Source organism: Microbacterium sp. 05T445 (assembly GCF_056395865.1).
Genome location: NZ_JBFTKJ010000001.1, coordinates 55,736 through 511,966, shown reverse-complemented (window position 1 = coordinate 511,966; position 456,231 = coordinate 55,736). Strand labels below are relative to the sequence as shown.

The 456,231-nt window shown below is 70.6% G+C and carries 417 protein-coding genes, 9 tRNA genes, 1 other RNA gene and 2 pseudogenes (2 of these 429 only partly in view); 247 read left to right on the top strand and 182 right to left on the bottom strand.

Annotation, left to right across the window (positions count from 1 at the left end):
* The 5 genes from AC1DDU_RS02420 to AC1DDU_RS02400 form a co-directional block, all read left to right on the top strand.
* Positions 1-775, top strand: the 3' portion of a protein-coding gene (locus tag AC1DDU_RS02420) for a carbohydrate ABC transporter permease (RefSeq protein ID WP_477431029.1). The gene continues 182 nt to the left of window position 1, outside the view; 775 of the gene's 957 nt are visible here — the last part of the coding sequence; its start codon lies off the left edge, out of view; its stop codon occupies positions 773-775.
* On the top strand, positions 768-1,583 hold the full coding sequence (locus tag AC1DDU_RS02415) for a carbohydrate ABC transporter permease (protein ID WP_477431028.1): 816 nt from the start codon (positions 768-770) through the stop codon (positions 1,581-1,583). Before AC1DDU_RS02420 ends, AC1DDU_RS02415 begins: the two co-directional genes overlap by 8 nt.
* Before the next feature lie 53 nt (positions 1,584-1,636).
* Positions 1,637-2,887, top strand: a complete 1,251-nt coding sequence (locus tag AC1DDU_RS02410; protein ID WP_477431027.1) for an ABC transporter substrate-binding protein — start codon at positions 1,637-1,639, stop codon at positions 2,885-2,887.
* Positions 2,888-2,971: 84 nt separating this feature from the next.
* Complete coding sequence (locus AC1DDU_RS02405; protein ID WP_477431026.1) at positions 2,972-4,183, top strand: glycoside hydrolase family 15 protein; 1,212 nt, start codon at positions 2,972-2,974, stop codon at positions 4,181-4,183.
* The gene (locus AC1DDU_RS02400) at positions 4,180-6,423 is read left to right on the top strand and encodes a glycoside hydrolase family 31 protein (RefSeq protein WP_477431025.1); all 2,244 of its coding nucleotides are present in this window, start codon (positions 4,180-4,182) and stop codon (positions 6,421-6,423) included. The genes AC1DDU_RS02405 and AC1DDU_RS02400 overlap by 4 nt, the downstream gene beginning before the upstream one ends.
* A gap of 13 nt (positions 6,424-6,436) precedes the next feature.
* Here AC1DDU_RS02400 and AC1DDU_RS02395 read toward each other — a convergent pair whose 3' ends face one another.
* The gene (locus AC1DDU_RS02395) at positions 6,437-6,772 is read right to left on the bottom strand and encodes a cupin domain-containing protein (protein ID WP_477431024.1); all 336 of its coding nucleotides are present in this window, start codon (positions 6,770-6,772) and stop codon (positions 6,437-6,439) included.
* A gap of 121 nt (positions 6,773-6,893) precedes the next feature.
* On the opposite strand from AC1DDU_RS02395, the gene AC1DDU_RS02390 reads away from it, so the two are divergent.
* Positions 6,894-8,591 (top strand): Na+/H+ antiporter, encoded by a 1,698-nt coding sequence (locus AC1DDU_RS02390; RefSeq protein ID WP_477431023.1) that lies wholly within the window; start codon positions 6,894-6,896, stop codon positions 8,589-8,591.
* Between the two features lie 37 nt (positions 8,592-8,628).
* On the opposite strand, the gene AC1DDU_RS02385 is transcribed toward AC1DDU_RS02390, so the two are convergent.
* The 4 genes from AC1DDU_RS02385 to AC1DDU_RS02370 all read right to left on the bottom strand — a co-directional run bounded on the left by AC1DDU_RS02385 (position 8,629) and on the right by AC1DDU_RS02370 (position 11,314).
* A complete protein-coding gene (locus AC1DDU_RS02385; protein WP_477431022.1) occupies positions 8,629-9,240 on the bottom strand; it encodes a TetR/AcrR family transcriptional regulator in 612 nt (203 codons plus the stop codon).
* Between the two features lie 69 nt (positions 9,241-9,309).
* Positions 9,310-9,666: an SPW repeat domain-containing protein gene (locus tag AC1DDU_RS02380; RefSeq protein WP_477431021.1), complete on the bottom strand. Its 357-nt coding sequence runs from the start codon at positions 9,664-9,666 to the stop codon at positions 9,310-9,312.
* A gap of 105 nt (positions 9,667-9,771) precedes the next feature.
* Positions 9,772-10,803 carry an LLM class flavin-dependent oxidoreductase gene (locus tag AC1DDU_RS02375; RefSeq protein ID WP_477431020.1) on the bottom strand — a complete coding sequence of 344 codons (1,032 nt, stop codon included), beginning with the start codon at positions 10,801-10,803 and terminating at the stop codon, positions 9,772-9,774.
* A 58-nt stretch (positions 10,804-10,861) separates the two neighbouring features.
* Positions 10,862-11,314: a MarR family winged helix-turn-helix transcriptional regulator gene (locus tag AC1DDU_RS02370; protein WP_477431019.1), complete on the bottom strand. Its 453-nt coding sequence runs from the start codon at positions 11,312-11,314 to the stop codon at positions 10,862-10,864.
* 133 nt (positions 11,315-11,447) lie between these two features.
* Between AC1DDU_RS02370 and AC1DDU_RS02365 the strand changes: the two genes are divergently transcribed.
* The 3 genes from AC1DDU_RS02365 to AC1DDU_RS02355 all read left to right on the top strand — a co-directional run bounded on the left by AC1DDU_RS02365 (position 11,448) and on the right by AC1DDU_RS02355 (position 14,773).
* Positions 11,448-12,659 (top strand): MFS transporter, encoded by a 1,212-nt coding sequence (locus AC1DDU_RS02365; RefSeq protein ID WP_477431018.1) that lies wholly within the window; start codon positions 11,448-11,450, stop codon positions 12,657-12,659.
* 88 nt (positions 12,660-12,747) lie between these two features.
* On the top strand, positions 12,748-13,239 hold the full coding sequence (locus tag AC1DDU_RS02360) for a bifunctional nuclease family protein (protein WP_477431017.1): 492 nt from the start codon (positions 12,748-12,750) through the stop codon (positions 13,237-13,239).
* A 139-nt stretch (positions 13,240-13,378) separates the two neighbouring features.
* Entirely contained in the window at positions 13,379-14,773 is a 1,395-nt protein-coding gene (locus AC1DDU_RS02355; protein WP_477431016.1) for an FAD-binding oxidoreductase, read from the top strand.
* A gap of 21 nt (positions 14,774-14,794) precedes the next feature.
* Here AC1DDU_RS02355 and AC1DDU_RS02350 read toward each other — a convergent pair whose 3' ends face one another.
* Positions 14,795-15,508 (bottom strand): MBL fold metallo-hydrolase, encoded by a 714-nt coding sequence (locus AC1DDU_RS02350; RefSeq protein ID WP_477431015.1) that lies wholly within the window; start codon positions 15,506-15,508, stop codon positions 14,795-14,797.
* 92 nt (positions 15,509-15,600) lie between these two features.
* Here AC1DDU_RS02350 and AC1DDU_RS02345 point away from each other — a divergent pair, with 92 nt between their 5' ends.
* Positions 15,601-16,146 carry a TetR/AcrR family transcriptional regulator gene (locus tag AC1DDU_RS02345; RefSeq protein ID WP_477431014.1) on the top strand — a complete coding sequence of 182 codons (546 nt, stop codon included), beginning with the start codon at positions 15,601-15,603 and terminating at the stop codon, positions 16,144-16,146.
* Here the strand turns inward: AC1DDU_RS02345 and AC1DDU_RS02340 are convergent, their stop codons facing one another.
* Positions 16,147-16,710 (bottom strand): dihydrofolate reductase family protein, encoded by a 564-nt coding sequence (locus AC1DDU_RS02340; RefSeq protein WP_477431013.1) that lies wholly within the window; start codon positions 16,708-16,710, stop codon positions 16,147-16,149.
* 67 nt (positions 16,711-16,777) lie between these two features.
* A complete protein-coding gene (locus AC1DDU_RS02335) occupies positions 16,778-17,716 on the bottom strand; it encodes an RNA polymerase subunit sigma-70 (protein ID WP_477431012.1) in 939 nt (312 codons plus the stop codon).
* A gap of 54 nt (positions 17,717-17,770) precedes the next feature.
* On the opposite strand from AC1DDU_RS02335, the gene AC1DDU_RS02330 reads away from it, so the two are divergent.
* A complete protein-coding gene (locus AC1DDU_RS02330) occupies positions 17,771-18,109 on the top strand; it encodes an ArsR/SmtB family transcription factor (protein WP_477431011.1) in 339 nt (112 codons plus the stop codon).
* On the top strand, positions 18,106-18,777 hold the full coding sequence (locus tag AC1DDU_RS02325; protein ID WP_477431010.1) for a cation efflux transmembrane domain-containing protein: 672 nt from the start codon (positions 18,106-18,108) through the stop codon (positions 18,775-18,777). The genes AC1DDU_RS02330 and AC1DDU_RS02325 overlap by 4 nt, the downstream gene beginning before the upstream one ends.
* Before the next feature lie 6 nt (positions 18,778-18,783).
* Here the strand turns inward: AC1DDU_RS02325 and AC1DDU_RS02320 are convergent, their stop codons facing one another.
* From AC1DDU_RS02320 to AC1DDU_RS02310, 3 genes are all read right to left on the bottom strand, one after another.
* Positions 18,784-19,119, bottom strand: a complete 336-nt coding sequence (locus AC1DDU_RS02320) for a DUF6804 family protein (RefSeq protein ID WP_477431009.1) — start codon at positions 19,117-19,119, stop codon at positions 18,784-18,786.
* A 98-nt stretch (positions 19,120-19,217) separates the two neighbouring features.
* Complete coding sequence (locus AC1DDU_RS02315; RefSeq protein WP_477431008.1) at positions 19,218-19,901, bottom strand: response regulator transcription factor; 684 nt, start codon at positions 19,899-19,901, stop codon at positions 19,218-19,220.
* 4 nt (positions 19,902-19,905) lie between these two features.
* Positions 19,906-21,210, bottom strand: coding sequence for a sensor histidine kinase (locus AC1DDU_RS02310; RefSeq protein WP_477431007.1), 1,305 nt, complete (start codon positions 21,208-21,210; stop codon positions 19,906-19,908).
* 650 nt (positions 21,211-21,860) lie between these two features.
* Here AC1DDU_RS02310 and AC1DDU_RS02305 point away from each other — a divergent pair.
* Entirely contained in the window at positions 21,861-22,283 is a 423-nt protein-coding gene (locus AC1DDU_RS02305; RefSeq protein WP_477431006.1) for a hypothetical protein, read from the top strand.
* Between the two features lie 36 nt (positions 22,284-22,319).
* The gene (locus AC1DDU_RS02300) at positions 22,320-22,913 is read left to right on the top strand and encodes a hypothetical protein (protein ID WP_477431005.1); all 594 of its coding nucleotides are present in this window, start codon (positions 22,320-22,322) and stop codon (positions 22,911-22,913) included.
* Positions 22,914-23,000: 87 nt separating this feature from the next.
* Here AC1DDU_RS02300 and AC1DDU_RS02295 read toward each other — a convergent pair whose 3' ends face one another.
* Complete coding sequence (locus AC1DDU_RS02295) at positions 23,001-23,351, bottom strand: metalloregulator ArsR/SmtB family transcription factor (RefSeq protein ID WP_477431004.1); 351 nt, start codon at positions 23,349-23,351, stop codon at positions 23,001-23,003.
* An 87-nt stretch (positions 23,352-23,438) separates the two neighbouring features.
* Here AC1DDU_RS02295 and AC1DDU_RS02290 point away from each other — a divergent pair, with 87 nt between their 5' ends.
* The 6 genes from AC1DDU_RS02290 (at position 23,439) to AC1DDU_RS02265 (ending at position 27,240) form a co-directional block, all read left to right on the top strand.
* Positions 23,439-24,755 carry an FAD-dependent oxidoreductase gene (locus tag AC1DDU_RS02290; protein WP_477431003.1) on the top strand — a complete coding sequence of 439 codons (1,317 nt, stop codon included), beginning with the start codon at positions 23,439-23,441 and terminating at the stop codon, positions 24,753-24,755.
* 14 nt (positions 24,756-24,769) lie between these two features.
* Entirely contained in the window at positions 24,770-25,264 is a 495-nt protein-coding gene (locus tag AC1DDU_RS02285) for an N-acetyltransferase family protein (RefSeq protein WP_477433402.1), read from the top strand.
* A 2-nt stretch (positions 25,265-25,266) separates the two neighbouring features.
* Entirely contained in the window at positions 25,267-25,557 is a 291-nt protein-coding gene (locus AC1DDU_RS02280) for a hypothetical protein (protein WP_477431002.1), read from the top strand.
* A gap of 10 nt (positions 25,558-25,567) precedes the next feature.
* Positions 25,568-26,467, top strand: a complete 900-nt coding sequence (locus AC1DDU_RS02275) for a metalloregulator ArsR/SmtB family transcription factor (protein ID WP_477431001.1) — start codon at positions 25,568-25,570, stop codon at positions 26,465-26,467.
* A gap of 45 nt (positions 26,468-26,512) precedes the next feature.
* On the top strand, positions 26,513-26,917 hold the full coding sequence (locus AC1DDU_RS02270) for an arsenate reductase ArsC (protein WP_477431000.1): 405 nt from the start codon (positions 26,513-26,515) through the stop codon (positions 26,915-26,917).
* A gap of 92 nt (positions 26,918-27,009) precedes the next feature.
* On the top strand, positions 27,010-27,240 hold the full coding sequence (locus AC1DDU_RS02265; protein WP_477430999.1) for a hypothetical protein: 231 nt from the start codon (positions 27,010-27,012) through the stop codon (positions 27,238-27,240).
* 97 nt (positions 27,241-27,337) lie between these two features.
* On the opposite strand, the gene AC1DDU_RS02260 is transcribed toward AC1DDU_RS02265, so the two are convergent.
* From AC1DDU_RS02260 to AC1DDU_RS02250, 3 genes are all read right to left on the bottom strand, one after another.
* On the bottom strand, positions 27,338-27,817 hold the full coding sequence (locus AC1DDU_RS02260) for a DUF6611 family protein (protein ID WP_477430998.1): 480 nt from the start codon (positions 27,815-27,817) through the stop codon (positions 27,338-27,340).
* Positions 27,818-28,088: 271 nt separating this feature from the next.
* Complete coding sequence (locus tag AC1DDU_RS02255) at positions 28,089-28,874, bottom strand: alpha/beta fold hydrolase (RefSeq protein ID WP_477430997.1); 786 nt, start codon at positions 28,872-28,874, stop codon at positions 28,089-28,091.
* A 336-nt stretch (positions 28,875-29,210) separates the two neighbouring features.
* The gene (locus AC1DDU_RS02250) at positions 29,211-29,891 is read right to left on the bottom strand and encodes a phosphatase PAP2 family protein (protein WP_477430996.1); all 681 of its coding nucleotides are present in this window, start codon (positions 29,889-29,891) and stop codon (positions 29,211-29,213) included.
* Positions 29,892-29,909: 18 nt separating this feature from the next.
* Between AC1DDU_RS02250 and AC1DDU_RS02245 the strand changes: the two genes are divergently transcribed.
* Genes AC1DDU_RS02245 through AC1DDU_RS02235 form a run of 3 tightly spaced genes read left to right on the top strand, consistent with a single transcriptional unit; the run spans position 29,910 to position 32,634 of the window.
* A complete protein-coding gene (locus AC1DDU_RS02245; RefSeq protein WP_477430995.1) occupies positions 29,910-30,806 on the top strand; it encodes a DUF1206 domain-containing protein in 897 nt (298 codons plus the stop codon).
* 27 nt (positions 30,807-30,833) lie between these two features.
* Positions 30,834-31,679 (top strand): polyphosphate kinase 2, encoded by an 846-nt coding sequence (gene ppk2 / locus AC1DDU_RS02240; RefSeq protein WP_477430994.1) that lies wholly within the window; start codon positions 30,834-30,836, stop codon positions 31,677-31,679.
* A 1-nt stretch (position 31,680) separates the two neighbouring features.
* Positions 31,681-32,634, top strand: a complete 954-nt coding sequence (locus AC1DDU_RS02235; protein ID WP_477430993.1) for a diacylglycerol/lipid kinase family protein — start codon at positions 31,681-31,683, stop codon at positions 32,632-32,634.
* Between the two features lie 117 nt (positions 32,635-32,751).
* Here the strand turns inward: AC1DDU_RS02235 and AC1DDU_RS02230 are convergent.
* The 4 genes from AC1DDU_RS02230 to AC1DDU_RS02215 all read right to left on the bottom strand — a co-directional run bounded on the left by AC1DDU_RS02230 (position 32,752) and on the right by AC1DDU_RS02215 (position 37,427).
* A tRNA-Ser gene (locus AC1DDU_RS02230) sits at positions 32,752-32,839 on the bottom strand.
* Between the two features lie 41 nt (positions 32,840-32,880).
* Positions 32,881-35,151: a transglutaminase TgpA family protein gene (locus AC1DDU_RS02225; protein ID WP_477430992.1), complete on the bottom strand. Its 2,271-nt coding sequence runs from the start codon at positions 35,149-35,151 to the stop codon at positions 32,881-32,883.
* Positions 35,138-36,385 carry a DUF58 domain-containing protein gene (locus AC1DDU_RS02220; RefSeq protein ID WP_477430991.1) on the bottom strand — a complete coding sequence of 416 codons (1,248 nt, stop codon included), beginning with the start codon at positions 36,383-36,385 and terminating at the stop codon, positions 35,138-35,140. Before AC1DDU_RS02220 ends, AC1DDU_RS02225 begins: the two co-directional genes overlap by 14 nt.
* Positions 36,386-36,392: 7 nt before the next feature.
* Positions 36,393-37,427: an AAA family ATPase gene (locus AC1DDU_RS02215; RefSeq protein ID WP_477430990.1), complete on the bottom strand. Its 1,035-nt coding sequence runs from the start codon at positions 37,425-37,427 to the stop codon at positions 36,393-36,395.
* 165 nt (positions 37,428-37,592) lie between these two features.
* Between AC1DDU_RS02215 and ffs the strand changes: the two genes are divergently transcribed.
* An RNA gene (gene ffs, locus AC1DDU_RS02210) (signal recognition particle sRNA small type) lies at positions 37,593-37,689 on the top strand.
* On the opposite strand, the gene AC1DDU_RS02205 is transcribed toward ffs, so the two are convergent.
* The gene (locus AC1DDU_RS02205) at positions 37,684-38,364 is read right to left on the bottom strand and encodes an NUDIX domain-containing protein (RefSeq protein ID WP_477430989.1); all 681 of its coding nucleotides are present in this window, start codon (positions 38,362-38,364) and stop codon (positions 37,684-37,686) included. The two genes, ffs and AC1DDU_RS02205, sit on opposite strands and share 6 nt — an antisense overlap.
* Positions 38,365-38,465: 101 nt before the next feature.
* Here AC1DDU_RS02205 and pta point away from each other — a divergent pair, with 101 nt between their 5' ends.
* The 7 genes from pta to AC1DDU_RS02170 all read left to right on the top strand — a co-directional run bounded on the left by pta (position 38,466) and on the right by AC1DDU_RS02170 (position 49,172).
* Positions 38,466-40,604, top strand: a complete 2,139-nt coding sequence (gene pta / locus AC1DDU_RS02200; protein ID WP_477430988.1) for a phosphate acetyltransferase — start codon at positions 38,466-38,468, stop codon at positions 40,602-40,604.
* Complete coding sequence (locus AC1DDU_RS02195; protein WP_477430987.1) at positions 40,601-41,830, top strand: acetate kinase; 1,230 nt, start codon at positions 40,601-40,603, stop codon at positions 41,828-41,830. The genes pta and AC1DDU_RS02195 overlap by 4 nt, the downstream gene beginning before the upstream one ends.
* Positions 41,831-41,923: 93 nt before the next feature.
* Positions 41,924-42,655, top strand: a complete 732-nt coding sequence (locus AC1DDU_RS02190; RefSeq protein WP_477430986.1) for an HAD family hydrolase — start codon at positions 41,924-41,926, stop codon at positions 42,653-42,655.
* Positions 42,652-45,177 (top strand): glycoside hydrolase family 65 protein, encoded by a 2,526-nt coding sequence (locus AC1DDU_RS02185; protein WP_477430985.1) that lies wholly within the window; start codon positions 42,652-42,654, stop codon positions 45,175-45,177. Before AC1DDU_RS02190 ends, AC1DDU_RS02185 begins: the two co-directional genes overlap by 4 nt.
* A 39-nt stretch (positions 45,178-45,216) precedes the next feature.
* Entirely contained in the window at positions 45,217-47,490 is a 2,274-nt protein-coding gene (locus AC1DDU_RS02180) for a DNA polymerase III subunit gamma and tau (RefSeq protein ID WP_477430984.1), read from the top strand.
* Positions 47,491-47,493: 3 nt separating this feature from the next.
* The gene (gene recR, locus AC1DDU_RS02175; protein WP_477430983.1) at positions 47,494-48,087 is read left to right on the top strand and encodes a recombination mediator RecR; all 594 of its coding nucleotides are present in this window, start codon (positions 47,494-47,496) and stop codon (positions 48,085-48,087) included.
* Between the two features lie 149 nt (positions 48,088-48,236).
* Complete coding sequence (locus AC1DDU_RS02170) at positions 48,237-49,172, top strand: DMT family transporter (RefSeq protein WP_477430982.1); 936 nt, start codon at positions 48,237-48,239, stop codon at positions 49,170-49,172.
* A 40-nt stretch (positions 49,173-49,212) separates the two neighbouring features.
* Here AC1DDU_RS02170 and AC1DDU_RS02165 read toward each other — a convergent pair whose 3' ends face one another.
* A complete protein-coding gene (locus AC1DDU_RS02165) occupies positions 49,213-49,701 on the bottom strand; it encodes a hypothetical protein (protein ID WP_477430981.1) in 489 nt (162 codons plus the stop codon).
* Between the two features lie 143 nt (positions 49,702-49,844).
* On the opposite strand from AC1DDU_RS02165, the gene AC1DDU_RS02160 reads away from it, so the two are divergent.
* Positions 49,845-51,131, top strand: coding sequence for an aspartate kinase (locus AC1DDU_RS02160; RefSeq protein WP_477430980.1), 1,287 nt, complete (start codon positions 49,845-49,847; stop codon positions 51,129-51,131).
* Between the two features lie 4 nt (positions 51,132-51,135).
* Complete coding sequence (locus tag AC1DDU_RS02155) at positions 51,136-51,651, top strand: N-acetyltransferase family protein (protein ID WP_477430979.1); 516 nt, start codon at positions 51,136-51,138, stop codon at positions 51,649-51,651.
* Between the two features lie 67 nt (positions 51,652-51,718).
* Here AC1DDU_RS02155 and AC1DDU_RS02150 read toward each other — a convergent pair whose 3' ends face one another.
* Complete coding sequence (locus AC1DDU_RS02150; protein ID WP_477430978.1) at positions 51,719-52,288, bottom strand: TetR/AcrR family transcriptional regulator; 570 nt, start codon at positions 52,286-52,288, stop codon at positions 51,719-51,721.
* A 95-nt stretch (positions 52,289-52,383) separates the two neighbouring features.
* Between AC1DDU_RS02150 and AC1DDU_RS02145 the strand changes: the two genes are divergently transcribed.
* The 6 genes from AC1DDU_RS02145 (at position 52,384) to AC1DDU_RS02120 (ending at position 59,003) form a co-directional block, all read left to right on the top strand.
* Positions 52,384-52,953, top strand: a complete 570-nt coding sequence (locus AC1DDU_RS02145) for a dihydrofolate reductase family protein (protein WP_477430977.1) — start codon at positions 52,384-52,386, stop codon at positions 52,951-52,953.
* 105 nt (positions 52,954-53,058) lie between these two features.
* Positions 53,059-54,129, top strand: a complete 1,071-nt coding sequence (locus AC1DDU_RS02140; protein WP_477430976.1) for an aspartate-semialdehyde dehydrogenase — start codon at positions 53,059-53,061, stop codon at positions 54,127-54,129.
* 155 nt (positions 54,130-54,284) lie between these two features.
* Entirely contained in the window at positions 54,285-55,790 is a 1,506-nt protein-coding gene (locus AC1DDU_RS02135) for a malate:quinone oxidoreductase (RefSeq protein WP_477433401.1), read from the top strand.
* 10 nt (positions 55,791-55,800) lie between these two features.
* On the top strand, positions 55,801-56,238 hold the full coding sequence (locus AC1DDU_RS02130; RefSeq protein ID WP_477430975.1) for a pyrimidine dimer DNA glycosylase/endonuclease V: 438 nt from the start codon (positions 55,801-55,803) through the stop codon (positions 56,236-56,238).
* Between the two features lie 9 nt (positions 56,239-56,247).
* Positions 56,248-58,302, top strand: coding sequence for a DUF2207 domain-containing protein (locus AC1DDU_RS02125; protein ID WP_477430974.1), 2,055 nt, complete (start codon positions 56,248-56,250; stop codon positions 58,300-58,302).
* Between the two features lie 53 nt (positions 58,303-58,355).
* Complete coding sequence (locus AC1DDU_RS02120) at positions 58,356-59,003, top strand: thymidine kinase (protein ID WP_477430973.1); 648 nt, start codon at positions 58,356-58,358, stop codon at positions 59,001-59,003.
* A gap of 16 nt (positions 59,004-59,019) precedes the next feature.
* Here the strand turns inward: AC1DDU_RS02120 and AC1DDU_RS02115 are convergent, their stop codons facing one another.
* Positions 59,020-59,850: a DUF1295 domain-containing protein gene (locus AC1DDU_RS02115; RefSeq protein ID WP_477430972.1), complete on the bottom strand. Its 831-nt coding sequence runs from the start codon at positions 59,848-59,850 to the stop codon at positions 59,020-59,022.
* 124 nt (positions 59,851-59,974) lie between these two features.
* On the opposite strand from AC1DDU_RS02115, the gene AC1DDU_RS02110 reads away from it, so the two are divergent.
* The gene (locus AC1DDU_RS02110) at positions 59,975-60,712 is read left to right on the top strand and encodes a FadR/GntR family transcriptional regulator (RefSeq protein ID WP_477430971.1); all 738 of its coding nucleotides are present in this window, start codon (positions 59,975-59,977) and stop codon (positions 60,710-60,712) included.
* A gap of 17 nt (positions 60,713-60,729) precedes the next feature.
* Positions 60,730-62,109: an alpha-hydroxy acid oxidase gene (locus AC1DDU_RS02105; protein WP_477430970.1), complete on the top strand. Its 1,380-nt coding sequence runs from the start codon at positions 60,730-60,732 to the stop codon at positions 62,107-62,109.
* Positions 62,110-62,175: 66 nt separating this feature from the next.
* Here the strand turns inward: AC1DDU_RS02105 and AC1DDU_RS02100 are convergent, their stop codons facing one another.
* The 4 genes from AC1DDU_RS02100 to AC1DDU_RS02085 form a co-directional block, all read right to left on the bottom strand.
* On the bottom strand, positions 62,176-62,967 hold the full coding sequence (locus AC1DDU_RS02100; protein WP_477430969.1) for an HAD-IIB family hydrolase: 792 nt from the start codon (positions 62,965-62,967) through the stop codon (positions 62,176-62,178).
* 34 nt (positions 62,968-63,001) lie between these two features.
* Positions 63,002-63,078 (bottom strand) — tRNA-Pro (locus AC1DDU_RS02095).
* 451 nt (positions 63,079-63,529) lie between these two features.
* A complete protein-coding gene (locus tag AC1DDU_RS02090; RefSeq protein WP_477430968.1) occupies positions 63,530-64,465 on the bottom strand; it encodes a metallophosphoesterase in 936 nt (311 codons plus the stop codon).
* On the bottom strand, positions 64,465-67,269 hold the full coding sequence (locus tag AC1DDU_RS02085; RefSeq protein ID WP_477430967.1) for a transglycosylase domain-containing protein: 2,805 nt from the start codon (positions 67,267-67,269) through the stop codon (positions 64,465-64,467). The genes AC1DDU_RS02090 and AC1DDU_RS02085 overlap by 1 nt, the downstream gene beginning before the upstream one ends.
* Positions 67,270-67,377: 108 nt before the next feature.
* Here AC1DDU_RS02085 and AC1DDU_RS02080 point away from each other — a divergent pair, with 108 nt between their 5' ends.
* Entirely contained in the window at positions 67,378-67,593 is a 216-nt protein-coding gene (locus AC1DDU_RS02080; RefSeq protein ID WP_477430966.1) for a DUF4177 domain-containing protein, read from the top strand.
* Between the two features lie 2 nt (positions 67,594-67,595).
* On the top strand, positions 67,596-68,063 hold the full coding sequence (locus tag AC1DDU_RS02075) for a RidA family protein (protein ID WP_477430965.1): 468 nt from the start codon (positions 67,596-67,598) through the stop codon (positions 68,061-68,063).
* A gap of 61 nt (positions 68,064-68,124) precedes the next feature.
* On the opposite strand, the gene acs is transcribed toward AC1DDU_RS02075, so the two are convergent.
* On the bottom strand, positions 68,125-70,119 hold the full coding sequence (gene acs / locus AC1DDU_RS02070; RefSeq protein ID WP_477430964.1) for an acetate--CoA ligase: 1,995 nt from the start codon (positions 70,117-70,119) through the stop codon (positions 68,125-68,127).
* A gap of 642 nt (positions 70,120-70,761) precedes the next feature.
* On the opposite strand from acs, the gene AC1DDU_RS02065 reads away from it, so the two are divergent.
* From AC1DDU_RS02065 to AC1DDU_RS02025, 9 genes are all read left to right on the top strand, one after another.
* On the top strand, positions 70,762-71,727 hold the full coding sequence (locus AC1DDU_RS02065; protein WP_477430963.1) for a TadA family conjugal transfer-associated ATPase: 966 nt from the start codon (positions 70,762-70,764) through the stop codon (positions 71,725-71,727).
* Positions 71,712-72,656, top strand: a complete 945-nt coding sequence (locus AC1DDU_RS02060) for a type II secretion system F family protein (RefSeq protein ID WP_477430962.1) — start codon at positions 71,712-71,714, stop codon at positions 72,654-72,656. The genes AC1DDU_RS02065 and AC1DDU_RS02060 overlap by 16 nt, the downstream gene beginning before the upstream one ends.
* 82 nt (positions 72,657-72,738) lie before the next feature.
* The gene (locus AC1DDU_RS02055) at positions 72,739-72,966 is read left to right on the top strand and encodes a DUF4244 domain-containing protein (RefSeq protein ID WP_477430961.1); all 228 of its coding nucleotides are present in this window, start codon (positions 72,739-72,741) and stop codon (positions 72,964-72,966) included.
* Entirely contained in the window at positions 72,966-73,298 is a 333-nt protein-coding gene (locus AC1DDU_RS02050; RefSeq protein ID WP_477430960.1) for a TadE family type IV pilus minor pilin, read from the top strand. The genes AC1DDU_RS02055 and AC1DDU_RS02050 overlap by 1 nt, the downstream gene beginning before the upstream one ends.
* A gap of 100 nt (positions 73,299-73,398) precedes the next feature.
* Positions 73,399-73,716 carry an Rv3654c family TadE-like protein gene (locus tag AC1DDU_RS02045; protein ID WP_477430959.1) on the top strand — a complete coding sequence of 106 codons (318 nt, stop codon included), beginning with the start codon at positions 73,399-73,401 and terminating at the stop codon, positions 73,714-73,716.
* A 67-nt stretch (positions 73,717-73,783) separates the two neighbouring features.
* A complete protein-coding gene (topA, locus tag AC1DDU_RS02040) occupies positions 73,784-76,501 on the top strand; it encodes a type I DNA topoisomerase (RefSeq protein WP_477430958.1) in 2,718 nt (905 codons plus the stop codon).
* Positions 76,498-77,139, top strand: coding sequence for a dTMP kinase (gene tmk, locus AC1DDU_RS02035; RefSeq protein WP_477430957.1), 642 nt, complete (start codon positions 76,498-76,500; stop codon positions 77,137-77,139). Before topA ends, tmk begins: the two co-directional genes overlap by 4 nt.
* Before the next feature lie 64 nt (positions 77,140-77,203).
* Positions 77,204-78,412: a DNA polymerase III subunit delta' gene (locus AC1DDU_RS02030; RefSeq protein WP_477430956.1), complete on the top strand. Its 1,209-nt coding sequence runs from the start codon at positions 77,204-77,206 to the stop codon at positions 78,410-78,412.
* Complete coding sequence (locus AC1DDU_RS02025; RefSeq protein WP_477430955.1) at positions 78,409-79,986, top strand: alpha/beta hydrolase; 1,578 nt, start codon at positions 78,409-78,411, stop codon at positions 79,984-79,986. Before AC1DDU_RS02030 ends, AC1DDU_RS02025 begins: the two co-directional genes overlap by 4 nt.
* 73 nt (positions 79,987-80,059) lie before the next feature.
* On the opposite strand, the gene AC1DDU_RS02020 is transcribed toward AC1DDU_RS02025, so the two are convergent.
* The 3 genes from AC1DDU_RS02020 to AC1DDU_RS02010 all read right to left on the bottom strand — a co-directional run bounded on the left by AC1DDU_RS02020 (position 80,060) and on the right by AC1DDU_RS02010 (position 82,739).
* Positions 80,060-80,719: a methionine ABC transporter permease gene (locus AC1DDU_RS02020; RefSeq protein WP_477430954.1), complete on the bottom strand. Its 660-nt coding sequence runs from the start codon at positions 80,717-80,719 to the stop codon at positions 80,060-80,062.
* Positions 80,712-81,749, bottom strand: coding sequence for a methionine ABC transporter ATP-binding protein (locus AC1DDU_RS02015; protein ID WP_477430953.1), 1,038 nt, complete (start codon positions 81,747-81,749; stop codon positions 80,712-80,714). The genes AC1DDU_RS02020 and AC1DDU_RS02015 overlap by 8 nt, the downstream gene beginning before the upstream one ends.
* Before the next feature lie 87 nt (positions 81,750-81,836).
* Positions 81,837-82,739, bottom strand: coding sequence for a MetQ/NlpA family ABC transporter substrate-binding protein (locus AC1DDU_RS02010; RefSeq protein WP_477430952.1), 903 nt, complete (start codon positions 82,737-82,739; stop codon positions 81,837-81,839).
* 258 nt (positions 82,740-82,997) lie between these two features.
* On the opposite strand from AC1DDU_RS02010, the gene AC1DDU_RS02005 reads away from it, so the two are divergent.
* Positions 82,998-83,070: transfer RNA gene (locus tag AC1DDU_RS02005), tRNA-Thr, on the top strand.
* A 59-nt stretch (positions 83,071-83,129) separates the two neighbouring features.
* Positions 83,130-83,525 carry a hypothetical protein gene (locus AC1DDU_RS02000; protein ID WP_477430951.1) on the top strand — a complete coding sequence of 132 codons (396 nt, stop codon included), beginning with the start codon at positions 83,130-83,132 and terminating at the stop codon, positions 83,523-83,525.
* Positions 83,526-83,532: 7 nt separating this feature from the next.
* Here AC1DDU_RS02000 and AC1DDU_RS01995 read toward each other — a convergent pair whose 3' ends face one another.
* Positions 83,533-84,489, bottom strand: coding sequence for an EamA family transporter (locus tag AC1DDU_RS01995; protein ID WP_477430950.1), 957 nt, complete (start codon positions 84,487-84,489; stop codon positions 83,533-83,535).
* Positions 84,490-84,576: 87 nt separating this feature from the next.
* Here AC1DDU_RS01995 and AC1DDU_RS01990 point away from each other — a divergent pair, with 87 nt between their 5' ends.
* From AC1DDU_RS01990 to AC1DDU_RS01970, 5 genes are read left to right on the top strand one after another with little or no spacing between them, the layout of a single operon-like run.
* Positions 84,577-86,964, top strand: coding sequence for an MMPL family transporter (locus AC1DDU_RS01990; protein ID WP_477430949.1), 2,388 nt, complete (start codon positions 84,577-84,579; stop codon positions 86,962-86,964).
* The gene (locus AC1DDU_RS01985; RefSeq protein WP_045298040.1) at positions 86,961-87,551 is read left to right on the top strand and encodes an isochorismatase family protein; all 591 of its coding nucleotides are present in this window, start codon (positions 86,961-86,963) and stop codon (positions 87,549-87,551) included. Before AC1DDU_RS01990 ends, AC1DDU_RS01985 begins: the two co-directional genes overlap by 4 nt.
* Positions 87,544-88,209: a DNA alkylation repair protein gene (locus AC1DDU_RS01980; protein WP_477430948.1), complete on the top strand. Its 666-nt coding sequence runs from the start codon at positions 87,544-87,546 to the stop codon at positions 88,207-88,209. The genes AC1DDU_RS01985 and AC1DDU_RS01980 overlap by 8 nt, the downstream gene beginning before the upstream one ends.
* Positions 88,210-88,236: 27 nt before the next feature.
* Entirely contained in the window at positions 88,237-88,683 is a 447-nt protein-coding gene (locus tag AC1DDU_RS01975; protein ID WP_477430947.1) for an N-acetyltransferase family protein, read from the top strand.
* Positions 88,680-88,982: a hypothetical protein gene (locus AC1DDU_RS01970; RefSeq protein WP_477430946.1), complete on the top strand. Its 303-nt coding sequence runs from the start codon at positions 88,680-88,682 to the stop codon at positions 88,980-88,982. Before AC1DDU_RS01975 ends, AC1DDU_RS01970 begins: the two co-directional genes overlap by 4 nt.
* 472 nt (positions 88,983-89,454) lie before the next feature.
* Here AC1DDU_RS01970 and AC1DDU_RS01965 read toward each other — a convergent pair.
* Together AC1DDU_RS01965 and AC1DDU_RS01960 are read right to left on the bottom strand one after the other, a co-directional pair.
* Positions 89,455-89,527, bottom strand: a tRNA-Lys gene (locus tag AC1DDU_RS01965).
* Between the two features lie 52 nt (positions 89,528-89,579).
* On the bottom strand, positions 89,580-90,938 hold the full coding sequence (locus tag AC1DDU_RS01960; protein WP_477430945.1) for a serine/threonine-protein kinase: 1,359 nt from the start codon (positions 90,936-90,938) through the stop codon (positions 89,580-89,582).
* 150 nt (positions 90,939-91,088) lie between these two features.
* Between AC1DDU_RS01960 and AC1DDU_RS01955 the strand changes: the two genes are divergently transcribed.
* The 5 genes from AC1DDU_RS01955 to AC1DDU_RS01935 all read left to right on the top strand — a co-directional run bounded on the left by AC1DDU_RS01955 (position 91,089) and on the right by AC1DDU_RS01935 (position 94,403).
* Entirely contained in the window at positions 91,089-91,718 is a 630-nt protein-coding gene (locus AC1DDU_RS01955) for an anti-sigma factor domain-containing protein (protein WP_477430944.1), read from the top strand.
* 92 nt (positions 91,719-91,810) lie between these two features.
* Positions 91,811-92,158, top strand: coding sequence for a helix-turn-helix transcriptional regulator (locus tag AC1DDU_RS01950; RefSeq protein ID WP_477433399.1), 348 nt, complete (start codon positions 91,811-91,813; stop codon positions 92,156-92,158).
* A gap of 66 nt (positions 92,159-92,224) precedes the next feature.
* Positions 92,225-92,632 (top strand): VOC family protein, encoded by a 408-nt coding sequence (locus AC1DDU_RS01945; protein WP_477430943.1) that lies wholly within the window; start codon positions 92,225-92,227, stop codon positions 92,630-92,632.
* 85 nt (positions 92,633-92,717) lie between these two features.
* Positions 92,718-93,356: a DNA-directed RNA polymerase subunit beta gene (locus AC1DDU_RS01940; RefSeq protein ID WP_477430942.1), complete on the top strand. Its 639-nt coding sequence runs from the start codon at positions 92,718-92,720 to the stop codon at positions 93,354-93,356.
* 162 nt (positions 93,357-93,518) lie between these two features.
* The gene (locus tag AC1DDU_RS01935; RefSeq protein WP_477430941.1) at positions 93,519-94,403 is read left to right on the top strand and encodes an aminodeoxychorismate lyase; all 885 of its coding nucleotides are present in this window, start codon (positions 93,519-93,521) and stop codon (positions 94,401-94,403) included.
* A gap of 52 nt (positions 94,404-94,455) precedes the next feature.
* On the opposite strand, the gene pstB is transcribed toward AC1DDU_RS01935, so the two are convergent.
* The 7 genes from pstB to AC1DDU_RS01900 all read right to left on the bottom strand — a co-directional run bounded on the left by pstB (position 94,456) and on the right by AC1DDU_RS01900 (position 102,625).
* Positions 94,456-95,235: a phosphate ABC transporter ATP-binding protein PstB gene (gene pstB / locus AC1DDU_RS01930; protein WP_477430940.1), complete on the bottom strand. Its 780-nt coding sequence runs from the start codon at positions 95,233-95,235 to the stop codon at positions 94,456-94,458.
* A gap of 27 nt (positions 95,236-95,262) precedes the next feature.
* Positions 95,263-96,360 carry a phosphate ABC transporter permease PstA gene (gene pstA, locus AC1DDU_RS01925; RefSeq protein ID WP_477430939.1) on the bottom strand — a complete coding sequence of 366 codons (1,098 nt, stop codon included), beginning with the start codon at positions 96,358-96,360 and terminating at the stop codon, positions 95,263-95,265.
* Positions 96,360-97,307, bottom strand: coding sequence for a phosphate ABC transporter permease subunit PstC (gene pstC / locus AC1DDU_RS01920; protein ID WP_477430938.1), 948 nt, complete (start codon positions 97,305-97,307; stop codon positions 96,360-96,362). Before pstC ends, pstA begins: the two co-directional genes overlap by 1 nt.
* An 81-nt stretch (positions 97,308-97,388) precedes the next feature.
* Positions 97,389-98,486 carry a phosphate ABC transporter substrate-binding protein PstS gene (gene pstS / locus AC1DDU_RS01915; RefSeq protein WP_477430937.1) on the bottom strand — a complete coding sequence of 366 codons (1,098 nt, stop codon included), beginning with the start codon at positions 98,484-98,486 and terminating at the stop codon, positions 97,389-97,391.
* A gap of 242 nt (positions 98,487-98,728) precedes the next feature.
* Entirely contained in the window at positions 98,729-99,667 is a 939-nt protein-coding gene (locus AC1DDU_RS01910; RefSeq protein ID WP_477430936.1) for an NUDIX hydrolase, read from the bottom strand.
* Entirely contained in the window at positions 99,664-101,826 is a 2,163-nt protein-coding gene (locus AC1DDU_RS01905; protein ID WP_477430935.1) for an RNA degradosome polyphosphate kinase, read from the bottom strand. The genes AC1DDU_RS01910 and AC1DDU_RS01905 overlap by 4 nt, the downstream gene beginning before the upstream one ends.
* Before the next feature lie 100 nt (positions 101,827-101,926).
* On the bottom strand, positions 101,927-102,625 hold the full coding sequence (locus AC1DDU_RS01900; RefSeq protein ID WP_477430934.1) for a response regulator transcription factor: 699 nt from the start codon (positions 102,623-102,625) through the stop codon (positions 101,927-101,929).
* Between the two features lie 130 nt (positions 102,626-102,755).
* On the opposite strand from AC1DDU_RS01900, the gene AC1DDU_RS01895 reads away from it, so the two are divergent.
* The 4 genes from AC1DDU_RS01895 to AC1DDU_RS01880 all read left to right on the top strand — a co-directional run bounded on the left by AC1DDU_RS01895 (position 102,756) and on the right by AC1DDU_RS01880 (position 106,020).
* The gene (locus AC1DDU_RS01895; protein ID WP_477433397.1) at positions 102,756-103,055 is read left to right on the top strand and encodes a hypothetical protein; all 300 of its coding nucleotides are present in this window, start codon (positions 102,756-102,758) and stop codon (positions 103,053-103,055) included.
* 135 nt (positions 103,056-103,190) lie between these two features.
* Positions 103,191-103,790, top strand: a complete 600-nt coding sequence (locus tag AC1DDU_RS01890) for a nitrobindin family protein (protein ID WP_477430933.1) — start codon at positions 103,191-103,193, stop codon at positions 103,788-103,790.
* Positions 103,790-104,896: a CAF17-like 4Fe-4S cluster assembly/insertion protein YgfZ gene (gene ygfZ / locus AC1DDU_RS01885; RefSeq protein WP_477430932.1), complete on the top strand. Its 1,107-nt coding sequence runs from the start codon at positions 103,790-103,792 to the stop codon at positions 104,894-104,896. The genes AC1DDU_RS01890 and ygfZ overlap by 1 nt, the downstream gene beginning before the upstream one ends.
* Before the next feature lie 11 nt (positions 104,897-104,907).
* Entirely contained in the window at positions 104,908-106,020 is a 1,113-nt protein-coding gene (locus AC1DDU_RS01880; RefSeq protein WP_477430931.1) for an FUSC family protein, read from the top strand.
* A 9-nt stretch (positions 106,021-106,029) separates the two neighbouring features.
* On the opposite strand, the gene AC1DDU_RS01875 is transcribed toward AC1DDU_RS01880, so the two are convergent.
* Positions 106,030-106,848, bottom strand: coding sequence for a class I SAM-dependent methyltransferase (locus AC1DDU_RS01875; protein ID WP_477430930.1), 819 nt, complete (start codon positions 106,846-106,848; stop codon positions 106,030-106,032).
* 83 nt (positions 106,849-106,931) lie between these two features.
* Between AC1DDU_RS01875 and AC1DDU_RS01870 the strand changes: the two genes are divergently transcribed.
* Positions 106,932-107,681 (top strand): phosphoglyceromutase, encoded by a 750-nt coding sequence (locus AC1DDU_RS01870; protein ID WP_477430929.1) that lies wholly within the window; start codon positions 106,932-106,934, stop codon positions 107,679-107,681.
* Positions 107,682-107,759: 78 nt separating this feature from the next.
* On the opposite strand, the gene phoU is transcribed toward AC1DDU_RS01870, so the two are convergent.
* The gene (phoU, locus tag AC1DDU_RS01865; protein ID WP_477430928.1) at positions 107,760-108,440 is read right to left on the bottom strand and encodes a phosphate signaling complex protein PhoU; all 681 of its coding nucleotides are present in this window, start codon (positions 108,438-108,440) and stop codon (positions 107,760-107,762) included.
* A 165-nt stretch (positions 108,441-108,605) separates the two neighbouring features.
* Between phoU and AC1DDU_RS01860 the strand changes: the two genes are divergently transcribed.
* A complete protein-coding gene (locus tag AC1DDU_RS01860; RefSeq protein WP_477430927.1) occupies positions 108,606-109,862 on the top strand; it encodes a sensor histidine kinase in 1,257 nt (418 codons plus the stop codon).
* A complete protein-coding gene (locus AC1DDU_RS01855; protein ID WP_477430926.1) occupies positions 109,859-110,542 on the top strand; it encodes a response regulator in 684 nt (227 codons plus the stop codon). Before AC1DDU_RS01860 ends, AC1DDU_RS01855 begins: the two co-directional genes overlap by 4 nt.
* Before the next feature lie 64 nt (positions 110,543-110,606).
* Here the strand turns inward: AC1DDU_RS01855 and AC1DDU_RS01850 are convergent, their stop codons facing one another.
* Complete coding sequence (locus tag AC1DDU_RS01850; RefSeq protein WP_477430925.1) at positions 110,607-111,092, bottom strand: DNA modification methylase; 486 nt, start codon at positions 111,090-111,092, stop codon at positions 110,607-110,609.
* 167 nt (positions 111,093-111,259) lie between these two features.
* Between AC1DDU_RS01850 and AC1DDU_RS01845 the strand changes: the two genes are divergently transcribed.
* Positions 111,260-111,742, top strand: a complete 483-nt coding sequence (locus tag AC1DDU_RS01845) for a CarD family transcriptional regulator (RefSeq protein ID WP_426320876.1) — start codon at positions 111,260-111,262, stop codon at positions 111,740-111,742.
* A gap of 96 nt (positions 111,743-111,838) precedes the next feature.
* Complete coding sequence (ispD, locus tag AC1DDU_RS01840; protein WP_477430924.1) at positions 111,839-113,041, top strand: 2-C-methyl-D-erythritol 4-phosphate cytidylyltransferase; 1,203 nt, start codon at positions 111,839-111,841, stop codon at positions 113,039-113,041.
* Positions 113,042-113,056: 15 nt separating this feature from the next.
* Here ispD and AC1DDU_RS01835 read toward each other — a convergent pair whose 3' ends face one another.
* Both AC1DDU_RS01835 and AC1DDU_RS01830 read right to left on the bottom strand, forming a co-directional pair.
* Positions 113,057-113,524, bottom strand: coding sequence for a GNAT family N-acetyltransferase (locus AC1DDU_RS01835; protein WP_477430923.1), 468 nt, complete (start codon positions 113,522-113,524; stop codon positions 113,057-113,059).
* A gap of 61 nt (positions 113,525-113,585) precedes the next feature.
* On the bottom strand, positions 113,586-114,518 hold the full coding sequence (locus AC1DDU_RS01830; RefSeq protein WP_477430922.1) for a DMT family transporter: 933 nt from the start codon (positions 114,516-114,518) through the stop codon (positions 113,586-113,588).
* Between the two features lie 47 nt (positions 114,519-114,565).
* On the opposite strand from AC1DDU_RS01830, the gene cysS reads away from it, so the two are divergent.
* From cysS to AC1DDU_RS01815, 3 genes are all read left to right on the top strand, one after another.
* The gene (gene cysS, locus AC1DDU_RS01825; protein ID WP_477430921.1) at positions 114,566-116,011 is read left to right on the top strand and encodes a cysteine--tRNA ligase; all 1,446 of its coding nucleotides are present in this window, start codon (positions 114,566-114,568) and stop codon (positions 116,009-116,011) included.
* Positions 116,012-116,041: 30 nt separating this feature from the next.
* Positions 116,042-117,034 carry a 23S rRNA (guanosine(2251)-2'-O)-methyltransferase RlmB gene (gene rlmB / locus AC1DDU_RS01820; protein ID WP_477430920.1) on the top strand — a complete coding sequence of 331 codons (993 nt, stop codon included), beginning with the start codon at positions 116,042-116,044 and terminating at the stop codon, positions 117,032-117,034.
* 103 nt (positions 117,035-117,137) lie between these two features.
* Positions 117,138-117,779, top strand: a complete 642-nt coding sequence (locus AC1DDU_RS01815) for an NAD(P)-dependent oxidoreductase (protein WP_477430919.1) — start codon at positions 117,138-117,140, stop codon at positions 117,777-117,779.
* 55 nt (positions 117,780-117,834) lie between these two features.
* Here the strand turns inward: AC1DDU_RS01815 and AC1DDU_RS01810 are convergent, their stop codons facing one another.
* Positions 117,835-119,142, bottom strand: a complete 1,308-nt coding sequence (locus AC1DDU_RS01810; RefSeq protein ID WP_477430918.1) for a DUF4032 domain-containing protein — start codon at positions 119,140-119,142, stop codon at positions 117,835-117,837.
* A 124-nt stretch (positions 119,143-119,266) separates the two neighbouring features.
* Positions 119,267-120,370 carry an ABC transporter ATP-binding protein gene (locus AC1DDU_RS01805; RefSeq protein WP_477430917.1) on the bottom strand — a complete coding sequence of 368 codons (1,104 nt, stop codon included), beginning with the start codon at positions 120,368-120,370 and terminating at the stop codon, positions 119,267-119,269.
* Between the two features lie 223 nt (positions 120,371-120,593).
* Between AC1DDU_RS01805 and AC1DDU_RS01800 the strand changes: the two genes are divergently transcribed.
* From AC1DDU_RS01800 to AC1DDU_RS01790, 3 genes are all read left to right on the top strand, one after another.
* Complete coding sequence (locus AC1DDU_RS01800; protein ID WP_477430916.1) at positions 120,594-121,547, top strand: DsbA family protein; 954 nt, start codon at positions 120,594-120,596, stop codon at positions 121,545-121,547.
* 38 nt (positions 121,548-121,585) lie between these two features.
* Positions 121,586-121,661: transfer RNA gene (locus AC1DDU_RS01795), tRNA-Thr, on the top strand.
* Positions 121,662-121,691: 30 nt separating this feature from the next.
* Positions 121,692-122,015, top strand: a complete 324-nt coding sequence (locus tag AC1DDU_RS01790; RefSeq protein WP_477430915.1) for a hypothetical protein — start codon at positions 121,692-121,694, stop codon at positions 122,013-122,015.
* Positions 122,016-122,104: 89 nt separating this feature from the next.
* On the opposite strand, the gene AC1DDU_RS01785 is transcribed toward AC1DDU_RS01790, so the two are convergent.
* Complete coding sequence (locus AC1DDU_RS01785) at positions 122,105-122,767, bottom strand: hypothetical protein (RefSeq protein WP_477430914.1); 663 nt, start codon at positions 122,765-122,767, stop codon at positions 122,105-122,107.
* A 52-nt stretch (positions 122,768-122,819) separates the two neighbouring features.
* Here AC1DDU_RS01785 and AC1DDU_RS01780 point away from each other — a divergent pair, with 52 nt between their 5' ends.
* The 9 genes from AC1DDU_RS01780 to pucL all read left to right on the top strand — a co-directional run bounded on the left by AC1DDU_RS01780 (position 122,820) and on the right by pucL (position 130,580).
* Positions 122,820-123,767, top strand: a complete 948-nt coding sequence (locus tag AC1DDU_RS01780) for a DMT family transporter (RefSeq protein WP_477430913.1) — start codon at positions 122,820-122,822, stop codon at positions 123,765-123,767.
* 161 nt (positions 123,768-123,928) lie between these two features.
* The gene (locus AC1DDU_RS01775; protein WP_477430912.1) at positions 123,929-125,206 is read left to right on the top strand and encodes a DUF6986 family protein; all 1,278 of its coding nucleotides are present in this window, start codon (positions 123,929-123,931) and stop codon (positions 125,204-125,206) included.
* Entirely contained in the window at positions 125,203-126,015 is an 813-nt protein-coding gene (locus AC1DDU_RS01770; RefSeq protein WP_477430911.1) for a bifunctional allantoicase/(S)-ureidoglycine aminohydrolase, read from the top strand. Before AC1DDU_RS01775 ends, AC1DDU_RS01770 begins: the two co-directional genes overlap by 4 nt.
* Positions 126,012-127,349, top strand: coding sequence for an allantoinase AllB (gene allB, locus AC1DDU_RS01765; RefSeq protein WP_477430910.1), 1,338 nt, complete (start codon positions 126,012-126,014; stop codon positions 127,347-127,349). The genes AC1DDU_RS01770 and allB overlap by 4 nt, the downstream gene beginning before the upstream one ends.
* A 51-nt stretch (positions 127,350-127,400) precedes the next feature.
* A complete protein-coding gene (locus tag AC1DDU_RS01760; protein WP_477430909.1) occupies positions 127,401-128,315 on the top strand; it encodes an HpcH/HpaI aldolase/citrate lyase family protein in 915 nt (304 codons plus the stop codon).
* Positions 128,316-128,359: 44 nt separating this feature from the next.
* Complete coding sequence (gene bcp / locus AC1DDU_RS01755) at positions 128,360-128,833, top strand: thioredoxin-dependent thiol peroxidase (protein WP_477430908.1); 474 nt, start codon at positions 128,360-128,362, stop codon at positions 128,831-128,833.
* A gap of 22 nt (positions 128,834-128,855) precedes the next feature.
* Positions 128,856-129,353 (top strand): 2-oxo-4-hydroxy-4-carboxy-5-ureidoimidazoline decarboxylase, encoded by a 498-nt coding sequence (uraD, locus tag AC1DDU_RS01750; protein ID WP_477430907.1) that lies wholly within the window; start codon positions 128,856-128,858, stop codon positions 129,351-129,353.
* Positions 129,350-129,676 carry a hydroxyisourate hydrolase gene (uraH, locus tag AC1DDU_RS01745; RefSeq protein ID WP_477430906.1) on the top strand — a complete coding sequence of 109 codons (327 nt, stop codon included), beginning with the start codon at positions 129,350-129,352 and terminating at the stop codon, positions 129,674-129,676. Before uraD ends, uraH begins: the two co-directional genes overlap by 4 nt.
* Before the next feature lies 1 nt (position 129,677).
* The gene (pucL, locus tag AC1DDU_RS01740) at positions 129,678-130,580 is read left to right on the top strand and encodes a factor-independent urate hydroxylase (protein WP_477430905.1); all 903 of its coding nucleotides are present in this window, start codon (positions 129,678-129,680) and stop codon (positions 130,578-130,580) included.
* 41 nt (positions 130,581-130,621) lie between these two features.
* On the opposite strand, the gene AC1DDU_RS01735 is transcribed toward pucL, so the two are convergent.
* The 8 genes from AC1DDU_RS01735 to AC1DDU_RS01700 all read right to left on the bottom strand — a co-directional run bounded on the left by AC1DDU_RS01735 (position 130,622) and on the right by AC1DDU_RS01700 (position 139,296).
* Entirely contained in the window at positions 130,622-131,806 is a 1,185-nt protein-coding gene (locus tag AC1DDU_RS01735; protein WP_477430904.1) for a glycine C-acetyltransferase, read from the bottom strand.
* Positions 131,807-131,808: 2 nt separating this feature from the next.
* Positions 131,809-132,852: an L-threonine 3-dehydrogenase gene (gene tdh / locus AC1DDU_RS01730; RefSeq protein WP_477430903.1), complete on the bottom strand. Its 1,044-nt coding sequence runs from the start codon at positions 132,850-132,852 to the stop codon at positions 131,809-131,811.
* Between the two features lie 9 nt (positions 132,853-132,861).
* Positions 132,862-133,977: an SIS domain-containing protein gene (locus tag AC1DDU_RS01725; protein WP_477430902.1), complete on the bottom strand. Its 1,116-nt coding sequence runs from the start codon at positions 133,975-133,977 to the stop codon at positions 132,862-132,864.
* Positions 133,970-134,917 carry an ROK family protein gene (locus AC1DDU_RS01720; protein WP_477430901.1) on the bottom strand — a complete coding sequence of 316 codons (948 nt, stop codon included), beginning with the start codon at positions 134,915-134,917 and terminating at the stop codon, positions 133,970-133,972. The genes AC1DDU_RS01725 and AC1DDU_RS01720 overlap by 8 nt, the downstream gene beginning before the upstream one ends.
* Positions 134,914-136,083 carry a Gfo/Idh/MocA family protein gene (locus AC1DDU_RS01715; RefSeq protein ID WP_477430900.1) on the bottom strand — a complete coding sequence of 390 codons (1,170 nt, stop codon included), beginning with the start codon at positions 136,081-136,083 and terminating at the stop codon, positions 134,914-134,916. Before AC1DDU_RS01715 ends, AC1DDU_RS01720 begins: the two co-directional genes overlap by 4 nt.
* 78 nt (positions 136,084-136,161) lie before the next feature.
* Positions 136,162-137,055, bottom strand: coding sequence for a carbohydrate ABC transporter permease (locus tag AC1DDU_RS01710; protein WP_477430899.1), 894 nt, complete (start codon positions 137,053-137,055; stop codon positions 136,162-136,164).
* Positions 137,048-138,016 (bottom strand): carbohydrate ABC transporter permease, encoded by a 969-nt coding sequence (locus tag AC1DDU_RS01705; protein ID WP_477430898.1) that lies wholly within the window; start codon positions 138,014-138,016, stop codon positions 137,048-137,050. Before AC1DDU_RS01705 ends, AC1DDU_RS01710 begins: the two co-directional genes overlap by 8 nt.
* 2 nt (positions 138,017-138,018) lie before the next feature.
* Positions 138,019-139,296 carry an ABC transporter substrate-binding protein gene (locus tag AC1DDU_RS01700; protein WP_477430897.1) on the bottom strand — a complete coding sequence of 426 codons (1,278 nt, stop codon included), beginning with the start codon at positions 139,294-139,296 and terminating at the stop codon, positions 138,019-138,021.
* A gap of 169 nt (positions 139,297-139,465) precedes the next feature.
* Between AC1DDU_RS01700 and AC1DDU_RS01695 the strand changes: the two genes are divergently transcribed.
* Genes AC1DDU_RS01695 through AC1DDU_RS01680 form a run of 4 tightly spaced genes read left to right on the top strand, consistent with a single transcriptional unit; the run spans position 139,466 to position 142,600 of the window.
* Positions 139,466-140,290 carry a DeoR/GlpR family DNA-binding transcription regulator gene (locus AC1DDU_RS01695; protein ID WP_477430896.1) on the top strand — a complete coding sequence of 275 codons (825 nt, stop codon included), beginning with the start codon at positions 139,466-139,468 and terminating at the stop codon, positions 140,288-140,290.
* The gene (locus AC1DDU_RS01690) at positions 140,287-141,228 is read left to right on the top strand and encodes a 1-phosphofructokinase family hexose kinase (protein WP_477430895.1); all 942 of its coding nucleotides are present in this window, start codon (positions 140,287-140,289) and stop codon (positions 141,226-141,228) included. The genes AC1DDU_RS01695 and AC1DDU_RS01690 overlap by 4 nt, the downstream gene beginning before the upstream one ends.
* On the top strand, positions 141,225-142,076 hold the full coding sequence (locus AC1DDU_RS01685; RefSeq protein WP_477430894.1) for a class II fructose-bisphosphate aldolase: 852 nt from the start codon (positions 141,225-141,227) through the stop codon (positions 142,074-142,076). Before AC1DDU_RS01690 ends, AC1DDU_RS01685 begins: the two co-directional genes overlap by 4 nt.
* Complete coding sequence (locus tag AC1DDU_RS01680) at positions 142,073-142,600, top strand: GNAT family N-acetyltransferase (RefSeq protein ID WP_477430893.1); 528 nt, start codon at positions 142,073-142,075, stop codon at positions 142,598-142,600. Before AC1DDU_RS01685 ends, AC1DDU_RS01680 begins: the two co-directional genes overlap by 4 nt.
* A 36-nt stretch (positions 142,601-142,636) precedes the next feature.
* Here AC1DDU_RS01680 and AC1DDU_RS01675 read toward each other — a convergent pair whose 3' ends face one another.
* Both AC1DDU_RS01675 and msrB read right to left on the bottom strand, forming a co-directional pair.
* The gene (locus AC1DDU_RS01675; protein ID WP_477430892.1) at positions 142,637-143,173 is read right to left on the bottom strand and encodes a nitroreductase family protein; all 537 of its coding nucleotides are present in this window, start codon (positions 143,171-143,173) and stop codon (positions 142,637-142,639) included.
* Positions 143,173-143,583, bottom strand: a complete 411-nt coding sequence (gene msrB, locus AC1DDU_RS01670; protein WP_477430891.1) for a peptide-methionine (R)-S-oxide reductase MsrB — start codon at positions 143,581-143,583, stop codon at positions 143,173-143,175. Before msrB ends, AC1DDU_RS01675 begins: the two co-directional genes overlap by 1 nt.
* 120 nt (positions 143,584-143,703) lie before the next feature.
* On the opposite strand from msrB, the gene AC1DDU_RS01665 reads away from it, so the two are divergent.
* The 5 genes from AC1DDU_RS01665 (at position 143,704) to groL (ending at position 147,772) form a co-directional block, all read left to right on the top strand.
* Positions 143,704-144,726 (top strand): DUF2332 family protein, encoded by a 1,023-nt coding sequence (locus AC1DDU_RS01665; protein WP_477430890.1) that lies wholly within the window; start codon positions 143,704-143,706, stop codon positions 144,724-144,726.
* 9 nt (positions 144,727-144,735) lie between these two features.
* Complete coding sequence (locus AC1DDU_RS01660; RefSeq protein WP_477430889.1) at positions 144,736-144,984, top strand: DUF3263 domain-containing protein; 249 nt, start codon at positions 144,736-144,738, stop codon at positions 144,982-144,984.
* Between the two features lie 80 nt (positions 144,985-145,064).
* Entirely contained in the window at positions 145,065-145,634 is a 570-nt protein-coding gene (locus AC1DDU_RS01655; RefSeq protein WP_477430888.1) for a LytR C-terminal domain-containing protein, read from the top strand.
* Positions 145,635-145,764: 130 nt separating this feature from the next.
* Positions 145,765-145,965, top strand: a complete 201-nt coding sequence (locus AC1DDU_RS01650; RefSeq protein WP_045298154.1) for a cold-shock protein — start codon at positions 145,765-145,767, stop codon at positions 145,963-145,965.
* A 187-nt stretch (positions 145,966-146,152) separates the two neighbouring features.
* Complete coding sequence (groL, locus tag AC1DDU_RS01645; RefSeq protein WP_477430887.1) at positions 146,153-147,772, top strand: chaperonin GroEL; 1,620 nt, start codon at positions 146,153-146,155, stop codon at positions 147,770-147,772.
* A 78-nt stretch (positions 147,773-147,850) separates the two neighbouring features.
* Here groL and AC1DDU_RS01640 read toward each other — a convergent pair whose 3' ends face one another.
* From AC1DDU_RS01640 to AC1DDU_RS01625, 4 genes are all read right to left on the bottom strand, one after another.
* Positions 147,851-148,138: a WXG100 family type VII secretion target gene (locus AC1DDU_RS01640; protein WP_477430886.1), complete on the bottom strand. Its 288-nt coding sequence runs from the start codon at positions 148,136-148,138 to the stop codon at positions 147,851-147,853.
* A 140-nt stretch (positions 148,139-148,278) separates the two neighbouring features.
* Positions 148,279-149,916, bottom strand: coding sequence for a sensor histidine kinase (locus tag AC1DDU_RS01635; protein WP_477433395.1), 1,638 nt, complete (start codon positions 149,914-149,916; stop codon positions 148,279-148,281).
* Between the two features lie 147 nt (positions 149,917-150,063).
* Positions 150,064-150,756 carry a response regulator transcription factor gene (locus tag AC1DDU_RS01630; protein ID WP_191765703.1) on the bottom strand — a complete coding sequence of 231 codons (693 nt, stop codon included), beginning with the start codon at positions 150,754-150,756 and terminating at the stop codon, positions 150,064-150,066.
* Between the two features lie 64 nt (positions 150,757-150,820).
* The gene (locus AC1DDU_RS01625; protein WP_477430885.1) at positions 150,821-151,510 is read right to left on the bottom strand and encodes a helix-turn-helix transcriptional regulator; all 690 of its coding nucleotides are present in this window, start codon (positions 151,508-151,510) and stop codon (positions 150,821-150,823) included.
* Positions 151,511-151,612: 102 nt separating this feature from the next.
* Here AC1DDU_RS01625 and folE point away from each other — a divergent pair, with 102 nt between their 5' ends.
* Genes folE through AC1DDU_RS01605 form a run of 4 tightly spaced genes read left to right on the top strand, consistent with a single transcriptional unit; the run spans position 151,613 to position 155,059 of the window.
* Positions 151,613-152,209, top strand: a complete 597-nt coding sequence (folE, locus tag AC1DDU_RS01620) for a GTP cyclohydrolase I (RefSeq protein ID WP_477430884.1) — start codon at positions 151,613-151,615, stop codon at positions 152,207-152,209.
* Between the two features lie 26 nt (positions 152,210-152,235).
* Positions 152,236-153,456 (top strand): NAD(P)/FAD-dependent oxidoreductase, encoded by a 1,221-nt coding sequence (locus tag AC1DDU_RS01615; protein WP_477430883.1) that lies wholly within the window; start codon positions 152,236-152,238, stop codon positions 153,454-153,456.
* Positions 153,453-154,352 carry a dihydropteroate synthase gene (gene folP / locus AC1DDU_RS01610; protein WP_477430882.1) on the top strand — a complete coding sequence of 300 codons (900 nt, stop codon included), beginning with the start codon at positions 153,453-153,455 and terminating at the stop codon, positions 154,350-154,352. Before AC1DDU_RS01615 ends, folP begins: the two co-directional genes overlap by 4 nt.
* Positions 154,352-155,059: a pyrimidine reductase family protein gene (locus AC1DDU_RS01605; protein ID WP_477430881.1), complete on the top strand. Its 708-nt coding sequence runs from the start codon at positions 154,352-154,354 to the stop codon at positions 155,057-155,059. The genes folP and AC1DDU_RS01605 overlap by 1 nt, the downstream gene beginning before the upstream one ends.
* 19 nt (positions 155,060-155,078) lie before the next feature.
* Here the strand turns inward: AC1DDU_RS01605 and AC1DDU_RS01600 are convergent, their stop codons facing one another.
* Complete coding sequence (locus tag AC1DDU_RS01600; RefSeq protein WP_477430880.1) at positions 155,079-155,615, bottom strand: TetR/AcrR family transcriptional regulator; 537 nt, start codon at positions 155,613-155,615, stop codon at positions 155,079-155,081.
* A 65-nt stretch (positions 155,616-155,680) separates the two neighbouring features.
* Here AC1DDU_RS01600 and AC1DDU_RS01595 point away from each other — a divergent pair, with 65 nt between their 5' ends.
* On the top strand, positions 155,681-156,592 hold the full coding sequence (locus AC1DDU_RS01595; protein ID WP_477430879.1) for an alpha/beta fold hydrolase: 912 nt from the start codon (positions 155,681-155,683) through the stop codon (positions 156,590-156,592).
* Between the two features lie 157 nt (positions 156,593-156,749).
* Positions 156,750-158,552 carry a bifunctional metallophosphatase/5'-nucleotidase gene (locus tag AC1DDU_RS01590; RefSeq protein WP_477430878.1) on the top strand — a complete coding sequence of 601 codons (1,803 nt, stop codon included), beginning with the start codon at positions 156,750-156,752 and terminating at the stop codon, positions 158,550-158,552.
* Positions 158,553-158,609: 57 nt separating this feature from the next.
* Here the strand turns inward: AC1DDU_RS01590 and AC1DDU_RS01585 are convergent, their stop codons facing one another.
* Genes AC1DDU_RS01585 through AC1DDU_RS01575 form a run of 3 tightly spaced genes read right to left on the bottom strand, consistent with a single transcriptional unit; the run spans position 158,610 to position 162,311 of the window.
* A complete protein-coding gene (locus AC1DDU_RS01585; RefSeq protein ID WP_477430877.1) occupies positions 158,610-160,268 on the bottom strand; it encodes a DNA repair helicase XPB in 1,659 nt (552 codons plus the stop codon).
* 50 nt (positions 160,269-160,318) lie between these two features.
* On the bottom strand, positions 160,319-162,043 hold the full coding sequence (locus AC1DDU_RS01580) for a helicase-associated domain-containing protein (RefSeq protein WP_477430876.1): 1,725 nt from the start codon (positions 162,041-162,043) through the stop codon (positions 160,319-160,321).
* Positions 162,044-162,047: 4 nt separating this feature from the next.
* A complete protein-coding gene (locus AC1DDU_RS01575) occupies positions 162,048-162,311 on the bottom strand; it encodes a multidrug ABC transporter ATPase (RefSeq protein ID WP_477430875.1) in 264 nt (87 codons plus the stop codon).
* Between the two features lie 183 nt (positions 162,312-162,494).
* Here AC1DDU_RS01575 and AC1DDU_RS01570 point away from each other — a divergent pair, with 183 nt between their 5' ends.
* Together AC1DDU_RS01570 and AC1DDU_RS01565 are read left to right on the top strand one after the other, a co-directional pair.
* Entirely contained in the window at positions 162,495-162,878 is a 384-nt protein-coding gene (locus AC1DDU_RS01570; RefSeq protein ID WP_477433393.1) for a cold-shock protein, read from the top strand.
* A complete protein-coding gene (locus AC1DDU_RS01565) occupies positions 162,862-163,776 on the top strand; it encodes a DUF3027 domain-containing protein (RefSeq protein WP_477430874.1) in 915 nt (304 codons plus the stop codon). Before AC1DDU_RS01570 ends, AC1DDU_RS01565 begins: the two co-directional genes overlap by 17 nt.
* A 236-nt stretch (positions 163,777-164,012) precedes the next feature.
* Here AC1DDU_RS01565 and AC1DDU_RS01560 read toward each other — a convergent pair whose 3' ends face one another.
* From AC1DDU_RS01560 to AC1DDU_RS01535, 6 genes are all read right to left on the bottom strand, one after another.
* Complete coding sequence (locus AC1DDU_RS01560) at positions 164,013-166,331, bottom strand: exo-beta-d-1,3/1,6-glucosidase (protein ID WP_477430873.1); 2,319 nt, start codon at positions 166,329-166,331, stop codon at positions 164,013-164,015.
* Complete coding sequence (locus tag AC1DDU_RS01555) at positions 166,328-167,389, bottom strand: ABC transporter permease (protein WP_477430872.1); 1,062 nt, start codon at positions 167,387-167,389, stop codon at positions 166,328-166,330. Before AC1DDU_RS01555 ends, AC1DDU_RS01560 begins: the two co-directional genes overlap by 4 nt.
* Positions 167,386-168,465 carry an ABC transporter permease gene (locus tag AC1DDU_RS01550; protein ID WP_477430871.1) on the bottom strand — a complete coding sequence of 360 codons (1,080 nt, stop codon included), beginning with the start codon at positions 168,463-168,465 and terminating at the stop codon, positions 167,386-167,388. Before AC1DDU_RS01550 ends, AC1DDU_RS01555 begins: the two co-directional genes overlap by 4 nt.
* Positions 168,462-169,271 carry an ABC transporter ATP-binding protein gene (locus AC1DDU_RS01545; protein ID WP_477430870.1) on the bottom strand — a complete coding sequence of 270 codons (810 nt, stop codon included), beginning with the start codon at positions 169,269-169,271 and terminating at the stop codon, positions 168,462-168,464. The genes AC1DDU_RS01550 and AC1DDU_RS01545 overlap by 4 nt, the downstream gene beginning before the upstream one ends.
* A complete protein-coding gene (locus tag AC1DDU_RS01540) occupies positions 169,268-170,092 on the bottom strand; it encodes an ABC transporter ATP-binding protein (RefSeq protein ID WP_477430869.1) in 825 nt (274 codons plus the stop codon). Before AC1DDU_RS01540 ends, AC1DDU_RS01545 begins: the two co-directional genes overlap by 4 nt.
* An 84-nt stretch (positions 170,093-170,176) precedes the next feature.
* Positions 170,177-171,829 (bottom strand): ABC transporter substrate-binding protein, encoded by a 1,653-nt coding sequence (locus AC1DDU_RS01535; protein WP_477430868.1) that lies wholly within the window; start codon positions 171,827-171,829, stop codon positions 170,177-170,179.
* Between the two features lie 196 nt (positions 171,830-172,025).
* Here AC1DDU_RS01535 and AC1DDU_RS01530 point away from each other — a divergent pair, with 196 nt between their 5' ends.
* Complete coding sequence (locus tag AC1DDU_RS01530; protein ID WP_477430867.1) at positions 172,026-172,682, top strand: TetR/AcrR family transcriptional regulator; 657 nt, start codon at positions 172,026-172,028, stop codon at positions 172,680-172,682.
* Positions 172,683-172,728: 46 nt separating this feature from the next.
* On the opposite strand, the gene serC is transcribed toward AC1DDU_RS01530, so the two are convergent.
* A complete protein-coding gene (gene serC, locus AC1DDU_RS01525) occupies positions 172,729-173,844 on the bottom strand; it encodes a phosphoserine transaminase (RefSeq protein ID WP_477430866.1) in 1,116 nt (371 codons plus the stop codon).
* 160 nt (positions 173,845-174,004) lie between these two features.
* Between serC and AC1DDU_RS01520 the strand changes: the two genes are divergently transcribed.
* From AC1DDU_RS01520 to AC1DDU_RS01510, 3 genes are all read left to right on the top strand, one after another.
* A complete protein-coding gene (locus AC1DDU_RS01520) occupies positions 174,005-174,706 on the top strand; it encodes an iron-dependent transcriptional repressor DtxR (protein WP_477430865.1) in 702 nt (233 codons plus the stop codon).
* Positions 174,707-174,956: 250 nt separating this feature from the next.
* Positions 174,957-175,859 (top strand): M23 family metallopeptidase, encoded by a 903-nt coding sequence (locus AC1DDU_RS01515; RefSeq protein WP_477430864.1) that lies wholly within the window; start codon positions 174,957-174,959, stop codon positions 175,857-175,859.
* Positions 175,860-176,204: 345 nt separating this feature from the next.
* Positions 176,205-176,702 carry an HNH endonuclease gene (locus AC1DDU_RS01510; RefSeq protein ID WP_477430863.1) on the top strand — a complete coding sequence of 166 codons (498 nt, stop codon included), beginning with the start codon at positions 176,205-176,207 and terminating at the stop codon, positions 176,700-176,702.
* Positions 176,703-176,722: 20 nt separating this feature from the next.
* Here AC1DDU_RS01510 and AC1DDU_RS01505 read toward each other — a convergent pair whose 3' ends face one another.
* A complete protein-coding gene (locus tag AC1DDU_RS01505; RefSeq protein ID WP_477430862.1) occupies positions 176,723-177,241 on the bottom strand; it encodes a MarR family winged helix-turn-helix transcriptional regulator in 519 nt (172 codons plus the stop codon).
* Positions 177,242-177,280: 39 nt separating this feature from the next.
* Here AC1DDU_RS01505 and AC1DDU_RS01500 point away from each other — a divergent pair, with 39 nt between their 5' ends.
* Positions 177,281-178,192: an EamA family transporter gene (locus AC1DDU_RS01500; protein WP_477430861.1), complete on the top strand. Its 912-nt coding sequence runs from the start codon at positions 177,281-177,283 to the stop codon at positions 178,190-178,192.
* Here the strand turns inward: AC1DDU_RS01500 and ppk2 (AC1DDU_RS01495) are convergent.
* Entirely contained in the window at positions 178,144-178,956 is an 813-nt protein-coding gene (gene ppk2 / locus AC1DDU_RS01495) for a polyphosphate kinase 2 (protein WP_477430860.1), read from the bottom strand. The two genes, AC1DDU_RS01500 and ppk2 (AC1DDU_RS01495), sit on opposite strands and share 49 nt — an antisense overlap.
* A 127-nt stretch (positions 178,957-179,083) precedes the next feature.
* Here ppk2 (AC1DDU_RS01495) and AC1DDU_RS01490 point away from each other — a divergent pair, with 127 nt between their 5' ends.
* The 4 genes from AC1DDU_RS01490 to AC1DDU_RS01475 all read left to right on the top strand — a co-directional run bounded on the left by AC1DDU_RS01490 (position 179,084) and on the right by AC1DDU_RS01475 (position 185,626).
* Positions 179,084-179,899, top strand: a complete 816-nt coding sequence (locus AC1DDU_RS01490) for a hypothetical protein (protein ID WP_477430859.1) — start codon at positions 179,084-179,086, stop codon at positions 179,897-179,899.
* A gap of 1 nt (position 179,900) precedes the next feature.
* On the top strand, positions 179,901-181,622 hold the full coding sequence (locus AC1DDU_RS01485) for a DNA polymerase Y family protein (protein WP_477430858.1): 1,722 nt from the start codon (positions 179,901-179,903) through the stop codon (positions 181,620-181,622).
* 63 nt (positions 181,623-181,685) lie between these two features.
* Entirely contained in the window at positions 181,686-185,123 is a 3,438-nt protein-coding gene (locus AC1DDU_RS01480) for an error-prone DNA polymerase (RefSeq protein WP_477430857.1), read from the top strand.
* Between the two features lie 74 nt (positions 185,124-185,197).
* Positions 185,198-185,626: a VOC family protein gene (locus AC1DDU_RS01475; protein ID WP_477430856.1), complete on the top strand. Its 429-nt coding sequence runs from the start codon at positions 185,198-185,200 to the stop codon at positions 185,624-185,626.
* Between the two features lie 86 nt (positions 185,627-185,712).
* Here AC1DDU_RS01475 and AC1DDU_RS01470 read toward each other — a convergent pair whose 3' ends face one another.
* Complete coding sequence (locus AC1DDU_RS01470; protein WP_477430855.1) at positions 185,713-187,464, bottom strand: L-aspartate oxidase; 1,752 nt, start codon at positions 187,462-187,464, stop codon at positions 185,713-185,715.
* Between the two features lie 59 nt (positions 187,465-187,523).
* On the opposite strand from AC1DDU_RS01470, the gene AC1DDU_RS01465 reads away from it, so the two are divergent.
* The 6 genes from AC1DDU_RS01465 (at position 187,524) to adhP (ending at position 192,237) form a co-directional block, all read left to right on the top strand.
* Complete coding sequence (locus AC1DDU_RS01465) at positions 187,524-188,453, top strand: LysR family transcriptional regulator (RefSeq protein WP_477430854.1); 930 nt, start codon at positions 187,524-187,526, stop codon at positions 188,451-188,453.
* A 216-nt stretch (positions 188,454-188,669) separates the two neighbouring features.
* On the top strand, positions 188,670-189,062 hold the full coding sequence (locus tag AC1DDU_RS01460; protein ID WP_477430853.1) for a hypothetical protein: 393 nt from the start codon (positions 188,670-188,672) through the stop codon (positions 189,060-189,062).
* Positions 189,059-190,288 (top strand): NRAMP family divalent metal transporter, encoded by a 1,230-nt coding sequence (locus AC1DDU_RS01455; protein ID WP_477430852.1) that lies wholly within the window; start codon positions 189,059-189,061, stop codon positions 190,286-190,288. Before AC1DDU_RS01460 ends, AC1DDU_RS01455 begins: the two co-directional genes overlap by 4 nt.
* Positions 190,285-190,701, top strand: coding sequence for a hypothetical protein (locus tag AC1DDU_RS01450; protein WP_477430851.1), 417 nt, complete (start codon positions 190,285-190,287; stop codon positions 190,699-190,701). Before AC1DDU_RS01455 ends, AC1DDU_RS01450 begins: the two co-directional genes overlap by 4 nt.
* The gene (locus AC1DDU_RS01445; RefSeq protein ID WP_477430850.1) at positions 190,688-191,044 is read left to right on the top strand and encodes a PRC-barrel domain-containing protein; all 357 of its coding nucleotides are present in this window, start codon (positions 190,688-190,690) and stop codon (positions 191,042-191,044) included. The genes AC1DDU_RS01450 and AC1DDU_RS01445 overlap by 14 nt, the downstream gene beginning before the upstream one ends.
* Before the next feature lie 164 nt (positions 191,045-191,208).
* On the top strand, positions 191,209-192,237 hold the full coding sequence (adhP, locus tag AC1DDU_RS01440; protein ID WP_477430849.1) for an alcohol dehydrogenase AdhP: 1,029 nt from the start codon (positions 191,209-191,211) through the stop codon (positions 192,235-192,237).
* Between the two features lie 81 nt (positions 192,238-192,318).
* Here the strand turns inward: adhP and AC1DDU_RS01435 are convergent, their stop codons facing one another.
* A complete protein-coding gene (locus AC1DDU_RS01435) occupies positions 192,319-192,816 on the bottom strand; it encodes a PaaI family thioesterase (RefSeq protein WP_477430848.1) in 498 nt (165 codons plus the stop codon).
* 80 nt (positions 192,817-192,896) lie between these two features.
* On the opposite strand from AC1DDU_RS01435, the gene AC1DDU_RS01430 reads away from it, so the two are divergent.
* The 4 genes from AC1DDU_RS01430 to AC1DDU_RS01415 all read left to right on the top strand — a co-directional run bounded on the left by AC1DDU_RS01430 (position 192,897) and on the right by AC1DDU_RS01415 (position 197,682).
* On the top strand, positions 192,897-193,775 hold the full coding sequence (locus tag AC1DDU_RS01430) for an aldo/keto reductase (RefSeq protein WP_477430847.1): 879 nt from the start codon (positions 192,897-192,899) through the stop codon (positions 193,773-193,775).
* Positions 193,776-193,952: 177 nt separating this feature from the next.
* Entirely contained in the window at positions 193,953-195,002 is a 1,050-nt protein-coding gene (locus AC1DDU_RS01425; protein ID WP_477430846.1) for an iron ABC transporter substrate-binding protein, read from the top strand.
* A 116-nt stretch (positions 195,003-195,118) separates the two neighbouring features.
* A complete protein-coding gene (locus AC1DDU_RS01420) occupies positions 195,119-196,555 on the top strand; it encodes an ABC transporter permease (protein ID WP_477430845.1) in 1,437 nt (478 codons plus the stop codon).
* Positions 196,552-197,682, top strand: coding sequence for an ABC transporter ATP-binding protein (locus tag AC1DDU_RS01415; RefSeq protein ID WP_477430844.1), 1,131 nt, complete (start codon positions 196,552-196,554; stop codon positions 197,680-197,682). The genes AC1DDU_RS01420 and AC1DDU_RS01415 overlap by 4 nt, the downstream gene beginning before the upstream one ends.
* Here AC1DDU_RS01415 and AC1DDU_RS01410 read toward each other — a convergent pair.
* Entirely contained in the window at positions 197,648-200,302 is a 2,655-nt protein-coding gene (locus AC1DDU_RS01410; protein WP_477430843.1) for an AMP-binding protein, read from the bottom strand. The genes AC1DDU_RS01415 and AC1DDU_RS01410 overlap by 35 nt on opposite strands.
* Positions 200,303-200,589: 287 nt before the next feature.
* Between AC1DDU_RS01410 and AC1DDU_RS01405 the strand changes: the two genes are divergently transcribed.
* Together AC1DDU_RS01405 and AC1DDU_RS01400 are read left to right on the top strand one after the other, a co-directional pair.
* Entirely contained in the window at positions 200,590-201,291 is a 702-nt protein-coding gene (locus AC1DDU_RS01405; RefSeq protein WP_477430842.1) for a GAF and ANTAR domain-containing protein, read from the top strand.
* Between the two features lie 24 nt (positions 201,292-201,315).
* The gene (locus tag AC1DDU_RS01400; protein ID WP_477430841.1) at positions 201,316-202,029 is read left to right on the top strand and encodes a GAF and ANTAR domain-containing protein; all 714 of its coding nucleotides are present in this window, start codon (positions 201,316-201,318) and stop codon (positions 202,027-202,029) included.
* Positions 202,030-202,294: 265 nt separating this feature from the next.
* Here the strand turns inward: AC1DDU_RS01400 and AC1DDU_RS01395 are convergent, their stop codons facing one another.
* The 10 genes from AC1DDU_RS01395 to AC1DDU_RS01350 form a co-directional block, all read right to left on the bottom strand.
* Positions 202,295-202,858 (bottom strand): Dps family protein, encoded by a 564-nt coding sequence (locus AC1DDU_RS01395; protein ID WP_477433391.1) that lies wholly within the window; start codon positions 202,856-202,858, stop codon positions 202,295-202,297.
* Positions 202,859-203,066: 208 nt separating this feature from the next.
* Positions 203,067-204,665, bottom strand: a complete 1,599-nt coding sequence (locus AC1DDU_RS01390; RefSeq protein ID WP_477430840.1) for a carboxylesterase/lipase family protein — start codon at positions 204,663-204,665, stop codon at positions 203,067-203,069.
* 87 nt (positions 204,666-204,752) lie between these two features.
* Positions 204,753-206,897, bottom strand: coding sequence for a winged helix-turn-helix domain-containing protein (locus AC1DDU_RS01385; protein WP_477430839.1), 2,145 nt, complete (start codon positions 206,895-206,897; stop codon positions 204,753-204,755).
* A 224-nt stretch (positions 206,898-207,121) separates the two neighbouring features.
* Positions 207,122-208,159 carry a cytochrome d ubiquinol oxidase subunit II gene (gene cydB, locus AC1DDU_RS01380; protein ID WP_477430838.1) on the bottom strand — a complete coding sequence of 346 codons (1,038 nt, stop codon included), beginning with the start codon at positions 208,157-208,159 and terminating at the stop codon, positions 207,122-207,124.
* Positions 208,160-208,172: 13 nt separating this feature from the next.
* Entirely contained in the window at positions 208,173-209,564 is a 1,392-nt protein-coding gene (locus tag AC1DDU_RS01375; RefSeq protein ID WP_477430837.1) for a cytochrome ubiquinol oxidase subunit I, read from the bottom strand.
* Positions 209,565-209,624: 60 nt separating this feature from the next.
* Complete coding sequence (locus AC1DDU_RS01370; RefSeq protein WP_477430836.1) at positions 209,625-210,533, bottom strand: aldose 1-epimerase family protein; 909 nt, start codon at positions 210,531-210,533, stop codon at positions 209,625-209,627.
* Positions 210,534-210,656: 123 nt separating this feature from the next.
* Positions 210,657-212,204, bottom strand: coding sequence for a GMC oxidoreductase (locus tag AC1DDU_RS01365; protein WP_477430835.1), 1,548 nt, complete (start codon positions 212,202-212,204; stop codon positions 210,657-210,659).
* A gap of 54 nt (positions 212,205-212,258) precedes the next feature.
* Positions 212,259-214,127: a glycoside hydrolase family 15 protein gene (locus AC1DDU_RS01360; RefSeq protein ID WP_477430834.1), complete on the bottom strand. Its 1,869-nt coding sequence runs from the start codon at positions 214,125-214,127 to the stop codon at positions 212,259-212,261.
* Positions 214,124-215,572: a glucose-6-phosphate dehydrogenase gene (gene zwf, locus AC1DDU_RS01355; protein ID WP_477430833.1), complete on the bottom strand. Its 1,449-nt coding sequence runs from the start codon at positions 215,570-215,572 to the stop codon at positions 214,124-214,126. Before zwf ends, AC1DDU_RS01360 begins: the two co-directional genes overlap by 4 nt.
* 507 nt (positions 215,573-216,079) lie before the next feature.
* A complete protein-coding gene (locus AC1DDU_RS01350) occupies positions 216,080-216,694 on the bottom strand; it encodes a hypothetical protein (RefSeq protein WP_477430832.1) in 615 nt (204 codons plus the stop codon).
* Between the two features lie 116 nt (positions 216,695-216,810).
* Here AC1DDU_RS01350 and AC1DDU_RS01345 point away from each other — a divergent pair, with 116 nt between their 5' ends.
* Complete coding sequence (locus AC1DDU_RS01345; protein ID WP_477430831.1) at positions 216,811-216,990, top strand: helix-turn-helix domain-containing protein; 180 nt, start codon at positions 216,811-216,813, stop codon at positions 216,988-216,990.
* A 189-nt stretch (positions 216,991-217,179) separates the two neighbouring features.
* On the opposite strand, the gene AC1DDU_RS01340 is transcribed toward AC1DDU_RS01345, so the two are convergent.
* Complete coding sequence (locus tag AC1DDU_RS01340) at positions 217,180-218,169, bottom strand: nuclease-related domain-containing protein (RefSeq protein WP_477430830.1); 990 nt, start codon at positions 218,167-218,169, stop codon at positions 217,180-217,182.
* 125 nt (positions 218,170-218,294) lie between these two features.
* On the opposite strand from AC1DDU_RS01340, the gene AC1DDU_RS01335 reads away from it, so the two are divergent.
* The 4 genes from AC1DDU_RS01335 to AC1DDU_RS01320 all read left to right on the top strand — a co-directional run bounded on the left by AC1DDU_RS01335 (position 218,295) and on the right by AC1DDU_RS01320 (position 221,984).
* On the top strand, positions 218,295-218,507 hold the full coding sequence (locus tag AC1DDU_RS01335; RefSeq protein WP_477430829.1) for a hypothetical protein: 213 nt from the start codon (positions 218,295-218,297) through the stop codon (positions 218,505-218,507).
* A gap of 753 nt (positions 218,508-219,260) precedes the next feature.
* Positions 219,261-219,749, top strand: coding sequence for a hypothetical protein (locus AC1DDU_RS01330; RefSeq protein WP_477430828.1), 489 nt, complete (start codon positions 219,261-219,263; stop codon positions 219,747-219,749).
* A 272-nt stretch (positions 219,750-220,021) separates the two neighbouring features.
* The gene (locus tag AC1DDU_RS01325; protein WP_477430827.1) at positions 220,022-220,522 is read left to right on the top strand and encodes a hypothetical protein; all 501 of its coding nucleotides are present in this window, start codon (positions 220,022-220,024) and stop codon (positions 220,520-220,522) included.
* 538 nt (positions 220,523-221,060) lie between these two features.
* Positions 221,061-221,984 carry a DUF2971 domain-containing protein gene (locus AC1DDU_RS01320; protein ID WP_477430826.1) on the top strand — a complete coding sequence of 308 codons (924 nt, stop codon included), beginning with the start codon at positions 221,061-221,063 and terminating at the stop codon, positions 221,982-221,984.
* A gap of 398 nt (positions 221,985-222,382) precedes the next feature.
* Here the strand turns inward: AC1DDU_RS01320 and AC1DDU_RS01315 are convergent, their stop codons facing one another.
* From AC1DDU_RS01315 to AC1DDU_RS01300, 4 genes are all read right to left on the bottom strand, one after another.
* The gene (locus tag AC1DDU_RS01315) at positions 222,383-223,093 is read right to left on the bottom strand and encodes a hypothetical protein (RefSeq protein ID WP_477430825.1); all 711 of its coding nucleotides are present in this window, start codon (positions 223,091-223,093) and stop codon (positions 222,383-222,385) included.
* A 197-nt stretch (positions 223,094-223,290) separates the two neighbouring features.
* Positions 223,291-223,761, bottom strand: a complete 471-nt coding sequence (locus AC1DDU_RS01310; protein WP_477430824.1) for a type II toxin-antitoxin system VapC family toxin — start codon at positions 223,759-223,761, stop codon at positions 223,291-223,293.
* Entirely contained in the window at positions 223,751-224,551 is an 801-nt protein-coding gene (locus tag AC1DDU_RS01305) for a hypothetical protein (protein ID WP_477430823.1), read from the bottom strand. The genes AC1DDU_RS01310 and AC1DDU_RS01305 overlap by 11 nt, the downstream gene beginning before the upstream one ends.
* A gap of 188 nt (positions 224,552-224,739) precedes the next feature.
* The gene (locus AC1DDU_RS01300; RefSeq protein WP_477430822.1) at positions 224,740-225,609 is read right to left on the bottom strand and encodes a hypothetical protein; all 870 of its coding nucleotides are present in this window, start codon (positions 225,607-225,609) and stop codon (positions 224,740-224,742) included.
* A gap of 175 nt (positions 225,610-225,784) precedes the next feature.
* Between AC1DDU_RS01300 and AC1DDU_RS01295 the strand changes: the two genes are divergently transcribed.
* A complete protein-coding gene (locus tag AC1DDU_RS01295; RefSeq protein WP_477430821.1) occupies positions 225,785-226,609 on the top strand; it encodes a hypothetical protein in 825 nt (274 codons plus the stop codon).
* Between the two features lie 299 nt (positions 226,610-226,908).
* Positions 226,909-227,553: a hypothetical protein gene (locus tag AC1DDU_RS01290; RefSeq protein ID WP_477430820.1), complete on the top strand. Its 645-nt coding sequence runs from the start codon at positions 226,909-226,911 to the stop codon at positions 227,551-227,553.
* A 276-nt stretch (positions 227,554-227,829) separates the two neighbouring features.
* On the opposite strand, the gene AC1DDU_RS01285 is transcribed toward AC1DDU_RS01290, so the two are convergent.
* A complete protein-coding gene (locus AC1DDU_RS01285) occupies positions 227,830-228,012 on the bottom strand; it encodes a hypothetical protein (RefSeq protein WP_477430819.1) in 183 nt (60 codons plus the stop codon).
* Positions 228,013-228,797: 785 nt separating this feature from the next.
* Positions 228,798-231,368 (bottom strand): AAA family ATPase, encoded by a 2,571-nt coding sequence (locus tag AC1DDU_RS01280; RefSeq protein ID WP_477430818.1) that lies wholly within the window; start codon positions 231,366-231,368, stop codon positions 228,798-228,800.
* 518 nt (positions 231,369-231,886) lie between these two features.
* Between AC1DDU_RS01280 and AC1DDU_RS01275 the strand changes: the two genes are divergently transcribed.
* The 8 genes from AC1DDU_RS01275 (at position 231,887) to AC1DDU_RS01240 (ending at position 249,448) form a co-directional block, all read left to right on the top strand.
* The gene (locus tag AC1DDU_RS01275; RefSeq protein ID WP_477430817.1) at positions 231,887-233,980 is read left to right on the top strand and encodes an ATP-binding protein; all 2,094 of its coding nucleotides are present in this window, start codon (positions 231,887-231,889) and stop codon (positions 233,978-233,980) included.
* An 87-nt stretch (positions 233,981-234,067) separates the two neighbouring features.
* Positions 234,068-235,240 carry a DNA cytosine methyltransferase gene (locus AC1DDU_RS01270; protein WP_477430816.1) on the top strand — a complete coding sequence of 391 codons (1,173 nt, stop codon included), beginning with the start codon at positions 234,068-234,070 and terminating at the stop codon, positions 235,238-235,240.
* 21 nt (positions 235,241-235,261) lie between these two features.
* The gene (gene drmD, locus AC1DDU_RS01265) at positions 235,262-238,507 is read left to right on the top strand and encodes a DISARM system SNF2-like helicase DrmD (protein WP_477430815.1); all 3,246 of its coding nucleotides are present in this window, start codon (positions 235,262-235,264) and stop codon (positions 238,505-238,507) included.
* A complete protein-coding gene (locus tag AC1DDU_RS01260; RefSeq protein ID WP_477430814.1) occupies positions 238,497-242,498 on the top strand; it encodes a DNA methyltransferase in 4,002 nt (1,333 codons plus the stop codon). Before drmD ends, AC1DDU_RS01260 begins: the two co-directional genes overlap by 11 nt.
* Positions 242,498-246,196: a DISARM system helicase DrmA gene (gene drmA / locus AC1DDU_RS01255; protein ID WP_477430813.1), complete on the top strand. Its 3,699-nt coding sequence runs from the start codon at positions 242,498-242,500 to the stop codon at positions 246,194-246,196. Before AC1DDU_RS01260 ends, drmA begins: the two co-directional genes overlap by 1 nt.
* Positions 246,193-248,271, top strand: a complete 2,079-nt coding sequence (gene drmB, locus AC1DDU_RS01250; RefSeq protein ID WP_477430812.1) for a DrmB family protein — start codon at positions 246,193-246,195, stop codon at positions 248,269-248,271. The genes drmA and drmB overlap by 4 nt, the downstream gene beginning before the upstream one ends.
* Positions 248,271-248,975, top strand: coding sequence for a DISARM system phospholipase D-like protein DrmC (gene drmC / locus AC1DDU_RS01245; RefSeq protein ID WP_477430811.1), 705 nt, complete (start codon positions 248,271-248,273; stop codon positions 248,973-248,975). Before drmB ends, drmC begins: the two co-directional genes overlap by 1 nt.
* Positions 248,976-248,977: 2 nt before the next feature.
* Entirely contained in the window at positions 248,978-249,448 is a 471-nt protein-coding gene (locus tag AC1DDU_RS01240; RefSeq protein ID WP_477430810.1) for a very short patch repair endonuclease, read from the top strand.
* Here the strand turns inward: AC1DDU_RS01240 and AC1DDU_RS01235 are convergent.
* Positions 249,393-250,313, bottom strand: a complete 921-nt coding sequence (locus AC1DDU_RS01235) for an HNH endonuclease (RefSeq protein WP_477430809.1) — start codon at positions 250,311-250,313, stop codon at positions 249,393-249,395. The two genes, AC1DDU_RS01240 and AC1DDU_RS01235, sit on opposite strands and share 56 nt — an antisense overlap.
* A 160-nt stretch (positions 250,314-250,473) precedes the next feature.
* On the opposite strand from AC1DDU_RS01235, the gene AC1DDU_RS01230 reads away from it, so the two are divergent.
* Together AC1DDU_RS01230 and AC1DDU_RS01225 are read left to right on the top strand one after the other, a co-directional pair.
* Complete coding sequence (locus AC1DDU_RS01230; RefSeq protein ID WP_477430808.1) at positions 250,474-253,254, top strand: GmrSD restriction endonuclease domain-containing protein; 2,781 nt, start codon at positions 250,474-250,476, stop codon at positions 253,252-253,254.
* Positions 253,255-253,597: 343 nt separating this feature from the next.
* Entirely contained in the window at positions 253,598-254,728 is a 1,131-nt protein-coding gene (locus tag AC1DDU_RS01225) for a tyrosine-type recombinase/integrase (protein ID WP_477430807.1), read from the top strand.
* Positions 254,729-254,947: 219 nt separating this feature from the next.
* Here the strand turns inward: AC1DDU_RS01225 and AC1DDU_RS01220 are convergent.
* Positions 254,948-255,019 (bottom strand) — tRNA-Arg (locus AC1DDU_RS01220).
* A gap of 279 nt (positions 255,020-255,298) precedes the next feature.
* On the opposite strand from AC1DDU_RS01220, the gene AC1DDU_RS01215 reads away from it, so the two are divergent.
* Together AC1DDU_RS01215 and pntB are read left to right on the top strand one after the other, a co-directional pair.
* On the top strand, positions 255,299-256,846 hold the full coding sequence (locus AC1DDU_RS01215; protein ID WP_477430806.1) for a Re/Si-specific NAD(P)(+) transhydrogenase subunit alpha: 1,548 nt from the start codon (positions 255,299-255,301) through the stop codon (positions 256,844-256,846).
* Positions 256,843-258,258, top strand: coding sequence for a Re/Si-specific NAD(P)(+) transhydrogenase subunit beta (gene pntB, locus AC1DDU_RS01210; protein ID WP_477430805.1), 1,416 nt, complete (start codon positions 256,843-256,845; stop codon positions 258,256-258,258). Before AC1DDU_RS01215 ends, pntB begins: the two co-directional genes overlap by 4 nt.
* 79 nt (positions 258,259-258,337) lie before the next feature.
* Here the strand turns inward: pntB and AC1DDU_RS01205 are convergent, their stop codons facing one another.
* The 3 genes from AC1DDU_RS01205 to AC1DDU_RS01195 all read right to left on the bottom strand — a co-directional run bounded on the left by AC1DDU_RS01205 (position 258,338) and on the right by AC1DDU_RS01195 (position 260,494).
* Entirely contained in the window at positions 258,338-258,688 is a 351-nt protein-coding gene (locus AC1DDU_RS01205; RefSeq protein ID WP_477430804.1) for a histone-like nucleoid-structuring protein Lsr2, read from the bottom strand.
* Between the two features lie 134 nt (positions 258,689-258,822).
* The gene (locus AC1DDU_RS01200; RefSeq protein ID WP_477430803.1) at positions 258,823-259,737 is read right to left on the bottom strand and encodes a LuxR C-terminal-related transcriptional regulator; all 915 of its coding nucleotides are present in this window, start codon (positions 259,735-259,737) and stop codon (positions 258,823-258,825) included.
* A gap of 205 nt (positions 259,738-259,942) precedes the next feature.
* Entirely contained in the window at positions 259,943-260,494 is a 552-nt protein-coding gene (locus tag AC1DDU_RS01195; protein WP_477430802.1) for a methylated-DNA--[protein]-cysteine S-methyltransferase, read from the bottom strand.
* A gap of 208 nt (positions 260,495-260,702) precedes the next feature.
* Between AC1DDU_RS01195 and AC1DDU_RS01190 the strand changes: the two genes are divergently transcribed.
* Both AC1DDU_RS01190 and AC1DDU_RS01185 read left to right on the top strand, forming a co-directional pair.
* Positions 260,703-264,431 carry an AAA family ATPase gene (locus tag AC1DDU_RS01190; protein ID WP_477433389.1) on the top strand — a complete coding sequence of 1,243 codons (3,729 nt, stop codon included), beginning with the start codon at positions 260,703-260,705 and terminating at the stop codon, positions 264,429-264,431.
* On the top strand, positions 264,418-264,618 hold the full coding sequence (locus AC1DDU_RS01185) for a hypothetical protein (protein WP_477430801.1): 201 nt from the start codon (positions 264,418-264,420) through the stop codon (positions 264,616-264,618). Before AC1DDU_RS01190 ends, AC1DDU_RS01185 begins: the two co-directional genes overlap by 14 nt.
* Here the strand turns inward: AC1DDU_RS01185 and mscL are convergent.
* Genes mscL through AC1DDU_RS01170 form a run of 3 tightly spaced genes read right to left on the bottom strand, consistent with a single transcriptional unit; the run spans position 264,612 to position 265,977 of the window.
* Positions 264,612-265,031 (bottom strand): large conductance mechanosensitive channel protein MscL, encoded by a 420-nt coding sequence (mscL, locus tag AC1DDU_RS01180; protein WP_477430800.1) that lies wholly within the window; start codon positions 265,029-265,031, stop codon positions 264,612-264,614. The genes AC1DDU_RS01185 and mscL overlap by 7 nt on opposite strands.
* Before the next feature lie 47 nt (positions 265,032-265,078).
* Complete coding sequence (locus AC1DDU_RS01175) at positions 265,079-265,360, bottom strand: FmdB family zinc ribbon protein (RefSeq protein WP_477430799.1); 282 nt, start codon at positions 265,358-265,360, stop codon at positions 265,079-265,081.
* A 20-nt stretch (positions 265,361-265,380) separates the two neighbouring features.
* Complete coding sequence (locus AC1DDU_RS01170; RefSeq protein ID WP_477430798.1) at positions 265,381-265,977, bottom strand: 5-formyltetrahydrofolate cyclo-ligase; 597 nt, start codon at positions 265,975-265,977, stop codon at positions 265,381-265,383.
* Positions 265,978-266,057: 80 nt separating this feature from the next.
* Here AC1DDU_RS01170 and galU point away from each other — a divergent pair, with 80 nt between their 5' ends.
* From galU to AC1DDU_RS01150, 4 genes are all read left to right on the top strand, one after another.
* Complete coding sequence (gene galU / locus AC1DDU_RS01165; protein ID WP_477430797.1) at positions 266,058-266,945, top strand: UTP--glucose-1-phosphate uridylyltransferase GalU; 888 nt, start codon at positions 266,058-266,060, stop codon at positions 266,943-266,945.
* A 23-nt stretch (positions 266,946-266,968) separates the two neighbouring features.
* Complete coding sequence (locus tag AC1DDU_RS01160; protein ID WP_477430796.1) at positions 266,969-267,598, top strand: GNAT family N-acetyltransferase; 630 nt, start codon at positions 266,969-266,971, stop codon at positions 267,596-267,598.
* Between the two features lie 85 nt (positions 267,599-267,683).
* The gene (locus AC1DDU_RS01155; protein ID WP_477430795.1) at positions 267,684-268,655 is read left to right on the top strand and encodes a large exoprotein; all 972 of its coding nucleotides are present in this window, start codon (positions 267,684-267,686) and stop codon (positions 268,653-268,655) included.
* Positions 268,656-268,722: 67 nt separating this feature from the next.
* Positions 268,723-268,795, top strand: a tRNA-Ala gene (locus AC1DDU_RS01150).
* A 58-nt stretch (positions 268,796-268,853) separates the two neighbouring features.
* Here AC1DDU_RS01150 and AC1DDU_RS01145 read toward each other — a convergent pair.
* From AC1DDU_RS01145 to hemE, 9 genes are all read right to left on the bottom strand, one after another.
* Positions 268,854-270,179 (bottom strand): FtsX-like permease family protein, encoded by a 1,326-nt coding sequence (locus AC1DDU_RS01145; protein ID WP_477430794.1) that lies wholly within the window; start codon positions 270,177-270,179, stop codon positions 268,854-268,856.
* Positions 270,176-270,889: an ABC transporter ATP-binding protein gene (locus AC1DDU_RS01140; RefSeq protein ID WP_477430793.1), complete on the bottom strand. Its 714-nt coding sequence runs from the start codon at positions 270,887-270,889 to the stop codon at positions 270,176-270,178. Before AC1DDU_RS01140 ends, AC1DDU_RS01145 begins: the two co-directional genes overlap by 4 nt.
* Positions 270,890-271,002: 113 nt before the next feature.
* The gene (locus AC1DDU_RS01135; protein ID WP_477430792.1) at positions 271,003-271,917 is read right to left on the bottom strand and encodes an O-acetyl-ADP-ribose deacetylase; all 915 of its coding nucleotides are present in this window, start codon (positions 271,915-271,917) and stop codon (positions 271,003-271,005) included.
* Between the two features lie 31 nt (positions 271,918-271,948).
* On the bottom strand, positions 271,949-273,265 hold the full coding sequence (hemL, locus tag AC1DDU_RS01130) for a glutamate-1-semialdehyde 2,1-aminomutase (RefSeq protein ID WP_477430791.1): 1,317 nt from the start codon (positions 273,263-273,265) through the stop codon (positions 271,949-271,951).
* Complete coding sequence (hemB, locus tag AC1DDU_RS01125; RefSeq protein WP_477433387.1) at positions 273,262-274,236, bottom strand: porphobilinogen synthase; 975 nt, start codon at positions 274,234-274,236, stop codon at positions 273,262-273,264. Before hemB ends, hemL begins: the two co-directional genes overlap by 4 nt.
* On the bottom strand, positions 274,236-275,153 hold the full coding sequence (gene hemC / locus AC1DDU_RS01120; RefSeq protein ID WP_477430790.1) for a hydroxymethylbilane synthase: 918 nt from the start codon (positions 275,151-275,153) through the stop codon (positions 274,236-274,238). Before hemC ends, hemB begins: the two co-directional genes overlap by 1 nt.
* Positions 275,150-275,833: a hydrogen peroxide-dependent heme synthase gene (gene hemQ, locus AC1DDU_RS01115; RefSeq protein WP_477430789.1), complete on the bottom strand. Its 684-nt coding sequence runs from the start codon at positions 275,831-275,833 to the stop codon at positions 275,150-275,152. The genes hemC and hemQ overlap by 4 nt, the downstream gene beginning before the upstream one ends.
* Positions 275,834-275,899: 66 nt before the next feature.
* Complete coding sequence (locus AC1DDU_RS01110) at positions 275,900-277,102, bottom strand: protoporphyrinogen/coproporphyrinogen oxidase (RefSeq protein ID WP_477430788.1); 1,203 nt, start codon at positions 277,100-277,102, stop codon at positions 275,900-275,902.
* A complete protein-coding gene (gene hemE, locus AC1DDU_RS01105; RefSeq protein ID WP_477430787.1) occupies positions 277,095-278,153 on the bottom strand; it encodes a uroporphyrinogen decarboxylase in 1,059 nt (352 codons plus the stop codon). Before hemE ends, AC1DDU_RS01110 begins: the two co-directional genes overlap by 8 nt.
* 17 nt (positions 278,154-278,170) lie before the next feature.
* Between hemE and AC1DDU_RS01100 the strand changes: the two genes are divergently transcribed.
* From AC1DDU_RS01100 to AC1DDU_RS01090, 3 genes are all read left to right on the top strand, one after another.
* Entirely contained in the window at positions 278,171-279,418 is a 1,248-nt protein-coding gene (locus tag AC1DDU_RS01100; protein ID WP_477430786.1) for a glutamyl-tRNA reductase, read from the top strand.
* Positions 279,419-279,791: 373 nt separating this feature from the next.
* Entirely contained in the window at positions 279,792-280,412 is a 621-nt protein-coding gene (locus tag AC1DDU_RS01095) for a helix-turn-helix domain-containing protein (RefSeq protein ID WP_477430785.1), read from the top strand.
* Positions 280,409-281,641 carry an MFS transporter gene (locus AC1DDU_RS01090; RefSeq protein ID WP_477430784.1) on the top strand — a complete coding sequence of 411 codons (1,233 nt, stop codon included), beginning with the start codon at positions 280,409-280,411 and terminating at the stop codon, positions 281,639-281,641. The genes AC1DDU_RS01095 and AC1DDU_RS01090 overlap by 4 nt, the downstream gene beginning before the upstream one ends.
* 30 nt (positions 281,642-281,671) lie before the next feature.
* Here the strand turns inward: AC1DDU_RS01090 and AC1DDU_RS01085 are convergent, their stop codons facing one another.
* The 4 genes from AC1DDU_RS01085 to AC1DDU_RS01070 form a co-directional block, all read right to left on the bottom strand.
* Positions 281,672-283,567 carry a heavy metal translocating P-type ATPase gene (locus AC1DDU_RS01085; protein WP_477430783.1) on the bottom strand — a complete coding sequence of 632 codons (1,896 nt, stop codon included), beginning with the start codon at positions 283,565-283,567 and terminating at the stop codon, positions 281,672-281,674.
* Between the two features lie 25 nt (positions 283,568-283,592).
* Positions 283,593-284,390 carry a ZIP family metal transporter gene (locus AC1DDU_RS01080; protein ID WP_477430782.1) on the bottom strand — a complete coding sequence of 266 codons (798 nt, stop codon included), beginning with the start codon at positions 284,388-284,390 and terminating at the stop codon, positions 283,593-283,595.
* Positions 284,391-284,464: 74 nt separating this feature from the next.
* Positions 284,465-286,057, bottom strand: coding sequence for an AMP-binding protein (locus tag AC1DDU_RS01075; RefSeq protein WP_477430781.1), 1,593 nt, complete (start codon positions 286,055-286,057; stop codon positions 284,465-284,467).
* Between the two features lie 179 nt (positions 286,058-286,236).
* Positions 286,237-287,322, bottom strand: a complete 1,086-nt coding sequence (locus tag AC1DDU_RS01070) for a Glu/Leu/Phe/Val dehydrogenase family protein (protein ID WP_477430780.1) — start codon at positions 287,320-287,322, stop codon at positions 286,237-286,239.
* Positions 287,323-287,515: 193 nt separating this feature from the next.
* Between AC1DDU_RS01070 and AC1DDU_RS01065 the strand changes: the two genes are divergently transcribed.
* From AC1DDU_RS01065 to AC1DDU_RS01055, 3 genes are read left to right on the top strand one after another with little or no spacing between them, the layout of a single operon-like run.
* Positions 287,516-288,319 (top strand): methyltransferase domain-containing protein, encoded by an 804-nt coding sequence (locus tag AC1DDU_RS01065; RefSeq protein ID WP_477430779.1) that lies wholly within the window; start codon positions 287,516-287,518, stop codon positions 288,317-288,319.
* A 9-nt stretch (positions 288,320-288,328) separates the two neighbouring features.
* Positions 288,329-288,820 (top strand): YbaK/EbsC family protein, encoded by a 492-nt coding sequence (locus AC1DDU_RS01060; RefSeq protein WP_477430778.1) that lies wholly within the window; start codon positions 288,329-288,331, stop codon positions 288,818-288,820.
* On the top strand, positions 288,820-289,332 hold the full coding sequence (locus tag AC1DDU_RS01055; protein WP_477430777.1) for an ankyrin repeat domain-containing protein: 513 nt from the start codon (positions 288,820-288,822) through the stop codon (positions 289,330-289,332). The genes AC1DDU_RS01060 and AC1DDU_RS01055 overlap by 1 nt, the downstream gene beginning before the upstream one ends.
* A gap of 9 nt (positions 289,333-289,341) precedes the next feature.
* Here the strand turns inward: AC1DDU_RS01055 and AC1DDU_RS01050 are convergent, their stop codons facing one another.
* The gene (locus AC1DDU_RS01050) at positions 289,342-290,145 is read right to left on the bottom strand and encodes an IclR family transcriptional regulator (protein ID WP_477430776.1); all 804 of its coding nucleotides are present in this window, start codon (positions 290,143-290,145) and stop codon (positions 289,342-289,344) included.
* Between the two features lie 61 nt (positions 290,146-290,206).
* Between AC1DDU_RS01050 and hutH the strand changes: the two genes are divergently transcribed.
* The 3 genes from hutH to hutI are packed head-to-tail and all read left to right on the top strand — an operon-like array spanning position 290,207 to position 294,672.
* Positions 290,207-291,760: a histidine ammonia-lyase gene (hutH, locus tag AC1DDU_RS01045; protein ID WP_477430775.1), complete on the top strand. Its 1,554-nt coding sequence runs from the start codon at positions 290,207-290,209 to the stop codon at positions 291,758-291,760.
* An 8-nt stretch (positions 291,761-291,768) separates the two neighbouring features.
* Complete coding sequence (hutU, locus tag AC1DDU_RS01040) at positions 291,769-293,463, top strand: urocanate hydratase (protein WP_477430774.1); 1,695 nt, start codon at positions 291,769-291,771, stop codon at positions 293,461-293,463.
* 39 nt (positions 293,464-293,502) lie between these two features.
* Positions 293,503-294,672, top strand: coding sequence for an imidazolonepropionase (hutI, locus tag AC1DDU_RS01035; protein WP_477430773.1), 1,170 nt, complete (start codon positions 293,503-293,505; stop codon positions 294,670-294,672).
* A gap of 12 nt (positions 294,673-294,684) precedes the next feature.
* Here hutI and AC1DDU_RS01030 read toward each other — a convergent pair whose 3' ends face one another.
* The 5 genes from AC1DDU_RS01030 to AC1DDU_RS01010 are packed head-to-tail and all read right to left on the bottom strand — an operon-like array spanning position 294,685 to position 298,943.
* Complete coding sequence (locus AC1DDU_RS01030; protein ID WP_477430772.1) at positions 294,685-295,155, bottom strand: SixA phosphatase family protein; 471 nt, start codon at positions 295,153-295,155, stop codon at positions 294,685-294,687.
* Positions 295,152-296,039, bottom strand: coding sequence for an agmatinase family protein (locus AC1DDU_RS01025; protein ID WP_477430771.1), 888 nt, complete (start codon positions 296,037-296,039; stop codon positions 295,152-295,154). The genes AC1DDU_RS01030 and AC1DDU_RS01025 overlap by 4 nt, the downstream gene beginning before the upstream one ends.
* Positions 296,040-296,059: 20 nt before the next feature.
* A complete protein-coding gene (locus AC1DDU_RS01020) occupies positions 296,060-296,422 on the bottom strand; it encodes a gamma-glutamylcyclotransferase family protein (protein WP_477430770.1) in 363 nt (120 codons plus the stop codon).
* Positions 296,423-296,476: 54 nt separating this feature from the next.
* Positions 296,477-297,766: a DUF445 domain-containing protein gene (locus tag AC1DDU_RS01015; RefSeq protein WP_477430769.1), complete on the bottom strand. Its 1,290-nt coding sequence runs from the start codon at positions 297,764-297,766 to the stop codon at positions 296,477-296,479.
* Between the two features lie 4 nt (positions 297,767-297,770).
* On the bottom strand, positions 297,771-298,943 hold the full coding sequence (locus tag AC1DDU_RS01010; protein ID WP_477430768.1) for an acyl-CoA dehydrogenase family protein: 1,173 nt from the start codon (positions 298,941-298,943) through the stop codon (positions 297,771-297,773).
* 28 nt (positions 298,944-298,971) lie between these two features.
* Here AC1DDU_RS01010 and AC1DDU_RS01005 point away from each other — a divergent pair, with 28 nt between their 5' ends.
* The gene (locus AC1DDU_RS01005) at positions 298,972-299,979 is read left to right on the top strand and encodes a TIGR00341 family protein (RefSeq protein ID WP_477430767.1); all 1,008 of its coding nucleotides are present in this window, start codon (positions 298,972-298,974) and stop codon (positions 299,977-299,979) included.
* 10 nt (positions 299,980-299,989) lie between these two features.
* Here AC1DDU_RS01005 and AC1DDU_RS01000 read toward each other — a convergent pair whose 3' ends face one another.
* Positions 299,990-300,748, bottom strand: coding sequence for an alpha/beta fold hydrolase (locus AC1DDU_RS01000; protein ID WP_477430766.1), 759 nt, complete (start codon positions 300,746-300,748; stop codon positions 299,990-299,992).
* 64 nt (positions 300,749-300,812) lie between these two features.
* Here AC1DDU_RS01000 and AC1DDU_RS00995 point away from each other — a divergent pair, with 64 nt between their 5' ends.
* Complete coding sequence (locus AC1DDU_RS00995) at positions 300,813-301,232, top strand: pilus assembly protein CpaE (protein WP_477430765.1); 420 nt, start codon at positions 300,813-300,815, stop codon at positions 301,230-301,232.
* Between the two features lie 6 nt (positions 301,233-301,238).
* Here AC1DDU_RS00995 and AC1DDU_RS00990 read toward each other — a convergent pair whose 3' ends face one another.
* Entirely contained in the window at positions 301,239-302,141 is a 903-nt protein-coding gene (locus AC1DDU_RS00990; protein WP_477430764.1) for an intradiol ring-cleavage dioxygenase, read from the bottom strand.
* Positions 302,142-302,213: 72 nt separating this feature from the next.
* Positions 302,214-303,422, bottom strand: coding sequence for an MFS transporter (locus AC1DDU_RS00985; protein WP_477430763.1), 1,209 nt, complete (start codon positions 303,420-303,422; stop codon positions 302,214-302,216).
* 372 nt (positions 303,423-303,794) lie between these two features.
* On the opposite strand from AC1DDU_RS00985, the gene nrdH reads away from it, so the two are divergent.
* The 6 genes from nrdH (at position 303,795) to AC1DDU_RS00955 (ending at position 310,336) form a co-directional block, all read left to right on the top strand.
* Positions 303,795-304,028 (top strand): glutaredoxin-like protein NrdH, encoded by a 234-nt coding sequence (gene nrdH / locus AC1DDU_RS00980; protein ID WP_116196298.1) that lies wholly within the window; start codon positions 303,795-303,797, stop codon positions 304,026-304,028.
* 1 nt (position 304,029) lies between these two features.
* On the top strand, positions 304,030-304,476 hold the full coding sequence (gene nrdI / locus AC1DDU_RS00975) for a class Ib ribonucleoside-diphosphate reductase assembly flavoprotein NrdI (protein ID WP_477430762.1): 447 nt from the start codon (positions 304,030-304,032) through the stop codon (positions 304,474-304,476).
* Between the two features lie 5 nt (positions 304,477-304,481).
* Positions 304,482-306,614 (top strand): class 1b ribonucleoside-diphosphate reductase subunit alpha, encoded by a 2,133-nt coding sequence (nrdE, locus tag AC1DDU_RS00970; protein ID WP_477433385.1) that lies wholly within the window; start codon positions 304,482-304,484, stop codon positions 306,612-306,614.
* Between the two features lie 51 nt (positions 306,615-306,665).
* Positions 306,666-307,640, top strand: coding sequence for a class 1b ribonucleoside-diphosphate reductase subunit beta (nrdF, locus tag AC1DDU_RS00965; protein WP_477430761.1), 975 nt, complete (start codon positions 306,666-306,668; stop codon positions 307,638-307,640).
* A 150-nt stretch (positions 307,641-307,790) separates the two neighbouring features.
* Entirely contained in the window at positions 307,791-309,854 is a 2,064-nt protein-coding gene (locus AC1DDU_RS00960; RefSeq protein ID WP_477430760.1) for an elongation factor G, read from the top strand.
* A 116-nt stretch (positions 309,855-309,970) separates the two neighbouring features.
* The gene (locus AC1DDU_RS00955) at positions 309,971-310,336 is read left to right on the top strand and encodes a PLD nuclease N-terminal domain-containing protein (protein WP_477430759.1); all 366 of its coding nucleotides are present in this window, start codon (positions 309,971-309,973) and stop codon (positions 310,334-310,336) included.
* A 32-nt stretch (positions 310,337-310,368) separates the two neighbouring features.
* Here AC1DDU_RS00955 and AC1DDU_RS00950 read toward each other — a convergent pair whose 3' ends face one another.
* On the bottom strand, positions 310,369-311,361 hold the full coding sequence (locus AC1DDU_RS00950) for a LacI family DNA-binding transcriptional regulator (protein ID WP_477430758.1): 993 nt from the start codon (positions 311,359-311,361) through the stop codon (positions 310,369-310,371).
* Positions 311,362-311,523: 162 nt separating this feature from the next.
* On the opposite strand from AC1DDU_RS00950, the gene AC1DDU_RS00945 reads away from it, so the two are divergent.
* The 5 genes from AC1DDU_RS00945 (at position 311,524) to AC1DDU_RS00925 (ending at position 316,878) form a co-directional block, all read left to right on the top strand.
* Positions 311,524-312,810, top strand: a complete 1,287-nt coding sequence (locus AC1DDU_RS00945; RefSeq protein WP_477430757.1) for an extracellular solute-binding protein — start codon at positions 311,524-311,526, stop codon at positions 312,808-312,810.
* On the top strand, positions 312,807-313,727 hold the full coding sequence (locus AC1DDU_RS00940) for a carbohydrate ABC transporter permease (protein WP_477430756.1): 921 nt from the start codon (positions 312,807-312,809) through the stop codon (positions 313,725-313,727). Before AC1DDU_RS00945 ends, AC1DDU_RS00940 begins: the two co-directional genes overlap by 4 nt.
* Before the next feature lies 1 nt (position 313,728).
* Positions 313,729-314,631, top strand: a complete 903-nt coding sequence (locus tag AC1DDU_RS00935) for a carbohydrate ABC transporter permease (protein WP_477430755.1) — start codon at positions 313,729-313,731, stop codon at positions 314,629-314,631.
* A 41-nt stretch (positions 314,632-314,672) separates the two neighbouring features.
* Complete coding sequence (locus AC1DDU_RS00930) at positions 314,673-315,875, top strand: glycoside hydrolase family 1 protein (RefSeq protein WP_477430754.1); 1,203 nt, start codon at positions 314,673-314,675, stop codon at positions 315,873-315,875.
* Positions 315,876-316,305: 430 nt separating this feature from the next.
* Complete coding sequence (locus AC1DDU_RS00925; protein WP_477430753.1) at positions 316,306-316,878, top strand: hypothetical protein; 573 nt, start codon at positions 316,306-316,308, stop codon at positions 316,876-316,878.
* Positions 316,879-316,881: 3 nt separating this feature from the next.
* Here the strand turns inward: AC1DDU_RS00925 and AC1DDU_RS00920 are convergent, their stop codons facing one another.
* The gene (locus AC1DDU_RS00920; protein ID WP_477430752.1) at positions 316,882-317,991 is read right to left on the bottom strand and encodes a class I SAM-dependent methyltransferase; all 1,110 of its coding nucleotides are present in this window, start codon (positions 317,989-317,991) and stop codon (positions 316,882-316,884) included.
* A 32-nt stretch (positions 317,992-318,023) separates the two neighbouring features.
* On the opposite strand from AC1DDU_RS00920, the gene AC1DDU_RS00915 reads away from it, so the two are divergent.
* A complete protein-coding gene (locus tag AC1DDU_RS00915) occupies positions 318,024-318,461 on the top strand; it encodes a MarR family transcriptional regulator (RefSeq protein WP_477430751.1) in 438 nt (145 codons plus the stop codon).
* 24 nt (positions 318,462-318,485) lie between these two features.
* The gene (locus AC1DDU_RS00910; RefSeq protein ID WP_477430750.1) at positions 318,486-318,950 is read left to right on the top strand and encodes a DUF3817 domain-containing protein; all 465 of its coding nucleotides are present in this window, start codon (positions 318,486-318,488) and stop codon (positions 318,948-318,950) included.
* A gap of 51 nt (positions 318,951-319,001) precedes the next feature.
* Here AC1DDU_RS00910 and AC1DDU_RS00905 read toward each other — a convergent pair whose 3' ends face one another.
* The gene (locus AC1DDU_RS00905) at positions 319,002-319,373 is read right to left on the bottom strand and encodes a VOC family protein (protein ID WP_477430749.1); all 372 of its coding nucleotides are present in this window, start codon (positions 319,371-319,373) and stop codon (positions 319,002-319,004) included.
* A gap of 182 nt (positions 319,374-319,555) precedes the next feature.
* Between AC1DDU_RS00905 and AC1DDU_RS00900 the strand changes: the two genes are divergently transcribed.
* The 5 genes from AC1DDU_RS00900 (at position 319,556) to AC1DDU_RS00880 (ending at position 326,317) form a co-directional block, all read left to right on the top strand.
* Positions 319,556-322,114, top strand: a complete 2,559-nt coding sequence (locus AC1DDU_RS00900; protein WP_477430748.1) for an ATP-dependent Clp protease ATP-binding subunit — start codon at positions 319,556-319,558, stop codon at positions 322,112-322,114.
* Positions 322,115-322,220: 106 nt separating this feature from the next.
* Positions 322,221-323,096 (top strand): LLM class flavin-dependent oxidoreductase, encoded by an 876-nt coding sequence (locus tag AC1DDU_RS00895; protein ID WP_477430747.1) that lies wholly within the window; start codon positions 322,221-322,223, stop codon positions 323,094-323,096.
* The gene (locus tag AC1DDU_RS00890; protein WP_477430746.1) at positions 323,093-323,857 is read left to right on the top strand and encodes an LLM class flavin-dependent oxidoreductase; all 765 of its coding nucleotides are present in this window, start codon (positions 323,093-323,095) and stop codon (positions 323,855-323,857) included. The genes AC1DDU_RS00895 and AC1DDU_RS00890 overlap by 4 nt, the downstream gene beginning before the upstream one ends.
* A 72-nt stretch (positions 323,858-323,929) precedes the next feature.
* Positions 323,930-325,465 (top strand): ATP-dependent DNA ligase, encoded by a 1,536-nt coding sequence (locus AC1DDU_RS00885; RefSeq protein WP_477430745.1) that lies wholly within the window; start codon positions 323,930-323,932, stop codon positions 325,463-325,465.
* Between the two features lie 147 nt (positions 325,466-325,612).
* The gene (locus AC1DDU_RS00880) at positions 325,613-326,317 is read left to right on the top strand and encodes an NAD-dependent deacylase (RefSeq protein ID WP_477430744.1); all 705 of its coding nucleotides are present in this window, start codon (positions 325,613-325,615) and stop codon (positions 326,315-326,317) included.
* 56 nt (positions 326,318-326,373) lie between these two features.
* On the opposite strand, the gene AC1DDU_RS00875 is transcribed toward AC1DDU_RS00880, so the two are convergent.
* From AC1DDU_RS00875 to AC1DDU_RS00830, 10 genes are all read right to left on the bottom strand, one after another.
* A complete protein-coding gene (locus AC1DDU_RS00875; protein WP_477430743.1) occupies positions 326,374-327,645 on the bottom strand; it encodes a sugar ABC transporter permease in 1,272 nt (423 codons plus the stop codon).
* Positions 327,642-328,469, bottom strand: a complete 828-nt coding sequence (locus tag AC1DDU_RS00870) for an ATP-binding cassette domain-containing protein (RefSeq protein WP_477430742.1) — start codon at positions 328,467-328,469, stop codon at positions 327,642-327,644. The genes AC1DDU_RS00875 and AC1DDU_RS00870 overlap by 4 nt, the downstream gene beginning before the upstream one ends.
* 116 nt (positions 328,470-328,585) lie before the next feature.
* A complete protein-coding gene (locus tag AC1DDU_RS00865) occupies positions 328,586-329,659 on the bottom strand; it encodes a substrate-binding domain-containing protein (RefSeq protein ID WP_477430741.1) in 1,074 nt (357 codons plus the stop codon).
* 295 nt (positions 329,660-329,954) lie between these two features.
* Complete coding sequence (locus AC1DDU_RS00860) at positions 329,955-331,202, bottom strand: sugar ABC transporter permease (protein WP_477430740.1); 1,248 nt, start codon at positions 331,200-331,202, stop codon at positions 329,955-329,957.
* Complete coding sequence (locus tag AC1DDU_RS00855) at positions 331,199-332,131, bottom strand: ATP-binding cassette domain-containing protein (RefSeq protein ID WP_477430739.1); 933 nt, start codon at positions 332,129-332,131, stop codon at positions 331,199-331,201. The genes AC1DDU_RS00860 and AC1DDU_RS00855 overlap by 4 nt, the downstream gene beginning before the upstream one ends.
* Positions 332,132-332,185: 54 nt before the next feature.
* The gene (locus AC1DDU_RS00850) at positions 332,186-333,283 is read right to left on the bottom strand and encodes a sugar ABC transporter substrate-binding protein (RefSeq protein ID WP_477430738.1); all 1,098 of its coding nucleotides are present in this window, start codon (positions 333,281-333,283) and stop codon (positions 332,186-332,188) included.
* Between the two features lie 9 nt (positions 333,284-333,292).
* Positions 333,293-334,495: an ROK family transcriptional regulator gene (locus AC1DDU_RS00845; RefSeq protein ID WP_477430737.1), complete on the bottom strand. Its 1,203-nt coding sequence runs from the start codon at positions 334,493-334,495 to the stop codon at positions 333,293-333,295.
* A gap of 64 nt (positions 334,496-334,559) precedes the next feature.
* Positions 334,560-335,423, bottom strand: coding sequence for an NYN domain-containing protein (locus AC1DDU_RS00840; RefSeq protein ID WP_477430736.1), 864 nt, complete (start codon positions 335,421-335,423; stop codon positions 334,560-334,562).
* A gap of 1 nt (position 335,424) precedes the next feature.
* The gene (locus AC1DDU_RS00835) at positions 335,425-336,420 is read right to left on the bottom strand and encodes a Gfo/Idh/MocA family protein (RefSeq protein ID WP_477430735.1); all 996 of its coding nucleotides are present in this window, start codon (positions 336,418-336,420) and stop codon (positions 335,425-335,427) included.
* Between the two features lie 35 nt (positions 336,421-336,455).
* Positions 336,456-337,826, bottom strand: coding sequence for an O-acetylhomoserine aminocarboxypropyltransferase/cysteine synthase family protein (locus AC1DDU_RS00830; protein WP_477430734.1), 1,371 nt, complete (start codon positions 337,824-337,826; stop codon positions 336,456-336,458).
* Positions 337,827-337,941: 115 nt separating this feature from the next.
* Between AC1DDU_RS00830 and AC1DDU_RS00825 the strand changes: the two genes are divergently transcribed.
* On the top strand, positions 337,942-338,793 hold the full coding sequence (locus AC1DDU_RS00825) for a sulfurtransferase (RefSeq protein WP_477430733.1): 852 nt from the start codon (positions 337,942-337,944) through the stop codon (positions 338,791-338,793).
* A 9-nt stretch (positions 338,794-338,802) separates the two neighbouring features.
* On the opposite strand, the gene AC1DDU_RS00820 is transcribed toward AC1DDU_RS00825, so the two are convergent.
* Positions 338,803-339,744 carry a quinone oxidoreductase family protein gene (locus tag AC1DDU_RS00820; RefSeq protein WP_477430732.1) on the bottom strand — a complete coding sequence of 314 codons (942 nt, stop codon included), beginning with the start codon at positions 339,742-339,744 and terminating at the stop codon, positions 338,803-338,805.
* 26 nt (positions 339,745-339,770) lie between these two features.
* Positions 339,771-343,688, bottom strand: coding sequence for an ATP-dependent RNA helicase HrpA (hrpA, locus tag AC1DDU_RS00815; protein ID WP_477430731.1), 3,918 nt, complete (start codon positions 343,686-343,688; stop codon positions 339,771-339,773).
* Positions 343,689-343,788: 100 nt separating this feature from the next.
* Here hrpA and AC1DDU_RS00810 point away from each other — a divergent pair, with 100 nt between their 5' ends.
* Complete coding sequence (locus tag AC1DDU_RS00810; protein WP_477430730.1) at positions 343,789-344,625, top strand: aldo/keto reductase; 837 nt, start codon at positions 343,789-343,791, stop codon at positions 344,623-344,625.
* Positions 344,626-344,638: 13 nt separating this feature from the next.
* On the top strand, positions 344,639-346,486 hold the full coding sequence (locus AC1DDU_RS00805; protein ID WP_477430729.1) for a thioredoxin domain-containing protein: 1,848 nt from the start codon (positions 344,639-344,641) through the stop codon (positions 346,484-346,486).
* A gap of 9 nt (positions 346,487-346,495) precedes the next feature.
* On the opposite strand, the gene AC1DDU_RS00800 is transcribed toward AC1DDU_RS00805, so the two are convergent.
* The gene (locus AC1DDU_RS00800; RefSeq protein ID WP_477430728.1) at positions 346,496-348,079 is read right to left on the bottom strand and encodes a dolichyl-phosphate-mannose--protein mannosyltransferase; all 1,584 of its coding nucleotides are present in this window, start codon (positions 348,077-348,079) and stop codon (positions 346,496-346,498) included.
* 23 nt (positions 348,080-348,102) lie between these two features.
* On the opposite strand from AC1DDU_RS00800, the gene rsmI reads away from it, so the two are divergent.
* The 5 genes from rsmI to AC1DDU_RS00775 all read left to right on the top strand — a co-directional run bounded on the left by rsmI (position 348,103) and on the right by AC1DDU_RS00775 (position 352,724).
* Positions 348,103-348,921 carry a 16S rRNA (cytidine(1402)-2'-O)-methyltransferase gene (gene rsmI / locus AC1DDU_RS00795; protein WP_477430727.1) on the top strand — a complete coding sequence of 273 codons (819 nt, stop codon included), beginning with the start codon at positions 348,103-348,105 and terminating at the stop codon, positions 348,919-348,921.
* Positions 348,922-349,023: 102 nt separating this feature from the next.
* Positions 349,024-350,598 carry a methionine--tRNA ligase gene (metG, locus tag AC1DDU_RS00790; protein ID WP_477430726.1) on the top strand — a complete coding sequence of 525 codons (1,575 nt, stop codon included), beginning with the start codon at positions 349,024-349,026 and terminating at the stop codon, positions 350,596-350,598.
* Positions 350,599-350,700: 102 nt separating this feature from the next.
* Positions 350,701-351,612 (top strand): TatD family hydrolase, encoded by a 912-nt coding sequence (locus AC1DDU_RS00785; protein WP_477430725.1) that lies wholly within the window; start codon positions 350,701-350,703, stop codon positions 351,610-351,612.
* Positions 351,613-351,627: 15 nt separating this feature from the next.
* Positions 351,628-352,167 carry an NUDIX hydrolase gene (locus AC1DDU_RS00780; protein ID WP_477430724.1) on the top strand — a complete coding sequence of 180 codons (540 nt, stop codon included), beginning with the start codon at positions 351,628-351,630 and terminating at the stop codon, positions 352,165-352,167.
* Positions 352,164-352,724, top strand: a complete 561-nt coding sequence (locus tag AC1DDU_RS00775; protein ID WP_477430723.1) for an N-acetyltransferase family protein — start codon at positions 352,164-352,166, stop codon at positions 352,722-352,724. Before AC1DDU_RS00780 ends, AC1DDU_RS00775 begins: the two co-directional genes overlap by 4 nt.
* 19 nt (positions 352,725-352,743) lie before the next feature.
* On the opposite strand, the gene AC1DDU_RS00770 is transcribed toward AC1DDU_RS00775, so the two are convergent.
* Positions 352,744-354,129, bottom strand: a complete 1,386-nt coding sequence (locus tag AC1DDU_RS00770; protein WP_477430722.1) for an MFS transporter — start codon at positions 354,127-354,129, stop codon at positions 352,744-352,746.
* Positions 354,130-354,166: 37 nt separating this feature from the next.
* Entirely contained in the window at positions 354,167-355,624 is a 1,458-nt protein-coding gene (locus AC1DDU_RS00765; protein WP_477430721.1) for a sugar porter family MFS transporter, read from the bottom strand.
* 125 nt (positions 355,625-355,749) lie between these two features.
* On the opposite strand from AC1DDU_RS00765, the gene rsmA reads away from it, so the two are divergent.
* The 4 genes from rsmA to AC1DDU_RS00745 all read left to right on the top strand — a co-directional run bounded on the left by rsmA (position 355,750) and on the right by AC1DDU_RS00745 (position 360,085).
* Entirely contained in the window at positions 355,750-356,592 is an 843-nt protein-coding gene (gene rsmA / locus AC1DDU_RS00760) for a 16S rRNA (adenine(1518)-N(6)/adenine(1519)-N(6))-dimethyltransferase RsmA (protein WP_477430720.1), read from the top strand.
* Between the two features lie 55 nt (positions 356,593-356,647).
* The gene (locus AC1DDU_RS00755) at positions 356,648-357,715 is read left to right on the top strand and encodes an aldo/keto reductase (RefSeq protein ID WP_477430719.1); all 1,068 of its coding nucleotides are present in this window, start codon (positions 356,648-356,650) and stop codon (positions 357,713-357,715) included.
* A complete protein-coding gene (locus AC1DDU_RS00750) occupies positions 357,712-358,641 on the top strand; it encodes a 4-(cytidine 5'-diphospho)-2-C-methyl-D-erythritol kinase (protein WP_477430718.1) in 930 nt (309 codons plus the stop codon). Before AC1DDU_RS00755 ends, AC1DDU_RS00750 begins: the two co-directional genes overlap by 4 nt.
* A gap of 64 nt (positions 358,642-358,705) precedes the next feature.
* Positions 358,706-360,085: a GNAT family N-acetyltransferase gene (locus tag AC1DDU_RS00745; RefSeq protein WP_477430717.1), complete on the top strand. Its 1,380-nt coding sequence runs from the start codon at positions 358,706-358,708 to the stop codon at positions 360,083-360,085.
* A 7-nt stretch (positions 360,086-360,092) separates the two neighbouring features.
* On the opposite strand, the gene AC1DDU_RS00740 is transcribed toward AC1DDU_RS00745, so the two are convergent.
* Genes AC1DDU_RS00740 through AC1DDU_RS00730 form a run of 3 tightly spaced genes read right to left on the bottom strand, consistent with a single transcriptional unit; the run spans position 360,093 to position 362,268 of the window.
* Complete coding sequence (locus AC1DDU_RS00740) at positions 360,093-360,260, bottom strand: hypothetical protein (protein ID WP_477430716.1); 168 nt, start codon at positions 360,258-360,260, stop codon at positions 360,093-360,095.
* A 38-nt stretch (positions 360,261-360,298) separates the two neighbouring features.
* Positions 360,299-360,589: a metal-sensitive transcriptional regulator gene (locus AC1DDU_RS00735; RefSeq protein WP_477430715.1), complete on the bottom strand. Its 291-nt coding sequence runs from the start codon at positions 360,587-360,589 to the stop codon at positions 360,299-360,301.
* Positions 360,586-362,268: an FAD-dependent oxidoreductase gene (locus AC1DDU_RS00730; protein ID WP_477430714.1), complete on the bottom strand. Its 1,683-nt coding sequence runs from the start codon at positions 362,266-362,268 to the stop codon at positions 360,586-360,588. The genes AC1DDU_RS00735 and AC1DDU_RS00730 overlap by 4 nt, the downstream gene beginning before the upstream one ends.
* 118 nt (positions 362,269-362,386) lie before the next feature.
* Between AC1DDU_RS00730 and AC1DDU_RS00725 the strand changes: the two genes are divergently transcribed.
* Complete coding sequence (locus AC1DDU_RS00725; RefSeq protein ID WP_477430713.1) at positions 362,387-364,201, top strand: ABC-F family ATP-binding cassette domain-containing protein; 1,815 nt, start codon at positions 362,387-362,389, stop codon at positions 364,199-364,201.
* A 42-nt stretch (positions 364,202-364,243) separates the two neighbouring features.
* On the opposite strand, the gene uxuA is transcribed toward AC1DDU_RS00725, so the two are convergent.
* Genes uxuA through uxaC form a run of 3 tightly spaced genes read right to left on the bottom strand, consistent with a single transcriptional unit; the run spans position 364,244 to position 368,057 of the window.
* The gene (gene uxuA / locus AC1DDU_RS00720) at positions 364,244-365,437 is read right to left on the bottom strand and encodes a mannonate dehydratase (RefSeq protein WP_477430712.1); all 1,194 of its coding nucleotides are present in this window, start codon (positions 365,435-365,437) and stop codon (positions 364,244-364,246) included.
* A gap of 17 nt (positions 365,438-365,454) precedes the next feature.
* Complete coding sequence (locus AC1DDU_RS00715; RefSeq protein ID WP_477430711.1) at positions 365,455-366,657, bottom strand: mannitol dehydrogenase family protein; 1,203 nt, start codon at positions 366,655-366,657, stop codon at positions 365,455-365,457.
* Positions 366,654-368,057 carry a glucuronate isomerase gene (uxaC, locus tag AC1DDU_RS00710; protein ID WP_477430710.1) on the bottom strand — a complete coding sequence of 468 codons (1,404 nt, stop codon included), beginning with the start codon at positions 368,055-368,057 and terminating at the stop codon, positions 366,654-366,656. Before uxaC ends, AC1DDU_RS00715 begins: the two co-directional genes overlap by 4 nt.
* A gap of 94 nt (positions 368,058-368,151) precedes the next feature.
* On the opposite strand from uxaC, the gene AC1DDU_RS00705 reads away from it, so the two are divergent.
* The 8 genes from AC1DDU_RS00705 to AC1DDU_RS00670 all read left to right on the top strand — a co-directional run bounded on the left by AC1DDU_RS00705 (position 368,152) and on the right by AC1DDU_RS00670 (position 378,475).
* Positions 368,152-369,411, top strand: coding sequence for an ABC transporter substrate-binding protein (locus AC1DDU_RS00705; RefSeq protein ID WP_477430709.1), 1,260 nt, complete (start codon positions 368,152-368,154; stop codon positions 369,409-369,411).
* Positions 369,412-369,488: 77 nt separating this feature from the next.
* Positions 369,489-370,394 carry a carbohydrate ABC transporter permease gene (locus tag AC1DDU_RS00700; RefSeq protein WP_477430708.1) on the top strand — a complete coding sequence of 302 codons (906 nt, stop codon included), beginning with the start codon at positions 369,489-369,491 and terminating at the stop codon, positions 370,392-370,394.
* Positions 370,391-371,341: a carbohydrate ABC transporter permease gene (locus AC1DDU_RS00695; protein ID WP_477430707.1), complete on the top strand. Its 951-nt coding sequence runs from the start codon at positions 370,391-370,393 to the stop codon at positions 371,339-371,341. The genes AC1DDU_RS00700 and AC1DDU_RS00695 overlap by 4 nt, the downstream gene beginning before the upstream one ends.
* A 3-nt stretch (positions 371,342-371,344) precedes the next feature.
* On the top strand, positions 371,345-373,312 hold the full coding sequence (locus tag AC1DDU_RS00690) for a DUF8034 domain-containing protein (RefSeq protein WP_477430706.1): 1,968 nt from the start codon (positions 371,345-371,347) through the stop codon (positions 373,310-373,312).
* The gene (locus AC1DDU_RS00685) at positions 373,296-374,102 is read left to right on the top strand and encodes an RraA family protein (protein ID WP_477430705.1); all 807 of its coding nucleotides are present in this window, start codon (positions 373,296-373,298) and stop codon (positions 374,100-374,102) included. Before AC1DDU_RS00690 ends, AC1DDU_RS00685 begins: the two co-directional genes overlap by 17 nt.
* Positions 374,072-375,001: an aldo/keto reductase gene (locus AC1DDU_RS00680; protein WP_477430704.1), complete on the top strand. Its 930-nt coding sequence runs from the start codon at positions 374,072-374,074 to the stop codon at positions 374,999-375,001. The genes AC1DDU_RS00685 and AC1DDU_RS00680 overlap by 31 nt, the downstream gene beginning before the upstream one ends.
* Entirely contained in the window at positions 374,998-375,801 is an 804-nt protein-coding gene (locus AC1DDU_RS00675; RefSeq protein ID WP_477430703.1) for an amidohydrolase family protein, read from the top strand. The genes AC1DDU_RS00680 and AC1DDU_RS00675 overlap by 4 nt, the downstream gene beginning before the upstream one ends.
* Before the next feature lie 61 nt (positions 375,802-375,862).
* Positions 375,863-378,475 carry a right-handed parallel beta-helix repeat-containing protein gene (locus AC1DDU_RS00670; RefSeq protein WP_477430702.1) on the top strand — a complete coding sequence of 871 codons (2,613 nt, stop codon included), beginning with the start codon at positions 375,863-375,865 and terminating at the stop codon, positions 378,473-378,475.
* Positions 378,476-378,548: 73 nt separating this feature from the next.
* Here the strand turns inward: AC1DDU_RS00670 and AC1DDU_RS00665 are convergent, their stop codons facing one another.
* The gene (locus AC1DDU_RS00665; protein ID WP_477430701.1) at positions 378,549-379,268 is read right to left on the bottom strand and encodes a GntR family transcriptional regulator; all 720 of its coding nucleotides are present in this window, start codon (positions 379,266-379,268) and stop codon (positions 378,549-378,551) included.
* 51 nt (positions 379,269-379,319) lie between these two features.
* Between AC1DDU_RS00665 and AC1DDU_RS00660 the strand changes: the two genes are divergently transcribed.
* Complete coding sequence (locus AC1DDU_RS00660) at positions 379,320-380,237, top strand: aldose epimerase family protein (RefSeq protein WP_477430700.1); 918 nt, start codon at positions 379,320-379,322, stop codon at positions 380,235-380,237.
* Here AC1DDU_RS00660 and AC1DDU_RS00655 read toward each other — a convergent pair.
* Positions 380,234-381,094, bottom strand: a complete 861-nt coding sequence (locus AC1DDU_RS00655) for a helix-turn-helix domain-containing protein (protein WP_477430699.1) — start codon at positions 381,092-381,094, stop codon at positions 380,234-380,236. The genes AC1DDU_RS00660 and AC1DDU_RS00655 overlap by 4 nt on opposite strands.
* Positions 381,095-381,194: 100 nt before the next feature.
* Between AC1DDU_RS00655 and AC1DDU_RS00650 the strand changes: the two genes are divergently transcribed.
* A complete protein-coding gene (locus tag AC1DDU_RS00650) occupies positions 381,195-384,278 on the top strand; it encodes a DUF5107 domain-containing protein (RefSeq protein ID WP_477430698.1) in 3,084 nt (1,027 codons plus the stop codon).
* 6 nt (positions 384,279-384,284) lie between these two features.
* Here AC1DDU_RS00650 and AC1DDU_RS00645 read toward each other — a convergent pair whose 3' ends face one another.
* Positions 384,285-384,788 carry a MarR family winged helix-turn-helix transcriptional regulator gene (locus tag AC1DDU_RS00645; protein WP_477430697.1) on the bottom strand — a complete coding sequence of 168 codons (504 nt, stop codon included), beginning with the start codon at positions 384,786-384,788 and terminating at the stop codon, positions 384,285-384,287.
* A gap of 117 nt (positions 384,789-384,905) precedes the next feature.
* On the opposite strand from AC1DDU_RS00645, the gene AC1DDU_RS00640 reads away from it, so the two are divergent.
* From AC1DDU_RS00640 to AC1DDU_RS00605, 8 genes and pseudogenes are all read left to right on the top strand, one after another.
* Positions 384,906-384,977: transfer RNA gene (locus AC1DDU_RS00640), tRNA-Gln, on the top strand.
* Position 384,978: 1 nt separating this feature from the next.
* Positions 384,979-386,451: a bifunctional UDP-N-acetylglucosamine diphosphorylase/glucosamine-1-phosphate N-acetyltransferase GlmU gene (gene glmU / locus AC1DDU_RS00635; protein WP_477430696.1), complete on the top strand. Its 1,473-nt coding sequence runs from the start codon at positions 384,979-384,981 to the stop codon at positions 386,449-386,451.
* Positions 386,426-387,460, top strand: coding sequence for a ribose-phosphate diphosphokinase (locus tag AC1DDU_RS00630; RefSeq protein WP_477430695.1), 1,035 nt, complete (start codon positions 386,426-386,428; stop codon positions 387,458-387,460). Before glmU ends, AC1DDU_RS00630 begins: the two co-directional genes overlap by 26 nt.
* A 49-nt stretch (positions 387,461-387,509) precedes the next feature.
* Positions 387,510-390,263 carry a cation-translocating P-type ATPase gene (locus AC1DDU_RS00625; protein WP_477430694.1) on the top strand — a complete coding sequence of 918 codons (2,754 nt, stop codon included), beginning with the start codon at positions 387,510-387,512 and terminating at the stop codon, positions 390,261-390,263.
* An 85-nt stretch (positions 390,264-390,348) separates the two neighbouring features.
* A complete protein-coding gene (locus AC1DDU_RS00620) occupies positions 390,349-390,831 on the top strand; it encodes an FMN-binding protein (RefSeq protein ID WP_477433383.1) in 483 nt (160 codons plus the stop codon).
* A gap of 3 nt (positions 390,832-390,834) precedes the next feature.
* Entirely contained in the window at positions 390,835-391,767 is a 933-nt protein-coding gene (locus AC1DDU_RS00615) for an FAD:protein FMN transferase (RefSeq protein ID WP_477430693.1), read from the top strand.
* A pseudogene (locus AC1DDU_RS00610) lies at positions 391,764-392,318 on the top strand (MOSC domain-containing protein). Before AC1DDU_RS00615 ends, AC1DDU_RS00610 begins: the two are co-directional and overlap by 4 nt.
* Position 392,319: 1 nt before the next feature.
* Positions 392,320-393,882, top strand: coding sequence for an FAD-dependent oxidoreductase (locus AC1DDU_RS00605; RefSeq protein ID WP_477430692.1), 1,563 nt, complete (start codon positions 392,320-392,322; stop codon positions 393,880-393,882).
* Positions 393,883-393,897: 15 nt separating this feature from the next.
* On the opposite strand, the gene AC1DDU_RS00600 is transcribed toward AC1DDU_RS00605, so the two are convergent.
* Together AC1DDU_RS00600 and AC1DDU_RS00595 are read right to left on the bottom strand one after the other, a co-directional pair.
* Positions 393,898-395,478 (bottom strand): sensor histidine kinase, encoded by a 1,581-nt coding sequence (locus tag AC1DDU_RS00600; RefSeq protein WP_477430691.1) that lies wholly within the window; start codon positions 395,476-395,478, stop codon positions 393,898-393,900.
* On the bottom strand, positions 395,475-396,203 hold the full coding sequence (locus tag AC1DDU_RS00595) for a response regulator transcription factor (RefSeq protein ID WP_477430690.1): 729 nt from the start codon (positions 396,201-396,203) through the stop codon (positions 395,475-395,477). Before AC1DDU_RS00595 ends, AC1DDU_RS00600 begins: the two co-directional genes overlap by 4 nt.
* A gap of 182 nt (positions 396,204-396,385) precedes the next feature.
* Between AC1DDU_RS00595 and AC1DDU_RS00590 the strand changes: the two genes are divergently transcribed.
* Entirely contained in the window at positions 396,386-397,852 is a 1,467-nt protein-coding gene (locus AC1DDU_RS00590) for an ABC transporter permease (protein ID WP_477430689.1), read from the top strand.
* Positions 397,853-397,922: 70 nt separating this feature from the next.
* Entirely contained in the window at positions 397,923-398,648 is a 726-nt protein-coding gene (locus AC1DDU_RS00585) for an ABC transporter ATP-binding protein (RefSeq protein WP_477430688.1), read from the top strand.
* 14 nt (positions 398,649-398,662) lie between these two features.
* On the opposite strand, the gene AC1DDU_RS00580 is transcribed toward AC1DDU_RS00585, so the two are convergent.
* Positions 398,663-399,652 carry an SDR family oxidoreductase gene (locus AC1DDU_RS00580; protein ID WP_477430687.1) on the bottom strand — a complete coding sequence of 330 codons (990 nt, stop codon included), beginning with the start codon at positions 399,650-399,652 and terminating at the stop codon, positions 398,663-398,665.
* Between the two features lie 102 nt (positions 399,653-399,754).
* Between AC1DDU_RS00580 and AC1DDU_RS00575 the strand changes: the two genes are divergently transcribed.
* On the top strand, positions 399,755-401,098 hold the full coding sequence (locus AC1DDU_RS00575) for an FAD-binding oxidoreductase (RefSeq protein ID WP_477430686.1): 1,344 nt from the start codon (positions 399,755-399,757) through the stop codon (positions 401,096-401,098).
* 54 nt (positions 401,099-401,152) lie between these two features.
* On the opposite strand, the gene gndA is transcribed toward AC1DDU_RS00575, so the two are convergent.
* Positions 401,153-402,601 (bottom strand): NADP-dependent phosphogluconate dehydrogenase, encoded by a 1,449-nt coding sequence (gene gndA / locus AC1DDU_RS00570; protein WP_477430685.1) that lies wholly within the window; start codon positions 402,599-402,601, stop codon positions 401,153-401,155.
* Between the two features lie 188 nt (positions 402,602-402,789).
* On the opposite strand from gndA, the gene AC1DDU_RS00565 reads away from it, so the two are divergent.
* The gene (locus AC1DDU_RS00565) at positions 402,790-403,338 is read left to right on the top strand and encodes a gluconokinase (RefSeq protein WP_477430684.1); all 549 of its coding nucleotides are present in this window, start codon (positions 402,790-402,792) and stop codon (positions 403,336-403,338) included.
* Here the strand turns inward: AC1DDU_RS00565 and AC1DDU_RS00560 are convergent.
* Positions 403,323-403,445: a hypothetical protein gene (locus AC1DDU_RS00560; protein WP_477430683.1), complete on the bottom strand. Its 123-nt coding sequence runs from the start codon at positions 403,443-403,445 to the stop codon at positions 403,323-403,325. The genes AC1DDU_RS00565 and AC1DDU_RS00560 overlap by 16 nt on opposite strands.
* Positions 403,446-403,728: 283 nt before the next feature.
* Here AC1DDU_RS00560 and AC1DDU_RS00555 point away from each other — a divergent pair, with 283 nt between their 5' ends.
* Positions 403,729-404,364: a 50S ribosomal protein L25/general stress protein Ctc gene (locus tag AC1DDU_RS00555; protein ID WP_477430682.1), complete on the top strand. Its 636-nt coding sequence runs from the start codon at positions 403,729-403,731 to the stop codon at positions 404,362-404,364.
* Between the two features lie 107 nt (positions 404,365-404,471).
* A complete protein-coding gene (gene pth, locus AC1DDU_RS00550; RefSeq protein ID WP_477430681.1) occupies positions 404,472-405,056 on the top strand; it encodes an aminoacyl-tRNA hydrolase in 585 nt (194 codons plus the stop codon).
* Positions 405,057-405,072: 16 nt separating this feature from the next.
* Here the strand turns inward: pth and AC1DDU_RS00545 are convergent, their stop codons facing one another.
* Positions 405,073-405,735, bottom strand: a complete 663-nt coding sequence (locus tag AC1DDU_RS00545) for a hypothetical protein (protein ID WP_477430680.1) — start codon at positions 405,733-405,735, stop codon at positions 405,073-405,075.
* Between the two features lie 105 nt (positions 405,736-405,840).
* Between AC1DDU_RS00545 and mfd the strand changes: the two genes are divergently transcribed.
* The gene (mfd, locus tag AC1DDU_RS00540) at positions 405,841-409,473 is read left to right on the top strand and encodes a transcription-repair coupling factor (protein ID WP_477430679.1); all 3,633 of its coding nucleotides are present in this window, start codon (positions 405,841-405,843) and stop codon (positions 409,471-409,473) included.
* A gap of 24 nt (positions 409,474-409,497) precedes the next feature.
* Here mfd and AC1DDU_RS00535 read toward each other — a convergent pair whose 3' ends face one another.
* The 4 genes from AC1DDU_RS00535 to AC1DDU_RS00520 all read right to left on the bottom strand — a co-directional run bounded on the left by AC1DDU_RS00535 (position 409,498) and on the right by AC1DDU_RS00520 (position 411,546).
* Complete coding sequence (locus tag AC1DDU_RS00535) at positions 409,498-410,445, bottom strand: DUF1214 domain-containing protein (RefSeq protein WP_477430678.1); 948 nt, start codon at positions 410,443-410,445, stop codon at positions 409,498-409,500.
* A gap of 93 nt (positions 410,446-410,538) precedes the next feature.
* A complete protein-coding gene (locus tag AC1DDU_RS00530) occupies positions 410,539-410,865 on the bottom strand; it encodes a DUF1048 domain-containing protein (RefSeq protein WP_477430677.1) in 327 nt (108 codons plus the stop codon).
* A 1-nt stretch (position 410,866) separates the two neighbouring features.
* Positions 410,867-411,223, bottom strand: coding sequence for a DUF1048 domain-containing protein (locus tag AC1DDU_RS00525; protein WP_477430676.1), 357 nt, complete (start codon positions 411,221-411,223; stop codon positions 410,867-410,869).
* Entirely contained in the window at positions 411,220-411,546 is a 327-nt protein-coding gene (locus AC1DDU_RS00520) for a PadR family transcriptional regulator (protein ID WP_477430675.1), read from the bottom strand. The genes AC1DDU_RS00525 and AC1DDU_RS00520 overlap by 4 nt, the downstream gene beginning before the upstream one ends.
* 121 nt (positions 411,547-411,667) lie before the next feature.
* On the opposite strand from AC1DDU_RS00520, the gene AC1DDU_RS00515 reads away from it, so the two are divergent.
* Entirely contained in the window at positions 411,668-412,420 is a 753-nt protein-coding gene (locus tag AC1DDU_RS00515; RefSeq protein ID WP_477430674.1) for a methyltransferase domain-containing protein, read from the top strand.
* A gap of 19 nt (positions 412,421-412,439) precedes the next feature.
* On the opposite strand, the gene gdhA is transcribed toward AC1DDU_RS00515, so the two are convergent.
* Positions 412,440-413,798, bottom strand: a complete 1,359-nt coding sequence (gene gdhA / locus AC1DDU_RS00510; RefSeq protein WP_477430673.1) for an NADP-specific glutamate dehydrogenase — start codon at positions 413,796-413,798, stop codon at positions 412,440-412,442.
* A 134-nt stretch (positions 413,799-413,932) separates the two neighbouring features.
* On the opposite strand from gdhA, the gene AC1DDU_RS00505 reads away from it, so the two are divergent.
* The gene (locus AC1DDU_RS00505) at positions 413,933-414,532 is read left to right on the top strand and encodes a gamma carbonic anhydrase family protein (RefSeq protein ID WP_477430672.1); all 600 of its coding nucleotides are present in this window, start codon (positions 413,933-413,935) and stop codon (positions 414,530-414,532) included.
* Positions 414,533-414,599: 67 nt separating this feature from the next.
* Here the strand turns inward: AC1DDU_RS00505 and AC1DDU_RS00500 are convergent, their stop codons facing one another.
* On the bottom strand, positions 414,600-414,770 hold the full coding sequence (locus AC1DDU_RS00500; RefSeq protein WP_477430671.1) for a hypothetical protein: 171 nt from the start codon (positions 414,768-414,770) through the stop codon (positions 414,600-414,602).
* A 58-nt stretch (positions 414,771-414,828) separates the two neighbouring features.
* Positions 414,829-417,501, bottom strand: coding sequence for a phosphoenolpyruvate carboxylase (locus tag AC1DDU_RS00495; protein ID WP_477430670.1), 2,673 nt, complete (start codon positions 417,499-417,501; stop codon positions 414,829-414,831).
* A 167-nt stretch (positions 417,502-417,668) separates the two neighbouring features.
* Here AC1DDU_RS00495 and nhaA point away from each other — a divergent pair, with 167 nt between their 5' ends.
* The 3 genes from nhaA to hisS all read left to right on the top strand — a co-directional run bounded on the left by nhaA (position 417,669) and on the right by hisS (position 420,827).
* Positions 417,669-418,829: a Na+/H+ antiporter NhaA gene (gene nhaA, locus AC1DDU_RS00490; protein ID WP_477430669.1), complete on the top strand. Its 1,161-nt coding sequence runs from the start codon at positions 417,669-417,671 to the stop codon at positions 418,827-418,829.
* Complete coding sequence (locus AC1DDU_RS00485; RefSeq protein WP_477430668.1) at positions 418,784-419,479, top strand: nucleoside triphosphate pyrophosphohydrolase; 696 nt, start codon at positions 418,784-418,786, stop codon at positions 419,477-419,479. Before nhaA ends, AC1DDU_RS00485 begins: the two co-directional genes overlap by 46 nt.
* Positions 419,480-419,555: 76 nt before the next feature.
* The gene (hisS, locus tag AC1DDU_RS00480) at positions 419,556-420,827 is read left to right on the top strand and encodes a histidine--tRNA ligase (RefSeq protein ID WP_477433381.1); all 1,272 of its coding nucleotides are present in this window, start codon (positions 419,556-419,558) and stop codon (positions 420,825-420,827) included.
* Between the two features lie 13 nt (positions 420,828-420,840).
* Here hisS and AC1DDU_RS00475 read toward each other — a convergent pair.
* A pseudogene (locus AC1DDU_RS00475) lies at positions 420,841-422,093 on the bottom strand (APC family permease).
* 77 nt (positions 422,094-422,170) lie between these two features.
* On the opposite strand from AC1DDU_RS00475, the gene AC1DDU_RS00470 reads away from it, so the two are divergent.
* Positions 422,171-422,611 (top strand): YdeI/OmpD-associated family protein, encoded by a 441-nt coding sequence (locus AC1DDU_RS00470; protein WP_477430667.1) that lies wholly within the window; start codon positions 422,171-422,173, stop codon positions 422,609-422,611.
* 89 nt (positions 422,612-422,700) lie between these two features.
* Positions 422,701-423,540 carry an SGNH/GDSL hydrolase family protein gene (locus AC1DDU_RS00465; RefSeq protein ID WP_477430666.1) on the top strand — a complete coding sequence of 280 codons (840 nt, stop codon included), beginning with the start codon at positions 422,701-422,703 and terminating at the stop codon, positions 423,538-423,540.
* Here AC1DDU_RS00465 and AC1DDU_RS00460 read toward each other — a convergent pair.
* Positions 423,527-424,033, bottom strand: coding sequence for a VOC family protein (locus AC1DDU_RS00460; protein WP_477430665.1), 507 nt, complete (start codon positions 424,031-424,033; stop codon positions 423,527-423,529). The genes AC1DDU_RS00465 and AC1DDU_RS00460 overlap by 14 nt on opposite strands.
* 93 nt (positions 424,034-424,126) lie before the next feature.
* On the opposite strand from AC1DDU_RS00460, the gene AC1DDU_RS00455 reads away from it, so the two are divergent.
* Positions 424,127-424,888: a helix-turn-helix domain-containing protein gene (locus tag AC1DDU_RS00455; protein WP_477430664.1), complete on the top strand. Its 762-nt coding sequence runs from the start codon at positions 424,127-424,129 to the stop codon at positions 424,886-424,888.
* A 30-nt stretch (positions 424,889-424,918) separates the two neighbouring features.
* Here AC1DDU_RS00455 and AC1DDU_RS00450 read toward each other — a convergent pair whose 3' ends face one another.
* Positions 424,919-425,389: a PaaI family thioesterase gene (locus AC1DDU_RS00450; protein ID WP_477430663.1), complete on the bottom strand. Its 471-nt coding sequence runs from the start codon at positions 425,387-425,389 to the stop codon at positions 424,919-424,921.
* A gap of 99 nt (positions 425,390-425,488) precedes the next feature.
* Here AC1DDU_RS00450 and AC1DDU_RS00445 point away from each other — a divergent pair, with 99 nt between their 5' ends.
* The 14 genes from AC1DDU_RS00445 (at position 425,489) to AC1DDU_RS00380 (ending at position 437,713) form a co-directional block, all read left to right on the top strand.
* Entirely contained in the window at positions 425,489-425,845 is a 357-nt protein-coding gene (locus AC1DDU_RS00445; protein ID WP_477430662.1) for a GntR family transcriptional regulator, read from the top strand.
* A gap of 87 nt (positions 425,846-425,932) precedes the next feature.
* A complete protein-coding gene (locus AC1DDU_RS00440) occupies positions 425,933-426,949 on the top strand; it encodes a DUF1648 domain-containing protein (RefSeq protein WP_477430661.1) in 1,017 nt (338 codons plus the stop codon).
* Positions 426,950-426,980: 31 nt separating this feature from the next.
* Positions 426,981-427,649, top strand: a complete 669-nt coding sequence (locus AC1DDU_RS00435) for an O-methyltransferase (protein ID WP_477430660.1) — start codon at positions 426,981-426,983, stop codon at positions 427,647-427,649.
* A 148-nt stretch (positions 427,650-427,797) separates the two neighbouring features.
* A complete protein-coding gene (gene eno / locus AC1DDU_RS00430; RefSeq protein WP_477430659.1) occupies positions 427,798-429,078 on the top strand; it encodes a phosphopyruvate hydratase in 1,281 nt (426 codons plus the stop codon).
* A gap of 35 nt (positions 429,079-429,113) precedes the next feature.
* Positions 429,114-429,659, top strand: a complete 546-nt coding sequence (locus AC1DDU_RS00425) for an FtsB family cell division protein (protein ID WP_477430658.1) — start codon at positions 429,114-429,116, stop codon at positions 429,657-429,659.
* Positions 429,660-429,730: 71 nt separating this feature from the next.
* A complete protein-coding gene (locus AC1DDU_RS00420) occupies positions 429,731-430,249 on the top strand; it encodes a DUF501 domain-containing protein (RefSeq protein WP_477430657.1) in 519 nt (172 codons plus the stop codon).
* Entirely contained in the window at positions 430,246-431,523 is a 1,278-nt protein-coding gene (locus AC1DDU_RS00415; RefSeq protein ID WP_477433379.1) for a S8 family peptidase, read from the top strand. The genes AC1DDU_RS00420 and AC1DDU_RS00415 overlap by 4 nt, the downstream gene beginning before the upstream one ends.
* Before the next feature lie 34 nt (positions 431,524-431,557).
* The gene (locus AC1DDU_RS00410) at positions 431,558-432,973 is read left to right on the top strand and encodes an NAD(P)/FAD-dependent oxidoreductase (protein WP_477433377.1); all 1,416 of its coding nucleotides are present in this window, start codon (positions 431,558-431,560) and stop codon (positions 432,971-432,973) included.
* A 45-nt stretch (positions 432,974-433,018) separates the two neighbouring features.
* Positions 433,019-433,186 carry a hypothetical protein gene (locus AC1DDU_RS00405; RefSeq protein WP_477430656.1) on the top strand — a complete coding sequence of 56 codons (168 nt, stop codon included), beginning with the start codon at positions 433,019-433,021 and terminating at the stop codon, positions 433,184-433,186.
* A gap of 24 nt (positions 433,187-433,210) precedes the next feature.
* Positions 433,211-433,284 (top strand) — tRNA-Leu (locus AC1DDU_RS00400).
* A gap of 98 nt (positions 433,285-433,382) precedes the next feature.
* The gene (locus AC1DDU_RS00395; RefSeq protein WP_477430655.1) at positions 433,383-434,612 is read left to right on the top strand and encodes an alanine racemase; all 1,230 of its coding nucleotides are present in this window, start codon (positions 433,383-433,385) and stop codon (positions 434,610-434,612) included.
* A complete protein-coding gene (locus AC1DDU_RS00390) occupies positions 434,609-435,922 on the top strand; it encodes a D-arabinono-1,4-lactone oxidase (protein ID WP_477430654.1) in 1,314 nt (437 codons plus the stop codon). Before AC1DDU_RS00395 ends, AC1DDU_RS00390 begins: the two co-directional genes overlap by 4 nt.
* Before the next feature lie 83 nt (positions 435,923-436,005).
* Positions 436,006-436,572 carry a LemA family protein gene (locus tag AC1DDU_RS00385; RefSeq protein WP_477430653.1) on the top strand — a complete coding sequence of 189 codons (567 nt, stop codon included), beginning with the start codon at positions 436,006-436,008 and terminating at the stop codon, positions 436,570-436,572.
* 43 nt (positions 436,573-436,615) lie between these two features.
* Positions 436,616-437,713, top strand: a complete 1,098-nt coding sequence (locus tag AC1DDU_RS00380) for a DNA glycosylase AlkZ-like family protein (protein WP_477430652.1) — start codon at positions 436,616-436,618, stop codon at positions 437,711-437,713.
* A gap of 69 nt (positions 437,714-437,782) precedes the next feature.
* Here the strand turns inward: AC1DDU_RS00380 and AC1DDU_RS00375 are convergent, their stop codons facing one another.
* Positions 437,783-439,087 (bottom strand): winged helix-turn-helix domain-containing protein, encoded by a 1,305-nt coding sequence (locus AC1DDU_RS00375; protein ID WP_477430651.1) that lies wholly within the window; start codon positions 439,085-439,087, stop codon positions 437,783-437,785.
* Positions 439,088-439,172: 85 nt separating this feature from the next.
* Here AC1DDU_RS00375 and AC1DDU_RS00370 point away from each other — a divergent pair, with 85 nt between their 5' ends.
* Positions 439,173-440,363, top strand: coding sequence for an AI-2E family transporter (locus tag AC1DDU_RS00370; RefSeq protein ID WP_477430650.1), 1,191 nt, complete (start codon positions 439,173-439,175; stop codon positions 440,361-440,363).
* 65 nt (positions 440,364-440,428) lie between these two features.
* Positions 440,429-441,649, top strand: coding sequence for a threonine ammonia-lyase (ilvA, locus tag AC1DDU_RS00365; RefSeq protein WP_477433375.1), 1,221 nt, complete (start codon positions 440,429-440,431; stop codon positions 441,647-441,649).
* 18 nt (positions 441,650-441,667) lie between these two features.
* Here ilvA and greA read toward each other — a convergent pair whose 3' ends face one another.
* Both greA and AC1DDU_RS00355 read right to left on the bottom strand, forming a co-directional pair.
* Positions 441,668-442,159, bottom strand: coding sequence for a transcription elongation factor GreA (greA, locus tag AC1DDU_RS00360; protein ID WP_477430649.1), 492 nt, complete (start codon positions 442,157-442,159; stop codon positions 441,668-441,670).
* An 84-nt stretch (positions 442,160-442,243) separates the two neighbouring features.
* Positions 442,244-442,636 (bottom strand): DUF4307 domain-containing protein, encoded by a 393-nt coding sequence (locus AC1DDU_RS00355; protein WP_477430648.1) that lies wholly within the window; start codon positions 442,634-442,636, stop codon positions 442,244-442,246.
* Positions 442,637-442,750: 114 nt separating this feature from the next.
* On the opposite strand from AC1DDU_RS00355, the gene AC1DDU_RS00350 reads away from it, so the two are divergent.
* Positions 442,751-443,074 (top strand): hypothetical protein, encoded by a 324-nt coding sequence (locus tag AC1DDU_RS00350; RefSeq protein WP_477430647.1) that lies wholly within the window; start codon positions 442,751-442,753, stop codon positions 443,072-443,074.
* Positions 443,075-443,142: 68 nt separating this feature from the next.
* Here the strand turns inward: AC1DDU_RS00350 and trhA are convergent, their stop codons facing one another.
* Positions 443,143-443,886: a PAQR family membrane homeostasis protein TrhA gene (gene trhA, locus AC1DDU_RS00345; RefSeq protein WP_477430646.1), complete on the bottom strand. Its 744-nt coding sequence runs from the start codon at positions 443,884-443,886 to the stop codon at positions 443,143-443,145.
* A gap of 112 nt (positions 443,887-443,998) precedes the next feature.
* Here trhA and AC1DDU_RS00340 point away from each other — a divergent pair, with 112 nt between their 5' ends.
* The 4 genes from AC1DDU_RS00340 to AC1DDU_RS00325 all read left to right on the top strand — a co-directional run bounded on the left by AC1DDU_RS00340 (position 443,999) and on the right by AC1DDU_RS00325 (position 448,274).
* Positions 443,999-444,784 (top strand): isoprenyl transferase, encoded by a 786-nt coding sequence (locus tag AC1DDU_RS00340; RefSeq protein ID WP_477430645.1) that lies wholly within the window; start codon positions 443,999-444,001, stop codon positions 444,782-444,784.
* A gap of 61 nt (positions 444,785-444,845) precedes the next feature.
* Complete coding sequence (locus tag AC1DDU_RS00335) at positions 444,846-445,967, top strand: aminotransferase class V-fold PLP-dependent enzyme (protein ID WP_477430644.1); 1,122 nt, start codon at positions 444,846-444,848, stop codon at positions 445,965-445,967.
* Between the two features lie 204 nt (positions 445,968-446,171).
* Positions 446,172-447,485: a PhoH family protein gene (locus AC1DDU_RS00330; protein WP_477430643.1), complete on the top strand. Its 1,314-nt coding sequence runs from the start codon at positions 446,172-446,174 to the stop codon at positions 447,483-447,485.
* 93 nt (positions 447,486-447,578) lie between these two features.
* Complete coding sequence (locus AC1DDU_RS00325; protein ID WP_477430642.1) at positions 447,579-448,274, top strand: hypothetical protein; 696 nt, start codon at positions 447,579-447,581, stop codon at positions 448,272-448,274.
* Between the two features lie 96 nt (positions 448,275-448,370).
* On the opposite strand, the gene AC1DDU_RS00320 is transcribed toward AC1DDU_RS00325, so the two are convergent.
* The 9 genes from AC1DDU_RS00320 to AC1DDU_RS00280 form a co-directional block, all read right to left on the bottom strand.
* Positions 448,371-449,027 (bottom strand): response regulator transcription factor, encoded by a 657-nt coding sequence (locus AC1DDU_RS00320; RefSeq protein WP_477430641.1) that lies wholly within the window; start codon positions 449,025-449,027, stop codon positions 448,371-448,373.
* Positions 449,024-450,532 (bottom strand): sensor histidine kinase, encoded by a 1,509-nt coding sequence (locus tag AC1DDU_RS00315; RefSeq protein ID WP_477430640.1) that lies wholly within the window; start codon positions 450,530-450,532, stop codon positions 449,024-449,026. Before AC1DDU_RS00315 ends, AC1DDU_RS00320 begins: the two co-directional genes overlap by 4 nt.
* 48 nt (positions 450,533-450,580) lie before the next feature.
* Positions 450,581-451,975: a class II fumarate hydratase gene (locus AC1DDU_RS00310; protein ID WP_477430639.1), complete on the bottom strand. Its 1,395-nt coding sequence runs from the start codon at positions 451,973-451,975 to the stop codon at positions 450,581-450,583.
* Between the two features lie 42 nt (positions 451,976-452,017).
* Positions 452,018-452,629 carry a carbonic anhydrase gene (locus AC1DDU_RS00305; protein WP_477433373.1) on the bottom strand — a complete coding sequence of 204 codons (612 nt, stop codon included), beginning with the start codon at positions 452,627-452,629 and terminating at the stop codon, positions 452,018-452,020.
* 35 nt (positions 452,630-452,664) lie between these two features.
* Positions 452,665-453,312: a DUF4245 family protein gene (locus AC1DDU_RS00300; protein ID WP_477430638.1), complete on the bottom strand. Its 648-nt coding sequence runs from the start codon at positions 453,310-453,312 to the stop codon at positions 452,665-452,667.
* Complete coding sequence (locus AC1DDU_RS00295; protein ID WP_477430637.1) at positions 453,312-453,554, bottom strand: exodeoxyribonuclease VII small subunit; 243 nt, start codon at positions 453,552-453,554, stop codon at positions 453,312-453,314. Before AC1DDU_RS00295 ends, AC1DDU_RS00300 begins: the two co-directional genes overlap by 1 nt.
* 94 nt (positions 453,555-453,648) lie before the next feature.
* Complete coding sequence (locus AC1DDU_RS00290; protein ID WP_477430636.1) at positions 453,649-453,960, bottom strand: hypothetical protein; 312 nt, start codon at positions 453,958-453,960, stop codon at positions 453,649-453,651.
* Positions 453,957-455,267, bottom strand: coding sequence for an exodeoxyribonuclease VII large subunit (gene xseA / locus AC1DDU_RS00285; RefSeq protein WP_477430635.1), 1,311 nt, complete (start codon positions 455,265-455,267; stop codon positions 453,957-453,959). The genes AC1DDU_RS00290 and xseA overlap by 4 nt, the downstream gene beginning before the upstream one ends.
* Positions 455,264-456,231, bottom strand: partial view of a low temperature requirement protein A gene (locus tag AC1DDU_RS00280; RefSeq protein WP_477430634.1) — the 3' portion only. 208 nt of this gene lie beyond the right edge of the window; only the last 968 of its 1,176 coding nucleotides appear in the window; the start codon falls outside the window, past its right edge — the gene reads right to left on this strand; it ends in the stop codon at positions 455,264-455,266. The genes xseA and AC1DDU_RS00280 overlap by 4 nt, the downstream gene beginning before the upstream one ends.

Here is a 456,231-nt window from a genome sequence, read left to right as displayed (position 1 = left end):
GTGGACGAGTCTGCACTCGTGGAACCTGATCGGACCCATGGAGTGGGTCGGCCTCGACAACTACGCGCACCTCATCACCGATCCGGCCACACATCAGGCATTCCTGCACACGATCACGTATATCGTCGGCTACCTGCCGCTCGTCTACGTCGGCGGCCTTGCGCTCGCGCTCGCCCTCAACACCCGGCTCAGGGGCCGTGCCATTCTGCGCGGCGTGTACTTCCTGCCCGTGATCACCAGCTGGGTCGTCGTGGCTCTGGTCTGGCGGTGGCTGCTCAACCCGAGCACCGGCATCGTCAACACGGTCCTCGCGTGGTTCGGGATCGACGGACCGGGCTGGTGGGCCGACCCCGCGTGGGCGATGCCCTCGATCATCCTGGCGTCGGCGTGGAAGGACCTCGGCTTCGTGATGGTCATCCTGCTCGCGGGCTTGCAGGCCATCAACCCGGACCTGTACGAGGCCGCCGAGATCGACGGCGCGGGATGGTGGCGACGTCTGTTCGGCATCACGCTGCCGATGCTGTCGCCGTCGACGTTCTTCGTCGTCGTCCTCTCCCTGATCAACGGGTTCCAGGTCTTCGACCAGGTGTACGTGATGACCGGTGGCGGGCCTAACAACTCCAGCCAGGTCGTGGTCCAGCAGGTGTACGACCTGACCTTCCGCTACGGGCAGGCGGGTATGGCGTCGGCGCTCTCATGGCTGCTGTTCTTCGTCATCCTCGTCGTCACCCTCATCCAGTTCTACGGCCAGCGGAGGTGGGTGAACTATGACTAAGCCATTGCGCACGACGCTGCTCTACGTCGTCCTGATCGTGGGCGCGCTGATCATGGTGTTCCCGTTCGTGTGGACCGTCGTGACATCTCTGACCCCGGGCGCGACGCTGACCACGACGCCCAAGCTCATCCCCGATGAGCCGTCTCTCGCACCGTACGTCGAGTTGTTCGAACGCGTGCCGTTCGCTCGGGTGATCGCCAACTCGCTCCTGATCGCCGTCGTCAGCACGCTGCTGCAGCTGGTGACCAGCGCGATGGCGGCCTACGTGTTCTCGCGGATGCCGTTCCGCGGCCGCGGGGCGGTCTTCGTGCTCTACCTCGCGACGATGATGATCCCCTTCCAGGTGCTCATCGTCCCGCTGTTCGCAGAGATGAAGACGCTCGGGCTCATCAACACCTACCTGGGCGCGATCCTGCCGACGATCGCGTCGGCCTTCGGAGTGTTCCTCTTGCGGCAGGCGATGAACACCGTTCCGCATGACCTGGATCAGGCGGCGACCCTCGACGGTGCGGGCCATTTCCGCATCTTCTGGGTCATCGTCCTCCCGCTCGTGCGGCCCGCGCTCGCGACGCTCGCCGTGTTCGCGTTCCTCAACACCTGGAACAGCTTCCTCTGGCCGCTCATCATCCTGCGCGACCCGCTCATGCAGACGCTGCCGGTGGCGCTGTCGACGCTCCAGGGCCAGTACTCGACGCAGTGGGACGTGCTCATGGCGGGATCCGTCGTCAGCATCATCCCGATGTTCGCGCTCTACGTCTTCGCCCAGAAGTACATCGTTCAGGGCGTCGCGGGGACGGGGCTGAAATGACCCGGCGGCTCGTCCCGAAACCCTCACCACACCGATCGAAGGAGATTGCACACATGAAGAAGACGCTCGTCGCGACGGCATCCGTCGCAACCCTCGCCGCGATCGGCCTCACCGGCTGCTCGTCCAGCGGCGGGGGCACGGGCGACGGCGACGCCGTCACCATCACCTACTCGAACTTCATCTCCAACGGAGGCAACGAGGAGAACCTGACGAAGATCGTCGAGGCGTTCGAGAAGGAGAATCCCGGCATCACCGTCGACGTGACGACCTCCGCCTACGCGGACTACTTCACGAAGCTGCAGACGGACCTCGCCGCCGGCACCGCCGCCGATGTGTTCGACGTCGACGCCGGGAGCTTCGCCAACATTCAGGCCAGCGGCGCGCTCGCCGAGCTTTCGGACGTCGATTCGTCGGCGTATCGGACGTCGGTCCTCGACTCGTACAACGTGGACGGCGCGCAGTACGGGCTCCCCACCTCGTTCTCCAACGTCGTGCTGTTCTACAACGCCGACCTCTTCGACGCGGCCGGCGTCGACTATCCGACCGCTGACTGGACGTGGGCCGACGAGCGGGCCGCAGCCGAGAAGCTCACCGATGCCTCGGCGGGCGTCTGGGGCGACTACCAGCCGATCTCGTACTACGAGTACTACAAGGCCGTCCAGCAGGCCGGCGGCCAGTTCCTGACGGAGGACGGCTCTGCGGCGGACTTCGACACGGATGCCGGCATCGCCGCGGCCGACTGGATCGCGGGCAAGTCGGGCACCGTCATGCCCTCGGCCGAGGACGGTGCGGGCACGCCGGACTTCGATCTGAACCTCTTCAAAGAGGGCAAGCTCGCGATGTGGCACACCGGTATCTGGATGATCGGCCTCGTTGGCGACCTCCCCTTCACGTGGGACATCGCCGTCGAGCCGGGCGATGTCCAGCAGGCGAGCGCGACGTTCTCGAACGCCGTGGTCGTGTCTGGCGACTCCGAGCACAAGGAGGCGGCCCAGAAGTGGGCCGAATACCTCACCAGCTCGAAGGAGATGGTGGACGTGCGCCTCGATGCGGGCTGGGAGCTGCCTGCGGTCAGTGATGAGGCCCTGCTCGCGCCGTATCTCGAGAAGACTCCGCCGGCCAACCGGCAGGCGGTGTTCGACTCGCTCGAGAACATCGCGATCGCGCCCGAGTTGGGGGCGAACGCGCAGCAGATCCAGGATGCCGTGACCAACGCCCTCGGCGAGATCGCGGCCGGCCGAGCCACCGCCGACAAGGCGATCGCTGCGCTCGCCGACCAGGTCGACTCGCTCCTGTCCGACTGACGCCGACCGCTCCTGCGGCGGTGCGCCGCACCGCCGCAGGAGCGGTCGACCCCAGACTCCCATCCGTTCCGAGAAGGACTCCCCGTGACTGACACCTCCGACGCGCACGTGCGTGCGCTCGCCGAACGCAGCATCCGCCTCATCACCGATCTGCAGACGCCCGAGGGGGCGTATCCGGCCAGCCCGACCTTCTCGGCATATGTCGGGTACAGCTGGTTGCGCGACGGCGCATTCATCGCGGATGCCGCCTCGATCGCGGGGCAGGTCGACTCGGCGACGCGGTTCTTCGACTGGTGCGCCGACGTGCTGGTCCGCCGGGCCGACCACATCCGCTGGATCGTCGCGGAGTCCCGTGCCGGTCGCCCGCCTGCGGCCGAGCACATGCTGCCGGCGCGCTTCACGTTCGCCGGCGAGGACGGCGTCGACGAGTGGTGGGACTTCCAGCTCGACGGCTACGGCACATGGGTCTGGGCTCTCACGGAACACCTCGAGCGTCACGGGCTGGACGGCGTCCGCTATCTCGAGGCCGTCGCGCTCACGACCGACTATCTCGTCGCGTCGTGGGAGCGGCCCTGCTACGACTGGTGGGAGGAGCACGCTCAGCACGTGCACGTCTCGACGCTCGCGTGTATCGCCGCCGGGCTGGAGGCCGCGGTGCGTGCCGGCCTGGTCGACGGAATGCGCGCGTCCGAGGCGACAGCCGCCGCGTGCGCGATCCGCGACCTGGTCGGGTCACGGGGAACGGCGGACGGTCACCTGATCAAGTGGATCGGCAGCACCGCTGTGGACGGAAGCCTGGCCGCCGCGATCGCACCGCTGGGCGTCGTGGCACCGGATTCCGACCTCGCTCGGGCCACGATCGATGTGCTCGAGTCCCATCTCACCGTCGACGGCGGCGTGCACCGCTATCTCGGCGACACGTTCTTCGGCGGAGGGCAGTGGCCACTGCTGTCGTGCTTCCTCGGGCTCGCGCACCTGGCTTCCGGCGATGGTCGGCGCGCAGGGCGGCTGTTCGACTGGGCCGTGAGCACGGCGACCGCTGACCTGCACCTGCCCGAGCAGGTGGACCGCCATCTCATCGCTCCGCGCATGCAGCAGCCGTGGATCGACCGCTGGGGCGTCGCTGCGACGCCGTTGCTGTGGAGCCACGCGATGTTCCTGCGGTTGGGTATCGCGCTCGGTCGCATCGACGTCGCCGACCTCGCGGCGGTACCTGCGTCCCCCGGCGTCTCCGACATCCCCCTCATCTCCGTCACCTCTGTCGTCCCCGCCAACCAGAAAGGTTCCGCCCGATGATCCGCCACCGCCCGTCCGGTTCGGGACACCCCTACTCCGTCGACACCGAGCAGCGGTGGCCCGTCGTGCCACTGGCCGGCGAGACGGCGACGCTGGGGCTTCGGGCCGATGCGCGCATCGTCGCGGTCACCTGCACGCTCGAGTGGCGCGAGGACGCCGACTCCGCGCTGGTGGAGACCCTCGAGCTCGAACTGGAGCGGGTCGCGACGACATCGCGGGGTCGGGTCACCGATGGTGGCCACCTCGCCTCCGCGGCCAGCCGCATGGCACGCGCCGTGGGCGGGTGGCAGGTCGTGACGCCTGAACTGAAGCACGGCGGCACCTACCGGTACCGGTTCGTCGGCATCCGGGAGGACGGCAGCAGCGAGCGGACTCGGTGGTTCGAGTTCCGCGCGGCCCGCTGGGTCACGGCGCCGGAGGCCGTCGTCGAGCACGGGATCGGTCGCGTCGCCGCCGGCTCCGTCGAACAGCTGCACGACGGGGTCCGGCCATGGCACGTCCGGTTCGCGCTCCCGCTCGAGCCGGGCGAGCGGGTGACGGGATTCGGCGAGCGCTTCGACACGGTCGAGGCGACGGGCACGGAGCTCGACGCGGTCGTGTTCGAGCAGTACAAGAGCCAGGGGGCCGAGCGGAAGACCTATCTGCCCATGCCGTTCGCTCACGTGGTGGGCGGGGCCGGTTGGGGCTTCCACGTCGACACGTCCCGGCGCGTGTGGTTCGACATCGGCCGCGCCGACGCCTCGCGCATCGGTGTCGAGTCGGAGGTCGGCGAAGACGGCGCGCTCGACCTGCGTCTGTTCGAGGGGGCGCCGGTCGATGTGCTGCGCGCGTTCCTCGACCGGGTGGGTCGGGCGAAGGAGCTCCCCTCGTGGGTGTTCCGCCTGTGGGCCAGCGGCAACGAGTGGAACACGCAGGCCGAAGTGATGCGGCAGGTCGAGCTGCACCGCCGTCACGATGTTCCCGTCGGGTCGGTCGTGATCGAGGCGTGGAGCGACGAGTCGACCTTCACGGTGTTCCGCGACGCGCAGTACGCCGTTCACGAAGACGGGTCACCGCATCGACTCGAGGACTTCACGTTCCCCGCGGAGGGAGCATGGCCCGACCCCAAGGGCATGACCGACGAACTGCATGCCCGCGGCATCCGTCTGCACCTCTGGCAGATCCCGCTGGTCAAGATGCGCCCGCACCCGCACGGTCAGGTCGCCGCCGATGCGCAGGCGGCCATCCGCGAGGACGTCCTCATCCGCGAGCCCGACCCGCGCGGCGGCACGCGTCCCTACCGCAACCGCGGATGGTGGTTCCCCCTCGGGCTCATGCCCGACCTCACCGACGAGCGCGCCGCACGATGGTGGACGCAGAAGCGCCGCTATCTCGTGGAGGAGATCGGCATCGACGGGTTCAAGACCGACGGCGGCGAGCATGCGTGGGGTTCGGAGCTGGTGTACCTCGACGGGCGGCGCGGCGACGAGAAGAACAACACCTTCCCGGTCGCCTATGCGGCGGCCTACGGCCGGCTGCTCGAATCGGCCGGCAAGGCGCCGGTGACGTTCAGCCGCGCCGGATTCACCGGCTCGCAGGCGCACGGCGCGTTCTGGGCCGGCGACGAGAACTCGACGTGGGAGGCGTTCCGCTGGTCGATGAACGCCGGCCTCACCGCCGCGTCGTCGGGTCTCGTCTACTGGGGCTGGGACATCGCCGGATTCTCCGGCGACATCCCGACCGCGGAACTGTACGTCCGTGCGACGCAGGCCTCGACCTTCGTGCCGATCATGCAGTATCACTCCGAGTTCAACCACCACCGCACTCCGTCGCGTGACCGCACGCCGTGGAACATCGCCGAGCGCACGGGCGACGACCGCGTGCTTGCGCTGTTCCGTCGGTACGCGCACCTTCGCGAGCGGCTCGTGCCGTATCTCGAGCGATCGGCCGCGGCGGCCATCGCGACGGACGCTCCGCTGATGCGTCCGCTGTTCTTCGAATGGCCGGACGACCCGCAGGTGTGGGCCGGCGATGCGCAGTGGCTGCTCGGCGACGACCTGCTCGTGGCCCCGGTGCTGGAGCCTGGAGCGACGCGGCGAACCCTGTATCTGCCGCCGGGCGAGTGGACCGATGTCTGGACCGGCGAGACCCTCGCCGGGGGGCGGACCCTGGAGGTGGAGACTCCGATCGAACGGATCCCGGTGTTCGCGCGAGGCGTCGCGGCGGCCGACCTCGTGCCGCTGTTCCGTCTCGACGGCTGATCGCCGGCCGCGGTCAGGGCAGACGGTTCGACACCGTCAGCAGCACGACCGAGTCCTCGAGGGCGGCCAGGCTGTGGCGGGACGGCGGCACCGTCAGGTGGTCGCCGGATGCCCCTTCCCACGCGTCGTCGCCTGCGAGGAGCCGCACGCGCCCGCGCAGCACCTGCAGGGTCGCCTCGTGAGGGCTCTCGTGCTCGCCGAGCTCGTGGCCGGCGCGCAGCGCGATGACCGTCTCACGCAGGGCGTGCTCGTGCCCGCCGCGGATGGTCCTGGCGGCGCGGCCGCTGGAGGCCTCGCGCGCCTTCGCGGTCAGGTCGTCGATCAGGTCGGCCAGGTCCGTGCCGTCCATCCGCATCGCCTCCATCGCCTCAGCTGGCCGGAGTCTACCCGCGACGCGGGCGCGCGGCATCCGGGAATCCCTTCGCCTCGCGCGCGGTTGCGAGCATCATTGCACCGAAGGGAGCCGCCACATGAACGGACTCGAGGTCACCGTCCTCGTCGGGATCACGGTGCTCACGGGCGCCATCCTCGCGCCGAAGCTGCGCGTCGCGGTGCCGCTGCTGCTGCTCGTCGCCGGGCTCGCACTCGGATTCATCCCCGAAGTGCGTGCGATCGTGCTGCCGCCCGAGACGGTGCTGCTGCTGTTCCTGCCCGTGCTGCTGTTCTGGGAGAGCCTGACGACGTCGCTGCGCTCCATCCGCCGCGATTTTCGAGGTATCGTCCTCTCGAGCACGGTGCTGGTGGTGGCCACGGCCTTCGCCGTCGCCGGCATCGCGTGGGCCCTCGGACTGCCCTGGAACGCCGCGCTGATCCTCGGGGCCGCCGTCGCCCCGACCGACGCCACCGCCGTCGCGGCTCTCGGTCGCATGCTGCCGCGCCGCAACTTCATGAATCTCAAGGCCGAGAGCCTCACGAACGACGGAACGGCGCTCGTGCTGTATGCGGTCGCCGTAGGGGTCGCCGTCGGCGGGCAGTACACGCCTCTCGACATCACGTGGCTCGTGCTGGTGTCGTACATCGGCGGTGCGGTCGCCGGCCTCGTCGTGGCGGGCGCGGCGTACCTCGTCATGCGACGCGTGCGCAGCACGATGAATCTCAACATCGCGCTGCTGCTCGTGCCCTTCACGGCGTTCCTGCTGGCCGAGCTCATCCACGCGTCCGGTGTGCTCGCGGTCGTGGTGGCCGGGCTCATCGTCGCCTACGTCATGCCCCGCATCAGCACGGCGGCCTCGCGCCGCCAGGCGCAGTGGACGTGGCCGCTCGGCTCGTTCCTGCTCAACGGCTCGCTGTTCGTCATCATGGGGTTCGAGGTGCAGGCGGTCGCCCACGAGATCCCCGGGCGCGAGATCGGCTGGCTGGTGCTTGTGACCGTCGCGGTGTGGCTGGGGCTGCTCGTGACGCGCTTCGTCGTGCAGACGTCGTCGGTGATGGTGATCAGGATGCTGGACCGCAGGCCCTCGCAGCGGTTGCGGCGCACGACCTGGCGCTCCCGGGTGGTGAGCGCCGTGGCCGGCTTCCGCGGCGCGGTGTCGCTCGCGATCGCCTTGTCGGTGCCGCTCACGACGACGGCCGGCGACGCGCTGCCGGGCCGCGACGAGATCGTGTTCATCACCGCCGGGGTCATCGTGCTGACGCTGCTGGTGCAGGGACCGCTGCTGCCGTCGGTCGTGCGCTGGGCGCGCTTCCCCGACGACCTCGGCATGCAGCAGGAGCTCGAGCTGGCCGAGCGGGCGATCACCGGCGCGGCACTGACCGCCGTCAAGGAGCTCGCCCACGACCACGGCATCAGTGAAGAGATCCGCGACCGTCTGACGCGCGACTACTACGAGTACCTGGAGCGCAACAACGAGCGCGTGCAGGCCCGGCAGCGGGCCGAGGTCGACCGTCAGATCGCGGATCTCGACCGGCGCATCGGAGCACCCGAGACCGCAGCCGAGGCATCCCTCGACGCCACGGCTGTGATGGTGGCCGCGCCAGACCCGCTGCCCTCGCCGCGCGAGCGCGACGAGGAGTACTCGAAGCTGCGGATCGCAGTGCTCGACCGCAAGCGCGAGGTGCTGTACCGCCTGCGGCGCGAGGGGGCGGTCGACGACGCGGTGGTGACGCAGATCCAGACCCGTCTCGACGTCGAAGAGCTGCGCATCACCGGCGTTGAGGTGCTCGACTGACGCGGCGCCGGGTCGCCCGCCGCGTGAGCCCGCGGCGTCAGGCCGCGGACTCGCGCAGTCCGGCCGTGATGAGGTCGGCGAGCGCCGGCAGGTCGGCGACGTCGGCGACCTCCCCGGGCTCGTCGGCCCCGTCTGCGGCGACCGCCTCGGCGTCGCCGTCGTCCGGTGGCGCGGGGGTCGTGATGATCGCCACCCACGCGGCGGCGGCCACCCGTACGCGGCGCGCAGCGATCGGGTGGAGGATGCTCGCCCCCAGCACGCGCTCCACGATCGCCTGGAGCTGGCGGCGATAGTCGTGGAGCTTCGCGCGCACCTCGGGGTGCGTGCGGTGCTCGCGCCAGACGATGACGCGGCGCACCGCCGACTCGTCCTGCAGCTCACGGAGTCTGCGCGTCACGTTGAGCAGGGTCCGTGCGGGATCGCCGCTGGCGATGAGGGCCGAGGTGTCGACGGCGTCGAGGTCGAGCCGCTCGCCGACGAGCGCGCGCAGCAGATCGGTCTTGCTGGGGAAGTAGTAGAAGAGCAGGCCCTTGGGCACCCCGGCGAGGTCGGCGATCGCGGCGGTCGGGGTGGCGTCGAAGCCGTGCTCGGCGAAGAGGCGCTCGGCGGCGTCGAGGATCAGCGTCCGGCTCTGGCGGTTGCGGGTCATGTCAGGTCCTCGGACATGTCGGCGGGGGCGTCGGGTTGCGCCGGCGCCCCCGTCTCGGACTGCGTGTCATCAATGCGGAAGGCTGCGGTCGTGCGTCTGCATGGCCGGTCTGATGGCGAGCACCGCGACGATCACCGTGATCGCCCCGCCGAACCAGCAGATCCAGGCGTTCCCGGACTGCATGTCGGCGTAGCCGCCCAGCCACGGAGCCAGGAACAGCACGGCACCGAGTGCGAGCTGCACGTACTCCATGGCGACCATTCCGGGCATCGCGAGGTTCACGACGCCCGCGGCGATGAGCAGCGCACCGACGCCGATCATCCAGGGCATGGAGGCGCCCATCTGCGGCATGAGGAACGCCGACAGAACGACGACCAGGCCCACCGCGACGGCGACCCAGTCCTCCCAACGAGTCCACTTCTTCATTCGACTCTCCTCCTCTCGAGCTGTATGGCTCCCGATCGGGGGTCGACTGCATGGTATGCCTGACTGACCACCCGGTCAAGATGCCGAGCAGCGGGCGGTCGAGGGTCAGTCGCGCGTGGAACGCCACCCGAGCTCGGGCGCGACGTACTTCGCGAACGACTCGACGACGCGGAGGTTGAACTCGACGCCGAGCTGGCTCGGGATCGTGAGCATGAGGGTGTCGGCGGCGGCGATCGCGGCATCCTCCTTCAGCTGCTCGACCAGCACGTCAGGCGCGGCGGCGTAGGTCTTGCCGAAGGTGGATCGGATGCCGTCGATGATGCCGATCTGGTCGCCGTCCTGGCGTCCGCCGAAGTACATCTCCTCCTCGGCGGTGGTGATCGGGAAGATCGAGCGGCTCACCGACACCCGCGGTGCGCCCGCATGCCCGGCCTCCCGCCACGCGGCGCGGAAGGCGTCGATCTGCTCCGCCTGGAGCAGATCGAACGGCCGGCCGTCGGCGGATGTCAGCAGCGTCGAGGACATGAGGTTCACGCCGACGCGTCCCGCCCACTCCGCGCTGTCGCGGTTGCCCGCGCCCCACCACACGCGTGAGCGCAGGCCGGGGGAGTGCGGCTCGATGCGCTGCATGCCCGTGGCTCCGGTGCCGAACGGGGAGGAGGCATCCCGCTCCGCCAGTCCTTCGCCGTCGATCGCCCGCAGGAACAGGTCGAAGTGCTCGCGGGCGAGGTCGGCGCCGCGCGGGTCGTCCGAGCCGGTGTAGCCGAACGCCTCGAAGCCGCGCACGACCGTCTCGGGTGACCCGCGCGAGACGCCGAGCGCAAGCCTGCCGCCCGAGATGAGGTCGACGGATGCCGCCTCCTCGGCGAGGTAGAGCGGGTTCTCGTAGCGCATGTCGATGACGCCGGTGCCGACCTCGATCCGCTGGGTGCGCGCCGCGATGGCGGCTAGCAGCGGCATGGGCGAGGACTGCTGGCGGGCGAAGTGGTGGACGCGGAAGTACGCCCCGTTGACGCCGAGCTCGTCCATGCCCTGGGCGAGGTCGATCGCCTGCAGCATCGAGTCGGCGGCGGTGAGCTGCCGCCCGCCGCCGAGGGGGCCGTAGTGTCCGAACGAGAGGGTTCCGAAGCGCTCCATGTCGTCTGCAACGGTACGCGGGCGGCATCCATTCCGGTGAATGAAACCGTGCGGCGGCTCAGGCCGGCTGGGGCACTCCGGCCTGCAGCACTTCGACGACGGGCGCGAGCTCGGGCTGCGCAGCGGCATCGGCGAGCACGCGGCTGAGGGTCTCGTCGTGGATGGGGTGGGCGCGCTCATACAGTGCGCGCCCCGCGGGGGTGAGCTCGGTGTAGATGCCGCGCCGGTCGTCGGCGCACAGCACGCGCGTGATGAGGGCGCGGTCCTCGAGGCGGTTCACGAGCCGGGTGGTCGCGCTCGCGCTGAGCGCGGTCGCGCGTGCGAGCTGCTGCATCCGCATGTGCCAGCCGTCCTGGCGGCTGAGCGCGTCGAGCACGGTGTACTCGACGACCGAGAGATCGACGGATGCCGCCAGAGCGCGTTCGAGCTCTGCTTCGATGAGCCCGTGCAATGCGGCGAGGGTGCGCCATCCCTGCGCACGCACCTCGACGGCGTCGTCGGCGATGCCCATGGGTCCTCCTGGAGGGAACGGTCGATGCGTGCGCATCGTTGTTTGCGCGAATAGCCCGCGTGTGCAACTATTTATCTCGCTCACGCAATATCCCGCGTGTGCAACTAATCACCAGTGTAACAGGAGACCCGTCATGCCACTCGGACTCGTCGCGCTCGCCATGGGCGCCTTCGGCATCGGACTCACCGAGTTCGTGATCATGGGCCTGCTGCCCGAGGTGGCGGCAGACTTCGCCGTGAGTGAGGCCGCGGCCGGCTGGCTGATCTCGGGGTATGCGCTCGGCGTCGTCGTCGGCGCCGTCGGGCTCACTGCGGCAACGACCCGCCTGCCTCGCAAGCCCGTGCTCATGGGGCTCGTGGTCCTGTTCATCGCGGGCAACGTGCTGACCGCGCTCGCCCCCGACTACGCCCTCGCGATGACCGGGCGCGTTCTCGCGGCGCTCTCGCACGGCGCCTTCTTCGGCATCGGGTCGGTCGTCGCGGCGAGCCTGGTCGCGCCCGAGAAGCGCGCCGGCGCGATCGCCATCATGTTCACCGGACTGACGGCGGCCAACGTCCTCGGGGTGCCGTTCGGGACGTTCCTGGGGCAGCAGTTCGGATGGCGCTCGACGTTCTGGGTCATCGCCGGCATCGGCGTCCTCGCCCTGGCCGGCATCGCGGCCCTCGTCCCGGCGACGGCGGACGCGCAGGAACGCATCAGCCTGCGCCGTGAGCTGCGCGCCTTCCGATCCGCCCAGGTGTGGCTGTCGCTGGCCGTGACGGTGCTGGCCTTCGGTGGGATGTTCGGCGCGTTCACCTACATCTCGTACACGCTCACCGAGGTGAGCGGCTTCTCCGCCGGCGCGGTGCCGTGGCTGCTCGTGCTGTTCGGCGCGGGCCTGGTCGCCGGCAACTGGCTGGGCGGACGCCTCGCCGATCGGCGGCTCGACGCGACTTTGATCGCGTTCATCGCGGCGCTGGTCGTGGTCCTCGGCGCTTTCGCGCTCTTCGCGGGCTCGCAGCCGGCGACGATCGTCGCGCTGGTGCTCATGGGCGCGTTCGGGTTCGGCACCGTCCCCGGGCTGCAGAGCCGCATCATGGACTACGCCGGTGGCGCGCCGACCCTCGCGTCGGGCGCCAACATCGGCGCCTTCAACGTCGGCAACGCCCTGGGCGCATGGGCCGGCGGCGTCGGGATCAGCCTGGGGCTCGGCTACACGGCGCCGGTGTGGATCGGCGCGGCGATCTCGGCGGCAGGTCTGGTGGTGATGGTCGTCGCTGCGGCCCTCGCCGCCCGGCCGACGGTGCCGCGCGCGGTTGCTGCTCCTCGTGCCACCACGGGTACCGTGACCGTCCCCACCATGTGATCCGCGGGGCGACGCGCACCCCCTGTCCCGGGTGTGCACGCGGTGCCTACGATGGCGGGAACGGATGCCGCGGCGGAAGGAGCGACGGATGGTCCAGGTGCGCGTGGCCGGCGTCGCCCTCGACGCCTCGGGGCAGCACGTGCTGCTGCTCAAGCCGGTGGATCAGATCCCTGGCGACGGCCTCGTGCTGCCGATCTGGATCGGACAGCTCGAGGCGACCTCCATCCTCGTCGCGGTCGAGAACGCCGAAGTGCCGCGCCCCCTCGCTCACGACCTCATGCGCACGATGCTCACCGCGCTGGGCGCCGAGGTCGGGCGCGTCGAGGTCACCCGCATCGACGACGGCACGTTCTTCGCCGAGATCCTGCTGACGACGGCGCTGGGCGATCGGATCATCGACGCGCGCCCGTCGGATGCCGTGGCGCTCGCCTCGCGCGTGGGCGCGCCGATGTGGGTGGCCGACGAGGTGATGACCGAGGCCGGGGTGCCGGACGTGCTCACCGAGACGGACGCCTCGGAACGCCTCGACGAGTTCAAGAGGTTCCTCGACGACGTCGAGCCCGAGGACTTCGAGGGCTGAAGCACCGGATTCGCGCCCCCACGTATCAGGGCGGCGCCGTCCGACTCATCGCTGGGGTGGCCGGTGTCCCAGACGCCGGGCACGATGACGGGATCGGCCTCGACGACCCGTCGCGAACCGTCCGATCGAAAGGCTCTCCATGTCCCTGAACGACCTCGCCATCGACGTGCCCCACGCGGCGACCGGCGCCGCGGCGGCCGAGCTGCGCGCCGTGCTCGGCGACCGTGTGCTGCTTCCCGGCGACGCCGGCTTCGACGCCGCCCGGACGCCCTGGAACACGGCCGTGGCGCAGCATCCGTTCGCCGTCGCCCTCCCCGAGACCGCCGAGGACGTCGTCGATGTCGTGCGCGTCGCGACGCTGTCGGGTCTGCGCGTCGCGCCGCAGTCGACGGGCCATGCCGCGGGTGCGCTCAGCGAGACCGATCTCTCCCACACCGTGCTGGTGTCGCTGCGGTCGCTCCGCGGCGTCGAGGTCGACCCGGTCGGCCGCACGGCGCGCGTGCGCGGCGGATCCCTGTGGAGCGACGTGCTCGACGCGGCGGCGCCGCACGGGCTCACGGCGCTGCACGGCAGCGCGGCCGACGTGTCGGTCGTGGGCTACATGCTCAGCGGAGGGATCTCGTTCTACGCCCGGGCCCACGGACTCGCAGTCAACGCGGTGCGCGCGGTCGACGTCGTGACGGCGGAGGGCTCCGTGGTGCGTGCCAGCGCCGACGAGAACCCCGACCTGTTCTGGGCGCTGCGCGGTGGTGCAGGGGCGTTCGGCGTGGTCGTCGCGATCGAGATCGACCTCCTGCCGCTCGCCGACGTCTTCGCCGGCATGCTGCTGTGGGACGCCTCGCGCGCCGCCGAGGTCGCCCACGCGTGGGCGCAGTGGTCGAAGACGGCCCCCGAGTCGGCGACGACGACGCTGCGCGTCATGAACTTCCCGCCGCTGCCGCAGCTCCCGCCGTTCCTGTCGGGTCGCTCGGTGGTCGTCGTCGACGGGGCGATCGAAGACACGGATGCCGCGGCATCCGCCGTGCTGGAGCCGCTGCGCGCGCTCGCACCCGAGATCGACACGTTCGCCCGCATCCCGACGCCCGCGCTGGTCGCGGTGCACATGGACCCGCCCGAGCCGTCGCCGGCGGTGACGTGGCACGGCGTGCTCGAGGAGCTGCCCGAGGAGGCCGTCGACGCGTTCGTCGAGGCGGCGCAGATCCCCGGCGTGTTCGTGCAGGAGCTGCGCCAGCTCGGCGGAGCGGTCGGCCGCCGTCCCGCGCATGCCGGAGCGATCGGCTCGCTCGAGGGCGCATACCTCGTGCACTCCATCGCGATGGTGCCCGTGCCCGAGGCCGTTCCGGCCGCGACGGCCGCGGTCCACGCGGGTGTCGCCGCGCTCGAGTCGTGGCGCGCCGATGCGCTCGCGCTGACGTTCATCGACGGGCCGGCGGCCGACCGCTCGGTCGCGTTCGGCACCGCCCGTGCGCGTCTGCGTCAGCTCAAGCTCGACTACGACCCGGCGAACCTGTTCGCGGCGTCGCGCCCGGTCTGACGGCGGGGCGGGCGGGGCGGCTCAGGCCGCACCCGCTCGCACCGCCGCGGCGACGTCGGCGGGGGAGCCCTGCCACGGCGTTCCGTGGCCGGGCAGGACCCAGCTCGCCTGCAGCCCCGCCAGCCGGTCGAGGGATGCCGCCGCCTGGGCGGGGTCGTCGGTGAACGGCGCGGGCTGCATCCCTTCGCGCCCGGTGAGCACGTGGCGGGTGGTCAGCGCATCGCCCACGAACACCGCATCCGCGAGCGGGACGTGCACCGCGATGCTGCCGGCGGAGTGCCCCGGCATCCCGATGATCACCGGCGCTCCGGGAAGGTCCAGCACGTCGCCGTCGTGCACCTCGACGACCTCCGTGACGTAGGTCGTCGGGAACGCACGCTTGCGCAGGGCATAGGCGAAGAAGCCGGTCGTCGGTCCGAGCTTCATGGGGCCGACGTCGACCTTCCCCTTCGTGCCGGTGCGGGCACGCTCGGCATCGGCCTCGTGGACGTAGACCGGCACGCCGTGGTCGCGGCGCAGGCGCTCGGCGAAGCCGATGTGGTCGCTGTCGCCGTGGGTCAGCACGACGCCGCGCACGTCGGCGGGGGAGAGCCCGAGGCTCTCGAGCTCGCGCACGAGGTCCTTCCAGTGACCGGGGAGCCCCGCGTCGACGACGGTCACGCCGTCGTCGGTCACGACGAGATAGGCGGCGATGATGTCGTTGCCGATGCGGTGCAGGTGCGGTCCGAGCTTCATGGCGTTTCCTTCGGTGGGGGGTGACGAGGGTTGGCATGGCTACGGTACGTAGCTATGATGGCTATTGTCAATAGCCATCGGAAGGATGCCGCATGCCGACCCCCGAACGCACCTCTCTGGCCGAGATCGTCGGCGCCGGCCGAGACCTCCTCGAGGAGGCGGGCCCGGCGGGCCTGACGATGCAGAGCGTCGCCGAGCGGGTCGGGGTGCGTCCGCCGTCGCTGTACAAGCGCGTGCGGGACCGCGACGCGCTCCTCTCGGCCGTGGCGGTGGCGACCCTGGACGACCTGACCGCGCGGCTGGAGGCATCCGATCGCTCCCTCGACGGTCTCGCCCGTGCCTACCGGGCGTTCGCGCACGAGCGCCCCGAGGGGTTCCGTCTCATGTTCGCCACAGTGGCGCCGCAGGAGGCGCTCGACCGCGCGGGGCTCACCATCGTGCGCGGCGCCGCGTCGATCGCCGGCGAGGAGCACGCGCTGGATGCCGCGCGCCTGCTGACCGCGTGGGCCACCGGCTTCCTGCACATGGAGCTCGCCGGCGCCTTCCGCCTCGGCGGCGATGTCGACGCGGCGTTCGAGTACGGCCTCGCCGCACTCGCCCGCGGACTGGCGACCTCCGAGTCCGCGGGCGGCGCCTGATCAGCCCACGCGCCCCGGCGCGCGATGCACGGTGAGGCTTCCGGGTCCGACCTGTTCGGCCGACACCAGTTCGAGGTCGACGGCATCGGGGAACAGGCGCCTGCCGGCTGCGAGGGCGGTGGGAAAGGCGATGAGCCGGTACTCGTCGACCAGGTCGGCCTCGCGGAGCCGGTCGACCACGGACCGGCTGCCGATGACCACGACATCCCGCGTCGCCGAGGTCGCGGCGACCCATTCGGTGAGCATCCCCTCGACGACGCGGGAGTTCGACCAGGCGTCCGCGGGCAGCGGTCGGCTGGTCGCGACGGCCTTCTCGGCCTGGTTCATCGCCTTCGCGAACGGGGTGTCGCGCGGCGGCCACAGCGTGGCGAAGTGGTTCCACGTGCGGCGTCCGAACAGCAGCACGCCCGTGCGCATCATGTCGCCGAGTCGGAACTTGTCTCCGGCGACGCCCTCCGGTCCGTACCGCATCGCCCAGCCGCCGAACGGCGTGCCGTCGCTGCCGTCCGGGTCCTCGGTCACGCCGTCGAGCGTGATGTACTGCACGACGATCACTCGTCCCATGTCGTCCTCCTCGTCTCGCGGGAGCGAGGGTGCTCCCATGAAGAGATACGGGCGGGATGCCGCGAACTCATCGCAGCGGCGCGGACTCCTGCGCGAAGAGGTCGAACAGCCGCGGATCCTGGTAGACGAGCACGTGGCCGATCGCGCCGGACCCGTCGCCGTCGAACAGCTGCAGCGTGTGCGGCTCGGGGCCTTCGGCGCCGAGGCGGTGCAGAAGGATGCCGCGCTGCCCGTTCGCCGAGACGGGCGTCGTCGCCCAGGCGGTGCCGCGGCGCTGGAAGAAGTCCGCCATGAAGGCGCGATAGGTCGGGCGCCCGCGCGACCATGCCCGCACCGGCGGCATCTCGAACACGACGTCGTCCGACACGAGCGCGGCCAGGGCCTCGACATCCGCGTTCTCGATCGCCCGCGCATACCGCTCCACCGCCGTCGGTGCGAGGGCCTGCGGGCGCTGCGTCCCGGCGGCGATCGCCGCGCGTGCCCGCTGCAGCGCGGAGTTGGCCGACGCGGTCGACACCTCCAGCACCGCCGCCGTCTCGGCCGCGGAGAGCCCGACGACGTCGCGCAGCACGAACGCGCCGCGCTGCAGCGGCGACAGGGTCTGGAGCATCGCGGTGACGGCCAGACGCACGTCATTGCGCCGCTCGGCTGCGTGCTCCACCTCGGATGCCGCGAGCCAGCCCGCCGGCGCGGGCATCAGCCACGGGACGTCGAGCGAGGGCACCAGCGGCGCGCCCACCTCGATCCCGGGCTCCTGGAGGTCGCGCGGCAGGGCGCGGCGCGGCGTCTCGCGCAGGCGGTCGAGGCACACGTTGCGGGCGATGCGGTATGCCCAGGTCGTGAGGCTCCCGCGGGCGGGATCGTACGAGTCTCGGGCGCGCCAGACGCGCTCCAAGGTGTCTTGCACGGCGTCCTCCGCGTCGAACGGGGTGCCCAGCATCTGGTAGCAGAAGGCGAGCAGACGCGGGCGGATGCCGGAGAGCTCGCCCGCCTCGATCGGTGCCACACCGCGAGCATACGACGCTCGTATCGATACAGCGATCCCTGTACTATCGGGACCATGTCCTCCGCCACCGCCACCGTGTCGCACACGGCCGCGCTCGCGCGCCTCGGCTTCGCCCTGTCCGATCCGACTCGCAGTGCCGTGCTCCTCGCGCTCCGTCGCGGCCCGGCCTATCCGTCCGACCTGGCCGAGGAGGTGGGCGTGTCCCGTCAGGTGATGTCGAACCAGCTCGCGTGCCTGCGCGGCTGCGGGCTGGTGGAGGCGACGCCGGAGGGCCGGCGGGCGTCGTATCGCCTGGCCGACCCGCATCTCGCCCCGGCGCTGGACGAGATGCTCGCGGTGGTCCTGTCGGTCGATCCCGAGTGCTGCACCGGCGCCGCTTGCGAGTGCGCATGAGCGCCGCCGCGCCCCTCGCCGACGCCCGCCGCGATCTCCTGCGCCGGCGCGTGCGCTGGATCGTCGCCGCCACGATCGCCTACAACGTGGTCGAGGCGATCGTCGCGATCGCCGCCGGAACGGTCGCGTCTTCCGGGGCGCTCGTCGCGTTCGGGCTGGACTCGACGATCGAGGTGCTCTCGGCCGCCGCCGTGGCCTGGCAGTTCACGCGGCGCGACCCCGAACGCTGGGAGCGCGGCACGCTGCGGGTCATCGCGATCGCGTTCTTCGCGCTCGCGGCGTACGTCACCGTCACCTCGGTGCTCACGTTGGTGCTCCGCGTCGAGGCCGAGCACAGCGTCGTCGGCATCGTCCTGACGGCCGTGAGCGTGGTGGTCATGCCGGCGCTCTCGTTGGCGGAGCGGCGGGCCGGGCGCGAGCTCGGCTCCGCGACGGCGGTGGCCGACTCCGCGCAGACGCTCATCTGCGCCTACCTGTCAGCGGCCGTGCTGGGAGGTCTCGTGCTCAACAGCCTGCTCGGCTGGTGGTGGGCCGACGCGGCCGCCGGGATCGTCATCGCCTTCTTCGCGGTGCGCGAGGGGATCGAGGCGTGGCGCGGCGACGCCTGTGCCACGTCGGTCGGGATGCTGCTCGAGGACGAGGATGCCGAGCACCACCCCGCGGGGTGACAGCGGTCAGCGGCGCTCGGTCTTGATCATCGCCCCCGCGACGAGGAACACGACGGCCGCGGCGGGCTGGGCGGCGGTCCACACCGGACCGGAGAACGGGAACGGGAAGACCGGGTTCCAGATCACCGCGATCGCCGCGAACACCGGGAGCCACCACCACTGCTTCGCCTGGACGGCGAACCAGCCGACGATGATCGCGAGGATCGCGACCACGTACTGGACGTAGATGAACCACTCGCCGCCGATGAACAGCGGCGCGAGGAACAGTGCGATCGCCGCGAGCAGACCGGGCGCGAACGCGTTGCGCTGGTAGGTCGGCGCGGTTCGCCGGCGATCGGTCATGTGCGGAGTCTCCTCAGGTGCGGGGGTCCTTCAACTCTGCCACGGAATCGCCGGGGGTCCGCTCGGGCGGATCCCGCCTCGCCGCGGTGAGTGTGCGCTCAGAGGAGGGACTCGGCATCCCGGTCGAGATGGTTGCGGGCACCCCACAGCGCGAGCTGGGTCCGGTCTTCCAGGCCGACCTTCTTGAGGGCCGACTGCATCTGGGAGCGCACCGTGTGCACCGACACGCCCAGGCGCTCCGCGATCTGCTCGTTGCTCGTGGTCCCGCTCGAGAGCACCGACACCACGCGCCGCTCCGCAGCCGAGAGGCGGGCGACGAGGTCGGGTGTCGCCGCGCCTCGACGCACGAACTCCCGGAGGACAGGGGTGGCGACGCGACCCGAGAGGAGAGCCTCCCCGCGCATCGCCGCGTGGATCGCCGCCAGCAGCTGATCGGAGTCGTGACTCTTCAGCAGGTACCCGATCGCGCCGGCGTCGAGCGCGTCCGTCACGTAGGCGTCGACGGCGTAGCTCGTCATCACGATGACGGCGATCGGCGGCTCGGTCGCCGACCGGGTCAGCTCCCGGGTGGCCTCGACCCCGCTCATCCCCGGCATCTGGAGGTCCATGAGCACGACGTCGGCGCGCTCGCGGCGCGCGACGGTGACGGCATCCACGCCGTTGGAGACCTCGCCGAGGACGTGGACGCCGCCGGCGGCCTCCAGCTGCAGGCGCAGCCCCTTCCGCACGGAGCGGTTGTCGTCGGCGATGAGGACGCGGATCGGGGCGGGGCGGGCTGTCATCGGCTCACTCTCCGTCGGCGTGGGCGACCGGGACGACGAACCGCACCAGCCAGCCGCCCTCCGGCGTCGCCCCGAACGCGAGTGTGCCCCGCAGCAGATCGATGCGTTCGCGGATGCCGCTGAGTCCCCACCCCAGTCCGAGACCCGCGATCGGGGGAGTTCCCGACGTCGGCGCCCCGTTCGCGACGGCCACCTCGAGGCGGTGGGGGCGAGCGGCGATCTCGACGTCGACCTCGGAGCCGGGCGCGTGCTTGGCGGCGTTGGTGATCGCTTCCTGGGTGCACCGGTACGCGGTCGCCGAGACGACGGCGGGAAGCTCCTCGACGGGTCCGGTCGTCGCAAGCCGGATGTTCACCCCGCGCTTGTCCCAGTACGCGAAGAGCTCGTCGACCTGACGCAGGTCTCGCGTCATCTCCCGCGGCTCGGTGCCGACCGCCCGCAGGTCGGCGAGCGCTCCGGCGAGGCTCGCGGCGGCGAAGCGGCCCTCGTCGCGCACCTCCTCGACCAGCTGCAGCGCGTCCTCCGGCCTTGCGGGTGCGATCGTGAGCGCGGCGTCGGCGAGGGTGATCAGCCCGGCCAGGTGCTGCCCGGCGACGTCGTGAAGCTCCTGCGCGATCCGGGTCCGCTCCCGCTGCTCGGCCTCCTCGACACGCTTGTCGTGCTCCTGCTGCGCGGCCTCCGCGCGAGCACGGGCGAGGCTCACCCGTCGCGTCTGCTTGCACCACACACCCAGGGCCGTTCCGGCGATCGCCGGTGCCGCCAGCCGGACCGCCTCCGTCGTCAGCCAGCTGACGGCGGCGCCGGCCGTCATGCCCAGCGTCGAGATCCACACGATCAACGTCGTCACGGGAACCACCACCGCGCCCGTCAGCCACACGATCGACACGGCGAGCGGCCTGCGCGCGGCGAGCAGGAACAGCGCGAGCGTGATGACCAGATACATGCCGATCAGCCACGAAGGCACAGCAAGGCCGACGGCGAGCCCGATGTAGACGACGGTGACGATCACGACCGTGGCCTCTGGCCGCCGGTCACTCAGCAGGAACGCGCCCGCCTGCACCGCACATCCCAGGGTGAGGATCGAGAACATCGCGGGCGGAGAAAGCACGAGCGGCCACTCGACCTGACCCTCGATGAGCACGGCGATGGGCTCGATGAGAACCTGGACCGTCGTCGTCGCGAACACCGTGAGCGCAAGGATCAGGGCGGACCGCCGCGTCGCCAGGATCCGGTCCGCGACCGCAGGGGCGTCGGCGGGCCGCGCCGACGTGCGCGCGCCGCCGTCCAGGGCGGAGTCGGATGCGGTCACGCCCATGACACTAGTTGGCATCGACCCGGCCGATGTCGGGCTCGTGTCCCGGTCGGCGCCGGTTTCCCGCCGCAGGGGATCCGGGTGGATCGCGATTCTTCGTCCATTTGGATGAACTTCGTCGACCGCCTTCGGCCGCCGGTGGAGGCTCGGTCGGGCATCGCCCGTCGCCGGTCGGCGTCCACGGCGGCGTGCCCCGCCGCGCAGACACAGGCAACCGGGGCAGGCGACGCACAAGCGGCCCGCCGGTGCAGGTGTGCTCGGCCATGGGTCACCTGCTCAGACGAGTGGCGTCGCGTGGTGGGAGTGTGGAGACAGCTGACGCCGCGACGTCGCGGGGATGAGAGATCGGGACTCTCGACCGGATCGACGGGCGACAGCCGGAGCGGGGCCTCGATGTCATCGGGCCTTCCGTCGAGACCCCGCTCCCGCCCGGGGCGTCGCTGGTGCGCCCGGGCGGCTCGAACAGGAAGGGAGCACCCGATGAGCACACCGTCGATCGACCCGGCCGCAATCGAGCTCGGGGAGACGATGACCATCGATCTGGCTGCATACATGCCGGATCCCCTCGCGGAGCCAACCGCGTGAGAACGAGCGGGGGAACGCGGCCGCGTGGGGCGATCGGTTCTGTCGCGATCGCGTTCATTCTGATGCTGGCCGGATGCGCGACGGACCACGGTGCCGCGGCCGCCGGATCCACGCCCACGCCGACGGCGTCCGCGTCCGCGGCGACGTCCGTCACTGATGCCGAGACCTGCGAGGGGATCGGCGACGTCGTGTCGATCACGTTCAACGCCGACGTCGGGACGAGCCAGGGCCGGATGACTGTGCAGGAGCAGCAGAGCTGGTACCGCCTGGCGGTGCGGGTACTCGACCGCGTTCCCACGCGAGGTGAAGGGGCCGTCAGCGAGGCCGTGGCGGGCCTGCAGGCAGCAGCGCCGTCGGTCCCGCTGGCGAGCGCGGGCGGGGCGCAGATCGGATCGGACGAGTGGGACTCCGCGCGCCGTGTCGTCTTCGAGTCCTGCAAAGCCGCGGGAGCCGAGATCTGGACGAGCGCCTTCACCGGCGGGTAGCCGGATGACGTTCCGAACGAGCATGAAAGGAGCAGGATGGAGCACAGCCCGCAACGCATCGGCAGCGGCGGACGGGGAGCCGCGCGAGGGCGGTTCCTGGCCGTCGGGTCGGCGATCATCGCCCTGACCGTGCTCGGCGCGGGCTGTGCGACGGTCCCGAACCCGCCTGATGCGGTCGGAGCGGACTACCCCGGCACGTGCCTTCCGCCCGAGCTCTCATGGCCGACCGACTTCCTGGAATCCCTGCCGGGGGAGTCGTCCGCGGTCGGCGGGAGCATCGTCGGCCTGCGGTTGGAGTATGTGGACGCGCAATGGGTCTGGCGGCTTCGGAGCGCCGACACCGCGAACGACCCGTGGGGCGAGCGGGTCGACGATCCGAGTGCCGGGAAGGAGTCGCTCGTCGACGTTCGCACGCTGACGCCTGTCGCGACCCACGAGGTGGAGCTCACCGAGGCCGAGCAGCAGCCGCTGGGCATCAGCGCGTACGACGCCGCTCAGCTGTCGGGCGAACAGTGGCCGAGTCCGCTCATCATCGAACTCACGCGGGTCATGGAAGGGGATGCGGCGGTGTGGCGTATCACCACGTGTGACACCGAGACCAACGAGCAGTCGGTGATGACCGTCCAGTGATCGCGCGCCGGGCGCAAGCCGGCGCGGCTGGGTGGAAGCCCTTCCGTCAGCCTCGGGTGCCTCCGACGGCGGGGCGTGCGGTCTGCGTCACGATGCGACGAGGAGCTGCGAGATGCGGTCGAGCGCGCCCGGCACGAGCGTGAAGTACGCCCAGGTGCCGCGCTTGCTGCGGGTCAGGAACCCCGCGTTCGTCAGGATCTTCAGGTGGTGCGACACCGTCGGCTGGCTGAGCCCGACCGGTTCGATGAGATCGCACACGCACGCCTCGGAGTCCTCCGAAGCGGCCACGATGGACAGCAGGCGAAGACGGGTCGGATCCGCCAGCGCCTTCATGGTCGTGGCGAGCTGTTCCGCCTCGGACGCGGACAGCGGCTCGCGTACCAGTGGTGTGCAGCACGCGCCGGCGGTGACGTCCGTCACGTCGAGCATCGTGGTCATATATCGAGAGTAGTCGATATTGACAGTTGTCGATACGTGGGTTCAGAATCGGGTATCGAAGTTCATCGATATCTCCAGGAGGACCCTGTGACCCTGCTCGACCTGACGCCCCGCGTCGTTGAAGCCGGCCGGCTCTCGACCCTGCCCGTCGCGATCATCGGCGCCGGGCCGATCGGGCTCGCCGCCGCGGCGCATCTGGTCGAGCGCGGCATCGACTTCGTCGTGTTCGAATGCGGCGATGAGGTCGCGGCCAGCATGCGCTCGTGGGGCCACACCCGGCTGTTCTCCCCGTGGAAGCACCTGGTGGATCCGGCGTCGCGCCGCCTTCTGGAAGAACAGGGGTGGGAGCTGCCCGAACCTGAGCGCGCGCCGACGGGGGCGGAGCTCGTCGAGGAGTACGTGGCGCCCCTGGCGGCCCTCGAACAGATCGCCCCGCGCATCCGCACCGGCGTCGAGGTGATCGGCGTGACCCGCGAGGGAATGGACCGCACCCGCAGCGCCCGCCGCGCCGCCACGGCCTTCGCGCTGCGGATCCGGACCGCGAGCGGCGAGGTGGAGGATGTCGCCGCGCGCGCGGTGATCGACGCATCCGGCACGTACCTGTCTCCCAACTCCCTCTCTTCGAGCGGGCTGGAGCTGCTCGGGATGGCCGACATCGCCGATCGCGTCACCCCCGCGCTCCCCGATGTCCTCGGCAGGGATCGCGCCGCGTTCGCCGGCCGGCGGGTGACGGTCGTCGGTGCCGGGCACTCCGCCGCGAACACGCTGCTCGCCCTCGGCAGGCTCGCTCGGGAGGAAGCGGGGACGACGGTGACCTGGCTGATCCGCAATGCGAAGGCGGTGCGCGTCTCCTCCTCGCCGGATGACGAGCTGATCGGCCGGGCGAACCTCGGCAGCCGCGTGGACCGGGCCGTCGAACGCGGCGACATAGCGTTGTTGGACGGCTTCGAGATCATCCGCGCAGGCCGGACGGATGCCGCGGTGCACCTGATCGGGCATCGTCACGGCGAGCTGGTGACCCACGAGACCGACGTCGTCGTGAACGCGACGGGCTTCCGGCCCGACCTGCAGATGCTCCGGGAGATCCGCCTCGAGCTCGACGAGATCGTCGAGGCGCCCAAGCGGCTCGCGCCCCTCATCGACCCGAACGTCCACTCGTGCGGAACCGTCGAGCCGCACGGCTTCCGCGAGCTGACCCATCCCGAACAGGGATTCTTCATCGTCGGGATGAAGTCCTACGGCCGCGCGCCGACTTTCCTCCTGGCCACCGGCTACGAGCAGGTGCGTTCCGTGGCCGCGTGGCTCGCCGGTGACACCGCCTCCGCAGCGAACGTCGAACTCGTCCTTCCGGCGACAGGGGTCTGCTCCACCGACGCAGGCAACGGCGGCGGATGCTGCTCGTGACGGGCGTGCGGGAGATGTCGCCGGCGGACTGGCCGGCGGTGGAGGCGATCTACGCGCAGGGGATCGCCGACGGGGAGGCGACCTTCGAGGTCGCCACCCCGACCTGGTCGACGTTCGACGGCGGGAAGCTGCCCGCCCTGCGGCTCGTCGCCGTCGACGCGCAGGGGATCGTCATCGGCTGGGTGGCGGCATCCGCCGTCTCGACTCGCCCGGCCTACCGTGGCGTCGTCGAGCACTCGGTCTACGTCGATCGTCGCGTGCGCGGCCAGGGCATCGGCCGCCTCCTGCTCGACGCGTTCATCGACGCCGCCGAGGGCGCGGGGATCTGGACGATCCAGTCGAGCATCTTCCCCGAGAACGCGGCGAGTCTCCGACTGCATGAAGCGGCGGGGTTCCGCGTCGTCGGCCGACGCGAACGCATCGCGCGATCGGATGCCGGTCCTCACGCCGGCCATTGGCGCGACACGCTGCTGATCGAGCGACGCAGTCGTCGTGTGCAGAGCGGCTGAGCATGGATGATGCGACGATCCGCCGCTACCTCACCGAACCCCGTCTGACCGTCCTCGCGATCGTCGACGGCGGCGGTGCCGGCGGCGCTGACGACGTCGCGCGGTCGTGGTGCGCCGGGCCCGCGTCGCTCTCGCCCGCTCACGTTCGACGTCTGCCTCGGATCGCGGGACAGCTGCTCTGGCAGCTGGCGAATCTGGGGTGGATCGAACAGTCGGGCGGGGAGTGGACGGTCACGCGACTCGGGCGCCATGCCCGCGGTCTCGCCGGCCGCCACATCGGGCAGGGTAGATAGACTCGCGTCTATGAATGGTCCGGGCGACCTCACCTCGCTGGGGGACCCGACGCGTGCGCGCATCCTCCGGTTGATCCGCGATGCCGACGGCGGGCGAGCCCTGGTGGGTCGGCTCGCGGAAGCGCTCGACCTGCGCCAGCCCACGGTGAGTCACCACATGAAGGCGCTGCACGACGACGGCATCGTCGTGCGGGAGCCGGAGGGGCGCCGGGTCTGGTACTCGATCGCCGCCGCCCAGGCCGAGCGCGTGGACGCGTTGCTCGGCGATGGCGTCCGTACCGCGCCGCATCCCGACATCGAGCGGATCGCGAGCGACCTCGCCATCCGTTTCCGCGGGGTCTTCGGTCCCGAGACGGTGCGCGCGAAAGTCGTCGAGAGCTACGAGCTGCTGGCGAGCAGGTCGGAGTCGCCGATGCTCGCGAGCCGCACCGCATCGTTCGCCGCCGCGCGCCTGGATGCGCTGAGCGCGCAGGGCGCGACAACCCGCCCCGTGCCCAGCGTGCTGTTCGTGTGCGTGCAGAACGCCGGTCGTTCGCAGATCGCGGCGGGGATCCTCCGCCAGCTCGCCGGCGATCGCGTGGCCGTGCGCACGGCCGGGTCGGCGCCGGCGAGTGACGTGCGCCATGGGATCGTCGCGGCGCTCGAGGAGATCGGGGTGCCGCTGGGCGCCGAGTTCCCCAAGCCGCTCACCGACGAAGCGGTGCGCGCGGCGGACGTCGTCGTCACGATGGGCTGCGGCGACGCGTGCCCGATCTACCCCGGCCGGCGCTACCTGGACTGGGAGCTCGAGGATCCGGTCGGTAAGTCGCCCGAGAAGATCCGAGAGATCCGTGTCGACATCGAGGCTCGCGTGCGGGGGCTCCTGGCTGAGCTCGTCGACGACGGTTCACCCACCAACTCCGCAGAATAGATAGATCAGGGTCTATGCTTTCTCTCAAGAGAAAGCGAGGCCGCCATGAGTGACAAGCCCACCGTCCTGTTCGTCTGCGTGCACAACGCGGGGCGTTCGCAGATGGCCGCCGGATACCTGCGCGAGCTCGGAGGAGACGGCGTCGAAGTGCTCTCCGCGGGTTCCGCGCCGAAGGACGCCATCAACCCCGTCGCCGTCCAGGCGATGGCCGAGGAGGGCATCGACATCGCCGGCATCACACCGAAGGTGCTGACCGTCGATGCCGTCCGGGAATCGGATGTCGTCATCACGATGGGCTGCGGCGATGCATGCCCGATCTTCCCCGGCAAGCGCTACGAGGACTGGGAGCTCGACGATCCGGCGGGCCAGGCGATCGACGCCGTCCGCCCCATCCGCGACGAGATCAAGACCCGCGTCGTGCGGCTGCTCTCGGAGCTCGTTCCGCGCTGAACGCGATCTCGCACGCCTCGAAGGTCGACCTGCACGTCATCGCCGTGAAGGACCGGCTTCCCCGCGGCCGGTCGTGGTGCGAGAGTTCAGGCATGGACATCAGCGACTGGTGGTCGAAGCTCGACGCCGACACCAAGGACTGGCTGGTCGATCACAACGGCGAGCCGCTCACTCCGGCGATCCTCGACAGGATCATCGCCGCCGGCGGCTCCGCCGACATCGCCGCGGCGGCGACGGCGAGCGACGACGTCGCGGAAGGCGTGCAGCTGTCGGATGCCGCCATCGACTGGATCGAAGCCGCCGCGAACGACGAGGCCGACTGACGTCCACCGGTCGTTCGGCAGCCCTCGAACGCGGCCTGCCCGGATCACGCTGCACGCCTGTCCTGGGGCGCCGTGACCGGTTGCGTGGCGATGTTGCTCACCTGCCGATACGCGTCCGCCCACACCGCGCGAACTGACCTTCGTCGAGGCGTCCGGCGTGGAACCACGATTCGGCGACCGCGAGCTCTGCCGCGACCCGCCGCAGCCGTGTGCGGTCGACATCCTCGATGCCGACGATCGACCGGCCGGCCCACGCCTCGTGGATGCGACCGACGAAGGGTCGAGCGGTCTTCCACAACCACAGAAGCGGGCCGAGCCACAGGACCGCGGCGGCCAGCAGCGCCGCGAAGCTGCCCAGCAGCGGATCGGTCATGAGTGCGACGGCGATCGCGATCAGGAAACCCACGACCGGCCAGATCCGCAGCGCTGACCACACGCGACGCTCGTGGTCGGTCGTGTCGGGCGGAAGCACGCGCAGGCGCTCGGAGATGAGGCCGTACCGGCCGACCGACCTCTCGTACAACCCCCAGGCTCCGCGCGGCGAGGCGACGGTGACGGTGGGGCGATTGTGGAACATGACCTCACCATCGCGTGCCGCGACGGCGTCCGCCGTCATCTCGACGGTTTCCGTACGCGGATCGTCTGATTGCTCACGCTCCGCTCACGGGTCAGGCGCTGTCCCGCGGGTCCCCTTGCGCCACGTGATCCCTGAGACCTTGCAGCCCGCGGCTCGCACGGCGATCGCGAAGATGTCCTTCAGTCCGACGCGAAGCCTCACTTGTGCGGTCACCGGGTGGAAGTATCGCGGTGCGGCAAGCCGATCCGCACTATGCCCCCATCCGTGATGCTCACCGCGCCGTGATCGTCATCCGTTCAAGCCAGTCTTGGACAAGCGCTGCCGTGATTCCGGGTTGCTCGAGATGAACGTTGTGACCGGCCGCATCGAGCACGGCATAGGTGCCTCGCACGTAGTGGTCGCGCAACCTCCAACCGTCTTCGTAACCGACGACGTCGTCCTGGCGCCCGAACACATGCAGGGAAGGAAGGTCGAACGGCGCCGGGTGAGCAGCCTCTGGCTCGATGCTCAACGAATAGCTCGACGCGATCCTTTCCATCACAGTCGAATCCGCACTGCGAAGTCCCGGTAGCACGTAGTCGTTGAACGCGGCGAGCGTGGCGACGGTCTGAACGACGCTCACGGCCTCGAAGTCGTCGCGGAATTCGCCCGCGGACGCGACGACATCCGCATCAGGATGGGTCACCTGGCGCGTCGGCAACGTCCGCTTGTCGCTGGACGCTTCCACGACGCCGGCGAGGGTGGCCAGTCCCAGAACTTGCCCACGCAGCTCATGGGCCACGTATCGGGCGATCATGGCGCCGAAGGAACTGCCCATCACGGCGAACGGCTCCTCACCCAGATGCTCACGGAGCTGCGCACACACGCCGTCCGCGACCTCCTGCGCGCTGGAGACCTCGTCCGCCGCAGCACCCCCTACCCATGGAAGATCGATGTAGATTCGCCGCCATTCAGCCGCTCCCACCATGTCCTCCAGACCCAGCAGGATGCGATGGTCGACCCCGAACCCGTGAATCGCGACCAGGGGACGACCACTTCCACACACACGACGAATCACATGAGCGACGATACGAACCGACACCGACAACGCCCGACGCCGATCCCCGACCGTGCACGAACAACCGAGAGCTCGGCGGGCGGCAGCTCTGAGGCACGCCCCCGACGCGTGACGCTGGGCGGAGACATCCCGCTCACAGCGTCGACGGGCGGGCGTATCCGATCTTGATCTCGTTCACGGTTCGAGCGTCTGCCGTCCTCGGCGGCTCCGCCGCCTCAGGTGGGGTGGACCGTACTGCCGTCTCCGACCACGTCGAACGATTCACCGTCGACGACGAATCGCACCGGTTCCGTCACGACGCCGTGGTCTCGGCCGAAGGGCGCTGTGGGCTGTCGGCTACTCGTCGCTCACGCTGACAGGCGCGTCAGCCGCGTCGGCAGCGCGGGACGCGCGTCGTCGGCGGACGGTCTCCACGATCGCCCAGGTCAGGAGGGCGACTGCCACCCCCAGGAGCATCCCCCCGATCACGTCGGTGAGCCAGTGCGCCGCGAGGTAGGTGCGACTCCAGGCCATCCAGAGGACCCAGATCGCGCCGAGCGTCCACCAGAGCCAGTGTCGGAACAGCAGCGCCAGAACCGTGACGAGTGCGGTGGCGAAGGCCACGTGCCCCGAGGGGTAGGAGGTGGGTACGGCCTCGGCGAGCGAGTCTTCAGGCCTGATCCGTCCCACGACGCTCGCGAGGGGAGCGGCGATCCCGATGCACAGCACCAGGGTCGCGGTCACGGTGATGGCGGCCCACCACCAGCGCAGCAGCAGCAACGTTCCCACCACCGCCAAGCCGGTGACGATGGCCAGGACGGGGCCGCCGAGAACACCCGGGATCCACGCCAGGACGATGCCCGCATCCGTCCGGTTCGCCACCATCAGGTCGTGCCACCACACGTCGACCGGGAACGGCTGGTCACGGCGGAGCGAGGTCACCAGCCAGAGGATGACGATCACCACGATGGCGGCGGCGGCGCCGACGATCACGGGAACGAGCCGCGAGATGTCGGGACGCTCATGAGGAGGCTGCACGTCGCCATCTTGGCAGGCGTGGCCGCTGCGGCGAGCCGCGGGTGCCCGACTGCACACTCTTCGGCCGAAATCCAGTCTCTGTTTCGGTCAGATCCGACTCGATACGCTTCGGCGATGAGCACACCCGAAGCGGCTGCACGGGCGACCGAAGGCTCGACCGTGTTCCGCACGATCGCGCGTATCGGCTACGTCGTCCTCGGCGTCGTCCATATCGTCATCGGTGTCGTCGCGATCTCATTCGTGACCGGCGGCGGCGGTGAGGCTGATCAGAGCGGCGCGATGGAGCAGATTCGGCAGACGCCCGTCGGCGTGCTGCTGCTGTGGGTCATCGCGCTGGGTCTGTCGGCGCTGGCGGTCTGGCAGATCGCCGATGCCTTTCTCGAGCGGGATGCTGATGCGAAGAAGCGATGGGGGCATCGCGTCAAGTTCGTGGGCACGGCCATCGCCTACCTCGCGATCGCGTGGACCGCGCTGGTCTATGCCCTGGGAGGCCAGTCGGATTCCTCGGAGTCCTCGCAGAGCTTCAGTGCGAAGCTGCTCGCGACGCCGGCCGGGGTCGTCCTGCTCGTCGTCATCGGCCTGATCGTCGGGGCTATCGGCATCGCGTTCATCGTGCGGGGAGCCACCCGCGGGTTCGAGAAGAATCTCGTCCTCCCCGAAGGCGTGGCGGCGAAAGGCATCGTCACGTTCGGTGTCGTCGGCTACGTCGCGAAGGGGATCGCCATCGCGGTCACCGGGGTGCTCTTCGTCGTCGCCGCACTGACACACCACCCGGAGGAGGCCGGGGGGCTGGACGCCGCCCTGCGCTCCCTGGCCACTCTTCCTTTCGGGGCGGTGATCCTGTGGATCGTCGGCGCCGGACTGGTGATCTACGGACTGTTCTGCTTCGCCCGCGCCCGCTACGCGCGGATGTGACGTGTCGGCGCGATCGAGAGAGAAGTGATGTCGAAGAAGAGTGTGAAGAAGTCGTCGGTGGCGCGCCTCGACAAACGCCTGTACAAGGCGGAGCTGGAACGGCTGCAGACCGAGCTGGTGGAGCTGCAGCAATGGGTGGCGTTGTCGGGGGAGCGGGTGCTCGTGATCTTCGAGGGTCGCGACGCAGCGGGCAAGGGCGGCGCGATCAAGCGAGTGATGGAGTACCTGAACCCGCGGCACGCGCGCGTGGTCGCGTTGCAGAAGCCGACGAAGAAGGAGCGGGGGCAGTGGTACTTCCAGCGCTACATCGAGCGCCTGCCGACCCGTGGCGAGATCGTGTTGATGGATCGCTCCTGGTACAACCGCGCGGGCGTCGAGCGGGTCATGGGGTACTGCACCGACGAGGAGTACCAGGAATTCCTGCGTCAGGCCCCGATCGTGGAGAACCTGCTCATCGAGGACGGGATCATCTTGATCAAGTACTGGTTCTCCGTGTCCGACCGCGAACAGCAGGCGCGCTTCGCCTCCCGCGTCGGTGATCCGATGCGTCGATGGAAGCTGTCGCCGACGGACCTCGAGTCGATCCTGCGCTGGGAGGACTACTCCCGTGCGAAGGACGCCATGTTCGCCGCGACGGACACCGCGGGCTCGCCGTGGTGGACCGTCGAGAGCGACGACAAGCGGAGCGCTCGCCTCAACGTGATCAGTCATCTGCTCAGTCGCATCCCCCACGGGCGGGTGGAGCTGGACGAGGTGTCGATCCCCGATCGCCCCGAGGCCGACGACTACGAGCGACCGCCTGCCGATCAATTCAAGTACGTTCCCGACATCGCTGCCGACCTCGGTCACGAGAAGGCGAAGAAGGCCTCCTGAGATGCGCGCCGCGATCATCTGGAACCCGTCCAAGATCGAGCGCGACGTCCTCGAAGCGGGACTCGCGCACGCCACCGGAACGACCTCGATCGAGAACCTGCGGTGGTGGGAGACCGCGGAGGAGGATCCCGGACAGGGCGTCGCCGAGGCGGCGATCGCGGCGGGTGCCGAGTTGCTGATCGTCGCCGGCGGCGACGGCACCGTCCGGGCCGTGGCCGAGCACCTCGCCGACACGTCAGCCGACCTGGAGATGGCGATCATCCCGCTCGGCACCGGCAATCTCTTCGCGCGCAACCTCGACATCCCCCTCAATGACGTTCCCGCGGCGTTCGAACCGGCCCTGGCCGGTGGAGCGCGCCCGGTCGACGTCGGGTGGGTGGAGCTGGAGCGGGAGGACGGGTCTGAGCGGCACGCCTTCGTCGTGATGGTCGGGTTCGGCCTGGACGCCCAGATGCTGGCCGAGACCGATGACGACCTCAAAGACAAGGCGGGGTGGCTCGCATACGTCGAGTCGCTCGGGCGGGCTTGGTCGGCCAGCGACGTCGTCTCCTTCACCCTCTCGACCGATGACGGGATGCCGCAAGCGCAAGAGGGTCACACGTTCCTGGTCGCGAACTGCGGCGCCCTTCAGGGCGGGATGCGGCTTCTCCCCGAGGCGGACCCGTCAGACGGAGAGCTGGACTTTCTCGTGCTGAGTCCGGAGGGGCTGGCGCAGTGGCTGGGCACGCTGAAGACGATGCTCTGGGACAACGGTCTGAGGCGATTCATCCAGTCGTCGGACGAGGTGACGGACACCGACTCCACCCATCACGGCCGCGCGGTCAAGGTCGCTGTCACCCTTCCGGAGGCGCTCGCGTTCGAGATCGACGGTGAGGAGGTCGGCGAGACGCGCGCATTCACGGTGACGATCCAGCCATCCGCGATCCGCGTGAGAGCCGAAGAAGCTCCCGGCTGAGCGGCGGGACCCTCGTGATCGCCGGCGTCGTGTGGCGCTGTGCATGAAGACTTCGCATGGCCCGGGGGTGACCACCGCCCCTGACCTGTTTTTCGCAGGTCAGGGGCGGTTTTCGGATGGCGGAGGATGGGGGATTCGAACCCCCGAGGGCTTGCACCCAACACGCTTTCCAAGCGTGCGCCATAGGCCACTAGGCGAATCCTCCAGGAGGCCCCGGAGGGCCGCCGACCATCCTACCCTGCTCCGCTACCTCGCCCGAACCGGGGCGCTGCCGGCGAATACGCTCCCCGGCCGGATCACGAGCGAACGAGGCGCGCACAGCGCCAGGATGCGGCGCGTCGGCGGCACCGAGGCCAGCAGCGCGACCCGCACCGAGGCGGCGGCGTCGGCGGCGGCATCCCCCATCCAGTACGAACGCGTGCCCGCACGGGAGTAGCTGACGCGCTCGATCGCGATGAGCACCGTGTTCATGTCGGATGCCGGCACCCCGTGCTCCGCGATGAGCCGGCGCGCGAAGGCGCGCGGCGTCTCGCTGGAGGGCACCTCGATGCCGACGTCGATCGCCGCATCCTGCACCGACTGCCAGGCCGCGGCAGCGTCGCCGCGACGGGCGGCGGCGTCCTGCTGGCGGCGACGCAGCTCCCGTCCGACGAAGGGCAGCGCCAGCAGCGCCAGCACGGCGAGCAGGACGCTGACCAGCGGCACCGGGTCGATCGCGGTGCGCGAGGATGCGCCGGACGCCTCCCGTCGCTGCTGGTCGGGATCGATCCGGCTGCGATCGGCCGACGCCGACGGCGACGGCGTGGCTCCCGGCGTGGGGTTCTGCGCGTCGGCGCCGACACCGCCGATGGCGGTGGCCGACGCGAACGACGTCGGCACGCCGAGGCTGGTCGTCGGCTCGAACGGGATCCACCCGATGCCGTCGAAGTAGACCTCCGGCCAGGCGTGCAGCTGCGAACTCGACACCGAGTACACCGGCTGGCCATCGATGTTGTCGGTCGTCGGCTCGCCGGGGAGGTACCCGACGACGACGCGGGAGGGCATATTGAGCGTGCGCGCCATGAGTGCGAAGGCGGAGGCGAAGTGGATGCAGTACCCCTTGCGCACCTCCAGGAACTTCGCCACGGCGTCGGCGCCGCTGCCGTCGAAGCCGTCGTCGACGGGGGCATCCAGCGAGTACGCGAAATCGCCGCCCCGGAACCAGCGCTGCAGGGCGATCAGCCGGTCGTAGTCGGTCGTGGCCTGCGCGGTCACCTCTGCGGCCAGCTGTCCGATGATCGGCGGGATGTCGGCGGGCACCGCCATCGTCTCCTCGCGCACCTGGTTGCCGCCGGCCACGTGCTCCCGCACCTGCTCGAGCGACGGTCGCGGCTGCGCCGACACGACCTCGTACGACTGGCCCCTCGTTGTCGCGCTCGAGCTCGCGACGGTGTGGTTGTAGGGCACCGCGCCCCACAGTCCGTCGAGACCGGTGACCTCGATCGCCGGGTACGGCACCGGCGCCCACACCGAGTCGAGGTTCGTGACCTCGATCTTGGTCGTGTACTCCGTGGCCTTGATGTCGTCGTCGAGGTCGATGTCGCCGAACGCGCGATCGCTGGTCAGTGAGATGGTCTGCGCGTGATCGGGCTCCCAGACCCCGCCCTCGAACCGCGTGAGGGTCGTGGCGCGCAGGTACGGCACCGCCGGCGCGTCGGTGCGGAGTCTGATCACCTCGATGTCCTGCGGGCGACGCAGGTCGTCGCCGAGCGCGAGGGTCGCATCGATGCCGGCGCCCGGCCCGGTGCCCGCCCCTGCCCGTGCGGGCTGCGGCAGCACGGGCGTCGCGATCACCGCGATCACGATGGCGATCGCGCCGATGCCGATCGCGGTCGCCGGCACTCCCGCTGTGCGCTCCGCCTCGCGTTCGAGCGGCTTCTCGCGCGAGCGCGTCTCGGAGCGGATGAGGAACAGGATCGTGATGGCGAGGAAGACGAAGCCGATGACGTCGATGTCACCGGGCACGGCGATCGCCGGGATGAGGGAGACCGCGACGATGCCGACGGAGGCGAGCAGCGGCATCCGCGCCGTCACCACGACGTGATCGATGATGATCGTGAGCAGTCCCATCGCGCCGATCACGACGAACGCCAGCGACAGACTCGGCTCCAGGGGAGCGGCGCCCAGCGTGATCTCCTCCATCGCGGTCGACACCAGCAGCGGCACAGCGCGGAAGGTGTCCAGCGTCGGGATCACCCACAGCAGCGCCGTCTCGGGCAGGAACACCAGGGTCATGAACACGACCCACACCGCCGCCTCGATGAGCGTCACCGCGATCGCCGGCAGCTTGAACCTGCGCGCGTTGTAGCCGGCCGCGAGGATGAGGGTCGACAGCAGGAGGGCTCCGACGAGCCAGATGCCGGACTCGACCACGCGGGCCACCGGCAGGAGCGCTGCAAGCAGCGCCGCGAGGATCGCGAACGCCAGCAGCCGTTCGCCGCCGCGGCGCGAGGCGCGGCGCGTCTCAGCCGAGGGCATGGGGCACCCCCCGGCCGACGGCGTTGCTCCATCCGAGGTTCAGATCCCGGTCGGGGCCGATGACGGCGACATGCCAGCCGTGGTCGGCCGCCCGCTCCAGGGCGTCGCCCATGGGTGCGGCGGCGAGGATCAGCGGGAGCGTGCTGTGGTGTGCGACGGACCCGATCGCGTCGGCGTCGGCAGGATCGACGCGACCGGCGACGAGGACGACCGGCCCGGTCGAGATGCCGCTGAACAGGCGCGGCAACCGGGGCAGCGCGTCCTCCCGGTGTGCGGTGACCGTCGCGAACTGCACGAGCATGCGGTCGACCTCGGTCATGTCGCCGCCGTCGATGCGCTCGGACAGGACAGTCCCCTCGGTGTCGATCACCTCCACCGCGTAGCCGTCGCGGACGAGGCGTGCCGCCGCCGAGACGCACGCCGAGATCCCGGCCTCGAATCCCGGATCGCTGCCGGGCGCGTGCATCGCCTGGGGCGACCAGCGCAGCGCCGCCCGGTCGAGCACCACGGTGGCCTCCGGGGTCGACTCCTGCTCCTCCTGGCGGACCATGAGCTCGTCGCGGTGCGCGGTGGCCCGCCAGTGGATGCGGCGCATCGAATCGCCCGAGGCGTAGGGGCGCGCCACGAGGTTGTCGGCGCCCTGACCGAGCTGGTTCGTCGTGGTGTGCAGCGTCCCGCCGGTGGCGCCGGCGTAGTCGATGAGGGGGGAGAGGTCGACGACGGCCGGGGCGACCGTGACCGGCGTGCGCCCGGCCAGGACGATCGACCGCCGGGCCAGCGCGAACGGGTCGGAGGACCGTACGGTGAGGGGGCCGAGCGTGTGAACGCCGCGCCGCGCGCCGGTGACCGAGTAGGTGAGCTCGACGACGCGCTCGCCGCCGCGCAGCCCCGATCCCAGCGCCGCGAACGATCCCTCCGCCGTGCCGCGCAGGCCTTTCGGAAGCTCGTCGCGCCACACGCCAGGAGGGGTGGGCAGCGCGGTGCGCACGCCGACCCGGACCGCCACGCGCGCCTCGCTTCCGACGGAGACGACATCGGGGGAGAGGGAGCGGCTGACCGTGTCGGTGCGCCGACCGACGTACAGCGACGCGACGCTGGTCGCGACGGCCGCCAGCAGCAGGATGCCGAAGTACATCAGTTCGACGATGCCGGCCTGGTTCGCCACCACGAAGCATGCGATCGCGAGCACGATCGCTCCCGTGCCCCGCACGGTGAGCGGCCAGACGCGTCTCATCACGACCTCACTGACGGGCGGCGATCGGCACCCGCACACTCGCGGCGATGCGCTCGAGGATCGCGGTGATCGCGTCGGCCGCGGTGCCGGCGCGCGCGCCGCCGGCGGCGCGGGTGGGAATGAGCCGGTGCGCGAACACCGGGGCGAGCAGCGCCGTGATGTCGTCGGGGATGACGAACCCGCGTCCGTCCAGGGCGGCCCACACCTTGGCCGCGCGCACGAGTTGGAGGGTCGCGCGGGGGCTCGCGCCGAGCCGCAGGTCGCTGTGCACGCGGGTGGCCTGCGCGAGGCCGACGGCGTACTCCTCGATCGCGGGCGCCACATGCACACCGCGTGCCCATGCGATCAGCCCGGCGACCTCCTCGGCGGACACGACGGCCGTGAGCCGGTCCAGCGGGTTGAGCGTGTCGCGCTGACGGAGCATCAGTGCCTCCGAGCGCGGGTCGGGGTAGCCCATCGAGATGCGCATCATGAAGCGGTCGCGCTGCGCCTCGGGAAGCGCGTAGGTGCCCTCCATCTCGAGGGGGTTCTGCGTGGCCACCACGAGGAACGGCTCCGGCACGTAGTGGGTGCGCCCGTCGACAGTGACCTGCCGCTCCTCCATGGCCTCCAGCAGAGCGGACTGGGTCTTGGGGGAGGAGCGGTTGATCTCGTCCGCGATCACGATGTTCGCGAAGATCGCCCCCGGCTTGAACTCGAACTCCCGCTCGACCGGGTTGAAGACGCTCACGCCCGTGACGTCGCCGGGCAGCAGATCGGGGGTGAACTGGATGCGGCGCACCGTCGCGTCCACCGAGGTCGCCAGCGCCCTCGCGAGCATGGTCTTGCCCACGCCGGGCACGTCCTCGATCAGCAGGTGGCCCTCCGCGAGGAAGCACACCAGGGCGCTGCGCACCGCGTCGGGCTTGCCGTCGATGACGCTGCCGACCGCCCCGAGGATGGCCTCGGTGACCCGCGCGAACCCCTCCGCCGTGAGCGTTCCCGGCGCGCCGGGGGCGGCATCCGGGTCCGTCGTGCGTGCACCCGTCGCGGTATCGACCATCGAAGGCCTCCTGTTCCGCCTCCGAGCAGGCGGGTCGGCGGTGGACGCGGGCGTCCTCGCCCACGGCTCGATCGTAACAACGGCGCACGCGCCGCGGCACTGGGAGATCGCTGGATGCCGTCAGCCGGCGCGGACGGCGGCACTCCGCGGACAGGCTAGACTGGACGCAGCTCTCCGCGAGGCGGCATCCAGGCCAACTCCCCCAGGACGGAAACGTAGCAAGGGTAACCAGGCTCTGCCGGGTTCGCGGAGAGTCTTACTTTTCCCCCGGGGCCCTGCCCGAGAACGGGCCGTCCAGCACCGCCCACTGCAGCAGCATGATCGTCTTGGCGTCCTGGATGCGGCCGTCGCGCACCATCGCGCGGGCATCGTCGACATCGAGCTCGAGCAGCTCGATGTGCTCGCCTTCGTCGGCCAGCCCGCCGCGCGTGCCGACGCCCTGCGACCCGTCGTACGGCGCCGCGAAGAAGTGGATGCGCTCGGTCACCGAGCCCGGGCTCATGAACACGTCCCACACGTGCTCGAGCTCGCCGATGTCGATGCCGGTCTCCTCGACCGCCTCCCGGCGGATCGCGGTGGCGGGATCGTCCTCGTCGAGCAGTCCCGCGGCGGTCTCGATCAGCATCCCGTCGGGGTGGTCGTTGACGTACACCGGGTAGCGGAACTGCCGTGTCAGCAGCACGGTGCGCCGCGCGGGGTCGTACAGCAGCACCGTCGCCCCGTTGCCGCGGTCGTAGGTCTCGCGCTGCTGCGTCTCCCAGCGCCCGGACGGGCCGCGGTACTCCACGGTGGTGCGGCGCAGCACGTGCCAGCCCGCGGCCAGGAGCTCCACGTCGGTCACCCTCACGTCGGGGTTGCGCTCGAGGCCTCGGCCCGCCTGGTCGAGGCCGGTCCTTCCACGGTGATCGGGGACGTCGATGCCGGGACGGGACTGCATGCCCCCGAGCGTAGCCGCGGGGCGGTGCGCCCCGGCCGGACCACTTTTGATCCGGCGGCAGCCCCTGGCCACGGCATCCGGCCCGCCCATAGGCTGGGGAGGTGGCGCAGAGCATCTACATCACTTCGGCCGAGGGCCACTCCGGCAAGTCCACCGTCGCCCTGGGCGTGCTCGACGCGCTGAGCCACGCGACCCCGCGGGTCGGGGTGTTCCGCGCGATCGCGCGCTCCACCGTGGAGCGCGACTACGTCCTCGAGATGCTGCTCGACCACGACGGCGTCGACCTGCCCTACGACGAGTGCATCGGCGTCACCTATGACGACGTGCGCGAGGACGCGGATGCCGCGCTGGCCACGATCGTCGAACGCTACAAGGCCGTCGAGGCCCAGTGCGACGCCGTCGTGATCGTCGGCAGCGACTACACCGACGTCGGCAGCCCCGCCGAGCTCGCGTACAACGCCCGGATCGCCGCGAACCTGGGCGCCCCGGTGCTGCTGGTGCTCGGCGGCCGCTCGGCGCAGAACCAGACGCAGCCCGAGCAGCTCGGCTCGTCGCTGGCGCGCACGCCCGGCGAGGTGGGGCAGATCGCCGACCTCGCCCTCGCCGAGCTCACGCACGGCCGTGCGAAGCTGTTCGCGGTCGTCGCCAACCGCGCCGATCCCGATCAGCTCGACGAGACCGTCGCGGCGATCCGCCGCTCGGTGGACGGACACCTCGGCGGGTCGGGCGTCCCCGTGTGGGCGATCCCCGAGGACCGGCTGCTGGTCGCCCCGTCGATCCGCGGCATCATGCGCTCGGTCGACGGCGAGCTGCTCGCCGGCGACCCCGGCCGGCTCACCCGTGAGGCGCTCGGCGTCGTGGTGGCCGGCATGTCCATGGTCAACGTCCTGCCGCGCCTGCTCGAGGGCAGCGTCGTGATCATCCCCGCGGACCGCTCCGAGGTGCTGCTGGCGACGCTGCTCGCCAACGCCTCGGGCACCTTCCCGTCCATCTCGGGCATCGTCCTCAACGGCGGGTTCGACCTGCCCGAACCGGTGACGCGGCTGCTCGACGGGCTCGGGTCCAGCGTGCCGATCATCACGACCGAGCTCGGCACCTACGAGACCGCGGTGCGCATCATGGGCACCCGCGGCCGCCTGGCCGCCGATTCGCAGCGCCGCTACGACACGGCCCTGGCGCTGTTCGAGCAGAACGTCGACACCGGCGAGCTGCTGGTGGCGTTCGGCCTCGCGCGGGCCACGGTGGTGACGCCGCTGATGTTCGAGTTCCAGCTCATCGAGCGTGCACGGGCGCAGCGCAAGCGGATCGTGCTGCCCGAGGGCGGCGACGACCGCGTGCTGCGCGCCGCGGCGACCGTGCTCAAGCGCGGCATCGCCGACCTCGTCATCCTCGGCGAGCCGTTCGAGGTCCGCGCGCGCGCGATCGAGCTCGGCATCGACATCCAGGGCGCCGAGGTGCTCTCGCCCCTGGACGCGGTCCACGTGCACAAGTTCGCCGAGGAGTACGCCCGGCTGCGCGCCCACAAGGGCGTGACGCTCGCCCAGGCCGCCGACACCGTCACGGATGTCTCGTACTTCGGCACGATGATGGTGCACCTGGGGCTCGCCGACGGCATGGTGTCTGGCGCCGCGCATACGACCGCCCACACCATCCGTCCCGCGTTCGAGATCATCAAGACCAGGCCCGGCGTCTCGGTCGTGTCGAGCGTGTTCCTCATGGCGCTCGCCGACCGCGTCCTCGTCTACGGCGACTGCGCCGTGATCCCCGATCCGACCAGCGAGCAGCTGGCCGACATCGCGATCTCGTCGGCGGCGACCGCCGCGCAGTTCGGCATCGACCCGCGCGTGGCGATGCTCTCCTACTCGACGGGCGAGTCGGGGTCGGGTGCGGAGGTCGAGAAGGTGAGGGATGCCACCGCCCTCGTCCGCTCGCGCGCTCCCGAGCTGCTCGTCGAAGGGCCGATCCAGTACGACGCAGCAGCTGACGCCGCGGTGGCGGCGGCCAAGATGCCCGGATCCGCCGTCGCGGGGCGCGCCACCGTGTTCGTCTTCCCCGACCTCAACACCGGCAACAACACCTACAAGGCCGTGCAGCGGTCGGCCGGCGCGGTCGCCATCGGACCGGTGCTGCAGGGCCTCAACAAGCCGATCAACGACCTGTCGCGCGGCGCCCTGGTGGACGACATCGTCAACACCATCGCGATCACCGCGATCCAGGCGCAGGGAGAGGCCACCCCATGACCACGCCGGTGCTCGTCATCAACAGCGGCTCCTCGTCGCTCAAGTACCAGCTGCTGGACATGGACACCGAGCGCACCCTCGCCTCCGGCCTGGTCGAGCGCATCGGCGACCCGATCGGCATCGCCCGGCACACCGTCTACGCGACGCCGACAGACGGGCCCTCGCCCGCCTTCCTCGACGCGACGCGCACGAGGGAGCTGCCCATCCCCGACCACACCGCCGGATTCGCGGTCATGCTCGACGCGTTCGCGGCGGACGGGCCGTCGCTCGCCGACGCGCCCCCTGTCGCCGTCGGGCACCGCGTGGTCCACGGCGGCGCGCGGTTCTTCGCGCCGACGCTCATCACACCGCTCGTCGAGATCAACATCGACGAGCTCTCGCTGCTGGCGCCCCTGCACAACCCCGCCAACCTCGCGGGGATCGTCGCCGCGCGCACGGCATTCCCCGACGTGCCGCACGTCGCGGTGTTCGACACGGCGTTCCACCAGACGCTCGCGCCCGCGGCCTACACCTACGCGATCGACGCGGAGGTGGCGGCATCCCATCGCATCCGCCGCTACGGCTTCCACGGCACCTCGCACAAGTTCGTCAGCGAGGCTGCAGCGGCCTTCCTCGGGCGGCCGCTCGGCGAGCTCAAGCAGATCGTGTTCCACCTCGGCAACGGGGCCTCGGTGGCCGCGATCGACGCAGGCCGCTCGGTCGACACCTCGATGGGCTTCACGCCGCTGGAGGGGCTGGTGATGGGCACCAGGTCGGGCGACATCGATCCGGCCGTGCTGATCCAGCTCGCCCGCCGCGCGGCGATGTCGATCGACGACCTCGACGACCTCCTCAACAAGCGCAGCGGGCTGCTGGGCCTGGCCGGCTCCAACGACCTGCGCGACATCCGCGCCGCGATCGAGCGCGGCGACCCGCGGGCGCAGCTGGCGTTCGAGGTGTACGTGCACCGGCTCCGCGCCTACGCCGGCGCCTATCTCGCCCAGCTCGGCGGCGCCGACGTCATCTCGTTCACCGCCGGTGTCGGCGAGAACGCGCCGCATGTGCGGGCAGCGGCGCTGGAGACCCTCGGCTTCGCCGGCATCGAGATCGACCCGGCGCGCAACGAGAGCCGCGAGCGCGGCATCCGCGTCATCTCCACGGATGCCTCCACGGTGGCCGTCCTCGTCGTCCCGACCGACGAGGAGCTCGAGATCGCGCGCCAGACGCTGAGCGTCGCCGGTTCGTGACCGGCCGGGGTGTCGACCGGACACCCGCCCGCATTACGCTTGCTGGACGGCGCGACGCAGTGCCGACGCACCCCACCCGCACCCGGAGGTCCTGTGGCTCACGACGCCCTGCCCGATCTGACCGCCTATGACGCCGTGCTGTTCGATCTGGACGGTGTGCTGACGCCGACGGCCGAGGTGCACATGCACGCCTGGCAGGCGATGTTCGAGGAGCTCTTCGCGGCGTGGGACATCACCCCGCCGTACACCGAGCGGGACTACTTCGCCCACCTCGACGGCAAGAAGCGCTACGACGGCGTGGCGAGCCTGCTGCGCTCGCGCGACGTCGAGGTGCCGTGGGGGAGCCCCTCGGACCCCGTCACCGCCGACACCGTGTGTGGCATCGGCAACCGCAAGAACGCGGTGTTCGAACGCGTGCTGCGCGCCGACGGCATCTCGCCGTACCCCGGCTCGCTGCGGCTGCTGGACGTGCTGGCGGACGCCGGCACCACCGTCGCCGTGGTGTCGAGCTCGAAGAACGCGGAGGAGGTGCTGGCGGCAGCCGGCATCCGTGATCGCTTCGCCGTCGTCATGGACGGTGTCATCGCCGAACGCGACCATCTCGCCTCCAAGCCCGCGCCCGACGTCTTCGTGGAGGCGGCGCGGATGCTGGAGGCCGACCCCGCGCGCTGCGCAGCCGTCGAGGACGCCATCAGCGGCGTGCAGTCGGCGGTGGCCGGAGGCTTCGGGCTCGTCGTCGGCGTCGACCGCGGCGCCGGAGCGCAAGACCTCGTCGACGCGGGCGCCCACGTCGTCGTGAACGATCTGGAGGACTTCGTACGATGATCGACCGCGACCGCTTCCCCGTCGACGAATGGCGGCTGATCGAGTCCGCCTACGACCTCGACGACGCCGGCGTGACCGAGACGCTGTTCGCCGTGGGCAACGGCTACCTGGGTATGCGCGGCAACCACCCCGAGGGGCGGTTCGCGCATGAGCAGGGCACGTTCATCAACGGGTTCCACGAGACGTTCCCGATCCGTCACGCCGAGCAGGCGTACGGGTTCGCGGAGGTCGGGCAGACCATCATCAACGCGCCCGACACGAAGGTGATGCGCGTCTACGTCGACGACGAGCCGCTGTCGCTGGATGTCGCGGACGTCCGCGAGTACGAGCGCGTGCTCGACATGCGCGACGGCGTGCTGCGCCGCCACGTCCGGTGGACGACGCCCTCGGGCAAGGACGTGCGGGTCGACATGGAGCGCCTGGTGTCGTTCGAGGAGAAGCACCTCGCGCTGATGACCATCGAGGTGACGGTGCTCAACGCCGACGCCCCCGTCACGGTGAGCTGCCAGATGATCAACCGGCAGGACGGCGAGGACGTCTATGGCGGCACCCCCACCGCCCCGCGCCGGGCCGGGTTCGATCCGCGCAAGACCGAGAAGCTGCACGAGCGCGTGCTGCAGCCCGAGGAGTACTGGCAGGACAAGCTGCGCTCGGCGCTGTCGTACCGCGCCACCGACTCGGGGATGACGGTGGCCGTCGTCGCCGACCACCTCATCGAGACGGCGAACGCGTACACCTCGCGCACCCTGATCGAACCGGACATCGCGAAGAACGTGTTCCGCGTGCAGGCCAAGGCGGGCGTGCCGATCCGCGTCACCAAGCTCGTCAGCTACCACACCTCGCGCGGCGTGCCCGCGCGAGAGCTGGTCGACCGCTGCCGCCGCACCCTCGACCGCGCCCTCAGCGAGGGCGTCGACGCGGTGTACGCGCAGCAGCGCTCGTGGCTGGACGCGTTCTGGGAGCGCTCGGACGTGCGCATCGGCGGGCACGAGGACCTGCAGCAGGCCACCCGCTGGTGCCTGTTCCAGCTCGCGCAGGCCTCGGCGCGCGCCGACGGGCAGGGAGTGCCGGCCAAGGGCATGACCGGGTCGGGGTACTCCGGGCACTACTTCTGGGACACCGAGATCTACGTGCTCCCGTTCCTGGCGTATACGACGCCGCTGTGGGCGCGCAACGCGCTGCGCATGCGCTACCTGATGCTGCCCGCCGCGCGCAAGCGCGCGTTCCAGCTCAACGAGGCCGGAGCGCTGTTCCCGTGGCGCACCATCAACGGCGAGGAGGCGTCGGCCTACTACGCCGCCGGCACCGCGCAGTACCACATCAACGCAGACGTCAGCTATGCGCTCGCCAAGTACGTGCGGGCCACCGGCGACGACGAGTTCCTGTTCCGCGAGGGCGTCGACATCGCCGTGGAGACCGCCCGACTGTGGGCGACGCTCGGCTTCTGGCGCTCCAGCGACGGCGTGATCGACGGCGAGGGCGACACGTTCCACATCCACGGCGTCACCGGGCCGGACGAGTACACGACGGTCGTGAACGACAACCTGTTCACGAACGTGATGGCGCGGTTCAACCTGCGCTTCGCCGCCCGCACCGTGCGCGACATGGCCGAAGTCGACGGCGAGGTGTACCGCCAGATGGTCGAGCGTCTCGCGCTGGATCCGGGCGAGCCCGACGCGTGGGAGCGTGCCGCCGAGGCGATGCACATCCCGTTCAGCCCGACCCTCGGCATCCACCCTCAGGATCACGTCTTCCTCGAGCGCGAGATCTGGGATCTCGAGAACACGCCGCCCGACAAGCGCCCCCTGCTGCTGCACTTCCACCCGCTGGTCATCTACCGGTACCAGGTGCTCAAGCAGGCCGACGTCGTGCTCGCGCTGTTCCTCCAGGGCAACCATTTCTCCGCCGAGGACAAGCTGGCCGACTTCGAGTACTACGACCCGCTGACGACGGGTGACTCGACGCTGTCGGCGGTGGTGCAGGCGATCCTCGCCGCGGAGGTCGGCTACCAGGACCTCGCTCTGGAGTACTTCCGGCAGTCGATCTTCGTCGACCTCGGCGACCTGCACCACAACGCGGCCGACGGCGTGCACGTCGCGTCGGCCGGTGGCGTGTGGACCGCGCTCGTGGCGGGCTTCGGCGGCATGCGGGACCACTTCGGCGAGCTGTCGTTCGACCCGCGCCTGCCCGCGGCATGGCCCTCGCTCGAGTTCGTCCTGCACTGGCACGGCACGCGGCTGGAGGTCGCGGTGACGCGTGACGAGCTGCGCGTGCGCGCCGGCGAAGGCGACCCCGTCGGCTTCAGCGTGCGCGGCGTCGGCTACGTGGTGGGCCCCGGCGACGAGACCGTCGTCGCCCTGACGGGGCACGGTCCGGTCATCACGGGGCGCCCCACGCTGCGGGAACTGGGCGATGCGCGGCGCGAGGACGGCTCGCTGCTGTCGGCCTCGGTGCCCACCGTCACCGCGGCGATCCCGATCGTGGTGGGGGTGGCCGATGTCGAGCACGGAGCGGATGCCTGAGGCCGCCGCGATGTCGGGTGCACGCCGTAGGCTGGGGGAGTGACCACCGCCCTCTACCGTCGCTACCGGCCCGAGTCGTTCGGCGAGATGATCGGGCAGTCGCAGGTCACCGAACCCCTGATGACCGCGCTCCGCAGCGATCGGGTGGGGCACGCCTACCTGTTCTCGGGCCCGCGCGGCTGTGGGAAGACCACGTCCGCCCGCATCCTCGCGCGCTGCCTGAACTGCGCCCAGGGCCCGACCGACACGCCCTGCGGCACGTGTGACAGCTGCATCGAGCTCGGACGCGGCGGCGGCGGTTCGCTCGATGTGGTCGAGATCGACGCGGCCAGCCACAACGGCGTCGACGACGCCCGCGACCTGCGCGAGCGCGCCGTGTTCGCCCCGGCCCGCGACCGCTTCAAGATCTTCATCCTCGACGAGGCGCACATGGTGACGCCGCAGGGGTTCAACGCCCTGCTCAAGCTCGTCGAAGAGCCGCCCGACCACGTCAAGTTCATCTTCGCGACGACCGAGCCCGAGAAGGTCATCGGAACCATCCGCTCGCGCACGCACCACTACCCGTTCCGTCTCGTGCCGCCCGCCGCGATGCTCGAATACGTCGAGCAGCTGTGCGCGCAGGAGGGCGTCGAGGTCGAGCAGGGCGTGCTGCCGCTGGTCGTCCGCGCCGGCGGCGGGTCGCCGCGAGACACGCTGTCGCTGCTCGACCAGCTCATCGCCGGATCCGAGGACGCCCGCGTGACCTACGCGCGCGCCGTCGCGCTGCTCGGCTACACCCACGCCGAGCTGCTCGACGAGGTGGTCGACGCGTTCGCGGGGTCCGACGCGTCGGCGGCGTTCGCCGCGGTCGATCGCGTCGTCCAGACCGGACAAGACCCGCGCCGCTTCGTCGACGACCTGCTCGAGCGACTGCGCGACCTCATCGTCGTGGCCGCGACGGGTCAGGGCGCGGCAGCGGTGCTGCGCGGCATCTCCGCCGAAGACCTCGCCCGCATGCAGCGCCAGGCAGACGCGTTCGGTCCGTCACGGCTCTCCCACATCGCCGACCTCGTCGTCGCGACCCTCGACGACATGACCGGCGCGACGTCGCCGCGCCTCCAGCTCGAGCTCATGGTCGCGCGTGTGCTCGCCCGCGGGGCGGATGCCGCACCCGCTGGTGCACGGCCGGCTGCCGCTGTGCCTGCTGCCGCTGTGCCTGCTGCCGCTGCGCCGGCTGCTGCTGTGCCTGCTGCCGCTGCGCCGGCTGCTGCTGTGCCTGCTGCCGCAGCGACGCCCTCTTCCGCGGTGCCCTCGGCTGCCCCCGCGACCCCGGCGGCCTCTGCGCCTACCGCCGCTGAGCCGGCGGCCCCTGCACCCACCGGACCGGTCACGCTGGAGCGCCTGCAGGGGGCCTGGCCGCAGGTGCTCGGCCGTCTCGAGAACGTGAGCCGGTCGTCGTGGATGCTCGCCTCGGGTGCGCACATCGCGGCGCTGGACGACGACGTGCTGACCCTGACCTTCTCGAGCCAGAGCGATGTGGCGAAGTTCAAGCAGCTCGCCGCGGGCAAGGGACCGAGCGAGGACCTGCGCCAGGCGATCCAGGCCGTGCTCGGCATCCGCGTCAAGTACATCGCCCGCCACGATCCCACCGGCGGTTCCGGCGGCGACGCCGGCTCGGGAGGTGCGGGCGGCCCAGCCCCCGCTCGTCCCGCACGTGACGCGTCCGCCGCGCCGAGCGCGCCCGCCCCGAGTACGCCCACGCCCGGTGCGCCCGCCCCGAGTGAGGCCGTCTCGCCGCAGGCATCTGCCGCTGCGCCTCCGTCGGCCCGCCCGTCCGCAGCCGCACCGCGCGCGTCCACGGCCGCGTCCCCGGTCCGGAGCGCGGCACCCGCGGCGCCGCGGGCCTCGGCGTCGGCATCCCCGGTCACCGACTGGGCCGTCGCGCCGATCCCGTCGGACGACGACGCCCCGCCACCGGACCCGGGTCCCGCCGCGATGCCCGAGGCGCCGGCGCAGTTCGCGGTCGACGACGAGCCGGAAGACGCGGCATCCTCACCCGCCCGCGTGGCCACGCTCGCACCGCCCCGCGAGGGCGAGGTCCTGCCGCCCGCCGACGTCGCCCCGTCGATCGAGCTCGTCGACGTCGACGCCGACGACGACACGGATGCCGTCGTCGATGCGCCCGTCCCCCCGACCATCGCCCCGCCGCTCACGCCGGTCGTCACCACCCGCAACGACGGGGTCCAGCGCTACGGCGAAGCGGTCGTGCGACAGGTGCTCGGCGCCACGTTCGTCCGTGAGGAGCCGTACGAGCCGCCCACGAGGTTCAGCTAGCCCATGTACGACGGCATCGTCCAAGACCTGATCGACGAGTTCGGCCGCCTGCCGGGAATCGGCCCCAAGTCGGCGCAGCGGATCGCGTTCCACATCCTGCAGACCCCGAACTTCGATGTGTCGCACCTGGCCGAGCTGCTCGCCGAGGTGCGCGACAAGGTGCGCTTCTGCGAAGTGTGCGGCAACGTCACGGAGCAGGAGCGCTGCTCGATCTGCCGTGACCCGCGCCGCAATCAGACGCTCATCTGCGTCGTGGAGGACGCGAAGGACGTCGCCGCGATCGAGCGCACCCGCGAATTCCGCGGGCTGTACCACGTGCTCGGCGGCGCGATCAGCCCTATCGCGGGCATCGGCCCCGACGACCTGCGCATCACGCAGCTCATGCAGCGGCTGGCCGACGGTACCGTGCAGGAGGTCATCCTGGCCACCAACCCCAACCTCGAGGGCGAGGCGACGGCGACCTACCTCAGCCGGCTGCTGCACACCCTCGAGATCGCGGTGACCCGTCTCGCGTCCGGACTTCCGGTGGGCGGCGACCTGGAGTACGCCGACGAGGTCACGCTCGGCCGCGCATTCGAGGGGCGCCGCTCGGTCTGAGCGGATGTCGGAAGTCCGACGTAGATTGGCGGTCGACCGCCTCGCCGCGGGGAGCGACGTCGTGCAGACTCGCAGAGTCGTGCGGAGCGTCGTGCCGCCCCGGCGGCCCGACCACACTCGTCGCGCAACAGATCACGGAGACGGCCCCGATGAACTCCTCACAGCGTTTCGACACGCGCGCGTGGTTGCTGTTCGCCGCGATGGCGGTGCTGTGGGGCATCCCGTATCTGTTCATCAGCATCGCCGTCGAGTCCTACTCGCCTGCGGCGGTGGTGGCCGGCCGCACGCTCCTGGGCGCACTGCTGCTGCTCCCGTTCGCGCTCAAACAGAAGGCGCTGCGCCCCGCGTTCGCGAAGATCGGCTGGGTGCTGCTGTTCGGCGCCATCGAGATGGCCGGTCCCTTCCTGCTGCTCGGTCATGCCGAGCAGACGCTGCCGTCGGGACTGACCGGCCTGCTTGTGGCCACGGTGCCGCTGTTCGCCGCGATCATCGCGTTCGGCGGCGGGGATCGGTCGGTGTTCAGCCCCGCGCGCGCCATCGGGCTGTTCGTGGGCTTCGCCGGCGTCTTCGTGATCGTCGCCGGCCCCGGTCTCGCGATCGAGGGTGGCGGTGGACTGATCGCGGTGGGGGAGGTGCTCCTCGTCGCGCTCCTGTACGCGATCGCGCCGTTCGTCATCGCGACGAAGCTGCGCGACGTGCCCTCGCTCGGGTCGATCACCCTGGCCTTGCTCGCGGTCGGGATCTTCTACACGCCGATCGCGTTCCTCACCCAGCACGAGGTGCCGTCGTTCGCGAGCACCGCCTCACTGATCGCCCTCGCGGTGCTGTGCACGGCCGTCGCGTTCATCACGTTCTTCGCCCTGATCGCGCGGGTGGGGCCGGTGCGCGCCCCGCTGTTCACCTACGTCAACCCGGTCGTGGCGATCGTGCTGGGCACGATCATCCTCGGAGAACCGATCACGCCCGGGCTGCTCATCGGCTTCCCGCTCGTGATCCTGGGCTGCTGGCTCGCCGCCACCGGCGGGCGCGTGCGCGTGCCGAAGTCCGAGACCGAGACGGAGCTGCCGCCGATCGCGTCGAGCTGACCCGTTGGTCCTGCGATGGGGCGGTCTCGCCGCCCACTCGTCAGCGCAGCACCTCGACGAGGACGATCCACGACACCAGCAGGGCAGCGACGACGGCCACCATCGAGCCGGCGGCGAACCACACCAGCCCGTCGGCGCGTCCCGCCGCCAGGAGCGCGCCGCCGATCGCGTAGGCGAGTGGCGCGAGGAATCCGACCGCCGCCTTGAGCCAGCGCAGCCGATTGGCCGGATGCCGGTTCTCGAAGATCCGCCGCGTCGCCTGGACTTGGAACGCCCCGGCCCCGACCGCGATCGCGATCATCGCGACGCCGTATGGAGTGGGGCCGACGTCGGGGATGAGGCCGATCGCCGCGCCGATGAGCGCGAGCACGAGGCCCGCGATCCCCGCCGCGAGGCGCGACGTGAGCGAGGCCTCCTTGATGATGTCGCCGATGTTGACGCTCGCGGCGACGATCACGAGACCGGCCAGCGCGGCCGTCGCGCCGACCATCGCGACGTTGAACTCCGACCAGGCCTCGGTCTGATCCATGCTCGGATGCTAGCGGCGGGAGGCGCGGCCGTCACGGGCACGAGCTGTCACATGGCCGGGCGCGCATGAGCGCGTCCGTAAGATGGACCCCTGGGTGCGGCATCCGTTCTCGCCCGCCCTCGAGACACGCGTGGAGACTCATCGTGGCGCTGATCGTCCAGAAGTACGGCGGATCGTCGGTCGCGGATGCCGAGAGCATCAAGCGCGTCGCCAAGCGCATCGTCGACACGCGCCGCGCCGGCCATGACGTCGTCGTGGCCGTCAGTGCGATGGGCGACACCACCGACGAGCTCCTCGACCTCGCGGGTCAGGTCGCGCCGATCCCCGCGCCCCGCGAACTCGACATGCTGCTCTCCAGCGGCGAGCGGATCTCGATGGCGCTGCTCGCGATGGCCATCCACTCGATGGGCTTCGAGGCCCGCTCGTTCACCGGCAGCCAGGCCGGCATGATCACCACGGCCGACCACGGATCGGCGCGCATCGTGGACGTCACGCCGATCCGCCTGCGCGAGGCGCTCGACGAGGGTGCGATCGTCATCGTCGCCGGCTTCCAGGGCTTCAACCGCGACACCCGCGACATCACGACCCTCGGCCGCGGCGGCTCCGACACCACGGCTGTCGCGCTCGCGGCCGCGCTCGAGGCCGACGTGTGCGAGATCTACAGCGACGTCGACGGCATCTTCACGGCCGACCCCCGCGTCGTGCCCAAGGCGAAGAAGCTCGACGTGGTGTCGGCCGAGGAGATGCTCGAGCTCGCCGCCAACGGTGCCAAGGTGCTGTACATCCGCGCCGTCGAGTACGCGCGCCGGCACCGCGTGCTGATCCACGCCCGCTCCACGTTCAGCTCGGGCGTGGGGACCTATGTGCTCGGCCCCGGGATGACCGTTCCCGAGGGTGAAAAGGGAGAAGAGATGGAAGAGCCCATCGTCGCCGGCGTCGCCACCGACCTCGGCCAGGCCAAGATCACCGTCACGGGTGTCCCCGACGTCCCGGGCAAGGCGGCCGAGATCTTCAAGGTCGTCGCGAAGTCCGGCGCCAACGTCGACATGATCGTGCAGAACGTGTCGGCGGCGACCACCGGCCGCACCGACATCTCCTTCACGCTCCCCAAGACCGACGCGGCGACCGCGCTGAAGGCGCTGGCCGCCGATCAGCCCGAGATCGGGTTCGAGAACCTCGTCCACGACGACCAGATCGGCAAGCTGTCGGTCGTCGGCGCGGGCATGCGCACCCACTCGGGCGTCTCGGCCACCCTGTTCGAGGCGCTGAGCATCGCGGGGATCAACATCGAGATGATCTCGACGTCGGAGATCCGCATCTCGGTCGTGGTGCGCGGCGACGACCTCGCTGAGGCCGCGCGCGTCGTCCACACCGCCTACGGCCTGGACGGCGACATCGAGGCGACGGTCTACGCCGGCTCCGGCCGCTGATCCGGTGCTCGCAGAGCTCGACCTTCCCGTCGTCCTGTCGTCGCGCTGCGGCGAGGTCACGCTGCGCCCCGCCCGCGCCGACGACCTCGACGCGCTGATGGCGCTGCTGGCCGACGACCCGATCAGCGCGGCGCGCGGAGACGACGGCCTTGCCGAGAAGCGCCCCGCCTACGAGCAGGCGCTCGCCCGCATCGAGGCCGACCCGGCGAACACGCAGCTGGTGGTGACCTCCGACGATCGGCTGGTCGGTACGATGCAGCTCACCGTCATCCCCGGACTCGCGCGCGCCGGAGCCGACAGGCTCCAGGTCGAGACGGTGCGCGTGGCGAGCGACCTGCGTTCGTCGGGCATCGGCGCCGCGATGATGCGGTGGGTCGAAGAGGTCGCGGCTCCGGCGCTCGGTACGACGCTCGTCCAGCTCACCTCCGATGCGGCGCGCGTCGACGCGCACCGCTTCTACGAGCGCCTCGGATACACGCCTTCGCACGTGGGGTTCAAACTCCGGGTGCCTCGGAGCTGAACCCGCGCGGGGTCGCGCGGATGCCGCAGGTCGCCGTGGTGCCGACGCCTGCGTCGCAGTCCGGGCGTCACCCCCCGAGCAGCCCGTCGACGAACGCGTCGACGACGTCGTCGGTCGATGTCTCGGGGTCGATCGAGACCGTGAGCCGGTCGAGGATGAGCCCCTCGACGGCGTAGTGGAACAGCGCGATCTGGAACGCACCGCCCGGGAGCCCCGCATCCCTGTTGAAGGCGACATCCGCGGCGAACCCTTCTCGCATCCAGACGCTCAGGCGATCCGTGATGGCCGGGTTCCGCGCGGCCTCGAGCCGCAGGGTGTACAGGGCGAGTGTGACGGTGCGGTCGCCCAGCAGCCGCCGGACGATGTCGCGCAGGTAGTCGGCGAAGAGGTCGATGCCGGGCGGTCGGTCGCCGAGTGCGGCGTGCGTCTCGGGGTCGGGGGTCAGGCGCTCGCCGATGCGGGTGACGATGGCATCGATCAACGCATCGCGTGACCGGAAGTAGTTCGAAGTCGTCCCGGTGGGCGCACCCGCGCGAGCATCCACGGCGCGGTGGGTGAGGCCGCGCATCCCCTCGTCGGCGACCACGGCGATCGCGGCGTCGGCGAGCTCCGTGCGACGTGCGTCGTTCCTGGCCATGCTCGAAACAGTACCTGAATCACGACAGATGTTGTGGATTGCCGCGATCATCGCTAACGTGACATGACCACTACACATGTCGTGAAAGAAAGAACATGCGAGAACTCGTCTACTACGTCGCCGTCAGCCTCGACGGTCGCATCGCTTCGCCGACCCACGGGTTCGAGTCCTTCCTCGCGGAAGGCGACCACGCCGCGGTGATCGGCGGCGAGTGGGGTGACGCCATCCCGGAGCCGATCCATCAGGCGCTCGGGCTCGACGCCCGCACCGGCAGGATCTCGACGGTGCTGATGGGCTGGAACACCTACGCGGTCGGGCTGCCCGACATGCCGAGCCCGTACTCCCATCTCGAGCAGATCGTGTTCTCGCGGACGCGCACCGCACCCGAGGGTGCGGACGGTGTCCGCGTCACCGCCGAGGACCCGCGGCAGGTGGTCGCGGCGCTCAAGGAGCAGGAGGGCGGTGACATCTGGCTGTGCGGTGGCGGCGTGCTCGCCGCACAGCTCATCGACCTCATCGACCGTCTGGTGCTGAAGGTCAATCCGTTCGTGTTCGCCGACGGCATCCCGCTGTTCCAGGGCGCGTACGAGCCGACCCGGTTCGCGCTCGACCGTTCGCGGGCGTTCGCGTCCGGTGTCGTCGTCAACGAATACCGTCGTGCGTAACCGCGGGCCGGGGTGCCGTGGCGCGGCGGTAGAATCGCCCAAACCCCGCGCGTCCGACGGTGCCCGCGCGTCCGCCCCACGCTTGTGCTCACGCTGAGGAACACCATGACCCGCATCTCCGATTCAGGACTCTCCGTCGCCATCGTCGGCGCCACCGGCCAGGTCGGCGGCGCGATGATCGACATCCTCGAGGAGCGCGGGTTCCCGGTGCGTGAGATCCGGGCGTTCGCGACGGCCCGCTCGGCGGGCTCCGACGTGGTCTTCCAGGGCAAAGCCGTCACGGTGGAGGATGTCGCCACCGCAGAGCTCGGCGGCATCGACATCGCGCTCTTCTCCGCCGGTGCCACCGGCAGCCGCGCGCACGCCCCGCGCTTCGCCGAGGCGGGCGCCGTCGTCATCGACAACTCCAGCGCGTGGCGCATGGACCCCGACGTGCCGCTGGTCGTCAGCGAGGTCAACCCCCACGCGATCGCGGAGGCGCGCAAGGGCATCATCGCCAACCCCAACTGCACCACGATGGCCGCGATGCCGGTGCTGAAGGTGCTCGACGCCGAGGCCGGACTCGAGCGCCTCATCGTCAGCACGTACCAGGCCGTCAGTGGCTCGGGTCTCGCGGGCGTGCAGGAGCTCCTCGGCCAGCTCGAGGGCGTGCTCGCGCAGGGCGACGTCGAGCGCCTCGCCCGCGACGGCGCCGCCCTCGACTTCCCCCAGCCCGAGAAGTACATCGCCCCGATCGCGTTCGACGTCATCCCGTTCGCCGGCAACCTCGTCGACGACGGCGACAACGAGACCGACGAAGAGAAGAAGCTGCGCAACGAGAGCCGCAAGATCCTCGAGCTGCCCGAGCTCCGCGTCGCCGGCACGTGCGTGCGCGTCCCGGTGCTCACCGGCCACTCGCTCTCGATCAACGTCGAGTTCGCGCGCGACATCACGCCCGACCGTGCCCGCGAGGTGCTCGCCTCCGCCCCCGGCGTGAAGCTCGAGGAGGTTCCGACGCCGCTGCAGGCCGCCGGAACCGACCCCAGCTACGTCGGCCGCATCCGCGCCGACCAGTCCGCGCCGGAGGGCAAGGGCCTCGCGCTGTTCATCTCGAACGACAACCTCCGCAAGGGCGCCGCGCTCAACGCCGTGCAGATCGCCGAGCTCGTCGCGGCGAACCTGGGCGCGAACGCCTGACGCATCGCCCGCACCGCCACGAAGCGAGCGGATGCCGCACCCCGCGGCATCCGCTCGCTTTGTCGTCGTGGCAAGAACCGCCGGACTTTCGGCCGGAACGAGCGGTCCCGGTCGGGGGTGCTTTCCGGCCGAACTAGAATCGTGTGGTGACTGAAATGCCCGCTGAGTCCGCATCCGAACACCCGTCCCACGTCGACGACGTCGATGTGCTGCTGATCGGCGGCGGGATCATGAGCGCGACGCTCGGCACGCTGCTGCAGGAGCTGCAGCCCGACTTGAAGATCGCGATGTTCGAGCGGCTGAGCGACGTCGCGCTGGAGAGCTCCAACGCGTGGAACAACGCGGGCACCGGCCACGCGGCGCTGTGCGAGCTGAACTACATGCCCGAGGGCAAGGACGGCTCGGTCGACCCCGCGAAGGCGATCTCGATCAACGAGCAGTTCCAGCAGAGCCGTCAGCTGTGGGCGTCGCTGGTGGAGGCCGGTGTGCTGGATGCTCCCTCGACGTTCATCAACTCCGCCCCGCACATGACCTTCGTGCGCGGCGAGAAGGATGTCGCCTACCTCAAGAAGCGCTACGAGGCGCTGAAGAACGAGCCGCTGTTCGCCGGCATCGAGTACAGCGAGGACTCCCGCGTCATCAACCAGTGGGCGCCGCTGCTCATGCAGAAGCGCCGCAAGGGCGAGCCGTTCGCGGCGACGCGGGTGCCCGCGGGCACCGACGTCGACTTCGGGGCGCTCACCCGCCAGCTCGTTGACCGCCTGGCGGAGAACGGCGCCGACGTGCGCACCAACACCGAGGTGCGTCGTCTGAAGCGCCTGCCCGACGGCACGTGGCGCGCCAAGTACCGCCGCACGATCGGCCGGACGCCCGGCGAGATCCGTGCGAAGTTCGTGTTCGTCGGTGCCGGCGGCTGGGCGCTGAAGCTGCTGCAGGGATCGGGCATCCCCGAGATCTCGGGCTACGGCGTGTTCCCCATCGGCGGACAGTTCCTCAAGACGAGCAACCCCGCGGTCGTGGCGCAGCACAAGGCCAAGGTGTACTCGCAGGCCTCGGTCGGCGCGCCGCCGATGTCGGTGCCGCACCTGGACACCCGCGTCGTCGACGGCGAGGCATCCCTCCTGTTCGGTCCGTTCGCGACCTTCAGCCCGAAGTTCCTCAAGACCGGCTCGTGGTTCGACATCGTCGGCCAGGTGCGCCTGGGCAACCTCGGCCCGATGCTCAAGGTGGCGTGGGACAACCCCAGCCTCATCACGTACCTCGTGAGCGAGCTGCTGAAGAACCACAAGAAGAAGGTCGACAGCCTGCGCGTCTTCATGCCCACCGCGAAGGACGAGGACTGGGAGCTCATCCAGGCCGGCCAGCGTGCCCAGGTCATGAAGAAGGATCCGGAGAAGGGCGGCGTGCTGCAGTTCGGCACCGAGGTCGTCACCGGCGCCGACGGCACGATCGCGGGCCTGCTCGGAGCCTCGCCGGGGGCGTCGACGGCCGTGTCGATCATGCTCGGGCTCTTGAAAACCTGCTTCCCCGACCGCATCGACGAGTGGGAGCCGCGCCTGCGCGAGCTCATCCCGAGCTACGGCGAGACGCTGAACCCGCGTCCCGAGGTCGCGCGCGAGTCGATCGAAGAGACCGCCGAGACGCTCGCGATCACGGTCTGAGGTCTTCCTCGTGCGCCTGTGGTCGGTGCATCCGTCGATCCTCGATCGCAGGGCGCTGGTCGCCTGCTGGCGTGAGGCGCTGCTGGCTCAGCACGTGCTGGCCGGGCGCACCCGCGGGTACACGCGGCATCCGCAGCTCGAGCGCTTCCGTGCCGCCGAAGACCCGCTCGACGCGATCGGGCACTACCTGACCGCGCTGAGGGACGAGGCGTCGCTGCGCGGCTACTCGTTCGACGCGACGCGCGTGCTGAGACCGGATGCCGGGGCCCCCGGCATCCCGGTCACCTCCGGGCAGCTCGCCTTCGAGGTCGCTCACCTGCGCGCCAAGGTCGCCGCGCGCGACCCGGAGTGGCTGCCGCATGTGCCGGCGATCGTGGCGGCCGGGCCGAGCTTCGTCGAAGCGACCGGCCCTGTCGAATCATGGGAGCGGGGAGTGCTCGCCCCCTAGGGTGGGGGCATGCGAGCACGGCTCACCTGGCGCACCGGGGCGATCGCTCTCGCCCTGGTCGCGGTCATCGCCGTCGCCGTGTTCCTCGCTCTGGCCCGAGTGGCGGTGCCGTCGGCCGCGACCGCGTCGCCGGGCATCGCGGTGCGCAGCGCCGACACCGGTGCTGCGGCGGCGCTGCGGGTCGCGGCCTCCGTCGACGACTTCTCGTACGACGCGTTCGAGGGCGACTACTGGCTCGGGCGCGGCGCCGGCGGGCGCAGCGAGCTGTTCACCACCGAGACGCTGGTGGCGAGATTTCCCGAGGCCGACCAGAACAAGGGGATCATCCGCTGGATCCCCAAGGCCGATTCCGGGATCGCGCACGCCACGCAGGTGGTTGCGGTCACCGGGGCCGGTGGTGCGCCGATCCCGTGGTGGACGGAGGAGGACGACGACTTCGTCTACGTGCTCACCGGCGACGACACCTACGTGCACGGGGTGCAGACGTACGTGATCTCGTACACGATGTCGGACGTCGTGCTGCGCTACGAGGACACCGACGCAGACGAGTTCTTCTGGGACACCGTCGGCACCGACCACGCGCAGCCCTTCGGGTCGGTGCGTGCGAACGTGCGGATCCTCGGCGAGGCCGCGGCCGGCATCCTTCCCGACCGCGCCTTCTGCTACACCGGGCCCGCGCAGTCCACCGAACGCTGCGACATCCGGCCCTCGGACGCCGCCGCAGCGCCGGACGAGGTGCTCGCGTGGGCCGTGGGCCGGGGCATCGTCGGGGCCGCAGAGACCCAGACGGCGTTCACCGCCGCCGACACCGGCCTCGGCGTCGACGAGAACGTCACCGTGGCGATCGGCTTCAGTAAGGGCACCTTCGCCGCACCCTCGCCCCCGCCCCCGCCGCCGTATCCCTGGTGGGAGTGGATCCTTCCGGTGCTCGGGCTGCTCGCCGGATTCGGCGGGCTCGCCTTCGTGCTGGTCATGAAGGCCGTGCTCCGGCGCAATCCCGACCGCTCGCCCGTCATCGTCGAGTACACGCCGCCGGTCGACGAGTCGCCGACGCTGTCGGCGGGAGTGCTCGGCGTCCCCGCGAAGGCGCTCGCGGCGCACGTGGTCGACCTCGCGGTACGCGACAAGGTGGAGATCACGGCATCCGGCGATCGCTCGGATGCCGACGATTTCCACGTCGTGCTGCGCGACGCGGCCGGCCTCGAGCACGACGACCGGCGCATCGTCACCACGCTGTTCGGGAAGGATGCCGCGCCCGGCGACCGCGTCGACCTCGGCGTGTTCGCGGCCAAGCCGCCGGTGCGTGCGGTGACGTATGTACGGCGCATCGAGGACAGCACGGTCGATCGCGGCTACCGCAGCCGCACACCCGCGTGGATCGGCGCCGTGCGCGGACTGCTGCAGTTCGGCGGGCTCGCCGTCGCCGTCGTGCTCACCTTCTTCACCGACGCCGCGCCGTCGGTGCTCACCGACCTGGGCGCGCTCGGGGGCTGGATCAACTTCCTCGCGATCGCGAGTGCGTTCGGCGCGTTCATCGTGCTGCCCTTCATCGGGGTGCCCAAGACAACGCTGACGCTCGCCGGGGGAAGGCACCGGACGTATCTCGACGGCATCCGCGAGTATCTGAGCCTCGCCGAGGAGGATCGCCTGCGCGCGGCCCAGACGCCGCAGACGGCCGACCTCGTCTCCGCCGGGCGTCGCCCGTTCGGCGATGCGGCGAACGCTCCGGGCGCGGACGTGGTGAACCTCTACGAGCGGCTGCTGCCGTACGCGGTGCTGTTCGGCATGCAGCGCGAGTGGGTCGAGGTGATCCGTGCCGCACAGCCGCCGGAGGTCGCGGCGGTTCCGACGACCCGGCTCGCGCTGTTCGACTCGGTCACCTCGAACTCGCTGTCGGACGCCTCGTCGTCGATCGGGCGTCTGGCCGCGACCCCGGTCTCGAGCGGAAGTTCGTCCAGCTCGTCGGGCTCGTCGTTCTCGAGCAGTTGGTCGTCGTTCGGCGGCTCGTCCGGTGGTGGATTCTCCGGCGGCGGCGGGGGAGGCGGCGGGTTCGGTGGACGCTGAGCGCGGCGCACGCACCGCGGGCCACGGCATCCGTCACCCACTACGCTCGATCCGTGGCCAAGCTCTACTTCCGCTACGGCGCGATGAACTCCGGAAAGTCGACGTCGCTCCTGCAGGCCGCGTACAACTACGAGGAGCGCGGCCAGCACGTCCTGCTCGCCAAGCCCGCGATCGACACCAAGGGCGCCGACCAGATCGACAGCCGCCTGGGCGTGAAGCGCACCGTGGACTTCCTGGTGCGGCCCGACGACGACATCCGCGCCCTGTTCGCCGCGCAGCGCGCGCGGGTGAAGGCGGAGGCCGCCGACACCCTCGTCCCGGAGTCCGACGAGCACGAGGTCGACGTGGCGTGCCTGCTGATCGACGAGGCGCAGTTCCTGACCCGGGAACAGGTCGACGACCTGCTGCGGATCGTCGTCTTCGACGGCGTGCCGGTGCTGGCGTACGGCATCCGCACCGACTTCCAGACCCAGGCGTTCCCGGGCTCGGCACGGCTGCTGGAGCTCGCCCACAGCCTCGAAGAGCTCAAGACGATCTGCCGCTGCGGGCGCAAGGCGCTGTTCAACGCGCGCCTGATCGGTGGACGGTTCGTGTTCGACGGCGACCAGGTCGCGATCGACGAGCTGACCGCCGACCGCATCACCTACGAATCGCTGTGCGCCGAGGACTACCTGCGCGCTTCGGGCGGCCGCCTGGAGTGAGGGCCGGAGCCCCCGCTCACGCCGTCTCGGGGGTCCGCCGCCGGCGACGGGGGAGCGGGATGAGCATCGATGTCGTGCGCTGGTACTCGCGGTAGGCGGGGTACTTGGCCGCCGAGATCGACTCGGTGAACACCGTCGACCCGATGAACAGCACGCTCAGCAGCGCCGCACCGGCGATCGTCCAGTTCAGCCAGCTGCCGCCGTCGGCGACGAGCGCGACGGCGCCCAGCGCGTAGAACGCCCACCACTGCGCCTGCTCGAAGAAGAAGTTCGGGTGCCTGCTGTAGGCGAACAGTCCCGTCGTGAGGAACCCGGGTTCCACCGTGCCGCCCGCCACTTTCTTCGCCTGGTGGAACCGCCACTGCTGCTGGTCGGCGACGGTCTCGCCCACGAGGAACGCGGCGACGAGCAGAGCGAAGGCGGCATCCCATCCGGTGAAGGGCTGCGGATGCTGCCACGCGATGTACGCCGGAAGCGTGATCAGCACGAGCAGTGCGCTCTGGAACAGCACGATGAACAGCAGGTTGAACACCTGGAACTGCCACCGGGTCATCCGCCCGCGCAGGATCGCCCAGCGGTAGTCCTCCATCCCGGTGTATCCGCCCTTGCGGGCGAAGTTGAACGTGAGGCGCGCTCCCCAGGCGGTCACCAGCACGGCCATCACCACCGGGCGCGTCGCGTCGGCACCCGAGGTGAGCCCCGCGACGGCGAAGATCCAGACGTAGACCACCGGGACGACCGACCACAGCCGATCGATCCACGACGTCTCGTTCGTCACGAGCGACGTGATCCAGCAGAACGCCGCCGCCGCGCCGGCGACGATGAGCACGAGGAGGAGGGGGTCCATGGCGTCACACTAGCGCTATCCGCGCGGGTGCTGGGTTGTCTGTGGTCCGACCACACGTTATCGTGGTCTGACCACACGCCCTTCAGTGAGGAGGGCGACGGATGCGACGAAGGCGAGGCGATCCGTGGCAGGTACTCCGACACCGCCCTCAGCGGTCGCGCCGGCGCGCGCCTGGCGCGTCGTGCTCGAGCGCATCGAGACCGACCTGCTCGACGGCACCCTCCAGCCGGGCGACCGGCTCCCGCCCGAGCGCGAGCTCGCGACCACCCTCGGCGTCGGCCGGTCGAGCGTGCGCGAGGCGCTGCGCGTGCTCGAAGTGATGGGGCTGATCCGCACCGCCACCGGGTCGGGTCCGACTTCGGGCGCCATCATCATCGCCACCCCCCAGGGCGGCATGTCGGCGCTGCTGCGGCTGCAGGTCGCCGCGCAGGGCTTCCCGTTGGACGACGTCGTCGCCACGCGCCTCGTCCTCGAGGCGGCCGTCGTCGATGCCCTCGCCGCCGACCCCGCACGATCCACTGCGGCCGCGCACGCGCTCGTGGACGCGATGGATGCCCACGACCTCACCCCGCCCGAGTTCCTCGCGCTCGACGCGCAACTGCACCTGGCGCTCGCCGAGGCGTCGGGCAACGTCGTCATCGCAGCGATGATGGCGGGCCTGCGCACCTCGATCGAGTCGTACGTGCAGGCGGGCGCCGCGCGCATCACCGAATGGGATGCCGCCGCTGCGCGCCTGCGCCGAGAGCACCGCGCGATCCTCGACGCCGTGGACGCGGGCGACGGCGCGCGCGCCCGGCAGCTCGTCCACGACCACATCACCGGCTACTACGCCCAGGCGGGTCTCGCCCGCCCCCAGATCTGATCCCCGGAAAGGCACCCATGGTCACCCGCCAGTTCCCCCGCCCCGCCGAGCTGCTCGAGCTCATGCAGTTCCGCAAGCCCGAGCTCGATGGCAGGAAGCGACGGCTCGAGGCCGCGCTCACCATCTACGACCTGCGCGACATCGCCAAGCGGCGCACTCCGAAGGCCGCGTTCGACTACACCGACGGCGCCGCCGAGGGCGAGCTCTCGCTCGCCCGCGCCCGCCAGGCGTTCGAGGACGTCGAGTTCCACCCCGACATCCTGCGTCCCGCCGAGAACGTCGACATGTCCACCGAGATCCTCGGGGGCCCGTCGGCGATGCCCTTCGGCATCGCGCCGACCGGCTTCACGCGCTTGATGCAGACCGAGGGCGAGGTGGCCGGCGCCGGCGCGGCCGGGGCCGCCGGCATCCCGTTCACGCTCTCGACGCTCGGCACGACCTCGATCGAGGGTGTCAAGGCGGCGAACCCCCACGGGCGCAACTGGTTCCAGCTGTACGTTATGCGCGATCGCGAGATCTCGTACGGGCTCGCCCGTCGGGCGGCCGAGGCGGGCTTCGACACCCTGCAGTTCACGGTCGACACCCCGGTCGCGGGTGCCCGCCTGCGCGACAAGCGCAACGGCTTCTCGATCCCGCCGCAGCTGACGCTCGGCACGATCATCAACGCGATCCCGCGGCCGTGGTGGTGGTACGACTTCCTGACCACGCCGAAGCTCGAGTTCGCGTCGCTGTCGACCACCGGGGGCACGGTCGGCGAGCTGTTGAACGCCGCGATGGACCCGACGATCAGCTACGACGACCTGGCGATCATCCGTGAGATCTGGCCGGGCAAGATCGTGGTCAAGGGCGTGCAGAACGTCGCCGACTCGAAGCGGCTCATCGACGCCGGCGTCGACGGCATCATCCTGTCGAACCACGGCGGCCGTCAGCTCGACCGTGCGCCGATCCCGTTCCGCCTCCTGCCGGAGGTCGTACGCGAGGTCGGCAGGGACGCGACAGTGATGGTGGACACCGGGATCATGAACGGCGCCGACATCGTCGCCTCGGTCGCCCTCGGCGCGAAGTTCACGCTCATCGGCCGCGCGTACCTCTACGGACTGATGGCAGGTGGGCGCCAGGGCGTCGATCGCACCATCGCGATCCTGCGCAGCGAGATCGAGCGCACCATGAAGCTCCTGGGCGTCTCGTCGCTCGCCGAGCTCGAGCCGCGCCACGTCACGCAGCTCCAGCGCCTGGTGCCGGTCGCCGTGCCCGCTGCGGCTGTGGAGGCCGCGCGCCCGCGGGCGGCCCGTGCGACGACGGCCAGCGCCGCCAAGGCGGGGGCCGCGGCTCGCACCGCGAAGGCTCCGGCGAAGGCTCCTGCTGCGAAGGCGAACGGCTCGCGCGCGAAGGCCTGATCGCTTCCTGCACGACGAAGAATGCCGGGTCCCTCATGGGGCCCGGCATTCTTCGTAGCTCGCGCGTCAGACGCGCACAGGAAGCGTGGGGATCAGCTGCTCGAGGTAGGTGATTGTGTCCTGCCAGCCCTCGACCGCGTGGCACCGCACGCCCATCGCGAGGACCGGGTAGTCGTTGCCGTCGGGGTCGAGCCGGTCGCCGACGAACAGCATGTCGTCGAGTGGGATGCCGGTCTGCTCGGCGAGCTGCCGCATGCCGTATGCCTTGTCGATCCCGCGCTCGGTGATGTCGACCGACGTGGAACCGCCGGAGCGCACCTCGAGGTCGGGCAGCAGCGCGGCCACCGCGGCGCGCAGCGTGTTCTTCTTGTCGCCGGTCGGGTCCCACGCGGACTTCGCCGCGACCGGCGCCTGCTGGCCGAGAGCGGAGAACGTGATCTGCGACCCGCGGTCCTCGAGGATCTCGCCCCAGGTGTCGGTCTCCCAGAGTCCCAGGCGGCGGGCCTCGTCCTCGACGGCCGCCAGGGCGCGCGACTTCTGGTCGTCGGTCAGCGTGCGCTTGTAGACGGTGACGACGTCGTCCCCGGACAGGCGGTAGTACTGCGTGCCGCAGGTGGGGAGCAGGTGCATGCGGGCGCGGACGCCGACAGAGGCATCCGGGAGGCGATCCACCACCTGCGTCGTGAACTGGGCGAGCTGCCCGCCCGAGATGATGGCGACCTCGACCCGCTCGGCGAGGGCGATCAGCAGTTCGCCCATGCGCGGCTCGATCCGGCTCTTGGACGGTGCGAGCGTGTCGTCGAGGTCGAACGCCACCAGCCGGGGAGCGTTGTCGGTCATCGTGCGCGGTCCCTTCATGCGAGAGGCTCCGCCTTCCGGCGGAGCCTCTCTGTGGTCGGGGTGACAGGATTTGAACCTGCGGCCTCTTCGTCCCGAACGAAGCGCGCTACCAAGCTGCGCCACACCCCGTTTCGCAACCCCATGAGTCTACCTGATTCCCAGAGGTGCTCCGTACCGCGGTACCCGGTTCGCCGTCGGAGAGGGCTGCAGGATCGGCGGGCGCGGTCCCCGGCATCGGTTCTCCGCGCACCGAGATGCCGCCATGCCGGCCGCGGATCGAGATCGGTATCCGCGTGTCGGATCCCGGCGAGCGGTCGTCGGACTCCTGCGCTGCGGGCGAGGTGAGGTTGATCCCGGCGATCACGATGCCGACCGCGATCAGCAAGAGCTGGGCGGAGGGCGGCAGTCGCCGCTCACCGAGAACCCGGACCAGAAGCGACGGGCGTCGCGGAGCGGGAGCGAACAGCGGTGGTTCCGGTCTCTGCATGACTCGACGATGCGGCACGGCCGGCATCTGCGAGACCTCGTCGCCGTGTTCTGGGGATCCGTCGCGGGGCCCCGTGCTGGGGAGGAGCCGGGTCTACGCGATCGGGGTCAGCGTCAGCAGGGACGCCTCGGGGCGGCAGGCGAACCGCACCGGCGCGTAGATCGAGTGGCCGAGACCCGCGCTGACGTTCAGGGGGACCGTGCGTCCGCCATGCGTCCACGTGCTGAGACCGCGCGCCTGCTTCAGCGGGATGTCGCAGTTGGCCACGAGTGCACCGAACCCGGGAACACGCACCTGGCCGCCGTGGGTGTGGCCGCCGAAGATCGCGTCGGCGCCGAGGTCGATGAACTCGTCGAGCACGCGTCGATACGGGGCGTGGGTGACCCCGATCGCCAGGTCGGCCGGGGAGCTGTCCGCGCGCTGAGCGGAAAGCAGGCCGGGGAGCACCTCGAGCCGGTCCCAGTCGCGGTGCGCGTCGCTCACGCCGAACGCCTCGATGCGCAGGCCACCGGCATCCAGCGTTCCGGCCGCGTTGTTGAGATCGAGCCAGCCGAGCTCATCGGCGAGGTAGCCGTCGAGCGCCTGCGTGTCGAGGGGCTCGGCGCGGTGCTTCACCTTCGACGGCCCCGTGAAGTACCGGAACGGGTTGCGCGGGGAAGGAGCGGCATGGTCGTTGGACCCGTGGACGAAGACGCCAGGGACGCCGCGCAGCGGGTCGAAGGCCGTGCGCAGACCCCGCAGGCCCTCGGCGTGACCCATGTTGTCGCCGGTGTTCACGACGAGGTCGGGCTGCAGGTCGGCGAGAGCGGCGATCCACTGCTGCTTGCGATGCTGCCACGGGGCCATGTGCGCATCCGAGAGGTGCAGCACGCGGATGGGCGCGGAGCCCGCCGGGAGCAGCGGCACCTCATGGAAGCGGACCGTGAAGAGGTACCGTTCGATGCCGACGCCCCAGACCGCGGCGGCAGCGCCGACCGCCCCCACCGTGCCGAGCACGGTGAGGGCGGTGCGCGTTGCTGTGGAAGGCACTAGCCGTTGCCGCCGCCACCGCCGCCGTTGCCGCGGCCACCCCCGCCGCAGACCGCGGCCGCGTAGTCGACGGTGATCGTCGCATTGCGGTTCACGATGCCGCCGGCTGCCGGATTGGTCGCGGTCGTGCGCGTCTGGGCGCCGAGGCTCGCGTCGACAGTGCAGGCGCCTTCGGTGACGTTGCCGAAGCCGGCGCTGCGCAGCGCCTTCTTCGCGTCGTCGAGTGTGCGGCCCGAGACGTCCGGAACCGCGATGCCCTGCCCGTTGCTGGGATTGATCGTGACGGTCGTACCGCCCGCGACCTTGCCCGCGCCGGGGTTCTGCGCACCGACCACGCCCGCGGGCTGGTCCGAGTCGACCTCGGGGCCCACCTCGACGGCGAAGCCGGCATCGGTCAGCGTCTGAGTGGCCTGGTCGATCGACTGGCCGACGACGTTCGGCAGATCGACGAGCTGGACCTTGGTGAGCTCGTTGTCCGGGTCGGGGAAGGCGCCGCCAGGGTAGACCTGATCGACCGTGCGCTGGATCGTCTTGGAGATGGCGAAGCGGATGTTGTTGAGGCCCGCCTTGAAGACATCGCCGCTGCCGTCGGCGTTGCCGGCCCAGGTCGCCGTCGTGACACGTGTGTTCGACTGCACCATCCAGGTCTGCTTCGCTTCATGCGTACCGGTCTTGCCGATGGTCACCGTGCCGTCACCAGGGTTCGCCGGGCCGCCGCTGCCGCCCTGGAGCACACCCTTCAGCGCGTACGCGGCGGTCGCGGCGACGTTCGGCGCGATGACCTGCGAACACGTGCGCTGCGGCTTGGCGATCTCGTTGCCTTCGGAGTCGGTGACCCGGTCGATCGCCTGCGGCTGGCAGTAGATCCCGTTGTTCGCCACGGTCGCGTACGCACCGGCCATGGCCATCGGCGAGATCGAGTTCGAGCCGATGATCGACCCGAGGCCGTCCATCTTCACTTCATCGCCGTTGGCCAGGGTGACGCCCATCCGGGTCGCGACGTTCTTGATGTCGCAGAGGTCGAGCTTCTCAGCCATCGCGAAGAAGCCCGTGTTGAGCGAGTCCTTGGTGAACCGCATCGGGGTCCCCATGTAGCCCTTGTTGTTCGCGAAGTTCTTGATGAGCACGTTGCCCTGATTCACCCAGTCGCCGTTGCACGAGTCCTTGAGTCTCTTGAACACGTGCAGCGTGCCGTTCAACGATTCGTTGACAGAGTGGCCCTTCTCGAGCCAGTCGATGAGGGTGAAGAGCTTGAACGTCGAGCCCGCTTCGAATCCACCTGACGTTCCGAACGTCTTGTCACCCGCGAACACGAGGGACGAGTACGTCCAGTCGTTCGACACCGCTGCGTCCTCACTGAACTGGGTGTTCTGCGTGATCGACAGGATGCGACCTGTGCTCGCCTCGAGGCTCACCGTGGCCGCGCCGAACCGGCCGCCGTTCGGGTTCTCCTTCGTGGCGGGCAGCGTCGGGTTCGCGGGGGCGTTCTTCGCCATGGTCTCCTGGGCGGTCGCCTGGATGCGGGGGTCGAGGGTCGTGTAGACGTTCAGACCGCCGCGCTGCAGGAGGGCCCGACGGGCTTCGTCGGTCTCGCCGAACGCCGGGTCGTGCAGGATGACGTCCTTGACGTACTGGCAGAAGTACTCCTTGCCGGTCGCCGCCTTGCACCCCGTCGTGGGATTGGTGATCGCCGGAGTGATCGGCCACACCGCCGCCTCGACGTACTGCTCGCGGGTGATCTTGCCGTCGTCCAGCATGCGGCTGAGCACGTACAGCTGGCGCACCTTCGTCGAGGTGTAGCCGTCGGCGGCGGCGAACTTCTGCTCCTCGGTGATCTCGCCGGACTTCACGAGATTGTCGAGTGCGACGAGGTTCGCACCTTCGTCGATCACGCCGTCGGGCGCCTTGTTGAAGCTCGTCTTGCCGTCGGAGCTCCAGATGGAGCCCTCCGGCTTGTCGATGCGGAAGTTGTTCGGGTTCTGCACCATGCCCGCAAGCGTCGCCGCCTGCGCGACCGTCAGGTTCGCTGCCGTGGTGCTGAAGTACTGGCGCGCTGCGGACTCGATGCCGTAGGTGATCCCGCCGAAGTTGGCGATGTTCATGTACCCGAGCAGGATGTCGTTCTTGGAGTACTTCTGCTCGAGTGCGATGGCGTACCGCATCTCCTGGAGCTTGCGTGTGTAGCCTTCGGTGCCGTCGGCGGTCGTGGCGTCCGTCCAGCACTTCCGGAGCGCAGCCTCGCGGCTGATCTCCAGCACCGGCTTGCCGTCGTCGCCCAGCACCTTCTGTCCGGCGTCGTCCGTCTTGTAGACGTCCTGTGCGTCCTGCTCGCACTTCTGGATCAGCACGTTCTTCACGTACTGCTGGCTGATCGATGACGCACCCTGGGTCGACGAGCCGCCCTTGGCGTTCGACAGAAGGGCTCGCGCGGTTCCGATCAGGTCGATGCCGCCGTGCTGGTAGTAGCGCGGGTCTTCGCTCGAGAGCAGCGCGTCGTACATGACGGGGTTGATCTGGTCGAACTCGACAGGCGTACGGTCCTGTTCCAGGAACTTCGTGATCAGCTCGGGCTGACCCGTGTCGGGGTTCGTGAAGTAGAAGTTGCTGGGAAGCATGAGCTTGTCGATCTCGAGCGTGCTCGGCAGGTTGTCGAACAGCGTGATCGCGCGCTCCGCCGCGGTGCTCGTGAGCGCGACCGCGGGGGTGACGGTCGCCGCAATGAGGACACCGGCTGCGGCACTGAGGCCGACGAGCCCGGCGAGTCCGCCGAGCACACCGGTGGCCGTGCGTTTGGTATCAGGCATAGGCTTGATCGTAGGGGAACTACCTGGGCGAAACCCCGACGCACCCGCGCTCGCGAGGCTGATTCCCAGCCGCGTCAGCCCTCTCCACCGCAGACTCGAGGAGCCGCGATGACGACGTGGGAGTATCTCACCACGCCCCTTCTGATCCACAACACCGCCGCGATCCTCAACAACTGGGGCAAGCAGGGCTGGGAGCTCGTGCAGGTGGTTCCCGGCCCCGAGGGCGGTCTCGTCGCCTACTTCAAGCGCCCGTCCGGCGGGGGCGAGCAGAACGCGGGACTGGATGCCGCCGCCCAGGCCGCCAAGCAGTTCGAGGAGGCGTGACCATGAGCGTGAGCGACCGTCTCGCCGAACTCGGCATCGATCTGCCCGACGTCGTGCCTCCCGTGGCCGCCTATGTGCCGGCGAAGGCGCACGGCGACCTCGTCTACACGGCCGGCCAGCTGCCGATGGTCTCCGGCGCGCTGCCGGCGACCGGCAAGGTCGGTGAGGGCCACGGGCTCGTGCCTGCGGCCGACGCCAAGGGGTACGCACGCCAGAGCGCGCTGAACGCGATCGCGGCCGCCGCCGCGGCGGTGGGCGGCGTCGACCGCCTGACCGGTGTCGTGAAGGTCACCGGGTTCGTGGCATCCGTCCCCGAGTTCACCGGGCAGCCCGGCGTCATCAACGGCGCGAGCGAGGTGCTCGGCGAGGTCTTCGGCGACGCCGGCAGGCACGCGCGCTCGGCCGTCGGGGTGCCGGTCCTCCCGCTCGACGCCCCCGTCGAGGTCGAGGTCGTCTTCTCCTACGCCTGACCCGCGAACGACAGAGCGGATGCCGCAGCCCGGGGCTGCGGCATCCGCTCTTCTCGTTGCGCTACTTGACCTGTGCCGAGATCACCGACATGACGGCGGTGTCGGCGAGCGTCGTGGTGTCGCCGACCTCGCGGCCCTCGGCGACGTCGCGCAGCAGGCGCCGCATGATCTTGCCGGAGCGGGTCTTGGGCAGCTCGCCCACGATGTAGATGTCGCGGGGGCGCGCGATCGGGCCGATCTGCTCGCCCACCCACTGGCGAAGCATCGGTCCGAACCCGTCGACCGGGTTCTCGTCGAGATGCGACTGCTTGATGATGACGAATGCGACGACGGCCTGACCTGTCGTCTCGTCCGACGCGCCGACGACGGCCGCCTCGGCGACCGCCTCGTTGCCGACCAGCGCCGACTCGATCTCGGTGGTCGACAGGCGGTGGCCCGACACGTTCATCACGTCGTCGACCCGACCGAGCAGCCACACGTCTCCGTCGTCGTCCAGGCGCGCGCCGTCGCCCGCGAAGTAGTAGCCCTGCTTCTGGAACTTCTCCCAGTACGTCTCGACGAAGCGCTCCGGGTCGCCCCAGATGCCGCGCAGCATCGACGGCCACGGCTCGGTGATGACCAGGAGCCCGCCGTTGCCGTTGCCGACGTGCGTGCCGTCCTCGTCGACGACGTCGATCGAGACGCCGGGCAGCGGCACCTGCGCCGAGCCGGGCTTGGTCTCGGTGACGCCGGGAAGCGCCGAGATCATGATCGACCCGGTCTCGGTCTGCCACCACGTGTCGACGATCGGCGCGGTCTTGCCGCCGATGATCTTGCGGTACCACATCCACGCCTCGGGGTTGATGGGCTCGCCCACCGAGCCGAGCAGGCGCAGCGACGACAGGTCGAACTGCTTCGGGATCGCCCGGCCGAGCTTCATGAACGAGCGGATGGCGGTCGGCGCGGTGTAGAGCACCGTGACCCCGTACTTCTGCACGATCTCCCACCAGCGACCCGGATGCGGGGCATCCGGCGTCCCCTCGTAGAGCACCTGCGTCGCGCCGTTGGCGAGCGGGCCGTACGTCACGTAGGAGTGGCCCGTCACCCAGCCGATGTCGGCGGTGCACCAGTAGACGTCGGTCTCGGGGTGGATGTCGTGCACGACCCTGTTCGTGAACGCCGACTGCGTGAGGTAGCCGCCGGAGGTGTGGAGGATGCCCTTCGGCTTCCCGGTGGTGCCGGACGTGTAGAGGATGAACAGCGGGTTCTCGGCGGGGAAGGCCTTCGCCTCGTGCTCGCCGGACGCCGCGGGGACGACGTCGTGCCACCAGAGGTCGCGGCCGTCGGTCCAGTCGACCTCGTTCTCGCCGCGCTTGACGACGAGCACGTGCTCCACCGTCTCCTGCACGCCGGTGCCGCGGTCGCCGAGGGCCAGGTCGACGGCGGGCTTGAGCGGCGAGACCTTGCCCTTGCGGTAGCCGCCGTCGGCGGTGATGACGAGCTTCGCACCGGCGTCGTCGATGCGGGCGCGGAGGCTGTCGGCCGAGAAGCCGCCGAAGACGACGGAGTGGATGGCGCCGATGCGCGCGACGGCGAGCATGGAGGCGACGGCCTCCGGGATCATCGGCAGGTAGATCGCGACGCGGTCGCCCTGGCCGATGCCGAGTCCCTCGAGCACGTTCGCGAGGCGCTTGACCTCGGCGGTGAGCTCGGCGTAGGTGACGCGGCGCTCGTCGCCGGGCTCGCCCTCCCACAGCAGGGCGACGCGGTCGCCGTCACCCGCTTCGACGTGGCGGTCGAGGCAGTTGTAGGCGACGTTGAGCTCTCCGTCGGCGAACCACTGCGCGAACGGCGGGTTCGACCAGTCGAGCACCTCGGTGAAGGGCTTGTGCCAGTGCAGGTCACGGGCCTGGGCGGCCCAGAAGCCGAGGCGGTCGGCTTTCGCCTGCTCGTAGAGCTCGGCGGTCGCGACGGCGGACGCGGCGAACTCGGGGGTCGGCGCGAAGCGACGATCCTCCGTGAGCAGGTGGTCGATCTGGCTGCTGCCGGGGTGCGTGATCGGGGTCTGATCGCTCATGGGAGCGCGCTCCTTTGCGGGCTGGATTCAGGCCGGTGGGAGGCCGGCGAGTCTGCCACGAAACGTACCCGGAAGGGCTCGAACCGACTACCCCCGATAGTAGGTGGCCGCGTGAATGTTGGACTCGACCGATATATCAGTGAGAAACCTCTCCTTTTCGTTTTGTCAGGACCCTTACCTCGCATATGCTGACCGTTGGCCGAACATCGATTCTGGCATTGCGGCGCCCGACGTCACCCCCCGAATTCGGGCCCGCGCTTGGCGGCATCCCATTCCCCCCATGGGATGCCGCCTTCATTTGTGGGGAGCGTTCGCGCGTGCGGAGCTCCTCCACACCGGCCGACTGACGCCATCCCTCCACTGTTCGCCCGGTCCCGCCCGTCCGCCCGGGGATGGCGCTCCTAGCGTCGGGGCATGCCCGCGTCGTTCGTCGTCCATCCCCGCTCCGCCGTCGGCGTGCCTTCCGCGGGACGAAGGGATGCCGCCGCCGTCCGCGCGTTCGCGATCCCGCCGCGCGAGCCTGCCGGGACGCCGGCGCGGTCCGGCCCCTGGGTACCGGGCCGCCCGGACCGAGAGGCGCGCGACAGGGACGAGCCGTTCGAACGTGTGGCGAGGGGCCCGGTGCACCGACCTGCGAGCGCCGTGAGAGCGGGTGAGGCCCCGGCGGCGCGGCATCCGCTGCTCGCTCCGCTTGCGCCGTACCTCGACGACCCGGGGGTCACCGACCTGTTCGTGAACGGCGCGGCGGGGCTGTACGTCGATCGCGGAGCCGGTGCGGTCGCCGCTCTCGAGTGGCGGGCCACAGAAGAAGAGGTACGCGATCTGGCGGTCGCGCTCATCGGCCTGGGCGGTCGGCACATCGACGATGCGACCCCGTGCGTCGACGTGCGCCTGGACGGCGGCATCCGGGTGCACGCGGTGCTGCCGCCGATCGCTCCCGAGGGCACGGCCATCTCGATCCGCGTGCCCCGGACGTCGGACGCGACGCTCGACGACCTCCACCGCACCGGGATGTTCAGCGCCGCGATGCGACGCCGTCTGGGGGAGGCGATCGCCGATCGCGCGAACCTGCTGATCTCGGGGGCGGCCGGCGCGGGCAAGACGACGCTGCTGGCCGCGCTCCTCGGAGAGGCGCCCGCGCACGAGCGGATCGTCACGATCGAGGACGTCGCGGAGCTGCGCATCGCCCACCCCCACCACGTCCGGCTCGAAGCGCGGCAGCCGAACATCGAGGGGAGCGGCGGGGTCGGCCTCGCGCGGCTGGTGCGCGAGGCGCTGCGCATGCGGCCCGACCGGCTCGTGGTCGGCGAATGCCGGGGCGACGAGGTGCGCGAGCTGCTGTCGGCGCTGAACACGGGGCACGACGGCGGTGCGGGCACGATCCACGCGAACGGCCTGCACGACGTGCCGGCCCGGATGGAGGCGCTGGGCGCGTTGGCAGGTCTCGACGACCGCGCGCTCGCCCGCCAGGCCGCGAGTGCGATCGGCCTCGTGCTGCACGTCGAGCGCGACGCCCGCGGATCCCGCAGCGTCGCCGCCGTCGGTCGTCCCGTGGTGGATGCCGCCGGGCGGCTCGGCATCGAGGAGATGCGATGGGACGCGGGGTGAGGGCCGAGGCCGTCGCCGCGACAGCGGCGGACGCCTCGGCGACCGTGCTGCAGCTGGCCGTGCTGCTGCAGGCCGGAGTCTCGCCCGCGCGGGCCTGGGAGCATCTCGCCCGCACCGGTGATGCGGCCGCGGTGCAGGTCGTCGCGTCGGTCGAGCGGGGGATGCCGTTGCCCGACGCCGTCGCGACGGCGGGATCGGACGCGTGGCGCGAGGTGGCGACGGCGTACCGGGTGGCCTCGGTCGTCGGCGCCCCGCTCGCCGACTGCCTGCGCACGCTGGCCGTCGCGCTGCGCGACGCGCACGAGGCCGTCGACGATGTGCGGGTCGCGCTCGCCGAGCCTGCGGGGACCGCGCGGCTCATGGGGTGGCTCCCGCTCGTCGCCGTCGGCCTCGGTGCGGCGCTGGGGTTCGACACGCTCGGCACGCTCTTCACGAACCCGCTCGGGGTGGGCTGCCTCGTCGGCGGCGTCGCTCTCATCGCGGCGGCGCACCGCTGGACGTCGCGCCTCGTGCGCACCGCCGGGGCCGCGCACGGCATCCCGGGCCTGGACGCGGAGCTCATCGCGATCGCGTTGAGCGGCGGCGTCTCGGTCGACCGTGCCCGATCGGTGGTGCAGGAGGCTCAGGCGCTCGCCGCCGGTGCCGGCCCCGCTGCTGCTCCCGCCGGCGGGACGGGCGAGTCACGGCTCGACACGGTCGATGCGGTGCTCTCGCTGTCGCGAGCCGCCGGTGTGCCGGCGGCCGAGCTGCTTCGCGCCTCGGCGGCGCACGCCCGGCATCGGGCGCGCATCGACGGGAGACTGCGCGCCGCGAAGCTCTCGTCGCGACTGCTGATCCCCCTGGGGGTCTGCACGCTGCCGGCGTTCCTCCTGCTCGGCGTCGCACCGATGCTGCTGAGCGTCATGTCGACGATGGCGGTCTCGCTGTGACCGCCGCCCGGGGATCGCGGACCCCTGCGATCCGCCCGGCCACGACCGTGCCCGACCCGCAACCGAATCGAATGGAGAATCCATGTCCTCCCCCTCCGCCTCAGCACGGATCCCGACGCTCACCCGGCGTCGCGCCGAGCGGCTGTTCCTTCCCCGTGGCGGCGACGACACCGGCGCTGCGACGGCCGAGTACGCCATCGCGACGATGGCCGCCGTCGCGTTCGCGGGACTCCTCGTCGTCATCATGCGCAGCGACGAGGTGCGCGGCATCCTCACGGATCTCGTGCGCCGGGCTCTCACGGTCGCCTGATGCGTCCGCGGCTGGGCGACGACCGCGGGTCGGTCGTCGCCGAGTTCGCGGTCGCCCTGCCCGCCGTCGTGCTCGTGCTCGCGATCGGCGTGGGTGCGTTGGCGGGCGCTGCCCGGCAGGTGCGACTGCAGGATGCCGTGGCGGATGCCGCGCGCCTGAGTGCGCGCGGAGAGCCGGCGCAGCGCGTGCAGGACGCCGTCGCGGCGGGCGTGGAGGCTGCGACGGTCGACATCTCGGCGCGCGGAGACCTGGTCTGCGTCTCCGCCTCGGCGCCCGTCGTGCTCGGCCTCCGGGTCTCGGCGACGGGCTGCGCCCTGGCGGGTGGCCTGTGAGCGGGCGGGATCGGGACGCGGAGGACCCGGACGGACCGGGGCGGCGTCCCCGCATCGGCGCCCATGGTGGCGTGCATCCCGCGTGGGGAGGTGCCGGCTGATGCCCGGATCGGTGGCCGTGGTGGGGATCGTGGCGGCGATGACGCTGCTCACGGTCGGACTCGCGACGACGGGAGCCGCCGCCGTGACGGGGCAGCGGCTCGCGGCCGCAGCGGACGGCAGTGCGCTCGCCGCGGCGGACGCCGCATCGGGCGCTGTCACCGGCATCCCGTGCGACCGTGCGGAGGAGGTCGCCGCCGCTTTCGACGCCGTCGTGGAGGCGTGCGACCTCGACGAACTCGTGGCCACGGTCACCGTCTCCACGCGGTTCGGCCTGGTCGAGGCACGCGCGTCCGCGCGGGCCGGCCCGCCGTCTTGATCCGGGCTCACAGCCCCTGCACCGAGAAGTGGCGTGTATGGTTTGCGTCGAAGAAAGGACGCCCCCGTTGGCAGAAGGCAAGAAGCTCGTCATCGTCGAGTCACCGACGAAGATGAAGTCGATCCAGGGGTACCTCGGCGATGGCTACGAGGTGCTCAGCTCGGTCGGGCACATCCGCGATCTGGCGGACAAGCGCGACATCCCGGCCGATAAGAAGCAGGCCTACGGGAAGTACTCGATCGACGTCGACAACGGCTTCGACCCCTATTACGTCGAGAGCGAGCGCGGCAAGAAGACCGTCGCCGAGCTCAAGCGCGCGCTGAAGGGGGCGGACGAACTCCTGCTCGCCACCGATGAGGACCGCGAAGGGGAAGCCATCGCGTGGCACCTGCTGCAGACCCTCAAGCCGAAGGTCCCGGTCAAGCGCATGGTGTTCCACGAGATCACCAAGGACGCGATCCAGGCCGCCGTCGGCAACACGCGTGAACTCGACCTCGCTCTCGTCGACGCGCAGGAGACCCGCCGCATCCTCGACCGCCTGTACGGGTGGGACGTCAGCCCGGTGCTCTGGTACAAGGTGCAGCAGGGCACGTCGGCCGGCCGCGTCCAGTCCGCGGCGACCCGGCTCGTGGTCGACCGCGAACGCGAGCGCATGGCGTTCGTGTCGGCGTCCTACTGGGACATCGAGGCGCTCGCCGCACCGAACCGCCCGCAGGGCATCGACGAGTCGTTCTCCACCCGCCTGGCCCGTGTCGACGGCGCCGTCCTCGCCCGTGGCACCGACTTCGACGACCGCGGTGAGCTGAAGAAGGCCGTTCTGGTCCTCGACGAAGCCCAGGTGCGCGAACTCGCCGCGGCGATCGAGGCCGCGGCGGAGGCATCCGTCACCGCCCTCGAGTCCAAGCCCGGCACCCGCAGCCCCAAGCCCCCGTTCACGACCTCGACCCTCCAGCAGGAGGCCGGTCGCAAGCTCTCGATGAGCGCAAAGCACGCCATGGGCGTCGCCCAGCGTCTCTACGAGAAGGGGTACATCACTTATATGCGCACCGACTCGACCGCGCTGTCGACGCAGGCCGTCCAGGCCGCGCGCGAGCAGGCGGTCGCGCTGTACGGCGCGGCGTCGGTGCCGCTGAACCCGCGTTCGTACCGCAACAACAGCAAGAACGCGCAGGAGGCGCACGAGGCGATCCGCCCGTCGGGCGAGTCGTTCCGCACGCCCTCCGAGGTGTCCGGTCAGCTCGACCGCGACGAACTGCGCCTGTACGACCTCATCTGGAAGCGCACGATGGCCAGCCAGATGTCCGATGCGAAGTACGAGACCACCACCGTGACCCTCGAGGTCTCGGCGGGCGGCCGTCGCGCCGAGTTCACGGCATCCGGAACCGTCTACACGTTCAAGGGCTTCCTGGAGGCCTACGAAGAGGGCCGCGACGAGAAGCGCAGCGACGCCGACAAGTCCGACGACCAGGCCCTGCCCGCCATGGCCGTGGGCGACGTGCTGCGCCTGCGCGACGTCGAGCCCAAGGGGCACGCGACGAGCCCGAAGCCCCGCTACACCGAGGCGAGCCTCGTGAAGGCGCTCGAAGAGAAGGGCATCGGCCGCCCCTCCACGTTCGCGAGCATCATCGACGTCATCCTCAACCGCGGCTACGTCACCAAGCGCGGCCAGGCGCTCATCCCGAGCTGGCTCGCATTCAGCGTGGTGCGCCTGCTCGAGCAGCACTTCGCCGACCTCGTGGACTACGACTTCACCGCGGCCCTCGAAGACGATCTCGACGCCATCGCGCGCGGCGAGCAGAAGCGCCAGGACTGGCTGCAGGAGTTCTACTTCGGCTCCACCGACCACGTGGGCCTGCGCAACATCGTCGACAACCTCGGCGAGATCGACGCCCGCGCCCTCAACTCGACGCCGATCGGCGACGTCGCGACGCTGCGATTCGGCAAGTACGGCCCGTACCTCGAGGTCGCCGACAAGGACGATCCGGATGCCGAGCCCCGACGGGTCAACATCCCCGAAGACCTCGCGCCGGACGAGCTGACCCCCGCCAAGGCGCAGGAGCTCATCGACGCCCCCGTCGCCGGCGACCGCGTGCTGGGGGAGAACCCCGCCAACGGCAAGCTCGTCGTCGTCAAGGACGGACGCTTCGGGCCCTACGTGCAGGAGACCGACCCGCCTGCGGCGGAAGAGGTCGACGAGGCCACCGGCGAGGTCGTCGCGGTCGAGCCCGAGCCCGCGCCCAAGAAGCGCGGCGCCAAGAAGGAGGCGGCGCCCAAGCCCCGCACCGCGTCGCTGTTCAAGTCGATGTCGGTCGACACGATCGACCTCGACACGGCGCTGAAGCTCCTCGACCTGCCGCGCACCGTCGGGATCGACCCGGAGACCGAAGCCGCGATCACGGCGCAGAACGGCCGCTACGGCCCGTACCTGAAGAAGGGCACCGACTCGCGCACGCTGCAGAGCGAGCAGCAGATCTTCGACATCACGCTCGAGGAGGCGCTGGCCGTCTACGCGCAGCCGAAGTACGGCGCCCGCGGCGCGAGCTCCGCGCTCAAGGAGTTCGAGGCCGACCCGACCAGCGGCAAGGCGATCAAGCTCAAGGACGGCCGCTTCGGTCCGTACGTCACCGACGGCGAGACGAACGCGACGATCCCGCGCGGCGAGGACGCGATGGAGGTCACCTTCGAGCGCGCCGTGCAGCTGCTGGCCGACAAGCGTGCGAAGGGACCGGCCAAGCGCCCCGCAGCGCGACGGACCACGACGCGCAAGCCCGCGGCGAAGAAGTGACGGCGGGTACGACACCGGCGCGCGGCCTCTTCGTCACCTTCGAGGGAGGCGACGGCGTCGGCAAGACGACGCAGGCGTCCCTCCTCGAGCAATGGCTGACGGATGCCGGACGCACGGTCGTGCGAACGCGCGAACCCGGCGGCACCGAGGTGGGCGTGCTCATCCGCGACATCGTCCTCCACCACCGCGGCGAGGTCTCGCCGCGCGCCGAGGCGCTGCTGTACGCCGCCGACCGTGCGCACCACATCGAGACCCTCGTGCGTCCGGCCCTCGCGCGGGGCGACGTGGTGATCCAGGACCGCTACATCGACTCGTCCGTCGCGTACCAGGGCGCCGGACGCGTGCTCGGGCAGGACGAGGTGCGCGAGCTGTCGCTGTGGGCCACCGAGGGGCTGCTCCCCGACGTCACCGTGCTGCTCGACCTGGATCCGGCATCCGCCCGCGCCCGACTGGACGCCGACGACAAGCCGTTCGACCGGCTCGAGGCGGAGCAGGAGCAGTTCCACGCCCGCGTCCGCGAGGAGTTCCTCGCGCTCGCCGCCGCCGAGCCGGAACGCTTCCTGGTGCTCGACGCCGCGCAGCCTGCGGCCGAGCTCGCCGCCGCCGTTCGCGAGCGGGTCGCCCCGCTCCTGGCCTGAGTCGTGTTCGCCGGGTCGCCCGCGCCGCCTGGGCGTGTCAGGGCCGGGGATTAGGCTGGGCGGGATGGATGCCGCGACCCACCCCGCACGCGCGGACGACACCGCCTCGGGCGCGGCGCCGGAGGCGTCGGCCGACCAGGACCTGCCGTGGGGCGACGTGTGGGGCCAGGACGCTGCTGTCGCCGCGCTGCGGGAGGCGGCATCCGATCCCGCAGCGATGACCCACGCATGGCTGCTCACCGGCCCGCCCGGATCTGGGCGGTCGATCCTCGCCCACGCCTTCGCGGCGGCGCTGATCGCCGAGCCCGGTGACGAGCGCACGATGCGCCAGGTGCTCGCAGGCACCCACCCCGACCTCACCGCGCTGCGGACCGAGGGCGTCATCATCTCGATCAAGGACGCCAGGGCGCTCGTCGAGCGGTCGTACTTCGCGCCCTCGCTCGGGCGGTATCGCGTCATCGTCATGGAGGACGCCGACCGCATGGCCGAGCGCACCTCCAACGTCCTGCTGAAGGCGCTCGAGGAGCCGCCGGAGCGCACCGTCTGGGTGCTGTGCGCGCCCAGCGACGCCGACCTGCTGCCCACGATCCGCTCGCGGGTGCGCACCCTGCGCCTGCGCGAGCCCGACGTCGACGACGTCGCCGAGCTCATCGTGCGCCGCAGCGGCGTCGATCCCGCCATCGCGGAGCAGTCCGCGCGCCACTCGCAGCGTCACATCGGCATGGCCCAGCGGCTGGCGACGGATGCCGCCGCCCGCGCGCGACGCGATGCCACGCTGCGCGGGGTCCTCGGCGTGCGCGGCGTCGGCGACGCGGTCGAGGTCGCGGGCGCCATCGTCTCGGCGGCCACCGACGACGCGAAGGCGCTCACCGCGGAGCGGGACGAGGCCGAGCGCGCGACGCTGCTGCGCACGCTCGGGATCGCCGAAGGCGCCGCGATCCCGCCGGCCGTGCGCTCCCAGCTCTCGGCACTCGAGGACGAGCAGAAGCGCCGCGCGACGCGGAGCCTGCGCGACGGCATCGACCGGGTGCTGACCGACCTCGAATCGATGTTCCGCGATGTGCTCATGCTGCAGTTCGGCCGCGACGACACGCTGATCAACCGCGAACTCGAACCCGACCTGCGCGCGCTGGCCGCCGCGTGGACGCCGGAGCGCACGCTCACCGTCGTCGACCGGATCTCGGCGACCCGCGAGAACCTCGAACTGAACGCCGCCCCTGCCCTCGCGCTCGAGAGCATGCTCATCACCGTCGCCAGCGGAAGGACCCCGTGAACACCACCCGCCCCCGCCGCAGATTCCCGTCCCGCACCCGGCTGACCAAGGGCGCGGCCGTCGTCGCAGGCCTTGTCGCGGCATCCCTCGCCCTCAGCGGGTGCCTGTACGCGATGATCCCCGAGTCCTCGCCGCGCCCGACCACCACCAAGGCGCCGGACACCGACGGCGTGGCCGCCGACCTGCTGCCGTTCTACGAGCAGGAGCTCGACTGGATCGACTGCGGCGGCTTCGACTGCACGACCGTGACCGCGCCGCTGGACTGGTCGGACCCGTCCAAGGGCGAGATCGAGCTGTCGCTCATCCGCAACCGGGCCGAGGGCGGCGCCGAGCCCATCGGGTCCCTCCTGACCAACCCCGGCGGACCGGGCGCGAGCGGCGTGTCGCTGGTGCGCGACTCGGTGTCGTACGCCGTGGGCGATGAGGTGCGTCAGCGGTTCGACGTCATCGGCTTCGACCCGCGCGGGGTCGGCGAGTCGACCGCGGTGACGTGCTACGACGCGTCCGCCATGGACTCCTACCTCTTCGACATCCCGAAGAGCCCGCGCGGCTCGGATGCCTGGCGCGACGAGCTGCTGGCCGGGCACCGTGCCTTCGGCGAGGCGTGCGAGGCGAACAGCGACGGCATCCTGCCCTACATCACCACCGAGAACGCGGCCCGCGACATGGACCTCATGCGCGCGGTGCTCGGTGACAAGGAGCTCTACTACCTGGGCTACTCGTACGGCACCTTCCTCGGTGCGACGTACGCCAAGCTGTACCCCGAGAAGGTCGGGCGTCTGGTGCTCGACGGTGCGATCGACCCGTCCGTCTCGGGGCTGGAGGTCAGCACCACCCAGGGCGTGGGCTTCGAGTCGGCGCTGCGGGCGTACATGGCCGACTGCCTCCAGGACGACGGCTGCCCGTTCCGCGGCTCCGTGGACGAGGCGATGGCCGACCTCGGAACGCTGCTGGCGAGCGTCGACCGCGACCCCATCCGCAACGCCGACGGGCGGATGCTCGGCGCCGACTCGCTGATGACCGCCATCGTGGCGGCGCTGTACTCGGAGGACAGCTGGAGCTACCTGACGACGGCGCTCAGCGACGTGCTGCAGGGCGACGCGCAGGTAGCGTTCCAGCTGGCCGACTTCTACTACAACCGCCAAGACGGCGTGTACCTCGACAACCAGACCGAGGCCTTCCGCGCGTACAACTGCATGGACTACCCGGTCGACGCCACCCCTGAGGAGAAGGCCGCCGCGGACGCGAAGATGGCCGCCGAGGCGCCCACCGTCGCGCCGTACTGGAGCGGGCCGGACCCGTGCGAGGTGTGGCCGTACCCGGCGACCGGCGTGCGCGAACGGATCACCGCCGACGGCGCGGCGCCCATCGTCGTGGTCGGCACCACGAACGACCCGGCGACGCCGTACGAGTGGTCGGTGTCGTTGGCCGATCAGCTGTCGTCCGGCGTGCTGGTGACGCGCGTCGGCGAGGGGCACACCGGCTACAACAAGGGCAACTCGTGTGTCGACGACGCCGTCGAGACGTACCTCCTCGAAGGGACGCCGCCCGAGGACGGTCTGCGCTGCGAATGACCTGACGCGACACGAGAAGAGSGGATGCCCCCACCGGGGCATCCGCTCTTCTCATCGCCGCGGGATCGGAGGTTCAGCGGCGCAGCACGCGACGGGCGAGGGCGTTGCCGACGAACTGCACCACCTGCACGATCACGATGATGACGAGCACCGCGGCCCACGTGACCCACGGGTTGAACTGCTTGAAGCCGTAGACGATCGCGAACTCGCCCAGGCCGCCCGCGGCCACGGCGCCGGCGATCGCGGTCATGTCGACGAGGGCCACCACGATGAACGTGTAACCGAGGATGAGCGGTCCGAGCGCCTCGCGGGGGAGCAGGCGCAGCAGGATGCGCGACCGGCTGGCTCCCGTCGCCCTGGCCGCCTCGATGACGCCCGGCCGCACGGTGAGCAGGTTCTGCTCGACGATCCGGCTGATCGCGAACAGCGACGCGATGGTGATCGCGAAGATGCCGAACTCGGGTCCGATGCCCGGGATGCCGAGGCTACGGGCGATCGGCTGCACCGCGGCGAGCAGGATCACGAACGGGATGGGACGGAAGAAGTTCACGATCACGTTGATCGTGCCGAACAGGAATCTGTTCGGGAACAGGCTGCCAGGCCTCGTCGCGTACAGCGCGAGCCCCACGAACAGTCCCGCGAGACCGCCGAAGACGAGGCTGAGCGAGACGACGTAGAGGGTCTCCGCCGTCGCGGCCCACAGTTCGGGCAGGAGATCCACGAGCCTATCCACGGGCGTCCTCCTCGATGAGCGGCGCGAACGCCGATGCGGCGCCGATGGCCTGCTGCACGGCATCCGCCTCTCCGGTCAGCGCCAGCGTGAGGTGCCCGAACACGCGCCCGCCGATGTCGTTGATGCCGCCGTGCACGAGCTCGAACCGCACCCCGTGCGACGACAGCGCGGCGAAGACGTCGGCCTGCGTGACGTCGCCGTCGCGGATGGTGAACGTCACGATGCGCCCGGGGTGCCGGTCGCGCAGGGTCCGCAGCTGGTCGCCGACGGGGACGTCCTCGATGATGCTCGCCACGAAACGGCGAGTCGCCGCGTGCTGCGGAGCCGAGAGCACGTCGAAGACGGCGCCGCTCTCGATGATGCGCCCGTTCTCCATCACGACGACCCGGTCGGCGAGAGTGCGGATGACGTCCATCTCGTGCGTGATCACGAGGATCGTGACTCCGAGCTCCCTGTTGATGCGCTGGAGGAGCGCGAGCACCTCCTGCGTCGTGTCGGGATCGAGCGCGCTCGTCGCCTCGTCGGCGAGCAGGATGCGGGGGCTCGTCGCGAGGGCGCGGGCGATGCCCACCCGCTGCTTCTGGCCACCGGAGAGCTGCTCGGGGTAGCTGCGGGCCTTGTCGGCCAGGCCGACGAAGCGCAGCAGCTCGTCGACGCGCGCCGTGATCTCGGCGCGCGGCCGGCGGGCGACCTCGAGCGGGTATGCGACGTTCTTCGCCACGGTGCGCGAGTCGAAGAGGTTGAACTGCTGGAAGATCATGCCGATGTCGCCGCGCAGCTCGCGCAGCTCGCGTTCGCGCAGCCCCGTGATGTCACGGCCGTCGATCTCGACGGTGCCGGCGGTCGGCGTCTCCAGCGCGTTCACCAGGCGCAGCACGGTGCTCTTGCCGGCACCGGAGTAGCCGATGATGCCGCACACCTCGCCGACGGCGATGTCGAGGGAGACGTCGTCGACCGCGGACACGGGCGCGGCGCCCTTCGCGGGCGGCGGGAAGGTCTTGGTCACGCCGGTCAGGCGGATGAGGGTCATGGGTGCTCCTGGGCGGAACGCGCGTGTGCGGCCCGTGCGCACGAGGCGCGAGCGGGCCGCACAGGCGAGTGCCGCGGTGTGGCGGGCTTACGAGGCGGCGCGGATGTCGTCCTCGACGTCGTGCAGCGACGTGAGGAGCTCATCGGCCGGGGTCTTCACGAGCACCGCGGTGCCGCCGGAGGCGTCCACGACGCCATCGGTGACCTTCTTCGTGTTCTGGTAGATCTCGACGAGCTTCAGGTACGTCGGGTTGTCGGCGTCCTCGGCCTTGGCGGCGAAGATGTTGATGTACGGGAACGCGCTCGGGTCGGACGGGTCGTCGGTGGCGATGGCGTCCTCGAACTTCAGCCCGGCGTCCTCGACGAAGTCGTTGTTGACGATGGCGGCGGCGACGTCCGGGAGCGAGGTCGCGGTGAACGCGGCGTCGAGCGCCTCGACCTTCACCTTCGACTCGGGCAGGACGTCGGCCACCGTAGACAGCGTCGAGCCGCCGTCCTTCAGCTCGATGAGGCCGGCCGACTGCAGCACGAGGAGGCCCCGCGCCTGGTTCGACTCGTCGTTGGGGACGGCGACGGTGGCGCCGGCGGGGATGTCGGCGACCGCGTCGTACTGCGTCGAGTACAGGCCCAGCGGGTAGATCGCGGTGGCGCCGATCGGCTGCAGGTCGTCGTCGCTCTGCACGTTGTAGGTCGCGAGGTAGATGATGTGCTGGAACTGGTTGAGGTCCAGCTCGCCGGCCGACAGCGCGGGGTTCGGCTGCGTGTACTCGCTGAAGTCGACCAGCTCGACCTCGATGCCCGCCTCGGCGGCGGCCTCCTTGTAGGTCTCCCAGTACGGGTCGCCGGCGCCGACGACGCCGATGCGGACGACCTCGTCGTCGGCGGATCCGCCGGAGGCGGAATCCGTCCCGCTCCCGGCGCAGCCGGCGAGGAGGAGGGCGAGGGGGAGGGCGAGTGCTGCGGCCCCGGTGAGTCTCTTGGCGATGGACATGTGCGTGCTCCTGTGGATCGAGGCCCGTCTCGGCTTGTGACCGCGCGCACGATCCACGGGACCGCGCACGCTTCGTCGCGGACCGGCTTCGAACCTACGATGCGTCATGCGCTCGCCCCGAACCCGTCCGTAACACGTCGACACCGAGACGCATGAGCGGCGTGCGCGGTGCCTCGATGTGCGGGCCGGGCCGTCGTGTTCGCGAGCACCCCCGAGACCCTGTAAGATCGTTGCTTGTGCATCGCGCAAGCGAGGCGCGCCACCTTAGCTCAGTCGGCAGAGCGATTCACTCGTAATGAATAGGTCAAGGGTTCGATTCCCTTAGGTGGCTCAGAACCGGAAACGGCCGCATCCCGCGGCCGTTTTCCGTATCCGAAGGACGGTGGTGCGGTGTCGGAGGCGATCGACGCCATCGCCGAGATCTTCTCGTGGATCGGCTTCGGCGTGGGCGCGCTGCTCGCGATCATCGCCCTGATCATGCACCTCGCCGACGGCACGTGGATGCCGGCGCGCGCGGTCGTGGAGGAGTCGCCCGAGGGTCGCCTGGTGCGCTGGTTCGATGAAGACGGCGGCGTGGGGGAGGCCCGGCTCACGCACGAGCAGGACCACGAGATCGGCGATGTCGGCATGGCCGACATCTTCGTGCGCCGCGGGTCGCTCGACCGGATGCGGCTGACCCACGGCTCCCCGGCGGTCCGTGCTGTGGCGCGCCTGGCGGGCGGGATGCTGGCGCTCGGCGTGCTCGCGCTGGGCACCTCGCTGGTGCTCCTTTTCGTGCGCGGCTGACCCTCCGCTACGCCACGGCGAGCATCCCGCCGGCGGCGAGGGCGAGCCCGAGGCCCACCCACTGCACCGCGGCGACGCGCTCGCGCAGCACGAGCGCCGCGAGCAGGATCGTGCCGGCGGGGTAGAGCGCGGTCAGCGCCGACACCACCGCGAGGTCGCCGGTGCGCAGCGCGAGCAGCGCGAAGGCGTTGGCGGCGGCATCCGCGATCCCGCACGCGATCGCCAGCCACCACGCCTGCCGTGTCGTCGCGATGACGCGCACGACCCCTGACGACGCGTGCTCGAGATCGGCGTGTCCGCTGGGAGTCGCGCCGAGCGGGAGCCCGTCGACCTCCAGCACCGATCGGGCGCTCTCGCCCCGGCGCGTCGCCGCCAGGGCCAGAACGCCGACGATGGCGACCGTCACGACGCCGCTGGTCGCACGGCTCGTCACCACCGGCACCAGTCCGCTGTCGGCGGAGGTCTGATCGAGGATGATGAGGAAGGCGCCGATCGCGAGACCGGCGCCGACGGCCATCGCGAGGCCGCGGGCGCTCGGGCGCACGATCTTCTCACCGGGGATGAAGCCGACGAGCACGACCGCGACGAGAGCCAGCGCCAGCCCGGCGTATCCGATCGGCGCCAGGGCGTCGCCCTTGACCAGGAGTCCCCACAGCATGGGGGCGACGGCGGAGACGACGGCGGTCAGCGGCGAGAGGATGCTCATCGGGCCGATCGCGAGGCACGCGTACAGCAGCGCGATCGCGACCACGCTCACGACGCCCCCGAGCACACCCCACGCGATGTCGGGTGCGGACCACACGCCGACGAACAGGGGCTGGGCGAGCAGCAGCGCCGCCAGCCCCGCGACGGCGGCGACGGCCGTGACCACGATCGAGCGCAGGCGGCGCGCGGCCAGCCCGCCGAGGAAGTCCGCGGAGCCGTACACGACGGCGCCGACGAGGGCTATGACGGCGGAGAGCATCGCGACCCAGCATAGGAGCGCCGGGAACAGGTCGGCTCCGGCGCATGTCAGTTCAGCAAGAGGCAATTCGCTAGATAAGCTAGCGATATGACCTCGCCCCACCACGCGAACCGGCGGCCCTCCGGCTGGCTGCGGATCGGCATCCCCGCCCTCCTCGTCCTGATCTGGCTGGCCGTGGGATCGATCGGCGGCCCGTACTTCGGCAAGGTCGACGAGGTCTCGAGCAACGACCGGTCGTCGTTCCTCCCCGAGAGCGCGGATGCGACCCAGGTCAACGGCAGGCTCGCGGACTTCCTCGGGGGCGAGAGCATCCCGGCGGTCGTCGTCGTCACCGGCGACGGCGAGCTCACCGACGACGACATCGCCGACGTGCAGGCCCTTGCCGACGACATCGCCGAGGTCGACGGGGTGCAGGAGGACGTCTCGCCGCCGATCCCGTCGGAGGACGGCGAGGCAGTGCAGGTCTTCGTGCCCATCGACGCGTCCGGCGAGGTCGGACCGACGGTGGAGGAGATCCGCTCGCTCGTCGCGGAGGATCTGCCCGCAAGCCTGGACGGCTGGGTGACCGGGCCCGCCGGCTTCACGGCCGACCTCGTCGAGGGGTTCCTCGGCATCGACGGGCTCCTGCTCGGAGTCGCCCTCATCGCGGTCTTCCTCATCCTCGTGATCGTCTACCGGTCGCCGCTGCTGCCCGTCCTCGTCCTGCTGACGTCGATGTTCGCGCTGTGCGCGGCGCTGCTGACGGTGTGGTGGCTCGCCTATGCCGGCATCGTGGTGCTCAACGGCCAGGTGCAGGGCATCCTGTTCATCCTCGTGATCGGCGCGGCCACCGACTACGCCCTCCTGTACGTCGCGCGCTTCCGGGAATCCATCGCGACCGGCACGACGAAATGGGATGCCACGCGCGCGGCGTGGCGCGGTGCCTTCGAGCCGATCCTCGCCTCGGGCGGCACGGTGATCGCGGGCCTGCTGTGCCTGCTGCTGTCCGATCTCGCGACCAACCGCGCTCTCGGCCCGATCGCCTCCATCGGGATCGCGTTCTCGATGCTGTCGGCGCTGACCTTCCTGCCGGCGCTCCTGGCGCTGTGCGGACGTGCGGCGTTCTGGCCCTTCATCCCGAAGCGGCCGCTCGCGATGATCCCCGACGACCTCACGCAGCCCGTCAAGGGCCTGTGGCCGCGGCAGGCGCGCTTCGTCGCCCGCCACGCGCGCATCGTGTGGATCGCGTGCACCATCGTGCTGCTGGCCGGTGCGATCGGCATCACGCAGCTGAAGGCGGACGGCGTGCCGACCAGCGACCTCGTGCTCGGCTCCTCCGAGGCACGCGACGGTCAGGACGTGCTCGCGGAGCACTTCCCCGCGGGCTCGGGCTCGCCGGTGTACGTGATCGTGCCCGAGGCGGATCTCGCCGACACGGTCGGCGTGCTCGACGCGTCGGAGGGCATCGAGTCGGTGTCGGTCGCCTCGGACGACTCGCCCACGGGTCAGGCGCAGGTCGAGGTCGCGGACGGCGAACCCGTGTTCACTGCCGTCGGCCCGCCCGGCACCCCCGAGCCTGCGCCCACGGTGTCCGACGGCGATGTGCTCGTGATCGGGACGCTGACGGACGCCGCGGACTCCGTGGCCGCGGAGGACACGGTGCGCCAGCTCCGCGTCGATCTCGACGAGACGCTGGGCGAAGGGACCGCGATCGTCGGCGGCGAGACGGCGACCGACATCGACACGAACGACACGTCGACCCGCGACCGCACCGTCATCATCCCCGTGATCCTTGCGGTGATCCTCGTGATCCTGATGCTGCTGCTGCGTTCCATCCTGGCCCCGGTGCTGCTCATCGGCACCGTGATCCTGTCGTTCGCGACGGCGCTCGGGGTCAGCGCCCTGGTCTTCAACGAGGTGTTCGGGTTCCCCGGCGCGGATCCTGCCGTGCCGTTGTACGGCTTCGTGTTCCTGGTGGCGCTCGGCGTGGACTACAACATCTTCCTGATGTCGCGAGTGCGTGAGGAGTCGCTCGTGCACGGCACGAGACCCGGCATCCTGCGCGGGCTCGTCGCCACCGGCGGGGTGATCACCTCGGCGGGCCTCGTGCTCGCGGCGACCTTCGCGGCGCTGGGCGTCATCCCGATCCTGTTCCTGGTGCAGATCGCCTTCATCGTCGCCTTCGGCGTCCTGCTCGACACGTTCATCGTCCGCTCGCTCCTGGTGCCGGCTCTCTCGTACGACATCGGCAGGGCGATCTGGTGGCCGTCGAAGCTCTGGCGGCGGGATGCCGGGACGCTCGCCGGCACGGGCAGCAACTCCGCCGCACCCACGCCGAGCAGGGCCGGCGCCCCCGCAGCGGCGGCTCCCACGACAGTGCCAGACGGAGTTGCGGCACACGATGCGCCGCTGCCTGCCGAGACCGACCCCGAGCTCCTGGCCGGCGACGGGCACCCTCTCACGCGCGAGGAGTACAGGCGTACGCTCGAACCATGAGCAAGGCGCTGTTCATCGTCGACGTCCAGAACGACTTCACCGAGGGTGGTGCCCTGGCCGTCGAGGGCGGGGACGCCGTCGCTCAGCGCATCTCGGAGTTCCTCGTGACGCACTCCGAGGAGTACGCTGTGATCGTCGCCTCGCGCGATTGGCACCACGCCGAGGGCGACAACGGCGGGCACTTCCACCCGGAGCCGGACTTCGTCGACACGTGGCCGGTCCACTGCGTGAGCGGAACCGAGGGCGCCGAGTACGACCCCGGCCTCGACACGTCGGCGGTCACACACCACGTCAAGAAGGGACAGGGCAAGCCCGCCTACTCGCTGTTCGAGGGCACGACCGACGACGGCGTGACCGTCGCGCACCTCCTCGAGGAGCACGGCGTGGTCGACGTCGACATCACCGGAATCGCGACCGACTACTGCGTGCGGGCCTCGGCGCTGGACGCCATCGAGCACGGCCGGCACGTCCGCGTCCTCACCGACCTCATCGCCGGCGTCGCGGCGGAATCCAGCGATGCGGCGCTCGCCGAGCTCGCGCACGCCGGAGCCGAACTGCGGCCGTCGGGGCTCGAGGGCGGTGACTGAGCCGGGGGCGCCGACTGCCGAGGGCGTCCGCGCGGCGCTCGAGGGCGCAGCATCCGTCGACGAACGCGCGAAGATCGGGCGGCGCATGACCGACCCGCGCACCGAGGTGATCGGCGTGCGCATGGGCACCGTCTTCGACATCGCGAAGGCGAATTCGCGGATGCCGCTCGCCGAGGTCGACCGGCTGCTCGACTCGGACGCGTATGAGATGCGCATGGTGGCGGTGTCTATCCTCGACTTCCAGGCGCGAACGAAGGGCGTCGACCGCGCGGCGCTCTACGAACTGTGGATGCGGCGTCTCGATCGCATCGACACGTGGGACTACATCGACCGGTCGGCGCCGCGCGTGGTGGGCCTTCACCTGCTCGACCGCCGGCGTGACGTGCTGTTCGAGCTCGCGCGCTCCGACGACCGATGGCATCGCCGCACAGCCATCACCGCCGCCTTCTCGATCATCCGCGCGCGCGACCTCGATGACCCGCTCGCGCTCTGCGAGATCCTCGCGGACGATCCCGAGCACCTGGTGCAGACGAACGTCGGCGTCGCTCTCCGCGAGATCGGGCGGGTCGACCGCGATCGGCTGGAGGAGTTCCTGGCGCGTCGCGGCGACGACCTCAGCGCGCACGCGCGACGCACCGCCCGCACCGCCCTCGTCTGAGGCCGGCGACCCGCTACTCTCGGGCTCGTGACCGAGATCCGCCCCCTCGCCCCTGCCGACCGCGACGCCTGGCTCCCGCTCTGGCGCGGCTACATCGAGTTCTACGAGTCCGAGGTGTCGGACGAGCAGACCGCGCTGACATGGAACCGCCTCCTCGACCCGCAGTTCCCGATCCACGGGGCGGTGGCGACGGACGACGGGCGCGCCGTCGGCTTCGTCCACTGGCTCACGCACGCGGCCACCTGGTCGGCGGCGCCCTACGTCTACCTCGAGGACCTCTTCGTCGCCCCCGACACCCGCGGCAGCGGCGCGGGGCGCGCCCTCATCGCCCACGTGACCGAGTGGGCGCGCGAGCACGACGCCGCGAAGGTGTACTGGCTCACGCAGGAGACCAACACCACCGCGCGGGCCCTCTACGACCGCGTCGCGACCCACACCGGCTTCGTGCACTACGAGATCGGGCTCGGCCGATGAGCACGTCTGCCCCCGCCGAGCGGAGCATCGGCGATCTCGTCGCCACTCTGCTCTTGATCGGATTCTCGGTCGGCGCCGCGGTGGTGCTCTTCTTCGTCTCGCTCGTGTGGGCGATCGGCAACCATGACAACACGGTGGCGATCGTGCTGGGCGGCTACCTGCCGCTGGCCCTGGCGGTGATCGGCGCCGTCGCCGGCATCGTCGCGCTGTCTCGAAAGCACCGGGCGTTCTGGTATCCGCTGATCGCGCTCGTGCTCAGCATCGCCGCCTGGGTCGTCGCGGCCTCGATCGCACGCTGAGCGGTGAGGCGCCGCGCAGCCTCATGCCGCCGCGCGACGCCCCCTCCGCCGCGAGCGCCGGAGGCGGCTGCAGGCCGATCACGACCGCCGTCACGGCGGCGCCGCCGAGCGAGATGCTGAGCACGGTTGCCGGCCCGATGCGGTCCGACAGCCAGCCGCCTAGCGGCCGGGCGATGACCGCCGCGATCGCGAAGCCCGCGGTGGTCGCGGTAGGACGCGTCGCCGTCGCGCCCGCCCGCCTTCGATGAACGCCGCCCGGTGATCGGAGGTCTCGTCCCACCTGGTGAAGAACCGCCCTGCGGCCAGCAGTGCATCGGAAGCCGGACCGTCCGCACCGATCTGGGGCGTCATGACTCGGACCATAGCGAAAGGTCGCGCGGACGTGCCAGAGGGATCGGCCGCGCCGAACACGGCTGCGGTGCTGCCCTACGCGGAAGGGGCGGCCGATCCCAGCCGCCCCTTCACGCGTCGGTGGGCCCCGTGGGGCTCGAACCCACGACCCGCGGATTAAAAGTCCGATGCTCTACCGACTGAGCTAGAGGCCCGCACGACCAGCCTACTTGCCGTCCTGGGGTCCCTTCTGCCGTCCGACTCCGTTCAATCGTTTCCGTTGCCGTTGTTGTTGCCCGGCCCGTTCCCGTTCCCGTTCCCGTTGTTGTTGCCCGGCCCGTTCCCGTTCCCGTTCCCATTCCCGTTGTTGTTGCCCGGCCCGCTGTTGTCGTTCGCCGGTCCGCTGTCGCCGTTCCCGCCGGTGCCATCCTGCGGCGCCGCCGGCGGCTCGTCGGACGGGGTGGGTGACGGCTCCTGCTGGATCGCCGGTCGGGTCGGAGAAGGCTGCGCCGCGTCGTCGGGCAGGGCGGAGATCCACACGGCGCCCACGAGCGCGGTGACCACCGCGGCGGCCGCGATCGCGCCGATCGCGCGACGGCGTCGGCGCGGGCCTCCGGCTCCGGGAACGGCGTCGGAGCGTGACCCGGAGGCATCCGATCCGGTCGCCGCCTGCGAAGGCCCGGCGAGCAAGGCCGTCGGGGACGTCAGGGGGGCGGCGATGCCCGGCGGGGAGTACGGCATGGTGGGCTCGTCGGCGATGAGTCGTGAGTCGGCGCGCTCGGCAGCGATGAGCGCGGAGAGGGTGACGGCGATTTCGGACGCGGTCGGGCGGTCGTCGGCCCTGACGGCGGTCATGCCCCGCAGCAGGCCTCGCCACGGGGCCGGGAGCGTGTCGGGGACCTCCGGCGGCCGTTCCAGTCGTGCCACCACGGTGCCGATGCCCTCGGCCTCGGCGAACGGGCGACGGCCGGTGAGCGCCTCCAGAAGCATGAGGCCGAACGCGTAGATGTCTGCCGGGGGCGCCGGCGGCGCCCCCCGGGCCTGCTCGGGGGCGACATAGGCGGCGGTGCCGACGAGGAGCCCGGGTCGCGTGACGCGGGTCGAATCGACCAGGTAGGCGATGCCGAAGTCGGCGACCTTGGCGCGCCACGGCCGGCCGGGGAGCGCCGTCTGAGACACCAGCACGTTCGACGGCTTGATGTCGCGATGCACGACACCCGCGTCGTGGGCGGAGTGCAGACCCTCGGCGACGTCGATCGCGATCGCCGCGACGGTGTCGAGGTCCAGTGGCCCGCGCGCCATGAGCGCGCCCAGGGTGATGCCGTCGACGTGCTCCATCACGAGGTAGCTGATGTCGTCTGCCGACACCCGCGCGTCGTAGACGGTCACGAGCGCGTGATGGTTGAGCGACGCGAGGATCGTCGTCTCGCTGAGCGCACGTTCGACGGAGCCGAGGCCCTCCGCGCTTGTGCGGAACACCTTCATCGCGACGGTGCGGTGGAGATGGGTGTCCTCGGCACGGTAGACGCACCCCATGCCGCCTTCGCCGATGCGCTCCTGCACCCGGTAGCGATCGTCCACGAGTTCGCCGCAGCGCACCGCTCCGCTCTCGCGCAGGTCTGTCATGGTCCTCCCCGTCCGAATCGCGCACGCCGCCGCCGGACCCTTGCCACGTTACGTATCTCGTCGTCGACCCGCACACCCCTTGACGGGCGGTCGGTGGTGTGGAACACGCGGCGACGCCCGGCTCCCAGGGTCCCGGGAGGCGGATGAGGCATGCTGGAAGGCATGACGGGGGACGGCGCAGGACGGACGGATGCCGCGGCTCGCGGCCCACGACAGGACCCGCCTCCGCTGCCCGACATCCCCGCCGCCGAGGCCGCCGCCGCCGACCCGGTGCTCGGGGTGGCGACCACGACCGACACGATCACGGTCCAGACGGTCAGCCGCCGCAACTGGAGCCGCGTGATCGGGGGGTTCGCGGCATCCCTCGTGCTGCTGACCGCCGTCGGCTTCGCCGTCGCGACCATCCACGAGCGCGTGCACCGCACACCGGCGGAGATCGCGCTGGAAGCCGTGCAGGGCGCACCCGACGCCGCTTCGGCGACCGTCAGGATCGTGGGCGGCGGCATCGCGACGGCGCACTGGTCGGCGAAGGACGACGCGCTCGTGCTCGTCGCGCAGCGGGTTCCCGAGGTCGGTGACGGAGAGCTGCACGCGGTGTGGCTGCTGCGCGACGACGACCGCATCGGTGCCGCGACCTTCGAGGCCGACGCCGACGGGCGCGCGACCGTCGTCGTCGACGGCTGGAAGCCGGCCGACACGGTGCTGGTCACCGTGGAGAGCGCCGACGAGGTCGGCGCCCGCCCCCTCGGCGACACCGTCGCGGAGATCCCGACGCAGTGACTTGACGCCGGGCCCTTCGGTAGCCTTGCGGCGTGGCATCCGCCGTACAGACCACCCAGACCCTCGCGCACCTGCGTCGTGCCCGCGATCTCATGGACCGCGACTACGCGCAGCCGTTGGACGTGCCGACCATGGCCGTGAAGGCGCTGATGTCGCCGGCACATTTCTCACGCGAGTTCAAGGCCGCGTACGGCGAGACCCCCTACGCGTACCTCATGACGCGCCGCATCGAACGGGCCATGGCGCTGCTGCGCGACGGCGTGTCGGTGACGGATGCCTGCACCGCGGTCGGCGCGACCTCCCTCGGATCGTTCAGCTCGACGTTCACCGAGATCGTGGGGGAGACGCCGAGCTCCTACCGGGCGCGCCCGCACGACGCCGCGGAGGCGATGCCGTTGTGCGTGGCGAAGATCCTCACCCGCCCCACGCGCTACGCCTGAGGAGGGTGTCCCGATCGAGCAGGATCGGAGAAGCGCACGTCGCGGGGCCGCCGTAGCGTGGCAGCCATGACGAACATCGCATTGGCCTACAGCCCCATCACCGTCGACGACGTCGACGCCGCCATCCCGTTCTACCGCGACGGCCTCGGTCTGGAGATCGTCAACGACGTCTCCTACGACGGACACCGCTGGGTGAGCTTCGGGTTCCCCGGGCAGCCCGGTCTCTCGCTGGTGGTCTCCGACCCGACCGCCGGTCGCTCGCCGGACGACGGCGAAGCGCTCCAGCGCCTCGTCGTGAAGGGATCCGGTCCCGGCCCGTACGTCTTCACGACCACCGACCTCGACGCCACGTTCGAGGCGCTGCGCGAGTTCGGCGCGGAGGTCCTGCAGGAGCCGAAGGAGCAGGGGTGGGGTCCGCGCGACGCCGCGTTCCGCGACCCCTCCGGCAACCACATCCGCATCAACCAGGTCTGAGAGCGGGCACGCGGTCATGTGCCTGCCGTGGATCGCGGCGATGCAGCGCGAGCCGGCGCTCGTGGCGGCCGGTAGCCTGGAGGAGATGAGCGACTCGTCCAGGGAGTTCCACAAGCCCGTGCGTCGGCCGGCCGAGCTCTTCGATCGGCTGTTCTCCGCCCAGGATCCGGCGGAGGTCTCGCGCGTCGCCCACACGACGGCGCACGCCCTGCTGGCGCGGGTGCGTGCCGACCCCGACGGCGCGATCGTCGACCGGCTGGTCGCGTTCACCGACGAGCACGGCATCGACGATCTCGCCGAGCTGTGGTCGCGCTCGCCTGCCAAGACGCTGCCGGGAGCCCTCTGGCGGCTCTACCTCGTGCAGCTCATGATCCACGACGACCCGCGCACGGCCGCGCTCCTGTACGAGCGCGGCCGTGCCGAGCTCGCCTCCGCCGACGACGTCGTGGCAGGCGCCCCGTCTCCGGCAGGACCGGAGGAGCTCGTCGCGCTCGTCGACACGATCCTGCGCGGACTCTTCGAGGGCGACTTCGCGGTCGCGCTGGACCGTGCTGCGGCCTTCTGCCGCGTGCAGGCGTCGGGGGCGACGCACGTCGCCGACGACTACGAGGCGACCGAGCCGGAGCGGGCGTCCGCCTTCACCACGCGCGCGCTGCGCCTGGCCGACTACGCAGGCGACCTCTCGGCCTGCGCGGCGCTCTGGCGCCGCGACGCCCTGACCTGAGGCGAGCACTTCGCCAGGCATGAGGATGCCGGGCCGCAGAACGCCTCTCGGCGCGGTGCCGCTCGAAGCGGCAAATTTTGGAGCCCGGGGTTACTGCGGCCCGGCCGATCCAGTGTAACCGAGTCGGAGGGCGCGGCATTCCCGAACGCCTAGGCTCGGGGCATGGCTTTGCGATTCGCGCTGGTGATCGAGCCCACGGCATCCGACGATCTCCGCACCGACTTCACCGGGACGTTCCGGGTCATCGACCCGTCGGCGCCGGCGCTCAGCGTCGGCGAGCTGAGCACCCAGCGCGGCGACGGCATCTTCGAATCGATCGGCGTCGTCGACGGGCACGCGCAGGAGACCCACGCGCACCTCGAACGCCTCGCGCACTCGGCGGCGATCTGCGACCTCCCCGCCCCGCACCTGGAGCAGTGGCGCCAGGCCGTCGCGGTCGCGGCCGCCCATGCCCCCGAGGGCGAGGGCGTCATCAAGCTCATCCTGAGCCGCGGCGTCGAACACGGGCCCGCCCCCACCGCCTGGATCACGGTGGCCGCCGCGGCCGACAACACCGCGGCGCGCGAGCGCGGCATCCGCGTCGTCACGCTCGACCGCGGCTACGGCATCGACACCCCCGCACAGGCCCCGTGGCTGCTGCTGGGCGCCAAGACGCTCTCGTACGCGGTGAACATGGCGGCGCTGCGCGAGGCGAAGCGACGCGGCGCGGACGACGCGATCTTCGTGACCTCCGACGGATTCGTGCTGGAGGCGCCGACCGCGTCGCTCATCCTGCGCATCGGCGGACGCTTCGTCACGCCCGCTCCCAACGGCGGCATCCTGCACGGCACCACACAGCTGAGCCTGTTCGCCCACCTCGAGGAGAACGGCCACGAGACCGGATACGCGACGCTGCCGGTGAGCGCGCTGGAAGAGGCGGATGCCGCGTGGCTGGTGTCGAGCGTGCGCCTGGCGGCGCCCGTCACCGCCGTCGACTCGCGCGCGGTCCCGGTGGACGCCGAGCTGACGGCATCCTTCAATCGCTATCTGCTGAGCCCGCGCGACTGAACGACGGAGCCCCCGCCGATGGCGGGGGCTCCGGTCATCAGGGTCGGGGCGCTTACCCGAAGCGACCCGAGACGTAGTCCTCGGTGGCCTGGACCGTCGGCGTGGTGAAGATCGCCGTCGTGTCGTTGTACTCGATGAGCTTGCCGGGCTTGCCGGTGCCGGCGATGTTGAAGAACGCCGTCTTGTCGCTCACGCGCGAGGCCTGCTGCATGTTGTGGGTGACGATGACGACGGTGTAGTCGTTCTTGAGCTCGCCGATCAGCTCCTCGATCGCGTAGGTCGAGATGGGGTCCAGGGCCGAGCAGGGCTCGTCCATCAGCAGCACGTCGGGGGCGACGGCGATCGCGCGGGCGATGCACAGACGCTGCTGCTGGCCGCCCGACAGGCCGGAGCCCGGCTTGTCGAGACGGTCCTTGACCTCGTTCCACAGGTTCGCGCCCCGCAGCGACTTCTCCACGAGCGCGTCGGCGTCGGACTTGGAGATGCGCTTGTTGTTCAGTTTGACGCCCGCCAGCACGTTCTCCTTGATCGACATCGTCGGGAACGGGTTGGGGCGCTGGAACACCATGCCCACCTGGCGGCGGACCAGCACCGGGTCGACGCCCGCGCCGTACAGGTTGTCGCCGTCCAGGAGCACCTCGCCCTCGACGCGGGCGCCCGGGATGACCTCGTGCATGCGGTTGAGGGTGCGCAGGAACGTCGACTTGCCGCAGCCCGAGGGGCCGATGAACGCGGTCACGCTGCGCGGCTCGATCGACAGCGAGACGCCCTCGACGGCCAGGAAGTCGCCGTAGTAGACGTTGAGGTCGTTGACTTCGATGCTCTTGGACAAGGCAGTGGTTCTTTCGGGTAGGGGAGGTCAGCGGCCGGTCTTCGGCGAGAACACCTTCGCCACGATGCGCGCGACGAGGTTCAGCAGCATCACGATCAGGATGAGCGTGAGCGCACCGGCCCACGCGCGATCGATGTACGCCTCGGGCGGGATGCCCTTGTTCATGTACTCCGTGTAGGTGAACACCGGCAGTGTCTGCATGCGGCCGTCGAACAGGTCGTAGTTCATGCTGTTGGTGAAGCCGGCGGTGATCAGCAGCGGCGCCGTCTCGCCGATGACGCGCGAGATCGAGAGCATGATGCCGGTCGTGATGCCGGCGATCGAGGTGGGGAGCACGACCTTGACGACCGTGAGCCACTTCGGCACGCCGAGGGCGTACGAGGCCTCGCGCAGCTCGTTGGGCACGAGGCGCAGCATCTCCTCGGTGGAGCGCACCACGACCGGGATCATCAGCACCGACAGCGCGATGGAGCCCATGAAGCCCATGCGGATGCCGGGACCGAAGAACAGCGCGAACAGGGCGTACGCGAACAGACCGGCGACGATCGACGGGATGCCGGTCATGACGTCCACGAGGAACGTGATGCCGCGACCCAGCCGCGTGCCCTGGCCGTACTCGACGAGGTAGATCGCCGCCATCAGGCCGATCGGGATCGAGATGAGCGCCGCCATGCCGGTGATGAGCAGCGTGCCCACGATCGCGTGGAGGACGCCGCCGCCCTCGCCCACGACGTTGCGCATCGAGCTCGTGAAGAACTCGGCGTCGAAGCGCGCGATGCCGTTGACGATGACCGTCCACGCGACCGAGATCAGCGGCACCATCGCGATGATGAAGGCGGATGCCACGACACCGGTGACCAGGCGGTCGACGGCCTTGCGGCGGCTCTCGACGATCGACGAGATGGTGAAGATCAGCACCAGGTACAGCAGGCCCGCGGAGACGAGCCAGCCGGCGATGTTGAGGTCGTCGCCCGATCCCACGGCGACGATCGCGAACACGGCGAGCATCGCGGCGAGCGAGCCGCCGACCATGGCCCAGACGGCCCACGCGGGCAGGTGGCCGGAGGTGAGCTGGGACCGCGTGGGGGCGACGTCCTGGCGCGGAGGCGTGGCGGTGATGGTCATCAGTTGGCCCCCGAGAATTCCTTGCGGCGGTTCACGATCCACCGCGCGATGAAGTTGACGGCGAACGTCACGATGAACAGGATCAGGCCGGTAGCGATCAGGACGTTGATGTTGGTCCCGAACGCCTCGGGGAACGTCAGCGCGATGTTCGCGGCGATCGTGGACGGGTTGGTCGAGGTGAACAGCTGGAAGGTCACCGTGCCGGTGGCCGAGAGCACCATGGCCACCGCCATCGTCTCGCCGAGCGCACGGCCGAGGCCGAGCATCGACGCCGACACGATGCCGCTGCGGCCGAAGGGGAGCACCGCCATGCGGATCATCTCCCACCGCGTCGCGCCGAGGGCGAGGGCGGCCTCCTCGTGGAGGACCGGCGTCTGCAGGAAGATCTCGCGGCAGATGGCGGTGATGATGGGGACGACCATGACCGCCAGCACGATCGCGGCGGTGAAGATCGTGCGTCCGGTGGCCGAGACCTCGCCGCCGAACAGCGGGAACCAGCCCATGTTGGCGTTGAGCCACGCGTACACGGGCTGCACGGCGGGGGCGAGGACGAGGATGCCCCACAGGCCGAACACGACGGAGGGCACCGCGGCGAGCAGGTCGACGACGTAGCCGAGCCCCTGCGCGAGTCGCCGCGGGGCGTAGTGCGTGATGAACAGGGCCACGCCCAGCGAGAGCGGGACGGCCATGATCAGCGCCAGCAGCGCCGCCCAGATCGTGCCGAACAGCAGCGGCCAGACGTAGTCCCAGAAGTTGGTGGTCAGCAGCGACGCCTCTTCGGACGAGGCGCCGATCGCCGGGAGCGACTGCACGATCAGGAAGATCGCGACGGCCGCGAGCGTGGCGAGGATCATCGCGCCGGCCGCGAGGGCCGTGCCCGAGAACCACATGTCGCCTGGGCGCTTCTTGGCCTCGATCTTCGTCGGGGCGGGAGCAGCCGCTGTCATGTCATCCGTCCTGGTGGTGTCTTCCGATCCGCATCCGGCCCCGGACGCGCCTGGCGGTGCGTCCGGGGCCTGATGACGGGCTTACTTGATCGCGTCGATCGCAGCCTGCGACTTCGCGGCGAGGTCCGACGAGATGGGCGCGCTGCCGGCGTTGTCGGCAGCGGCCTTCTGGCCCTCCTCGCTGACGGCGGTCGTGAAGAAGCCCTTCACGAGCGCTGCGGCATCCGCGTCGGTGTACTCGGCGCAGCCGATCAGGTAGCTGACGAGCATGACCGGGTAGGCGCCGGACTCCTCGGTGGTGCGGTCGATCGAGAACGCGAGGTCGGTCGACGCGCGACCCTCCTCGAGCGGCGAGGCGTCGAGGGCGATCGCGGCGCCCTCGGCCGACGGCTCGACCCACTCGGAGCCGACCTGGACGCTGACGACCGACAGGCCGGTGGTCTGCGAGTGGTCGGCGTAGCCGATGGTGCCGTTGCCGCCCTTGATCGCGTCGACGACGCCCGAGGTGCCCTGAGCGGCCTCACCGCTCTGCAGCGGCCACTCCTCGACCGAGCCGTAGGTCCAGACGTCGGACGCGGTCTGCGCGAGGTAGTCGGTGAAGTTGGCCGTGGTGCCCGACTTGTCGGAGCGGTGCACGGGGGCGATCGCCAGGTCGGGCAGCTTCACACCGGAGTTGGTCGCGGCGATGGCCGGGTCGTTCCAGTTGGTGATGGTGCCGGCGAAGATGCCCGCGATGGTGGCCGCGTCGAGGTTGAGCGCGTCGACGCCTTCGACGTTGAACGCCAGCGCGATCGGCGAGACGTACGCGGGGATCTCGACGAGGTCCGAGCCCTCGACGCACGCGTCGAACGGGCCGGCCTCGATCTCCTCGACCTTGAACGCGCGGTCGGAGCCGGCGAACTGGACGGCGCCGGACTGGAACGACTCGCGGCCGGTGCCCGAGCCCTGCGGGTCGTAGTTGACGGTGACGTCCGGGTTCGCGGTCTGGAAGAGCTGGGTCCAGGCCGAGACCGCGACCTGCTGCGAGGTGGCGCCCGAGCCGTTGAGCGTGCCGGTCAGAGCCGGGCCTTCGCTCGCGGACGGGGTGTCGCTGGGGGTCTCGTTGGCGGCGCAGCCGGCAAGGGCGAGAGCCGCGATAGCGGCGACAGCGCCCACCTGGGCGATGCGAGAGATCTTCACTGTGTGAATCCTTCACGTGTCAGGGAAAGAGGCCGTGCTGGCCTTCGGGTTCGAACCCGGTGCGGGGTTCGATCTGAAACGTAGGCTCGGACTCTTAAGAGACTGCGCTGTAAGGGTGAACGGAAGGTGAACGGGATGCCGACATCCACTCGTCCGCGCCGGGCACGCCCGCTCGTGTTCCGCGGTTTTCCGCGGCATCCGCGCGCCGGTCGTTCACCTGGGCGCTCGGCGTCGCCGCAGCGTCAGACCTTCGGTTCGTGCGTCTCGATGGTGACGATCCCGGATCCCGGGTTGTCGACCGACAGGTGCACGACCGAGAACGCCCCGGGCTCGAGCGCGGAGGCGCTGCCGAGGTAGGACCCGCGCAGCGTGCCGGTGGCCAGGGCCAGTTCGCTCAGGATGTCGGGCAGCACCGGTCCGTGGCTGCACAGCACGGCGGGCTTGCGGGAGCGCACCCGCTGGCCGATCACGGTGCGCGGGTCGGACCGGCCGTCCTCCCAGGCATCCTGGCTGATGAGCTTGGTGGCGTCGATCTCGCGCCCGATCGCCGCCGATAGCGGAGCGACGGTCTTCACGCACCGGGTCGCGGGGCTGGACACGATCCTGCGGACCCCGAACGCCATGAGCGGCCCCACGATCGAGGTGGCCTGCTTGCGTCCGCGCGGCGCCAGCGGCCGTGCGGCATCCTTCCCCTTCCACTCCTCGCGGGGGACCGCCTTGGCATGCCGCAGCGCGATGATGGGGAAGGTGCGCAGCACCCCTTCATCGACGAGCCGGACGAAGTTCTCCACGATCTCGATGTCGACGGGGTAGCTGAGCCGCTTGAGCGCCTTCTTGGGCGAGACCCACTCGAGGGCGGCGATCTCCTTGTTGGGGACGAACACGGACGCGCGGATGGCGGCATCCGTCGCCTCGGCCGCCCAGTAGTGCACGATCTTGATGCGCTTGCTCGGCATGCGGTAGCGGGACACCCCGACGGGGACCCCGAGGGCGACACGGATGCCGGTCTCCTCGTGGATCTCCCGCACCGCGGTCTCGGCGAGCATCTCGCCGGGATCGACCTTGCCCTTGGGCAGCGTCAGGTCCCGGTACTTGGTGCGGTGGATCAGCAGCACGCGGAGCTTGCCGTCGACGACGCGCCAGACCACCCCGCCGGCTGCGTAGACGGCGGTCTCGGTCATCGCACCGCCCGTGCCCGCCGGCGGCGCTGCACGTTGGTCATGGTCCGGTCCTGCAGGTCCAGCAGCGGCTTGCCCTCCTCGTCGAGGTGGTGGCGGGTCCACTCGCCGTCCGCGCCGAGGTGCCACGAACTGGTCGTATCGCTCATGGACAGCGTGAACAGGTCGTTGACCTCCTTCACGTGGGCGGGGGTCGAGACGCGCACGAGCGCCTCGACGCGGCGATCGAGGTTGCGGTGCATCATGTCGGCGCTGCCGATGTACACGATCGGGTCGCCGTCGTTGTGGAAGGCGAAGATGCGCGAGTGCTCGAGGTAGCGGCCGAGGATGGAGCGGACCGTGATGTTCTCGCTCATGCCCTCGACGCCGGGCTTGAGCGAGCAGATGCCGCGTACGCAGACCTCCACCTTCACGCCCGCCTGGCTGGCGCGGTAGAGGGCGTCGATGATCTGCTCGTCGACGATCGAGTTGACCTTGATCCGCACGCCGGCGGGCTTGCCCGCCAGGGCGTTGCGGCGCTCCTTCTCGATGAGCCGGAGCAGGCCCTTGCGCAGATGCAGGGGCGCGACGAGGATCCGCTTGAACTTCTTCTCGATCGCGTAGCCGCTGAGCTCGTTGAACAGGCGGGTGAGGTCGCGGCCGACCTGGTCGTCGGCGGTGAAAAGGCCGAAGTCCTCGTAGATGCGACTGGTCTTCGGGTTGTAGTTGCCCGTTCCGACGTGGCTGTAGCTGCGCAGCACGCCGCCCTCTTCGCGGATGACCAGGGCCAGCTTGCAGTGCGTCTTCAGGCCCACCAGGCCGTACACGACGTGGACGCCGGCCTTCTCGAGCTTGCGTGCCCACACGATGTTGTTGGCCTCGTCGAACCGCGCCTTGATCTCCACCAGCGCGAGGACCTGCTTGCCGGCCTCTGCGGCGTCGATGAGCGCCTCGACGATCGGGCTGTCGCCCGACGTGCGGTACAGCGTCTGCTTGATGGCCAGCACGTGCGGGTCCTTGGCCGCCTGCTCGAGGAAGGCCTGCACGCTCGTCGCGAACGACTCGTACGGGTGGTGCACCAGCACGTCGCCCTTGCGGATCGCGGCGAAGATGTCGGGGCGCTCGTTGTTGTCGCCCGGCTGGAACGCCGTCGCGGTCGTCGGCACGTGCGGCTTGTACCGCAGGTCGGGCCGGTCGATGCGCAGATCGAACAGGCCGCGAAGGTCCAGCGGACCGGGGAGGCGGTAGACCTCCTGCTCGGTGATGTCGAGCTCCTTGATGAGGAGGTCGAGCGTCACGTCGTCCATGTCGTCGGTGATCTCGAGCCGGATCGGCGGGCCGAAACGGCGACGCAGCAGCTCGGCCTCGAGCGCCTGGATGAGGTTCTCGGTCTCGTCCTCCTCGATCGCCACGTCCTCGTTGCGAGTGAGGCGGAACGCGTGGTGGTCGAGCACCTCCATGCCGGGGAACAGGTCGTCGAGGTGGTTCGAGATGAGGTCCTCGAGCGGGAGGTAACGCACGGTGCCGTCGACCGACGGCAGCTCCACGAACCGCGGCAGCATCGGCGGCACCTTGAGTCGCGCGAACTCCTGGCGGCCTGTCCGGGCGCTCCGGATGCGGATGGCGAGGTTCAGCGACAGGCCGGAGATGTAGGGGAAGGGGTGGGCGGGGTCCACCGCGAGCGGCATCAAGACCGGGAAGACCTGTGCCTGGAAGTAGTCGTAGAGCTGTTCGCGCTCGTCGGCGTCCAGCGCGTCGTAGGAGACGACCTGGATGCCGGCATCCTCCATCGCGGGCTTGACGAGGTGCATCCACGCCTCGGCATGGCGCAGTTGAAGCCGGTGGGCCTCGGCGGAGATGTCGCCGAGCACGTCGGCGGGGGAGCGGCCCACGTTGGTGGGCACCGCGAGACCGGTCACGATGCGGCGCTTGAGGCCTGCGACGCGCACCATGAAGAACTCGTCGAGGTTGCTCGCGAAGATGGCCAGGAAGTTCGCCCGCTCCAGCACCGGCTGGTGCGGATCCTCCGCCAGTTCGAGCACGCGCTGGTTGAAGGCGAGCCAGCTGAGCTCGCGGTCCAGATAGCGGTGGTCGGGCAGCTGGGAGTCGAACACCTCCGACAGGTCGAAGTCGTCGTCGTCCGCGTCGCCCAGGCCGGCGTCCAGCACCTCGGGTTCGATCATCCCCTCATCATTGCAGGGTCACGTGACGAGAGTGTGAACCCTTCGTCTCGCTTCGCTCGCTCAGGACGGCGCTCGTGGGATACCGCGGATAGGCGCGCCGTCAGGCGTCGGTGCGTTCGCGGGGCGCCGGTTCCGGCTCGTCCTCGTAGACGTTGAAGCGATAGCCCACGTTGCGCACCGTGCCGATCAGCTGCTCCATGTCGCCGAGCTTGGCCCGCAGGCGCCGCACGTGCACGTCGACGGTGCGCGTGCCGCCGAAGTAGTCGTAGCCCCACACCTCGCTGAGCAGCTGCTCGCGGGTGAACACCCGCGAGGGGTGCGTGGCGAAGAAGTGGAGGAGCTGGAACTCCTTGTAGGTGAGGTCGAGCGTCCTGCCGTGCACCTTCGCCGAGTACGACGACTCGTCGATCGTGATGCCCGAGGTCTGGATGCGGGTGGACACCTGCTCGGCCGACTGCCTGCCCACGGCGAGGCGGATGCGCGCGTCGACCTCGGCGGGGCCTGCGGTGAAGAGGATGACGTCGTCGACGCCCCAGTCCGGCGACACGGCGGTCAGGCCCCCCTCGGTCACGACCAGCAGCAGCGGCGCGTCCAGACCCGTGGTGTTGAGGATCTTGCACAGCGACTTGGCGCCGACCAGGTCCACGCGCGCATCGACGAAGATGACGTCGGCGGTCGGGGCGTTGACCAGCTGGGCGGGCTCCGCGGGGATCAGGCGCACGCGGTGGCTCAGCAGTTCGAGCGAGGGCAGCACGGGTCCGCCGCCGTGTGTGGAACTGAGAACCAGGAGCTGTGCCAATGGATCGCCTTCCCGGCGCGTGGGGGGCGCGCCGCGAACCCCAGTGTAGGGCGTGGCGCCGCCGCGGCCGGAAAGCGTGACGCCGCGGAACGGCCCGCCCCGGGTGCGCCGCAGGAGGCGATGAGCAATGATGGATGACGTGGCCGTTCCTGAACTCGCCCCCCGTCGCACCCTCGGTGGCATCATCGCGGTGTGGGTGCTCGCGGCCGTCATCGCGATCCTGATCGGCATCTTCTCGACGCCTGACGCGCGGGCCGCATGGCTGGGCGTGGGATTGGGCGGATGCCTCATCGCGGCGTTCGCGGTGCAGCTGTGGTCGGGGCGTTCGCAGGGATTCACCGAGCGCGTCGCCGGCAGTGTGCTCGGTGCGGCGCTGGTGATGGGCGTCATCAGCCTGGGGTTCGGTCTGGCGGCCCTCGTTCCCGGCTAGACTCGGTCGTATGGATACCGTCGCGCTCGAACTGTTCTTCGTGGGCCTGCTCGGTCTGGCGTCGCTGGCGATCGTCTTCGTCTCCGCCGTCGTCGTCAAGAACCTCTACCGCGGCCAGCGCTGACGGGTCCCGTCGTGATCGGCATCCCGACCGACCTCCCCGCGGAGCTCGTGCCGCTGTCGTGGCTCATCGGCGTCTGGGAGGGCACCGGGGTCATCGACTACGGCGAGCACGCCTACACCGGCGAGTTCACGCATCGCGTGAGCTTCAGCCATGACGGCGGCGACTACCTGAACTACTCCGCCGAGGCGTGGCTGAACGACGCCGATCCCGAGTCGCGCACGCGGCTCGTCGCCGAGCTCGGCTACTGGCGCCTGTCGCGTCCGGCTGGCGACGCCGATGCCGGTCCCGGACTCCTCCCGCCGCTCGCGCCGCCGGCGGCGCGCACCGCCGACGACATCGAGAAGCTGCGCAACGCCGACGGCGGCTTCGACCTGGAGGCGGTCCTCGTCCACGCCGACGGTGTGAGCGAGCTGTACCTCGGCCAGATCAAGGGCCCGCGCATCGACATCGCGACCGACGCCGTGGTCCGTCCTGCCGGCGCCAAGTCGTACTCCGCCGCGACCCGCATGTACGGGCTCGTCGACGGGCATCTGCTGTGGGCGTGGGACATCGCCGCGCTCGGGTTCGAACTGTCGGCCCACGCGTCGGCCCGCCTCGCGAAGGTCGAGTGATGTCCGCCTCCTTCGCCGCCGTGCCCGGAGCCGTCGTCGACGAGACGGGTCTCCAGCACCTGGGCAACCCGCTCGCCGAGCAGCGTCGCCTCGCGTCCGGTGCGGCGATCGCCCCGCGCGCGGACCGCGTCGTCATCGCCGTCCCCGGCGAGGACCGCCTCACGTGGCTCGACTCGCTCTCGTCGCAGGCGCTGGCCCGGCTCGCGCCCGGCGTCGGCACGGAGCTGCTCATCCTCGACCCGCAGGGGCACGTGGAGCATGCGGCATCCGTCGTCGACGACGGCGAGACCGCATGGCTCATCGCCGACCGCGCCGACGCCGCGGGCCTGTTCGACTGGCTCCGCAAGATGCGCTTCCGCCTGCGCGTGAACCCCCGCATCGCCGACGACGAGTACGCGGTGGTCGGCGGCACCGCTGCTGCGGTGGAGCGCCTGAGCATCGCCGCGCCCTCCGGCGTGCCGCTGGTGTGGCGCGACCCGTGGCCGGGCGTCTCCGCCGGCGGCTACGCCTACGCGCCGGTCGACCCGCACCCCGGAGCCGACCGCGACTGGGCCGAGGCCATCGTGACGCGCGACGAGGAGCAGCGGATCGCGGATGCCGCCGCCCGCGGCGAGCTGGAGCTTGCGGGCCTCGTCGCGGCCGACGCGCTGCGCGTGGCCGCATGGCGCCCCCGCTGGACGACCGACGTCGACGAGCGGGCGCTCCCGCACGAGCTGGACTGGCTGCGCACCGCCGTGCACCTCGACAAGGGGTGCTACCGCGGCCAGGAGACGATCGCCAAGGTGCACAACCTGGGTCACCCGCCCCGGCGGCTGGTGGCGCTGCAGCTCGACGGATCGGCGAGCGTGCTGCCCGAGCACTTCGCCGCCGTGCGCCTGGGCGACGACGAGGTCGGCGTCGTGACGTCGGCCGCGCTCCACTACGAGGAGGGCCCGATCGCGCTCGCGGTGCTGCGTCGCACGACGCCCGTCGACGCCGCGCTCACCGTCGACACCGTCGACGGTGCGGTCGCCGCGGCCCAGGAGGTCGTCGTGCCGCCCGACGCGGGCGCCACGGCCAACGTGCCCCGGATCACCCGGCTGTCGCGCCGCGCGGCGGCGAAGTAGGGGAGTCCGCGGTGAGCGGCGACGGCGACACCGCCGCGATCACCCAGGCCGTCCCGACAGGCTGGCGTGCGCGCCTCGACCTCCGCCCGCAGCTGCTCCGGGTGCGCGGGTCGGCCATCGCGATCGTCCAGATCACGGTCGCCGCGACCGCCGCGTGGGCCTTCGCGCACTACGTCGTGGGGCACGCCGCGCCGCTGCTGGCCGCGACCGTGACGATCTCGAGCCTGGGTCTGGTGCGCGACGCCCGACCGCTGCGCGTGCTCGAGACCGTGGTCGGGATGCTGGTCGGCATCCTCGTCGCCGAAGGTTTCGTCGTGGTCGTGGGGCCGGGCTGGTGGCAGCTGGCCCTCGCACTGGGCGTCACGCTCGTGGTCGCGAGGTTCCTGTCGCCGTACCCGCCGTTCGCGATCATGGCCGGCATCCAGGCGTCGATCGTGATGTCGCTGCCGGCGACGCAGCCCTTCGGGCGGCTCGTGGACGGCATCATCGGCGGTGTCGCGGCGCTCCTGGTGACCGCGCTCATCCCGCGCAACCCCCGCCGTGAGGAGGCCCGTGACGGCCACGCGGTGTTCGCCGCGGCCGATTCCGCGGCCCGCACGATCGCGCAGGCGCTGCGCCGGGGCGACGCGCTGCGCGCGGCCCGCGGGCTCGAGAAGGCGCGCGCGATCGCGCCGCGCATCGACGAATGGCGCGCCTCGCTGGATTCCGGTCTCGCCGTCGCCGGCTTCTCGCCGTGGCTGCGGCCGCAGCGGGCGGAGCTGCGCCGGCACCACGCCGTGCTGGAGGCGATGGACTTCGCGACGCGCAACCTCCGCGTCGTCGCCCGGCGGGCGGTGTACCTGTGCGACGACGGGCAGCGTCGGCCGGTGCCCGCGGAGGTGCTGTCCGAGCTGATGCGCGCGGCCGCGCTCGTCGGGGAGGGGCTGGACGACATCTCCCTGCTGCCGGCGGCGCGGGAGGCTGTTCGCGCGGTGGCGTCCCGGCTCGACCCGGTGGCGATCCTCCCGGACGGGTCCCAGGGCGAGCAGAACCTCCTCACGGCGATGCGCCCGCTCGCGGTGGACCTCCTCACCGCGACGGGCCTGACCTCCGCCGAGGCCCGTGCCCTGCTGCCGCGCGTGTGACCACTCCGCTCAGCGCGGGGCGACGGCATCCCACGGCACGGTGACCTCGCCCAGCCGCCACCGCGACCGCTCCAGGACCGGCCACCCCGCGTCCACCAGCGCCGACAGCGCGGTGCGCCAGCGGTGCACCGGGCCGAACGGCGAGACCGCGGCCGCACGGTCCCACTCTGCGTCCAGCGCCTCCAAGAAGGCATGCACGCGCTCGCCCGGGACGTTGCGATGGATGAGGGCCTTGGGGAGCCGCTCGGCGGCGACGGACGGATGCTGCAGCCCGGCCAGTCGCAGCGACACCGTGAGGGTGCGGGGCACCGCGTCCGGCCCGATCGCCGCCCACGTCGCGATGCGGCCGATCTCGTCGCACGTGCCCTCGACCAGGAGGCCGTCCGGCGCCAGGCGCGCGGCCATCGTCTCCCACGCCGCGGCCACGTCTGCTTCGTCGTACTGGCGCAGCACGTTGAACGCCCGCACGACCGCCGGCCGTCTGCCGTGGGCGACGGGCACCTCGAACCCGCCGCGGGCGAACGAGACGCGCGCGTCCGGGGCGAAGGGCGTGCCGCCGGCACGCACCTGCTCCAGCTGCGCGCGGGCGCGGGTCACGCGGGCCGGGTCGATCTCGAGACCGAGCACCTCCACATCGGGGCGCGCGCGCGAGAGCCGTGCGTACAGCTCGAGCGCGGTGACGCCGCTCGCGCCGTAGCCGAGGTCGACGACGAGCGGGTCGGCGCTGCGGCGGAGGGACGGATGCCGGGCGATCCAGCGGTCCACGCGCCGCAGCCGGTTCGTGCCGGTGGTGCCGCGAGTGATCTGTCCGACCGGTCCTCGCGCCATGTCCTCCATGATGCCAGCCGATGGGCCGACGCCGGCCGACACAGCGCCGGTGCTCGCGCCGCACCGCGGATATCATGGGGCGCATGACCGCGCCCTACACGCTGATCCTCCTCCGACACGGCCAGAGCGAGTGGAACAAGACCAACCAGTTCACGGGCTGGGTCGACGTCCGGCTCACCGATCAGGGCACGGCCGAAGCCCAGCGAGGCGGCGAGCTGCTCGCCGAGTCCGGCATCCTCCCCGACGTGCTGCACACCTCGGTGCTCAGCCGCGCCATCCAGACCGCCGACATCGCGCTGGACGCCGCCGACCGGCTCTGGATCCCCGTCAAGCGCTCGTGGCGCCTGAACGAGCGCCACTACGGCGCGCTGCAGGGCAAGGACAAGGCGCAGACCCTCGCCGAGTTCGGCGACGAGCAGTTCATGCTGTGGCGCCGCTCGTTCGACGTTCCGCCGCCGCCGCTGCCCGCCGACGACCAGTACAGCCAGGTCGGCGACCCGCGCTACGTCGGTATCGACGGCGAGGTGCCCGACACCGAGTCGCTCAAGCTCGTCATCGACCGCATGCTGCCCTACTGGCACAGCGAGATCGTGCCGGACCTCAAGGCCGGCAAGACCGTGCTCGTCACGGCGCACGGCAACTCGCTGCGCGGTCTCGTGAAGCACCTCGACGGCATCAGCGACGCCGACATCGCCGAGCTCAACATCCCCACCGGCATCCCGCTGGTGTACCGCCTCGACGAGAACCTCGAGCCCCTCGGTCCGGGCGAGTACCTCGACCCCGAAGCCGCCGCCGCCGGCGCCGCCGCGGTCGCGAACCAGGGCAAGGCCTGACCTCACGAACGACAGAAGAGCGGATGCCTCCCCCCSAGGCATCCGCTCTTCTCGTCTGCGGCGGTCGCGTGCGGCGGCTCAGTCCGCGTTCGTGATCACGTCGAGCGTGTCGGTGGCGGTGGTCCAATCGCCGGTGGACAGATAGGCCACCTTCTTCGCCACGGACACCGCGTGGTCGCCGAAACGCTCGTGGTAGCGACTGGCGAGCGTCGCGTCGACGGTGGCGGACGGGTCGCCCTGCCAGCTGTCGCTGAGCACCTTCTCGAACACCGACACGTGCAGCTCGTCCAGATGGTCGTCGGCGTTGCGGATCTCGTCGATGAGGTCGCCGTCCTGCGTGCGCAGCAGCTCGGTGAGCTGACGGGCGGCCTCGACGTCGAGCTCGCCCATCTTGAGGAACGTCGACTTCAGGCCCTTCGGGATGGCGCGCTCGGGGAAGCGCATACGGGTGAGCTGCGCGATGTGCTCGGCGATGTCGCCCATGCGCTCGAGCGAGGCGCTCATGCGCAGCGCGCTCACCACGATGCGCAGGTCGCGGGCGACCGGCTGCTGGCGGGCGAGGATCTCGATGGCGAGCTCGTCGAGCTCGACGGCCTTCTCGTCGATGACCGCGTCGGCCTCGATGACCTCCTCGGCCAGTGAGACGTCGCTCGTGCCGAACGCGCGGGTCGCCTTGTCGATCGCGACCGTGACGAGCTCGGCGATCTCGACGAGCCGGCCCTGCACGTCCTCGAGGGACTGATGGAAGACTTCGCGCATTCCGACGCACCTTTCCTGATTCCGGGGAGGCTTGCGCCGCGCCCCGGAGATTCTCGCCAGGGAAGGTTAACGGACGGTGCCTCCGTGGTGAACAGTACCCGGCTCCTCCCGGCCCCTTCCCGTTCTGGTCCGATCCGGCCGGTTCCCTGCCCGTACGCTTGTCGCATGGACTCGACGCAGCTCGCGCTGCTCGCCCTTCTCGCGGGGATCATCATCGGCGGCTCGATCTCGGCCGTCGTCGTCGCCGCGATGCGGGCGCGCGATCGCGCGTTCGCGCAGCAGTCGGTGGAGATCCCCGACGGCGTGCGCGGCGTGCTGCACGGCATGGACGACCCGGCGGTCGTCGTCGACGCGTCGTTCACCGTGCTGGCGGCCTCCGCGGCCGCGGCAGGGTTCGACCTCGTCGAGGGGGGGACCCTTCCCGCCGACGAACTGCGCGTGCTCGCGCGCCGCGTGCGCACGAGCGACGCGGTGGTCACCGAGACCTCGGCGACCGAGACGATGCGGCTGCGCCGCGGCGCGCCGCCGGCCGAGCCGCGCCTGGTGGTGGTGCGCGCCTCGCGGATCTCGCCGCGGCTCACGCTCCTGGTGCTGCGCGACATCACCGAGCGCGAGCGCGTGGAGGAGATGCGCCGCGACTTCGTCGCGAACACGAGCCATGAGCTGAAGACCCCTGTCGGCGCGGTCAGCCTCCTCGCGGAGGCGATCGAATCGGCCGCCGACGATCCGCCGCAGGTGCGCATCTTCACGGCGCGGCTGCAGGCGGAGGCATCCCGGCTGGCGCTGCTGACCTCCCGCATCATGAACCTGTCGCGCCTGCAGGCCTCCGACGAGCTGCCGCAGCAGGACGTGTCGATCGACGAGGTCGTGGCCTCGGCGCTGGACGCCCACGCGATCCAGGCCGACTCCGCCGGCGTCGAGGTGGTGCGCGGCGGCGCTCGCGGGCTGTACGTGCACGGCGACGCGCAGGTGCTCAGCGAGGCGGTCGGCAACCTCATCGCGAACGCGATCGCCTACTCGCCGCGCGGATCCAGCGTCGGCGTCGGCATCAAGGCCGTCGACCGCGTGGTCGAGATCGCGGTCACCGACCGCGGCATCGGCATCGCCGAAGGCGACCAGGACCGCGTCTTCGAGCGCTTCTACCGCGCCGACCCCGCCCGCGCACGCCGCACCGGCGGGAGCGGGCTGGGCCTGTCGATCGTCAAGCACGCCGTGCAGCGCCACGGGGGCGAGGTGCGGCTGTGGTCGCGCCCCGGGCGTGGCTCGACGTTCACCATCCGCCTGCCCGAGGTCGACGCCCCGGCGATCGATCCCGCCCCCAAGCGCGGCCGCAAGAAGAAGCGCACCGCCGCGGCATCCGCCCCCGTCGCCCGCACGGTCGACGCGGCAGCCGCTCCCATCCCGAACGGAGACCCCGCATGACCCGCGTCCTGATCGTCGAGGACGAGCCAGACCTCGCCGACCCGCTCGCCTACCTTCTGCGTCGCGAGGGCTACGACGTCGAGATCGCCGAGGACGGCCCGTTCGCGCTCAGCGCCTTCCGCGAGCGCGGCGCCGATATCGTGCTGCTGGATCTGATGCTGCCCGGGATGCCGGGGACCGAGGTGTGCCGCCAGATCCGGGCGAGCTCCTCGGTGCCCATCATCATGCTCACCGCGAAGGACTCGGAGGTGGACATCGTGGTGGGCCTGGAGCTCGGCGCGGACGACTACGTCACGAAGCCGTACTCGGCCAGGGAGCTGCTCGCGCGCATGCGCGCCGTCCTGCGCCGGTTCTCGCAGATCGACGCCGACCTCGAGGAGCGCGTGCTCGAAGGCGGCCGCGTCGTGCTCGACATCGACCGGCACACGGTCGCGGTCAACGGCGGCGAGATCAACATGCCGCTCAAGGAATTCGAGCTGCTCGAGGTGCTGATGCGCAACGCCGGGCGCGTGCTCACGCGCGGGCAGCTCATCGATCGGGTGTGGGGGAGCGACTACTTCGGCGACACCAAGACGCTCGACGTCCACATCAAGCGCATCCGGTCGCGCATCGAGGAGAACCCGGGCTCGCCCGAGATGCTCGTCACCGTGCGCGGCCTCGGGTACCGCTTCGAGGGCTGAGCCCCGGACGTGCGAAGAGGGCGCCCCGGTCGGGGGCGCCCTCTTCGCACGCGGTGTCGCGCGCTCAGCGCGGAGCGAGCGGAGCGAGGTAGTCGAGCGATCCGTCCAGCACGGGGACCGACACCAGGACGCCCTCGGCGTCGCCGGACTGGAAGAAGACGGTGACGTCCGTGCCGGGCGCGGAGTCGAGACCCTTCACGGGCAGGGGCTTCTTGCCCTCGTCGCCCTCGGCGCCCAGGCTCACCGTCGACTTCGCGGGGACCTTGAGCGTCAGCGGGATCGAGGACGAGCCCTCGCCGATCTCGATGTTGAGCGTGTGCGACTCGTCGGTGGGGTTGACCACCGCGGCCACGAAGTTGCCCTTGGAGCCGTCCTCGTTCGCGACGATCTGGGCGTTGCGCACCTCGAGGGGGCCGGAGCCGTGGACGTTGGTGCCCTCGGCGGCGGAGTAGGGGATGGTCGTCGCCTGCGGCGAGATCATGCTGCATCCGGTGGTGGTGAGGACGAGTGCGCCCCCGATGGCCAGCGACGCGATGAGGCGGCGGTTCACGGATCCTCCCAAGACGGATGACGGTTCTTCAGCATTCTAGATGCTCGCCGGGGTCGCCGCGGAGCACGCCCCTCCGCAGCGCGCGAGCCGCCGGCCACCCGGGGGGCGGAGAACCTTAGCGTATTTCTCCTGTGGTATCCTGGAGGTTGCCGAAAGGACATAACTCCATGCTTTTTGAGGTTGGCGAGACGGTCGTCTACCCCCACCACGGGGCGGCAACGATCATCGAGGTCAAAGACCGGATCATCAAGGGCGAGACGAAGAAGTACCTGAAGCTCAACGTCACGCAAGGCGACCTGATCATCGAGGTCCCCGCTGAGAACGTCGACCTCGTCGGCGTCCGTGACGTGATCGGCAAGGAGGGCCTGGACAAGGTCTTCGAGGTGCTGCGCGCTCCCTTCACCGAGGAGCCGACCAACTGGTCGCGCCGCTACAAGGCGAACCTCGAGAAGCTCGCCTCCGGCGACGTCATCAAGGTCAGCGAGGTCGTGCGCGACCTGTGGCGCCGCGATCAGGACCGCGGGCTGTCGGCCGGCGAGAAGCGGATGCTCGCGAAGGCGAAGCAGATCCTCGTCTCCGAGCTCGCCCTCGCCGAGAAGACCGACGAGGAGAAGGCCAGCGTGCTGCTGGACGAGGTCCTCGCGAGCTGAGACTTCATCGGAACGGCGCCCCGGTCGGGGCGCCGTTCTGCTGTTCCCGGGTGCACGCGCGCGAGCGGCGCGGCCTGATCGCGATACCGTGAACGGGTGAGCATCACCCCGGTCCCGCGTGTGGGCGTCATCGTGGTCGCAGCCGGTTCGGGCACGCGCCTGGGCGCCGGAGCGCCGAAGGCGTTCGTCGGCATCGACGGCCGCAGCATCCTGCACCATGCGATGACGGAGGTCCTCGCCGCGCCCTCCGCGCAGGTCGTCGTCGTCGCTCCTGCCGGCCGCGAGGGCGACGCGCTGAGCGAGGCGCTGGCCGTCGCCGGAGACCGCCGTGATCTGGTGTCGGTCGTCACCGGCGGCGCCACCCGGCAGGCCTCGGTCGCCGCAGGGCTGGACGCGCTGTGGGCGGACGTGGAGGTCGTGCTGGTGCACGACGCGGCGCGGGCGCTGACCCCCGCGGAGGTGTTCGAGCGGGTGGTGGCCGCCGTCGACGACGGCGCAGCGGGGGTGATCCCGGTGCTGCCGGTGGTCGACACCATCAAGCGTGTCGCGGGCGACCGGATCGTCGCCGCCGTGGACCGCTCGGAACTGGCCGCCGCGCAGACGCCGCAGGGGTTCCGGCGTGACGTGCTCGACGCGGCATACGAGGCCGCCACGGCCGAGTTCACGGACGATGCCGCGCTGGTCGCGGACGCCGGGCATACCGTCGTGGCCGTGGCGGGGCATCCGCTCGCCTTCAAGATCACCACCGCGTCCGATCTCGACCGCGCGCGCCACCTGCTCGCGGCGCCGGCGCCTCGCGCGGCCGTGCGGCTCGACAACGCTCCGGCGATCCCGCGCGTGGGCGTCGGGACCGACGTGCACGCCTTCGGCGGCGACGGGGTGCTGTGGCTGGCCGGGCTGGAGTGGCCCGGCGAAGAGGCCCTGTCGGGCCACTCGGACGGGGATGCCGTGGCGCACGCGATCGTGGACGCGCTCCTGGCGGCGGCCGGTCTCGGCGACATCGGCACGCACTTCGGCACCGATCACCCCGAGTACGCCGGCGCGCATGCCGCGGCGTTCCTCACCCGCACGGTGGCGATCCTCGGGGAGGCGGGCTGGCGGGTGGGCAACGTGTCGGTGCAGGTGCAGGCGAACCGGCCCCGGTTCTCGGCGCGTCGCACCGAAGCCGAACGCGTGCTGTCGGACGCCCTCGGCGGCGCGCCGGTGTCGGTGTCGGCGACGACGACCGACGGGCTCGGTTTCACCGGCCGGGGCGACGGCGTGTCGGCCTTCGCGGTCGCGATCGTCGTCCCCGCCTGATCCGCACGCCGTGCGTCAGAGGGTCCGCGTCATGAACAGCGAGAACGGATCGGGCCCGTACCCTTCGAACGGCCCGCACACGACGAAGCCCTCGCTCTCGTAGAGCCGCTGCGCGGGCGCGAAGTCCTCGGTCGTGCCGGTCTCCAGCCACAGGCTCGTCATGCCGCGGGCGCGTGCGTCGTCGACGATGTGGCGCAGCAGCGCCCGACCGACGCCTGTGCCGCGGAAGCCGTCGGCGACCCGCATCGACTTGATCTCGCCACGGTCGGAGTCCAGTGCCTTGAGCGCGCCGACGCCGGCCAGCTCGTCGTCGATCCACGCCGACCACACCGACAGCGACGGATGCCGCAGCGCGTCGACGTCGAGGGCGTGCACGCTCTCCGGGGGCGACGAGTCGTGCATCCCGGCCAGGTGGGCGGCGATCAGTCGCCGGGTGGCCTCGCCGGTCAGGTGATCGGGACGGATCTCGATGGTGCGCTGCATGTCGCGGCCAGTGTGCCATGCCCGCATTGCGGCCGTGTTTCGTCTCGCTGTGCGGGTCGTGTCAGGCCTCGACGGCGAACGGCGCGGGGTCGCGGGGCGTGCGCGAGCCCCACGCCAGGAGGGCGAGTCCTGCCGCCAGCACGATCAGTCCGACGATCGCGAGGGGCGACAGCCGCTCGCCGAGCACGACGATGCCGAGCACGCTCGCGGTCAACGGCTCGCCCAGGGTGAGGGTGGCCGCCGTGGCCGCGGTCAGGCCGCTCAGACCCCATGTGAACAGCACATAGGCGATCGAGATCGTGGCCAGGCCCAGCCACAGCGCCATCACGAGCCCCGAGGGGGTGCCGAGCCACGTGACGTCCGCGAACGGCAGGGCGAACGCGCACAGCAGCGCCGAGCTCGCCCCCATCCCGCCCACCACGGTGAAGGGATCCCAGCCGTCGTCGAGGAGACGCCGCTGGGCGTTGGCGATCACCGCGAACGAGGCGCCCGCGCCGACCGAGCCGAGGATCCCGAGCGCGTCGGCACCGCCGGCGGTGCCCGCCTCGCCGCCGAAGCCGAGCAGCACCACGCCGAGTGTGGCGAGCGCGGTCGCACCCATCCACGTGGGGCTCGGCATCCGTCGCGTGAGCGCCCACTCCAGCAGGCCGGCGAGGATCGGCGCGGACCCCAGGGCGATGACGGTGCCGACGGCCACCCCGTTGCGCGCGGTGCCGAGGAAGAACAGCGGCTGGTAGACCGCGATGCAGACGCCGGTGAGGACCATGAGGGAGAGCGGCCGCAGGCCCCAGCGCGGGGGCGTCGTGCCCGCCGGACGGCGCCGGGCGTGACGGGCGGCGAGCGAGAACGCGATGATCGCGAGGCCCGTGCCGCCGATCACCATGCGCATGACGCCGATGGACAGCGGCGTCGTGCCGTCGGGTCCGAGTGCCTGCGACGTGCCCGTGGTGCCGAACAGCACGGCGGCGGCGAGGACGGCGAGGACGTGCAGCACCCTACTGTTCTACAGGTCTCCCAGGCCCCCGCCGGTAGGCTGGTGCGGTGACGGTTCAGCTGTATGACACCAAGGCGCAGGCGCTGCGCGACTTCGTGCCGCTCGACCCCGGAAACGTCACTATCTACGTCTGCGGTCCCACCGTGCAGTCCGGCCCCCACATCGGGCACCTGCGCGGCGCGCTGAGCTTCGACATCCTGCGCCGCTGGCTGACCCATCGGTACGGCCGCGTGACCTTCGTGCGCAACGTCACCGACATCGACGACAAAGTGCTCGCCAACGCGACCGACGGCGAAGTGTGGTGGGCGCTGGCCTACCGCATGGAGCTCGCGTTCACCCGCGCGTACAGCGCGATCGGGATCCTTCCGCCGACGTACGAACCGCGCGCGACGGCCTCCATCCCGCAGATGCAGGAGCTCATCGCGCGGCTCATCCAGGCGGGTCACGCCTACGCCGCCGCGGAGGACACGGATGCCGCGGGCGACGTCTACTTCGACGTCCGGTCGTGGGAGCAGTACGGGTCGCTCACGCGGCAGTCGCTGGACGCGATGGAACCCGCCGCCGACGCCGACCCGCGCGGCAAGCGCGACCCCCGCGACTTCGCCCTCTGGAAGGGCGCCAAGGCCGACGAGCCCGCGTCCGCGACGTGGGAGTCGCCGTGGGGACCCGGGCGCCCGGGCTGGCACATCGAGTGCTCCGCGATGGCGCGGCGCTACCTCGGCGCCGAGTTCGACATCCACGGCGGCGGTCTCGACCTGCGCTTCCCGCATCACGAGAACGAGCTCGCCCAGTCCACCGCCGCCGGGGACGGCTTCGCGCGGTACTGGGTGCACAACGGACTGGTGACCGTCGGCGCGCAGAAGATGTCGAAGTCGCTGTTCAACTTCGTGCTCGCAGACGACCTCCTGAGCGAGCGCGACCCGCTCGTCGTGCGCTACGCGCTCGCGGCGGCGCACTACCGGTCGAGCCTCGACATCACGACCTCGACCTTCGACGAGGCCGAGGCGGCGCTCGAGCGCATCCGCACCTTCCAGGAGCGCGCGCTGCGGACGCTGCGCGGCACCGAGGACGTGCGCGTCGCCGCTGCGGTCCCCGCCGCCTTCGCCGCGGCGCTCGACGACGACCTCGGCGTGCCGCAGGGGCTCGCCGTGCTGCATGAGACGGTGCGGGACGGGAACTCGGCCCTCGACGCCGGCGACCGCGACGGGGCGCTGCGCGCGTTCGCCGACGTCGCCGTGATGACCGGCGTGCTCGGCATAGACCCGCTCGACCCGCAGTGGCGCTCGACGGACGCGTCTGCGGAGGCATCCGCCCTGGACGCGCTGGTGCAGACGATGATCGCGCAGCGTGCCGACGCGCGCGCGGCGAAGGACTGGGCGGCGGCCGACCGCATCCGCGATGCGATCGCGGCGGCCGGCATCGCCCTCGAAGACGGTCCCGACGGGACGCATTGGAGTGTCGCCGACGCTCCTCGTGCCGCGGAGAACAACTGACGGGGCGGCGCCCCGCATGAAGGAGAACTGATGGCCAAGCCAGGACGCCCCGGCGCCAGCAAGAGCGGCAAGAAGGGCCCCACCAAGGGCACCGGCGGCAAGAACAAGCGGTCCCTCGAGGGCCGCGGGCCGACCCCCAAGGCGGAGGACCGCGCGTGGCACCCCGCGGGCAAGCGCAAGGCCGCGGCCGAGCGCTACGCCGCGGCGGGCGGCAAGGGCAAGCCCGGGCAGCCGGCGCCGCGCTCGCAGCGGCCCGCGAAGAAGGACGACGACACCGAGACGGTCACCGGCCGCAACTCCGTCCTGGAGGCGCTGCGCGCCAAGATCCCCGCGACCGCGTTCTACATCGCCCAGCGCGTCGAGATGGACGACCGCGTCAAGGAGATGCTGGCGATCGCCACGCACCGTGACATCCCCGTGCTCGAGGTGACCCGCCCCGAGCTGGACCGCATGGCCGGCTTCGACGGTGTGCACCAGGGCGTCGCGCTCAAGGTGCCGCCGTACGAGTACGCGCACCCGCAGGACCTGCTCGAGAAGGTGATCGACGCCGGCCAGACGCCGCTGTTCGTCGCCCTCGACGGCATCACCGACCCGCGCAACCTGGGCGCGATCCTCCGCTCCACCGCGGCGTTCGGCGGCCACGCGGTCATCGTGCCGCAGCGTCGCTCGGCGAGCGTCAACTCGGCGGCGTGGAAGACGAGCGCCGGCGCCGCCGCGCGCATCCCGGTCGCGCTGGCCGCGAACCTCACCGCGATGCTCAAGGACTTCAAGAAGCAGGGCGTGTTCGTCCTCGGCCTCGACGGCGGCGGGGACGTCTCGCTCCCCGCGCTCGAGCTCGCCGACCGGCCGGTCGTGATCGTGGTCGGCTCCGAGGGCAAGGGGCTGTCGCGCCTGGTGACCGAGACGTGCGACCAGGTCGTCTCGATCCCGATCTCGTCGAGCACCGAGTCGCTCAACGCCGGGATCGCGGCATCCGTCGCCCTCTACCAGGTCGCCACCCTGCGCAGCGCTCCTCCCGCGTGATCGCGTCACCCGACGTATTCATGGGAATGAACCGCGCCGTCGGGCGCTTGTGACACGGAAGCCGGCGCAGCGTCCGGCGCACAACACACGTGAAAGGCACACCATGGCACGCATCGCCGTCATCGGAGGGTCGGGCTACGCCGGACGCCACATCGTCGCCGAGGCGGTGAATCGCGGCCACAGCGTGCTCGCCATCGCCCGCCGCATCCCGAGCGAGCGTCAGCCCGGCGCCATCTACATCGAAGGCTCGCTCACGGACGTGCCCGACCTGCTCGCGCAGCTCCAGGGTGTCGACGTCGTGGTGTCGGCGGTCGCGCCCCGCGGCGAGATGCTGGGTCTGGTGCGCCCGAACATCGCCGAACTGGCGTCGCTGCTGCCCGAGGGCGTGCGCATCGGCGTCATCGGCGGCGCCGGCGGCAGCCTCGTCACCGAGGACGGCGAACGCGTCGTCGACCTGCCCTCGTTCTCCGAGGACTACAAGCCCGAGGCGCTCGAGGCGATCGGCATCCTCGAGGACTTCAAGGCGGGCCCCGCGTCGCTCGACTGGTTCTACATCCACCCCGCGGGCGGCTTCGGCCAGTGGAATCCGGGTGAGCGCACCGGCTCGTACCGCACCGGCGGCGACGTCATCGTCACCGACGCCGAGGGGGAGTCGTACATCTCCGGCCCCGACCTGGCCGTCGCGGTCGTCGACGAGATCGAGCACCCGCAGCACCCCCGGCGTCGCTTCACCGTCGGCTACTGAGCGCACGAAGACACGAAGGCGGACCCTCGCGGGTCCGCCTTCGTCGCGTCTGCGGTCAGACGAGATCGCGCCAGTCGATGTCGTCCTCGTCGTCGTCGACGATGGGACCGGATGCCGTGATCACCGGCAGCGACACCGTCTCGGTGGGCGGTCCCATCAGGGTCGCCTCGTCGCGGCGGTGACGCAGCACCGTGTCGATGTAGCTGGTGAGGGCCTCGGCGAGGGGCACGGACTTGCCGGTGGCCTGCGACAGGTACCACCGATGCTCCAGCAGCTGGTGGAACACCTCGGCCGGTTCGAGCTTGGCGCGCAGATCCCACGGGATCGCCTTCACGACGGGCTCGAACACCCGCGTCAGCCACTCGTGGGCGACCATCTCCTCGTCGTCGCCGAGGCGCGTGCTGCGGGCCCGGAACTCGTCGAGGTCGTTGAGCAGACGCCGCGCCTGGTTCTCCTCGACGTCCAGTCCTGTCAGGCGAAGGAGCCGGCGCTGGTGGTGCCCCGAGTCGACGACCTTGGGCTGGATGGAGACCTTGGTGCCGTCGGCGGTGGTCTGGATCGACATCTCGCCGATGTCGAAGCCGAGGTCGTTCAGCCGCCGCACGCGCTCGGTCAGGCGCCACGCCTCGTCGGCGCGGAAGGACTCCTCGTCGGTGAGGGCGCCCCACAGCGAGTGGTACGACGACACGATGCCGTCGGCGATCGCGACGGCGTCCACGCCGCCCTCCAGCCGCCCGCCGGCCTCGAGGTCCATGATCTCGCCGGCGATGTTGGTGCGGGCGACGTCGAGATCGTGGGCGCGCTGCCCGGGGGTGAGTCCGGTCTCGTGGAGCTCGCCGGTCTCGGCGTCGACGAGATACGCGGCGAACGCGCCGGCGTCACGACGGAACAGCGTGTTCGACAGCGACACGTCGCCCCAGAAGAAGCCCACGTTGTGCAGCCGCACCAGCAGCAGCGCCAGCGCATCCACCAGTCGCGTGGCGGTGTCGGGGCGCAGCACCTGGGTGAACAGGGCGCGGTAGGGGAGCGAGAACTTCAGGTGCGCGGTGACCAGGGCGGCGGGCAGAGGCTCGCCCTCGGCATCCGTCCGCCCTGCGATCACGGCCACCCGTTCGACGCACGGGACGTCGAGGCGGGCGAGGTTGCCGAGCATGTCGTACTCGCGCTGCGCCATCGCCTGCGTGGTCTCTTTGATGGCGACCACGCGGCCCGACAGGTTCGCGAAGCGCACCAGGTGGCGCGAGATGCCCTTCGGGAGGAACACGATGTGGCTCGACGGCCACTCTCCCAGCGGTGTCGACCAGGGCAGCGTCAGCAGGCCGGGGTCGACGCTGCTGGCGGTGATGCTCAAGGCCTCGGGCACGTGCTCTCCTGGAAATAGCGCGACGGCGCGGGGGGATGCTTCCCGTATCCGCGGCAACAGCGCTTGCGTGCTGCTGCCGCGGGTATGGGAGCCTACCCAACCGCGCCGTCGCGAACGACCTCTCTTACGCCGAAGCGATCGCCTTGTCGGTGAGGCGCTCGCCCGACTCGATGTCGAACACGTGGACGTGTCCGGGGATCGGGGCCAGCGTGACCTTGTCGCCCGCGAGCGGGTGACGGCGGCCGTCGACGCGGGCGACGATGTCGGTGCGCTTGCCGTTGACGTCGGCGTGGCCGTACAGGTAGCCGTCGGCGCCGAGCTCCTCGACGAGGTCGACCGTGACCGTGAGGCCCTGGCCGTCCTCGGGAGCGACCTGGATGTCCTCGGGACGGACACCGATGGTGACCTCCGAGCCGTGCGCCTTGCCGAGCGTGTCGGCCTCGACACCGACGACCTTGTCGCCGAACTGGATGCCGCCCTCGGCGATGTGCGCCGGGAAGAGGTTCATCGCGGGCGAGCCGATGAAGCCGGCCACGAAGACGTTGTTCGGGGTCTCGTACAGGTCGCGCGGGGTGCCGACCTGCTGGAGGAGGCCGTCCTTGAGGACCGCGATGCGGTCGCCCATCGTGAGCGCCTCGGTCTGGTCGTGCGTGACGTAGACCGTGGTGACGCCGAGGCGGCGCTGCAGCGACGCGATCTGCGTACGGGTCTGCACGCGGAGCTTGGCGTCGAGGTTCGACAGCGGCTCGTCCATGAGGAAGACCTGGGGCTGGCGGACGATCGCGCGGCCCATGGCGACGCGCTGACGCTGACCACCCGAGAGGGCCTTCGGCTTGCGGGTGAGGTACTGCTCGAGGTCGAGGAGCTTGGCGGCCTCGAGGACGCGCGCGGCGCGCTCCTCCTTGCCGACGCCGGCGATCTTGAGCGCGAAGCCCATGTTCTCGGCGACCGTCATGTGCGGGTACAGCGCGTAGTTCTGGAAGACCATCGCGATGTCGCGGTCCTTCGGCGGGACGTCGGTGACGTCGCGGTCGCCGATGAGGATGCGGCCCGAGTTGACCTCTTCGAGGCCGGCCAGCATGCGCAGCGACGTGGACTTGCCACAGCCGGAGGGGCCGACGAGGACCAGGAACTCGCCATCGGCGACCTCGAGGTTGAGCTTGTCCACCGCGGGGCGCGTGCCCCCGGGGTACAGGCGAGTTGCGTTGTCGAACGTGACGGACGCCATTTTGTTCTCCTTCACCGGCAGGTACGTGCCGGACGATCCGTAGTGATGGATTGAGCGGGGGCTCTCCCGCGCGCGCCCGCCATCGGGCGCACGAACAGTATGACACGGCGCGCACGGAGGTTGCGTCTGGTCATTTCCCAGGCTGTCTGACTAGCATCGTGGACGGCCGCCATCCCGCCAGGCCCCGCCGGAACACCGGCACACTTCCGCCCCGAGAGGTTCCATGTCGAGCGACGAGTCACAGAACGCCGCGCCCAGCGAGCGCCGCGACGCCGTGCGCGAAAAGGCGCAGCAGGTGAAGGCGCGACAGTCCAGAGCCCGCGTCATCCGTCGGACCTCGCTGGTCACGGCCGCTGTCGCGGTCGTGGCGATCCTCGCCGTCGTGGTGGTCTGGACCGTGTCCTCGAGCGCGTCGAAGCCCACGATGAGCCCGGCCAACGGCGTGAACGACGGCTTCATGGTGACCGGCGTGACCGGTGGCGGCATCGCGTCCGAAGACTCCGACGCCGGCGGCTCGGTCGAGGGCGAGGCGACCACGACCCCCGACGCGGAGCCCACACCCGAGACGACCCCCACCCCGACCCCGACCGACGCCCCGGGTGTCGACATCCGGGTGTACGTCGATTACCTCTCCACCGGCTCGCGCGAGTTCCAGCTCGCGAACATGAAGCAGCTGTCCGATTGGGTCGGCGACGGCGCCGCGACGCTGACGTACTACCCCGTCGCGATGCTCACCGCGAAGTCCAACGGCACGAAGTACTCGCTCCGGGCCGCCGGTGCCGCCGCGTGTGTCGCGCAGCACTCTCCCGAGTACTTCTTCGCGTTCAACGACGCACTGCTGCGTCAGCAGCCCGACGTCGATTCCGACGGCTTCAGCGACCAGGAGCTGGCTGCGCTGGCGATCGCGACCGGTGTCGACGGGCCCAAGGTCATCCGCTCCTGCATCGAAGACCAGTCGTACGTGTCGTGGGCGAAGACCGCGACCGAGCGCGCCCTCAAGGAGCTGCCCGGCACCGACGGCGTCGCGCTCACCGGAACCCCCATGGTGCTCGTCAACGGCACGCAGTACGTCGGCAAGCTCGGCGACCCCAAGGAATTCGCGCAGTTCGTGCTGACGATCGCGAGCGACGCCTACTACAAGGGCACCCCCACCCCCACCCCGACCCCCGCCGGGTGACCGGTGCCGCGGGTGGGCGCCGGTAGACTGGGCGCTCTGCCGGCTTGGCGCAATTGGTAGCGCACCTAACTTGTAATTAGGGGGTTACGGGTTCGAGTCCCGTAGCCGGCTCCATACGTCGACCCCCGCGCTAGAGTGCGCGGTGTGGAGATCTCCGTCGAGGGTGCGGTGTTCCTCGGTGCTGTCATCCCGTTCGGGCTGCTCATCATGACGATCGAGGCGCGACACGGATGGTCCGCGAACCGAGCGGTGAACGGTTGGCAGTTCCTCGGCGTGCTGCTTGTGGTCACCTGTTCCCTGGTCGCGCTCGTGTTCTGCTTCGTGGCGGTCAACTCGGGGACTGCGCTGGTCGGCGGGTGGGCGTGGTTCGTCGCGGTGGTCGGTGTCGCGCTCTACATCGTGATCGCCGCGTTCCTGGGCGCCGCTCTCAGGGCGAACAGCGACGGTCCGTTCCGAAACGACGAGTAGGCGCCGGGGGCAGGTCGGCCGGTTCGGCTCCGCCCGTGAGCGTGGCCGTCGCCAGCGCTCACGCGGAGGCTCAGCGGGACGCCGGTCGGTCAGCCGGCGGGCGCGAAGGTGATGACCACGGGCGCGGCTCCGCTGGCGCGGTCGTAGACGAGGGTGGCTTCGACCGTCGCCGCACCGCCGGTGGACGGGCCGATCGTCGCGGTGAAGGTCTCCGTCTGCCCCGACCGGTTGAACTCGGCGAGCTGCTCGTCGAGCGGATCGAGCTGCGCGGCATCCCATCCCATGTCGGGCGCGAGCGCGCGCAGGTAGTCGAGCGCGCCCTTCCAGCCCTGCACGACGTCGGGGGAGACGGTCACCGAGACCAGGCGGTCGCCCTCGGCGGTGGCGGTCATCGCCGAGATGTCGCCGAGGACGTAGAGGTCGTCCCCTGCCGCGATGATCGCGCGGACCGGGCGGCGGAACTCCGCCGACTTCTCGCCGTCGGCGGGCATACCGCGCTCGGTGGCCGACAGCGCGCCCTCGCCGATGCGGATCCGCAGCGTGCCGTCGACGTTGACGTAGTCGAACCCGGCGTCGGTGAGCATGGAGCCGCCGTCGGAGGCCTTCTGGTCATCCGATGCGACGGGGTGATCCTGCGTCCACCACGAGCCCTGGATCGCCAGCGACGCGACGACGACGCCGGCGATGACGAGGACGAGCAGCGCTGCGGGCAGCCACACCAGCAGCGCGCGTCTGCGGGGCGAGACGGGCACGTTCCAGGGTAACCGGACCGGCCACGCCCGCGCGGCACGACAGAATGGAACGGTGACCGCTCGCCGCTTCCCCGCCTGGATCGGCATCGGCGGCGCGATGGTCATCGGCATCCTGACCGCCGTGCAGGCGCGCATCAACGGCCAGCTGGGCGTGCGGATCGGCGACGGGTTCGCCGCCGCGGTCATCTCGTTCGGCTCGGGGCTGGTGCTGCTCGTGGTGCTGTCGGCGGCCCTGCCGCAGGGGCGCCGGGGGTTCGCGGCTCTGGCGAGCGGGATCCGTCAGCGCTCGATCCCGGTGTGGATGCTGTGCGGCGGCGTGGCTGGGGCCCTCTCGGTGGCGACGCAGTCGCTGGCCGTCGGCATCATCGGCGTGGCGCTGTTCACCGTCGGGGTGGTCGCGGGGCAGACCGTGAGCGGCCTGCTGCTGGACCGCTCCGGCGTCGGCCCGGCGGGCACCGTCGCGGTGACCCCGGCGCGGCTGGTCGGCGGACTGCTCGCGATGCTCGCCGCGGGGGTGTCTCTCGTCGGCGGCGTCGACGCTCCGCCGCTGCTGCTGGTGCTGCCGTTCCTCGTGGGCGCGGGCATCGCCTGGCAGTCGGCGGTCAACGGCCGGCTGAGGCAGCGCGTCGGGACCCCGCTGACGGCCACCCTGGTGAACTTCATCGGCGGCACGATCGTGCTCGGGGCCGCGGAGCTCATCCACACCGCGGTCGCCGGTCCGCCGGGGTCGTTCCCCGCCGAGCCGTGGCTGTACCTGGGCGGCGCGATCGGCGTCACCTACATCTTCTGCGCGGCGGCGCTCGTGCCGTGCACGGGAGTGCTGCTGCTGGGCCTGGGCACCGTGGTCGGCCAGGTCATCACGTCGGTCGCGATCGATGCGATCTGGCCCACCAGCGCCGCGCCGACGCTCGGGCAGTCGCTGCTCATGTCGACGCTGGCGATCCTCTCGGTCGTCGTGGCGGCCGTGCCGTGGCGAAGGATGCCGCGCCGCGCCCGCTGACCTGTCGTCGCGGCGGCGCGGTACCCGACGGGGCCCGGCAGCCGTGCGCATACGGATCCCTCCGCCATCGGGCCGTTCGGTGGCAAGCTGGTGCTCGTGTCGAAGGTGTCACCGTGCAGCCTCGAGGAGCGGGCGCGCGTCGGTCGCGCGCGGGGCGCGCGATGACCGGACCGCTGCTCCCACCGGGCGACCTCGCCGAGGTCGACCGGATGCTGGCGGTGACCGACCGGCTCCTGGCGGCCGCGTATCCCGGTGACGACGGCACCCGCCAGCCGGTGCACACGGTCTACGTGCCCGCCGACCGATACACGCCGACGCTCCCGCGGGACTGGGGCGTCGCAGCCCTGGCCGCTGTTTCTGCCCACGGCGGGATTGCGGCGGTCGTCCAGGACCTGGACGTCCCCGAGGAGCTGGTGGCCGAGGTCGCCGCCCGGGTGGCGGCGAAGCTCGAGACCGAGCCCGTCGAGGACCTGCGCCTGGACCTCGAGGACGGCTACGGCGACCGCGGCGACGACGCGGAGGATGCCGACGTCCGTCATGCCGCCGCTGGCGTCGCGGAGGCGCTGCAGGAGGGCACCGCGCCGGCGTTCGTCGGCATCCGCATCAAGTCGCTCGAAGCCTCCACGCGAAGGCGCGGCATCCGCTCGCTCGAGCTCTTCCTCGCGGGGCTGCTGGAGGCGGGGGAGCTGCCCGGCGGGCTGCTGATCACCCTGCCGAAGGTGACGACCGTCGCGCAGGTGGTGGCGATGGCGCACCTGTGCGCCCGCCTCGAGGAGCACCACGGCCTGGTGCCGGGGCGCCTGCGGTTCGAGGTGCAGGTCGAGACTCCGCAGCTCGTCCTGGGACCGGACGGCACCTCGCCGCTGGCTGCGGCGATCCACGCCGCCGACGGCCGCGTGAGCGCGCTGCATTACGGCACGTACGACTACTCCGCCGCGCTCGGGATCGCACCGGCGCATCAGTCGCTGGACCACCCCGCCGCCGACCACGCCAAGAACGTGATGCAGGTCGCCGCCGCGCAGACCGGCGTGCGGCTGTCGGACGGCTCGACGAACATCCTCCCGGTGGGTGACGCCGACGCCGTGCGCGCCGCCTGGCGCCTCGGCGCCCGGCTCACGCGACGCTCGCTCGAGCGCGGCTTCTACCAGGGCTGGGACCTGCACCCGGCGCAGCTCGTGCCGCGGTTCGTCGCGAACACCCTGTTCTACCGTGCGGGACTGCCCTCGGCCGGCTCCCGCCTGCACGACTACACGCGCCGCATCGACGGGGCGGTGGCGGACGAGCCCGCCACCGCCGGGGCGCTGGCCGCCTTCGTGCTGCGCGGCATCGCGTGCGGTGCCGTCACCGAGGGCGAGGCGACGGATGCCGCCGGCGTCGACCTCGCCGCGCTCACCGCCCTCGCGCAACCGGGGCGGGCCATCACCCGGGAGTCGCCATGAGCTACTACACCCCGCGCGGCGGGCTGCCGCCGCAGACCGATCTGCTGACCGATCGCGCGGTCGTCACGCTCGCGTACACCTTCATCCCGAAGGGCGTGCTGCGCGACATCGTCACGAGCAGCCTTCCTGGGTTCGCCCGGACGCGCGCATGGATCCTCGCGCGGCCGACGCCGGGATCCGCGACGACGTTCTCGCAGCTGATCGTCGAGATCGCCCCCGGCGGCGGAGCCGCCACGCCCGAACACGAGGTGGGCGTGGAGGGCGTCGTCTTCGTCACCGCGGGAGCCCTCACGCTCACCCTGGCCGGGGAGCCGCATGTGCTCGGGGAGGGCGGGTACGCGTTCCTCGCACCGGGCGCCGAATGGTCGGTGGCCAACGACGGCGACGAGCCGACGAGCTTCCAGTGGATCCGCAAGGCGTACGAGCCGGCGCCGGGCGTCGAGGCTCCGGCATCCTTCATCACGAGCGACCAGGAGGTCGCGCCGGTCGCGATGCCCGGCACGGACGGAGCCTGGGCGACCACGCGGTTCGTCGACGTGGACGACCTGGCGCACGACATGCACGTCAACATCGTGACGTTCCAGCCGGGCGGGTCCATCCCGTTCGCCGAGACCCACGTCATGGAGCACGGCCTGTTCGTGCTGCAGGGCAAGGCCGTCTACCGCCTCAACGACGACTGGGTGGAATGCGAGGCCGGCGACTACATGCTGCTGCGCGCGTTCTGCCCGCAGGCCTGCTACGCCGGCGGACCCGAGCCGTTCCGCTACCTGCTGTACAAGGACGTCAACCGGCAGATCCGACTGACGTGAACGACGTCGACGTGGTCGTGCGCGGGGAGCGCGTCCTGACGCCTGACGGCTTCCGGGGGTGCGAGGTCGGCATCGCGGACGGGGTCATCGTGGCCGTCGAACCGCTCGGCCAGGGCCTGCGGGGACGCGAGGCGGTCGACCTCGCCGCCGACGAGACGCTGCTTCCCGGGCTCGTCGACACGCACGTCCACGTCGACGAGCCTGGTCGCACGGCGTGGGAGGGGTTCGCCTCGGCGACCAAGGCGGCCGCCGCCGGCGGGGTCACCACGATCGTCGACATGCCGCTGAACAGCATCCCGCCGACGGTGTCGATCGACGCGCTCGCGCTCAAACGGCGTGCCGCCCGCGACCAGTCGTTCGTCGACGTGGGGTTCTGGGGCGGCGCGATCCCCGGCAACACCGCCGCGCTGCGCGCCCTCCACGACGACGGCGTCTTCGGCTTCAAGTGCTTCCTGCTGGATTCCGGCGTCGCCGAGTTCCCGCCGCTGGAGCCCGACGAGATGGAACGCGACATGGCCGAGCTCGCGCGCTTCGGCGCGCTGCTCATCGTGCACGCCGAGGATTCCGGCACCATCGCGCACGCACCCTCGGCGGCGGGCGACCACTACGAACGGTTCCTGGCCTCGCGGCCGCGCGCCGCAGAGGACCTCGCGATCGCCGAGGTCATTGAGCGGGCACGGCGCACCGGTGCCAGGGCGCACATCCTGCACCTGTCGTCGTCCGACGCGCTGCCGATGATCGCGCGAGCCAAACGCGACGGCGTGCGCCTGACCGCCGAGACGTGCCCGCACTACCTGGCGCTGTGCGCGGAGGACGTGCCCGACGGCGCGACGGCGTACAAGTGCTGCCCGCCGATCCGCGAGGCCGCCAACCGCGAGCTGCTGTGGCGGGGCCTGCTCGACGGGACGATCGACGCCGTCGTCAGCGACCATTCCCCCTGCACAGCGGACCTGAAGGACCTCGAGCACGGCGACTTCGCGACGGCGTGGGGCGGGGTCGCGTCGCTGCAGCTCGGGCTGCCGGTGGTGTGGTCGCAGGCGCGGCGACGCGACATCCCCCTGCAGACCGTGGTGGAATGGATGTCGGCGCGTCCGGCGGCCCTCGCGGGCCTGACCCGCAAGGGGAGGATCGCACCCGGCTTCGACGCCGACCTGTCGGTGTTCGCACCCGACGAGGCGTTCGTGGTCGACGCGAACCGCCTGCACCACAGGAACCCGCTCACTCCCTACGACGGCCACGAGCTGTCGGGCGTCGTGCGCGAGACGTTCCTGCGCGGTGAGCGCGTCGACTTCGTGCAACCGCGCGGGCGCCTGATCCGGCGCGGCGCGGCCTGAGCGCCCCCGATCCGCCCGGAACCGGGGACCAGATGTCGGAAGAAGAGTGAGATGTCCGCAGATCCCTACGGCAGCGGCCCCGAGGTCCTCGACCCCGAGGACGACCTGCGCGCCCTCGTCGCCACGCGCCCGGTGCGTCACCGCCCGGTGGCCCCCGCGATCGCACGGTCGTGGCTGCTCGTGCCCGGCACGCGCACCGAGACCTTCGACGACATGGCCGCATCCCGCGCCGACGCGGTCGTGCTCGACATCGAGGACGCGGTCGACCCGCGCAACAAGCCGCAGGCCCGGCAGGACGTCGCCGACTGGCTGCGCGCCGGAGGCCGTGCCTGGGTGCGCGTGAACGACGCGCTGAGTCCGTTCTGGGCCGACGACCTCGCCGCGCTCGCCGGCATCCCGTCGCTGGAGGGCATCATGCTCGCCAAGACCGAGTCGCCCGACCAGGTGACGAGCTCGTTCGACCGTCTGGGCGGCAACGTGCCGGTGGTGGCCCTCATCGAATCGGCGCTGGGCATGGAGGACGCCGCCCACATCGCCCGCGCGCGCGGCGCGTTCCGCCTCGCGTTCGGCAGCGGCGACTTCCGCCGCGACACCGGCATGAGCGCGGATGCCGAGGCGATGGCCTATCCGCGCGCACGACTGGTCGTCGCCAGCCGGGTGGGCGATCTCCCGGGCCCGATCGACGGTCCCACCGTCGGCAACAGCATGCCGACCCTGCGCGAGCACTCCGCCATCACCGTGTCGATGGGGATGACCGGCAAGCTGTGCCTGGCCGCCGAGCAGGCACCGGTGATCAACGAGGTGATCAGCCCGACCCCGAGCGAGGTGGAGTGGGCACTGGACTTCCTCGCCGACTTCGAGAGCCGTGGCCGGGTCGTCCGCGACGGCAGCGACTTGCCACGACTGGGCCGGGCGCAGAAGATCGAGAAGCTGGCTCTCGCATTCGGGGTGCACCCGACCTCGTGACCGGCGCCGACCGGCCTTCCCGCACCGCAGAAGGGACGCACGACATGGCAGAGGACACCCGCCTGGCGGCAGGCGACGCGAACCCGGGCTTCGCCCTTCCCGACGCGGCGGGCGCCGTCGTGCGTCCGGAGGACTTCGCCGGACGGCGACTGGTCGTCTACTTCTACCCGGCGGCGTTCACGCCCGGCTGCACGACCGAGGCCTGCGACTTCCGCGACAACCTCGCGTCGCTGCAGGCGGCCGGCGTCGCCGTGGTCGGCATCTCGCCCGACCCGGTCGCACGACTGGCCGAGTGGGCGGAGGCCGAGCGGCTGTCGTTCCCGCTGCTCTCGGACGAGGACCACGCGGTGGCCGAGGCGTGGGGCGCGTGGGGCACCAAGATCGTGAACGGACAGGAGCGCATCGGCCTGATCCGCTCGACCTTCGTGCTCGACCCGGACGGCACGATCGCCTCCGCCGAGTACTTCGTGGATCCGAACGGTCACGTCGCGCGGCTGCGGGACCTCCTGGCCGCCTGAGCACCGACCCGCCGCTGCAGCGATGAAGCTGGACGCGTTCAACCGGATCGACGCGGACGCCGCGCGGACGCTGTTGCGGCCGTGCGTCGACATCGACCGCTGGATCGACGCCGTCGTGGCGCGGCGCCCGTATGCCACCGTGGCCGACCTCATCGAGACCGCCGGCACCGCCGCGCCGGGCTGGACCGTCGCCGAGATCGACGGCGCCCTCTCGCATCACCCCCGCATCGGAGAGCGTCCACGCGGCGCGAGCGCCGAGGCGTCGCTGTCGCGCGCCGAGCAGGCGGGGCTCGGGATGCCGGCCGACGACGTCGCCACCGCGCTCGCCGCCGGCAATCGAGCATACGAGGAGAGGTTCGGGCGCGTGTTCCTCATCAGGGCGGCGGGGCGCAGCGCCGACGAGATCCTCGATGCGCTGCGCGCGCGGCTGGCCCACACTGAGGAGCAGGAGATCCTCGTCGTAGCGGAGCAGCTGCGCCAGATCGCCGTCCTCCGACTGGAAGGGATCGTCGAGTCATGAGCCAGGTCACGACGCACGTTCTGGATGCCGCACTCGGAACCCCCGCCCGCGGCGTGGGGGTGGTGCTCAGCCGCGCGGACGGCGATGTGATCGCGTCCGGGGCGACCGACGACGCCGGACGCATCGCGGACCTGGGCCCGGCGCGTCTCGAGGCCGGGACGTACCGCCTCGCCTTCGCGACGGGCGCCTACTTCGCCGGCACCGGACGCGAGACGTTCTACCCCGCGGTGTCGATCGAGTTCGCGGTGTCCGACCCCGACCAGCACTACCACGTGCCGCTGCTCATCAGCCCGTTCTCGTACTCCACGTACCGGGGGAACTGACATGGCCGAGCGCAGGATCGTCCTGGGTGCGAACCAGTACGGCAAGGCGGAGGTGCGCCTCGTGCGCATCGACCGCAGCACCCCGCGGCACGAGATCACCGATCTGAACGTCACGTCGCAGCTGCGCGGCGACTTCACGGAGGCCCACACCGAGGGCGACAACTCCGGCGTGGTCGCCACCGACACGCAGAAGAACACCGTCTTCGCGTTCGCCCGCGACGGCGTGGGCACGCCCGAGGAGTTCCTGTTGCGCCTGGGCCGCCACTTCACGAGCGAGTTCGACGCGGTGACCGGGGGTCGATGGGAGGCCGAGCAGTACCGCTGGAGCCGCATCCCGGTCGACGGCGGCGACGGCCACGATCACGCGTTCGTCCGCGGCGGCACCGAGACCCGTTCCGCCGTGGTCGTCTTCGACGGCGACCGACCGACCGTCATCTCCGGGCTGCACGACCTGGCCGTGCTGAAGTCGACCGGGTCGGAGTTCCGAGGGTTCGTGCGCGACAGGTACACGACGCTCGCCGAGACCGACGACCGCATCCTCGCGACGTCCGTCACCGCGAAGTGGCGGTACGGCCGGACCGACCTGGACTTCGACGAGACCTTCGCCGACGTGCGCCGACTGCTGCTCGAGGCGTTCGCGCAGACCCACTCGCTCGCGCTGCAGCAGACGCTGTTCGAGATGGGCCGGCGTGTGCTCGCGGCGCACGACGAGATCGAGGAGATCCGGTTCTCGATGCCGAACCTGCACCACTTCGCGGTGGATCTGAGCCCCTTCGGGCTCGACAACCCGAACGAGGTCTTCTACGCCGCCGACCGCCCGTACGGGCTCATCGAGGCCACCGTGCTCCGCGAGGGCGCGGACGCGGAGCATCCCGCCTGGGCCGGCATCGCCGGCTTCTGCTGACGGTGGGAGAGCGGATGCCGCGGGCCGCGGCATCCGCTCCGTCACGAAGCCAGGGCGGCGTCCCGCGCCTCGGCGAACGCGGTCACCGCGCGGCGGATCTGCTCGTCGGTGTGGGCGGCCGACAGCTGGACGCGGATGCGCGCCTGGCCCTTCGGCACGACGGGGTACGAGAACGGCGTCACGAACACACCGCGGCTCTGCAGCTCGCGCGCGACGGCCCCGGTGACGACGGCATCGCCGAACATCACCGGGACGATCGGGTGGGAGCCCGGCAGCAGCGTGAAGCCGGCGGCATCCATCCCCTCGCGGAACAGGGCCGCGTTGTGCGTGAGGCGCTCGCGCAGCTCGCCGGAGGACGCCACGAGATCGAGGGCGACGAGCGTGCCCGCGACGATCGCCGGCGCCAGCGAGTTCGAGAACAGGTAGGGGCGGGCGCGCTGGCGCAGCAGCTCGACGATCTCGCCGTGCGCGGCGACGTAGCCGCCGGAGGCGCCGCCCAGCGCCTTGCCGAACGTGCCGGTGGTGATGTCGACGCGTCCTTCGACGCCGCACAGCTCGGGCGTGCCGCGGCCGTGCTCGCCGACGAACCCGACGGCGTGCGAGTCGTCGACGAACACCAGCGCGCCGTACCGGTCGGCGAGGTCGCAGATCTCGGCGAGCGGGGCGTAATAGCCGTCCATCGAGAACACCCCGTCGGTGACGATCACCCGGCGCCGCGCGTCGGCCGCCTCCACCAGCCGCGCCTCGAGGTCGGCCATGTCGCGGTTGCGGTACCGGAAGCGCCGCGCCTTGGACAGCCGGATGCCGTCGATGATCGACGCGTGGTTGAGCTCGTCGGAGATGATCGCGTCGTCGGGGCCGAACAGCGTCTCGAAGACGCCGCCGTTCGCGTCGAAGCACGACGAGAACAGGATCGCGTCGTCATAGCCGAGGAAGGACGACAGCCGCTTCTCGAGCTCCAGGTGCTGGCCCTGCGTGCCGCAGATGAACCGCACGCTGGCCATCCCGTAGCCCCACTCGTCCAGTCCCGCGTGGGCCGCCGCGACCACGCGCGGGTCGTCGGCGAGGCCGAGGTAGTTGTTGGCGCAGAAGTTCAGCACGCCCGCGCCGTCCACCGACACCAGTGAGGACTGCGGCCCCTCGATGCCTCGCTCGTGCTTGGTGAGCCCTGCCTCGTCGATCTCGCGCAGCTCGCCCTGCAGCTGTTCCCGCATCGCACCGTACATGCTCAGACCTCCGTCCAGTCGAGGATGACCTTGCCGACGCCGCCCGAGCGGGCGGCCTCGAATCCCGCCTGCCACTCACGGGCGGGCAGGCGATCCGAGATCACCGAGGCGACGCGGTCGCGCAGCACGGCGCTCGTCTGCATCATCGCGCTCATCGAGTTCCAGGTCTCGAACATCTCCCGCCCGTAGATGCCCTTCAGCGTCAGCATATGCGTGACGACCTTGCCCCAGTCGATGGCGAAGGGCTCGCTCGGCAGGCCCAGCATCGCGATACGGGCACCGTGGGTCATGTTGTCGATCATCGACGACAGCGCCGCGGCCGCGCCGCTCATCTCCAGCCCCACGTCGAAGCCCTCGCGCATGCCCAGCCGCTGCTGGACGTCGCGGATGTCTTCGCGCGAGACGTCGACGACGGCATCCGCACCCATGCCCTTGGCGAGCTCGAGGCGGGTCGCGCTCACGTCGGTGGCCACCACGAAACGCGCGCCCGCGTGGCGGGCGACGGCGATCGCCATCAGGCCGATCGGGCCGCAGCCGGTCACCAGCACGTCCTCGCCGACCACGTCGAACGCCAGCGCGGTGTGGACGGCGTTGCCCAGCGGGTCGAAGATCGCGGCGACCTCGGGCTCGATGGGGCTGTGATGCACCCACACGTTCTCGCCGGGGATCACGACGTACTCCGCGAACGCGCCGTCGCGGTGCAGGCCCAGGCCGAGCGTGCGGATGCACATCTGCCGACGGCCGGCGCGGCAGTTGCGGCACATGCCGCACACGATGTGCCCCTCGCCCGACACGAAGTCGCCGACGGCAACATCGTGCACGAGCTCGCCCACCTCGACGACCTCGCCGCTGAACTCGTGACCCGGGATGAGCGGGGTGCGGATCGTCGACGCCGCCCAGTCGTCCCACCGTTCGATGTGCAGGTCGGTTCCGCAGATCCCGGTGCGCAGCACCCGGATCTTCACATCGGCGGGGCCGGGAACGGGATCGGGCCGTTCGGCCCACTCGAATCCGGCACCAGGGGCGGGCTTGAACAGCGCTTTCAACGGGACTCCCTACTCGTCGGCGAGTGGATGGATCGTGACTCCCTGGACGACACGGTTGACGTCGCCTGAGGGGAAGGGGTTGTCGGGCATGAGGCCCAGTCGCAGCGACTGGCCGAGGGCGAGAGACTGCGCGAAGACAGCGTACGGCAGAGCGAGTGCGGCGTCGTCCAGGCCCGCGGCGTCGGGCAGCACCCAGGTCGTCGCACCGTCGACCGCGAGCGGCTCCGACGCCACCGCGACCACGCGGTGCTCACCCGGGGTCGCGACCAGCTCGGTGAGGATGTCGAGGTCGTACTGGCGGGTGTAGCCGTCGGACGACACGAAGACGATGACGAGGGTCTCGTCGTCGAGCACCGACTTGGGGCCGTGGCGGAAACCGAGCGAGCTGTCGAAGAGTCCGACGATGCGCCCCGCGGTGAGCTCGAGCAGCTTGAGCGCCGCCTCCTGCGCGAGACCGGTCAGCGGCCCGCTGCCGAGGTACACCACGCGGTCGAAGTCCCGGCGCGCCAGCTCCGCCGGCAGCGCCGAGCCGCCGTTGAGGGCCCAGTCGCCTGCCGCCGACGTCGCGTCGACGTGATCGCGGAACCCGGGGGCGAACGTGAGCAGCGCGACCAGCAGCATCGACGAGAAGCTCGACGTCATGGCGAATCCGGCGTCGTTGGTGCCCTCCGGGGTCACCAGCACGAGATCTCCCGGCCGCTCGGAGTGGCGGCGGTACAGGTCGCCGGTGACGTCGCACGTGATGATCACGTGGTGCACGTCGTCGAGCACGGCGTCGGCCAGTTCCGTGGCGGCCACGCTCTCGGGGCTGCGGCCCGACCGTGCGAACGACACCAGCACCGTCGGGATGTTCTCGGCGAACGCGGCGCGCGGGTCGGCGACGATGTCGGTGGTCGCGATCGCGTCGATGCGCCGCCCGGTCGCCCGTGACAGGGCGGGAGCGGCGATGCGTCCGATGAACGCGGAGGTGCCGGCGCCGGTGAGCACGATGCGGGCATCCGCATGACGGGCCAGGAACAGGTCGATGCGCTCGCGGTGCGCGTCGACCACGGCGCGGGCGTCGCGCCACATGCGAGGCTGCTGCGCGATCTCGCGCGCGGTGCGGACGTTGGCGTGGTCAAACAAGGTGTTCGTCTCCTGTCGTGGTGAAACGGGCCGGGATGCCGGCCGCGTCGAAAGCTGCGAGGGCGGCGCCGTAGCGGCCCGCGGCGCCGCCGAAGGCCCCGCGCACCACCTCGGGGCGGCGCTGCCAGATGAGTCGGTCGAGCAGGCGCCCGCGGAGGGGAACGAGCAGGGTGTCGCCCGCCTCGGAGAGGCCTCCGCCGATGACGATCCGCTCCGGTGCGAGGAGGGTGACGTAGACGGTCAGCGCGTCGACGAGCCCGTCGACGGCGTCGTCCCAGACCGCGGCGGCGTCGGCGTCGCCCTGAGCGGCGAGCGCGATGACCTCGGCGGCGCCGTGCATCTCGGTGCCGGTGCGCTCGCGGTAGCGGCGGACGATGGCCGCCGCCGTCGCGATCGTCTCGACGCACCCGGTCGCCCCGCACGCGCAGCGCAGCCCGGTGCCGATGTCGATGTGCCCGAGTTCGCCGACGAAGGGCCCCTCGAGGAGCCGCCCGCCGTGCCAGATCGTCGCCGACACGCCGGTCCCGATCGGTGCGTACAGTGCGTCCGCGGGGCCGGCGGCCGCGCCCCAGGCGCGCTCGAGCACTCCCGCCGCCCGGACGTCGTGGCCGAAGCCCACCGGCAGGTCGAGGCTGTCGTGCAGGAGCGCGCGGAACGGGATGTCGCGCCAGCCGATGTTCTCGGAGTTCACCGCGACGCCCGACGCCTCGTCGACGACGCCCGGCACCACCAGCCCGACCGCCGCGATGCCGCGGTCGGAGGCGACCAGGTCGTCGACGAATCCGAGCACCGCGCGGACGACGGCATCCGGCCCGTCGGCGACCGGGGTGACGCGCCGCCGCAGCGGGCCGCTCGCACCCTTCGCGTCGATGATCGACGCCTTCATGGACGTGCCGCCGACGTCGATCGCGGCGACGCGGGCCGTGGCGGGCGCGGTCATTCGCGCTGTCCGCGTTCGAAGTACGCCACGAGGTCGTCCTCGAGCGCCGGGACCTCGATCGCCCCGCCGTCGCCGCGCAGCGACTGCGTGGCGAGGATGCCGGCGGCGACCGCCTCGCGGGCGGCGACCGGGGAGGTCTCGGTGAGCCCGCCGTCGCGGACGAAGCGCAGGAACTCGGCGATCAGCAGGCCATCGGCCCCGCCGTGCCCGCTGTCGGTGATCGTCGGCACGACGAACGATTCGTCGGGCTCTGCCGATCCGCCGTGCCGCCGGTTCCACAGCGCGACGGTCGAGCCCGAGTCGTCGCCGAGGTTCTCGATGCGCCCCTCGGTGCCGATCACGGTGTAGTTGCGCCAGTAGTCCGGAGTGAAGTGGCACTGCTGGTACGAGGCGAGCACGCCGTTGGTCAGGTGCATGTTCACCATCGAGATGTCCTCGACGTCTACCACCGGGTGCAGCCCCGTCAGGGAGGTCGGCGGCCAGTTGTCGACGCTGAACCAGTCTGGCATCCGCTCGCCGGTCCGATCGCGGCGGTCGGTGATCTCGCCGTAGACGCTGAGCGAGCCCATCGCCGCGACGCGGTCGGCGTAGGCGCCGGCGAGCCAATGGATGACGTCGATGTCGTGGGCGCCCTTCTGCAGGAGCAGTCCCGTCGTGCGCCGGCGGTCGGCGTGCCAGTCCTTGAAGTAGAAGTCGCCGCCGTGCCCGACGAAGTGCCTGCACCAGATCGCCTTCACGTCGCCGATGCGGCCTTCCGCGATGAGCTGTCGCATCAGGGTGATGACCGGCATGTGACGCATGTTGTGACCGATGTACAGGCGCGTGCCGGTACGGCGGGCCGTGCGCAGCATCTCGTCGGCATCGTCCAAGTCGATCGCCATCGGCTTCTCGCAGAACACCGCGACGCCGGCCTCGAGCGCGCGGATCGCGATCCGCGCGTGCGTGTCGTCCGGGCTCAGGACCATGACGGCGTCGATCCCGCTCGCCAGCAGCTCGTCGAGGGAGTCCGTGACGAGCGCCTCCGGGTACTCGGCGCTCGCCGCCGCGCGCGCCTCGGGGGAGAGGTCGCAGACCGCCGCGACGCGCGAACCGGCGCCGGGGCGATGCACCTCCGCCCGAATGCCGGCGCGTGCACCGAACCCGACGATTCCGACTGCGAGATCCACGTGTATGACTCCTTATTGGGTGGGTGTGAGGGTGTGCTGACGACCAGGCCGGACGATGCGGCCGGTTCTGCGGCCGCGTCAGCCCTTGCTTCCGGAGAAGGCGATGCCCTGGATGAACTGCTTCTGCAGGAACATGAACGTGACCAGCATCGGCAGCGTCGCCAGCAGCGCGCCCGCCATCAGCACCGGGTAGTCGGTGTTGTGCAGGCCCACCAGCTGCGACAGGCCGACCGAGAGGGGCATCTTCTCGGGGTCGGTGGTGACCACGAGGGGCCACAGCAGGTCGTTCCACGACCACAGCACGGTGAACACCACAAGGGCGATGATCCCCGGTTTGGCCAGCGGCAGCATCACCATCCAGAAGGTCTGCCACGGGTTCGCGCCGTCGATGCGCGCGGCCTCCTCGAGCTCCGCGGGCATCGACATGAAGAACTGGCGCATGAGGAACGTGCCGAAGGCGCTGAAGATGCCGGGCACGATGAGCGCCTGGAGCGTGTTCAGCCAGCCGAGCGACTGGATGATCTCGTACTGCGGCAGCAGGTACAGCTGCGAGGGGACCATCAGCACCGACAGGAACAGCACGAACACGAGGTTGCGTCCCCGGAACGGCAGGCGGGCGAAGCCGTAACCGGCCATGGTGCACAGCACCACCTGGCCGACGGTGCGGCCGATGGTCAGCAGCACCGAGTTCGCGAACATCTGGCCGAACGGCATCGAGGCGAAGACCTCGCTGAAGTTCGTCCACACCCAGGGCTGCGGGAAGATCACCGGCGGCACGGCGACCGACTGCTGGAAGGTCTTGAACGCGGTCAGCGTCTGCCACACGAAGGGGAAGATCATCGCGACGGCGCCGACGATGAGGATCGTGTGGACGAGCCAGTGCCCGCGCCGGCGGACCGGCTTGCCGGCGCCGCGGCTGCGCTGCGGCGCGGCGTTGACGACGGTGCGCGTGTCGAGGCTGAGCTCACTCATAGTGGACCCACTTCTTCTGCAGGCGGAACTGGATGACGGTCAGGATCAGGATGATCACGAGCAGCAGGAACGCGATCGCGGCCGCGTAGCCGCGCTCGTTCTCGATGAAGCCCGCTTCGTAGAACAGGTAGACGATCGTGCGGGTGTCGGGGATCGCGGGGTTGTTCTTGCCGAGCATCATGTAGATGAGGTCGAACACCTGCAGTGCGCCGATCACGCTGATGACGCTGACGAAGAAGATCGACGGCGACAGCAGGGGGATGGTGATCGAGAAGAACTTGCGGACGGGCCCTGCGCCGTCGAGGTCGGCGGCTTCCATGATGGTGTCGGGGATGCCCTGCAGCCCTGCCAGGAAGATCACGACGTTGGTGCCGAGGCCGGCCCAGATGCCCACGATCGCGATGGCGACCAGTGCGGTCGTCGGGTCGGTGAGCCAGGACTTGCCCTCGATGCCGAAGATGTGGAGGAACTGGTTGAGGACGCCGTAGTCGCCGTTGTAGATCATGCGCCACACCAGCGCGATGGCGGCGGGCATGGTCACGACGGGGATGAAGTACAGCGTCCGGTAGACGCCGCGCCCGCGCAGCCCGGTCGTGTTCAGCAGCGCGGCGATCGCGATCGCGATCGGGATGCCGATCAGGGCGATGATCGTGTACTGGGCGGTGTTGAGCAGGGCGCCGACGAGCTTCGGGTCCTGGAAGAGCTCGGTGTAGTTGTCGAGGCCGACGAACTCCGAGCCGCCGAACGGGCCGGTGTCGGTGAACGACATCGTGAAGGTGCGGACGGTCGGCCACAGGTAGAAGACCAGGAGGCCGACGGCGGTGGGCCCGATGAACAGCATCGCCCACCAGGACGACTGACCCGGCCCGCGTCCTCGCCGGCGGGAGCCGGGGGCGCGACGGCGCCCCCGGTCCAGCTGCGAGATCGGCGCGCTGGTGCGCTGCGCGATCAGATCCGACATGTCTACTCGTTCTGCTCGTCGTCCAGCGCCGCCTGCATCTGCGTGGCGAGCTCCTTCAGGCCGTCGGCTGCGGGGATGGTGCCCGCCCAGACCTGCGACAGGATGTCGGTCTCCTCCTGCGCCCACACCGAGGTGTTCTTCGAGACGGGGTACGGCACGGCGGTGGGAAGGGCGTCGGTGTAGGCCTTGAGGTTGTACTCGGGCATCGACTTGACCCACGTGTCGCTCATGCCGTTGAAGGCGGGGATGACGGTGCCCGTGGCGGCCTGGATCTCCGAGGCGGCCTCGCCGCTGGCGAAGGCGGCGAACTGCTTGGCCGCGTCGAGGTTCTTGCTCTTGGCGTTGGCGACGTTGGCGAGGCCGTGGATGATGCTCTGGTTGCCGGCGGGGCCCTCGGGCAGCGCCTGGACGTCGACCTTGCCGGCGATGTCGGCGTTCTCCTTGTAGCCGATCGCCGACCAGGAGCCGGCCTGCAGCATGGCGACCTTGCCCGAGAGGAACATGTCCGAGGGGAGCGTGTCGGTCATCTGCGCGGCGGTCGGCGACGTGCCGGCGTCGATGAACGACAGCCAGTACTCGATGCCCTCCAGCGCCTCGGGGGAGTCGTAGCCGGTCTTGGTGTGATCGTCGTTGATCACCTCGCCGCCTGCCTGCGCGATGGTGTCGTAGAAGTACTCCTGGCTGTACGGCGGGGCGGCGATGCCGTAGACGCCCTTCGCGGGGTCGGTGAGCTTGGCGGCCGCGTCCTGCATGTCGGCCCAGGTCCAGCCCTCCGCCGGGTAGGCGACGCCTGCCGCGTCGAACAGCTCCTTGTTGTACCAGACGGCGACGGTGTCGAAGTCCTTCGGGGCGCCGTACACCTTGCCGTCGTAGCTGTACAGGTCCACCAGCGCCTTCGGGTAGTCGCCGGTGTCGACGTCGTCGAGCGGGGCGATGACGCCGTTGGAGGCGTAGAGCTGGAAGTTCGGGCCGTTCATCCAGAAGACGTCGGGGCCGGAGCCGCCGGAGACCGCGGTCTGCAGCTTCGTCCAGTACTCCTTGTTGGGCGTCAGCTGGATGTCGATCGTGATGTTGGGGTGCTCCTTGTGGAACGCGTCCGCGATCTTCTCCATGGCCGGCTGCTGGTTCTGGTCCCAGATGGCGTAGGAGAGGGTGATGTCTCCGGACGAGGAGTCGCCGCCGGCTTCTGCGCTTCCGGAGCAGGCGGAGAGGGCGAGCGCGAGGACGCCCGCCGTGGACAGGACCGCGATGCCGCGGTTGCGGTGGGAGGGGTGACGCATGGTTATCAGGTGCTCCTTCGAACGTGATGACCGGGGTGGTGCTCCCCGGCGTTGTCGTGCGTTGAAGGGACGGTAACCGCCAGAAAGCGATCGATTCAACGAGAAGTCGCTCATTGCTCAGAGAAAATGAGCGATTATCGCTCAGAACTTGCGCATATAGGCTTCGGGCATGTCGAGTGGTGATGTGCAGAACGTCGAAGTCGAGCGCCGTGGACGCCTCAAGCGATCGCAGCGGATGATCGCGATCCTCACGCATCTGCGCGCCCGGGGGTCCGTCTCGCTGAGCGACCTGGCCGCCGAGCTGGAGGTGTCTCCCGCCACGATGCGCAGGGACATCGCCGAGCTCGAAGAGCAGGGGCTGCTGCAGCGCACGCACGGCGGCGCCACCGCGATCGAGTCAGCGGTGGAGCTGCCGGTGGGCCTGCGCAACACGCGGGTGCCCGAGGCGAAGACGGTCATCGCCCGCGGCGCCGCGCAGCTCGTGCCGGCAGGTCGTCACGTCGTCGCCCTCAACGGGGGCTCGACCACGCTCGAGACGGCGCGCGCGCTGTCGAACCGGCGGGACCTCACCATCGTGACCAACTCGCTCACCGCCGCCGGCGAGGTGGGCCGTCACCCCCACCTCCAGGTGATCATGACCGGGGGTGTCATGCGGTCGCACTCGTTCGAGCTCGTGGGCGCGCTCGCCGAGCAGACCTTCAACTCGGTGAACATCGGAACGGCCTTCCTCGGCGTGGACGGCATCTCGGCGACGACGGGGGCCACCACCCACGACGAGACAGAGGCTCGCACCAATCGCGCCATGGCCGCGCGCGCCCAGCGCACCGTGGTCGTCGCCGACGGCTCCAAGATCGGCGCCGTCACGGTCGCCAGCATCATGCCGGCGACCGAGATCGACGACCTCGTCACCGACTCCAGCGCCGACCCCGACCAGCTCGCCACCCTGCGCGAGCTCGGCATCCGGGTGCACGTCATGCCGGTGGCCGCGCGGTGACCGGTCTCGTCCTCACGGTCACGCCGAACCCCGCCGTCGACATCACGTGGCACACCGAGCGGATCGTCGAGGGCGGATCGCACCGCGTGGCCGCGGGCCTCGCGCGCGCGGGCGGCAAGGGACTCAACGTCGCCCGGGTCGTGCACCAGATGGGGTTGCCGACGCTGGCGGTGGCGGCCGTCGGGGGTGCGACCGGGGGCGAGTTCACCGCCGAGCTCGCCGCGTCGGGCGTCCCGCATCGGCTTGTGCCGTCGGATGCCGCCACCCGACGCACGATCGCGATCGTCGACGAGCACACCGGCGACGCGACGATCTTCAACGAACGGGGCGCGGACCCCGGCCCCGCGGCACGCGAGGAGCTGCAGCAGACCGTGGTCGCGGCGTCGAAGGATGCCGGAGCGCTCGTCGTGTCGGGAAGCCTCCCGCCGGGGATGCCCGTCGCTCTCGTCGAAGCGCTCGTGCGGATCGCGCAGGAGCGCGGCATCCCGTCGATCGTCGACAGCTCGGGCGACGCGCTGCTCGCGGCGGCGCGGGCAGGGGCCACCGTGCTCAAGCCCAATCGCGCCGAGCTCGCCGAGGCGACCGGCGTCGACGACGAGCTCGCGGCCGCCCGCGCGCTCCTCGGGGGCGGCACGCGCCTCGTGCTCGTCTCGCTCGGCGCCGACGGCATGCTGGCGGTGAGCGCCGACGGTGCCGCCCTGCACGCCCGGCTGCCGGAGGTGCTGGCGGGCAACCCGACCGGCGCCGGCGACGCGGCGGTGGCCGCGGCATCCGTCCTCCTGGCCCGCGGAGCGACCGCGCCCGAAGAGCTGCTGCGCGCAGCGGTGGCGTGGTCGGCCGCAGCCGTGCTCGAACCCGTCGCCGGGGCGATCTCGCCGCGGCACGCCGAATTCGCCGGACGGATCGTCGTGCGGCCCTACCCTCCGGAGACCCTGTGACCCTCGTCCTCAGCCGCGACCTCGTCGCGGACGCCGCAGCGCGCTCGTCCGCGGTCGGCGCCTTCAACGTCGTGCACCTCGAGACCGCGGAGGCGCTCGTGCGCGCGGCCGAGAACGCCCGGCTGCCGGTGATCCTGCAGATCTCCCAGAACTGCGCCGACTATCACGGCGGTCTGGCGCCCATCGCGCAGGCGACGCTCGCGCTGGCGGAGGCGTCGTCGGCGCCGGTGGCGGTGCACCTCGATCACGCCGAGCGAGAGGATCTGGTGAGCGAGGCGATCGACCTCGGCTTCGGCTCGGTGATGTTCGACGCCTCCCGTCTGCCGTACGACGAGAACGTCGCGGCCACCGCGCGGGTGGTCGCCGGGGCGCACGCGGCCGGCGCCTCGGTGGAGGGCGAGCTCGGCGAGATCGGCGGCAAGGACGGCGCGCATGCTCCCGGCGTGCGCACCGATCCCGACGAGGCACGCGCGTTCGTGGCCGCCACCGGCGTGGATGCGCTCGCGGTCGCCGTGGGGTCGTCCCACGCGATGACGGCGCGCACGGCGCAGCTGGACGTGGATCTGATCGCCCGCCTCCGTGCGGCGCTGGATGTCCCGCTCGTGCTGCACGGTTCGTCGGGCGTGGCCGACGACGTCCTGGTGCAGGCGATCTCGGCCGGCATGGCCAAGGTGAACGTGTCGACGCACCTGAACGGCTGCTTCACGCGCGCGGTGCGCGACGCGCTGGATGCCGATCCGAACCTCGTGGACTCGCGCCGCTACGTGCGCGAAGGGCGCGCGGCCGTCGCGGCGGAGGCGGAGCGGATGCTGCGTCTTTTCGCCGGCGACCTCGCACGCGTGCCGTGATCGAGCTGCGGCCTCTCGCCGACGCCGACGTCGACGCCCACAACGCCGGCGAGGACGACGAGACCATCCACTGGCTCACGGGAGGACGCGGCACCGCCGAGACCACCCGGCGGCACTTCGCGATGCTCGCCGAGAACGCGCGGCGCGGGGTGGGCAAGCGCGGGTTCGGCGTGTGGCTCGACGGCCGGCTGGCGGGCTACGTGGACTTCGATCCCGACCTCGCCGACCTCCCCGGACCCGGCGACGTCAACATCTCGTACGCCGTGCATCCGTGGGCCCGGCGCCGGTCGCTGGCCACCGCCGCGGTGCTGCTGCTGTGCGATCGGCTGAGTGCCGACGGGGTCGGAACGCGTGCCGTGATCCGGACGGAGCCCGACAACGTCGCGTCGGTGGGCGTGGCGGAGCGCTGCGGGTTCCGCTTCCACGGCGAGGTGCTCTCGGCGACGGACCGCCACTCCGACGGCACGCCGGTGCGTTACGCGGTGTACACGCGCCCGCTCATCGGGGCCGCTCCGGCACCGTGAGCGGCGCGATCCGCTCGGGTACGACCCAGCACGGGGTCACGGCATCCGGCTGACGAACTTCTTCGCGTCCACCGGCTTGCGGCGTCCCTCGCGCGAGCCCGCCGGCTTGCCGCCGACGTACAGCCAGCCCAGGAGCTCCTCGTTCTTCTTCAGGCCGTGCGCCTTGGCGACGGCCTTCGCCCGCGTGTAGTGGCCGGTACGCCAGATGACGCCCCACCCGGCCTCGTCCAGAAGCAGGCTCAGCGTGTGCGCGACGCCGGAGGCGACCGCCTCCTGCTCCCAGCGCGGCACCTTGTGGCTCTTGCGGTAGCTCGCGACGACGGCGATGAGCAGCGGTGCGCGCAGCGGCTTGGACGACGAGCCCTTCTCGCCGTCGGCCTTGTTGATCGCCCGGCCGAGTCGTTCGCGGTCGGCGCCGCGCAGCTCGATCAGCCGCCACGGCGCGAGAGACGAGTGGTCGGCGACCCGTCCGGCGGCCGCGACGAGCGCGAGCAGCTCGTCGGTGGTCGGCGTGTCGTCGGTGACCTTCGACCACGACCGTCGCGCCAGCGCGGCCTCACGGGCACCGGGCATCAGGCAGTGTCCTGCCCGGGGGTGAACTGCAGCGAGATCGAGTTCATGCAGTACCGGTCGCCGGTGGGGGTGCCGAACCCATCGGGGAAGACGTGGCCGAGGTGCGAGCCGCAGTTCGCGCAGCGCACCTCGGTGCGCACCATGCCGTGGCTGTCGTCCTCGATCAGCTCGACGGCCTCCGGACGGATCGACTCGTAGAAGCTCGGCCATCCGCAGTGCGAGTCGAACTTCGTCCCGCTCTGGAACAGCTCGGCCCCGCATGCCGCGCAGGTGTAGAGACCGGCGCGCTGCTCGTCGAGCAGTTCGCCGGTCCACGGGCGCTCGGTGCCCGCCTCGCGCAGCACCGCGTACTGGTCAGGGCTCAGCTCGGCGCGCCACTGGGCATCGCTCTTGTCGACGGCGTAGGTCATGGGGATCCTCCTCGGCCGCGCGTGCGGCACCCTCCATTCAACCGCAGCCGGTCGCAGCGGGGGCGCGCGCGTCTGAACGTCTGCCGCGAAACCGTGCGTGGGGTGCGCGAGGATGGCCGGGTGACAGACGCCAGCCCGGATGCCGAGGCCACCGCCGTCGCGGAGCGCTACGGCCGGTTCGCCCGCGACGAGGCGCCCGGTCGGTCGGCGCTCTACGCCGACTGGGCCGCCGGCGTCGCCGCCGACGGCGCGGTCGCGCGGATCCTCGCCGGGATCCCCGCCACGCACCGGCAGCCGCCGCTGGTGTTCGCCGTCACCCGCATGCTCGGGGCGCCCGAGGGAACCTACCCGGCGTGGGCAGCGTGGGTGCGGGACCATGCCGCCGACGTCGTGGTCGAGGCATCCCGCCGGCGCCTGCAGACCAACGAGCCGCAGCGCTGCGCGGCGCTGCTCCCTGCCCTGGCGAGCGTCGAGGGGCCGATCGCGCTGCTCGAGCTCGGTGCCAGTGCGGGGCTGTGCCTGTACCCCGATCGCTACTCCTACCGGTACCGCGCGGGTGGCGAGGTCGTCGCGCTGGATCCGCCGAGCGGGGAGTCGACCGTGGTGCTCGAGTGCGAGGTCAGCGGGCGCGCGCCGCTGCGGATGCCCGACGTGGTGTGGCGCGCGGGCATCGACCTCGAGCCGCTGGATGCCGCGGACGACGGCGACCGGCGCTTCCTCACCAGCCTGGTGTGGCCGGGCGAGGCCGGGCGTGAAGCCCGCATCGCCGCGGCCCTCGACATCGTCGCCGCCGACCCGCCGCTCCTGTTCGCCGGCGATGCGTCCGAGCCGGCCGTGCTGGCGGACGTCGCCGCGCGCGCACCGCGTGACGCGACGCTGGTCGTGACGACGCCCGGCGTGCTGCCGCACATCCCGCGCGTGGGCCGCGAGCGCCTCGTCGCCGCGGTGCGCGCCCTCGACGCCGTGTGGATCACGATCGACCCTCCAGGACTGCACGAGTGGTGGCATCCGCCCGTCGACCCCGCCACGTGGGGCGGCTTCGTGCTCGGCCGCGACGGCGAGGCGCTGGCCGCGGCCGATCCGCTGGGCGCGTTCGTGCACTGGCGCGCGTCGCAGGCGGGACGGAAGGATGCCGCGGGCTAGCGTGGACGGGTGCCCTTGACCGACCGCGATCGCGCCCTCCTCGACTTCGAGGCCGAGTGGCGCCGCCACGCGGGGGCCAAGGAGGAGGCGATCCGCGCCGACCTCGGCATGTCGCCGGCGCGGTACTACCAGCTGCTCGGCCGCCTCATCGACACCGCGGCCGCCCAGGAGCACGACCCGATGCTCGTCAAGCGTCTCCGCCGCCTTCGCGACGAGCGCCTGCAGGAGCGGGCCGCGCGCGCGGCCGACGCGCGCTGAGCGCGGCATCCGCGCTCGCGGTATCGCGTACCCGGCTGTCGCGCACGGAACCCACGGGTTCGGCCGGGTAACATCGTCGGGTGCCGACCTCCACCTTCCCCCGGGATCGTTTCGACGACGTACCGGAGACGGACCGCGTCGGCGCGCACCGGGCGGAGAACCCGCGGATGCGCGGCTGGCTCGTGTTCCTGTGGGCCGCAGTGGCCACCGTCGTGCTCGTCGCCGTCGGCATCTTCGGCACCCTGCTGGCCTCGGGTCGCATCGAGCTCGTGCCGACGCCGACGCCGACCGTCGAGCCGACGCCCGAGGTCACGCCGGTGATCGACCAGTCCTACGAGGTCATGATCCTCAACGCCACCCCCGAGCAGGGACTCGCCACGCAGATGAAGGAGGTCGTGGTGGGAGCCGGATGGGCCGCTGACGCGGTCACCGCAGGCGAAGCCGGCTCGGAGGACTTCCCGACCACCACGGTGTTCTACGTGAACCCCGCCGACGAAGCCGCCGCGAAGGGCCTGGCGCAGGTCATCGGCGGTGCGGCCACCGAGCAGAGCGAGGCGTACCCGCCGACGTCGCCCGACGTGCCGCAGCTGACCGTCGTGATCGGCCTCGACCGCACGGCCGCCGGGCAGACCCCCGCGCCGACTCCCTGAGCGCACCGACCCGTGTTTCACGCCGGTAAACACTTGTGTGCCTGCGTGTCAACAAGTGACGAAACCCGGCTGCGCCGTCCATCGCCCTGCATACGATGAAGCCCTGCACCGCCGGCAACAGGAGAAACGCATGACCCAGGGCACCGTCAAATGGTTCAACGCCGAGAAGGGATTCGGCTTCATCACCGTCGCCGACGGCCAGGACGTGTTCGTCCACTACTCGAACATCGACATGTCGGGCTTCCGCGTCCTCGAGGAGGGGCAGACCGTCGAGTTCACGGTCGGCTCCGGCCAGAAGGGCCCGCAGGCCGAGTCCGTGCGCGTCGTCTGAGCCCACGCGTCGGCGCGCGACGCCGACCGATGAACGAGACGGGATGCCGCCAGGCATCCCGTCTCGCTGTGTTTCGGCATCCCTCTCGCGGCTTGCACTCGATAGGGTCGAGTGCCAGAATGATTTAGCACTCGTGTTTGTTGAGTGCTAACACCCCAAGCCAACGTTCCGGAGGGACGACACACACATGGCAAAGATCATCGCTTTCGACGAGGAGGCCCGTCGCGGCCTCGAGCGCGGCCTGAACACGCTGGCCGATGCCGTCAAGGTGACGCTCGGCCCGCGCGGTCGCAACGTCGTGCTCGAGAAGAAGTGGGGCGCCCCCACGATCACGAACGACGGTGTCTCCATCGCCAAGGAGATCGAGCTGGACGACCCGTACGAGAAGATCGGCGCGGAGCTCGTCAAGGAGGTCGCCAAGAAGACCGACGACGTCGCCGGTGACGGCACCACCACCGCGACCGTCCTCGCCCAGGCGCTCGTGCGCGAGGGCCTGCGCAACGTCGCGGCCGGCGCCGACCCCATCTCGCTCAAGAAGGGCATCGAGAAGGCCGTCGCCGCCATCACCGCCGAGCTGCTCGAGTCCGCCAAGGAGGTCGAGTCCAAGGAGCAGATCGCCGCCACGGCGTCGATCTCTGCCGCCGACCCCGAGATCGGCGCGCTCATCGCCGAGGCCATCGACAAGGTGGGCAAGGAGGGCGTCGTCACCGTCGAGGAGTCGCAGACCTTCGGCACCGAGCTCGAGCTCACCGAGGGCATGCGCTTCGACAAGGGCTACATCAACCCCTACTTCGTCACGGACCCGGAGCGCCAGGAGGCGGTCTTCGAGGACCCGTACATCCTCATCGCGAACCAGAAGATCTCGAACATCAAGGACCTTCTGCCCGTCGTCGACAAGGTGATCCAGGACGGCAAGGAGCTCGTCATCATCGCCGAGGACGTCGAGGGCGAGGCTCTCGCGACGCTCGTGCTCAACAAGATCCGCGGCATCTTCAAGTCGGTCGCCGTCAAGGCTCCCGGCTTCGGCGACCGCCGCAAGGCGCAGCTGCAGGACATCGCGATCCTCACGGGTGGCCAGGTCATCACCGAGGAGGTCGGTCTCAAGCTCGAGAACGCCACCCTCGACCTGCTCGGCCGTGCGCGCAAGGTCATCGTCACCAAGGACGAGACCACGATCGTCGAGGGTGCCGGCGAGGCCGACCAGATCGAGGGTCGCGTGACCCAGATCCGCCGCGAGATCGACAACACCGACAGCGACTACGACCGCGAGAAGCTCCAGGAGCGCCTCGCCAAGCTCGCCGGCGGCGTCGCCGTCATCAAGGCGGGCGCGGCCACCGAGGTCGAGCTCAAGGAGCGCAAGCACCGCATCGAGGACGCCGTGCGCAACGCGAAGGCGGCCGTCGAGGAGGGCATCGTCCCCGGTGGTGGCGTCGCGCTCATCCAGTCGGGCCGCAAGGCTCTCGACTCGCTGCAGCTCACGGGCGACGAGGCGACCGGTGCGAACATCGTCCGCGTCGCGATCGAGGCTCCGCTGAAGCAGATCGCCCTCAACGCCGGTCTCGAGCCGGGCGTCGTGGCCAACAAGGTCTCGGAGCTCCCCGCGGGCCACGGCCTCAACGCCGCCACGGGCGAGTACGGTGACCTGTTCGCGCAGGGCATCATCGACCCCGCCAAGGTGACCCGTTCGGCGCTGCAGAACGCCGCGTCGATCGCCGGCCTCTTCCTCACGACCGAGGCCGTCGTCGCCGACAAGCCCGAGAAGGCCGCCGCTCCCGTCGGCGACCCGACCGGTGGCATGGACTTCTGATCCAGAACTCCACGACCGCGTAACGCGTTCACAGAACGGCCCCTCCTCGCGGAGGGGCCGTTCTGCATGTGCACCGGCTCAGCGGAACAGGCTCGCGGCCGCGATTTCGGTGTCGGCGTACTGACGGCCCGCGGCCCCCAGCGCGGCGTTGATGCCGGCGAGGGACTCCTCGACCTGGCGTTGCGTCGCGCGCCACTGCTCGACGACGCCCGAGAACGCGGCCGATGCGGCACCGGTCCACGAGGACTGCAGCTGCGTGAGCTGCGCGAGCATCGCGTCGGACTCGGCCTGCAGCCGGTCGATCGTGCCGCGCACCGTGGCGGTGGAGGTGAGGATGCTGTCGCTGTCGACGGTGAAGACGGCCATGGGGGCTCCTGATCAACGTGCGGCGGCCGGACGCCGATACCGCGGTGTCCGTCACGTTAGGCGTCGGCGCGGGCGCGGGAGGCGGCATCCGTCTCGCTGTGCGCGAACCTGCGTCGGCGGGTGCCGGGGGAGGAGCCTCGTCACTCCGCGGCGTCGGAGAGGCGCGCGAGCGGCTGCGTCGGCAGGTTCACGTGCTCGGCTGCGTCGCGCGCGTCGGCGAGCGGGAAGGCGACGCGGAACGTCGCGCCGCCGCCGGGGGTGTCGACGACGCCGACCGAGCCGTGCAGCGCCTCCACGATGGACGCGACGATCGACAGCCCCAGCCCTGAGCCCCCGGTCTCGCGGGTGCGCGAGGTGTCGGCGCGCCAGAACCGCTGGAAGATCTTGTCCTTGATCTGGTCGGGCACGCCCTCGCCGTGGTCGATGATCTCGATCCATCCCATGCGGGAGGGGGCGTCGACGCCGACCCGCAGGGCGATCGGGGAGTCTTCCGTGGTGAACCGGCGCGCGTTGCCGAGAAGGTTCGTCACGACCTGCCGGATGCGGTTCTCGTCGCCGAGCACCACCGGCACCAGCGTCTCGGCTGCGGGCGCCGGCTCGGCCGGCTCGAGCTCCGGGGTCGGCGCGCTGCCTGCCGCCCCGTCGGAGCCGGGTCCGGCAGGCGACTTGGGTCGGCGCCGCAGGAGTGACAGCGTAGCGCCCGCCCGCGTGATGGCGGACGGACCGCCGCGCCGCTTGGCCTCAGTGGCGACGGACGCCGTCTCCGTGACCGGCGCGGAGGGCTCCTCGATGGTGCTGTCGATGACGGTGACCGGGCGCATCGGCGCCGCGGCGCGCACGTCGAGGGCGGCATCGCGTGCGATGGGTCGCAGATCCACCGGGGCGATGACCACGTCGCGCCGTTCGTCGAGGCGGGCCAGCGCCAGCAGGTCCTCGACGAGCAGGCCCATGCGGATCGCCTCCTTCTCGATCCGCTCCATCGACTGCGCGACCTCATCGTCGCCGCGCACGGCGCCCATGCGGTACAGCTCGGCGTAGCCGCGCACGGTCACCAGCGGCGTGCGCAGCTCGTGGCTCGCGTCGCCGATGAAGCGCCGCATCTGGCGGACCGTGGCGTCGCGCTGCGAGATCGCGGAGTCCACGCGATCGAGCATCGCGTTGATGGCCGTCTTGAGCCGGCCCACCTCGGTGGTCTTCGGCTCGATGTCGGTCATGCGCTGGCTGAGGTCGCCCGCCGCGATCGCGTCGGCGGTGGACTCGACCTGCCCGAGGCTGCGGAAGGTCAGCGTGACCAGGAAGCGTGTGGCGAAGGCGCCGGCGATGAGCACCACGAGCGCCAGGATCGAGTAGATGCCGATGTAGTTGGCGATCGTGCGGTTCACGGGGGCGAGGGGCGCCGCGACCAGTTGCGGGTACTGGATGCCGGCATCCGCGGACTGCTGGTTCGACACGGTCGCCAGGAACGCGGCCTCGTCGTCGGCCGAGTGCAGCTCGCGGAACTGCAGCTCGCTGGTCACGGCCTCTTGCGGTGTCAGCGTCGTCGGGACGACCGGTGCGGGCCCGCCGCGCCCGCCGACCAGTGCCAGCAGGTTGTCGGTCTTCTCGATCGGGTCGTAGACGGCGACGAAGTAGTCGACGGGGGCGGACGTCTCCTTCGCGTCGACGACCAGATGGCCGTCGACGGACGAGAAGTCGAGCATCGGGGCAGCGGCCTCGGTGCGCGCCAGGGCGACCAGCTGCGCCTCGACGCCGTCGAGGAGGGAGTTGCGCAGGAACACCGCGGTGCCCACGCCCGCGGCGATGAGCCCCACGCCCAGGAGCGCGACAGTGACCCCGGTGACCTTCGCGCGCAGACTCGTGCCGCGCCACCACCGGGTGATCGCGTCAGGCTTCTGCGCCAGGTCGCCCCCCTCAGCTCGCCGCGCTTACGCGGTCTTGCCGGCCTTCAGCATGTAGCCGAAGCCGCGCTTGGTCTGGATGAGCGGCTCGGACGAGTGCGGATCGATCTTGCGACGCAGGTACGAGATGTAGCTCTCGACGATGCCGGCGTCGCCGTTGAAGTCGTACTCCCACACGTGGTCGAGGATCTGCGCCTTCGACAGCACCCGGTTCGGGTTGAGCATGAGGTAGCGCAGCAGCTTGAACTCGGTGGGGCTGAGGTCGATGGAGGCGTCGCCCACCTGGACGTCGTGGGTGTCCTGGTCCATGGTCAGCTCGCCGGCGCGGATCACCGACTCCTCGTCGGCCTGCATCGTCCGGCGCAGGATCGCCTGGATGCGTGCGACGATCTCGTCGAGGCTGAACGGCTTGGTGACGTAGTCGTCGCCGCCGGCGTTGAGCCCCGTGATCTTGTCCTCCGTCTCGTCCTTCGCAGTGAGGAAGAGGATCGGCGCGGTGTACCCGGCGCCGCGGAGACGCTTGGTGACGCTGAACCCGTTCATGTCGGGCAGCATCACGTCGAGGATGATGAGGTCGGGCTCCTCCTCGAGGACCGCCGAGATCGTCTGGGCGCCGTTGGAGACGGCGCGGACCTGGAATCCGGCGAATCGCAGGCTCGTGATCAGCAGATCGCGGATGTTCGGTTCGTCGTCCACAACGAGGATGCGCGGTGCGGTCATGCCCTCATTATGTCGGCGGAAACGGTGCCGCGGCGGGATATCGGTGCCGCGGTCGCGAATTGACTCACGCCGCCCCGGCGCGGATCTCGACGCAGCAGCGGCCTTCGGACGGTGCCAGCACGGGCGTGCGCGCATCGTCCGTCGCCGCTGCGAGCCCCTTCACCAGCTCGAGGTTCGCGCCGCAGATGAGCGCCGTGTGCCGGGTCGCGAGCGCGTGGAACGGGCAGTTCTCGAGCACCAGGGAGTCGGATGCCGCGTCCTGCGCCGTGCCCGTGGCGCGCGGTGCGTACCCGCACACGGCGAGCGCCTCCGCGAGGTCGGCGCGCCCCGCGCCGATCGCGGTGCCCGCAGCGAAGGCCTGCGTGGCGAGGGCGTCGCGGACGGGGATGCCGCGGTCGTCGGCCTCCTGGACCGCGGCGGCCAGCAGCTCGCCGGCCAGTTCGTAGTGACGTTCCGGGATGCTCGCCGCGAGCTCCGCCGCCGCGGCGCGATAGAGCTTGGCGGGCCGGCCGGCGCCGGGGCCGGTGCGCCCGGTACGGCGGCGGTACTCGACGGTGACGAGCCCGGCCTCGGCGAGCCTGTCGAGGTGGAAGGCCGCGGTGCTGCGGGCCATGCCGAGGGCGTCTGCGGCGTCGTCGCGGCTGACGGCGCGCTCGGTGGCGAGGCGGTAGAGGGCCCGGCGCTGCGGGTCGCCGAGCGCGGCGATCGCGTCGGTGCGCTCGGGCACCAGAGGAACCGGGACGTCGGTGCTCACGAGTCGAGTGTACCTCTAAAACCAAGGATCTTGACAAAAGAATTCCACGGACCTAACGTCGGGCCCAGAGGGATCCCGCGCCCCCGGCGAAGGAGCACGATGATGTCGACCACGGTCCACGCGACGGCGCTGCATGTCGTCACCGACGACGCCCCGGCAGATCGCGACCGGGCGATGAGCGCTGTGGCGGACCTCCTGGCCTCCCTCGGATACGACCCCGACGAAGGGGACCTCGCCGAGACGCCGCGGCGCGTGGCCGACGCGTTCATCGAGATGCTCACGCCGCAGCCGTTCGAGATGACGACGTTCCCCAACGACGACGCGTACGACGAGGCGGTCGTGGTCGGCGGCATCCCGTTCGTCTCGCTGTGCCGCCACCATCTGCTGCCCTTCCGGGGGACGGCGGCGGTCGCGTACCTGCCCGACACGCGCCTGGTGGGCCTGTCCAAGCTCGCGCGCGTCGTCGCCCATCACGCCCGCGGTCTGCAGGTGCAGGAGTCGCTGACGATGCAGATCGCCCGCACGCTGGAGGGGGCGCTCGCGCCGCGCGGCGTAGGCGTCGTGGTCGAGGCCGAGCATCTGTGCATGGCGGTGCGCGGCGTGCGGGTCGCCGGCGCCACGACGCGCACGTCCGCGTTCCGCGGCGCGTTCGCGGGCGATGCGGCTCTGCAGGCGCAGGTGGTCGCCGCCGTGGCATGACCCGCACACGGGTGAGAGGAGTCGACATGAACCACATGCTGATCATCGGCGGCGGCGTCGCAGGGGGTACCGCCGCAGCGACGCTGCGCAAGGAGGGGTTCGAGGGCGACATCACCGTGGTGGCCGCCGAGGCGCACCCGCCCTATCAGCGGCCGCCGCTGTCGAAGGGCTACCTGGCGGGGACCGAGGGGACGGATGCCGTCATCCTGCACCCGGCCCACTGGTACGCCGAGCACGGCATCCGCCTGCTCGCCGGCACGGCTGCGACGTCGCTGGATCCCGCCGCGCACACCGTGGAGCTCGACGACGGACGGTCTCTGTCGTACGACGCCGTGCTCATCGCGACCGGCGCCACCCCGCGCATGATCCCGCTGCCCGGTCACGACCTGCCGGGCGTCATGACGCTGCGCCGCCTGGACGACTCCGACGTGCTGGCCGGGCTGCTGCGCGAGGGAGGCAAGCGGCTCGTCGTGATCGGCGCCGGCTGGATCGGCATGGAGGTGGCCGCCACCGCCCGGTCGCTGGGCAACGAGGTCGCGATCCTCGAACGCGACGCGGTGCCGCTCGCTGCCGCGCTCGGCCCCGAGATGGGCGAGGTCTTCCGTGGCCTGCACCTCGAGCACGGCGTCGACCTGCGCACGTCGGTCGCCGTCGACCGGATCGTCGGCGACGACCGCGCCGAGGGCGTGATGGTCGACGGCGAGACGCTGCCGGCCGATCTGGTCCTCATCGGCGTGGGCGCGGCGCCCGACACCCGGCTCGCCGAGACGGCCGGACTGGACCTCCTCAACGGCATCCTCACCGACGCCGCCTTGCGCACCAGCGCGCCCGGTGTGTTCGCCGCAGGCGACGTCGCGAACGCGTTCCACCCCGTGCTGCAGCGCCACCTGCGCAGCGAGCACTGGGCCAACGCGCTGCACGCGGGCAAGACCGTGGCCCGGTCGATGCTCGGGCAGCCTGCATCCTTCGACGAGATCCCGTACTTCTACACCGACCAGTACGACCTCGGGATGGAGCTGTCGGGGTATGCGCCGTTGATGGCGGATGCCGAGCTGGTGGTGCGGGGCGACGTCGGCGCGCGCGAGTTCATCGCCTTCTGGGTCGATGACGGCCGGGTGGTCGCGGGGATGAACGTCAACGTCTGGGACGTCAACGAGAAGGTGCAGGACCTGATCCGCTCGGGCGCGCGACCGGATCCGGATCGGCTGCGCGACCCCGATGTGCCGCTGGAGGAGCTGCTGCCGTGACCCTCGCGACCGGCGCGCCGGCCACGACGGCGCTCGACCTGCCCGGCGGGCCGCTCGACCTCTCGCGGCACGTCGCCGTCATGGCGATCGTGAACCGCACGCCCGACTCGTTCTACGACCAGGGCGCGACGTTCGCGCTCGAGGCCGCGGTCGCGGCGGGGGTGGCCGCCGCCCGGGCGAGGGCGGAGATCGTCGACGTGGGCGGCGTGAAGTTCGCGCCCGGACCGCCGGTGCCGATCGACGAGGAGATCGCCCGTGTCGTCCCGGTCGTGCGCGAACTGGCGCCGCTCGTCCGCGTCAGCGTCGACACCTTCCACCCCGAGGTCGCGCACGCCGCGATCGAGGCCGGCGCCGCGATCATCAACGACACGACCGGCCTGCGCGACCCGGCGATGGCCGAGGTCGTCGCCCGCGGCGGGGCCGCCGTCGTCATCGCCCATAGTCTCGCCGCACCGAGGACGCAGCATCCGCTTCCGCACTACGACGACGTGGTCGACGACATCGCGCGGTTCCTGGCCGAACGGCGCGACCGTGCGCGCGAGCACGGCGTGCCCGATTCGCGGATCATCCTCGACCCGGGTCACGACCTCAACAAGAACACCCGCCAGACGCTGGAGCTCACGCGGCGGCTGGGGGAGCTCGGCGTCCTCGGCTCTCCGCTGCTGGTCGCGCTGTCGAACAAGGACTTCGTCGGCGAGGCCCTCGGCCGGGAGCGGAGCGACCGGCTTCCCGGATCGCTCGCGGCGGCGGTGTACTGCGTGCTGCAGGGCGCCCGCATCGTGCGGGCGCACAACGTCAGCGAGACGGTCGACGCGATGCGCATGGTCGAAGCGATCCTCGGCTGGCGCCCGCCCGCCTACGAACTGCACAACACCCGCCCCGAGGGGAACGACTGATGCCCACCCGCGCGGAGCTGTTCGACGCCTACGCGCTCCCCACCCGCGACCGCCCGCGGGTTCGCGTGAACTTCATCTCGAGCGCCGACGGCGCGGTGACCCTCGACGGCCGCAGCGGTGCGCTCGGCGGCGCCACCGATCGCGCCGTGATGCAGGTGCTGAGGACGATGGCCGACGTCGTGCTCGTCGGCGCCGGGACCGTGCGCGCCGAGGGGTACGGCGGACTCGCGGTCGACGAGGAGGGCGTCCGCTGGCGTCGTGCGCACGGGCTCGACGACCAGCCCGCCCTCGCGGTGGTGAGCGCGCAGCTGCATCTCGACCCCGGCGACCCGGTGTTCACGCAGGCCGTGCGCCGGCCCGTGATCGTGACGACGGATGCCGCGGCCGCGGCTCGCGGGGCGCTCTTCGAGCAGGTGGCCGGTGTGCTGGCGTGGGGGGAGGGGACCGTCGACCTCGCCGAGATGCTCGGAGCGTTCGCGCGCCGCGGATGGACGCAGGTGCTGTGCGAAGGCGGGCCGCACCTGTTCGGCGCGCTGCTTCAGGCACACCTCGTCGACGAGGTGTGCCTGACGGTCGCGCCGCGGTTGGTCGGGGGAGAGGCCAGCCGGATCGTGCAGGGCGTCGCTGAGGGGGACCGGCGCTTCGCGCTGGCGGGTGTCCTCGCCGACGACGAGGGGTTCGTCTTCCTGCGCTACGCCGCGCGCTGAGCCCCGCGGCGTCTCGCAGTCAGCCCGCCAGGGCGGCGTCGACCGCTCGCGTGATGGCGTCCTCGATGGGCGCACCCGGGTCGACCGTGAGGCGGTGCAGCAGCAGGCCGTCGCCGGTGGCCATCAGGAAGGTGGCGCTCGTCTCCGCCTCGGCGCCGCCGAGGTCGCGGAGGATGCCGCGGACCCACTGCTCCATGGCCTGACGTCCCGCCCGCAGGGGTTGCACCGCCTCCTCGTCCGCCTCCAGGAACAGCGCGTATCGCGCTCTGGTGCGGGTGGCCAGTGCGCCGGACTGCACGGCGATCATCCCGGTGAGCATGGCGATCAGCTGCTCGCGAGTGCGGATGTCGGCTGTGCCCGCGTCGCGTCGCTCCTCGGTGGTGATCCAGTCGATGACCCCTGCGACGAGGGCGGCACGCGTCCGGAAGTGGTTCGACGTCGATCCCGGCGGGAGGCCGGCCGCGGCATCCACTCTCCCGTGCGTCAGGGCGCGCACCCCTTCCGTGCCGACGAGGGTGACGGCGGCCTCGAGGGCGCGACGGCGGGTCTGGCTCACGGATCGACCCTAAGGGCACTACGAACCTAGTGACAAGCCACTATGAACGTAGTACCATCCGTGCCATGGACACGCGGACGTCCCCCACAGTCGCCGCGGAGACCACGGCCTGGTCGCCGCCCCTCCCGGCCGCTCCCGGCTTCGAGCACTTCATCGTCCAGACGCCGGGCGTGCGTCGCCACGTCGCCGCCATCGGCGCGGGTGAGCCTGTCGTGCTGCTGCACGGCTTCCCGGCGCACTGGTGGCAGTGGCACGCGATCGCACCGATCCTCGCCGCGCACGGGTACCGCGTGATCTGCCCGGATCTGCGCGGATCCGGGTGGACGCACGCCGACGACCCCGCCTTCCACCGTGAGACCCAGCTGGGCGACGTGCTCGCCGTCCTCGACGCGCTGGGGATCGATCGCGCCCACGTGATGGCCCACGACATGGGGGCGATCTCGGCCATGCAGCTCGCGTACGGTCATCCCGAACGAGTGCGGGCGATGGTGCAGCTGGCCGTGCCGCCGGGCTTCATGGAGTTCAGCCCGAAGGTGATCCCGGCGTTCCGGCACATGCCGAGACTGCTGGCGCACCGCCCGCCGACCTCGATGAGCTACCTCTTCAACCCGGCGTATCAGCAGCGGCCGTTCACCGACGAGGAGGTCACCGCGTATCTCGCTCCCGAGGAGCGACCGGAGGTGCTGGAGGCGGTGCACCGGTTGTATCGGGGCATGGTGATCCCGGTGTCGCTGCAGCTGATGCGCGGAGACTTCAAGCGTCGGCGACTGCAGCCGCCGACCTTGTTCGTCTTCGGGCGCGAGGACCGGCCCTTCACCGAGGAAGTCGTGCGCAGGATCAGCCGCCATCGCGGACGGCGGGCCGAGCGCACCGAGCTGGCCTTCGTCGAGAACGCCGCGCACTTCCTCCCGGAGGACGCCCCCGAGGCTGTCGCAGCCCTCGCGATCGAGTGGTTCCGCAGCTCCGCATCCGCCTGACCTCCGGCGCTCGCCGGGGCGCGGCATCCGATTCCCGATCGTTCGTTCCGCAACCCCTGTCGTCTCCGTCCTCGGTGTATTAGGTTGCTCGTGATCGCGCCCACGAGGACGCGTGCATGCGGCGGGCAGAGTCGCCCGCCAAGAAGGGGAGGGCCCTGTGCACACGCGCAACACATCGATCGGACGGCTGACGGGAGGGGCGGTGGTCGCGGCGACCGCGATCGCCCTCGCGCTGGCCGGCCCGGGATCGGCGGCCACGGCCGCACCCGGCGACAAGAACACGCCGAACGGTCCCACGATCGACATCCAGCTGCTGTCGTTCAACGACTTCCACGGCAACCTCGAACCGCCGGCCGGATCCAGCGGGCGGCTCACGCTTCCCGGTGGAGCGACGACCGACACCCTCACGCCTCCCGGTGTGGGCGGTGTCGAGTACCTCGCGACGCATCTCGCGCAGGCGCGCGTGGGCCACCCGTACTCGCTCACCGTGGCCGCCGGAGACCTCATCGGCGCGTCACCGCTGCTGTCCGGCGCCTTCCACGACGAGCCGTCGATCGAGGCGCTCAACGCACTCCACCTCGACGTCTCGGCGGTCGGCAACCACGAGTTCGACGAGGGCTACGTCGAGCTGCAGCGCATGGCGAACGGGGGCTGCCTCGACGACGGCGACGGCGCGAACAACCAGAACTCGTGCCCGGACGGAAGCTTCGACGGCGCCGACTTCGATCTCCTCGCCGCGAACGTGGTGCACGAGGGGACGAACAAGACGATCCTCCCGGCGTACTCGATCAAGAACATCAAGGGCGCCAAGATCGGCTTCATCGGCATGACGCTCGAGGCCACGCCCGACATCGTGACGGCGTCCGGCATCGCCGGCCTCCAGTTCAAGGACGAGGTCGAGACGGCCAACGCGCTGGTCCCGGTGCTGAAGGCGAAGGGCGTGAACGCCATCGTCGTGCTCATCCACCAGGGCGGCACGCCCGTCGGCAACGCCGCGTACAACGCCGCATGCGGCAACGGCGCGGAACTCGCCGCGGACAGCCCGATCATCCCGATCGCGCAGAATCTCGATCCTGCGATCGACCTGATCATCTCGGGCCACACGCACCAGCCGTACGTCTGCGACATCAAGGACCCGGCGGGCAACGACCGCATGGTCACGTCGGCCTCGTCGTTCGGGCGTCTGTACACCGAGACGAACCTCACGTACGACAAGCGCACGCAGGACATCGTGCGCACGTCGGTGGCGAGCGCGAACATGCTCGTGACGCGCGATGTGGCGAAGGACCCCGCCGAGACCGATCTCATCACCAGATACCGGACCTTGGTGGCGCCGATCGCGAGCAAGGTGATCGGCAGCATCACCGCTGATGTGACGAACGCCGTCGCACCAGGCGCCTCCGGCGAGTCGCCCCTCGGCGACCTCATCGCCGACGCGCAGCTGGCCGATCCGAGCGTCGTCGGGCCGTACGCCACGCCGCAGATCGCGCTGATGAACCCCGGCGGCATCCGCGCCAGCCTGACGTACGCGGCGTCCAAGTGGGGCGAGGCGCCGGGCGCGATCACGTTCGACGAGGCGTTCACCGTCCAGCCGTTCAACAACTACCTGGTCTCGCTCGACCTCACCGGTGCGCAGATCAAGCAGCTGCTGAACCAGCAGTGGAGCGGCGTGAACTCGGGGACGTTCAAGAAGATCCTGCAGGTCAGCGCGGGCTTCGCGTACAGCTATTCGGGCACGACGCTCGGTCCGGTCACGCTCAACGGGCAGCCGCTGGTCGACACGACCGTGTACCGCGTCGTGACGAACAACTTCCTCGCCGGTGGCGGGGACGGGTTCCCGACGTTCCTGCAGGCGCAGAACGTCTACTACGGCGGGCTCGACATCGACGCCTTCGCCGCATACCTGACCGCGCACAGCCCCTACACGCCGGGCGCGCTCACCCGCATCACCATCCAATAGCCGAGAGGACGAAGGGGCCCGGTGCTGCATCAGCACCGGGTCTCTTCGTCTGCGTCTTCAGGCTGCGAGCGAGTGCGCGTCCAGGATCGTGTACGCGTAGCCCTGCTCCGCCAGGAAGCGCTGGCGGTTCTGCGCGAAGTCCTGGTCGACGGTGTCGCGTGCGATGAGCGTGTAGAAGCTCGCCGTATGGTTGGACTGCTTGGGGCGCAGGAGGCGTCCGAGGCGCTGCGCCTCCTCCTGGCGCGAGCCGAACGATCCCGACACCTGGATGGCGACGGATGCCTCGGGCAGGTCGATCGAGAAGTTCGCGACCTTCGACACCACGAGCACCGAGATCTCGCCGACGCGGAACGCCTGATACAGCTCCTCGCGCTCGTCGACGGGCGTCTGACCGGTGATCTTCGGCGCATCCAGGGCGTCGGCGAGCACGTCGATCTGGTCGAGGTACTGCCCGATGATGAGGATGCGTTCGCCTTCGTGGCGCTCGACGAGCCGCTTCACGACGCCGATCTTGGCAGGCGCGGTCGCGGCGAGGCGGTAGCGCTCGTCGTCCGCGGCGGCCGCGTACTCGAGGCGGTCGCCGGCGGGCAGGTCGACGCGCACCTCGTAGCAGACGGCGGGGGAGATGAAGCCCTGCGCCTCGATCTCCTTCCACGGTGCGTCGAACCGCTTGGGGCCGATGAGGCTGAACACGTCGCCCTCGCGGCCGTCCTCGCGCACGAGGGTCGCTGTGAGGCCGAGGCGGCGGCGCGCCTGCAGGTCGGCGGTGAGCTTGAACACCGGCGCGGGCAGCAGATGCACCTCGTCGTACACGATGAGGCCCCAGTCCAGTGCATCGAGCAGCGCGAGGTGCGCGTACTGACCCTTCCGCTTCGCGGTGAGGATCTGGTAGGTCGCGATCGTGACCGGCTTGATCTCCTTGGTCTGGCCGGAGTACTCGCCGATCTCCTCCGCGGTCAGCGACGTGCGCTTGATCAGCTCGTCGCGCCACTGGCGGGCGCTCACGGTGTTGGTCACGAGGATGAGCGTCGTCGTCTTCGTCTCGGCCATCGCGCCGGCGCCCACGAGCGTCTTGCCGGCGCCGCAGGGCAGCACCACCACGCCGGACCCGCCCTCGGTGAATGTGTCGACCGCGTGGCGCTGGTAGGGGCGCAGGTGCCAGCCGTCCTCGGCGAGGTCGATCGGATGCGGCGTGCCCGGGGTGTAGCCGGCGAGGTCCTCCGCGGGCCAGCCGATCTTCAGGAGCTCCTGCTTGATCTGGCCGCGCGCCCAGGCGTCCACGACGAAGACGTCGGGGGCCGGGTGACCGATCAGCAGCGGCTGGATGCGCTTGTTCTTGGAGACCTCGGCGAGGACCGCGGCATCCGTCGAGCGCAGGATCAGCTCGCCGCCCGAGCCGTCTTCTGCGACCGGCGTGCGCTCGATCACGAGACGCCCGTACCGGCGCACTGTCTCGGCGATGTCGATCGACACCGACGGGGGCACCGGGAAGCGCGACCAGCGGTCGAGGGTCGCGAGCATGTCCTCGGCGTCGTGCCCGGCCGCTCGCGCGTTCCACAGTCCGAGCCGCGTGATGCGGTACGTGTGGATGTGCTCGGGGGCGCGCTCGAGCTCGGCGAAGATCGCCAGCTCGTGCCGCGCGCTCTCGGCGTCGGGGTGCGCGACCTCGAGGAGAACCGTGCGGTCGCTCTGGACGATGAGGGGGCCGTCAGCCATAACGGACCAGTCTACCGGCGAGGCGAGGGGCGAGGTGCGTCCGTCCGGGATCAGGCCGCGTGGACGCTCACGATGCTCGAGACGGGGAGCGTCCGTTCGATGTCGGCGGCGCGGTCGCGGCCGCGCAGCCGCCCGCCGCCGAGGCCCGCCGCCTCCAGGGTGAACGAGCGCTCCGAGCCGTCCGGCATCCGCACATCGACGACGATCTCGGCGCGGGCGCGCACCGCCTGCTCGAGCTCCCGTTCGAGCCAGCCCGCGTCGCCGTGGGCGCCATGCCCGCCGCGGAGCGTGGCGATGACGTGCGCGTACGTCTCGACCGCCGTGGCTGCCGGCGCGGACGGCACCGCCGTCGTGCGGCGGTGGACCGACTCGGCGACGCCGGCGGCATCGAGCGCGACGACCGGATAGCGGGCGTCGGCGAGCGTCCAGTACACCGCGTCGCGGGCCACGCGGGAGGTCAGGCCGTCGCCGTCGTCCCCGATGAGCCCGAGCGGCCGCAGCGCCTGGTCGACGGCGATCGCGTCGAGCAGCCCCGCATCGACGCTGTCCACCCGGGTGCGGCCGGTGCGCTCGTCGCTGCGCACGCGGACGAGTCCGTGGCGCACCGCGGTGCTCTCGATGAGGTAGTCCAGCGGCTGCGGGATGCCGGTCAGCGACAGGCCGCCCAGGAACTCCCGCATCGACGCGGCCGTCTCGCCCTCGGTCATGCCCGCGCCCAGGGATGCCGCGCTGAATCGGTACGTGGATGCCTGCGCCCGCGACTCCCGCACCGCGAGCGAGCGCAGCCGGAGGTCCAGCGCCGGGGCGAGCGGCCCGGGCGCTATGGCCGTCAGGTCGGCCTGAAGGTAGACCCGATCGATCTCGGCGGGGAGGAAGGGCGCCATGGTCGCGGCATCCGCTCGCTCTCCCGCGCGCAGCGCCGCGGTCCAGGGGAACTCGGCAGGCGAGGAATCGGAGGCGAAGAGCCCCCACTGCACGCCGATGCGGTGTCGCCGGGCGGCGCGGGCCGGCCAGTCGTGGTCCAGCGGATAGGTCGATGCCCAGGTGGCGGGGTCCGCGAATCCGCCGGACGCCGAGCGGAGGCCGCCGGGCAGGCCGTCGCGGAAGCCTTCGGCGATCGCCTCCCAGCGTCGCGGGGTCGGCGTCTGGAGCCAGTGCTCGCCCGCCTCGGTGACCGCCCATTCCCGGTCGCGGGCGACCGCGAGCCCGGCGTCGGCGGCCGCGGTGAGCAGGTCTTCGAGGTCGTCGGCGGGCGTGATGGCGCCGGCATCCGTCAGCCGTCGCCGGTCCGCGGCGCTCACCGCGCCCGCTCCGGTGCGGGCGACCGGTGTGTGCAGGCACGCGAGCAGCACGTCGGCCAGTGAACCCGCGGTCGTGAAGGCGCGCTCCGCGGCGGCGGCAGCGGCGCGCGGTTCCGCGGCCACCGGCGCGGGCGGCGCCGGCGGCGCGACGAAGGCGCCGGGATCCGCCTCGGCGGCGATCGCGATCCTCGCGGTCACCTCGTTGTACGGCACACCGTCCGCATCGACGAGGGCGAGGCGCGCAGGTTCGCGATCCAGCGCGGTCCGGCCGGCGCGCAGCGCGATGAGGTCCTGGCGGTCCAGGCGGGTCAAGGCGCGATCGATCGACCCGGAGTCGAGCAGGCCCTCGGCGGCGTCGAAGAAGTCGTGCCACCCGGTCTGGGGCGAGACTCCGCGCGCGGCGAGCGTCTCGGCGAGCGCGGCGTCACCGAGATCGGCAAGCCGCGTCGCGAGGGCGCGCGCGTCGGAGACCACCCGCTCAGCCTCCTCGGTTGGCCCGGGCCCTCCGCACGAAGCTCATGATCAGGACGGTGAGCAGCAGCGCGAACGCGACGATGGGGGCGATGTAGACCAGCACCCCCACGAGCGGCCAGATGCCGCTGCCCATGTCGGCACCGGAGGCCGACGCGATCATGATCGCGAAGAAGCTCACGATCGAGAGCACGAGCAGCCCCAGTGACATGAAGGCCAGGATGCGATCGATGCGGCGCACGGGGACGTCGCCGGAGGGGTTCGTGCTCATCCGCTCCAGCCTACTCGCTGGCCCCCGATGGCGGTCGACCCGCGTGAGGACCGAGAGGATGCCGCGCCACGGGTCTGCGGCGGCGGCATCGCCACTAGGCTAGGGGTGGGGTTGCAAGGCCCCGCTTTCGTCATGCACTGTTTCGCCGCGCGCCTGCGCGGCGCCCTATTCAGCGAGGTCTCGATGCCCACCGGCAAGGTCAGGTTCTACGACGAGGAGAAGGGGTTCGGCTTCATCTCCTCCGAAGACGGCCAGGACGTCTTCCTGCACGCCACGGCCCTTCCCGCCGGCACGCCCGCGCCGAAGGCGGGTACGCGCCTGGAGTTCGGCATCGCCGACGGCAAGCGCGGGCCGCAGGCGCTGTCGGTGCGCGTGCTCGAGGCCCCGGTGAGCCTCGCCAAGCGCTCGCGCAAGCCCGCCGACGACATGGCGATCATCATCGAGGACCTGGTGAAGCTGCTCGACGGCATCGGCGGCGACCTTCGCCACGGCCGGTACCCGAGCGGCGCGCATGCCAAGAAGGTCGCGGCAGTCCTGCGCAAGGTGGCGGATGAACTCGACGCCTGATCCGTCCGACTCCGTCGCCGATGCTCCCGAGGTCGACGACGCGTCCGGCGTGTCCTCGGCGGAGGCGCCGGTGACGGATGCCGCGCCCCTCGCCGCTGCCGACGAGCCTGCGACCGCCGACGTCGAGGCCGGCGTGGAGATCGTCCCGGTCGAGGAGGCCGTCGAGGTCGAGGAGATCGTCCCGGTCGAGGAGATCGTCGAGGTTGAGGAGATCGTGGCCGTCGAGCCGGATCCCGAGCTCCTCGCCGCTCACGACCTCGCCCTGGCCGCGCTGCGCGAGATCACGCCCGAGGCGACGATCGGCGAGCCCGCGGACTACCGCGTCGAACGCGACGGCGTCGTGTCGCTCCGGTTCACGAACCTGCTCGCGGGGTACCCGGGCTGGTTCTGGACGGTGAGCCTCGCACGCGTCGAGGGCGCCGCGCCCACCGTCCTGGAGGTCGAGTTGCTCCCCGGCGACGGTGCGCTGCTGGCACCGGACTGGGTGCCGTGGGCGGTGCGTCTGGCCGACTACCACGCGGCCCAGGCCGCGCTCGCGGAGGCCGCGCACGCCGACGAGGCCGACGAGCACGACGACCTCGACGAGCACGATCTCGACGACGTCGACGATCTCGACGCGTCCGACTTCGACGAGGACGGCTCGCCGATCCTCCACGCCGGCGACCTCGACGGCGTGGACATCGACCAGTTCGCCGAGGACGCCGACGACTTCGAGCGCGACGACGACTCGGATGATGACGACGACTCGGATGATGACGACGACTCGGATGACGACGACGACTCGGACGACGAGGATGAAGACTCGGATGACGAGGATGAAGACTCGGATGACGAGGACGACGACTCTGACGAGGACGACGACTCCGACGACGACGAGGATGACGCAGAGCGTCGCTGAACGCCTGCTCTTCGCCTGAGCCGTTCGTCGCACTCGCGCACCGGTGTGGTCGCGACTGACGACCGCCTCCTGCGGGACACTCCGGTCGCTCCGCGACGATGGCGCGAGGCCGGTCATCGAGGGGGAGTGCTTTGTGCATCCGCAGGCGGAGCGCCCGCATCCCGAGCTCCCGCCGACACTGAGAGGGGCGGTCCTCCGCGCCCGCAGCGCGCGGAGGACCGCCCCTTGGCCGACCGTCAGGCGTTCAGGGGAGCCGTCGGGGTCGGCGGGGTCACGCGGAATGCGGCCCTGCGCAGCGCCTCGTCGCGTGAGGACGGACCGACGAGGAGTTCGAACTCGCCGGGCTCGACGATGCGGCGGCTGCCGGCATCCACGATCGTGCAGTCCGCGACCGGGACCGACAGCTCGACCGTGACGATCTGCCCCGGCTCGATGTCGACGTGGCGGAACGTCTTGAGCTCCTTGTCGGCCCAGCTGACCGAGGTGACGGTGTCGCGCACGTACACCTGCACGATCTCGTGCGCCGGGCGCGTGCCGGTGTTGCGCAGCTCGATGGTCGCGCGCACGGTGTCGTCCTGGCCGAGCTCGGTGTCGACGATGCGCAGACGGTCGTACTCGACCGTCGTGTACGACAGTCCGTCGCCGAAGGCCCAGGCGGGCGCCTGCGTGAGGTCGGCGTAGCGGTCGCCGTGCTGGCCGCGGATCTGGTTGTAGTAGATCGGCAGCTGTCCGACGTGGCGGGCGAACGAGATCGGCAGGCGTCCGGCCGGCTCGACGAGTCCCAGGGCGAGCTCGGCGATCGCGCGACCGCCTTCCATGCCGGGGGATGCCGCCCAGATGACCGCCGCCGCGCGGTGCGCCGACGCGGGGAGCACGAGCGGCTTGGACGCCATCAGCACGACGACGAAGGGCGTGCCGGTCTCGGCGAGGGCGTCCAGCAGTGCGATCTGGCCGCCGATGAGGTCGAGGGTCGCCGTCGAGCGACCCTCGCCGACGAGCTCGATGACGTCGCCCACGACGACGACCGCGACATCGGCCGCCTGTGCGGCGGCGACCGCTTCGGCGATCAGCGCGTCGTCGGCCGGCGACGGCACGACGAGCTGCGGACGGGGCTGGCCGTCGGGGAAGAAGGCTCCGGCCGGGTCCTCCTCGAGCGTCAGGACCTCCGCGCCGCGAGCGTGCGTGACCGTCCAGTCGGCCGGCGCGTACATGCGGAACCCGTCGAGCACCGTCGTGATCATGTCGCGCGGCTGGCCGTCGAGCCACCCGGCCTGTCCGGAACCGCCCGCCCAGTCGCCGAGCTGCGTCTGCGCGTCGTCGGCGAGCGGACCGATCACCGCGACGCGGCGTGCGCCGGCGGCTCCGGGAACGGCCCGGCCGCCGGCATCCGCCGTGTATCCGCCGTCCAGCGGCAGCAGGCCGTCGTTGCGCAGCAGCACGAGGGAGCGACGGGTCAGCTCGAGGTTGAGGGCACGGTGCTCGGCTGTCGCGATCTCGCTCGCGATGCGGGCGTCGTCGGGCAGCCGCGGATCGGCGAACAGGCCGAACTCGAACTTGAGCAGGAGGATGCGGGCGACCGCGCGGTCGAGCGCCTCCTCGGTCAGCAGTCCCTGCGCGAGCGCGTCGAGGGCACCCTGGAAGAACCCCGGCGTGGTCATGATCATGTCGTTGCCGGCATTCACCGCCGCGGCCGCGGCGTGCGCGTAGTCGGGCTGCACCTGCTGCTCCCACACCATGCGGCCGACGTTGTCCCAGTCGGTGATGAGCGTGCCGGTGTAGCCCCACTCTCCCCGCAGCACGTCGTTGAGCAGCCAGTCGTTGATCGTGATCGGCACGCCGTCGGTGGTCTGGTAGCCGAGCATGAAGGTGCGGCATCCCTCCTTCGCGACCCGCTCGAACGGGGGAAGGAACCATGAGCGGAGCTTGCGGCGCGAGATGTCGGCCTCGCTGGCGTCGCGGCCGCCCTGCGTCTCGGAGTACCCGGCGAAGTGCTTCGCGGTCGCGAGGATCGCGGTGGGGTCGCCCAGTCCGTCGCCCTGGTAGCCGCGCACCATCGCGGAGGCGAGCTCGCCGATGAGGTAGGGGTCCTCGCCGAACGTCTCGTCGACGCGCCCCCAGCGCAGGTCGCGGGCGATGCACAGCACCGGCGAGAAGGTCCAGTGGATGCCGGTGGCCGCGACCTCGACCGCTGTCGCGCGGGCGACCTTCTCGACCAGGTCGGCATCCCACGATCCCGCCATGCCGAGCTGCGTCGGGAAGATCGTGGCGCCCTCCCAGAACGAGTGGCCGTGGATGCAGTCCTCGCCGACCAGCAGCGGGATCTGCAGCCGCGTCTGCAGCGTGAGCTCGCGGGCGCGCAGCACGCGTTCGGGCGACGTGTGCAGGATCGAGCCGACGTGCTTGCGCAGCACGTGGTCGTCGAGGTCGTCGCGCGCGTCGAGCTGCATCATCTGCCCGACCTTCTCCTCGACGGTCATGCGACCGAGGAGGTCCGCGATGCGGTCCTGGACCGGCAGCGTCTCGTCGAGGTAGTTCGGGATGGTCGCCGTGGTCACGCGTTCTCCTGGGTCTTCGTGTTCGTGCGCACGACCGTGACGGTGTCGTTCACGTTCATGCCCTTCTTCTTCATGGCGCGGGCGCGCTCGCCGGCCGACCGCAGGCGCGGGTTGACGTACTCGTCGATGCCGAAGTTGATGAGCGACAGGGCGACGCCGATCGCGGCGATGCACAGCCCCGGGGGAAGGAACCACCACCACTGGCCCTGGCGGAACGCGCCCTGCGCGCTGGCCCAGTTGAGGATCGTGCCCCAGTTGTAGGTCGTCACCGGGATGATCCCGATGTACGACAGGGTCGTGAGGCCGATGATCGCGGCCGTCACGGTGCCCACGAAGCTCGCGGCGATGAGCGCCATGAGGTTCGGGAGCATCTCGACGGTGATGATCCGCCGCAGGGGCTCGCCGTTGGCGCGGGCCGCCTGCACGAAGTCCCTGCTGCGCAGCGACATCGTCTGGGCGCGCAGCACGCGGGCGCCCCACGCCCAGCCGATCAGACCCAGCACCCCCGCGATGAGGATGAGGGGCGGGTCCTCGAACATGGAGGCCACGATGATGATGAGCGGGATGCCGGGGATCACGAGGAAGACGTTCGTGAGGGCCGACAGACCCTCGCTGCGCCACCCGCGCAGGTAGCCCGACAGCACGCCGACGACGATCGCGATGACCGTGGCGATGATCGCCGCGAGGAACCCCACGACGATGACGCCGCGCGTGCCGTGGATGACCTGGCTGAGTACGTCCTCGCCGATGTGCGTCGTGCCCAGCCAGTGCTGCGCCGACGGCGGCTGGAAGCGCGCCGTGTTGTCGACCTTCGTGGGGGAGTACGGCGCCAGCACGTCGGCGAAGATCGCGACGAGGACGAAGAACCCGAGGATCGACAGCCCCGTGATCGACTTCTTGTTGCGGAACATCGCGAACGCGGCGCCCAGCTTCGACCAGAAGTTCGGCTTCTTGGGTGCGCTGCCGGCGGCAGCGGGATTGCGGACGGTCGCGGTCGCCGGTGCGTTCGCGGAACGCTGCGCCGTCGTGTCGTCGTTGACGATCGTGTTCATGCTCATGCCTCCGTCTGGCGGGTGCGCGGGTCGAGGAATGCATAGGCGACGTCGGCGAGGAGGTTCGCCAGGAGCACCGAGATCGTGATCACGAGGAACACCCCCTGCATGAGGGCGTAGTCCTTCGCGTTGGTGGCGTCGAGCAGGAGCTTGCCGACGCCGGGATAGCTGAACACCACCTCCATCACGATCGTTCCGCCGACGATGAAGCCGAGCGCGAGCGCGAAGCTCTGGATCTGCGGGAGCACCGCGTTGCGTGCCGCATAGCGCCACAGCACCCGGTCGTTCGGCATGCCCTTGGCCTGCGCGACGGTTACGTAGTCCTCGTCGAGCACCGTGAGCATCATGTTGCGCATGCCGAGCATCCAGCCGCCGAGCGAGGCGATGACGATCGTCGCGGCGGGGAGGAAGCCGTGATGGAGCACGTCGCCGATGAACTCCCAGGACCATTCCGGTGCCACTCCGACGCCGTACGCCTTGCCGATCGGGAACCACCCGAGCGCGACCGAGAACACGGAGATCGCCAGCAGACCCAGCCAGAAGTAGGGGATGGTGCTGAAGAAGGTCGTGATCGGGATGAGGACGTCGAGCCGGCTGCCGCGGCGCCACCCGACGATCGCCCCGCCGATCGTGCCCACCGCGAACGCGATGAGCGTCGCGAAGCCGACGAGGGCGACGGTCCAGATCAGGGACTGGCCGACCACTTCGGTCACCGGCCGCATGCCGTGCAGCAGCGAGATGCCGAGGTCGCCGCGCAGCAGATGCGCCCAGTAGTCGATGTACTGCTGCCAGAGCGAGGCGTCGGTGTCGAGTCCGAGCAGCGCGCGCAGCGCCTCGGCCGCCTCGGGCGTGACGTTGCGGTTGCGGGCGAGGTACGCGGTCACCGCGTCGCCCTTCATCAGGCGCGGAAGGAAGAAGTTGATCGTGATGGCCGCCCACAGCGTGAACAGGTAGAACAGGGCGCGGTTGCCGAGGAAGCGCCACGGGATGCGTGCGCGGCCCTTGACGGCGCCTGTCGCCGTGGTGCCCGCTTCGATCGCGTCGAACTCGGGGGTCGGCAGCTGGGGGGCGACGGTGCTCACTTCTCACCTCCGAGGATGCCGGCTGCGTGCGCGAAGTAGGTGTCGGGATCGGGGGATGCCGCGCGCAGCTCTTGGGTGTACGGGTTCTGAGGACGCAGGATCACGTCGTCGGCGGGACCGCGTTCGACGACCCGGCCCTGGTTGAGCACGAGGATCTCGTCGCTGAAGTGGCGGGCGGTGGCCAGGTCGTGCGTGATGTACAGCACGCCGAGCCCGTGCTCGCGCTGCAGGTCGGCGAGCAGGTTCAGCACTCCCAGGCGGATAGAGACGTCGAGCATCGAGACCGGCTCGTCGGCCACCAGCAGCTTCGGGCGGGAGGCCAGTGCCCGGGCGATCGCGACGCGCTGGCGCTGGCCCCCCGAGAGCTCGTGCGGCCGGCGGTCGATGACGGCATCGGCATCGAGACGGACGCGGCCGAGGAGGCGGCGCACCTCGTCGTCGAGCTGGTCCTTCGGCACGACCTTGTCGAGCTGGAGCGGCCGCTCGATCGCGTAGCGGATGGTGTGGTAAGGGTTCAGTGAGGCGAACGGGTCCTGGAAGACCATGCGCAGCTGCTGGCGGTACGCCCGCAGGCCCTTGCCGCGACGGGGGATCGGCTGGCCGTCGAGACGGATCTCGCCGCTCGTGGGCGATTCGAGCTGGGTGAGGATCTTGGCGATCGTCGACTTGCCGCTGCCGGACTGGCCGACGAGGCCGATGGTCTGGCCCGAGCGCAGCGTGAAGCTCACGTCGTCGAGGGCTTTCATCTGACCGGCGCCGCGCACCGAGTACACCTTGGTGACGGCGTCGAATTCGAGGACGGTCATCGGTGGACCACCCCCCTCTCTCCGGTGAGTCTGGGGAACGAGGCCAGCAGCGTCCGGGTGTACTCGTCCTGCGGATCGGTCCACACCCGCTCGGCGGTGTCGAGCTCGACGATCTCGCCCTCGCGCATGATCGCGATGCGGTCGCTGATCTCGAGCAGCAGCGGCAGGTCGTGGGTGATGAAGATGACCGAGAAGCCGAACTCGTGGCGCAAGTGCGAGATCTGACGCAGGATCTCGCGCTGCACGAGCACGTCGAGCGCGGTCGTCGGCTCGTCCATGATCATCAGCTGCGGACGCAGCGCGAGCGCCATGGCGATCATGACGCGCTGGCGCATGCCGCCTGACAGCTCGTGCGGGTACGAGCGGTAGCGCTGTGCGCCGACCTTGACGATCTCGAGGAGCTCGACGACGGCGGCTTTGCGCTGCGCGCGGGTCATCGAGGGGCGGTGGACCTCGAACACGTCCTCGAGCTGAGAGCCGATCGTGGTGACCGGGTTTAGTGCGTTCATCGCGCCCTGGAAGACCATGGAGATCTTGTCCCAGCGGAAGCGGCGCATCTCCTCGACCTCGAGGGCGTTGATGTCGATGTCCTCGCCCGAGGCGTCGTGGAAGGTGACGGAGCCGCCGGTGATGACGGCGGGGGCCTTGAGCAGGCGCTGGATGCCGTAGGCGAGCGTGGTCTTGCCGCATCCGCTCTCGCCGGCGAGGCCGAGGATCTCGCCGCGGCGCAGTTCGAGTGTGACGTTCTTGACGGCTTCGACGGGGGGATCGACGTCGTACTCCACGGAGAAGTCGTGGATGGACAGCAGTGAGTCGTTCATCGGTGCAGGATCGCTTTCTTCGGGCTCACGTGGCAGGCGGGGCGGATGCACCGGGGATGCACCCGCCCCGCCTGCCGGTGCAGATCAGCTGGCGGGCTTCAGCTTCGTCAGGATCTGGACCACCGCGGGCTGCGTCGGGTCAGCCGAAGAGTACTGGTCCGACTCCGAGGGCCAGCCGACGTAGTTGCGGGTGTTGAACTCGCCGAGCAGCGGGTGTGCACCGAGCGGGATCGCCGGCACGTCGGTGGCGAACGCCTTCTCCATGACGGCGACGGCGGCGGAGCGCTCCTCGTCCGACGAGGTGTTCGCGTACGTGTTGAGCGCCTCGGTCACGGCCGGGTTGTCGTAGCGGCCGAAGTTGAACTGCGCCTTGCCGTCGACGATCCACTTCGGGTCCATCGTGGAGGTGTAGAGGCCGTAGGCGTTCCCGGTGTCCTCCAGCCAGTGGATGATCATCTGGAACGTGCCCTCCTGGCGAGCGGCATCCCAGCCGCCCCAGTCCGGCTGGTCGACCTTCACGTCGATGCCCAGGCCCTCGCCGAGCTCCTCGGCGAGGAGCGCCTGCTCGGTGTTCCAGTCGCTCCAGCCCGCGGGAACCGAGATCGAGAACGAGACCGCCTCGCCGGACGGATCGATGAGCTTCTCGTCCTTCCAGGTGTAGCCGGCGTCCGTGAGGATCTGCTTCGCCTTGTCGACGTCGACGCTGTAGAGGTCGCCCTCGTACTCGGCGTCGATCTCGTCGGCGAGCAGGTCGCCGAGGCCGGTGACGCTCCAGATGGCCTCGCTCGCGCCTTCGCGGGCGACGTCGACGTACGCCTGGCGGTCGACGGTCCAGGCGATCGCCTGGCGCAGCGCGGGGTCGTTGAACGGCTTGGTCTGCAGGTTCATGAACAGCGTGCCCGCACCCGCCGTGGGCGAGGCGAGGAACTTGTTGTCGGGATCGGCCGACAGGTAGCTGTCCTTGATCTGCGGGATGAACGCCTGCGCCCAGTCGGCCTCGCCGGTGGCGAGGGCGGTGGTGAGTGCCGCGTTGTCGCCGTACGAGACGTAGTGGAGCTCGGGCACCGACAGCTCGCCACCCCAGTAGTCGGGGTTGGCGGTGAGAGTGACCGACTCGGTCGTCCAGGAGTCGAGCACGTACGGACCGGTGCCGACGGCCTGGCCCTCACCGGTCAGCGGGTCGGTGTTCGGGTCCTTGATGTCCTTCCAGATGTGCTCGGGCACGATCTGGAAGTGGAGCACGCGCGCCTGCTGCGTGTACTTCGAGCTGTTGAAGTCGATCGTCACGGTGTCGCCGTCGACGGTGACGCTCTTGAGGTCCAGCGCGTTGGTGTCGTTGAGCTTGCCGTCAAGGACCTGGTTGAACGAGAACGCGATGTCTTCGGCCGTGAAGTCCTCGCCGTCGCTCCACTTGACGCCGCTGCGCGCGACAGCGGTGAGCTGCGTGTAGTCGTCGTTCCACTCCACGGACTCGGCGAGCCACGGGGTGGTGCCGAGGTCGCCGGTCGGGTTGACCAGTGCGAGGGACTCGAAGATGACCTTGCCGTAGGCGTACTTCGACGCGGAGGAGTCGCCCAGGTACGGGTTGTTCGACTCGGTGGTGATCGCGCCGTCGGGCTTGGCGATCGTCAGCGCCGCGCCCGACGAGTCGGCGTCGTTGCCGCTTCCGCCGGCGCAGCCGGTGAGCACCAGTGCCGCGGCGACACCCACGGCGGCGAGGGATGTTCTGAGCCTCATTGCTTCTCCTTGATGTGAACACGACAGCGTGTCTCCCGGGGGGTGACGACGGCGTCAGGGTGATTGCCGATTCAACTTACAATCAAGTAAGTAATCTTTGCAACTAGGCTTCATCCGCGGCCCGGAACGGCCGTGGATAAACTCGCACACGCCGGTTCATGCGCCCGGAAACGCGGATGAGAAATGGGGGGCACCGATGGCTGACCAACGACGGCAGCCGCGCTCGCGGCCCGAGACCCTCGCGCGCAGGCGCGACATCCTCGACGCGGCGGTCGAGATCTTCGGCAGCAAGGGATTCGCCGGCGGCACGCTCCAGGAGATCGCCGATCAGGTGGGCATGACCCACGCCGGGATCCTCCACCACTTCGGATCGAAGGACCAGCTGCTCCTCGAGGTGCTGCAGCACCGCGACGAGACCGATGTCGCCGACCTCGAGGAGAAGCACATCCCCGACGGCATGCCGCTGTTCCGTCACCTGGTGCGCACCGCGTTCGTCAACGCCCACCGCGCGGGGATCGTGCAGGCGTACGCGGTGCTGTCGGCGGAGTCGGTCACCGACGACCACCCCGGCCGCGCGTTCTTCGAGCAGCGGTACAGCACGCTGCGGTCCGAGGTCGCCCACGCCTTCGAGGTGGTGTGCGCGGAGCGCGGCATCACCGCGCCCGACACCATCGCGAACGCGTCCACGAGCATCCTCGCCGTCATGGACGGTCTGCAGGTGCAGTGGCTCCTCGCCCCCGATGCCGTGGACCTGGCGCACGCGTCGGAGTTCGCGATCGAGGCGATCGTGTCGGCCGTGCTCTCTCCGCAGCCGTCGCCCCTCGTCGAGCCCGCTGCGAGCGCGAAGGCGTGAGGAGAGCGGTCCCCGCTCGCCCCGATCGCTCGCAGCCGGGTGCGGCTCAGCCGAGCCGCTCGACGGTGTAGTCGATGCAGCGGATGAGCTGACGCACGTCGTCCGGCTCGATCGAGACGAACGTGGCGATGCGCAGCTGGTTGCGGCCGAGCTTACGGTAGGGCTCGGTGTCGACGATGCCGTTGGCGCGCAGGCTCTTGGCCACGGCTGCGGCATCCACCGTCTCGTCGAAGTCGATCGTGACGACCACAGGGGAGCGGTCGGCCGGGTCCGCGACGAAGGGGGTCGCGAAAGCGGATGCCTCCGCCCAGGCGTACAAGGCCTGCGACGACTCGCGGGTGCGGGCGTCGGCCCACTGCAAGCCGCCCGAGGAGATGATCCAGTCGAGCTGCTTGTCGAGGAGGAACAGCGTCGCGAGCGCCGGCGTGTTGAGGGTCTGGTTCAGGCGCGAGTTGTCGAGCGCGTTCTTCAGGCTCAGGAACTCGGGGATGTAGCGACCCGACGCCGCGATGCGCTCGATCCGCTCGATCGCCGCCGGCGACACCAGCGCGAACCACAGGCCGCCGTCCGAGCCGAGGTTCTTCTGCGGGGCGAAGTAGTAGACGTCGGCCTCGTGCACCGAGAAGTCGATGCCGCCCGCCGCGCTCGTCGCGTCGATGACGGTGAGAGCGCCCTCGTCGCCGTGCACGCGCGTGATCGGGGTCGACACGCCGGTCGAGGTCTCGTTGTGCGTCCAGGCGTACACGTCGACGCCCTCGACCGCCTCGGCGACGGTGCGCGTGCCCGGCTCGACTTTGCGGACATCGGGGGCCTCGAGCCACGGGGTCTTCGCCGCAGCGGCGAACTTGCCGCCGAACTCGCCGAACACCAGGTTCTGGCTGCGCTTCTCGATCAGCCCGAAGGCCGCAGCATCCCAGAACGCCGTCGACCCGCCGTTGCCGAGGATCACCTCATACCCGGTCGGGAGGCGGAACAGCTGGCTCAGCTCGGCGCGCACCTGGCCGACCAGGTCCTTGACGGGCGCCTGGCGGTGCGAGGTGCCCAGCAATGCCGATCCGGGTCCTGCGAGCGCCTCGATGTGCGCGGGCGCGATCTTCGACGGGCCGCAGCCGAATCGTCCGTCGGTGGGCAGGATCTCACGGGGCAGGAGGACGTGGGCCATGGGTCGATTCTAGAGAGGCGCGCCCGGGCGCCTCGCCCCCGTGACCGGCTGTGACGCGACCGCCCCTCGCCGCCGGCGTCGGGACGCGTGCGGCCGGCCTCGGCGTCAGGGGCAGAGGATAGGCTGTCCTGAGCCCCTTGAGAAGACTGAGGACACCGCGATGACCGACCTTATCGACACCACCGAGATGTACCTGCGCACGATCCTCGAGCTCGAGGAGGAGAACATCGTGCCGCTGCGCGCGCGCATCTCGGAGCGGCTCGGGCACTCCGGCCCGACGGTGTCGCAGACGATCGGCCGCATGGAGCGCGACGGGCTCGTGGTGGTCTCGGACGACCGCACGCTCGAGCTCACCGACGCCGGGCGCCAGAAGGCCGTCGACGTCATGCGCAAGCATCGGCTCGCCGAGCGCCTGCTCTCCGACGTGATCGGCCTGGACTGGGCCTACGTGCACGAAGAGGCCTGCCGCTGGGAGCACGTCATGAGCGAGCAGGTCGAGCGTCGCCTGGTCGAACTGCTGGGGCATCCCACCGAGTCGCCGTACGGCAACCCGATCCCCGGCCTCGACCAGCTGGGCGACATGCCGGCGACCGGGTTCGAACAGGGCGTCGTCGGGCTGGTGCGCCGCCTCAACGACGCGGGCGAGCCCATCACCGGCACCGTCCGCCGCCTCGCCGAGCCCGCGCAGGTCGACCCCGAGCTGCTGCAGCAGCTCAAGGGCGCCGGTGTCGTGCCGGGTGCCGTCGGCGACTACCGCTACAGCGAGGGCTACGTGCTCGTGCAGATGCAGGGCAACGACGAGGGGCTGGAGCTGCCGGTCGAGGTGGCATCCCACATCTTCCTGGTCGACGAGGCGCGCTGACGCGACGCCGCCGGCGGCGTGCGGAGCATCCGGATCACACTGTCCGGAGATTGCCAGCCGGGGAGCGTGACAGAACCGTGACCTTCAGGTAGCCTCGAAAAGTCCACCAGGCGAGAAGCCCGCCGACCGGACCCCGCGTGGATTGCCTCACCGGCTCGTCGTCCACATGTGGTGAAGCCCGCACATCGTGCCCCGACATCGAGTGCTGACGAGCCAGGCGCCCCGGGCGCAGAGGCGCCGGAGGAACAGTTTGGCTGAAGAGATCGAGTCGCACGCGAACGTGCCCGAGCGCGCGGCGACGGAGCAGACCCGTCGTGCGCGCAACCGCAGGACCCCCGCGCGACCCGCTCGCGCCACCGCGCCGGCCAAGCCGACCGCGGCCCGCGCGGCCGCCGGTCCGTCGTCGTCGCCCAAGGGGGCGAAGCGGGTCACCAAGCCGTTGCGCAGCCTCGTCATCCTGACCATGGTCGGCGGCCTCGTCGCGACCGTCGCCCTTCCCGCGTTCGCCGCGAGCGCCACCCGTGCCGAGGAAGACCCGGTCACGCTGCAGCAGATGGCGGTCGACGACGCCCAGAGCTTCGTGGCGGCCTCCGACGCGAGCACCACCGAGTTCTCGCGGGGCAGCTACGCCGCCACCACGGCGGAAGAGATCGAGAAGAAGAAGGCGGCCGAGGCGGCCGCCGAGCGCGCCCGCCAGGCCGCGAAGCGTGTGTCGACGGCATCCCTCCCGACGAACATCGCCCTCACCTCGCCCGGCACCGGCGAGGTGCGGTGGCCGCTCCTCAACTTCACCAAGGGCCGCGGGCTCTGGGATTCGGGCTATCACCAGGGCGTGGACCTCCTGACCTCGTGCGGCACGCCGATCTACGCCACCGCCTCCGGCGTCGTCAAGGTCTCGCAGGAGAGCTACGGCGGCTACGGCGTCGCCGTCTCGATCGACCACGTCATCGGCGGCCAGCGGGTCAACTCCCTCTACGGCCACATGACCTACGGCTCGCGCCAGGTCTCGGTGGGCCAGTCCGTCGATGCCGGCCAGCTCATCGGCCTTGTCGGCAGCACCGGCAGCTCGACCGCGTGCCACCTCCACTTCGAGGTCCACATCAACGGCTCGGTCGTCGACCCGTGGGCGTGGCTGCAGGCCAACGCCGGCTGAATCCTCTCGACAGCACGGATGCCTCCGCCCGGCCGGGCGGAGGCATCCGTTCTCCGACACGCCTCAGATCGTTCACAGCCGCCACGGCCCTCGTGTCGGCAGGGTGCGTTAGCCTGAATCCCGACGCTGAGAGAGCGGAGGGAGCCGATGGGCTGCACACCACGCATCCGAACCATGGATGCGCTCGGACGCCTCGTCCTTCGGCATTGCACGAGTGGATGCCGCGGCATTGCCGTGGTTCCAAGGCGCTGTCTATAAGACAGCGCCTTTTTTCATGCCCCTGCGCCCTTGATCGTCGCACGTCGAATACCGAGAAGCCGTCCCGGCCATTCGAGAGGATGATCAATGCGCACTCTGGTGCTGAACGCGGGCTACGAGCCGCTCGCGGTCGTGTCGTTCAAACGGGCGCTCGTGCTCGTGATGAACGAGAAGGCCACCGTGGTGGAACACACCGAGACCGATCCGGTGTGGGGGACCAGACGCTCGTACGAACGCCCGGCCGTGATCATCCTGACCCGCTACGTGCGGGTGCCGGGAGGTCGCCACGTCCCGGTGACGCGGCGCGGCGTGCTGCGGCGCGACAATCACCGCTGCGCGTACTGCGCGAAGGCGGCGTCGACGATCGACCACGTGCTGCCGCGGTCGCGCGGCGGCGCCGACTCGTGGGAGAACCTCGTCGCGTGCTGCCTGCGCTGCAACAACGTCAAGGGCGACCGCACCCCGCAGGAGATGGATTGGGAGCTGCGCTTCACGCCGCACCCGCCGCGCGGGGCGCAGTGGACCGTGCGTGGCACGGAGCGCGCCGATCCGCGGTGGGAGCCGTATCTCGCGCTCGCGGCGTGAGTGCCCCCTGACGGCGCGGGTCAGCGTTCGTCGAGGACGCGCAGCCACCGGGTGAGGATCGGCTCCAGGGCGGCGGCATCCGTCGTCCCGAGCTCGTCCAGGATGCGCTGCTCGTTCGCCAGATGCGCGGCGATCGCGCGATCGATGAGGTCCCTGCCCTCCGGGGTGAGCCGCACCAGGCGTCTGCGAGCGTCGGATGCCTCCGCCCGGCGTTCGACGAGTCCCCGCGCTTCGAGGCGGTCGACGCGCTTGGTGAGCCCACCGGTGGTGACCAGGGTGTGGTCGGCGAGTTCGCCGGCGGCGCGTTCGTACGGGGCGCCCGCGCGCCGCAGGGTCGCGAGCACGTCGAACTCGCCTTCGCTGAGGCCGAACTCGCCGTAGACGGCGACGAGACGGTCGGTGAGGGCGAGCGCGATGCGGTGCAGCCGCCCGATGACGCCCTGGGGGGAGGGGTCGAGGTCGGGGCGCTCGCGGCGCCATTCCTGCTGGATCTCGGCGACGCGGTCGAGCGGTGCGCGCTGGGGGTGGTCGTCGGCCATGTCGCCATCTTATCTTCCCGGTAAGATAAAGTATCTTCCATGGAAGATAAGCGCTGGGCGTGGATCCTGGTGACGGCGATCGCCCCGATCGCCTGGGGAAGCGGCTACGTCGTCACGCGCAGCCTGCTCCCCGCCGAGTCGCCGCTGTGGGGCGGAGTGCTGCGAGCCCTTCCCGCCGGGCTCATCGTGCTGCTGCTGGCCCGCCGGCTTCCGCGCGGGTCGTGGTGGTGGCGCTCCCTCGTGCTCGGCACGCTGAACGTCGGCGGGTTCTTCGTGCTCGTGTACGTCGCGGGTCAGCGCCTGCCCTCGAGCCTGGCCGCCACGCTGATGTCGGCATCCGCGGCCTGCATGCTGCTGTTCGCCTGGCTGCTGCTGCATCGCCGGCCCCGGCTCGCGGCGGTGCTCGGCGCGATGGTGGGGCTCGTCGGCGTCGCGGTGATGCTGGGCTTCGACGCTGACGGGGCCGATCCGTGGGGCGTGGCCGCATCGCTCGGCGCGATGGTCGCCTCGTCGATCGGGTTCGTGCTGACGTCCCGCTGGGGCGCCGGGGTCCCCGCCCTCACGATGACGGCGTGGCAGCTCATCGGCGGGTCTGTCGTGCTCCTTCCGGTGGCGGTGATCGTCGAGGGCGGGCCGCCGGCGCTGACCGTGCCGTCGGCGCTCGGCTTCGCCTATCTCACGCTCATCGCCACCGCCGTCGCCTACGCGGCATGGTTCGCGGGCCTGCGGCGCCTCTCGCCGGGAGTGGTCGGGGTGGTCGGACTGCTCAACCCGGTGACGGGCGTGGTGCTCGGGGTGGCGCTGGCCGGGGAGGCGTTCGGCGCGCCGCAGATCGCGGGCGTCTCCCTCGTGCTCGCCGGGATCGTGGTGGGTGCCGCGCCGGCCAGGGGCAGCGCCACGCGTCAGCGGTCGTGGGCGTCCAGGAGGGCGGACGCGACGTCGGGCACGTAGTTCTCGAGGTTGCGAGGCGGGCGCTCGTAGCCGCGTGAGGGCGCGCGCGGCGGGATCACGACATCCTCCCGCTCGACCATCGTGTACGGGATCTGCGAGAGCAGGTGCGACATCATGTTGATGCGGCTGCGGCGCTTGTCGACCGACGGCACCTCGTGCCAGGGCGCCTCGGGGATGTCGGTGTGCACGAACATGCTGTCCTTCGCGCGGGAGTAGTCCTCCCACTTCGTGATCGACAGCACGTCGTTGGGGCTGAGCTTCCAGCGGCGCATCGGGTCTTCGGCGCGTGAGCGGAACCGCTTCTCCTGCTCGATGTCGGACACGCTGAACCAGTACTTCAGCAGGAGGATGCCGTCTTCCACCAGCATCCGCTCGAAGATCGGCGCCTGGTGCAGGAACCGGTGGTACTCGGCGTTGGTGCAGTACCCCATGACGTGCTCGACGCCGGCGCGGTTGTACCAGGAGCGGTCCATGAGCACGATCTCGCCGGCGGCCGGCAGGTGCGGCACGTAGCGCTGGAAGTACCACTGGGTGCGCTCGCGCTCGGTGGGCGTCGGCAGCGCCACGATGCGGGTCACGCGCGGGTTCATGTACTCCGAGACGCGCTTGATCGTGGATCCCTTGCCCGCGGCATCCCTTCCTTCGAAGATCACCACGATGCGCGCGCCGGTGGACTGGACCCAGGCCTGCATGTCGACGAGCTGAGCCTGCAGGCGGCGGAGCTCCCGCTCGTAGGGCTTCTTCGGGATCCGCGGTTCGCTCATGGATCCTGAGGCTACACGCCGTCGTGGATGCGGGGAGGGGGGATTCCTCGAACATAACTGTCGGAACCCGGCGGTACTCTCATGTTCTGCGATTGAGATGCTAGAACATCTGTTCTATTCTGTGGAGATGGGGGCGATCGTGCAGCTCACGGCACAGCATGTGCACGAACCCGCCGTGCAGGAGCGGGCGGGAAGCGATCCTGCCACTCTCGAGGCGGTGAGCGGGGGGTCGACCGGTGCCATCGCGCGGCTGCGCGCACAGCTCGAGCGGGTGCAGGGCCGACGACTGGACGCACCGGTGCTGCCGGTGCACCCCGCGCTGGCATCGCTCCTTCCGGGAGGCGGCCTGCGCCCGGGGTCCGCGTACTCCGTGCCGCGCTCGACGTCGGTGCTGCTCGCGCTGCTCGCCCAGCCGTCGCAGTCCGGGTCGTGGTGCGCTGTCCTGGGGATGCCGCGGCTCGGCGCCGAGGCGGCCGAGGGGCTGGGGGTCGACCTGTCGAGGCTCGTGCTCATCCCCGATCCGGGGGCGCGGTGGCTCGCGGTGACGGCGACGGTCGCCGAGGTGCTGCCGGTGGTCGCGGTGCGTCCGTCGGGGCGGGCGCCCGACGGCGAGGTCGCCCGTCTGGCGGCGCGGCTGCGCGACCGCGGTGCGGTGCTGCTCGTGCAGGGGCCGTGGCCGCAGGCGGAGGCGGTGATCGAGGTGGGCGAGCCGACCTGGGAGGGCGTCGGCCGTGGCCACGGGTACCTCTCCGGCCGGGAGGTGACGCTCACCTCGTCGAGCCGCCGGTGGCCGCGATCGCGGCGCGCCCGCGTGATGCTCCCGGATGCCGCGGGCCACGTCTCCGCCGCTCCCGAGCGGATCCGTCCCGTCGAGGCGCTGCGCCCGGGCGAGGAGTCCTTCCCGCTCGAAGCCTCTCCGCATCGGATCAGGGCGGTGGGGTGACATGACGCCGGGAGCGCCCGTCCGGAGCCTCGTGCTGTGGTTCCCCGACTGGCCGGTCACCGCGCTGGAGAGGGAGGCCGGTGCTCTCGAGCAGGAGCCCGACGGAGGCGGGGGGCGACCGGGCGATGCCGGGGAACGCCCCGGTGGGACGCGCGCCGCGGCGGTCGTGGAACGGCATCCGGTCGCCGTGGTGGAGCGCAACCTCGTCGTCGCGTGCTCGGCGGCGGCGCGGGTCGAGGGGGTGCGCCGGGGGCAGCGCCGTCGAGACGCGCAGGCGCGGTGCCCCGGACTGACGCTGGTGAACGCGGACGCCGCCCGCGATCAGCGCGCCTTCGCACCGGTGGTGTCGCTGATCGAAGAGCGGGTGCCGGGCGTGCAGCTGGTGCGCCCCGGGCTGTGCGCGCTGCGGGCCAGAGGACCGGCACGGTACTACGGCGGCGAGACCGAGGCCGCCCGCATGCTGATCGGCGCGCTGCACGAGGCAGGGCTCGACGAGGTCCGCGCCGGGATCGCCGACGGACCGTTCACGGCGGAGCAGGCGGCGCGCGGGGCCACGACCGCCGCCGATCCGGTGTTCGTCGTGCCCGCCGGGGGAGCGGCAGGGTTCCTCGCACCGCTGTCGGTCGCGGTGCTCGACGCCTCGGCGATGCTCGGGCCCGGCGCCGGGGCGGGGGCCAAGGATGCGACGGACCTCGTGGGCCTGCTCGCCCGGCTGGGCGTGCAGACTCTCGGCGGGTTCGCCGGAATGGAGGCCGACCGCGTGCGCGAGCGGTTCGGCGAGCGGGGCGTGCGGCTGCATGCGCTCGCCGCGGGGCAGGACTCGCGGCCGGTGCACCCCCGCACGCCGCCACCCGAGCTGCAGCGCGAGGTCGCGTTCGAGCCGCCCCTCGAGATCGCCGACCAGGTCGCGTTCGCGATGCGCGTCGCCGCCGACGACTTCGTCGCAGGGCTCGGCGCGGTCGACCTCGTCTGCACCGAGCTGCGGGTCGAGCTCGTCGGCGACCGGGGGGAGCGCAGCGAGCGGGTATGGCTGCATCCCGGGTCGTTCGATGCTGCGGCGGTCGTCGACCGCGTGCGATGGCAGCTGGCCGAAGACGTCGGCACCGGCGATGCGGCCCGGGGCGGATTGCGCAGCGGGGTCACCCTGGTGCGCATCTCGCCGGAGGCGGTGGACGCGGCATCCCATCACGCGCCGGCGCTGTTCGGCGGCGGTCCTGAGGAGCGGGTGCACCATGCGCTGTCGCGCGTGCAGGCGATGCTGGGGCACCGTGGGGTGCTGACGCCGGCCATCGGCGGCGGACGGTGGCTCGCCGAACGGCAGGTGCTCGTGCCGTGGGGCGACCGCGACGAACGCGACCGACGGCCCGGAGCCGCCGGGGGTCTCGCGGCGCAGCGCGCGCGACCGTGGCCGGGGAGTCTGCCCGATCCGCTGCCGACGACGGTGTTCGCCGATCCGGTGCCGGTCGACGTGCGCGCGCTCGGCGGCGAGCTCGTCGATGTCGACGAGCGGGGCAACGTCTCGGCGGTGCCCGCGTTCTTCATCGAGAGCGGGCGACGGCGGGGGATCGAGGCGTGGGCGGGCCCGTGGCCGGTGGTGGAGCGGGGATGGGATGCCGGGCGCTCGCGTCGTGCGCACCGGTTCCAGGTCGTCGACGCCGACGGAGCCGCATGGCTGCTGGTGTGCGACGGCGACGTCTGGACCGCGGAGGCGACGTATGACTGAGATGTCTCCGCTGATCTCGGCGGGACGGCAGGCGCCGCACCCCGCGACGGCGGGTGAGGGCTGATGGGCTTCAACAATCCGGGCGTTCCGTGGTCCGAGATGGAGCGCGTGCTGAGCGGTCGCCGTCGGCCCGGCGGACCGCCCGTCGGCGCCGACGGCGGCGACAGCCCGGCGTGGTCGCACAAGCGGGGGCCGTACGTCCCGCCCGAGATCGAGCGCCCGACCGACGCGATCCCCTACGCCGAGCTGCACGCGCACTCGTCGTACTCGTTCCTCGACGGCGCCTCCTCGCCCGAAGAGCTCGCCGAAGAGGCCGAGCGTCTGGGCCTGCACGCCCTCGCGGTCACCGACCACGACGGCTTCTACGGCATCGTCCGGTTCGCCGAGGCCGCCGAGACCCTCCGGCTCAGGACGGTGTTCGGCGCAGAGCTGTCGCTGGAGCTTCCCCGGCCGCAGAACGGCGAGGCCGACCCGGTCGGCGGGCACCTGCTGGTGCTCGCCCGCGGCGAGGAGGGGTACCACCGGCTGGCGGGAGCGATCACGCACGCCCAGCTGCAGGGGGCCGAGAAGGGCAGACCGGTCTACGACCTCGACGAGCTCGCCGCGCAGGCGGCGGGGGAGTGGGCGGTGCTCACCGGATGCCGCAAGGGTGCGGTGCGCCGCGCGCTCGCCGAGGGCCCCGACGCGGCGGCCCGCGAACTCGACCGCCTCGTGACGCTGTTCGGAAAGGACAACGTGCACGTCGAGCTCATCGACCACGGCAACCCGCTCGACACCCGCGACAACGACGTGCTGGCCGGGCTCGCGCGGGAGCGGGGGCTCCCGCTCCTCGCCACGAACAACGTGCACTACGCCGTGCCGAAGCGGCAGCTGCTGGCCGCGGCGGTCGCGGCGGTGCGGGCGAACCGCGGGCTCGACGAGCTCGACGGCTGGCTGCCCTCCCACGCCGGAGCGCACCTGCGCTCGGGCGCCGAGATGGCCGAGCGGTTCGTGCGGTTCCCGGATGCCGTCGCCCGCACGGTGACCCTCGCCGACGAACTCGCCTTCCCCCTCCGCAAGGCCAAGCCCGCGCTCCCGAAGCAGAAGGTGCCCGAGGGGCACACGCCGATGTCGTGGCTGCGGCACCTCGTCTGGGAGGCGGTGCCGCGCAAGTACCCCGACCTGACGGAGGCGAACCGGGGGCGCATCGAGAAGGAGCTCGGTGTCATCGAGATGAAGGACTTCCCCGGCTACTTCCTCATCGTGCACGGGATCGTGCAGGAGGCGCGGCGGCGCGGCATCCTGTGCCAGGGTCGCGGCTCCGCCGCCAACAGCGCGATCTGCTACCTGCTCGACATCACGGCCGTCGACGCGATCGGGTACGACCTGCCGTTCGAGCGGTTCCTGTCGAGCCTGCGCGAGGAGGAGCCCGACATCGATGTCGACTTCGACTCCGATCGCCGCGAGGAGATCATCCAGTGGGTCTACCAGGAGTACGGCCGCGACCGCGCGGCACAGGTCGCGAACGTCATCCAGTACCGCCCCAAGAATGCCGTGCGCGACATGGCGAAGGCGCTCGGCCATTCGCCGGGGCAGCAGGACGCCTGGTCGAAGCAGATCGAGGGCTGGGGAGCCCTCCTCGAGACGGGCGCCGGCCACGACATCCCCGACCAGGTGCTGGAGTTCGCCTCCGAGCTGCTCAAGGCGCCGCGGCATCTCGGCATCCATTCCGGCGGCATGGTGCTCACCGACCGTCCGGTGGGCGAGGTCGTGCCGATCGAGCACGCCCGCATGGAGAACCGCACGGTGATCCAGTGGGACAAGGACGACGCGGCCTGGATGGGCCTGGTCAAGTTCGACCTGCTGGGACTGGGGATGCTGGCCGCCCTGCAGTACTGCTTCGACATGATCCGCGCCTCGACCGGGGAGGACTGGGAGCTGTCGACCCTCCCGAAAGAGGAGAAGGCTGTCTACGACATGCTGTGCCGCGCCGACTCGATCGGCGTGTTCCAGGTCGAGTCGCGGGCGCAGATGGGGCTTCTTCCGCGGCTGCAGCCGCGGAAGTTCTACGACCTCGTGATCGAGATCGCGCTCATCCGCCCTGGCCCCATCCAGGGTGGCGCGGTGCACCCGTTCGTCAAGCGCAAGCTCGGTCAGGAGGAGGTGACCTACCCGCATCCGAAGCTGGAGCCGGTGCTGGAGCGCACGCTCGGCATCCCGGTGTTCCAGGAGCAGCTCATGCAGATGGGAATGGCCGTGGGCGGGCTCACCGGCGAGGACGCCGACCTGCTGCGGCGGGCCATGGGGTCCAAGCGCGGCGTCGAGCGCATCGAGTCGCTGAAAGAGAAGCTGTACGCCGGCATGGCCGGGAACGACCTCGTCGGCGAGGAGGCCGACGCGATCTACGCCAAGATCCAGGCGTTCGCGAACTTCGGCTTCGCCGAGTCGCATTCGCTGTCGTTCGCGCTGCTCGTGTACGCCAGCTCGTGGATCAAGCTGCACTATCCGGCGGCGTTCCTCGCCGGACTCCTGAGGGCGCAGCCGATGGGCTTCTACTCGCCCGCGACCCTCGTCGGCGACGCCCGCCGTCACGGCGTCGACGTGCGCCGCCCCGACCTGCACCTGTCTGGCGTCGAAGCGGTGCTGGAGGCGCGGGACGGCGAGGTGACGGACTCGTCGGACTCCGCGGACGAGTCGCACGCCACGCCGGTAGGGCCGACGGGGCTGGACTCCTGCCTGCACCGCAACCAGCCCCCGGTGGGCCTGTTCGACATCGCGGCGCCCGACGAGTCGGCGGCTCACCGTCGGGATGGGCGCTTCGCCGTGCGGCTGGGGCTCGCGGGGGTGAAGGGGATCGGCGCGGCGGTCGCGCGGCGCATCGTCGCCGCCCGTGAGGCCGGAGGACTGTTCCGCGACCTCCGCGACCTCGTCCGACGCACCAGCATCACCGCGGCGCAGGTCGAGGCGCTCGCCACCGCCGGGGCGTTCGAGTGCCTCGGGCTCAGCAGGCGTGAGGCGATCTGGCTCGCCGGGTCGGCGGCGCAGGACCGCCCCGAGTTCCTGCCGGACTCGCTCATCGCGGTGCAGCCGCCGCTGTTCACCGACCCCACCAGCTACGAGCGCCTCGCCGCAGACCTGTGGGCCACCGGCGTCTCGACCGACGACCATCCGATGACGCACTACCGCTCCGGACTGGACGCCCGCGGCGTGCTGACGTCGCGCGAACTGCGCAGTCACGAGGTCGGCCGCCGCGTCGAGGTGGCGGGGCTCGTCACCCACCGGCAGCGGCCGGCGACGGCATCCGGGATCACCTTCCTCAATCTCGAGGACGAGCACGGCCTCGTGAACGTCGTCTGCTCGCTGGGCGTCTGGAACCGGTATCGCCGCGTCGTGCGGGATTCGCCGGCGCTCATCGTGCGGGGCATGCTGGAACGCTCGGTCGAGGGGGTGACGAACCTCATCGCCGACCGCTTCGAAGACCTCCGCGTCGAGGTGCAGCACCGTGCGCGCGATTTCCGTTGACGGATGCCGCGCCACGCCGCACCGGCATAGGGTGACGATGTCGCGGCGCCGACGCCGCGAGGGAGAAGGCCGCTGTGGCAGGCAAGCTCGGGAACATCACGTTCTACGCCGACGATCCTGCGGCACTCGCACGCTTCTGGGGCGCCGTCTTCGGCTACCCCGAGATGACGTGGGACGAACCGCTGAAAGGCGAGCTGCTCGCGGCGGGTCTGACCGAAGCGGACCTCGCCAAACGAGGCGTGGCCGAGGACCCGGACGGAGTCGGGCCGCGATTGTTCTTCCACCACGCGTCCGACGCGAAAGCCGGGCGCAACCGGCTTCATCTCGACATCAGTGCGACCCCTGGCCGCTCTCCGAGTCGCGACGAGCTCGACGCCGAGAAGGATCGGCTCGTCGCACTCGGGGCGACGGTCGTCCGGCTCGTCGACCAGATGTGGGGACCCTGGCCCGACACCTATTACCAGATGACCGATCCCGAGGGGAACGAGTTCTGCCTGCAGTAGCGGCGGGGCTCGCGGACGTCTCCGGATGCCCCGCCGCGGGTCCTCGCATCCGCACCGCGTGATGCACGCGGGGGATGCCGAGGCGCCTACTCGACGAGCTTGCCGGCGACCGACACCTCGCGCATGAGCGCGGCGATCTCGGCCGGAATCGGCGGGATCTGCTCCCGCACCACGCCGGTGGCCGGCGACCAGACGAGGTTCACCTGCAGGTCGGGGTCGAGCTCCGGGTAGTCGCTGCGGTTGTGGCAGCCGCGGGTCTCGCGGCGCTCGAGCGCCGCTTCGAGCGTGGCCCGCGCCGCGAGCGCCGCCGACTTCAGGTCGAACGCGTGGGCGAGGTCGTGGTAGCCGGCGATGTCGGGGTGCACGCCGATGTCTGCCATCCGGGCTTCGATCGCGTCGAGCTCGGCGAGGCCGGCCCGCAGACCCTGCTCGTCGCGCACCACACCGGCATGCTCGGTCATCGTGTCGCGGATGGCGCGCTGCAGCGCCCGCACGTTCTCGCTGCCCGATGCCTCGAGGAGGTCCGAGATCTCCGCACGCGCGGCGGCGACGGCCGATGCCGACCGCTGCTGCGCCGGCAGCGCCGCCGAGTAGGCCGCTGCGGCTTGCCCCACGATGCGTCCGAACACCAGCAGCTCGATGAGGGAGTTCCCGCCGAGGCGGTTCGCGCCGTGCAGGCCCGAAGACGCCTCGCCGATGGCGTACAGCCCGGGCACGTCCGTCGAGTGGTCCTCGGAGCGCACCCACACGCCGCCCATCGAGTAGTGCGCGGTGGGCGCGATCTCGATCGGCTCCTTCGTGATGTCGAGCATCTGCAGCTCGAGCATCGTCTGGTAGACGCGGGGGAGGCGGGTCATGATCGTCTCGCGCGGCAGGTGCGAGACGTCCAGCCAGACTCCGCCGTTCGGTGTTCCGCGGCCCTCCTTGATCTCGGTGTAGCAGGCCAGTGCGACGCGGTCGCGCGTGGACAGCTCGAGCCGCTCCGGGTCGTACTTGTGCATGAAGCGCTCGCCGAGTCCGTTGCGCAGGATGCCGCCCTCGCCGCGGGCCGCCTCCGAGACGAGCGTGCCGGCGGCGTTCTCGGGCTCGATGATGCCGCTCGGATGGAACTGCACGAGCTCCGGATCCCGCAGTCGCCCGCCGGCCTCGACGGCGAGGCGGAAGGAGTCGCCGGTGTTCTCGTCGCGGCGCGACGAGGTCCGCCGCCAGATGCGGTTGTGGCCGCCCGCGGCGAGGATGACGGCGTCGGCGTGGATGAGGTAGCGGGTGCCGTCCTCGAGGTCGAAGCCGTAGGCGCCGAAGACCGCGCCGTCCTGGTTCACGAGGATGCGCGTGACGTAGACGGTGTCGAGGATCGGCACCCGCAGCTGCGCGGCACGGTTGATCAGGGTGCGCTGGATCTCGAGCCCGGTGTAGTCGCCCGCGAACGCGGTGCGGCGGTAGGTGTGCGCGCCGAAGAACCGCTGCGAGATCCGGCCGTCGTCCTCGCGGGCGAACGGCATGCCGTACCGCTCCAGGTCGTCGATGCCCTGCGCGGCGCCGGAGGTCACGATCTCGACGGTGTGCGGGTTGGCGAGCAGGTAGCTCTCCTTGAGCGTGTCGGCGGCGTGCTGCTGCCAGGAGTCGTCGGCATCCATCGTCCCCAGTGCGGCGTTGATGCCGCCGGCGGCGAGCGAGGTGTGGGCGTCGGACTTGGGACGCTTGCCCAGGGCGATGACGTCGACGCCGGCTTCGGCGAGCTCGATGGCCGCGCGAAGACCGGAGCCTCCGGTGCCGATGACAAGGACGGTGGTGGACAACTGACGTTCGGTGGGAGTCACGACGTTCACGCTAGGCATTCGCTTCCGATTACTCCAATGCATATTCAGCGTTGATTCGATAGCGATACGCTATGGAAATGAATCTGGAGCAGCTGCGAGGCTTCGTCACCGTCGCTCATCTCGGCAACTTCACGCGGGCGGCGGAGCAGCTCCACCTCGCGCAGCCGTCGCTGAGTCGACAGATCGCGGCGCTCGAGCACGACCTCGGCGCGGAGCTCTTCCACCGCGCACGCACCGGCAGCACGCTCACCGCGGCGGGGGAGTCGCTCCTGCCCCTGGCGAGGCGCATGCTGGCGGACGCGGAGTCCGTCCGCCGCGAGCTGGATGAGCTGGCCGGACTGCGCCGCGGCCGCGTGCGACTGGGGGCGACGCCGACGCTGTGCATCAGCCTCGTCACCGAAGTGCTGAGCGCGTTCCACGCCGCGCATCCCGCCGTCGAGCTGCACATCACCGAGCGCGGCTCGCGGGGGCTGCTGGACGAGCTGGCGGCGGGCGAACTGGACCTGGCGCTGATCACGACATCGGACGCGGCATCCACCGAACGGTTCATCGTCACCCCGCTGCTCATCGAGGAGCTCGTGATGATCTCCTCCGGCAGCGCCCCCGCGCTCACCGAACGCAGCAGCATCACGCTCGGCGAGGTCGCAGAGCTGCCGCAGATCGTCTTCAGCTCGACCTACGATCTGCGGGCGACGACCGATGCCGCGTTCCAGGCCGCGAGCCTGACGCCGCACACCGTCATCGAGGGCGCGGAGATGGATGCCGTGCTCCGCTTCGTCGAGCGCGGCCTCGGCGTGGCCATCGTCCCCGCGATGGTGCTGATCGAGCGCGAGGGGCTGCGGGCGGTGCGCGTCTCGACCCCCACGCTCACCCGCACCATCAGCATCGCGCGCGTCGCGGACATCGCGCCGTCCGCCGCGGTCGAGGTCATGCAGCGATCCATCGTCCGCACGGCGACGACCCTCGCCGCCCGGCCCGAGGCGACGATGCGGCTGGCGTCGGACTGAGGCGCCGCGCCGCCCGTTCGCACCCGGGGGCCCGCTCGACCACGTGCCACCCCGCAGGGCTCGTGTCAAGCGGCTGGCCGCGCATGTCGCCCGGGTCATACGGTGCGACCGATGTCACAGCGCAGCAGGTCGGCACAGCCCGGGCGGGCGGGCGGATGGATGCCTCGCCCCCGCGTCCGCGCGCGCCTCGCCGCCCCGCCGCGTCGGGCACGGATCGTGGCACTGCTGCTCGCCGGGACGCTCGCGCCCGCCGGATGCGCGCCCGCGGCCGTGCCCGATCCGGCGCTGGTGTCGATGGCGGCCGACGCGCTCAGCGCATCCGCATCGGCACGTCTCGGCATCGGGCTGGACCAGGAGAGCCGGATCTTCGCCACGACGTTCTCGGCCCTGCTCGACGACATGGCCGCGAACCTCGCCGACACCGAGCGGGAGCTCGTCCTCGCTCCGACGACGACCCGAGCGGATGCCGACTACCGCGCGGCCGCGCTGGATGCCACCCGCGATGCCCTGGAGGCGGTGCATGCGGCGCAGCAGGGGCATGTCGATGCCGCGCGCGACGAGCTCGAGGCCGCCGTCGCCGAGCTGGATGCCCTGGAGGGTGTGGGATGAAGCGCCTGTTCGCCGTGGCGCTGGGCATCCTCACCGCCATCGGCGGGTTCGTGGACATCGGCGATCTCGTGACCAACGCCGTCGTCGGGTCGCGATTCGGGATGGGCCTGGCGTGGGTCGTCGTCGTAGGGATCGTGGGCATCTGCGTGTACGCCGACATGGCCGGTCGTGTCGCCGCGGTCAGCGGCCGTGCGACGTTCGAGATCATCCGCGAACGCCTCGGCCCGCGGACGGGCATGGCCAACCTCGCGGCATCCTTCCTCATCAATCTGCTCACGCTCACCGCCGAGATCGGCGGTATCGCACTGGCGCTGCAGCTCGCTGCGGGCGTCGGCCCGGGGATGTGGATCCCGGTGGCCCTGTTCGCGGTGTGGATCGTCGTCTGGCGCACGAAGTTCTCGATCATGGAGAACGTCGCGGGCCTGCTCGGCTTGACATTGATCGTCTTCGCCGTCGGGGTGTTCCTGCTGAGTCCGGACTGGGGTGCGCTCGCCACGCAGGCGATCCGGCCCTGGACGACCACCGACGACAGTCCGCTCTCGTACTGGTACTTCGCCGTGGCGCTGTTCGGTGCGGCGATGACGCCGTACGAGGTCTTCTTCTTCTCGTCGGGGGCCGTCGAGGAGAAGTGGACCCGCAAGGACCTGGGCGTCGAGCGCGCCAACGTCTTCATCGGCTTCCCGCTGGGCGGCATGCTCTCGCTCGCGATCGCCGCGTGCGCCGCCGCGGTGCTGCTGCCGCAGGCGATCGAGGTCACGACGCTCTCGCAGGTCGTGCTGCCGGTCGCCGAAGCCGGTGGCAGGCTCGCCCTGGCGTTCGCGATCGTGGGCATCCTCGCCGCGACTTTCGGCGCTGCCTTGGAGACGACCCTGTCCAGCGGGTACATCCTGGCGCAGTTCTTCGGCTGGAGCTGGGGGAAGTTCCGCCGCCCCGCCCAGGCGGCGAGATTCCATCTGTCGATGATCATCTGCCTGCTCGTCGGCGGCGGCATCCTCGCGACCGGCGTCGATCCCATCGCGGTCACCGAGGTGTCCGTCGTGTTCTCCGCCGTCGCGCTGCCGCTGACCTATTTCCCGATCCTGGTCGTCGCGAACGATCCGGAGTACATGGGCCCGCAGGTCAACGGGCGGGCGCGCAACGCGCTCGCGGTGGTCTTCCTGGGGGTGATCGTCGCCGCCGCGGTGGCGGCGATCCCGCTGATGATCGTGACGGGGATGGGCTCATGAGACGCGCGACACGGCCGCGCCACCCGCTGGAGTGGTACCAGGATCCCGACGGCCGGGCGGTGGACGCTCGCCTCCATCTGCTCGATCGGCAGATGCTCGATCGCGACGGCATCCCGATCAGCACCGTGGACGACGTCGAGCTCGACGGCGTCGAACGGGGGGAGCCGGTCGACCACGAGACGACGCCGACGGTGGCGGCGATCGTCGTGGGCGCGGCGGTGCTGCCTCGCATCTTCGGCGGGCGGATGCCGCTCTCCCGCGCCGATCGGCTGTCATGGGAGCTCGTGACCCGGCTCGGGTCCGTCATCGAGCTGCGCGTGCACGCCGACGACCTCGACGCGACGTGGCTGGAGCGGTGGGTGCGCGACCGGATCATCGCCCGCATCCCAGGAGGCCGTCATGCTCCTGAGTGAGCTTCTCGGCATGCGCGTCCGGTCCCGCGACGGCGAGGACCTGGGACGCATCGTCGACGTGCGGTTCCGACGCGGGCCGCGCAAGGGAGAACGCGAAGGAACGCTGGAGCTCGTCGGTCTCATCGTGAGCCCCCACAGCCGCTCGTCGTTCTACGGCTACGAACGCGGCCGCGTGAGTCGTCCCGTCGTCATCGCCAAGGCCATCGCCTGGCTGCATCGCCGCTCGCGGATCGTCCCCTGGGAGTGCGTGCAGCGCGTGGACGACGACGTCGTCCTGGGTGTGGCGGCGCCCCTCATCCCGCTCGACGCGCGCCGCGCACCCACCGGCACGCCCGGCCGGTGACGGGTCGCGCTGCGGTGCGTCGAGCATCCGCCCGTGGAGGTCGACGTGCCCCGTTGTGGCGGTACCGGCTTCCGTGGGACGGTGGTCACGCTCACGGGATCCGCGTCTCGGCGGCGGTCGGTCCGGCCGAGACCCGATCCCTCAACGAACGCGAGGAGCAGGTCATGCGCGCAGCAGTCGTAGGGTCTTTCGGAGCACCGGCGGAGATCCAGGACCGCCCGATCCCGCAGCCGGGGCCGGGGCAGGTGCTCGTCCGCCTGGAGACGTGCGGGCTGTGCCATACCGACATCCATGCCATGCGCGGCGACTGGCCGGTCAAACCGAATCTGCCACTGGTGCCCGGGCACGAGGGCGTGGGCATCGTCGAGCAGCTCGGCGACGGTGTGACCAGCCGCACGGTCGGGCAGCGAGTGGCGATGCCGTGGCTCGGTCACGCCTGCGGCGAGTGCCGTTACTGCGTGGACGGCCGCGAGAACCTCTGCGAGCAGCAGTTCAACAACGGGTATGCGGTCGACGGCGGGTACGCGGAGTACATGCTCGCCGACGCGCGTTTCGCGGTCCCCGTTCCCGACGGTGTCACGCCGCTGGATGCCGCGCCCTTGACGTGCGCGGGAGTCACGACGTACGCCGCGATCAAGAATGCGCATGTCACTCCGGGGGAGACGGTCGTCGTGTTCGGCATCGGCGGCCTCGGGCACCTCGCGGTGCAGTACGCCCGGCTCGTCGGCGCGAAGGTCATCGCGGTGGATGTCACCGAGGAGAAGCTGGCGCTGGCCACCGAGCTCGGCGCGGATCACGTGGTGAACGCGCGCACGAGCGATCCGGTCGAGGCGATCCGCGTCATGGGGGGAGCGGACGTGGCCGTCATGCTCGCCGTCGCGCCGTCGGTCTTCCAGCAGGCCTTCGACGCGCTCAACCGCGGCGGCCGGCTCGTCCTCGTGTCGCTGCCGGCCGACGGCTCGCTCACGATCCCCATCTTCGACACCGTGCTCAAGGGCATCAGCATCATCGGCTCCATCGTGGGCACGCGTCAGGATCTCGTCGAGGTGTTCGACCTTCACGCGGCGGGACGCACGCGTGTGATCACGCAGACCCGTCAGCTCGACGAGGTCAACGCCTCGGTGGACGAGGTGCTGGCGGGCACGGTGCCGGCGCGGCTGGTCTTCACCTACGGGACGGATGCCGCGGGGTAGTCGTCGCCGGGGACGAGCCCGCGCCCGTCCCGGCGGGCGTCGACTCGCCGATGGCACGGCGTGCGACGGCGCGGCCCGACGTCAGGGACGGATGACCAGCAGCGAGCTGGTGGCGGTCGCGAGTGCGCGGCCGGCGGAGTCCTCGAGCACTCCCTCGGCGAAGATCACACGTTGCCCGCCCTTCACGACGCGGCCTCGTGCACGCAGGCGGCCCATCGTCGACAGGACTGGGCGCAGGTACGAGACGTTGAGGTCGATCGACGTGTAGCCGACTCCCGCCGGCAGCGTCGTGTGCGCTGCGCATCCCACGACGGAGTCGAGCAGCGTGCAGGCGAGCCCGCCGTGCACCATGCCGAGCGGGTTGTCGTGGTACTCCCCGGGGTCGCACTCGAAGACCGCTTCTCCGGGGTCGGCCGACACGAGCCAGAAGTTCATGAGCCGTGAGATCGGCGGGGGCGGGTACTCGCCGGCGATCATCGCCCGGAGGTAGGCGAGCCCGTCCAGGTCGCGCGATGCGGCCAGCGGCGGCTTCGGATCCTCCCAGCTGACGCTGCGTGTTCGGTCGACGTGGGACTCCATCCCCACAGGATAGGAGCACCGGGTAGCCGTGTACTGACAGTCCCTGCCTCATCACGGCGGGCGGGCCTAACGTCGAGAGCATGAGCACAGTGACTTTGAACAACGGCGTCGCGATGCCCGCGCTCGGATTCGGCGTCTTCCAGACCCCGCCCGCGGAGACGAAGGATGCCGTCGCCACGGCGCTGGCGAGCGGGTATCGGTTGATCGACACGGCAGCCGCCTACGGGAACGAGCGCGGCGTCGGCGACGCGATCCGCGAGTCGGGGCTCGACCGGAACGAGGTCTTCATCGAGACGAAGGTGTGGATCAGTGACTACGGCTACGACCAGACCCTGCACGCCTTCGAGAAGAGCGTCCGCAAGCTCGGCGTCGAGCAGATCGACCTGCTCCTGCTGCACCAGGCGCTGCCGGGCGAGTTCGACAGGACCCTCTCGGCGTACCGGGCGCTGGAGACGCTGCTGGCGGACGGACGGGTCCGTGCGATCGGCGTGAGCAACTTCATGCCCGCCCACCTCCGTACCCTCCTCGCCGCGACGGACGTCGTGCCGGCGGTCAACCAGATCGAGGTCCACCCGTTCTTCACCCAGCCTGAGGCGCAGGCCGCCGACGCCGAGGACGGCATCCTCACCCAGGCATGGTCCCCGATCGGCGGCATCACCGCCTATCGCGGGGAGAGCGCGACGAGCACGTTCACCGACCCGACGATCCTCGAGATCGCCGCCGCCCACGGGAAGACGGCCGCGCAGACGATGCTGCGCTGGCATCTGCAGCAGGGTCGTTCCGCGATCCCGAAGTCCGTCAAGCCCGAACGCATCCGCGAGAACTTCGACGTCTTCGACTTCGCCCTCACCGACGACGAGCTGGACCGCATCGACGCCCTCGACCGTGGTGTGCGCGGTGGGCCCGAGCCGGAAGCGATCACGCTCGAGAGCTTCGGACGAGACATCCCCGAGGAATGAGACCACGTCCGGGGACGCGGCAGCCGCGGCGGTCCGCACCTGCACGGTCGGGATTGAACGGCGAACCGCCGATCGGATGAGTCTCGTGTCGGAGACCGCGGGCCCCCGCGCTCGTCAGCAACACGATCAGCGTGTGCTTTAGGCTAGCCTTACCTGTCCGTCGTCGAGGGGTTCCCCATGCCTTCACGCCTGTCTTCTGCTGCGCGTCTGCGCCGGATGCTCGTCGCTCCCGTCGTCGTCGTGGGACTCGCTCTCGCGGGATGCGCCGGCGGCACGGGCGGTGGAGACTCCGCGGACCCCGAGGCGCTCGTGGTCTACAACGCACAGCATGAGCAGCTCACCCAGGAATGGGCGGATGCCTTCACCGCCGAGACCGGCATCGACGTCGTGCTCCGCAACGGCGACGACAGCGAACTGGCCAACCAGCTCGTCCAGGAGGGCACGGCGTCGAAGGCCGACGTGTTCCTGACGGAGAACTCGCCGGCGATGTCGCTCGTCGAGGATGCCGGACGCTTCGCCCCGGTCGACGACACGACGCTGGCGCTGGTGCCCGAGCAGTACCGCCCCTCGTCCGGTCTGTGGACGGGCATCGCGGCACGATCGACGGTGCTCGTCTACAACCCCGATCTCATCTCGGAGGACGAGCTCCCCGCATCCCTGATGGACCTCTCTCAGCCGGAGTGGAAGGGGCGATGGGGGGCAGCGCCCGCGAAGGCGGACTTCCAGGCGATCGTGTCGGCGGTGCTCGCCACCCAGGGCGAGGACGCCACTCGCGCATGGTTGGAGGGCATGGCCGAGAACTCCGTCCAGTACCGCAACAACATCGTCACGATGAAGGCGGTCAACGCCGGCGAGGTGCCGATGGGCATCATCTACCACTACTACTGGTTCCGTGATCAGGATGCCGCGGCCGAGGACAGCGCGAGCACGAAGCTGCACTACTTCGGCAACCAGGACCCCGGTGCGTTCGTGAGCATCTCGGGCGGCGGGGTGCTGAAGAACGCGCCGCACGCGGACGAAGCACAGCAGTTCCTCGCCTTCATCGCGGGCGAGAAGGGCCAGAAGATCCTCGGCGAGGGGTACAGCTTCGAATACCCGGTCGCGTCCGACATCGCCGCGAAGCCCGAACTGCCGCCGCTCGCAGAGCTCGACGCGCCCGCGATCGACCCGTCCACGCTCAACGGGCCGGCCGTCATCGAGCTCATGACGGAAGCCGGACTCCTCTGACCCAGCTCCAGACGCGGACATCGACGCGCGGCACGAATGAGAGGCGCCCGCCCGTCGGTCTCGTCGTCGTCGTAGCGGTCCTCGCGCTGGGCGCCCTGGTCCCCATCGGGTACGTCGTGCAGGCTGCCGTCGCGATGGGATGGGACGAGCTGTCGGCGCTCGTGTTCCGGCCGAAGGTCGGCGAGCTGCTCGTGAACACCGTGCTGCTCGTCGTGATCGGCGTGCCCGCGACAGTGGTGCTCGGCGTCGGCTGCGCCTGGCTGGTGGAGCGCACGACGCTCCCCGGGCGCGGCGTGTTCAAGGTCGCGCTCGCCGCGCCCTTGGCGATCCCCGCCTTCGTCGCCAGCTACGGCTGGGCCAGTGCCATCCCGTCCATCCACGGGTTGTGGGCGGCGGTGCTGGTCGCGACACTGGCGTACTTCCCGCTGGTGTTCCTCCCGGCTCTCGCCGCGATCAGGGGCCTGGACCCTGCACTCGAGGAGTCCGCCCGCTCGCTCGGCATGGGGTCCTGGGCGGTGTTCTTCCGCGTGGTCGCGCCGCAGCTTCGGCTCGCCGTGCTCGGCGGTGCACTGGTCGTCGGGCTGCACCTGCTGGCCGAATACGGGGCGTTCGCGTTCCTCCGCTTCGACACGTTCACGACGGCGATCGTCGTCGCGTACGAGAGCATGTTCGCCGGTCCGAACGCGGCGGCGCTCGGCCTGGTGCTCGCACTGCTGTGCCTGATCCTGCTGGGCGTCGAGTCGGCGGCCCGGGGCCGCGCTCGATACGCCCGCGTCGGCGGCGGATCGCCGCACCCGGCCGTCGACCTCCGCCTGGGTCGCCTGACCGCGCCCGTGCTGGTCGCCCTCACGCTGCTCCTGACGGGCGCCCTCGTCGTGCCGCTGACGAGCGTCGGGCGTTGGCTGCTGCGAGCGGATGCCGCCGCCTACGGCGACGTCGTGATCGCAGCGCTGCAGACCCTGGCCCTCGCTCTCGCCGGAGCGGTGTGCACGATCGCTGTCGCGCTCCCGTTCGCCTGGCTGGCCGTGCGCTATCCGGGGCGGCTGTCACGGATCCTCGAGGGGGCGGCGTATCTGGCCAGCAGCCTGCCGGCGATCATCGTGGCGCTCGCGTTCGTCGCCGTCACCCTCGCCTTCGCTCCGGGGCTGTACCAGACGGCGTTCACGGTCATCGCCGCGTATGTGGTGATCTTCCTCCCGCGGGCGCTCGTGCCGCTGCGTGCCGGACTGTCGCAGGTGCCGGAGTCGTTGGAGGAAGCCGCCCGAGCGCTCGCCGTGCCGCCTGTCGCGGCCCGGCTGCGGGTGACCGTGCCGTTGCTGCTGCCCGCGATCGGCGCCGGGGGAGCGCTGGTGGCTCTCGGGGCCGCCAACGAACTGACTGCGACGCTGCTCCTCGCCCCCACCGGCACCAGCACCGTCGCGACGAGCTTCTGGTCGGCGGCATCCGCGCTCGACTATCCGACCGCGGCGCCGTACGCCGTCCTGCTGGTGCTGATGTCGGTGCCGGCGGTCGCACTCATGTTCACCCACGCGACGGGGAGGACCCTGCGATGACCCTGCGATTGGAAGCGGTGTCGAAGTCGTTCGGCGGCACCGAGGTGCTGCGCGAGGTGTCGCTCGAGGTGCCGCGCGGCACGCGGCTCGCCCTCGTGGGCGCGTCCGGCAGCGGGAAGACCACGCTGCTGAGGATCGTCGCCGGCTTCGTCGACCCCGACGGCGGTGTCGTCAGTCTTGCCGGACGGGAACTCGCCGGGAACGGCAGGGCGGTACCCACCCATCGGCGTGGAATCGGCTACGTCGCACAGGACGGTGCGCTCTTCCCGCATCTGTCCGTCGCGCGCAACATCGCGTTCGGGCTGCCGCGCGGCCCGGGCAGGGCGAAGCGCGTGCGTGAACTTCTCGACCTCGCTTCCCTGCACCCCGATCTCGCCGACAGGATGCCGCATGAGCTGTCCGGTGGTCAGCAGCAGCGCGTCGCGCTGGCGCGGGCGCTCGCCCAGGAGCCGAGCGTGATCCTCCTCGACGAGCCGTTCAGCGCTCTGGACACCGGGCTGCGTTCAGCCACGCGGGAGGCGGTCGTCGACGTGCTCGAGCGCAGTGGGGTGACCGCCGTGCTCGTCACCCACGATCAGCACGAGGCGCTGTCGTTCGGCCATCAGGTGGGAGTCCTCGCCGGCGGTCGCCTGGTGCAGGCGGGCGACCCGATGGCCGTGTACGACGCTCCGATCGACGCGGGCGTGGCCCTCTTCCTCGGAGACGCGCTCGTGATCCCGGCCCACTCGGATTCGGACGGCGTGGAATGCGGATTCGGACGGCTCACCGTCCGTCACGATCTGTCGGGCGGTGCTGTGCGGGTTCGCGCGATGGTTCGTCCCGCCCAGCTGCGCGTCGCGGCGGCGGCGCATGGAGCGGCATCCACGCTCGCTCCAGTCGCCAACGGCACGGTGGTCGCCGTCCGTCCCGCCGGGTCGACTGCCGACCTCCGGCTGAGCGTCGGCTCCGGCGAGTTCCACACCGAGTTCATGTACCGGGTGCCGCAGCACCGCGCCGCGGCGTTCGCGCCGGGCACACCGGTGCGTGTGATCGTCGAGGGCGGGGTCGTGCTCTACGCGGCACCGGGGGAACCCGGCTCGACAGGAGCCATCGTCATGCCCGGTGGGGGCGCGGGCGTTCCCGGCTGATCCTCGCGGCCGGAGAACTCCGCAGCCGCCCGCCCAGCATCGCGACCCGGGCACCCGCGCTGACGTAGATCCGGTAGGCCAGCACGCCGACCACGAACGACAGGAGCGTCCCGAGCCACGGGGCGCTCTGCTCGAACGGCGGGTACACCTGCCAGTGCGTGAGATAGACGAACAGGGATGCCGCGGCCACCGTGGCGACGAGCGGCACGACGATCCGCGGAAGCGGGATCGCCCGGACCCACACCAGCGCGAGGATGCCGCCCGCCACGATCGCCTCTCGCAGCGGCTCCCCGAAGAAGCCGAAGCTCGTCACGACCGCGACGACGGAGACGAGGATGCGACGTGCGGTCGTGTCGGCACGGGCCACGAGCCATCCGAGGGCGACCAGCCACAGCACGACAGGCGCGGCATACCGTTCGACGTGCTCGGCGGTGGTGCCGGCGATCGCGAAGCGCGCGGCGAGCGTGACCGCGAAGACCGCCAGCGCGAAGCCGAACGGTGCCCTGCGCTCGAGCCGGTCGATTCGACGCATGGCGAACATGGCGGCTGCCGCCGCGAACGACCACAGCATCGCCTCGAGGAACCAGAACTGCCATTGCTCGTTCCATCGCCCATCGCTGGGGACGAAGTTGTTGACGAGCGCGGCGGTGGTCGGTGCGTACTGGCGCGTGATCAGGGCCACCGCACCGATCCAGAGCACGGCGGGCACCGCGAGTTGGAGTGCGCTGCGTCCGAGCCGTCGAAGGCGTGTGGTGCCCGCGACGGACGCCAGCTGGAACCTCGCGAGGTTGTACCCGGCGACCGCGAGCAGCAGATGTGCTCCGCCCTTCACGGCGATGAGGTCGGCGTGCGTCGCGACGACCAGGAAGATCGCGGCCGCCCGCAGCACCGCAGGGGTCTCCAGGCGCGTCCATGTGAACCACCGCCGCGAGGGTCGGTGCGTCGCGGGAGCCTTCCCCGCCGGGAGGCCGACGCCGGAGGGGGCGGCTTCGGGGGCGGCCACGGCGCGCTGCGACAACACTCGCGGGGTCGACGTCGGCCAGTCGCGCGGGAGCGCCGCCCCCAAGAGTTCTTCGAGCCGCAGGGAGATCTCGACGTAACTCAGCGAGTCGCCGCCCAGGCCCGCGAACGAGTCGTCGATGCCGGCGTCCGGCGCGCCGAGGAGCGCCCGGTACATGTCGCGGATCGTCTCGGGCGTCACGGTCGTCGGCGCGGCCGCGACCTGCTCTCCGGCATGGTCCTGCAGTTCTGCGAGGCGGACCAGCGCGGCGTAGTCTCGCTTCCCGCTCGGCGTGCGCGGGAACTCCGCAACGGCGTGCGCGCCGATGACGTGGCGGGGAATGCCGATGAGCGCGGCTGCGCGGTCACGTGCCCGCGTGACGTCGCGTTCCGAGGTTGCGAACAGCAGCAGTCGTTCGGCGGCACCCGCCGCGCGGACCTCCATCCCTTCCTCCGCGAGCAGGTGCTCGACGCGGTCGAGATCCACACGCAGGCCGAACACCTTCACGAAGCGGTTCATGCGCCCGACGATCTCGTAGATGCCGTCGGTGCGCCGGCGGGCGACATCCCCCGTGCGCAATTCGGACACCGTCGACCCGAGAGCGAGGTCGGTCGGAGCGTGCGCGTACCCCATCATCACGTTCGGGCCCTGATACACGAGCTCGCCCGATTCGGCGCCGTCCACGGCGTCGATACGGAACGTCCCACCCGGAATCGGACGCCCGATCGTGCCGGCATGCGTCGCGGCGAGCTCCGGTGGCAGGTAGGCCATTCGCGCCGTCGCCTCGGTCTGCCCGTACATCACGAACAGCTCGAACCCGTTCTCGTCGCCGAGTTGTGCGAACCGACGCACCGCACCCGGATCCATGCGCCCGCCCGCTTGCGTCAGATATCGAAGAGACGGCAGTTCGGCGCCCGTGAAGCCACCCGCCTCGAGCAGTTCGAACGTGTAAGGCACGCCCGCGAACGACGTCACGCGGTGGTGCCGCGCTTCGCGCCAGAACGCCGCGTCCGAGACCGAATGGTCTGTGAGCATCAGGCTGGCGCCGGCAAGAAGGTGACTGTTGACGACCGACAATCCGTAGCAGTACTGGAGCGGCAGCGTGGTGGCAGCGCGGTCGGAGGGGGTCAGGCTGAGATACTCGGCGATCGCGGCCGCGTTGTTCTGCACGTTCTCGACCGACAACCGCACGAGCTTGGGCGAGCCGGTCGAGCCCGACGTGCTGGCGAGTACCGCCAGGTCGACATGGAACTCGTGCCGGCTCCCGGCGCGGCGTTCTCCCAACTCCCAACCGGAGGGGGCAGCGTGAGCCACGACGTCGGGATCGAATCGGTCGATGAGCGAGGTTCGCTGGCGGCGCGCCGATTCGTCGTCGCCATCGGGGACCAGCAGGACCGGGTGGCCGCCTTCGAGCGCAGCCAGGTACGTCACGAGGGGCTCGACGTCGCTGCGGGCCGCGATCATGACGAGTCGGCGGATGTCGCCGAGCTCCTCACGGCGCTGGGATACCCGGCGCCGCAACTCGGCGTACGTGATGGACTCGCCGCCGATGACGAGTGCGGGTGCGTCGGGCTCCCCTCCGAGCAGCGACAGTCCGAGCGCGGGCGCGGTCAACGTCATGAGGATTATGGCTTTCTCTTGAGTTGACCGCGGGAAGGCTCACGCGATCGTGCAAGGTATGGCTATCCTAACCTCCGCCAGGCTCGCTATTACGGGAAGTCCCCGGCAGAGGTCCGAAGGGCTTCGAGGCTCCCCGTCGTCGAACCCGACGGCGACAGCCGCCCCGTGAGCTGATCAGCGTCGGGAGACCGGGCGTACCGGGGGATCGCTGCAGGCAGCGGTGTACGATCGCGGTGAGGGCACCAAGACCCAGCGCCTGCTCATTTCACTGTGAACGGCGGGGAGCGATGTCCACCACAGCCGGCCAGGAGCCGACAGGCGATGCCTTCTCGCTCGCTGCGGCGGCACTCGCCGGGGGAGACGACGATCTGTGCTCGCCGCTGCGAGAGGCCGTCTCGATGCCGGGCGCGGTGATCTCCACTCTCGGTTCGCCGATGGGGTCGCAGACCGTGTGCGCCAGCACGCGGTTGGGAGCACGAATCGACGAGATCCAGATCGACCTCGGTGAGGGTCCTTCGTGGGAGGCCCTGCGTACCCGTCGCCCGGTCGCGGCATCCGATCTCCAGGTCCGCGGCGGCGCGCTGTGGCCAGGCGCCTGGGCAGCCCTCCGAGAGCTCGACCTGGGGTCGCTCTACGCGTTCCCCCTGTTCGTCGGCACGGTCGGAATCGGGTCTATCGGGGTGTATTCGACGGTCGCCCGCGAGCTGTCCGGCGCCGACATCACCGGGCTGAGCAGGCTCGCCGTCATCGTCTCCCTCACACTCCTGCGCCGAGCGCTGAATCGTCTCGAGGTGACGGACGGTGAAACGGCCGACGAGCCCTACTCTCGTCGCGAGGTGCATCAGGCGACCGGGATGGTGGCGGCCAGGAACGACCTCGGCGTAGACGATGCGCTCATGCTCCTCCGCGGCCACGCGTACGCGGCCGGCCGACCAGTGCGCGACGTCGCGGCCGATGTCATCGCACGGCGGCTCGACCTGAGCGTGTGACGGGCGAAGGCTTAGGATGACGGCATGACGGCGCTCACCCGCGAGCATCAGCTGCTGGGAACCTTCGTCACTCTGGCGGACTCCCTCGTCGATGACTTCGACGTCGTCGACGTGCTCCAGCACCTTGTGGACGAGTGCATCTCGCTCTTCGATGCATCCGCGGCCGGGATCCTCCTGCTGAGCCCGTCCAATCAGCTCGAGGTGATCGTCTCCACGAGCGAGAGAAGCGAGCTCGTCGAGCTGATGCAGTTGAAGGTCGGTGCCGGCCCCTGCGTGGAGGCGGCGACGACCGGCGAGGTCGTCTCGGTGGACGACATCGACCAGATCGCGGACCGCTGGCCGGCTTTCGCCACGGACGCCCGTGCCTCCGGGTTCTCGTCGATCCACGCGATTCCGCTGCGGTTGCGGAACTCGACCCTGGGATCGCTGAACCTCCTGCGGGACGAACCGGGAGCGCTCAATGCCGCCGATGCCGCTGCAGCGCAGGCCCTGGCCGACATCGCGACCATCAGCATCCTGCAGCAGCGATTGGTCGAGGAGTCCGAACTCGCCCAGGCTCAGCTCCAGCGCGCACTCGACAGCCGGGTGGTGATCGAACAGGCGAAGGGGTACCTCGCTCAGCGGCAGGGTATCGACATGGATGAGGCGTTCGCGCGGATACGGAGCCATGCGCGCTCCACCCGGACTCGCATCGGTGTGGTCGCGGCCGACGTCATCGCCGGACGACTGGTCCTCTGACCCACGCGGTCGGGCCGGGCCAGGATCTGCGTGACCTCGTCGGCGCCGGGTCGCCGCGTGAGGTCCTCCTCGACCATGTACCTGTCGGGGCGCCATCCGTGCGCAGCGTCGCCGGCAAGGAGCCGATGAGGACCGCATCGAGCCCCAGCAGCGCCGCGCCGCCGTGATTCGTCTGTGCCTGCGTCCTCAGGATCGGACGTCACGCGCCCATCCTGTGCGCCTCACAGCCGAGGAGGCACCGCCGCGGAAGACATGGGCCCGCGGGCTATGAGATCCGTTCGGCGGGGGTGCGGTTCTCGGCGCCGACCATCCAGGCGAACTGCTCCAGCCGCTCCAGGACCTCATGGAGGATGTCGGCGCTCGTCGGGTCTTCCTCATCGACGGCGTCGTGCACGTCGCGGCACGTGGAGATTGCCGCGTCGAGGCGTTCGACGACGAGGTCGACGACCTCGGCGGTGTCGATCTCGCCAGGCGGGAACTCCGGCAGCGTCGTCGTCTCGGCGACGGTGTCGCTGCGTCCGTCCGGGACAGCATGGAGTGCGCGCATCCTCTCCGCGACGGTGTCGCTGAGCTCCCGGGCGGCGTCGATGATGTCGTCGAGCTGGCGGTGGGTGTCGCGGAAGTTCTTCCCCACGACGTTCCAGTGGGCCTGCTTGCCTTGCGATGCGAGCTCGATCAGATCGACCAAGACCTTCTGAAGGTTCTCGCTCAGCGTCTTCGAAGCGGTGAATCCGCGTTCGGCGTTCTGCTCCCGTGTGAGCTCCGCCCCCTTGGCAGCACGTCGCTTGTTGCGGGCGGGGGCTGTCTTCTTCGCGGTCTGCGTAGGCATGCTCGCTCCTTCGTTCGGATGCGCCCACGCTAGAACGCCTTCCAGATCGTGGAGAGGGGATTGCCGGGCCTGGCGCACGCGTGCTATCCGGCATTCCTGGGAGGCGTGCCAGCCTCGGCGGCGGTCGCACGTCGAGCCGGATATGCCCTTCGGCGATGTCCGCGCGGGCCCACGGAATCCGAGAGGTTCGCTGCGTCTCCAGCGGCGATCACCCACTGGTGTCTGGGAGGAAGTGTTCCCACGCCCGTCGTCGATCGCGACGGGGGTCGTTCTCGACGCGATCCGTCACGTCGATGATCAGCGTGGAGCGGTCGGGTTCGCGGTACGAGGGCCACGTGTCCTCGGGTGCAGCACCGGCGGCGAATCTCAGCCACATGATCCGCATGCGCTGGCCGGCCGCCGCATACTGCTCCGCCCCGCCGAACGCTGTGATTATCCGCGCCATCGCAAGGTCGGTGCGGGCGAAGAGTGCGAACATCTCGACCCCATGGGTGGCGTCCAGGCCGAGAATCTCCAGCAGCCGCGGTGCCACGTCGAAGCGGTACGCCCAGGTCGGGGCGAAGCGCGAGTGGTAGTCGGCGAGCCGCGTGCTGGGGAACCAGAAGCCGAAGTCCCCGCTGAAGTCTGCGGCGGCCCGTCGCGCGGGCAGTCCAGGATAGACGGCGCGCATTCGACGCCGAGCACCGGCGGGGGCGCGCGCGAAGAGCGCCTCGATCCGCCGGGGTGTCCGCGGCAGGATGTCGACGCGGCCGCGGAAGATCGCCCCCTCGCGATCGTTCGTCCCGATGATGAGCGGAACGCGGTGCGCCGCTCCGTCGCGGAACGCCCGCAATGGACTCTGGGGCAGGAAGTCGCCGTCGATGACCGGCGCGAGGCAGAAGGTGCCGGGGTAGGCGTCCGGTGTTCGGATCTGGAGCACCGTGCACGCCGTGACGAGCTCGCCCGGCGTCGCGGTCAGAAGCAGCTCGTGCGCCGTGCGGGGGACAGGGCGAGCTTCGACGGACTCCTCTGCGTCGCGTCTCGCGCGTGACTCGATCACCTGGTGGAGGATCTGGACGTACTCACCCGCCCATCGCCGACTCAACGACGGCGGGTAGACGGCACCCGGGGGCGGGCTCTCGGCGATGGCCCGGGCGAACAGCCCGCGCGCGGACGGTGTCGCCATCAGCGTCGTCACCGCGTTGCCACCTGCCGAGGTGCCGAACACCGTCACGTTCTCGGCGTCGCCGCCGAAGGCACCGATGTTCTCTCGCACCCACTTCAGCAGCGCCACCTGATCGCGAAGCCCGAGATTGCTCGCGAACGGTCGATCTCGGGTCGAGTAGCCACTGAAGTCGAGGTAGCCGAGCGGCCCCAGTCGATAGTTGAAGCTGACGTACACGACGTGGCCGTCGCGGACGAACCCCTCGCCCTGCCCAGAGAAGTCTCGGGACGATCCGACGCTGTAACCGCCGCCGTGGATGTACACCATGACGGGCAGGGGGAGCGAGCTGTGATCATCCCAGACGGGCGCGTGCACGTTCACCGTCAAGCAGTCCTCGTCTGCTGCGATCACCGCTGATGGCGGGTGGATGAGCGGATTGCGGATCGTCTGCGGGGCGGCCGGACCGAAGTCGAGGGCGTCGCGGATGCCCTCCCACGGTTCTACATCGACGGGACTCGCGAGCCGCCGTCTCCCCACGGGCGGCGCGGCATACGGGATTCCGCGCCAGGTGAGCAGCCCGCGTTGCCGCAGGCCGCGTACCACTCCACCGACGACTCGCACGTCGACGGTCTCGTCGTCGTGCCTCCGGCGGCGAGTGATCACGATCGCACGCTGCTCACGTCTTCACCTCAGCCTGATCGGACCGCATCCGCAAGAGGACGGCCGGTCTGCGATGCTCTCCGCTGGCCGCTATGTGGAGAAACCGAGATCCCTCGTGCGACGTACCGCTTCACTTCGTGAGGAGACTCCGAGCTTCCGGTAGAGCGAGATCAACTCGGACTTGACGGTGTTGCGGGAAATGTGGAGACGCTCGCCGATCTCCTGCATCGACAGGTAGGTCGGGAGCAGTGGCACGAGTCTCAGCTCGGCTGCTGTCAGCGATGACGCTCCGATCGGAGACGTGCGGATCTGTCCGATCCGCGCCTGGAGCAGCGCGACGGTGTCGGGCAAGGTGCCGAGGTCAGGGCGGCGCTTCAGGATTCGGGTGGCCTGGCTGAGCGCTGCCGCGGCGCCGTCCTGATCGGCGAAGCCCAGGTACGCGCGCGCGAGCTCGACGAGCGCCTGAACCGAAACGACGGGAAGTGCATCCGTCAGCAAGGGGCGCAGCTGTGCCGCGCGGCGCGACAGACGCCGCGCGGCATGCATGTCCCCGGCGTGCGCGGCCGATCGAGCAGCAGCAGCGAACACCAGCGCGCTGGTCCAGTAGCCACCGAACTCGCCTTGCTCCACCACACTCAACGCGCGATGCGCGAGGAAGTCGGCGGCCGGCCAGTCGTCGCGTTCGGTGGCCACGACACAACGTTCGGCGAGGATGAGGCTCACGAACGGCATGTTTCCCATTGCGGCGGCCAGGTCGGAGGCGCGAGCCATGATCGCGTCGGCTTGATCGAGGTCGGCTTCCAACAGGTAGGAGACACCCTCGACATGCGCCATCGTCGCACGGAACGGGCTTCCCGGCCCAAGAGCCTCCCACGCGGATCGGGCGTCGCGCCGCATGGCCGCCACACCGTCTCGGGCCAGGTTCGCGCGCAGGTAGGAGAGCATGCCTGCAACGCTGCTTCCATCCTTGAGCAGGCCCGGTTGGGGAGGCATCCGCTCGGCCACTTCCGCCCACCGCTCAGCCTCGGAGGCGCGTCCGAGCAGAGCGTAGATCAGGGCGCCGTGAGCCATCACCGCCGAATAGTGTCGGGCAGATGGATGCCCCTCGAGCCACTGCATCCACCGCAGCACGGTGTCGACACGTCCGCTTGCCCAGACCGGGCTCATGAGCTCGAGGATGAGCGTGGCGACCAAGTCGGCATCAGCGGCAGCCTGGGCATGCTCGATGGCGTCTTCCGGCATGTCGTTGGCCACGTACCACGCAGCTGCTCGCGAGTGCAGCTGCGCGATCTCGTTCGGACCCTGCATCCGGAGCTCAGCGAGCATGTGCTCGCGCAGCAGGTGATGGTAGCGGTACCACATGCGTTGACGATCGAGAGGGATGACGAGCAGGTTGCGGCCGACGAGATCCTCCAGCTCACGGGCTGACCCGTTCATGTCGGCCACGGCGTCGCAGAGCGGCCCGCACAGCCGCTCGAGCACGGAGGTCCGCAGCAGCAGGCGCGCCTCGGTCGGCGTCACCCGCGACAGCAGCTCTGAGCGAAGATACTCCCCGACCCACCGGTCGTCGCCCCCGAACGAGAGATCGCCGATGGGCCTTCCGGTCCGCATCGCCAACGCGGCAAGATACAGCCCGACCGGCCAGCCCTCGGTGCGAGCGAGCAGTTCCGCGGTTCGCATGGCGGGAGCCTCGACACCCGCCCCCGCCAGCAGCTGGCCGGCCTCGGTTTCGGACATCGCGAGGTCGACGGGCCCGAGCTCCATGATCCGACCCTGGGCGCGAAGCCGGGCGGTGGGGATCGGCAGCGGCTCCCGAGAGGCCATCGCCAGTCGCCAGCCGTCGGGGACTCGTATCGCGAACTCCGTGAGAGCCGCGTGCGACGCTGTGCTGGACACATGCTCGAGGTGATCGAGCACGATCGTCATCGGCGGCCCGGCCGGGGCGATGGCGGCGACGAGCGCCGGGACGATGCCGATTCCGCCACCGTTGGCGGCGAGCAGCCGTGACGCCGTTGCGTCCAGCGGCGACACCGCATCGATCGCCTTCGTCACATCGGACCAGAGTGCGGCGGGGTCGTCATCCGTGTTGTCGCACGACACCCAGGCGACTCGCGCTCCCTGCCGCTCCGCCCATTGCGCGAGGAGAGTGGTCTTGCCGTAACCGGGCGGGGCCACCATGGCGATGACGGGCGATTCCGAGACGAGGAGTCGCTCTATCAACGACGTTCTGATCACGATCCCGGCACGTGCGACAGGTGGCCGGAACTTCGGTCCGAGGGGTGGCGGGGTGACCGTCTCGGCGGACGTATCCGCTCGTAGACGTGACGAGACCTTCACGCCCCCCGGCACTTTGCTGAAGCTACTCGGGACTCGCCGACGAATCAACGGAGGGCGTTGCACACCGTCCGGCCGTGTGTGGGATGCCGCGTGGCAGCGCCGACTGTGCGGGGCGTCGGGAATCAGTTCGCCGGGGAGACCGGTCGCGGAGTCTCCGTGAACGAGCCCCGTGTCGAGCCACCGCTGACACGCTTCCGCAGGACGCGATACGTGTAGCCCTGGTAGAGCAACACGAGGGGGAAGAAGATGGCGGCCGCGACTGTCATGACGCTGAGCGCGTAGGGGCTGGATGCGGTCTCGGCGACGGTGAGGCTGTATTCCGGCTGCGTGCTGGAGACGATCACGTTGGGGTACAGACCGGCGAAGAGCGAGCCGACTGTCGCCGCCATGGCAATCGCGCTCGCAATGAACGCACCCTTGTCGTGGCCACGTCGCGATGCGAACGGCGCCGCGGCGAGCGAAATGAGCGCGGCGGACAGAAGCAGGTATGCGGGCCACCCCGGCCCGGCGACCAGCACGATCCACACCGCGCTGACCGCGACCATCACGAGGGCGACGACGCTGAGCGTCCGGTTCCATCGTGTCGCACGCTGTCGGAGCTCGTCCGTGGTGCGGAGGGTGAGGAACGTGGCGCCGTGCAGCAGACACAGACTCACGAGGGTCAGTCCCATCCAGATACCGAGCCCGGTGAACAGGCTCCAGACACGGCCGGTGAAGGTGCCGTCGGAGTCGATGGGCAGCCCCGCGACCAGGTCGCCGAGAGCCAGGCCGAGCACGAACGGAGCGACGAGGCTCCCAACGACCAGGCCGAGGCTCCACCCGCCTCGCCAAGAGTTCCGGCGGCCTTTGCTGCGCCACTCGATCGCGACCCCGCGGGCGATGAGGGCGAGCAGCAACAGCACGATGCCGAGATACAGGGCCGACAGCCAGGTCGCGTACCACGCGGGGAATGCGGCGAAGATCGCCGCGGCACCGACGACGAGCCACACCTCGTTGCCGTCCCAGAACGGGGCGATCGTGTTGATCACGGTGCGGCGACCGGCTTCGGTGCGGCCGATCACGCCGTGGAGTGCGCCGACACCGAAGTCGAACCCCTCCAGCACGAAGAATCCGGTCCAGAACACAGCGATGATGGCGAACCAGACATCGGGCAGGTTCATGGTCTCCCTCGATTCAGTAGGTCAGCGCGGGTGCGTCACGACTGTCGGGCTCGGACGACTCCTCAGGGTTGTCGAGATCACGCCGTGCGAATCTGATCATCAGCACCACGTTGATCACCAGCAGCAGCACGTAGATCGCGTAGAAGGCAACGAGGCTGAGGATGATCTCCGTCGCGGACACGGTCGGCGATACGCCGTCCGCCGTCCTCATCAGCCCCTGCACGAGCCAGGGCTGACGTCCGCTCTCGGTGAGCATCCAGCCCGCCGTGTTCATGACGAACAGGAAGGGCACCGACCAGGTCGCCACGACCAGGAAGACCCGCGATCGGGGCAGCTTCTTTCGCACGGCATGCCACACTCCCCAGACGGACAGCAGGAAGAACAGCGTGCCGAGATACGCCATGACCCGCATCGACCAGTACTGGATCTCCACCGGCGGCAGGTAGTCGCCCGGGCCGTACTCCGCCTGGTCCTGCGCCTGCAGCTCGTTGAGACCGACGACTTCGCCGTCCCATGAGAGCGTCGCGAGGATCGACAGCAGGTGCGGCACCTCGATGATCTTGATCGGCGTCTCGTCCGAGCTGTCGAACCCGCCGATCTGGAAGAGGGAGAACGAGCACGGCTGACACGTCTCCCACTGCGCCTCCGCCGCCGCGATCTTCATCGGCTGATAGGTGGTCTCGATGACACCGAGCTGGCTGCCTACGGCGAGTTGCAGCATCGACGCCGGCAGCAGCACCGCGAGCGAGAGCAGCGCGGACGTCTTGAAGGTGCCGTTCCCGCGCCTCAACTGCCATGCCGACACCGCCAGCATCACGACCGCACCCGTGACGAGCGCGGCGAGGATCACATGGATGTAGCTCCAGATGAACACCGGATTGGTGAACAGGTCCCAGATGGACGACAGCACCGGACGTCCCGTGTCCGGGTCGGTCGTGTAGCCGACGGGATGCTGCATCCATGAGTTCGCCGCCATGATGAACACCGCAGACAACATGGCGCCGGCGGCGACGAGCCACGCCGAGAGCAGGTGTACGCCACGTGGCAGCACCTTCCACCCGAACACCCACAACCCGAGGAACGTCGACTCGAGGAAGAACGCGGCCAGTCCCTCCATCGCCAAGGGGGCCCCGAACACGTCGCCGACGAACAACGAGTACGCCGACCAGTTCATGCCGAACTGGAACTCCTGCACGAGACCCGTCACCACGCCGATCGCCACGTTGATGAGTAGCAGGGTGCCGAAGAACCGCGTGAGCTTCTCGTACCGGACCTCTCCGGTGCGATACCACCTGGTGTGCAGTACGGCCATCAGCAGCGCCAGACCGATCGTCACCGGCACGAAGATGAAGTGGTAGATGCTCGTCGATGCGAACTGCATCCGAGCGAGGTCGGTCGCATCCATGTGATCACCGCCCTCTGATTCCGAGGTGCCATAGGGGTCGGGAGTGCCTGCATGCACGGCTCATCGCAGCCCCCAGGTTCCGCGCCACGTATCACCGGGCGCCAGTTCGATCAGGTCCAGGCCGCTGCGGAATGCATCGGGCAGGCACGTCATCGGCTCGATCGCAATGCCGCCGCGGCGGCGTTCGGACCCCGTCACTTCGTCGGCGGTGTAGACCATCAGGTAGCGGTAGCCCTCGTCCACCCACAGTTCGACGGATCGACCGCGGTCGGCGGTGTCGAGCCGCGCAGTCGCGCGTCCGTCCGCGCCGCGTATCAACGCACCGTACGCGGTGTCCAGCTGTGTCGTCCCGATCGGTCTCGAGTTCGTGAAGTCCTGGGGCGTGCCGCCCACGGGTACCAGGTGCGGGGTCTGTGCCGGGATGTCGGGATCCAGGAAGGTCGCCGCCGGGACCGTCAACTCGAGGGCGTCGACGGTCGCGGTGCCGAGGGTCAGGTAGGGATGGAAGCCGACACCGAACGGTGCAGACTCGTCGCCGGCGTTCGTGGCCGCGAACGTGACCGTGAGGCCGGAGCCGGAGATCGCGTACGTGATCTCCAGGTCGAGTGGCCACTCGTAGGCGGGCTGCGGACGGAGGGCGCACGCGAGTGTGACGCGGTCGCTCGCATGGGCCACGAGCGTCCAGTCGAGCCATCTCACGAGCCCGTGGATGGCGTCGTGCCGGCTCGGCTCGTTGAGCGGTGCCTGGCAATCGTGTCCGCCGTAGCTGTAGCGGCCGTCGGTGAGGCGGTTGGGCCACGGCGCCAGCACCTGGCCCCGGCCGTCGGTGGAGCGCTGGTCGCTCGGGAAGCCGTCGAGGACATCCAGGCCGTTGACGGTGACGACGCGGAGCGTGGCTCCGACCTGCGTGACATGGCCGCGAGAGCTGCCCGAGGCGATCTCGTACTGCTCACCGGACGGATAGCGCATCGGTCAGCCCTCACCGCCGCGGAACGCCGAGCCGCACGGCATGCCTGCCAGGTCATCCCTGTTCATCACCACGTGGTTCTCCGCTCTCGGCGCCATCCGTGTCTCCCATCGACTCCTGACAAGTCAGCTGAGCCGCGCGAGCAAGTGGTCACCGACCCGGAGGGCGTTCGCCATCGCCGTCAGGGCAGGGTTGACCGCCCCGATACTGGGGAAGAAGCTCGTGTCGACGACGTACAGGTTGTCGACCTCATGGGCCTTGCAGTTGCTGTCCAGCACCGAGGTGGCGGGGTCGTCGCCGAAGCGCACGGTGCCTGCTTGGTGTGCGCAGCCGGCGATCGGGATGTCGTTCTTCATGTAGATGTCGCGGGGGATCAGATGGTCGGGGTGCATGCCGAGGTGGCTGAGGTGCTTCTTCACGCGGCGATAGAGCTGCTCCAGGGGCTCGCGGTTGTTGGGCGTGTAGCTCAGAGTGACCTCGCCACCCTCTCCCACCGTGACTCGGTTGTCGGGGTCGGGGAGGTCCTCGACCGACAGCCAGAAGTCGATGGCGTGCTCGGCCATCTCATCGAGGGCGAGCATCGGCGCGAGCTTTGCGATCGGCTTCTCGCCTCGGTACATGGGCGCCGACGACTTTCCGACCATCTGCACGTTTCCCATGGGGTACTCGAAGTCGTCGTCGCCGAGGTACCAGTCGTTGAGCCCGAGGGTCTTCTGGAAGCGGGTGTCGTTCTTCTCCAGCGATATGGCGAGGAATGCCCGGCTGTTGTGGAACACATAGTTGCGGCCGACCTGGTCGGACCCGTTCGCGAGTCCGTTGGGGTGACTGTCGCTGGTGCTCGAGAGCAGAAGCTTGGCCGAGTTCACCGCGCCGGCGGAAACGACGACGATCGACCCGGAGAACCGCTGCTCCTCCCCGTCGACGTCCGCGATCACCGAGGTGACCGACCTGCCCGTCGGCCCCGTCTCCAGTCGCCGCACCTCGGCGTTCCGGATGAGCGTCACGTTCTCGTAGCCCAGGGACGGCCGGACGGCGATGACGTCGGCATCGGACTTCGCATGCAGCAGGCACGCGAACCCGTCGCACGTCGCCGTCCTGATGCACGTGCTGAATGCCGGATTCGTCTCGTCGAGCATGATGCCGTTGGGGGAGTGGAACGGGTGCAGACCGACTCTGAGGAGGTCATCGAAGAGCTGCTGGATGCGCGGCTCGTGGGAGACGGGCGGGAACGGGTAGGGCCCGCCCGGCGGGTCCGACGGGTCTTCGCCGCGCAGACCGTGCACCTGGTAGAGGTCCTCGGCCTGCCCGTAATAGGGCGCCAGGTCGTCGTAGGAGATCGGCCACGCCGGTGAGATGCCGCCGTGGTGACGGAGCTCGCCGAAGTCCTGCTCTCGCAAGCGATAGAGCGCTGCGCCGTAGAACTTCGTCGCCCCGCCCACGAAGTAGTGCACCTGCGGCTGGAAGGGCTTGCCATCCTTGTCGTACCAGGTGTCCTTCGAGACATAGCGGTTGCGGACGAAGACTTCGGTGGCATCCCAGTTCTGAGGCTCTCTGGGCAGCCAGTCTCCGCGCTCGAGGATCAGCACCTTCCTGCCGGAGGGCGCGAGCCGGTAAGCGAGAGTCCCGCCGCCGGCACCCGACCCCACGATGATCACGTCGTACTCGTCAGCCATGATTTCCTCCTCGAGCGGATTCGCCGGCGTCCTGCTCGCAGCTGGACGCCCGCGTCAGGTCGTCAACGACAGCTCCTCGAGTCGGTCGGCGAGGATGATCCGCGCGGCCGCCTCGATGAGCGCAAGGTGGGAGAACGCCTGCGGGAAGTTGCCGAGATGCCGCGCACGGTCCACCTCGAACTCTTCGGCGTAGAGGCCGAGCGGGGAAGCGATTCTCAGTAGACGCTCGAGGAGATCGGTGGCTTGCCGTCTCTCGCCGACGATGGAGAGCGCCGAGACGAGCCAGAACGAGCAGATGAGAAAGGTCCCCTCCTTTCCCGACAGACCGTCGTCGGTCTCGCCGGTGACATAGCGGAGCACGAAGCCGTGCTCGGTCAACTCCGACGAGATCGCATCGACGGTGTTCCTCATTCGCTCATCGCTGCCCGGGAGGAAGCCGAAGATCGCGGCAAGCAGTGTCGAGGCGTCGAGCGCATCGGTGTCGTAATGCTGTCGCAGCACTCCGCGGTCGCTCACGCCGTGCTCGAGGATGTCGGCGCGGATCTCCTCAGCCGCATCGGCCCACGACTTCTCCAGTGCCAGGTCCTCGCGGATGCCGGCGAGCTTCGAGGCGCGATCCAGCGCGACCCAGCCCATCAGCTTGGAGGACACATAGTGCTGCGGGGCCCCTCGGGCCTCCCAGATTCCCTGGTCCGGCTCGCGCCAGGACGCGAGCGCGTTCTCCGCTTGCGACTTGACCAGAGGCCAGAGTCTGCGGGGGAGGTGCTTGTTGCGCCGGGTGTGGAGCAGAAGCGAGTCCAGGACCGCACCGTAAACGTCGTTCTGGCGTTGATCGAAGGCTCCGTTGCCGATCCGGACCGGCTGGGCGCCCTCGTAGCCGGAGAGCTCGTCTCGGGTCGACTCGGTCAGATCGCGACGTCCGTCGACGCCGTACATGATCTGCAGGCCCCCGTCGGGGTTCGGTTCGAGATCGGCGACGAACTGCATGAACTCGTCGGCCTCCCAGTCCAGGTTCAGGAAGTGCAGCGCCTGCAGGGTGAAGGTCGAGTCGCGCATCCACGTGTAGCGGTAGTCCCAGTTCCGCTCTCCACCGGGAGTCTCCGGCAGCGAGGTGGTGAGCGCCGCCACGGTGGCGCCGGTCGGCATGTACGTCAGCCCCTTGATCGTCAGCGCAGAACGCTCCAGAGGGTGCCGCAGCGAGTGGTCGGGGATGCGGGCTCTCGCCAGCCATCGCCGCCAGAATGCCACGGTGCGCTCGATCCGCGCGGCGGCGTCTGCGACATCCGCCGGCGACGCAAGCCCATCGGCCCAGGACACCGCGCAGAACGCCTTCTCGCCTTTCGAGAGCGTGTGTCGTGCGCGGGCGGCGCCCCCCTCCAGTCCGATCGACAGGTCAGTGCTCAGCCGGAACGTCTGGCCGCCCCCCACGGCGTCAGCCGCGTGCCCGTCATCCCCGACCAGCGTCCAGTCCGCGGGGACACGCCCGTAATCGAACGCCGGCTCGCACACCAGCTCGACTTCGACAGATCCCTCGAGGCACTCCACGAGCCGCACCAGCATGTGCTCGGCGTCGTCGTCTGCCGGCGGCCTCGTGTGGGGCGTGACGTGGTCGGCGCCTTCTCGAGATCCCATCGTGAGGGCATCATGGACCAGCAGCCAGCCCCCGGGCGTGTGCCAGGTGGTCGTCATCACGTTGGTGCCCGGCACATAGGAGCGCTGCGTCGGCATGTTGATGCCGTAGGGGCCGAAGCGGAATGAACCCGCGCCTCGGTCGAGCAGGTTGCCGAAGGCGCTCGCCGAGTCGAACGCGGGTACGCAGAGCCAGTCGACCGACCCGTCCGGCGCGATCAGCGCCCCGGTGTGGCAGTTCGAGAGGAACGCGTAGTCGGCGATCGGCGGGAACGGTGATGCCGAGGGGCTCATGACGCGGCCTCCTGCGTCTCGACGATCCACGGATTCTGCCAGCCGCGGTGGTGGGCGATCAGGTCCTTCGCGGAGTCCGGTCCCCACGTGCCGGGAGCGTAGGGGTACACGGGCGGCGGGGCATCGATCAGCGGCTGCATGATCCGCCAGTTCTCGTTCACCACGTCCTGTCGCTTGAAGCGGCCGGAGTCTCCGACGAGTGCGGCGTGAAGCAGCACTTCGTAGGGTGTCGGACCTTCGCCTCCCTCATCGGCGAACTCCGCGTCCAGCGTGATGCCGGCGGGGCCCGTCCCGTCGGCGCGGTGGGCGTCGATGATCAATCGCGCCCCGGTCGACGGGTCCAGCTTGATCACGAACTCGCCGCGCACGGGCCGCCGGTCCTGGCTGTCGCCGAGCCCGACGTGGACCAACGGGGGCTCGCGGAAGACGACGCGCACCTCGGTCTCGGTGACCGGGAGGCGCTTGCCGGTCCTGATGTAGAACGGGACGCCCGCCCAGCGCCAGTTGTCGATCTCGAGCCGCAGTGCCGCGTAGGTCTCGGTCGTGGAGCCGGCGGCGACACCCTGGATGTCCTGATAACCGTCGTACTGACCGCGGACGTAGTGCGCAGGGTCGGCGGCCTTCACGGAGCGGAACAGCGTGACCACCGCGTCGTGCAGTGCTTCCGGACCCTGCGTCGAAGGCGGCTCCATCGCGGTCGCCGCCACCACTTGCATGAGGTGGTTGACCACCACATCCCGCAGAGCCCCTACGGGGTCGTAGAAGTGCCCGCGATCCTCGACGCCGAAGTCCTCGGCCATCGTGATCTCCACGCACTCCACGTACGTCCGGTTCCAGAGCGGTTCCAGGATCGTGTTCGCGAAGCGCAGGTAGAGGATCTCCTCGTACCCCATCTTCCCCATGTAGTGATCGATCCGGTACAGCTGCGCCTCGTCCACGGACTGATGCAGCTCGGCCGCAAGCGCCTTCGCCGACTCGATGTCGTGCCCGAACGGCTTCTCGACCACAACACGCGCGGCAGTGGTCAATCCGGCCTCGGCCAGGCCTTTGACGACTCTGCCGAAGAGGAACGGCGGGATCTCCAGGTAGAAGACCGGATGCTTCGCCCCGTCTATCGCTTCGGCGACGCGTTGATAGGTGGCGGCGTCGCCGAAGTCCCCCTGGACGTAGGAGATTCGCTCGGTGAACCGGGCGAAGACCTCCTCGTCGAGCTCTTCGCCGGTGGCGACGATCGAGTCGCGTGCGCGCTGCACCAGCTGGTCGAGAGTCCAGTCGTCGCCGGCGACGCCGACGATGGGGCAGTGGAGCAGCCCTCGACGTTCGAGCCGGTAGAGCGATCGGAACGTCATCACCTTGGCGAGATCACCGGTGATTCCGAAGACGACCAGGACGTCGGCGACCGCCGAGAACGGGTCGGATGTCGAGGGTGCAGCCGAATCGGCCATCGCTGCCTCCATACTCGTGTCAACCTTGGCGCCACCATCAAACAGGCATCTCGAGGAGGCGGCGACACCCCAGGTGGATGAAATCTGGGGAGCGCGGCACCGTCTGCAGTGCGCGTGGACGATCGTCGGCCGTGCGGGCACGACGCGTCGCGAGGGAGCGGCTAGGGAGGCTTCTTCGACTAGTCGCGATGCCCCTGGAGGGACTCGAACACGTTTTGAGCATTTTGCATATCGACGTCGGACGACAACTTCCGCGGAATTACGCGGGTTTTCGAGACAGCTGCGACATTCAGCGACGTCCGAAAACAGCCAGCAGCGAATGGAATGCGGCCAAAACGTGGCCACGAGTTGGCAGTGGGGGAGAGGCTATCCGACCCGTGCCAGAAATGAATGCGGCCAAGACTGTATTGGCCAAGAGCATGAGGGGTCGATTTTGGGCGATTTGCACGCATGGGCACACATTGCTTAGCAATGTGCAAAGATGCGGTTTGATGCGTTTCGTTGACGTCAGCGCCCTAGCGAGGGGCCTGACGGAGAGCCCGGGAGCTGGTGCGGGCGGGTCTGCTGCTCTTCGTCGGCGCGCATCCGGTTGTACGTCTCGCGGGTGATGAGATCCTCCGCGAGCCCGGCTTCGCGAGCCCGCGCCATCATCCGCGTGGCCGTGCTGACGCTCACGCCGAGCTGGTCCGAGACGAGCTTGAGCGGCGCGATGTTCACCGTGGTCGCGATCCGGTACAGCCGCACCGCCTCAAGGACCGTCTCGCCGTGCTCGCGATCTGATGCGTCAGCTTGCAGGTCGGCGAGGTACTCGCTCAGGAAGACCGGTTCCCCCTCGTCTCGTTGCACCGTCACCACGCGGAGTGCAGACCGCTGGACGATCTGCAGCACGCTCACATCCCGCAGCAACGCGGCGGTGACTTCCTCGCCCTCGCCCAGTCGATCCACTCGGACGGATGCGGCGACCGACCGTCGCAGTTGCTGGTCGTAGACCACGCCCACGCGGATCGCACCCAGATTGTCGGGCTCGCCGGTCGCGACGGCATCCCATCTTGACGGCATGTGGACGCCGTCACCGACATGAATCCGTTCGGGGTCGATCGCTTCGAGGAAGAGCTCGCTCACATCAGCGAGTGTCCCACGATTCGGACGCGGTGAGCAATTCATGTCGCGCTTTGCTCACGGAGGGAGTACGGTGTGCGCAAGCGATGTCACGCATTGCTCACGGGAAGGAGAAGGCAATGAACAAGTCCACGAACTCACTGGCACTGACGATGAAGGATGCCGCCAAGCTCGTCGGCGTCGACTACCGCACGATCAAGCTCGGCATCGAGAGCGGGACGATCCCCACCGTCCAGCTCGGCCCGCGCCGGATGATCCCGCGCGTCCCGCTGCTGCGCGCCTTCGGCGTCGACGCCTGATAGCGGCGCGACGGGCGGTGCTGCCCATCGTCCAAGCAGCCGGCACGGACGGCATGATCCCCAATCGGGCAACGCGCGTAAGCGGGACGGCGCGAACGGCCTTCGGGCCGCTCGTTCGGCAGCCTCATACGGGGAACGCGCGGACGGGATCCCGGCAGCGTTCGATCGCATCCCCGGCTGTGAATGCCTTCAGCGAAAGAGGCCGAGCATGCCGACGGTGAGGGTGGCCAACATGGCGAGCGGGCTCAGCATAAGGGCGAGCGCCCAACTACGACGCCGGTTGCGCGCGGCCGTGACGGTGTTCCGAAGCTCTGCGAACGCGGCGAGGTCGGCTGCCGGGATGTTGGGATGACCCCAGGTGGCCGGGGCGGATGCTATGCGGCTCAATTCGGCTACTTCGTCAGCTCTGAGCACCGCCACCCTGCTCTGCAGCCATCGGGGCAGTCGTGGGGCGGCGAGGACGACGACACGCTCGGGTCGTTCGCGGATGGTGAGTCGGCGGGCCGCGACGATCGCGATGACGGGGGTGAGGTCGACGGGTTTGCGGGCCGCTTGGGTGAGGAGTTTCGCGGCGCGTCGCGCTTCGAATTCGGCGTTGCGGAGATGGTCGGTGCGTTGCCCGTTCACGAGGAGTCGCCGGGAGGCGACCCACACGTTGCCGCCTTCGTGGAACTTCGAGTTGATCGTGAAGACGCCCCCGGGGCCAATGACGATGTGGTCCAGGTCACTGCCCGCGCTGCCGACGGGCACAGCGTGCATCGCGAACCACTCGGGGCCGAGCTGGTCCAGGAGTCGGGCGACCTCCAGCTCGCCGAGGGCCCCCAAGTACCAGGGTCGGCTTTCGGAGTTCAAGGGGCTGCGGCCGAACAACCGCTGTGTCCCGGTTCGGGCTGGTACGGATGATTGGACGCGAAGGGCCTCGGCGATCACCGATGACGCGGGAGCCCGCAGACGAAGCACGTCAGGATGCTCGGGGTGCTGCTCTGTGGGCTTCACCACTGGGGAGATCTCTGTGGGCGGCGTGACTACCGGAGCGCACTCAACGCACCGCACCGTCCGACGATTGCGCTCATAGATCGCATCCGTTCCCGCGGTCAGTGTTGCGCCGCACAGCTGGCAGCGCCCGGTGTATCGGAGCGGCAGACGCCGGTCATTCGTGTCGTCGATCGGCTGCGGCATGGCCAGATTCTATGAGCGACCTGACGACACTCAACCAGGTGCATGACCGTGAGGCGCCGAACGCAGTACGGGCGGTGCTCTCATCGGGGAGGCAGCGCGGGGCCGCCCCGCTAGTGTGAGGCGGCATGACGGCTCTCGTATGGGTGATCGCCGGGCTCGCGGTGGTCGTGGTGGCCATGGCCGTGTGGGTATCTCGGTTGCAGCGATGGTCAGGCGTCTACCGAGCGATCATCGAGGCGCACACCCGCGCTCTCGCCGCGCAAGGCAGCGAACTCGCGCAGCTTCGAAACGACCTGCTCGAGGCGCACACTCGACTCGACCGGCTCGACCCGCAATGACCGTCCACGTTCGAGATGTCGGTCAGGACGGTAATTAATCGGAACCGCCAGCATCCTCGTACGCAAAATGAGCGTGGGACCTGTCCATCACGGGCGTCGGCCATTGGCGAGCTTCGATAGCCCCGTTCGTGCACAGCCAAGGTCGACCGTACCGAGCGCTGACGCTACGATCGGTAACACTAGATCGCTCGCACAGGCCCGCGGGAAACCGGACGGGCTGGCGAGATTACGACTTGGGGCACGTGATGCCGTGGCTCGAAAGATGCCACGACAAAGTACCGCTGTCACCCGCGGTCGTTCCTGTTTCACGACATGGAGCCGCGGTGACCACATGCCCGAAAACCCCCTTGCCATCCCTCTACTCGGCTGGCCGCGCCTTGCTCGCGGCACGGGCCCGAATGCTCGAGCAGGGCCGCGGCCGCGCTGTTGTCGGCGTCCATCCGTGCGCGCATTGCCGCGCATTCCACCTGACTTCGGACCCCAAGTCGGCCAACTCATCTTGGACCCGTCGCGCCCTCGATCTCGCGCGCCGATGAGGATGCAGCGCCGGCCCGACGATCCCAAAACGGGCGGCCTCGCATGCACCGCTGGCGCAGCGGCAGAGGTTGATCGGGTGCGTTGTGAGCGGACGATTGCTGGGTGTCGGTCTCGCGCGGGCTGCTCCGACACGATCGGATCCTCTTTGTTGCACGCCGTCCGCCACACCAAGGGCCTGTCGGAGTCGACCGCACCAGACACCTATAGCCTTTGCTCATGCAAGGGGTGGCCGACTGGTGGGATGGCGTCGCTCATTGGTTTGGGTATCGCGAATGGGTGTGGGGAAGTGCCGCTGATTGGGTCGCCGCGATTGGCGCACTCGCGGCCTTCTCGTTCGCGCTCTATCTCGCATGGGACGAAGTCCGGAGGAGCCGCCGCTCACAAGCGGACAAGGTCGCGACGTGGATGAGCCACCGCCAGAACTCGGAGACGGGCGATTGGGACACGTTCGTTGAGGTGTACAACGCCAGCGAGGTCCCCTTACTTGACGCGAAGATCATCGCCGAGCCGACGTTCGGCGACGTGTATGTGACTATGGCCAAGGAGAAGAAGGGGTTCGTCGGCGTCAGGCCGGGTCAGAGGATTACCCGCCGCATCCCGCGTACCAAAAGGCCGCAGGCGTTGCCTGTCTACATTCGGCTGACAGACGCCAGTGCGACGACCCGGGTTCGCGACCTCAGGACGAATGAGTATGTCACCGGATGACGGGGTCGACGCACGCTTCGTCGACTCGACCGCCTTCGAGCTGAGTACGGGGCCCGCACGACCCCGCCAAACTCAGAGAGTCCGCCGTCCTCGTCCTGAAATTCGCCCGCGACGCGTCATCGGAGAGCCGGAACGGTTACACACGCTCACCGTCGACGAGCGCGACCAGCGGCATGCGCCGACGCTACGTCCTCAGCGAGACAGGCGCGCTCAAGGTGCACTGTTGACCGGTACTCTGCGGCGTCTGAGGCGACGACCACTACAGTCGTCCCATGGGGCAAGCTCAGCACTTCGAGCAGGGTCAGAACTGGCGGGCAAAGAACACGGCAAGCGTCCGGCTTCGCAGCAGTGACGGACGCAAGCACGCCGTGGCCCTCCGCCAGGTGCCCGTCTCTCTCACCGACGAGCAGATCGCCGCAGCGGAGCGGACTCGTGCGATCGCGCGAGCGCGCGCGGAGGCGCAGCTCGAGGCAGAGAAGGCGAGACGACAGGCGACGGCCCGCAAGCAGCAGGCGGTAAGGAAGCGAGCCGAGCAGGAACTGCTGGAGCAGCGCCGCAACGCAAAAGGCAACCCGTCACGGAAGCTCTCCAGTCAGAGCCGCAACACTCAGAAGGACAAGGCGCCGGGGAACACCCCCGAGGGGTGGGTGCCCGCAAACCGCCGATCGGACTACAAGGATCCAATGGCGCGCGCGAACGACCCGCGCCGGCTGGGCCCAAACCTGCCTAAGACAGCGAAGCAGAAGCGGCGGGTCATCCGCCCAGGAAACTAGCGCCGCCGAGCGGGTCGTCGGAGCCGATTCCGACCTGAACCGCACACGACGATCAAGTGCGGTTCCAATCTCAGCTGACCCGGAACTCCCAGCCCCGTCGTCGAGGGCAGCCTCACCGGGAATCCTCGAACTCGTCGACCAATCTGCGAACCCACAGGGCGCGCGAACGGAGCCAGTCAAAGCTGAACATCGACGCAACCAGCACCGACCGACCGGATCCCTATTCGGGCAGTATGCGTTGACGGGACGCCTTCGGGCACGCACTCCGCTGATCTAGCGCGCGAGAACGACAAACGAATCTGATCCATCGTTTGAGGTACACGCGAATGTCTGCTCCACCTCCGGACAGTGACTACGACGGCCGTGCCGCCAAAGTCGCCAGATTCCGATCGTTGTGCGCAGCGTTTGCCTCGGCGGAACCTGGTTCCCGGGCCGAGACATTGCGCGCGGACAATCGATGTATCGTTTGCCCTGCGACCCGGCTTTGGCAGAGCCGAGCCTGATCCAAATAGGACTCTGTTTCCCGAAAGGAAATTCTTTGGCCGGCAAATTGTATAAGTACCTCGCCCCTGGCCTCGCAGGCAAGGCGCTATCGCAAAATGGGGCCACTCTCAAGTTCTCCCTGCCGAGCGAGTTCAATGACCCTTTCGAGCTATTTCTCACCATTGACCGCAACTCTCCTCCTGAAACTCTCGCTTTCTATGAGGAAGTGATCGGAGAGATGCAGATGATGCCCACAACATGCTTCTCACGTCACCCTGATGTCGTTCCGATGTGGGCTCACTACGGACAGAACGGGGAGGGGTTTGTCATTGAGGTAGATGAGGGAGCTCTACGTGCTGAACTCGGCGACTCCTGCGCTATTCAGGACGTCACCTACCGCGACTCGCGAGACGAGGACCTCGCTCAGTCTCTCGCGCGGGCTCAATTTCGCCAGAAGTTCAGGGATATCTACTTTCTCCGCAATAGTGTGTACCACGCCGCATACTTCACAAAGGCCTCATGCTGGTCGTACGAGAAGGAGAGGCGTCTCGTCCTTAACAATGCGAACGACCTCGTTCAAGTCGATGGAGCGTCACTCCTTTCGATTCCGCCCCATTGCGTGACCGCAGTGCTCCTTGGCTCGAACACTGACGCCGAAACGCAGGCTAAACTGCGCTCCTACGCCGCGGATATTGGTTGCGAAGTGTATGAGTGTAGGATCGGGCGAAACAATCTAACCCCATTCTTCTTGGCTTCGGACGGTTCGTCTCGCGTCTTTACGGAAGGGGCGATCTCAGAACCCGAGCACGCTTGCGAGGTGTGCGGCGAGCCTCTTGAAGAAGGCGATCGCTGCTCATGGTGCAGGATCGAGGATGCTGATCGTGACTTTGCGGCAGCAAGTAACCCTTGGCGATTCCTTGCTGCTCATGGGCTCTTGGAGGATTACATCGATTCCATGAACTCTGTTGGGAAGGTATAGTCGCTCGAGACTGCTGAGGGTCTCGGTGGCTCTCGTTGTGAACTCGCGGACGTGACCCGTGTGGCCACGATGGCTCCGAACTCGATGCGCGTCAACCTGCCATGGAGTCGTTGCGGACTGATCGAACAACCGTCCCCAACAAGCTGCGGAGAAGTGATCAACTGTTGCGACACTCGCGCCTTCTAACCCGACGCCGACACCGATCCCCCTGCGTGCAGTGCTCGTTCGAGGAGCCTTAGCGGGCGGGCGGCAGGGTGGGCGTACCGGTCAGACCGTCGCAATCACCGACGACTACCAGGGTGGTCCAGATCGGTCCGCAACCCCGGTCCCGCCGAAGATGTCGCGGACAACATGGAGTGAGGTCGGCGTCAAGCCCCGCGCCCGCTTGGTCGAAAGTCTTAGGTGCAAGAGTCCCAGGTAGTAGCAGCCGGCGCCCGGCCCGTTCCGACCGACCAGACAAGTGTCGCCTCGCCCGCGTCGATCCTTTCTAGCGCCGCGGCATACCAACGGCTGTAGTCGACGTCGCCAGGGTGGCGGTTGCTGAGAACAATGGACTCACCCACGTCCAAGTAGGCCTGGCATACGTTGTCGTCCGTCGTCATCACGACGTCGACGTACGAGCTGTAGACGGAACTGGCGGCCACCCGTAAACCCCAGGATTCGATGTAGCCGGATTGCGCATCACCAAGCGTGAGAGTCCCGGTGTCGACGCGCTCCGTAGGCTGTTCGGACCCTCGGATTGGCGTCGTGGCCGGACTTGGCTCTGCAGTCGACGGCGCGGACGCGCTCGAGGTCGGGGTCGAAGTGGTCTGAGTTGGGATGCTCTTCGTAGGTTCGTCTCCCTTGTCCTCGTCTGCGAGAGTGGGCCGAATCTGGAGGTAGGCGAGAAGAAGCCCCACGATGATGGCAGTGGCGCTCAGGCCTACGACGAAGGGCGTTCGGTGCTTCCATTCGCTCAGAAGAACCGCGAGCGACGTGCAGAGGACGACCGCACAAGACGCGAACCCAATGACGAGGAGGAACAGGATCGCATTCTCGAATCGGAGCTGAGTCAGCAAGATCGCCAGCCCGACAACGCCAATTCCCGAGATCAGGGCAGTGATCGCCAAGCGGGTCTTTCTTGATGTTGGTCTGGTTGCATTCTCCGCATCGTCGCGGGTCGAGTGGGCCCCGACGATGCGGGCACTCTGCCGTCCATCGTCGGGCTGCGCGTCACTAGGGTGAGATGCCTTGCCGATAGCTTCCCCTTCCGAATGATCGGACTACGGCGCCGACCTCCAGGTTCAACAGCAGTTACACCAGCCGACTACGCGACGACGAGTCCATCATCGATTGTCGGATTCCAGACGATTCGAGGCTTGCAGACCTCGACGCCCTCGACCCACTCGCCATACGGGAAACGCTCGTCGTAAGACATGAAGTAGTCGGCTTTGCGGCGTACGGCGGTCGCCAGATGGACAGCATCGGCTGAGCGAAGCCGGTAACGCCATGAGAGGTCGACTGCATAGCGCGAACTGACAAGGTCGAGTTCGACCCATTCGGCGCCCACCGAATCGAGGAACCGTTCAACAAGCGATTCCGCGCTGGCCTGATCCGGAGTGGTCCCCCGCCATGCCGCGATCTCCACAGGGAGAAGCCGGGATGCGATGAGCTGGATGTCGCCTCGCTCCGCAGCGGTCAACACTCGCAATGAATCCTGCGCGTGCTCTTGGCTCAGGAGCACGTGAAGAAACACGCACGAGTCCACGTAAACCTTGGGCGTCGAATTACCGGCCACGCTGCTCCTCGATGAACTCAGAGATTGACCGCTCCGACCTACCCAAATATCCCTGAAGTTCGCTCGCCGCTACGCGGCGCGGCGCCTCTATTGGCGAAACGCGATCCGCGTCGATCCGAATTATCTGGCCACTCCCGTTCCGCCGCACGATCCCGTCGACCAGTACTCTCTGCGAGAAGCTGTCCAAGTAGGCCTGTACGTCGCTCGACCGAACGTTGCACGTCACCGCGTTGCCATGATCGGGTCGAAGACCGATCTGCGGGCTGCGGCCGCGAGCGCTGATCTTGTCGAGACGCCCGATGAGCGACCCGTACGCTAGCGACGTTGGCGCAATCGCGCGATGAGCGTTCTCGCGCACCTGATGGTCCAAGGCCACCGGCTCAGACTCTCCACCAGCTATAGCGATCTGAACGCTCGTCAGGCCGGTGGCCGGGCGATCGGTGAAGGAACTTACCTTCTCGACGCGTTGCACCACCCGCTCGGTGAAGACCTCGGGAATGGCCGCACCGTGCTGGAGGCCGCGCACTCCACGGACGAAGGTCTGCGACGCCCGCACTGCGATGTCGAGGGGCTGTCCGGTGGTCTCGTCTGGCCGGAGCAGAATCCGCGGACCGAATTCCCGCCATGACGTATCCGAGATGAACCATGCAGTCCGACTCTTGGGGTCCGGATCCATGAGTCGATCGACCTCCTCTAAGGAGTAGGTCAGCTCCTGGAGCGCGGAGGTGTACGCCCGCGGCGTCACCCCCTTTGAGCTAACGCCGAGGCTGATCTCGAGAGCCCCAAGCATGGCTTCATGCTAGAGCCAACTTGAGCGTCGGCGCTGACGGACGCGATCCAGCCGACGACGTTGGTACACTGACTGCGAGGGCGATCGTCCGGTAGGGTCCCGGGGCTCACGACCCTATCGTCCACAGAGTTGGGAGACCCAGGTTCGAATCCTGGCGGTGCCACCACTTGGTGCTGTAGCTCAGCGGTCTAGAGCGTCCCACTTTTCTTCAGCCGTTCGATGGCGTCTCTGACCTCGGCCCCGGTGAGCTTCAATGCCTCGAAGCCACCGCGAAGATATCCCACCGCACTTCGGGGTGCGCTCGGATCCTTCAGCGACTTGCCGCTCTCTGCGAAGTATTCGCGGACAGCCATGTCCGCCCAAACTTCCCTTGGGATGACCCGTTGCAGTCCGAGGTTCAGGTCGTACGCCAAACGCTTCTGAACTGCGAGCGCGCCAATCAGCCCTGGGATACCGAGCGCCGCTGAATCACCGATCACGGGAATGCGGAATTCCTCGCCGGTGAGATCCGCCCAAGTTGCCTGCTGTGTCGGCGTGAGCGACGCGTAGCGTGTAACGAGATCTTCGCGCACCAATCCAGCAGCATGGGTGTAAGCGTTGCGAATCTTGCGTGTCAAATGGAACAGCGCGAGGGCGTCAGCGTCCATAGCGTGGCCGGTCCGTAGCGAGAATCTTTCGTGCATCTCCTCCGAGTTGACCCGGCTGTCACCGCTCGTCGCCTTGTCGAGCGGAATCAGCATTCGAATGCAGGAGCGGACGAAGTCCTCGTGTAGCCCGAATGTGAAGTTCAGCGCCATCGCGCATACTTCGCCCTCGGCATCTTCGAGCAACTTTCCGGCGCGGTCCAGTCGCTGGTTCATCCGTTGAACGTGAGGAAGATGCGGGTACTCGTCTGCCAGGAGCGTCTTCTGATCGTCAGCTTGCGCCAACGTTTCGACGGCAAGCTTCGACCCGACCAGCAATGCCCAGACCGTGTCACTCGCTTCCACTCGCCGGCGTTCGAGGTATCGGAACTCTCTGAACTGGACCTGGGGGAGCGTGCGGTACTTGCTCGTCATTCTCAAGAGCTAAACATGACCGCAAGGAGGCCGGCGAACGAGCCATCGCTTCGGCACCTGTGCCATTGCCCGAGGCAGCCGTCGTAGCGGACGCTGCTCGCAGGTACCTAGAGCGCATCTCGATCCCTTCGCGCCGCGGACCACCGCCGTTCTGGAGTCACGGAATACTGATCGGGTGCTCACTGCTGCCAAGACAGTCGCAACTGTTGACTGGTCCTCGTTCTGGCCCGACATGATCGTCGCGATCTTCACTGGCCTTTTTGTCGCGGCGGCTGTGATTTTCGCAGAGCGGCAGATATCTCGCCGTGCCGCCCTGCGCGAGAGCGCGGATGCGCAGCGGCGTGTTGTCACGGAGGCCGATCGATGGATGCGAGCAGCGCTGATCTACAGCTCGGACTCGCTCATTCCCGCCGATACAGACTTCCAACACGTCCAACGACTTGTGGGACAAATTCCACCCGGCACTTCCCGACCCTTCAGCCCAGAGTTCGGTGTGCTGTTCGATTACGTGCGGCACTGGGAGGCGATGGTTGCCTCAGCCAAGAAGGTTGAGGTCCTGATACAGGCGAAGACCAACACTCCCCGGATGATGTTCGACACGCTCAACCGGTTGATTTCAGGGCCGCTGCCAGCGGGCCCGCTCTGGCAGAAGATCTGGGCCGACTTCGGCGGAGTGGAGAAGATTCACGACCGCGACCTTCAGGCATTCACGGAGGAGTACATCAAGAATCGGGTGAACGTGGAACAGCACTGGTGGGCATTCGCAGAGTGGCGCAAGGAATGGGCGAAGGCAACGCTCAGGGACATTGGGGCTACCTTGGAAGCCCTCGATCACGGTCGCTGGGCACGGTGGCGCGTACGCCGAAACTCCGAACGCACTGCCCGACAGGCGCTCGCCGACGCAGAACGATCGGCTAGCAAGATCATCCGCGCAATCCCGCGAAAATCCGAAGCAGTACTGGTCTCGCTATTCGGCCAGGAATCTCGCTTCCGATTCTGAGCGACCGAAGCCGCTCGGGACGCTGCGAGCCTCGGCGCCCGGGGCGTACACCTTTTCGGTGAACTACTCCGGCGGTCGCACCATTCTTCGCCGACCTTCGGACCGGAGGCGTCTCACGCCGACGATCCCGAGCCCATCTGTTCATGGTGACAACAACCGTATGCGTGGTGACGGGCCGCCAGCGGCGACCGCCCGGAAACTGGTCGTCTCCCGCGCCATTGAGGCGATCCAGGCATGGCTTCGCCGTCCCTCAGCCCAAAAGTCGGCGGTCCCGGTTCAGACTGCGGGATGATCGCAGGATGAGAGACGCCAGGGTGACCGCGCCCCGGGACGCAGTGCTGACCTTCCTATTGGCCCTTGTCGTCGCGTTCTTGGTTGGCCTATTCCTGTGGCTCGGTGGCTCAAAGCCGATCGGCACGGTGCTAATGCTTCTTGCCATCTACGCTCTCGTGTTCACCCTCGTCGGCCTCGGCGGTGTCGTGCTCGCCGGCCTTCCGAAGCCTGCTCCGTTCGCGGAGCGCAACCTACTTACCGCGCGACTCGCCTGGACAGGACGATCATTGTGGGCCGCGACTGTCCTCGCGGCCGGCGGATACTTCGGTGCGATCATCGCAACGGACCTAAGCTTCGAAGCCTCCGCTGACGCGCCCAACAGAATTAGCTACCTGGTTTCGATCGCGGTGCTAATCGCCGGATTCGCAGCGGTCTTCGTGCTCGTTCCCATCGCGTTCGTCTCAGGTATCGGGTTGCTGCGTGCTGGGCGAAAGGCGCGGGCGAAGGCGCTTCGCAAGGTGACGAGTCGTCACGCCCTCTCCGATTCGTGGATCCATCACCTCGCTGCGCCCGTCTACGCCTGGGCCGCGCTCTTCGGGCTCGTCACCGCCGTGCCGCTGGCATACGCACTGCTGTTCTGGATCACTGTCGCGCTGGGCGTTTCGTACTAGGCAATCCTTGTGGAGTCGACGGGTAGCCGGTCGAACGGCGCCACCTCGCGCGCAGCAATCTAGCCGCGAGAAACGGCGAACACACACGATGGGCGCACCGCCGAAGCGATACGCCCATCGCGTGCTGGAGTGCTAGCGCACTTCGAAGGACTTCTTACAGTTCGAACACTGCCAGCTCCCCATCGAGAGCTTCGAGAACGGCCCGTAAGTCGCGCGGCAGTGGGGACAGGTCACCGTGAACGGGCGGCTAACCCGACGCGTCACCATCGCTCACCCTCAGTGCTTCGTCTTGTCGACGAGCTTGTACGTCATGTTCGGCTTCGGGGTGGGAGGCAACGGCTCCCCCTTCGTCACCGTGCGCTCCGCTCCGGCTCCGCCACGCGGACCGAACTGCTGGTACTGACCGGAGTGAGGGGCGGTCTGCCCCGGGCGGAAGCCGCCGTTGTTGGCCTTAGCCATAATTCCCTCCAAGGGAACTTGTAGGACACGTCCAACAGACTTGCTGGACGCCACCGGCACGCGTACCTTGGAGGAAGTTTCCCCACCAGAGGAACTCCGGCCCTCAGATCAGTTGCTACCTGACCTGGGGGCTTTTTCCGTGGCTGCTCGCCGACACACCAATACTAGATGTGGGTGCCGACATCCGATAGCACCACAAGGGCTAGTAGTTACATCGGTGTGATCTTGCACCGTTATCCCCATGTTCTACACAGGTTGTCCACCGATCCATCCACAACCCATGGTTCACAGAAAACAGCAGGATGACGCGGAAAATGAGACCCGCCGTCCCATCCGTCCACAGGTGGCGAAGCTATGAGTGGGCGCGTGCGAATTCTTCGGTGGACGGCGTGTCTTCGGCGTGTCGCAACGACCCGCACCTAGAGTTTCTCGCTCGAAGTGCCACCCCGTCATAGCTGGTTTGCAATGAGCCCAACCAAGCACGTCGTCCCGTTCGTCTTCGGGGCGCATCAACATCGCCGTGCGTCCGGCACGGGTGAATGGGCCATGAGGGCTTCGGGCGGATCGGGTCGTGGGCGTGAGGGTCTGTGGTGGGGTCGCCCTGGGTCGCGATGTCAGGATTCGCGGAGCAGGTCGGTGAGCTCGGCGACTCGGGACGCCCGATAGTCGGTCCTTCACCAAGACAGGCGAGGACATGTCGCGAGCGCCTTTCATGACGCATCCGACCTCGCCCGAATGGCCGGGCCGAAAGACTGCCCACTGAGCGCCCTGCGGATGGGACGCCGCTACATCCCGATGCCGCGCCCCGCACTCGGCGCCCCAACCACCGGCCCCGTAGCCATCGCGGCTTCCCGGTTCCTCGCCGCACGCCGCACCTCCGCTTCGGCCGCGCGCACAGCATCCTGCATCGTCACCTCCGGAGTGCCGCGCTGCATCGACTCGGCGAGGCGCTCGCGGGCGGCGGCATCCGTCCGTGCGACGACGATTGCGACGTTGTGCGTCCGCCCGCGCGTCAGGCCGACGTAGAGCCCTGCGGCATCCACATCCGGCCCGACTACCGACGCGTCGGCGGTGTCGCCCTGCACGCCGTGCACGGTGGACGCGTATGCGAGCTGCAGGTGCTCGCGCGCGTACTCGATGGACACACGCGCCAGCTCGCCGCTGTCGCTCACGGAGACAAGAGACAGGTACTCGTCGCGGATGCCGCGCACGATCCACTGCGCGCGATTCTCGACTCCCGTGAGCCGGTCGTTGCGACGGGTCTGGACGGTGTCGCCGACGAGGATGCGCTGCTGCCCGATTCCCCATGCGGCGACGCGGGCGTCGAGCTCGCCCTGATCGACTCGCCGCTGCTGGATGGCGTCGTTGATCGCATCCGCCTCAGCATTCGTGCCAGATACCAGCGTCACCCGCTTGCCGCGCGCGTGCCAGTCGAAGTACGCGTCGATCATCCGCTCACGCGCCGCGTCGTGATGTTCGACCCGGTCGACGTGACCGTGTTCGGCAAGCTCGACCGCGACCGCCAGCGCACGCTCGCGATCACCCGCATCCCGCAGCCGCAGCGTGAGCGCTGCGTAGTCGGGATCACGGAACCGGTGCACCGTGTCGAGCTCGACCGCAGCGTTTGCGTGCCGGATAGCAGAACCCATCGCGCCCGCATGTCCGACCGGCAACGCCTGATGCGTGTCACCCACGAAGGCCAGCCCGATACCCTGCTCGATCGCGAGCTCGACGAGGACGTTCGCCGTCTGCAGGTCGACCATGCCGGCTTCGTCGACGACAATCCGACCGCGAGAACGCAAGACGAACTGCGTGGGTCCGCCATATACGGCGCCCGTGCTGGGATCGCCTTCTCCCACTCGAAGCCGGGTCCACACCTTCGCGCCGGCGTCGTCGATGCCCCATCGGTAGCCGTGGTCCGAGAGCAGGGCATGAATACTGGATGCCGCGGCTCCGACGTCGCGAGACGCTACCGACGCCGCCTTCCGCGTCGGGGCGACGACGAGCATCCGCCGCCGTTGCGACGTGAGCGCCGCGAATGCAGCGCGCAGCATCGTCGTCTTGCCCGCGCCGGCGGGGCCGGTCACCGTCACCAGCCCGTCCGTGCCGGCGATGGCGCACGCGGCAACGCTTTGCGACGCATCCAGTCCCGAGAGATCCTCGTTCGGTGCGAACCGGTGCAACTCGCCCGGCAGAAGGGAACGCCCCGGTTGGGCGAGCACGTCGAAGCGGCCAGCGAGACGCACCTTGGCGCGTACGGTCTCGGTCGCCATGAACGCCTTCACGTGCGCCGGCGGATCATCCGCAATGAGCCGGTAGACGGCACCCGTGGCGCGCTCCGTGATCTCGGCGATCACGCCATCGAGCCGGTCGCGCTCCGCAACGACGCCCGTGCGCGAGAGCGCGCGTATTGCGCCCGCGCGGATGTCGAAGATGCTGAACCTTCCGCCGCATGAGGTGGACCGTTCGTCCGCGTCGACGACCGCCTGTGCAGCGAGCAGATCCAGGTCGACGGCATGGAGGTCTATCGCAGCAACCGGAATGGGCACGCGAGGGGTGGTCAGACTCGGATCGACCGCTGCGATCTCGTCTCGGACGCGCGTCTCCCAAGACGCCTCATCGAGATCGGCCGGCTTGTTCGGACGCGACACCGCCCACGCGCGCCGATCGACTTGCTGCAGCGCCGCCATGCTCGGAGCAGATCCTTCATGCGCGGCCGACCATTCCGCGATCAGGCGCGCGCGGTGGCCTTCGATTTGCGCCGACCGACGCGAGACGGGGCGAACGGCGCCCGCGAGTTCGGCGATCTCGCCAGTGTCGTCGAGCGTGTATCCGTGCCGGGCGAGCGCGGCGATCCAGGCCGGATCGGTGCGGGCGGCGAGCTCGCCCTCGGCGTTGACGACGGTGTGCAGTTTCATCGCGACGCGCGAGTCAAGGTTCGACCACTTGTCGTCCGCGCCGAGCACCTTGATGTTCAACCAGAGGTGACGGTGGATGTGCGGGTCGAGCGCGCGCGAGCGCCGATGCTGCAGCTCGACGACCTCGATGCGGGTGATCTCCTCGCGGATGAGCCCGCCGTGCCCGCGTCGCGCGTTGAGCTCCGTCTGCCATGTGAGCAGGATGCGGTCACGCAGCCGGTCCTGGAGAGCTTCGAACTCGGCGGCGAGTTCGGGATGCAGCAGCGCGGCGATGCTGTAGGACTTCGGGTGGTTGAGCGTGCCGTCGAGCAGCAGGTCGGCGTCGGGGCTCAGCCGCTGATGGCCGCGCTCTTCCCCGGTGACCGGGTCGTGTCCGGTGAGCCAGACACGAAGGCCGCCGACGGTGAGCTGGTCGGAGGTGATGACGCCGTTCGCCACGATGAATCGCGAGACGGTCGAATCGGATGCGGCACTGTACGCTTCGAGCGCGTCAACGCCGGCGGAGTACTGCAGGTGAGCATCGCACGTGCCCTCGAGTGCGTAGCCGATCGCCTGTCGAACCCCTCGGGATTCGACACCTCGCTTCCATCGTTCGAGACCTCCTCGCATGGCGCCAGAGTAGGCTAGGTTTTCGCCATTATCCAGGGCTTTTTGTGCGTTGCAGGTAATTGCAGCAAAGCGGTTTTAAAGGGCGTCGTCCACCGCGGGTGCCTGCGTGCATCGTCGATCAGTGCATCGTCGATGGTGCATCGTCGATGGTTTCCTCGCGCGACGCCTCGTTCGGCGGGTTGGTCTTCGCCGTGGTGTCTGGTGTGGCCTCGGCCGGCGTCGTTGCGTGTCTCTCGTCGACTCGAAGACTCGGAATTCGTATCCCGGCGCATCGCCGCAACCCGCGCTGATGGAGGCGCTACGGTAAACGAGACGCACTCCGACGCGTGAACTGGGGATAGACGAGCGTGACCGATGACCGAGACGAGGCAACATTCACCTTCAGCTGGCTCGCCCTGAGGCTGTTGGGCAGGGGACTGTACTCGAACCCGTGGAGTGCGCTCTCAGAACTCGTCGCGAATGGCCTAGATGCCGGCGCGAAGAATGTCTACGTCTATATCGATGCTCGAGACAAGGCCAGCGCCGTTGTGGAGGTCCTCGACGACGGCTCAGGGATGAGCCGTGAGGACATCTCCACGTATGTGAAGGTAGGCCATAACAAGCGCCGCGATGCGCGCATCGCAGAGGTCCAAGATCCCCTCCCCAAGGGACGTAAGGGCATCGGTAAGCTGGCGGCCCTCTACCTGTCGCAGCACTTCTTCCTGCAGACGACTCACTCGGGTCTCACATCTCGGTGGGAGCTCGATGCGAGCGAAACGGCCGCAGACGAGAACGAGCACCCTTCGCTTCAGGCGGTGACCGACACACCGAGTACAGCGAATGACACCTTGTGGGCATCCCTTCAGTCGGGAACACGCTTGACGATGCTCGATGTCGATCTGACGGGATATGGCGCGCAGTCGATGAACGCGCTTAGTTCCCGACTCGCGAATCAGTTCCTCCTCTCCACCGATTCGGAACCCCGGATCCTCCTCGCTGTAGTGACGTCTGCGGGGGCAAGCCTCACCAGTTCACGCGTGGATTATTCGCCGGTCGAGAAGGCCATTGCATTCGGAAACCTAGCCGCCCTCACGGAAAACCTCGATCCCAGCTCTCGTGGCTACCCCGCCGACGCGGTATTTCAGGGCGCGGTCCGAGTCCCCGCAAAGGGGCTGCCTGGCGGCGAATACATTCACACACGCGAAGTCTTCTCGTTTCCGACGGATGACCCATCCGACGAGGCATGGGAAGAAGTTGCCGACGACGTCAACCTCACCAACCGCACGTACAAGGGAATACCCTTCCGGCTGACCGGATGGATAGGCGTGCACGCAACGATCGAGAGCACCGCTGCTCGCGAGAACGACTCCCGGTTCGTCCGAAACAAGTTCTACAATCCCGCTCAGATTCGCGTCTACGTGCGCGGCAAGCTAGCGAGCGATCGCCTTCTCGCACAGCTCGGCATGGCCGACACATACGCGAACTATATCGAAGGAGAAATCTCATTCGATCTCCTCGACGATGACGAACTTCCCGATATAGCGACTGCGAACCGACAGGACTTCGACGAGACCGACGGGCGCATCACCCTCCTCAAAGCGGTAGTGCGTCCTATCGTGCGCTCCCTCGTCCAACGACGATCAGCTCTCGCGACTCGGATCAACAGCGAGATCCGCCAGGAAAAGGACCGCCGAGACACCGCGAGCAAACGCCACTTCACCGAACAACTACGCTCGGACTTCGCGCAGCACCCGGAGATTCCCGAGGCTGCGAGCAATGATCTGCAGCTGGTGATCGCCAACAAACTCCAGAGCGACATCGCGCTGAAGGAGCAGTACCGCGTTTTCATTTCGCACGCGCGAGCCGACAAGCTGTTCGCGAGCTTCATCGACGACGTGCTGCAGGCGCGAGGGGCCTATGAGCACGAGATCTTCTTCACGTCGCGCACCGGTTCCACGACCGTGACGCTGGACGACCGCTCCCTTGGAGCGCTCTTGAAAGAGAACATCACTGATGCGAACACGTTGATCTTCTACCTCACGAGTAAGAACTTCCGGCGCAGTGAGTTCTGCCTCTTCGAGGGCGGCGCCGGCTGGGCCACTCGGTCGGTAAGCGAGTACCTGAAGCTGAACATGGACTTCCAGTCGATTCCCGCGTTCCTCACCAACGGCAAGTCGGAAGCCACGTTGTTGGACTCGGATGCGATCCTGCTCACACCTGAGCTGCATAACTACCTCATCGACGGGATCTTCAATCCGATGATCACGCACCTCAACCGGGGACGCGACGTCGCGGGTGAACCACAGATAGCGCCCTTTGTCCGCGAGCCATATCCGAGCGCACTTGAGCTTGCGAAGCTCGGGAGGACTCATGAGGACTATTTCGACGCGACCATCGCCGAGCATTGGAACCTCTTAGTCGATGTCGGCGTGTCCGCGTATCTTGCCGAGTACATCGCGTAGCGAGCTGCGTCTAGCCATCAGGGGCTGCCGCACCTGGCGAAAGCAGTAGCGACGCCGTGGCCGTCAAACCCGTCTTAGTAGATCGAGATGCCCATTCAGTTGACTCACTCTCTTCGCACACGCAGCAAGCCCCGCGCGCAGGAGGGCTCAGCGGCGTTACGACTGGTTGACTTGTTCGCGGGCTGCGGCGGCCTCACACTCGGGGTCGAGCAGGCCGCGATCGCAGCGGGGCGACATATCGACGTCGCACTCGCCGTCGACTTCGAGCAGTTGGCAGTGGACGTTTACCGGCAGAACTTCCCGGACGCGAAGAGGGTTGAGGCCGCGCCCGTAGAGAGCCTCTTCGACGGAGAGCTGGGCTCGCCCGCCACCATGATCGAGCACCGAACCGCCCAGGCCGCCGGCGCTATCGACGTCGTGCTCGGCGGACCACCTTGTCAAGGGCACAGCAACCTCAACAACCACACCAGGCGAGTCGACGAGAAGAACGCGCTCTACTTGCGCATGGTGCGGGCGGCGGAGATCCTCAGGCCACGTGTCCTCCTGATCGAGAACGTCCCGGCAGTTCTCAACGACCGTCATGATGGCGAAGGTGTCGTCATACGTGCCGAGCGACATCTCGCTGGTCTCGGGTATCGCGTCACGACCTCCGTCGTAAATCTGGCGACTCTCGGAGTAGCGCAATCGCGCCGGAGGCATATCTTGCTTGCAGTGGAACGCTCCGAGGGCCTCGACCCGGCTGAGCTATTCGCCGTGCCGGCCACTTATCAGCGACGAGACCTGCGCTGGGCGATTGGCGACCTCGTCGACATCTCGAGCGATGATCCGATGGACCGCCCGCCTCAGGCGAAGGGCCCGAATCTCGAACGTATGCAGTACTTGCTCGATCGCGGCGAGTACGACCTTCCGAATGAACTGCGCCCCACGTGTCATCAGGGCGACCACTCGTACAAATCGATGTACGGGCGACTCAAGTGGGACGAGCCCGCGCAGACGATCACGAGCGGCTTCGGCAGTATCGGGCAGGGCCGCTATATGCACCCGGAGCGCGCCCGGGCACTGACCGCGCACGAGGCAGCCCGGATCCAAGGCTTCCCTGACTACTTCGACTTCTCGTCGTGCCCTACCCGGAGCGCGCTCGCGACGATGATCGGAAACGCGGTTCCGCCGGCTCTTGCGGCATCACTCATCGGCGCGTATCTGTCGCAAGCGAGCATGTCGGCCGAGGGCACCACCACACAGGTAGCCATGCCAGCTTGACGTGCAGAGGCAGCCGAGAAAATGGAAGGCTTTGCTCAGGAAATTTCGGATGGGGACTTGAGGATGCGCTCGAGCGTGGTTGGCGACACAGCAACCGGGATCGCAGAGGTGCCGGAGATCGGCAGCTTGGTGAACGTGCGCGGAGCGCGATGGTCGGTGACTGACGTGACCGCGCAGTCGCTACCCCGCAGTAGCGCAGACGACGGACGCGCGGAGCTTCAGCACGCGGTGACGATGCAGTCGATCGAAGAGGACCACTACGGCCGGGAGCTCACGGTCATTTGGGAGCTCGAACCCGGCCGGAGCGTCGTCCACGAGCAGGGTCTGCCCACCAAAATTCAGCCCGACCAGTTCGACGACCCTACGACGTTCGCCGCCTACGTCGACGCGCTCCGCTGGGGTGCGCTCACGAGTGCCGACCCGAGAACACTTCAGGCGCCGTTCCGCAGCAGCGCTTCCGTTGAGGCCTACCAGCTTGAGCCGCTCCGTCGCGCCATCGACTCCCCGCGTGCAAACATGCTTCTCGCGGACGACGTCGGACTGGGAAAGACGATCGAGGCGGGCCTCGTGATCCAGGAACTCCTCCTGCGGCACCGCGCACGCTCGGTCATCGTCGTCTGCCCTGCAGGCCTGGTGATCAAGTGGCAGGAGGAGCTGCGCGACAAGTTCGGCCTCCACTTCGAGATCGTCAACTCCGAGACGATGAAGACGTTCCGCCGCACCTTCGGCGTGCACGCCAATCCGTTTCGGGTCTACCCCCGCGTGATCGTCTCGATGTCGTGGCTGCCCTCGCCGCGCGCCGAGCGCATGCTCGAAGAGGTGTACGCGAGCGTGAAGGATGCTCGCACCGCCGAACGCCGAGCGTTCGACATCCTCGTCGTCGACGAGGCACACCACGTCGCCCCCTCGGCTCCGACCCGTTCCTCGTCGGACAGACCGCGGTACGCGATCGACAGTCAGCGGACGACGGCCGTGCGACGCCTCGCGGAGCTCTGCGAGCACCGGCTGTTCCTCAGCGCGACACCACACAACGGATACACCGAGTCGTTCACGGCGCTCCTCGAGATGGTCGACCCGCAGCGGTTCGCGCGCGGCGCCGACCTCGACGAGAAGGCACTGCAGCAGGTCGCGGTTCGTCGGCTGAAGCGCGACCTGCCCGACGAGGGCTTCCTTCCTAGATCCGTGAAGGCATTGTGGTTCGACCCGACGCCTGACGAATCGGAGGCGTACGACAAGCTCATCGCGTTCACCAGGCGGAGGAACACCGCCATCAAGCAGGAACGAGGCAAGCGTGCGTCGGACCTCGCGATGATCATCCTGAAGAAGCGCTTTTTCTCCTCGCCGGTGGCGTTCGCGTCCACTGCACAGGCGTATCTGGACGCGCGCGGCGACGAGGACGTGCAGCTGCCCGCGTACGAGGACATCCTCGGCGACGAGGCCACCGATGAAGAGGAGGGCCGCGCGGAGCAGCCCGAGCTCGAGGCGCTGCGCACGGCGAAGCGCGCACAGGTAGCCTTGACCGCCGATGACATCGCAGACCTCGAGGCCCTAGTCACCTGGGGCCAACGGTACGACGGTCGGCCCGACTCCAAGCTGGATGCTCTCATCCGGCTCATCGAGGGCGAGCTGCTGGTTCCTGGACACGGGTGGGGCGACGAACGCATCGTGGTGTTCACCGAGTACGTCAGCACCCTCGACTGGTTGCGCGATGTGCTCGAATCGCGCGGGCTCGGCGGAGAACGCCTCGCGACCATCGATGGGTCGACGGATGCCGAGACCCGGGAAGAGATTCGTGCGCGATTCACAGCGCCGCCGCGTGACGAACCGGTGCGGATCCTGCTGGCCACGGATGCCGCGGGCGAGGGCATCGACCTGCAGACGTACTGCCACCGTCTGGTGAGCTTCGATATCCCGTTCAACCCGAACCGGCTTGAGCAACGTATCGGCCGCATCGATCGCTATGGACAGAACGAGCCGCCTCTCGTCTGGCATCCGCGTGCCGCGAAGCAGAACACGACCGACTACGCGAAGGACAACGACCTGCTCGCCAGGCTGGCGAACAAGATCACGAACTCCGAGCACGACGGCATCTCCTCGAACGAGATCATCGCCCCCGACCTGCAGCGCGAGCTCGGTTTCGGTGAAGGCCCGGCGCGTAAGCCACAGAGGGATGCCGGTGAGCAGGTGATCAACCGCGTACTTCAGGCCGAGCACACCCTCGGTCAGAACCTCACCCGTCTCGCAGAGCGCCTCGGAGCCTCACGCGACCGGATGCATCTCCACGAGGGCAACCTGTTACGCGTCTTCGAACAAGGACTGCGCATCTCGGGGCAACCACAGCCCGTCGAGGTAGACGACCCGCGCGAGGAGGCACGCTTGTTCCAGGTGCCGCCTGGGCTCTCGCGCACATGGGTACCCGCACTCGCCGGGCTCGACACGCGCCTGGCACCCGGCGTGCTGCGACCGATCACATTCGACGAGGAACGTGCCAGACACCAGACCGACGTCGTCTACGCCCATCTCGGTCACCCGCTCATTCAGCGCGCTGCGCGCGAGCTGCGCGGCCAGGTCTGGACTCGCACGGATAAGGTCCGAGGCATCAGCGCCGTCATCGTCGACGGTCTCGATACCTCTTTCGCCGCCGGGGTCGCTCGGCTCGTGTTGGTCGGCGAAGGTGGCACGCGCCTGCACGAGGAGGTCTTCCTCGCCGGTACCCGCCTCTCGCGTCGCCAGGAGCTCGGGATCGAGAAGGCCGAAGATCTTCTCGCATCGGCACTCGATGGGACGCGGCTGCGGCGACCGAGCGAACCGGTTCTCGCCGCACTCGCTGCCGACTGGAACCGGGAGCACGAGGCCTTGGACGGGATGCGGAGCCGAGTGAGCACTGCCATCCAGAACCGCGCGGACCGGCTGAAGGGCGGCGTCGAGGCCGAGCTTGAGGAGCGCCGCGATGCTGACCTCAAGAGCGTCGAGGCGATCTTCGACAACTTCCGCTCGACGCTGCAGAGCACGCTCGCCGCAGCCGAGGAGGCCCGCCGCGCTGGCGAGGAGGCCCTCTTCCAGCTGCCCGAAGAGAAGAAGCAGCGCGACACAGACCTGGCCCGCGTTCGCACCCGTCTCTCGCGCCTCGACGATGAGCTCCACGCTGAGCGCGAAGCCGTGGAGCGCCGGTACCGCGATGTGCAGCCGCACACCTTCGTCGCGGCGCTCGTGTTCGCGCTAACCGCCGAAGACGCCGAGAAACTGGAGTCCGCTGGTGCCCGTTGATGTGTGGGAGTGGTTGTCGCTGATCGACCACGACGGCCCGTTCCTCTCGAAGGCGGCGCTCAAGTCGTTCTACCCGTCGGGGCTTCCCCGCCCGAACGCCGATGACACGAGCTCGGTGTTCGTGGACGAGTTCGTCCGCTGGTCAGCCGCTTGGTCCTCGTCCGCCGAGGTGTACGAAGCCGCGCGGGACCGGTGGGTGGAAGTCGTGCTGCGACGCCTGCTCGACTGGTCCGACGACCTGCAACTTTCCCCCAACGGCTTCACGGCAGCGTCAGCGAATGGCGCAGTGAATGTCACGGCGTGGGCTGCGCTCTCACGAGAGGGCAAGCCCGAGGCACTCGTGACCGTCGTGGATCGCACCGACGATCTACGCTCGACGGGTGCCGACGGCTGGTCGGCGAATGAGATCGATCGGATGGCGGTGCTCCTTCGGGAGACCGGAGTGTCGATCGGCATCGTCACCGACGGCCGATGGTGGGCGCTCGTATCGGCCGCGAAGGACGTCACGACGGCCAGTGGTGTGTGGGACGCCCTGCTCTGGCGGGAGGAACGCCCTAGCCGCGACGCGTTCCTCGCTCTCGCGAGCTTCACGTCGGTCGCGGGGGGCGCTCCGGAGAAACGTCTGCCGCTCGTATTCGCGAAGAGCGTCGCCAGCGCCGAGGAGATCACCGAGGCGCTCGGCGATCAGGTGCGCCGTGCCGTCGAGCTCGTGCTCCAGTCCATGTCGGACACGCACTTGCGTGCTCTCGCGCAGGGCGAGCCGTCTCCGCTGCCGGAGGACCCCAAAGCCGTCTACGAGGGCGCGGTCACCGTGCTCATGCGGATCGTGTTCCTCCTCTTCGCGGAGGAAAGAGGGCTGTTGCCGGAGCATGACCTGTACCGGTCGTCCTATGCGATCGCTCGGATCCGCGGGCAACTGCAGGGCGACGCGACCGCGACGTCAGTCGAGGCACTCGACCATTCGTGGGAGACCTGGCACCGGCTCCTCGCCGCGAGCAACGCCGTCTTCGGTGGGGCGTCGTTCCAAGACATGCGAATGCCGGCGTACGGCGGTTCACTGTTCGATCCGGCTCGCTTCCCGTGGCTGCAAACGACCGATCAGCAGGGTCGCCTGCGGGTACGGCTCACAGATCGGGCGATGCTCGCGGTTCTGCGTGCTGTGCAGACGATCGAAGACGGCGCCATGCAGCTGTCGTTCCGCGACCTCGACGTCGAGCAGATCGGTTACGTCTACGAGGGCCTGCTCGGCTACTCCGCCGCTTACGTTCCCGACGTGACCGTCGGCCTCCACGGCAAGGGCGGGTTCGAACCGGAGATCGCACTGACCGAGCTCGAGGAGATCGCGGATGACGCGGCATCGCCTGCCGACTTCGCGAAGCGTCTCATCGATCGCCTGAAGCAGACGCAAGAGCACGCCAAGCCTCGCACTGCGAACCAGATCGCCAAGGTGTACGGCGCGGACGATGCGGATGCCGCAGACGACGCCCGCACCCGCCTGCGCCACGCGCTGCTCGGTGACGACGAGCTCGCTGCTCGTCTGCAGCCGTTCCACGGACTGATCCGCGACGACCTGCGCGGGTTCCCCTACATCGTGCCCGCGGAGGGGCTGGTGATGACCGAGTCGCCGCAGCGCGCAAATACGGGCACCCACTACACCCCTCGCTCCCTCGCCGAAGAGGTCGTGCTGCACGCGCTCGAGCCGCTCGTGTATTCGCCCGGCCCCCTCGACACCGAGAACCGGAACGAGTGGAAGCTCAAGTCATCGGCGGAGATCCTCGACCTCAAGATCGCCGACATCGCCGCCGGCTCTGGCGCGTTCCTCGTCGCTGCGGCCCGCTACCTCGCCGACCGACTCATCGAAGCACGCGCGAACGAAGGTCTCGACGTGACTCGCGAGTCCGACCTCAAGCGCTGGGCGGTGCGCGAGATCGTCGCCCGCTGCCTCTACGGCGCCGACATCAACGGCATGGCCGTGGAGATGTGCAAGCTCTCGCTCTGGCTCATCTCGATGGACCCGGGCAAGCCGTTCTCGTTCGTGGACGACCGCGTCTTCCACGGCAACTCCCTCCTCGGCGTAATAACCGAAGAACAACTGAAGGCTCAGCACATCTACCCTGAGCGCCGCCACGGTCGGGAGCAACTGCTCTGGTTCGACGTCGATAAGGATCTCGAGGATGCCGCCCGCATCCGCCGCGAGCTCGCCTCCGGGCAGGTCGACGACGCCGACCGCATGCGATCTACGAAGGCCAAGCGGGCGCTGCTAACGCAGGCGGCACGCGTTACCGCGAAGCTCCGCGATGTGGCGGACGGCATCGTCGCAGCCGGACTCCTTGAGGGGGGAAAGCCCGGCAAGAAACTCGACGACCGGTACAACGACCTCGCCGACGCCCTCCGCGGTGCGTACCCCACCGACGGCACCGCGCCGGATCGCACCCAACTGAACACGCTTATCGACGCTGGTCTCACGCCCACAATCGGCACGGGCGAAGCGCGCTGGAAGCCCCTCCATTGGATCCTCGAAGCCCCCGACGTCCTGCACACCCACGGAGGATTCGACGCGATTGTCGGCAATCCCCCGTTCCTCGGCGGGAAGAAGATTTCGAATGCCATCGGCGGCAACGCTCGCGACCTGGTCATTAACGTTCTCGCAGAAGGCACTCGTGGAAATGCCGATCTCGTCGCGTACTTTGTACTACGCGCCGCGTCGCTCGTCGGTATTCTTGACAGCCAGCTTGGAATCATTGCGACTAATACAATCGCACAGGGAGATACCCGTGAAGTGGGAATCGCGCGTCTCGCGTCGATGTTCACAATTAGACGCGCAGTTCGCAGCGCGCCTTGGCCGGCACGGAGCGCTTCCCTCGAATACGCAGCAGTTTGGTTCAGTCGAAGAGCTCTCGCGGACGATGTCGAGGCGGTAGTTGACGGGGCGAGGACTCCTCAGGTGTCTGCTTTGCTTGAGCCAAGCGGCCGAGTATCTGGCCAACCAGTTCGCCTAAAGGAGAATCTCGGACTGGCATTCATCGGCTCGTACATAAATGGCAACGGATTCCTCGTACCCCCCGCTTCGGCAGCAGCGATGATCGAAGAGTCATCGGACGCCGCTGAGGTGGTGCGCCCACTATTATCCGGCGACGACCTCAACTCCGATGTTCGTTGCGAGGGTCGATCATTTGTAATTGATTTTGGTAACCGTTCGTATTCCGACGCTGCTACTTTCGCCCTGCCATTCGCCCACGCTGAAAGGGTTGTTCAGCCGTACCGCGCCACCCTCATAAAGAAGCCCAAGCTCGTTGACTACTGGTGGCAGTTTGAACGAAGGGCGGTCGGCCTGTACGAGGCAATCGCCGGCCACGAGCGAGTAATAGCTCTCACGCTTGTAAGCAAGCCAGTGGTACCAGTCCTCGTTTCGGCGAACCAGGTCTTCACACACGGGATTGCCGTGTTTGCAACTTCTGATCTCGCCGACCTAGCATTCCTTTCGTCGATGCCTCATCAGACTTGGGCGATCACCTACGGGTCGACGCTTGAAACGCGAGTACGGTATGCGCCGTCAGACGTTTTTGAAACGCTGCCTCGCCCAGACAACACCGAGGACATGCGTCAACTCGGGGAGCGGCTTGACTGCGAACGGCGCAAGATCATGTTGATGCGTGGGCTTGGGTTGACTGCGCTTTACAACCTGGTGAACTCGTCCGACGTGCAAGGCGATGCAGATGTGGATACTCTCCGGTCGATCCACGTGCTCATTGACGAAGCCGTGATGAAAGCGTATGGCTGGGCCGATATCGCTCTCCAGCACGGTTTTTACACCTATCGACAGATGGAGCGTTGGACGGTATCCCCGGGTGCGCGCGTCGAGATCCTCGACCGGCTGCTCGAAGAGAATCATCGACGCGCGAAGCTCGAAGCGAAAGCCACGCCGACGAAGAAGTCGACGCGTGGTCGCAGCTTCGACGAATCCGAGGCGCCCGAAGGAGCGATGTTCTAATGACCGGTGGATCCACGACCACTTCGGCGCAAGTCCGTGAAGAGCTCGTCGACCTGATCGCCCGCGACCTCGTCGGCCCGTGGGATGGGCCTGACGAGACGATCGCAGGCACCCCCCGCGCTCGCTACCTCGCTGGCGCGCTCGCCCCGATCTCGCTTCTGGACGGCGAAGGGCCTGCGCCGGCTCCCTCATACGTCCCGAATGACGAATCACTTGCCGACGTTCGCGCGGACGAATCGCTCGCCGTAGCGGATCTCAGCGACTCGCGCGAAGTGCAGGGCGTGCCCGCCGACGAAGAGGAATCGATCACCGAAGCTTCCCCGAGCGAGCCGGATGATGACCGCGGTCCTGAGTCGAAGATCATCGCCCCCTCTTCGATGGGACTTCGGTTCCAGGTGCCGGCAGACACCGGTGTGCTTCGTTTCACCGCGCGATGGGGCAAGTACGAATCGCGCCGCCAGGCCGACGACCAGGGCAAGACACAGACCTACTACGATCGGACTCCGTTCGCGGAGTCAGCTGATATCGACATCTCCGTGATCAAGACTGGCGAGTCGCGACGCACGCCGCTAGCGAGCGACGCCGAGATAGCCGTAGAGGTGTTCGACTTCGACGGACGCCGCGTCGTGGAAGCGGCGCTGCTCAACACGGCCGTCACTGGGCGGGAACTCCCACCAAGGCTCTGGATGTTCCAGGCGGGACTCGAGGTCACGGCACCGGACGGCGAAGCCGTCTTCCTCCCCGCCCGCGATGCGATGATCACCGACCGCGAATCCCGCGACCCGGAGGTACGGCGCCTCGACCTGCTCTACCGCGACCGCCTCGAGTTCGCCGTCGGGCGCACCGCCTCGGTGGAGTGGGACCTCTCCGAGTCCGATAAGCGTCGTGCGACGGCAGTCAGAACGACCTGGCTGCCGACAGCCGAAGTTCCGCAAACCCAAGCACCCACCGTCGACGGTGCGGTACTCAGCATGCGGGCGCTCATGGAGGCGACCTCCGAAGAGCTCGAGGCGGGTCTGAAGCCGCTTATCGACGGGTATTTGGCCTGGCTCGACGAGCGCAAGGCTGAGAACGAAGCACTCCCGGAATGGCTGCAGGAGCAGGGGCGCATCGGGCTCGGTGACGGTGCAGCCGCACTGTCTCGCCTCCGCGCCGGGCTGGACCTCCTCATGTCGAACGAGCAGGCGCAGCGGGCGTTCTGGTTCATGAACCGCACGATGCGCGACCAGCGTCTCCGCTCGCAGGTCGCGGCCCTACGCATCGAACAGAAGGATCTATCGATCGCCGACGCCGCCGCGGCGGTCGACGCGCGGGGCGAGAAGGCAGCATCCTGGCGTGCGTTCCAGCTCGCATTCATTCTCATGCAGCTCCCCGCGGTCGTCGATCCGACACATGTCCGACGGTCGACGGACTTCGCCCGAGCCGAGCTCCTCTTCTTTCCCACCGGTGGTGGAAAGACGGAGGCTTACCTGGGCCTGGCCGCCTTCACCTTCGGCATCCGGAGACTGCAGGGGAAGGTCGAGACCCCCGAAGGACTCCTCGACGGCGGCGATGGTGTCGCCGTGCTCATGCGATACACGCTGAGACTCCTCACGTCCCAGCAATTCCTGCGCGCAACGACCCTGATGTGCGCGGCGGAGGTGGTCCGCCGCGAGGACCCCGCCACGTGGGGCTCGGCGCCTTTCACGATCGGCCTCTGGGTCGGGTCGAGCGTCAGCCCGAAACGATATTCGGAGGCGGCCGAGCAAGTGAAGGATGTACGGGAGCGCGACGGCAATTCCGCGTACGGACTTACCGTGCTCCAATTCGATCACTGCCCGTGGTGCGGAACGGCGATCAATCCGAAGGCGAACGTCGAGGCCGATGACGTCGCGAAGCGCATCCGCGTCTTTTGCGGGGACCGTCGTTCACGGTGCCCTTTCGCCGCCGGCGGATCTGCCGAGGTCGGTCTGCCGGTTCTCACCGTCGACGACGAGATCTACCGGCATCCGCCGACGTTCCTCCTCGCCACCGTCGACAAGTTCGCCCGGCTGGCGCGCGAGGGCGAGGCGGCGAGTTTGTTCGGGTACGTCGCGAAGAAGTGTCCGCGTCATGGATACAAGCACCTCGACACCGACGGGAGCGTGTGCGGGGCCGACGCGCACAACGCGAAGACCGCGAACGGACGGACCTACCCCGCCACGCAGGTCGCCACGGTCGGCCGGCTGCGCCCGCCGGACCTCATCATCCAGGACGAGCTGCACCTCATCACCGGAGCGCTCGGCACCGCCGTCGGCCTGTTCGAAGGGGCTATCGACGTGCTGTCGAGCTGGGACCTCGGCTCCGCCGGCGGCGCGAAACCGGTGAAGCCGCTCGTCATCGCCTCTACGGCGACAGTGCGGAAGGCAGCCGAACAAGTGCAGCGGTTGTATGCTCGCGATGTCGAGGTGTTCCCCCCGCAGGTACTGAGCGTGAGCGACACTTTCTTCTCCGAGGAAGTGAAGCTCAGCAAGGCACCTGGTCGCAAGTATCTCGGCGTGTGCCTCCATGGCGCTCGACTCACACTCGCCGAGATCCGGCTCAGCGAGATCCTCCTCCTCGCCGGCCAGAAGCTTTTCGACGAGCATGGCGCCGCAGCGGAGCCGTACCTGACCCTTGTCGACTACTTCTCCGCGACCCGCGAGCTCGCCGGAATGCGCCGGTATCTCGAAGACGACGTGACGACCCGCGTCAGCAACCCGGACAAGGAATCCGGATACCCGCGACGGCGGACTCCGCTGAAGCTCGGCGAGCTGACATCCCGTATTTCGTCGTCGGAGATCGGCAAGACGCTGACCCATCTGGCTTCGCCGTTTGATGCCGAGACCGACACCACCGTCGGGCGTGCCGTGATCGCGGCGAAGTTGAAGGCGGGTGAAGAGCTCGCCCCGCGGGAGCTGCCGTACGATGTCGTGCTCGCGACATCCATGCTCCAAGTGGGCGTCGACGTGCCCCGCCTCGGGCTCATGATGATCGTGGGTCAGCCGAAGAACACGGCGGAGTACATCCAGGCGTCTTCGCGCGTCGGTCGTGACGGCGCGAAGCCCGGCCTGGTCGTCACGCTTGCGAACCGTGCGCGGCCGCGCGACATGGCCCACTACGAGCAGTTCGAGCACTACCACGACACGTTCTACGCGAACGTCGAAGCCCTGTCAGTTACGCCGTTCTCCGAAGCGGCACTCGAACGCGGGCTGACGGGCCTTATCGTCTCGGCGGCTCGTGTCATCGACGCCATGGCCCCCCGCGATACCTCACTATCGGCGGAGGCGAACGCCGGCGCTGGGCGGATCGTCGCGCGCCGAGAATCAATCGACGTCCTCGTCGACAAGCTCGTCGCGCGGGTTGCGCAGGCGGCCGATCCGCAGGCCGCATCGAGCATGAAGAGCAAACTCGTCTTGCGCCTCGACAAGTGGACCGAACATGCGACCCTGACGTCGGGGGCTCTGACCTACGCGAAGAAAAGCCTTCCACAGCAGATCGTCGAGACCTTGCTGATCAGCCCGGAAGACTCCATAGGCGAGGAAGGCGATCGCCTGTTCCAGGTCGCGAACTCGATGCGAGAAGTGCAGCCTGAGATCGACCTGCTCGTCTCCCCCTACCCGGGCAAGCTCGCCGAACCGGCCAGTGCCACGACGCCGAGGTGGACGTTCACCGCGAAGACGAAGAAGGACGCGAAGTGACCGATAGCGCGAGTGCTGCCTCGCCGGAGTCGGTGGACGAGCCGACGGTCGGCGTCGCCGGCGACGTCGCTGACCCGTACTCAGGTGCCGGTCAACCGAAGAACCGAGCACGTGTGGGCTCCATCCGCCCGAGCGCGATGCTCTATACGTCGGGCATCGGTGCGACGGTCGATCTTCCGCAGATCGCGGTGATGCCGCAGGGCATCGATGCGTGGGAGAAGGCCTATGCGAGGATGGGCGGTGAACCGACGCTCGTTCTCGTCCCACGTCTCATCGAGGCGGTGCGCCGTCAGCTCGGTCAGCAGGTCGGCGAGCTCCGCCAGCCGCCGTGGCTACCTGACGAGCTCGGGGGAGACTCCACTCCCATCGGCATCCCGACCCGGATCTTCCCGCAGTGGCTGCGCTGCACAGGATGCGACCTGCTCGCGGCCGTGTCGATGGGCAACACGTTCGAGTTCGAGAACACCCGCAAGCACCGGCCCGACATGGCGCGGTTCGTGCACAAGGGGTGCAAGGGGCGTTACGTGGGCGGCAAGGCACGTGACCGGGTCGCCGTGCCGGCGCGGTATCTCATCGCGTGTACTAACGGTCACCTCGACGAGTTCCCTTACATCGATTGGGTGCACGGAGCCGACGGGCACCGCGTCGAATGCGTCGCGCAGCCGAAGATGCGGATGCTGGAGTGGCGCTCCAACCTCGGACCGCAGGTGTCGATCAAGTGCGTCGTATGCAACACCTCGCGGAACATCGTGGAGCTGACGCGCGCGGGCGGAGAGGACTCGCTGCCGAATTGTCGCGGGCGCCACCCTCACCTGCCTTCGTATGCACCCGCGGACGAGCCATGCCAGGGAGAAGTGCGGCTGATGCTTCTCGGAGCCGCGAATCAGTGGTTCCCCGCCACGATCAGCGTGCTCGTACTGCCGTCGCGCAAAGTGCCGCAGCCGGCGGACACGGTCACGGAGGTTCTGGGGCTGCCGCCCGCGCAGGTGGCGAAGCTGACGTCCCTCGCAGCGGTGAACATGTGGAGACAATTCGCGCCCGAGAGCATCACCGAGCGGTTCCAGGGAATCTCGGACGAGGATCTCTGGCATGCAGTACAGATCGCACGGGGCGACCTCCCGCCGCTGACGCCCCACGCCGCCGGGCCGGTGGGATACGACCCGAACTACCTGCTCGCGCCCGAGTGGGAGACGCTGACGCATCCGAAGGAGTTTCTCGCTGAGGACCGACGCAACGGGTTCAAGGTGCACCCTGTTCCGGTCGCCACGACGCTGGGTTCCACAGTCAGCGAGGTGGTGGCGGTCGACCGAATCCGCAAGGCGAATGCGTTCATCGGTTTCACCCGCATCGACGCGCTCGATCGAGTCGGCGACGACGCTACGCGCATCGCGCCGATCGCGCTGTCGGGTAAGCCGAAGTGGGTTCCCGCGACCGAAGATCGCGGTGAGGGTGTATTCATCCGCTTCGACGAGGCGGTCGTCGATTCCTGGGAGGCCGGTGTTCTCGCGAGCGATGTGTGGGCAGCTCACTGCGCCGCGCACGAACGCAACCTTGAGCGCCGACAGAGCAGCACAGCCGTTGCCGTGAGCGCGGATGACCGCATGCCTCCTCCGCGGTACTGGGCCCTCCATACGCTGTCGCACCTGCTCATTCGCGAGATGGCGATGTCGAGCGGGTACGGCTCGGCTTCGCTGTCGGAGCGCATCTACGCGTGGCGGGCGTCGGAGGGACGAGATCCTTCCGCTGGCATCCTCATTACGACGACCTCGCCCGACAGCGAGGGAACACTAGGCGGGCTCGTCGATCTTGCTCGGACCGAACGACTCGAATCGGTTACGCATGAGGCCCTGCACCGCGCAGCGCGCTGTTCGTCCGATCCGATCTGCGCGCATCGCGTACCGAGGAATCAGGAGGATTTCCTGCACGGAGCGGCCTGCCACTTCTGCATCTTCCTGTCCGAGACGTCATGCGAGCGCGCGAACCGCTTCCTCGACCGGCGCTTCGTCCTCGACCTCCACGCAGGATCATGGGATGTGAAGCCGCTGCTAGCTGGCATAGCTGTGAGCGCGGCCTGATGGCCGATCCGTTCATCGAGCTCGGACGGCTGCTGCCTGCCGCAGCTGCGCTGAAGGTGGCATCCAGTCTCGAGATCGACGGGCGGTTGACGAAGGCCCTCGACAAGCTGCCCCCCGGCTCACCGGCAGCGGATCACCTCAAAGGCGGCTTCGATATGGTCGGCGGCGCTATGCTCGCCGCGGTGCTCCGTGGGTTCGCGGCGGCCGCGCAGGCGAATGCGACCGGCCTCCGCCCGGTGTGGAGTGGCCCGACGTTCGATGGGGACGGCGACCACACGACATCCGCGATCGCGCACCTCATCGACGATGCCAAGGAAGATGTCTTCGCCTCGACGTTCTCGGCAACGCCGGACTCCGAGTTCGTGAAGGCCTTGTGGCGCGCGATCGCTCGCGGAGTTCGCACAACGTTGCTCGTCGACTCCAAGATCAAGCAAGGGCAGACAGCCGAGATGCTGCGGCAAGAGCTGACCGGAGCACGGTTCTGGACCTATGTGCACCCCGACGGCGGGTACTCAGCTCAGCATTCGAAGGTCGTGATCGTTGATTCGGCGAGCGCATTCGTCACCAGCGCGAACTTGTCGACCGCCGGAGCGGAGCGCAATCTGGAGGCCGGCGTGATCATCCGCGACGCCGAGTTCGCTTCGCGCATGCGGCAGCGCTTCACAAAGCTCTGGGAGCACGGGGCGATCATCGACCTGGGCTGAGAATGGCTGAGACCGGATCCTGGGCGACGTCCGACGGGACGAGGAAGTCGATGCGCGCGAACAAGCGGCGCGACACCTCGACAGAACTCGCCGTGCGGCACGAGTTGCACGCCCGAGGCTTGCGATACCGGGTCGACTTCGCACCGGTCCCGGAACTGAGGCGGCGGGCAGACATCGTCTTCACGCGGGCGCGGATCGCTGTCTTCATCGACGGATGCTTCTGGCACGGATGCCCGATCCACGGCACCGCGCCGAAGCGGAATGCGGACTACTGGGGGCCGAAGCTCGCAGCGAACGTCGCCCGCGACCGTGATACAGACCGGCGGCTGACCGATGCTGATTGGCTCGTGATACGTGTGTGGGAACACGAAGCAGCCGGCGACGCTTCCGACCGCATCGAGGTGGCTGTGCGAAGGGCTATCGATTCGCGAGATCAGCCGCGGACGACCGGCGGGGTCGCATCATCGAATTGACATGCTTGAAGTCGAGCTTCCAGAGCCACTCGAGCGACTCGGGACTCGGCTGCGCGCGAAGAATCGATAGGTCGGACCGTGTGACGCCGATCCGGCGCAAGTCGATTCCGGAGCGCGCGACGACGTGGGCGTCGTCAGGGTTCACGCGCCACAGCCCGGCGTCCATCGCGAGGTGATGATTCGCGCAGAGGACGAGGCCGTTCTGCGGATCGTCGGTGCCCTTCGCAAACCGTGGGCGCAGGTGAGCGGACGCCAGAAGGGTGCGCTCGTTGATCTCGCACACCGCGCAACCGGGCCCGTACCGCTCCATTACCTCGAACGCGAATCGGCGTTCGTTCGCGCGGGCCGCGATGCGCGTCGCCAGCCACTCCGGGGCCGAGTCTTGGGACGCGAGGACGGGGTGGCGCGGTCCAACGATCGGCTCCGACACGAACGCGAGAAGGAACTCGTGGGCCTCCTCGTTACAAGCCTCGACGTACGCAAGGCGGACCTCCCGCGTCGGCGCATCCTTGTGTCCGCTGACCACGAAGATAGGAAGCCCGAGGCGCATCGCCGTGCGGGTCGCCTCCACCTCCATTTCGTCGTAGCCGGGTAGCTCGGTCTCGGGGAACTTGTAGATCAGCCCTGTGGAAGAGAGTACGTCCGCGTAGCTCGACCCGTCGTGCCGCACGCCAATGGCGATTCCAGACGGCGTTGATGGGGATGCGGTGTTCGCCTTGTCCACCCACACTCCGCGAAATCCGTTGTACAGACCGAGCGAGCGGACCCTGGACGCGGGCGCGACCGCGGTGGGATGCGACGCCAGAAGGGAGCTCCATGCGGCTTCACGCCACGCAAGCTGCTGCTCGACTGTGGTTGTCGTCACTGAATACCCTCCGTTGGCTGGGCGCATGGCTGATCTTATGGCTGAGACCGGTCCGACGAGCGCTAACACGACTCCTATCGACGGACCTGGGTGCGCAAGCAACTCAGGTGGAAACTCATCGCTAGGCTGACTCAGCGGAGGCAATCGAGCGCGAGGAAGCATGCACGTACAAGAGATCCGACTTCAGCAAGTCCTCGAAGGCGCGAAGCAATACCGCGTGCCGTTGTACCAGCGGACGTACTCCTGGAGCCCGAAGCAGCTCGGCCGATTGTGGAGTGACGTCGTGGATCTGTCTGATGCGCGCGTCGATGATCGGCGCGCCACCCACTTCACCGGCTCTCTTGTTCTTTCCACGGGCGGCGTGGGCCCGGGCGGCTCGGAGTTCCTGGTCGTCGACGGTCAGCAGCGTCTCACGACGCTCTCGGTTCTGATCGCCGCGATCCGTGACCACATCGCGAAGACCGAGCCGGATGCTCCTCAAAAGGTCGCTCGCCTCCACGAGACGTATCTCACCGACCGCTTCAAGCAAGGTGACGATCGCTTGAAGCTGCTCCCCACGCAGGCGGACAGAACGGCGTTCAGAGCAATCGTTGACAACGCGGTTCTCGATGGAATGCACTCCGGCGTCATCGACGCCTATCGCTTCTTCCGCACGCGCCTCGTTGAGGCGGATGACCCCGACGACCCCCACGACATCGACCGCATCGCATCAGCTGTGCTTGACGGCCTTGTCTTCGTGGCAATCACCGCCGGACACGACGACAACGTGTACCGAATCTTCGAGTCACTCAACAACACGGGGATGAAGCTCACCCAGGGTGACTTGCTGCGCAACTACATCTTCATGCGACTCGGTTCTCGTGGTGAGGAGGTGTACACCGCGGTGTGGCTTCCGATGCAAACAATGCTGACCTCCGCCGACCTCGAGGCACTCTTCTGGATGGACATCACGTGGTCTATGCCGGAAGCCAAGCAGGGTGACATTTATGCGCTGCAAGAGGCGCGCCTCTCCCGACTGACCGATGAACAGGTCGAAGCAGAGGTTCGGCGCTACGCCCGGCTCGCCGGACTCGTAGCACAGATCCGCGATCCCGAGCGCTGCCATGACCCAGAGCTCCGCGAGCGTCTTGCCCGCCTGAACGAGTGGGGATCCACGGCGGCCGACCCGCTGTTGCTTCAGATTTTGAGTCTTCAGGAGTCGGGTCTGCCCGCTGAAGGTGAAGCGGCCAGGGCACTCGCCGTACTTGAGTCGTACTTCGTCCGGCGCTTGCTCATCAATGCTCCAAGCGGGGCGCTCTCCCGAATCCTCCTCCGCGCGGCCGGCGAGTTGGATGCCACCGACCTCTCGGCGTCGCTACACCGGTACCTGTCCACTGGTCGGAAGTTTTATGCGACTGATCGCCAAGTCGCGGATGCCGTCATCACGAAGCCGTTCTACTACTCGGGACGCCCCACTCAACGGAAAACTCTTCTGGCTTGGCTTGAGCGGGTCGAGGCGGGCAAGGAACCTGCATCGCTTGATGCAGCCACAATCGAGCACGTCATGCCGCAGACGCTGACCAACGAGTGGCGCGACAGTCTGTCGCTCGACCTCGGCGAGTTCGCGACTGTCGACGACCTGCACGAGGCTTACCTCCACACCCTCGCCAACCTGACGCTGACTGGGTACAACTCCGAGCTGAGCAACGCACCGTTCAGCGCCAAACGAGCGCTTCTCGCCGAGAGCAATATCGCGCTGAACAAGCCGATTGCGGCGGAGGCGACGTGGGGTCGGCAGCAGATCCTCGGCCGTGGGGCTGCACTGGCCGAGAGCGTGCGCACCACATGGGTCGCACCGCTTGCCGAGACCGATGTCGTGGAGTCCGGTGTGGCTTGGAAGCTAGCAACCGAGGTGATCGAGTCCATCCCCGAAGGACGCTGGACGACATACGGCAACGTCGCAACCATCGCGGGCACGCATCCGGTTCCCCTCGGAGTGTTTCTCGGAAAGAACTTCGTCTCCAACGCGTGGCGTGTTCTGCAGGCGGCAGGAACTATCTCGCCCGGCTTTCGATGGACGCCGGGCAGCCCGAACGAGGGTCGCGACCCGAAGGACGTCTTGATTGAGGAAGGGATCGAGTTCGGCGCCGACGGACGAGCTGACGCCGAGAGCAAGCTCGAAGTCGCCGACCTCGCCGGTCTCCTCGGCGTTGAGATCGACGCGAATTCCGCGGGCGGTGAAGTCGATGATTCTGACGAGCGAGAGAGCGCGTATCTGGCACAGATGGCAGGAAGGTTCACCCCGGCCACCATCCACGGAGTGATCGAAGTGCTGCGAGCCTGGCGGGCCCTCGGCGGGTACGTCACCTTCGGCACCTCGACCGACATCGGCGCATTCCTCCATGTGCGAGAACCTGGTTCGGCATCACACGTTTGGCCGATGGTCATCTATAGCTACGGAAGCATCGAGGTGGTCTTCCAATGGCTCGCAAGTCGCCCACCCTTCGACGATGTGCGCATGCGCGACGAGCTCCGGAATCGCCTGAATCGAGCGCGGGGCGTCGCGATCGAGGATTCGAAGTTGAAAGTGCGGCCGACCTTCTCGGTGGACGTCCTCGCCGATGTCAGCGATCGACAAAGTGTCATCGACGCCCTCGAGTGGTTCATGGAGGTCATGGGTGAGCACGATCGTCTCGTGCAGTCAGACGCACCCGGCGAGCACGGGACGATCACCTTCACCCTTGACGGCGAACGTCGCGAGCTCTCCCGTCAGACGGTGATCGGAAGCCTCGAGGGCCGCGTTCCCGGAAACGTGCTCACATACTGGGTGGACATCGAGGGCGTGCACTGGCCCGTGAAACAAGTGTTGTCGATCGCGCTCGGTCTCGATACGAAGCAGTTCCAATCGTGGGACGCACGTCGACGACTGGAGGCTCTGGGATTCGAGATCGGCCGCGTCTGAGAGATTTCGTACTGCGTTCATCGGTGCCATCGTCGACCGCTTCTCGCCTTCGCTCCGACATCCAGCCTCTCAGCGATCGGGCGCGACGCAGTTCTCGTCGCCGAATGGTTGCTAAGCGACGCGCGCCAGCGCGGAGTCTGCAAGGAGTGAGCGGCGAGAACGGAGGCGCGACCGAGCGCTACACTCTGGGCGTCGGAGGGAGGCGTCCGCTCCAACCTGACGCCAGTTGACGACGGCTTCCCTCATCTATCCACATCTGTCGTCTGCCGCGTTGACGGCATCCGATCCGTGTCCGACACTGGCCCGATACTGACCATCAACCCGGCGAAGATCGGAAGTCGAGATGGGCACCATCACCCCATACGAAACGGCGAACGGCCGCCGGTACCGCGTGCGCTACCGCAAGCCTGATCGCACCGAGGCGCAGAAGCGCGGCTTCACGACAATGCGCGAGGCGAAGCTCTACCTGTCCATGGTCACCGTGTCCAAGTCGAAGGGCGAGTACATCGATCCCGTGGCGTCGCGGGTGCCGGTCCAGATGTTCGCCGACAGCTGGCTGCGGTCGAAGCAGCCGCCGATGTCGAAGCCTTCGTACTACATGACGCTCGAGCGGGCGTGGAAGAACCACGTCGCTCCCGTCTGGGCAGACAGGGAGATCTGGTCGATCCGACGGTCTGAAGTTCAGGACTGGGTGTCAGAGCTCGCGATGCAGAAGTCGCGCACGGTCGTTCTTCGCGCGCTGGGAGTCCTCGCCGGCATCCTCGATGTCGCCATCGATGATCGTCGCCTTGCGAACAATCCGGCGCGACACATCCGCAATCTCCCTCGGAGCGGACCAGGCAAGCGCCGCGTCTATCTCTCGCACGACCAGGTGGCGACGTTGGCGGCATGCTCGGCGCATCCGACCATGGTCCTGACCTTGGCCTACACCGGACTGCGCTGGGGCGAGGCGACGGGGCTGCGGGTGCGTAGCGTGAACCGGCTGCGTCGGCGCTTCGTCATCGAGGAGAACGCGGTGATGATCGCGTACGAGATCCACGTCGGCACGCCCAAGACGCACGAGAAGCGCTCGGTGCCCTACCCCGAGCGGCTCGCTCCGATGATCGAGCAGGCCTGCGCCGGCAAGGGGCCGGAAGGACTGCTCTTCGGCGACGGCGTCAACCACATGCGCAACTCAGGCGCACAGGGGTGGTTCGCGAACGCGGTCCGCCGCGCGCAGGCTGTGGACCCATCGATCCCGCGGCTGACGCCTCACGACCTCCGCCACACCGCCGCGTCGCTCGCGATCAGCTCCGGCGCCAACGTCAAGGCCGTGCAGCGGATGCTCGGGCACGCGTCGGCGGCCATGACGCTCGACACCTACGCCGACCTCTTCGACGACGATCTGGATGCCGTCGCATCGCGCCTCAACGCGGCCATGCCGCTCGTGGCGCTGCCGGCGGGTCCGCAGACGCGCTACGCCCGACCGACGTAACGCCGGAGAGCAGACTGCTCAACTTTTCGACGAGGCTCAGGACGCCAGAAATGCTCGATTTCGTTGTTCAGAGGCATCGAACGACGCTCCGTGAAGGGCGTCGAATCTGCGTCGGTTTCGGCTCATAGCATTCTCAAATGCGGCCAAAAAGCGGCCAAAAACACGTTCTGAGTGGTCTGACCTCAGAAGAAAAACCTGGTCAGAGGCAAAAAGAAGCTGTGCCCCTGGAGGGACTCGAACCCCCAACCGTTTCCTTAGGACGGAACTGCTCTTCCATTGAGCTACAGAGGCTGGCTCCCACAGTCTATGGGAGGAAGGCCGACGGCTTCTTCAGCGGAACGGTCTCGGCATCCGGCATCCTGGCACCGAGCGGGCGCGGTGCAGGAAGAAGCGACGATGTGGTGCTCGCGGGGCAAATTCCGCGATTCTTGTCGTCGTGTCGGCGGTCATGCGGGGCGGATCCGCGCGGCGGTCTGACAGGGTGGAGGCGTCATCGCGAGCACCGAGGGAGGTGCCCGCCGATCCCACCGTCTCGCTGTTCGAGGCTGTCGCTCAGATCCAGAGGAACGCATGACCCGCATTGGCATCGTCGCCGAAGCGCCCGGAGAGACCCGGGTGGCCGCGACCCCGACCACCGTCCCCAAACTCATCGCGCTCGGCTACGACGTCGTCGTCGAAGCCGGCGCGGGGGCGGGGTCGTCCTTCCCCGACGCCGCCTACGCGGCAGCGGGCGCGACCGTCGTCGACCCGGTGACGGCGTGGACCTCGCCCGTCGTGCTCAAGGTGAATGCGCCGAGCCCGGAGGAGATCGACCGACTCGCCGACGGGGCGACGGTCGTCGCTATGCTCAGCCCGGCGCTGCGCCCGGACCTCGTCGAGGCGCTCGCCACGCGAGGGATCACGGCGATCGCCCTCGACGCCGTCCCGCGCATCTCGCGCGCTCAGTCGATGGACGTGCTGAGCTCGATGGCCAACATCACCGGCTACCGAGCGGTCGTGGAGGCGGCGCACGAGTTCGGGCGGTTCTTCACCGGCCAGGTGACGGCAGCGGGCAAGGTCCCGCCCGCCAAGGTGCTGGTCGCGGGGGCGGGCGTCGCGGGGCTCGCCGCGATCGGGGCCGCGTCGAGCATGGGTGCGATCGTGCGCGCGACCGACCCCCGGCCCGAGGTCGCCGACCAGGTCGCGTCGATCGGCGGCGAGTACCTCGAGGTCGTCGTGCCCGAGGAGGCGAAGCAGGTCTCCTCCGACGGCTACGCGAAGGCGACCAGCGAGGCGTACGACAGGCGCGCCGCCGAGATCTACTCCGAGCAGGCCGCCGACGTCGACATCATCATCACCACCGCGCTCATCCCGGGGCGACCGGCGCCCCGGCTCATCACGGCGGCCGACGTCGCGACCATGAAGCCCGGAAGCGTCATCGTCGACATGGCGGCCGCGCAGGGCGGGAACGTGGAAGGGTCGGTGGCCGGCGAGCGTGTCGTCACCGACAACGGCGTCGTCATCCTCGGCTATACGGACCTGGCCGGACGCCTGCCGCAGCAGGCCTCCCAGCTCTTCTCGACGAATCTCGCGAACCTGCTGAAGCTGCTCACCCCGGCGAAGAACGGCGAACTGACGCTGGACTTCGACGACGTCGTGCAGCGCACTGTCACCGTCGTGCGCGACGGCGAGGTCACCTGGCCGCCGCCCCCGGTCCAGGTCTCGGCGGCGCCGGTCGCCGCGAAGGCGGCCGAGCCCGCGCCGGTCACGGCGAAGAAGACGATGTCGGCGGGCGCACGCACCGGGCTCGTGGTCGCCGGCATCGCGGCGCTGTTCGCGATCTGCGCGTTCGCACCCCCACCGCTGCCGCAGCACTTCCTCGTGCTCACCCTCGCCGTCGTCGTGGGCTTCTACGTGATCGGCCACGTGGCCCACGCCCTCCACACGCCGCTCATGAGCGTCACGAACGCGATCTCGGGCATCATCGTCGTCGGCGCCATGGTGCAGATCACGGTCCCCGACCTCACCGTCCAGATCCTCGCGGCCGTGGCCGTGCTGCTGGCGAGCATCAACATCTTCGGCGGCTTCGCCGTGACGCGGCGCATGCTCGCGATGTTCCAGAAGGGTGAGACCCGATGATCGCGGTCGCAGGTCAGGTCGCGGGCGCCGCCTACATCGTCGCGGCACTGCTGTTCATCCTCAGCCTCGCCGGGCTCAGCAAGCACGAGACGAGCCGCCGCGGCGTCACGTTCGGCATCATCGGCATGACGATCGCGCTCATCGCGACCGTGTGGGTGACCGCCGCCGGAGCATGGGGCGACCCGCAGGCGATGATCGGCCTCGCACTGCTCGTCGCCGCCGTCGTCATCGGCGGTGCCATCGGGCTGTGGCGGGCGCGCATCGTGGAGATGACCGGGATGCCGGAGCTCATCGCCCTGCTGCACTCCTTCGTCGGTCTCGCCGCGGTGCTCGTCGGCTGGAACGGTGCGCTGTACGACGCCGGGCTCACCGGGGCGCTCGCCGACATCCACCATGCCGAGGTGTTCATCGGGGTCTTCATCGGCGGCGTGACCTTCACCGGATCGATCGTCGCGTTCCTGAAGCTCTCGGCGCGGATGTCGTCCAAGCCGCTCATGCTCCCCGGCAAGAACGTGCTCAACGTCGGTGCGCTCGTCGCCTTCCTGGCACTGACCGTCTGGTACGTCATCACCCCGGAGCTGTGGCTGCTCGTGCTCGTCACCGCTCTCGCGCTCGCCCTGGGGTGGCACCTGGTGGCCTCGATCGGCGGCGGCGACATGCCCGTCGTGGTGTCGATGCTCAACAGCTACTCGGGATGGGCCGCCGCCGCGGCCGGCTTCCTGCTGAACAACGACCTGCTCATCGTCACGGGCGCCCTCGTCGGATCCTCGGGTGCGTACCTGAGCTACATCATGTGCAAGGCGATGAACCGGTCGTTCCTGTCGGTCATCGCCGGCGGCTTCGGCATCGAAGCGCCGCGCTCGAGCGACGAGGAACAGGGCGAGCACCGCGAGATCGACGCCGAGGCGGCCGCCGACATGCTCGCGAACGCGGGCACCGTGGTCATCACCCCCGGCTACGGCATGGCGGTGGCCCAGGCGCAGCACGGCGTCGCAGACCTCGTGCAGAAGCTGCGCGAGCGGGGCGTCGACGTCAAGTTCGGCATCCATCCGGTCGCCGGACGCCTCCCCGGGCACATGAACGTGCTGCTGGCCGAGGCGAAGGTGCCGTACGACATCGTCCTGGAGATGGACGAGATCAACGACGACCTCGCGGGAGTGGACGTCGTGCTCGTCATCGGCGCCAACGACACCGTGAACCCCGCCGCCGCGGAGGACCCGGGCAGCCCGATCGCCGGGATGCCGGTGCTGCGGGTGTGGGAGGCCGGCAATGTGATCGTGTTCAAACGGTCGATGGCGTCGGGATATGCCGGCGTGCAGAATCCGCTGTTCTATCGCGACAACGCGCAAATGCTGTTCGGCGACGCCAAGGAGAAGGTCGAGGAGATCCTCTTCCAGCTTTCCCGGACGTGACGCGGGAGGGCGATTCCGTGGTGAAATCGACGAGAGGCGACGTGCATCGGCACGTCGCCTCTCGTCGGCTGAGCGGCTTTCAGTGCGCCGCTTCGTAAGCCTCCATGACGGATGCCGGAACCCGCCCGCGCTCCGACACCTGGTAGCCGTTCTGCTTCGCCCATTCGCGCACGCCGCTGTAGTCGTGCTGGCCGGTGCGGCGCCGCTTGCGTGCGCCGGACGAGGCGGCCGTCGCACGGCCGGACGACACGCTGCGCGCGGCCTTCGTGTAGCGCTCCAGCGCGCCGCGCAGTGCGGCGGCGTTCTCGTCGGTGAGGTCGATCTCGTATGCGACGCCGTCGAGCGAGAAGAGGACGGTTTCTCCTTCGCCGACTTCCAAGATGGTGCCGTCGATGTCGTCGACGAGCTGATGAACGATTCTGCGAGCCATGGAATGGACGATACGCGCATATCGCCGTCCGGCACTATTGCGAATTCGGGAATTCGGGAAGTCGGGGAATCCCGGCGGATTATCGAACGCCCACGAATGAGGAGGAATTCGGGACGAAAGGAGTTCGTCCTCGGTCAGGGGAGTACGCCGGCCCGACGGGCCATGGCGACGGCGGCGTGCCGGGTGGAGGCATCCAATTTCGCCATCGCCGCCTGCAGATAGGACTTCACGGTGCCTTCCTTGAGGTCCAGCGACGCGGCGATCTCGGCATTGGTGGCGCCCAGCGCTGCGCATGCCAGCACGTCGATCTCGCGCGGCGAGAGGCGCACGTCGAGGTGGACCGGCATCTCGGCGTCGGCGTGCGAGAGTGCGGCGAGGCGCTGCTCGAGACGACCCAGCCGCGCGCGCAGCTGCGGATCGCCGACGCCGGCCGCGATGCTGCGCAGCTCCGCGTACGTCTCGCGCAGCTCTTCGCGGGTGGCGGCGGGGATCGACGTGGGCCGCACCGGAGTGGCGTGCAGCCGCCGCTGCACCTCCTCGCGGATGCGCAGCTCGCTGGAGAGCTCGTCGGCGATCGCGAACGCCGGGCGCGCAACGACGTCGCCCACCGGCTCCTCCGCCCACGACCCGCAGTAGATGACGCCGCGCGCGCGATCGCCGACGATGATCGGGACGGCGAACAGGGTCGCGATGCCTTCGCCCAGCACGGCGTCGTCGTAGTCGTGCGTGATGCTGCGCGAGGACCCGTAGTCCAGCGCCAGGCGGGGGCGCTTCTCGACGAGCGCGCGTCCGCCGAGCCCGCGCGAGGCCTGGACGACCAGGCCCTCGAGGCTGCGCGTGCGGGCGCCGTGGATGGCGGTCACGTGGATCGCGTCGCCGCGGGCGAGCCCGCCGAACGCGACGGGGAAGCCGGTGCGTCGGATGAGTTCGGCGACCGCGTCGTCGAGCGCCTGCGCATCCGAGTCGGCGACGTCGGGTGCACCGGCGAACCGGACGCCCGTACCTTTGCGTGCGGGGGCCGGCGTGCGTGGTGGGAGCGAACCGCCCACGGCTACCTGCTTCCGGGGTGACGGCGACGGCGCCGCCGTTTTCGTAGCGTCGACCCTACCACCGGGCCCTCGGCGAGGAGTCGTCCAGACGTGGTCGAGAAGGGGGACGCGGGACCGGACGGCCGGTCGCCCGGGTCCCGCGCCGAGCGGGCGGCCTACACGCCCGCCGTCGAGGCGATCCTTTCCGCCGGGCGTCCGCGGCTCGTCAGGACGCGACCGCGCGGGCGGTGCTCGCGGCCCGCTGCTCGAGGTCGATGAGGAACCGCTTCACGTCGGGGCGCCCGCCGTACTCCCCGAGCGATCCGTCGGCCCGCACGACGCGGTGCACCGGCACGACGAGCGAGAACGGAGTCGTCGCGCACGCGGTGCCTACGGCGCGCGCGGCACGTGGGGTTCCTGCGGTGATCGCGACCTCGCCGTAGCTCGCCGTCTCGGCGTAGGGGATCTCGCAGACCGCCTCCAGCGCGGCGCGGGTGAACCCGCGCACCAGCCGCCAGTCCAAGGGGAGGTCGAATTCACGGCGTTCGCCGTCGAAGTACTCGTCGAGCTGGGCGGCGGCGGTCGCCGCAGGGGAGGCATCCGTCTCGTCGTCGGGGACGGGAAGTGCGCGCAGCTGCAGGGCGACACGCTCGATCTCGCTGTGGAGCGGCCCGTCGAAGGGATGAAGGGTCACGATGCCGTCGTCGGTCGTGACGATGAGGACGTCGCCGATCGGCGACGGGTGCACGCGGTAGCGGGGCGGATCCTGCGGGGTCATGCGACCATCCTGGCGCGCGGCGCCGACGTGGCGGCGGATCGGACGGCTGCGATGTGGAGGGTTCTGGCCGCGCGGGGCGTGGGGAGGAACGGATGCCGATTCCGCGGGCGGGTGGCCTCAATACCGCGAAACTCAGGTCCATTGCAAGTACCCGGGGCGCGTCGCCTTTAGGGTGTCACGTGTGTGGCGAGGAGAACGGAGCGCCGTGCTGGGCACTGCAGACGCCGAGCACGGGTCGGACGTGACCCCCGGCGACCTCGGCCTCGCCGAGCCCGACGTGACGGTCGTCCACGTCGCCGAGGCGGAACGCGAGCGGCTGCGGCTGCAGTCCGCCGCCCTCGGCGGCCGGTCGACGCTGCTGCACTGGACCGACGCGCAGGATGCCGCGATCGAGATCACCAAGGCGCACCCCGGGAGTCTTCCCCAGTTCATCACGGGGCGATCGACGCTGCTGTCGAACCTGTTCCGCGACGAGGTGGCGCTGCGCAACGCGCGGCTGGCCGCCGAGCGCATCACCGCGAAGGACCAGGAGCTGCGCACCACGCGGGGCCTGGACACCGTGCGCCTGGCCGTCGGGCTGGCCACCTGGCGGATCGGCGGACTCCACTGCACCGCGCCGGTGCTGCTGCGACCGCTCGCCATCCGCCGCCACCACGGCGACTTCGAACTCAAGCTGCACGGGACGTTCTCGGTCAACCCGGAGCTGGTCCGCGCGATGCGCACCCACTTCGGCATCTCGATCGACGCCCGCGCCCTGGCGGCGCTCGCGTACGACGGCGTCCTGTTCAAGCCGCAGCCGGTTATCGACCACCTGCGTGCGCTGACGGCATCCATCGACTCCTATGCGGTCAAGCCGCGCCTGCTGGTCTCGAGCTTCGCGGACGTGGGCGCCGACATGGCAGCGGATGCCGCCGATCTCGACCACCGCGTCCTCAACGCGCTCGCGGGGCACATCGCCGACCGGGAGTCGGTCACGATCCGCCGCGACGGTCCCGCGCCGACCAACCCCGACGAGCGACCGCCGGCCGCCGACACGCTGCTGCTGGACGCCGACTCGGAGCAGGAGCGGGTGCTCGCCCGGATCGCCGGCGGGCAGTCGCTCGTCGTCCACACGCTGCCCGGCACCGGCGGAACCCAGACGGTCATCAACACCATCGGCGCGCTGGTGCGCGAGGGCAAGCGGGTGCTCGTGGTCAGCGCGCGCCGGTCGACCCTCGACGGGGTGCGGCACCGCCTCGCGGGCATCGGCCTGCCTGGGCTCGCCGTCTCGCCGGATCGCCTGCAGCGCGACCTCATCCGCGCGATCGGCCGCAACGAGAAGGCCGAGGCCCCGAAGGTCGCCGACATCGACGACGCGCTCGTGCGTCTGCGCGGGGTCCTGCGGGACTACCGCGCGGCGGTGACCGCGCGGCATCCGTCGTACGGGGTGTCGGTGCTCGACATCCTCCGCGAGCTCGCCGCGCTGGCCGAGAAGGGCGTGCCGCCGGTGACGGAGGCCCGCTTCGACGCGGCTGCGCTGGAGAGGCTGTCGACGACCCGCGAGAGTGCGGCGGCCAAGCTCGCCGCGGCGGCCCGGCTGGGTGAGTTCCGGTTCGGACCCGACGACTCGCCCTGGTACGGGGTCTCGTTCTCGACCGTGGAGCAGGCCCGCGGCACGCACGCCCTGGCAGGCAAGCTGCACCGCAGCGACGTGCCCACCCTGCTCGAGCGCGGGTACGAGCTCATCGCGCAGACGCGCATGCGCCCGTTCCAGACGGTCGCGGAGCTCGGCGCCTACGTGCGCCTGCTCCAGGGCATCCGCGATTCGCTCGACCGCTTCAGCCTCACCGTCTTCGAGCGACCCCTCGCCGAGCTGATCCAGGCGCACGCGCCGCGGCGCGACGCCCCCGACATGAACGGCGCCAACCGCCGGCGGCTGCGCCGGCTCTCGCGCGAGTACCTGCGTCCGGGCGTCCACGTGCCCGACATGTACGAGGCGCTGGTGCGCATCCAGCAGCAGCGCACCGAGTGGCAGCGCTACGTCGACGCGGGCGTCACCCCCGAGGTGCCGCTGGGCCTGGGCGACGTGCAGGTCGCGTGGCAGCGGGTGGACGCCGAGCTGGGAGAGCTGGATGCCGCGCTCGGCCGTTCCGGCGCCGATCGCCTGGCGACGCTCCCGGTCAAGCAGCTGGTGCGCACGCTCGCGGGACTGGCGGCCGATTCCGACGTGTTCGACAACCTCAAGGAGCGCGCGACACTGCGCACCGAACTGGCCGCGCTCGGCCTGGAGCCGCTCCTGCTCGAGCTCTCGGTGCGCCACGTGCCCGAGGACCAGGTCGCCGCCGAGCTCGAGTACGCGTGGTGGCAGTCCGCACTCGAAGTGCTGCTGCGCACCGACAGGGCCGTGCTCGGCGCCAACACCGCGGTCGTGGACCGTCTGGAGCGTGACTTCCGGCTCGTCGACGAGGCCCATGCGGCGGCATCCGGACCCCTGCTGGCCTCGCGCCTGGCGACGCAGTGGCGCATCGGCATCGTCGACCACGCGGCCGAGGCCGATGGGCTGAAGCAGGCCCTCAAGCGCGGCGCGATCACGCCCGCGGAGCTGACGGCCGTCGCCCCGACGCTGTCGCGGACCCTCGCGCCGGTGTGGCTGGCCTCTCCGTACGAGGTGCCCCGCATCCCCGACGCGCTCGCGTTCGACGTCGTGGTGCTGGCGGATGCCGGAGCCCTGTGTCTGGCCGAGGCCTCGCCGGCGCTGCGCCGCGGCGGGCAGGTCGTGGCCTTCGGCGACCCGGTCACCCAGCGACCGACGCCCTTCCGCGTCGCCGCGGGATCGCCGGTGACCGCCGCTGTCGGAGGAACGGCACCGATCCCGTTGGACGACGAGGACGTGCCTTTCGACACCACGAGCGTGTTCGAGCGTCTGGCCGAGCTGCTGCCGGTCGAGACGCTCACCCGCAGCTACCGCGCCGGCGGCGAGGACCTCGCCGCACTGGTCAACGACGCGTTCTACGGCGGTGAGCTGGCCTCGCTGCCGTGGGCAGGGTCGTACCTCGGCCGCGGCAGCCTCGCCGTCGACTACGTGGAGGGCGGCCACGGCGCGCCCGACCCGGTCACCGGGGCCGTGGAGAGCCCCGACTCGGAGGTGGCGCGCGTCGTGACGCTCGTCGTCGAGCACGCGGTCAACCGGGGGAGCGAGTCGCTCATGGTGGTCACGGCGAGCGTGCGCCACGCCGAGCGGGTGCGCGCCGCCGTGGAGGCCGCCTTCGCCGGCCGATCGGATGTCGCCGACTTCGTCTCGCGCGACACCGCTGAGCCGTTCTCGGTGCTCACGCTGGAGGAATCCGTCGCCGAGAGCCGCGACCGCGTGATCTTCTCGCTCGGCTTCGGACTCACCAAGCACGGGCGCGTGCTCAGCGACTTCGGCGACCTGTCCTCGCCGGACGGCGAGCGGCTGCTCACCGTCGGCATGACCCGCGCGCGCCGGTCGATGGTGATCGTGTCGTCGATCCGTCCGTCGGCCTTCGACGACGGCCGCCTCGAGTACGGCGCCGCGACCCTCATGTCGATCCTCGGCAACCTCGCCGCCCGCTCTCGCGAGGCGCGACTGGAAGACCTCGCCGATCCGCTCACCCGTGCCCTCGCGCGCGAGCTGCGGCGCGCGGGCCTCTCGGTCGACGTGCACTACCGCGGCCTGCTGCCGCTGGTCGCCCAGTACGACGGCAAGGCGGTCGTGGTCGAGAGCGACCCCGAGACGATCGGCGAATCGCTGCGCGAATCGCTCCGGCTGCGCCCCCAGGTGCTGCGCCGCCTCGGCTGGCACTATGTGCGGGTGCACTCCTTCGACCTGTACCGCGACCCGGCCGACGTCGCGCAGCGCATCGCGGCGATGCTCGGCGTGCCGCCGGACGCGCCGCGCGTCGACAGCGAGACCCAGCCCATCGATGTCATCGAGTGACCGTCAGCGCATCGAGCGGGTCAAGGGCTCCCGGCGCGCCAAGCTGACTCCGGCGCCCGGCACCGGGGCGGAGCCGATCCCGGCCGACGAGACGACGGATGCCGCGTCCTCGGAGGACGCGGCATCCGCGGCTCAGAACGGGCCGAACGACGAGCGCATGAGGCGCGACGTCCCGCCGCACTACTGACGGGTGTCGGCCTTGCCCTGCTTCTCCAGCAGGTCACGGATCTGCACCAGCAGCTCCGCCTCGCTCGGCAGCGCCTCGGGCTCCGCGGACACGCCCTGCTTGGCCGCGGCGCGCTCCTTCATCACGTTCATCGGGTGGACGAACACGAAGTACACGACGATCGCGACCGCCAGGAACGCGATCACCGCGTTGATGAGGTCGCTGATCGGGAACGTCACCGGACCCCAGAAGCCGTTGACCGTGATGCCGATCTTCCCGTTCTCGTCCGGCTTCCAGAAGATCTCGATCAGCGGATTGATGATGCTCGCCACGATGGCGTTGACCACGGCCGTGAACGCGGTGCCGATGACAACGGCGACCGCAAGGTCGATGACGTTGCCTCGGAGGATGAAGTCCTTGAAGCCCTTGATCACGAGTACCTCCCGGTTTGTCTCCCGCGCCGGTGGTCGGACTCCGTGCGTCAGCTGCCGGACGACGCGGGCGAGGACTTCGCCTCGGTCTTCGATGATGTCGAAGTCGACGACGACGCGCCAGCCGAGGCATCCGATCCGCCCGTCTTCGCACCCGCACGCGAGTCGGTGCGGTAGAACCCGGAGCCGTTGAAGGTCACGCCGATCGAGCCGTACTCCTTGCGCAGCTCGCCGCCGCACTCGGGGCACTCGGTGAGGGTGGGGTCGGCGAAGGACTGCACCGCGTCGAAGCGGTGACCGCACTGCTTGCAGGCGTAGGCGTAGGTGGGCATTTCTCTCTCGGTGTCGGTTGTCAGCGCCCGGTCGGTGCCAGGGCGATGGTGCGCGTGGGCGTGACGACGCCGGTCACGCGCTGGTCGAGGATGTCGCTGGGCAGTTCGTCGACGAACTCGGAGTCGTACACGACCGCGAACACCGGGGGGCAGCGCTCCATCGAGCCCAGCGTCTTGTCGAAGAAGCCGCGGCCCCAGCCCAGCCGCATCCCGGTGCGGTCGACGGCGGCGGCGGGGATCACCAGCAGGTCCACGTCGTTGACGGCGATGGGCCCCAGCAGCTCGCCGACGGGCTCCGGCAGTCCGAACAGTCCCTCGGCGATGTCGCCGTCGGGGGTGGCGACCGCCCAGTCGAGCAGTCCGTCGGTGCGCGTGACCGGAAGGAGCACGCGGATGCCGCGGCCCACGGCATCCGTCACGAACGAACGTGTGCCGGGCTCGGTCGTGGTCGACAGGAAGCACGAGATCGAGCGGGCGCCGTGGGCGGCGACCAGGGCGTCGAGCTGGGCGTGGATCCCCGCTTCGGCGGCTTCGCGCGCCTGCGGGGACAGCAGCTGCCGTCGCTCGCGCAGGTCGGCGCGCAGTGCGCGCTTCTCGGCGGCGATCGCGTCGGACATGGTGTCGATTGTACGTGGCGACCGGTGCGCGGCGTCCGTGCGTCGCCCGGTCGAAACCGAGGGGCGTCTAGACTCGGGGGATGCCTCACACCCCGATCAAGGCCGTGATCCCGGCCGCAGGTCTCGGCACCCGCTTCCTCCCGGCAACGAAGGCGATGCCCAAAGAGATGCTCCCCGTCGTCGACAAGCCGGCGATCCAGTACGTCGTCGAGGAGGCGGCACAGGCGGGGATCGACGACATCCTCGTCATCATCGGCCGCAACAAGAACGCGATCTCCAACCACTTCGACTCGGTCCCCGAGCTGGAGGAGAAGCTCAAGGACAAGGGCGACATCGATCGCCTGCACCGTGTGCTCGAGTCCAGCGACCTCGCCGACATCCACTTCGTCCGCCAGGGCGAGCCCAAGGGCCTGGGTCACGCCGTGCTGCGCGCGAAGGCGCACGTCGGCGATGCCTCCTTCGCGGTGATGCTGGGCGACGACCTGATCGACGAGCGCGACGAGCTGCTGACAACGATGATCGCCGAGCACGAGCGCACGGGCGCTGCCATCATCGCGCTCATGGAGGTCGACCCGGCGCACATCCACCTCTATGGCGTCGCATCGGTCGAGTCGACCGACAGCAACGGCATCGTCAAGGTGAACGATCTCGTCGAGAAGCCCAGCGCCGAGGATGCGCCCTCGAACCTCGCCGTGATCGGCCGTTACGTGCTCTCGCCGAACGTTTTCGAGATCCTCGAGCGCACCGAGCCGGGCAAGGGAGGCGAGATCCAGCTCACCGACGCTCTGCAGGAGCTCGCCGCCGATCCCGACGGGCCCGGCGTCTACGGCGTCGTTTTCCGTGGCCGTCGTTATGACACCGGCGATAGGGTGGACTACATCAAGGCCATCGTGCAGCTCGCGGCCGATCGCGACGATCTCGGTCCCGCGCTGCGTCCTTGGTTCAAGGAGTTCGCGGCGAACCTCTGACGCCGCCCGTTCGAGAGGGTCTCGTGGATCTGACGGCTCCTCGCAGCCACGGGCCGGTGTCGATCCGGCTGGTGCGTCAGCGCGACGCGCGCGTGCTGCAGAACGAGCTGCTGGCCAACCGCGGCTGGCTGCGTCCGTGGGAGGCGACCAGTCCCGACGGGCCGGTGTCGTTCGACATGCGCGTGGGCGTGCGCCGGCTGCTGCAGCAGTATCGCGACGGTGTCGGCGTGCCGTTCGTCATGGAGTCCGGCGGTGAGATCGCCGGCCAGCTGAACGTGTGGGGGATCGCCCGCGGCTCGCTGGCCTCGGCCACGATCGGGTACTGGGTGAGCGAGCGGTTCGCCGGCCGGGGCATCACCCCCACCGCTGTCGCGCTCGCCACCGACATCTGCTTCTCCGAGCTGCGGCTGCACCGCATGGAGATCTGCATCCGGCCCGAGAACCGGGCGAGCCTGCGGGTGGTCGAGAAGCTCGGGTTCCGCTACGAGGGACTGCGCCGTCGCTTCATCCACATCGACGGCGACTGGCGTGATCACTACGCGTTCGCCCTCGTGCGGGAGGACGTGCCCGAGGGTGTGCTGCAGCGGTGGGTGTCCGGTCGCGCGCCGCAGGACGCCGCCGCCGTGCCACCGGCGGATCACCTGCACGCATAAGCCGACGCGACACGCATCGAGACCAAAACGCAACACGCGAGCGGATGCCGTGGGCCGATGCCATCCGGTCGCATAGCGTGGTCTCATGGGTGGGCAGGTGTTGGGTGGGGGCGTCATCGTCCTCGTTGCCGTCGCCCTGTGGCTCGTCTACCTGCTGCCGTCCTGGCACAGCAGGCGCCAGTACGACGCCGCAGAGCGCAACGCGGTGCGCCTCAACCAGGCGCTGCGCGTCCTCGCCGAGACCAGCGAGACCCCCGAAGAAGTCCGCCTCGAGCTGAACGCCCGCACCGCGGCGGCGCAGCAGCGCCTCGCCAAACGGGCTCTCGCCGAGCGCGAGCAGGCCGCTCTCGAGGGCGCCCGCGCCGACCTGGAGGTGGCCCGCACCGAACGGGTGGCTGCCGAGGCCGCCGCCCGCGTCGACCTCGAACGCGCACGCTCCGCACGTGCTCAGGCTGAGGCCCAGGCACGCGCCGACCTCGCCGCCGAGCGCGCCCTGCCCGAGCGTCGCCGTGCCCGCGCGCGTCGCCGCTTCCGGCTGGTCGCCACGTTCGGCGCCGTCGTCGGGCTCGGCCTCGCCGCGTGGGGAGCGTACGAGACGGTGACCGCCGGTCTGCAGACGATGCTGTGGAGCGGTGTCGGGCTGGTGACGGCATCCCTTCTCGTCCTGCACCGCATGTCCCGCGTGGCCGCTCGCGCGGTCGTGAGGGCGACGGATGCCGCGCCGCGCCGCGCGGCTGTGGTGCAGGATGTTGCCCTCGAGCCCGAGCAGCGCGAGTGGGCGCCGCGGGAGCTCCCGCGCCCGCTCACGGCGTCGGCGGGCTCGCGCGCGGCGGCGACGCTGGACGTCGCAGCCGCACGGGAGGCGCTGCGCCGGGCCGCGCTGGAAGAGGCCATGGCCGCCCGTGCGGCCGCGCAGCAGCCGGCGTCGATCGAGGTCGCCCGGGCCGCGCACGCACCCTCCGACGGCGCCGATTACGCCCGCATGGGCTACGTCGACGACGCCGAGATCGAGGCCCACGTGCGCAGCCTGCTGACCCGCCGCGCCGCGGGCGAATAGGGCCCCTCACGGGCACCCCGCCGGTTCGGAGGGCGCCTCGAACCGTGATAGTGTTTCTGAGGTTCACGGGCCTGTAGCGCAGTTGGTAGCGCGCCTCGTTCGCATCGAGGAGGTCAGGGGTTCGATTCCCCTCAGGTCCACACAGAACACGAAGAAGGCCCCCGCATCGCGGGGGCCTTCTTCGTGTCCGGACGCGGTTCAGATCCCGGTCGCCGCGCGGTGCAGCAGCGGGCGGGTGACGACCAGTCCGAGCGCGACCACGCCGATCCCCGCAGCCAGGACGAGCGCGATCACCAGCAGTGCGAGCGGCTGCACGATGAGGGTGAGGCCGGTCAGGGGGAGCATCACGACGGCCGCGACGACGGCCGAGCCGAGCGCTGTCAGGCGCAGCGGAGACATCACGGCGCGCCGGCGCGCGGCGTTCATCGTGGGCTCCGGCATCCCGAGCATGTCGAGCGAGCGGTACAGGTCGCGGCGGTCGAGGATGCCTGCGGCCTGGTTCACGCCGACGGAGCACGCCACCATGAGGAACGAGCCGATGACGGTGATGAGGATGCCGGTGCGGATGTCGGCGAACAGCTGCGCGGATTCGGGGTCGAGGCCCTCGCCGCTGCCGGTGAGGTCGATGAGCGCCACGCCGACCCCGGCGAACACCGCCATGAAGCTCGTCATGGCCACACCGGAGACCTGACGCCACGCGGCCTTCGGGGACTCCAGCACGGCGCGTGCCGCGAGCAGCCGCGCCGGTCGCTTGGCGCGGCGCGCCTGACCCTGTGCGACGAGGCGGATCGCCCACGGCCCGACCAGGTTCAGCACCGCGAGCGTGCCGCCGAACGCGACGGCGATGAACGCGATGATCGCCAGTGCGCTGCCGGCGACCTGCAGGACGCTCATGAGCCCGAAGGCGACCGCGACGACGCCGACGCCGATCAGCGCGCGCAGCCACGACAGCGTCGGGGCATCCTGCCGGGTCCGCACGCCCAGCGGCGAGATCACGACCTGGCGCAGGCCCAGCACGGCGCTGACCGCGGCGAGCAGGGCGATTCCGAGCCCGACGCCGACGAGCATCGGCCAGCCCAGCAGAACGCCTTCGACTCCCAGGGGCCGGCCGCGGAACGGCACCAGCGCCAGCGCGGGCACCACCGCGAAGTACCCCACGACCCCCAGCGCCGCGCCGATCAGGGCGAGGACCGTCGACTCCAGCACCGCGAGGGCAGAGACCGTCGCCGGCGTCGCGCCGAGCAGGCGCAGCGTGGCGAGGCGGTCATCGCGGCGGCGGGCCGAGAGGCGGGCCGCTGCGCCGCCCAGCGAGGCCAGCGGCACCACGAGGAGCACGAGTGCGATCACCGCGAGGAGCTGGTAGCTGAAGCCGATGTCGTCGGTCCACGTCCAGAACGACTGTGCGCCGCCCAGCACCGTCAGCAGCAGCGTCGTCACGATGGCGAACGCGGTGATGGGCAGCACCAGGGTCGCGGCGCCGGCGGAGCCCGGACGCGCGAGGAGCCACGCGACGCGCGCGATCATGCCGACGCCCCGACCCGCTCGCCGACGATGCGCCCGTCGCGCACGTCGATGATGCGCGAGCAGCGGGCGGCGACGTCGGCGTCGTGCGTGACCATCACGAGCGTGCGACCCTGGCCGGTCGTCGAATGCAGGAGCGCGCCCATCACCTCGGCGGAGGTCGCCGAATCCAGCGCGCCCGTGGGCTCGTCGGCGAACACGACGGATGCCCCGGTCACCTGTGCGCGGGCGATCGCCACCCGCTGCGCCTGGCCGCCCGAGAGCTGGCCGATGCGGCGACCCTCCATCCCGGCAAGGCCCAGGGCGGCGAGCCAGCCGGCGGCGTGCTGCGTGGCCCCGCGGCGCGAAGTGCCGTTGAGCATGAGCGCGAGCGCGACGTTCTCGATCGCGGTGAGCTCGGGGATCAGCAGTCCCTGCTGGAACACAAAGCCGAACTCCTCGCGGCGCAGACGCGTGCGGTCGCGCTCACCCAGGGCGTTCACCTGCACGCGGCCCGCGCGGCCGTGGAAGGCGACAGAGCCGGCGTCGGGCAGGGTGATGCCGGCCAGGCAGTGCAGCAGCGTCGTCTTGCCGGAGCCCGAGGCGCCCATGATGGCGACGGATTCACCGGCGCCGACCGCGAGCGAGACGCCGGCGAGCGCGCGGGTCTGGGTGCCGCCGGTCTGGCCGAAGGACTTCTCGAGGCCGGACGCCTCGATCACGAAGGAACTCATGCTTCCACCGTGCCTGTCGGGGCACCCCGGCGCGTCGGGCGCGAGAGGGATCCTGCGCCGCGCAGGTCATCCGAGCGGATGACGCGGCCATCCTCACCGCGTCGCAGCGGGTGTCAGGACGGCGGCGCCGGGTAGCGGATGCCGCTTCCCCAGCCGATCTCCCAGCCCTCGGTGTCGTCGAAGCCGTCCGCGAACGACACCGGCAGCTCGTGGCGCGGCTCGACGAGCGCGACCAGCCCGTCGTACCACGCGACGTACCGCGGGTCGTCGGCGTCGGGGCGCAGGCGCGGCATCGCGCGCAGCACGAGGTCGGCGACCTCGCCGGGCGAGGACATCGCGTCGACCGCGCCGTCGGCGAATGCGCTCTCGGCGCCCGACGTGTACGGGATCGACGTGGCGGGGTCGTCGGCATCCGACACCACCACCCGCCAGTGCATGCCCGAGGGCGCGACCCCGGGGCGGACCCGGAGACGGTGGAACCCTCTCCGATGCAGCTCGCGCACCCCCTGCAGGATGCGGACGGAGGTCGCCATCGTCAGCGTCGAGGCGATCTCGCGGTGAGCGGTCGCATCGAAGGCGACCAGCCGCACCTCGTCGATCGAGGTCGGGGTGGCCGCGATCGTGTCGACGGCCGTCGTGATCGCCTCGCGCCGCGGCCAGGCGTAGACGCCGGCGCTGATCAGCGGGAAGGCCACGCTGCGCGCTCCGAGCTCGTCGGCGACCTGGAGCGAGCGACGGTAGCTGGACTCGAGGAGGGCCCGGTCGCGCTGCCCCGCGCCGTAGTTCGGACCCACCGTGTGCACCACCCAGCGCGCCGGGAGCGCGCCACCGGTCGTCCAGCCGGCGTCGCCGGTCGCGAGTCCCTGCGGGAACCGTGCGATGCAGTCCCGCAGGATCTCCGGCCCGCCCGCGCGGTGGATCGCACCGTCGACGCCTCCGCCGCCGCGCATCGCGTTGTTGGCGGCGTTGACGATGGCGTCGGCGGTCTGGGCGGTGATGTCGCCGTGGACGGCGACGAGCGTGGTCACCGTCCCATTGTGTGCCGAGCCCGACCGGATGTCAGTCGGGTGTCGCCTCGGCGGCGGCGCGCGCGGCCGCCGGCAGCGCCTCGACGATGCGAGCCACGGCCGCATCGTCGTGGGCGGCCGAGACGAACCAGGCCTCGAACACGGACGGCGGCAGCGAGACGCCCTGTGCGAGCATCGCGCGGAAGAACGGCGGGTACCGGAACGCCTCCTGCGCCTTCACCGTGTCGTAGTCGACGGGTGCGGTTCCGGTGAACTGGATCGAGAACAGGTTGCCCGAGCGCTGCACGACGTGCGTGACACCGGCCTCGGCGAGGGCGGATGCCGCGGCATCCGCGATCGTCGTCGCCGCGGCGTCGATACGGGCGTACGCAGCGGCGTCGAGGTGGTCCAGGGTCGCGCGTCCGGCCGCGACCGCGAGCGGGTTGCCGCTCAGCGTGCCGGCCTGGTACACCGGGCCGAGCGGGGCGAGCAGCTCCATGAGCGCGGTCGAGCCGCCGAGCGCGGCGAGCGGCAGCCCGCCGCCGACGACCTTGCCGAACGTGATGAGGTCGGGGGAGAACGGCACCGGGTCGATGCCGTACCAGCCGGCGTGGCCGACGCGGAAGCCGGTGAGCACCTCGTCGAGGATGAGCAGTGCGCCGTGCGCGTGGGCGATGTCCGCCAGCGCCGCGTTGAACCCGTGTGCGGGCGGCACGATGCCCATGTTGGCGGGCGCCGCCTCGACGATGACCGCGGCGATGTCGTCGCCGCGGGCCGCGAACACCTCGCGCACCGCGTCGAGGTCGTTGTAGCGGATGACCAGCGTCTGGGCCGCGATCGGGGCGGGAACGCCCGCCGAGCCCGGCATCGCGAGGGTTGCGACACCCGAGCCGGCCTCGGCCAGCAGGCCGTCGGAATGCCCGTGGTAATGCCCGGCGAACTTCACGATGAGGTCGCGCCCGGTCGCCCCGCGCGCGAGGCGGATCGCGGTCATGGTCGCCTCGGTGCCGGTGGACACGAGCCGCACGCGCTCCACGGGCTTCGCGACGCCGTCGCGCGCGACCCGGGCGGCGATGAGCTCCGCGAGCTCCGTCTCGCCCGGCGTGCTCGCGCCGAAGCCGAGGCCGCGGGCCGCGGCATCCTGAACCGCCGTCACGACGGCCGGGTGGGCGTGCCCGAGGATCGCCGGGCCCCACGAGCCGACGAGGTCGACGTACTCGCGTCCCTCGACGTCGGTGACGTACGGGCCCGACGCCGACACGAAGAACCGGGGGGTCTCGTGCACCGAGCCGAAGGCGCGCACGGGCGAGTTCACACCGCCAGGCATGGCGCCGCGGGCGCGGGCGAATTCCTGTTCGTTGGTCGTCATCGGATCCACTCCGCAAGCTCCAGGGCCCAGTAGGTCAGCACGGCGTCGGCGCCGGCGCGGCGGATGCTGACCACCGACTCCTCGATCGCGCGGCGGCGGTCGATCCAGCCGTTCGCGGCCGCGGCCTCGATCATGGCGTACTCGCCCGACACCTGGTACGCCCAGACCGGGACGGGGCTGGACGCCGCGGCATCCGCCAGCACGTCCAGGTAGCTCATCGCGGGCTTGACCATGACGATGTCCGCGCCCTCCGCGATGTCGAGGTCGAGCTCGCGCGCGCCCTCGCGGCGGTTCGCGGGGTCCTGCTGGTACGTGCGGCGGTCGCCCTCGAGCGAGGACTGCACGGCCTCGCGGAACGGCCCGTAGAACGCCGAGGCGTACTTCGCCGCGTAGCCGAGGATGGGGGTGTTGGCGTACCCCGCGTCGTCGAGCGCGTCGCGCACGGCGGCCACCTGGCCGTCCATCATGCCCGAAAGGCCCAGCAGCTGCGAGCCCGCCTCGGCCTGAGCCACGCCCATGTCGCGGTAGCGCTCGAGCGAGGCGTCGTTGTCGACGTAGCCGTTCGCGTCCAGCACTCCGCAGTGGCCGTGGTCGGTGAACTCGTCCAGGCACAGGTCGGTCTGCACGACGAGCGCGTCGCCCGCCTCGGCGACGGCGATGCGCGTCGCGACGTTGAGGATGCCGTCGGGATCGGTCGCCCCCGAGCCGACGGCGTCCTTGTGCTCGGGCACGCCGAACAGCATGACACCGCCGATGCCGGCGGCCGCGGCATCCGCCACCGCCCGCTTGAGGCTCTCGGTGGTGTGCTGCACGACGCCCGGCATGGACGAGATCGGCACCGGTGCGGAGGCGCCCTCGCGCACGAACATCGGCAGGATCAGCTCGGCCGGGTGCAGCCGGGTCTCGGCCACCAGGCGCCGCATCGCGGGGGTCGCGCGCAGGCGGCGCGGGCGATCGACCGGGGTGTACATCACGGGCGTTCTCCCGTCAGGCCGGCGGCGCCGGCGTCGAGCAGTTCACGGGCGACGGATGCCGCGACCTCACGCGACGGATCGCCCTCGTCCTCGGGCCAGGTGGTCGCGTGCGACGAGGTGAGCGCCGTCGTGCCGTCCAGGCTGTAGACGCTCGCCGACAGCAGGAGCAGGCCCGCGTCGACGACCGCGTGCGCGCCGACGGGCGCCGAGCAGCCGGCTTCGAGGAGGGCGAGCACCTCGCGCTCGGCCTCGACGGCCGCGCGGGTCTCGAGGTGGTCGAGGGCGCGGACGAGGTCCTCCTCGCCCCGGCGCACCTCGATCGCGAGGGCGCCCTGGCCGGGGGCCGTCGGCCACGCGTCGGGGTCCAGATACTCGGTCACGACCTCGGTGCGGCCGATGCGGCGCAGCCCTGCGGCGGCCAGGATGACGGCATCCAGCTCCCCGCCGGTGACCTTGCCCAGGCGCGTGTCGACGTTGCCGCGGATGTCGACGACCTCGAGATCGGGGCGGCGGGCGCGCAGCTGCGCCATGCGGCGGGGCGATCCGGTGCCCACTCGCGCACCGGCGGGCAGCTCGTCGAGCGTGAGGCCGTCGCGGGCGCACAAGGCGTCGCGGGGGTCTTCGCGTGCCGGGATCGCCGCCACGACGAGCTGGTCGTGCGGCGCGGTGGGGAGGTCCTTCAGCGAGTGCACGATCACGTCGCACTCGCCGGCGAGGAGGGCATCGCGCAGGGCGCCCGTGAACAGGCCGGTGCCGCCGGCACGGGAGAGCGGCTCGTTGGAGCGGTCGCCGTCGGTGGTGATCGTGACGAGCTCGGTGGTCACGCCGGTGGCGTCGGCGAGATCGTCGGCGACCATTCCGGTCTGGGCGAGCGCGAGCGTGCTGCCACGCGTGCCGATGCGGAGCGTGGTCACGCCAGCACCTCGGCGATCTCGTCGAGGCCGATGCGGCGCCCGGTGTAGAACGGGACCTCCTCGCGCACGTGGCGGCGGGCCTCGGTCTGGCGGAGGTCGCGCATGAGATCGACGAGCTCGACGAGCTCGGGAGCCTCCAGCGCCAGGATCCACTCGTAGTCGCCGAGTGCGAACGACGCGACGGTGTTGCTCAGCACTGTCCGGTGCGCGGCGCCCTTCCGGCCGTGGTCGGCGAGCATCTGGCGCCGCTCGTCGTCGGGGAGGATGTACCAGTCGTACGAGCGCACGAACGGGTACACCGTGAGCCAGGCCTCGGGGTCCTTGTCGCGCATGAAGGCCGGCAGGTGGCTGGCGGTGAACTCGGCGTCGCGGTGCACGCCCATCGCGTTCCACACCGGGACGAGCGATGCCAGCGGCTCGGCGCGACGCAGCGTGCGCAGCGCGGACTGCAGCACCTCGGGGGCGACGCCGGTGCCGGTGAGCCAGATCATGAGGTCGGCGTCGGCACGAAGGCCCGACACGTCGTAGAACCCGCGGACGACGACTCCGGATGCCTCGACCTCGGCGACCGCGGCGCTCAGATCGCCCGCGGGCGCAGGGCTGGCGGGGTCGCGGCGGAAGACGGCCCACAGCGTGTAGCCGAGGGTTTCGGAGGAGGGATTCGCCGGGCTGTCGGTCATGCCTCTATCCTCCCACCCCGCGAGAGGGGCTCCCTCCGGGTGCGCCGTGTCAATCCCGTGACCGGCTCACCGGGCGAGGAGGTCCGCCGCGGTGCGCTCGGCGTGCGCGACGATGCCGGCCAGGCCGGACCCCGCGACCGTCTCGCCCACGACCGTGAGCCCGCTCGGCGGCGCGGCCGCCTCCGGGCGGATCCAGAACACATGAGCGGTGTCGACCACGACCGGCAGGCGCACACCGAGCAGGGTCTCGGCGTCGGCCCGCGCGGCATCGGCAGGAGCCGCGGGTGTCCGGTCGTACGAGAGTCGCACGACGTGGAGTCCCGCGGCCGCCTCGCGCACCCACGCCCACTTCGCGGTGGCATGGGTGAGCGCACGCGCGCCCACCGGTGCCCCCGCGGCGACGAGAAGGCCCGTGCCGCGGGGAGCGGCATCCAACTCGTCCTGTTCCACCACGAGGGTCACCAGATCGATGAGACGGCCGGGTGCCGCGGGGGAGGCCACGCCGGGAGCGGCGACGATCACCGTGCCGGCGAGTGCCCCGAGGTCGTCGATGCGGTGTCCGAGGCGGATCTGCCCGCCGTGGCGCACCACATCGTCGGCGAGGGCGGGGACCAGCCGGTTGATGCCGCCGCGGATGCCCGCGACGGCCGCGCCGGGAGGAGCGGCCGCACGCAGACGGGCGACGGCTCCGGTGAGCGATCCGGCTTCCGCGACGGCGGCGGCCAGTCCGGGGTGAGCGCGCGCGAGGGGGAGCTCGTCGGGGTGCTGCGAGTGCACGCCGTGCACCACCGGTGCGACCAGGCGGTCGAGCACGTCGTCGCCGAGCCGCTCCCGCACCAGCGGGCCGAGCATCGCCGGCACCGCGCCGACGGGCCGGGCGTCCAGCGCCACCGCGCGTTCGGCGGCGGCGAGCCCGACCACCCGCACCATGTCCGCGGCCCGCGGGTCGGCCGGGATGCCCAGCAGCGCCGTCGCGGGCAGCGGCACCGCGTCGCCGGTCGCCGGCTGCAGCCACGCCGGACCCGGCGCCGGCGCGACGATGTCGTCCTGCAGCCCGAGCTCGGTCAGCAGCGCCTGGACGGTGCCGCCGCGGACGGCGAAGCTCTCGGCGCCCGCGTCCAGGCCGATCCCGGCGACCTCCTGGCGGGCGACCGTGCCGCCCAGGCGATCGGATGCCTCGAGCACCGTGACCGACGCGCCCGCCGCGGCCAGCCGGCGGGCGACGACGAGTCCCGCGACGCCGCCGCCGACGACGGAGAAGTCAGTCATGCGCGTGGACGAACTCCACGATGCGCGTGAGCACGGCGGGGTCGGTGTCGGGCGGAACCCCGTGACCGAGGTTCAGCACGTGCGCCCGCGCCGACCGGCCGCGTGCGAGCACGTCGACGATGTGCGCCTCGAGCACCGGCCACGGCGCCTGCAGGAGCGCGGGGTCGATGTTGCCCTGCACCGAGACGCCCTGGCCGAGCCGGCGGACGGCCTCGTCGAGGGGGAGGCGCCAGTCCACGCCCACGGTGTCCACGCCGACGTCGCGCATGGCCGCGAGCAGCTCGCCCGTGCCGACGCCGAAGTGCACGAGGGGCACGCCCAGATCGCGGACGGGGTCGAGCGCGAGCGCCGAGAACGGCGCGACGTGCGCGGTGTAGTCGGCGAGGCTCAGCGAGCCCGCCCACGAGTCGAAGAGCTGACCGGCCGACGCGCCCGCCTCGATCTGCGCCTGGAGGAACGCGCCGGTGATCCCGGCGCACCAGGTCAGCAGTGCGGCCCACGTCTCGGGATCGGAGTGCATGAGGGCGCGCGTCTTGAGCTGCTCCTTCGACGGCCCGCCCTCGACGAGGTACGACGCGAGCGTGTACGGCGCCCCGGCGAAGCCGATGAGCGGCGTGGCGCCGAGCTCGGCGACGGTGAGCGCGACCGCCTCGCGGATCGGGGCGAGCGATGCAGGGTCCAGCGGCGGCAGGGCTGCGACATCCGCCGCCGTCCGCACCGGGTTCTCGAGCACGGGGCCCCGGCCGGCGACGATGCGCACGTCCACACCCGACAGGCGCACCGGGATCACGATGTCGCTGAAGAAGATGCCCGCGTCCACGCCGTGGCGGCGCACCGGCTGCAGCGTGATCTCGCTCGCGAGCTCGGGGTTCAGGCATGCGTCGAGCATGTCGGTGCCGACGCGGAGCTCGCGGTATTCCGGGAGTGAGCGACCGGCCTGCCGCATGAACCAGACCGGCGTGCGAGCGGGGCGCTCGCCGCGGTAGGCGCGGATCAGCGCAGGGGGATCGTTTCGCTGGACGACGGACGGGTGAGAGGCACTGAGCGACACACGTTAAGATTAGGCTCGTGCTCCTCTGTCTGACCGCGAACCATCGGAACGCGAGCCTCGACATCCTGGAGCGTCTCTCCGTGGGGGCGCCCACGGCGACCCGCGCCCTCGTCGACGACGAGATCTTCGTCTCCGGGGCCGTCGTGCTGGCCACCTGCAACCGCTTCGAGGCGTATCTCGACATCGACGAGCCGCTCACCGGCGGTGAGGCGGTCGCCGTCGAGTCGGTGGTCGAGGCCATGGCCGAGGCAGCCGGTGTCGCGGTCGACCTGCTGCGCGCGTCGGTTGCGGTCCACCAGGGAGCGGATGCCGCAGCCCACCTGTTCGCCGTCACCAGCGGACTGGAGTCCATGGTCGTGGGCGAGGACGAGATCTCCGGCCAGGTGCGCCGCGCGCTCGACGCCGCGCGCGCCGACGGCATGACCTCCAGCGAGCTGGAGCGGCTGTTCCAGAAGGCCACCCACACCAGCCGCGGTGTGCGCAACCGAACGCAGCTGCGCGGTGCGCACCGCTCGCTCGTGCGGCTCGCGCTCGAGCTCGCCTCCAGCCGCGTCGCGGACTGGGCCGCCGCCCGCGTCGTCGTGGTCGGCACCGGCCGCTACGCCGCGCGCACCGTCGACGCGCTGCGCGCCCGCGGCGCCGGCGACATCCACGTCTTCTCGCCGTCCGGCCGCGCGCAGGCGTTCGCCGCGCAGCACGGGCTGATCCCGGTCGCGGACTTCCGCGCCGCCGCCGCCGAGGCCGACGTCGTCATCACCTGCACGGCCGACGCCGTCGTGCACGCCGAGGCGTTCGTGCCCGGCCACCGGGTGCTCGTCATCGACCTCGGACTGCCGCGCAACGTCGATCCCGCCGTCGGCGCCGTCGAGGCCGTCGAGCTGCTCGACCTCGAGACGATCCGTCTGCACGCACCGCTCGAGGAGTTCTCGGCCCACGCCGACGCCCGCGCGATCGTGGGAGACGCGGCGACCGAGTTCCACGCGGACCGCGAGGCGGGTCCGGCGATCACCGCGCTCCGCGGGGACGTGCTGAGGATCGTCGAGGACGAGATCGTCCGCGCCCGCTCCCGCGGTGCCGGCGACGAGGTCGAGGAGGCGCTGCGGCACCTCGCGGGCGTGCTGCTGCACCGGCCTTCGGTGCGCATCCGTGAGCTGGCCGTCGAGGGCCGCATCGACGACGCGCGCGCCGCGCTCGAGCTGCTGCACGGCCTGTCGGTCGACCTGCCCGGCACCGCCGACGACGGCGAGCTCTGGGCGACCGCCTGACCCGCGCTTCGTCTCGCTGCGCTCGCTCAGCGACCGGGGCTTCGGCTCGCGGGGCTCGCTCAGCGACCGTGGTGCTCCGTCTGGCTGAGCTCTGGGCGACCGCCTGACCCGCGCTTCGTCTCGCTGCGCCGCTCGCGTCGGCTGGAATCCCACAGTCCGGGTGGTGCACGGCAGGGCGGCATCCGCGTGCTCGCCGATCCGGAATTCGGAGATATGCGCGATTTTCGGACCTCCCCTGCGCCGACCCCCCGAAGAACGGGCGCGAGTCCGAACTCCGCATCCGCCGCGCGCGGCGTGAACCGACGCGAGCGTCGGCCAAAGGCATCCTAAAGAAGTCTTGCGAAAGAAGTCTTTAGGATCTACGTTGGTCGTCGTGACCACCGCCGAACAGCCCCTCCCGCGCCCCGTGCGCGGCGAGCGCATCACCGATCCCGAACGGATCCGAGCGCTCGCGCACCCGGTGCGCATCGCCCTCCTCGACTACCTGGGCGACGTCACCGAGGCGACCGCGACGCAGTGCGCCGAAGCGCTGGGGGAGTCGGCAGCGAGCTGCTCGTTCCACCTGCGCACACTCGAGAAGTACGGCTACATCGAGAGGGCCGAGCAGCGCGGTCGCGAGAAGCCGTGGCGTGTGCGTGTCGCGGAGTTCGACCTGCGGCCCGACCCCGACCTCCCCGGATCACTCCCCGCGGTGCAGGCGGTGGCGGCGTACGGCCTCGAGTCGGAGTTCCACCGGGCGTTGGAGTGGTTCTCGCGCGTGGACCGCGAGAGCGATGAGTGGATGCAGGCCACCACGTTCACCCGGTCCTCGTTCTGGGCGACCGCCGAGGAGATGGCCGAGCTCAGCCGCGACGTGCAGAACCTCACCGCGCGGTTCGCGGGCCGGCACGCCGACCCCTCGAAGCGCCCGGCGGGTGCGCGCTACTCGCGCTTCTTCGCCGTGGTCAATCCCGAGTCGGGGCCCGAGACGGCCGCGGCGGAGGGGGAGCGATGACCGCGCCTGCGCCGCGCGCTCGCGGCATCCGCATGCCCGTCGCGTGGTCCGCACCCGGCTTCCCGCGTCTCGCGGCGGCCTGGGTCGCGACGAACCTCGGCGACTCGGCCCTGTTCCTGATGATCGCGGTGTGGGTCAAGGAGCTCACCGGCTCCGACGTCGCCGCGGGATTCGTGTTCGTCGCCGTCGGCCTGCCCGCGATCCTTGCACCCTTCATCGGCATGATGGCCGACCGCGTGCCCCGTCGCCGCCTGCTCGTGATCAACAACGTCGTGCTCGTGCCGATCGTGCTGTCGCTGCTGCTGGTGTCGGGGGCCGGGCAGCTGTGGCTCGTCTACGGCGTGGTCTTCCTCTACAGCGCCGCCGGGTATGTCACGGCATCGGCGCAGTCGGGCATCATCCGCGCGATGCTGCGCGACGACCAGCTCGCGTCGGGCAACGGACTGCTCTCCACGATCGACAACGCGCTGCGCCTGGTGTCGCCGCTGATCGGCACCGCGCTGTACGTGTGGCTGGGCGCCCCCGCGGTGATCGTCATGACCGCGGCGTGCTTCGCCGTGGCCGGCACGATCGTCGCGGGGCTGCCGGTGGGCGCGACGAGCGTGACGCGCGAGCCGGGCCGTGGCTACCTCCGCGAGCTCGTCGCGGGCTTCGAGCAGCTGTTCGCCCCGCAGAGCCTGCGCATGGTCGCGATCGCGACGGCGATCGGCTTCGGCGCGACCGGCCTGCTCAACATCGTCGTGTTCCCGGCGCTGGACGCGATGCACGCCGATCCGGCCGTCGTGGGCGTGCTCGTGCCGATCCAGGGCGCTGGGGCGGTGATCGGCGGGGTGCTGTCGGCGACGATCGTCACCCGGTGGGGCGAAGGGCGCCCGGTGGCTCTCGGGCTCCTGCTGATCGCCGCGGGGAGCGTGCCGTTCGCGTTCGGTTCGGTCGTCCTGGCCGGAGTGGGGATGTTCGTCATCGGCCTCGGCATCCCGATCACCGTCGTCGCGTTCTCGACGCTGCGTCAGCGGCTGACCCCCGACGCCCTGCAGGGCCGCACCGGAGCCGCGGCGAACGTCGTCGTCAACCTGCCGCAGACCCTCGTCTCGACGATCGGCGCGGGGCTGCTCGTCGTGGTCGACTTCCGCACCCTGATCTGGGTGGCGGTCGCCGCGGTCGCACTCGGCGCGGCGACGGCACTGCTTGCGCGGCGCGAGACGCTCGCGACCGCCGGGCTCGCCTGAGGCGAGCGGATGCCGCAGCCGCGGCGCTGGTCACCGCGCCGCGGTCGCAGCTGCCGGCGCGGGCGCCGGCGAGGGCGCCGCGAGACCGGTCGCGGGCCCGGTGAGCGCCCGCAGCGCGTAGAGGATCGTGGCGAGGTCGACGCCCTCCTGGATGAGCGCGCCGGCGACGGCCGGGATCACGCCGGTGGTGGCGATGAGCATCAGGCCGATGCTGAGCGCGATGCCGATCCAGATCGCGGTGTAGGCGACCCGCAGCGTGTGCTTGCCGATCGACACCGCCTCGGCGACGCCGATCAGCGAGTCCTTGAGCACCACGGCGTCAGCGGCCTCGCCCGCCGCGGTGGACCCCTTGGCGCCCATCGCGACGCCGACGTCGGCGGCCGCGAGCACGGGTGCGTCGTTGACGCCGTCGCCGACCATCAGCACGGGGCGGGGGCGGATCTGCGCCGCCAGGTGCACCTTCTCCGGCGGCAGCAGCTCGGCGTACACGTCGGTGATGCCGACGCTGCGGGCGACCGCGTCGGCGGTCGGCCGCGCGTCGCCGGTGAGCATCGCGATGCGCTCCACGCCGTGGTCGCGCAGCCACGAGACGACCGCCGCAGACTCGGGGCGCGGGTCGTCGGCCAGCACCAGCACGCCGGCGAACCGGCCGTCCACCGCCACGTATGCCGCGGCCTCGCCGGAGTCGATGTCCCGTCGCACGGTGTCCGGCGCCAGGGACTCGATGTACGCCGGCTTGCCGACCACGACGGTGCGTCCTTCGATCACGGCGGTGACGCCGTTCGTGGCGGCCTCGTGCGCCTCGGTGGCGGTGCGCAGCGCGATGCCGCGGGATGCCGCCGCCCGACGGATGCCGTCGGCGAGCACGTGGCTGGAGTACTGCTCCGCCGAGGCGGCGAGGGCGAGCAGCTCGTCGGCGTCCATATCGCCCGCCGGATCGACCGAGACGAGGTCGGGCCTGCCCTCGGTGAGGGTGCCGGTCTTGTCGAACGTCGCCGAGCGGATGCGGGCGAGCTGCTCGATCACGGCGCCGCCCTTGACGATGACGCCGGCCTTCGCGGCGCGCGAGAGCCCGCCGAGGAAGGCCACCGGGGCGGCGATCAGGAGCGGGCAGGGCGTGGCCAGCACGAGCACCTCGGCGAAGCGGGTGGGATCGCCCGAGATCGCCCAGGCCGCGCCCGCGATCACGAGAGAGACCGCGGTGAACGGGATCGCGAAACGGTCGGCCAGCCGCACCGTGGGCGCGCGGTCGTCCTGCGCCTGCTTCACGAGCTCGACGATCTGCTGGTACTGGCTGTCGGCGCTGCGGCGGAGGGCCCGGACGCGGACGGCACGCGTGCCGTTGACGGAGCCCGAGAGCACCTCGTCCCCGGCGACGTGATGCACGGGCAGGCTCTCGCCGGTCAGCGACGACTCGTCGAACGTTCCGTCGTCGCTCAGCAGCTCGCCGTCGACCGGCACGATCTCTGCGGGGCGGACCAGGAGGATGTCGCCGACGCGCACGTCGTCGGCATCCGTGTCCTGCACCTCGTCGCTGTCGGCGTGCGGGTGCACCAGCACGTGCGCGACCTGCGGCGAGCGGTCCAGGAGGGCGGTGAGCTCGCGCTTGGCGCGCCGGCTGGCGTAGTCCTCGAGCGCCTCGCCGCCCGAGAGCATCAGCACGATCACCAGCGACGCCACGTACTCGCCGACGGCGAGCGTCGCGATCATCGCCACGACGGCGAGGATGTCGAGGCCGATGTGCCCGCGCAGCACGTCGCGGATCATGCCGATGAGCGTCCAGGCGATGACCACGCTCACGTAGACGATCGCGAGCCATTTCGACGTGCGCGTCGCCCCGGACGCGTCCAGGATCAGCACCGCGATCAGGACGAGGACGGTGAGCCACACGACGGGGTAGCGGACCAGCCAGCGGAGGAACCTCATGCTCCTCACTGTGGCATCGATGCGCTCAGCCGGCGAGTTCGTGCAGGAGGAACGCGCCCAGGAAGCCGATCGTCGCCCACAGCCCGGTCAGCGCGTGCTGCTCGTCGAACGCCTCCGGGATCATCGTGTTGCACACCATCGCGAGCAGCCCGCCCGCGGCGATCGTGGTGATCAGCGCGATGAGGTTCGCCGGCGCCGACTGGAACGCGGCGAACCCGAGCATCGAGGCGACGACCGTCACGAGCGCGATGCCGCTCCACAGCAGCGCGACGAACCGTCCGCTGCTGCCGCCGCGCTTGAGCGCAGCGGTGGAGCCGAGCCCCTCGGGGAAGTTGCTGATCGCGATCGCCGCCACGATCGGGATGCTGATGCCGCCCTGCAGCACCGACAGGCCCATCACGATGGACTCCGGGATGCCGTCGATCAGCGCGCCGATCGCGATCACGAGGCCCGCCCCGCTCGCGGCGCCGACCGCCCCGGCGCGCCGGATGACGATGCTCGCGCCCCCATCGCCGTCGACGGTGTCGACGTCGGCCACGACGACGGCCTTCTTCTTCTTCGGACGTGACACCAGCTGGTCGGCGACGATGTACAGGATTGCGCCGCCGAGGAACCCGACCGTGGTGGGGATCAGGCCGCCGTCGGCCGCGGCCTCCTCGACGAGCTCGAACGCCAGCGTCGAGATGAGCACGCCCGCGCCGACCGCCATGATCCCGGCGACCACGCGCTGGGGGATGTCGACGTACCAGGCGACGGCTGCGCCGACCAGGAGGGTGCCGCCGCCGATGAGGCCGCTGAGCGCCGCGAGCCAGAGTCCGTCCATGGCGCCAACCTAGTGGCGCGGCGCACGGATGCCCCGGCGAAACGCGTTCGCCGGGGCATCCGTCGTGATGCGGGTCAGACGGCGGCGGCTTCGCGCGCCCGCAGGTCCTTGCGGAGGATCTTTCCCGCCGTCGACTTGGGGATCGCGTCGATGAACTCGACCCGGCGCACCTTCTTGTGCGGCGCGACCTGCTCGGCGACGAACGCCATCACCTCGTCCTCGGTGAGGCCGGAGTCGGGGGCGGCGACGATGAAGGCCTTGGGGATCTCCTGCTTGTCGTCGTCGAGCACGCCGATGACGGCGGCATCCATCACCTTCGGGTGCCCGAGCAGCAGCGCCTCGAGCTCGGCGGGGGCGATCTGGTAGCCCTTGTACTTGATGAGCTCCTTCACACGATCGACGATCGAGAAGTAGCCGCCCTCGTGGTAGACCGCGATGTCGCCGGTGTGGAGGAAGCCGTCCTCGTCGAGCGTGTCGGCGGTCGCCTGCGGCTGGTTGAGGTAGCCCAGCATGACGTTGGGGCCCTTCACCCACAGTTCGCCGGGCTTGGTGACGCCCTCCGGGCCGACCTCGGTGATCTCCTCGCCGGTCTCGGTGTCGATCAGCTTGTTGAGCGTGTTCGGGAGCATGACGCCCACCGAGCTGACGGGGATGTCGTAGCGGTCCACCGGCATGGCGTGCGAGACGGGGCTGAGCTCGCTCATGCCGTAGCCCTGCATCATGCGCGCGTTGATGCGGCGGCCGGCCGTCTCGGCGGTCTCGCCGTCCAGCGGCGCCGCGCCCGAGAACACCGTGTGCACGCTGGAGATGTCGAACTGGTCGACGATCGGGTGCTTCGCGAGCGCCACCGCGATCGGCGGGGCGATGTAGAGGTAGGTGCACTGGAACTTCTGGATGTTCGTCAGGAACTCGACGAGGTCGAACTTCGGCATCGTCACCAGGCTCGCCCGCTGGCGCAGCGCCAGGTTCAGCAGCACCGTCATGCCGTAGATGTGGAAGAACGGCAGCACCGCGAGCACGCGGTCGTCCGCGCTGAGGTCGAGCGCGACCCGGCACTGCGCCACGTTCGCCACGAGGTTGCGGTGGCTGAGCATCACGCCCTTGGGGATGCCGGTCGTGCCCGACGAGTACGGCAGCACCGCCACGTGGGTCGCCGGGTCGAACGTGACCTCCGGTGCCGGAGCGCCCTCACCGAGCAGTGCCCGCAGGTTCGGGTGGCCCGCGGCGCCGTCGAGCACGATGACGCGGTCGTGGGGGATGCCGACGGCCTCGGCCGCCGTCGAGGCCTGGGGCAGCAGCGGGCTGACGGTCACGAGCCAGGTGGCCTCGGCATCCCGCAGCTGCTTCTCGATCTCGCCGGCGGTGTACAGCGAATTCACGGTGGTGACCGTCGCGCCGGCGCGCAGGATGCCGTGGAAGACCGTGGCGAACGCGGGGACGTTGGGGCACAGCAGGCCCACCGTGGTCTCGGTGCCGACGCCGCGCGCGGCGAGGGCTCCCGCGAACAGGTCGATCTGCGCGCGCAGGGCGCCGTAGGTGGTCTCGGCTCCGGTGGCCGGGTCGATCAGGGCGATGCGACCGAGATCCTCGTCGGTCAGACTCGCGAACAGGTAGTCGTAGATGCTGAGCTCGGGGATCTCGACATCGGACTGCAGGCTGGTGAACACCGGATCTCCTTTGATCGGGCGGGGCGACGGCGCCGTCGTAGGCGCCATCCGGCGCCCCGTGCGACCATCATGCCACCTCGCCTCGGCGCGGTGGTACCCGATTCCGCACGCAGTGGGACGCAGTCTCAGCATGCCTGCGCAGCGCCCCGGCCGTCGCGATCGCGGCCGGGGCGCAGGGCTCAGTGCGCGAGCGCGTGCTGGCGGCCGCCTGCGGCAAGGCGCTCGGCGGCCAGGCCCTCCGCCGCCTCGAGGGGCGTGACGCCGCGCGCCTCGGCCTCGTCGAAGATGCGGCGCACGGTGTCGCCGATGTTCGCCACGCGCCCCATGATCTCGGCGCGCGTGCCGAGCTTCTTCGCCTCGAGGTCGAGGTAGATCACGCCGCCCGCGTTCACGACGAAATCGGGTGCGTACAGGATGCCGCGCCCGGCCAGGCGCGCGGCGCCGCTGTGGTCGGCGAGCGGGTTGTTGGCGGGGCCGCACACCGCCTTCGCGTCGAGCGCGTCGATGACCTCGTCGGTCAGCAGGCCCCCGATGCCGGCGGGGACGAACACGTCGGCGGGGACGAGGTGCTCCTCGCCCGGGACCGCCCAGTCCGCCTCGAGCTCGACCGCGAGGTCGCGCTTGGCCGGGTTGACGTCGGTGACCGTGAGGCGCGCGCCCTCGGCCGACAGACGCACGGCCAGGCGGCTGCCCACCTGGCCCAGGCCCGAGACCGTGATGCGGCGCCCGGCGACGTCGGCGGAGCCGGTGACCCGCTCGAGGCTCGCGCGCAGCGACTCGTACACGCCGAGGCTGGTCGGACCCGCCGGCTCGCCCGAGCCGCCCACCGCGTCGGGAAGGCCCACCACGTGCTCGGTGCGCTCGCTCACGACGAGCATGTCCTCGGTGGTCGATCCCACGTCCTCGGCGGTGCGGTACAGGCCGTGCAGGGACTCGACCGCGTCTCCGAGGTCGAGGAAGGCGGCACGGCGGCGCTCCTCGTCGAGGGAGGTGCCGGGAGGAAGCGCGATGACCGACTTGCCGCCACCGGCGTCGAGACCGGCCGCGGCGTTCTTGAGGGTCATGGCCGCCGACAGCCGCAGCGCGTCGCCGAGCGCGTCGGTCCAGCGCGGGTAGGTCCACAGCCGAGCGCCGCCGAGCGCGGAGCCCAGCACCGACGAGTGCAGCGCCACGGCGATGAACAGACCGCTGCGCCGCCCGGTGATCACCTCCACCCGCTCGTGTGCGAAATCGGGCAGGGGCAGAGAGGGATGGGTGTGCGTCATCGCGATACTTCCTTCGGCGGGCCTCGTGGGCAGTGCGCTGCGGACGCCGCGGCTTTGCGGCATCCATCTCCCATTGCACACCGGTCCGGCGGATTGTTCAACCGTGTCGACGGCGATTGTGCAGATTGCGTCGTTCTGTCAATGCGGAGTGGGCAGGAGGCGGCAGAGTGCGCCGGATCGCTAGCATCGACGCATGCCCGACGCGTACACCCACGGTCATCACGAGAGCGTGCTGCGGTCGCACCGCTGGCGCACCGCCGAGAACTCCGCCGCGTATCTGCTGCCTCACCTGCGGCCTGGCGTCTCGATCCTCGACGTCGGCAGCGGACCGGGCACGATCACGGCCGATCTCGCAGCCCTCGTCGCGCCCGGCCGGGTGGTGGGCACGGATGCCTCCGCCGACGTCGTCGCGCAGGCCGCGGCCGACCACACCGCGCCCGGGCTCTCGTTCGAGGTCGGCGACGCGTACGCGCTGCCGTATCGGGGCGGCGAGTTCGACGTGGTGCACGCCCACCAGGTCCTGCAGCACGTCGACCGGCCGGTGGAGATGCTCCGCGAGCTCGGCCGCGTCGCCGGGCCGGACGGGCTCGTGGCGGCACGGGACGTCGACTACGAGGGGGTCATCTGGTACCCGCTCATCCCGGCGCTGGACGAATGGCTCGCGCTGTACCTCGCGACCCATCGCAGCGTCGCGGGCGAACCGGCGGCCGGGCGCCGCCTGAGGGCGTGGGCGCGCGAGGCGGGCCTGGCCGACGTCCGCGCCACGGCGTCGCTGTGGCTGTTCGAGGACGAGGCGGACCGCGCGTGGTGGGGAGGCATGTGGGCCGACCGGGTGCTGCAGTCGGCGTTCGCCGACGGCGCGCGGGCGACCGGCGCCGACGACGCGCTGCTGCAGCGCATCTCGGACGGGTGGCGCGAATGGGCCGCCTCCGACGACGGCTGGCTCCTGATGCCCCACGGCGAGATCCTCGCGCGGGGCGTCGGCGCGGACTCGTAGGCTGGGCGCGTGACCGAGCAGACAGCCCCCGCCTCCCTCCCCGCCCGCAGCCGACTCGTCCACGACGCGCTGCGCGCCGCGGGCATCGCCGGCGACATCGTGGTGCTTCCGGATGCCGCCTCCACGGCCGTGCTGGCCGCCGAGGCGCTCGGGGTCGAGGTGGGCGCGATCGCCAACAGCCTGGTGTTCTTCAGCGACGGGGAGCCGCTCCTGGTCATGACCAGCGGCGCGCACCGCGTCGACACCGCCGCGCTCGCCGCGCGCCTGGGCCGGGACAGGATCCAGCGCGCGACGCCCGAGCAGGTGCGCGAGGCGACGGGGCAGGCGATCGGCGGCGTCGCGCCGACCGGGCACCCCGCCCCGCTCCTCACCGTCGTCGACCGCGACCTGGCCGCCTACCCCGAGATCTGGGCTGCCGGCGGCACGCCCCACACGGTGTTCCCGCTCACGTACGACGAACTGGTGCACCTGACCGGCGGCACCGTCGCGCAGGTCGACTGATGACGGCGGGCCAGGCGGAGCGGCTCGGCCTCGATGCGGTGGCGGCGCTCAAGCGGGGCGACCGCGCCGCGGCGCTGCGGCTCATCGCCGACGGCGCCGACGTGAACGTCCGAGACGACCTGCGCGACTCGGTGCTGCTCTATGCCGGGGCGAACGGCTTCGACGAGGTCGTGCGCGCCGCGTTGGATGCCGGCGGCGACCTCACGGTCACCAACCGCTACGGCGGCATCGCGGTGATCCCCGCGAGCGAGCGGGGCCACGTCTCGACGGTGGCGCTCCTCATCGCCGCAGGCTCCGACCTCGATCACGTCAACCGGCTCGGGTGGACGGCGCTCATCGAGGCCATCGTGCTGAGCGACGGCGGCGCGGCGCACCAGGAGATCGTGCGGCTTCTCCTGGAGGGCGGTGCCGATCCGCGCCTGCCCGACGGGGAGGGCACGACTCCGCGCGAACTCGCCGCCGCGCGCGGATACCGCGAGATCGTCGCTCTGCTGGACGAGCACCTGGGCTGAGCCGGTCCCTCAGCCGCGGCGGGTGCGTCCGATACGGCGTTCCAGCTCCGCGGCCGCGGCCGCGGCGCGCGCGGCGAGCTCCGTCGTCGGATCGGCCGACACGGCGGTGCCCGACGATTCCGGCACGGGCCACGTGAGCGCGATGGCAGCGGCCGGCCATCCGGCGTGATCGCGCACCACCACCCCGACCGAACGCATGCCGAGGGTGACCTCGCCGTCCTCCACCGCGTACCCGCGCGACCGGACGTCGCGCAGCATCTCACGCAGCTCGCCGGGGCGGCGCGGACCGCGGCCGGTGCGATCGGCGAAGGCGGCGGCATCCGGGAACAGCGCCCGCACCTGCTCGCGGGGGAGTGCGGAGAGCATCGCCCTTCCCGTCGCGGTCAGGTGCGCGGGCAGGCGCACGCCCACGTCGGTGACGAGCGCGGGCCGCCGCGGCGCCCGCTCCTCGACGATGTACAGCACGTCCCGGCCATGCATGACGGCCAGGTGCGCGCTCTCGCCGGCGCGGTCGGCGAGGTCGGCCAGCACGGGGCGGCCGAGGCGAGCCAGCGGCTCCTGACGGGCATAGCCGCCGGCCAGCTCGAAGGCGGCCAGACCCAGTCCCCAGCGGCGGTCCTCGGGCAGGTGCACGACGAACTGGTGCTCCTGCAGGGTCGCCAGCAGGTGGTACACCGTCGACCGCGGGATGCCGAGTGCCGTCGCGATCGATCGTGCCGGCGCCGGCCCGCGCTGGCGCGCGAGGAACGACAGGATCCGCAGCGTCTGGTCGGCGGCGGGCACCTGCGGGCGCGTCGGTGAACTGTCTGGCATGACAGACACAGGATGCCACGACCCGGTGTCGTGCGGCACCCGCGCGGTGTGGAATCGGAGCATGAGCGTACTGACCGAGACCGTCGTCACCGTCGGCGCCGCACCCCTTCGTCCCGAGGAGGTCGTGGCCGTCGCACGCCACGGCGTCGTCGTCGACATCGCCCCCGAGGCGCGGGATCGCGTCGTCGCCTCCCGCGCCCTCGTCGAAGGCCTCGCCGACGACCCGGAGCCGCACTACGGCATCTCCACGGGGTTCGGCGCGCTGGCCACCACCTTCATCGCGCCCGAGCGGCGCATGCAGCTGCAGGCGAGCCTCATCCGCTCCCACGCGGCCGGCACCGGCGCTGAGGTCGAGCGCGAGGTCGTGCGCGCCCTGATGCTTCTGCGCCTGCAGACCCTGGCCACCGGGCACACCGGGGTGCGCCCGCTCGTCGTCGAGACGTACGCCGCGATGCTCAACGCCGGCATCACCCCGATCGTGCGAGAGTACGGCTCGCTCGGGTGCTCGGGCGACCTCGCCCCGCTCTCGCACGTCGCGCTCGCCGCCATGGGCGAGGGCCGGGTGCGCACCGCTGCCGGCGACGAGGTCGATGCGGCCGACGCGCTGGCGGCGGCATCCATCACTCCGCTCGTGCTGCGCGAGAAGGAGGGACTGGCGCTCATCAACGGTACCGACGGGATGCTCGGGATGCTGCTGCTCGCGCTCCACGACCTCTCGGTGCTGCTGGACACGGCCGACGTCGCCGCCGCGATGTCGGTGGAGTCGCAGCTGGGCACCGACGCCGTGTTCGCCGCCGACCTGCAGGCGCTGCGCCCCCAGGTCGGGCAGGCCGTGTCGGCCGCGAACGTGCGCGCCGTGCTCGCGGGCTCCCCGATCGTCGCCTCGCACCGCGACCCGGCGGTGTGCACCCGCGTGCAGGACGCGTACTCGCTGCGGTGCTCGCCGCAGGTGCACGGCGCCGCCCGCGACACCGCCGACCATGCGCTGCTCATCGCCTCGCGCGAGCTGGCCGCCGCCGTCGACAACCCCGTCATCACCGACGACGGGCGCGTCGAGTCCAACGGCAACTTCCACGGCGCGCCGGTCGCGTACGTGCTGGACTTCCTTGCGATCGCGGTGGCCGACGTCGCCTCGATCTCGGAGCGGCGCACCGACCGTGCCCTGGACCCCGCCCGCAGCCACGGCCTGCCGCCGTTCCTCGCCGACGAGGTCGGCGTGGACTCGGGCTTCATGATCGCCCAGTACGCTGCGGCGGGGATCGTCTCGGAGCTCAAGCGCCTCGCGGTCCCGGCATCCGTCGACTCCATCCCGTCGTCAGCGATGCAGGAGGACCACGTCTCGATGGGGTGGGCCGCCGCCCGCAAGCTCCGTCGCGCGATCGACGGGCTCTCCAGGGTGCTCGCGATCGAGGTGCTGACGGCCGCGCGCGCCCTCGACCTGCGCGCGCCGCTGCAGCCGGGCGTCGCCACCGGCGCCGTGCGCGACCTGGTGCGCACCGTCGCCGGCGGGCCCGGCCCCGACCGCTTCCTGTCGCCCGAGATGGAGGCCGTGACCGTGCTCGTCGCGTCCGGCGCCGTCGCCGAGGCCGCCTACCAGACCACCACGAAGGAGTGACGATGTCGATGACCGAGACCACCGCCCGCGGGATCGGCGAACACGCCGTCCGCGCCCCGCGCGGCCCCGAGCGCACCGCGAAGAGCTGGGGCGCGGAAGCCGCCAAGCGCATGCTGATGAACAACCTCGACCCCGAGGTCGCCGAGCACCCGGAGGACCTCGTGGTCTACGGCGGCACCGGACGCGCCGCCCGCAGCTGGGAGGCGTTCGACGCCATCGTGCGCACGCTCGACGAACTCGAGCCCGACGAGACGCTGCTCGTGCAATCGGGAAAGCCGGTCGGCGTCTTCCGTACCCACGAGTGGGCGCCGCGCGTGCTCATCGCGAACTCGAACCTCGTGGGGGACTGGGCCACGTGGCCGGAGTTCCGGCGCCTCGAGGAGCTGGGTCTCACGATGTACGGCCAGATGACCGCGGGCTCGTGGATCTACATCGGCACGCAGGGCATCCTGCAGGGCACGTACGAGACCTTCGCCGCGGTGGCGCGCTCGCTCGGCCGCGACGACCTGTCGGGCACCCTCACCCTCACCGGTGGCGCCGGCGGCATGGGCGGCGCTCAGCCGCTGGCCGTGACGCTCAACGGGGGAGCGGTGCTCATCGTGGACGTCGACGAGTCGCGCCTGGCCCGCCGCGTCGAGCACGGCTACCTCGACGAGTACACCACCGACCTCGACGCCGCCCTCGCGCGGGTCGTCGCCGCCAAGGAGGCGGGCCAGGCGCTGTCGGTCGGCGTCGTCGGCAACGCCGCCGAGGTGTTCGGCGACGTCCTGCTGCGCCACCAGGCGGGCGAGCTCACCGTCGACATCGTCACCGACCAGACCAGCGCCCACGACCCGCTGGCCTACCTCCCGGTGGGCATCGCGTTCGAGGAGTGGAAGGCGGAGGCATCCCGCGACCCCGAGGCGTTCACGGCCCGCGCGCGCGGTTCGATGGCCAAGCACGTCGCCGCCATGGTGGGCTTCCAGGATGCCGGCGCCGAGGTGTTCGACTACGGCAACTCCATCCGCGCCGAGGCGCAGCTTGGCGGCTTCGAGCGCGCCTTCGCGTTCCCCGGCTTCGTGCCGGCGTACATCCGTCCGCAGTTCGCCGAGGGCCGCGGACCGTTCCGCTGGGTGGCGCTCTCGGGCGACCCGGAAGACATCCGCAAGACCGACGAGGCCGTCAAGGCGCTGTTCCCCGAGAACGCCGGGCTGGTGCGCTGGCTCGACAAGGCCGGCGACGCCGTGCACTTCGAGGGGCTCCCGGCCCGCATCTGCTGGCTCGGCTACAAGGAGCGCCACCTCGCGGGGCTGAAGTTCAACGAGATGGTCGCCTCGGGCGAGCTGGCGGGGCCGATCGTGATCGGCCGCGACCACCTCGACGCGGGATCGGTCGCCTCGCCGTACCGCGAGACCGAGGCGATGGCCGACGGCTCCGACGCGATCGCCGACTGGCCGCTGCTGAACGCCCTGCTCAACACCGCGAGCGGTGCGTCCTGGGTGTCGATCCACCACGGCGGCGGCGTCGGCATCGGGCGCAGCATCCACGCCGGGCAGGTGACGGTCGCCGACGGCACGGCGCTGGCCGCCGAGAAGCTCGAGCGCGTGCTCACCAACGACCCGGGCACCGGCGTCATGCGCCACGTCGACGCGGGCTACGCCCGGGCCGAGGAGGTCGCGCGCGAGCGCGGCCTGAACGTGCCCATGCTCGACACCGACGTCTGACGGACACAGGACACTCCGACACATGAGGGGGCGGATGCCGTGAGCGCGACGCTGATCACCAACATCGGCGAGCTGACCACCAACGTCGCTGCGCCGGGCGACCCGTGCGGCACACGGGAAGACGCCGCAGTGCTGCTCGAGGGCGACCGCATCGCGTGGATCGGACCCCACGACACGGCACCGCACGGCGAAGGCCTCGCGGTGGTGGACGCCGGGGGGCGTGCCGTCATCCCGGGCTTCGTCGACAGCCACACGCACCTCGTGTTCGGCGGCGACCGCGCCGACGAGTTCGAGGCGCGGATGACGGGTACGCCGTATGCCGCAGGGGGCATACGGCGTACCGTCGCGGCGACCCGCGCCGCGAGCGACGACGAGCTGCGGGCGCGCCTGGCGGCCTTCGTGGCGGAGCTGCGCCGGCAGGGGACCACGACGTTCGAGATCAAGACGGGCTACGGGCTCACCGTCGCCGACGAGGCTCGGCTCGCACGGCTGGCGGCGGAGGTCACTTCCGAGGTCACCTTCCTCGGGGCGCACGTCGTCCCTGCCGAGTACGCCGACGACCGGGAGGCGTACGTCGACCTGGTGTGCGACGAGATGCTCCGCGCGTGCGCGCCGCACAGCCGGTGGATCGACGTGTTCTGCGAGCGCGGCGCGTTCACTCCGGAGGAGTCGCGGCGCATCCTCGCGACCGGGATGGCGCACGGCCTCGAGCCGCGCGTGCACGGCAACCAGCTCGGCCCCGGCGAGGGCGTGCGCCTGGCGGTGGCGATGGGGGCCGCATCCGTCGATCACTGCACCTACCTCGACGACGACGACGTCGCCGCGCTGGCAGGCTCCGGGACGGTGGCCACGCTGCTGCCGGGCGTGGAGTTCTCGACGCGGCAGCCCTACCCCGACGCGCGCCGGCTCATCGACGCCGGCGTCACGGTGGCCCTCGCAAGCGACTGCAATCCAGGATCGAGCTTCACGAGCTCGATGCCGCTCATGATCGCGCTGGCCGTGCGCGAGATGGGGATGACCCCGCGCGAGGCGGTGTGGGCCGCCACCGCAGGCGGCGCCCGCGCGCTGCGCCGCGACGATGTCGGGGTGCTCGCACCCGGCATGCGCGCCGACCTCGTGATGCTCGACGCCCCGACGCGCGTGCACCTGGCCTATCGTCCCGGCGTGCCGATCGTGCACCGGGTGTGGGTCGGCGGCGCCGAAGGCTGACCCGGCCGCCCGTCAGCGGGGCGCGTCGAACGTCCACTCGTCGGGATCGAGTGCGGCGGCGACATCCCAGTCGTCGTGCTGCCACGTGAAGGTCGCGACCGCGCACGTGGGCATGTGCCCGATCCCGTCGTCCGACAGGCGCGCGGCGAGCACGCTCATCCCCGGGTCGTGCGCGACGACGACGACCGAGCCCGCGCGCGTCGCCGCGGCGGCGGCCAGCAGCGTCCGAGCCGGCGCGCCGTACAGCTCGGGGTCGAGCGAGACCGCGACGCCGAGTTCGGCGGCGAACGCCTCGGCGGTCGTGCGCGCGCGGACGGCGGTGCTGGACAGGATGACGTCGGGCCGGAACCCGGATGCCGCCAGCCGCGTCGCCATGCGCGGCGCATCGCGCATGCCGCGGTCGTTGAGCGGCCGGTCGTGGTCGTCCAGGCTCACATCGCCCCAGTCCGACTTCGCGTGTCGCACGAGCGCGAGGCGGATCATCGCCGCACCGCCAGACCGGCCAGGAGCTCCAGTACGCACAGCGCCGCAAGGCGGACGGTGCGCCCGTCGGGGGCATCCGCCGTCGCGTCGACCTCGGCGATGTCGGCACTGTGCAGGCGGGCATCGGATGCCGCCTCCCGCACGAGCGCGCGCAGCTCCCACGCCGCCAGTCCTCCCGGAACCGACGCCGGGCAGCCCGGCGCCACCGATCGGTCGCACACGTCCACGTCGATGTCGAGGTGGATCGCGCCGCCTCCGGCGCCGGCGATCTCCAGCGCCTCGGCCATGACGTCGGCCGCGCCCCGGCGGCGCACATCGTCCATCGTCACGACGGTGATGCCGAGGTCGGCCGCGCGCTGCGCGTAGGCGACGGAGTTCGCGAAGTCGGCGATGCCCAGCTGCACGATCCGCCGGCCGTCGAGGCCGTCCGCGGCGAGCCGGCGCACCGGCGAGCCGTTGGAGACGCCGTCGCGCAGGTCGAAGTGGGCGTCGATCGTGATGAGGCCGGCGGCCCCTGCGCCCTGCGCCACCGGGTACGTGATCGAGTTGTCGCCGCCGAGCGCGACGACGAGGTCGGCCCGCTCCCGCAGCGCCGTCACGCCGGCGCGGACGGATGCCTCGCCCGCCGGTCCGTCCGGCTCGTCGATGTCGCCGGCATCGGCGATGCGCAGCACCTCGTTCAGGTCGATCCGCGGGGGACCGAGAAGGGTCGGGCTGTACCGGCGCAGCGCCTCGCGGATCGCTGCCGGGGTCGCGTGGGCGCCGGTCGGGGAGAGCGAGGTGCGGAAGGCGGGCACGCCGAGGATCGCGGCATCCCAGCCGCCGTCGTCGATGGGCGGCCACGCGCCTGCGCGCGGCCAGAGGGCGTCATGCGGAAGCGTCACGTTCCGACGCTACCGGCCCGTCACGCCGACACGTAGACCCACGCGGCACGCCCGCTCGCGAGGACCACCGAGACGCGCCGGTAGAGGGCGACCTCGTACTCGTCCGACGCGTCGAGCTCCTCCTCGGTCACCTGCAGCGCCACGCCCACGACCTTGTCGAGCGGGTTGCCGGTCTCGCGCACGACGGGGTGCACCGACAGGCCGGACAGGTCGACGACGCGGGTGTCGGCGATCTCGGCGTAGTCGACGGTGTAGCCCGGCAGCACGTCGGCCTCACCGCCGATCAGCCGGCCGAAGATGTCCAGCTGCACGTCGGGGTGCTGCAGCGTGCCGTAGGCGAACAGCAGCTGCGCGGGTGGGGCGGAGCGGGGGGCGTCGTCCACGGGTCTCAGGGTACTCGCGCGGCCTCCGCACCGGCAGGGCGGCGACGCCGGATGTCAGCCGAGCAGGGCGTGGGCGATCGAGAAGATCGCGAGCCCCGCCAGCGCCCCGACGATGGTGCCGTTCAGACGGATGTACTGCAGGTCGCGGCCGACCATGAGCTCGATCTTCTCCGTCGTCTCCTTCGGGTCCCACCGCTCGACCGTGTCGGTGATGATCGACGCGATGTCGTGCCGGTACCGGTCGACCAGGAACACCGCGGCCTCGGTGACCCAGGAGTCCACGCGGCGCTGGAGGGCGGCATCCGTCGTCAGCCGTTCGCCGAGGTCGGCCAGTGCTTCGGCGGCGCGGCGGCGCAGCCCGCTGTCGGGGTCGGCGAGCGAGCGCAGCAGGCCCGTCTTGGCCGTGGCCCACGCCTCGGCGGCGAGCTCGCGCACGCGCGGGCTGTCGAACACCGCGAGCTTCGCGTCTTCGAAGCGCCCGATGGTGGCGGGGTCGTGCTGCAGGTTGCCCGCGAGGCGCGCGAGGTAGCCGTCGATCGCGATGCGGGCGGGATGCCGGGGGTCGGCCCGCACGGCGGCGACGAACTTCACCGCCTCGTTGTAGACGGTGTCGTCGACGAACCGGTGGGCGACCCCGGGCACCCACGCGGGCAGCCGGCGCGAGACGAGGCCCGAGAAGGCGGCGTGGTTGGCGTCCAGCCATGCCGCGATGCTGTCGGCGGCGAGGTCGACCGCGCCGTGGTGGGCGCCGGCGTCGATGATCCGCTCCAGCCACTCGCCCAGCGGGGGACCCCACTCGGGCGCGATCAGATGCTCGCGCGCGAGCTCCTCGATGACGTCGCGCACGTCGTCGTCGCTGAGCGCCCGCAGCACGCTCCCCGCCATCACGGAGGCCTCCGCCGTCACGCGCTCGGCGTGGGCGGGGGTGCGCAGCCAATCGCCGAGCCGGGCGGCCATCGCCGTCTGGTCGAGCTTGGTGCGCACCACGTCGCCGCGCAGGAACTCGGTCTCGACGAACTCGCCCAGCGTCCGGCCGATCTCGTCCTTGCGGCTCGGGATGATCGCGGTGTGCGGGATCGGAATGCCCAGCGGATGCCGGAACAGCGCCGTCACCGCGAACCAGTCGGCCAGCGCCCCGACCATGCCGCCCTCGGCCGCCGCCCGCACGTACGCCAGCGCGGGCACGTCCTGCTGGAACGCGAACGAGAACGCGAAGAGCACGGCCATGAACACCAGCGCACCGAGTGCGACGCCCTTCATCGTGCGCAGGCCACGGCGGCGTTCCTGATCGGCGGGGCTCAGGGCGAGCGGCTCGCTCACCGCGGTGGTCGGCATCCGCGTCATCGGCTCAGTCCTCGATCGGGCCGAGCCAGGCGGTGGCCACCGTGGAATGCGCCGACTCGGGATCGGACGGGTGGAACAGTCCCGCGAGCACGTCGCGGTACAGGCGGCTGAGCTCGTTGGCGGAGAAGTACGACGAGCCGCCCGCGACCAGCACGGCCTCGTCGACGATCGACTTCGCCGCGGTCACGGCGCGGTGCTTGACCCCGGCGAGCAGCGAGAACCAGCGCGCGCCGTGGTCGGCGAGGCCGTCGACGTCGCGCGCGAGCGCCTCGATCTGCGGCGGCAGGGCGTCGTAGGCGAGCGCCATCCCCGCGATGCGCCAGCGGATGTCGGGGTCCTGGCTGTAGGCCTTGCCGGTCCGCTTGGAGGTGCGCCGGCCCGCGGCGTCGACCGCGAGCTCCAGCGCGCGCCGCGCGATCCCGGTGTACACCGACGCGAGCAGCAGCTCGAACACGCTGAAGATGCCGAACACCAGCGGGTCGGGGTTGGGGCCGGGCGCGAGGCGCCGCACGATGCGATCGGCGGGGGCGACGGCATCCCGCAGCTGGGTCGTGCGCGACTGCGTGCCGCGCATGCCCAGCGTGTCCCAGTCGTCGCGCACCACGACACGGCCCGCCTGCACCTCGGAGCGCGGCACGAACGCGTAGACCATGCGCGGCTCGTCGGGCGACGAGGTGTCCAGGCCGTGCAGGCCCAGCTGCGTCCACACCGGGGCCAGCGAGGTGAAGATCTTGGTGCCGGTGAACGCGTAGCCGCCGTCGGGGAGGGGCGCGGCATCCGTCCCGCTCCCGAACAGCACCAGGTCGTTGCCGGCCTCGCTGATCCCGAACGCGAAGACCTCGCCGGCCGCCGCGCCCTCCTGCACGAACCGCAGGTCGTCGCTGCCGCGGTCGGCGAGCACCTTGGCCACGCCCGTCCACACCAGGTGCATGTTGATCGCGAGCGCCGTCGCGGGTGCCGCGCCCGCCAGGCGCTGCTGGAGAGCGGATGCCTCCGCCAGCCCCAGTCCCGCCCCGCCGAGCTCTGCGGGCACCAGGACGGCGAGGTAGCCGGCGGCCTTCAGGTCGGCCAGGTCGTCGTCGGGGAACGTGTTCTCCCGGTCGTGGACGGCCGCCCGCGCACGGAACCGCTCGAGCAGTTCGTCGGGCAGGATCTCGGTGGGGTCGAATCGGGTCACCCCGCCATTCTTGCGCCATGATGTGCCCATGGCGACGCTCTCGGATGTGCTGCACTCGCTCGTCCCGCCCAGCCAGCGGCAGACCGCGGCGGAGGTCACCGAGGCGCTCGACCTCGGTTCGGGCGACCGGGCGGGCAAACGCAGCGGGTTCCTCATCATGCTCACCCTCGCCGGCGTCATCGCGATCGCGGGCGTGCTGACCGACTCGACGGCCACCGTCATCGGCGCCATGATCATCGCGCCGCTGGGCACGCCGATCCTCGCGATCGGGCTCGGCATCGTCACGGGGCACCTCAGCCTCGTGGTGCGCTCGATCCTGTGGGTGCTGTTGGGCCTGGCGATCGTCATCGTGCTGGGCCTGGCGTTCTCGGTGTTCGTCGCGACGCCGCAGAGCCTGGAGACCAACTCCCAGGTGCTCGGGCGCACGTCGCCGAGCTTCATGGATCTCCTGGCAGCGCTGGCAACCGGCTTCGCGGGCGGCTTCGCGATGTGCCGCCGCGATCTCAGCGCCATCCTCCCCGGCGTCGCGATCGCGATCTCGCTGGTGCCGCCGCTGGGCGTCGTCGGCGTGTGCGCCGGCCAGGGCCTGTGGGCGGACGCGCTGGGGGCGCTGTGGCTGTTCCTCTCCAACGTCATCGCCCTCGTGATCGCCGGCAGCATCGTCTTCACGCTCGCCGGGTACGCCACCGAACCGGGATCCTCGCGCGTGGCCAACCGGCGGCGCGCCTATGTCATCGTGAGCGCGCTGCTGCTGGTCATCGCGCTGCCGCTCGCGGCGAACTCGATCGTCTCGGTGGCGCTGGCGCGCTGGTCGGTGTCGATCCAGGATGCCGCGACGCGGTGGCTGAAGGACGACGAGGGAGCGCGCGTCTACACCGTGGAGTGGTCGGGCACCACGGCCACGGTCGCCGTCACCACCGACGACGGGAGGACGCCGCCGATCGACGACCTGCGCGCGGCGCTGGCCGACGAGGTGCCGTCGTACGTCGGCGTCGTGCTCGACGTCGGACAGGGGGTCGAAGTCACCGTCCAGTAGGACAGTCGGATCATGCGAGCCCGGCGAGCAGTGCGGCGATGGTCGCCTCGGGCTTGTCCCGGTGGGGTGAGTGGCCGGCCCCCGCGACCACCGACACGGTGAATCGGGGATTCGGCGCGACCGCAGCCTCCGCCGGCTTGCCGCGGAACAGCGAGTACACCGCGGGATCGGAGGCGATCACGTGCGTGGGCACGGCGACCCGCAGTGCGGCCTCGGTCACGTCCCACCGCTCGTTCTGAGCGCTCGTCTGCTCCACGGCCCACCGGCTCGCCTGTGCCGCCGACAGCGCCTTCAACTCGATGTCCTGGGGGTGCCAGTGCGGGTGCTCGGCGCGCACGGCGGCCGGCGACGGATCGTCGAACGACCGCGTCTGGCTGTCTCGCACGATGTCGCGGTCGTGGTCGGTGAGCGCGATCGCCGGGTCGACCAGAACGAGCCGCCGCGTCCAGGTCGCGTCGGCGGCCGACGCGAGCACGGCCGCCGCGCCGCCCAGCGAATGCCCCACCACGAGGTCCCACGGCCCGCCGTCGTCCGGGTGCGCCGCGGCGACGTCCGTGCCGTACGCCGCCAGCGTGTAGTCCAGCGCACGCGGAGCGGTGCCGTGCCCGCGCAGGTCCACGGCATCCGCTCGCCATCCCGCGTCGGCGAGGGCCACGCCGTAGCGCCACATCAGGGCGCCGGTCGAGCCGAGACCATGGATGAGGAGCGCGCGACGCCCGGCGTCGGCGGCGCCCCACGATACGCGGGGGAGGGCGACAGGGGTGGACATGCGCTCAGCCTAAAGGGGCGCGACTCCGCGCCTCGCGCACGGCAGGATGGGAGCGGAGGTTGGCATGATCTCGACGGAGATGGCCCTCGCGCTGCGCGACGCGGGACTGGTGTGGCACCCGCGCTCGGGCGACAGGTTCCAGCTCGACGAGCCCGAGTTCGAGGCGGACGTCTTCACCGTCAGCGAGATGACGATCGAGCCGCGCGAGTATCCGACCGGGCGCATCCTCGCCTTCAACGGCACCACCGAATGGGCGCTGGATTCCGTCGCCCTCGAAGACGCGCTGTGGCTGCCGCACGAGCACCAGCTGCGGGAGCTGCTGCGAGGGGCATTCCGCGTGCTGCGGCGCCTGCCGGACACGCACGAGGTCGAGATCGCGCTGCATCGCCCCGACGGCACCGAGGAGCGACTGGTGTTCGAGCACCCCGAGCCCGCCGACGCCTACGCGCTCGCGCTGCACGAGATGCTGCGGCGCATCGCCTGAGGGCGGTTAGATCCCGATCGTGAGGGCGGCGGTGTAGCCCGCGTCCACCGAGCCCGACATCGTCGCGAGCTGGTGGATGCCGCCGTCGTCGCCGAACACGTTGTCGCTCTGCAGCGACACCTGAGAGGCGTTGCGCACGCTCTGCTCGTACCCGCTCGTGGCGTACACGGCGCCGTTGGTCTCGGGCGGCAGCGCGATCTGGCTCGTCTTGACGATCGGCCCGGTCGCGACGGCGGTGGCGACATCCTCGTAGATCTCGAAGTGGATGTGCGGCCACCGTCCCGAGTAGCACGCGGGGTAGATCGACGTGAAGGTCACGGTGCCGTTCGCGTCGGTCTCCTGCACGCCTCGCAGGTAGTTCTCGTTCTCGGCGGCACGGCTGTACAGCGAGTAGTTCCCGTCGCGGTCGCAGTGCCACAGGTACACCCCACGGCCCGCGAGTGCCGTACCGGTCGCCGCATCGCGCACGGTGAGCGCGATCGTGAGGGGGATGCCGTCGGCCACCGTCGACGACGAGCCGAAGCTCGCCCGGATGTCGCCGCGCACGATCCCGGAGTCGTCGAGCACGTCCACGCCGTTCGACCCGTCCGCCGGGTAGGGGCCCGCCGTCTCGCCGGGTACCTCGGTGAGGGGACCGGATGCCCCGTCCCCGGCGCTCGCCGACGGCGTCGCGCCCGGCGAGCCAGACGTGGACCCGGTGGCGGCGGCATCCGTGTCCGGCGACGCGCCGCACGCGGCCAGCAGGCTCGTCAACGCCACGCCGCCGAAGATGCCGAGCGCACGGCGGCGGTCGATGAGCGTGCGGATGTCGTAGACGAGGCCGCGGTGGTCCTCGTCGATCGGGTGGCCGTCGGCATCCAGCCACTCGCGGTCGCGCCGGGCGGTGCGGGTCGTGTCGTCGGTGTCCATGCGCCGAGTACAGCGCAGGCATCTCTGCGACGTCTATGGGCGGGCTATGTCTCCGGTACGGCCCGCGAGACCTCAGCGGATCGTGGGCACCGGCTCCGTGTCGGGCATCGGGCTCGCGCCGCGCTCGCGCAGATCGGGGAGACCGCGCACGAACACGACGGCGACCACCAGGCCGAGCGCGCAGAATCCCGCGGCGGCGGCGTACGCGGCGGTGACCCCGCCCGGCCCGTCGATGAGGAAGCCGGCGACCGCCGATCCGGCGGCCGCGCCGATGAGCTGGCCGGTGCCCACCCACCCGAACGCCTCGGGGGTGTCGCTGAACTTCACGCTCGCAGTGGTCACGGCAGACAGTACGGCCAGCGCCGGTGCGATGCCGATCCCCGCCACGAACAGCGTGCCGCCGATCCACCACACGTTGATCCACAGCGAGGTGAGCGCGAGGCCGACCGTCACCACGGTCAGTCGCCGCGCCATCGCCCATGACCCCATCGGCAGATGGCCGAAGGCGAAGCCTCCGGCGAGGCTGCCGATGGAGAACACCGCCAGCACGAGGCCGGCCTCGAGCCCGCCGTGGTCGAACGTGGCCACGACGCTGGCCTCGACCGCGGAGAACGACCCGATGAGGAGGAACCCGATCACGGTCGCCAGGAGGATCGGCGGGCGCGTCAGCACCTTGCCGAGGGCGCGCTTGCTGCGGGGGATCCGCACGCGGCCGACCTCGGGGGAGAGGATGAACCACGTGCCGCCGGCGACCAGGATGACCACGACGAGCGTGAGGCCGACGACAGTACCGGCCTGGGTCGCCACGAAGGTGATGAGCACCGGCGCGAGGATCCAGATGACCTCCTGCAGCGACGCGTCCAGCGAGTACAGAGCGGTGAGCTGCGTGGAGTTGACCATCTTCGCGTAGATGGTGCGAACCGCCGCGACGATCGGCGGGGTGGACATGCCCGCGAGGAAGCCGAGTGCGACGTAGCCGGCGACCGGCACGACCAGGTACGCGATCGCCGAGAGGGAGGCCGCGCACACGATCGTCGTGAGGGTGAGCACGCGGCGCATACCCCACCGGCCCATCCAGCGGCTGGTGACCGGTCCTGCGATGGCCTGGCCGATCGAAAGGGCCGCGAGGACGATCCCCGCGGCGCCGTACGACCCGGTGATCCCCTCGATGTGCAGCAGAATGACGAGGCTGATCATCCCGTTGGGGAAGCGCGCGGTCAGCTGTGCGGCGATGATGCGGGCCACGCCGGGGGTGCGCAGAAGATCCCGGTACCCAGCCACCTGTCAACGCTACGGCACGCGACGCCACGACCGCGACACACGCGACACGCGCGACACGCCGAAGACGTTCTCCACAGGCGAATCGGATGTCGGAGCCCGCGCCTAGCCTCCCGGCTGTGGAGGGATCCCGGCGCGGGGCCGGAAACGCCCGTGATCCCGGCCTTTTCGCAAGGCCTCCGACTGTGGATGAATCCGTGGAGAACCTGTGTTGTACATGGGGAGAACGGTGGAAAATCACACCGATGTAACTACTAGCCCTTGTGGTGCTTATGAATGTCGGTACCCATATGTAGTATTGGACTCCCGGTGGGGGGACTACCGGGAAGAGACACCGGATGCCACCGGGGGAAGCACTGAGGAGACGGAATCGACATGGCGATCACGGTTTACACGAAGCCCGCGTGCGTGCAGTGCACGGCGACGTATCGAGCACTCGACTCCAAGGGGATCGAGTACGAGATCCACGACCTCTCCGAGGACCCGGCGGCCCTCGAGCAGGTCAAGGCCCTGGGGTATCTCCAGGCGCCGGTCGTCATCACCGATGAGGACCACTGGTCGGGTTTCCGTCCCGACAAGATCGACGAGCTCGCGTCGCGTCTGGCCTGACATGTCGGCGGTCGTGGCGCAGCGCGTCGCGACAGACGCGCCGCTGCTGGTCTACTTCTCGAGCGTCTCGGGCAACACCGCACGCTTCATCGAGAAGCTCGGAGCGCGAGCGGTCCGGATCCCGCTTCATTCGACGGATCCGGCGCTCGTGATCGACGAGCCGTACGTCCTCGTGACACCCACCTATGGCGGAGGCCAGGGGCGGGGCGTCGAGAAGGGCGCCGTTCCGAAGCAGGTGATCCGGTTCCTCAACGACGAGCGCAACCGCAGCCTCATCCGTGGAGTCATCTCCACGGGGAACACCAACTTCGGCGAGCACTTCTGTCTCGCCGGCGACATCATCAGCCGCAAGTGCAACGTGCCGCACTTGTACCGGCTCGAGGTATTCGGCACGCCTGAAGATGTGGAACGCGTGAGCGCGGGATTGGAACGATGGTGGAAGCTCTGACGGAGATGGCCTTCAAGACGGAAGCGCGGTTCGAGGGCATGGATTACCACGCCCTGAACGCGATGCTGAACCTCTACGACGCCGACGGCAAGATCCAGTTCGATGCCGACAAGCGTGCGGCGCGGGAGTACTTCCTGCAGCACGTCAACCAGAACACGGTGTTCTTCCACTCGCTCAAGGAGCGACTGGACTACCTGGTCGAGAAGGAGTACTACGAGGGCGCCGTGCTCGAGAAGTACTCGTTCGAGTACATCCAGAAGCTCAACGACCTGGCGTACTCGAAGAAGTTCCGCTTCGAGACCTTCCTCGGCGCGTTCAAGTACTACACGAGCTACACGCTGAAGACCTTCGACGGCAAGCGCTACCTCGAGCGCTTCGAGGACCGCGTCGTCATGACCGCGCTCGCGCTGGCCGACGGCGACGAGAAGCTCGCCACCGCACTGGTGGAGGAGATCATCTCGGGCCGCTTCCAGCCGGCGACCCCGACGTTCCTCAACGCGGGCAAGGCGCAGCGCGGCGAGCTCGTCTCGTGCTTCCTGCTGCGCATCGAAGACAACATGGAGTCGATCGCCCGCGGCATCAACTCCGCCCTGCAGCTGTCCAAGCGCGGCGGCGGCGTCGCTCTGCTGCTGTCGAACATCCGCGAGTCGGGTGCGCCGATCAAGCAGATCGAGAACCAGTCCAGCGGCATCATCCCCGTGATGAAGCTGCTCGAAGACTCCTTCTCGTACGCCAACCAGCTGGGCGCGCGCCAGGGCGCCGGCGCGGTGTACCTCAACGCGCACCACCCCGACATCATGCGGTTCCTCGACACCAAGCGCGAGAACGCCGACGAGAAGATCCGCATCAAGACGCTGTCGCTGGGCGTCGTCGTGCCCGACATCACGTTCGAGCTCGCCAAGAACGGCGAGGACATGTACCTGTTCTCCCCGTACGACGTCGAGCGCGTCTACGGCGTGCCGTTCGGCGACATCTCGGTCACCGAGAAGTACCGCGAGATGGTCGACGACCCGCGCATCAAGAAGACGAAGATCAACGCGCGCGAGTTCTTCCAGACCCTCGCCGAGATCCAGTTCGAGTCGGGCTACCCGTACATCATGTTCGAGGACACGGTGAACAAGGCCAACCCGATCAAGGGCCGGATCAACATGTCCAACCTGTGCTCCGAGATCCTGCAGGTGAACACCCCCACCACGTTCAACGAGGACCTCTCCTACGCCCAGATCGGCAAGGACATCTCGTGCAACCTGGGCTCGCTCAACATCGCCCTGGCGATGGACGGCGGCGATCTCGCGCGGACGGTTGACACCAGCATCCGCGCCCTCACCGCGGTGAGCCAGCAGAGCCACATCGCCTCGGTCCGCTCGATCGAGGACGGCAACGACCGTTCGCACGCGATCGGCCTGGGCCAGATGAACCTGCACGGCTATCTCGCCCGCGAGCACGTCTACTACGGGTCGGAGGAGGGTGTCGACTTCACGAACATCTACTTCTACTCGGTGCTGTTCCACGCCCTGACCGCGTCGAACAAGATCGCGATCGAGCGCGGCGAGACCTTCGACGGGTTCGCCGACTCGACGTACGCGTCGGGCGAGTTCTTCGACAAGTACATCGACCAGGAGTGGGTCCCGGCCACGGCCAAGGTCGCCGAGATGTTCGCCGGCCACCACATCCCCACGCAGGACGACTGGCGCGCGCTCAAGGCGTCGATCCAGGAGCACGGCATCTACAACCAGAACCTGCAGGCGGTGCCGCCGACCGGCTCGATCTCGTACATCAACAACTCGACGTCGTCGATCCACCCGATCGCGGCCAAGATCGAGATCCGCAAGGAAGGCAAGCTCGGCCGCGTCTACTACCCGGCGGCGTTCATGACGAACGACAACCTGGAGTACTACCAGGACGCGTACGAGATCGGCTACGAGAAGGTCATCGACACGTACGCCGCCGCCACCCAGCACGTCGACCAGGGCCTGTCGCTCACGCTGTTCTTCAAGGACACCGCGACCACGCGCGACATCAACAAGGCCCAGATCTACGCCTGGCGCAAGGGGATCAAGACGATCTACTACATCCGCCTCCGCCAGATGGCGCTGGAGGGCACCGACATGAGCGAGTGCGTCAGCTGCACGCTGTGATCACCGGTCGTTGAGCGAGCGCAGCGAGACGAAACGCGAAGAGAGAGAAAGATGAGCGAGAAGCTCCAGCTCCTGGACCACGTCCAGGCCATCAACTGGAACCGCATCCAGGACGACAAGGACCTCGAGGTGTGGAACCGCCTCGTGAACAACTTCTGGCTGCCCGAGAAGGTGCCGCTGTCCAACGACATCCAGTCGTGGAACACGCTCACCCCCGAGGAGCAGACCCTCACGATGCGGGTGTTCACAGGGCTCACGCTCCTCGACACCATCCAGGGCACGGTGGGCGCGGTGTCGCTCATCCCCGACGCGATCACGCCCCACGAGGAGGCCGTCTACACGAACATCGCGTTCATGGAGTCGGTCCACGCCAAGTCGTACTCGTCGATCTTCTCGACGCTGTGCTCGACGAAGGAGATCGACGAGGCGTTCCGCTGGTCGGTCGAGAACGAGAACCTTCAGAAGAAGGCTCAGATCGTCATGGAGTACTACCGCGGCGACGAGCCCCTCAAGCGCAAGGTCGCCTCGACCCTGCTCGAGTCGTTCCTGTTCTATTCGGGCTTCTACCTGCCGATGCACTGGTCGAGCCGCGCCAAGCTCACCAACACGGCCGACCTCATCCGCCTCATCATCCGTGACGAGGCCGTGCACGGCTACTACATCGGCTACAAGTTCCAGCGCGGACTCGAGACGATGAGCCAGGCCAAGCGCGACGAGATCAAGGACTACACGTTCTCGCTGCTCTACGAGCTCTACGACAACGAGGTGCAGTACACGCAGGACCTCTACGACGGCGTCGGCCTCACCGAGGACGTCAAGAAGTTCCTGCACTACAACGCCAACAAGGCCCTCATGAACCTGGGCTACGAGGCGATGTTCCCCTCGACCGTGACGAACGTGAACCCGGCGATCCTGTCGGCTCTGTCGCCGAACGCCGACGAGAACCACGACTTCTTCTCGGGGTCGGGCTCGTCGTACGTCATCGGCAAGGCCGAGGCCACCGAGGACGAGGACTGGGACTTCTGAACGAGGTTCTGGCGGACTGAGCACCGGACGGTCCACGCAGCTCCGCGCTGCGTGGACCGTCCTCTTGCGGTAGTGGGGCCTGGCGCCCCCGCGGCATCCCCGCCACGATGGACGTACGATTCTGAGTCCGCAGAGCCGCGGGAGGTCTTCGTGGATGCCGCGTCCGCCGTCACGCATCGAACGATCGTCCTCGTCGGAGCCGCGGGCTCCGGCAAGACCACGCTGACCGAGGCGCTGCTCCACCGCGCCGGCGCCATCCAGAGGATGGGGAGCGTCGAACAGGGCACAACCGTGTCTGACTTCGAGCCGGAGGAAGCCGCGCGCGGCGTGTCACTGGGCCTCTCCCTCGCCTACCTGGACTGGCGCGGAGAAGACGGATCCGCCTACGCGCTGACGCTTGCCGACACCCCGGGGCATCCGGATTTCATCGGAGCCGTGGACTCCGCGCTCTCGGTGGCCGACGTCGCGGTGGTCGTGGTGAGCGCGGTGGACGGCGTGACCGCGGGAACGAACGCGGTCTGGGCTGCTGCGGACGCCGCGGGTGTCCCGCGCATCGTGGTCGTGACGCAGGAGGACCGTGCGCGCGCCGACTTCCGACGCGTCCTCGACGACCTGCGCAGCACCTTCGGCACGCGTCTGGTCCCTCTGGAGCTTCCGGTCGGAGAGGAACAGGGGTTCCACGCGATCGCCGATGTGCTCGGCGAGGATCTGCTCGTGTACGACGCCGCGGGGCGCCACCGGACGGAGGCCATTCCCGCTGAGATCGCCGACGAGGAGCACCGCCTCCACCAGGACGCGACCGAGGAGATCGTGTCGCACGACGACGCGCAGCTGGAGGCCTACCTCGACGGCGACGAGCCGTCGCCGCGCGATCTCGGCCGCACACTGGCGAGGGAGGTGGCCGCGGGCGAGGCGGTCCCGGTGCTGCTGTGCTCGGCGATCACGGGCACCGGCATCGACCGCATCGCAGACCTGTTGTGCGAGCTCGCGCCGCCACCCGGCACGCGCGACGGCGTCATCCGCATCGGTGTCGACGATTCGGGCGGGGGCGGCACACTGCAACCGGTCGCGATCGATGCATCCGGTGAGCCGCTCGTGCACGTCTTCCGCACTCTCGCCGACCCGTTCCTCGGGCAGGTCGCGATGCTGAAGGTGCTGTCCGGCGTCCTGCGGCCCGGTGATCGGCTGCACAACGCGACGACCGGGGTCGACGAGCGCATACCGGCCCTGTTCCGACTGCGTGGTTCGGAGCACCTCCCTGCCGACTCGCTGCGTGCCGGCGATGTGGGCGCGGTGGCCAAACTCGCCGGAACCCCCGCAGGTTCCCTGCTGTGGACCAGAACCCGCGCCGGTGCACGGCCCGCGCCGCTGCCCGATCGTCACCCTGTCTATGCGGTGGGCCTCGAACCCGTGTCGCAGTCCGACGACGTCAAGCTGTCGACCGCGCTGGCGCGGCTCGTGTCGGACGATCCGACGCTGATCGTGGACCGCACCGGCGGAGCGACAGTGCTTCGCGGGCTCGGCGACGCGCACGTCGCCGTCGCCGTCGAGCGCCTCGCGCGGGTGTTCGGCGTCCACGTCGTGACCTCGCCTGCGCCCGTCGCGTACCGCGAGACGATCGCCGGCACCGCGAGCGCCGAGGGCAGGCTCAAGAAGCAGTCGGGCGGCCACGGGCAGTTCGCCGTGGTGCAGCTGCGGCTCTCGCCTCTCGCGCCCGGCGGAGGGTTCGAGTTCCAGGACTCCGTCGTCGGCGGTGCGGTGCCGCGGTCCTACATCCCGGCCGTCGAGAAGGGCGCGCGCGAGGCGCTGGCGACAGGCGGGCCGCAGGGACACCCTGTGGTCGATGTGCGGGTGGAGCTGTACGACGGGAAGGCGCACTCCGTCGACTCGTCCGAGATGGCCTTCCGCACCGCCGCCTCACTGGGGGTGAAGGCGGCGCTCGCGCAAGCGGGCACCGTGCTCCTCGAGCCGGTGTCGAGTGTCACGGTGACGGTTCCGACAGCGATGCAGGGCGCCGTGCTCACGGACCTCGCCAGCCGCAGAGGTCGCGTCGGATCGACCGAACGGAGCGACGACGGCCGTGCGCGGATCAGGGCGACGGTCCCCGACGCGGAACTGACCCACTATGTGCTCGATCTGCGTTCGCTCACCGCGGGCCATGCCGAACTCGAGGTCGCTCCTGAACGATACGAGCCGACGAGTGCCAGCAGATGATCTCGACGTCCGCGACGAGAGGACGCCCATCGCCGCGAGCGGACCAGCAGGCCCTTCCGGATCGACCCGCTGCGGCGCCTAGGCAGGAGACCTTGTGGGGCTCTAGGCTGACCGCGATGCCCCTGCTGATCTCCCTCGCTCTCCTGGCACTCATGGTCGCCGCGCTCATCGACATCATCCGCCGTGACGAATGGCAGGTGCGTCACCTCCCCAAGATGGGATGGGTGATCGTCGTCATCCTGCTGCCGCTCATCGGAACGCTGCTCTGGTTCACGATCGGACGCGTCTACCCCGAGGACGGGCCGCGTCTGCCGCGCGCGTCTCGGGAGGTCGCGCGCGCTCCTGCGCCGCCGGCGCCTCGCGACATCCGCAGCACGGAGCAGCAGCTCGCCGACCTCGAGCGCGAGATCGAGGAGGATCGCCTGCGAGCCGAGCTCAGGCGTCGTCAGAGTGAAGGCGACGATCGCGCGCGGGGCGTGTAGCGGCCGCCATCCGATCGCCGACGCGGTGAGCGTCAGCCCTGGAGCGGTGCTGTCGACGACCGGACGATGAGCGTCGTGGACAGCTCGGTGCGCGCGGCGGGGTGCTGGCCGGCGCGCACCCGGAGGATGACGTCGACGGCGGCGCTCCCCATCTGTGCGAGGGGCTGGCGGATCGTCGTCAGCGGCGGGTCGATCCAGGACGAGTGGGGGAGGTCGTCGAAGCCGATCACCGACACGTCGTCGGGGATCCGCAGGTCGCTCTCGCGGAGGGCGCGGATGGCGCCGAGGGCGCTGTCGTCGCTCGCGGCGAAGATCGCCGTCGGCCGGTTCTCGCGGGTGAGGAGCATCCGGGTCGCGTCGTAGCCCTGATCGACCCCGTAGTGGGTTCGGATGATCAGCCCCTCGTCGACGGTGATGCCCGCCTGCTGCAGTGCCGCCTGGAAGCCGGCCAGACGCGCGATCCCGTTGTCCTGGTCCAGAGGCCCGGTGATGGTCGCGATACGGCGATGACCCAGGTGGACCAGGTGCTGCGCGGCGTCGAACGCGCCCTGGAAGTTCGTCGCCGCGATGGAGAACGTGCCCTCGGGCACGCGGCGCAGCGGATCCACGACCACCAGCGGGATGCCGGCCTCCGCGAGCTGCTGGCGCGCCTTTTCGCTCGGCACCGCGACGACGCTCAGGACGCCGTCCGAACCGCGCTCGAGGGCGTGCGCCACCCAGTCGTCGCAATCGTCGGGGTCGGGCTCGACGGTGAGGACGAGGTCCTTGCCGTGGCTCTTCGCCGCCTCGGCGGCGCCCCGCACGACCGCCTCCGACCACGCCTGATCGAGGTTGACCACGCGCATGTCGAGGAATCCGGTCGCCATGCGTGGCCGCATCCGGATCTCGTACCCGTGACGCTCGAGGACCGCAGCGACGCGATCGCGGGTGGCGCGGGCGACGTCGGGGCGTGAATTGAGCACCTTCGAGACGGTCGGGACCGACACTCCTGCTTCGGTCGCGATCTGTGCGAGCTGGACGACCATGGTTCCCTTCGACGAACTTTCCGAAATGCTAGCGCCAATCGTTACCCAATCTCGACTGATTTCACGGGCCTCCGCTGGACTCGGCGGCGCTTGGCGTTCTATAGTCTCTCAGAAAGTGATGCGAAATTTCGAGTTCGCATTTCGAAACACGAAGGAGTGAGCATGCAAAGGTCGCGAGTCACCGCGGTCACGGCGCTGGCGCTGGGCGCCGCCCTGGTCCTTTCCGGATGCGGTCGCGGAGCCGACGGCACTGCGGACGGATCGGGTTCGACCGGCCCCGCCGCTGAGGGCGAGGCCAAGGGCGTCGTCGAGATCTGGACCGCAGGCGGCCACGCCGAGAACCTTGAGAAGCTCGTGAAGCCGTGGCTGAAGGCGAACCCGGATGCCTCGGTCAAGGTCACCGACGTACCGTGGGACCAGGTCATCACCAAGGCGCAGACGGCGACCGCCGCCGGCACCGGCCCCGACATCATGATGACCGGCTCCGACCAGACGGCAACGGTGATCGGCATGGGCGCCTTCGAGGGCGTGCCGGACGGCGTCTACGACACCGACGACTTCTACCCGGCAGCCGTGGACTCGGTCACCGGCGAGGATGGCGAGTACGCGATGCCGTGGTACGTCGAGACCCGCTTCCTCTTCTACCGCAAGGACATCGCCACCGAGCTCGGGCTGTCGGCCCCGACGACGTGGGAGGAGACCCAGGCGATGGCCGCGGCCTTCACGTCCCGTCCGGGCGGCACCTACGGCTTCAGCCTGCCCAAGCCCACCGAGCAGCCCGCGCAGGTCATCGTGCCGTTCGACGCGCAGGCCGGCGGGTCGATGACCGACGGCGACGCGTGGACGATCGACACCCCCGAGTTCATCGAGGCGCTCGACTACTACGGCGGCTACTTCCAGCGCGGCGAGGCGCCACTGGGCGACTCCGACGCGACGTTCGAGAACGGTGGCACGCCGATGTTCATCTCGGGTCCGTGGATGCTCGACATCTACCAGGAGGAGATCGAGAAGGGCACCGCGCCCGAGGGCTTCACGATGGACTCCGTCGGCTACACCGTCTCGCCCGAGGGTCCCGGCGGCAACAACGACCAGTACATCGGTGGCGGCAACCTCGGCGTGTTCTCGGCATCCGACAACAAGGCTGCAGCGTGGTCGCTGCTGTCGTGGATCGGTGAGCAGGACCAGCAGGAGGCGTGGTACGACCTGCAGGGCGAGCTTCCGGCCAACGTCGCCGCGGCGGAGTACGAGCCGATCCAGGACAACCCAGTCACCAAGACGCTGACCGAGCAGCTGGCGAACACGGTCGCCACGCCGAACTACCCGGCGTGGTCGCAGATCTCGGACCTCATCAGCAAGTACTCCGAGCAGGTCGCCCGTGGCGAGATCACCGGCGCCGAGGCGGCGAAGGAGATCCAGGCGCAGGCCGACAAGATCGGCTTCGGCTGGTGACAACCACAGCAGCGCGGCCGGGGAAGGTCCCTTCCCTGGCCGCGCAGCGGCGGCGATCCGCCGCCATCGCCTGGGTCTTCGTCGCGCCGTTCGTCCTGACGTTCGGGGTCTTCGGGATGATCCCGCTCGTCAGCTCGCTGGCCATGGCGTTCACCGACCTCAGGGCGCGGGACATCCGCAACCCGTTCAACGTGAACTTCGTCGGGTTCGAGAACTTCATCACGGTGCTCACCGATCCGACGTTCCAGCGGGCGCTGCTGAACACGCTGATGTTCGTCGTGGTCGGCGTGCCGACCACGCTGTTCCTCGCGCTGGTGCTCGCGGTCCTCCTGAACTCGGTGAGTCGCAAGGTCGCCACGTTCTTCCGGGTGGGCTACTACATGCCGGTCATCACGACCATCGTCGCGGTGGCCGTGGTGTGGCGGATCATGTACCAGAACACCGGCGTGATCAACACGATGCTCGGTTGGATCGGCATCTCCGGGCCGAACTGGCTGAGCGACCCGAACACCGCCCTGCTCGCGATCACGATTATGGCGATCTGGCGCAACATCGGCGCATCCATGGTCATCTTCCTCGCCGGTCTGCAGGCGATCCCCTCCGACGTCAACGAGGCGGCCGACATCGACGGTGCGAACTCGCGGCAGAAGTTCTTCCGCATCACGATCCCGATGATGATGCCGACGATCCTGTTGAACTCGATCCTCGTCACGACCGGGTACATGCAGTTCTTCGACGAACCGTTCGTGATGACCAACGGCGGACCGCTGGATTCGACGACGTCGATCGCCCTGCAGGTCTACAACCAGTTCACGTACGGCAACTACTCGGTCGGAGCAGCCGGCGCCTACGTCCTGTTCGCGCTCGTGGGCATCCTCGCGCTCGTGCAGTTCCGCTTCTTCCGCCAGAGGACCTGACATGACGATCACTAAAGAACCCGTCGCCACCGCGGCCGTGACCGAGCCGGCTGGCGAGCGGTCCCGCGCACCGCGCAAGCCCATCCGCTGGGGCAACCTCGCCGTGCTGGTCGTGCTCTCGGTCGGTCTCGCAGCCACCACGCTGCCGTTCATCTGGATGGTGCTCGGCGCCTTCAAGACGAAGGCCGAGATCATGTCGAGGCCGGTCACCTGGTGGCCGAAGGCCCCGACTCTCGAGAACTTCCAGGCGTGGCTGTTCGAGTTCGACATCGCCCGGCCGTTCTTCAACTCGGTGTTCCTCGCCGCGGTCACCGTCGCGACGACACTGCTGTTCTCGTCGATGGTCGGCTGGGCGCTGGCGAAGATGAAGTTCCCCGGCAAGAACGTGATCATCGTCGTCGTGCTCGCGACGATGTTCGTACCGGGCATCGTGACCCTGATCCCGCAGTTCGTGCTCGTCGCGAACCTGGGGATGGTCAACACCTACTGGGGTCTGATCCTGCCTGGCATGGTGGGGGCCTTCGGGGTGTTCCTGATGCGCCAGTTCATGCTCGAGATCCCCGACTCGCTGCTGGATGCCGCGCGCATCGACGGTGCAGGAGAGTTCCGCACCTTCTTCCAGATCGTGCTGCCGCTGTGCAAGGCGCCGCTGGCGACGCTCGCGATCTTCACGTTCATGGGCTCGTGGAACAGCTTCCTGTGGCCGCTGATCATCTCGCAGGACGACTCGATGTACACCCTGCCGGTGTCGCTCGCGCTGTTCTCGTCGGACTCGGGGGGCCATGGGGCTGACTACGGGCTGCAGATGGCCGGGTCGTTCCTCATCGTCGTCCCGGTGCTCATCCTGTTCATCGCCATGCAGCGCCACTTCATCCAGGGGATCGCGATGACGGGCATCAAGTGAGCCCCGTCGAAACTTCACCCACAAGAAAGGAATCAGCATTCATGAGCAGCGCCACTGCCGCACCCAAGGGGTTCATCTGGGGAGCGGCCACCGCCGGTCACCAGATCGAGGGCGGCAACGTCAACACCGGGCACTGGGAGAACGAGTACGCGCCGGGCACCACCATCCCGGAGCCGTCGGGCGACGCGTGCGACTCGTACCACCGCTATCCCGAGGACATCGCCCTGCTGGCGGATGCCGGACTCACCGCGTACCGCTTCTCACTGGAGTGGTCGCGGATCGAACCGGAGGAGGGCGTGGTCTCGCGCGCGCAGCTCGCGCACTACCGGCGCATGATCGACACGTGCCGTGATCACGGAGTCGAGCCGATCGTCACGCTGCACCACTTCACCTTCCCGCGGTGGTGGGACCACTCCGGCGGCTGGTACGCCGAGCAGAGCACCGATCGGTTCCGACGGTTCACCGAGATCGCGACGACGATCCTCGACGACGTCGAGACGGTCATCACGATCAACGAGCCGAACATGATGGTCAACCAGACCGAGGCGCGGATCGACACCGAGAACGGCGTGAACTTCCCCGGCCCGTCGCCGTTCGTCGCCCAGGCGATCGCCGACGCGCATCACGCCTCGACCGAGGTGCTGCGCGGGGCCGGCGGCATCCGCTCGGGCTGGACGGTGGCGAACCAGGTCTTCCAGGCCGTCCCCGGGTGGGAGAAGCAGCGCGACGAGTGGCAGTACTGGCGTGAGGACTTCTTCCTCGAGCAGTCGCGGGGCGACGACTTCATCGGCGTGCAGTCCTACCTGCGGACCATCATCGGCCCGACGGAGGACGAGCTGGGGTATGGACCGCAGCCGTGGCCCGAGGGCACGGAGCGCACGCTCACCGGGTGGGAGTACTACCCCGAGGCGCTCGGCCACGCGCTCCGCCACACCCGCGAGGTCACCGGCGGCATCCCGATGATCGTCACCGAGAACGGCATGGCCACGTCGGACGACGCCCAGCGCATCGACTACACGACGGGCGCGCTGGCGGGAATGGCCGCGGCGATGGCCGACGGCTGCGACGTGCGCGGCTACCTGCACTGGTCGCTGCTCGACAACTACGAGTGGGGATCGTTCCGGCCCACCTTCGGGCTGATCGCCGTGGATCGCGAGACCTTCGTCCGCACCCCCAAGCCGAGTCTCGGCTGGCTGGGCGACCTCGCGCGACGCAACGAGATCCCCGTCACGCCGACGGTCTGAGCACGATGGAGATGACGGATGCCGGGGCCCCGGCATCCGTCATCTCGCGGGTCGCGGTCACCCACGCGCGCGAGGAGTCGCTCGATCCGCGTAATAGATGCGGGTCGTCCGTGTCTCTTGAGTGGGGGAGAACCGGAGCCCCGGTCCGGTGACCCCAGCCGTGAGCCCCGAGCCCGCGGCTACCGGGGGTGTCGGCATATCGCGTCGGCGCCCCCGGTCACGCGGAATCCGCGCACGGGCTGGCGCAGGAGCCGCTCGTACACCGGCGACCGAGGGCATCTCACCACGGCATGCGTGGACAGGCGGGCGCTGCGTTCCTACAGTGGTCTCAGCGGCGCAGGGCTCTGGGGGCTCCGCGCTTTTCGCACGCGGTGAGAGGGGGGCTGCCGTGGAGAACCCCGCGAGCGGTGACAGAGTCGCTGCGTCACCGGTGACGCGCGGAACGCTGATGTGGTTCGGCCTGGGGGTCGTGCTGTTGTCGTTCTTCGCGGCGTTCCTCGGGTCCTGGCTGGCGAGATCGGTCGAGACGGCGCCGCCGGCGCCCACCACGTCCGCCACGGCGTCGCCGGACTACGAGGAGATGCTCGCCGAGATCCTGCCGGCGGGTTCCGCGGTGCGGGCGGGCTCGGGCGCGCCCGAGTCGGGCAACGGCTATGAGGGCGACGTCTACATCGACATCGTCAGCGCCGACGTCTACCTGTTCCAGGAGGATTGGACCTGGGTCGGCAATCTCCGCGCCGCCGCCGCCGAGAACCTCACGGGCGAGCAGGGACCCCAGGGCGAGCAGGGCCCCGCCGGGCCGCAGGGAGCGGCCGGCGAGCCCGGTGCCGCCGGCACCCAGGTGACGCTCGGGACGAGCGCCCCCGACGACGCCACCTGCACGGCCGACGGCGACGTCTACGTCGACGCGCAGGCCGTGCGGTTCTACGAGTGCACGGAAGGCGCATGGCGGCTGTTCGGCCCGACCCCGACGCCGACGCCCGAACCCGAGCAGACGCAGTAGTCCTCAGCGTCGCGTCGACGCGGTCACGGTGAACTTGGCGTTGCGCGCGATCTGCCGGGTCGGCCCGATCACGCGCTCCAGGGCGGGGCGGTACCGCAGGCCCGAGTTCCACACCGCCCACAGCTCACCGCCGGGCCGGAGCACCCGGGCGGCCTCCGCGAACATCCGGGGTGCGATCCCCTCGTGCACCGCCGCCCCCGAATGGAACGGCGGGTTGAGGGCGATGAACGAGGCGCTGCCGTCGGCGCGCGACCGCAGCATGTCGTCGCGCACGACCTCGACGCGGTCCGAGACGCCGTTGGCCTGCGCGGTGGCGATCGCCGACGCCACGGCCGCCGCGGACTGATCGCACGCCAGCACGCTAAGGGACGGATTCCGCAGCGCGAGCGTCGCCGCGATCACGCCGGTGCCGCAGGCGAGGTCGATCGTGGCATCCTCGCCCGGCGCGACCGGCGGGAGGTGCTCCAGAAGGAATCGCGTGCCGATGTCGATCGATGTACCGGCGAACGCGCCGCCGAACGCGCACACCACCAGGCCGTCGTGCACCTGGCGGCTCGGCACCGGATCGCGGCCGTCGTGCGGCGCGCGGGCGACGAGCACGCGCGACTTCTGACGGGCATGGCTGACGTCGATCCGGGCGAAGCGCTCGGCCAGCACGTCGTTCATCGCGAGGCTCATGTGCTTGAGGCGGCCGCCCGCGAACACGACCACGTCGGGTGCCGCGTGCGCGGCGACGAGTCCCGCGATATCGCGAAGCGCCTCGAGCGATCGCGGCAGACGCAGCAGCACGACGCGCGCATCGCGGACCAGATCGACCGACAGCGGCATCGAGGCGAACGTGCCGTCGAGGCCGGTGCGTGCGGCGTTGGCCGCCAGCGCCCGTTCACCGGTGAGGGGGTCCTGATGGACCCGGATGCCGCGGGCTCCCGCCGCCGCCGAGCCCAGGGTGAGCGCGCCGTAGCCGTCGCCGATGACCACCAGCGCGCCCTCGTCGACGCCGGCGCGGACGGCGGCCGATTCATCGAGGAGCAGCCGGTCGGCGGCATCGGCCGCCACGAGATCCGGTGCCTCGACATCGGGCCAGCGGCGCAGGCCGTCGAGCGAGAACGTCACCGTCCCACGGTAGCGGGGCTACCATGAAGCGCGTGTCGGAGCGTGCTTTCAGTCCTGTGATCTCGCTGCTGACCGTCGCCAGCGTGTGGGACGCCCACCTCGGCGCGCAGTTGCGCGACTTCCGTCTCACCACCCGCAAGTACGGCCTGCTCGCCCACATCGACGCGACGCCCGGCATCTCGTTCAGCGAACTGGCCCGCCGTTCCCAGATCACCGTGCAGTCGGCGCACTCGGCGGTGCAGACGCTCGTGGCCGACGGGCTGGTCGCCGACGCGACGGCTCACGCGGGCGCGGCATCCGACCTGCGGGTCACCGAGCACGGCACGGAGGTGCTGCGTGAGGTCGAGCGGCGGCTCGCGGCGCTCGACGCCGCGCTGTCGGCCGGCGCACCCCACCTGGCGGCCGCGCTGGAGGGGCTGCACGAGGAGCCCATCGGGATCGAGCGTGCAGGGAGCGTTCAGAAAGGCTGAACCACTTTCAGTTAGGCTGAAGGTGTGTTCCGAACCCCCCACACTCTCTTCCGCGCGCTCGCGATCGCCGAGGTCGTCTCGTGGACGCTGCTCATCACCGGTCTCATCCTCCGTGCCACCACCGGGTGGGCCCTCGGTGTCAGCATCGGCGGCGGCATCCACGGCTTCATCTTCCTGTCGTACGGCGCGACCGTGATCCTCGTCGCCCTGAACAACCGCTGGCGCGTCGGTCCGACGGTGGCGGCCCTCATCAGCGCCGTGATCCCGTATGCGACCATTCCCGCGGAGATCTGGCTGCAGCGCTCCGGCCGGCTGGCCGGCGCATGGCGGCTCGAGCAGACCGATGACCCGCGCGACGCCGCCTGGTACGACCGGCTGATGCGGTGGTTCCTGCGCCGGCCCTGGGTGCTCGGCGCGCTCATCGCGCTCGCCGTGGTCGCCCTGTTCGCGATCCTTCTGATCATCGGCCCGCCGGGAGGGCGTGACTGATCTGTTGTCGCACGACGGGCGCCGGAGTCATCTCCGGCGCCCGTCGTCGTCTCAGTCGCGTGGGGGCAGCTGCTGCAGCGTCCAGGTGTTGCCGTCCGGATCGTCGAACGACACGAACCGGCCCCAGGCCTGCTCGTCGACGCCCTGCGCCTCGACGCCGAGATCGCGCAGGTGGGCGAGGGCCTCGTCGGCGTCGGGAACGACGACCTGGATCGTGTTCTGGCGCCCCGGCTCGAGGTCGTTGCCCAGGCCCGTGCCGAAGGCGATCGAGCACGCCGAGCCCGGCGGGGTCATCTGCACGAACCGGAGGCCGTCGAACGGGACCTGGTCGTGGTCGGCGTGGAATCCAATGCGCTCGTAGAACTCCTTCGACCGGTCGACGTCGGTGACCGGCACGTAGATGAGCTCGATCTTCCAGTCCATGATTCTCCCTCTCATCTGCCTCTTCCTCGGTCCTCACGCTACGCCGGGGAGCCGACATCCGTGCGGTGAGCAGTCGGGTGCCGATTCGGGGAATACACCGCGACTCCTGGAGTTGAACTTGACATCGGTTGTATCAAGTTCAAAACTTGACACCTGTTCGCTCAAGTTTCAGGAGAGATGGAATGCCCGAAGACTTCACCCCACAGGCCGGCGACGAGGGAAGCTCGTTCGACGACTTCCTGGCGCGCTACCTCGCGGGGGAGCGCGCCCGCGCCGAGCGCTCGATCGACCTCAGCCGCTACCTGGGCGCTCGCACACAGGAGCTGCTGCAGCGCGCCGGCAAGTACGCGCTCGACCGCGGCCAGCAGGAGCTGGACGCGCTGCACGTGCTGCGCATCCTCGTCGGCGAGGCACCCGCGCGCGACGCCGTCCGCCGGATCGGCGCCGACGCCGACGCCATCGTGCGCGCGACCGAGGAGCGGCTTCCCCCGGCCTCCGCTGCCGCCGACGTCGACGGCGCCGTGGTGACGTCGTCCGTGCAGCGCGCGCTGTTCCACGCGTTCCAGGTGGCGCGGTCGTCGGGCTCGACGTACGTCGACCCCGAGCACCTGTTCTTCGCGCTCGTGCTCGCGCAGGACACTCCCGCCGGCCAGGTGCTGGCGCGCGCCGGCGTGACGGCCGAGGCGCTCACCCAGGGCGCCCGCGAGACGGTCACGCCGGGCGAGACCGTCTCGAACGAGGCGGCGACGGATGCCGCGGCATCCGTCACCCCCATGCTCGACGCCTACGGCACCGACCTCACCGCCCGCGCGGTCGACGGAGACCTCGACCCGGTGATCGGGCGCGCCGACGAGATCGAGCAGACGATCGAGATCCTGAGCCGGCGCACCAAGAACAATCCGGTGCTCGTCGGCGAGGCCGGCGTCGGCAAGACCGCGATCGTCGAGGGACTGGCGCAGGCGATCGTCGCGGGCGACGTTCCCGAGCAGCTGCTGGGCAAGCGCGTGATCGCGCTCGACCTGCCGGCGATGCTGGCGGGCACGCGCTATCGCGGCGACTTCGAAGAGCGCCTCACCAAGACGATGGACGAGATCTCGTCGCTCAAGGGCGAGCTGATCGTGTTCATCGACGAGGTCCACACGGTGGTGGGGGCCGGCGGCGCCGGCGACGGCGGCATGGACGCCGGCAACATCCTCAAGCCCCGCCTCGCGCGCGGGGAGCTGCACCTGGTGGGCGCGACGACCCTCAAGGAGTACCGCGTCATCGAGAAGGACCCCGCTCTCGAGCGCCGCTTCCAGCCGGTGCGCGTGGGCGAGCCCTCCATCGAGGACGCCGTGCTGATCCTGCGCGGACTCAAGCCCGCCTACGAGGAGCACCACGGCATCGTCTACACCGACGAGGCGCTGCGTGCCGCCGTCGAGCTGAGCGACCGCTACCTGACCGAGCGGGTGCTGCCCGACAAGGCGATCGACCTCATCGACCAGGCGGGTGCACGGCTGCGGCTGCGCCTGGGCGCCAAGGTCGACGTCAGCGCACTCGTCGAGCGCCTGGCGACGCTCGAGGCCGACAAGAACGCCGCGGTGTCGGCGGAGCACTACGAGGAGGCGTCGCAGATCCGCGATCAGATCGCCGACGTGCAGGAGCGCCTCGAGCGCGCCACCGCTGCGGGCGCCGCCGTACGCACCGACGCGATCGTCGACGAGCCGGAGATCGCCGCGGTGATCAGCCGGGCCACCGGCATCCCGGTGAACCGCCTGACCGAGACCGAGCGCGAGCGCCTCGCCTCCCTCGAGGAGGAGCTGCACGATCGCGTGATCGGGCAGGACGACGCGGTCATCGCCGTGGCCAAGGCGGTGCGCCGCAACCGCACCGGCATGGGCGATGCACGTCGGCCGGTGGGCTCGTTCCTCTTCCTCGGACCTACCGGTGTCGGCAAGACCGAGCTGGCCAAGGCGCTGGCCGCCTCGCTGTTCGACGATGAGGGCGCGGTCATCCGCTTCGACATGAGCGAGTTCGGCGAGCGGCACACCGTCTCGCGCCTGGTCGGCGCCCCTCCGGGATACGTCGGGTACGACGAGGCGGGGCAGCTCACCGAGCGCGTGCGGCGCAACCCGTACTCGATCGTGCTGTTCGACGAGATCGAGAAGGCGCACCCCGACGTGTTCAACCTGCTGCTGCAGGTGCTCGACGACGGCCGCCTCACCGACGGGCAGGGGCGCACGGTCGACTTCCGCAACACTGTCGTCGTGATGACGTCGAACCTCGGTTCGGAGTTCCTCGCGTCGCGCGGCGGTGCCATCGGCTTCCTCGCCGACGGAGGCGGCTCGACCGGGTTCGGCTCGGAGAAGGACCTGCGCGACCGCGTCTTCGGCAAGCTCCGCGAGGCGATGCGTCCCGAGTTCCTCAACCGCATCGACGAGATCGTGCTGTTCCGCAAGCTCGAGAAGCCGCAGCTGCAGAGCATCGTGCGTCTGCTGCTGGGGGCCTCCGACACGCGCCTGGCCAAGCGCGAGGTGTCGCTCGTGGTCACCGACGACGCCGTCGCATGGCTCGCCGACCACGGGTACGAGCCCGAGTACGGCGCGCGGCCGCTGCGCCGGCTGATCCAGCGCGAGGTCGACGACCGCATCGCCGACCTGTTCGTCACCGGTGCGCTCGTGGACGGCGGGACGGTGACTGTGGATGCCGCGGACGACGCGCTCTCCGTGCTCGCACGCGCGCCGTTCGTCTCGGCCGCCTGATCCGGCCGATCGGGCAGGGGCGCCGGGCCTTCGGGCCCGGCGCCCCTGCGCATGCCGGGCGGCATCCGTCGTCGCGCGTGTCGGCGCGTCCTGCCAGAGTGGGGGCATGAGCCGCATCGGAGCGATCTTCAATCCGTACACGCACACGCCCGACGAGTTCCGCGACGCCGTGCTGGCCACCGAGTCGGCGGGCCTGCCGGAGCTGTGGATCTGGGAGGACTGCTTCCGGCAGTCGGCCTTCGCGAGCGCGGGCGCGGCTCTGGCATGGACCGAGGCGTTGCGCATCGGCATCGGCATCGCGCCGATGCCCCTGCGCAACGTGGCGGCCGCGGCGATGGAGATCGCCACCCTCGAGCGGCTCTTCCCCGGCAGGCTCCTGCCCGGCGTCGGTCACGGGGTCCTCGACTGGATGGGGCAGGCCGGTGCGCGGGTCGCGTCGCCCCTGACCCTCATGCGCGAGTACGTCCCCGCGCTGCGTGGACTGCTCGCGGGCTCCGAGGTGCAGGTCGACGGCCGGTACGTCACGCTGACCGGCGTGCGGCTGGACTACCCGCCGGTGACGCCGCCGTTCGTGTACGCCGCGGCCGAGGGGCCGAAGACGCTGCGCCTGAGCGGTGAGGTGGCCGACGGCACAGTGCTCGACAGCGGGCACACCCCCGCCGAGTACGCCGCGGCCACCGCGGCCGTCCGCGACGGGCGCACCGCCGCGGGCCGTGGCGGCGGCCATGACGTGGTCGCCTATGTCGTCACGGCCTTCGGAGCGGATGCCGAGGCCCGCGCCCTCGCCGACGTCGGCGACAAGCCCGATCCGGCGGAGCGTGCGCTGTGGGGAGACCCGGCACAGGTCGCCGCCGGCGCGCAGCGCTTCTTCGACGCGGGTGTCGACGACGTGGTGCTGCTGCCCTCCTCCCGCGGCGAGATCGCCGAGTTCTACCGCGCAGCGGGCGAGGTCGCCCGCCTGGTGCGCGCGAGCGCGGCATGACCGGGACCGTCTCGATCGGCATCGCCGCCGCAGCCGGAAACGAGCTCGCGGTGCGCATCGCCCCCCAGATCGAAGCGGCACGCCTGCGCGGCCTCTGGGTGAACGACACACCCGGGCACGACGCGCTCGCCGTACTCGGTGCCGTCGCGGCCGTGACGGAGCAGCTCGTGCTCGCGACGGGCGTGCTGCCGGTCGACCGCCGTGCGCCGGGCGAGATCGCGCAGGCGGCTTCCGCGCTGCCCGCCGGGCGTCTGGTGCTGGGCATCGGGTCGGGGCAGGTGCGCACCGGGGCGGTGCAGCGCGTGACGGATGCCGCCACAGCGCTGCGCGCACGCACCGGCGCGCGCATCGTGGTCGGGGCGCTCGGGCCGCGCATGCGGCGCGCGGGCGCCGCGGTGTCCGACGGGCTCCTGCTCAGCTGGCTCACCCCCGACGCGGCCGCCACGCAGGCGGCCCAGGCCCGCGACGTCGACCCGACGACGCATGTCGCGCTGTACGTGCGCACCGCGGCCGATCCGGCCGCGGTCGCCGCGCTCGAGGACGAGACCGCGCGTTACGCGGGCTACCCCGCCTACGCGGCGAACTTCGCGCGGTTGCGTCTCGACCCCGCCGCCACCGTGCTCCGGCCCGCGGAGCTGGGCGATCGGATCGCGGCGTACCGCGCCGCCGTCGACCAGGTGGTGCTGCGCCTCATCACGCCTTCCGGCAGCACAGACGATCACCTGCGCGCCATCGACACCGTGGCGGCAGCCGTCGCGTGACGCGCGCGGGCTGAGTCGAGGCGTACGCCGCGGTCCGGCCCGCGTGTCGGGGCCGGGTGCGAGAATGCGGGCATGCTGCTGCAGGAGCTCGTGACGGCGACGGATGCCGTGGCCGCGACGTCGTCGCGACTGGCGAAGGTCGCTGCGCTCGCCGACGCGCTGCGCCTTCTCGACCCCGACGAGATCGTCCCGGCGATCGGGTTCCTCACCGCGAACCCGCGCCAGGGCCGGCTCGGCGTGGGGTGGCGGAGCCTGTCGATTCTGCAGGTCGCACATGCGTCCGACGCCACCCTGACCATCGGCGCGGTCGACGAGTCCCTCGATCGCCTCGCGGGGGCAGACGGCCCGGGATCGGTTGCCGTCCGCGGGGCCGCGCTCGACGCCCTGGCCGGCGCCGCGACGGCCGAGGAGTGGGACTTCCTGGCGCGCGTGATGCTCGGCGAGCTGCGCACCGGCGCGCTCGAGGGCGTGCTGCTGGATGCCGTCGCCAAGGCGTCCGACCGCGATCCCGCGACCGTGCGGCGGGCGGCGATGCTGTCGGGCGATCTCGGCGCGACGGCGCTGATCGCACTGACGGGTGGTGCCGACGAGCTGGCCTCCGTCGGACTGGAGATGGGCCGCGGGGTGCTGCCGATGCTCGCGGCGACGGCGGCGTCGACGACCGAGGCGCTGGCGACACTCGGGGGAGCGGCATCCGTCGAGTACAAGCTCGACGGCGCACGCATCCAGGTGCACCGCGACGGCGACGACGTGCGCGTGTTCACGCGCAGCCTCGCAGACATCACCCACCGCGTGCCGGAACTCGTCGCGGCGGTGCGCGCCCTCCCCGCCGAGCGCGTGATCCTCGACGGCGAGACGCTGTCGCTCGATGAGGACGGCGGGCCACGTCCCTTCCAGGACACCATGGCGCGCTTCGGGTCGCTGGGCGCCGACGACGCGGCCGTCACGGTGCTGCGGCCGTGGTTCTTCGACATCCTCCACCTCGACGGCCGCGACCTCATCGACGAGCCGCTGGCGACGCGCCTCGAGCTGCTGGAGCAGGCCGTCGGCGACGCCCGCATGCCCGGCATCGTCACCGACGACCCGGCGCGCGCCGAGGAGTTCTCGCGCCAGGCCCTGGCCGCCGGGCACGAAGGCGTCATGGTGAAGGGTCTCGAGGCCCCGTACGCCGCGGGCCGACGCGGCAAGAGCTGGCTTAAGGTCAAGCCGGTGCTCACCTACGACCTGGTGGTGCTCGCCGTCGAGTGGGGGTCGGGCCGGCGCACCGGCCAGCTCTCGAACCTGCACCTGGGCGCCCGCGATCCCGAGGGTGCATTCGGCGAGCCTGGTGGCTTCGTCATGGTGGGAAAGACGTTCAAGGGCCTCACCGATGCGACCCTGCGCTGGCAGACCGAGCACTTCCCGACGATCGAGACGCACCGGTCCGCGTACGCGGTGCACGTGCGACCGGTCACGGTGGTCGAGATCGCGATCGACGGCGTGCAGCGCTCGTCCCGCTACCCCGGCGGCGTCGCGCTGCGCTTCGCCCGGGTGAAGGGGTACCGCCCCGACAAGCGCGCCGACGAGGCCGACACCATCGGCACGCTGCGCACGCTGCTGCGCGGATGAGGGATGCCGCCGGTGCGCCGCATGCGCGACCCGGAGAACTACGACATGCGCCGGGACTGGGGCATCGTCCGCGACACCCTCGCCGCGATCTCACCCGTGCGCACGCCCGTGTCATCGGAGTGACCCGCCCCGGGGCACAATGACCTCATGCGGATCGTCGTGCTGACCGGCGCCGGCATCTCTGCAGAGAGCGGCGTGCCCACCTTCCGCGGTCCGGACGGGCTGTGGGAGGGGCACCGCATCGAGGACGTCGCGACGCCCGAAGGATACGCGCGCGACCCCGACACCGTGCTGGCGTTCTACGACGCCCGGCGGCGGGCTGCGGCATCTGTCGAACCCAACGCCGCCCACCGCGCCCTCGCGCGACTCGAGGGTGCGATCGGCGACGACCTGCTCGTCGTGACGCAGAACGTCGACGACCTGCACGAGCGCGCCGGCAGCCGCCACCTGGTGCACATGCACGGCGAACTGCGGCGCGCTCTGTGCCTGGCGTGCGGGGCGCGCCCCGCATGGGACGCCGACCTGATCGACCGGCCCGCGTGCCCGGAATGCGGACAGCGGATGCTGCGCCCCGACGTGGTCTGGTTCGGCGAACTGCCCTACGAGCTCGACCGCATCGAGCAGGCCGTCGTCGCCTGCGACGTGTTCGTGTCGATCGGCACGTCCGGCGCCGTCTACCCGGCTGCCGGATACGTCGCGCTCGCGGCAGGCTTCGGTGCGCGCACCGTCGAACTCAACCTCGAACCCAGCGACGCGGACGTGCCCTTCGACGACGCACGATCCGGGCCGGCGAGCGTACTCGTGCCGGCGTGGGTCGACGAGGTGCTCGCCCAGCACGGGATCCGCCCCTGACGCGTGCGAGAGCGCCGGGTGGACAGCTCCACACCCGGCGCTCTCGGCCTCGAACGCTAGATCCGTACGCCGCCGGAGCGCACCCTCGAGAGGGCGTCGACGGTCGCGGCGAGGATCAGCACGCCGCCGGTGACGAGCAGGTTGATGCCCGCGGGCAGGTTCAGCAGACCCAGTCCGTTGGTGATCACCGCGATCACGAGCGCACCGATCGCGGCGTGCATGAGCCGCCCGCGCCCGCCGAACAGGCTGACGCCGCCGACGACGGCCGCCGCGACGCCCGACAGCACGATGTCGCGACCGACCGTGGCGTCGACGGAGCCGACGCGCGAGACGCTCAGCAGCGCCGAGAACACCGCGAGGCTCGAGCAGATCACGAACGCCCACCACTTGATCCAGCGGACCTTCACACCCGACCGGCGTGCGGCCTCGGCGTTGCCGCCGATCGCGTAGATGTAGCGGCCGAACTTGGTGCGGTCCAGCAGGAACGTCCCGATCCACAGGATCACGAGCACGACGGGCACCACGATCGGCACGCCCGCGACCTCGATGACCGACTGGCCGCGGTTCTGGTTCAGCACGTACACGAACACCCCGCCGATGACGGCGATCACGGCGAGCTTGATCCACACCAGGGACAGCGCCCGGTTCGGGACGCCCGCGCGGCGGCGCCGGGCGCGATCCCAGAACGAGGTCGCGGCCGAGATCGCGAGCATGATGACGAGCATCGCCCAGCCGCCCCATATCGGCAGGTTGCCGTTCTGGAGCGCGATGAGCTCGGGTACCTCGACGCGGAATAGACCGCCCGGTCCGATGATGACCAGGGCCAGGCCCTGGTACCCGAGGAACAGACCCAACGTCACGACGAACGACGGGATTCCGACCCTCGCCACGAAGAAGCCGATCAGGGCGCCGGTGAGGAACCCGAACCCGAAGCCGATGATGAGCGCCAACGGCCACGGCACGTTGAACTGCGAGTTGAGCACGACGAACAGCGCCATGCCGACGCCGCCGGTGACGCCCGCCGACAGGTCGATCTCGCCCAGCAGCAGCACGAACACGAGCGCCATGCCGAGCACCACGAGGGTCGCCGCCTGGTTGAGGAGGTTCGCGAAGTTGCGCTCGGTGAGGAAGAACGGGCTCAGGACGGAGAACAGGATGCCGAGCACCACGAGTCCGCCGATGGCGGGGAGTGCTCCCATGTCGCCGCCGCGGACACGCTGCCACCACGCCTGGATCTGGTCGCCGAGCCCGCCTTCGACGCCACTGCCGATGAGGTCGCTGGCGACGGGGTCGGGTGCGGCCTCGGTGCGAGTCGCGTTGCTGCTCATTGCCCGTCTCCTTCGGTGCGGATGGTGGAGGTGTCGATGATCGAGACGCCGGCGGGGGCCTTGGTGCCGGTGATGTAGCCCACCACGTCGTCACGGGTCGTCTCGGCCGTGGGGATCTGCGCGACCATCTGGCCGAGGTAGAGCACCGCGATGTCGTCGGCGACCTCGAACACGTCGGCGAGGTTGTGGCTGATGAGGATCACAGCGACGCCCTGCTCCGACAGGCGCTTGACGAGGTTGAGCACCTGCTCGGTCTGCGCGACGCCGAGCGCGGCGGTGGGCTCGTCGAGGATGACGACGCGCGCCTTCTTCAGCACGGCGCGGGCGATCGCGACGGTCTGCCGCTGGCCGCCGGAGAGGCTCGACACCTTCTGGCGCACGGACTTCACGGTGCGCACCGACAGCGAGCGCAGCGTGTCAGACGCCTCTTTCTCCATGAGGCCCTCGTCGAAGGTGCCGAACGAGAGTTCCTCGCGGCCGAGGAACATGTTCTGCACGATGTCGAGGTTGTCGCACAGGGCGAGGTCCTGGTAGACGACCTCGATGCCGAGGCCCGATGCGTCCCGAGGGGCGTGGAGGTCGCGGTGCTCGCCGTCGATGAGGACTTCGCCCTCGTCGTACGGCTGGACGCCCGCCAGGCCCTTGATGAGCGTGGACTTGCCGGCGCCGTTGTCGCCCACCAGGGCGGTGACCTTGCCGGGATGGACCTTGAGGTCGACGCCCTTGAGGACGCTGACCGGCCCGAAGGACTTCTTGACGCCGACCAGCTGGATGATCGGGTCCGCGCCGACGGTGGCGGCGGGAGTGGTGATGGTCTCTGACATGCTCGCTTCCTTGCGTGCGTCGCTCCGGGCCGGTGGGCCCGTGTTCGTCGCGGTTCAGGGCACCACGGGGGCGCCGCGTCTGGTCGGACGCGACGCCCCCGTGGCGTGGACGGACGTTACTTGGTCACGCCGTACTGCTCGCACGCGGCGAGCACCTCGGGCGTGCAGACGTCGTCGTAAGCGGCGTCACCGGCGGCGACGACCTCCTTGACCTTGTCGGGGCCGACCAGCTGCGGCGTCACCTGGACGTACGGGGTGCCGTCGTCGAGCTTGGCCTGCGCCTTGACGTCCTTGCCCTGCAGCAGGGCGACGGCCGTCGCGACCGCGGCGGTCGCCTCGTCCTTGACCGGCTTGTAGACCGTGGCGGTCTGCCAGCCGAGCAGGATGTTCTGCAGGCCCGCGACGTTCGCGTCCTGACCCGACACGGCCACGCCGGTCAGGTTGTTGTCCTGCAGGACCTTGATGACGCCGGCAGCGTTCGTGTCGTTCGCGACCCACACGCCGTCGACCTTGCCGCCGAGCGAGGTGAGCGCCTGCTCGAAGTTGGTCTGCGACTTGGCCTGGTCCCACACCCCGGGAGGCTCGGCGGCCGCCTTGATGCCGGCAGCCTCCATCACCTCGACGGCGCCGTCGTGGAACATCGCCGCGTTGCCGTCGGTCGGGTCGCCGCCCATGTACACGACGACCGCAGACGCCGGGTCCTTGCCGGCGGCCTGGAGACCGTCGAGGACCGTCTGGCCCTCGAGGCGACCGACCTCGGTGTTGTCGAACGACACGTAGTAGTCGGCGCCGGTGAAGGGACGATCGTAGGCGATGACCGGGATGCCCTGGTCCTTGGCCTTCTTCGCGACGGCCTCGGCCGCGCCCTGGTAGTCGACGAGCAGCATGACGCCGCAGCCCTTGGTGAGCTGCTGGTCCGCCAGCGTCGAGTACTTGTTGGTGTCACCCTGGGCGTTCTGGATGTCGGCCGTGAATCCTGCGGCCTCAAGGCCCTCCTGGAGGTACTTGCGGTCGAAGTTCTCCCAGCGCGGCGACGACGCGGCGTCGGGGAGGATCACGCACGCGCGGTTGGCGGCGTCGCCGCCGGCCTCGGTGCTGCCTCCGTTGTTGCTTCCGCCGGCACAGCCGGCAAGCATCACCGCGGCAGCACCCGTGAGGGCCGCCACGGCGAGGAGTGAAGACTTCTTCATCGTTCGCCTTTCGTCATTGAACGGAGCGAGACCCAGGACCGTTCCTGGAACACATCGCGTTGAAGCGATCATGACCAGGAACGATTCTTGGCGTCAAGTCTTGAACGTAACGCTTTGGCAACGCGCTGAGAAGTTCGTCGTAGATGCCGCCACCGGCATGCGCGACGGCGCGCTGGCTGCGCATAATGCGTCTAAAACGCGTAGGATGCGGGCATTGTGCCCGGCCCGTCGTCACGGTCGTCGCGGGGGTCCGCGAGGACCGTTCGTCAAGTGAAGGCAGTCCCGGGCGTCGGAGCTAGGCGCGACCCGTCGCTGCGCGGGTCCGGCGAGACAGCGAATCCACGATCACGGCGAGCACGAGCACGATGCCGGTGACCATGAACTGCACCGAGGAGTCGAGGTTGAGCAGCGTCAGGCCCGACGAGATCGACTGGATCACGACGATGCCGATGAGCGCGGAGAACGCCGATCCGCGCCCGCCGAACAGGCTCGTGCCGCCGATCACGGCGGCGGCGATCGCATTCAGGTTCACATCGCCCGTGCCCGAGCTCTGGTTCGCAGAGGCCAGGCGGGCGGCCGCGAGGATGCCGCCCACCGCGGCGAGCGTCGAGCACAGCGCGAACACCGACAGGTAGATGCGGTCCACGCGGATGCCGGCCCGCCGCGCCGCCTCGACCGAGCCGCCGACCGCGTACACCGCGCGGCCCCAGCGGGTGCGCGTGAGCGCGAAGTCCACCGCGACGACCAGCGCGAGGAAGAACAGGAACATCACGCCGATGCCGCGGTACTGGTTCAGGTACCAGGTGGCCAAGAGCAGGAACGCCAGGAGCATACCGGCGCGCACCGCGATCTCGGCGTAGCTCTGGCTCACCAGGTTCGCCGCGGCGCGTCGTCTGGCACGCCGCACGCGCGACCACGCGAACGCGGCCACCGCGAGGACCGCGACGACGTAGGACGCCCACACCGGCAGGAACATCTGCTGCGCGAACTGCACGATCCACGAGTCGAACGGGATCGCGATCGACCCGGTCTCGCCCAGCACCCACAGCTGGAGACCCAGGAAGCCGAGAAGACCGGCCAGCGTGATCACGAAGCTCGGCAGGCCGAACCGGGTGAACAGATACCCGTAGAGCAGGCCCACCAGGCACCCCACGGCGATCGCGGCGACGACGGCGATCACCAGGTTCCACTGCAGCTGCACGAACGACACCGCGAGCACGGCAGCCGCCAGGCCCGAGACCGACCCGACCGAGAGATCGATCTCGCCCACCAGCAGCACCAGCACCACGCCGAGCGCGATCGTCCCGATCGCGGCGCACTGCATCGTGAGGTTCACGAGGTTCTCGGCGGAGAGGAACACCGGGTTGAGCAGCTGGAACACCGTCCAGATCACCACGATCCCCAGTACGACCGGGACCGCGCCGAGGTCGCCGCCGCGGATCCGGGTGACGAAGCCCTCGATCGCGTGACGGATGCCGCTGCCGCTCAGCAGGCGCTCCTCGGTCGAAGGCTCGGCGAGGCGCTCGTCGCCGCGTGCGCTCATCGGCCGCCGTCCCCTCGGGGACGGGGGGTGCGCCGCGTGCCGGCGCGCGGCATCCGGATCACCGTCCCGCCGGCCGTCTCGGTCGCCTCGACGTCGGACGCGTCGTGCGGGGCCGCTGCGGCATCGATCGCGCGCGGGTCGGCGGCGGGCGTCCGCCGCAGGGCGGAGTGGTCGACGGCACCGGTGATCGCGGCGATGAGGGTCTCGCTGGTGACGTCGGCGACGTTGTACACGCCGTTGTTGCGGCCCAGGCGCAGCACGACCACGCGATCGGCCACCGCCATGACGTCGGCCATGTTGTGGCTGATGAGGATGACCCCGTGGCCGCGCTCGCGGAGGCGCTCGATGAGGTTCAGCACCTCGGCGGTCTGGGCGACGCCGAGCGCGGCCGTCGGCTCGTCGAGGATCACGACGCGCGGCTCGCCGATGAGCGAGCGCGCGATGGCGACGGTCTGCCGCTGCCCGCCGGAGAGCGAGGCGACCGGGACGCGCACCGACGGGATCTTCGCCGACAGCTCGCGCAGCAGCGTCCAGGTGCGCTGCTCCATGTCGACCTCGTCCAGCGTGGCGCCGTCGCGCAGCTCACGCCCGAGCCACAGGTTCGCGACCACGTCGAGGTTGTCGCACAGCGCGAGGTCCTGGAAGATCGTCTCGATCCCGAGCTCCTGGGCGTCGGCGGGGGAGTCGATGCCGACCGGCTCGCCGTCGAACTCGATCGTGCCGCTGTCGGGCGGATGGACGCCTGCGAGGCATTTGACGAGCGTCGACTTGCCGGCGCCGTTGTCGCCGACGAGTGCCACGACCTCGCCCTCGTTGACCCAGAAGTCGACGTCGGTGAGCGCCTTGACCGCGCCGAACCGCTTGCCGATGCCGCGCATCGTCAGGACGCGTTCGCGCGGTCGTCCCGTCCGCGGGTGCGTCATCGACATCCTCGCCCCGTCCCCATCGCCGCTTCCCTGCGGATCCCTGTCAGAGTCAGGACCCTACCCGATGCCGGCGGCTTCGCAGGCATCGGCGTAGGCGGGAGTGCAGATGTCGTCGACGGTCCAGAATCCGTCGGCGACCACGGTGTCCATGATGCGGTCGATCGTCACCGCCACGGGGTCCAGCAGGGTGGCGGGCGTGCCCTGGATCTCCAGGGGCGCCGTGATCCTCTCCCCGTGCAGCAGTTTGACCGCGACCTCGGCCGCCAGCTCGGCCTGGGGCTTGATCGCCTTGTACACGGTCATGTACTGATCGCCGGTGAGGATCCGCTGGATCGCCGAGAGCTCGGCATCCTGACCCGTCACGATCGGGAGCGGATCGACGTTCGCCACCCGCAGCGCCGCGATCGCGCCGCCCGCCGTCGCGTCGTTGGCCGCGTAGACGCCGGCGATCGCGCCGCCGTGCTGCGCGATCTGGCCAGAGACCCACTCCTGCGCCTTCTCGGGGTTCCACCCCGGGGTGTCGTACTCGGCGAGCACGCGCAGGCCGCTCTCGTCGATCACCGAGTGCGCGCCCTCCTTGAACAGGGCGGCGTTGCTGTCGGTGGGGGACCCGTTGACCATCAGGATGCCGCCGCCGTCGTCCTGCGCGCGCACACCCTCGACGAAGGCGGTCGCCTGCAGCACGCCGACCTTCTCGTTGTCGAACGAGATGTAGTAGGCCAGGTCGCCCCCCGCGATCAGCCGGTCATACGAGATCACCGGCACCCCCTTGGCGTTGGCCGAGGTCACGATGCTGACGGCGGCGTTCGCGTCGACCGGGTCGAGCACGAGCACCCCGGCGCCGGCGGTCAGCGCGGACTCCGCCTGCTGCTGCTGTTTGGCGGCATCCTGGTCGGCGTTGGCGTACAGCACCTTGTAGTCGCCGAGCTCGGAGACCCGCGCCTCGAACATCGGCCGGTCGAACGTCTCGTACCGCGCGGTCTTGGCATCGGGCAGCAGCAGCGCGATCGTGTCGTCGGTGGGGGTGCCGCCCTGCGAGGGCGCACCGGTGCAGGCGGCCAGCAGGGTGCTCGCGAGGACGACGATGCCGGCGACCGCGGCGGCGCGGCGCGGTGCCGGGCGCCGTCCCGGGTGATCGGGTCGCGTGCGGGACATCGGATGAGCCTACGCGGTGATCGGTAGCGACGCCGCCGCGGGAAGCTGCGCGTCGACCGTGACGTGATCCAGCGCGATCGCGATCGCCCCGCGCGTCTCGGCCCATTCGCCGAACGAGGCGCCCACGATCTCGGGGAGGCCGTCCGCGGAGGGCAGCGCCGTGCGCTCGAGCGAGTGCCGCATCGGGGCCATCAGGATCTCGCCCGCCTGGCCCAGTTCGCCGCCCACGACGATGAGCTCGGGGTCGAAGAGGTTGCAGAGGCTCGCCGCGGCGATGCCGATGTGCCGTCCGGCGTCGGCGATCACGCGCCGCGCGGCGCCGTCGCCGGCCTCCGCCGCCTGCAGCAGATCGCCGAGGCGGTGCATGCCCTCGCTCGGGGGGAACAGCGACAGCAGCGCGGGCCCTCCCGCGTAGGTCTCCAGGCAGCCGCGGTTGCTGCAGCGGCAGATGGGGCCGTTCTCGTCGAGGGTGACATGGCCGATCTGCCCGGCCTTGCCGTTGACGCCCCGGAACAGGTCGCCGCCGACCACGAGGCCGGCGCTGATCGTGTGGCCCACGCGGATGAAGACCGACGACGCGGCGGAGCGGCCGTTGCCCTCGCGCGCCTCGGCGAGCCCGCCGAGGTTCGCCTCGCTGTCGACGTAGACCGGGCGGCCGATGCGCGCGGCCAGGCTCTCGGCGACGTCGACGCCCTCCCACCCGCGGAGCAGGCCCGGGGTGGACACCATGCCGGTGCGCGGGTCGATCGGCGCCGGCAGCGCCAGCCCGACCGAGAGGAGGTCGGTCAGCGTCCCGCCGAGGGACTCCATCATGTCGCCCAGGAGCAGCGCCAGACGGTCGAGCTCGGAGTCGTGGCGGTGGTCGAGGGGCAGCGGCAGCGAGGACTGCGTGACGATCGTGCGCGCGGTGTCGGCGATCGCGATGTGCAGGTGCCGCGAGCTGTAGTGGACGCCCGCCACGAGGCCAAGGCGCCGCGCCAGCGACACCAGCGTCGCGCGACGGCCGCTGCTCGTGGTGAACGAGGTGTGCAGCAGGCCCGATGCGGTCAGCTCTTTGACGATGTTCGAGACGGTCGCCGGCGACAGCCCGGTGCTGCCGGCGAGCTCGATCTGGGTGAGACGGCCGTGGCGCTTGAGCGACTCGACGACGCGCGCGCGGTTCGCCTCGCGCAGCGAGGTCTGCGAGCCCGGCGGGGCGTTACGGCGTGCCACAGGTCACACTGTAGCGGACCGCGGTTTTCCCAGGTCCGGATGGAATCGACCCGTGACGTCGGGGTCAGCGGCGGTCCGTCGCCAGACGGATGAGCACGATGTTGCCCGATTCGTCGACCTCGGCGACGTCCGGGTGGGCCTTCACGAACTCCGAGAAGCTCTTGTGGCCCAGCGCCTTCTCGCTGAAGGACGGGTCGAGCCGTTTGATGAGGCTCTTCACCGCCGAGGCGTGCTGCCACTCCACATCGTCCTTGTCGCTCTCCAGCCGCAGCGCCCGCTCCAGCAGCGATCCCGCCGGGTCGGCGGCGGCCTTCTTCGCGCGGCGGCGCTGGGGCGCGGCATCCTTCTTCCCCTCCGGGGGAGCCGCGACACCGGGCAGCGCATCGTACGAGTCGAACTGGTCGCACGCGGCGGCGAGCGACTTCGCGGTCGACCCTGCCACGCCTACGCCCACCACGAACCGGCCCAGGCGCTTGCACCGCTGGGCGAGCGGAACGTAGTCCGAGTCGCCGGCGACGATGACCACGTGGGTGAGGTCGGGCAGGCGGAACATGTCCTCGACGGCGTCGACGGCCAGGCGGATGTCGGCGCCGTTCTTCGCGTAGGCGGCGGCGGGGAACAGCTGCACCAGGTCTACGGCGCGGGCGACCAGCTGCGAGCGGTACTCGGCGTTCACCGGCGCCGACCAGTCCGCGTACGCCCGCGTCAGCACGAGCGTGCCGAACGACGTCGCGTAGTCGATGATCGCGCCGACGTCGATCGTCGCGGCCGTCAGACGCTCGGCGATCTCGGGGTCCGAGGCATCCGCCGCGATCTTCTGACGGTCGCGCGCGTACGAGTTCTTGCCGTGCACGCGGTCGTACCAGGACATCACGATGTTGTCGAAGTCGAGGTACACCGCCACGCGGGCGTTCTGCAGATCGGCCATGTCAGTCCTCCCCGGGGTAGCGCACGCCCACCAGGGCGCGGATCTCGTCGAGCGTCGCCATGATCGCGACGGTCTCGTCGATCGGCAGCACGTCGGAGTCGGTGCGGCCCTCCGCCAGGTACCGCTCGGCGGCGAGCGCCTGGTACTGCATGCCGCGCCCGGCGACCTCGGAGCGGTACTCCTCGCGCACCCCGCCGTCGGGACCGACCACGCGGAACGTCGTCGGCGAGTACCAGACCTTGTCGATGTCGATGCGGGCCTCGGTGCCGATCACCGACGCCGTGTTGGGGCCGGCGGCGCGGGATGCCGACAGCGTGGTGGACAGCGCCCCGGACGCGTGCGCCATGATCGTGGCGACCTCGGTGTCGGCGCCGGTGTCGCCCAGCCGCGCCGAGGCGGCGATCGACAGCGGCTCGCCGAGGATGTCCCACGCGAACGACACCGGGTAGATGCCGAGGTCGAGCAGGGCGCCGCCGCCGAGCTCGAGCGCATTCAGGCGGTGGGCGGGGTCGCTCGAGAGCAGCTGGGTGTGGTCGGCCGTGACGGCGCGGACCTCACCGAGGGCTCCGGAGGCGATGATCTCGCGGATGCGCACCATGTGCGGGAGGTAGCGGGTCCACATCGCCTCCATCGCGAGCAGCCCGCGCTCGGCGGCGAGGTCGCGCACCGCGGCGGCCTCTGCCGCGTTGAGGGTAAACGGCTTCTCGACCAGCACGTGCTTGCCCGCTTCCAGCGCCAGCAGCGCGTTGGCGGCGTGCATCGGGTGCGGGGTGGCGATGTAGACGATGTCGACGTCGGGGTCGGCGACCAGATCCTCGTATGAGCCGTGCGCGTGGGGGATGCCGAAGTCGGCGGCGAACGCCCGCGCCGTGTCGAGGCTGCGCGATCCGACCGCCGCGACGCCCAGCCCCGCGGTGCGCAGGTCGCTGGTGAAGGCGCGCGCGATGCCGCCGGGGCCGAGGATGCCCCAGCGGGGCGACGAGGAAGGGGAGCTCATGGCTCCGAGGCTAGCGGTCCCGGGGCCTTCGGCGCCTACTGCGCGGCGCTGTCGGCGAGCTGCGGGCGGGCCGCGTCGGCGGCGATGCCGTCCAGGGCGCGCGCGAGGTCGTCGACGATGTCGCGAGGGTCTTCGAGGCCGATCGACAGGCGCACCGTCGTCGGGGAGATGTGCGCCTCGGCGAGCTGCGTCGGCGACATGTGGCTGTGCGTCATCGACGCCGGGTGGGCGACGAGGCTGCGGGCATCCCCGATGTTGGCGACCAGGCGGATCACCTGCAGACGCGAGATGACCTCCTCCACCAGGCGGAAGTCGGACTCGGCGTCGCCGGTGGCCGGCAGGTCGAACGCGAACACCGAGCTCGTCCCGTGCGGCAGGTAGGTCCGCGCCGCGGCGTTCCACGGGCTGGACTGCAGACCCGGGTGGTGCACGCGAGCGACCGCGGGGTGGGCGTCGAGGAACTGCGCGACGGTGAGGGCGCTCGCGGTGTGCCGCTGCATCCGCAGGTCGAGGGTCTCCAGGCCCTGCAGCAGCTGGAAGGCATTGAACGCCGACAGCGACGGGCCGAGGTCGTGCACGTACTTCGTCTTGACGAGGGCGATGTAGGGCGAACCCGTCTCGCCGAAGCGCTCGACGAGGCTGCCGTCCGGCACGCGTGGGTAGGTCTTGGTCAGCTGCGGCCACCGCTCGGGCTCGGCCGTGAAGTCGAACGTGCCGAGGTCGACGACGACGCCGCCCAGCGACGTGCCGTGGCCGCCCAGGAACTTGGTGGCCGAATGCACCACGATGTCGGCGCCGAACTCCTTCGCGCGCTGCAGGTAGGGCGTCGCGACGGTGTTGTCGATCACCAGCGGTACGCCGGCTTCGCGGGCGACCGCCGCCACGGCGCCGAGGTCCAGCACCTGGGCGATCGGGTTCGAGATCGACTCGGCGAACAGGGCGCGGGTCGTCGGACGCACGGCGGCCCGCCACGCGTCGAGGTCGTCCTGGTCGACGAACGTGACCTCGATGCCCCAGTCGGCGAACGTGTCCTGCAGCAGGTCGACGGTGCCGCCGTAGAGCTGGCGTGCCGCGACGATGTGCTCGCCCTGCTTGGCGAGGGCGAGGAGCGCGACCGCGACGGCGGCCTGGCCGGACGCGACGCCGGCCGCGCCGATGCCGCCCTCGAGCTCGGCGACGCGCTTCTCGAACACCAGCACCGTGGGGTTCGCGGCGCGGCTGTAGATGTTGCCGTCCTTGCGCAGCGCGAAGAGCTCCCGGGCGTCGCTCAGCGAGCGGAACTCGAAGCCGTTGGACTGGTGGATGGCGGGCACGGCGGTGTTCTCGGCGAGCCCGGGGTCGAATCCCGCCTGCACCTGCGCCGTCGCGAACGAGCGAGGGGCGGCGGGATGCGTCTGGTCGGCCATGCAGACATTGTCGATCCGCCGCGCCGGCGGCGGGGTGTCGTGTGTCGAACTGTTGCGCTGCCGACCCTCACCCCGCCCGCGCGGCGGTACCGCGCGGGCGGGTGAGAATGGTCGGGTGGCGCAGCTGATCACCCCCGCAGAACTTCACGGACTCCTCCGCTCCGGCACCGTGCGCGTGCTCGACGTCCGCTACCGGCTGGACCGTCCCGACGGCAGTGCCGAGCACCTCGAGGGGCACGTCCCCGGCGCGGTGTACGTCGACATGGAGACCGAGCTCTCGCAGCACGGCCGCCCCGACGAGGGACGGCATCCGCTCCCGCCTCTCGACGCCCTGCAGGCCGCCGCGCGGCGATGGGGCATCGACGACGGCGACACCGTCGTGGTCTACGACGACGACCGCTCGCTGGGGGCGTCCCGCGCCTGGTGGCTGCTGACGCGGTCGGGCGTCGCCGACGTGCGCATCCTCGACGGCGGGCTTGTCGCCTGGCGCTCCGCGGGGCTGCCGCTGGAGGCGGGACCGGTCGCGCCCGCGCCCGGGTCGGTGTCGCTCTCGCCGATCGCCGAGCCGGTGCTCTCGATCGACGAGGCGGCTGCGCTCCCGGCGGCCGGGGTGCTCATCGACGTGCGCGCCGCCGAACGCTACCGCGGCGAGGTCGAGCCGATCGATCCGATCGCCGGGCACATCCCCGGCGCTGTGAACCTCCCGACCGGCGCCTACATGGAAGGCGAGCGGTTCCGGGATGCCGCTTCCCTGCGCGCGCTGTTCGCCTCGGCCGGCGTCGCCGACGGCGTGACCGCCGCGGCCTACTGCGGCTCCGGTGTGACGGCGGCGCAGGCGGTGTTCGCCGCGGAGCTCGCGGGACTCGAGCTGCGGATCTACCCCGGCTCGTGGAGCCAGTGGTCGAACACGCCGGGGCGTCCCATCGCGACCGGGGCGGCGCCCGCCGAGGTCACCGCCACCGTGTGACCGAGACTCTCACGGCACGAGCGTGATCTTGCCGGCGGTGCCCGCATCCATCGCGCGATGCGCATCGGCGGCGTGGGCGAGGGCGAACGACGGCCCGAGCTCGACCGAGAAGCGTCCGGCGGCCATGAGTGCGAGCGTCACCGGGATCGCCTCGGTGCGCCACGCCTGCTGCTGCGCGGTGAGCGGTTCAGGGGAGCCGCCCGAGAACGCGCGGATGCCGAGGCCCGCGGCATCCCGCCCGCGCACCAGCGTCGCGATCCGCCCGTGGTCGGCGACCAGGTCGAGCGAGGTGTGCAGCGCCTCGTCGGTGCCGGCCGCGTCGATGGCGACGGTGACCCCGTTGGGGGCGGCCGCGCGCACGCGGTCGGCGAGGCCCTCGCCGTACGCGACGGGGACGGCGCCGAGCTCGCGGACGCGGTCGAACCGGCCCTCGGACGCGGTGGCGACCACTGTCGCGCCCCACAGCACCGCGAACTGGATGAGCGCCTGACCGACGGCGCCCGATCCGGCGTGCACCAGCACGGTGTCGTCGGCGCCGACGGCGAGCGAGCGGAGCGTCTGGTACGCGGTGCCCGCCGGGATGCCGAGCGCCGCGCCCTCGGCGGCGCTCACCTGCGGCGGCCGCGGGAACACGTGCGCCGCGGCGATGGCGACCTCGGTCGCGTAGGCGCCGTGCGCGCCGCCGAAGACCACCGGGTCGCCCACGCGGAACCCGTCGACGCCCTCGCCGACCGCGGTCACGACACCGGCGCCGTCGTTGCCCACGCGTCGCGGCTCGACGATCTCCGCCGAGGCGCGCAGGCCGGAGCGCAGCTTGCCATCGATCGGGTTGACGCCTGCCGCCGTGACACGGACCGCGAGCTGGCCGGGCCCGGCCACCGGATCGGGCACGGGGATCTCGTGCAGGACCTCGGGCCCGCCGAACTCGGTGTACGCGATCGCGGTGGTCATGTCGGGGCGACTCCTGTCGTCGAGGGCTAGTCCCGCAGGGACTTCTGGATCCGCTGCAGCGACACCGGCTCCGCCGTGCCGAGCGACTGCGCGAACAGGCTCACACGGTACTCCTCGAGCAGCCACCGGGTCCGCACCAGGGCGAGCGGGGCGTCATCGGCGGGCGGGATCACGCCGCCGGCGTCGGCGAACACCGCGGCGGCGCGTTCGAACTCGGTCATCCGCTGCCGGTCGCGGCCGGGGTTGTCGGCCAGCGCCCGCACGCGCTCGAGCGCGCCGCGCAGGTACCGGGGGAACTGCGCCAGGCGCTCGGTGCCGGTCCTCGACACGAATCCGGAGAACACCAGACCCGCCAGCTGCCCCTTGACGTCGTTGAGCGCACCCAGCAGGGTCAGCGAGTTCGCGTCGCGCATCGCGCGTTCCACCTCGCGCGCGGCGGTGAGGATGCGGGCGGTCAGCGACACCGTCTGGAACAGCTCGTCGACGATCGTGACCGACAACGCGTCCCGCACGGCCTCGAAGCCGGCGCGCGTGCGCACCACCGCGTCGGGGGCGGTGCGGGCGATGACGGCATCCGCCACCGCCACGCGGGCGTCCTCGATCAGGGCCTTCGCGGACGGATAGGGGGATGCCGCCAGCGCGAGCTTCTCGGCCGAGGTGAGGTGCTCGAGCACGTAGGCGGTGGGCGAGGCCACCGTCAGCAGCACGAGGCGCCGCACGCCCGCCTTCGTCGCGCGGGCGGCAGCCTCGGGCGTGGTCTCTATGCGCAGCGCGACCGACGCGCCCTCGTCGACGATCGCCGGGTAGCCGCGCACGACGCCGCCCGCGACCTTCGTGTCGACGACGTCGGGAAGGTCGCCGAAGGTCCACTCGGTGAGGCCGGTGCGCTCCGCGAAGGTCGCGTGCGCGGCCGTCGCGGGAGTCGCGACGCTCGGCGCCGGACCGCTTCCCGGTCGCGGCGGACGACCCGTGGCGGGCGCCGTGAGCGAGCGGGAGACGGATGCCCGGGCCCGGTCGGCCAGCCGCGCCTGCAGTGCGCCCAGGTCGCGGTCGGAGCCGACCGCACGGCCGCGCTCGTCGACGGCGCGGAACGAGATCTGCAGGTGCCCGGGCACCCGGTCCATCTCGAAGTCGGCGGCGGTGACGGGCTGGCTCGCCACCCGCTGGATGCGTGCCGCGAGCGCGTCGCGCAGCGCGACGGGAGGAAGGCCCGCGTGGGCTTCCGGACCCTGCCCTGCGAGGTCGGCGGCGAAGGTCGCCGCCCAGTCGGCCGCGGGGACGACGTGACGGCGGATCGCCTTGGGCAGCGACCGCAGCAGCGCCGTGATGAGCTCGTCGCGCATGCCGGGCACCTGCCAGTCGAACCCGTCCGGGCGCAGCTGGGCCAGCAGCGCCAGCGGCACGACGGCGGTCACGCCGTCGTCGGCGGCGCCGGGCTCGAACCGGTAGGCGAGCGAGAGCACCTGGTCGCCCTGCGTCCAGCGGGCCGGGAAGTCGCGCTCGTCGCCGCGCGAGGCCTCGTCGACGAGGTCGGCCTCGGTCATGTCGAGCAGGCGCGGCGTGCGGGAGGAGGCATCCTTCCACCAGGCCTCGAAGGAGCGCGCGTCGAACACGTCACGGGGGATGCGCGCGTCGTAGAAGCGGTACACGGCCTCGTCGCCGACGAGGATGTCGCGGCGGCGCTCGCGCTCCTCGATCTTCTCCAGGCGGCGGCGCAGCTCGAGGTTGCGCCGCTCGAACGCCGTGAGCTTCTTGTCGAGGTGCGACGAGTCCCACTCGCCCTCGACCAGGGCGTGCCGCACGAACAGCTCGCGCGCGAACGGCCGGTCGAACCGGGCGAGCTGCACGCGCCGCTTCGGGACGATCTCGAGGCCGAAGAGCGTCACCTTCTCGTAGGCGGATGCCGCTCCCGACGCCTTGGACCAGTGCGGTTCGCTCAGCGACCGCTTGGCGAGGTCGCCTGCCAGCGGCTCCGCCCAGGCGGGGTCGATCGCGGCGACGGTGCGGGCGAACAGGCGGCTGGTCTCGACGACCTCGGCGGCCATCACGGCGCTCGGCCGCTTCTTCTTCAGGCCCGAGCCGGGGAAGATCGCGAAGCGCGTGCCCCGTGAGCCGAGGTACTCCGCGCCCCGTCGCTGGTCGGCACGATCGCCGCGCCCGCTGTCGCGCCCGCGGGTCGCGGCGGTCGTGGTGCGCTCGTCGAGGATCCCGAGGTGCGACAGCAGGCCGGACAGGATCGCCTTGTGGATCTCGTCGGGGTCGGCCGTGTCCGGCGCCGCCTTGCGGGGCGCGTTCACGAGCGCGCTGAGCTGGCGGTGCACGTCGGCCCATTCGCGGACGCGCACGTAGTTCAGGTGCTCGGCGCGGCACAGGCGCCGGAACGCGCTCGAGCCGAGCTCGGCCTGCTTCTCCTGGAGGTGGTTCCAGAGGTTCAGGAGGCTGAGGAAGTCGCTGGACGGGTCGGTGAAGCGGGCGTGGAACCGATCGGCCTCCTCGCGGCGGTCCTCGGGTCGCTCGCGCACGTCCTGGATCGACAGCCCCGCGACGATCGCGAGCACGTCGCGCAGCACGCCGGTACGGCGCGCCTCGACGAGCATGCGGGCGAACCGCGGGTCGATCGGCAGGCGCGAGATCTCGCGACCGAGGTCGGTGAGGGTCGGATGCTCGCGGCCCACGCGCACGGCTCCGAGCTCCACGAGGAGGTCCAGCGCGGCCTTGACGCCTCGGGAGTCCGGCGGTGTCAGGAACGGGAACGACGAGATGTCGCCGAATCCGAGCGAGAGCATCTGCAGGATGACCGAGGCCAGGCTGGTGCGCAGGATCTCGGGCTCGGTGAACTCCGGCCGGGTGTCGAAGTCCTCCTCGGAGTACAGCCGGATCGCGATGCCGTCGCTGGTGCGCCCGGCGCGGCCGGAGCGCTGCTGCGCGGACGCCTGCGACACCGCCTCGATGGGCAGCCGCTGCACCTTGCTGCGGTTGCTGTAGCGCGAGATGCGCGCTGTGCCGGTGTCGACGACGTACCGGATCCCCGGCACGGTGAGGCTCGTCTCGGCGACGTTGGTCGCGAGGATCACGCGGCGGCGGACGCCGGCCACGTGGGAGGGCTCGAACACCCGGTGCTGCTCGGCGGCCGAGAGGCGTCCGTAGAGGGGGAGCACCTCGGTGGGAGCGGCATCCTTGGCGTACATGCCTCGCACGGCATCCGCCGCGTCGCGGATCTCGGCCTCGCCGGGGAGGAAGACCAGCACGTCGCCGGCGGACTCCCGGTCGAGCTCGCGCAGGGCGGCGGTGATGCCGTCGACGTCGTCGGAGTCCTCCTCGCCCTTCGCGGGACGCGTCGGCGGGCGATACCGGATCTCGACGGGATACGTGCGTCCCGACACCTCGATGATGGGCGCCGGCGTGCCGTCGGGCTCGGCGAAGTGCTTCGCGAAGCTCTCCGGGTCGATCGTCGCGCTCGTGATGACGACCTTGAGGTCGGGGCGCTTGGGCAGGATGCGGCGGAGGTACCCCAGCAGGAAGTCCACGTTGAGCGAGCGCTCGTGCGCCTCGTCGACGATGATCATGTCGTAGCGGCGCAGCAGCCGGTCGCGGTGGATCTCGTTGAGGAGGATGCCGTCCGTCAGCAGCGCGATGCGGGTGTCCTCCGACACCTTGTCGGTGAAGCGCACCTTGTAGCCGACGGTGGTGCCCAGCGGCACGCGCAGCTCCTCGGCGACGCGCTCGGCGATCGTGCGGGCGGCGATCCGGCGCGGCTGGGTGTGGGCGATGCGCGTGCGGCCGAGCTCGAGCGCGATCTTCGGCAGCTGCGTGGTCTTGCCCGAGCCGGTGGCGCCGGCGACGATGACGACCTGGTGGTCGCGGATGGCGCGCGCGATCTCGTCGCGCGCGGCGCTGACCGGAAGCTCCGGCGGATACGAGATGACGGGTTCGGGCGCGGACATAGCCTTCGATCGTATCCCGCCGCGGGGGGCGCGGGCGGCAGCGGCGGCAGAACCTCCCGTCGGGGACCGCCGGGGCCGTCCGGCTCTTAGGCTGGAAGGCATGACAGTCCCCACCGTGTCCCTCAACGACGGCCATCAGATCCCCCAGCTCGGCTACGGCGTGTTCCGCGTTCCGCCGGCAGACACCGAGCGGGCCGTGACCGAGGCCCTCGAGGTCGGCTACCGCCACATCGACACGGCCGCGATCTACGGCAACGAAGAGGGCGTGGGGGCGGCGATCGCCGGCAGCGGCATCCCTCGTGACGAGCTCTTCGTCACCACCAAGCTCTGGAACGACCGTCACGACGGCGACGAGCCGGATGCCGCGATCGCCGAGAGCCTCGCCAAGCTCGGCATCGAGCAGCTCGACCTGTACCTCGTGCACTGGCCGACGCCGGCTCACGACAACTACCTGCACGCGTGGGAGAAGCTCATCGAGCTGCGGGCGGCAGGCCTGACCCGCAGCATCGGCGTCTCGAACCACCTGGTGCCGCACCTCGAGAAGATCGTCGCGGCGACGGGCGTCGTCCCGGCGGTGAACCAGATCGAGCTGCACCCGGCGTACCAGCAGCGCGAGATCACCGACTGGGCCGCCGCGCACGACGTGCGCATCGAGTCGTGGGGCCCGCTCGGACAGGGCAAGTACGACCTGTTCGAGGCGGCGCCGGTCGCCGCCGCGGCCGCGGCGCACGGCAAGACCCCCGCGCAGGCGGTGCTGCGCTGGCACCTGCAGAAGGGCTTCATCGTCTTCCCGAAGTCGGTGCGTCGCGAGCGTCTGGTCGAGAACCTCGACGTGTTCGACTTCGAGCTGACCGCCGACGAGATCGCCGCGATCGACGCGATGGATCCGGGCGACGGCTCGGGTCGCGTCAGCTCGCACCCCGACGAGGTCAACTGACGAGGCGGATGCCGTGAACCCTCGCCTCGCGGAAGCCACGAGCCCGTACCTGAGAGCCCATGCGGGCAATCCGGTCGCGTGGTTCCCGTGGGGCGAGGAGGCCTTCGCCGAGGCACGCCGGCGCGATGTGCCGGTGATGGTGTCGATCGGATACTCGACGTGCCACTGGTGCCACGTGATGGCACGGGAGTCCTTCGACGACGCGGTGACCGCGGAGGAGCTGAACGGCGACTTCGTGTCGATCAAGGTCGACCGCGAGGAGCACCCCGAGGTGGACGCGGCCTACATGGCGGCGGCGTCCGCGTTCACGCCGAGCCTCGGCTGGCCGCTCACGGTGTTCGCGACACCGCAGGGGCGGCCGTTCTACGCCGGCACGTACTTCCCGCCGCAGCCGCGGGCGGGCGTGCCGGCGTTCCGGCAGGTGCTCGCCGCCGTCCACGAGGCCTGGACCGAGCGGCGGGACGAGATCGACGCGACGGCGGATGCCGTCGCCGACGCGCTCGCGCAGGTGCGCGCATCGGCGCCCCCCGCCGATGCCGGGACGCCGACGGCGGATGAGCTGGTCGGGGCCGCCCAGGCCCTGGCGGAGCGCGAGGACCCGCTCCACGGCGGCTTCGGCGACCCGGGATCGAACGCGCCGAAGTTCCCGGTCGCGACGGCGCTGCGCTTCCTCCAGGCGCCGGTCGTGCGGGACCGCGCGGCCGCGGCATCCGCCGTCGCCGACCGCGCCTTGGCAGCCATGGCCGCGTCCGAGCTGCGCGACCCCGTCGAGGGCGGCTTCTTCCGCTACGCCACCCGCACCGACTGGACGGTGCCGCACTACGAGCGGATGCTGACCGACAACGCGCAGCTGCTCGACGTGGCGGCGGACGCGCTCGCCGTCGATCCGGCGATCGAGCGCGGCATCGCCGGCTTCCTCATCGACGTGCTGCAGCAGCCCGGCGGCGGGTTCGGCGCCGCGCAGGACTCGGAGTCGTGGATCGACGGCGCGCGCAGCGAGGGCGGCTATTACGCACGGGATGCCGCCTCCCGCGCCGGGCTGGAGGCGCCCGCCGTCGACGGCAAGGTCGTGAGCGGGTGGAACGGCCTCGCGATCGGCGCCCTCGCCCGCACCGGCGTGCGCTCCGGCGAACCCCGCTGGATCGAGGCCGCGCGGTGGGCCGCCGACGCCGTGCTGGAGACCAACGTCACCCCCGAGGGACTCCTCGTCAGAGCGTCACTGGACGAGATCCCCTCCCGGGCGACGGCGACCCTCGCCGACCACGGCCAGCTCGCGGCGGGCCTGACCGCACTGGCCGTCGCCACCGGCGAGGTCGCCTATGCCGTGCGTGCCCGCGACCTCGTCGACGCGTGCCTGGGCGCCGACGGTGCGGCCGTCCCCGGCGGTGGAGACCCGGTGCTCTCGCACCAGGGGATCGGCGCGCCGGATGCCGCCTCCGACGCCGACGAGCCCTCCGGCACCGCGTCGATCGCCGAGGCGGCGGTCGCCCTCTGGCTGCTGGGCGCCGGCGACTCCTACCGTGTGCAGGCCGAACGCCTGGTCGCGGCCCACGCGGCCGCCGCGCTCGCGCAGCCGCTCGCGTACGGCGCGCTGCTGCGCGTGGCCGCGACGCTCGCGGTCGCGCCGCGGCAGGTCGTGGTGGTGACCCCCGATCCGGCGGCATCCGTCGCGGCGGCAGCCCGCGGCATCCGTGCCGACGTCGTCGCCGTGCTCTCGCCTTCGCAGGCGGCGGCGTGGGCGGGCGCGGGATTCGGGCTGTTCGCCGACAAGGGTCTGCGGGGCGGGATGCCGACGGCATACGACTGCCGCGACTTCGCCTGCCGGCTGCCGGTCACCGATGCCGCCCTGCTGGGCGCCTGACGCCGCGGATCAGATCCAGCCGGGCATCCACATGTGCAGGTGCCAGAAGTCGTACGGCACCGACATCGCCGAGATGATCGGGTACCAGAACGCCGAGAGCGCCAACGCGACGCCCAGGAAGACGAGGACCAGGCGCTGACCGGTGAGCCGGCGGTAGGTGTCCGCCCCCGGTGGCCCGGCGACGTCCTTCAGCGCGAAGGTGAGCGCGAGCAGCATGAACGGCAGGATCAGCACCGTGTAGAACTGGAAGATCGTCCGCTCGGGGAAGAACAGCCACGGCACGTACGTGACGGCGACACCGGTGAGGATGAGGGCGTAGCGCCAATCGCGCGCCACCACGAACCGGTACGCGAGATAGAGCACGGCGGCCGCGCCCGCGTACCAGACGAGCGGGTTCGGCATGGTGGAGATGACCTGCGAGCACCCGTTCGCCGCCTCGCACCCGTTCACGCCGAACGCGTCCTGGTGGTAGTAGACCCCCGTCGGACGCAGCAGCAGCGGCCACTGCCACGCGGGGCTCTCGTACGTGTGCACCGACGTGATGCCCGCCGCCGACTTGTACATGGCCACGTGGTAGAGCCACAGGCTCTCCAGCGGGTTGCTGCCCGAGTGGCGGTCGTAGCCGCCGTCGGTGACCAGCCAGCCGGTCCACGAGGCGAGGTAGACGCCCAGAGCAACCGGGACGAACAGGACGAAGGTCGCCAGGCCCTGGCGCACGGCATCCGTCGGCCAGAACAGCACGCCGGCACGGCGCCGCGCGAGGGCGTCGGTGACGACGAGGTAGATGCCGAGCCCGGCGAGCACCCACGCGCCCGACCACTTGACCGCACTGGCTGCGCCGAGCGCGGCGCCGGCGGCGATGATCCAGGGCCGGTTCCACAGCACAGGCCCCCAGGACGGCGGCTCGTCGCCGTCGTACCGCGCCGCGACGGTCTCGGCGATCCGCGTCATGGTGCGCTCATGGTCGCGGATCACGAACAGGAACGCGAGCAGCACGAAGAAGGTGAGCGACGTGTCCAGCAGCGCGACGCGGCTCATCGAGATGGCGAGGCCGTCGACGGCCATGAGCAGGCCCGCCACGACCGCGAACGTCGTGGAGCGGGTGAGGCGCTTCGCGATCAGCATCAGCACCAGTACGGACGCGATGCCCAGCAGCGCCGTCGTGATGCGCCAGCCCCAGCCCGATTCGGGGCCGAGCACCATCATGCCCAGCGCGATGATCCATTTGCCCAGCGGCGGGTGGACGACGAACGCCGGGTTGTCGGTGAAGACGTTCACGTCGCCCGACAGGAAGCTCTCGTTCGCGCCGGAGGGCCACGACCCCTCGTAGCCGAGGTGCAGTAGCGTCCAGGCGTCCTTGACGTAGTACGTCTCGTCGAACTGGTTCATCAGGTCGTGCGCGGCGGCCAGGTTCCACAGCCGCAGCGCCGCCGCGATGATCAGCACGATCGCCGGGCCCAGCCAGGCGTACAGCCGGCGGGCGCGCGCGTCCTCGTTCACACGACGTGAGAAGCGGTCGTAAAGGCTCGGTCGTGCCGGCGGGAGGAGCGGCGCGGCGGGCTGGTCGGCCTCGAGGCGCGGGGCATCCGTCACGCCGTCGAGTCTAGGCTGAGGGCGTGATCATCCTCGCGGCGACCCCGATCGGAAACCTCGGGGACGCGTCCCGCCGACTCGTCGAAGCGCTCGAGGCGGCGACGGTGATCGCCGCCGAGGACACCCGCACGACGCAGCGGCTGCTGGCAGCCCTCGCGGTCGCCAACCGGCCGCGCCTGATCGCCCTGCACGATCACAACGAGAAGGAGCGCGCGCCCGAGCTCGTCGAGCTCGCCCGCGACCAGGACGTGCTGGTGCTCAGCGACGCCGGCATGCCGACGGTGAGCGACCCCGGTTACGGGCTGGTCGCCGCGGCGGCCGCCGCGGGGGTCGAGGTCACCGCCATCCCTGGGCCGAGCGCGGTGGTGACGGCGCTCGCGGTGTCGGGGATGCCGACGGACCGGTTCACGTTCGAGGGCTTCGTGCCCCGCAAGGCGGGGGAGCGGGCGACCGCGTTCCGCGCGCTCGCGTCCGAGCCGCGCACGATGGTCTTCTTCGAGGCGCCCTCGCGGGTGGCCTCGACGCTCGCCGACATGGCCGCCGCCTTCGGCGACGACCGCAGCGCCGCGGTGTGCCGGGAGCTCACCAAGCTGCACGAGGAGGTCGCCCGCGGCACGCTCTCCGAACTCGCGGCATGGGCAGAGGCCGGCGTGCGCGGAGAGCTCGTCATCGTGGTGGCGGGTGCGCCGGCGCGCGGCGTCGCGTTCCCCGACGCCGTCACGCAGGTGCTCGAGCTCGTGCGCGACGGCATGCGACTGAAGGATGCCGCGGCCGAGGTCTCGGGCCTCACCGGCCACTCCAGTCGTGAGCTGTATCAGGCCGCGCTCGCCGTCCGGGGCTGACCGCCGCGGCGTCATATGACGAACACCCGCTTCGGAGCCCCTCCGCAGCGGCCTTCCGGTCACAGCGCCGGGTGCGGCATCCGCGCGAACTAGACTCTCCTGGTGACTTCCGGCCGCCAGAGTTTCTACATCACGACGCCGATCTACTATCCGAGCGACGTGCCCCACATCGGCCACGGCTACACGACCGTGGCGGTGGACACGCTCGCCCGCTGGCACCGCCAGGCGGGCGACGACACCTGGATGCTGACCGGCACCGACGAGCACGGCCAGAAGATGCTGCGCGCGGCCAGCGCCAACGGCGTGACCCCGCAGCAGTGGGTCGACAAGCTCGTCGGCGAGTCGTGGTTCCCGCTGCTGAAGACGCTCGACGTCGCCAACGACGACTTCATCCGCACCACGCAGGAGCGCCACGAGCGCAACGTGCAGACGTTCTTCCAGGCGCTGTACGACCGCGGCTACATCTACGCGGGCGAGTACGAGGCGCTGTACTGCGTCGGCTGCGAGGAGTTCAAGCCCGAGGCCGAGATCGTCGACGGCACGGGTCCGTTCGAGGGCCTGAAGGTCTGCGCCATCCACTCCAAGCCGCTGGAGCTGCTGCAGGAGAAGAACTACTTCTTCAAGCTCAGCGAGTTCCAGGACCGCCTGCTCGAGCTCTACAAGACCGACTTCATCCAGCCCGAGACCGCACGCAACGAGGTCGTCTCGTTCGTGAAGCAGGGCCTGAAGGACCTCTCGGTGTCGCGCTCGACGTTCGACTGGGGCATCAAGGTGCCGTGGGACGAGTCCCACGTCATCTACGTGTGGATCGACGCGCTGCTCAACTACGCGACGGCGGTCGGCTACGGCTCCGACCCCGAGGAGTTCGCGCGCCGCTGGCCCGCGTACCACGTGGTCGGCAAGGACATCCTCCGCTTCCACGCGGTCATCTGGCCGGCCATGCTGATGGCGGCCGGCGTCGAGGTGCCGCGCGGCGTCTACGCGCACGGCTGGCTGCTGGTCGGCGGCGAGAAGATGTCGAAGTCCAAGCTCACCGGCATCGCCCCGACCGAGATCACCGACGTGTTCGGCTCTGACGCGTATCGCTTCTACTTCCTGTCGGCGATCCCGTTCGGCCACGACGGCTCGTTCTCGTGGGAGGACCTCTCGGCCCGCTACCAGGCCGAGCTCGCCAACGGCTTCGGCAACCTCGCCTCGCGCACGACGGCGATGATCGAGCGCTACTTCGAGGGCATCGTGCCGCCCGCGAGCACCTACACCGAGGGCGACCTGCGCATCCAGAAGACGGTGGCGGATGCCGCCGCCGCGGCCGACGCCGCCATGGACCGGTTCCGCATCGACGAGGCGATCTCGTCGATCTGGACGATCGTGGACGCGCTGAACCTGTACATCACCGAGAACGAGCCGTGGGCTCTGGCCAAGGACGACGCCCAGCGCGAGCGCCTGGGCACGGTGCTGTACACCGCGGCCGAGGGACTTCGTGCCCTGGCGGTGCTGCTGTCGCCGGTGATGCCGGCATCCACCGAGAAGCTGTGGATCGCGCTGGGCGCGGCCGAGTCGCTCGGCCGGCTGCAGGACCAGCCGATCCGCGAGGCGGGCGCATGGGGCGTGCTGCGCCCCGGCACTTCGGTCAACGGCCTGGCGCCGCTGTTCCCGCGGATCGAGCAGCCGGCCTGATGACGGCAGGCGCCGTGCCGCCCGGCGCACTCGTGGCGATCGGTCGCGAGGCGGGGCGGTCGGCCGGTCGTTGAGCGCCGAGTCGAACGAGGAGACGAAACGATGACGCACCCGCCGGTGCCGTACCCGGCCGAGGGCGCCGACCCGTCGCAGTACGTCCGGGTGCGCGAGAAGGGGTCGCGCGACGTGACGTACCCGACAGCGCCGGAACCGCTCGCCGTGCCCGTGTACGACAACCACGCGCACCTCGAGATCGAGGACGGCGTCGGCCTGGCGCTCGACGAGCAGCTCGCCCGCGCCGGCGAGGTCGGCGTGGTGGGCGTCGTGCAGGCCGGGGGCGACATCGAGTCGAGCCGCTGGTCGGCGTGGGCGGCGGCATCCCACCCGCGCGTGCTCGCGGCGGTCGCGATCCATCCCAACGAGGCGCCCGCCTACCAGGCGGCCGGGCGGCTCGACGAAGCGATCGCGGTGATCGACGAGCTCGCCGCACAGCCGCGCGTGCGCGCGATCGGCGAGACCGGGCTGGACTTCTTCCGCACCGACGACGAGGGCCTTCCCGCCCAGTTCGAGAGCTTCGAGGCGCACATCGCGCTCGCGAAGAAGCACGGCGTCGCCATGCAGATCCACGACCGCGACGCCCACGACGCGGTGCTCGAGACCCTCGCGCGCGTCGGTGCCCCCGACCGCACGGTGTTCCACTGCTTCTCGGGAGACGCCGACATGGCGCGCATCGCGGGGGAGCGCGGCTACTGGCTCTCCTTCGCGGGCAACGTGACGTTCAAGAACGCGCAGAACCTCCGCGACGCCCTCGCGGTGATCCCGCGCGAGCGCATCCTCGTCGAGACGGATGCCCCGTTCCTCACGCCGGCGCCGCACCGTGGTCGCCCCAACGCGCCGTACCTGATCCCGGTGACGGTGCGGTTCATGGCCGCCGAGCTCGGCGTCGAGGTCGACGAGCTGTGCGCGCAGATCGCAGCGAACACGCTCGAGGTGTACGGGGCGTTCGAGGACTGACGCTAGGTTCGGTTCGTGGACGGCGAGCTGTGGGATGTGACGGATGCCGCCGGCATCCCGATCGGGAGGACTCATCGCCGGGGCGACCCCGGCTTCCCCGCGGGCTTGTTCCACATCGTCTCGGCCGTGTGCGTCGTGCGCGACGACGGCCTGGTGCTCATCACGCAGCGTGCGGCGGTGAAGGACTGGGCGCTGGCGTGGGAGTTCCCCGCGGGCAGCGCGCTGGCCGGTGAGACGAGCTCCGAAGGGGCGATCCGCGAACTCCACGAGGAGACCGGGCTGACGGCGCCGCCTGAGACGCTGACGCTCGTCGGGCGGTTCACCGAGGAGTCGGCCCTGCTCGACCTGTACGTCGCGCATGGACTGGACACCGCCGTGCTCGCCCTCGACCCCGCCGAGGTCGCGGACTCCGAGTGGGTGTCGCTCGACACGGTCCGCGCACGGTACCGGGCCGGGATCTTCGCCGAGCCCTGGGTCGCCCGCCTCGACGCGCTGTGGCCGGCGCTCGTCGCCGCGGTGCGCGGAGCCGGCGCGGCGGCGCCTCCGACCCGATGACGGTCTACGCCGAGTACTCCCCGGGCGACGGCGGACGGCCGCCCGCGGCGGTGACGCTGCGTCCGGCGACGAAGGGAGACATCGAGGCGATCCTGCGCATCGAGATCGCGGCCGGTCGCTCGCCGGCGTCGATCGGGACCGCACGGGGATACCGCCGCGCGGTGGCGGATCCGCAGCGCTGCGTGGTGGTCGCGGAGGTCGCCGACGACGCGCGGCGGACCGTCGTGGGCTGGGCGAAGACCCACCATCACCTCGAGCAGGTCGACGACGCTCCGTCCGGGCACTACCTCGGCGGCATCACCGTGGAGCCGTCGTGGCGCCGTCGCGGCGTCGCCGCCGCCCTCACCGAGGCGCGGATGGGCTGGATCGCCGCACGTGCGGCCGAGGTGTTCTACGTCGTCAACGCCCGCAACCGCGCCTCGATCGCCCTGCACCGCCGCTGGGGATTCGAGGAGGTGCTCCGTGCGCCGCGGCTCATGGGCCTGGAGTTCGCCGGCGGCGTCGGGCTGCTGATGCGCGCGGACATCGGCACAGGGTCGCCGGTCCGCGCGGGTTGAGCGGGGAGCGACCGCCGGGCTAGTCGCGCAGCGGCAGGCCGCCTTCGCCGGGTTCGGCGGGAAGATCGGGGATCCCGGAGGCGAACGGGTCGGCGACATCCGCCGCTGCGTCGACCGGCCCGGCAGCTTCGGCGTCGGTGTCGGCGGTGTCCGCGGGCGCGGCATCCTCTCCGACCACCGGCTTCGCGGCGGCGATGTGCGAGATCGACCGCCAGACCAGCGCCAGGGTGATGGCGGAGCCCGCGAACGCGAACCACCACGGGGCGGTGAGCCCCCACACCTGGGCGAGGATGCCGCCGATGAACTGGCCGATCACGAGGCCGCCGAACACGCCGACCATGTTGACCGAGGCGATGCGGCCCTGCAGCTCCATGGGGACGAGCCGCTGGCGCACGGTCGTCGAGATCGTGCCCCAGATGAAGGCGTACAGGCCGAAGCCGAACATGATGACGAACGCCACCCACTGCGACGTCGTCAGCGCGAAGGAGAGATGCATGAGCACCTCGCAGCTGAGGCACACGCGCATGAGGGTGGCGAACGACACGTGCTTCTCGAGCCAGCCGAAGCTGAAGATCGCGATCATGCCGCCGATCGCCGATGCGGTGGTCAGCGCGCCGTAGCCGACGGCACCCATGCCCAGGTGCTCGGTCGCGTACAGCACGAGGACGCCCCAAGGAGCTGCCCATGTGACGTTGAACACGAGGATGATCACGATGAGCGTGCGCACCGGCGCGTTGTGGCGCAGCCAGTGCAGGCCCTCGCGGATCGCGTGCGCCTTCGTCCCCGGGCTCGTGGCCGGATGCTCGGGCACCGGGGTGCGGGCGATGCGCGAGATGAGGAGCACCGCGAGCGACACGCACACCACCTGCAGCACGAACGGCCAGAACGATCCCAGGGCGAACAGGAATGCGCCCAGCGGCGGCCCGGCGAGCTGATTCGCGACGAGGTAGCCGGCCTGCATCCGGGCGTTGCCGATGCCGAGGTCGACGGGCTTCACCAGCATCGGCAGCAGGGTGCTCCCCGCCGAGTCGGCGAAGACCTCTGCGGTGCCGTAGAGGAACGCCGTCGCGAGCACGAGCCACACCGTCGCGTGGCCGGTCACCAGGAACACCACCAGTGCGAGCACGACGACCGCACGGATGCCGTTCGCGAGCATCACCAGGCGGCGGCGGTCGTGGTGGTCGGCTACGGCGCCCGCGAGGAGCCCGAACAGCAGCCACGGCAGGAACTGCATCATGGCGCCTGCGGCCACCAGCACGGGCGACGACGTCAGCGACGCGATGAGCAGCGGAGCGGCGGCGAGGGCGATGCCGTCGCCGAGGTTGCTCGTCCACGACGACGCGAGCAGCCACCGGAAATCTGTCCCGAGGCGTCGTGGCGCGACGAGTTCCCCGAGCGATGGCATTCCGCCATCCTAGGGGCGCCGGCGGACACCGCAGGCGCTATGCGGCAGCGGGGCCCTTGTGGATGAACAGGGTCTCGGTCTGCTCGATGTCCATGCCCTTCGTCTCGGGCACGCGCCACGCGACGTAGACGAACGACAGCGCCGCGAACAGCGCGTACATGCCGTAGGTGAGCGGCAGCGACCACGACGACATCGCGGGGAACGAGATCGTGATGAGGAAGTTCGCGATCCACTGCGCTCCGGCTGCGACGCCGAGCGCCTTGCCGCGGATGCGGCTGGGGAAGATCTCGCCGAGGAGCACCCACACCAGCGGCCCCCACGACGCGCCGAAGCCGACGACGAAGACGTTCGCGGCGACGAGCGCGATCGGACCCCAGGGTGCCGGCAGCGTCACGGCCCCTTCGGCATCCGTCGTCGAGAACACGAACGAGATCGCCATCAGGCCGAGCGAGATCGTCATCATGACGGAACCGGTGAGGAGGATCGGCTTACGGCCGACGCGGTCGACGAGGAAGATCGCGACGAGCGTCACCAGCACGTTCGTGATCGAGGTGACCACGCTGATCGTGAACGAGTCGCTCTCGTCGAAGCCGACCGACTGCCACAGGCTCGTCGAGTAGTAGAAGATCACGTTGATGCCGACGAACTGCTGGAACACCGACAGGATGATGCCGACCCACACGATCCGCTGAAGGCCGAGCACCGGGCCGCGGATCGAGACGCCGGAGTTCTTGCGGTCCGACTCGATCGCGTTCTGCAGCTCCCGGATCGACTGGTCGAGGTCGGCCGGCGGGATGAGCCGGGCGAAGATCGCGCGTGCCTCGTCGGTGCGGCCCTTCGACAGCAGGTAGCGGGGCGACTCGGGGACGGTGAACGACAGGATGCCGTAGACCGCGGCCGGGATCACCCCGACCAGGAACATCCAGCGCCATGCCTCGAGGCCGAACCACAGCACCTCGTCGGCGCCGCCGGCGGCATTGGCCAGCAGCGCGTCCGACAGCAGCGCCGCGAAGATGCCGATCGTGATCGCGAGCTGCTGCAGCGAGGCCAGCCCGCCGCGGATCTGACGCGGCGCGATCTCGGCGATGTACGCCGGCGCCACCACCGACGCGATGCCGATGCCCAGGCCGCCGATCACGCGCCACAGCGCCAGGTCCCACGCCGAGAAGGCGAGGCCGGCGCCGATGGAGCTCGCGAAGAACATGATCGCGCCGAGGAACATCACCCGCAGCCGGCCCCACCGGTCCGACAGGTTGCCCGCGATGATCGCGCCCACCGCGCACCCGAGCAGGGCGATCGCGACGACGAAGCCGGTGATGACGTCGTTGAGCGCGAAGTCGGAGGAGATCGAGTCGACCGCGCCGTTGATCACGGACGAGTCGAAGCCGAACAGGAAACCGCCGACGGCTGCCGCGACCGACAGGCCGATCGCGCGGCGGCCGTAGGGACTGCGGAGCGAGAACGCGTCCGCCGGGATCGATCCGGTGGTGTTCATGCCCGTCACGTTATCGGTCGCCCGCGGCATCGGGGAGGGGTTGACACCGCGTGCGCCGAAACCCGTTGTGACGGCGCGGAGCGGATGCCGCCGGGCCGCGCACCCCCGGTCGGTACTGTGGAGTCATGCCCGTGACACTGCTCGGCGCGGCCGAGATCCGCGCGCTCGCCGCCGACCTCGACGTCACCCCGACCAAGAAGCTCGGGCAGAACTTCGTCGTGGACGCCAACACCGTCCGCAAGATCGTGCACGTGGCAGAGGTCGCTCCCGGCGACCGCGTGGTCGAGGTCGGGCCAGGGCTCGGGTCGCTGACGCTCGCGATCCTGGAGACCGGGGCGTCGGTCACCGCGGTCGAGATCGACCACCGCCTGGCCGAGCGCCTGCCGGCGACCGCCGCCGCGCACGGCGTCGCCGACGGTGCGCTGACCGTGGTCGACGCCGACGCGCTGCGGGTCACCGAGCTGCCCGGCGACCCCGCCGTGCTCGTGGCCAATCTGCCCTACAACGTCAGTGTGCCGGTGCTGCTGCACTTCCTCGAGACGTTCCCGGGACTGCAGCGCGGCGTGGTCATGGTGCAGGCCGAGGTGGGGGAGCGGCTCGCCGCCCCGCCCGGATCCAAGACCTACGGCGCCCCCAGCGTCAAGGCGGCCTGGTACGGACCGTGGCGCCTCGCGGGGACGGTCTCGCGCCAGGTGTTCTGGCCGGTGCCCAACGTCGACAGCGTGCTGGTCGGGTTCCGCCGCGACGCCGAGCCGCGGGGTGACGAAGAACTGCGCCGACGCACGTTCGCGATCGTCGACGCCGCGTTCCAGCAGCGTCGCAAGATGCTGCGGCAGGCGCTGTCGTCGGTGCTCGGCGGATCCTCGGCGGCGGCATCCGCGATCCTCGAGGCCGCCGGGGTCGCGCCGACGGCCCGTGGCGAAGACCTCGCCATCGACGATTACGTCCGCATCGCCCAGGCGTCCTGAGGCGCGGCGCGCCGCACGTCCTGCACGGGCGCCGCGACGTCGCTAGCCTGGACCGGTGACCGAAGACGACCGCTACCTGTCTCGCGGCGGAGACCTCCACCGCCCCTACACCGCCGCCGACGACCGCTACGTCGGCGCGGACTACCGCCGCGTCGGCACGTCGGGGCTGACCCTGCCGCCGGTGTCGCTCGGCCTGTGGTGGAACTTCGGCGACAACATCCCGTTCGACAACCAGCGGGCGCTGCTGCGCCACGCGTTCGACCGCGGCATCACCCATTTCGACCTCGCCAACAACTACGGCCCGCCCTACGGCACGGCCGAGACGAACTTCGGCCGCATAATGCGCGAGGACTTCGCGCCGTACCGCGACGAGCTGATCATCTCGTCGAAGGCCGGCTACGACATGTGGCCCGGCCCCTACGGCAACGGCGGCTCGCGCAAGTACCTCATCGCCAGCGCCGAGCAGTCGCTGACCCGCATGAGCGTCGACTACGTCGACATCTTCTACTCGCACCGCGTCGACCCCGACGTCCCGGTGGAGGAGACCGTCGGCGCGCTGGACACCCTGGTGCGCCAGGGCAAGGCGCTCTACGTCGGCATCTCGTCGTACAGCGCGGAGCGCACCGCGGTGGCGGCATCCGTCGCCCGGTCGCTGGGCACCCCGCTGGTGATCCACCAGCCCGCGTACTCGATCCTCAACCGCTGGGTGGAGGACGGCCTGACCGGCGTGCTGAAGCAGGAGGGCATGGGCGCCATCGCGTTCACGCCTCTCGCGCAGGGGCTGCTGACCGACAAGTACCTCGGCGACGGCTCGGCCGAACGCGCGCAGCAGCGCGGGTCGCTGCCCAGCGGTTCGCTGAGCGAGAAGGGTCTGGCGACTCTCCGTTCGCTCGATGTCATCGCGAAGGAGCGCGGCCAGACGCTTGCGCAGATGGCGATCCAGTGGGTGCTGCGCGACCCCGTGGTCGCCTCCGCGCTCATCGGCGCGTCGCGTCCGGCACAGCTCGACGAGAACCTCAAGGCGCTCGAGGGGCCGGCCTTCACCACCGAGGAGCTGGAGCGCATCGACGCGCTGTCGGACGGCATCGACGTCGACCTCTGGGCGGAATCGGCGAACCGGTGAGTCAGGCCCTCGCCGCCGACGGCGTCCGCGTACGGGCACCCGGCAAGCTCAACCTCTTCTTCGAGGTCGGCGGCGTGCAGGACGACGGCTACCACGACGTCGCCTCGGCGTACCAGGCGGTGTCGCTCTACGAGGACGTGTGGGCCAGCCCGTCCGACGAGTTCACGGTGTCGATCTCGGGCACCGTCGACGTGTCGGGGGTTCCCGCCGACGACCGCAACCTCGCGGTGCGCGCGGCGCGCCTGGTGGCCCAGCGGGTCGGGCACACCGGCGGTGTGCACCTCGACATCGTCAAGCACGTGCCGGTCGCGGGCGGCATGGGCGGAGGATCCGCGGATGCCGCGGCAGCCCTCGTCGCGTGCGATGCCCTCTGGGGTGCCGAGCTCGGCAGCGCCGAGCTGCACAAGCTCGCGTCCCGACTCGGCGCCGACGTTCCGTTCGCGCTCATGGGCGGCACGGCCGTCGGCACGGGGCGCGGCGACCAGCTCAGCCCCGCCCTCGCGAAGGGACGGTTCGACTGGGTCGTCGTCCCTTCGGATGCGGGGCTGTCCACTCCCGAGGTGTACGCGCACCTCGACGAGCTGCGGGCGCGCCCCGACCTCGCCGCGGGGTCGCGCGTGCCCGCCGTCGCTCCGGCGGTCCTGCACGCTCTGCGCGCGGGTGACCCGATCGCGCTGGCGGAGCACGCGCGCAACGACCTGCAGGTGGCGGCGCTGTCGCTGCGGCCCGCGCTGCGCGACGCGCTCGAGCTGGGCGAGGAGTCGGGGGCGCTGGCGGGGATGGTGTCGGGGTCCGGCCCTACGCTGGCCTTCCTGGCGGTCGACCCCGAGTCGGCCCTCGAACTGCAGATCACGCTGTCGGCGGCGGGCTACGAGGCGCTTCACGTGCACGGACCCGTCGCAGGCGCACGGGTGGTGCCGGCCTGAGCGGCCGGCGGTGCCCCTGCGGCAGGTGGCCGCGCAGGCGAAGCTTCTGATTCCGAGGAGATGCATGAACACGTCCCAGAACGTGCCCGGCGGGGCAGGGGAGTCCGACCGCGCGGCATTCCGTGCCGGGCCCGTCGACGAGCAGTCGCGGGTGCGGCTGGCCGCGAACGGTCTCGACTACCGGCGGGTCTCCGTCGCCGACGACGAGTTCGCACCGTGGCTGCAGGCGGTGGGGCGCGGATTCCTCGACAGTGAGCGGAGCGAGGAGCAGATCGCATCGATCCGCGAGCGGAGCGCATACCGCCGCGTCACCGGGGTGTACGACCCCGCAGGGCCCATGCCCGAGGTGCCGGTGTCGACGATCGCGTCGTGGCTCGGCGACCTCTCGGTCCCGGGCGGCGGGTTGATCCCATCGTGCGCGATCTCGGCCGTCACCGTCTCGCCCACGCACCGGCGACGCGGCATCGCCCGGGCGATGATGGAGGGCGAGCTGCGCGCGGCGCAGGCCGCCGGCATCCCGATGGCGATGCTGACCGTCAGCGAGTCGACGCTGTACGGCCGCTACGGCTTCGCGCCCGCCGCGCGGCGCGCCGGCTGGCGCATCGACACGAAGCGCGCGGGCTGGATCGGCCCGCGTCCCGAGGGCCGCATCGACTTCATCCCGCGCGAGCGCGTGCGTGAGGTGATGCCCGTGCTGCACGACCGGGTCCGGCACCTCACCGCGGGAGAGATCGACGTGCCCGGCTCGCACTGGGACATCTTCGCCGGCACCACGCCCGTCGCCGAGAAGGCCGGCGAGAAGCGGGCGGTGCAGTACACCGACACGGCCGGCGAGGTGCGCGGCGCGGCGATCTACGCGGTGCACGGGAACGAGGAGGACTTCACCAAGGCGAAGGTCTCGGTGCACTACCTCGTCGCCGAGGACGACGACGCCTATGCGGCGCTGTGGCGGTTCCTGCTCGAGCTCGACCTCGTCGCGGAGGTGAGCTCGCACGAGCTGGCCGTCGACGAGCCGCTGCTGTGGATGATCGCCGACCAGCGCGCGGCGAAGGTCGGCATCTTCGACCACCACTACGTGCGCATCATCGATGTCGTCGCGTCGCTGGAGGCGCGCCGCTATGGTGCGGCCGGCCGGCTGGTGCTCGACGTCGACGACCCGCTGGGCCTCTCCAGCGGGCGGTACCTGCTGGAGGCCGCTGCCGACGGGTCCGGTCGCGTGCGGGTGCTCGAGGACGCCGAGACGGTCGAGGCCGTCACGGTCTCGCTCGGCATCGCGGAGCTGTCGGCGACCTACCTCGGCGGGGTGTCTCTGGCAACGCTGGTCCGTGCGGGCCGGGTGGACGTGGATGCCGCGGGTGCGGMATCCACGTCGTCCGAGGCCGTCGAGACCGCGAGTCGCGTGCTCGGGTGGCACACAGCGCCGCGGCTCAGCATCTGGTACTGAGCGGGCCTCAGCGGCGCCGGAACATCCCGAAGAGCCCGCCGCCGCGGGTGGCCTCGGCCTCGTGGCCGGGGCAGCGCTGCGCAGTCGGCACGCCGGCGAGCGCCTGGTCGATGTGCTGACCGCACCCCGTCCAGGTCGCCTTGCCGCACGTGGTGCACGTGACCTTGCTGCACATGATGTCGTTCCTCTCGGTTCAGGGGGGAATGCCCGGCGTCACGCCAGGGCGAGGAAGAGCTTCTCGAGCTCGTCGGTGGTGAGGCCCTCCGCCTCGGCGGCGGCTTCGGGGTCGACGACGCAGTCGCGCATCGCCGTGGAGACGATGGCGAAGCCGGCGCGGTCCAGCGCGCTGGTGACGGCGGCCAGCTGCGTCACGACGTCGCGGCAGGATGCATCCGATTCGACCGCCGCGATGACGCCGGCGAGCTGGCCGTGCGCGCGGCGGAGGCGGTTGACGATGCGCTTTCGGGTGGCCGCCTGCTCTTCGGGACTGCCGGTGATCATCATGCGTATGCTCCTTCGCTGGTGAGGACGCGGTCGACGTCGTCGCCGTGCCAGTGACGCAAGGTCTGGATGCCGCCCGAGAGCGACGCGGAGTCGAAGCCGTTGTTGGCGAGGATGCGGTGCGCGATGTTCGAGCGCACTCCCGCCGCGCACAGCACCCGCACCGGCCGGTCCTCGGCGGCGTCGCGCACCTCGTCGAGCCGGTCGCGCAGCTGCGTGTGCGGGATGTTCAGCGAGTCAGGGATGTGCCCGGTGGCGAACTCGGCCTCGGAGCGCACATCGAGCACCAGAGCCTCCGCACGTACGTCGTCGAGGTCCGCGGCGTACCAGAGCCGCAGCCGACCGGCGAGGACGTTCTCGGCGACCATGCCGACGAGGTTGACCGCATCCTTCGCCTGTCCGTACGGCGGGGCGTAGCTGAGGTCGAGATCGATGAGATCGGATGCCGCGACCCCGGCCCGCATCGCCGTGGCGATGACGTCGAGGCGCTTGTCGACGCCGTCCGCGCCGACGGCCTGCGCGCCCAGCAGGCGTCCGTCCTCGCCGATGTGCACGACCAGGTGCAGCGGGGTCGCGCCGGGGAAGTAGCCGGCGTGCTGGTTCGGGTGCAGGTGCAGTGTGCGGAACGGGATCCCGGCGGCCTCGAGGGCGCCGCGGTTCGCCCCGGTGAGCCCGGCGGCCAGCCCTCCGACGCGCACGATCGCGGTGCCGAACGACGCCGGGATCGGCCGGGCGTCCGCCGCACCGAAGATGTCGTCGGCGATGAGCCGCCCGGCACGGTTCGCCGGGCCGGCGAGGGCGACGGGGGCGACGACGCCGGTCACGGCGGTAGGCCGTGCGGTGGCGTCGCCGGCCGCCCAGACGCGCGGGGCCGAGGTGCGTCCGCGCTCGTCGACGACGATCGCGCCGCGCACCGTCTCGATCCCCGCGGCCTGCGCGAAACCGGTCTCGGGCGTGACGCCGACCGACAGCACGACGAGGTCGGCGGTAAGGGCGGTGCCGTCCTCGAGGTGCACGGTGTCGGCGAGACCGCCCTGTTCGATCCGGCTGGCCGCGACGGCGTCGTGCACGCGGACGCCGAGTCCGGTGAGCTCGTCGCGCACGAGCGTCGCGAGCTCCTGCTCGAGCGGCGGGAGGACGTGTGCGGCGCGCTCGACGAGGTCGACCTCCAGGCCGGCGGAGCGCAGCGCCTCTGCCGCCTCCAGCCCGATGAACCCGGCGCCCAGCACCACCGCGCGGCGATCGCCGCCGAGCACGCGCTCACGCAGTGCGACGGCGTCGGCGACCGTGCGCAGCGTGTGCACGCGCGGCGAGTCGATGCCGGGGATCGGGGGTCGCACCGCCGCGGCGCCGGGCGCGAGGACGAGCGCGTCGTACGCGAGCGTGAGCAGCCCGTCGGGCGCCTGCGCGGTCACCGTCCGGGCGGCGACGTCGACCGAGAGCACCTCGTGCCGGGTGCGCACGTCGAGGTTCAGCGCAGCGCGCAGCGACGCCGGGGTGTGAAGGAGGAGGGACGCGGCATCCGTGATCTCGCCGCTGACGTGGTACGGCAGTCCGCAGTTGGCGAACGACACCTCGTCGCCGCGCTCGAGCACGACGATCTCAGCCGACTCGTCATGCCGGCGCGCGCGTGCCGCTGCGCTCATTCCGGCGGCCACTCCGCCCACGATCACGATCCGCATGACTCTCCTTCCGGGTACCCCCAGGGGTATCTGATGACGGAGTCCAGCATACCCAGGGGGGTATCGGTTCGCCAAATCGGGAGGCGGGTGCGGGCCGGTCGCCTAGCCTTGAGGGGACATGGCACATCTTCTGGGGGCCGAGGCCCTGCACCTGGAGTTCCCGACCAAGGTCGTCTTCGACCGGGTCTCGCTCGGCATCGACGAGGGCGACCGCATCGGCGTGGTCGGCCGCAACGGCGACGGCAAGTCGAGTCTGCTGGCGATGCTCGCCGGCCGCCTCGAGCCCGACGGTGGTCGCGTCACGGTGCGCGGCGGCGTCCGCGTCGGTGTGCTCGACCAGGCCGACACGCTCGACGACGCGCTCACGATCCGCGAAGCCGTGGTCGGGGACCGCCCGGACCACGAGTGGGCGGGCGACTCCCGCACGCGCGACGTGATCGCGGGCCTGCTGGGCGATCTGGCGTGGGACGGCCCCGTCGCGGGACTCTCGGGCGGCCAGCGGCGCCGCGTGTCGCTTGCGGCGCTCCTCGTCGGCGACCACGACGTGCTCTTCCTCGACGAGCCCACGAACCACCTCGATGTCGAGGCGATCGCGTGGCTGGCCGAGCACATCAAGCGCCGGTGGCCGGCGAATCAGGGCGGACTCCTGGTCGTGACGCACGACCGGTGGTTCCTCGACGAGGTGTGCAACACGACGTGGGAGGTGCACGACCGGCTCGTCGAGCCCTTCGAGGGCGGGTACGCGGCGTACATCCTGCAGCGCGTCGAGCGCGACCGGCAGGCCGCCGTGATCGAGCAGCGCCGGCAGAACCTCGCCCGCAAGGAGCTGGCGTGGCTGCGCCGAGGCGCACCCGCGCGCACGTCGAAGCCGAAGTTCCGCATCGACGCCGCCAACGTCCTCATCGCCGATGTCCCCGAGATCCGCGATGCGACCGAGCTGCGGTCGCTGGCGGTCTCCCGGCTCGGCAAGGACGTCGTCGACCTGCTCGACGCCTCGGTCTCGTACGACGGGCGCGAGGTGCTGCATCCCGTCGAGTGGCGGATCGCGCCGGGCGAACGCACCGGCATCCTCGGTGTCAACGGGGCCGGCAAGTCGACTCTCCTGGGGCTGGTGGCCGGCGACGTCGAGCCCACCGGCGGGCGCGTCAAGCGCGGCAAGACGGTCAAGGTCGCAACGCTCACCCAGCGCCTCGACGAGCTCGAGGAGCACCTCGACGACCCTGTTCGCGTGGTGATCTCGAGCCTGCGCACGACCTACACGTTCGGCAGCGGCTCGAAGGCGCAGGAGCTCACGCCGGGTCAGCTGCTGGAGAGCATGGGCTTCCAGAGCGCGCAGCTCTCGACGCCGGTCAAGGACCTCTCCGGTGGCCAGAAGCGCCGGCTGCAGCTGCTGCTGATCCTCCTCGAGCAGCCGAACGTGCTGATCCTCGACGAGCCCACCAACGACCTCGACACCGACATGCTCGCCGCCATCGAGGACCTCCTCGACTCGTGGCCCGGCACGCTCCTGGTCGTCTCGCACGACCGCTACTTCATCGAGCGCGTCACCGATCAGCAGTACGCGATCCTCGGCGGGCACCTGCGCCACCTTCCCGGCGGCGTCGACGAGTACCTGCGCCTGCGCGAGCGCGAGCGCAACGCGGGCCCGGCGACATCGAAGGCAGCGGATGCCGCAGCCCCGGCATCCGCTTCGCCCTCGGTGCCCTCGCTGGGAGGCCAGGAGTTGCGCGCCGCGCAGAAGGAGGTCGCCTCCCTCGAACGGCGCCTGGAGAAGCTCGAGACGCAGATCACCGCCGCGCGCACCGCCCTGGCCGACCACGACCAGTCCGACTACGTGGGCCTCGGCGCGGAGATGGCGCGCATCGGCGAGCTCGAGACGGAGCGCGACGGCGTCGAGGAGCGCTGGTTCGAGCTCACCGAGCAGATCGGCTGACGAGCCGGCGGGACGGTCCTCGCACGGGCCCCCGGCCTCGACTCAGGCCGCGTCGCCGTCGAGGAGCCGCGTGACGGCCAGCTCGACCCCTCGCAGCTGCGCCAGCCCCTTCATCCGCCCGATGAGGGCGTAGCCGGGGTAGGTGGGGCGATTCAGGTCGTCGAGCAGGTAATGACCGTGGTCGGGTCGCATCGGGATGCGCGCGAACGGCTCGCCCGCCGCGGTACGTCGGCGCTCCTCCGCGACGAGGGCCGAGATCACGGCCACCATATCGGTCCCGCCGTCGATGTGGCCGTCTTCGAAGAAGCTCTTGCCGTCGGGCTCGATCGTGACGTTCCGCAGATGGGCGAAGTAGATGCGGTCGGCGAAGCGCCGGGCCATCGCGACGACGTCGTTCGTGGGGATCGACCCGTACGAGCCGACGCACATCGTGAGACCGTTGGCAGGGGAGGGCGCGGCATCCAGCAGCGCCTGCGCGTCGTCGGCCGTCGACACGACGCGCGGCAGCCCGAACAGCGGCCGAGGCGGGTCGTCGGGGTGGATCGCCAGGCGCACGCGGGCCTCCTCCGCGACCGGCACCACCTCGCGCAGGAACGCCGCGAGGTTGGCCCGCAGCGCGTCCGCGTCGATGCCGTCGTACAGCGCCAGCCTCGCGCGCAGCGACTCCAGGTCGTACGACTCCTCCGATCCCGGGAGCCCTAACAGCACCGTCTCCTCGAGCGCGGCGCGCGCGGCGGAGTCGAGGCCCTCGAACAGCGCCCGGGCGCGCGTGTGCTCGTCGGCCGTGTAGTCGGCCTCGGCACCCGGCCGTTCGAGGATGAACAGGTCGAACGCCGCGAACGCCGCGAAGTCGAACCGCATGGCGTAGCCGCCGTTCGGAAGAGCCCAGCGCTGGTCGGTGCGCGCCCAGTCGATGACCGGCATGAAGTTGTAGCAGACGGTCCGGATGCCGGCGGCCCCGAGATTGCGGATCGTCTGGGCGTAGTTCGCGACGGCGCGATCGCGCAGCGGCCCGCCCCACTTGATGTGCTCGTGCACCGGCACGGATTCCACGACGGACCAGGTCAGGCCGGCGTCCTCGATCACCGCGCGCCGCGCGAGGATCTCGTCCGTCGGCCACACCTCCCCGTTGGGGAGGTGATGCAGCGCCGTCACGATGCCGGTCGCGTCGGTCTGCCGGATCTCGGCGAGCGAGATGGGATCGTTCGGGCCGAACCATCGCCACGTGTGTTCCATCGGGAGGGCCTTTCGCTTCAGGAGTGGGGTGCGGTGTCGTGCTCGATCGCACGGATGCTCTCGAGCACGCGGTCGCCGAGGGGGAACTCGCGCCCGGCGGCGCGCTCGGCGTCGGCGACCGGCTGGATGCGCAGGGCGTGCTTGGCCGCGGCATCCTGCTGTATCTGCTCCAGCAGGTGCTCGATGCGGGCGTTGGCGAACCGGTCGCGCAGCCGGAGCACATACTGCGGGCCGTCGAGCTCGGCGGGGAGGTGGGCGTTCGCGGCGGCCCAGAACTGCTCGACCTCGGCGGCCACGACGGGATCGGCCATCGCCTCGGCGACCGTCCGGTGGCCCAGGGGGATTCCGAGCGCGGCGAGGATCGTGTGGGCGCCGTTGAGCAGCCACAGCTTGCGACGGGTGTAGGGCGCGGCGTCGTCGGCGTACGTCGCCCCCGCCGACGCCCAGTCGGGCCGCCCGGCGGGAAAGCCCCCGGCGAGCACCCAGTCCGAGAACGGCTCCGCGACGACGGGAGCGAGGTCGTCGTATCCGGTCAGACGCGCCGCTGCGGTGATGTCCGCGGCGGACGTCCTGGGCGTGATGCGGTCGACCGAGGTCGAGACGAAGGAGACCTCGGAGGCGAGCCAGTCCCGCATGGCGGGCTGCAGCCGACCGGCGAACGCGCCCATCAGCCCGGCGACGTGTGCACCGTTGTCGGGCACGTTGTCGCAGGGGACGACGGCCAGCGGAGCGCCCTCGCGGCGCCATCTCACGACCAGGCCGCCGAACAGCCGCCCGAGCGGCGAACGGGGCGGTGCGCCGCCGGCGATCCGGGCCAGGTCGTCGGCGTGGAGTGCGACCGCGCGGTCGACGTCGTCGGCGGCGCCATACCCGCGCTCGGTGATGGTCAGGGTGACGGCCGCGGTCTCAGGGCGCGCGATCAGCGCATCGAACAGCTCCAGGTCGGCGCCGTCGGCCGCGATCGCCAGGGGCGACAGGATCGTCGCCTCATCGTGCTCCGGCCCTCGCTCGATGAGCGTGTAGAGCCCGCCCTGCGCGGCCAGCGGCGCGGCGGCGGCAGGGCTGCGGACGGTGAAGGCCGCCACGCCCCAGTCCTCGGCATCCGTCGCCCTCGCGGTGTACCAGAGCTGGTGCGAGCGATGGAACGCGCCCAGTCCGATGTGCACGAGGCGGACCGGGGGAGCGGCGCCGTCCCGGTGCAGGCGCGTCCGGGCGCTCACAGCTTGAACGCCCGTCGCGGAGCGTCGATCGTCAGCGTGCGCATCGCGCGCCGTGCCGCCGGCAGCGACAGCCGCTGCTCGGCGACGAGCTCCGACAGGTAGCGCGCGTCGACGCGCCGGGCGACATCGTGGCGGGCCGGGATGGAGCACAGCGCCCTGGTGTCATCGACGAAGCCCGACGTCCGCGAGAAGCCCGCCGTCTCGGTGACGGCCCGCCGGAAGCGCAGCAGCGCGTCGGGCGCATCGAGGAACCACCATGGCGAGCCGAGGAACACGCTGGGATAGAACCCGGCGAGCGGTGCGAGCTCACGCGAGAACACCGTCTCGTCGATCGTGAACAGCACGAGGTGGAAGCCGTCGGCCGTGCCGAAGTCCTCCAGCAGCGGCTGCAGTTCGCGCGTGAAGCCGACGCCGAAGGGGATGTCATGACCGGTGTCGGCTCCGTGGGACGCGCGCGTCGGCGGGTGATGGTCTCGATGCACGCCGGGATGCAGCGTCATGACCAGTCCGTCCTCGACGCTCATCCGCGCGGACTCGTGGATCATGTGCGCCTCGAAGTCCGCGGCATCCGCGGGGTCCTCCGTGGCCCGGACCCGATCGAACAGCCGACGTGCGTCGTCGCGATCCAGGCGCAGCGCACGCGGGGTGCGCACGCCGTGATCGGCCGAGACGGCGCCGGCGCGCACGAAGCGCTCCCGCTGGACGCGGAGGGCATCGAGGTAGCCGTCGTAGTCCGATCCGGTGCCGGAGGCGGACGCGAGCAGGTCGACCCGGCCGGCGAAGCCGGGCAGCGCGGACAGGTAGGCATCGGGTCTGAACGTCGGAACGACTCGGGTACGCACGTCCTCGGCGGCTGCGAGGACCGCGTGCGCCGCCAGGTCGTCGAGCGGATCGTCCGTCGTGGCGAGCACGTCTATGCGGAATCGGGAGAGGAGCGCACGCGGGCGCATCGCTGCCTCCGACAGCATCCCGTCGATACGATCGAACAGCGCGTCGGCGTTGTGCGCGGCAGGCTCCTCCTCGACGCCGAACAGCGTGCACAGCTCCTCACGGAGCCACGCGCCGCTGGCCGTGCCGTCGAAGAGCGGCCAGCGTTCGCAGAACCGGCGCCACACCGCGCGGGGAGCCGCGGGATCGGCGCCGCGTCCGAGGTCCGTCATATCGACGCCGTCGGCGTGGAGCAGGCGGGTGACGTAATGGTCCGGGGTCACCAGCAGCGCGGGCGGATCCGGGAACCGCAAGTCGTCGGCGAGCATGGTGGGGGAGACGTGGCCGTGCGGGGAGACCAGCGGCGCCTCGGCGACCTCGTCGAGGAGTTCGCGTGCGACCTCGCGCTGCGCGGGATCGGAGGGCAGGAGGCGATCCTCCGGGGAGTGCAGCGGAATCGACGCGGTCACCATCGTCCTTTCGTGCCGTCAGAACTCTTGTAAAACGATTATCGATTATCGTATGCTCATTGCGACCCGGATGACAGCACCGGCCCATGGAGGTTCAATGAAGATCACACGACGCATTCTCGTCGGCAGTGCAGCCGTCGCGACAGCATCCCTGGCTCTGGCCGGCTGCGCCGGCGCGTCCGCCGGCGGGGAAGGGGGCGACAAGGTCGAGCTGACGATGCTCGTCAACATCACCCCGAATCTCACCGAGGACTGGTGGAACGAACTGGTGGCCCCGTTCGAGGCTGCCCACCCCGACGTCGACGTCAAGATCCAGGCACCCGCCACGGAGGGCGTGAAGGCCACGCTCCCGCAGCTGCTGGCGTCCGGGCAGGTCCCCGACATCGTGCAGACGCTGACGCCGAACGCGGAGCTCGCCCCCGAGCTGGTCGACCTGTCGCAGTACGACTGGGCCAAGAACGGCCCGCTCGCCGACCAGTACACGATCGACGGCAAGTACCTGACCGCCGGTATCGGCATGCAGCTGCAGACCGTCTGGTTCTACAACAAGCAGGCGTTCGCCGACGCCGGCATCACCGAGGTGCCCACGACGACGGAGGAGTTCGACTCCGCCCTCGCCAAGCTCAAGGACGCCGGGTGGACCCCCATCCAGACCAGCGGTGAGTGGGCGACGCAGATGGCGTTCCAGTTCGGCGGGCTTCCGACGGTGATCGGCGAGGACCCGGACTGGTTCGAAGGCATGTCGTCGGGCGACCTGACGTTCAGCGAGACGTACGGCGAGATGGCCGAGCGGTACGCGGGCTGGGTCGCCGACGGCTACATCCCCGCCGACTCGGTGGGCCTGAAGTACGCCGACGGCGAGCAGCAGTTCCTCGCCGGCAAGGCCGCGCTGTACCCGATGGGCAGCTGGTTCGCCGCGGCGGAGGCCAAGGCGACGGATGCGCCCGAGATCGGCGTCTTCTCCGCTCCCGCGGACGAGGGTGTCACCCCCCGGCAGGGCGCCAGCCTTGCGAGCCCGTACATCATCATGAAGGCGTCGAAGCACCAGGACGCCGCTGCCGAGCTGGTCGAGTTCCTCGTCACCGACAAGGACGCCGTCACCGCGCAGCTCGAGGCCGACGGGAACTTCCGCGACGGGTACGAGTACGAGATGGACGACCTGGCCGCGCAGCTGCTCGAGATCACGTCCAGCACGGATCCTGCCGACTTCACCCCCACCGGTGACGGCTACGGCGATCTGACGGTCCCGTCCGGTTACCAGGTCGAGCTGAACACGCAGGTTCAGGGTCTGCTCACCGGCGGCTCGCCCGACGCGCTGACGTCGGCGATGGACGACTGGTTCGCCGCGAACCGCTAGCACGCGCCCGGACCGTCGGCCCCGGGGCGACCCGGGGCCGACGGTCCGGTCATCAAGCAACAAGAAGGGAGCGCCGGATGACCACCACCACCGCTGCTCGCAGACGCGGCGCCTGGCGGCGGATGCTGCCGGGGTTCGTGATGGGCGCTCCGGCGACCATCGTCTTCATCGCGATGTTCGTGATCCCGATGATCTTGGCGTTCGTCCTGAGCCTCACCAACTGGAACGGCTACGGCCTGACCTTCGACTTCATCGGCCTCCAGAACTACATCGACGCGTTCAGGAACCCGCGATCGCTCGACGCGGCGATCTTCACAGGCGTGCTCGCGGTCGTGGGCACCGTGCTCTGCAATGCGCTGGGGCTGGGGCTGGCCGTGCTCATCAGCGGGTCGGGCCCCCTCAACACCGCTGCGCGCACGGTGTTCTTCTACCCCTACATCATCAGTGCGCTGGTCATCGGCTTCCTGTGGTCGACGCTCCTCGCTCCGCAGGGTGTGGTCAACAGCCTGTTCACGCAGGTCGGTCTGCCGACGCTGCCCTTCCTCACCGACCCGACGTTCGCCAAAGGCGCGGTCATCTTCACCGTCGTCTGGTCCCACTTCGGTTTCAACATGATCCTGTACATCGCCGGCCTGAAGTCGATCCCCGCGGAGTACTACGAGGCCGCCACCGTCGACGGTGCCGGCCGGTGGATGCAGTTCCGCAACATCACGATCCCGCTCCTGGCCCCGGTCGTCACGGTGAACCTCGTCCTGTCGCTGGTCGGCTTCCTCAAGGTCTACGACGTCGTGCTCTCGCTCACCGCCGGAGGACCCGCCGGCTCGACCCAGACGGTGGTGTACCAGATCCTCAATGACGCCTTCATCAACGGGAAGCTCGGCTTCGGCGCCGCACAGGCCGTCCTGCTCCTCATCGTCACCGCGATCCTCGGTCTCGGTGTGACGCTCTCCCGCCGGTCCGCAGAGAAGAAGGTGGCCGAATGACCTCCACCGAGACGATTGCACCGACCCTCTCCGAGGGGCCGGCTGAGCTCGCGCTGGACACCACCGCGGTGCGGCTGCGGCGCCGTCCGCGGCGCCGCCGCACCAGCATCCAGGCCCCGCTGCCCACCCGCATCCTGCGCTGGCTCGTCCTCGTCGTCGTCGCCGTGGTCATGCTCGTGCCGATGTACATCATGACCATCAGCGCGTTCAAGTCGCAGGCCGACATCCTGCAGAACCCGCTGAGCATCTCACCGGAATCGTTCACCCTCGAGTACTTCCTCGCGGCGGTCACGAGCGAGAAGTTCAACGTCATCGCCGCGTACGGCGTGACCCTGCTGTTCGTGCTGCTGGTGAACCTGTTCTGCATCCTGCTCGCGGCCCCCGCGGCGTACGTGATCGCCCGTGGGCGCAGCAAGTGGCACCTCGCGCTGCTGCTGCTGTTCGTGTCGGGGCTGTTCATCCCCGGGCAGGTGACGCTGATCCCCGTCGTCTTCGTCCTCCGCCTGCTGGGCCTCATCGGCACGATCCCGGGTTTCGTGCTGTTCGAGACGGCGTTGACGCTGCCCATCACGATCTTCCTGTTCGCGGCGTACCTGCGCAGCATCCCGCGGGACATCGACGAGGCGGCTGCGCTCGACGGTGCCGGCAAGATCCGGGCATTCTGGCTGTGCATCTTCCCGATCATGAAGCCGGTCGTGGCCACGATCATCGTGCTCAACTCGATCAGCGTGTGGAACGACTTCGTCAATCCGCAGGTGATCCTCGGTCCGAGCTCCGGCATCTACACCGTGACCACGGGCGTCTATGCGGCGGTCAGTCAGTACTCGACCGACTACACCACGGTCTTCCCGACCCTGCTGCTGGCAGTGGCTCCCGCGTTCATCTTCTTCATCGTGATGCAGCGCAACATCATCGGCGGCCTGGTCGCCGGATCGACCAAGGGCTGAGGCATGCAGACACCAGACCAGTTCGCGACACCGCTGCGCGCAATCCCCGCATGGGCGGTGCTGGAGCGCCGGCTCTTCGACGAGATCGAGAGCGCGTGGCCGCGGTTCGCAGAGCGCTTCTGCGAGGCGGACGGCCGCCTCCGGTTCACCGGTGGCTTCGACGACCGCGACGGCGTCGACGACTTCTACGAGCCCTTCTTCAACTGGCCGGCCTTCTACCTGCTGGGCGGCAGCGACGGCATCCTCGAGGCTGCCAAGCACCACTGGCGCGGCGTGACCGCGCAGCTGACCGAGGCGGGAATGCTCACCGGCGAGTACGAGAACGGCTACGACTGGTTCCACCAGGGCGAGTCGCTGATCTTCTTCTATCTGCTGTGCGCCGCCGACCCTGCCGACCCCGCGTTCCGGGAGCGTGCAGAGCGTTTCGCGCAGCTGTATCTGGACCCCGCGCGCGGCAACTACGACCCGCAGCGCAACATCATCCGAGCGGCGCACAACGGTGCGCTGGGTGCCCTGGAGGGCCTGGGGCCGCAGTGGCAGAGCTACTCGGCCGACCAGGAGAACATGGCGCCCTACGGCCTGCCGATCGAGGGGATCCCCGGAATCGGGAGCTGGGACGACCTGCGCGATCCTGCGCTGGCCGACCGGATGGGCTCGGAGATGCAGCACCGCGCCGCGGGCGATGTCGCCGTGAACCTCGCCGCGACCAGTCTCGTGGTCAACAGCTGGCTCCACGATCCACGACCGGAGCTGGCCGAATGGGTCGTGCGCTACACCGACGGCTGGCGCGCCCGCGCCGAGGCGAACGACGGGCTGATGCCCGACAACGTCTCGCCCGGCGGCGAGGTCGGCGGGCTGCAGGACGGCCGCTGGTGGGGCGGGCACTACGGCTGGACGTGGCCGCACGGTCTGCCCTCGGTCGGCATGGCCGCGCTCATCGGGGCGATCAATGCCGCCTTCATCACCGGCGACGATGCGTACCTCGATCTCGCGCGGACGCCGCTGGACACCGTCATCGCCCACGGGCGCCGGGGTTCGGTGGCCGACGAGCCGATGAGCCTGCAGGCGAACTGGCTGAGCAGGCTGGGGGAGGATGCCGCGACCGAGGCGCTGCTGGTGCCGCACCGTCACGGGCTCGACGGGTGGTTCGACTTCGGCCCGATGCCGCTCGAGCTGCCGACCTGGCTGTGGTGGTTCTCGCAGGACGAGGGCGACCTCGCGCGGCTGCGCGAGCTCATGGGCTCGTTCCCGGAGGACTCGCGGGACGTGAAGCCGTTCCGCGACAAGGCCGAGGGCGGGCACGAGCTGCCGTGGCTGACGTTTCTCGCAGGCGACAACCCGGACTATCCGGAGCGCGCGCTGTCGATGGCGCTCGGCCAGCTCGCCCGGCGGCGGGCGCTGGTCGAGGCAGAGGACCCCGATCCGCAGACGGTGCACATCCACTTCTGGCAGCGCGTGCAGCCGGTGGTCACCGAGGTCCTGCAGCAGCTGATCGGCGGTGCGCCGCAGGTGCTCTACAACGGCGGGCTCCCGTTCACGGCCGTCGCCTACGCCGACCCGGAGCGCGCCAGGCCCGGCCTGCCGCCGGATGTTGCGGCGCTCGTCACCGGCATCGAGAAGGATGCCGTCGACCTCGAACTCGTGAACACGTCGCTCGCCGACGCGCGCACGGTGCGGGTGCGCCCGGGCATGTTCGGCGACAGGGACATCGCCGCCGTGCTGATGCGCGAGGAGCTCGGCGGCGCGTACCCGGGAAGCCCCGTGGCGTACACCAGCACGCCCGGTGCGCCCCGGACGCGCGAGATCGCCGTCGACGCGCCGCACCTCGACGTCGCGCTTCCCGCGGGCCACGGCGCCCGCCTCCGGCTCATCTTCACCGGGCGTGTCCGCACGCCGCGCCACTGGACTCGCGAGGACGTCACCGACGCCCCTCCGTTCGTTGAAAGGACGACACATGACCCAGCCGACTGAGAACGTTCCCGCACAGGGCGCCGCGCGTCCCGCGATCGACCTGCCGATCCGCGGCGGGGCCTGGAGCCGTCCCCCCGTGGAGGAGTGGGAGGCCATGCAGGAGATCGGCTCGGCCACCGCCTGCTCGAAGCTGCACCAGCTCGGCGTCCGCCGGACGTTCGTCGACGGTCCGCGGCCGCTCGTGCCCGGGCAGAAGGTCGTGGGCTCCGCACTGACCCTGCAGTTCATGCCCCAGCGCGAAGACCTCGCATCGGGTCTCGCGCAGGAGTACGTCGAGCGCCACACCGCGCTGTGGGCGGTCATGGAGACCGTCCAGCCGGGAGACGTGCTCGTCATCCAGGCCTACGGCGATGCCTTCTCGGGCTGCATCGGCGACATCCTCGCCCGCTACTTCCAGCGCAAGGGCGGTGCCGGCATCGTCGTCGACGGGCGGATCCGGGATGCCGGCCGCATCCGTGAGCTCGGCATCCCCGTGTGGTGCACCGGTACGACCCCGCACTACGCATCGCAGTCGGGGCTCTTCCCTTGGGCGTACGACGTGCCGGTGGCGGTCGGCGGCGCGTTGTGCCTGCCGGGTGACTTCGTGGTCGCCGACGACGACGGCCCGGTGATCGTGCCGCAGAACCTCGCCCCCGAGGTGCGCCAGGCGGCCAAGGACCACCAGGACTGGGAGGTGTTCTCGCGCGAACGTCTGAACGCCGGCGCGCGACTGAGCGACTACTACCCGCTCACCCCGGACTCGCGAGCGGAGTACGAAGCGTGGCGAGCGGCGTCGGCCCCCGTCCGCTGAACCCGGGCCCGTCGCAGATCGACGGGCTGGGTCTGGGCTGCGCGCCGATCGGCGATCTGTTCACCGCGGTGACGGAGGACGACGCCACGGCGACCGTGCGCGCGGCCCTCGACGCGGGTGTCGCGTTCTTCGACACGGCCCCGCACTACGGTGCCGGGCTCAGCGAGCGTCGCCTCGGCGTCGCGCTGCAGGGAGTGGAGCGTGACGCGGTCGCCGTGGCCACGAAGGTGGGACGGCGGATCCTGGACGCCGACGGCATCGTCGTCGGCCCCGGGATCGGGGTGCGCACCGAACCGGATCTCAGCGCCGACGGCGTGATGCGCTCGCTGGAGGCGAGCCTGGCGCGGATGGGACTCGACCGTGTGGATGTGCTGTACCTGCACGATCCGGACGACGAGGACCGTGCACTGGCCGAGACGCTTCCGGCGATGGCGCAGCTGCGCGCCGAGGGCGTCGTCGGCATGATCGGCGTCGGGATGAACTTCTCGGCGCCGCTGACCCGCTTCGCCCGTGAGTTCGACCTCGACGTCGTGATGGTCGCCGGACGCTACACGCTGCTCGACCGCTCCGCCGCCGAGGATCTGCTGCCGGTCGCAGTGGCCCGCGGCACCCATGTGGTCGCGGCAGGCGTGTTCAACACCGGCATCCTGGTCGACCCGCGCCCCGGCGCCCCGTACGACTACCGCCCGGCGCCTGCCGAGCTGCTCGCGCGGGCCCAGCGGATGCAGCACACCGCCGGGGCCGCAGGTGTGCCGCTGTCCACCGCCGCGGTGCAGTTCCCGCTGCGCCACCGCGCCGTCGGAAGCGTCGTGGTGGGGGCGAGGACGCCGGACGAGGTGCGCTCCTTCGTCGACGATGCGCGGCGGCCGGTGCCCCCGGAGCTCTGGGGCCGGCTGTGACGCCGGTCCTCGTCGACGCGCATGTGCATCTGTGGGATGCCGACGCCTTCGCGCTGCCGTGGTGGCGTCCGGACCTCGGTCTGGCGCGCCGCCGCGACGCCGACGACCTCGCGGCCGCGCAGGCGGGCGTCGGGACAGTCGGCAGCGTCGTGGTGCAGGCGGCGCACACGCCGCGGGAGCGTGACTGGCTGACATCCCAGCTGCGCGCCGTCGAGATGTCGGCCCTCGTCGCCCAGCACGACCCCGCCGCGGACCCTGCCGGCCTCGCCCACGACCCGCCGTTTGCGGGCGTCCGGCTGTCGCTGAGAGCGGCGGCGGCCGACTGGCGTTCGGTGCGCGGCGTCGGCGCGGTGCTGCGACGGGCCGAGCAGATCGGGGGTGTCGTCGAGCTGCTGTGCCGCCCCGACCAGCTGGTGTGCGCGGCATCCGTCGCTGAGACTCATCCCCGGGCGACCTTCGTCCTGGACCACCTCGGTCTCGGCGCGGATGAACCCGACGCTCGGTGGGCCCACGGGATCGCCGCCCTGGCACGCCGGAGCAACGCGATGGCCAAGCTCTCGGGGCTGTTCGTCCCGGGGGAGGGGAGCGAGCGCGTCCAACGAGCGGCAGGGCTCGCGTGGGAGCACTTCACGCCGTCGCGCGTGATGTTCGGCAGCGATTGGCCGATGTCGGCGCGCGTCCTGGACTATGCCGACGTCCTCGAGCGGACGGATCGGCTCATGGTGGGGCTGACCGCGGCGGAACGGGACGCGGTCTGGGGAGCGAATGCTCTGCGAACCTATTGGCACGTTAATCGATAATCGCTAATCTATTCCCGATCGCTGAGATCGCGCTTCGCCATCGCCGTCGAAAGGACTCCCCATGCCCCTGCGCATCCGTGCCCGATTGCCGATCGCCCTCGTGGCGGCCGCGGCGCTGCTGATCCCGGCAGCTCCCGCCCTGGCGGCCCCCACGCCTCCCACGAGTGAGATCTTCGTCTCGCCGTCCGGTTCCAACGGCGGCCGGGGGACCGAGGCGTCGCCGTTCCGCACGCTCGAGAAGGCCCGCGCCGCGATCCGTGTCATGAACGCCCAGGGCACGTTGCCCGCCGGGGGAGTGACGGTCATCCTGCGCGGCGGCGAGTACGTGCGCGACGCCAGCTTCACGCTCGGCGCGCAGGATGGCGGAACCGAGGCCGCGCCCATCACCTACCGCGCGTACCCCGGAGAGTCGGTGCGCCTGACCGGCGGTGCCGCGCTCGACGGCGACCGCTTCGTCCGCGCGACCGCCGACGGTGTCGGAGCGCGGCTGCGACCCGAGGTGCGCGATCGCATCGTGCAGTACGACCTCGCGGCCGACGGCATGACCGATCTCGGCGGCATCCTGCAGACCGGCTACGGGCTGCCGCGCGGCGACGAGCCCGCCGAGATCTTCTTCGACGGCAGCCCGATGGTGCTCGCGCGCTATCCGGATGCCGGCACCTTCGCCCGCGTGGGGAACGTCGTCGATCCGGGCGGCAACCCCCGCCAGGTGCTCGGCGGCAATGCGACCACTCGGCCGCTGCCAGAGGTGTACGACCACGGCGCGACCTTCACGTACACCGACGACCGGCCCGAGACATGGGCCAGCACCGAGGGCGCGTGGATGTACGGGTACTGGTACTGGGACTGGGCGGACGGGAATCTCCCCATCGCCTCTGTCGACCCCGCCACCGCCCAGATCACCACCGGCTCGGCCTCGCACTACACGGTGCGTTCCGGCCAGCGCTATTACTACTACAACGTCCCCGAGGAGCTCGACGCGCCCGGCGAGTACTACCTCGACCGGGAAGGGTCGAAGCTCTACTTCCTCCCGCCGGCCGACCTCTCCGGCAAGAAGGTCGACCTGTCGCTGCTCACCGACCCGGTCGTCGTCATCGACGGGGCCTCGCACGTGCGCTTCGAGGGCATCCAGATCGGCAACACCCGCGGCGACGGCGTGGTGGTCCGCTCCGGCGACCACAACGCTATCGAGCGTGCTGTGATCGCGGACCTCGGCGGCTGGGGCGTGCGCATCGAGGGCGGCTCCGACAACGTCATCCGCGACAGCGAGATCACCCGGGTCGGGCACGGCGGCGCCTTCGTCGGCGGTGGCGACCGCGCCTCGCTCGCGGCGGCCGGCAACGCGGCATCCGGCAACACGATCCACGCGTTCAGCCGGCTCGCGCTCACCTACAACCCCGGCGTGATGCTCTCGGGCGTCGGCAACACCGCCGGCGACAACCACATCTTCGACGCACCGCACCAGGCGATCGCGTTCGAGGGCAACGACCACGTCATCGAGTACAACGACGTCCACGACGTCGTGAAGGCGACGGCCGACTCGGGCGCAATCTACACCGTGCGCAACTGGAGCTGGACCGGCACCGTGATCCGCTACAACTACGTGCACGACGTGGGCGGCAAGGGTGCTCCGGGCAATGACCAGGAGGGCATCTACCTCGACGACCTCACCAGCGGCATCACCGTCACCGGCAACGTCATCGCGAACGTGCCGCGGCCGTTCCTCATCGGCGGCGGTCGCTCGAACGTCATCGAGAACAACCTCATCGTCGGCAGCGCGCATGCGTTCTCGCTCGACAACCGCGGTCTCGGCTGGGCCGGCGGTCACTGCGCCCCTGGCGGCGGCATGGAGCAGTCGCTGAAGGCCATGCCCTACTCCGAGGAGCCGTGGGCGAGCAGGTACCCATGGCTGGTGACGCTGCTGCAGGACCAGCCCTGCGTGCCGAAGTACAACTCGGTCCAGCGGAACGTCTTCAGTGGGAGCCCCGCCCCCAGCATCGCGAAGGAGGCGGTGCAGACCGGCACGGTCGCGGACAACTGGGTCGCCACCGAGGATCTGCGCTTCGTCGATCAGGTCAACGGCGATCTCACGCTCGCGCCGGACTCTCCGGTGTTCGCGAAGGTGCCCGGGTTCGAGCAGATCCCGTTCGAGCGCATGCGCAAGTCCACCCAGGACGCGCTCGATCTCGGGCTGACCGGCTGGTCGGGCACGGGGCATCCCAGCACCGCGCAGGTGCATGGCGGCAGCAACAGCCACACGCTGGTGGCGGACCGCGAGCTCCTCACCCACTACACCGGGGCCCCGCGCACCGACGCGACGGTGACCGCATGGTTCTACGACGATGCGGCCGACTCCTCGCTGCAGGTCGCGGTCAACGCCGGCATGGGCGACACCGGGACGCTCTACCGCGCGCTCGGGGTCGCGACGCCGACGTCGGCGACGCACTACGCGTACCGCGTGGGAACGAGCTTCGTGGCGACCGACGTCGCCCGCAGCACGGGGTGGCACAAGTTCGAATGGGTCTACTCGGCGAGCGGTCTGACGATGAAGATCGACGACACGGTGGTGGCGCAGGATGCCGCGAGCACGCAGTTCGATCGTGTGCAGCTGGGCGACTGGTGGGCCGACAACCGCAGCGGGAACGTCTACTTCGACGACGTCAGCATCGACTGACCGCAGATGAGAAGAGACCGCCCGCGCCTCACGGCGCGGGCGGTCTCGGACGTGGATCCCGCAGGATGCGCGGCTATGTGGGATACACCGCACGGGCGGCCGCGATCGTCCGGTCGATCGCCGGGCCGATGGGGTGCTCGGGCTTGGTCGCCAGTCCCATGGCGTGCCCGACGAACAGGTCGACTGCGCTCTCGGCGTCTGCCTCGTCAAGCGCCCCGATGAGCTGACGGTGCATCTCGGCGACCCCATGCCAGTCGCCGTCGTACATCGGGTCCGACAGCACGTGCATCGACCGGAGGCTCGGCTCGACGATGTCCCACATGCGGGGAAGGTACGTGTTGCCGCTGGCCTCGATCATGCTGCGGTGGAACTCGAAGTCGCGCTCGCGGAACGAGGCGATGTCGTCGCGGTCCGCGGCGTCGTGCATCGCTGCCACCAGCTGCTCGAGGCGCGCGCGCGTGTCGTCGTCCAGGCGGCCGTGCAGCAGCCGCGCGGCCATGCCTTCCAACGCCATGCGAGCGATGCGCGCGTCGTCGGCCTCTTGCTTGGAGTACTCGGCCACGAAGCTGCCGTGGTGGCGCACGTGGGTGATCAGCCCGTCGTGAGTGAGGCGCTTGAGCGCTTCGCGGACGGGTGCCTGGCTCACGCCGAGGCGGCGCGCGAGCTGGGATTCGACGACCTGTTCGCCGGGCTTGAGGACGGAATCCTTGATCATCGACCCGACGAGCTCATAGATTCGGTCGGACAGCAGCCCGCGATCCAGCTCGAGCGGCGTCTCCGTGGATTCTGACACGACCCATCCAATCGGTTATCGGTAATCGCTAGCCCAGTCTAACCTGGTGAGATGCCCTTTATCCGCGCGCGTCGCCCTGCGCTGTTCGAACTCGCCATGGGCGGGGTGACGGCGACCGTCTCGTCCCGCGGCGGGGCTCTGGTGGCAGCGGACGTCGATGGAGTCGCCATCGTCGAGCCCACCGTCACGACGCATACAGGTCCCGGCGCGGCCGGTCTCGTCCTCGCGCCGTGGGTGAATCGCGTCGAGGATGCGTGCTGGGAGCACGACGGGATCGTGCACCGGCTGGAGGTCACCGAACCGGCCACCGGGCACGCGATCCACGGACTGCTCGCCACGCGGGACCTCGAGCTGCGGGAGCGTGCTCCCGGCCGTGTCGTGCTCGGATGCCTCATCGACGGCGCCCCCGGCTACCCCTTCCGCGTCGACGTCGAGGTCTCCTACGACGCGCTGGCCGACGGCATCCGCGTCGAGATCGCCGCCGTGAACGAGTCCGCCGTCCCGGCGCCGTTCGCCGCCGGGCACCACCCCTACCTCCGTATCGGAGACGTTCCCACCGCCGAGCTGACGCTCACCGTGGACGGCGATGTCGAGCTCGGGTTCGACGAGGCGTACATCCCGCGGACCCGACGCGACGTCGCCGCCACCGACGCAGACCTGCGCGCCGGGGTGCGGGTGGGCGGGGGCGACCGGCATGCGTGCTACGCGGCATCCGGTCCGCCGAAGCCGCTCGTCCACCGGCTCCACGCTCCCGGGGGCCCTCGCCTGGAGATCCTCGCCGATGCCGACCTGCGATGGACGCAGCTGTACGTCGCGCCGGCGCTGCCGACCGACGACGGCCCGCGGCGCGCCATCGCCATCGAGCCGATGTCGGCGCCGCCCAACGCGCTGCGCACCGGGGAGTCGCTGACCTGGATCGCCCCGGACGCGCACTGGAGCGCCGGCTTCGAGCTCCGACTCAGGCGCTAGGAGTCGCGGTTGCGGTAGGCGCGGGGACTCATCGCGTGGTGGCGACGGAACGCGCGGGAGAAGACGAACGGATCGTCGTAGCCGAGCTCCCGGGCGATGTCGGCCACCGGGGCGGCGGTGCCGTCGAGAAGCCGGCGGGCTCCCGCCATGCGCAGCGACGCGTGGTGGGCGAGCACGCCGCCGCCGGTCGCGCGCCGGAACAGCGAGGTCAGATGCGAGGGGGAGAGGTTCACCAGCGCGGCGACCTCCGCGACGCGCACCGGCCGGTCGACGCACTGCGCGAGGTAGTCCATCGCGCGTCGCACCGGGTCTCCGGGCGCCGGCAGCAGGCGGTCGCCGGCGATCACCGTGCCGAGGGCGAACGCCGCGCCGGAGGCGAGCATCAGCCGCGGCCACGACTGGTCCTCGGCGAGCGTCGCGATCATCTCGTCGATCAGCGCGATCGGCCGCTCCGGTCGGTGCAGGGGGAGCACCGGCGCATCCGGCGTCGCCCCGGTCGCCCGCATGAGCTCGGCGACGGCCTCGCCGCGCAGATGGCACCACCACACCGTCCAGGGATCTCCGTCGGAGGCGCCATAGGAGTGCCGTGCGCCGAGCGGGATCACGAAGGCGCTTCCCGCGGCGACGTCGAAGCGCCGGTCGCCCAGGCGCAGCCACCCGCTGCCGGCGCTGCAGACGACGAGGATCGTCTCGTCGGCGCCGCGCGGACGCGTCACGCCGTGGTCGGCGGCATCCGGGAAATGCCCGACATCGGTGACGGTGAGGCGGCGGGTGACGTCGCGCTGCAGCGCGGCCTCGACGACCGGACGCGGCACGACCACCAGGCGCTGGCGGGTGAAGCCCTCGGCGATCGGCATGAGCCGATTCTCGCTCGCGCCGGGTCGGATCGTCGAATCTGCCAGGTATGACGGCGGAAACGCCATTCCCGCACCGAGCGCGGTCCGTTGGGATGGACAGGTGACCGACGACGCCATCTCGCTGCCCGACGCTCCCGACGACCTGCGCGCGCGCCTGGAGGGCGGCGCCGCGATCGCGTGGCGCGAACCCGTCGAGATCCGCACCTACGAACCGCGCGAGCCGGATCGGTTCCCGATGTATTTCGACCGCCGGGTCTACCAGGGCTCGAGCGGCCGGGTCTATCCGCTGCCGTTCACCGACGGCATCCAGCAAACGCCCGTCGCACGCCGCTGGGACGCGATCCACCTCGAGAACCGCTGGATCCGGCTCATGGTCATGCCCGAGCTCGGCGGGCGCATCCACATCGGCTACGACAAGGCGGCCGGCAACGACTTCTTCTACCGCAACAACGTCATCAAGCCGGCGCTGGTGGGGCTGGCGGGCCCGTGGATCTCGGGCGGCGTCGAATTCAACTGGCCGCAGCACCACCGTCCGGCGACGTTCCTGCCGGTCGAGACGTGCATCGAGCAGGGCGACGACGGCTCGGTGACGGTGTGGTGCTCCGATCACGACCCGTTCACGCGCATGAAGGGCATGCACGGCGTGCGGCTGCATCCCGACCGCGCCGTCGTCGAGCTCGTCGGGCGCCTCCACAACCGCACCGACGAGCCGCAGACCTTCCACTGGTGGGCCAACGTCGCCGCGCCAGGGCACGACGCGTACCAGGCGTTCTTCCCCACGGACGTGCGGTACGTCGCCGATCACGCCCGGCGCGCCATCACGTCGTATCCGGCCGCCGACCGGCCATACTACGCGGTCGACTACCCCGCGCGTCATGCCGACGGCGGCGACCGTCTGGACTTTCCGCGCAACATCCCGGTGCCGACGTCGTACATGATCACCGACACCGAGGACGACTTCTTCGGCGGGTACGACCACCGCGCACACGCCGGCTTCGTGCACGTGGCCGATCGCTTCGTCGCCCCGGGCAAGAAGCTCTGGACGTGGGGCGAAGCCGAGTTCGGACACACCTGGAACCGCCACCTCACCGACGCGGACGGGCCGTACATCGAGCTGATGGCCGGGGTCTACACCGACAACCAGCCCGACTTCGCGTGGCTGGAGCCCGGCGAGACGAAGGCGTTCTCGCAGGCCTGGTACCCGATCCAGGAGATCGGGACGGTGCAGCAGGCGAACCTCGACGCCGCCGTGCATCTCGCGTCCACGACGGACCGCATCGACCTCGGCGTGTGCGTCACCGCCGTGCGCGCGGGGGTGCGGGTCTCGGTGACCGTCGCGGGCGAGCGCGTCTACGACGAGCAGCTCGACCTCGCGCCGGGTCGCCCGCTGGTGCGGACCATCGCCGCGGCGGTGGGCGGTCCCGAGACGGTGGAGGTGACCGTCGTGCACGAGGGGCGGATGCTGCTGGCCTGGCGTCCGCGCATCGGCGAGGCCGCCCCGCCGTGGGTGGCCGAGGTGCCCGACCGGCCGGACGCGATCGCCACGGCCGAGGAGTTGTACCTCACCGGCGTGCACCTGCAGCAGTTCCGGCATCCGACGCGTTCGCCTGTGCCGTACTGGGAGGAGGCGCTGCGACGCGACCCGGGCGATGCGCGCTGCAACCTCGCGCTGGCGTGGCACCGATACGAGCGCGCGGACTACGCGAGCGCGCAGACCCACGCCGAGCGCGCGCTCACGCGCCTGACCCGTCGGAATGCGAACCCGCGCGACGGCGAGGCGGCATACCTGGCTGGGCTCATCGCACAGCGGCAGGGCCGGCGGGGCCGCGCCGACGAGCTGTTCGCGAAGGCCGCCTGGGACGAGCGCTGGCGCGCCGCCGCATCCCTGCACCGCGCCCGACTCGCCGCCGCGGAGCAGCGCTGGGACGAGGCGCTCCGCCTCGCGGACGAGTCGCTGGCCCGCCGCCCCGACGACTCCCGCTCGCTCGCCGCGCGGGTCGTGGCGTTGCGCGCGCTCGGGAGGATGACGGATGCCGCCGCCGCCCTGAGCCGGTGGCGTGCGCGCGATCCGCTCGACCAGACGATGCGGGCCCTGGGCGGAGAGGCGTACGCGTCGGACGGGCGCACGATCCTCGACGTCGCGCTCGAGCTGCACCGATCCGGCGATGTCGGCGCCGCCATCGCCGTGGCGTCACGAGCGGCCGCCGCACCCCCGACGGCGGCCGGCAGCGTCGCGCCGATCGCCCACTACCACCGCGCCTGCATGCTCGACGCGCTCGGCCGCGGCGACGAAGCCGCGGCGGCGCGCGGCGACGCGCGCCGGGCCGACCCTACCCGGTGCTTCCCATCGGGACTGGACGATCACGACGCCCTGCGTGCCGCGCTGCGGGCCGACCCCGCCGACGCGCGTGCCGCGGCGCTGCTCGCGCTGCTGCTGGTGGACCGGGGGCGCGAAGTCGACGCGCTCCCGCTGTGGGAGGCGGCTTTCGCACAAGGACTGTCGGATGCCGTGGCCTGGCGCACCGCGGCCATCGTCGTCTACAACCTGCGCGGTGACGCCGCGACCGCCCGGCAGTGGTACGCCGCCGCGGCCGCCGTCGACCCTTCGGCACGGCTCGTGTACGAGCAGGACCAGCTGCTCGCGAGGCTCGGTGTACCCGCCCACGAGCGTCTGGCCCTCCTCGAGGCGCGATCCGATGCGCTCGCGGACGGCCGCGACGACCTCACCGTGTCGTGGTCGCGCCTGCTGGTCGACTGCGCTCGCCCCGCCGAAGCGGTGCGCGTGCTGGAAGCCCATCGGTTCTCACCGTGGGAGGGCGGCGAGGGGCAGGCCATCGCGGCGTGGGAGAAGGCGCTCGCCGCCGTCGGCGACGGCGCCCGCGAGCGCGGGGACCTCGAGGAGGCGATCGCGTGCGCCGAGCGCGCGATCCGGCTGCCCCCGTCGCTCGGCGAGGTGCGGCATCCGCTCACCGACACGCGCGCCCTGCACGAACGGTGGGCCGTCCTGCTGGAGGCCGCCGGGCGCCCCGACGAGGCGGCACGCGTCCGCGCCGCCGCCGTGCGCAGCGAGGTCGAACCGGTCGCGGCGTCCGTGGACGACGACGAGGTGGACTTCTTCGCGACGTCGCTGCCCGATCTGCTGCTTTTCACGCGGACGCCGGCCGCCGGGCCGGCGCAGGCGTGAGCGCCGTCACGCGGCGGAGTCGAAGCCCAGGCTCAGCTTGCGCAGCAGCCCCGCCAGGCGCTCGCGGTCGGCGCGCGAGAGGGACTCCAGGAGGACGGCCTCGGCGTCGACCAGACGCGTGATCGCGGCATCCACGCGGATCCTGCCCTCGTCGGTGAGAGTGACCAGGACGCTGCGCCCGTCGTCGGGGTCCGCCTCGCGGCGCACGAGTCGGCGCCCCACGAGCCGGTCGATGCGGTTGGTCATGGTGCCGCTGGAGACCAGCGTCTGCAGCAGCAGCTGCTTCGGGCTCAGCTGGAACGGCTCGCCTGCGCGGCGCAGCGCGGACAGCACGTCCCACTCCCAGGGCTCCAGCTCGCTGCGCTTGAACGCGTCGCGTCGCGCACGGTCGAGGTGGCGGGAGAGCCGGTCGACGCGGGAGAGCACCCCCAGCGGCGAGAAGTCGAGATCGGGGCGCTGCGTGGTCCAGGCCTCGACGATGCGGTCCACCTCGTCGCTCTGCGCCGTCATCCCCCTATTATCCGGGCGGATGCCGCGCCGCGCCGCACTGCGGGCCGCCGAGCGGCCCGCTTCCGAGCGGGAGCGGGTGCGCCGTCTGGCAGACTTGACGGGCCGCGGAAGCGGCGGTCCGCCGTGGTGTAATGGCAGCACGACAGCCTTTGGAGCTGTGAGGCCCAGGTTCGAGTCCTGGCGGCGGAGCATGACCGACACCACTCGTGACGACGACCTGGCCGTGATCGTCCTGGCCGCCGGCCAGGGCACGCGCATGAAATCCTCGCTGCCGAAGGTGCTGCACCGCATCGGCGGGCAGCCTCTTGTCGGGCACGTGCTCGAGCATGCCATGGCGCTCCGGCCCGAGCGCGTCGTCGTCGTCGTGCGCCACGAGCGCGATCTCGTCGCCGCCGCGGTGGTCGATGCCGCTCCCGGCGTGGTGGTCGTGGACCAGGATGAGATGCCCGGCACCGGCCGTGCCGTCGAGGTGGCGTTGGGCGCGCTCGGCGACTTCGGCGGCGACGTGCTGGTGCTCAGCGGCGACGTGCCCCTCCTCGACGTCGAGACGCTCGCGACGATGATCCGCACGCACCGCGACCGCGGGGTGGCGGCGACCGTGCTCAGCGCGCACGTCGACGACCCGACCGGCTACGGCCGGGTCATCCGCGACGCCGAGGGCGCCGTGGCGCGACTGGTGGAGCAGAAGGACGCGACCGTCGACGAGGCCGCGATCCTCGAGATCAATGCGGGGGTGTACGTCTTCCAGGCCCGGCCGCTGCGGGCGCACCTCGCGCACGTCGGCACCGCGAACTCCCAGGGCGAGAAGTACCTCACCGATGTCGTGGCGCTGCTGCGCGGCGACGGGCTGACCGTGGCCGCGCAGACGGCGCCGGATGCCGCAGCTGCCCTGGGCGTGAACGACCGCGTGCAGTTGGCGGAGGCCGCCCGCGTGCTCAACGCCCGCACGGTGCGGCGCTGGCAGCTCGAGGGTGCGACGATCGTCGACCCGGCGACGACCTGGATCGACGTGGACGCCACGCTCGCCCCCGACGTCACGGTCCTCCCGAACACGCACATCCTCCGCGCCACGACGATCGCCACCGGCGCGATCGTGGGTCCCGACACCAGCCTCGTGGACTGCGAGGTCGGCGAGGGCGCCACCGTCACGCGCACCGATGCGACCCTCGCGGTGATCGGCGCGGGCGCCACCGTCGGTCCCTTCGCCTACCTCCGCCCCGGCACCTACCTCGGCGACAAGGGCAAGATCGGCACCTTCGTCGAGACCAAGAACTCCACGATCGGCCGGGGCAGCAAGGTGCCCCACCTGTCGTACATCGGCGACACCACGATCGGCGTCGGCGTCAACCTCGGCGCCGGAGCGATCACCGCGAACTACGACGATCTGACCAAGCACCGCACCGAGATCGGCGACGAGGTGCACACCGGGTCGCACAACGTGTTCGTGGCGCCCGTTAGGATCGGAGATGGCGCGAAGACCGGGGCGGGGGCCGTCATCCGCAAGGATGTTCCCGCCGGTGCCCTGGCACTCAGCGTCGCCCCTCAGCGCAACGTCGAGGGGTGGGTCGAGAAGAACAGGCCGGGAACCGGGGCGGCGGATGTCGCTGCCAAGGCCCGTGGCGCACAGAAGGCGGACGATGGCGCGCAAGAAGAAGACCGTTGAGCTCGACCGGGCGAATGACATCGCCCCCGGATTGGTCGCGAAGACCAAGAAGCGCCTCGTGGTCGCACGCGGCAGCTCCCACCCCGAGCTCGCGGCGCAGGTCGCCGAGCAGCTGAGCACCGAGCTCGTCCCCACCGAGTACCGCACGTTCGCGTCGGGCGAGATCCTCACCCGGTTCGAGGTCTCGATCCGCGGCTGCGACCTGTTCCTGATCCAGAGCTTCGGCCCGCCGGTCAACGAGTGGATGATGGAGACCCTCATCATGCTCGACGCCGCCAAGCGCGCGTCTGCCAAGCGGATCACCGTCGTCGCTCCCTACTTCCCGTACTCGCGCCAGGACAAGAAGGGCCGCGGCCGTGAGCCGATCAGCGCGCGTCTGGTCGCCGACCTCTTCAAGACCGCGGGCGCCGACCGCGTCATGAGCGTGGACCTCCACGCCGCGCAGATCCAGGGCTTCTTCGACGGCCCCGTCGACCACCTGTTCGCCAAGCCGGTGCTGCTCGAGTACTTCGAGAACACGCTCAGCGCGGAGGACCGCGCGCGCCTGACCGTCGTGTCGCCCGACACCGGCCGCGTGCGCGTGGCCGACCAGTGGTCCGACAGCCTGGGTGCGCCGCTCGCGATCATCCACAAGCGCCGCGACCCGAACGTGGCCAACCAGGTGACCGTCAACGAGATCGTCGGCGCCGTCGACGGCCGTGTCTGCCTCCTGGTCGACGACATGATCGACACCGGCGGCACCATCGTGAAGGCTGCCGAGGCGCTCAAGGCCAACGGCGCGGTCAAGGTGATCGTCGCGGCCACCCACGCGATCTTCAGCGATCCGGCCGCCCAGCGCCTGCAGAGCCCGGCGATCGACGAGGTCGTGGTGACCGACACGGTGCCGATCCCCGACGAGAAGCGGTTCCCGAGTCTTACGATTCTGCCAATCGCACCGCTGCTGGCCCGCGCGATCCACGAAGTGTTCGAGGACGGCTCGGTCACCAGCATGTTCGACGGGGCCGCCTAGGCCGGAACCGGGTCGACACGGCGGCGGCGACGGGAAGGATGGAGCATCCATGACGCAGCCGCTGACCGAAGCCCGCCTGACCGTGCCGCGCCCGTGGGCGCTGCCGGCCGACGCCGTGCTCGCCCACCTCGAGGCCGACGCCGCGGGTCTGCGCACCGAAGAGGTGGCTGCCCGGCTCGAGATCGCGGGGCCGAACCGGCTGCCCGAGCCCACCCGCAGACCGGCGTGGCTGCGGTTCCTCGCGCACTTCAACGACACCCTGATCTACATCCTCCTCGGCGCCGCGGCGATCAAGGCGCTGATGGGCGACTGGCTCGACTTCTGGGTCATCATGGTCGTCGCGATCATCAATGCGGTGATCGGGTACATCCAGGAGGGGCGCGCCGAGAAGGCGCTCGCGGGCATCCGCGGCATGCTGTCGGCCGACGCGCACGCCCGCCGCGACGGCGGCTGGGTCACGGTGCCGGCGGCGGACCTCGTGCCGGGCGATGTGGTCCGGCTCATGCCCGGCGACAAGGTGCCCGCGGACCTTCGGCTGCTGCAGGCGTTCCAGCTGCGCATCGACGAGGCCGCGCTCACCGGCGAGTCGGTGCCGTCGTCGAAGACGAGCGACCCGGTGGGGGCCGAGGCGGGCGTCGGCGACCGCGGGTCGATGGCGTTCTCGGGCACCATCGTGAGCGCCGGGCAGGGCCGGGGTGTCGTCACCGCGACCGGACCCACGACCGAGCTCGGCCGCATCCAGAGCCTCGCCGACGAGGCCGAGGCGCTGGCCACCCCTCTCACCCGGCAGCTCGACGGCTTCGGACGCGTGCTCACCGTCGTGATCCTCGGCATGGCCGCGATCATGATGATGATCGGCCGCTTCCTGCACGGGATGCCGTTCCCCGACCTGATCTCGGCAGCGATCGGCTTCGCGGTGGCCGCCATCCCCGAGGGCCTTCCCGCCCTGGTCACGATCACGCTCGCGATCGGCGTGCAGCAGATGGCCCGCCACAACGCCATCACCCGCAAGCTCCCGGCGGTCGAAGCGCTCGGGTCGGTGACGACGGTGTGCTCCGACAAGACCGGAACCCTCACGCGCAACGAGATGACGGTGCGCCACATCGTCACCCCGCTCGCGCACTACGACGTCACGGGGCTGGGGTATGCGCCCGAGGGCGAGATCGTGCCGGCCGAAGGCTCGGCGGCGACCGACGGCGGCGACCTGGCGGCGATCCTCGCGATCGCGACGCTCTGCAACGACGCGCACATCGTCCGCGGCGACGACGGCGCATGGAGCCTGGTCGGAGAGCCGACCGAGGGCGCGCTCAAGGCCGTGGCCATCAAGGGCGGCGTCGGCAGCACCGGCGGTCGCCGGGTCGCGGTGATCCCGTTCGATTCGGCGAACAAGCTCATGGCGACGCTCAACGAAGGAGCGCGCTCCGGTGGCGAGGCGGGCGAGGTCTCGCGTGCGATCCTCGTGAAGGGCGCCCCCGACCGACTGCTGGAGCGCTCCCTCACCCAGCGGGGCGCCGACGGGGCGGAGCCGCTCGACGTGCGGCACTGGGAGGCCGCGGTGGCCGCGCTGAGCGCGCAGGGGCTGCGGGTGCTCGCCGCCGCGCGCAAGCCGGTGCGGTCCACCACCGAGGAGTTCGCCCTCGACGATCTGATCGACCTGGAGTTCCTGGGTCTGTGGGGGATCGTCGACCCGCCGCGGCCCGAGGCGATCGAGGCGATCGCCGACTGCCACACCGCCGGCATCCGCGTGAAGATGATCACCGGCGACCACGCCGGAACCGCTCTGTCGATCGCGCACGAGATGGGCCTGGCCGGCCCCGACGCCGAGGTGCTGACCGGCGCCGAGCTCGAGGCGCTCAGCCAGGAGCAGCTGCGGGAGGTCGTGCGCGACGTCGACGTGTACGCGCGCACCAGCCCCGAGCACAAGATCCGCATCGTGCGGGCGCTCCAGTCGCACGGCGAGGTCGTCGCGATGACCGGCGACGGGGTGAACGACGCCCCGGCCCTCACCCGCGCCGACGTCGGCATCGCGATGGGCATCAAGGGCACCGAGGCGACGAAGGAGGCGGCCGAGTTCGTCCTCGCCGACGACAACTTCGCGACGATCCGCAGCGCCATCGCCGAGGGCCGGCGCATCTACGACAACCTGCGCAAGTCGATCGTGTTCCTGCTGCCGACCAACGGCGCGCAGTCGCTCGTGATTCTCGTCGCCGTCGTCTTCGGGCTCGCGCTGCCGCTCACCAGCGTCCAGGTGCTGTGGGTGAACATGGTCACCGCCGTCACGCTGTCCCTCGCCCTCGCGTACGAGCCCGCCGAGCGCGGCATCATGCGCCGACCGCCGCGGGCCAGCGGCGGGCCGATCATCGATCGTGGCGAGCTCGGGTTCATCCTCGTGGTGTCGCTTCTCATCGGCGGCGCCGCGATGGGCGTCTTCTACGGTGTCGTCGCCACCGGCGTCGACATCGAGGTCGCGCGGACGGAGGCCGTGCTCATGCTCGCGTTCGGGCAGCTCGCCTACCTGTTCAACTGCCGGTTCCTCACGCGCTCGAGCCTCACGATCGACGTGCTGCGGGGCAACCGTGTCGTGTGGTGGTCGGCCCTCGCGCTGATCGTCCTGCAGCTCATCTACACGTATGTGCCGTTCATGAACGTGCTGTTCGAGTCGCGGCCGCTGGCGGCGGCATCCTGGATCCTGCCGTTGGTGGTCTCGATCGGCATCTTCCTCGCGGTCGAGGCCCTCAAGGCGCTGTTGCGCGCACGGGCGGCGTCGTCGCCCAGGGCGGGGACGCTCAAAGACATCTCATAGGAGCGGCTGACAGGATCGCATGTGGCTGCCCGTCGCCACCGCGGTGCGAGCCCGACCCATGCCGGACCCGAGCCAGGAGGACGTCATCATCCGCACCCCACTCGCCTCTCGCCCCGTCCGCGCCGGAGCGGCACTGACCGCCGCCGCCGGCATCGCGCTGCTCGCCGGCTGCGCGCCGACCGCCTCCGAGGCGGAGGAGCCGGCGGCCACCGACACCGGGTCTCAGCCGGACGACGCGGGTGCGACCGACGCGGGCTCCGCCGGGTCGGGTGCGTACGCCGACGGCACGTACACCGCGGACGGCTCGTACGCGACGCCGGAGTCGGTCGAGACGATCAGCGTCACGGTGACCCTCGAGAACGATGTGATCACCGCCGTAGAGGTGACCGGCGACCCGCAGAAGCGGGAATCCGAGCAGTACCAGGGCCGGTTCATCGGCGGCATCGCCGACGTCGTCGTCGGGAAGGACATCGACGAGATCCAGGTGAGCCGGGTCGCCGGGTCGTCGCTGACCAGCGGCGGTTTCAACGACGCCATCGACACGATCAAGTCCGAAGCGGCGAAGTAGGCCATGGACGCGGCGCCGGACGTCTGGCGCTTCGACGCGATCGGCACGGCGTGGGAGATCGTGTCGGAGCGGCCGCTGCCCGCGCCGCTGCGCCAGGAGGTGCAGGCCTGCGTCGACCTCTTCGACCGCACGTGGTCGCGCTTCCGCCTCGACTCGGCGGTGAGCGCGTTGGCTCACGGCGGCGAGATCACCGCTCCACCGGATGCCGCACCCATGCTCGACGCGTTCGCCGACCTGTCGGAGGCCACCGGGGGAGCGGTCAACCCTCTCGTGGGCGCCTCCCTGGACGCGCTCGGCTACGACGCCGACTACTCGCTGCGCGACCGTGACGCGCTTCCGGCGCCCGCCGACTGGCGTGATCGCCTGAGCTGGCGGGACGGCCGGCTCACCCTCTCCGGTCCGGCGACGATCGATGTCGGCGCCCTGGGCAAAGGGCGCCTGGTCGACCTCGTGTTCGCCGTCGTCGCCCGCACCACACGCGGCGACCTCACCGTCGACGCGGGCGGCGACCTCGCCGTGCGGGGCAGGCCGCAGCGCATCGGGCTCGAGCATCCCTTCCACCCCCGTCGTGCGATCGGCGTGTGGGAGGTGACGGATGCCGCGCTGTGCGCGTCGGCGATCAACCGGCGCGCGTGGCCCTCGGCCACGGGTGCCGCGCTGCACCACGTGCTCGACGCGCGCACCGGGCAGCCGGTGCGCACCATGGCCGCGACCTGGGCGGTCGCGGCAGACGCGATGACCGCCGACGCGGTCGCCACGGCGCTGTTCTTCGACGGCGGCCCGCAGTTGGCGCGCGAGTGGGGCGTCGAGTGGGTTCGCATGACGACCGATGGTCGTGTGGAGTGGTCGCCCGGCTGCCGCGCCGACCTGTTCCTGGGACCGGATGGCGGGGGCCGGACCGCGCCGGGTTCGCGACCGAATAGCCTGGAACGGTGACCGAGCCCCTCCCCGGACACGTCGTCGCGGTCTCCCGCGACGACGCGCATCGCTTCAGCAAGCCGACGCGCGAGAGCATCACCCTGATCGCCGGTGTCGGCGTGGAGGGCGACGCCCACGCCGGCGCCACCGTGCAGCACCTGTCCCGCGTCCGCCGCGACCCGACCACGCCGAACCTCCGGCAGGTGCACCTCATCCACGCCGAGCTGTTCGACGAGGTGGCCGGTCGCGGCCACGCCGTGCGGCCGGGCGAGCTCGGCGAGAACATCACCACGGCGGGTGTCGATCTGCTCGGGCTCTCGCGGGGCACGCGGCTGGCGATCGGGGACGACGCCGTGATCGAGATCACGTGACTGCGCAACCCCTGCGCGCAGATCAACGGGCTGTCGGAAGGACTCATGAAGGAGCTGGTCCACGTGGATGAGGCGGGCGACACCGTGCGGCTGGCCGGCGTCATGTCGGTCGTGCTCCAGGGCGGCGTCGTGCGCCCGGGCGACGGCATCCGCATCATCCCTCCTGCGGGCCGCCACGAGCCCCTGCAGGCGGTGTGACGTGGGGAACCTGACCGCCCTCTGGAACCGTGTCTTCGCGGTGCTCGGCCGGATGTCGATGTACCGCCTGGTCTACCTGGCGCTGGCGACGCTCGCCGTGGTCGCGCTGGTGCTGTCGCTGTTCGATCTCGTCGGTCCCGGCCCGCTGCCGCTGGTCGCGACGCTGGCGGTGCTCTCGGCGGTGTGCGTGGCGGTGGATGCCGCAGCCCAGCGCGTGCTGAATCTGCCGTGGCGGCTGGAGTCGTCGCTGATCACCGCGCACATCCTCCTCTTCGTGCTGCGACCGACCCTCGAGCTCGCGGGCCTTGCCGGCATCGCCCTGGCGGCCGCGGTGGCGTCGCTGTCGAAGTACCTGCTCGCCTGGCGCGGCCGGCACATCTTCAACCCTGCCGCCGTGGGCGCGACGGTGCTGACGCTGCTCGGCCTGGTGTGGCCCGGCCTCGGCGCGTCGGCCTGGTGGGTGGGCACGCCGGCGCTGGCCGCCCCCGTGATCCTGCTGGGGCTGGTCGTGCTGATCCGCACCGAGAAGGTGCGGGTCATCGCCGTCTTCCTCGTGATCGCGGTCGCGGTCTCGGTGATCCGCGTCGCGGCGCAGTACCAGGCCGTCGGGGTCGAGGTCGAGGTGCTCGACGTGCTGTGGCCGGTGCTGTGGTCCTCGCCGTTCCTGTTCCTGGGCGCGTTCATGCTGTCGGAGCCGCTCACACTGCCGCCGCGCCGCTGGCAGCAGTTCACGGTGGCAGCGGTGGTCGGCGTGCTCGCCGGGTGGCCGATCCCGATCGGCGACATCACCCTCGGCCAGGAGCGGGCGCTGCTGGTGGGCAACCTCGTCGCGTTCGCCTTCGCGGTGCGCACCGCCGTGCGCCTGACGCTCGTCTCGCGGACGGAGCCGACGCCCAGCGTGCAGGAGCTGACCTTCCGCGTCCACGACCGGCTGGCCTTCCTGCCGGGGCAGTACCTCGAGCTCGAGGTGCCGCACCGTCACCCCGACGCCCGCGGCACGCGGCGGGAGTTCAGCATCGCGTCGGCGCCCGAGGACCTTCCGCTGCTGAAGGTGGCCTTCAAGGAGGGCGACAACGCCAAACCGCTGAGCTCGTACAAGAAGGCCCTCGCGCAGGTGCAGCCGGGCGCGGCGCTGGCGATCACCGGCGTGTGGGGCGACTTCCTGCTGCCCAAGCGCGACGCCGCACCGATCCTCATGGTGGCCGCCGGCATCGGCGTGACGCCCTTCGTGTCGCAGCTGCGTCACGTGCACGCGGCCGACCTCGAACGCGACATCGTGCTCGTGTACGTGGCATCGGATGCCTCCGAGCTCGCCTATCGCGAAGAGATCGAGGCATCCGGTGCCCGTGTGCTGGTGTTCACCCGTGACCGGCCCGCCGACCTGCCCCCGCATTGGCAGTGGGCGCAGGGTGTGCGGCTGGACGCCGCCGGACTCGTGCGCGTCGTCCCCGACATCGGCGCACGCCACGCGTACATCTCGGGTCCTGCGGGACTCATCGCCGAGCTCGCGCCGGCGCTGGAGCGCGCCCGCTCGATCACGACCGACGCCTTCAGCGGCTACTGATTCCGGTGCGTCCGGTCAGTCGGCCCTCGGGTCGGCGGGCCGGGCGGGCAGGCGCACCTCGAAGGTCGTGTCGCCGGGGGCGCTGTCGACGCGGATGCTGCCGCCGTGCGCTTCGGCGATCGCCCGCGCGATCGACAGCCCGAGGCCGGTGCCGCCGGTCTGGCGGGCGCGCGACCGGTCGGCGCGGGAGAACCGCTCGAACAGCTCGTCGGCGATCGCGGGGTCGATGCCGGGCCCGTCGTCGTGCACGCGGAGGACGGCGTCGCCCCCGTCGCGGGTGACGCCCACGGTGATCGTCGTGCCCGCAGGGGTGTGCGTGCGCGCGTTGGCGAGGAGGTTCGCGGCGACCTGGTGCAGTCGCCCCGCGTCGCCGGCGATGAGCACCGGCTCGTCGCCCACCTCGAGCACCCAGATGTGGTCGGGGCCGGTCGGCCTGGCATCGCCGACGGCGTCGACCGCGAGGCGCGTGAGATCCACCGTGCCGTAGACGAGCTCCTGACCCTCGTCCAGCCGGGCGAGCAGGAGCAGATCCTCGACGAGCGAGGTCATCCGCAGCGACTGCGCCTGGATCCGCTGCAGCGACGACTCGGTGGTCGCGATGGTTGCGGTGCCCTGGTCCATCCCGAGCGCCTTCAGCGACAGCTCCGAGTAGCCGCGGATCGACGCCAGCGGCGTGCGCAGCTCATGGCTCGCGTCCGCGACGAACGCGCGCATCCGCTCCTCGTTGCGCTGGCGCGCCGCGAGCGACTCGTCGACGTGGTCGAGCAGGGCGTTGAGGGCCTCGCCGACGCGGCCGACCTCCGTGCGCGGATCGGCCTCGCGAGGCGGCACGCGCTCGGCGATGGACACCTCGCCCTGGTCGAGGCGCTGCGCCGACACGCGTGACGCGGTGTCGGCGACGGCGCGCAGCGGAGCCAGGCCCCGGCGGATCGTCCACGCCGTCGCGACGGAGAGCAGGATGAGGCCGCCGGCGGTGAGCAGCCCGATCGTGATCAGCATCCGCGTGAGGGTCGCGGTGACGTCCTCCCGCGACAGGCCCACGAGTGCGAACGTGCCGCCCATCTGGAGGGGCTCCACGCGGTACGTCCCGAGGTCCTCGACGGTGACGACGAGCTGCCCCTGCTGGCTGCGCAGGCTGTTGCTGATCTCGGCGATCTGGTCGTCGTCCAGTGCCATCACGCCGTCGGTGGTCATGACCGCTGCGGTGGCTGCCCCCGGCAGCGTCTGGATCGCCAGGAAGTAGCCCGGCAGCTGCGGCTGCTGGGTGAGGATCTGCTCCGCGGTGAGGCCGCTGGCAGCCCCCTGGGCCACGAGGAGCGTCGACCGTCGGGCTGCCGACTGCACGTTGTCGTTGAGCTGCGTCTCCAGCACCTGCCCCAGGATGGCGCTGGTCGCTACCGCGACCAGCACGAGGATGAAGGACGTGATCGAGACCACGGTGACGATGAGCTTGCGCTGCAGCGTCCACGGGTGGCGCCGCGGTGGAGCGGCGTCCTCCGCGTCGGCGGGAGCGGATGCCGCATCCTCTGCCGGCGCGCCCGCCGTCGCGGCATCCGCCTCGGGCACGTCGGTCTCGCGGGTCGCGTCGGGCGTCACTGCGGCGCCTTGATCATGTAGCCGACGCCGCGCACGGTGTGGATGAGGGGCTCGTGGCCCGCGTCGATCTTCTTGCGGAGGTAGGAGATGTACAGCTCGACGACGCTGGAGCGGCCGCCGAAGTCGTAGTTCCACACGCGGTCGAGGATCTGCGCCTTCGACACCACGCGGCGCTGATTGCGCATGAGGTAGCGCAGCAGCTCGAACTCGGTGGCGGTGAGCTCGATCTCCTGGCCCGCACGCTCGACCTCGTGGCTGTCCTCGTTGAGGCTGAGGTCGCCGACGCGCAGGATCGGCTCGGCACCGGCCGCGTGGGCGGTGCCGGCGCGACGCATCAGGCCCCGCAGCCGCGCGACGACCTCCTCCAGGCTGAACGGCTTGGTGACGTAGTCGTCGCCGCCCGCGGTGAGGCCCGCGACGCGGTCGCTCACGGCGTCCTTCGCCGTCAGGAACAGCACCGGCACGTCGTCGCCGGCCTGCCGCAGCCGCTGAAGGACGGCCATGCCGTCGAGGTCGGGCATCATGACGTCCAGCACCATCGCGTCGGGCTCGAACTCGCGCGCCGACTGCAGCGCCTCGAAGCCCGAGCCGGCGGTGCGGACGTCCCAGCCCTCCATCCGCAGCGCCATCGACAGCAGGTCGGTGAGCATCTGCTCGTCGTCGACCACGAGGACGCGCAGCGCGGTGCCGTCGGGACGAAGGAGGGCGGGGGAAGCGCTCGTCATGCGTCCATTGTGACCCCCTACCTATGCGGTTCCTATGGAGCGCGCTATGCGCCGGCTGTGAACCGACGGCGATCGCCGATGCCGTCCCTCATCACCGGCTCATAGCTCGTGCCGACGGCGCGCATGAGAGCGGTCCCTAGCGTCCCTTCGATGGCCGGCATCCCGCCGGCAGGAGGAGACCCATGTACATGACCTATCTGCGGCGGGAGCTGGCCGGCCGCAAGAAGCAGACGATCATCGTCGCCGCCGGGCTCGCGATCGCGATCGCGCTCGTGATGATCGTGAACTCGCTGGCGGCGGGCGTCCGCGACGCGCAGGCGGAGGCGCTCGAGTCGGTCTACGGCGTCGGCACCGACCTCACGGTCACGGGAGCCCAGGCCGAGCCCGGGCAGGGCGGGGCGCGGTTCGAGTTCGGGCAGGACGGCGGGACGACGGGCGAGGACGGCACCACTGAACTGAGCCAGTCCCGCCTGATCACAGACCCGATGCGCTCGACGCTGGATGCTGCGGCGCTGGACACGGTCACCGGCGTCGACGGCGTGACGGCGGCGTCCGCGGCGCTGAGCCTGACCAACATGACCTTCTCGGGCGAGCTGCCGTCGGCACCCGGCACGTCGGACTCCGGCGCGGCGGAGCAGGCGCAGCCGCCGCAGCAGGGCGAGGGCGGCGGCGGATTCGCCGGCGGGGCGTTCGGCGTCGACTCGTTCAGCGTGCTGGGCCTGGACCCGGGGGCGGACGCGGTCGGCCCGCTGTCGGCCGTGGAGCTCACCGACGGCCGCGGTCTCGAGGCATCCGATCAGGGCGAGAACGTCGCGGTGCTCGACGCGACGTACGCCTCGACCGCCGAGCTCGCGGTGGGCGACACGATGGACGTCGGCGGCGAGGACTTCGAGGTCGTCGGCATCGTCGGGTCGACCTCGGACCAGGCCGACACCGCCGCGGACGTCTACATTCCGCTCGACGTGGCGCAGGAGCTCTCGGGCGCCGGCGACGTGATCTCGACGGTGTACGTGCAGGCGGACTCCTCCGACGCGATCTCGTCGGTGGAGTCGGCCATCGAGGAGCAGCTGCCGGACGCCACCGTCAGCTCGCAGAACGATCTCGCCTCGACGGTGTCGGGCTCGCTCTCCAGCGCGTCGGCCTTGATCACGAACCTCGGCACCTGGCTGTCGATCATCGTGCTCGCCGTGGCGCTCGTGCTCGCGGTGCTGTTCACCATCTCCGGCGTCTCGCGCCGCACCCGAGAGTTCGGCACGCTCAAGGCGATCGGCTGGTCCAACGGCCGCGTCGTCGGCCAGGTCGCGGGCGAGTCCGTGGTGCAGGGGCTGATCGGTGGGGCCGTGGGCCTCGCCATCGGATTCATCGGCATCTGGGTGATCAACTTCGTCTCCCCGACGATCTCGACCGCACCTACGGCGCAGACCTTCGGCCCCGGCGGCCAGGGCGGCGGACCCGCCGGCGGCGGGTTCGCCACCATCGGCGGACCCGGCCAGCAGTCGGCCGACATCGTGCTGCAGGCTCCGGTGACGCTCTGGGTGGTCGTGGCCGCGGTCGCGATCGCGGTGCTCGGCGGTCTCCTCGCGGGCGCGTTCGGCGGCTGGCGCGCAGCGCGACTCAGCCCGGCCGAAGCACTCCGATCGGTGGGCTGAGGCATCCATGAGCGAGATCACGCGTCCGCAGGCACCGACATCCACCGACACCGACGACAGGAGAGCCGACATGACCATGACAGACACCGCAGCGGGGTGGACAGCGGATGCCGCGCCCCCGGCGCTGTACCGCCTGACCGGCGTCACGCGCACGTACACGCAGAAGGGGAGGGTGGTCAGGGCGCTGGCCGGGGTGGATCTGGAGATCCGGGAGGGCGACTTCGTCACCATCCAAGGGCCGACCGGCGGCGGCAAGTCGACACTGCTGCAGCTGCTCGGCGCCCTGGACCGCCCCACCACCGGGTCGGTGCATCTGGGAGAGATCGACGTCGCGACGGCGAGCAACGGCGAGCTCGGCCGCATCCGCGCGCACGAGATCGGGTTCGTGTTCCAGGGGTTCAACCTGATCCCCACCCTCACCGCGCACGAGAACGTCGACATGGCGCTCGAGCCGCTCGGCCTGGCGAAGGAGGAGCGCGCGGCGCGGGTCGCCGAGGCGCTCATGCACGTCGGCCTCGCCGAGCGCGCCGATCACCGGCCGGGTGAGCTGTCGGGCGGTCAGCAGCAGCGCGTCGCGATCGCCCGGGCGATCGTCAAGCGCCCGCGCGTGATCCTGGCCGACGAGCCCACCGGCAACCTCGACGAGAGCATGCGCGACGAGATCCTCGCGGTGCTGCGGGCGCTCAACGACGAGGGGCTCACCCTCATCGTCGTGACGCACGACTCGGCCGTGGCGCGCCGCGCGCGGCGCCGGCTGCGGCTGGACAAGGGCACGGTGCAGGACATCACCCGCTGACCGTTCGGGGGCGATCAGCCCGCTGCGCGGGCATGGGCCGCGATGCGATCGAAGACCGCGTCGCGGCCCTCGTCGACCTGCTGGGCCTCCGGGTGCGCGTCGTAGTACGCGAGGATGCGCCGCGCGCCCTCGTCGAACGTCACCGTGGTGCGGAACTCCGGCACGAGCGCGCGCACCTTCGACGCGTCGAACAGCATCGAGTGCGCCTTGTCGCCGATGAGCCCCGGACCGAGCTCCGGGGCGAAGGCGGCGATGGTGTCGGAGGCGACGTGCACGAGGTCGGGGGAGGCCACGCCCGCGGCATCCGCGAGCCAGCCGTAGATCTGGTTCCAGGTCGGCGCGTGCGTGCCGGTGATCGTGAACGCGTCGCCGATGGCGGCGGGGTTGCCCAGCAGACCGGTGAAGGCCACGGCGAAGTCGTCGGCGTGCGTGATGGTCCACAGGCTCGTGCCGTCGCCGTGCACGATCACGGGACGACCGTCGCGCATCCGGGCGATGTCGTTCCAGTGGCCGAGGGTCGGCAGCAGCCGTTCGTCGTAGGTGTGGGACGGGCGGATGATCGTCACCGGGAGACCGCGCTCGCGGTGCGCGGCGACGAGGACGTCCTCGCAGGCGATCTTGTCGCGCGAGTACTGCCAGAACGGGTTGCGCAGCGGCGTCGACTCGGTCACCGGCAGCAGCCGCGGCGGCTTCTCGTAGGCCGAGGCCGAGCTGATGAAGACGTACTGCCCGGTGCGTCCCTCGAAGAGGTCGAGGTCGGCGGCGACGTGGTCGGGGGTGAACGCGAGGAACTCCGCGACGACGTCGAACCGGCGATCGCCCACGGCCGCCCGCACCGCGGCCGTGTCGCGGATGTCGGCCTCCAGCAGCTCGACCTCCGGCGGGAGCGGGCGCCGGGAGCTGCCGCGGTTGAGCACGCTCACCCGGTGCCCCTCCGCGACCGAGCGACGCACGCACGCCGCGCTGATGGTTCCGGTTCCGCCGAGGTAGAGGATGCTCGCCACGGGCCGAGCCTACGCCCGCCGACGGTTGCGCCGCCGTGGCACGGGGCTCGCTGAGGGCGAACACCCTCCCGGATGTCGGCGGCCGGGCCTAGCGTGGCCGTCATGACCAGCGATGATCTCAGCACGGCCACCGTCGGCACCGTCATCCGTCCGGGCGATCCCGACTGGGAGTCGGCCCGCCGTTTCCACTCCGGCATCGGTTCGCCCGCCGCCGTCATCCGCGCGGCCTCCGTCGACGACGTGCGCGGCGCGCTCCGCTACGCCTCCGCCGAACGCCTCGAAGTGATGATCCGCGGCGGCGGTCACAGCGCGTGGGGCGAGGTGCCCGGCGGCCTCACCCTCGACATCTCCGCCCTCGACGACATCTCCGTCGACGGCACCCGCGTCCGTGTCGGAGGCGGTGCCCGCTGGGGCGCCGTCGCCGACGAGCTCGCCGCGCGCGGCCTGGGGCTGAGCTCGGGCGACACCGCGTCCGTGGGCGTCGGCGGCCTCACCCTCGGTGGCGGGATCGGCTGGATGGTGCGCGCCTGGGGGCTCGCCGCCGACCAGCTGGTCGGCGCCGAGGTGGTGACGGTGCGGGGCGAGGTCGTCGAGGTGACCCATGCCACGCACCCCGAGCTGCTGTGGGCCCTGCGCGGCGGCGGCGGCAACTTCGGCGTCGTGACGCGGTTCGACTTCGAGGCGCACCCGCTCGACGGCGTCGTCCACGCCGTGTACGGCGTGGAGGGCGACGCGCGACCCATGCTGGAGGCGCTGCGCGACCTGATGGCAGACGCCCCGCGCGAGCTCACCGTGACCTACATGGACGTGCCGCCGATGGACCCCAACGCCCCCGCCGGCGCCTCGATCACGGCCGTCTGGATCGGCACCGACGAGGCGGCCGCGCGCCGCGCGCTCGCACCGCTCGCGGCCGCTCCCGGCGTCGTCCAGCGCGAGTTCGGCGTCCAGGCCTACCCCGACGTGCTGATGCACACGCCCGAGTTCGATCCCGACCAGCCCATGCCCGGGTTCGTCGGCGGCAACACGCTGCTGCGCGCCCTCGACGACGACGCCATCGACCGGCTCCTCGCGTTCCGCGCGCAGTACCCCGCGTCGGTGGCGTTCCTGCGCTCGCTGGGCGGCGCGTTCGGCGACGTCGCGCAGGACGACACGCCCTTCCCCGCACGCGACGCGACGTGGTTCGCGATGGCGGGTGCGTTCGACGTGCCCGGCATGCTCGACGACGCCTCGCGCGCCCGTGCCCTCGCCGACTGGCAGGGGATCGAGGCGCTCGGTGCGGGGGTCTACGGCAACTTCATCGCCTCGACGGATCCGTCGTTCGCCGCCCGGATGTACCCCGACGCGACGATGCAGCGGCTCGCGGACGTCAAGCGCGCCTGGGACCCGGGCAACGTGTTCTGCCGCAACCACAACGTGCCGCCCTCGCCCGACGGGCACGCGGCCTGAGACGACGAGGGCGGACCCCGTGGGGGTCCGCCCTCGTCGTATGCGCGGCCGGCGTCAGTGGGTGTCTTCCGCCTCGACCTCGGTGCGGTCGCCCGACCACAGCGTGTGGAAGGTGCCGTCCTTGTCGATGCGCTTGTAGGTGTGGGCCCCGAAGAAGTCGCGCTGACCCTGGATGAGCGCGGCCGGCAACCGGTCGGCGCGCAGGCCGTCGTAGTACGCCAGCGAGGACGAGAACGCCGGCGACGGGATGCCGGCGGTCGCGGCGGTCGCCACGATGCGGCGCCAGGCGTCCTGGGCGCGATCGAGCGCGTCGACGAAGTACGGCGCGGTCAGCAGCACGGCCAGGTCGGGGGTCGCGGCGTACGCGTCGGCGATGCGGTTGAGGAACTGGGCGCGGATGATGCATCCGGCGCGCCAGATCTTCGACACGGCGCCGAGATCGATGTTCCAGCCGTACTCGGCCGCACCGGCGCGGATCTCGTCGAAGCCCTGCGAGTAGGCGACGATCTTGGAGGCGTACAGGGCCAGGCGCACGTCCTCGATGAACGCGTCGGCGTCTTCGACGCGCAGCGCCTCGGCGGGTCCGGGCAGGTCGCGCGAGACGGCACGCTGCTCGGGGTGGCTCGACAGCGAACGGGCGAAGGTCGCCTCGGCGATGCCCGAGACCGGGACGCCGAGCGACAGCGCGGTCTGCACGGTCCACGCGCCGGTGCCCTTGGCGCCCGCCTGGTCGAGGATGACGTCCACGAGCGGCGCGCCGGTGGCGGCATCCACCTGTCGCAGCACCTCGGCGGTGATCTCGATGAGGTACGACTCGAGCTCGCCGCGGTTCCACTCGGCGAACACCTCGGCGATCTCGGCCGGCGTCTTGCCGGTGCCGCGGCGGATGAGGTCGTACGCCTCGGCGATCAGCTGCATGTCGGCGTACTCGATGCCGTTGTGCACCATCTTCACGAAGTGGCCGGCGCCGTCGTGGCCGATGTGCGTGACGCACGGCTCGCCCTCGGCGACCGCGGCGATCGAGCGCAGGATGGGGCCGAGCGTGATCCACGACTCGTCAGAGCCGCCGGGCATGAGCGACGGGCCGAGCAGGGCTCCTTCTTCGCCGCCCGAGACGCCCATGCCGACGAAGTTGATGCCGGTCTCGCGGACCGCCTTCTCGCGGCGGATCGTGTCGGTGAACAGCGCGTTGCCGCCGTCGACGATGATGTCGCCGGGCTCGAACACCTCGACGAGCGCGTCGATGACGGCATCGGTCGGTCCGCCGGCCTTGACCATGATGATCGCCGTACGGGGCTTCTGCAGGGACGCCGCGAACTCGTCGTACGAGAACGCCGGCACGAACCCGGCTTCGGGGTGCTCGGTGAGCAGCTCGTCGGTCTTGGCGCGGCTGCGGTTGTACACCGCGACCGTGTTGCCCTCACGCGAGGCGAGGTTGCGGGCGAGGTTGGACCCCATCACCGCAAGACCCACCACGCCGATGTTCGCTGCGTTCTCGGACACTCGAGCTCCTGTCGTCGTTCGTGATTCAGCCTAGAGTCTGGCCTGTCCGTGTTACACGAGATGGCCGGCTGCTCACCTCGCCGTGCGCACGGGTGTGAGCGGCACTCGGGCCGACAGATCGAGCCTAGCCCGGGCGCCGGCGCCGGCCACCGGTCGGCATCGCCTCGCGCGGGCAGTACGGTGGCGGGATGACGGCATCCCGCATCGTGGTGATGGGCCCGAGCGGCTCCGGCAAGTCCGCGGTCGGTGCCGCGCTGGCCGCGCACCTGGGGATGCGGTTCGTCGACGCCGACGATCTGCACCCCGCGCAGAACGTGGCGAAGATGGCCGCGGGCACCCCGCTGGACGACGACGATCGGATGCCGTGGCTCGACGTCGTGGCGCAGACGCTGGCCGCCCCGCAGCAGCCGGTCGGCGGGGACGCGGCATCCGTCCCTCCGCCCGGCGGGGGAGTGGTGATCGCGTGCTCCGCGCTCGCACGGCGGTACCGGGAACGCATCCTCGCCGGGGCGGCGGGGACGGTGTTCGTCGAGCTGCGCGTGCCCGAGCGGGAGCTCGCGCGGCGCATGGGTGCGCGCGACCACTTCATGCCCCCGGCGCTGCTCGCCTCGCAGCTGCGGGCGCTCGAGCATCTCGAGCCCGACGAGCCGGGCGTGGTCGTCGCGGGCGATCCGGCGCTCGGCGAGGTCGTCGATGCGGCCGTCGTGGCGCTGGAGCGGTATCAGTCCTTGCGGTAGGCCTGGCGGCCGAGGCTCCAGAACGCGAGCACGGTGCCCACGGTGCCGAGCACGGCCAGCCCGCCGATGAGCCAGAAGATCGCGTGGCTCCAGAAGCCGTAGTCCATGGGGTTCCTCCGGGTGAGCGGGAAGCAGGTGCGTTCCTCATCGTAGCGGGGGCGCTGGTAGACTCGTGTCGAACTTCGGCGAGGGATGCCTCGCGCCCGGCGATCGCGTCGGGTCGCAGCATCCGTGATCGACGCGGTGATGCCGGCCCCAGGGCTTTCCTCACGCGTGCGCGTTCGAGTCGAAGACATCCCCAATACCCGGGCCCGCCACAGCGCAGGCCGATTCGGACCGGCGCCCCGCGCCGCCCGCAGAAATGGGCCCCGCGCCCGCAAGGAGAATCCCATGTCGAACGAGCCCGACACCAAGGTCCACGCCGAGTTCCGCGAGAGCTTCGGAAAGGGCTTCGCCCGCCGCCTCCGCGCCGCCGGCAAGATCCCCGCCGTCATCTACGGCCACGGCACCGACCCGGTGCACGTCGCCCTCCCGGGCCACCAGGTCGGGCTGCTCGTCCGCCGCGCCAACGTGGTGCTCGAGCTCGACCTCGACGGCAAGACGCAGCTCACGCTCGTCAAGGACGTCCAGAAGGACCCGGTGCACCAGATCATCGAGCACATCGACCTCCTCGTCGTGAAGAAGGGCGAGAAGATCCAGGTCGACGTCCCCGTCCTCGTCCAGGGCGAGCCCTTCGCCGGCACGATCGTCAACCTCGACGCGCAGAGCGTCGCGCTCGAGGTCGAGGCCACCCACATCCCCGAGCACATCGAGGTGGACGTCGAGGGCCTCGAGGACGGCACCCACATCACCGCCGCCGACCTGAAGCTGCCCAAGGGCGCGACGCTGGTCGCCGAGCCCGACATGCTCGTCGTCGCCATCTCGGTGCCGGCCGCGACCATCGCCGCCGAGGACGAGATCGCCGAGGCCGACGCCGAGGCCGCCGCCGAGCAGTCCGAGGCTTCGGAAGAGGCCGCCGCGGAGTAATCCCGCTTCACTGTCGGACGAGGGGGTGCGGATGCCGCGCCCCCTCGTTCTGGTTTTCACGACGGGCCCGCGCCGTACGCGCCGAGGGCTCGGGCAGGATGGATGACATGGCACAGGCCTGGCTGATCGTGGGACTGGGCAACCCCGGACCCCGCTACGAGTCGACGCGGCACAACGTCGGACAGCTCGTCGTCGACGAGCTCGCGGCACGCCGCGGCGAGTCGTTCAAGGCGCACAAGGCGAACGCGCGGGTCGTGGAGACGTGGCTTCAGCCCGGCGGTGCGAAGCTGATCCTGGCGAAGCCGAACACGTTCATGAACGTCTCCGGCGGCCCGGCCGCCGGCCTGGCGAAGTTCTACGGCATCGACCCCGAGCACGTCGTCGTGGTCCACGACGAGCTCGACATCCCGTTCGACACGATCAAGCTCAAGGTCGGCGGGGGGCACGGCGGTCACAACGGCGTGCGCGATGTCGCGAAGGCGCTCGGGACGGCCGACTTCCCGCGCGTGCGCGTCGGCATCGGTCGCCCGAACGGCCGCCAGGACCCCGCCGACTGGGTGCTCGACCCGTTCGGCGCCACAGAGCGCAAGAACCTGCCGATCCTCCTTGGCGACGCCGCCGACGCGGTCGAGCAGCTCGTCGGCGAGGGCCTGCTCGCCGCGCAGCAGAAGCACCACGCGCCGCGCGTCTGACGCGGCGCCCCGGCGGTCAGCCGCCGATGCCGGTGCCGGCCGCGAGGCCGGCTGTGAGGAACCCCTGGACCACGGCGCCGAAGGCGACCGGGCCGAGGGCTGCCACGACGACGGCGGCGATGCCCGCACCACGTCCGCGCGCGGTGACGATGGCGATGACGCCCTGGATGAGCGCCCAGACGCCCAGCGCCGTGCCGACCCAGAACGAGACCTCTCCCAGCAGCACCCAGTCGCGCACCGGGGTGAGGATCGACCAGTCGAAGTCGGCGTCGATGGGCCGGGTGGCGATGCCCTTGCCTGCGCCGAGGCCGATGCTGAAGCTCGCGATCGCGGCGAAGATGCTCGCGCCGGCGGTCGCGACGATCGCCACGACGAGGGCGATGATCCCGAGCGTGGCGCTGCGCTTGGCCGGTGGGGCGGCGCCGAACGCCGGCGCGGATGTCGCACCGGGCGCCGCGTAGCCCACCGGTGCCGCATACCCGGGCGGCGGCGCGTACGCACCTGCGGGCGGAGCAGGCCATCCCGCCGGCGGCTGCGCGGCATTCGGGACCGGTGCCCCGGCGGGGGCGCCGGCGGGCGGACCGAAGGGAGCCGCGCCGGGCGCGGCCCAGGTCTGCGGCTGCGCGGGCGGGGTCGCCGGAGGCGTCGGGGGCTGTGCGGGGTCGCTCACGCGACTCATCCTAGGAGCCGTCCGTGCCGCCTCGTGCGCGCCTCGCGCACTCCGCCGGTGGCGACGGGTACGCGCCGCGGAGCCGGTGTCGGCGCCGGGTCGTAGACTCGTCCGGTGACAGTTCCCGGGATCGTGCGCGCCCTCGAGCAGGCTGAACCGTTCCGGGATGCCGTGACCGCGGCAGCCGTCGATGCGGACTTCTCACTCGTGGAGGGGCTCGACGCCCCGCTCCTCGCGGCCCTGCTGGAGCGCCGCCGTTCTGCGGGCAAGCCGCCCGTGGTGCTCCTCATCGCCCCCACCGGGCGCCGGGCCGAGTCGCTCGGTCCCGCCCTGGGCGCCCTGCTGCCCGGCGCCGAGGTCCTGCACTTCCCGGCGTGGGAGACGCTGCCGCACGAGCGGCTGAGCCCGAGTGCCGAGACCGTCGGCGCGCGCCTGGAGATCCTCACGCGCGTCGCGAACTGGGACGCCGCGACGCCGCTGGTGATCACGGCCTCGGTGCGCGGTGCGATCCAGCCTCTCGCGGCCGGGCTGACCGGCATCCCTCCCGTGGAGCTCGCCGTGGGCGGCCGCGGGCACGACCTCGTGGCCGTGTCGGCACGGCTGGTCGAGCTCGCCTACCACCGCGTCGACATGGTGTCGCGGCGCGGCGAGTTCGCCGTCCGCGGCGGCATCCTCGACGTGTTCCCACCGACCGCCCCGCACCCCTATCGCGTCGAGTTCTTCGGCGACGAGGTCGACCAGATGCGCGCGTTCTCGGTGGCCGACCAGCGGTCGCTGCCGGGGGAGGTGCGCGAAGTCACCCTGCTGCCCAGCCGCGAACTGCTGCTGACCGATGCCGTGCGCGGCCGCGCGCGACAGCTCAAGGACGAGTTCCCCGGGCTCGCGGGCATGCTCGAGAAGATGTCCGAGGGCATCCCGGTCGAGGGCATGGAGTCGCTGCTGCCTGCCGTCGTGGACCAGCTCGTGACGGTCGTGGACTATCTGCCCGAAGGCTCGGCGGTCGCGCTGATCGATCCCGAACGCGCTGTGACGCGCGCCATCACGCTCGGCGAGACGAACCGCGAGTTCCTCGACGCGGCGTGGAGCGCGGCGACCGCCGGGGCGAGCACGCCGATCGACCTGGGGGCGGGCGACTTCCTCTCGCTGCCCGACCTGCGCACCGCCACGCACGCGCGCAGCGGCGTGTGGTGGACCTTCAGCTCGTTCGACTCCGGGCAGGCCGACGCGGCCGCCGAGGGGCTGATCGACGACGACATCGACGTCGCGCTCGAAGCCGCCGCCGCGATCCGTGTGCCGGGGTCGGCGGTCCCGTCGTTCCAGGGCAACGTCGAGGGCGCGACCGAGCACGTCGGCGCCCTCCTCGCCGACGGCTGGCGGGTCGTGGTCGCGGCATCCGGAGTGGGACTCGTCGAGCGCGCCCGCGATGTGCTGGCCGAACGCGGCATCGCGGCGCGCAAGGTCGAGGAGGTGCTGCACGCGCCCGAGCCCGGCGTGGCCCACGTGGTGCTGAGCGTGCTCGAGCGAGGATTCGAAGCGCCCGACGCCAAGCTCGCCGTGCTCACCGAGTCGGAGTTCTACGGCCGCACGATCGGCGGCGACAGCCGGGTCGTGAAGAAGCTCGCCTCGAGGCGCAAGGCCGTCGTCGACCCGTTGCAGCTCAAGGCCGGCGACTACGTCGTGCACGCCACGCACGGCATCGGCAAGTTCGTCGAGCTGACGCAGCGCGAGGTGTCCAGCGGCGGTCGCAACGCGGTCAAGAGCGTGCGCGAGTACCTCGTGCTGGAGTACGCGCCGTCCAAGCGCGGCTACCCGGGCGACAAGCTGTTCGTGCCCACCGACCAGCTCGACCTGCTGTCGCGCTACGTCGGCGGCGAGGCGCCGGCGCTGTCGAAGATGGGCGGCAGCGACTGGGCGCAGGCCAAGAGCAAGGCGCGTAGGGCGGTGCGCGACATCGCGGTCGAGCTCGTCAAGCTCTACTCGGCGCGCATGGCCTCCAAGGGGCATGCGTTCGGGCCCGACACGCCCTGGCAGCGCGAGCTCGAGGAGGCGTTCCCGTTCGCGGAGACGCCCGACCAGCTGCAGACGATCGACGAGATCAAGGCCGACATGGAGAAGCCGATCCCGATGGATCGACTGCTGTCGGGCGACGTCGGCTTCGGCAAGACCGAGGTCGCCGTGCGCGCCGCGTTCAAGGCGATCCAGGACGGCAAGCAGGTCGCGATGCTCGTGCCGACGACGCTGCTGGTCAAGCAGCATCTCGAGACGTTCACCGAGCGCTTCGCCGGCTTCCCCGTGAAGGTCAAGGCGCTCTCGCGCTTCCAGACCGACAAGCAGGCGCGCGAGGTGCTGGCGGGGATCACCGACGGCACCGTCGACATGGTGATCGGCACGCACCGGATCCTCACCGAGAAGGTGATCTTCAAGGACCTGGGCCTCATGATCATCGACGAGGAGCAGCGGTTCGGCGTCGAGCACAAGGACGCTCTGAAGAAGCTCAAGACAAACGTCGACATCCTCGCGATGAGCGCGACGCCCATCCCGCGCACGCTCGAGATGGCGGTCACCGGCATCCGCGAGATGTCGACGCTGCAGACGCCGCCGGAGGACCGGCATCCGATCCTGTCGTATGTCGGGCCGCGCAACGACAAGCAGATCACCGCCGCGATCCGCCGCGAGCTGCTGCGCGAGGGCCAGGTGTTCTACGTGCACAACCGCGTGCAGTCGATCCAGCGCGTCGCGGCGGAGCTCTCCGAACTCGTCCCCGAGGCGCGCATCGCGGTCGCGCACGGGCAGATGGGCGAGCATGCCCTCGAAGAGGTCGTCGACGCGTTCTGGGAGCGGCGCTTCGACGTCCTGGTGTGCACCACCATCGTCGAGACGGGCCTGGACATCTCGAACGCGAACACGATCATCATCGACCGTGCCGACAAGTACGGCCTCAGCCAGCTGCACCAGCTGCGCGGCCGGGTGGGACGAGCGCGCGAGCGTGCGTACGCGTACTTCCTCTACGACGACATGAAGCCGCTCTCCGAGACTGCCGCCGACCGCCTCGAGACGATCGCGGTCAACAACGACCTCGGCTCGGGCATGCAGGTGGCCCTCAAGGACCTCGAGATCCGCGGCGCCGGCAACCTCCTGGGCGCCGAGCAGGCCGGTCACATCGCCGGCGTCGGCTTCGACCTGTACCTCCGCATGATCGGCGAGGCGGTCGCCACGTTCCGGGGCGAGGAGACCGAGGGCCCGACCGAGCTGAGGCTCGAGCTGCCGGTGCAGGCGCGCATCCCCGAGTCGTACATCGACAGTGAGCGGCTGCGCCTCGAGGCGTACCAGAAGCTCTCTGCGGCGGCATCGGTCACCGCAGCGCCCGACGCGATCGACCTCGTGATCGAGGAGCTCACCGACCGCTACGGCGAGCCCCCTGCGGAGGTCGAGGGACTGCTCGCGGTCGCCCGGCTGCGCCGCCGCGCCGCCCAGGCGGGTCTGGCCGACGTCGTCGCGATGGGCCCGAACCTGCGCGTCGCGCCCGCGAACCTCCCCGATTCCATGCGCGTGCGGCTGCAGCGCCTGCACCCCAAGGCGAAGCTCGTCGCCGGCGGTGAGGCGATGGTGGTGCCGCTGCCGTCCGCCGGTGGGGAGCCGCTCGTCGACGACGAGCTCGTCGCGTGGGTGGCGCAGCTCATCGAGCAGCTGTGGCCGCCGAAGAAGACCGAGACGGATGCCGCGGCCCCGTCGCAGGCGACGGCCTGAGGCGCGCGGGGCCGACGGCGGCGCTCAGGACGCGGTGCCGTCCAGGCGCGGGAACGTCCAGGTGCCGTCGATGATCTCGGCGCGCGGCCGGTAGAGCCGCACGAGGTAGTTCCATCCCTCGGTCACCGGGATGGCGTTCGGCGTGCCCGGGGGGAAGTCGCCGAAGCGCACCGTGGTGGAGCCGTCCTCGTTGCGGGCGCCGGTGATGTTGTTGACCGTGTACATGTTCTGCTCGTTCGGCTCGAAGAAGCCCGCGGCGTTGTAGACGGAGATCGACCAGAACCCGTCGACGGGGACCTCGCCGACGGTCAGCTCGTGCCGGCCGACCGGGAGGCGCGGGTCGACGCCGATGTAGATCGCCTCGCTCGAAGGCAGGCCGCCCCACCCGGCAGCCGTGCCGATGAGGTGGCGGACGGGATCCACCTCGTCCCTCGACCCGAAGGTGCGGTCGAACGCGGTGAGGTTGCGTGCGAGGGCGAGGAGAGCCCCGCGCGTCTCGTCGAGCGAGGTCGCGTCGTAGTCGGGGTACTCGAACGGCGTGGACGAGGCCGCGGTGAGGGTGATGGCATCCTGGACGGCGGCCACCGCGACGAGGTCCTGGGGATCCGCGGGGTCGACGAGCGTGCGTACGGCCACCACGACGTACGGCGTGCCGAAGCGCTCGACCGTCAGCTCGTGGGAGCCGGCGTCGTGGAAGATCGCATCGACGAAGTGGTCCTGATTGACGACCATCGCCGACAGGTACCGGTCCCCGTGCTCGGGGAGCGTGAGGGTCGCACCGGCGGTCACGTCCACCACCGCGAAGCTGTACAGCGTGTCGCGGTTCAGCCGGATCACCGTCTGGTTGTCGATCGCGGCGGGCTGGCGGTTGTGCACGAAGCGGTTCACGCCTCCGGCCTGCGATTGGAGATCGCGGAACATGCGATCGGTCTCGGCGCGGGCGAAGTCATCGACATTCACAGGAATACTCACGACCGCGATCCTCGCACAGCCGCGGCGGGCCCGCGGTGCGCCCCACCGCGCTATGCCCGCCCCGGCGGGCATGGTCGGAGGACGCGTGCGCGGTCACCCGGCAGAAGAGTCCCGCCGGGTGCCGGCCGACGCCTGGTACAGGTCGGCGTAGGTGGGGGAGTCCTCGATCAGCGCGTCGCAGAACGCGGCGACGTCTGCGCCGGTGACCTCCAGGGCACTCTTGCCCGACGCGGCTCCCTCTTCGAAGAAGTCGACGAGATCCGCCAGGAGCGTGCCCTCGGCCAGGTCGACCGGGCCGACCTTGAAGAGGTACTTCTGGATCTCCTCGTAGACGATCCGGTAGTCGGCCGGCAGCGCCTTGACCCGGGCCACGTGCGCCCGCCACTGCTTCTTGCCTTCGATGATGTCGTGGATGCCCACGTCAGCCTCCCAACTGGTCGAGTCGCTTCGCGACGTTGCGGTTCAACTGGTCGCGCCATCTGTCGCGATAGGTGCGGCGGCCTTCGCCGCCGGCCAGGGCCTGGCAGAAGCCGGGGATGTCGTCGCCCAGCACCTCGTCGATGCCCTGGCCGTCGGCGGCGGACTCCTCGAGGAGTCCGAGTGCGCCGTCGAGGATCGCCATGAGGTTGCGCCCGGTGAAGTCGCCGTACGGCATGACACCGACCTTGATCTCGTCCCACGCCGCGCGGTACTCCGGCGACAGCGAGGCCGCGCGCGCCTCGAACGCGGTGTACTCGCGCGTCAGGTCGTTGCCCGTGATGGTGTCCCAGAAGTTCATGCCGCACCCTCCTTCAGGTGGTCGATCCGTGTGGTGACGTACTCCCATTTCGCCCAGAACCTCGCCAGCTGTGCGCGCCCGGCGTCGTTGAGCGCGTAGAACTTGCGGGGCGGACCCTGTTCGGAGGGCCGCTTGGTGACCTGGACGAGCCCGTTCTTCTCCAGTCGCAGCAGGATCGTGTACACGGTGCCCTCGACGACGTCGGCGAACCCGAGTTCGTTCAATCGCCGGGTGATGGCGTAGCCGTAGGTCTCCTCGCCGCGGATGATCTCCAGCACGCAGCCTTCGAGCGTGCCCTTCAGCATCTCCGTCAAGTCGTCCATCGTGTGCCTGTCTGCTCTGCTCGGTACTGAGTGTTACCGAGTACCACTATAAAGTAACACAGAGTAGCGAGATCGGGGAACACGGTTTGACGGAGCAGGTGCATCCCGAAACGATGGGGCCATGATCGATCAGCAGGCGCTCTGGGACGACGAGGCCGCGCAGTCGTACGACACACCCGGTGAAGGGATGTTCGCTGACGACGTGCTCGGTCCGGCCGTCGCGACGCTGGCAGAGCTCGCCGCCGGCGGCGCGGCCGTCGAGTTCGCGATCGGCACCGGGCGTGTGGCGGTCCCGCTGCGTGAGGCGGGGGTCCCGGTGTCCGGCATCGAGCTCTCGCACGCCATGATCGCGCGGCTGCGCGAGAAGGCCGACGATGCCGCGATCCCGGTCGTCGAGGGCGACATGACGACGGCATCCGCGGGCGAGGGGTTCTCGCTGGCGTACCTCGTCTACAACACCATCTCGAACCTGCTGACGCAGGAGGAACAGGTCGAGTGCTTCCGCAATGCCGCGCGCCACCTCGCACCGGGCGGATGCTTCGTGATCGAGCTGTGGGTGCCGCAGCTGCGCGCGCTCGCCCCCGGCCACGCGGGCACCGTGGAGGTCAGCGAGCCGGGGTACCTGCTCGTCGACACCATCGACACGCTGACGCAGCGGCTCACGTCGCACCACGTCCGGTTCGGGCCGGACCTCGCCGACGGGCGCGCTGCGCGGATCGGGCGATCGCCTCACCGCTACATCTGGCCGAGCGAACTGGACCTGATGGCACAGCTCGCCGGGTTCACCCGGGAGGCCCGGTGGGCCGGCTGGCGGCGCGAGCAGTTCACGGGCGAATCCACCAGCCACGTGACGGTCTACCGCCTCGGCGGCTGACCGACGGCGCGGGATCGGGTCAGATGACGCCCTGCGCGAGCATCGCGTGGGCGACGCGCTCGAAGCCTGCGCAGTTGGCGCCGGCCACATAGTCTCCGGGGCGGCCGTACTTCTCCGCGGCCTCGAAGGCGGCGTCGTGCACGTCGGCCATGATGGCGCGCAGGCGCGCCTCGCTGTCGTCGAAGCTCCAGCGCTGGCGGGCGGCGTTCTGGCTCATCTCCAGCGCCGAGGTCGCCACGCCGCCGGCGTTTGCCGCCTTGCCGGGCGCGAAGAGCACACCGGCGGACTGGAAGAGCTCGACGGCCTCGGGCGTCGAGGGCATGTTTGCCCCCTCGGCGACGGCGCGCACGCCGTTGCCGATGAGCGTGCGGGCGTCGTGCGCGTCCAGCTCGTTCTGCGTCGCGGAGGGCACGGCGATGTCGACGGGCACCTCCCACGGGCGGGCGCCTTCCATGTAGCGCGCGCCGGGCCGGCGGGCGGCGTACTCCGAGATGCGGGCGCGCTCGACCTCCTTGATCTGGCGCAGCAGGTCGACGTCGATGCCGGCGTCGTCCACGACATAGCCGGAGGAGTCGGATGCCGTCACCGCGGTCGCGCCCAGCTGACGTGCCTTGTCGATGGCGTAGATCGCGACGTTTCCCGAACCCGACACCCCGACGCGCTTGCCGTGCAGCGTCTCGCCGTGCACGCCGAGCATCTCCTCGACGAAGAACACCGCGCCGTAGCCGGTCGCCTCGGTGCGCACTTCGGCGCCGCCCCACTGCACGCCCTTGCCGGTGAACATGCCGGACTCGTGGCGGTTGGTGATCTTGCGGTACTGGCCGAAGAGGTAGCCGATCTCGCGCGCGCCGACGCCGATGTCACCGGCGGGGACGTCGGTGTGCTCGCCGAGGTGGCGGTAGAGCTCGTTCATGAAGGACTGGCAGAACCGCATGATCTCGGCATCCGACCGGCCGTGCGGGTCGAAGTCGCTGCCGCCCTTGGCGCCGCCGATCCCCTGGCCGGTGAGCGCGTTCTTGAAGATCTGCTCGAAGCCGAGGAACTTGATGATCGACAGGTTCACCGACGGGTGGAAGCGCAGCCCGCCCTTGTAGGGGCCGAGGACCGACGAGAACTGCACGCGGAAGCCGCGGTTGACCTGCAGGCGTCCTGCGTCGTCGACCCACGGCACGCGGAACATGATCTGGCGCTCCGGCTCGACGATGCGCTCCAGGATGCCGCCGTCGACGAACTCGGGGTGCGCGTCGAGCACCGGCGAGATGGACTCGAGCACCTCGTGCACGGCCTGGAGGAACTCGGGCTCGTGGGGGTTGCGGGCCTCGACGGTGTCCAGGACGAGGCGGACGGAGTCGGTCGCGGACAGCAGAGCAGACGTCATTGCGGTGGAGCTTTCGGGAAGGCCAACGGATCGTGGCGGTGGAGCTTCTTCACCCTACATACCGTCCGGAGGGTCGCCCGCGCGTATGACGGCGCTACGCTGGGGCGCATCCGCGAGAGCAGGAGGCCACGACGATGCGGTTCGAGCACCTCGGGGCGCAGCCTCGCATCCACCCTGACGCGGTCGTGGCCGAGACGGCGGTGATCAGCGGCGATGTCGAGATCGGCGCCGACTGCCAGATCCTCCACGGTGCCGTCATCACCGCCGAGGGCGGGGCGATCACCCTCGGTGAGAACGTGATCGTGATGGAGAACGCGCTCATCCGGGCGACCGCGACCAACCCGGTGCACATCGCCGACCACGTGCTGGTCGGCCCGATGGCGAGCATCTCGGGCGCCGTCGTCGAGGAGGAGGTCTTCCTCGCCACCGGCACGCGGGTGTTCAACGGCGCGCACATCGGCACCCGCAGCGAGGTGCGCATCAACGCCGTCGTGCACCTGCGCACGACGCTGCCCGCAGACTCGACGGTGCCGATCGGCTGGGTGGCGGTGGGGGACCCGGTGCAGATCCTGCCGCCGGACCGCCACGAGGAGATCTGGGCGGCGCAGCGCGAGCTCGACTTCCCCGGTTACGTCTTCGGCCTGGATCGTGAGACCCCCGACCTCATGGTGCAGCTCACCGAGCGGTACGGCCGCAGCCTCGCACGGCACGTCGACGACCGCCGCCTGGACTGACCGCGCCGCGCCACGCACAGGGGGAGGGGCGGATGCCGAAGCCTCGGCATCCGCTGTCCTGAGCCGGTCAGCCCCAGGCGAGCCCGCAGTCCCGGCAGCCGAGCTCGAGCCGGTCGAGCGTGCCGTCGTCGACGGCGGCACGCCGCTCCCAGTCGATGCGGAACCACCGGGGTTCGCGCGCCCGCACGTCGAGCGACCCGCAGGCGGGGCAGACTTCGGCGACGACGATCCGTGCCATGGGCGCCACGGTACGCCGGGGTCGCAGAGATCCCGGTCGCGACGCGCGGAGGGCCGGATCAGCCGGTGTTCTGCAGGCCCGCCGCGACGCCCGAGACCGACAGCAGCAGCAGACGCTGCAGCTCCGGGTCGACCGGCGCGCCCTCGGGGGCCTCGCGCAGCGCCCGCAGCGCGCGCAGCTGCAGCAGCGACAGCGCGTCGACGTAGGGGCTGCGCATCTTGACGGCGCGCTGCAGCACCGGCTTGTTGGCCAGGAGCTCGGTGCCGCCGGTGATCCGGATCACCCAGTCCCGCGTCTGGCGCATCTCGTCGCGCACGAGCGCTGCGAGGTCGTCGCGGTCGCCGAGCTCGAGGTAGTGCCGTGCGATGCGGTCGTCGGTCTTGGCGAGGCTCATCGCGACGTTGTCGATCAGGGTGCGCAGCAGCGGCCACTCCTGGTACGCCTGCTGCAGCAGCGCCTCGTCGCCGACGGCGTCGAGCGCCGTGCCGAGGCCGAACCAGCCCGCGAGGTTGATGCGGGCCTGCGTCCACGCGAACACCCACGGGATCGCGCGGAGGTCCTCGAGCGACTCCACCGACAGTCCGCGGCGGGCCGGCCGCGAGCCCAGCGCGAGCAGGCCGATCTCCTCCATCGGGGTGACGCGGGCGAACCAGGGAGCGAAGCCGGGCGCCTTCACGAGTGAGAAGAACCGCTCGCGGGATGCCGCGTCCAGCGTCGCGGCGATGCCGGCGTACTTCTCGGCCGCGGCGCGGTTGCGCTCCTCGTTCGACGGGGACGAGGCGAGGAGGATCGCGGCGGCGACCTGGTCGATGTGCCGCATCGCGATCGCGGGGTCGCCGTAGCGCGCGAAGATGACTTCGCCCTGCTCGGTGAGCTTGAACCGGCCGTCCACGGAGTGCGGCGGCTGCGCGAGGATCGCGGAGTTCGCGGGCCCGCCGCCGCGGCCGAGCGCACCGCCGCGGCCGTGGAACAGCGTCAGCTCGATGCCGCTCTCGTCGGCCCACGCCGCGATCAGCGCCTGCGCCGCGTACAGCGCGAGGTTGGCGGCGACCGGTCCGACGTCCTTCGACGAGTCGGAGTAGCCGAGCATGACCTCCAGGCGCCGGCCGGTGGCCTCCAGGCGCGCGGCGAACTCGGGGTGCTCCACGATCTCGGCGAGGATGCGGGGCGCCGCCTGCAGGTCGGCGAACGTCTCGAACAGCGGGATCACGTCGAGCACCGGCGGCGTGCCCTCGGGGCCGACCGCGAAGCGGGCGAGCTTGTGGACGTTCGCGAGGTCCTCGGCGGACTGCGTGAACGACACGATGTAACGGCCGGCGGCGCGCGGGCCGTAGCGTTCCTGCAGGAAGCCGATCGTGCGGATGACGTCGAGAACCTCTTCGGCGAGCTCCGACCGCGGCGCGCCGGACTCCAGCTCGGCGAGCACCTTGGCATGGACGGCCGAGTGCTGGCGCACCTCGAGCTCGGTGAGGTGGAAGCCGTACGTCTCGACCTGCCACAGCAGCTGCTGCAGGTGCCCGTAGGCCTGGCGCGGAGCCCCCGCCTGCACGAGCGAGTCCTGCACGATGCGCAGGTCGGCCAGCAGGTGCTCGGGGTCCCGGTAGGCGAGGTCGGCGCTGCGCTCACGCGTCGCCTCGAGCTTGCGGGCGACCAGCAGCAGGATGCGCCGGTGCGGCTCGTCGGGCGAGCGCTTGGCGATCTCGGTCGCGGCGTCCTCGTCGGCGGCCTTCAGCCGCTGCCACAGTGCGACGAGGGCGTCACTGGGCGGTGTGGTCGCGGCATCCAGGGTCAGTGTGCGGCCGATGCGGCTGGCGGTGCGCTCCAGTCCCAGCAGCACGTGCTCGCTCGCGATCGCAGACGCCTTGCGGGTGACGGATGCCGTCACGAAGGGGTTGCCGTCGCGGTCGCCGCCGACCCACGACCCGACGCGCACGAACGGGCGCACCACCGGAGCGCGGCCTCCGGCCGCGGGGCCCTGGAGTGCATCGTCGACGCGGCGGTAGACGTGAGGGACCGCGGTGTACAGCGTGTCGTCGAAGACGGCCATGACGGCACGGACCTCGTCGGTCGGGGCCGGCTTCTCGGGCCGCAGCGGCGCGGTGCGCCACAGCGTGTCGATCTCCTCCAGCATGCGCCGCTCGGCGCGGCGCTCGTCTGCGCCGCCGCGCGGGGAGGCGTCGTGCTCCTGGAGGAGCGTGGCGAGCCGGCGGACGCTGGTCGACACGGCGCGGCGGCGGGCCTCGGTGGGGTGCGCCGTGAACACCGGGTGGAACCGCATGCTCTGCAGGCGCTTGAGCGCGGTGTCATCGCCGACCTCGGCGGCCAGGCGCACGAACGCGGCCGCGACGGAGTCGGTGGCCTGCTCCCGGTCGGGACGTCCGTCGCGCTCGCGCAGCACGCGCACGCGCTGGTGCTCCTCGGCGAGGTTCACGAGATGGAAGTAGGCCGTGAAGGCGCGGGCGACCTCGTCGGCGCGGGCGACGGTGAACGAGTCGGCGATCTCCGCCGCGCGTGCGAACGCCTCCGGCGTCTCGTCGGTGTAGGCCTGGATGGTCGCGGTGCGCAGGCGCTCGACATCCTCGTACAGCCCGGCCGATCCGCTCTCGCGCAGCACCTGTCCGAGCAGCGTGCCGAGCATGCGGACGTCGCCGCGCATGGTCTCGGGGATCGCCTGCTCCGCCTCGTATCGGCCGACGAGGTCGATCGCCTCGGTGTGGGTGAGTTCGCGCATCTGTCCAGGCTAACCGCGCGGTGTTTCCCCGATGTCACGGTGGGCCTTGTGTGACGACGGCGGCGCTCAGGGGGAGAGCGGGCGTCGCTGGCTAGACTGTCCGATGGAGAGCCGGGAAGTCTGGTCGGCGCGTCCCTGTCGACCCGCGATGCCCTCACGGAGGCCCGATGTCGCTGCTTCGTTCCGCCCGCTTCCCCGCCGTCATCCTGCTCGTGGCCGCCGCCCTCGGCCTGATCGTCGCCAACTCGGCGCTCGCCCCTGCGGTGGATGCCGCCATGCACACGTACATCGGCATCCCCGGTGTCTTCGAGCTCAGCGTGTCCCACTGGATCAAGGACGGCCTGCTCGCGATCTTCTTCTTCGTGGTGGCCGTAGAGCTGCAGTACGAGCTCACCAGCGGCCAGCTGAACTCCGCGCGCAGGGCCCTGCAGCCGGCGATCGCCGCCGCAGGCGGCGTGCTGGTCCCGATCCTGATCTACGCGATCGTGGCCTGGGGGTCGGATGCGACCGCCGGGTGGCCGATCCCGACCGCGACCGACATCGCCTTCGCGCTCGGGGTGCTCGCCGTCTTCGGCCGCGGGCTGCCGTCGGCGCTGCGGGTATTCCTGCTCGCGCTGGCGATCCTGGACGACATCGTCGGCATCGTGTTCATCGCGGTGCTCTTCACGGCCGACGTGAACGTCGCCGCGCTCGCCGTTGCCGCCGTCGCGGTCGTCGCGTTCGGCATCCTGAGCCGCCAGCTCGACACCCGCGGGCGCGTGCCGATCGCCGTCGCACTGGTCGTCCTCGCGATCGCGACGTGGGTGCTGGTGTACCTGTCGGGCGTGCACGCGACGATCGCGGGGGTCGCCCTCGGCCTCGCGATGGCGCAGCGCCCTGCGCTGCGGGTGCGCCACGAGCTCGAGCCCTGGGTGAACGTGATCGTGCTGCCGGTGTTCGCCTTCTCTGCCGCGCTCGTCGCGATCCCGTCGGTGCCGCTGTCGGAGCTCTCGCCGGCGTTCTGGGGCGTGCTCGTGGCGCTCCCGGTGGGCAAGATCGTCGGCATCTCGCTGTTCGGCTGGGTGTCGCTGCGCGTCGGGCACCGGGGCGGGAAGCCCTCCTTGGCCTTCGCGGACCTCCTCGCCGCCGGAGCGCTGGGCGGCATCGGGTTCACGGTGTCGCTGCTGCTGTCCGAGCTCGCCTTCACCGACGCGCCCGCGCTGCGCGACCAGGCGACCCTCGGCGTGCTGGCAGGTTCGGTGATTTCGCTCCTTCTGGCCGCAGGGCTCGTATCGTGGCGGTCATGGCACTACCGACGCCGGACGGCGACCGCATCCGTGACGACGTGACGGGCGCCGCGCCCGATCCCCTCCGCGAAGCGGCGGACGTCATGCGCGCCGTGCGCGATCGCTGCGTGTGGACGCAGCAGATCGATCACCGCGCCCTCGTGCCCTACCTCGTAGAGGAGAGCGCCGAGCTCATCGACGCCGTCGAGGACGGCTCGCGCGACGAGCTGCGCGAAGAGCTCGGCGACCTGCTGTGGCAGGTGCTGTTCCACTCTGAGATCGCCTCGCGCGATCTCGACGACCCCTTCGACATCGACGACGTCGCCCGCGGGCTCACCGACAAGATGGTGCGCCGGCATCCTCACGTCTTCGGCGACGCCGTCGCGACCACGCCCGAAGAGGTGCTCGTCCACTGGAACGCCGCGAAGGCGGCCGAGAAGAGCACGCGCACCAGCGTGCTGGACGGCGTCAGCGAGCGGATGCCGAGTCTCGCCCTCGCCCAGAAGCTCCTCGGCAAGGCGGCCCTGGCGGGCGTCGGGCGCGGCGACGAGGCGCGCGGCGAGCCGGCGTCGGAGGCCGAGCTCGGCGAGGCGCTGCTCGCGCTCGTCGCGACGGCGAAGGCGAACGGCTGGGACGCCGAGCGCGCGCTGCGCGAGCGGCTGCGGGGGCTCGAGCGCGACATCCGCAATGCCGAGGCCGATCCCGCCTCCTGATCCGGGCTCCGTTTTCGGGTGACGCCGGGGCGGATGGAAAGATGGGTCCGTGGCATCCGTCAATCCGCCGCGCGGCATGCGCGACTTCCTCCCCGCCGAGAAGGCCCGTCGCGAGAGCGTGCTCGCCGTCATCCGCGAGCGCTACCGCGCGCACGGGTTCGACGAGATCGAGACCCCCGTCATGGAGGAGTACTCGCGGCTGCACGCGGGGATCGGCGGCGACAACGAGAAGCTCGCCTACAACGTCCTCAAGCGCGGACTCGACGCCGATGCGATCCGGGCTGCGGCCGACGATCCTGCGGCGCTCACCGACCTCGGCCTGCGCTACGACCTGACGGTGCCGCTGGCCCGGTTCTACGCGACCAACCGCGGGCAGCTGCCGTCGGTGTTCCGCTCGATCCAGATCGCCCCGGTGTGGCGCGCGGAGCGCCCGCAGAAGGGCCGCTACCGCCAGTTCGTGCAGTGCGACATCGACATCATCGGCGACGCGTCGGCGCGCGCCGAGTCGGAGCTCGCCGTCGCGACGCTCGACACGCTCGACGCACTCGGCCTCGAGGGCGGCAGCATCCGCATCAACGACCGCCGCGTGCTGGACTGGATGCTGGACAGCTTCGGCTTCGAGGCCGCCGAGCGTCCGGGCGTGCTCATCACGATCGACAAACTCGACAAGCTCGGTCCCGACGGCATCGTCGCCGAACTGCGTGAGCGTGGTGCGTCTTCCGCGGCCGTGGACGGCTTCGCGGCGTTCCTGCGCCGCCCGACGACGATGGAGTACAACCCGTACGGCGAGCGGCAGATCCGCAAGGCGCTGCCCGAGGGTGCGCCCGACGACATCGTCGCCCACCTGGTCGGCATCGGCGAGGCCGTCGCCGCGTCGCGCGGCTCGGCGACCGAGCCGCTCGACGACATCCCGCTCGTGTTCGACCCGTTCCTGGTGCGCGGCATGGGCTACTACACCGGCACGATCTTCGAGCTGGCCCACCCCTCGGTCGACTACTCGCTCGGGGGCGGCGGCCGCTACGACGGCATGATCGGCCGTTTCCTCGGGCAGGATGTACCCGCCGTCGGGTTCTCGATCGGCTTCGAGCGCATCGTCGACCTGGTCGCGGAGCGGACGGATGCCGCGGCCCCGGCGGTCGTGCTCGTGCACGACCGCGACGTGCCCGCGGGCGAGCTCCTCGCGCTCAAGGCCGCGCTCGTGCGTCAGGGTTCGCGCGTGCGGCTGGAGCAGCGGACCAAGAACCTCAAGGCGCTGCTCGAGCGTGCGGCATCCGACGGCTACACCGCCTTCGCGACGGTCGCCGCGGGCGCCACAGAGGCCTCCCTCGAGGTCAAGCCGCTCGCCTGAGCCCGGATCGGTCTCAGACCGACCGGGTGAGGTGAAGCCGCACGGCGCGGTAGAGGACGCCGACGCCGACCACGATCACCCCGACCACGACGGACTGCCACGGGAGCGTCACGGCGAGGACGAGGCATCCGATCCCGCCCACGAGCTGCAGGGCGACCGGGTAGCGCCGGGCGTCGCCGCGCTGACGGAACGCCGCGACGTTCGCCACGAGGTAGTACAGCAGCACGCCGAACGACGAGAAGCCGATCGCGCCGCGAAGATCGACCAGCGCCACCAGCAGCACCACGATCGCCCCCGCCGCGAGCTCGGCGCGGTGCGGCACGTGCCACCGGGGATGCACGCGGTCCAGCACACCCGGAAGGTCGCGCTCCCGCGCCATCGCGAACGCCGTGCGGCTCACCCCCGCGATGAGGGCGAGGAGGGCCCCAGCGACGCGGCCGCGGCGCCGATGCGCACGACGACGCCGATCCACGCCCAGCCTGCGCGCGCGGCGGCGTCGGCGACCGGCTCGGTCGACGCGGCGACTCCGGCAGGACCGAGCGCGCTGAGGACGGCGACGGCGACCACCGCGTAGACCACGAGGGCGATCGCGAACGCGAGGACGATCGCCCGCGGGATCACCCGTCGGGGGTCGCGCACCTCCTCGCCCATGGTGGCGATGCGCGCGTATCCCGCGAACGCGAAGAACAGCAGCCCGGCGGACTGCAGGATGCCGTAGGCACCGCCCGCCCAGAGCTGGTCGCCGCCGATCCAGCCCGGCGTCGCGCCCGCCGAGAACGCGGCGGTGACGGCCGCGGCGAGCGCGCCCAGCGAGACGACCACGATCACCCGGGCGGCTCCGGCGGTGCGGGTGACGCCGAACCAGTTCACCGCGGTGAGCGCGACGACGGCGGCGATCGCCACCGGGCGCTCCCACCCGGCCGGCGCCGCATACGCCGCGAAGGTCAGCGCCATCGCGGCGCAGCTGGCGATCTTGCCGACGACGAACGCCCAGCCTGCGACGAACCCCCACCACGGACCGACCTCCGCGCGCCCGTAGGCGTACGTGCCGCCCGAGGTCGGATGCGCCGCCGCGAGCTGCGCCGACGAGGTGGCGTTGCCGAAGGCAACGACCGCCGCGAGCGCGAGGCCGACGAGCATGCCGGTGCCCGCGGCATCCGCTGCCGGCGCCCACACCGCGAACACCCCGGCGCCCACCATCGAGCCCAGGCCGATGAACACGGCATCGCCGAGGCCCAGACGCCGCGACAGCGAGGGAGTGGCCACGGGCGAACCCTAGCGCGCGTCGCGGAACAGCGGATTCCGGGGTTCCGGACGGCGCCCCCTCCCGCCAGGATGGTGCGATGACGCTGCAGATCCACACCGTGCTGGTGCCCTTCGGCCCGGCCACCGCGATCGAGTTGACCGATGCCCAGGTGGCCGAGCTCGGCGGCGGCAAGCGCGCCGCGGTCGTCGTCGACATCGGCGGGCGCACCGCGCGCGTGCGGCTGGGCGTGATGGACGGCCGCAACGTCATCGGGCTGTCGAAGGCGGTGCGGTCGCAGCTCGGCGTCGACATCGGCGACGAGGTCGACGCGACCGTGGGGCTCGACACCGCCGAGCGCGAGGTGGAGGTGCCCGACGACCTGGCCGCGGCGCTGGCCGCCGCGTCCGGGGCGCGCGCCGCGTTCGACGCGCTGTCTTTCACGCGGCGCAAGGAGCTCGCCCGCGGGGTGTCGGAGGCCAAGCGCGCCGACACGCGGGAGCGTCGCATCGCGGCCGCGATCGAGGAGCTCACCGCGTAGGGCCTGGCGCGGGCGGCTCGGTCCGGCCGCATACCGGCGGGTCACCGTGACGACGGCATCCGTTCACCCGGGTGCTGTGGCATGAGGCCATGTTCCGCCCGCGCGACGCCGTGCCCTGGTCCCTCGTCATCGGTGCGGCCGGTGTCGTCATCGGCGCGGGAGTGGTGCTGCTGGGCGGACGTGCCGTCCTCGCGCGGCAGGCCGCGCTCGCCCGGCGCCGCATCGGCAAGCCGCTCGGCGAGGACGCGGTGGATGCAGACAGGGTCTGGGCGCGGCGGCTCGGCGGCGAACCGCTCGAGCTCGTCGTGCTCGGCGACTCGATCGCGGCGGGGCTGGGCGCCGAGCGGCGCAAGGACACGCTCGGCGGGCGCCTGGCCAAGGGCCTCGCCCGCCGGGCGCGCCGTCCGGTGCGGCTGCGGACGGCGGCGGTGGTGGGCGCGGAGTCGTCGGCGCTCGCGGCGCAGGTGGATGCCCTTCCCGCCGACTACGGTCCGGACGTCGCCGTCATCGTGGTGGGCGGCAACGACATCACCCATCGCGTGCCGACGGCGGCGTCGATCGCGTACCTCGAGGAGGCGATCGCGCGCCTGCGCGCGCGGGGCGCTGCGGTCGTCGTGGGCACATGTCCCGACCTCGGCGCCCTGCGCCCCGTGCCCCAGCCGCTGCGTGCACTGGGCTCGCGGCTGTCGCGACAGCTCGCCGATGCCCAGGCGGACGCGGCGCGGCGCAGCGGGGTGCGGCCCGTCTCGCTGCGCCGCGCCGTGGGCCCGTTCTTCGTGACCCAGCCCGACGAGATGTTCAGCCTCGACCGCTTCCATCCGAGCGCCCTCGGCTACCGCCGTACCGCTGACGCGCTTCTTCCCGCGCTGATCGCGGAGCTGACCGTCGCACGGGAGCAGCGGGACGCGACGGCCGTCAGCTCGCGCTGAAGGATGCCGCCCACTCCGCCACGCGGGCGGCGCTCTCCTGCTCGGACAAGTCCTCGACGCGGGTCATGATCGACCACCGCACGCCGAACGGATCGCGCACGCTCGAGAACCGGTCGCCCGAGACGAAGGTCGACGGCTCTTCGCGCACCGTCGCGCCGGCAGCCACCGCGCGGGCGGTCACGGCGTCGACGTCGGGCACGTAGACGCCCATCGAGTAGCAGTCGTCGTCGCCCTCGGGAGCCGCCACGAGGCCGTAGTCCGGGGTCGGCTCGCCGATCTGCAGGAAGCCGAGACCGAAGTCGAGGCCCGCGTGCACGACGAGTCCGTCGAACTCGGTCACGTCGGTCACGCGCGCGCCGAAGACGTCGCGGTAGAAGTCGAGCGCCTCCTTCGCCCCGCGGATCGCGAGGAAGGGGGTGAGGCTGGTCGCCCCGTGGGGACGGCCGTCGGTCGTGTGGACGCCGGTCGCGCCGGTGGTGTTCTCCGTGGTCATGACCCGATGGTCCCGCCGAGCGCATGCCGCGGTCTTGGAGATTCGCGACACCCTGCACCGGGCCGTGTCGGCGGCGCCCGGTACCGTGACCGTGTGACCGATCCGACGCGCGGCGTGCTGTACCCCGAGCGCTTGCCGCGGTTCACGCGGATCGCGCCGCCGGTGGCGGCATCCGAGCTCGTCGCGTGGTTCTGGATCCCGCAGTGGGACCTGCCCGACGGCGCCGTCTCCCACCAGCCGGTGCTCGGCTACCCGGCGGCCAATCTCGCCGTCGAACCCGAGGGAGTGACGCTGTGGGGTGCGACCACGCGCGCCTCAGTGCGCGAGCTGCGGGGGAGCGGGTGGGCCGTCGGTGCGCTCCTGCAGCCGGCCGCGTTCTCCCGCCTGCACGATGCGCCGAGCGACCTGGTGGACGCGCACGTCGCCCTCGACGAGCCCCGTCTGCAGCGCGCCGTGTCGGAGGCGATGCCCGACCTCGAGGCGGCCACCGCGGTCGCCGCGCGCTGGCTCGCGGAGCGCGTCGGCCCGCCGACGCCCGAGGCGCGCCTGGCGAACGCGATGGCCGATCTGCTGATGACGGATGCCGAGATCCTGCGCCTCGACGACGCCGCCGCGCGCCTGCGGGTCTCGGTGCGTACGCTGCAGCGGCTCGCGCACCGCACGGTCGGAGTGTCGCCCGCGGCGATGATCCGGCGGCGCCGGCTGCAGGAGGCGGCGCAGCGGGTGCGGGACGAGCCCGATGCCGCGCTCGCCGAGATCGCCGCGGACCTCGGCTACGCCGACCAGGCGCACCTGGCCAACGACTTCCGCGCCGTCCTCGGCCTCACCGCGACGGACTATCGCGGCGACGTCTGAGCCGGTCCGACGCGCCGACGAGGGGCGGGCTCAGAGCGCGGCCTCGGTCACGCGCTTCTTCTCGCGCACGTACACCTCGCGCCGCACGCGGGCGACGACGTCGCCGGCGGCATCCGTGATGTCGGTCTCGAACCACTCGAGCACCTTCGCGCCGCCCCGGGCGCGCTCGCGCAGCTCCTCGGCCTTCTCACGGGGGACCGAGAACTGCGCGGTGAGCACGCCGCGGCCGGGCTTGAGGAACTCGATCTCGCCGCGCGTGTCCCACACGACGTAGTCGCGGCCGAGCTGGTGCATCACGAGCATGAAGTAGTACGGATCGGTCATCGCCGACATCGATCCGCCGAACGCGGTCTTCACGTAGTTGCGGGTGAAGACGTTGACATGCAGCTGCACCGTGGCGCTCGTCCAGTCGTCGGCGAACCGCGTGACGCGGATGCCGCTGAAGAGGTTGGGGATCCACAGGCTCATGCCGACGGCCAGTCGTCGAGGGGTCACACGCATGCGCTCCAGCTTGGCCGAATCGGTGGTCGCAGGCCGTTTCGATTGGCGGCATCCCACAACGGTTGGATTTCATTGTTCTAGTTGTCATAGAATTAGCGCGTGTTAGTGAGAATCGATCCCGAGAGCGATGCGCCGCTGTTCGCACAGATCGCCGCGTCGGTACGGGCGGATGCCGCGGCGGGGCGCGTGCGCCCCGGCGATCGCCTTCCGGCGGCCCGCGACGTCGCCACGGCGCTGGGCGTCAACGTGCACACCGTGCTGCACGCCTACCAGGACCTGCGCGACGAAGGGCTCGTGGAGCTCCGTCGCGGCCGGGGTGCGGTGGTCACCGCGCAGGCGGAGGCGCTCGAGGGCCTGCATCACGACATCGCCGACCTCGTCGCGCGGGCGCGCGCGGCGGGGCTTCCGCCCGACGCCCTGGCCGCCCTCGTGAAGGAGATCGCGCGTGATCGCTGATCCTCGACCGTCCTCGCCTTCTCGCGTCCCCGGCGGACGCCCACCGCGTCGCCCTTCGTCCCGCACCGTCTCCTCAGGAGGAAACCGATGACCCGCTCCGACCTCGCCGTGCGCCGCTTCGTGCTCGTGGCGGTGTGGCTGCCCGTCGTGCTCGTCGCGCTCGGCGTCGCCGTGCAGCTCGTGCTGTTGCCGCAGCTGCCCTCGACGATCGCCGTGCACTGGAACGCCTCGGGCGTGGCCGACGGCTTCGCCCCCGCGTGGACGCAGCCGGTGCTGACGGCGGTGCTGGGGCTCGGACTGCCCCTGCTGATCGCCTTCACGTCGCTTCCCGGCCTTCGCCGCGGCGACCGTGGTCTGACGTACCGCCTGATGGGAGCCACCGCCGCCGGTCTGTCGGCACTGGTGACCGTCGCCCTGACGTGGACCCTCGCGATGCAGGCCGGTGCAGGCGCGGCCGCCGAGGTCTCGACCGTGTGGGGTGCGCTGATCGCGGCCGTCGTCGCCGCCGGCGTGGCCGGGGTGGCGGCGTGGTTCCTCCAGCCGCATGAGGAGGCGACGGATGCCGCGGCCCGGCCGGCGGCCCCTCTCGCGCTCGCCGCGAACGAGCGAGTGCTGTGGATGCGCACGACGGCAATGACCCCGGGCGGTGCGATCGCGATCGTCGCGGCCGTCGTCGTCATCGCCGCGAGCGCCGTCGGCGCGTGGATCACGGGCGCCGAGCCCGTGCTGGCCTGGGTGCTGACCGGCATCGCCGTGCTGCTGCTGGGATTCGCCGCGACCACGCTGGCGTTCCGCGTCCGCGTGGACGACACCGGACTGCACGTCGACTCGGTGCTCGGCTTCCCGCGGTTCCACGTGCCGTTGGCCGATGTCGCGTCCGCGGCGTGCGTGGACGTCAGCCCGATGGGCGAGTTCGGCGGCTGGGGCCTGCGCCTGAGCACCGGACGCCGGTTCGGCGTGGTGCTGCGCACCGGGCAGGCGATCGAGGTGACCCGCCGCGGCGGCAAGCGGTTCGTGGTGACGGTGGACGACGCGCGCACCGGCGCAGCACTCCTCGAGGCACTCGTGGAGCGCGCCGCCACGGGGTCGCCCGGCCGGTCTTGACGCGCGGCGCGCCGCCGGATTGGCTGGGGCCATGGCCGAGCCCACACCCGAGACCTGGCGCCGCGTCGACGCCTACCTGACCGAACTGCTGATCGGCCACGACCCCGGCCTCGAGCAGGCCGTCGCCGATCAGAACGACGCCGGCCTGCCGGCGATCGAGGTCGCACCCGTCCACGGCAAGCTGCTGCACCTGGTGGCGAGGATGTCGGGCGCGCGCCGCGTCCTGGAGGTCGGCACGCTCGGCGCCTATTCGACGATCTGGCTCGCGCGCGGCATCCCCTCCGACGGACGGGTCGTCACGATCGAGGCGGAACCGCGCAACGCCGACCTCGCCCGCGCGAACCTCGACAGGGCCGGGGTGGGGGACAAGGTCGACATCCGGATCGGCCGCGGCGCCGACGTCCTGCCCACGCTGGAGGGCGACGAGCCGTTCGACCTGGTGTTCATCGACGCCGACAAGGAGTCCAACACGATCTACCTCGACTGGGCGGCGCGGCTGGGCCGGCCGGGAACCGTCGTGATGGTCGACAACACCGTCCGCGACGGAGAGGTCGCCAACCCCGCGACCGAGAATCCGCAGATCATCGGCGTGCAGCGCGGCCTCGAGATGCTCGGCCGCGACCCGCGGTTCGACGCGACCGCCATCCAGACGCTCGACGCGAAGGGGTACGACGGCATCGCGATCGCCCTGGTCGTGTGATGCGCCGACCGGATGGGGGAGAGCGGATGCCGCACCCCGGCGCCGTCGCACGCGGTAACCCCCCTGGCCCCGGCATCCGGCATCACTAGACTCGTCACGGACCGACGACGCTCCGACGAATCACGCTCCACAAGCAAGGAGAACCCCTGTGGCACAGATCGAGGCTGTAGGCGCGCGCGAGATCCTCGACTCGCGCGGAAACCCGACCGTCGAGGTGGAGGTGCTGCTCGACGATGGAACCGTCCAGCGCGCGGCCGTCCCCTCGGGCGCGTCGACCGGCGCCTTCGAGGCATACGAGCTGCGTGACGGCGACAAGAGCCGCTACGGCGGCAAGGGTGTGCAGCAGGCGGTGGATGCCGTCATCGACGAGCTCGGCCCGGCGATCGAGGGCATCGAGGCGAGCGAGCAGCGTCTCGTCGACGCGATCCTCAACGAGACCGACGGCACCGACAACAAGCAGCGCACGGGCGCGAACGCCATCCTCGGCGTCTCGCTCGCGGTCGCCAAGGCGGCCGCCGACGCGGCCGACCTGCCGCTGTACCGCTACCTCGGCGGACCGAACGCGCACGTCCTGCCGGTCCCGCTGTTCAACGTCATCAACGGCGGCGAGCACGCCGACAACGGCATCGACTTCCAGGAGTTCTTCCTGGCGCCCATCGGTGCCGACACCTACCGCGAGTCGCTGCGCTGGGGCACCGAGGTCTACCACGTCCTCAAGGGCGAGCTGAAGGCCGCCGGCTTCGCGACCGGACTCGGCGACGAGGGCGGTTTCGCCCCCGACCTGCCCAGCAACCGCGAGGGCCTGGACTTCCTGATCAAGGCGATCGAGAAGGCCGGCTTCACCCCCGGCAAGGACATCGCCGTGGGTCTGGACGTCGCGGCGACCGAGTTCTTCAAGGACGGCGTCTACACCGTCGAGGGCAAGCCCTGGTCGGCCGAGCAGCTGACCGACTACTTCGCCGATCTCGTCGACGCGTACCCGATCGTCACGATCGAGGACGCCCTCGCCGAGGACGACTGGGACGCCTGGAAGGCCCTCACCGACAAGCTCGGCTCGAAGGTGCAGCTGGTGGGCGACGACCTGTTCGTCACCAACCCCACGCGCCTGCAGCGGGGCATCGACCTCGGCGTCGCCAACGCGCTGCTGGTCAAGGTCAACCAGATCGGCACGCTCACCGAGACGCTCGACGCGGTGGCCCTGGCCACCTCGAACGGCTACCGCTCGATGCTGTCGCACCGTTCGGGCGAGACCGAGGACACCACCATCGCCGACCTGGCGGTCGCCGTGAACTGCGGTCAGATCAAGACCGGCGCGCCCGCCCGCAGCGAGCGCGTCGCGAAATACAATCAGCTTCTGCGCATCGAAGAGGAGCTCGGCGAGGCCGCGGTGTTCGCGGGTCGCGGAGCGTTCCCCCGGTTCAAGGGCTGATGCGCTGACCGAAGCGTCGTAGAGAAGGGGGAGCCGTGGCAAAGACGACGGCTCCCCCTTCCCGTACCCCCGGGGCGCCCCGGCGCCGGCCGGTGGCCGCGCGGCGGCCGGTGGACGTGCGGGGATGGCTCGGCGGCATCCGGCTGTCGGGGTTCATGGTGATCATGATGGGCCTCGTGGTGCTCGCCGCGTTCGTGCTCGTGCCCACGATCGGCACGTACGTCGACCAGCGGCAGCAGATCGCCGCGCTCGAGGCCGCGGTGCAGCTCAGCCGCGACGAGGTCGCGGACCTGGAGTCGCAGAAGGACCGGTGGCAGGATCCGGCCTACATCACGACGCAGGCGCGTGAACGGCTGTACTACGTCAAGCCCGGCGAGGTCGTCTACCTCGTCGACGACGACCTCCCGCCCGAGCTCGCGCCGCAGGAGCAGGAGCCGGTGAGCGAGGAGCTCACCGCCGCGCGCACCGACTGGATGTCCACGCTCGTCCGGTCGGTGACCGAGGCAGGGCTCGCCCAGACCGTCGCACCGCTGACGGTGGGCGTCCCCGACCCCGAGCCGTCGTCCACCCCCACCCCCTGACCACGGATGCCGCAGCCGGTCAGGGCCGGCCGGTCCAGCGCCGTCCCAGGCGGCCCCGGTAGCCTGGAATCGTGACGACTCCGCCGTACCCCCCTGTCAGCGACGCCGATCTCGCCGTGCTTCGCGAGCAGCTGGGCCGCCCCGCCCGCGGCGTCGTCGGGATCGCCGCCCGGTGCGTGTGCGGCAACCCCACCGTCGTGGCGACCTCGCCGCGGCTTCCGGACGGCACGCCGTTCCCCACGTTCTACTACCTGACGCACCCCGCTGCGACCGCCGCGATGTCGGTGCTCGAGGCCGACCACGTGATGCGCGGGCTCTCCGACGAGCTCGCCGCCGACGACGAGGTGGCCGAGGCCTATCGCCTCGCGCACGAGGCCTACCTGCGCGACAGGTCCGCGTACGGCGAGGTCGAGGAGATCGCGGGGATCTCGGCCGGCGGCATGCCCACCCGCGTGAAGTGCCTGCACGCCCTCGCCGGCCACGCGCTCGCGGCCGGACCCGGTGTGAATCCGATCGGCGACCGCGCGCTGGCGATGTCGTCGTGGTCGCCCGAGCGCTGCGCCTGCGCGCAGCCCGGTTCGGGCGGATGATCCGGCGCCTGCCCGCCCTCGCCGCGACGGTCGCCGTCGCGGCGACCCTCGTGGCTGCCGCTCCCGCAGCGGCCGCGCAGGCCGCTCCGACCGCTGACCCGGTGCGGTCTGCGGAGTACTGGCTCACGGACTACGGCATCGAGAAGGCATGGGAGACCACGCGCGGTGAGGGCGTGAAGATCGCCGTCATCGACACCGGCATCGGCCGGGGCCCCGCCGAGTTCGACGGCGTCGTGGCCGGTGGCACGGACGTGTCGGGGGCCGGTTCTTCCGACGGCCGCACGCCCGTGGGCGCGGTCGACGCCGATCACGGCAGCTGGGTCGCGTCGCTCGCGGCAGGGCGCGGCACCGGGCCGGACACCGGCATGATCGGCGTCGCCCCCGCCGCGCAGCTGCTGTCGGTGTCGGTGGCCTTCGGCTCGTCCGCCCAGCGCTCGTTCGCCGACCAGATCGCCGACGCCATCCGGTGGTCCGTCGACAACGGCGCCGACGTCATCAACATGTCGCTGACCACCAACGTGCCGGACTGGCCCGAGAGCTGGGACGACGCCTTCCTCTACGCCTTCGAGCACGACGTGGTGGTCGTGGTGGCCGCGGGGAACCGGGGCAGCGGCACGACGCGCGTCGGTGCGCCGGCCACGATCCCCGGCGTGCTCACCGTCGGCGGCGTCGACCGTGCCGGCACGGCGAGCGTCGACGCCTCCACGCAGGGCATCACGATCGGCGTCTCTGCGCCCAGCGAGGAGCTCGTCGGGGTGTCGGCCGACGGCACCCTCGTCGCGTGGGACGGCACCAGCGGCGCCGCGCCGATCGTCGCGGGCATCGCCGCGCTCGTGCGCTCGGCGCACCCCGAACTCGACGCCGACAACGTCATCAACCGCATCATCAAGACCGCGAAGCCGGCGGCCGGCGAGACCGAAGTGCCGGATGTGCTGTACGGCTACGGACTGGTGGATGCCGCAGCCGCGGTCTCGGCGAGCGTTCCGGCGGTCACCGAGAACCCCATGGGCAGCCTCGAGGACTGGGTGCGGCTGTACCGGCGCGCACCGGTCGCGCCGGTACCGCAGCAGACGGAACCCGCCGCCGAGGTGCCCCCGCTGCCGGAGGCCGACCCGGCCACGCGGCCGGCTTCGCCGTTGCTGCCCGATCGTGACACCGTGCTCTACGGCACCCTGCCGCTCACGCTGGTCACCGTGACGGCTATACTGGTGGCGCTCGGCGTCACCGCTGCTGTCCGACGCATCCGATTGGCGTCCCGCGCGCCGAGCCGCTGACACAGGAGGAGTACTCCAAACCGTGACCAACACCGTGCCCAAGATCCTCATCGTCGGTGGCGGATACGCAGGCTTCTACACGGCCTGGAAGCTCGAGAAGCATCTGCGCAAGGGTGAGGCGGACGTGACGATCGTCGACCCGCTGCCTTACATGACCTACCAGCCGTTCCTCCCCGAGGTCGCGGCAGGCTCGATCGAGGCGCGCCACTCCGTCGTGGCGCTGCGTCGTCACCTCAAGAAGACGAACGTCGTGGCCGCGAAGGTCACCGGCATCAACCACGCGCAGAAGGTCGCCACGATCACCCCGATCGCGGGTGAGCCCTACGAGTTCGCGTACGACCAGATCGTCGTGACCGCCGGCGCCGTGTCGCGCACCTTCCCGATCCCGGGCATCGCCGACAACGCGATCGGCCTCAAGACGATCGAGGAGGCCGTCGCGATCCGCGACCGCCTGATGTCGAACTTCGACAAGGCCTCGACCCTCCCGGCCGGCCCCGAGCGCGACCGCCTGCTGACGGTCGTCGTCGTCGGCGGCGGCTTCGCCGGCATCGAGGTGTTCGCCGAGCTGCGCTCGCTGGCCTCGTCGCTGGTCAAGAGCTACCCGCAGCTCACGTTCGACGACACGCACTTCCACCTCATCGAGGCGATGGGCCGCATCATGCCCGAGGTGTCGCTGAAGACGAGCGAGTGGGTGCTCAAGAACCTCGCCAAGCGCGGCGCATCGGTGCACCTCGACACGCAGGTCACCGGCGCAATCGGCGGCAACATCGAGCTCTCCACCGGCGAGACCATCCCGAGCGACCTCATCATCTGGACGGCCGGCGTCATGGCCAATCCGACGGTGGTGCGCGGCGGCGACCTGCCCGTCGAGGAGCGCGGCCGCATCCGCACCCGCGCCGACCTGCGCGTGGGCAGCGAGGACGAGATCGTCGAGGGCGCCTGGGCCGCCGGCGACGTGTCGGCCGTTCCCGACCTCACCGGCGGCGGCGTGGGCGGCTACTGCGTCCCCAACGCCCAGCACGCCGTGCGTCAGGCGAAGCTCCTCGCCAAGAACCTGGTGGGCGTGCTGCGCGGCGAGCTGCCGCGCGAGTACATCCACAAGAACCTCGGCGCGGTCGCGGGCCTGGGCCTGTGGGTCGGCGTCTTCCAGTCGGGCAACATCGCGCTCAAGGGCTGGATCGCGTGGCTCGCCCACCGCGGCTACCACGGCCTGGCGATGCCGTCGTGGGAGCGCAAGTGGCGCGTGCTGTGGGGCTGGTGGAACAACTTCTGGCTGGGCCGCGACATGGTGAACCTGTCGACTGTGCAGAACCCGCGTTACGTCTTCGAGGAGTTCGCGGCGCGTCCGCGGCCGGCGCAGCCTGTCGAGGCGCCCGCCGAGGCGGCACCCGCGAAGAAGGCGCCCGCGAAGAAGCCCGCCGCCGGCGCCGAGAAGATCGCCGCGGGCTGATCGACGCGCTATCCTGAGCCCCACACCGGGGCGAAGGAGGCCGTCGTGAACGAACACGAGGCGCGCACGCAGGACCGGAGCGAGCCCACCGCCCGCAGCAGCGGCTGGTGGGGCAGGTTCGTCGCGCTGCTGGCCGGGGCGCCGCCGTTCGCGGTGTGGGCCGACGAGCAGGGCGATGACGACGAGCCGCGCGCGGCGGACGAGCGCGACTGACGTCGGGGCTATCGTGGGCCTGGCGCCCCCGTAGCCCAACCGGCAGAGGCAGGCGACTTAAACTCGCCGCAGTGTGGGTTCGAATCCCACCGGGGGTACTCCTCGTGCGCAGCCGCGCCTGTGGATGGTTGTCATCGTAAACATCCGGCGGGCCTTAGGCTGGAGCGATGCGCGTGCACCCGAAGCAGGCGACGGCATGAGCCTCGACCTGTTGTCCACGCCCACGGCGACGAAGCCGTGGGATCAGCCGGCGTCGTACTGGGACGCGATGACCCGTGCGATCGCGGACATCAGCGGCCCCGTCGCGGCGATGAACGCCGAGGCGCTGCGCTACAACGCCCTCGACCTCGTGGTGCGCTCCAGCGGCGTGCCGATCCGCGTCGCGAGCAAGTCGGTGCGGGTGCGCGAAGTCCTCGACGCCGTTCTCGCGCTGCCGGGCTACCAGGGCATCCTCGCGTTCACGCTGCCCGAGGCGCTGTGGCTCGCCGAGCGCCACGACGACATCGTGCTGGGCTACCCGAGCGTCGACCGTGCCGCGATCGCGGCGCTGGCCGCCGACGAGACCGCCGCGTCCCGCATCACGCTGATGGTCGACGACCTGGCGCAGCTCGACCTCGTCGACGCCGTCGCCGCGCCGGGGACGCGTCCCGAGATCCGGGTCGCGATCGATGCCGACGCCTCCTGGCGCGCTCCCGCGCTCGGACACATCGGCGTCTTCCGTTCGCCGGTGCATGAGGCGGCCGAGGTGGCCGCCCTGGCCCGCTCGATCGCCGCGCGCGACGGCTTCCGGCTGGTCGGCCTCATGATGTACGAGGCGCAGATCGCCGGGCAGGGCGACGCGACGGGATCGGGCGATGCCGTCATCCGCTGGATGCAGCGCCGATCCGGCGCCGAGCTCCTCGATCGCCGCGCTGCGATCGTCGCTGCACTGCGCGACATCGCGCCGCTGGAGTTCGTCAACGGCGGCGGCACCGGATCGCTGGAGCTGACGGCATCCGATCAGTCCGTCACCGAGGTCACCGCCGGCAGCGGCCTGCTGGCGGGGCACCTGTTCGACGGCTACCGTGCGTTCGACCCTGCGCCGGCCGCCGCCTTCGCGCTCGACGTGGTGCGCAAGCCCCAGCCCGACATCGCCACCGTGCTCGGCGGCGGCTGGATCGCCTCCGGCCCCGCGCTCGAGTCCCGGCAGCCGCGCCCGGTGTGGCCGGCGGGGCTGCGCATGGCACCGCGCGAGGGCGCGGGCGAGGTGCAGACGCCACTGCGCGGCGACGCCTCCCGCGGGCTGCGCGTCGGGGACCGGGTCTGGTTCCGCCACTCCAAGAGCGGCGAGCTGGCCGAGCGGGTCGACAGGTACCGGGTGATCGACGGCGATTCCGTCGTCGGCGAGCTTCCCACCTATCGCGGCGAAGGGAAGTCGTTCCTATGACCCGCCCCGGAGGCGTATGGCGCAACTGGGGGCGGTCGGAGTCGGTACGGCCGCAGCGGGTGGAGTTCCCCCCGACGGTCGCCGCCGTGCAGCGCGCCGTGGCCGCCGCCGCCGTGCAGCGGATGCCGGTCAAGGCCGTCGGCGCCGGGCACAGCTTCACCGGCATCGCGGTGGCCCCCGGCGTCCTCCTCGACCTCCGCGATCTCAGCGGACTCGTCGCCGTCGACGGTGAGCGGGGGCGCGTGACGCTCCTCGCCGGCACCCGGCTGTTCCAGATCCCGGCGCTGCTGGCCCCCCACGGCCTGGCCATGGAGAACCTCGGCGACATCGACCGGCAGTCGATCTCGGGGGCCGTCTCGACCGGCACCCACGGCACCGGGGCCCGCTTCGGAGGCATCGCGACCCAGGTCGTCGGCGCCACGCTGGTGACGGCGACCGGAGATCTGCTGCGGGTCAACGAGGACGAGAACCCCGAGCTGCTCCCGGCCGTGGCACTGGGACTGGGCGCGCTGGGCATCCTCGTCGAGATCACCCTGCAGTGCGTGCCGGCCTACGTGCTGCACGCGGTCGAGCGTCCCGAGGCGCTGGACGACGTCCTGACCGCGGTGGACGACCGGGTCGCCGCGTCGGATCACTTCGAGTTCTACTGGTTCCCGCACACCGATCGGGCCATGACCAAGACCAACACCCGACTGCCCGAGACCGCGCCGCGGCATCCGCTGTCGCCGGTGGGCAAGTGGGTGGACGACACCCTCGTGGGCAGCGGCCTGCACCAGGTCGCCTGTACGACCGGCAAGCTGGTCCCCGGTCTCGTCCCGCCCATCAACCGCGTGTCGGCGAAGGTGTGGGGAGACCGCGAGTTCACGGATGCCTCGGCCCGCGTCTTCGCGACCAACCGGTCGGTGCGCTTCCGCGAGATGGAGTACGCGCTGCCGGCCGAGAACGTGCGTCCGGCCTTCGACCAGCTGCGGACGCTGATCGACGACCGCGGCTGGAGGATCGGCTTCCCCGTCGAGGTGCGCTTCGCGGCCGCCGACGATCGGTGGCTGTCGACCGCCCACGGGCGCGCGTCCGGATACATCGCCGTCCACCGCTACTGGCGCGAGGACCCGACGGAGTACTTCGAGGCCGTCGAGGAGATCATGCTCGGCCACGGCGGGCGCCCGCACTGGGGGAAGATGCACACCCTCGACGCGTCGGTGCTGCGCGGGAGGTACCCCCGCTTCGACGACTTCGTGGCTCTGCGCGACCGCCTGGATCCGCAGCGGATGTTCCGCAACCCGTACCTCGATCGCGTGCTGGGTGGGTAACGGCTGAGAGTCGCGGGGGCGGCCTCCTGTCGTGGGGCCGCGCGTCGGTAGGATGAGGTGATCATCGAACGGAGCCTCGGCAAATGGAATGGCTGATCCCTGTCCTCATCGTGGTGGCCCTGGTCGTCATCATCGGCATCTATCTCTGGGCGACGTACAACTCGCTCGTCCAGCTGAATGTGCGGGTCGATGAGGCCTGGAGCGACATCACGGTGCAGCTGAAGCGCCGTGCCGACCTGCTGCCGAACCTCATCGAGGCCGTGAAGGGCTACGCCACGCACGAGAAGGCGGTGTTCGAGCGGGTGACGCAGGCGCGCGCCGACACGCTGTCGGCGACCGGCCCCGCCGAGGCGGGCGCCGCCGAGGGCCGCATGCAGCAGGCGCTGAAGTCGCTGTTCGCCGTGGCCGAGGCGTACCCGCAGCTGCAGGCCAGTCAGAACTTCCTCCAGCTGCAGCAGTCGATCGTCGACACCGAGGACAAGATCCAGGCCTCGCGCCGGTTCTACAACGGCGGCGTGCGCGAACTGAACACCAAGATCAAGGTGTTCCCGAACAACATGTTCGCGCGCAACCTGGGCTTCCACGAGCGCGAGTTCTTCGAGGTGATCGACGGCGCCGCGATCTCGGAGCCGCCCCGCGTGCAGTTCTGAGTCGCGCCGAGCAGATGTCCGTGCCCGGGGCTAACGTCGTGGCATGGTTCACCGCCTGACCCGCGACGACGCGCGCCGGCTCGCGGTGCGCGCCCAGCTGCTCGCTGCCGGCAGGCCGGCCGGCATCGTCGAGACCGTCGACGCCCTGACGGTGGTCAACATCGAGCCGACGGCGGCCGTCGCCCCCAGCGCCGACCTCATCCTGTGGAGCCGGCTCGGCTGGCCCTACCAGCCCGCGGACCTCGGGCGCCTCGTCGAGGAGGACCGCGCGATCTTCGAGTGGGGCGGCTTCTACCGCGCGATGACCGATCTCGCGCTGCTGCTTCCCGAGATGCGCCGCCGGCCGGAATCGGCGCAGGCGAGGGAGTGGCTCGCCGCCAACGACGTGTTCCGACGCGAGGTGGTCGCACGCCTGCGCGCCGAGGGCCCGCTGCGCGCCGCCGACATCCCGGACGCCGCGCAGGTGTCATGGCGCTCGTCAGGGTGGACCAACAACCGCAACTCGCTGCAGCTGCTCGAGATGCTCGTGCTGTGCGGCGAGGTGGCGATCTCTTCACGGGATGCCGCCGGCCGCGTGTTCGACGTCGCCGACCGCGTGTACCCGACCGACGTGCCGGTGCTCTCCGACGAAGACGCCGCCAGGGAGCGCGCGGAACGCCGCCTCGCTTCGATGGGGCTGTCCCGCGCGAAGGGGATCGCCCAGCCGACGGAGCCGATCGACGTCGGCGAGATCGGAGAGGAGGCGGTCGTGGACGGCGTCGAGGGCCGGTGGCGCGTCGATCCGGACGGGTTGGCCGAGCTGGGCCGGTTCGCGCCGCGCACGGCGCTGCTGTCGCCGTTCGATCGGCTGGTGTTCGACCGCCGGCGCCTCGAGGAGCTCTTCGGGTACGAGTACCTGCTCGAGATGTACAAGCCGGCGGCCTCCCGGCGCTGGGGCTACTTCGCGCTGCCGATCCTCCACGGCGACCGGTTCGTGGGCAAGCTCGACGCGAAGGCCGACCGCAAGGCGGGCGTGCTGCGCGTGAACGCGGTGCACGAGGACGAGGCGTTCACCGACGAGGTGCGCGATGCGGTGGACGCCGAGATCGACGATCTCGCGCGGTGGCTCGGGCTCGAGATCGTCGGGCGCGGGGGATCCTGACCCTCCCCGGGCGCGTTCGCCATCGGCGCGGACCGAGTCTGCGCCGCTGCGACGAGCCTCGGAACGCTCTCAGCCGGCGAGTTCGTCTACGGCTTCTTCCGGGTCCGGTTCGTCCGCGGCCAGGGCGATCGGTGCGGACGGGCCCGCGTCGTGACGCCCCGCTTCGGGAAGGACGCCCGCCAGGTCGTCGGCGGCGTCGCCCCAGCGCGACACCGAGATCGACTCGAGCCCCTGCCACGCGGCGGCCAGCCGCAGCTCCTCGGCGAGGCGGGCGGCGGCATCCGTCGGCCTGCCGTGCTCCCACCAGGCCGACTGCACACGCAGCGTCGATGCGGCACGGTCGGCCTTGAGATCGACCCGGCCGACGACGTCGTCGCCGACGAGCACCGGGAGCGAGTAGTAGCCGTAGCGGCGCTTGGGCGCGGGGGTGTAGATCTCGATGCGGTACTCGAAGTCGAAGAGCCGCTCGGCGCGTTCGCGGAACCACACGACCGGGTCGAAGGGCGTGAGGATCGCGGTGGCCTCGATGCGCCGGGGGAGGGTCGCATCGGCGTGCAGCCACGCCTTCGCGGGGCGTCCGGCGGACATCCAGCCCTCGACGGTGACCGGATGCAGCTCCCCGGCGTCGACGAGATCGTCCAGCGCCGCGGTGACCGCCTTGCGGTCGGCGATGCGCCAGTAGTCGGCCACATCCGACGCGGTGGCGACGCCGTAGGCGCGGGTCGCGCGGCGGACCAGCTCGCGCACCGCATCGTCCCGGGGCACCGGCGCCTCGAGAGCGGCGCGGGGGATCACCTGCTCGGCCAGCGCGTACCGCCGCTCGAATCCGCGGCGGCCGGCGATCGCGACCTCGCCGAACAGCCACAGCCGCTCCAGCGCGTGCTTGACGACATCCCAGTCCCACCAGGGGCCGCGTGCGCCCTTCTTGGCGTCGTGCTCGATCTGGGCCGGCCGCAGCGGGCCCCGGTCGGCGAGCTCGGCGCGCACCCAGTCGACGATGTCGCGGTTCGCCTGGAACCACCCGCCGTCGCCGTCGCCGTACTTGGCGCGCATCGCCTGCATCCGGAAGTCGAACAGTCCCCAGTCGGACGCCGGGATGAACGCGGCCACGTGCGCCCAGTACTCGACGTACGCCGGCCGCCGCGCGAACAGCAGCCGGTCCAGGGCGGCGGTGTCGTACGCGCCCACGCGCGAGAACAGCGGCATGTAGTGCGAGCGCGCGAAGACGTTGACCGAGTCGATCTGCAGCGTCGACATGCGCGCCAGCGCGATGTTGAGCTGCCGCGTCCCGGCGGTGGAGGGGCGCGGGCGCCCGAACCCCTGCGCGGCCAGCGCGATGCGGCGCGCCTCGGCGGCGCTCAGCGAGGACTTCACGCGGGTCAGCCTAACGACGGGCTCCGACATCCGTCCCCGCGTCGTACATGACGGCGGCGGAATGCGACGCGCCTAGACTGGGCGGATGAGCGGCTCCGACGACAAGCCCCGTGGCTCTCTGTTCGACGCCCTCCGCGATCGCAGCCGCGTCGTCTCCACCGAGACGTCCGCCGCCGTGCCGCGCGGCCTGCGCATCGCCTCCGCGTACGCGTGGCGGCTGATCGTGGTCGCCATCGCGATCGGGATCGCGGTCTGGCTGGTGATCCAGCTGAAGCTTCTCGTGATCCCCCTGATGATCGCGATCCTCATCGCCGCGCTGCTGTGGCCGGCCTTCGCGTGGATGCTGCGACACCGGGTGCCGAAATGGCTGGCGATCGTGATCTCCGTCGTCGGCACGCTCGCGATCGTGGCGGGTCTCCTGTGGCTCGTGGTGTGGCAGATCATGCAGCAGTGGGGCTCGGTGCAGGCCAGCACCGTCGCCGCCGTCGAACAGCTGCGGCAGTACCTGGTCGACGGTCCGCTGGGCCTGAGCGAGGGCGAGATCGACGGCCTGCTGAAGCAGGCGGGGGAGTTCATCCAGCAGCAGGCCTCGCTGCTGTGGTCGGGGGCGCTCGCGATCGGCAGCACGATCGGCCATGTGGTCACCGGAGCGGTCCTGGCCTTCTTCATCCTGCTGTGCCTCCTCGCCGACGGCGCCGGGATCTGGCGCTGGACGCTGCGCCTGTTCCCCAAGAAGGCGCGACCGGCCGCCGACGGCGCGGGTCGGGCCGGCTGGGTCACCGTCGTCAACTACGCGCGCACGCAGCTGCTGGTGGCGACGATCGACGCCATCGGCATCGGCCTCGGCGCGGCGCTGCTGGGCGTCCCGCTCGCGATCCCCGTCGCCGTGCTGGTCTTCCTCGGCGCGTTCGTCCCGATCGTGGGTGCCGTCGTCACCGGCGCCGTCGCCGTCTTCCTCGCCCTGGTCTACAACGGCCCGTGGATCGCGCTGTGGATGCTCGTTGTCGTCCTCGGCGTCCAGCAGCTCGAGGGCCACGTCCTGCAGCCGCTCCTCATGGGCTCGGCGGTCAAGGTCCACCCGCTCGCCGTGGTGCTGGTGGTCGCCGGCGGCGCCATGATCGCCGGCATCCCCGGGGCGCTGTTCGCGGTCCCGCTCGCCGCCTTCGTCAACGTCGTCGCCGTCTACCTCGCCGAACGCGCGTGGGAGACCGGCGCCAGACCCACCGGCGACTTCATCTGGAGCACCGTCCCGCGGCCGAGGAGAAACCCTTCGTGACCACCAGCACGTCTTCCGCAGATCAGGCGCCCCGTCTCGGCGACGAAGACGCCCGCGCCCATGCGGTGCCCACTCTCGCCGACTTCGCGGATGCCGCGGCCACGCTCGAGGGCGTCATCGCGCACACGCCCCTCGACAAGTCGCAGCATCTGTCGGACCTGCTGGGCGTGCCCGTGCACCTCAAGCTCGAGAACCTGCAGCGCACCGGATCCTTCAAGATCCGCGGCGCCACCTACCGGCTCTCGCGGCTGACCGCCGAGGAGCGTGCGCGGGGAGTCGTGGCGGCCTCGGCGGGCAACCACGCCCAGGGCGTGGCGCTGGCGGCGAAGTCCCTCGGCATCCCGGCGACGATCTTCATGCCGCTGGGCGTCCCCGTTCCCAAGCTGCTGGCCACCCGCGGGTACGGCGCCGACGTCGTGCTCGAGGGCGCGACCGTCGAGACGCCGCTGAGACTGGCCGCCGAGTTCGCCGAGCGCACCGGTGCCGTCTTCATCCACCCGTTCGACCACCACGACGTCATCGCGGGCCAGGGCACGCTAGGCCTCGAGCTGATGGATGAGATCCCCGACCTCGACACGATCGTGCTGGGGATCGGCGGCGGAGGGCTCATCGCCGGCGTCGCCGCGGCCGTCAAGGCCCGTGCCGCCGCCGAGGGCCGCACCGTGCGCGTCATCGGCGTGCAGGCCGAGAACTCGGCGGCCTACCCGCCGTCGCTGGCGGCCGGGCACCCGCTGGAAGTGGCCACCACGCCGACGATCGCCGACGGCATCGCGGTCGCCCGTCCCGGCGACCTGCCGTTCGAGATCATCCGCGACCTCGTCGACGAGGTCGTCACCGTCACCGAGGACGACATCGCCCGGGCGCTGCTGGTGCTGCTCGAACGCGCCAAGCAGGTCGTCGAGCCCGCCGGCGCCGTCGGCGTGGCGGCTATCCTCGCGGGCAAGATCGTCGCCCACGGCCCGACCGTGACGGTGCTCTCGGGCGGCAACATCGATCCGCTGCTGCTGCAGCGCGTCGTCGCGCACGGGCTGTCGGCATCCGGTCGCTACATGACCCTGCGCATCCCGCTGCCCGATCGTCCGGGTCAGCTCGCGCGCGTGTCGGAGCTGCTGGCGATCGCCGGGGCGAACGTCATCGAGGTGCTGCACACCCGGCACGGGCAGGGCCTCCAGATCAGCGAGGTGATCCTGCAGCTGAGCGTGGAGACGCGCGGCGAGGAGCACCGCGCGCACGTGATCTCGGTGCTCGAGGAGGCCGGCTACGAGCCGACAGTGGTGCCCGACTGACGCCGGGCACCGCGCGGGTCACTGCCCGTTGTAGGTCTCGACCTTGATGATCTCGACGGCGATCTCGCGGCCGTTGGGCGCCGTGTAGGACGTCTTCTCGCCCTCCTTGCGGCCCATGATCGCGACACCGAGGGGCGACGCCTCGCTGTACACGTCGAGTTCGGAGCCGACCGCGATCTCGCGGTTGCCGAGCAGGAAGACCTCTTCGCCGCCGGCGACGATCGCGGTGATCACGGTGCCGGGCTCGACGACGCCGGTGCTCTCGGGAGCCTCGCTGACTGTCGCGTTCTTCAGCAGATGCTGGAGGGTGCGGATGCGCGCCTCCTGCTTGCCCTGCTCGTCCTTGGCGGCGTGATAGCCGCCGTTCTCCTTGAGGTCTCCCTCTTCACGGGCGGCCTCGATGCGCTTGGCGATCTCCTCGCGGCCGGTCGTCGAGAGGTGCTCGAGCTCGGCCGCCAGGCGGTCGTACGCGTCCTGGGTGAGGAAGGTCACGGGGGCGTCGGTGGACACGGCTGACTCCTTCGTTGGCGACGGGACATAAACCGAACGCCCCGGCTCTGGGCCAGGGCGCGATTCGGCGGATCTTCCGCCAGACTACGTCACCCAGCAGGAGTTGACAAAACCCGTCGTGGCCAGGGCCGTCGTCGGGATCCGCTCCCGGAACGCACGGGCGTGCAGCTCGGATGCCGGAAGCTCCACGACACGCCACCCGACGACGCCGTGCTCCTGGTCCTGGGCCTCGATCGCGCACGCGACGGCGGCGCCGGGAGGGGCGGTGATCTGGAAGCCGAGCGTCACCGAGTGCTCGTCGGCGACCTCGAACGACGTGGTGTCGGAGTCGACGCTGTCGAGGGAGCCCTGCACGGTGAACCAGCCGAACAGCCCGACCACGCCGACGGCGAGCGCGACGGCGCCGCCGATGAGCCAGCGGCGCGCGGGGGAGCGGCGGCGTCCGTAGCGCTCGTCGAGCATCTCAGGCGTCGTCATGTCGGTCCTCGGGTCTCGGCGGGCTGCAGCGGAAGATTAGGCTGGAACTCCAGGCTATGCGCTCGCGCGCATCACCGCAGACACCGCCCGCCTCGCGGGCAGAGCGAGGACCCCATGCAGCACGCGCTCGCCGCACTCGTCAGCGCCGCGACGACGACCCCGACTCCCACCCCGACGGCGCCGATCGACCCGAATCTGGTGACCCCCGGCGTGGTCGGGTTCCTCTTCACCGCGCTCATCGCGATCGCGGTGATCTTCCTGGTGTGGGACATGATGCGCCGCATCCGTCGTGGCCGCGTGCGCGCCGACATCCAGGAGGAGCTGGATGCCGAGGCCGCCGCGCAGGCCGCCGAGGCGGTCGAGGCGACCGAGGTCGACGACGAGAACGTCGACGCCGCCGGCGACGAGGGCGACGACGCCGCTCCCCGCACGCCCTGATCACACCGCGGGCGCAGGCCGCGGCATCCGCTCGCCCGGGTCGAACCCTGTGGCCGCGGGTCGCAGGTTCAGCCGGGCAGGCCGAGCGACGGCGAGAGCGGGTTCAATGCGATCAGCAGGCACGCGGTCCAGTGGCACAGGAACGCCAGCACGGTGCACACGTGGAAGATCTCGTGGAAGCCGAAGTGGCCGGGCCACGGGTTGGGGCGCTTGAGCGCGTAGACGACCGCCCCGCCGGTGTAGAGAAGGCCGCCGATCACCACGAGGATCATCATGGCCGCGCTGGCCTGGAACAGCGGAACGATGTACATCACGGCCGCCCACCCCAGCAGGAGGTAGAGCGCGACGTACAGCCACCGCGGCGCGTGGATCCAGAAGACACGGAACAGGATGCCGAGCAGGGCGCCGCTCCAGACCAGGATCAGCAGCAGCGCGCCCTGCTGGGGCGGCAGCGCCAGCGTCGCGATGGGCGTGTAGGTGCCGGCGATCAGCAGCAGGATGTTGGCGTGGTCGATGCGCTTGAGGATCGCCTTGGTCTTCGGCTTCCAGTTGAAGCGGTGGTAGAGCGCCGAGTTGCCGAACAGCAGCAGCGACGTGGCCATGAACACCGCCGAGGCCCACTTCGCCGGCGCGCCCTGGGCGAGCGCGATCAGCACGATGCCGGCGGCGATCGCGACGGGGAAGGTGGCGGCGTGGATCCAGCCCCGCCAGCTGGGCTTGATCTCGGGTGCCGCCGCGTCGACGGCCGCCGCGTCCATCAGGGGCAGCACAGGCACGTCGGGGGCGTGCGGAAGACGTCGGCGGGGACTCATGTGCTAAGCGTAGAGGTCCGCGCATGCCGTCAGTGGCACATACTCGGTCTCAAGGATGCTGAGACTGGGTCTCACACTAGGGTCACCGGCTCGCGCGGGGTAGCGTAGGCGTGTGGCGCGAGGTTCGACGAACGAGGGCAGGGGACCCCTCTACCGCCTCTACATCAATCGGCTGCGTCGGCGCCTGGATCCCCGGTCGGTGCCGCGCCACGTCGCGATGATGATCGACGGCAACCGCCGCTGGGCCAAGCAGCTCGGCTACGAGAGCGCCGCGCACGGCCATCGCGCCGGCGCGGCGAAGATGAAGGAGTTCCTGCGCTGGTGCGACGACGTGGGCATCGGCGTGGTCTCGCTGTACCTGCTGTCCAACGACAACCTCCGCAAGCGCGACTCCCGCGAGCTCTCCGACCTGATCGAGATCATCGCCGAGCTCGCCGACGAGCTGTCGCACGAGCGCGACTGGCGCGTGAAGCACGTCGGCCGAGCGGACAGCCTCCCGGGCGACCTGGCGCGCGTGCTCGCCGACGTGGAGGCCCGCACCAAGGACAACGCCGGGATGCACGTCAACCTCGCGGTCGGCTACGGCGGGCGCGGCGAGATCGTCGACGCGGTGCGCAGCATCATCGCGCAGCACGACGAGGGCGGCGGATCGCTCGAGGAGCTCGCCGCGAGCCTCACTCCCGAGCAGATCGGCGAACACCTGTACACCGGCGGTCAGCCCGACCCCGATCTGGTGATCCGCACGTCGGGGGAGCAGCGGCTGAGCGACTTCCTGCTGTGGCAGTCGGCGCACTCGGAGTTCTACTTCGTCGAGGCCCTCGGACCCGACCTGCGCGAGGTGGACTTCCTGCGGGCGATCCGCGACTTCACGTCGCGGGACCGCCGCTACGGCGGCTGAGGGCCGGCCGCGATAAGGACGGATGGCGGTCCGCGCCCGCTCCTCTGCCAGAATGATCCGCGTGACGGATCTGGACTCGTATCAGGCGTCGTTCGATGGGGAACCGGGGTATCTGGACTGGGCCGCGTTCGGTCCGCTCTCGCCCGCGGTCCGCAGCGAGGCGCAGGGGGACACCGAGCTGCTCGGCTCCGGCCGCCGCACCAGCATCCAGCTCGTCGCCGACCACGTGCGCGAGGCGTGCGAGCTGGTGGCGGAGCTGATCGGCGGGGATGCCTCGCAGGTCGTGCTGCAGCCCTCGGCGACCTACGGGCTCATGCACGCGATCTACGGTCTGTCCGGCGGGCTCATGCTCGGGCGCGGCGAGTTCCCGAGCCTCACGGTGGCGGCCACCCGCGCGGCGGAGTCGCTCGGATCGCTGCAGCTGCAGTGGGTGGAACCCGCCGACGGGTTCATGACCCCCGACGCGGTGCGATCCGCCCTCTCGGACGAGACCAACGCGGTCGCCGTCAGTCTCGTCGACTTCCGCACCGGGTACCGCACCGACCTCTCGGCGCTGCGCGAGGTGATCGGAGACCGCCTGCTGATCGTCGACGCGGTGCAGGGCTTCGGCATGGTCGAGGCGGACTATCTCGCGGCCGACGTCGTGTGCGGCCACGGCTACAAGTGGCTGCGCGCGGGGCGCGGCACCGGGTTCGCGTGGTTCGGCGACCGTGCGCTCGAGCGCATCGCGCCCATCCTCTCCGGATTCCGCGGCGTGGACGGCGACCTGCCCGTCGACGCCGTCCCGGCGCCGTCCGCATCGGCCCAGGCGTTCTCGGTCGCCGGCCCCGACACGCTCGCGGCGGCACGCCTTGCCACGGCGCTGCGCGAGGTCGCCGACGTCGGCGTGGCGGAGATCGAGTCGGTGCTGTCGGCGCGCGCGGGCGACGTGATGTACTTCGCCGACCGCTACGAGGTCCCGGTGATCACGCCGCGCGAGCCCGAGCGGCGCGCCGGCATCGTCACGCTGGAGCCGGCGCCGCAGGATGCGGCGCCGCTGGCGGCGTCGCTGGCCAACCACGGACTGACCGTCACGACGCGCGCGGGCCACATCCGCGTCGCGCCCCACGTCGGCACCGGCGCGGACACGCTGCGCCTGTTCGGCGACGCCCTCGCGGCGTTCTCGTCCGCGCGGGTGTGGTGAGGTCGCGGCATCGGGAATTCACCCGCTCTTAACCCGCTTCTTGCGTGTCGAGGCGTGACGTGTCGCAGGGGAGTCGTAGCGTGAGCGCATCGGGCAAGGAGCCCGGTCGAGTCGGCCTCACGGATCGCGACTTCCACGATTTACGACTCGCTACCCTGGTCGACTCGTGACTGCCGGGTGAACCACCCGGGGCGGGAGTGGGTTGTGACCACACGAGCACCACACGAGCAGCGCAGTCAGGACCTCGACGAGGTCGCCGGTTCCTCACAGGATCTGCGCACCTACGTCCTCGACACCTCCGTGCTGCTGAGCGATCCGCGGGCGTTCTTCCGCTTCGCCGAGCACAACGTCGTGATCCCCGTCGTGGTGGTCACCGAGCTCGAAGGAAAGCGGCACGACCCCGAGATCGGCTACTTCGCCCGGCAGGCGCTGCGCCATCTCGACGAACTTCGCGTCGAGCACGGCCGGCTGGACTTCCCGGTGCCCGTCGGGGAGGGAGGGACGCTGCGGGTCGAGCTCAACAACACCGACGCGACAGTGCTCCCGTCGGGCATGCGGCTCGGCGACAACGACAGCCGGATCCTCGCGGTGGCGCTGCACCTCTCCCAGGACGGGCAGGAGGTGACTGTCGTCTCGAAGGACCTCCCGATGCGCGTCAAGGCGGCCTCACTGGGAATCACCGCGGAGGAGTACCTCGCCGAGCAGGCGGTGGACTCGGGCTGGACGGGCATCACCGAGATCGCGGTGTCGGGCGATGACATCAGCGACCTCTACGAGAGCGAGGTGGCCTCGAGCGACGACGTGCGGGGGCTGCCGGTCAACACGGGGCTCATCATCCACTCCGAGCGCGGCTCGGCCCTCGGGCGGGTCGTCGGCGACGGCGAGTACCGCCTGGTGCGGGGCGACCGCGAGGCCTTCGGGCTGCACGGCCGGTCGGCCGAGCAGCGCATCGCGATCGACATGCTGCTCGACCCCGAGGTGGGGATCGTGTCGCTGGGCGGACGCGCCGGCACCGGCAAGTCGGCGCTCGCCCTGTGCGCGGCGCTCGAGGCGGTGCTGGAGCGGCAGCAGCAGCGCAAGATCATCGTGTTCCGGCCGCTGTTCGCCGTCGGCGGGCAGGAGCTCGGCTACCTGCCCGGCGACCAGCAGGAGAAGATGAACCCTTGGGGACAAGCGGTCTTCGACACCCTCGGCTCGGTCGTCTCGGGGAACGTGCTCGAAGAGGTGATCGAGCGGGGGCTGCTGGAGGTGCTGCCGCTCACGCACATCCGGGGCCGCTCCCTGCACGACGCGTTCGTGATCGTCGACGAGGCGCAGTCCCTCGAGCGCAACGTCCTGCTCACGGTGCTCAGCCGGATCGGGCAGAACTCCCGCGTCGTGCTCACCCACGACGTGGGGCAGCGGGACAACCTCCGGGATCGGGGAGGGATGCCGCATCCCTCCCCGCGACGCGATCCGACAGCACCGAAACACCCCCGAGGCGGGGCGGACGCCGTCTCGAGGGCCGTGGACGCATGAGAAGAGTCTCATCGCGAACGGCGTCCGAGGCGCGATCGGTCTGCCACCATGGATGAGGGGAATCGTTCCGCGCACACGGAAGGCAGGCGAGACGTGGAAGCACGCGCGAAGCTCGTGATCGGCGGCATCACCGTCGTCGCGGCGAGCGTCGCCGTCGTCACCGCCGTCGCGCTGACCAACGCCGTCGCCCTCGCCGACTCGCCGGGCGCCACCGTCGCCGCCGATCGTGTCTCGGTGTCACCGCAGACGACTCCCTCGGCGACCCCCCACCCCGCGCCGACGACCGAGCCCGTGACCCCAGCTCCGCAGGCCGAGGTGGTCGAGGCTCCCGCCCCGGCCGTCGTCCCGCCGACCGGTGCGGTCGAACCGCCGCGCGCGCCGGCTCAGCCCGAGGCGAACACTCCGGCCGCGCAGCCGCTCCCCGCCGATCTGGAAGAGGTCATCGGCAGCGCCCGTACCGCCGGAACGTGGGACGCCGTGCGCCGCTGGGCCGCCGATCACGGCTGGTCGGCCGGCCGCATCGACGCCCTGCTGGCGCGGCTCGACAGGGAGCTGGCCGACCTGACCTCCAACAAGGGCGGCAACTCCCAGGGCGGTGCCGGCGAGAAGAACTCCGGAGGCGGTCAGCAGATCGACCTCGGCGGACAGGAGAAGAGCCCCGGAGTCGGTCAGAATTCGACCGGCGCCGATCGTCCCGCTCACGCGGGATCCAACGCCGGGCAGGGCCACGGTGCCGGCCACGGTGCGAAGAGAGACCAGTCGCGCGATTCCCCAGACAGGCGCGACTGACAACGGTCGGATCCCCCAGTCCGGCCTTTCACAGCCCCCGGTGTCCCCCAGCACCGGGGGCTTCTTCTCGGTGCCGGGCGGGGGTGCCGGGCCGGGCTACTCCCAGCGGTAGCCCGCGCCGCGGACCGTCACGATGTGATCCGACCCGAGTTTGCCGCGCAGGTAGCGCACGTAGACGTCGACGACGTTCGAGCCCGGATCGAAGTCGAGCCCCCACACCCGGCTCAGCAGCTGCTCGCGACTGAGCACGCGGCCGGGGTTGCGCAGGAACTGCTCGGCGAGCGAGAACTCGCGTGCCGAGAGGTCGACCTCGCGCCCGTCCACCATCGCGCGGCGGGCGAGGATGTCGAGCACGACGTCGCCGTGCGAGATCGACACGCCCGGCGAGGGCACGGTCTCGCGCAGGCGTGAGCGCACGCGGGCGAGCAGCTCTTCGAACGTGAAGGGCTTGGGAATGTAGTCGTTGGCTCCGGCATCCAATCCGGTGACGGTGTCCCGGGTGCTCGAACGCGCGGTCAGCATGATGACCGGCACCGCGGAGCCCCGGGCGCGGAGCTCCTGCAACACTTCGAAGCCGTCCATCGACGGCAGGCCCACGTCCAGGAGCACGAGGTCGCCGTCGCCGCGCAGGGCCGCCTCCAGCCCCTCAGGGCCGTCCTCGTAGACGGCGGTCTCGTAGCCGGCGGCCTCGAGACCGCGACTGACGAACGCGGCGATCCGCGGCTCGTCCTCGACGATGAGTATCCTCGTCATCCCGACGCCTCTCGTTGCAGCACCACATCGCCGGCGCGTACGGGCGCGGGCAGGTCGGCCTCCGTCGGAGGCAGATGGATCGTGAAGGTGGCCCCGCCGCCGAGCGTGTCGGTGACCGCGCAATGGCCGCCGTGCCCCTTCGCGATCGCGTCCACGATGGCAAGGCCGAGCCCCGACCCGCCGACGGCGCGCTTCATGTGCGCCCGGTCGAAACGACGGAAGATGCGTGCCCGTGCCGCCGGGGGGATGCCGGCACCGTGGTCGCGCACCCAGAGCCGCGCGCCCTCTGTATCGTGCGCGCTGCCGATCTCGATGGGGCTCCCGTCGGGCGTGTACTTCGCGGCGTTGTCTGCCAGCTGCAGCCACGCCTGCAGCAGACGGTCCTGGTCGCCGACCGTGACGCCTTCCGCGAGCGCCTCGATCGTCCAGGCGTGGCCGGGGATCACGGCGACGAGTTCGCCGACGCGGGCCGTGAGCGCGGTGAGGTCGATGTCGGCGCGATTGTACGAGTCGGCTTCCGCGGTGGCCAGCAGGTCGATGTCTTCGACCAGCCGCGCCAGGCGATCGAGCTCGGCGATGCCGATGTCGCGGGCGGACGCCACGTCGAGGGCATCCTGCGGGTCCATCAGCTCGAGGTGGCCGCGCACGATCGTGATCGGTGTCTTGAGCTCGTGGCGCACGTCGTCCAGGAGCTGCCGCTGCCCGTCGACCGAGTCCTCGAGCCGGTCGAGCATCGAGTTCACGGTGCGCGAGAGGTCGGCGATGTCGTCGTTGCCGTGGGGCTCCAGGCGCCGCGACAGATCGGTGATCGAGATCGCGTCGGCGGTGTCGCGCAGATGCCGGATCGGGGAGAGGAGCCGGCCCGTCACGAACCAACCGACGACCCCGATCGCGACCAGCACTGCCAGCGCGGCGAGCACATAGGTCGTCATCGCGGTGGTCACCGGCTGCAGCTCGGCGCCCAGGTCGATCGCCCGCACGTAGAGCCCCTGCCGCGGGTCGCCCGGCATGGTCACCGGGATCGCGATGTAGCGCAGCGAGCCCTGGTCGGTCACGGCCGTGCCGCGCCGGGTGGAACCGTCGCTGGTCTCGGCCACGACCCGGTCGATGAGGTCCTGGTTGTGCGAGATGTCGAACCCGGAGTACGTCGACGGGATCCACCGCGGCACACCGTCGACGAGCGCCAGCGATGCCTCGTTGCGCGCCGGCACCAGGCGGGCGACGACGGCGTAGAGGTAGTCGTCGATCGACTGATAGTCGTTGATGTCGAGGTCTTCGCTGGCCGCGGCCGCGCCGTCGCGCACCTCGGCGTCGGTGGGGTCGTCGGCAACGGCCTTCAGCGACTCCACCTGCGCGTTGAGGCGCGCGTTGACGCCGCCGATGGCCTGCTCGCGCTGGACCAGGAACGTGACGCTGCCCACGATCGCCAGACCCACGCACGCCACCGCCAGGATCGCGGCGAGGATCCTGACGCGCGCGGGGATCGGGCGAGGCGTGCGGGCCATGTCCTGATTATCCCGCCGGAACGAGGGTTCCGGCACGCGGAACCGGACTCACCCCGGGTGAGTCATCGACAGCAGATCGAGCTTCTCGTCCAGCTGCTCGAGAGTGAGCTCGCCACGCTCCACGTAGCCGAGGTCGATCACGGCCTCGCGCACCGTGATGCCCTTCGCGACGGAGTGCTTGGCGATCTTGGCCGCAGCCTCGTACCCGATGAGCTTGTTCAGCGGCGTGACGATCGAGGGCGACATCCCGGCGTAGGCCGCAGCGCGCTCGACGTTCGCCTCGAGGCCGTCGATGGTCTTGTCGGCGAGGACGCGCGAGGTGTTCGCGAGCAGCTCGATCGACTCGAGCACGGCGCTGCCCATGATCGGGATCGCGACGTTGAGCTCGAACGCGCCGGAGGCGCCGGCCCACGCGACGGTCGCGTCGTTGCCGATGACGCGGGCGCACACCATGAGCGTGGCCTCGGGGATCACGGGGTTGACCTTGCCGGGCATGATCGACGAGCCGGGCTGCAGGTCGGGGATGTGCAGCTCGCCCAGACCTGTGTTCGGGCCCGAGCCCATCCAGCGCAGGTCGTTGTTGATCTTCGTCAGCGAGACCGCGATGGTGCGCAGGGCGCCGGATGCCTCGACCAGGCCGTCACGGTTGGCCTGGGCCTCGAAGTGGTCCTTGGCCTCGGTGATCGGCAGCTCGGTGTCGGCCACGATGAGCTCGATGACACGCTGCGGGAAGCCCAGCGGCGTGTTGATGCCGGTGCCGACGGCGGTGCCGCCCAAGGGCACCTCGGCGACGCGGGGGAGCACAGCCTGCACGCGCTCGATGCCCAGACGGATCTGGCGGGCGTAGCCGCCGAACTCCTGGCCGAGGGTGACCGGCGTGGCGTCCATCAGGTGGGTGCGGCCGGACTTCACGACGGTCTTCCACAGGTCGGCCTTGGTCTCGAGGGCGACCGCGAGGTGGTCCAGCGCCGGGATGAGGTCGTCGATGATCTCCTGCGTGACGGCGATGTGCACGGAGGTCGGGAAGACGTCGTTGGAGGACTGCGAGGCGTTGACGTGGTCGTTGGGGTGCACGGTCGCGCCCAGCGCCTGGGTGGCGAGGGTCGCGAGCACCTCGTTCATGTTCATGTTCGACGACGTGCCGCTGCCGGTCTGGTAGACGTCGATCGGGAACTGGTCGGCGTACTCGCCGGCGATGATGCGGTCGGCGGCGCCGGCGATGGCGTCGGCGATCGCGCCGTCGAGCGTGCCGAGCTCCTTGTTGGCCAGGGCCGCGGCCTTCTTGATGCGCGCGAGCGCCACGATCTGGGCGGGCTCGAGCCGGTCGCCCGAGATCGGGAAGTTCTCCACGGCACGCTGCGTCTGTGCGGCGTACAGCGCGTTCTTGGGCACGCGCACCTCGCCCATGGTGTCGTGCTCGATGCGGTACTCGATGTCGGTCACGTCGTCGTTCCTCACGTGGGGGTACAGGGTCTTCGGAATCGTTCAGGCGGTGTCGGCGAGCCCGACGATGACGTCGGGGACGGCGGTGCCCTCGCCCAGGCGATAGTTCGCTCCGACGATCGCGAGGCGTCCCTCGGCGACGGCGGCGCTGATGAGCTCGGAGGAGTGGAGCAGTTCGCCCACGGTGTCGCGCAGGTGCTCACGGCCCACCTCTTCGGCATCGACGGTGTCGGGGAAGACGCCGTCGACCGCGGAGGCGCGCTGCACCCGGCGCACCGCGGGCACGATGGGGGAGATCAGCCGCCAGATGTTCGGCGGGAGGGGATCGGCATCCATGTCGGTGCTGTCGATCGCGGCCCGCACCGCGCCGCACGCGTCGTGACCGAGCACGACGATCAGCGGCACTTCGAGCACGGCGACGGCGTACTCGAGGCTTCCCACCACGGAGTCGGAGATGACCTGACCCGCGTTGCGGACGACGAACAGGTCGCCCAGGCCCTTGTCGAAGATGATCTCGGCGGCCAGACGCGAGTCGGAGCAGCCGAACAGGGCGGCGCGCGGGCGCTGACCCTCGGTGAGCTCGTGGCGGGTGTCGACGTCCTGGCGGGGGTGACGCGGCTCGCCTGCGACGAATCGCGCGTTGCCGCGCTGCATCTCCTGCCAGGCCTTGGCAGGAAGCGGCTGGTCGGTCACTCGGCCTCCTCACTCAGTGCGGTGATCTGCTCGGTGACCGAGCGGGCGGTCTGCTCGAGCGCCTTCTCGCCGGCGGCGCCGTAGATGAGGATCGTGTCGGGGCCGGCGGTCGTCGCGATCGCGACGGAGATGTTGCCGGTGCGCTCGGGGTCGAGCTCGTAGCGATCCCACGTGATGCCGTCGATCGTCACGGTGTCCTGCGGGGCGGAGCCCGACAGCACCCGCGCCGGCCACGCCGCGTCGGCGTCGAAGCCCTGCGCCACGCGCAGGAAACCGCGGGCGTTCTCGTCTGCGGGCGCGTAGACGACGGTGAACGCGCGGACGGAGCCGTTGCCCTCGATGCCCGCGCGGTTGACCACCCACTCGTCCGACATCTCGGGGGCGATCACGGTGCGCCCCTCGGAGGTGGCGATGCTCTGCGCGACCGCGGCGACGTCGATGGGCTCGCGCTCGGGCACGGAACCGCGGGGCACCGCCAAGACGATGACGACCACGACGGCCAGGGTCGCCAGCAGCGCCGCGATGAGGTTGCGGACGTTCTGGCTGGACCGGTAGACGCGCGACGACTCGGCCTTGCGGTCGGCGGTCTCCTGCGGGGTCTCGGGGCGGCCGAGCTCGGCGACGACGCGTGGTTCGCGGGACATCACGCCTCCTCGCCGTCCTGACGCCCGACCGTGGTGCGCGCGGCCTCCAGGCGGCGCTTGGCGCCCAGGAGCCACTCCTCGCATCGGGCGGCCAGGGCCTCGCCGCGCTCCCACAGGGCCAGCGAGTGCTCCAGGGTGGGTGCGCCCTGCTCGAGCTCGGCGACGACGCGGACCAGTTCGTCGCGCGCCTGCTCGAACGAGAGGGACGCGACGTCGCTCGGGGCGCCGCTGGGCTCGGTCATGACTTCCATCTTAGGCGGGCCTGACCACGTCGCCGTCCCCTGCGACCGGGCGCAGCCTCGGTGGTCGGCGCGCCGGCCGCGGCGCGGTCACGGCTCAGAACGGGTTGCCGTCGGGACAGCCGCCGGCCAGCTCCCCGCACATGACGCCCGTGACCGCGGACCAGACGAACCACACCAGGGCGATCACGACCGCCATCCCGATGACGACGACGCCCACGATGATCGCGGCGATCGACAGGCCACGCGTGCGATCGGATCGCGGTGCGTCGATGACGAGCGCGACGATTCCGAGGATGATGCCGAAGGGCGCCGCGACGAAGGCGAGGACGAATGCCGTGATCGACAGGCCGCTGGTGGTCTTCGGCGCCGGTGCGAGCATCGGCGCCGGGGGCGGCAGGAAGGTCACGCGCTCTCCTCTGCGGAGTCGTCTGCGTCGCCGGCGGTCTCGGCGATCTCGCCGTCGGAGTGCGCGGCGAAGGATCCGCGACCGACGGTGATCACGACGGGAGTGGATGCCGGGGCCTGCGCGGCATCCCGGACGATGACGCCGTCGGCCAGATGGGCGATGGCGTAGCCGCGGGCCAGCGTCGACGCGGGGGACAGCGCGCGCAGCGTCGCTCGCAGCTCGGCGGTTCGTCGCTCGTGCACCTGCAGCGAGCGGTCGACGCGGTCGCGCCCGCGGGCGGCGAGCAGCTCGACCTCGTGCGCGCGCGTCGTGAGCAGGCTCTCGGGTGCGCGCAGCACCGGCCGCGAGCGCAGCTGCTCGAGCTGGGAGATGTCGTGCGTGATGCGCTGCGTGAGGCGGCTGGTCATTCGCGCGCGCAACTGCGCGACGAGCGCGCGCTGCTCGGCGACATCCGGTACGACGCGCTTGGCGGCATCGGTCGGCGTGGACGCGCGGAGATCGGCGACGTCGTCGAGCAGCGGGTGGTCGTTCTCGTGGCCGATGGCGCTGACGACGGGAGTGGATGCCGCCGCCACGGCGCGCAGCAGCCGCTCATCGCTGAAGCCGAGCAGGGTCTGCGGGTCGCCGCCGCCGCGGGCGATGATGATGACGTCCACGTCGGGTGCGGCATCCAGCGCCTTCAGCGCCGCGATGGTCTCGGGGACGCACCGGTCGCCCTGCACCGCCGCGTACTTGGTCTGGAACCTCACCTGGGGCCAGCGCAGCTCCGCGTTGCGGTGGACGTCCTTCTCGGCATCCGAGTTCTCCCCGGTGATCAGCCCGATGAGGTGGGGGAGGAACGGGATCGGCTTCTTGCGGGAGGGATCGAACAGGCCCTCGGCGCGCAGTTGCGCGCGCAGGCGCTCGAGGCGCTCGAGCTGATCGCCGAGACCCACGTGGCGCATCGCCGACACACCGAAGCTGAAGTCGCCCGTCTTGACGAAGTAGTCGGCCTTCACGCACGCGATGACATGGTCGCCGACCTTGAGGTCGCCGGGGAGCCTGTCGCGCGTGGACGACCAGATGCGGAATGAGATGGTCGCGTCGGTGACGAGGTCCTTCAAGCGGCCGAAGACGTTGCCGCCGCGCTGGTTCCAGCCCGTGATCTCGCCCTCTACCCAGACCGATCCCCAGGTCTGCACGAAGCCGCGGATGGTGTCGTTGAGCCGGGCGACCGAGGTCGGCGCCTGCGGGGTGGAATCGCGCGGCTTCACCGAGTCGGGCGGCGGCGGTTCGCCGGGGACGGCGGCCGGTTCGAACGAGGTCATGCGGCGGACTCCGGTACGGCTGCGGGCGCCTGGGCGGCGCGGCGGATGCTCTCGGCGACGAGCACGGCGACGACGAGCACGAGGAGGGCGGTCAGCTGCACGGCGCCCGACAGCGCCACACCGGCGGCGGCGGTCGCCAGCGCGAGTGCCGCGGCGCCGAGCCGCGCGATCACCGGTCCGAGGTCGAGGGTCGCCCGGTAGGCGGCGTCGCCGGCGAGGTACAGCGCGACGCCGCCGCCGATGAGCCAGGCCGCGGAGGGCTCGAGCGCGGCCAACGGGTCGGCGAACAGTGCGTGCAGCCCGGCCGCGAGCAGCAACAGGCCGAAGATCATCGCGAGGTGCTCGAGGTAGAACGCCAGCAGCGCCACCCCGGTGCGTCGCTCGGGCGCGACGGCCGCCATGCGCGCCTCGGCACGGGTGTCGTCGCCGTCGAAGTAGCACCACCACAGCGCCGCCACCAGCGCGACCGACAGCACGGTGCCCACCAGCAGCGCCGGGCCGATCTCGTGCCCCGTCGCTCCCACGCCCACCGACACGATCGACTCCCCGAACGCGATGATCATCAGCAGGCCGTGCCGCTCGACCATGTGGGAGGCGCCCGGATCGAAGCCGCCGCGCGCGCTCAGCAGCGCAGAGACGAGGAACAGCAGCAGCGGCACGCCGAACAGCACCCAGTCGAGCGGTCCCTCGACGAAGCCCGACACCACCAGGAGCACGCCGACCAGCACGTTCGAGATGCCGACGAAGAACATGCGACGACCCGCCGCCGCGCCGCCGAGCACGATGAACAGCGTCGCGTGGATGACCGCGACGACGATGTAGCTCACACCGAACAGCACGCCGGTCGCCCCGAACGCGTCGGGGATCGCCAGCGACATCACCAGGAACGCCGCCATCGCGCCGATGAGGGCGATGCGGAATCCGGTGGTGTCGGGGGTCGCCTGGTTGGTGAGCCACGCGAACG

Coding starts and splice junctions, on each gene's coding strand:
- AC1DDU_RS02415 (WP_477431028.1), top strand. CDS start 768: ATGACTAAGCCATTGCGCACGACGCTGCTCTACGTCGTCCTGATCGTG.
- AC1DDU_RS02410 (WP_477431027.1), top strand. CDS start 1,637: ATGAAGAAGACGCTCGTCGCGACGGCATCCGTCGCAACCCTCGCCGCG.
- AC1DDU_RS02400 (WP_477431025.1), top strand. CDS start 4,180: ATGATCCGCCACCGCCCGTCCGGTTCGGGACACCCCTACTCCGTCGAC.
- AC1DDU_RS02395 (WP_477431024.1), bottom strand. CDS start 6,772: ATGGACGGCACGGACCTGGCCGACCTGATCGACGACCTGACCGCGAAG.
- AC1DDU_RS02390 (WP_477431023.1), top strand. CDS start 6,894: ATGAACGGACTCGAGGTCACCGTCCTCGTCGGGATCACGGTGCTCACG.
- AC1DDU_RS02385 (WP_477431022.1), bottom strand. CDS start 9,240: ATGACCCGCAACCGCCAGAGCCGGACGCTGATCCTCGACGCCGCCGAG.
- AC1DDU_RS02380 (WP_477431021.1), bottom strand. CDS start 9,666: ATGAAGAAGTGGACTCGTTGGGAGGACTGGGTCGCCGTCGCGGTGGGC.
- AC1DDU_RS02375 (WP_477431020.1), bottom strand. CDS start 10,803: ATGGAGCGCTTCGGAACCCTCTCGTTCGGACACTACGGCCCCCTCGGC.
- AC1DDU_RS02370 (WP_477431019.1), bottom strand. CDS start 11,314: ATGGGCATCGCCGACGACGCCGTCGAGGTGCGTGCGCAGGGATGGCGC.
- AC1DDU_RS02365 (WP_477431018.1), top strand. CDS start 11,448: ATGCCACTCGGACTCGTCGCGCTCGCCATGGGCGCCTTCGGCATCGGA.
- AC1DDU_RS02360 (WP_477431017.1), top strand. CDS start 12,748: ATGGTCCAGGTGCGCGTGGCCGGCGTCGCCCTCGACGCCTCGGGGCAG.
- AC1DDU_RS02355 (WP_477431016.1), top strand. CDS start 13,379: ATGTCCCTGAACGACCTCGCCATCGACGTGCCCCACGCGGCGACCGGC.
- AC1DDU_RS02350 (WP_477431015.1), bottom strand. CDS start 15,508: ATGAAGCTCGGACCGCACCTGCACCGCATCGGCAACGACATCATCGCC.
- AC1DDU_RS02345 (WP_477431014.1), top strand. CDS start 15,601: ATGCCGACCCCCGAACGCACCTCTCTGGCCGAGATCGTCGGCGCCGGC.
- AC1DDU_RS02340 (WP_477431013.1), bottom strand. CDS start 16,710: ATGGGACGAGTGATCGTCGTGCAGTACATCACGCTCGACGGCGTGACC.
- AC1DDU_RS02330 (WP_477431011.1), top strand. CDS start 17,771: ATGTCCTCCGCCACCGCCACCGTGTCGCACACGGCCGCGCTCGCGCGC.
- AC1DDU_RS02325 (WP_477431010.1), top strand. CDS start 18,106: ATGAGCGCCGCCGCGCCCCTCGCCGACGCCCGCCGCGATCTCCTGCGC.
- AC1DDU_RS02320 (WP_477431009.1), bottom strand. CDS start 19,119: ATGACCGATCGCCGGCGAACCGCGCCGACCTACCAGCGCAACGCGTTC.
- AC1DDU_RS02315 (WP_477431008.1), bottom strand. CDS start 19,901: ATGACAGCCCGCCCCGCCCCGATCCGCGTCCTCATCGCCGACGACAAC.
- AC1DDU_RS02305 (WP_477431006.1), top strand. CDS start 21,861: ATGCTGGCCGGATGCGCGACGGACCACGGTGCCGCGGCCGCCGGATCC.
- AC1DDU_RS02300 (WP_477431005.1), top strand. CDS start 22,320: ATGGAGCACAGCCCGCAACGCATCGGCAGCGGCGGACGGGGAGCCGCG.
- AC1DDU_RS02295 (WP_477431004.1), bottom strand. CDS start 23,351: ATGACCACGATGCTCGACGTGACGGACGTCACCGCCGGCGCGTGCTGC.
- AC1DDU_RS02285 (WP_477433402.1), top strand. CDS start 24,770: ATGTCGCCGGCGGACTGGCCGGCGGTGGAGGCGATCTACGCGCAGGGG.
- AC1DDU_RS02280 (WP_477431002.1), top strand. CDS start 25,267: ATGGATGATGCGACGATCCGCCGCTACCTCACCGAACCCCGTCTGACC.
- AC1DDU_RS02275 (WP_477431001.1), top strand. CDS start 25,568: ATGAATGGTCCGGGCGACCTCACCTCGCTGGGGGACCCGACGCGTGCG.
- AC1DDU_RS02270 (WP_477431000.1), top strand. CDS start 26,513: ATGAGTGACAAGCCCACCGTCCTGTTCGTCTGCGTGCACAACGCGGGG.
- AC1DDU_RS02265 (WP_477430999.1), top strand. CDS start 27,010: ATGGACATCAGCGACTGGTGGTCGAAGCTCGACGCCGACACCAAGGAC.
- AC1DDU_RS02260 (WP_477430998.1), bottom strand. CDS start 27,817: ATGTTCCACAATCGCCCCACCGTCACCGTCGCCTCGCCGCGCGGAGCC.
- ppk2 (WP_477430994.1), top strand. CDS start 30,834: ATGTCGAAGAAGAGTGTGAAGAAGTCGTCGGTGGCGCGCCTCGACAAA.
- AC1DDU_RS02235 (WP_477430993.1), top strand. CDS start 31,681: ATGCGCGCCGCGATCATCTGGAACCCGTCCAAGATCGAGCGCGACGTC.
- AC1DDU_RS02225 (WP_477430992.1), bottom strand. CDS start 35,151: ATGCCCTCGGCTGAGACGCGCCGCGCCTCGCGCCGCGGCGGCGAACGG.
- AC1DDU_RS02220 (WP_477430991.1), bottom strand. CDS start 36,385: ATGAGACGCGTCTGGCCGCTCACCGTGCGGGGCACGGGAGCGATCGTG.
- AC1DDU_RS02215 (WP_477430990.1), bottom strand. CDS start 37,427: ATGGTCGATACCGCGACGGGTGCACGCACGACGGACCCGGATGCCGCC.
- AC1DDU_RS02205 (WP_477430989.1), bottom strand. CDS start 38,364: ATGCAGTCCCGTCCCGGCATCGACGTCCCCGATCACCGTGGAAGGACC.
- AC1DDU_RS02195 (WP_477430987.1), top strand. CDS start 40,601: ATGACCACGCCGGTGCTCGTCATCAACAGCGGCTCCTCGTCGCTCAAG.
- AC1DDU_RS02185 (WP_477430985.1), top strand. CDS start 42,652: ATGATCGACCGCGACCGCTTCCCCGTCGACGAATGGCGGCTGATCGAG.
- recR (WP_477430983.1), top strand. CDS start 47,494: ATGTACGACGGCATCGTCCAAGACCTGATCGACGAGTTCGGCCGCCTG.
- AC1DDU_RS02170 (WP_477430982.1), top strand. CDS start 48,237: ATGAACTCCTCACAGCGTTTCGACACGCGCGCGTGGTTGCTGTTCGCC.
- AC1DDU_RS02165 (WP_477430981.1), bottom strand. CDS start 49,701: ATGGATCAGACCGAGGCCTGGTCGGAGTTCAACGTCGCGATGGTCGGC.
- AC1DDU_RS02150 (WP_477430978.1), bottom strand. CDS start 52,288: ATGGCCAGGAACGACGCACGTCGCACGGAGCTCGCCGACGCCGCGATC.
- AC1DDU_RS02145 (WP_477430977.1), top strand. CDS start 52,384: ATGCGAGAACTCGTCTACTACGTCGCCGTCAGCCTCGACGGTCGCATC.
- AC1DDU_RS02140 (WP_477430976.1), top strand. CDS start 53,059: ATGACCCGCATCTCCGATTCAGGACTCTCCGTCGCCATCGTCGGCGCC.
- AC1DDU_RS02135 (WP_477433401.1), top strand. CDS start 54,285: ATGCCCGCTGAGTCCGCATCCGAACACCCGTCCCACGTCGACGACGTC.
- AC1DDU_RS02125 (WP_477430974.1), top strand. CDS start 56,248: ATGCGAGCACGGCTCACCTGGCGCACCGGGGCGATCGCTCTCGCCCTG.
- AC1DDU_RS02115 (WP_477430972.1), bottom strand. CDS start 59,850: ATGGACCCCCTCCTCCTCGTGCTCATCGTCGCCGGCGCGGCGGCGGCG.
- AC1DDU_RS02105 (WP_477430970.1), top strand. CDS start 60,730: ATGGTCACCCGCCAGTTCCCCCGCCCCGCCGAGCTGCTCGAGCTCATG.
- AC1DDU_RS02100 (WP_477430969.1), bottom strand. CDS start 62,967: ATGAAGGGACCGCGCACGATGACCGACAACGCTCCCCGGCTGGTGGCG.
- AC1DDU_RS02085 (WP_477430967.1), bottom strand. CDS start 67,269: ATGCCTGATACCAAACGCACGGCCACCGGTGTGCTCGGCGGACTCGCC.
- AC1DDU_RS02080 (WP_477430966.1), top strand. CDS start 67,378: ATGACGACGTGGGAGTATCTCACCACGCCCCTTCTGATCCACAACACC.
- AC1DDU_RS02075 (WP_477430965.1), top strand. CDS start 67,596: ATGAGCGTGAGCGACCGTCTCGCCGAACTCGGCATCGATCTGCCCGAC.
- acs (WP_477430964.1), bottom strand. CDS start 70,119: ATGAGCGATCAGACCCCGATCACGCACCCCGGCAGCAGCCAGATCGAC.
- AC1DDU_RS02060 (WP_477430962.1), top strand. CDS start 71,712: ATGGGACGCGGGGTGAGGGCCGAGGCCGTCGCCGCGACAGCGGCGGAC.
- AC1DDU_RS02055 (WP_477430961.1), top strand. CDS start 72,739: ATGTCCTCCCCCTCCGCCTCAGCACGGATCCCGACGCTCACCCGGCGT.
- AC1DDU_RS02050 (WP_477430960.1), top strand. CDS start 72,966: ATGCGTCCGCGGCTGGGCGACGACCGCGGGTCGGTCGTCGCCGAGTTC.
- AC1DDU_RS02045 (WP_477430959.1), top strand. CDS start 73,399: ATGCCCGGATCGGTGGCCGTGGTGGGGATCGTGGCGGCGATGACGCTG.
- AC1DDU_RS02030 (WP_477430956.1), top strand. CDS start 77,204: ATGGATGCCGCGACCCACCCCGCACGCGCGGACGACACCGCCTCGGGC.
- AC1DDU_RS02015 (WP_477430953.1), bottom strand. CDS start 81,749: ATGACCCTCATCCGCCTGACCGGCGTGACCAAGACCTTCCCGCCGCCC.
- AC1DDU_RS02010 (WP_477430952.1), bottom strand. CDS start 82,739: ATGTCCATCGCCAAGAGACTCACCGGGGCCGCAGCACTCGCCCTCCCC.
- AC1DDU_RS01995 (WP_477430950.1), bottom strand. CDS start 84,489: ATGCTCTCCGCCGTCATAGCCCTCGTCGGCGCCGTCGTGTACGGCTCC.
- AC1DDU_RS01990 (WP_477430949.1), top strand. CDS start 84,577: ATGACCTCGCCCCACCACGCGAACCGGCGGCCCTCCGGCTGGCTGCGG.
- AC1DDU_RS01985 (WP_045298040.1), top strand. CDS start 86,961: ATGAGCAAGGCGCTGTTCATCGTCGACGTCCAGAACGACTTCACCGAG.
- AC1DDU_RS01970 (WP_477430946.1), top strand. CDS start 88,680: ATGAGCACGTCTGCCCCCGCCGAGCGGAGCATCGGCGATCTCGTCGCC.
- AC1DDU_RS01960 (WP_477430945.1), bottom strand. CDS start 90,938: ATGACAGACCTGCGCGAGAGCGGAGCGGTGCGCTGCGGCGAACTCGTG.
- AC1DDU_RS01955 (WP_477430944.1), top strand. CDS start 91,089: ATGCTGGAAGGCATGACGGGGGACGGCGCAGGACGGACGGATGCCGCG.
- AC1DDU_RS01950 (WP_477433399.1), top strand. CDS start 91,811: ATGGACCGCGACTACGCGCAGCCGTTGGACGTGCCGACCATGGCCGTG.
- AC1DDU_RS01945 (WP_477430943.1), top strand. CDS start 92,225: ATGACGAACATCGCATTGGCCTACAGCCCCATCACCGTCGACGACGTC.
- AC1DDU_RS01940 (WP_477430942.1), top strand. CDS start 92,718: ATGAGCGACTCGTCCAGGGAGTTCCACAAGCCCGTGCGTCGGCCGGCC.
- AC1DDU_RS01935 (WP_477430941.1), top strand. CDS start 93,519: ATGGCTTTGCGATTCGCGCTGGTGATCGAGCCCACGGCATCCGACGAT.
- pstA (WP_477430939.1), bottom strand. CDS start 96,360: ATGACCATCACCGCCACGCCTCCGCGCCAGGACGTCGCCCCCACGCGG.
- pstC (WP_477430938.1), bottom strand. CDS start 97,307: ATGACAGCGGCTGCTCCCGCCCCGACGAAGATCGAGGCCAAGAAGCGC.
- AC1DDU_RS01910 (WP_477430936.1), bottom strand. CDS start 99,667: ATGACCGAGACCGCCGTCTACGCAGCCGGCGGGGTGGTCTGGCGCGTC.
- AC1DDU_RS01905 (WP_477430935.1), bottom strand. CDS start 101,826: ATGATCGAACCCGAGGTGCTGGACGCCGGCCTGGGCGACGCGGACGAC.
- AC1DDU_RS01895 (WP_477433397.1), top strand. CDS start 102,756: ATGGATGACGTGGCCGTTCCTGAACTCGCCCCCCGTCGCACCCTCGGT.
- ygfZ (WP_477430932.1), top strand. CDS start 103,790: ATGTCCGCCTCCTTCGCCGCCGTGCCCGGAGCCGTCGTCGACGAGACG.
- AC1DDU_RS01875 (WP_477430930.1), bottom strand. CDS start 106,848: ATGGCGCGAGGACCGGTCGGACAGATCACTCGCGGCACCACCGGCACG.
- AC1DDU_RS01870 (WP_477430929.1), top strand. CDS start 106,932: ATGACCGCGCCCTACACGCTGATCCTCCTCCGACACGGCCAGAGCGAG.
- phoU (WP_477430928.1), bottom strand. CDS start 108,440: ATGCGCGAAGTCTTCCATCAGTCCCTCGAGGACGTGCAGGGCCGGCTC.
- AC1DDU_RS01860 (WP_477430927.1), top strand. CDS start 108,606: ATGGACTCGACGCAGCTCGCGCTGCTCGCCCTTCTCGCGGGGATCATC.
- AC1DDU_RS01855 (WP_477430926.1), top strand. CDS start 109,859: ATGACCCGCGTCCTGATCGTCGAGGACGAGCCAGACCTCGCCGACCCG.
- AC1DDU_RS01845 (WP_426320876.1), top strand. CDS start 111,260: ATGCTTTTTGAGGTTGGCGAGACGGTCGTCTACCCCCACCACGGGGCG.
- AC1DDU_RS01835 (WP_477430923.1), bottom strand. CDS start 113,524: ATGCAGCGCACCATCGAGATCCGTCCCGATCACCTGACCGGCGAGGCC.
- rlmB (WP_477430920.1), top strand. CDS start 116,042: ATGGCCAAGCCAGGACGCCCCGGCGCCAGCAAGAGCGGCAAGAAGGGC.
- AC1DDU_RS01815 (WP_477430919.1), top strand. CDS start 117,138: ATGGCACGCATCGCCGTCATCGGAGGGTCGGGCTACGCCGGACGCCAC.
- AC1DDU_RS01805 (WP_477430917.1), bottom strand. CDS start 120,370: ATGGCGTCCGTCACGTTCGACAACGCAACTCGCCTGTACCCCGGGGGC.
- AC1DDU_RS01800 (WP_477430916.1), top strand. CDS start 120,594: ATGTCGAGCGACGAGTCACAGAACGCCGCGCCCAGCGAGCGCCGCGAC.
- AC1DDU_RS01775 (WP_477430912.1), top strand. CDS start 123,929: ATGACCGGACCGCTGCTCCCACCGGGCGACCTCGCCGAGGTCGACCGG.
- AC1DDU_RS01770 (WP_477430911.1), top strand. CDS start 125,203: ATGAGCTACTACACCCCGCGCGGCGGGCTGCCGCCGCAGACCGATCTG.
- AC1DDU_RS01760 (WP_477430909.1), top strand. CDS start 127,401: ATGTCCGCAGATCCCTACGGCAGCGGCCCCGAGGTCCTCGACCCCGAG.
- bcp (WP_477430908.1), top strand. CDS start 128,360: ATGGCAGAGGACACCCGCCTGGCGGCAGGCGACGCGAACCCGGGCTTC.
- uraD (WP_477430907.1), top strand. CDS start 128,856: ATGAAGCTGGACGCGTTCAACCGGATCGACGCGGACGCCGCGCGGACG.
- uraH (WP_477430906.1), top strand. CDS start 129,350: ATGAGCCAGGTCACGACGCACGTTCTGGATGCCGCACTCGGAACCCCC.
- pucL (WP_477430905.1), top strand. CDS start 129,678: ATGGCCGAGCGCAGGATCGTCCTGGGTGCGAACCAGTACGGCAAGGCG.
- AC1DDU_RS01735 (WP_477430904.1), bottom strand. CDS start 131,806: ATGTACGGTGCGATGCGGGAACAGCTGCAGGGCGAGCTGCGCGAGATC.
- AC1DDU_RS01720 (WP_477430901.1), bottom strand. CDS start 134,917: ATGACCGCGCCCGCCACGGCCCGCGTCGCCGCGATCGACGTCGGCGGC.
- AC1DDU_RS01710 (WP_477430899.1), bottom strand. CDS start 137,055: ATGAGTGAGCTCAGCCTCGACACGCGCACCGTCGTCAACGCCGCGCCG.
- AC1DDU_RS01705 (WP_477430898.1), bottom strand. CDS start 138,016: ATGTCGGATCTGATCGCGCAGCGCACCAGCGCGCCGATCTCGCAGCTG.
- AC1DDU_RS01700 (WP_477430897.1), bottom strand. CDS start 139,296: ATGCGTCACCCCTCCCACCGCAACCGCGGCATCGCGGTCCTGTCCACG.
- AC1DDU_RS01695 (WP_477430896.1), top strand. CDS start 139,466: ATGTCGAGTGGTGATGTGCAGAACGTCGAAGTCGAGCGCCGTGGACGC.
- AC1DDU_RS01675 (WP_477430892.1), bottom strand. CDS start 143,173: ATGCCCGGTGCCCGTGAGGCCGCGCTGGCGCGACGGTCGTGGTCGAAG.
- msrB (WP_477430891.1), bottom strand. CDS start 143,583: ATGACCTACGCCGTCGACAAGAGCGATGCCCAGTGGCGCGCCGAGCTG.
- AC1DDU_RS01650 (WP_045298154.1), top strand. CDS start 145,765: ATGACCCAGGGCACCGTCAAATGGTTCAACGCCGAGAAGGGATTCGGC.
- groL (WP_477430887.1), top strand. CDS start 146,153: ATGGCAAAGATCATCGCTTTCGACGAGGAGGCCCGTCGCGGCCTCGAG.
- AC1DDU_RS01640 (WP_477430886.1), bottom strand. CDS start 148,138: ATGGCCGTCTTCACCGTCGACAGCGACAGCATCCTCACCTCCACCGCC.
- AC1DDU_RS01630 (WP_191765703.1), bottom strand. CDS start 150,756: ATGACCGCACCGCGCATCCTCGTTGTGGACGACGAACCGAACATCCGC.
- folE (WP_477430884.1), top strand. CDS start 151,613: ATGTCGACCACGGTCCACGCGACGGCGCTGCATGTCGTCACCGACGAC.
- AC1DDU_RS01615 (WP_477430883.1), top strand. CDS start 152,236: ATGAACCACATGCTGATCATCGGCGGCGGCGTCGCAGGGGGTACCGCC.
- AC1DDU_RS01605 (WP_477430881.1), top strand. CDS start 154,352: ATGCCCACCCGCGCGGAGCTGTTCGACGCCTACGCGCTCCCCACCCGC.
- AC1DDU_RS01595 (WP_477430879.1), top strand. CDS start 155,681: ATGGACACGCGGACGTCCCCCACAGTCGCCGCGGAGACCACGGCCTGG.
- AC1DDU_RS01585 (WP_477430877.1), bottom strand. CDS start 160,268: ATGGCTGACGGCCCCCTCATCGTCCAGAGCGACCGCACGGTTCTCCTC.
- AC1DDU_RS01575 (WP_477430875.1), bottom strand. CDS start 162,311: ATGAGCACGAACCCCTCCGGCGACGTCCCCGTGCGCCGCATCGATCGC.
- AC1DDU_RS01570 (WP_477433393.1), top strand. CDS start 162,495: ATGCCCACCGGCAAGGTCAGGTTCTACGACGAGGAGAAGGGGTTCGGC.
- AC1DDU_RS01565 (WP_477430874.1), top strand. CDS start 162,862: ATGAACTCGACGCCTGATCCGTCCGACTCCGTCGCCGATGCTCCCGAG.
- AC1DDU_RS01555 (WP_477430872.1), bottom strand. CDS start 167,389: ATGAGCATGAACACGATCGTCAACGACGACACGACGGCGCAGCGTTCC.
- AC1DDU_RS01545 (WP_477430870.1), bottom strand. CDS start 169,271: ATGACCGTCCTCGAATTCGACGCCGTCACCAAGGTGTACTCGGTGCGC.
- AC1DDU_RS01540 (WP_477430869.1), bottom strand. CDS start 170,092: ATGAACGACTCACTGCTGTCCATCCACGACTTCTCCGTGGAGTACGAC.
- AC1DDU_RS01535 (WP_477430868.1), bottom strand. CDS start 171,829: ATGAGGCTCAGAACATCCCTCGCCGCCGTGGGTGTCGCCGCGGCACTG.
- AC1DDU_RS01530 (WP_477430867.1), top strand. CDS start 172,026: ATGGCTGACCAACGACGGCAGCCGCGCTCGCGGCCCGAGACCCTCGCG.
- serC (WP_477430866.1), bottom strand. CDS start 173,844: ATGGCCCACGTCCTCCTGCCCCGTGAGATCCTGCCCACCGACGGACGA.
- AC1DDU_RS01520 (WP_477430865.1), top strand. CDS start 174,005: ATGACCGACCTTATCGACACCACCGAGATGTACCTGCGCACGATCCTC.
- AC1DDU_RS01510 (WP_477430863.1), top strand. CDS start 176,205: ATGCGCACTCTGGTGCTGAACGCGGGCTACGAGCCGCTCGCGGTCGTG.
- AC1DDU_RS01505 (WP_477430862.1), bottom strand. CDS start 177,241: ATGGCCGACGACCACCCCCAGCGCGCACCGCTCGACCGCGTCGCCGAG.
- AC1DDU_RS01500 (WP_477430861.1), top strand. CDS start 177,281: ATGGAAGATAAGCGCTGGGCGTGGATCCTGGTGACGGCGATCGCCCCG.
- ppk2 (WP_477430860.1), bottom strand. CDS start 178,956: ATGAGCGAACCGCGGATCCCGAAGAAGCCCTACGAGCGGGAGCTCCGC.
- AC1DDU_RS01490 (WP_477430859.1), top strand. CDS start 179,084: ATGGGGGCGATCGTGCAGCTCACGGCACAGCATGTGCACGAACCCGCC.
- AC1DDU_RS01485 (WP_477430858.1), top strand. CDS start 179,901: ATGACGCCGGGAGCGCCCGTCCGGAGCCTCGTGCTGTGGTTCCCCGAC.
- AC1DDU_RS01480 (WP_477430857.1), top strand. CDS start 181,686: ATGGGCTTCAACAATCCGGGCGTTCCGTGGTCCGAGATGGAGCGCGTG.
- AC1DDU_RS01470 (WP_477430855.1), bottom strand. CDS start 187,464: ATGCCTAGCGTGAACGTCGTGACTCCCACCGAACGTCAGTTGTCCACC.
- AC1DDU_RS01465 (WP_477430854.1), top strand. CDS start 187,524: ATGAATCTGGAGCAGCTGCGAGGCTTCGTCACCGTCGCTCATCTCGGC.
- AC1DDU_RS01455 (WP_477430852.1), top strand. CDS start 189,059: ATGAAGCGCCTGTTCGCCGTGGCGCTGGGCATCCTCACCGCCATCGGC.
- AC1DDU_RS01450 (WP_477430851.1), top strand. CDS start 190,285: ATGAGACGCGCGACACGGCCGCGCCACCCGCTGGAGTGGTACCAGGAT.
- AC1DDU_RS01445 (WP_477430850.1), top strand. CDS start 190,688: ATGCTCCTGAGTGAGCTTCTCGGCATGCGCGTCCGGTCCCGCGACGGC.
- adhP (WP_477430849.1), top strand. CDS start 191,209: ATGCGCGCAGCAGTCGTAGGGTCTTTCGGAGCACCGGCGGAGATCCAG.
- AC1DDU_RS01435 (WP_477430848.1), bottom strand. CDS start 192,816: ATGGAGTCCCACGTCGACCGAACACGCAGCGTCAGCTGGGAGGATCCG.
- AC1DDU_RS01430 (WP_477430847.1), top strand. CDS start 192,897: ATGAGCACAGTGACTTTGAACAACGGCGTCGCGATGCCCGCGCTCGGA.
- AC1DDU_RS01425 (WP_477430846.1), top strand. CDS start 193,953: ATGCCTTCACGCCTGTCTTCTGCTGCGCGTCTGCGCCGGATGCTCGTC.
- AC1DDU_RS01415 (WP_477430844.1), top strand. CDS start 196,552: ATGACCCTGCGATTGGAAGCGGTGTCGAAGTCGTTCGGCGGCACCGAG.
- AC1DDU_RS01410 (WP_477430843.1), bottom strand. CDS start 200,302: ATGACGTTGACCGCGCCCGCGCTCGGACTGTCGCTGCTCGGAGGGGAG.
- AC1DDU_RS01405 (WP_477430842.1), top strand. CDS start 200,590: ATGTCCACCACAGCCGGCCAGGAGCCGACAGGCGATGCCTTCTCGCTC.
- AC1DDU_RS01400 (WP_477430841.1), top strand. CDS start 201,316: ATGACGGCGCTCACCCGCGAGCATCAGCTGCTGGGAACCTTCGTCACT.
- AC1DDU_RS01395 (WP_477433391.1), bottom strand. CDS start 202,858: ATGCCTACGCAGACCGCGAAGAAGACAGCCCCCGCCCGCAACAAGCGA.
- cydB (WP_477430838.1), bottom strand. CDS start 208,159: ATGAACCTGCCCGATGTCTGGTTCGCCATCATCGCTGTGTTCTGGACC.
- AC1DDU_RS01375 (WP_477430837.1), bottom strand. CDS start 209,564: ATGGATGCGACCGACCTCGCTCGGATGCAGTTCGCATCGACGAGCATC.
- AC1DDU_RS01370 (WP_477430836.1), bottom strand. CDS start 210,533: ATGCGCTATCCGTCCGGTGAGCAGTACGAGATCGCCTCGGGCAGCTCT.
- AC1DDU_RS01365 (WP_477430835.1), bottom strand. CDS start 212,204: ATGGCTGACGAGTACGACGTGATCATCGTGGGGTCGGGTGCCGGCGGC.
- AC1DDU_RS01360 (WP_477430834.1), bottom strand. CDS start 214,127: ATGAGCCCCTCGGCATCACCGTTCCCGCCGATCGCCGACTACGCGTTC.
- zwf (WP_477430833.1), bottom strand. CDS start 215,572: ATGGCCGATTCGGCTGCACCCTCGACATCCGACCCGTTCTCGGCGGTC.
- AC1DDU_RS01345 (WP_477430831.1), top strand. CDS start 216,811: ATGAACAAGTCCACGAACTCACTGGCACTGACGATGAAGGATGCCGCC.
- AC1DDU_RS01340 (WP_477430830.1), bottom strand. CDS start 218,169: ATGCCGCAGCCGATCGACGACACGAATGACCGGCGTCTGCCGCTCCGA.
- AC1DDU_RS01335 (WP_477430829.1), top strand. CDS start 218,295: ATGACGGCTCTCGTATGGGTGATCGCCGGGCTCGCGGTGGTCGTGGTG.
- AC1DDU_RS01330 (WP_477430828.1), top strand. CDS start 219,261: ATGCAAGGGGTGGCCGACTGGTGGGATGGCGTCGCTCATTGGTTTGGG.
- AC1DDU_RS01325 (WP_477430827.1), top strand. CDS start 220,022: ATGGGGCAAGCTCAGCACTTCGAGCAGGGTCAGAACTGGCGGGCAAAG.
- AC1DDU_RS01305 (WP_477430823.1), bottom strand. CDS start 224,551: ATGCTTGGGGCTCTCGAGATCAGCCTCGGCGTTAGCTCAAAGGGGGTG.
- AC1DDU_RS01300 (WP_477430822.1), bottom strand. CDS start 225,609: ATGACGAGCAAGTACCGCACGCTCCCCCAGGTCCAGTTCAGAGAGTTC.
- AC1DDU_RS01290 (WP_477430820.1), top strand. CDS start 226,909: ATGAGAGACGCCAGGGTGACCGCGCCCCGGGACGCAGTGCTGACCTTC.
- AC1DDU_RS01285 (WP_477430819.1), bottom strand. CDS start 228,012: ATGGCTAAGGCCAACAACGGCGGCTTCCGCCCGGGGCAGACCGCCCCT.
- AC1DDU_RS01270 (WP_477430816.1), top strand. CDS start 234,068: ATGCCCATTCAGTTGACTCACTCTCTTCGCACACGCAGCAAGCCCCGC.
- drmD (WP_477430815.1), top strand. CDS start 235,262: ATGGAAGGCTTTGCTCAGGAAATTTCGGATGGGGACTTGAGGATGCGC.
- drmA (WP_477430813.1), top strand. CDS start 242,498: ATGACCGGTGGATCCACGACCACTTCGGCGCAAGTCCGTGAAGAGCTC.
- drmC (WP_477430811.1), top strand. CDS start 248,271: ATGGCCGATCCGTTCATCGAGCTCGGACGGCTGCTGCCTGCCGCAGCT.
- AC1DDU_RS01240 (WP_477430810.1), top strand. CDS start 248,978: ATGGCTGAGACCGGATCCTGGGCGACGTCCGACGGGACGAGGAAGTCG.
- AC1DDU_RS01230 (WP_477430808.1), top strand. CDS start 250,474: ATGCACGTACAAGAGATCCGACTTCAGCAAGTCCTCGAAGGCGCGAAG.
- AC1DDU_RS01225 (WP_477430807.1), top strand. CDS start 253,598: ATGGGCACCATCACCCCATACGAAACGGCGAACGGCCGCCGGTACCGC.
- AC1DDU_RS01215 (WP_477430806.1), top strand. CDS start 255,299: ATGACCCGCATTGGCATCGTCGCCGAAGCGCCCGGAGAGACCCGGGTG.
- pntB (WP_477430805.1), top strand. CDS start 256,843: ATGATCGCGGTCGCAGGTCAGGTCGCGGGCGCCGCCTACATCGTCGCG.
- AC1DDU_RS01205 (WP_477430804.1), bottom strand. CDS start 258,688: ATGGCTCGCAGAATCGTTCATCAGCTCGTCGACGACATCGACGGCACC.
- AC1DDU_RS01195 (WP_477430802.1), bottom strand. CDS start 260,494: ATGACCCCGCAGGATCCGCCCCGCTACCGCGTGCACCCGTCGCCGATC.
- AC1DDU_RS01185 (WP_477430801.1), top strand. CDS start 264,418: ATGTCATCGAGTGACCGTCAGCGCATCGAGCGGGTCAAGGGCTCCCGG.
- AC1DDU_RS01175 (WP_477430799.1), bottom strand. CDS start 265,360: ATGCCCACCTACGCCTACGCCTGCAAGCAGTGCGGTCACCGCTTCGAC.
- AC1DDU_RS01170 (WP_477430798.1), bottom strand. CDS start 265,977: ATGTCCGACGCGATCGCCGCCGAGAAGCGCGCACTGCGCGCCGACCTG.
- galU (WP_477430797.1), top strand. CDS start 266,058: ATGCCTCACACCCCGATCAAGGCCGTGATCCCGGCCGCAGGTCTCGGC.
- AC1DDU_RS01155 (WP_477430795.1), top strand. CDS start 267,684: ATGGGTGGGCAGGTGTTGGGTGGGGGCGTCATCGTCCTCGTTGCCGTC.
- AC1DDU_RS01145 (WP_477430794.1), bottom strand. CDS start 270,179: ATGATCGCGCGCGTCGCGTGGCTCCTCGCGCGTCCGGGCTCCGCCGGC.
- AC1DDU_RS01140 (WP_477430793.1), bottom strand. CDS start 270,889: ATGAGTTCCTTCGTGATCGAGGCGTCCGGCCTCGAGAAGTCCTTCGGC.
- hemL (WP_477430791.1), bottom strand. CDS start 273,265: ATGACGACCAACGAACAGGAATTCGCCCGCGCCCGCGGCGCCATGCCT.
- hemB (WP_477433387.1), bottom strand. CDS start 274,236: ATGTACACCCCGGTCGATCGCCCGCGCCGCCTGCGCGCGACCCCCGCG.
- hemQ (WP_477430789.1), bottom strand. CDS start 275,833: ATGACCGACAGCCCGGCGAATCCCTCCTCCGAAACCCTCGGCTACACG.
- AC1DDU_RS01110 (WP_477430788.1), bottom strand. CDS start 277,102: ATGACTGACTTCTCCGTCGTCGGCGGCGGCGTCGCGGGACTCGTCGTC.
- AC1DDU_RS01090 (WP_477430784.1), top strand. CDS start 280,409: ATGACCGCGCCTGCGCCGCGCGCTCGCGGCATCCGCATGCCCGTCGCG.
- AC1DDU_RS01085 (WP_477430783.1), bottom strand. CDS start 283,567: ATGAGGTTCCTCCGCTGGCTGGTCCGCTACCCCGTCGTGTGGCTCACC.
- AC1DDU_RS01080 (WP_477430782.1), bottom strand. CDS start 284,390: ATGGACGGACTCTGGCTCGCGGCGCTCAGCGGCCTCATCGGCGGCGGC.
- AC1DDU_RS01070 (WP_477430780.1), bottom strand. CDS start 287,322: ATGACGCACACCCATCCCTCTCTGCCCCTGCCCGATTTCGCACACGAG.
- AC1DDU_RS01065 (WP_477430779.1), top strand. CDS start 287,516: ATGCCCGACGCGTACACCCACGGTCATCACGAGAGCGTGCTGCGGTCG.
- AC1DDU_RS01055 (WP_477430777.1), top strand. CDS start 288,820: ATGACGGCGGGCCAGGCGGAGCGGCTCGGCCTCGATGCGGTGGCGGCG.
- AC1DDU_RS01050 (WP_477430776.1), bottom strand. CDS start 290,145: ATGCCAGACAGTTCACCGACGCGCCCGCAGGTGCCCGCCGCCGACCAG.
- hutH (WP_477430775.1), top strand. CDS start 290,207: ATGAGCGTACTGACCGAGACCGTCGTCACCGTCGGCGCCGCACCCCTT.
- hutU (WP_477430774.1), top strand. CDS start 291,769: ATGACCGAGACCACCGCCCGCGGGATCGGCGAACACGCCGTCCGCGCC.
- AC1DDU_RS01030 (WP_477430772.1), bottom strand. CDS start 295,155: ATGATCCGCCTCGCGCTCGTGCGACACGCGAAGTCGGACTGGGGCGAT.
- AC1DDU_RS01015 (WP_477430769.1), bottom strand. CDS start 297,766: ATGACGCGGATGCCGACCACCGCGGTGAGCGAGCCGCTCGCCCTGAGC.
- AC1DDU_RS01005 (WP_477430767.1), top strand. CDS start 298,972: ATGGCGACGCTCTCGGATGTGCTGCACTCGCTCGTCCCGCCCAGCCAG.
- AC1DDU_RS01000 (WP_477430766.1), bottom strand. CDS start 300,748: ATGTCCACCCCTGTCGCCCTCCCCCGCGTATCGTGGGGCGCCGCCGAC.
- AC1DDU_RS00995 (WP_477430765.1), top strand. CDS start 300,813: ATGATCTCGACGGAGATGGCCCTCGCGCTGCGCGACGCGGGACTGGTG.
- AC1DDU_RS00990 (WP_477430764.1), bottom strand. CDS start 302,141: ATGGACACCGACGACACGACCCGCACCGCCCGGCGCGACCGCGAGTGG.
- nrdH (WP_116196298.1), top strand. CDS start 303,795: ATGGCGATCACGGTTTACACGAAGCCCGCGTGCGTGCAGTGCACGGCG.
- nrdI (WP_477430762.1), top strand. CDS start 304,030: ATGTCGGCGGTCGTGGCGCAGCGCGTCGCGACAGACGCGCCGCTGCTG.
- nrdE (WP_477433385.1), top strand. CDS start 304,482: ATGGCCTTCAAGACGGAAGCGCGGTTCGAGGGCATGGATTACCACGCC.
- nrdF (WP_477430761.1), top strand. CDS start 306,666: ATGAGCGAGAAGCTCCAGCTCCTGGACCACGTCCAGGCCATCAACTGG.
- AC1DDU_RS00955 (WP_477430759.1), top strand. CDS start 309,971: ATGCCCCTGCTGATCTCCCTCGCTCTCCTGGCACTCATGGTCGCCGCG.
- AC1DDU_RS00950 (WP_477430758.1), bottom strand. CDS start 311,361: ATGGTCGTCCAGCTCGCACAGATCGCGACCGAAGCAGGAGTGTCGGTC.
- AC1DDU_RS00945 (WP_477430757.1), top strand. CDS start 311,524: ATGCAAAGGTCGCGAGTCACCGCGGTCACGGCGCTGGCGCTGGGCGCC.
- AC1DDU_RS00935 (WP_477430755.1), top strand. CDS start 313,729: ATGACGATCACTAAAGAACCCGTCGCCACCGCGGCCGTGACCGAGCCG.
- AC1DDU_RS00930 (WP_477430754.1), top strand. CDS start 314,673: ATGAGCAGCGCCACTGCCGCACCCAAGGGGTTCATCTGGGGAGCGGCC.
- AC1DDU_RS00905 (WP_477430749.1), bottom strand. CDS start 319,373: ATGGACTGGAAGATCGAGCTCATCTACGTGCCGGTCACCGACGTCGAC.
- AC1DDU_RS00900 (WP_477430748.1), top strand. CDS start 319,556: ATGCCCGAAGACTTCACCCCACAGGCCGGCGACGAGGGAAGCTCGTTC.
- AC1DDU_RS00895 (WP_477430747.1), top strand. CDS start 322,221: ATGAGCCGCATCGGAGCGATCTTCAATCCGTACACGCACACGCCCGAC.
- AC1DDU_RS00890 (WP_477430746.1), top strand. CDS start 323,093: ATGACCGGGACCGTCTCGATCGGCATCGCCGCCGCAGCCGGAAACGAG.
- AC1DDU_RS00885 (WP_477430745.1), top strand. CDS start 323,930: ATGCTGCTGCAGGAGCTCGTGACGGCGACGGATGCCGTGGCCGCGACG.
- AC1DDU_RS00880 (WP_477430744.1), top strand. CDS start 325,613: ATGCGGATCGTCGTGCTGACCGGCGCCGGCATCTCTGCAGAGAGCGGC.
- AC1DDU_RS00875 (WP_477430743.1), bottom strand. CDS start 327,645: ATGAGCAGCAACGCGACTCGCACCGAGGCCGCACCCGACCCCGTCGCC.
- AC1DDU_RS00870 (WP_477430742.1), bottom strand. CDS start 328,469: ATGTCAGAGACCATCACCACTCCCGCCGCCACCGTCGGCGCGGACCCG.
- AC1DDU_RS00865 (WP_477430741.1), bottom strand. CDS start 329,659: ATGAAGAAGTCTTCACTCCTCGCCGTGGCGGCCCTCACGGGTGCTGCC.
- AC1DDU_RS00860 (WP_477430740.1), bottom strand. CDS start 331,202: ATGAGCGCACGCGGCGACGAGCGCCTCGCCGAGCCTTCGACCGAGGAG.
- AC1DDU_RS00855 (WP_477430739.1), bottom strand. CDS start 332,131: ATGTCGATGACGCACCCGCGGACGGGACGACCGCGCGAACGCGTCCTG.
- AC1DDU_RS00850 (WP_477430738.1), bottom strand. CDS start 333,283: ATGTCCCGCACGCGACCCGATCACCCGGGACGGCGCCCGGCACCGCGC.
- AC1DDU_RS00840 (WP_477430736.1), bottom strand. CDS start 335,423: ATGGCCGATCTGCAGAACGCCCGCGTGGCGGTGTACCTCGACTTCGAC.
- AC1DDU_RS00835 (WP_477430735.1), bottom strand. CDS start 336,420: ATGAGCTCCCCTTCCTCGTCGCCCCGCTGGGGCATCCTCGGCCCCGGC.
- AC1DDU_RS00830 (WP_477430734.1), bottom strand. CDS start 337,826: ATGGCCGACCAGACGCATCCCGCCGCCCCTCGCTCGTTCGCGACGGCG.
- AC1DDU_RS00820 (WP_477430732.1), bottom strand. CDS start 339,744: ATGACCACCGCGATCGCGTACACCGAGTTCGGCGGGCCCGAGGTCCTG.
- hrpA (WP_477430731.1), bottom strand. CDS start 343,688: ATGTCCGCGCCCGAACCCGTCATCTCGTATCCGCCGGAGCTTCCGGTC.
- AC1DDU_RS00810 (WP_477430730.1), top strand. CDS start 343,789: ATGACAGTCCCCACCGTGTCCCTCAACGACGGCCATCAGATCCCCCAG.
- AC1DDU_RS00785 (WP_477430725.1), top strand. CDS start 350,701: ATGACGCACCCGCCGGTGCCGTACCCGGCCGAGGGCGCCGACCCGTCG.
- AC1DDU_RS00775 (WP_477430723.1), top strand. CDS start 352,164: ATGACGGTCTACGCCGAGTACTCCCCGGGCGACGGCGGACGGCCGCCC.
- AC1DDU_RS00770 (WP_477430722.1), bottom strand. CDS start 354,129: ATGCCATCGCTCGGGGAACTCGTCGCGCCACGACGCCTCGGGACAGAT.
- AC1DDU_RS00765 (WP_477430721.1), bottom strand. CDS start 355,624: ATGAACACCACCGGATCGATCCCGGCGGACGCGTTCTCGCTCCGCAGT.
- rsmA (WP_477430720.1), top strand. CDS start 355,750: ATGCCCGTGACACTGCTCGGCGCGGCCGAGATCCGCGCGCTCGCCGCC.
- AC1DDU_RS00740 (WP_477430716.1), bottom strand. CDS start 360,260: ATGTGCAGCAAGGTCACGTGCACCACGTGCGGCAAGGCGACCTGGACG.
- AC1DDU_RS00735 (WP_477430715.1), bottom strand. CDS start 360,589: ATGATGATCACCGGCAGTCCCGAAGAGCAGGCGGCCACCCGAAAGCGC.
- AC1DDU_RS00730 (WP_477430714.1), bottom strand. CDS start 362,268: ATGCGGATCGTGATCGTGGGCGGAGTGGCCGCCGGAATGAGCGCAGCG.
- AC1DDU_RS00725 (WP_477430713.1), top strand. CDS start 362,387: ATGGCACATCTTCTGGGGGCCGAGGCCCTGCACCTGGAGTTCCCGACC.
- uxuA (WP_477430712.1), bottom strand. CDS start 365,437: ATGGAACACACGTGGCGATGGTTCGGCCCGAACGATCCCATCTCGCTC.
- uxaC (WP_477430710.1), bottom strand. CDS start 368,057: ATGGTGACCGCGTCGATTCCGCTGCACTCCCCGGAGGATCGCCTCCTG.
- AC1DDU_RS00705 (WP_477430709.1), top strand. CDS start 368,152: ATGAAGATCACACGACGCATTCTCGTCGGCAGTGCAGCCGTCGCGACA.
- AC1DDU_RS00700 (WP_477430708.1), top strand. CDS start 369,489: ATGACCACCACCACCGCTGCTCGCAGACGCGGCGCCTGGCGGCGGATG.
- AC1DDU_RS00695 (WP_477430707.1), top strand. CDS start 370,391: ATGACCTCCACCGAGACGATTGCACCGACCCTCTCCGAGGGGCCGGCT.
- AC1DDU_RS00690 (WP_477430706.1), top strand. CDS start 371,345: ATGCAGACACCAGACCAGTTCGCGACACCGCTGCGCGCAATCCCCGCA.
- AC1DDU_RS00685 (WP_477430705.1), top strand. CDS start 373,296: ATGACCCAGCCGACTGAGAACGTTCCCGCACAGGGCGCCGCGCGTCCC.
- AC1DDU_RS00670 (WP_477430702.1), top strand. CDS start 375,863: ATGCCCCTGCGCATCCGTGCCCGATTGCCGATCGCCCTCGTGGCGGCC.
- AC1DDU_RS00660 (WP_477430700.1), top strand. CDS start 379,320: ATGCCCTTTATCCGCGCGCGTCGCCCTGCGCTGTTCGAACTCGCCATG.
- AC1DDU_RS00655 (WP_477430699.1), bottom strand. CDS start 381,094: ATGCCGATCGCCGAGGGCTTCACCCGCCAGCGCCTGGTGGTCGTGCCG.
- AC1DDU_RS00645 (WP_477430697.1), bottom strand. CDS start 384,788: ATGACGGCGCAGAGCGACGAGGTGGACCGCATCGTCGAGGCCTGGACC.
- glmU (WP_477430696.1), top strand. CDS start 384,979: ATGACCGACACCACTCGTGACGACGACCTGGCCGTGATCGTCCTGGCC.
- AC1DDU_RS00630 (WP_477430695.1), top strand. CDS start 386,426: ATGGCGCGCAAGAAGAAGACCGTTGAGCTCGACCGGGCGAATGACATC.
- AC1DDU_RS00625 (WP_477430694.1), top strand. CDS start 387,510: ATGACGCAGCCGCTGACCGAAGCCCGCCTGACCGTGCCGCGCCCGTGG.
- AC1DDU_RS00615 (WP_477430693.1), top strand. CDS start 390,835: ATGGACGCGGCGCCGGACGTCTGGCGCTTCGACGCGATCGGCACGGCG.
- AC1DDU_RS00595 (WP_477430690.1), bottom strand. CDS start 396,203: ATGACGAGCGCTTCCCCCGCCCTCCTTCGTCCCGACGGCACCGCGCTG.
- AC1DDU_RS00590 (WP_477430689.1), top strand. CDS start 396,386: ATGTACATGACCTATCTGCGGCGGGAGCTGGCCGGCCGCAAGAAGCAG.
- AC1DDU_RS00585 (WP_477430688.1), top strand. CDS start 397,923: ATGACCATGACAGACACCGCAGCGGGGTGGACAGCGGATGCCGCGCCC.
- AC1DDU_RS00575 (WP_477430686.1), top strand. CDS start 399,755: ATGACCAGCGATGATCTCAGCACGGCCACCGTCGGCACCGTCATCCGT.
- AC1DDU_RS00565 (WP_477430684.1), top strand. CDS start 402,790: ATGACGGCATCCCGCATCGTGGTGATGGGCCCGAGCGGCTCCGGCAAG.
- AC1DDU_RS00560 (WP_477430683.1), bottom strand. CDS start 403,445: ATGGACTACGGCTTCTGGAGCCACGCGATCTTCTGGCTCATCGGCGGG.
- AC1DDU_RS00555 (WP_477430682.1), top strand. CDS start 403,729: ATGTCGAACGAGCCCGACACCAAGGTCCACGCCGAGTTCCGCGAGAGC.
- pth (WP_477430681.1), top strand. CDS start 404,472: ATGGCACAGGCCTGGCTGATCGTGGGACTGGGCAACCCCGGACCCCGC.
- AC1DDU_RS00545 (WP_477430680.1), bottom strand. CDS start 405,735: ATGAGTCGCGTGAGCGACCCCGCACAGCCCCCGACGCCTCCGGCGACC.
- AC1DDU_RS00525 (WP_477430676.1), bottom strand. CDS start 411,223: ATGAACTTCTGGGACACCATCACGGGCAACGACCTGACGCGCGAGTAC.
- AC1DDU_RS00520 (WP_477430675.1), bottom strand. CDS start 411,546: ATGGACGACTTGACGGAGATGCTGAAGGGCACGCTCGAAGGCTGCGTG.
- AC1DDU_RS00515 (WP_477430674.1), top strand. CDS start 411,668: ATGATCGATCAGCAGGCGCTCTGGGACGACGAGGCCGCGCAGTCGTAC.
- gdhA (WP_477430673.1), bottom strand. CDS start 413,798: ATGACGTCTGCTCTGCTGTCCGCGACCGACTCCGTCCGCCTCGTCCTG.
- AC1DDU_RS00505 (WP_477430672.1), top strand. CDS start 413,933: ATGCGGTTCGAGCACCTCGGGGCGCAGCCTCGCATCCACCCTGACGCG.
- AC1DDU_RS00500 (WP_477430671.1), bottom strand. CDS start 414,770: ATGGCACGGATCGTCGTCGCCGAAGTCTGCCCCGCCTGCGGGTCGCTC.
- AC1DDU_RS00495 (WP_477430670.1), bottom strand. CDS start 417,501: ATGCGCGAACTCACCCACACCGAGGCGATCGACCTCGTCGGCCGATAC.
- nhaA (WP_477430669.1), top strand. CDS start 417,669: ATGTCGCTGCTTCGTTCCGCCCGCTTCCCCGCCGTCATCCTGCTCGTG.
- AC1DDU_RS00485 (WP_477430668.1), top strand. CDS start 418,784: ATGGCACTACCGACGCCGGACGGCGACCGCATCCGTGACGACGTGACG.
- hisS (WP_477433381.1), top strand. CDS start 419,556: ATGCGCGACTTCCTCCCCGCCGAGAAGGCCCGTCGCGAGAGCGTGCTC.
- AC1DDU_RS00470 (WP_477430667.1), top strand. CDS start 422,171: ATGACGCTGCAGATCCACACCGTGCTGGTGCCCTTCGGCCCGGCCACC.
- AC1DDU_RS00465 (WP_477430666.1), top strand. CDS start 422,701: ATGTTCCGCCCGCGCGACGCCGTGCCCTGGTCCCTCGTCATCGGTGCG.
- AC1DDU_RS00460 (WP_477430665.1), bottom strand. CDS start 424,033: ATGACCACGGAGAACACCACCGGCGCGACCGGCGTCCACACGACCGAC.
- AC1DDU_RS00450 (WP_477430663.1), bottom strand. CDS start 425,389: ATGCGTGTGACCCCTCGACGACTGGCCGTCGGCATGAGCCTGTGGATC.
- AC1DDU_RS00440 (WP_477430661.1), top strand. CDS start 425,933: ATGACCCGCTCCGACCTCGCCGTGCGCCGCTTCGTGCTCGTGGCGGTG.
- AC1DDU_RS00435 (WP_477430660.1), top strand. CDS start 426,981: ATGGCCGAGCCCACACCCGAGACCTGGCGCCGCGTCGACGCCTACCTG.
- AC1DDU_RS00415 (WP_477433379.1), top strand. CDS start 430,246: ATGATCCGGCGCCTGCCCGCCCTCGCCGCGACGGTCGCCGTCGCGGCG.
- AC1DDU_RS00395 (WP_477430655.1), top strand. CDS start 433,383: ATGAGCCTCGACCTGTTGTCCACGCCCACGGCGACGAAGCCGTGGGAT.
- AC1DDU_RS00390 (WP_477430654.1), top strand. CDS start 434,609: ATGACCCGCCCCGGAGGCGTATGGCGCAACTGGGGGCGGTCGGAGTCG.
- AC1DDU_RS00385 (WP_477430653.1), top strand. CDS start 436,006: ATGGAATGGCTGATCCCTGTCCTCATCGTGGTGGCCCTGGTCGTCATC.
- AC1DDU_RS00380 (WP_477430652.1), top strand. CDS start 436,616: ATGGTTCACCGCCTGACCCGCGACGACGCGCGCCGGCTCGCGGTGCGC.
- AC1DDU_RS00370 (WP_477430650.1), top strand. CDS start 439,173: ATGAGCGGCTCCGACGACAAGCCCCGTGGCTCTCTGTTCGACGCCCTC.
- AC1DDU_RS00355 (WP_477430648.1), bottom strand. CDS start 442,636: ATGACGACGCCTGAGATGCTCGACGAGCGCTACGGACGCCGCCGCTCC.
- AC1DDU_RS00350 (WP_477430647.1), top strand. CDS start 442,751: ATGCAGCACGCGCTCGCCGCACTCGTCAGCGCCGCGACGACGACCCCG.
- trhA (WP_477430646.1), bottom strand. CDS start 443,886: ATGAGTCCCCGCCGACGTCTTCCGCACGCCCCCGACGTGCCTGTGCTG.
- AC1DDU_RS00320 (WP_477430641.1), bottom strand. CDS start 449,027: ATGACGAGGATACTCATCGTCGAGGACGAGCCGCGGATCGCCGCGTTC.
- AC1DDU_RS00315 (WP_477430640.1), bottom strand. CDS start 450,532: ATGGCCCGCACGCCTCGCCCGATCCCCGCGCGCGTCAGGATCCTCGCC.
- AC1DDU_RS00305 (WP_477433373.1), bottom strand. CDS start 452,629: ATGCAGCGCGGCAACGCGCGATTCGTCGCAGGCGAGCCGCGTCACCCC.
- AC1DDU_RS00300 (WP_477430638.1), bottom strand. CDS start 453,312: ATGTCCCGCGAACCACGCGTCGTCGCCGAGCTCGGCCGCCCCGAGACC.
- AC1DDU_RS00295 (WP_477430637.1), bottom strand. CDS start 453,554: ATGACCGAGCCCAGCGGCGCCCCGAGCGACGTCGCGTCCCTCTCGTTC.
- xseA (WP_477430635.1), bottom strand. CDS start 455,267: ATGACCTCGTTCGAACCGGCCGCCGTCCCCGGCGAACCGCCGCCGCCC.